The organism is Microbulbifer maximicatervae (SeqCode), assembly GCF_052466985.1.
Window position 1 is genome coordinate 4,052,501 of sequence record NZ_CP174298.1, and the last position, 461,373, is coordinate 4,513,873.

Annotated in this window: 390 protein-coding genes, 2 rRNA genes, 1 other RNA gene and 2 pseudogenes (2 of these 395 only partly in view); 179 read left to right on the forward strand and 216 right to left on the reverse strand. The window is 48.5% G+C overall.

Going from position 1 to position 461,373, the window contains the following annotated elements:
• From ACJJI3_RS17945 to ACJJI3_RS17955, 3 genes are all read left to right on the forward strand, one after another.
• Positions 1–2,703, forward strand: a 23S ribosomal RNA gene (locus ACJJI3_RS17945); it begins 179 nt to the left of the window's first position.
• Positions 2,704–2,906: 203 nt separating this feature from the next.
• Positions 2,907–3,022: ribosomal RNA gene (rrf, locus tag ACJJI3_RS17950) — 5S ribosomal RNA — on the forward strand.
• Positions 3,023–3,826: 804 nt separating this feature from the next.
• Positions 3,827–4,819, forward strand: coding sequence for a YncE family protein (locus tag ACJJI3_RS17955; protein ID WP_444940460.1), 993 nt, complete (start codon positions 3,827–3,829; stop codon positions 4,817–4,819).
• A 32-nt stretch (positions 4,820–4,851) separates the two neighbouring features.
• Here the strand turns inward: ACJJI3_RS17955 and ACJJI3_RS17960 are convergent, their stop codons facing one another.
• Together ACJJI3_RS17960 and dtd are read right to left on the reverse strand one after the other, a co-directional pair.
• Positions 4,852–5,421, reverse strand: a complete 570-nt coding sequence (locus tag ACJJI3_RS17960; RefSeq protein ID WP_444940461.1) for a GNAT family N-acetyltransferase — start codon at positions 5,419–5,421, stop codon at positions 4,852–4,854.
• A gap of 69 nt (positions 5,422–5,490) precedes the next feature.
• Positions 5,491–5,928, reverse strand: coding sequence for a D-aminoacyl-tRNA deacylase (dtd, locus tag ACJJI3_RS17965; RefSeq protein ID WP_413663730.1), 438 nt, complete (start codon positions 5,926–5,928; stop codon positions 5,491–5,493).
• A gap of 87 nt (positions 5,929–6,015) precedes the next feature.
• Here dtd and ACJJI3_RS17970 point away from each other — a divergent pair, with 87 nt between their 5' ends.
• The 9 genes from ACJJI3_RS17970 (at position 6,016) to ACJJI3_RS18010 (ending at position 15,769) form a co-directional block, all read left to right on the forward strand.
• The gene (locus ACJJI3_RS17970; protein WP_444940462.1) at positions 6,016–8,124 is read left to right on the forward strand and encodes a prolyl oligopeptidase family serine peptidase; all 2,109 of its coding nucleotides are present in this window, start codon (positions 6,016–6,018) and stop codon (positions 8,122–8,124) included.
• A 229-nt stretch (positions 8,125–8,353) separates the two neighbouring features.
• Positions 8,354–9,343 (forward strand): SDR family oxidoreductase, encoded by a 990-nt coding sequence (locus ACJJI3_RS17975; protein ID WP_444918531.1) that lies wholly within the window; start codon positions 8,354–8,356, stop codon positions 9,341–9,343.
• A 105-nt stretch (positions 9,344–9,448) separates the two neighbouring features.
• Positions 9,449–10,042, forward strand: coding sequence for a DNA-3-methyladenine glycosylase I (locus tag ACJJI3_RS17980; protein ID WP_444940463.1), 594 nt, complete (start codon positions 9,449–9,451; stop codon positions 10,040–10,042).
• A 31-nt stretch (positions 10,043–10,073) separates the two neighbouring features.
• Positions 10,074–10,895: a mechanosensitive ion channel family protein gene (locus ACJJI3_RS17985; protein WP_444940464.1), complete on the forward strand. Its 822-nt coding sequence runs from the start codon at positions 10,074–10,076 to the stop codon at positions 10,893–10,895.
• 188 nt (positions 10,896–11,083) lie between these two features.
• Positions 11,084–12,976 (forward strand): DUF885 domain-containing protein, encoded by a 1,893-nt coding sequence (locus ACJJI3_RS17990; protein ID WP_444940465.1) that lies wholly within the window; start codon positions 11,084–11,086, stop codon positions 12,974–12,976.
• A gap of 130 nt (positions 12,977–13,106) precedes the next feature.
• Positions 13,107–13,688: a hypothetical protein gene (locus tag ACJJI3_RS17995; RefSeq protein WP_444918527.1), complete on the forward strand. Its 582-nt coding sequence runs from the start codon at positions 13,107–13,109 to the stop codon at positions 13,686–13,688.
• 13 nt (positions 13,689–13,701) lie between these two features.
• A complete protein-coding gene (locus ACJJI3_RS18000; RefSeq protein WP_444940466.1) occupies positions 13,702–14,469 on the forward strand; it encodes a hypothetical protein in 768 nt (255 codons plus the stop codon).
• Positions 14,470–14,504: 35 nt separating this feature from the next.
• Positions 14,505–14,987: a GNAT family N-acetyltransferase gene (locus ACJJI3_RS18005; protein WP_444940467.1), complete on the forward strand. Its 483-nt coding sequence runs from the start codon at positions 14,505–14,507 to the stop codon at positions 14,985–14,987.
• 11 nt (positions 14,988–14,998) lie between these two features.
• Positions 14,999–15,769 carry a VIT1/CCC1 transporter family protein gene (locus ACJJI3_RS18010; protein WP_444895762.1) on the forward strand — a complete coding sequence of 257 codons (771 nt, stop codon included), beginning with the start codon at positions 14,999–15,001 and terminating at the stop codon, positions 15,767–15,769.
• 3 nt (positions 15,770–15,772) lie between these two features.
• On the opposite strand, the gene ACJJI3_RS18015 is transcribed toward ACJJI3_RS18010, so the two are convergent.
• Positions 15,773–16,855 (reverse strand): GGDEF domain-containing protein, encoded by a 1,083-nt coding sequence (locus ACJJI3_RS18015; protein WP_444895763.1) that lies wholly within the window; start codon positions 16,853–16,855, stop codon positions 15,773–15,775.
• Positions 16,856–17,033: 178 nt separating this feature from the next.
• Between ACJJI3_RS18015 and ACJJI3_RS18020 the strand changes: the two genes are divergently transcribed.
• Positions 17,034–17,555, forward strand: a complete 522-nt coding sequence (locus ACJJI3_RS18020; RefSeq protein ID WP_444895764.1) for a macro domain-containing protein — start codon at positions 17,034–17,036, stop codon at positions 17,553–17,555.
• A 1,391-nt stretch (positions 17,556–18,946) separates the two neighbouring features.
• On the opposite strand, the gene ACJJI3_RS18025 is transcribed toward ACJJI3_RS18020, so the two are convergent.
• The 3 genes from ACJJI3_RS18025 to thiI form a co-directional block, all read right to left on the reverse strand.
• Positions 18,947–21,043, reverse strand: a complete 2,097-nt coding sequence (locus tag ACJJI3_RS18025) for a glycosyl hydrolase family 18 protein (RefSeq protein ID WP_444940468.1) — start codon at positions 21,041–21,043, stop codon at positions 18,947–18,949.
• Between the two features lie 533 nt (positions 21,044–21,576).
• Entirely contained in the window at positions 21,577–23,385 is a 1,809-nt protein-coding gene (gene typA, locus ACJJI3_RS18030; RefSeq protein ID WP_282930811.1) for a translational GTPase TypA, read from the reverse strand.
• Positions 23,386–23,585: 200 nt separating this feature from the next.
• The gene (gene thiI / locus ACJJI3_RS18035) at positions 23,586–25,067 is read right to left on the reverse strand and encodes a tRNA uracil 4-sulfurtransferase ThiI (protein WP_413663717.1); all 1,482 of its coding nucleotides are present in this window, start codon (positions 25,065–25,067) and stop codon (positions 23,586–23,588) included.
• 325 nt (positions 25,068–25,392) lie between these two features.
• On the opposite strand from thiI, the gene glnA reads away from it, so the two are divergent.
• The 4 genes from glnA to ntrC all read left to right on the forward strand — a co-directional run bounded on the left by glnA (position 25,393) and on the right by ntrC (position 30,351).
• Positions 25,393–26,799 carry a glutamate--ammonia ligase gene (glnA, locus tag ACJJI3_RS18040; RefSeq protein WP_108734896.1) on the forward strand — a complete coding sequence of 469 codons (1,407 nt, stop codon included), beginning with the start codon at positions 25,393–25,395 and terminating at the stop codon, positions 26,797–26,799.
• A 188-nt stretch (positions 26,800–26,987) separates the two neighbouring features.
• Positions 26,988–27,542, forward strand: coding sequence for a DUF4124 domain-containing protein (locus ACJJI3_RS18045; protein WP_444895769.1), 555 nt, complete (start codon positions 26,988–26,990; stop codon positions 27,540–27,542).
• Positions 27,543–27,858: 316 nt separating this feature from the next.
• On the forward strand, positions 27,859–28,941 hold the full coding sequence (glnL, locus tag ACJJI3_RS18050; RefSeq protein WP_444918519.1) for a nitrogen regulation protein NR(II): 1,083 nt from the start codon (positions 27,859–27,861) through the stop codon (positions 28,939–28,941).
• A gap of 3 nt (positions 28,942–28,944) precedes the next feature.
• A complete protein-coding gene (gene ntrC, locus ACJJI3_RS18055) occupies positions 28,945–30,351 on the forward strand; it encodes a nitrogen regulation protein NR(I) (RefSeq protein ID WP_444926203.1) in 1,407 nt (468 codons plus the stop codon).
• A gap of 69 nt (positions 30,352–30,420) precedes the next feature.
• Here ntrC and ACJJI3_RS18060 read toward each other — a convergent pair whose 3' ends face one another.
• Positions 30,421–32,319: a hypothetical protein gene (locus ACJJI3_RS18060; protein ID WP_444940469.1), complete on the reverse strand. Its 1,899-nt coding sequence runs from the start codon at positions 32,317–32,319 to the stop codon at positions 30,421–30,423.
• Positions 32,320–32,519: 200 nt separating this feature from the next.
• Between ACJJI3_RS18060 and ACJJI3_RS18065 the strand changes: the two genes are divergently transcribed.
• Entirely contained in the window at positions 32,520–32,855 is a 336-nt protein-coding gene (locus tag ACJJI3_RS18065) for a PAS domain-containing protein (RefSeq protein ID WP_444906941.1), read from the forward strand.
• 67 nt (positions 32,856–32,922) lie between these two features.
• Here the strand turns inward: ACJJI3_RS18065 and ACJJI3_RS18070 are convergent, their stop codons facing one another.
• Positions 32,923–33,444: a peroxiredoxin family protein gene (locus ACJJI3_RS18070; RefSeq protein ID WP_444940470.1), complete on the reverse strand. Its 522-nt coding sequence runs from the start codon at positions 33,442–33,444 to the stop codon at positions 32,923–32,925.
• Between the two features lie 158 nt (positions 33,445–33,602).
• Here ACJJI3_RS18070 and ACJJI3_RS18075 point away from each other — a divergent pair, with 158 nt between their 5' ends.
• A complete protein-coding gene (locus ACJJI3_RS18075; RefSeq protein ID WP_444940471.1) occupies positions 33,603–34,400 on the forward strand; it encodes a bestrophin-like domain in 798 nt (265 codons plus the stop codon).
• Between the two features lie 73 nt (positions 34,401–34,473).
• On the opposite strand, the gene ACJJI3_RS18080 is transcribed toward ACJJI3_RS18075, so the two are convergent.
• The 10 genes from ACJJI3_RS18080 to ACJJI3_RS18125 all read right to left on the reverse strand — a co-directional run bounded on the left by ACJJI3_RS18080 (position 34,474) and on the right by ACJJI3_RS18125 (position 43,985).
• Positions 34,474–35,553, reverse strand: a complete 1,080-nt coding sequence (locus tag ACJJI3_RS18080; RefSeq protein ID WP_413663709.1) for an AI-2E family transporter — start codon at positions 35,551–35,553, stop codon at positions 34,474–34,476.
• A gap of 82 nt (positions 35,554–35,635) precedes the next feature.
• Entirely contained in the window at positions 35,636–36,346 is a 711-nt protein-coding gene (locus tag ACJJI3_RS18085; protein ID WP_444940472.1) for a D-Ala-D-Ala carboxypeptidase family metallohydrolase, read from the reverse strand.
• A gap of 16 nt (positions 36,347–36,362) precedes the next feature.
• Positions 36,363–37,043, reverse strand: a complete 681-nt coding sequence (locus ACJJI3_RS18090; RefSeq protein ID WP_444940473.1) for a hypothetical protein — start codon at positions 37,041–37,043, stop codon at positions 36,363–36,365.
• A gap of 186 nt (positions 37,044–37,229) precedes the next feature.
• Positions 37,230–38,777 carry a phosphoenolpyruvate carboxykinase gene (locus ACJJI3_RS18095; protein WP_282930824.1) on the reverse strand — a complete coding sequence of 516 codons (1,548 nt, stop codon included), beginning with the start codon at positions 38,775–38,777 and terminating at the stop codon, positions 37,230–37,232.
• Positions 38,778–39,068: 291 nt separating this feature from the next.
• Positions 39,069–39,947 carry an Hsp33 family molecular chaperone HslO gene (gene hslO, locus ACJJI3_RS18100; protein WP_444940474.1) on the reverse strand — a complete coding sequence of 293 codons (879 nt, stop codon included), beginning with the start codon at positions 39,945–39,947 and terminating at the stop codon, positions 39,069–39,071.
• 151 nt (positions 39,948–40,098) lie between these two features.
• Positions 40,099–40,560, reverse strand: coding sequence for a DUF4124 domain-containing protein (locus ACJJI3_RS18105; protein ID WP_444915244.1), 462 nt, complete (start codon positions 40,558–40,560; stop codon positions 40,099–40,101).
• Between the two features lie 25 nt (positions 40,561–40,585).
• On the reverse strand, positions 40,586–42,079 hold the full coding sequence (locus ACJJI3_RS18110) for a S1C family serine protease (RefSeq protein ID WP_444940475.1): 1,494 nt from the start codon (positions 42,077–42,079) through the stop codon (positions 40,586–40,588).
• Between the two features lie 85 nt (positions 42,080–42,164).
• Positions 42,165–42,542 (reverse strand): Hsp15 family ribosome-associated heat shock protein, encoded by a 378-nt coding sequence (locus ACJJI3_RS18115; protein ID WP_444940476.1) that lies wholly within the window; start codon positions 42,540–42,542, stop codon positions 42,165–42,167.
• A gap of 15 nt (positions 42,543–42,557) precedes the next feature.
• Complete coding sequence (gene yrfG / locus ACJJI3_RS18120) at positions 42,558–43,241, reverse strand: GMP/IMP nucleotidase (protein ID WP_444915247.1); 684 nt, start codon at positions 43,239–43,241, stop codon at positions 42,558–42,560.
• A 78-nt stretch (positions 43,242–43,319) separates the two neighbouring features.
• On the reverse strand, positions 43,320–43,985 hold the full coding sequence (locus ACJJI3_RS18125) for a lysoplasmalogenase (RefSeq protein ID WP_444940477.1): 666 nt from the start codon (positions 43,983–43,985) through the stop codon (positions 43,320–43,322).
• Positions 43,986–44,187: 202 nt separating this feature from the next.
• Between ACJJI3_RS18125 and cysK the strand changes: the two genes are divergently transcribed.
• The 5 genes from cysK (at position 44,188) to ACJJI3_RS18150 (ending at position 47,422) form a co-directional block, all read left to right on the forward strand.
• Entirely contained in the window at positions 44,188–45,105 is a 918-nt protein-coding gene (gene cysK / locus ACJJI3_RS18130) for a cysteine synthase A (protein ID WP_282930832.1), read from the forward strand.
• 38 nt (positions 45,106–45,143) lie between these two features.
• Entirely contained in the window at positions 45,144–45,980 is an 837-nt protein-coding gene (gene cysQ / locus ACJJI3_RS18135; protein ID WP_444940478.1) for a 3'(2'),5'-bisphosphate nucleotidase CysQ, read from the forward strand.
• 104 nt (positions 45,981–46,084) lie between these two features.
• The gene (locus ACJJI3_RS18140) at positions 46,085–46,288 is read left to right on the forward strand and encodes a hypothetical protein (RefSeq protein ID WP_108734878.1); all 204 of its coding nucleotides are present in this window, start codon (positions 46,085–46,087) and stop codon (positions 46,286–46,288) included.
• Positions 46,289–46,507: 219 nt separating this feature from the next.
• Complete coding sequence (locus ACJJI3_RS18145; protein ID WP_108734877.1) at positions 46,508–46,765, forward strand: type II toxin-antitoxin system HicB family antitoxin; 258 nt, start codon at positions 46,508–46,510, stop codon at positions 46,763–46,765.
• A 51-nt stretch (positions 46,766–46,816) separates the two neighbouring features.
• A complete protein-coding gene (locus tag ACJJI3_RS18150) occupies positions 46,817–47,422 on the forward strand; it encodes an outer membrane beta-barrel protein (RefSeq protein WP_238152084.1) in 606 nt (201 codons plus the stop codon).
• Between the two features lie 112 nt (positions 47,423–47,534).
• On the opposite strand, the gene ACJJI3_RS18155 is transcribed toward ACJJI3_RS18150, so the two are convergent.
• From ACJJI3_RS18155 to ACJJI3_RS18195, 9 genes are all read right to left on the reverse strand, one after another.
• On the reverse strand, positions 47,535–49,769 hold the full coding sequence (locus ACJJI3_RS18155; protein WP_444940479.1) for a TonB-dependent copper receptor: 2,235 nt from the start codon (positions 49,767–49,769) through the stop codon (positions 47,535–47,537).
• Between the two features lie 122 nt (positions 49,770–49,891).
• Positions 49,892–50,359 (reverse strand): hypothetical protein, encoded by a 468-nt coding sequence (locus ACJJI3_RS18160; protein WP_444940480.1) that lies wholly within the window; start codon positions 50,357–50,359, stop codon positions 49,892–49,894.
• A gap of 328 nt (positions 50,360–50,687) precedes the next feature.
• Positions 50,688–52,085, reverse strand: a complete 1,398-nt coding sequence (locus tag ACJJI3_RS18165) for a DUF58 domain-containing protein (protein ID WP_444895786.1) — start codon at positions 52,083–52,085, stop codon at positions 50,688–50,690.
• Positions 52,082–53,086, reverse strand: a complete 1,005-nt coding sequence (locus ACJJI3_RS18170; RefSeq protein WP_444940481.1) for an AAA family ATPase — start codon at positions 53,084–53,086, stop codon at positions 52,082–52,084. Before ACJJI3_RS18170 ends, ACJJI3_RS18165 begins: the two co-directional genes overlap by 4 nt.
• Positions 53,083–54,393, reverse strand: coding sequence for a DUF4350 domain-containing protein (locus tag ACJJI3_RS18175; protein ID WP_444940482.1), 1,311 nt, complete (start codon positions 54,391–54,393; stop codon positions 53,083–53,085). The genes ACJJI3_RS18170 and ACJJI3_RS18175 overlap by 4 nt, the downstream gene beginning before the upstream one ends.
• The gene (locus ACJJI3_RS18180) at positions 54,383–55,969 is read right to left on the reverse strand and encodes a DUF4129 domain-containing protein (protein WP_444940483.1); all 1,587 of its coding nucleotides are present in this window, start codon (positions 55,967–55,969) and stop codon (positions 54,383–54,385) included. Before ACJJI3_RS18180 ends, ACJJI3_RS18175 begins: the two co-directional genes overlap by 11 nt.
• The gene (locus tag ACJJI3_RS18185) at positions 55,959–56,933 is read right to left on the reverse strand and encodes a stage II sporulation protein M (RefSeq protein WP_444940484.1); all 975 of its coding nucleotides are present in this window, start codon (positions 56,931–56,933) and stop codon (positions 55,959–55,961) included. Before ACJJI3_RS18185 ends, ACJJI3_RS18180 begins: the two co-directional genes overlap by 11 nt.
• 12 nt (positions 56,934–56,945) lie before the next feature.
• Positions 56,946–57,629, reverse strand: coding sequence for an RDD family protein (locus ACJJI3_RS18190; protein WP_444918504.1), 684 nt, complete (start codon positions 57,627–57,629; stop codon positions 56,946–56,948).
• 27 nt (positions 57,630–57,656) lie between these two features.
• Positions 57,657–58,400: a DUF2189 domain-containing protein gene (locus tag ACJJI3_RS18195; RefSeq protein WP_444918503.1), complete on the reverse strand. Its 744-nt coding sequence runs from the start codon at positions 58,398–58,400 to the stop codon at positions 57,657–57,659.
• A 171-nt stretch (positions 58,401–58,571) separates the two neighbouring features.
• Between ACJJI3_RS18195 and ACJJI3_RS18200 the strand changes: the two genes are divergently transcribed.
• Together ACJJI3_RS18200 and ACJJI3_RS18205 are read left to right on the forward strand one after the other, a co-directional pair.
• A complete protein-coding gene (locus ACJJI3_RS18200; RefSeq protein WP_444918502.1) occupies positions 58,572–59,195 on the forward strand; it encodes a DUF2939 domain-containing protein in 624 nt (207 codons plus the stop codon).
• The gene (locus tag ACJJI3_RS18205; protein WP_413663688.1) at positions 59,186–59,563 is read left to right on the forward strand and encodes a DUF2237 family protein; all 378 of its coding nucleotides are present in this window, start codon (positions 59,186–59,188) and stop codon (positions 59,561–59,563) included. Before ACJJI3_RS18200 ends, ACJJI3_RS18205 begins: the two co-directional genes overlap by 10 nt.
• 99 nt (positions 59,564–59,662) lie before the next feature.
• Here the strand turns inward: ACJJI3_RS18205 and ACJJI3_RS18210 are convergent, their stop codons facing one another.
• The 13 genes from ACJJI3_RS18210 to ACJJI3_RS18270 form a co-directional block, all read right to left on the reverse strand.
• Positions 59,663–60,655: an AgmX/PglI C-terminal domain-containing protein gene (locus tag ACJJI3_RS18210; RefSeq protein WP_444940485.1), complete on the reverse strand. Its 993-nt coding sequence runs from the start codon at positions 60,653–60,655 to the stop codon at positions 59,663–59,665.
• A 1-nt stretch (position 60,656) separates the two neighbouring features.
• Positions 60,657–61,178 carry an ExbD/TolR family protein gene (locus ACJJI3_RS18215; protein WP_444918500.1) on the reverse strand — a complete coding sequence of 174 codons (522 nt, stop codon included), beginning with the start codon at positions 61,176–61,178 and terminating at the stop codon, positions 60,657–60,659.
• A 12-nt stretch (positions 61,179–61,190) separates the two neighbouring features.
• The gene (locus ACJJI3_RS18220) at positions 61,191–61,703 is read right to left on the reverse strand and encodes a biopolymer transporter ExbD (protein ID WP_444918499.1); all 513 of its coding nucleotides are present in this window, start codon (positions 61,701–61,703) and stop codon (positions 61,191–61,193) included.
• Positions 61,704–61,714: 11 nt separating this feature from the next.
• Positions 61,715–62,380, reverse strand: coding sequence for a MotA/TolQ/ExbB proton channel family protein (locus ACJJI3_RS18225; RefSeq protein WP_444918498.1), 666 nt, complete (start codon positions 62,378–62,380; stop codon positions 61,715–61,717).
• 192 nt (positions 62,381–62,572) lie between these two features.
• Positions 62,573–62,842 carry a hypothetical protein gene (locus ACJJI3_RS18230; RefSeq protein ID WP_413663684.1) on the reverse strand — a complete coding sequence of 90 codons (270 nt, stop codon included), beginning with the start codon at positions 62,840–62,842 and terminating at the stop codon, positions 62,573–62,575.
• Positions 62,843–62,844: 2 nt separating this feature from the next.
• Entirely contained in the window at positions 62,845–63,492 is a 648-nt protein-coding gene (locus ACJJI3_RS18235) for a tetratricopeptide repeat protein (protein ID WP_444918497.1), read from the reverse strand.
• A complete protein-coding gene (locus ACJJI3_RS18240) occupies positions 63,479–66,343 on the reverse strand; it encodes a tetratricopeptide repeat protein (RefSeq protein ID WP_444940486.1) in 2,865 nt (954 codons plus the stop codon). The genes ACJJI3_RS18235 and ACJJI3_RS18240 overlap by 14 nt, the downstream gene beginning before the upstream one ends.
• The gene (locus tag ACJJI3_RS18245) at positions 66,336–68,306 is read right to left on the reverse strand and encodes a hypothetical protein (protein ID WP_444940487.1); all 1,971 of its coding nucleotides are present in this window, start codon (positions 68,304–68,306) and stop codon (positions 66,336–66,338) included. The genes ACJJI3_RS18240 and ACJJI3_RS18245 overlap by 8 nt, the downstream gene beginning before the upstream one ends.
• Before the next feature lie 6 nt (positions 68,307–68,312).
• On the reverse strand, positions 68,313–68,837 hold the full coding sequence (locus tag ACJJI3_RS18250) for an AraC family transcriptional regulator (RefSeq protein WP_413663680.1): 525 nt from the start codon (positions 68,835–68,837) through the stop codon (positions 68,313–68,315).
• 116 nt (positions 68,838–68,953) lie between these two features.
• Complete coding sequence (locus ACJJI3_RS18255; protein ID WP_444940488.1) at positions 68,954–69,952, reverse strand: FAD:protein FMN transferase; 999 nt, start codon at positions 69,950–69,952, stop codon at positions 68,954–68,956.
• Positions 69,953–69,964: 12 nt separating this feature from the next.
• On the reverse strand, positions 69,965–71,536 hold the full coding sequence (locus ACJJI3_RS18260; RefSeq protein ID WP_413663678.1) for a hypothetical protein: 1,572 nt from the start codon (positions 71,534–71,536) through the stop codon (positions 69,965–69,967).
• A 100-nt stretch (positions 71,537–71,636) separates the two neighbouring features.
• Positions 71,637–74,156, reverse strand: coding sequence for a LamG domain-containing protein (locus ACJJI3_RS18265; protein WP_444940489.1), 2,520 nt, complete (start codon positions 74,154–74,156; stop codon positions 71,637–71,639).
• A 3-nt stretch (positions 74,157–74,159) separates the two neighbouring features.
• Complete coding sequence (locus ACJJI3_RS18270) at positions 74,160–75,386, reverse strand: hypothetical protein (protein ID WP_413663676.1); 1,227 nt, start codon at positions 75,384–75,386, stop codon at positions 74,160–74,162.
• A gap of 225 nt (positions 75,387–75,611) precedes the next feature.
• Between ACJJI3_RS18270 and ACJJI3_RS18275 the strand changes: the two genes are divergently transcribed.
• Genes ACJJI3_RS18275 through ACJJI3_RS18300 form a run of 6 tightly spaced genes read left to right on the forward strand, consistent with a single transcriptional unit; the run spans position 75,612 to position 81,598 of the window.
• Entirely contained in the window at positions 75,612–78,227 is a 2,616-nt protein-coding gene (locus ACJJI3_RS18275; protein WP_444940490.1) for an HzsA-related protein, read from the forward strand.
• Positions 78,228–78,230: 3 nt separating this feature from the next.
• Entirely contained in the window at positions 78,231–79,100 is an 870-nt protein-coding gene (locus ACJJI3_RS18280; RefSeq protein WP_444940491.1) for an outer membrane beta-barrel protein, read from the forward strand.
• On the forward strand, positions 79,070–79,723 hold the full coding sequence (locus tag ACJJI3_RS18285; RefSeq protein WP_444940492.1) for an outer membrane beta-barrel domain-containing protein: 654 nt from the start codon (positions 79,070–79,072) through the stop codon (positions 79,721–79,723). Before ACJJI3_RS18280 ends, ACJJI3_RS18285 begins: the two co-directional genes overlap by 31 nt.
• 31 nt (positions 79,724–79,754) lie before the next feature.
• Positions 79,755–80,231, forward strand: coding sequence for a TlpA disulfide reductase family protein (locus tag ACJJI3_RS18290; protein WP_413663672.1), 477 nt, complete (start codon positions 79,755–79,757; stop codon positions 80,229–80,231).
• A 4-nt stretch (positions 80,232–80,235) separates the two neighbouring features.
• Complete coding sequence (locus ACJJI3_RS18295; RefSeq protein ID WP_413663671.1) at positions 80,236–80,451, forward strand: DUF4266 domain-containing protein; 216 nt, start codon at positions 80,236–80,238, stop codon at positions 80,449–80,451.
• Positions 80,387–81,598: a DUF3570 domain-containing protein gene (locus ACJJI3_RS18300; protein WP_444940493.1), complete on the forward strand. Its 1,212-nt coding sequence runs from the start codon at positions 80,387–80,389 to the stop codon at positions 81,596–81,598. Before ACJJI3_RS18295 ends, ACJJI3_RS18300 begins: the two co-directional genes overlap by 65 nt.
• Positions 81,599–81,681: 83 nt before the next feature.
• On the opposite strand, the gene ACJJI3_RS18305 is transcribed toward ACJJI3_RS18300, so the two are convergent.
• Together ACJJI3_RS18305 and ACJJI3_RS18310 are read right to left on the reverse strand one after the other, a co-directional pair.
• A complete protein-coding gene (locus ACJJI3_RS18305) occupies positions 81,682–81,984 on the reverse strand; it encodes an antibiotic biosynthesis monooxygenase family protein (RefSeq protein ID WP_444911726.1) in 303 nt (100 codons plus the stop codon).
• Positions 81,984–82,322: an NIPSNAP family protein gene (locus ACJJI3_RS18310; protein WP_444895805.1), complete on the reverse strand. Its 339-nt coding sequence runs from the start codon at positions 82,320–82,322 to the stop codon at positions 81,984–81,986. Before ACJJI3_RS18310 ends, ACJJI3_RS18305 begins: the two co-directional genes overlap by 1 nt.
• Positions 82,323–82,411: 89 nt before the next feature.
• On the opposite strand from ACJJI3_RS18310, the gene ACJJI3_RS18315 reads away from it, so the two are divergent.
• Complete coding sequence (locus tag ACJJI3_RS18315; RefSeq protein WP_444911725.1) at positions 82,412–83,104, forward strand: ArsR/SmtB family transcription factor; 693 nt, start codon at positions 82,412–82,414, stop codon at positions 83,102–83,104.
• An 8-nt stretch (positions 83,105–83,112) separates the two neighbouring features.
• On the opposite strand, the gene ACJJI3_RS18320 is transcribed toward ACJJI3_RS18315, so the two are convergent.
• On the reverse strand, positions 83,113–83,703 hold the full coding sequence (locus ACJJI3_RS18320; protein ID WP_444926171.1) for a DUF998 domain-containing protein: 591 nt from the start codon (positions 83,701–83,703) through the stop codon (positions 83,113–83,115).
• Positions 83,704–83,961: 258 nt separating this feature from the next.
• On the opposite strand from ACJJI3_RS18320, the gene ACJJI3_RS18325 reads away from it, so the two are divergent.
• Together ACJJI3_RS18325 and ACJJI3_RS18330 are read left to right on the forward strand one after the other, a co-directional pair.
• Entirely contained in the window at positions 83,962–85,350 is a 1,389-nt protein-coding gene (locus ACJJI3_RS18325; protein ID WP_444940494.1) for a pyridoxal phosphate-dependent decarboxylase family protein, read from the forward strand.
• Positions 85,351–85,665: 315 nt separating this feature from the next.
• Entirely contained in the window at positions 85,666–86,553 is an 888-nt protein-coding gene (locus tag ACJJI3_RS18330; RefSeq protein WP_444940495.1) for an alpha/beta fold hydrolase, read from the forward strand.
• A 70-nt stretch (positions 86,554–86,623) separates the two neighbouring features.
• Here ACJJI3_RS18330 and ACJJI3_RS18335 read toward each other — a convergent pair whose 3' ends face one another.
• A complete protein-coding gene (locus ACJJI3_RS18335) occupies positions 86,624–87,409 on the reverse strand; it encodes a DUF2884 family protein (protein ID WP_444918481.1) in 786 nt (261 codons plus the stop codon).
• Positions 87,410–87,593: 184 nt separating this feature from the next.
• On the opposite strand from ACJJI3_RS18335, the gene ACJJI3_RS18340 reads away from it, so the two are divergent.
• A complete protein-coding gene (locus tag ACJJI3_RS18340; protein ID WP_444940496.1) occupies positions 87,594–89,987 on the forward strand; it encodes a zinc-dependent metalloprotease in 2,394 nt (797 codons plus the stop codon).
• A gap of 51 nt (positions 89,988–90,038) precedes the next feature.
• Here the strand turns inward: ACJJI3_RS18340 and ACJJI3_RS18345 are convergent, their stop codons facing one another.
• The 3 genes from ACJJI3_RS18345 to ACJJI3_RS18355 form a co-directional block, all read right to left on the reverse strand.
• The gene (locus ACJJI3_RS18345; protein WP_282930871.1) at positions 90,039–90,875 is read right to left on the reverse strand and encodes a transglutaminase domain-containing protein; all 837 of its coding nucleotides are present in this window, start codon (positions 90,873–90,875) and stop codon (positions 90,039–90,041) included.
• A 4-nt stretch (positions 90,876–90,879) separates the two neighbouring features.
• Positions 90,880–91,110: a DUF350 domain-containing protein gene (locus ACJJI3_RS18350; protein WP_108734840.1), complete on the reverse strand. Its 231-nt coding sequence runs from the start codon at positions 91,108–91,110 to the stop codon at positions 90,880–90,882.
• A gap of 315 nt (positions 91,111–91,425) precedes the next feature.
• The gene (locus ACJJI3_RS18355; RefSeq protein ID WP_444940497.1) at positions 91,426–91,719 is read right to left on the reverse strand and encodes a putative quinol monooxygenase; all 294 of its coding nucleotides are present in this window, start codon (positions 91,717–91,719) and stop codon (positions 91,426–91,428) included.
• 201 nt (positions 91,720–91,920) lie between these two features.
• On the opposite strand from ACJJI3_RS18355, the gene ACJJI3_RS18360 reads away from it, so the two are divergent.
• Complete coding sequence (locus tag ACJJI3_RS18360) at positions 91,921–92,874, forward strand: LysR family transcriptional regulator (protein ID WP_444915272.1); 954 nt, start codon at positions 91,921–91,923, stop codon at positions 92,872–92,874.
• A gap of 127 nt (positions 92,875–93,001) precedes the next feature.
• Here the strand turns inward: ACJJI3_RS18360 and ACJJI3_RS18365 are convergent, their stop codons facing one another.
• From ACJJI3_RS18365 to ACJJI3_RS18375, 3 genes are all read right to left on the reverse strand, one after another.
• A complete protein-coding gene (locus ACJJI3_RS18365; RefSeq protein WP_444915273.1) occupies positions 93,002–94,504 on the reverse strand; it encodes a S8 family serine peptidase in 1,503 nt (500 codons plus the stop codon).
• A gap of 511 nt (positions 94,505–95,015) precedes the next feature.
• Positions 95,016–97,844: a M16 family metallopeptidase gene (locus ACJJI3_RS18370; protein WP_444940498.1), complete on the reverse strand. Its 2,829-nt coding sequence runs from the start codon at positions 97,842–97,844 to the stop codon at positions 95,016–95,018.
• Positions 97,845–98,088: 244 nt separating this feature from the next.
• Entirely contained in the window at positions 98,089–98,487 is a 399-nt protein-coding gene (locus ACJJI3_RS18375) for a globin (RefSeq protein ID WP_413663658.1), read from the reverse strand.
• Between the two features lie 581 nt (positions 98,488–99,068).
• On the opposite strand from ACJJI3_RS18375, the gene ACJJI3_RS18380 reads away from it, so the two are divergent.
• The 3 genes from ACJJI3_RS18380 to ACJJI3_RS18390 all read left to right on the forward strand — a co-directional run bounded on the left by ACJJI3_RS18380 (position 99,069) and on the right by ACJJI3_RS18390 (position 102,485).
• A complete protein-coding gene (locus ACJJI3_RS18380) occupies positions 99,069–100,232 on the forward strand; it encodes a phosphoglycerate kinase (RefSeq protein ID WP_444940499.1) in 1,164 nt (387 codons plus the stop codon).
• Between the two features lie 89 nt (positions 100,233–100,321).
• Positions 100,322–101,386, forward strand: a complete 1,065-nt coding sequence (fba, locus tag ACJJI3_RS18385) for a class II fructose-bisphosphate aldolase (RefSeq protein WP_444940500.1) — start codon at positions 100,322–100,324, stop codon at positions 101,384–101,386.
• A gap of 115 nt (positions 101,387–101,501) precedes the next feature.
• Complete coding sequence (locus ACJJI3_RS18390; protein WP_444940501.1) at positions 101,502–102,485, forward strand: alpha/beta hydrolase; 984 nt, start codon at positions 101,502–101,504, stop codon at positions 102,483–102,485.
• A gap of 202 nt (positions 102,486–102,687) precedes the next feature.
• Here the strand turns inward: ACJJI3_RS18390 and ACJJI3_RS18395 are convergent, their stop codons facing one another.
• The 8 genes from ACJJI3_RS18395 to serA all read right to left on the reverse strand — a co-directional run bounded on the left by ACJJI3_RS18395 (position 102,688) and on the right by serA (position 110,468).
• The gene (locus tag ACJJI3_RS18395) at positions 102,688–103,128 is read right to left on the reverse strand and encodes a DUF6326 family protein (RefSeq protein ID WP_444940502.1); all 441 of its coding nucleotides are present in this window, start codon (positions 103,126–103,128) and stop codon (positions 102,688–102,690) included.
• Positions 103,125–103,856, reverse strand: a complete 732-nt coding sequence (locus ACJJI3_RS18400; protein ID WP_444940503.1) for a DUF4386 domain-containing protein — start codon at positions 103,854–103,856, stop codon at positions 103,125–103,127. Before ACJJI3_RS18400 ends, ACJJI3_RS18395 begins: the two co-directional genes overlap by 4 nt.
• A 440-nt stretch (positions 103,857–104,296) precedes the next feature.
• A complete protein-coding gene (locus tag ACJJI3_RS18405) occupies positions 104,297–105,469 on the reverse strand; it encodes an MBL fold metallo-hydrolase (RefSeq protein WP_444940504.1) in 1,173 nt (390 codons plus the stop codon).
• Positions 105,470–105,616: 147 nt separating this feature from the next.
• A complete protein-coding gene (locus tag ACJJI3_RS18410) occupies positions 105,617–106,066 on the reverse strand; it encodes a cupin domain-containing protein (protein ID WP_444940505.1) in 450 nt (149 codons plus the stop codon).
• Between the two features lie 138 nt (positions 106,067–106,204).
• Positions 106,205–106,987 (reverse strand): LytR/AlgR family response regulator transcription factor, encoded by a 783-nt coding sequence (locus tag ACJJI3_RS18415; protein WP_444940506.1) that lies wholly within the window; start codon positions 106,985–106,987, stop codon positions 106,205–106,207.
• Positions 106,984–108,060 carry a sensor histidine kinase gene (locus ACJJI3_RS18420; RefSeq protein ID WP_444940507.1) on the reverse strand — a complete coding sequence of 359 codons (1,077 nt, stop codon included), beginning with the start codon at positions 108,058–108,060 and terminating at the stop codon, positions 106,984–106,986. The genes ACJJI3_RS18415 and ACJJI3_RS18420 overlap by 4 nt, the downstream gene beginning before the upstream one ends.
• Positions 108,061–108,111: 51 nt before the next feature.
• Positions 108,112–109,020 carry an EamA family transporter RarD gene (gene rarD / locus ACJJI3_RS18425; protein ID WP_444940508.1) on the reverse strand — a complete coding sequence of 303 codons (909 nt, stop codon included), beginning with the start codon at positions 109,018–109,020 and terminating at the stop codon, positions 108,112–108,114.
• Between the two features lie 200 nt (positions 109,021–109,220).
• Positions 109,221–110,468: a phosphoglycerate dehydrogenase gene (gene serA, locus ACJJI3_RS18430; RefSeq protein WP_444940509.1), complete on the reverse strand. Its 1,248-nt coding sequence runs from the start codon at positions 110,466–110,468 to the stop codon at positions 109,221–109,223.
• Positions 110,469–110,618: 150 nt separating this feature from the next.
• Between serA and ACJJI3_RS18435 the strand changes: the two genes are divergently transcribed.
• The 5 genes from ACJJI3_RS18435 (at position 110,619) to ACJJI3_RS18455 (ending at position 116,094) form a co-directional block, all read left to right on the forward strand.
• Entirely contained in the window at positions 110,619–111,281 is a 663-nt protein-coding gene (locus ACJJI3_RS18435; RefSeq protein ID WP_444918466.1) for a fumarylacetoacetate hydrolase family protein, read from the forward strand.
• Positions 111,282–111,365: 84 nt separating this feature from the next.
• Complete coding sequence (locus tag ACJJI3_RS18440) at positions 111,366–112,874, forward strand: aldehyde dehydrogenase (protein ID WP_444940510.1); 1,509 nt, start codon at positions 111,366–111,368, stop codon at positions 112,872–112,874.
• A 217-nt stretch (positions 112,875–113,091) separates the two neighbouring features.
• Positions 113,092–113,577, forward strand: a complete 486-nt coding sequence (locus tag ACJJI3_RS18445; RefSeq protein ID WP_444940511.1) for a hypothetical protein — start codon at positions 113,092–113,094, stop codon at positions 113,575–113,577.
• Positions 113,578–114,186: 609 nt separating this feature from the next.
• Positions 114,187–114,804 carry a hypothetical protein gene (locus tag ACJJI3_RS18450; RefSeq protein WP_444940512.1) on the forward strand — a complete coding sequence of 206 codons (618 nt, stop codon included), beginning with the start codon at positions 114,187–114,189 and terminating at the stop codon, positions 114,802–114,804.
• A 657-nt stretch (positions 114,805–115,461) separates the two neighbouring features.
• Positions 115,462–116,094, forward strand: coding sequence for a hypothetical protein (locus tag ACJJI3_RS18455; protein WP_444940513.1), 633 nt, complete (start codon positions 115,462–115,464; stop codon positions 116,092–116,094).
• 172 nt (positions 116,095–116,266) lie between these two features.
• Here ACJJI3_RS18455 and ACJJI3_RS18460 read toward each other — a convergent pair.
• Both ACJJI3_RS18460 and ACJJI3_RS18465 read right to left on the reverse strand, forming a co-directional pair.
• A pseudogene (locus ACJJI3_RS18460) lies at positions 116,267–116,686 on the reverse strand (transposase); the annotation flags it as partial.
• Positions 116,687–116,745: 59 nt separating this feature from the next.
• A complete protein-coding gene (locus ACJJI3_RS18465; RefSeq protein ID WP_444940514.1) occupies positions 116,746–117,126 on the reverse strand; it encodes an IS1/IS1595 family N-terminal zinc-binding domain-containing protein in 381 nt (126 codons plus the stop codon).
• A 240-nt stretch (positions 117,127–117,366) separates the two neighbouring features.
• Between ACJJI3_RS18465 and ACJJI3_RS18470 the strand changes: the two genes are divergently transcribed.
• The 6 genes from ACJJI3_RS18470 (at position 117,367) to ACJJI3_RS18495 (ending at position 120,863) form a co-directional block, all read left to right on the forward strand.
• Positions 117,367–117,903: a hypothetical protein gene (locus ACJJI3_RS18470; protein ID WP_444940515.1), complete on the forward strand. Its 537-nt coding sequence runs from the start codon at positions 117,367–117,369 to the stop codon at positions 117,901–117,903.
• A gap of 344 nt (positions 117,904–118,247) precedes the next feature.
• On the forward strand, positions 118,248–118,646 hold the full coding sequence (locus tag ACJJI3_RS18475; RefSeq protein ID WP_444940516.1) for a hypothetical protein: 399 nt from the start codon (positions 118,248–118,250) through the stop codon (positions 118,644–118,646).
• A gap of 96 nt (positions 118,647–118,742) precedes the next feature.
• Positions 118,743–119,054 (forward strand): putative signal transducing protein, encoded by a 312-nt coding sequence (locus ACJJI3_RS18480; protein ID WP_444895823.1) that lies wholly within the window; start codon positions 118,743–118,745, stop codon positions 119,052–119,054.
• Complete coding sequence (locus ACJJI3_RS18485) at positions 118,996–119,487, forward strand: VOC family protein (RefSeq protein WP_444940517.1); 492 nt, start codon at positions 118,996–118,998, stop codon at positions 119,485–119,487. Before ACJJI3_RS18480 ends, ACJJI3_RS18485 begins: the two co-directional genes overlap by 59 nt.
• 141 nt (positions 119,488–119,628) lie before the next feature.
• Positions 119,629–120,015, forward strand: a complete 387-nt coding sequence (locus tag ACJJI3_RS18490; RefSeq protein ID WP_444940518.1) for a SpoIIAA family protein — start codon at positions 119,629–119,631, stop codon at positions 120,013–120,015.
• A gap of 89 nt (positions 120,016–120,104) precedes the next feature.
• On the forward strand, positions 120,105–120,863 hold the full coding sequence (locus ACJJI3_RS18495) for a TerC family protein (protein WP_444892256.1): 759 nt from the start codon (positions 120,105–120,107) through the stop codon (positions 120,861–120,863).
• Between the two features lie 62 nt (positions 120,864–120,925).
• Here the strand turns inward: ACJJI3_RS18495 and ACJJI3_RS18500 are convergent, their stop codons facing one another.
• From ACJJI3_RS18500 to ACJJI3_RS18540, 9 genes are all read right to left on the reverse strand, one after another.
• Complete coding sequence (locus tag ACJJI3_RS18500; RefSeq protein WP_282930894.1) at positions 120,926–121,378, reverse strand: phosphate-starvation-inducible PsiE family protein; 453 nt, start codon at positions 121,376–121,378, stop codon at positions 120,926–120,928.
• A gap of 55 nt (positions 121,379–121,433) precedes the next feature.
• Positions 121,434–122,030: a lipase family alpha/beta hydrolase gene (locus tag ACJJI3_RS18505; protein ID WP_444911710.1), complete on the reverse strand. Its 597-nt coding sequence runs from the start codon at positions 122,028–122,030 to the stop codon at positions 121,434–121,436.
• A 213-nt stretch (positions 122,031–122,243) separates the two neighbouring features.
• Entirely contained in the window at positions 122,244–123,173 is a 930-nt protein-coding gene (locus ACJJI3_RS18510) for an alpha/beta hydrolase (protein WP_444940519.1), read from the reverse strand.
• A 100-nt stretch (positions 123,174–123,273) separates the two neighbouring features.
• Positions 123,274–124,101: a DUF5694 domain-containing protein gene (locus ACJJI3_RS18515; protein WP_444940520.1), complete on the reverse strand. Its 828-nt coding sequence runs from the start codon at positions 124,099–124,101 to the stop codon at positions 123,274–123,276.
• 260 nt (positions 124,102–124,361) lie between these two features.
• Positions 124,362–124,823 (reverse strand): YccF domain-containing protein, encoded by a 462-nt coding sequence (locus ACJJI3_RS18520; protein ID WP_444911708.1) that lies wholly within the window; start codon positions 124,821–124,823, stop codon positions 124,362–124,364.
• A gap of 214 nt (positions 124,824–125,037) precedes the next feature.
• On the reverse strand, positions 125,038–125,562 hold the full coding sequence (locus ACJJI3_RS18525; protein ID WP_444940521.1) for a nuclear transport factor 2 family protein: 525 nt from the start codon (positions 125,560–125,562) through the stop codon (positions 125,038–125,040).
• Between the two features lie 292 nt (positions 125,563–125,854).
• Positions 125,855–126,085: a hexameric tyrosine-coordinated heme protein gene (locus ACJJI3_RS18530; protein WP_108734816.1), complete on the reverse strand. Its 231-nt coding sequence runs from the start codon at positions 126,083–126,085 to the stop codon at positions 125,855–125,857.
• Between the two features lie 88 nt (positions 126,086–126,173).
• A complete protein-coding gene (locus ACJJI3_RS18535) occupies positions 126,174–126,551 on the reverse strand; it encodes a PH domain-containing protein (RefSeq protein WP_282930901.1) in 378 nt (125 codons plus the stop codon).
• Between the two features lie 231 nt (positions 126,552–126,782).
• Positions 126,783–127,709, reverse strand: coding sequence for a LysR family transcriptional regulator (locus ACJJI3_RS18540; protein WP_282930902.1), 927 nt, complete (start codon positions 127,707–127,709; stop codon positions 126,783–126,785).
• Positions 127,710–127,869: 160 nt separating this feature from the next.
• Between ACJJI3_RS18540 and ACJJI3_RS18545 the strand changes: the two genes are divergently transcribed.
• The 3 genes from ACJJI3_RS18545 to ACJJI3_RS18555 all read left to right on the forward strand — a co-directional run bounded on the left by ACJJI3_RS18545 (position 127,870) and on the right by ACJJI3_RS18555 (position 131,735).
• The gene (locus ACJJI3_RS18545) at positions 127,870–129,315 is read left to right on the forward strand and encodes an NAD-dependent succinate-semialdehyde dehydrogenase (protein ID WP_444940522.1); all 1,446 of its coding nucleotides are present in this window, start codon (positions 127,870–127,872) and stop codon (positions 129,313–129,315) included.
• 126 nt (positions 129,316–129,441) lie between these two features.
• Complete coding sequence (gene aptA, locus ACJJI3_RS18550) at positions 129,442–130,755, forward strand: omega-aminotransferase AptA (protein WP_444940523.1); 1,314 nt, start codon at positions 129,442–129,444, stop codon at positions 130,753–130,755.
• 395 nt (positions 130,756–131,150) lie between these two features.
• A complete protein-coding gene (locus tag ACJJI3_RS18555; RefSeq protein WP_444940524.1) occupies positions 131,151–131,735 on the forward strand; it encodes an HdeD family acid-resistance protein in 585 nt (194 codons plus the stop codon).
• Positions 131,736–131,832: 97 nt separating this feature from the next.
• Here ACJJI3_RS18555 and ACJJI3_RS18560 read toward each other — a convergent pair whose 3' ends face one another.
• Together ACJJI3_RS18560 and ACJJI3_RS18565 are read right to left on the reverse strand one after the other, a co-directional pair.
• The gene (locus tag ACJJI3_RS18560) at positions 131,833–134,571 is read right to left on the reverse strand and encodes a M1 family metallopeptidase (protein WP_444940525.1); all 2,739 of its coding nucleotides are present in this window, start codon (positions 134,569–134,571) and stop codon (positions 131,833–131,835) included.
• 129 nt (positions 134,572–134,700) lie between these two features.
• Positions 134,701–136,251, reverse strand: a complete 1,551-nt coding sequence (locus ACJJI3_RS18565) for a CocE/NonD family hydrolase (protein ID WP_444940526.1) — start codon at positions 136,249–136,251, stop codon at positions 134,701–134,703.
• Between the two features lie 326 nt (positions 136,252–136,577).
• On the opposite strand from ACJJI3_RS18565, the gene ACJJI3_RS18570 reads away from it, so the two are divergent.
• On the forward strand, positions 136,578–138,080 hold the full coding sequence (locus ACJJI3_RS18570; RefSeq protein WP_444940527.1) for a hypothetical protein: 1,503 nt from the start codon (positions 136,578–136,580) through the stop codon (positions 138,078–138,080).
• Positions 138,081–138,307: 227 nt separating this feature from the next.
• Positions 138,308–140,488, forward strand: a complete 2,181-nt coding sequence (locus ACJJI3_RS18575; RefSeq protein ID WP_444940528.1) for an MltF family protein — start codon at positions 138,308–138,310, stop codon at positions 140,486–140,488.
• A gap of 81 nt (positions 140,489–140,569) precedes the next feature.
• Here ACJJI3_RS18575 and ACJJI3_RS18580 read toward each other — a convergent pair whose 3' ends face one another.
• The 9 genes from ACJJI3_RS18580 to ACJJI3_RS18620 all read right to left on the reverse strand — a co-directional run bounded on the left by ACJJI3_RS18580 (position 140,570) and on the right by ACJJI3_RS18620 (position 152,546).
• Positions 140,570–141,121, reverse strand: a complete 552-nt coding sequence (locus ACJJI3_RS18580) for a hypothetical protein (protein ID WP_413663628.1) — start codon at positions 141,119–141,121, stop codon at positions 140,570–140,572.
• A 109-nt stretch (positions 141,122–141,230) separates the two neighbouring features.
• Positions 141,231–142,277 (reverse strand): Kelch repeat-containing protein, encoded by a 1,047-nt coding sequence (locus ACJJI3_RS18585; RefSeq protein ID WP_444940529.1) that lies wholly within the window; start codon positions 142,275–142,277, stop codon positions 141,231–141,233.
• 44 nt (positions 142,278–142,321) lie between these two features.
• Positions 142,322–142,783: a GNAT family N-acetyltransferase gene (locus ACJJI3_RS18590; protein ID WP_444940530.1), complete on the reverse strand. Its 462-nt coding sequence runs from the start codon at positions 142,781–142,783 to the stop codon at positions 142,322–142,324.
• 275 nt (positions 142,784–143,058) lie between these two features.
• Positions 143,059–145,752, reverse strand: coding sequence for an aminopeptidase N (gene pepN, locus ACJJI3_RS18595; RefSeq protein ID WP_444940531.1), 2,694 nt, complete (start codon positions 145,750–145,752; stop codon positions 143,059–143,061).
• Positions 145,753–145,891: 139 nt separating this feature from the next.
• A complete protein-coding gene (gene aptA, locus ACJJI3_RS18600) occupies positions 145,892–147,232 on the reverse strand; it encodes an omega-aminotransferase AptA (protein ID WP_444940532.1) in 1,341 nt (446 codons plus the stop codon).
• 234 nt (positions 147,233–147,466) lie between these two features.
• The gene (locus ACJJI3_RS18605; protein ID WP_413663623.1) at positions 147,467–148,030 is read right to left on the reverse strand and encodes a phosphoribosyltransferase; all 564 of its coding nucleotides are present in this window, start codon (positions 148,028–148,030) and stop codon (positions 147,467–147,469) included.
• Positions 148,031–148,041: 11 nt separating this feature from the next.
• Positions 148,042–149,403 carry an NCS2 family permease gene (locus ACJJI3_RS18610; RefSeq protein ID WP_444895840.1) on the reverse strand — a complete coding sequence of 454 codons (1,362 nt, stop codon included), beginning with the start codon at positions 149,401–149,403 and terminating at the stop codon, positions 148,042–148,044.
• Between the two features lies 1 nt (position 149,404).
• On the reverse strand, positions 149,405–150,190 hold the full coding sequence (locus ACJJI3_RS18615; protein WP_444934390.1) for an outer membrane protein OmpK: 786 nt from the start codon (positions 150,188–150,190) through the stop codon (positions 149,405–149,407).
• A 748-nt stretch (positions 150,191–150,938) separates the two neighbouring features.
• Positions 150,939–152,546 (reverse strand): ABC-F family ATPase, encoded by a 1,608-nt coding sequence (locus ACJJI3_RS18620; protein ID WP_444940533.1) that lies wholly within the window; start codon positions 152,544–152,546, stop codon positions 150,939–150,941.
• Between the two features lie 504 nt (positions 152,547–153,050).
• Here ACJJI3_RS18620 and ACJJI3_RS18625 point away from each other — a divergent pair.
• Positions 153,051–153,467: a VOC family protein gene (locus ACJJI3_RS18625; protein WP_444940534.1), complete on the forward strand. Its 417-nt coding sequence runs from the start codon at positions 153,051–153,053 to the stop codon at positions 153,465–153,467.
• A gap of 75 nt (positions 153,468–153,542) precedes the next feature.
• On the opposite strand, the gene ACJJI3_RS18630 is transcribed toward ACJJI3_RS18625, so the two are convergent.
• The 4 genes from ACJJI3_RS18630 to ACJJI3_RS18645 all read right to left on the reverse strand — a co-directional run bounded on the left by ACJJI3_RS18630 (position 153,543) and on the right by ACJJI3_RS18645 (position 158,256).
• Positions 153,543–154,463 carry a DMT family transporter gene (locus ACJJI3_RS18630; protein ID WP_444940535.1) on the reverse strand — a complete coding sequence of 307 codons (921 nt, stop codon included), beginning with the start codon at positions 154,461–154,463 and terminating at the stop codon, positions 153,543–153,545.
• A complete protein-coding gene (locus ACJJI3_RS18635; protein WP_444940536.1) occupies positions 154,460–155,050 on the reverse strand; it encodes a cysteine hydrolase family protein in 591 nt (196 codons plus the stop codon). The genes ACJJI3_RS18630 and ACJJI3_RS18635 overlap by 4 nt, the downstream gene beginning before the upstream one ends.
• 87 nt (positions 155,051–155,137) lie before the next feature.
• Complete coding sequence (locus ACJJI3_RS18640) at positions 155,138–156,664, reverse strand: cryptochrome/photolyase family protein (RefSeq protein WP_444940537.1); 1,527 nt, start codon at positions 156,662–156,664, stop codon at positions 155,138–155,140.
• A gap of 32 nt (positions 156,665–156,696) precedes the next feature.
• A complete protein-coding gene (locus ACJJI3_RS18645) occupies positions 156,697–158,256 on the reverse strand; it encodes an ABC-F family ATP-binding cassette domain-containing protein (protein WP_444940538.1) in 1,560 nt (519 codons plus the stop codon).
• 349 nt (positions 158,257–158,605) lie between these two features.
• On the opposite strand from ACJJI3_RS18645, the gene ACJJI3_RS18650 reads away from it, so the two are divergent.
• Positions 158,606–159,289: a glycine-rich domain-containing protein gene (locus ACJJI3_RS18650; RefSeq protein WP_444940539.1), complete on the forward strand. Its 684-nt coding sequence runs from the start codon at positions 158,606–158,608 to the stop codon at positions 159,287–159,289.
• Positions 159,290–159,328: 39 nt separating this feature from the next.
• On the opposite strand, the gene ACJJI3_RS18655 is transcribed toward ACJJI3_RS18650, so the two are convergent.
• The 4 genes from ACJJI3_RS18655 to ACJJI3_RS18670 all read right to left on the reverse strand — a co-directional run bounded on the left by ACJJI3_RS18655 (position 159,329) and on the right by ACJJI3_RS18670 (position 165,208).
• Complete coding sequence (locus ACJJI3_RS18655; protein WP_444940540.1) at positions 159,329–160,525, reverse strand: CaiB/BaiF CoA transferase family protein; 1,197 nt, start codon at positions 160,523–160,525, stop codon at positions 159,329–159,331.
• A 53-nt stretch (positions 160,526–160,578) separates the two neighbouring features.
• Complete coding sequence (locus ACJJI3_RS18660) at positions 160,579–161,727, reverse strand: acyl-CoA dehydrogenase family protein (protein WP_413663612.1); 1,149 nt, start codon at positions 161,725–161,727, stop codon at positions 160,579–160,581.
• 105 nt (positions 161,728–161,832) lie between these two features.
• Complete coding sequence (locus tag ACJJI3_RS18665; RefSeq protein ID WP_444940541.1) at positions 161,833–163,989, reverse strand: 3-hydroxyacyl-CoA dehydrogenase NAD-binding domain-containing protein; 2,157 nt, start codon at positions 163,987–163,989, stop codon at positions 161,833–161,835.
• Between the two features lie 10 nt (positions 163,990–163,999).
• The gene (locus tag ACJJI3_RS18670) at positions 164,000–165,208 is read right to left on the reverse strand and encodes an acetyl-CoA C-acetyltransferase (protein WP_413663610.1); all 1,209 of its coding nucleotides are present in this window, start codon (positions 165,206–165,208) and stop codon (positions 164,000–164,002) included.
• Between the two features lie 385 nt (positions 165,209–165,593).
• Between ACJJI3_RS18670 and ACJJI3_RS18675 the strand changes: the two genes are divergently transcribed.
• A complete protein-coding gene (locus ACJJI3_RS18675; protein ID WP_444892235.1) occupies positions 165,594–166,838 on the forward strand; it encodes an OmpA family protein in 1,245 nt (414 codons plus the stop codon).
• A 93-nt stretch (positions 166,839–166,931) separates the two neighbouring features.
• Here the strand turns inward: ACJJI3_RS18675 and ACJJI3_RS18680 are convergent, their stop codons facing one another.
• Entirely contained in the window at positions 166,932–167,966 is a 1,035-nt protein-coding gene (locus ACJJI3_RS18680; RefSeq protein WP_282930930.1) for an AraC family transcriptional regulator, read from the reverse strand.
• Positions 167,967–168,330: 364 nt separating this feature from the next.
• On the opposite strand from ACJJI3_RS18680, the gene ACJJI3_RS18685 reads away from it, so the two are divergent.
• Entirely contained in the window at positions 168,331–168,663 is a 333-nt protein-coding gene (locus ACJJI3_RS18685) for a helix-turn-helix domain-containing protein (protein ID WP_413663608.1), read from the forward strand.
• A gap of 25 nt (positions 168,664–168,688) precedes the next feature.
• Here ACJJI3_RS18685 and ACJJI3_RS18690 read toward each other — a convergent pair whose 3' ends face one another.
• From ACJJI3_RS18690 to rpiA, 3 genes are all read right to left on the reverse strand, one after another.
• Positions 168,689–169,066 carry a DUF4168 domain-containing protein gene (locus tag ACJJI3_RS18690; protein ID WP_282930932.1) on the reverse strand — a complete coding sequence of 126 codons (378 nt, stop codon included), beginning with the start codon at positions 169,064–169,066 and terminating at the stop codon, positions 168,689–168,691.
• A gap of 313 nt (positions 169,067–169,379) precedes the next feature.
• On the reverse strand, positions 169,380–170,006 hold the full coding sequence (locus ACJJI3_RS18695; protein ID WP_444937067.1) for a transglycosylase SLT domain-containing protein: 627 nt from the start codon (positions 170,004–170,006) through the stop codon (positions 169,380–169,382).
• 17 nt (positions 170,007–170,023) lie between these two features.
• Entirely contained in the window at positions 170,024–170,695 is a 672-nt protein-coding gene (gene rpiA, locus ACJJI3_RS18700; RefSeq protein ID WP_444940542.1) for a ribose-5-phosphate isomerase RpiA, read from the reverse strand.
• A 207-nt stretch (positions 170,696–170,902) separates the two neighbouring features.
• On the opposite strand from rpiA, the pseudogene ilvA reads away from it, so the two are divergent.
• Positions 170,903–172,420, forward strand: a pseudogene (gene ilvA, locus ACJJI3_RS18705) (threonine ammonia-lyase, biosynthetic); the annotation flags it as partial.
• 244 nt (positions 172,421–172,664) lie between these two features.
• Positions 172,665–172,802, forward strand: a complete 138-nt coding sequence (locus ACJJI3_RS18710) for a hypothetical protein (protein WP_192879435.1) — start codon at positions 172,665–172,667, stop codon at positions 172,800–172,802.
• A gap of 93 nt (positions 172,803–172,895) precedes the next feature.
• Here the strand turns inward: ACJJI3_RS18710 and ACJJI3_RS18715 are convergent, their stop codons facing one another.
• The 4 genes from ACJJI3_RS18715 to ACJJI3_RS18730 form a co-directional block, all read right to left on the reverse strand.
• Entirely contained in the window at positions 172,896–173,474 is a 579-nt protein-coding gene (locus ACJJI3_RS18715) for a 5-formyltetrahydrofolate cyclo-ligase (protein WP_444915310.1), read from the reverse strand.
• 28 nt (positions 173,475–173,502) lie between these two features.
• A non-coding RNA gene (gene ssrS, locus ACJJI3_RS18720) (6S RNA) lies at positions 173,503–173,683 on the reverse strand.
• A gap of 85 nt (positions 173,684–173,768) precedes the next feature.
• On the reverse strand, positions 173,769–174,098 hold the full coding sequence (locus ACJJI3_RS18725) for a cell division protein ZapA (protein ID WP_413663605.1): 330 nt from the start codon (positions 174,096–174,098) through the stop codon (positions 173,769–173,771).
• The gene (locus ACJJI3_RS18730) at positions 174,098–174,301 is read right to left on the reverse strand and encodes a TIGR02449 family protein (protein WP_108734784.1); all 204 of its coding nucleotides are present in this window, start codon (positions 174,299–174,301) and stop codon (positions 174,098–174,100) included. Before ACJJI3_RS18730 ends, ACJJI3_RS18725 begins: the two co-directional genes overlap by 1 nt.
• 208 nt (positions 174,302–174,509) lie before the next feature.
• On the opposite strand from ACJJI3_RS18730, the gene ACJJI3_RS18735 reads away from it, so the two are divergent.
• The 8 genes from ACJJI3_RS18735 to gcvH all read left to right on the forward strand — a co-directional run bounded on the left by ACJJI3_RS18735 (position 174,510) and on the right by gcvH (position 183,030).
• Entirely contained in the window at positions 174,510–175,064 is a 555-nt protein-coding gene (locus ACJJI3_RS18735) for a UPF0149 family protein (RefSeq protein WP_444940543.1), read from the forward strand.
• Positions 175,064–176,416 carry an aminopeptidase P N-terminal domain-containing protein gene (locus ACJJI3_RS18740; RefSeq protein ID WP_444940544.1) on the forward strand — a complete coding sequence of 451 codons (1,353 nt, stop codon included), beginning with the start codon at positions 175,064–175,066 and terminating at the stop codon, positions 176,414–176,416. Before ACJJI3_RS18735 ends, ACJJI3_RS18740 begins: the two co-directional genes overlap by 1 nt.
• 64 nt (positions 176,417–176,480) lie before the next feature.
• Complete coding sequence (locus ACJJI3_RS18745; protein WP_444940545.1) at positions 176,481–177,719, forward strand: FAD-dependent monooxygenase; 1,239 nt, start codon at positions 176,481–176,483, stop codon at positions 177,717–177,719.
• A 50-nt stretch (positions 177,720–177,769) separates the two neighbouring features.
• Complete coding sequence (locus ACJJI3_RS18750) at positions 177,770–179,008, forward strand: UbiH/UbiF/VisC/COQ6 family ubiquinone biosynthesis hydroxylase (protein ID WP_444940546.1); 1,239 nt, start codon at positions 177,770–177,772, stop codon at positions 179,006–179,008.
• A gap of 149 nt (positions 179,009–179,157) precedes the next feature.
• Entirely contained in the window at positions 179,158–180,099 is a 942-nt protein-coding gene (locus ACJJI3_RS18755) for a rhomboid family intramembrane serine protease (RefSeq protein WP_444940547.1), read from the forward strand.
• A 5-nt stretch (positions 180,100–180,104) separates the two neighbouring features.
• Positions 180,105–181,220 carry a CNNM domain-containing protein gene (locus ACJJI3_RS18760; protein ID WP_444940548.1) on the forward strand — a complete coding sequence of 372 codons (1,116 nt, stop codon included), beginning with the start codon at positions 180,105–180,107 and terminating at the stop codon, positions 181,218–181,220.
• A gap of 268 nt (positions 181,221–181,488) precedes the next feature.
• The gene (gene gcvT / locus ACJJI3_RS18765; protein WP_444940549.1) at positions 181,489–182,577 is read left to right on the forward strand and encodes a glycine cleavage system aminomethyltransferase GcvT; all 1,089 of its coding nucleotides are present in this window, start codon (positions 181,489–181,491) and stop codon (positions 182,575–182,577) included.
• A 66-nt stretch (positions 182,578–182,643) separates the two neighbouring features.
• Positions 182,644–183,030, forward strand: a complete 387-nt coding sequence (gene gcvH / locus ACJJI3_RS18770; RefSeq protein WP_444895858.1) for a glycine cleavage system protein GcvH — start codon at positions 182,644–182,646, stop codon at positions 183,028–183,030.
• A gap of 155 nt (positions 183,031–183,185) precedes the next feature.
• On the opposite strand, the gene ACJJI3_RS18775 is transcribed toward gcvH, so the two are convergent.
• From ACJJI3_RS18775 to ACJJI3_RS18795, 5 genes are all read right to left on the reverse strand, one after another.
• On the reverse strand, positions 183,186–183,374 hold the full coding sequence (locus tag ACJJI3_RS18775) for a hypothetical protein (RefSeq protein WP_444940550.1): 189 nt from the start codon (positions 183,372–183,374) through the stop codon (positions 183,186–183,188).
• An 88-nt stretch (positions 183,375–183,462) separates the two neighbouring features.
• Complete coding sequence (locus ACJJI3_RS18780) at positions 183,463–183,669, reverse strand: hypothetical protein (protein WP_444940551.1); 207 nt, start codon at positions 183,667–183,669, stop codon at positions 183,463–183,465.
• A gap of 234 nt (positions 183,670–183,903) precedes the next feature.
• Positions 183,904–184,641 (reverse strand): DUF1963 domain-containing protein, encoded by a 738-nt coding sequence (locus tag ACJJI3_RS18785; RefSeq protein ID WP_444940552.1) that lies wholly within the window; start codon positions 184,639–184,641, stop codon positions 183,904–183,906.
• A 60-nt stretch (positions 184,642–184,701) separates the two neighbouring features.
• On the reverse strand, positions 184,702–185,664 hold the full coding sequence (locus ACJJI3_RS18790; protein WP_444940553.1) for an alpha/beta hydrolase: 963 nt from the start codon (positions 185,662–185,664) through the stop codon (positions 184,702–184,704).
• 230 nt (positions 185,665–185,894) lie between these two features.
• Positions 185,895–186,167, reverse strand: coding sequence for a hypothetical protein (locus ACJJI3_RS18795; protein WP_444918422.1), 273 nt, complete (start codon positions 186,165–186,167; stop codon positions 185,895–185,897).
• Positions 186,168–187,714: 1,547 nt separating this feature from the next.
• Here ACJJI3_RS18795 and csrA point away from each other — a divergent pair.
• Positions 187,715–187,903 carry a carbon storage regulator CsrA gene (gene csrA, locus ACJJI3_RS18800; protein ID WP_444940554.1) on the forward strand — a complete coding sequence of 63 codons (189 nt, stop codon included), beginning with the start codon at positions 187,715–187,717 and terminating at the stop codon, positions 187,901–187,903.
• A 93-nt stretch (positions 187,904–187,996) separates the two neighbouring features.
• Here the strand turns inward: csrA and ACJJI3_RS18805 are convergent, their stop codons facing one another.
• The 12 genes from ACJJI3_RS18805 to ACJJI3_RS18860 form a co-directional block, all read right to left on the reverse strand.
• Positions 187,997–188,362, reverse strand: a complete 366-nt coding sequence (locus tag ACJJI3_RS18805) for a hypothetical protein (protein WP_444940555.1) — start codon at positions 188,360–188,362, stop codon at positions 187,997–187,999.
• A gap of 93 nt (positions 188,363–188,455) precedes the next feature.
• Entirely contained in the window at positions 188,456–189,181 is a 726-nt protein-coding gene (locus ACJJI3_RS18810) for an MBL fold metallo-hydrolase (protein WP_444940556.1), read from the reverse strand.
• A 331-nt stretch (positions 189,182–189,512) separates the two neighbouring features.
• Positions 189,513–189,956 carry a hypothetical protein gene (locus ACJJI3_RS18815; protein WP_444940557.1) on the reverse strand — a complete coding sequence of 148 codons (444 nt, stop codon included), beginning with the start codon at positions 189,954–189,956 and terminating at the stop codon, positions 189,513–189,515.
• A 503-nt stretch (positions 189,957–190,459) separates the two neighbouring features.
• Positions 190,460–190,849 carry a hypothetical protein gene (locus ACJJI3_RS18820; protein ID WP_444940558.1) on the reverse strand — a complete coding sequence of 130 codons (390 nt, stop codon included), beginning with the start codon at positions 190,847–190,849 and terminating at the stop codon, positions 190,460–190,462.
• Between the two features lie 434 nt (positions 190,850–191,283).
• Positions 191,284–191,697, reverse strand: a complete 414-nt coding sequence (locus tag ACJJI3_RS18825) for a hypothetical protein (RefSeq protein ID WP_444940559.1) — start codon at positions 191,695–191,697, stop codon at positions 191,284–191,286.
• Between the two features lie 114 nt (positions 191,698–191,811).
• Positions 191,812–192,186 carry a DUF6896 domain-containing protein gene (locus ACJJI3_RS18830; RefSeq protein WP_444940560.1) on the reverse strand — a complete coding sequence of 125 codons (375 nt, stop codon included), beginning with the start codon at positions 192,184–192,186 and terminating at the stop codon, positions 191,812–191,814.
• A gap of 78 nt (positions 192,187–192,264) precedes the next feature.
• Positions 192,265–192,579 carry a hypothetical protein gene (locus tag ACJJI3_RS18835; RefSeq protein WP_444940561.1) on the reverse strand — a complete coding sequence of 105 codons (315 nt, stop codon included), beginning with the start codon at positions 192,577–192,579 and terminating at the stop codon, positions 192,265–192,267.
• Between the two features lie 98 nt (positions 192,580–192,677).
• Complete coding sequence (locus ACJJI3_RS18840; protein ID WP_444940562.1) at positions 192,678–193,319, reverse strand: hypothetical protein; 642 nt, start codon at positions 193,317–193,319, stop codon at positions 192,678–192,680.
• Between the two features lie 40 nt (positions 193,320–193,359).
• Entirely contained in the window at positions 193,360–194,724 is a 1,365-nt protein-coding gene (locus ACJJI3_RS18845) for an IS4 family transposase (protein ID WP_507021865.1), read from the reverse strand.
• Between the two features lie 181 nt (positions 194,725–194,905).
• The gene (locus tag ACJJI3_RS18850; protein WP_444940564.1) at positions 194,906–195,124 is read right to left on the reverse strand and encodes an Imm32 family immunity protein; all 219 of its coding nucleotides are present in this window, start codon (positions 195,122–195,124) and stop codon (positions 194,906–194,908) included.
• Positions 195,125–196,175: 1,051 nt separating this feature from the next.
• Positions 196,176–198,428, reverse strand: a complete 2,253-nt coding sequence (gene ptsP, locus ACJJI3_RS18855; RefSeq protein ID WP_444940565.1) for a phosphoenolpyruvate--protein phosphotransferase — start codon at positions 198,426–198,428, stop codon at positions 196,176–196,178.
• Between the two features lie 108 nt (positions 198,429–198,536).
• Positions 198,537–199,043 carry an RNA pyrophosphohydrolase gene (locus tag ACJJI3_RS18860; RefSeq protein ID WP_282934628.1) on the reverse strand — a complete coding sequence of 169 codons (507 nt, stop codon included), beginning with the start codon at positions 199,041–199,043 and terminating at the stop codon, positions 198,537–198,539.
• A 338-nt stretch (positions 199,044–199,381) separates the two neighbouring features.
• Between ACJJI3_RS18860 and ACJJI3_RS18865 the strand changes: the two genes are divergently transcribed.
• Together ACJJI3_RS18865 and ACJJI3_RS18870 are read left to right on the forward strand one after the other, a co-directional pair.
• Complete coding sequence (locus tag ACJJI3_RS18865; RefSeq protein ID WP_413665895.1) at positions 199,382–200,050, forward strand: histidinol-phosphatase; 669 nt, start codon at positions 199,382–199,384, stop codon at positions 200,048–200,050.
• 42 nt (positions 200,051–200,092) lie between these two features.
• Positions 200,093–201,277, forward strand: coding sequence for an imelysin family protein (locus ACJJI3_RS18870; protein ID WP_413663580.1), 1,185 nt, complete (start codon positions 200,093–200,095; stop codon positions 201,275–201,277).
• Between the two features lie 68 nt (positions 201,278–201,345).
• On the opposite strand, the gene mepK is transcribed toward ACJJI3_RS18870, so the two are convergent.
• From mepK to ACJJI3_RS18895, 5 genes are all read right to left on the reverse strand, one after another.
• Positions 201,346–201,879: a peptidoglycan L,D-endopeptidase MepK gene (gene mepK, locus ACJJI3_RS18875; RefSeq protein WP_282930973.1), complete on the reverse strand. Its 534-nt coding sequence runs from the start codon at positions 201,877–201,879 to the stop codon at positions 201,346–201,348.
• An 861-nt stretch (positions 201,880–202,740) separates the two neighbouring features.
• Complete coding sequence (locus ACJJI3_RS18880; protein ID WP_444940566.1) at positions 202,741–203,919, reverse strand: L,D-transpeptidase family protein; 1,179 nt, start codon at positions 203,917–203,919, stop codon at positions 202,741–202,743.
• Between the two features lie 56 nt (positions 203,920–203,975).
• A complete protein-coding gene (locus ACJJI3_RS18885; protein WP_444940567.1) occupies positions 203,976–205,199 on the reverse strand; it encodes a L,D-transpeptidase family protein in 1,224 nt (407 codons plus the stop codon).
• A 187-nt stretch (positions 205,200–205,386) separates the two neighbouring features.
• Positions 205,387–207,339, reverse strand: coding sequence for a L,D-transpeptidase family protein (locus ACJJI3_RS18890; RefSeq protein ID WP_444892208.1), 1,953 nt, complete (start codon positions 207,337–207,339; stop codon positions 205,387–205,389).
• Between the two features lie 414 nt (positions 207,340–207,753).
• Positions 207,754–208,575 (reverse strand): NRDE family protein, encoded by an 822-nt coding sequence (locus ACJJI3_RS18895; protein WP_444940568.1) that lies wholly within the window; start codon positions 208,573–208,575, stop codon positions 207,754–207,756.
• An 88-nt stretch (positions 208,576–208,663) separates the two neighbouring features.
• Here ACJJI3_RS18895 and lgt point away from each other — a divergent pair, with 88 nt between their 5' ends.
• The 10 genes from lgt to ACJJI3_RS18945 all read left to right on the forward strand — a co-directional run bounded on the left by lgt (position 208,664) and on the right by ACJJI3_RS18945 (position 217,228).
• On the forward strand, positions 208,664–209,515 hold the full coding sequence (lgt, locus tag ACJJI3_RS18900; RefSeq protein ID WP_444908395.1) for a prolipoprotein diacylglyceryl transferase: 852 nt from the start codon (positions 208,664–208,666) through the stop codon (positions 209,513–209,515).
• Between the two features lie 6 nt (positions 209,516–209,521).
• Positions 209,522–210,355 (forward strand): thymidylate synthase, encoded by an 834-nt coding sequence (locus ACJJI3_RS18905; RefSeq protein WP_444915340.1) that lies wholly within the window; start codon positions 209,522–209,524, stop codon positions 210,353–210,355.
• A gap of 9 nt (positions 210,356–210,364) precedes the next feature.
• Positions 210,365–210,874: a dihydrofolate reductase gene (locus ACJJI3_RS18910; protein WP_444940569.1), complete on the forward strand. Its 510-nt coding sequence runs from the start codon at positions 210,365–210,367 to the stop codon at positions 210,872–210,874.
• A gap of 287 nt (positions 210,875–211,161) precedes the next feature.
• Positions 211,162–211,944: a DUF3450 domain-containing protein gene (locus ACJJI3_RS18915; RefSeq protein ID WP_413663573.1), complete on the forward strand. Its 783-nt coding sequence runs from the start codon at positions 211,162–211,164 to the stop codon at positions 211,942–211,944.
• Entirely contained in the window at positions 211,941–213,311 is a 1,371-nt protein-coding gene (locus tag ACJJI3_RS18920; RefSeq protein WP_444934361.1) for a MotA/TolQ/ExbB proton channel family protein, read from the forward strand. The genes ACJJI3_RS18915 and ACJJI3_RS18920 overlap by 4 nt, the downstream gene beginning before the upstream one ends.
• A gap of 14 nt (positions 213,312–213,325) precedes the next feature.
• Positions 213,326–213,853, forward strand: a complete 528-nt coding sequence (locus tag ACJJI3_RS18925; protein WP_282930984.1) for a MotA/TolQ/ExbB proton channel family protein — start codon at positions 213,326–213,328, stop codon at positions 213,851–213,853.
• 112 nt (positions 213,854–213,965) lie between these two features.
• Positions 213,966–214,367 carry an ExbD/TolR family protein gene (locus ACJJI3_RS18930; protein ID WP_444934360.1) on the forward strand — a complete coding sequence of 134 codons (402 nt, stop codon included), beginning with the start codon at positions 213,966–213,968 and terminating at the stop codon, positions 214,365–214,367.
• 5 nt (positions 214,368–214,372) lie between these two features.
• Positions 214,373–214,990, forward strand: coding sequence for an energy transducer TonB (locus ACJJI3_RS18935; RefSeq protein ID WP_444940570.1), 618 nt, complete (start codon positions 214,373–214,375; stop codon positions 214,988–214,990).
• A 14-nt stretch (positions 214,991–215,004) separates the two neighbouring features.
• Entirely contained in the window at positions 215,005–216,357 is a 1,353-nt protein-coding gene (locus tag ACJJI3_RS18940) for a tetratricopeptide repeat protein (protein WP_444940571.1), read from the forward strand.
• Between the two features lie 226 nt (positions 216,358–216,583).
• Entirely contained in the window at positions 216,584–217,228 is a 645-nt protein-coding gene (locus tag ACJJI3_RS18945) for an energy transducer TonB (RefSeq protein WP_444940572.1), read from the forward strand.
• Between the two features lie 41 nt (positions 217,229–217,269).
• On the opposite strand, the gene ilvD is transcribed toward ACJJI3_RS18945, so the two are convergent.
• The 6 genes from ilvD to ACJJI3_RS18975 all read right to left on the reverse strand — a co-directional run bounded on the left by ilvD (position 217,270) and on the right by ACJJI3_RS18975 (position 224,777).
• Positions 217,270–219,102 carry a dihydroxy-acid dehydratase gene (ilvD, locus tag ACJJI3_RS18950; RefSeq protein ID WP_444940573.1) on the reverse strand — a complete coding sequence of 611 codons (1,833 nt, stop codon included), beginning with the start codon at positions 219,100–219,102 and terminating at the stop codon, positions 217,270–217,272.
• Between the two features lie 127 nt (positions 219,103–219,229).
• Positions 219,230–220,552 carry an amino-acid N-acetyltransferase gene (argA, locus tag ACJJI3_RS18955; protein ID WP_444940574.1) on the reverse strand — a complete coding sequence of 441 codons (1,323 nt, stop codon included), beginning with the start codon at positions 220,550–220,552 and terminating at the stop codon, positions 219,230–219,232.
• A 59-nt stretch (positions 220,553–220,611) separates the two neighbouring features.
• Positions 220,612–221,775, reverse strand: coding sequence for an acetylornithine deacetylase (gene argE, locus ACJJI3_RS18960; RefSeq protein ID WP_444940575.1), 1,164 nt, complete (start codon positions 221,773–221,775; stop codon positions 220,612–220,614).
• The gene (locus ACJJI3_RS18965; protein ID WP_444940576.1) at positions 221,753–222,631 is read right to left on the reverse strand and encodes a carboxylate/amino acid/amine transporter; all 879 of its coding nucleotides are present in this window, start codon (positions 222,629–222,631) and stop codon (positions 221,753–221,755) included. Before ACJJI3_RS18965 ends, argE begins: the two co-directional genes overlap by 23 nt.
• 183 nt (positions 222,632–222,814) lie before the next feature.
• Positions 222,815–224,089: an inorganic phosphate transporter gene (locus ACJJI3_RS18970; protein ID WP_282930993.1), complete on the reverse strand. Its 1,275-nt coding sequence runs from the start codon at positions 224,087–224,089 to the stop codon at positions 222,815–222,817.
• 10 nt (positions 224,090–224,099) lie between these two features.
• Positions 224,100–224,777: a TIGR00153 family protein gene (locus ACJJI3_RS18975; protein WP_413663563.1), complete on the reverse strand. Its 678-nt coding sequence runs from the start codon at positions 224,775–224,777 to the stop codon at positions 224,100–224,102.
• Between the two features lie 146 nt (positions 224,778–224,923).
• On the opposite strand from ACJJI3_RS18975, the gene tfpB reads away from it, so the two are divergent.
• From tfpB to ACJJI3_RS18990, 3 genes are all read left to right on the forward strand, one after another.
• Entirely contained in the window at positions 224,924–226,699 is a 1,776-nt protein-coding gene (gene tfpB, locus ACJJI3_RS18980; protein WP_444940577.1) for a type IV pilus assembly ATPase TfpB, read from the forward strand.
• Positions 226,700–226,868: 169 nt separating this feature from the next.
• Complete coding sequence (gene glnE / locus ACJJI3_RS18985; RefSeq protein ID WP_444940578.1) at positions 226,869–229,712, forward strand: bifunctional [glutamate--ammonia ligase]-adenylyl-L-tyrosine phosphorylase/[glutamate--ammonia-ligase] adenylyltransferase; 2,844 nt, start codon at positions 226,869–226,871, stop codon at positions 229,710–229,712.
• Between the two features lie 59 nt (positions 229,713–229,771).
• A complete protein-coding gene (locus tag ACJJI3_RS18990; RefSeq protein ID WP_444895899.1) occupies positions 229,772–230,725 on the forward strand; it encodes a branched-chain amino acid transaminase in 954 nt (317 codons plus the stop codon).
• A gap of 52 nt (positions 230,726–230,777) precedes the next feature.
• On the opposite strand, the gene ACJJI3_RS18995 is transcribed toward ACJJI3_RS18990, so the two are convergent.
• Together ACJJI3_RS18995 and ACJJI3_RS19000 are read right to left on the reverse strand one after the other, a co-directional pair.
• On the reverse strand, positions 230,778–232,121 hold the full coding sequence (locus ACJJI3_RS18995) for a UDP-glucose dehydrogenase family protein (protein ID WP_444940579.1): 1,344 nt from the start codon (positions 232,119–232,121) through the stop codon (positions 230,778–230,780).
• A gap of 24 nt (positions 232,122–232,145) precedes the next feature.
• The gene (locus ACJJI3_RS19000; protein ID WP_444940580.1) at positions 232,146–233,423 is read right to left on the reverse strand and encodes an O-antigen ligase family protein; all 1,278 of its coding nucleotides are present in this window, start codon (positions 233,421–233,423) and stop codon (positions 232,146–232,148) included.
• Positions 233,424–233,776: 353 nt separating this feature from the next.
• Here ACJJI3_RS19000 and ACJJI3_RS19005 point away from each other — a divergent pair, with 353 nt between their 5' ends.
• On the forward strand, positions 233,777–234,664 hold the full coding sequence (locus tag ACJJI3_RS19005; protein ID WP_444940581.1) for an ELM1/GtrOC1 family putative glycosyltransferase: 888 nt from the start codon (positions 233,777–233,779) through the stop codon (positions 234,662–234,664).
• On the opposite strand, the gene ACJJI3_RS19010 is transcribed toward ACJJI3_RS19005, so the two are convergent.
• On the reverse strand, positions 234,661–235,326 hold the full coding sequence (locus ACJJI3_RS19010; protein WP_444940582.1) for a YrbL family protein: 666 nt from the start codon (positions 235,324–235,326) through the stop codon (positions 234,661–234,663). The two genes, ACJJI3_RS19005 and ACJJI3_RS19010, sit on opposite strands and share 4 nt — an antisense overlap.
• A complete protein-coding gene (locus tag ACJJI3_RS19015; RefSeq protein WP_444940583.1) occupies positions 235,319–236,449 on the reverse strand; it encodes a glycosyltransferase family 4 protein in 1,131 nt (376 codons plus the stop codon). Before ACJJI3_RS19015 ends, ACJJI3_RS19010 begins: the two co-directional genes overlap by 8 nt.
• A gap of 238 nt (positions 236,450–236,687) precedes the next feature.
• Between ACJJI3_RS19015 and ACJJI3_RS19020 the strand changes: the two genes are divergently transcribed.
• Both ACJJI3_RS19020 and waaA read left to right on the forward strand, forming a co-directional pair.
• Complete coding sequence (locus ACJJI3_RS19020) at positions 236,688–237,608, forward strand: glycosyltransferase family 2 protein (RefSeq protein WP_444940584.1); 921 nt, start codon at positions 236,688–236,690, stop codon at positions 237,606–237,608.
• A gap of 103 nt (positions 237,609–237,711) precedes the next feature.
• Positions 237,712–239,037 (forward strand): lipid IV(A) 3-deoxy-D-manno-octulosonic acid transferase, encoded by a 1,326-nt coding sequence (waaA, locus tag ACJJI3_RS19025; RefSeq protein WP_444940585.1) that lies wholly within the window; start codon positions 237,712–237,714, stop codon positions 239,035–239,037.
• Between the two features lie 14 nt (positions 239,038–239,051).
• Here the strand turns inward: waaA and ACJJI3_RS19030 are convergent, their stop codons facing one another.
• Positions 239,052–240,575 (reverse strand): TolC family outer membrane protein, encoded by a 1,524-nt coding sequence (locus tag ACJJI3_RS19030; protein WP_444940586.1) that lies wholly within the window; start codon positions 240,573–240,575, stop codon positions 239,052–239,054.
• A gap of 350 nt (positions 240,576–240,925) precedes the next feature.
• Here ACJJI3_RS19030 and ACJJI3_RS19035 point away from each other — a divergent pair, with 350 nt between their 5' ends.
• The 4 genes from ACJJI3_RS19035 to ACJJI3_RS19050 all read left to right on the forward strand — a co-directional run bounded on the left by ACJJI3_RS19035 (position 240,926) and on the right by ACJJI3_RS19050 (position 245,203).
• Complete coding sequence (locus tag ACJJI3_RS19035; protein ID WP_444918389.1) at positions 240,926–241,579, forward strand: paraquat-inducible protein A; 654 nt, start codon at positions 240,926–240,928, stop codon at positions 241,577–241,579.
• A gap of 136 nt (positions 241,580–241,715) precedes the next feature.
• Positions 241,716–242,252 (forward strand): paraquat-inducible protein A, encoded by a 537-nt coding sequence (locus tag ACJJI3_RS19040; RefSeq protein WP_444940587.1) that lies wholly within the window; start codon positions 241,716–241,718, stop codon positions 242,250–242,252.
• Positions 242,245–244,629 carry a PqiB family protein gene (locus ACJJI3_RS19045; protein WP_444940588.1) on the forward strand — a complete coding sequence of 795 codons (2,385 nt, stop codon included), beginning with the start codon at positions 242,245–242,247 and terminating at the stop codon, positions 244,627–244,629. The genes ACJJI3_RS19040 and ACJJI3_RS19045 overlap by 8 nt, the downstream gene beginning before the upstream one ends.
• A 22-nt stretch (positions 244,630–244,651) precedes the next feature.
• Complete coding sequence (locus tag ACJJI3_RS19050) at positions 244,652–245,203, forward strand: DUF4136 domain-containing protein (protein WP_444918387.1); 552 nt, start codon at positions 244,652–244,654, stop codon at positions 245,201–245,203.
• Between the two features lie 69 nt (positions 245,204–245,272).
• On the opposite strand, the gene ACJJI3_RS19055 is transcribed toward ACJJI3_RS19050, so the two are convergent.
• Together ACJJI3_RS19055 and ACJJI3_RS19060 are read right to left on the reverse strand one after the other, a co-directional pair.
• Positions 245,273–246,325, reverse strand: coding sequence for a glycosyltransferase (locus tag ACJJI3_RS19055; RefSeq protein WP_444940589.1), 1,053 nt, complete (start codon positions 246,323–246,325; stop codon positions 245,273–245,275).
• A 37-nt stretch (positions 246,326–246,362) separates the two neighbouring features.
• Complete coding sequence (locus tag ACJJI3_RS19060; RefSeq protein WP_444940590.1) at positions 246,363–247,403, reverse strand: glycosyltransferase family protein; 1,041 nt, start codon at positions 247,401–247,403, stop codon at positions 246,363–246,365.
• A gap of 145 nt (positions 247,404–247,548) precedes the next feature.
• Between ACJJI3_RS19060 and ACJJI3_RS19065 the strand changes: the two genes are divergently transcribed.
• From ACJJI3_RS19065 to asnB, 9 genes are all read left to right on the forward strand, one after another.
• The gene (locus ACJJI3_RS19065; protein ID WP_444940591.1) at positions 247,549–248,211 is read left to right on the forward strand and encodes an NUDIX domain-containing protein; all 663 of its coding nucleotides are present in this window, start codon (positions 247,549–247,551) and stop codon (positions 248,209–248,211) included.
• An 87-nt stretch (positions 248,212–248,298) separates the two neighbouring features.
• Positions 248,299–248,820, forward strand: a complete 522-nt coding sequence (locus tag ACJJI3_RS19070) for a DUF1249 domain-containing protein (protein ID WP_413663544.1) — start codon at positions 248,299–248,301, stop codon at positions 248,818–248,820.
• A gap of 41 nt (positions 248,821–248,861) precedes the next feature.
• Positions 248,862–249,686 carry a 3',5'-cyclic-AMP phosphodiesterase gene (gene cpdA, locus ACJJI3_RS19075; protein ID WP_444940592.1) on the forward strand — a complete coding sequence of 275 codons (825 nt, stop codon included), beginning with the start codon at positions 248,862–248,864 and terminating at the stop codon, positions 249,684–249,686.
• 344 nt (positions 249,687–250,030) lie between these two features.
• Positions 250,031–250,705 (forward strand): hypothetical protein, encoded by a 675-nt coding sequence (locus tag ACJJI3_RS19080; protein WP_444940593.1) that lies wholly within the window; start codon positions 250,031–250,033, stop codon positions 250,703–250,705.
• Positions 250,706–250,807: 102 nt separating this feature from the next.
• A complete protein-coding gene (locus tag ACJJI3_RS19085; RefSeq protein ID WP_444940594.1) occupies positions 250,808–251,401 on the forward strand; it encodes a YqiA/YcfP family alpha/beta fold hydrolase in 594 nt (197 codons plus the stop codon).
• Positions 251,402–251,413: 12 nt separating this feature from the next.
• Positions 251,414–253,300, forward strand: a complete 1,887-nt coding sequence (gene parE, locus ACJJI3_RS19090; protein ID WP_444940595.1) for a DNA topoisomerase IV subunit B — start codon at positions 251,414–251,416, stop codon at positions 253,298–253,300.
• Between the two features lie 480 nt (positions 253,301–253,780).
• Positions 253,781–254,290 carry a hypothetical protein gene (locus ACJJI3_RS19095; RefSeq protein ID WP_444918379.1) on the forward strand — a complete coding sequence of 170 codons (510 nt, stop codon included), beginning with the start codon at positions 253,781–253,783 and terminating at the stop codon, positions 254,288–254,290.
• A gap of 1,368 nt (positions 254,291–255,658) precedes the next feature.
• Positions 255,659–257,314 (forward strand): histidine kinase, encoded by a 1,656-nt coding sequence (locus tag ACJJI3_RS19100; RefSeq protein WP_413663538.1) that lies wholly within the window; start codon positions 255,659–255,661, stop codon positions 257,312–257,314.
• Positions 257,315–258,183: 869 nt separating this feature from the next.
• A complete protein-coding gene (gene asnB, locus ACJJI3_RS19105; protein ID WP_444940596.1) occupies positions 258,184–260,118 on the forward strand; it encodes an asparagine synthase (glutamine-hydrolyzing) in 1,935 nt (644 codons plus the stop codon).
• Between the two features lie 138 nt (positions 260,119–260,256).
• On the opposite strand, the gene ACJJI3_RS19110 is transcribed toward asnB, so the two are convergent.
• Positions 260,257–261,048 (reverse strand): SDR family NAD(P)-dependent oxidoreductase, encoded by a 792-nt coding sequence (locus ACJJI3_RS19110; RefSeq protein WP_444940597.1) that lies wholly within the window; start codon positions 261,046–261,048, stop codon positions 260,257–260,259.
• Between the two features lie 111 nt (positions 261,049–261,159).
• Between ACJJI3_RS19110 and ACJJI3_RS19115 the strand changes: the two genes are divergently transcribed.
• Complete coding sequence (locus ACJJI3_RS19115; protein WP_444907094.1) at positions 261,160–261,516, forward strand: winged helix-turn-helix transcriptional regulator; 357 nt, start codon at positions 261,160–261,162, stop codon at positions 261,514–261,516.
• Between the two features lie 60 nt (positions 261,517–261,576).
• Positions 261,577–262,290 (forward strand): NUDIX hydrolase, encoded by a 714-nt coding sequence (locus ACJJI3_RS19120; RefSeq protein ID WP_444940598.1) that lies wholly within the window; start codon positions 261,577–261,579, stop codon positions 262,288–262,290.
• Between the two features lie 20 nt (positions 262,291–262,310).
• On the opposite strand, the gene ACJJI3_RS19125 is transcribed toward ACJJI3_RS19120, so the two are convergent.
• The 3 genes from ACJJI3_RS19125 to ACJJI3_RS19135 form a co-directional block, all read right to left on the reverse strand.
• Positions 262,311–263,150 (reverse strand): ADP-ribosylglycohydrolase family protein, encoded by an 840-nt coding sequence (locus ACJJI3_RS19125; RefSeq protein ID WP_444940599.1) that lies wholly within the window; start codon positions 263,148–263,150, stop codon positions 262,311–262,313.
• A gap of 34 nt (positions 263,151–263,184) precedes the next feature.
• Positions 263,185–264,600: a nicotinate phosphoribosyltransferase gene (locus ACJJI3_RS19130; protein ID WP_444940600.1), complete on the reverse strand. Its 1,416-nt coding sequence runs from the start codon at positions 264,598–264,600 to the stop codon at positions 263,185–263,187.
• A gap of 204 nt (positions 264,601–264,804) precedes the next feature.
• Entirely contained in the window at positions 264,805–265,929 is a 1,125-nt protein-coding gene (locus tag ACJJI3_RS19135) for a bifunctional nicotinamide-nucleotide adenylyltransferase/Nudix hydroxylase (RefSeq protein WP_444942575.1), read from the reverse strand.
• 127 nt (positions 265,930–266,056) lie between these two features.
• On the opposite strand from ACJJI3_RS19135, the gene ACJJI3_RS19140 reads away from it, so the two are divergent.
• Positions 266,057–266,452: an FAD-binding oxidoreductase gene (locus ACJJI3_RS19140; RefSeq protein WP_444940601.1), complete on the forward strand. Its 396-nt coding sequence runs from the start codon at positions 266,057–266,059 to the stop codon at positions 266,450–266,452.
• A 57-nt stretch (positions 266,453–266,509) separates the two neighbouring features.
• Here ACJJI3_RS19140 and ACJJI3_RS19145 read toward each other — a convergent pair whose 3' ends face one another.
• Positions 266,510–267,424 (reverse strand): LysR family transcriptional regulator, encoded by a 915-nt coding sequence (locus ACJJI3_RS19145; protein WP_444940602.1) that lies wholly within the window; start codon positions 267,422–267,424, stop codon positions 266,510–266,512.
• Positions 267,425–267,541: 117 nt separating this feature from the next.
• Here ACJJI3_RS19145 and ACJJI3_RS19150 point away from each other — a divergent pair, with 117 nt between their 5' ends.
• Positions 267,542–268,264, forward strand: a complete 723-nt coding sequence (locus tag ACJJI3_RS19150) for an SDR family oxidoreductase (protein ID WP_444907099.1) — start codon at positions 267,542–267,544, stop codon at positions 268,262–268,264.
• A 130-nt stretch (positions 268,265–268,394) separates the two neighbouring features.
• Complete coding sequence (locus ACJJI3_RS19155; protein WP_444940603.1) at positions 268,395–268,925, forward strand: hypothetical protein; 531 nt, start codon at positions 268,395–268,397, stop codon at positions 268,923–268,925.
• A gap of 67 nt (positions 268,926–268,992) precedes the next feature.
• On the opposite strand, the gene mmsB is transcribed toward ACJJI3_RS19155, so the two are convergent.
• Entirely contained in the window at positions 268,993–269,886 is an 894-nt protein-coding gene (gene mmsB / locus ACJJI3_RS19160; protein ID WP_444895924.1) for a 3-hydroxyisobutyrate dehydrogenase, read from the reverse strand.
• A gap of 18 nt (positions 269,887–269,904) precedes the next feature.
• Positions 269,905–271,416: a CoA-acylating methylmalonate-semialdehyde dehydrogenase gene (locus tag ACJJI3_RS19165; RefSeq protein ID WP_444940604.1), complete on the reverse strand. Its 1,512-nt coding sequence runs from the start codon at positions 271,414–271,416 to the stop codon at positions 269,905–269,907.
• Between the two features lie 326 nt (positions 271,417–271,742).
• Between ACJJI3_RS19165 and ACJJI3_RS19170 the strand changes: the two genes are divergently transcribed.
• Positions 271,743–272,786, forward strand: coding sequence for a hypothetical protein (locus ACJJI3_RS19170; RefSeq protein WP_444940605.1), 1,044 nt, complete (start codon positions 271,743–271,745; stop codon positions 272,784–272,786).
• Between the two features lie 174 nt (positions 272,787–272,960).
• The gene (locus tag ACJJI3_RS19175; protein ID WP_444937115.1) at positions 272,961–273,185 is read left to right on the forward strand and encodes a DUF7661 family protein; all 225 of its coding nucleotides are present in this window, start codon (positions 272,961–272,963) and stop codon (positions 273,183–273,185) included.
• 211 nt (positions 273,186–273,396) lie between these two features.
• On the opposite strand, the gene ACJJI3_RS19180 is transcribed toward ACJJI3_RS19175, so the two are convergent.
• Positions 273,397–273,999, reverse strand: coding sequence for a GNAT family N-acetyltransferase (locus ACJJI3_RS19180; RefSeq protein WP_282931039.1), 603 nt, complete (start codon positions 273,997–273,999; stop codon positions 273,397–273,399).
• Positions 274,000–274,460: 461 nt separating this feature from the next.
• Here ACJJI3_RS19180 and ACJJI3_RS19185 point away from each other — a divergent pair, with 461 nt between their 5' ends.
• The 3 genes from ACJJI3_RS19185 (at position 274,461) to ACJJI3_RS19195 (ending at position 281,763) form a co-directional block, all read left to right on the forward strand.
• Positions 274,461–275,933, forward strand: a complete 1,473-nt coding sequence (locus ACJJI3_RS19185) for a DEAD/DEAH box helicase (protein WP_444937356.1) — start codon at positions 274,461–274,463, stop codon at positions 275,931–275,933.
• A 277-nt stretch (positions 275,934–276,210) separates the two neighbouring features.
• On the forward strand, positions 276,211–278,556 hold the full coding sequence (locus tag ACJJI3_RS19190) for an FG-GAP repeat domain-containing protein (protein WP_444937116.1): 2,346 nt from the start codon (positions 276,211–276,213) through the stop codon (positions 278,554–278,556).
• Between the two features lie 234 nt (positions 278,557–278,790).
• The gene (locus ACJJI3_RS19195) at positions 278,791–281,763 is read left to right on the forward strand and encodes an FG-GAP repeat domain-containing protein (RefSeq protein WP_444940606.1); all 2,973 of its coding nucleotides are present in this window, start codon (positions 278,791–278,793) and stop codon (positions 281,761–281,763) included.
• Positions 281,764–281,803: 40 nt separating this feature from the next.
• Here the strand turns inward: ACJJI3_RS19195 and ACJJI3_RS19200 are convergent, their stop codons facing one another.
• Positions 281,804–283,105, reverse strand: coding sequence for a M20 family metallopeptidase (locus tag ACJJI3_RS19200; protein WP_413663523.1), 1,302 nt, complete (start codon positions 283,103–283,105; stop codon positions 281,804–281,806).
• An 896-nt stretch (positions 283,106–284,001) separates the two neighbouring features.
• Here ACJJI3_RS19200 and ACJJI3_RS19205 point away from each other — a divergent pair.
• Genes ACJJI3_RS19205 through ACJJI3_RS19215 form a run of 3 tightly spaced genes read left to right on the forward strand, consistent with a single transcriptional unit; the run spans position 284,002 to position 288,351 of the window.
• On the forward strand, positions 284,002–286,359 hold the full coding sequence (locus tag ACJJI3_RS19205; RefSeq protein ID WP_444940607.1) for an efflux RND transporter permease subunit: 2,358 nt from the start codon (positions 284,002–284,004) through the stop codon (positions 286,357–286,359).
• Positions 286,340–287,155, forward strand: a complete 816-nt coding sequence (locus tag ACJJI3_RS19210; RefSeq protein ID WP_413663521.1) for an outer membrane lipoprotein-sorting protein — start codon at positions 286,340–286,342, stop codon at positions 287,153–287,155. Before ACJJI3_RS19205 ends, ACJJI3_RS19210 begins: the two co-directional genes overlap by 20 nt.
• Before the next feature lie 11 nt (positions 287,156–287,166).
• Positions 287,167–288,351, forward strand: coding sequence for a hypothetical protein (locus tag ACJJI3_RS19215; RefSeq protein WP_444937119.1), 1,185 nt, complete (start codon positions 287,167–287,169; stop codon positions 288,349–288,351).
• Positions 288,352–288,419: 68 nt separating this feature from the next.
• Here ACJJI3_RS19215 and ACJJI3_RS19220 read toward each other — a convergent pair whose 3' ends face one another.
• Positions 288,420–289,013: a TetR/AcrR family transcriptional regulator gene (locus tag ACJJI3_RS19220; RefSeq protein WP_444937120.1), complete on the reverse strand. Its 594-nt coding sequence runs from the start codon at positions 289,011–289,013 to the stop codon at positions 288,420–288,422.
• Between the two features lie 353 nt (positions 289,014–289,366).
• Here ACJJI3_RS19220 and ACJJI3_RS19225 point away from each other — a divergent pair, with 353 nt between their 5' ends.
• From ACJJI3_RS19225 to ACJJI3_RS19250, 6 genes are all read left to right on the forward strand, one after another.
• Complete coding sequence (locus ACJJI3_RS19225; protein WP_444937121.1) at positions 289,367–289,663, forward strand: hypothetical protein; 297 nt, start codon at positions 289,367–289,369, stop codon at positions 289,661–289,663.
• A gap of 60 nt (positions 289,664–289,723) precedes the next feature.
• On the forward strand, positions 289,724–290,035 hold the full coding sequence (locus ACJJI3_RS19230) for a cupin domain-containing protein (RefSeq protein WP_444911629.1): 312 nt from the start codon (positions 289,724–289,726) through the stop codon (positions 290,033–290,035).
• A gap of 329 nt (positions 290,036–290,364) precedes the next feature.
• Positions 290,365–290,673: a DUF1272 domain-containing protein gene (locus ACJJI3_RS19235; protein WP_282931050.1), complete on the forward strand. Its 309-nt coding sequence runs from the start codon at positions 290,365–290,367 to the stop codon at positions 290,671–290,673.
• A 191-nt stretch (positions 290,674–290,864) separates the two neighbouring features.
• A complete protein-coding gene (glk, locus tag ACJJI3_RS19240) occupies positions 290,865–291,827 on the forward strand; it encodes a glucokinase (RefSeq protein WP_282931051.1) in 963 nt (320 codons plus the stop codon).
• Between the two features lie 170 nt (positions 291,828–291,997).
• On the forward strand, positions 291,998–294,862 hold the full coding sequence (locus ACJJI3_RS19245) for a TonB-dependent receptor (protein ID WP_444940608.1): 2,865 nt from the start codon (positions 291,998–292,000) through the stop codon (positions 294,860–294,862).
• A gap of 136 nt (positions 294,863–294,998) precedes the next feature.
• Positions 294,999–296,510 (forward strand): tryptophan halogenase family protein, encoded by a 1,512-nt coding sequence (locus ACJJI3_RS19250; protein WP_444940609.1) that lies wholly within the window; start codon positions 294,999–295,001, stop codon positions 296,508–296,510.
• Between the two features lie 90 nt (positions 296,511–296,600).
• Here the strand turns inward: ACJJI3_RS19250 and ACJJI3_RS19255 are convergent, their stop codons facing one another.
• The 5 genes from ACJJI3_RS19255 to ACJJI3_RS19275 form a co-directional block, all read right to left on the reverse strand.
• Positions 296,601–296,900 (reverse strand): hypothetical protein, encoded by a 300-nt coding sequence (locus ACJJI3_RS19255; RefSeq protein ID WP_444940610.1) that lies wholly within the window; start codon positions 296,898–296,900, stop codon positions 296,601–296,603.
• 31 nt (positions 296,901–296,931) lie between these two features.
• Positions 296,932–298,851: a VCBS domain-containing protein gene (locus ACJJI3_RS19260; RefSeq protein WP_444940611.1), complete on the reverse strand. Its 1,920-nt coding sequence runs from the start codon at positions 298,849–298,851 to the stop codon at positions 296,932–296,934.
• 287 nt (positions 298,852–299,138) lie between these two features.
• Complete coding sequence (locus ACJJI3_RS19265) at positions 299,139–301,310, reverse strand: tetratricopeptide repeat protein (protein ID WP_444940612.1); 2,172 nt, start codon at positions 301,308–301,310, stop codon at positions 299,139–299,141.
• Between the two features lie 3 nt (positions 301,311–301,313).
• Complete coding sequence (locus ACJJI3_RS19270) at positions 301,314–303,311, reverse strand: DUF3857 domain-containing transglutaminase family protein (protein WP_444940613.1); 1,998 nt, start codon at positions 303,309–303,311, stop codon at positions 301,314–301,316.
• A 397-nt stretch (positions 303,312–303,708) separates the two neighbouring features.
• The gene (locus ACJJI3_RS19275) at positions 303,709–304,557 is read right to left on the reverse strand and encodes a DUF3014 domain-containing protein (protein ID WP_413663508.1); all 849 of its coding nucleotides are present in this window, start codon (positions 304,555–304,557) and stop codon (positions 303,709–303,711) included.
• A gap of 270 nt (positions 304,558–304,827) precedes the next feature.
• On the opposite strand from ACJJI3_RS19275, the gene ACJJI3_RS19280 reads away from it, so the two are divergent.
• Complete coding sequence (locus tag ACJJI3_RS19280) at positions 304,828–306,474, forward strand: alpha-amylase family glycosyl hydrolase (RefSeq protein ID WP_444940614.1); 1,647 nt, start codon at positions 304,828–304,830, stop codon at positions 306,472–306,474.
• Positions 306,475–306,541: 67 nt separating this feature from the next.
• Here ACJJI3_RS19280 and ACJJI3_RS19285 read toward each other — a convergent pair whose 3' ends face one another.
• From ACJJI3_RS19285 to ACJJI3_RS19295, 3 genes are all read right to left on the reverse strand, one after another.
• Entirely contained in the window at positions 306,542–307,393 is an 852-nt protein-coding gene (locus ACJJI3_RS19285) for a universal stress protein (RefSeq protein ID WP_413663505.1), read from the reverse strand.
• 471 nt (positions 307,394–307,864) lie between these two features.
• On the reverse strand, positions 307,865–308,404 hold the full coding sequence (locus tag ACJJI3_RS19290; RefSeq protein ID WP_282931061.1) for a hypothetical protein: 540 nt from the start codon (positions 308,402–308,404) through the stop codon (positions 307,865–307,867).
• 761 nt (positions 308,405–309,165) lie between these two features.
• Positions 309,166–309,495 carry a hypothetical protein gene (locus ACJJI3_RS19295; protein ID WP_444911623.1) on the reverse strand — a complete coding sequence of 110 codons (330 nt, stop codon included), beginning with the start codon at positions 309,493–309,495 and terminating at the stop codon, positions 309,166–309,168.
• Between the two features lie 249 nt (positions 309,496–309,744).
• Here ACJJI3_RS19295 and ACJJI3_RS19300 point away from each other — a divergent pair, with 249 nt between their 5' ends.
• Positions 309,745–309,903: an ADP-ribosylglycohydrolase family protein gene (locus tag ACJJI3_RS19300; protein WP_444907129.1), complete on the forward strand. Its 159-nt coding sequence runs from the start codon at positions 309,745–309,747 to the stop codon at positions 309,901–309,903.
• Positions 309,904–310,801: 898 nt separating this feature from the next.
• Positions 310,802–313,354 (forward strand): alpha amylase C-terminal domain-containing protein, encoded by a 2,553-nt coding sequence (locus ACJJI3_RS19305; RefSeq protein WP_444940615.1) that lies wholly within the window; start codon positions 310,802–310,804, stop codon positions 313,352–313,354.
• Between the two features lie 47 nt (positions 313,355–313,401).
• On the opposite strand, the gene ACJJI3_RS19310 is transcribed toward ACJJI3_RS19305, so the two are convergent.
• The 3 genes from ACJJI3_RS19310 to ACJJI3_RS19320 all read right to left on the reverse strand — a co-directional run bounded on the left by ACJJI3_RS19310 (position 313,402) and on the right by ACJJI3_RS19320 (position 318,662).
• Positions 313,402–313,857 carry a hypothetical protein gene (locus ACJJI3_RS19310; RefSeq protein WP_444940616.1) on the reverse strand — a complete coding sequence of 152 codons (456 nt, stop codon included), beginning with the start codon at positions 313,855–313,857 and terminating at the stop codon, positions 313,402–313,404.
• Between the two features lie 398 nt (positions 313,858–314,255).
• Positions 314,256–316,169, reverse strand: a complete 1,914-nt coding sequence (locus tag ACJJI3_RS19315) for an alpha-amylase family glycosyl hydrolase (protein ID WP_444940617.1) — start codon at positions 316,167–316,169, stop codon at positions 314,256–314,258.
• Positions 316,170–316,220: 51 nt separating this feature from the next.
• Positions 316,221–318,662, reverse strand: coding sequence for a glycoside hydrolase family 31 protein (locus ACJJI3_RS19320; protein WP_444940618.1), 2,442 nt, complete (start codon positions 318,660–318,662; stop codon positions 316,221–316,223).
• A 186-nt stretch (positions 318,663–318,848) separates the two neighbouring features.
• On the opposite strand from ACJJI3_RS19320, the gene ACJJI3_RS19325 reads away from it, so the two are divergent.
• A complete protein-coding gene (locus ACJJI3_RS19325) occupies positions 318,849–320,366 on the forward strand; it encodes an MFS transporter (protein WP_444940619.1) in 1,518 nt (505 codons plus the stop codon).
• A gap of 177 nt (positions 320,367–320,543) precedes the next feature.
• Positions 320,544–321,947 carry an alanine/glycine:cation symporter family protein gene (locus ACJJI3_RS19330; protein WP_444940620.1) on the forward strand — a complete coding sequence of 468 codons (1,404 nt, stop codon included), beginning with the start codon at positions 320,544–320,546 and terminating at the stop codon, positions 321,945–321,947.
• 67 nt (positions 321,948–322,014) lie between these two features.
• On the opposite strand, the gene ACJJI3_RS19335 is transcribed toward ACJJI3_RS19330, so the two are convergent.
• From ACJJI3_RS19335 to ACJJI3_RS19345, 3 genes are all read right to left on the reverse strand, one after another.
• Positions 322,015–322,461 carry a L,D-transpeptidase family protein gene (locus tag ACJJI3_RS19335; protein ID WP_238152069.1) on the reverse strand — a complete coding sequence of 149 codons (447 nt, stop codon included), beginning with the start codon at positions 322,459–322,461 and terminating at the stop codon, positions 322,015–322,017.
• Positions 322,419–322,691, reverse strand: coding sequence for a hypothetical protein (locus ACJJI3_RS19340; protein WP_444940621.1), 273 nt, complete (start codon positions 322,689–322,691; stop codon positions 322,419–322,421). Before ACJJI3_RS19340 ends, ACJJI3_RS19335 begins: the two co-directional genes overlap by 43 nt.
• A gap of 636 nt (positions 322,692–323,327) precedes the next feature.
• The gene (locus tag ACJJI3_RS19345; RefSeq protein WP_444940622.1) at positions 323,328–323,579 is read right to left on the reverse strand and encodes a hypothetical protein; all 252 of its coding nucleotides are present in this window, start codon (positions 323,577–323,579) and stop codon (positions 323,328–323,330) included.
• 22 nt (positions 323,580–323,601) lie between these two features.
• On the opposite strand from ACJJI3_RS19345, the gene ACJJI3_RS19350 reads away from it, so the two are divergent.
• Positions 323,602–325,023 carry an aryl-sulfate sulfotransferase gene (locus tag ACJJI3_RS19350; RefSeq protein WP_444940623.1) on the forward strand — a complete coding sequence of 474 codons (1,422 nt, stop codon included), beginning with the start codon at positions 323,602–323,604 and terminating at the stop codon, positions 325,021–325,023.
• A gap of 80 nt (positions 325,024–325,103) precedes the next feature.
• Here ACJJI3_RS19350 and ACJJI3_RS19355 read toward each other — a convergent pair whose 3' ends face one another.
• Positions 325,104–326,162 (reverse strand): hypothetical protein, encoded by a 1,059-nt coding sequence (locus ACJJI3_RS19355; protein ID WP_444940624.1) that lies wholly within the window; start codon positions 326,160–326,162, stop codon positions 325,104–325,106.
• Positions 326,163–326,467: 305 nt separating this feature from the next.
• On the opposite strand from ACJJI3_RS19355, the gene ACJJI3_RS19360 reads away from it, so the two are divergent.
• Positions 326,468–326,782 carry a cupin domain-containing protein gene (locus ACJJI3_RS19360; RefSeq protein WP_444940625.1) on the forward strand — a complete coding sequence of 105 codons (315 nt, stop codon included), beginning with the start codon at positions 326,468–326,470 and terminating at the stop codon, positions 326,780–326,782.
• An 806-nt stretch (positions 326,783–327,588) separates the two neighbouring features.
• Here ACJJI3_RS19360 and ACJJI3_RS19365 read toward each other — a convergent pair.
• The 3 genes from ACJJI3_RS19365 to ACJJI3_RS19375 all read right to left on the reverse strand — a co-directional run bounded on the left by ACJJI3_RS19365 (position 327,589) and on the right by ACJJI3_RS19375 (position 332,956).
• Positions 327,589–328,419 (reverse strand): polyphosphate kinase 2 family protein, encoded by an 831-nt coding sequence (locus ACJJI3_RS19365; protein WP_444911616.1) that lies wholly within the window; start codon positions 328,417–328,419, stop codon positions 327,589–327,591.
• Positions 328,420–328,458: 39 nt separating this feature from the next.
• Positions 328,459–330,984, reverse strand: a complete 2,526-nt coding sequence (locus tag ACJJI3_RS19370; protein WP_444940626.1) for a plasma-membrane proton-efflux P-type ATPase — start codon at positions 330,982–330,984, stop codon at positions 328,459–328,461.
• A 1,324-nt stretch (positions 330,985–332,308) separates the two neighbouring features.
• Complete coding sequence (locus ACJJI3_RS19375; protein WP_444911614.1) at positions 332,309–332,956, reverse strand: outer membrane beta-barrel protein; 648 nt, start codon at positions 332,954–332,956, stop codon at positions 332,309–332,311.
• A gap of 266 nt (positions 332,957–333,222) precedes the next feature.
• On the opposite strand from ACJJI3_RS19375, the gene ACJJI3_RS19380 reads away from it, so the two are divergent.
• Positions 333,223–333,345: a hypothetical protein gene (locus ACJJI3_RS19380; RefSeq protein ID WP_444940627.1), complete on the forward strand. Its 123-nt coding sequence runs from the start codon at positions 333,223–333,225 to the stop codon at positions 333,343–333,345.
• A 251-nt stretch (positions 333,346–333,596) separates the two neighbouring features.
• Here the strand turns inward: ACJJI3_RS19380 and ACJJI3_RS19385 are convergent, their stop codons facing one another.
• The 22 genes from ACJJI3_RS19385 to malT all read right to left on the reverse strand — a co-directional run bounded on the left by ACJJI3_RS19385 (position 333,597) and on the right by malT (position 349,309).
• Positions 333,597–334,073: a hypothetical protein gene (locus ACJJI3_RS19385; protein WP_444940628.1), complete on the reverse strand. Its 477-nt coding sequence runs from the start codon at positions 334,071–334,073 to the stop codon at positions 333,597–333,599.
• A gap of 125 nt (positions 334,074–334,198) precedes the next feature.
• Positions 334,199–334,417, reverse strand: coding sequence for a hypothetical protein (locus ACJJI3_RS19390; RefSeq protein ID WP_444940629.1), 219 nt, complete (start codon positions 334,415–334,417; stop codon positions 334,199–334,201).
• An 81-nt stretch (positions 334,418–334,498) separates the two neighbouring features.
• Complete coding sequence (locus ACJJI3_RS19395) at positions 334,499–334,783, reverse strand: hypothetical protein (RefSeq protein WP_444940630.1); 285 nt, start codon at positions 334,781–334,783, stop codon at positions 334,499–334,501.
• Positions 334,784–334,858: 75 nt separating this feature from the next.
• A complete protein-coding gene (locus ACJJI3_RS19400; protein ID WP_444940631.1) occupies positions 334,859–335,359 on the reverse strand; it encodes a hypothetical protein in 501 nt (166 codons plus the stop codon).
• A gap of 545 nt (positions 335,360–335,904) precedes the next feature.
• Complete coding sequence (locus ACJJI3_RS19405; RefSeq protein WP_444940632.1) at positions 335,905–336,306, reverse strand: hypothetical protein; 402 nt, start codon at positions 336,304–336,306, stop codon at positions 335,905–335,907.
• 90 nt (positions 336,307–336,396) lie between these two features.
• Positions 336,397–336,756: a hypothetical protein gene (locus ACJJI3_RS19410; RefSeq protein WP_444940633.1), complete on the reverse strand. Its 360-nt coding sequence runs from the start codon at positions 336,754–336,756 to the stop codon at positions 336,397–336,399.
• Positions 336,757–336,835: 79 nt separating this feature from the next.
• The gene (locus tag ACJJI3_RS19415) at positions 336,836–337,315 is read right to left on the reverse strand and encodes a hypothetical protein (RefSeq protein ID WP_444940634.1); all 480 of its coding nucleotides are present in this window, start codon (positions 337,313–337,315) and stop codon (positions 336,836–336,838) included.
• Positions 337,316–337,375: 60 nt separating this feature from the next.
• The gene (locus tag ACJJI3_RS19420; protein WP_444940635.1) at positions 337,376–337,660 is read right to left on the reverse strand and encodes a hypothetical protein; all 285 of its coding nucleotides are present in this window, start codon (positions 337,658–337,660) and stop codon (positions 337,376–337,378) included.
• Between the two features lie 97 nt (positions 337,661–337,757).
• On the reverse strand, positions 337,758–338,081 hold the full coding sequence (locus ACJJI3_RS19425; protein WP_444940636.1) for a hypothetical protein: 324 nt from the start codon (positions 338,079–338,081) through the stop codon (positions 337,758–337,760).
• Positions 338,082–338,184: 103 nt separating this feature from the next.
• The gene (locus ACJJI3_RS19430) at positions 338,185–338,514 is read right to left on the reverse strand and encodes a hypothetical protein (RefSeq protein ID WP_444940637.1); all 330 of its coding nucleotides are present in this window, start codon (positions 338,512–338,514) and stop codon (positions 338,185–338,187) included.
• Positions 338,515–338,601: 87 nt separating this feature from the next.
• Complete coding sequence (locus ACJJI3_RS19435; RefSeq protein WP_444940638.1) at positions 338,602–338,964, reverse strand: hypothetical protein; 363 nt, start codon at positions 338,962–338,964, stop codon at positions 338,602–338,604.
• Positions 338,965–339,033: 69 nt separating this feature from the next.
• A complete protein-coding gene (locus tag ACJJI3_RS19440) occupies positions 339,034–339,339 on the reverse strand; it encodes a hypothetical protein (RefSeq protein WP_444940639.1) in 306 nt (101 codons plus the stop codon).
• A gap of 29 nt (positions 339,340–339,368) precedes the next feature.
• A complete protein-coding gene (locus ACJJI3_RS19445; protein ID WP_444940640.1) occupies positions 339,369–339,755 on the reverse strand; it encodes a hypothetical protein in 387 nt (128 codons plus the stop codon).
• Between the two features lie 74 nt (positions 339,756–339,829).
• On the reverse strand, positions 339,830–340,297 hold the full coding sequence (locus ACJJI3_RS19450; protein WP_444940641.1) for a hypothetical protein: 468 nt from the start codon (positions 340,295–340,297) through the stop codon (positions 339,830–339,832).
• Positions 340,298–340,801: 504 nt separating this feature from the next.
• Positions 340,802–341,272 carry a hypothetical protein gene (locus ACJJI3_RS19455; protein ID WP_444933903.1) on the reverse strand — a complete coding sequence of 157 codons (471 nt, stop codon included), beginning with the start codon at positions 341,270–341,272 and terminating at the stop codon, positions 340,802–340,804.
• A gap of 105 nt (positions 341,273–341,377) precedes the next feature.
• Positions 341,378–341,776 (reverse strand): hypothetical protein, encoded by a 399-nt coding sequence (locus ACJJI3_RS19460; protein ID WP_444940642.1) that lies wholly within the window; start codon positions 341,774–341,776, stop codon positions 341,378–341,380.
• A gap of 95 nt (positions 341,777–341,871) precedes the next feature.
• Positions 341,872–342,159, reverse strand: a complete 288-nt coding sequence (locus tag ACJJI3_RS19465; RefSeq protein WP_444940643.1) for a hypothetical protein — start codon at positions 342,157–342,159, stop codon at positions 341,872–341,874.
• 89 nt (positions 342,160–342,248) lie between these two features.
• A complete protein-coding gene (locus tag ACJJI3_RS19470) occupies positions 342,249–342,695 on the reverse strand; it encodes a hypothetical protein (RefSeq protein WP_444940644.1) in 447 nt (148 codons plus the stop codon).
• Between the two features lie 130 nt (positions 342,696–342,825).
• Positions 342,826–343,152: a TonB family protein gene (locus ACJJI3_RS19475; protein WP_444940645.1), complete on the reverse strand. Its 327-nt coding sequence runs from the start codon at positions 343,150–343,152 to the stop codon at positions 342,826–342,828.
• 145 nt (positions 343,153–343,297) lie between these two features.
• Positions 343,298–343,681 (reverse strand): hypothetical protein, encoded by a 384-nt coding sequence (locus ACJJI3_RS19480; RefSeq protein WP_444940646.1) that lies wholly within the window; start codon positions 343,679–343,681, stop codon positions 343,298–343,300.
• 1,059 nt (positions 343,682–344,740) lie between these two features.
• Positions 344,741–346,384 (reverse strand): alpha-glucosidase, encoded by a 1,644-nt coding sequence (locus tag ACJJI3_RS19485; RefSeq protein ID WP_444940647.1) that lies wholly within the window; start codon positions 346,382–346,384, stop codon positions 344,741–344,743.
• 210 nt (positions 346,385–346,594) lie between these two features.
• The gene (gene malT / locus ACJJI3_RS19490; RefSeq protein WP_444940648.1) at positions 346,595–349,309 is read right to left on the reverse strand and encodes an HTH-type transcriptional regulator MalT; all 2,715 of its coding nucleotides are present in this window, start codon (positions 349,307–349,309) and stop codon (positions 346,595–346,597) included.
• A gap of 433 nt (positions 349,310–349,742) precedes the next feature.
• On the opposite strand from malT, the gene ACJJI3_RS19495 reads away from it, so the two are divergent.
• From ACJJI3_RS19495 to ACJJI3_RS19535, 9 genes are all read left to right on the forward strand, one after another.
• Positions 349,743–350,636 (forward strand): hypothetical protein, encoded by an 894-nt coding sequence (locus tag ACJJI3_RS19495; RefSeq protein ID WP_444940649.1) that lies wholly within the window; start codon positions 349,743–349,745, stop codon positions 350,634–350,636.
• 50 nt (positions 350,637–350,686) lie between these two features.
• On the forward strand, positions 350,687–351,337 hold the full coding sequence (locus ACJJI3_RS19500) for an MBL fold metallo-hydrolase (protein ID WP_444940650.1): 651 nt from the start codon (positions 350,687–350,689) through the stop codon (positions 351,335–351,337).
• 55 nt (positions 351,338–351,392) lie between these two features.
• Positions 351,393–352,007: a DUF2799 domain-containing protein gene (locus tag ACJJI3_RS19505; protein WP_444895986.1), complete on the forward strand. Its 615-nt coding sequence runs from the start codon at positions 351,393–351,395 to the stop codon at positions 352,005–352,007.
• Between the two features lie 82 nt (positions 352,008–352,089).
• A complete protein-coding gene (locus tag ACJJI3_RS19510) occupies positions 352,090–352,518 on the forward strand; it encodes a hotdog fold thioesterase (RefSeq protein ID WP_444892114.1) in 429 nt (142 codons plus the stop codon).
• 33 nt (positions 352,519–352,551) lie between these two features.
• A complete protein-coding gene (locus ACJJI3_RS19515; protein ID WP_444915426.1) occupies positions 352,552–353,259 on the forward strand; it encodes a M48 family metallopeptidase in 708 nt (235 codons plus the stop codon).
• A gap of 43 nt (positions 353,260–353,302) precedes the next feature.
• On the forward strand, positions 353,303–354,664 hold the full coding sequence (gene rlmD / locus ACJJI3_RS19520) for a 23S rRNA (uracil(1939)-C(5))-methyltransferase RlmD (RefSeq protein WP_444915427.1): 1,362 nt from the start codon (positions 353,303–353,305) through the stop codon (positions 354,662–354,664).
• A gap of 61 nt (positions 354,665–354,725) precedes the next feature.
• The gene (locus tag ACJJI3_RS19525; RefSeq protein WP_444895989.1) at positions 354,726–355,094 is read left to right on the forward strand and encodes a DUF2750 domain-containing protein; all 369 of its coding nucleotides are present in this window, start codon (positions 354,726–354,728) and stop codon (positions 355,092–355,094) included.
• Between the two features lie 55 nt (positions 355,095–355,149).
• Entirely contained in the window at positions 355,150–355,524 is a 375-nt protein-coding gene (locus ACJJI3_RS19530) for a VOC family protein (RefSeq protein WP_444940651.1), read from the forward strand.
• Positions 355,525–355,547: 23 nt separating this feature from the next.
• On the forward strand, positions 355,548–356,477 hold the full coding sequence (locus ACJJI3_RS19535) for an SDR family oxidoreductase (RefSeq protein ID WP_413663457.1): 930 nt from the start codon (positions 355,548–355,550) through the stop codon (positions 356,475–356,477).
• A gap of 6 nt (positions 356,478–356,483) precedes the next feature.
• On the opposite strand, the gene mnmH is transcribed toward ACJJI3_RS19535, so the two are convergent.
• Positions 356,484–357,587: a tRNA 2-selenouridine(34) synthase MnmH gene (mnmH, locus tag ACJJI3_RS19540; RefSeq protein ID WP_444940652.1), complete on the reverse strand. Its 1,104-nt coding sequence runs from the start codon at positions 357,585–357,587 to the stop codon at positions 356,484–356,486.
• Positions 357,588–357,938: 351 nt separating this feature from the next.
• On the opposite strand from mnmH, the gene ACJJI3_RS19545 reads away from it, so the two are divergent.
• The gene (locus ACJJI3_RS19545; protein WP_413663455.1) at positions 357,939–358,529 is read left to right on the forward strand and encodes a hypothetical protein; all 591 of its coding nucleotides are present in this window, start codon (positions 357,939–357,941) and stop codon (positions 358,527–358,529) included.
• Between the two features lie 128 nt (positions 358,530–358,657).
• The gene (locus ACJJI3_RS19550) at positions 358,658–360,499 is read left to right on the forward strand and encodes an SLC13 family permease (protein WP_413663454.1); all 1,842 of its coding nucleotides are present in this window, start codon (positions 358,658–358,660) and stop codon (positions 360,497–360,499) included.
• Positions 360,500–360,510: 11 nt separating this feature from the next.
• Here ACJJI3_RS19550 and ACJJI3_RS19555 read toward each other — a convergent pair whose 3' ends face one another.
• Positions 360,511–360,957 carry a CBS domain-containing protein gene (locus ACJJI3_RS19555; RefSeq protein ID WP_413663453.1) on the reverse strand — a complete coding sequence of 149 codons (447 nt, stop codon included), beginning with the start codon at positions 360,955–360,957 and terminating at the stop codon, positions 360,511–360,513.
• A gap of 550 nt (positions 360,958–361,507) precedes the next feature.
• On the opposite strand from ACJJI3_RS19555, the gene ACJJI3_RS19560 reads away from it, so the two are divergent.
• The gene (locus ACJJI3_RS19560) at positions 361,508–361,984 is read left to right on the forward strand and encodes a DNA binding protein (protein ID WP_282931121.1); all 477 of its coding nucleotides are present in this window, start codon (positions 361,508–361,510) and stop codon (positions 361,982–361,984) included.
• A gap of 169 nt (positions 361,985–362,153) precedes the next feature.
• Positions 362,154–362,717, forward strand: a complete 564-nt coding sequence (locus tag ACJJI3_RS19565; protein ID WP_444940653.1) for a SixA phosphatase family protein — start codon at positions 362,154–362,156, stop codon at positions 362,715–362,717.
• On the opposite strand, the gene cobB is transcribed toward ACJJI3_RS19565, so the two are convergent.
• The 3 genes from cobB to ACJJI3_RS19580 all read right to left on the reverse strand — a co-directional run bounded on the left by cobB (position 362,714) and on the right by ACJJI3_RS19580 (position 367,417).
• Positions 362,714–363,424: a Sir2 family NAD+-dependent deacetylase gene (gene cobB / locus ACJJI3_RS19570; RefSeq protein ID WP_444937148.1), complete on the reverse strand. Its 711-nt coding sequence runs from the start codon at positions 363,422–363,424 to the stop codon at positions 362,714–362,716. The two genes, ACJJI3_RS19565 and cobB, sit on opposite strands and share 4 nt — an antisense overlap.
• 195 nt (positions 363,425–363,619) lie before the next feature.
• Positions 363,620–364,927 carry an NAD(P)/FAD-dependent oxidoreductase gene (locus ACJJI3_RS19575; RefSeq protein WP_444892108.1) on the reverse strand — a complete coding sequence of 436 codons (1,308 nt, stop codon included), beginning with the start codon at positions 364,925–364,927 and terminating at the stop codon, positions 363,620–363,622.
• 207 nt (positions 364,928–365,134) lie between these two features.
• Positions 365,135–367,417 (reverse strand): slr1591 family oxidoreductase, encoded by a 2,283-nt coding sequence (locus ACJJI3_RS19580; protein ID WP_444940654.1) that lies wholly within the window; start codon positions 367,415–367,417, stop codon positions 365,135–365,137.
• Between the two features lie 258 nt (positions 367,418–367,675).
• On the opposite strand from ACJJI3_RS19580, the gene ACJJI3_RS19585 reads away from it, so the two are divergent.
• From ACJJI3_RS19585 to ACJJI3_RS19600, 4 genes are all read left to right on the forward strand, one after another.
• Positions 367,676–372,874, forward strand: coding sequence for a DUF748 domain-containing protein (locus tag ACJJI3_RS19585; protein WP_444940655.1), 5,199 nt, complete (start codon positions 367,676–367,678; stop codon positions 372,872–372,874).
• A gap of 478 nt (positions 372,875–373,352) precedes the next feature.
• Positions 373,353–373,724, forward strand: coding sequence for a hypothetical protein (locus ACJJI3_RS19590; RefSeq protein ID WP_444940656.1), 372 nt, complete (start codon positions 373,353–373,355; stop codon positions 373,722–373,724).
• A gap of 92 nt (positions 373,725–373,816) precedes the next feature.
• The gene (locus tag ACJJI3_RS19595; RefSeq protein ID WP_413663447.1) at positions 373,817–374,224 is read left to right on the forward strand and encodes a GFA family protein; all 408 of its coding nucleotides are present in this window, start codon (positions 373,817–373,819) and stop codon (positions 374,222–374,224) included.
• Positions 374,225–374,516: 292 nt separating this feature from the next.
• Positions 374,517–374,822 carry a hypothetical protein gene (locus ACJJI3_RS19600; RefSeq protein ID WP_282931129.1) on the forward strand — a complete coding sequence of 102 codons (306 nt, stop codon included), beginning with the start codon at positions 374,517–374,519 and terminating at the stop codon, positions 374,820–374,822.
• 72 nt (positions 374,823–374,894) lie between these two features.
• Here ACJJI3_RS19600 and ACJJI3_RS19605 read toward each other — a convergent pair whose 3' ends face one another.
• Together ACJJI3_RS19605 and ACJJI3_RS19610 are read right to left on the reverse strand one after the other, a co-directional pair.
• Complete coding sequence (locus ACJJI3_RS19605; protein WP_444911598.1) at positions 374,895–375,695, reverse strand: ABC transporter permease; 801 nt, start codon at positions 375,693–375,695, stop codon at positions 374,895–374,897.
• On the reverse strand, positions 375,692–376,297 hold the full coding sequence (locus ACJJI3_RS19610; protein WP_444940657.1) for an ABC transporter ATP-binding protein: 606 nt from the start codon (positions 376,295–376,297) through the stop codon (positions 375,692–375,694). The genes ACJJI3_RS19605 and ACJJI3_RS19610 overlap by 4 nt, the downstream gene beginning before the upstream one ends.
• Before the next feature lie 1,075 nt (positions 376,298–377,372).
• On the opposite strand from ACJJI3_RS19610, the gene ACJJI3_RS19615 reads away from it, so the two are divergent.
• From ACJJI3_RS19615 to ACJJI3_RS19685, 15 genes are all read left to right on the forward strand, one after another.
• A complete protein-coding gene (locus ACJJI3_RS19615) occupies positions 377,373–377,756 on the forward strand; it encodes a hypothetical protein (RefSeq protein WP_444940658.1) in 384 nt (127 codons plus the stop codon).
• A gap of 46 nt (positions 377,757–377,802) precedes the next feature.
• Positions 377,803–387,369: a BamB-related PQQ repeat family beta-propellar protein gene (locus ACJJI3_RS19620; RefSeq protein WP_444940659.1), complete on the forward strand. Its 9,567-nt coding sequence runs from the start codon at positions 377,803–377,805 to the stop codon at positions 387,367–387,369.
• Positions 387,370–387,395: 26 nt separating this feature from the next.
• Entirely contained in the window at positions 387,396–388,499 is a 1,104-nt protein-coding gene (locus ACJJI3_RS19625; protein ID WP_444940660.1) for a hypothetical protein, read from the forward strand.
• A complete protein-coding gene (locus tag ACJJI3_RS19630) occupies positions 388,496–389,476 on the forward strand; it encodes a dockerin type I repeat-containing protein (RefSeq protein ID WP_444940661.1) in 981 nt (326 codons plus the stop codon). The genes ACJJI3_RS19625 and ACJJI3_RS19630 overlap by 4 nt, the downstream gene beginning before the upstream one ends.
• 16 nt (positions 389,477–389,492) lie before the next feature.
• Positions 389,493–390,389, forward strand: a complete 897-nt coding sequence (locus ACJJI3_RS19635) for a hypothetical protein (protein WP_444940662.1) — start codon at positions 389,493–389,495, stop codon at positions 390,387–390,389.
• A 26-nt stretch (positions 390,390–390,415) separates the two neighbouring features.
• A complete protein-coding gene (locus tag ACJJI3_RS19640) occupies positions 390,416–391,300 on the forward strand; it encodes an RHS repeat-associated core domain-containing protein (protein ID WP_444940663.1) in 885 nt (294 codons plus the stop codon).
• Between the two features lie 16 nt (positions 391,301–391,316).
• Positions 391,317–391,784, forward strand: a complete 468-nt coding sequence (locus ACJJI3_RS19645) for a DUF2947 family protein (protein ID WP_444940664.1) — start codon at positions 391,317–391,319, stop codon at positions 391,782–391,784.
• Positions 391,785–392,116: 332 nt separating this feature from the next.
• Positions 392,117–392,338 carry a hypothetical protein gene (locus ACJJI3_RS19650; protein ID WP_444940665.1) on the forward strand — a complete coding sequence of 74 codons (222 nt, stop codon included), beginning with the start codon at positions 392,117–392,119 and terminating at the stop codon, positions 392,336–392,338.
• Positions 392,313–392,837 carry a hypothetical protein gene (locus tag ACJJI3_RS19655; RefSeq protein ID WP_444940666.1) on the forward strand — a complete coding sequence of 175 codons (525 nt, stop codon included), beginning with the start codon at positions 392,313–392,315 and terminating at the stop codon, positions 392,835–392,837. The genes ACJJI3_RS19650 and ACJJI3_RS19655 overlap by 26 nt, the downstream gene beginning before the upstream one ends.
• Before the next feature lie 199 nt (positions 392,838–393,036).
• Positions 393,037–393,642, forward strand: coding sequence for a DUF416 family protein (locus tag ACJJI3_RS19660; protein WP_444940667.1), 606 nt, complete (start codon positions 393,037–393,039; stop codon positions 393,640–393,642).
• Positions 393,643–393,876: 234 nt separating this feature from the next.
• The gene (locus ACJJI3_RS19665; protein WP_444940668.1) at positions 393,877–394,584 is read left to right on the forward strand and encodes an RHS repeat domain-containing protein; all 708 of its coding nucleotides are present in this window, start codon (positions 393,877–393,879) and stop codon (positions 394,582–394,584) included.
• A 410-nt stretch (positions 394,585–394,994) separates the two neighbouring features.
• Complete coding sequence (locus tag ACJJI3_RS19670; RefSeq protein ID WP_444940669.1) at positions 394,995–395,531, forward strand: hypothetical protein; 537 nt, start codon at positions 394,995–394,997, stop codon at positions 395,529–395,531.
• Between the two features lie 375 nt (positions 395,532–395,906).
• Complete coding sequence (parC, locus tag ACJJI3_RS19675; protein ID WP_282931134.1) at positions 395,907–398,156, forward strand: DNA topoisomerase IV subunit A; 2,250 nt, start codon at positions 395,907–395,909, stop codon at positions 398,154–398,156.
• Positions 398,157–398,293: 137 nt separating this feature from the next.
• The gene (locus ACJJI3_RS19680; protein WP_413663442.1) at positions 398,294–398,743 is read left to right on the forward strand and encodes a MarR family winged helix-turn-helix transcriptional regulator; all 450 of its coding nucleotides are present in this window, start codon (positions 398,294–398,296) and stop codon (positions 398,741–398,743) included.
• Positions 398,736–399,815: an HlyD family secretion protein gene (locus ACJJI3_RS19685; RefSeq protein WP_444940670.1), complete on the forward strand. Its 1,080-nt coding sequence runs from the start codon at positions 398,736–398,738 to the stop codon at positions 399,813–399,815. Before ACJJI3_RS19680 ends, ACJJI3_RS19685 begins: the two co-directional genes overlap by 8 nt.
• Before the next feature lie 64 nt (positions 399,816–399,879).
• Here the strand turns inward: ACJJI3_RS19685 and ACJJI3_RS19690 are convergent, their stop codons facing one another.
• From ACJJI3_RS19690 to ACJJI3_RS19700, 3 genes are all read right to left on the reverse strand, one after another.
• A complete protein-coding gene (locus ACJJI3_RS19690) occupies positions 399,880–400,299 on the reverse strand; it encodes a DUF2147 domain-containing protein (protein ID WP_108734638.1) in 420 nt (139 codons plus the stop codon).
• A 183-nt stretch (positions 400,300–400,482) separates the two neighbouring features.
• A complete protein-coding gene (locus ACJJI3_RS19695) occupies positions 400,483–402,006 on the reverse strand; it encodes a protein adenylyltransferase SelO (protein ID WP_444940671.1) in 1,524 nt (507 codons plus the stop codon).
• A gap of 15 nt (positions 402,007–402,021) precedes the next feature.
• The gene (locus ACJJI3_RS19700) at positions 402,022–403,494 is read right to left on the reverse strand and encodes a Ppx/GppA phosphatase family protein (RefSeq protein ID WP_444934265.1); all 1,473 of its coding nucleotides are present in this window, start codon (positions 403,492–403,494) and stop codon (positions 402,022–402,024) included.
• A gap of 385 nt (positions 403,495–403,879) precedes the next feature.
• On the opposite strand from ACJJI3_RS19700, the gene ppk1 (ACJJI3_RS19705) reads away from it, so the two are divergent.
• Together ppk1 (ACJJI3_RS19705) and ppk1 (ACJJI3_RS19710) are read left to right on the forward strand one after the other, a co-directional pair.
• Positions 403,880–405,928 (forward strand): polyphosphate kinase 1, encoded by a 2,049-nt coding sequence (ppk1, locus tag ACJJI3_RS19705; RefSeq protein WP_444940672.1) that lies wholly within the window; start codon positions 403,880–403,882, stop codon positions 405,926–405,928.
• Positions 405,929–406,287: 359 nt separating this feature from the next.
• Entirely contained in the window at positions 406,288–408,339 is a 2,052-nt protein-coding gene (gene ppk1 / locus ACJJI3_RS19710; RefSeq protein ID WP_444940673.1) for a polyphosphate kinase 1, read from the forward strand.
• A gap of 100 nt (positions 408,340–408,439) precedes the next feature.
• Here the strand turns inward: ppk1 (ACJJI3_RS19710) and ACJJI3_RS19715 are convergent, their stop codons facing one another.
• Both ACJJI3_RS19715 and aceK read right to left on the reverse strand, forming a co-directional pair.
• A complete protein-coding gene (locus tag ACJJI3_RS19715; protein WP_444940674.1) occupies positions 408,440–408,949 on the reverse strand; it encodes a hypothetical protein in 510 nt (169 codons plus the stop codon).
• A 56-nt stretch (positions 408,950–409,005) separates the two neighbouring features.
• Positions 409,006–410,760 (reverse strand): bifunctional isocitrate dehydrogenase kinase/phosphatase, encoded by a 1,755-nt coding sequence (aceK, locus tag ACJJI3_RS19720; protein WP_282931143.1) that lies wholly within the window; start codon positions 410,758–410,760, stop codon positions 409,006–409,008.
• Positions 410,761–410,916: 156 nt separating this feature from the next.
• Here aceK and ACJJI3_RS19725 point away from each other — a divergent pair, with 156 nt between their 5' ends.
• Complete coding sequence (locus ACJJI3_RS19725) at positions 410,917–411,525, forward strand: MarC family protein (RefSeq protein ID WP_413663436.1); 609 nt, start codon at positions 410,917–410,919, stop codon at positions 411,523–411,525.
• A gap of 149 nt (positions 411,526–411,674) precedes the next feature.
• Entirely contained in the window at positions 411,675–412,409 is a 735-nt protein-coding gene (locus ACJJI3_RS19730; protein WP_444940675.1) for a sulfite exporter TauE/SafE family protein, read from the forward strand.
• Positions 412,410–412,715: 306 nt separating this feature from the next.
• Here the strand turns inward: ACJJI3_RS19730 and ACJJI3_RS19735 are convergent, their stop codons facing one another.
• A complete protein-coding gene (locus ACJJI3_RS19735) occupies positions 412,716–413,075 on the reverse strand; it encodes a putative quinol monooxygenase (protein ID WP_444940676.1) in 360 nt (119 codons plus the stop codon).
• 928 nt (positions 413,076–414,003) lie between these two features.
• On the opposite strand from ACJJI3_RS19735, the gene ACJJI3_RS19740 reads away from it, so the two are divergent.
• Complete coding sequence (locus tag ACJJI3_RS19740) at positions 414,004–415,866, forward strand: sensor domain-containing diguanylate cyclase (RefSeq protein ID WP_444940677.1); 1,863 nt, start codon at positions 414,004–414,006, stop codon at positions 415,864–415,866.
• Between the two features lies 1 nt (position 415,867).
• Here the strand turns inward: ACJJI3_RS19740 and pstS are convergent, their stop codons facing one another.
• Both pstS and ACJJI3_RS19750 read right to left on the reverse strand, forming a co-directional pair.
• Entirely contained in the window at positions 415,868–416,950 is a 1,083-nt protein-coding gene (pstS, locus tag ACJJI3_RS19745) for a phosphate ABC transporter substrate-binding protein PstS (RefSeq protein WP_282931148.1), read from the reverse strand.
• Positions 416,951–417,061: 111 nt separating this feature from the next.
• The gene (locus ACJJI3_RS19750; RefSeq protein ID WP_444940678.1) at positions 417,062–418,984 is read right to left on the reverse strand and encodes a PhoX family protein; all 1,923 of its coding nucleotides are present in this window, start codon (positions 418,982–418,984) and stop codon (positions 417,062–417,064) included.
• A 229-nt stretch (positions 418,985–419,213) separates the two neighbouring features.
• Between ACJJI3_RS19750 and ACJJI3_RS19755 the strand changes: the two genes are divergently transcribed.
• A complete protein-coding gene (locus ACJJI3_RS19755) occupies positions 419,214–421,817 on the forward strand; it encodes a TonB-dependent receptor (RefSeq protein ID WP_444940679.1) in 2,604 nt (867 codons plus the stop codon).
• A 131-nt stretch (positions 421,818–421,948) separates the two neighbouring features.
• Entirely contained in the window at positions 421,949–423,829 is a 1,881-nt protein-coding gene (locus ACJJI3_RS19760; protein WP_444940680.1) for a phytase, read from the forward strand.
• Here the strand turns inward: ACJJI3_RS19760 and ACJJI3_RS19765 are convergent.
• The 6 genes from ACJJI3_RS19765 to ACJJI3_RS19790 all read right to left on the reverse strand — a co-directional run bounded on the left by ACJJI3_RS19765 (position 423,807) and on the right by ACJJI3_RS19790 (position 428,502).
• A complete protein-coding gene (locus ACJJI3_RS19765; RefSeq protein WP_444896014.1) occupies positions 423,807–424,244 on the reverse strand; it encodes a VanZ family protein in 438 nt (145 codons plus the stop codon). The genes ACJJI3_RS19760 and ACJJI3_RS19765 overlap by 23 nt on opposite strands.
• 100 nt (positions 424,245–424,344) lie before the next feature.
• On the reverse strand, positions 424,345–424,764 hold the full coding sequence (locus ACJJI3_RS19770) for a hypothetical protein (protein ID WP_444940681.1): 420 nt from the start codon (positions 424,762–424,764) through the stop codon (positions 424,345–424,347).
• A 73-nt stretch (positions 424,765–424,837) separates the two neighbouring features.
• Positions 424,838–425,548, reverse strand: a complete 711-nt coding sequence (locus ACJJI3_RS19775) for an outer membrane beta-barrel protein (protein WP_444940682.1) — start codon at positions 425,546–425,548, stop codon at positions 424,838–424,840.
• Between the two features lie 382 nt (positions 425,549–425,930).
• Positions 425,931–426,428, reverse strand: coding sequence for a hypothetical protein (locus ACJJI3_RS19780; protein WP_444942576.1), 498 nt, complete (start codon positions 426,426–426,428; stop codon positions 425,931–425,933).
• A gap of 189 nt (positions 426,429–426,617) precedes the next feature.
• Positions 426,618–427,283, reverse strand: coding sequence for a replication protein P (locus ACJJI3_RS19785; protein ID WP_444940683.1), 666 nt, complete (start codon positions 427,281–427,283; stop codon positions 426,618–426,620).
• Positions 427,195–428,502 carry a DnaT-like ssDNA-binding domain-containing protein gene (locus ACJJI3_RS19790; protein WP_444940684.1) on the reverse strand — a complete coding sequence of 436 codons (1,308 nt, stop codon included), beginning with the start codon at positions 428,500–428,502 and terminating at the stop codon, positions 427,195–427,197. The genes ACJJI3_RS19785 and ACJJI3_RS19790 overlap by 89 nt, the downstream gene beginning before the upstream one ends.
• 200 nt (positions 428,503–428,702) lie before the next feature.
• Between ACJJI3_RS19790 and ACJJI3_RS19795 the strand changes: the two genes are divergently transcribed.
• The 4 genes from ACJJI3_RS19795 (at position 428,703) to gbpA (ending at position 434,756) form a co-directional block, all read left to right on the forward strand.
• Positions 428,703–430,946: a heavy metal translocating P-type ATPase gene (locus ACJJI3_RS19795; RefSeq protein WP_444940685.1), complete on the forward strand. Its 2,244-nt coding sequence runs from the start codon at positions 428,703–428,705 to the stop codon at positions 430,944–430,946.
• On the forward strand, positions 430,947–431,315 hold the full coding sequence (locus ACJJI3_RS19800) for a cupredoxin domain-containing protein (protein WP_282931156.1): 369 nt from the start codon (positions 430,947–430,949) through the stop codon (positions 431,313–431,315). It begins immediately after the preceding gene.
• Between the two features lie 155 nt (positions 431,316–431,470).
• On the forward strand, positions 431,471–432,298 hold the full coding sequence (locus ACJJI3_RS19805; protein WP_444940686.1) for a DUF417 family protein: 828 nt from the start codon (positions 431,471–431,473) through the stop codon (positions 432,296–432,298).
• A 784-nt stretch (positions 432,299–433,082) separates the two neighbouring features.
• The gene (gene gbpA, locus ACJJI3_RS19810; RefSeq protein ID WP_444940687.1) at positions 433,083–434,756 is read left to right on the forward strand and encodes an N-acetylglucosamine-binding protein GbpA; all 1,674 of its coding nucleotides are present in this window, start codon (positions 433,083–433,085) and stop codon (positions 434,754–434,756) included.
• Between the two features lie 89 nt (positions 434,757–434,845).
• Here the strand turns inward: gbpA and ACJJI3_RS19815 are convergent, their stop codons facing one another.
• Positions 434,846–435,457 (reverse strand): TetR/AcrR family transcriptional regulator, encoded by a 612-nt coding sequence (locus ACJJI3_RS19815; protein WP_444940688.1) that lies wholly within the window; start codon positions 435,455–435,457, stop codon positions 434,846–434,848.
• A gap of 134 nt (positions 435,458–435,591) precedes the next feature.
• Between ACJJI3_RS19815 and ACJJI3_RS19820 the strand changes: the two genes are divergently transcribed.
• Both ACJJI3_RS19820 and ACJJI3_RS19825 read left to right on the forward strand, forming a co-directional pair.
• Positions 435,592–436,650 carry an MBL fold metallo-hydrolase gene (locus ACJJI3_RS19820; RefSeq protein WP_444940689.1) on the forward strand — a complete coding sequence of 353 codons (1,059 nt, stop codon included), beginning with the start codon at positions 435,592–435,594 and terminating at the stop codon, positions 436,648–436,650.
• Complete coding sequence (locus ACJJI3_RS19825) at positions 436,634–437,557, forward strand: SDR family NAD(P)-dependent oxidoreductase (RefSeq protein WP_444940690.1); 924 nt, start codon at positions 436,634–436,636, stop codon at positions 437,555–437,557. Before ACJJI3_RS19820 ends, ACJJI3_RS19825 begins: the two co-directional genes overlap by 17 nt.
• Positions 437,558–438,217: 660 nt before the next feature.
• Here ACJJI3_RS19825 and ACJJI3_RS19830 read toward each other — a convergent pair.
• The 8 genes from ACJJI3_RS19830 to ACJJI3_RS19865 all read right to left on the reverse strand — a co-directional run bounded on the left by ACJJI3_RS19830 (position 438,218) and on the right by ACJJI3_RS19865 (position 444,923).
• Positions 438,218–438,583, reverse strand: coding sequence for a hypothetical protein (locus ACJJI3_RS19830; protein ID WP_444940691.1), 366 nt, complete (start codon positions 438,581–438,583; stop codon positions 438,218–438,220).
• Between the two features lie 100 nt (positions 438,584–438,683).
• Positions 438,684–439,955 (reverse strand): alpha/beta hydrolase, encoded by a 1,272-nt coding sequence (locus ACJJI3_RS19835; protein ID WP_444940692.1) that lies wholly within the window; start codon positions 439,953–439,955, stop codon positions 438,684–438,686.
• 145 nt (positions 439,956–440,100) lie between these two features.
• The gene (locus tag ACJJI3_RS19840) at positions 440,101–440,847 is read right to left on the reverse strand and encodes a copper resistance protein B (protein ID WP_444940693.1); all 747 of its coding nucleotides are present in this window, start codon (positions 440,845–440,847) and stop codon (positions 440,101–440,103) included.
• Positions 440,840–442,630 (reverse strand): copper resistance system multicopper oxidase, encoded by a 1,791-nt coding sequence (locus tag ACJJI3_RS19845; RefSeq protein WP_444940694.1) that lies wholly within the window; start codon positions 442,628–442,630, stop codon positions 440,840–440,842. Before ACJJI3_RS19845 ends, ACJJI3_RS19840 begins: the two co-directional genes overlap by 8 nt.
• A gap of 11 nt (positions 442,631–442,641) precedes the next feature.
• Positions 442,642–443,130: a DUF411 domain-containing protein gene (locus ACJJI3_RS19850; RefSeq protein ID WP_444896027.1), complete on the reverse strand. Its 489-nt coding sequence runs from the start codon at positions 443,128–443,130 to the stop codon at positions 442,642–442,644.
• Between the two features lie 108 nt (positions 443,131–443,238).
• Positions 443,239–443,586, reverse strand: coding sequence for a hypothetical protein (locus ACJJI3_RS19855; protein ID WP_444896028.1), 348 nt, complete (start codon positions 443,584–443,586; stop codon positions 443,239–443,241).
• Positions 443,587–443,668: 82 nt separating this feature from the next.
• Positions 443,669–444,466 (reverse strand): oxygen-binding di-iron domain-containing protein, encoded by a 798-nt coding sequence (locus ACJJI3_RS19860; RefSeq protein ID WP_444940695.1) that lies wholly within the window; start codon positions 444,464–444,466, stop codon positions 443,669–443,671.
• Positions 444,467–444,479: 13 nt separating this feature from the next.
• Entirely contained in the window at positions 444,480–444,923 is a 444-nt protein-coding gene (locus ACJJI3_RS19865) for a pseudoazurin (RefSeq protein WP_413663411.1), read from the reverse strand.
• 261 nt (positions 444,924–445,184) lie between these two features.
• Here ACJJI3_RS19865 and radA point away from each other — a divergent pair, with 261 nt between their 5' ends.
• A complete protein-coding gene (radA, locus tag ACJJI3_RS19870; RefSeq protein ID WP_444896030.1) occupies positions 445,185–446,579 on the forward strand; it encodes a DNA repair protein RadA in 1,395 nt (464 codons plus the stop codon).
• 83 nt (positions 446,580–446,662) lie between these two features.
• On the opposite strand, the gene ACJJI3_RS19875 is transcribed toward radA, so the two are convergent.
• From ACJJI3_RS19875 to ACJJI3_RS19890, 4 genes are all read right to left on the reverse strand, one after another.
• Positions 446,663–447,769: a YHYH protein gene (locus tag ACJJI3_RS19875; RefSeq protein WP_444940696.1), complete on the reverse strand. Its 1,107-nt coding sequence runs from the start codon at positions 447,767–447,769 to the stop codon at positions 446,663–446,665.
• A 52-nt stretch (positions 447,770–447,821) separates the two neighbouring features.
• Positions 447,822–448,076 (reverse strand): hypothetical protein, encoded by a 255-nt coding sequence (locus tag ACJJI3_RS19880; RefSeq protein ID WP_413663408.1) that lies wholly within the window; start codon positions 448,074–448,076, stop codon positions 447,822–447,824.
• A gap of 396 nt (positions 448,077–448,472) precedes the next feature.
• A complete protein-coding gene (locus ACJJI3_RS19885; RefSeq protein WP_413663407.1) occupies positions 448,473–449,531 on the reverse strand; it encodes an AraC family transcriptional regulator in 1,059 nt (352 codons plus the stop codon).
• A 736-nt stretch (positions 449,532–450,267) separates the two neighbouring features.
• Positions 450,268–451,869, reverse strand: coding sequence for an AbgT family transporter (locus ACJJI3_RS19890; RefSeq protein WP_444896033.1), 1,602 nt, complete (start codon positions 451,867–451,869; stop codon positions 450,268–450,270).
• Between the two features lie 315 nt (positions 451,870–452,184).
• Between ACJJI3_RS19890 and ACJJI3_RS19895 the strand changes: the two genes are divergently transcribed.
• The gene (locus tag ACJJI3_RS19895) at positions 452,185–452,886 is read left to right on the forward strand and encodes a glutamine amidotransferase-related protein (RefSeq protein WP_444911570.1); all 702 of its coding nucleotides are present in this window, start codon (positions 452,185–452,187) and stop codon (positions 452,884–452,886) included.
• 573 nt (positions 452,887–453,459) lie between these two features.
• The gene (locus ACJJI3_RS19900; RefSeq protein ID WP_444940697.1) at positions 453,460–456,447 is read left to right on the forward strand and encodes a TonB-dependent receptor; all 2,988 of its coding nucleotides are present in this window, start codon (positions 453,460–453,462) and stop codon (positions 456,445–456,447) included.
• 95 nt (positions 456,448–456,542) lie between these two features.
• Here the strand turns inward: ACJJI3_RS19900 and ACJJI3_RS19905 are convergent, their stop codons facing one another.
• Positions 456,543–456,860, reverse strand: coding sequence for a hypothetical protein (locus tag ACJJI3_RS19905; protein WP_444940698.1), 318 nt, complete (start codon positions 456,858–456,860; stop codon positions 456,543–456,545).
• Between the two features lie 1,495 nt (positions 456,861–458,355).
• Here ACJJI3_RS19905 and ACJJI3_RS19910 point away from each other — a divergent pair.
• Both ACJJI3_RS19910 and ACJJI3_RS19915 read left to right on the forward strand, forming a co-directional pair.
• Positions 458,356–459,540, forward strand: coding sequence for an HlyD family secretion protein (locus ACJJI3_RS19910; protein WP_444940699.1), 1,185 nt, complete (start codon positions 458,356–458,358; stop codon positions 459,538–459,540).
• 2 nt (positions 459,541–459,542) lie between these two features.
• Positions 459,543–461,373, forward strand: the 5' portion of a protein-coding gene (locus tag ACJJI3_RS19915; RefSeq protein ID WP_444940700.1) for an ATP-binding cassette domain-containing protein. Its footprint extends 902 nt past the window's final position; only the first 1,831 of its 2,733 coding nucleotides appear in the window; the start codon lies at positions 459,543–459,545; its stop codon lies off the right edge, out of view.

The following is a 461,373-nucleotide window of genomic DNA, read 5'->3' on the forward strand; positions in this document are numbered from 1 at the left end:
CCCGGGGAACTGAAACATCTAAGTACCCGGAGGAAAAGAAATCAATAGAGATTCCCTTAGTAGCGGCGAGCGAACGGGGATTAGCCCTTAAGCTCTTTATGTTTTAGTGGAAGGTTCTGGAAAGTACCGCGATACAGGGTGATAGCCCCGTACACGAAAAGGCATTTAGAGTGAAATCGAGTAGGTCGGGACACGTGTTATCTTGACTGAATATGGGGGGACCATCCTCCAAGGCTAAATACTCCCAGCTGACCGATAGTGAACCAGTACCGTGAGGGAAAGGCGAAAAGAACCCCGGAGAGGGGAGTGAAATAGAACCTGAAACCGTATACGTACAAGCAGTAGGAGCCCTTCGGGGTGACTGCGTACCTTTTGTATAATGGGTCAGCGACTTATTGTCTGTAGCAAGGTTAACCGCTTAGGGGAGCCGTAGAGAAATCGAGTCTTAATAGGGCGTTTAGTTGCAGGCAATAGACCCGAAACCCGGCGATCTATCCATGGGCAGGTTGAAGGTTGAGTAACATCAACTGGAGGACCGAACCCACTAATGTTGAAAAATTAGGGGATGACCTGTGGATCGGAGTGAAAGGCTAATCAAGCCGGGAGATAGCTGGTTCTCCTCGAAAGCTATTTAGGTAGCGCCTCGCGTCTCACCCTCGGGGGTAGAGCACTGTTTGGGCTAGGGGGTCATCCCGACTTACCAACCCCATGCAAACTCCGAATACCGAGGAGTGCAATCGCGGGAGACACACGGCGGGTGCTAACGTCCGTCGTGGAAAGGGAAACAACCCAGACCGCCAGCTAAGGTCCCAAATATCAGTTAAGTGGGAAACGATGTGGGAAGGCCCAGACAGCTAGGAGGTTGGCTTAGAAGCAGCCATCCTTTAAAGAAAGCGTAATAGCTCACTAGTCGAGTCGGCCTGCGCGGAAGATATACCGGGGCTCAAACTGATAACCGAAGCTGCGGATGCTCTTAGGAGCATGGTAGAGGAGCGTTGTGTAAGCCGTTGAAGGTGGATCGGGAGGTCTGCTGGAGGTATCACAAGTGCGAATGCTGACATGAGTAACGATAAGGGAGGTGAAAAACCTCCCCGCCGGAAGACCAAGGGTTCCTGTCCAACGCTAATCGGGACAGGGTTAGTCGACCCCTAAGGCGAGGGCGAAAGCCGTAGTCGATGGGAAACAGGTTAATATTCCTGTACTCGCTATTACTGCGACGGAGTGACGGAGAAGGCTAGGCCGGCATGGCGATTGGTTGTCCATGTTTAAGGTTGTAGGCTGGGGACTTAGGCAAATCCGGGTCCCTAAGGCTGAGAACTGATGACGAAGCCCACTTAGTGGGTGAAGTGGTTGATGCCCTGCTTCCAGGAAAAACTTCTAAGCTTCAGGTAATAGTGAATCGTACTCTAAACCGACACAGGTGGTCAGGTAGAGAATACCAAGGCGCTTGAGAGAACTCTGGTGAAGGAACTAGGCAAAATGGTACCGTAACTTCGGGAGAAGGTACGCCGGTTTTGGTGATGGGACTTGCTCCCTAAGCTGAGGCCGGTCGAAGTGACCAGGTGGCTGCGACTGTTTATTAAAAACATAGCACTCTGCAAACTCGTAAGAGGACGTATAGGGTGTGACGCCTGCCCGGTGCCGGAAGGTTAATTGATGGGGTTAGCTTCGGCGAAGCTCTTGATCGAAGCCCCGGTAAACGGCGGCCGTAACTATAACGGTCCTAAGGTAGCGAAATTCCTTGTCGGGTAAGTTCCGACCTGCACGAATGGCGTAACGATGGCCACGCTGTCTCCACCAGAGACTCAGTGAAATTGAAATCGCTGTTAAGATGCAGTGTACCCGCGGCTAGACGGAAAGACCCCGTGAACCTTTACTACAGCTTTGCACTGAACTTTGAGCCTATTTGTGTAGGATAGGTGGGAGGCTTTGAAGCAGCGACGCTAGTTGTTGTGGAGCCGCCCTTGAAATACCACCCTGGTATGTTTGAGGTTCTAACTCTGGTCCGTTATCCGGATCGAGGACAGTGTATGGTGGGTAGTTTGACTGGGGCGGTCTCCTCCCAAAGAGTAACGGAGGAGTACGAAGGTGCACTCAGCATGGTCGGAAATCATGCAATGAGCATAATGGTATAAGTGCGCTTGACTGCGAGACAGACATGTCGAGCAGGTACGAAAGTAGGTCATAGTGATCCGGTGGTTCTGTATGGAAGGGCCATCGCTCAACGGATAAAAGGTACTCCGGGGATAACAGGCTGATACCGCCCAAGAGTTCACATCGACGGCGGTGTTTGGCACCTCGATGTCGGCTCATCACATCCTGGGGCTGAAGCCGGTCCCAAGGGTATGGCTGTTCGCCATTTAAAGTGGTACGCGAGCTGGGTTTAGAACGTCGTGAGACAGTTCGGTCCCTATCTGCCGTGGGCGTTGGAGATTTGAGAAGAGTTGCTCCTAGTACGAGAGGACCGGAGTGAACGAACCTCTGGTGTTCCGGTTGTCACGCCAGTGGCATTGCCGGGTAGCTATGTTCGGACGGGATAACCGCTGAAAGCATCTAAGCGGGAAGCCTCCTTCAAGATAAGATCTCCCTGAGGCCTTGAGCCTCCTGAAGGGCCGTGGAAGACTACCACGTTGATAGGCTGGGTGTGGAAGCGTTGTGAGGCGTTGAGCTAACCAGTACTAATTGCCCGTGCGGCTTGACCATACAACAGAGATGGTTACTAACGACTAGCTAAGCTAGCGGATTGTGAGTTAGAGACATACGATCGCTTGCGGTGTATTACTACAGATTGTTTTACCGACTTATTTGGGGTTATCGCCGGTCAACAACATGACCGAGGCAAACAGCGATAACACGGCAGGCCAAGCACATTGCTTATAAGACCAACGCCAACCCAAGCCAGTTTGCCTGACGACAATAGAGTTGTGGAACCACCTGATCCCTTGCCGAACTCAGAAGTGAAACGCAACATCGCCGATGGTAGTGTGGGGTTTCCCCATGTGAGAGTAGGTCATCGTCAGGCTTCTAATCCGAAAGGGCCACCCAATAGGGTGGCCCTTTTTTTATGGCTGAAAAATATTATAAAAAACAAAAACAAAAACAAAAAAGCTAAGAAAGGGAAGGCTGAAATTACTCAGTAGAAATTAAATAGAAAAAATAAAAATAGCTCTGAAAAATTTTAATGCTCAACTTTCTATTTAAAAAGTCAGTCAGTAATTAAAAAACGAAAAGTCTAAAATTAGCAAAGCCCTTTAAGTCGCCCTTCGCCTAAAAAGCCTATAAAAATAGGTCTTTACCGATCTTCTCTCCAAACGCCTTTACACTCACTCAAAAAATAATCCAACAAAAATAACCCTCGTAAAAACCAGAAAAGTACCCATACCACTCCCGCCAAAAATTAAAATTAGCCCATAAAAATATCGGTGATTTTTTAGTCTCTGCAGTAATCCCCTGTAACCACGGGGCCTGTAGCCCGTTTATTAAAGTTATGCACAACTCTATCCAGACTTTCTGTTAGTAACGTTCTGGTCTTACTTTTAGTGGATAACCTGACACTTTTTTCGTTGGTTTTTTAATCGAATTATTTCATTGCACGAAATTAAAGGCTTCCAGACCTCTATCCAAAAGTTATGCACAGTACTATCCAAGAATTCTGTTAGTAACATCCCTGTAATGAAGAAAACATCTAAAGAATTCTATTTTTACGATCTACTATCCAGTGTTTCAGTGGATAACCAGGGCTGACTTTTCAGTTCTAAAAGGCTCGCTGGGGTGTGCTGTTAAGGAAGCATTCTATTAGCGACAAATTCCTCCGAGAGGCTTGCTAATGAGAGTTCTACTTTTAATTTCCATGTCATTGGTACTTTTAGCTACTGGATCGCTAAGGGCACAGACGTTGGTTGTAGGAAATAAATATGAAGGCACGGTGAGTTTTATTGACCTGGCTTCCGGCCAAGAGGTTAAGAAGCCCGAAACTGGAGGTTCGCCCCATGAATTAATAGTGTCGCCGGATAAATCTAAAGTGGTGGTAGTTTCTTACCTTGAGGATGGCTACGTGGGAGAAGAGCTGAATGTATTCGATATCGCGAGCGGTAAGCGCCTGAAAAGAATTGATATCAGTCCACACAAAGGCCCTCACGGTATCGCTTGGCTGGGCGATAGTAATAATGTGATTGTTACGACAGAAGAAACCAGCGACGTGATAAAGGTGGATGTGGCTGAAGGAAAAGTATTGGGAGTTGCCCGTACTGATCAGGTAGGTAGCCATATGCTTGCACTATCACCTGATCTGAAGACCGCCTACGTTACTAGCCGGGGGTCGGATACGTTCAGTGTAATTGATACAGAGACTATGGAGTTGAAATCTACAATACCGGCAGGGGATGGGCCGGAGGCGGTGTGGGTAAGCCCCGATAATAGCGAGCTATGGATAGGAAATAATCAGTCAGAAAATATCTTTATTTTCGATACTGAAACGTTAAAGCAAAAAGAAACGATAGATGTTGGTTTTCTGCCTATCCGAATCAGATTTCACCCTGATGGCGAAGTGGTAGCTGTAGCAGACTTAAATGGTAATCGTATACTCGTGTATGACGCCAAAACCCGTAAACAGTTACATGAGATTGATGTCGGCAGCGCAGGGGCCAGACAGCCAGCATCGCTATTTTTCTCTCCGGACGGAAAGTTTTTGTTTGCCGGTTCTCAGAGAGACGGAAAAGTTGTTGAAATAGATACCGCAACTTGGAAAGTTAAGCGTATATTTAATGCGGGACAAGGGTCAGATGGTATTGAGTGGAGTCCAGTAAATATTCAGCAATAAATATTTCTGCACTCCACTGTTAAAATAATGAATCAGGTAGGAACTGTGTAGATTTTCAAGTCCTGGAATATTCCATCAATCGAATAATAATTTGGAATAGTTTCACTATGCACTCCACCTACGCGTTCTGCTACGGCTATGCTGGCACTGTTTTCAGATAAGCAGTGAATTTTCAACGCTTGAATATCGTGCAGATCTTTCAAGTAGCTAGATATTTTATTGATGATTCGAGTTACGATTCCATTGCCATGGCAGCTTTTACATAACCAATACCCTATTTCTGCATTTTGTTTTTTAAGGTCAATTTCCTTGATACCAAAGATCCCGACTACCTTGTCTGAATAGTGGATCTTGTACCAGGATGCTCCGAAACTATTGCTGAATACTCTGTCGGCAATATATTTTTCTGTGGTTGGGAGGTCGACAACAAGCTTTGCCCAATAGAGATATTTCTCTAGCAGTGGTCTGTTATTTTCAATTAAGGCAAAGATGATTTCTGTGTCACTATCCAAAAGTGGATCGAGTTTGATATCACTGTTTACTACTATAGGCTTTTTAGTCATCCTTTTGCCTCTCCATTTTTTAGCGATATTTTTAGTCATTAGCAACCTAACCAACTGGTAGAGTTTTCCTGATTAGGTGAAACAACAGAAAGAGCCTGTGGAAGGTCTCTAGGTTTCCAGCATAAAAGTTACCGGGCCGTCATTGACTAGTGAAACCTGCATATCCGCTGCAAATATTCCAGTGGCGACTGGCGTAAATTGGGCTTTGGAACTTTTAACGAAATAGTTGTAGAGCTCCTCCGCGTATTCTGGTGATGCGCCGCGACTAAAGCTCGGGCGTAAACCTCTATCAGTTTCGGCAACTAGTGTGAACTGACTGACAATCAGGAGTCCACCTCCCGCCTTTTGGAGGTTGAGATTCATACGCCCTTTATCATCGGGAAAAATACGGTAATTCAGGACTTTGTGCAGCAGCTTATCTGCACTATCAGTAGTGTCCTGGGCTTCGATACCTAGCAGCAGGAGGATACCTTTATCTATGGCCCCAACGGCCTCTCCCGCTACATTAACCTGGGCATGGCTTACCCTTTGGATCAATCCTTTCATCTCACTTCTCTCTGCTGCTCTGGAACCGATCGTCTAAATCGCCTAGATTAGCGGACTGTTCCCAGTAGAGAAACCGAGAATAACGGTATGAAGAGACAGCTAGTGGCACTGGTTGCCGGTGCACTTGCTGCGGTGAGTGTTCACGCAGCTGATAGCTATCCGGATAGTAAGCCGGGTGCTCAAATTGATGAATATTTTGGTCAAAAGGTGGCTGACCCCTATCGCTGGATGGAAAAAATGTCCAGTGATGAGGTAAAGAGTTGGGTGGCCAAACAGAATGACCATTCATTACCGCGTTTGAAGGAGCTGCCCGGGTGGCAGAAAATCAATGACCGGCTTGCAGAACTATGGCGCTACGAGCGCTACGGTGTTCCGTACAAGAAGGGCGATAGCTATTACTACAGCTACAACACCGGTGATTGGGATCAGAATGTTTTCTATAAGGCCTCTAGCCTGTCTGCTGAGGGCGATACGGTTTTAGATCCACGCACCCTAAGTGAAGATGGCACTATTGCTGCCAAGCGCCTCAAAGTCAGTCCAAAGGGCCGCTATCTGGCTTACGGTATCTCGGATGGTGGCACTGACTGGACCGACTATCGTATTCGCGACCTAAAGACAGGCAAGGATCTGAAGGAACAACTGACCGGTATCAAGTTTAGTGATGCCAGTTGGGCGCCGGATGAGTCCGGTTTTTACTATAGCCGGTACCCGTTTAACAGAGATGGCACGGCGGATGATAGCAAACAGGTAGCCGTATATTTTCACCGACTGGGAGATGCCCAGGAGAGTGATCAACTGGTCTATGAAATTACCGATCATCCCACCCGGAACCCGGGCGCGACGGTGAGTGACGATGGCAACTATCTCCTGTTTGGCATCTTCGACGGCTATGACTCGAACGGCTTTTACTATCGCGATTTACGCGATGAAAGCGGCAAGGTAGTTAAGCTTCTGGATGACTGGGATGGCCTATACCAGTATCTCGGAAATAAAGGGAGCACCTTTTACTTTGAGACCAGTGCGGGGGCGCCGCTGGGCCGTGTAATCGCTATTGATCTGAATAAGCCGCAACGCAAACACTGGCGCGATCTGGTGCCGGAGACGACTAGTGCCCTGCAGAGTGCCAGTTATATCCGTGATCGCTTTGTGCTTCACTACCTGGAGGATGCAAAATCGCGAGTGCTGGTGACCGATACTAACGGTAAGAAACAGTACGAGCTGAAGCTGCCAGGGGTGGGCTCAGTGAAGGGGTTTTATGGTGAGCCGAATGAAGTTGAGACCTTCTACGCTTTCTCTAATTTTATTACCCCGCCGAGTATCTACCACCTGAATGTACAGACTGGTGAAACCAAACTGTTCAAGCAGCCAAAATATGCAGCAGACTTTTCCGATCTGACTGTGAGTCAGCATTTCTATAAGAGTAAGGACGGTACCCGGGTGCCTCTATTCCTCGTGCATAAGAAGGGAATGAAGCGAGATGGCTCCAACCCGACGCTGCTTTATGGATATGGTGGTTTTAACTCCGCTCAGTTACCGCGCTTCTACAACCGCTTTGTCGGTTGGTTGGATATGGGCGGCACCCTGGCACTGGCCAACTTGCGCGGTGGTAGCGAGTACGGCAATGCTTGGCACCAGGCGGGTACCAAGACGCAAAAGCAAAATGTCTTCGATGATTTTATCGCTGCAGCTGAGTGGCTGATCGAGGAGAAAGTCACTTCTCCTGAAAAGCTTGCTATTAGTGGTCGCTCCAATGGTGGACTATTGGCGGGGGCAACGCTGGTACAACGACCGGATTTGTTTGCTGCGGCATTACCGGTAGTCGGTGTCCTGGATATGCTGCGATATCATACCGCTTCCGCTAATGCCCGGCAGTGGTCGAGCGATTATGGGCTTAGTGAAAATCGCGATGAGTTCAAAGCGCTGCATGCCTATTCTCCGGTCCACAACACCCGTGAGGGCACCTGCTATCCGGCCACGCTAATCACCACTGCCGATCGCGATGATCGAGTGGTTCCCTGGCACAGCTACAAATTTGCGGCAGCCCTACAAAAAGATCAGGGCTGTGACAAACCAGTCTGGCTTGCCGTAGAGACTCGGGCTGGGCACGGTGCAGGCAAGCCGGTATGGATGCAGGTGGAAGACTTCGCCAATCAGTGGAGCTTCCTTGCCTACCAGCTGGGCATGAAAATCGATTAGTCTTTCCAACTAACCCAACAAAAGTAATAGCGAGATTAATTAATAAAACTCCCGGTAGGACGATTGCAAAGGGGTTTAGTTTTGTGGCGGTGTCACTAGTGAAGTTAGTGTGCCGCCCACTCTGTCGGAGTGGTGGTATCACCAACCGGTCTGCCCTTCCGGAAGGAGGTGGCTTCGATAGAGCTAATCACTGGGTATGAATAACGATAACAACTCATCCGGTGGATTTATGAAACACGCATTTGTAACCGGGGGAACCGGTTTTCTCGGCGCTAATTTGGTAGAGCAATTGGTTGGTGATGGATGGAAAGTTACCGCCATGCATCGGCGCACCTCCAATACCGATATGTTGCGCTCTCTGGGCGTTAATCTGGTTGAGGCCTCTCTGAATGACCCTCAGTCCCTTCAAGCTGCAATCCCAAATAATGTCGATGCACTTTTCCATATGGCGGCTAATACCAGTATGTGGCGCGGCGGTAATGCCCAGCAGTGGAAAGATAATGTTGAGGGGGCGGCGAATATTGCCAAAGTTGCCAGGGAGAAAAATGTAGGGCGCATGGTGGTGACCAGCTCAATTTCTGCTTATGGCTACCATAAGGAAAGAATTACTGAAGAAAGTGATAAGCTGGCAGATGACCCTCATCATCACTATCTGTACACGAAAAAAAGAGAGGAAATTGCCGTTCGCAAGGAAATTGAGCAGGGCCTGGATGCGGTATTTCTAAACCCTTGTGCAATTGTTGGTAAATACGATACCACCAGCTGGGCGCAGACCTTTTTTCTGATTGATAAAAATCAATTACCAGGTGTTCCACCGGGCTGGGGTTCTTTTTGCCATGCCGGTGCAGTAGCGCGAGCCCATATCGATGCGGTTGAAAAGGGGCGGTGTGGCGAAAATTATATCCTGGCCGGAACGGATGCCAGTTTTTTAGAGTTCTTTGGAAAGATCGCTGAGCTATTGCATAAACCTGTACCAAAACGCACCACACCGGCATTTCTAATTCAATCTATCGCCTGGTTTTCTGACCTCTGGTCTCGGGTGAGTGGGCAAGAGCCGGTTATTACCCCTGAAAAAGCCACGTTGGTAACGCGGAGAGTCGTTGCTAGTAGCGCTAAAGCTGAATGTGAACTCGGTTATCAATCGGGGGTGGCTTTGGATACTATGTTATGCGAATGTCGCGATTGGTTAGTGCAGAACAATTTGTTGGAGTCGAAGTGAATCGTAATAATATTATTTTTGGGTTAGTTGCCTTGCTTTTGGTTTTACAGCTTATTCAGTATTACTTTTTCTCTGGCGCAAGCTAGTTATAAAAAGGAAGTAATGATGGTGGAAAAGCGCTGTGACTGGTGCCTGTCTACACCACTTTATCAAAGTTACCACGATGAGGAGTGGGGTAGGCCGGTTACCGATGATCAAACCCTGTTTGAGTTTTTGTTGCTGGAGGGGGCCCAGGCGGGCTTATCCTGGATTACAGTGCTCAATAAGCGGGAGAATTACCGTAAACTGTTTAATAATTTCGATGCTGAAAAAATTGCTCGGTACACCCCTAAAAAGGTAGAGAAATTACTTCTCAACCCGGGAATTATTCGCAACCGGCTCAAGGTTGAATCGGCCATCAAGAATGCACGGGCAACCCTCGAGTTGCGCGATCGCGGTATATCCTTAAAGGATTTTCTCTGGCAGTTCACCGGTGGAAGAGTGATTGTTAATCGCCCCCGCTCCATGAAGCAGGTGCCGGCCACAACAGCAGAATCTGATGCGATGAGTAAGGCGTTAAAGAAAGCGGGTTTTAGTTTTGTGGGATCAACCATTATGTATGCGCATATGCAGGCAACTGGAATGGTCAATGATCACTTGGAAACGTGTCCGGCTCATCAGCGTTGTGTCGATGAGGCACAGAATTTAGGTTTGGCTTGAATTTAAAATAGGGATTTATTTTCGAGGGTCGATGAATATTAATAGCTTGCTCAACGAGTACTGGCCCCAAGTAACAGCATTATCCCTAAAGCTGGCGGCCGCACTACTGGTAGTTTTGGTGACGCTGTTTGTGGCCCATCTTGCTCGCAGAGCGGTTGATCGTCTGCCGGACCGGTTTGATATTACCTTGCGCCCAGTACTGCGCAGTATTTCGAGCTGGGCGGTTTATATTGTTGGCGCACTGCTGGTATTGGATGTCTTTGGTATTAACACTACCAGCTTAATTGCTCTACTCGGCGCTACTGGTGTGGCAGTAGCCTTAGCGTTGAAAGATACCCTGCAAAATATTGCTTCGGGGTTCCTATTGCTGGGATTGCGGCCGTTTCGCGTTGGGGATGTGATTCAGTTCGGTGCCATATTGGGCACTGTTCGCGAGGTAGGGCTGTTTACTACGGAGCTGGATACCATGGATGGGCTGCGTATTACCGCACCCAACAGTGCTATCTGGGGGCAAGTGCTCACCAATTTCAGTCGCAATAAGACTCGCCGTATCGAGATTGTGGCGAGTATCGCCTATGGCGATGACATTGATCGCGGCCTAACAGTATTACGTCGCCTAGTAGAACAGGAACCCGGTATTCTCGCTGAGCCAGAGCCAAGTTTCGCTGTTAAGGCGCTTGCTGACAGCGCGGTCAATTTACAGTTGCGGGCCTGGGCTGCCAATGATCAGTACTGGGATGTTTATTGGTCCCTGATGCAAAAGCTTAAGCCTGCACTGGAGGCAGAAGGCTTGACGGTACCCTTTCCCCAGCGAGAGCTACATATCGTGGACCGGGTCACAAGCCGGCGTTAGTCCATTACCGCAGGGTCACTTGTGGCAATATCCTGCTCCAGGTATTAGGTCCACCTAGTCCAAAATCTCCGATTTGCCTCAACTCAACGCAAACATATGGCGTTCTGGGGGGCATGAATCGACACCTCACCGAATTCGTGTCAAAGTTAGCGGCGTTTTTTTGTACAACTTTTGATCGAGATAGGAAGATGCCGATAAAGCTGAACAACCCACTGATCCCCAGCCTGCTGGCTGTCGCTATCCTTGCGGGCTGTCAGGGTGACAAGAGTACCCAGACTGTAGCTAACGCAGATAAGCCCCAAAATGCGGTTGCCGAGGCCTCAGTAACTGTAGATGCGGTTGCCGAAACCAAGCGCCTGACTGAGTGGCTGGATGAGCGTTATGAGGAACAGCTGCAGTTCAGTCCGATTCAGCTGTCCTACCTGGGCCGCAAAGACCACTACGACCAAATCGACGATATGAGTGAAGCCGCAGAGGCTCGCCGCTTGGTTTGGCAAGAGAAAAGTGTTGAAGAGCTCAAGAAGAATTTCGACTACAGCAAGCTGACCCAGGAAGGGAAAACTTCCTACGATATCTGGATTTATCAGTTTGAACAGGCCAAGGCCGCTGCGCCGTTTATCCGTCACGGCTACATCTTTGAGCAGATGGGAGGTGCACAATCGCAGTTGCCCAACTTCCTGCTGAACTTCCACAAGGTCGACAACGTTGAAGATATGCAGGCGTATATCACCCGTATCGGTGGTATCTCCCGCGCGATCAACCAGTTGCTTGACCGCGCCAAGCTGTCGTCCAAAGAAGGTATCCGCCCCCCGCGCTTTGCCTATGAGGGTGCGATTGACCAGTCCAGTAAATTGATTGAAGGCGCGCCGTTTACCGATGGTGAAGACGCACCTCTGTGGGCCGGTGCCAAAGGGAAAATCGCTGAGCTGCTCGAAGCCGGTACTATTGATCAGAAGCAGGCAGACAAGCTGACTGCGGAAGCGCGCAAGGCATTAGAGACTGAGTTCTTCCCCGCATATCAAGGGCTGGTTACCTGGCTCAAAGCGGATATACAGAAGGCCTCAGCAGAGCCTCAAGGTGCTAGTAGCTTGCCCAATGGTATGGCCTACTACAATCAGCGCCTGGCCAACACCACAACTACGGACCTGACTGCCGACCAGATCCACAATATTGGCCTGGAAGAAGTGGCGCGTATCCGTGGTGAGATGGAAACTATCAAGAAGCAGGTTGGTTTCGAAGGTAGCCTGCAGGACTTCTTCAAGTTTATTCGCGAAGATGGTCAATTCTACTACCCGAATACCGATGAAGGTCGCCAGGGCTACCTGGATGATTCAACCGCGTTCCTGGACAACATTACCAAGAAATTGCCGGAATACTTTGGCCTTCTGCCGAAAGCTGAGTTGGTCGTAAAGCGGGTTGAGTCCTTCCGTGAGCAGGATGGCGGTGCCCAGCATTACTACCCCGGCACACCCGACGGTTCCCGCCCGGGTATTTACTATGCGCACCTGTCCGATATGAGTGCCTATTCCACGACTGATATGGAAACTGTGGCCTACCACGAAGGTAACCCCGGTCACCATATGCAGATCTCAATTGCTCAGGAATTGGAAGGTATCCCGCAGTTCCGCACTCAAGCTCACTTTACTGTCTATGTAGAGGGCTGGGCGCTGTACTCTGAGAAGCTTGCTAAAGAAATGGGGGCCTTCGAAGATCCCTATAACCTGTTTGGCCACCTGACCGCTGAAATGTGGCGAGCCATTCGCCTCGTTGTTGATACCGGCCTGCACGCCAAAGGCTGGAGTGAAGAGCAAGCGGTGGAGTACTTCCTGCAAAACTCCGCAATCCCCGAGACTGCAGTTCGTTCCGAAGTACGTCGTTACCTGGCGTGGCCGGGCCAGGCGACCGCTTACAAGATCGGTATGCTGAAGATTCAGGAGCTGCGCAAGCAGGCTGAAGATCAGTTGGGTGATAAATTCGATATTCGCGGATTCCACGATACCGTGCTGGGTGGCGGTGCTTTGCCAGTGCCCGTATTGGAGAGCCGCGTAGCCTCTTGGGTGGAATCAGTGAAGCAATCATAAGCTTCTTAGCTGACCCTTTTAAAAAGCCGGGCATAGCCCGGCTTTTTTATTGGGCTTATTTCTGTGAATATCGTCTGTGTATAGAGGAAAGCTGGTTTTCCCTAAAATAATTGTTTATGGAAAAGTCCCAATGGATTCAAATATTTACTCTGCCCCAGAGGCTGAATTAGATACTGTTTCAGAAGATGAAGCGCAGTTTTATATAGTTTCACCAACCAAATTCTGGGTAATGAGCCTAGGTACAGTGGGTATCTATTCAGTTTATTGGTTTTACCGCCATTGGGCAGAATATCAGCGTGCTAGTGGAGAGAATATGTGGCCGGTTATGCGGGCGATATTCTCTATCTTTTTTACTCATTCCCTTTTTTCCAGGATTCAAAGCCGTATCGAGATTGATAAGGTGGATTACCGCTGGGTGCCGGCACTTTGGGCTACGTTATATGTAGTTTTTGCGATTGCCGGGGCTATTGTCGACAGGATTTCCTATTACTCCGATGTAATTTCATTGATCGATATAGTAAGCATACTTCTCTTACCCTTTACATTGTGGCCACTTTATGAGGGACAGAAAGCTGCCAATATGGTTAATGGAGATATTTCAGGACAGGCTAACTCGAGATTTACTCCCTGGAATTTTGTTTGGTTGGCTGTAGGGGCTGTGTTTTGGGGAGTGGGTATTTTTGGGGCTTATTATCTGCTGGGCAATGTATAAGAGAGGAGTATCTATGAGACGTTCAGGATTTATTATCGTCGCTCTGCTATTACAACTGTTTCCTTCCGCTTTATGGGCGGAGCCAACACCCACTGAAATTACCGTGCGCGCCAAGGCCATGGATGCCAAGTTTATTGGCTCCTCCATCGGTGGTGCCATGGTTATTATTCGCGATGCAGATTCTGGGGAAATTCTTGCCAAGGGGCTTACCCAAGGGAGCACCGGTGACACCACCAGAATTATGAAAACGCCCCGAGAGCGGTTCCAATCTATCGCCGATGGCGCCGCACATTTTACCGCTACACTGAATATCAGTGAGCCGGTATTTCTGACGGTGGAAGTTCTTGCGCCGTATATCAAAAAGCAGGCCCGAGTGGTGGCGCAGACACAGACTTGGCTGGTTCCGGGAAAGCCTATTTCTGGTAATGGGCTGATTGTGGAAATTCCGGGAATGTTGGTAGATTTACTCAGCCCACAGACCCATCTCTATACAGGTTTGGACCAGAGTCCCTTTGAGATTCGCGCTAATGTGGTAATGATGTGCGGATGTTCACTTACCGATGGTGGGCTTTGGGACGGCAGTAAGATAGAAGTTGTGGCATTGGTTAAAAGAGATGGCAAATCATTTGCTCGAGTGCCGCTAGAGATACAGGAGACAATGAATATCTTTAGTGCGCCCTTTGCGACGGATTTGCCAGGTGTTTATGAAATTGTGCTATATGCCTATGATCCCAAGACTGGAAATACCGGTGTGGATCGGGGGAGCTTCATTGTGCGCTAGGCAAGTGCGGCAAGCTGTCTGAGATATGGATTTCTATGGATATTCGGCAGGCTATAGAGAGTGATCTCGAAGGCATGTGGAGCCTCTTTAGTGTTGTGCGAAACAGAGGGGATCTGCCGTTCTCGCATAAGATCAGTCGAGAAGTGTTTTCTGCTCAATGGCTTAATGATGACTTACAGACTTATGTTGCCGAAGAGTTACCTCACTTGCTGGGGGTGTATAAATTAGGGGTTAATTTCCCTGGTATTCATAGCCATGTCGCGACAGCCAACTTTCTCGTGCACACGGATGTGCGCGATCGCGGTGTAGATCGTGCACTGGTCCAGCATGCAATCGCCAGGGCCCAGGACGCCGGCTATTTGGAAATGCAGTTCAACTACGTTCCCAGCGACAGTGAGCCCGCAATAACCCTTTATACCGAGCTGGGCTTCACTATTATCAAAACGCTAGATAGAGCATTTACCGATCCTTTGGGAAGGTTGCAAGATGCTTATGTTATGCAGCGGTTTTTACAGTAGTTCGCCTGGTTATGGACCGGCAAAACCCAAAACACCAACAGGAAAGCCGGGAAGCGCTAATTGAGGAGCATCGACCGGAGCGTATTGAGGCGCGCTTGCGAAGTCGTCCACAGTCACAGTGGCTCTCTGATTTTGTTTTGGGAGCGATAGATGGCTGCGTAACTACCTTTGCCATTGTTGCAGGCGCTTTTGGTGCAGGCTTCTCCGAAGCGGTTGTGCTTGTGATGGGCTTTGCCAATCTTATCGCTGATGGTTTCAGCATGGCGGTAAGCAATTATGAAGCTGCCAGTGTGGAGCGTGAGCAACGAGCCGCGGCTATGCGTACAGAGCGTCAGCATATTGCTTTAATTCCCGAGGGAGAGCGGGAAGAGATCAGGCAAATTTTCTATCGAAAGGGATTTCGAGGTGAAGTTCTCGACAATATTGTTGCCACTATCACCGCGAATCAAAAGCTGTGGATAGAGACAATGCTGGCGGAAGAGTACGGTATAAGCCGCTTAGAGCATAAGCCTCTGGGGGCGGCACTGATAACCTTCGCCGCTTTTTTGTGTGTAGGTGCTATTCCCCTGCTGCCCTACCTTTTCCACAGCCTTAATCCCGCCGAACAATTTTATGCGAGCGCCGTTCTGTCGGTCTGCGCTTTTTTTGCTATTGGCTTGTGCAAAGGACTGGTGTTTTCCCACCACCTGCTGGTGGCGGGCTTAAAAACTCTGTTTTTTGGCAGTAGCGCAGCGGCCCTGGCACTCGTCGTTGGCTATCTACTGCGCCACTTGGTGACTTAATATTTATGCGGCTACCACTTTGTTGCGCCCGCCATTCTTGGCTCGATACATACGTTTATCTGCTTCGGCCAATAGCTGATTGAGTGGCTTGCCATTGGTGCTGCCTTCGACGACTCCGAGACTGATTGAGATTTTTACCGGGCGTGTATAGCGGCGACTGAGGGTGGATACTCTGCGACGAAGTTTTTCTGCAAGGACACTGCCGCCTTTCAAGTCAGTATTCGGCAATAGCAATAAAAATTCTTCGCCGCCCCAGCGCGCCACAATATCCTCAGACCGGGTGTTACTTTTCAGTATCTTGGCAACATCTTGTAATACGCGGTCGCCAAAGGAGTGCCCGTAGGTATCGTTGATCGTCTTGAAGTTATCTAAGTCTCCGATAAGGATGACATATTGATCTTTCAGCTCATCATTCCGGCGTTCTAATTCATGAATGGCGCGAAATGCTTCTCTGCGATTCGCTAATCCGGTCAATGTGTCCGTGGCAGCATAGGTCTCCAATTCACCTGTTAATCGCTGGAGGAGCTGTTGAGTTTGGTGACGGCTACTGTCAAGTAATGCAGTTAGAGCCGTGAGTGCACCAAATACTGCAATAAAACGCGCACGATAGGCCGTATCATATTTGGCCGTGAGCCCTGGGAAATCCGGATAAAACAGGATTGCTGCCGTAGCGAGACCTATGCCGAGCAGTGCAGTGGTGCCGGTTTTATAGCCGTAAAGGTTGATAAATCCGGGGACCAGCATAACTGCCCACATCAATCCGGTATTGTTTACACCACCAGTCATTAGTAAGTAGAAATACAGCGCCAATAAAAGAATTCCCACCAATAATGGCGTTTTCTCGGTAGGACCGATAATGTTGACAGTGATATATGCAAATAAAATAACCACCGCGACGATAAAAAGCGTCGATGCCTGCAGGATATTAGTTGCAGTAAGGGCGATGATCGCCATGGCTCCGGTGATAGCCATAGCGAATATCAGCATATAAGAGGAGGCCAATATCCGTCTGCGCAGATCTATGCGCTGCACTTCATCAATAGAGGTGGATATCGCGGGGTTTTGATTGTTATACCCTGAGCTCATAGTCATTCCCGTTGCTATACCGACTGCAACCTTCCGCTTGCTCGGGACCGTCCTGCATCATACAACTATGCTGGTAGCCACTGCCGGAGTGAAGCAATGGTGAGTATAGGGGGAATCTGTCACCGACCAAAGTAGCAAGCTACAGTATCAGTAACTCAAACTTTAGAACTGAGAAATCGTGACACAAATTCAACTGACTTCTGGCGATATCTTGACGATGCGTGGAGATGCTCTGGTGTGTCCGGCACACAAGCATCTTATTCGGGGGCGGGGGCTTTCAGCGCAGATTTATGCCCAGTGCGGGACTCGGTTAACCCCCCAATGTGCCAATCAAAGAGCATGCCCAGTTGGTGAAGCTCGCGTGACTCGAGCCTATGATTTACCGGTCGATTACTTATTGCATACTGTTACGCCCCAGTGGAGCAGTGGCGATCAATGGGGGAGCCAGGCCATAGTTCTGTTGAGGCACTGCTATGAAAGTGTTTTAGAGTTGGCGATAGAGCGCGGCTGCAAAACGATACTGTTTCCGGCATTGGGAGCTGGCACTAACCGCTTCCCTCACGAGATTGCAGCACATCAGGGGTTGGCCGTTTTACGCGCTTATGCCTCAAGGTTCGAGAGACTCACAGTTTGTTTGCACTCACAAACTGCATTGGCGCAGTGGCAGAAAGTTGAGCAGCGCTTTTATGGCCATAATTGATGTGTCACGGGTAATTGAATGGGATACAGCCTATTGTGTTAATTATTTAGTTAAGCACTATTGATTCCATGCAGTTAATGGTTCCTTCAATAACCTAATGTGGCGTATATACAGTAGTTCTGCGGTGCAGGCAGATCGAACCACGGCATGCCAGTCTAACAAGCAATAACTTACCAAGTCGTCTTCTGATCTCATGAATTGAGAGTTATTCAGGTGCTATACAGTCTTTTCTAACTCTTCCGTTGATTATTAAGTGCTATGGCTCCATCTAACTATTTAGTTCTAACGTGCTAAATATTGAAATCGTTAGTTGTAATGAGTCATCTATTCGCTAAAGATAGTTGTCAATAATTTAATAAATATGCATTATTTTTATATGTATTTTTTAAGCCTAAAAATTTTAGTAACTATGGACCACTGCAAAGTCTGCATACAAGAACAAAATATCTATGAAGGCATAGGGCATAGATGTGCTTTGTGTCGGGGGTGAGTGCCCCCTAAAATGAAAAGAAATCCTCTTTTTTTACAGTTTCCCATGCCGCCTATGAATAGCCAGCGCGTTATTATTCACTGTAAGTAGGACTGGATTGTCATTCTGCTTACCACTTTCATTAGTGGCTCTTATAGTTACTTCTTATTTTAAATTTTTAGTATCTCAGCGAGAACAGTCTTTATCTGAGAACGCTATCTTGGCAGGCCTTACTACTGAGGGATATATTTTATCAATGCGGTCAGTAATGTTTGTTTCTATAATATTGTTTGCGACCTTCTTTAAGCTGCTTACACACTTAATCCCTAAGCCAAAATAGAACTTGATAAAGAGTTAAGTCTAAGATATTGGGGACTATAGGTTGAGGCAATCAATTCGTAAAAATTTTAGAATCCTATCGTTTTTTTATCTTTGATAGTCTTGGGGATAAATAGTTATTTTGTTGCCAGCTCCAATGGAGTGAAATTTAACTCATTATTTTCCCTTTTTCCTAAAGAGTATAATTGGAGTCAAATTCAGGCGGTTGAAACAGCTACTGGCACTGGTCCGGCACCTAGCCGCTGGGTTCCAAAATACATTTTAAGAATGGATGATAAAAAATTAGTTTAATTGATTACAAGCTGCAGAGATTTATTGCCTCTTACACCAGGCTCAGAATTTATCTTCGAGATCAAAATCAAATTAAGTATGAGCAAAATCTGACAAATGATGGAATTCGTTGGTTGAGAAATAATTTGCCAAAGGATGGCTTTGGTGAAGTGATGCATATCTTACAAGGTGCGCCGTAATAATTATTTTAAGCGCGGACTAAATAATAAATAGAAAGGGCCCGATAAGGGCCCTTCTATTAGAACAAACATTGAGCCACCTTCCCTGAGAAGGCGGCCAAAGTGTATCCAGGTTACTGGCAGGAACTCGCCTCCCAGTACTGGGGAGCGTTAGCCGGGGACCACCAGTTGGGTCCAAAGGTAGACACGTAAACCTGGCCTTCGAAGGTTACTAGGTCGCCAACTTGATAGCCTTCGTCACCAGCATATGGCTGCTGGAATTCGGGGCAGGAAGCGGTCTCACCTGAACCTTGATCGCTGTCGGTGTTGTCATCGGAACCGTTATCGGCGTTGTCGTCAGAACCGCTATCGGAGCCATTGTCGTTGCTATCGCCAGAGCCGCTGTCGGAACCATTGTCGTTGCTATCGCCAGAGCCGCTGTCGGAACCATTGTCGGAGCCTTCGCCCTCAGTTTGACAGGTGGTTTCGGTCCACAGCGATGGCGCGGAACCTGGAGACCACCAGTTTGGCTCGTGGGTGGACTCGTAGGCGACTCCTTCAAAGACAACAACGTCACCGACTGAATAACCTGGGTCGCCGGCATAGGGCTGCTCAAACGCGACGCAGGCGCTGCTTCCGCCATTATTATTGCCACCGCCACTTCCGGTGTCGCCAGTATCTCCGGTGTCTCCAGTGTCTCCGGTATCTCCAGTGTCTCCGGTATCTCCGGTATCTCCAGTGTCTCCGGTATCTCCGGTGTCTCCGGTGTCTCCGGTGTCTCCGGTGTCTCCGGTGTCTCCGGTGTCTCCGGTGTCTCCGGTGTCTCCGGTATCGCCAGTGTCTCCGGTATCGCTATCACTGGAGCCACCCTGTCCGAAAACTTCGAGTGCGGCATCAAGTAGTGGATACTGGTATTCATTGTTCTCCAATAACATTCCGCCGCGTAGCTGCCAGATCATCACGCCACCAAGGCCCTGGTCGAGCACATATTGGGCGCGTGCGGCGATAGAAGTCGTATCTTCGAAAGAGATAAAACCGCCATCCTCAAACCAACCATAGTGGGTGACGGCCTCGGGATCGTAAGCGGTCTGGAATGAAGAGTCGCTCTGCATTTTCTCAACGATCTGGTAGTAGCGCGTCTCGGTGTCAGAGCCCCAGTGAGCGACGTCTTGTCCGGAGGCGGCTTCACCGATTGCGGTGGCGCCAGCCACGCTGCGGCCGTAGTGGGACATACCCAGGGTGATCTTCTCAGCGGGAATATTGCCCTCAGTCATCCACATATTGCGGCAGCTGTCTGCGTCGAAGCCTTCGTTGACCTGGCCTTCATAGGGGTAAAGCGGCGAGGTATGCTGGGCTACGGTATCCCAGTCGCCACCAAAGTCATAAGTCATCAGGTTGACATAGTCGAGGACTTCGCCCACAGCAGCAAAATCATAACCCTCTTCTGCAATCGAGGGGCCACAGGCCACGGCAGCGGTCAGTTCCAGATTTTTGCCGGTCTCCGCTTCAACCTCATCGAAGCGCGCGCGCAGCTCTTGCAGCAGGGTGGTGAAGTTTTCTTTGTCGATCGAGCGTCCGCCGTTCGGTGCATAGCCGGGGTATTCGAAATCGAGATCGAGACCATCGAAATCCCAGTCAGTAAGCAGTGTCACTGCATTTTCGATAAAGGCTGCACGTGCGGTGTCGCTCTCCATCATCTCAGAGACTTTGTGGGAGAGGGTCCAGCCGCCCATAGACAGGATCGCCTTGGCACCGTCGTCATGTACCGATTTTACAAAACCTGATTCGTGGTCATTCCAGCCCTGGCAGACCGCGGGCTGAATACTGGAATCGTATTGGCTGTAGGGGTGCCAGAATTGCGGCGAGCATTTTACGGGACCATCACCGGCGCCGCCGGAAAATGATTGGGCGCCCAGGCCGTAGAAAACGTAGGGGTCTGTAAAGTAGATGTTGCCGTCTTCGTCATTCCAGGCAAAGGCGTACTGAACGTGAGTGAGCTTGGAGAAATCCACGTTGTCATGGGTGAAGGATGAGTCGGCCCAGTATTCCCAATCGGCCCAATAGGCAGATACACGTTTAGAGGTTTCTTGTGCGCTGACGTTTCCGCTGATGGCGATTGCTGCTGCGAGTGCCGCCGCAGCTTTTAATTTAAACCCAAATTTAGATCCGCGTTCACTGCGGCTGCCCACCAACATCCTTGTTCGATCCTGAGATTGCAGGAAAGAAAACATTAGATTGACCTCCCATAGGTCTTAATTATGTATAAAGAAATTTGTCGTTATATGTGGAAAAATTTGAATAAATGGAGAGGTAAAAGTTCCGCGAGGAAATGTGGAATAAATGTGCAAGCCACGGAGGGTAGTGGCTGAGTGGTTATATTTATTTCCGCTGTAATTTTATGATGGGGACAATAAAAAGTGCGGGCATAAATTTAATTGCACCTTCCAGGAATAAATATTTGAGCAGATCAACGATAAAAATGGTCGATTATTTAATATCAAAAGAAGATAAATTTTCTTTTTGGGGTAAGAGATCGGAAAAAAATACCGGATTCTGGCGAGCGATATTTACGGCCTCTTGCAGGCAGCCTCCCTGCAGTTTAGTGCAGCACGGCTTCTGTCGAGTTAATCAATCACCTCTTTACTATGAAATGTTGCTACGGAGAAGTTTTTGATTGTCCCTCTTCAGGGATTGAAGATGTCATGATATGGCAAAAACAAAAAAGGGCCCAGAGGGCCCTTTTTAAAGTTGAAGAAAATACTAATTATTTCTTCGCGCGCTTGCGCATATTTTCCTGCAAAATTTTCTTGCGCAGGCGGATAAAGTTAGGAGTCACTTCTACCAATTCATCGTCTTCGATAAATTCCAGAGCCTGCTCAAGGGTGTGACGAATGGGTGGTGATAGAGTGAGTGCATCGTCGGTACCTGACGCGCGCACATTAGTGAGCTGTTTGGCCTTGGTGGGGTTTACCACCAGGTCGTTGCCACGGGAGTGAATACCGACGATTTGGCCTTCGTAGACCTCTTCGCCGTGGCCCAGGAACAGGCGACCACGATCTTGTAGTGCGAACAGACCATAGGCGAGGGTTTTGCCCTTGACCATGGAAACCAGTACACCGTTGATGCGCTTGGCCACCTCACCCTGCTTCACCGGACCGTAGTGGTCGAAGATACTGGTCATAATGCCAGAACCACTGGTGATGGTAAGGAATTGGGAGCGGAAGCCGATCATGCCGCGCGAGGGCACGATAAAGGTTAGGCGCACGCGACCTTTGCCATCGGGCTCCATATTGGTGAGATCGGCCTTGCGCAGGCCCAGCTCTTCCATAATGGGCCCCTGATGAGGTTCCTCAACATCGATAACCACTTCTTCATAAGGCTCGTGGATCTCTCCGTCGACCTCTCTCTGCACCACTTCGGGGCGGGAAACGCCCAGCTCGAAACCTTCTCGGCGCATGGATTCGATGAGGACAGACAAGTGCAATTCGCCTCGGCCGGAAACCTTGAACTTATCAGGAGAGTCGCCTTGCTCTACACGCAGGGCCACGTTGTGAATCAGCTCCTGGTCAAGACGCTCTTTGATGTTGCGCGAGGTAACGAACTTGCCGTCCTGGCCAGCAAAGGGGGAGTCGTTGACCTGGAAGGTCATGCTTACGGTGGGCTCGTCCACGCTCAGGGCGGGCAGGGCTTCTGGAGTATCCAGATCGCACAGGGTATCGGAGATATTTAGCTCACCCACACCGGTGATACACACGATATCGCCAGCACTGGCTTGCTCCACTTCTACACGCTCCAGGCCGAGGTAACCCATAACCTGCAGGACCTTGGCTTTGCGCGAGTTGCCCTCGCGATCGAGAACTACCACTTGCTGGTTCGGCTTCAGGGTACCGCGAGTGATACGGCCAACGCCGATTACGCCTACGTAGCTGGAGTAGTCCAGAGCGGAAACCTGCATCTGGAAGGCGCCGGTGGGGTCAACCTTCGGGGGCTCAACCTTGTCCACAATCATCTGGAACAGCGGCGTCATATCGTCGGCCAGGTCGGTGTCGTCGAGACCGGCGATGCCGTTCAGGGCGGAGGCGTAGACAACCGGGAAGTCCAACTGCTCGTCGGTGGCGCCGAGGCTGTCGAACAGGTCGAATACCTGGTCCATCACCCAGTCGGGGCGAGCGCCGGGGCGGTCGATCTTGTTAATCACCACGATCGGGTTGAGGCCCTGCTCAAACGCCTTCTGGGTTACGAAGCGAGTCTGCGGCATGGGGCCATCTACTGCGTCTACGAGCAGCAGAACTGAATCCACCATGGACAGTACGCGCTCTACCTCGCCGCCGAAGTCGGCGTGCCCTGGGGTGTCGACAATATTGATGCGGTAGTCATTCCAGCGGATAGCGGTGTTTTTCGCCAGGATGGTGATGCCACGCTCACGCTCTTGATCGTTGGAGTCCATGACGCGCTCGGCGCCTTCGTCGCGGCGGTCGAGAGTGCCGGACTGGGACAACAGCTTGTCCACAAGGGTGGTTTTGCCATGGTCTACGTGGGCGATAATCGCAATATTGCGCAGATTCTCTATCACTGGGGGCCTCTGGGCGTTAAATCTTGGTAAGTCGGGGCGGGGGCCTGCGGGGTTTCTACAGCAGCATTCCGGCCAAAGGCGGCGATTATAGGGGGGCCGCATGACAATTGGGAGTGATTTTGAGTAAAAAATCACCGCCCCGGGGCGCTGATCGCTTTAAAACCCGCGCGGGCGGTAATTGCCCGCGCCTTGAGCAGAAGTTACTTCTTAATGGTTTCCGGTCTGTGGGGAATCAGCGGGCGCAGCACGCCCACATTGCGAAAACCTTCGTCCAACAGGTGTGAGGCGTGCAGGCGGCTCATAACGCCTTTGGAGCAATACAGGAGGTACTCACGCTCTTGGTCCAGGTGGGCAAAGCTGTTGTTGAGACGGTAGAAAGGAATAGTCTGCACCTCACAGCCAAGCTCCAGTGGATCCAGCTCCTCCTCATCCGGGTGGCGGATATCGATAACCACAGCGCTGCCCGGCTCTTCGCGGATCTCCACATCCGGTGCTTCGCCATCGACTTCTTCGATCACCTGATCAATATTTTGCATCACCCGATTGCTGATAGCGCGATCGAGGACGGTGAAATCGAAGCGGTTTTCCTCGGACTCCACTTTTTCAATCTTGGCGCGGGTGGTGGGTTTTACCGAGATAACGCCGCAGTATTCCGGCATATTGGCGGCGAACTCTTCAGTGCCGATGGCCCGGGAGGTGCGGATAATATCGGTCTTGTCGGTGGTGATCAGTGGGCGCAATACCAGGGTATTGGTAACACTGTCGATCACCGACAGATTTTTCAGGGTCTGGCTGGAAACCTGGGCGATGGCTTCACCGGTGACTACGGCGTCCACCTCCAGTTCCTTGGCGATCACATCGGCGGCGCGCAGCATCATGCGCTTCAAAATGACGCCCATATGGGAGTCGTCGACCCGCTCGAGAATCTCTGCCACGACTTCGTCAAACGGCACAGTGATAAAGCGCACCCGATGGGAAGCACCGTATTTGTTCCACAGGTAGTAGGCGACTTCTTTCACGCCCAACTCGTGCTGGCGTCCGCCCAGGTTGAAGAACAGGAAGTGGGTGCGGATACCGCGCTTCATGGTCATGTAACTGGCCACGGTAGAATCGAAGCCACCGGATACCAGCGACAAAACCGGGTCTTGCGTGCCCAGGGGGAAGCCGCCCAGGCCGGGATGCTGCTCTTCGATCACGTTGAGCTTATCGTGGCGGATCTCCAGCTTAACGGTGATGTCGGGGTTTTTCAGTTTGACTCCGGATGCCTCGGTGTTCTTGTTGAGGCCGCCGCCCACGTACTGCTCCACATCCAGGGATTGGAAGTCGTGTTTGCCGGTGCGCTTAACCCTGACGCAGAAAGTCTTGTCCTTCAGGGCGTCTCCCCATACCGACAGGGTTTTCTCGTACATGTCATGCAGGTCGCCCAGGGGGAACTGGCGCACGCGGGAGAAGTTGGCGATGCCGGGGGTGTGAGAGAGCACCTCTTCGATACGTCCACCCAGGTGGGACACAGCATCGGGCGCGATCACATCGATCTTTTCCCAATCCTTTCGCACCTGGATACGGTCGTCCAGCTGGCGCAGCAGGCGCTGCAGGTTGTCCTTGAGCTGGCGCGACATGCGCTTGCGCACAGGGTTGCTCTTGATGGTGATCTCTGGAAAAAACTTGACGACAAAGTGCATGGGAATCCGTGGGGTACCGCATGTTGATAGAAGGTGCGGCATTATAAACTAGCCGGAGCCAAGTTGGTTGTGCACTGTTTGCGGGCGAAGCGAGAGCAAGTATGTTCTATTTTGGTGCGTATTTATGTGGCTGCTCGGCCACAATACATCTATCCTGGCTGCGTCAGCACTTTGCTGGGGCTCGCACCGGCGCCAACCGGGACTATGAGGCGATTGCCCTAATTTGGCACACTCCTTGCTTTATTTCACGCCAGGTAGAGAGTGAATGCCGGCAGCGACAGCAAGGCATAGCGACCAATTACTTTTCAAGACCTGGAGGACTGCAATGTCAGCGAAAACGCTCGGTTTGATTAATGAAAGTGAAGCGAAATGGATAGACCTGCGCTTTACCGATACCAAGGGTAAAGAACAACACGTTTCCATCCCTGCGTCGGAAGTTGACGGTGAGTTCTTTGAAGAAGGCAAAATGTTCGATGGTTCTTCCATCGCCGGTTGGAAGGGCATCAACGAATCCGACATGATCCTGATGCCGGACGACGAGACCGCTTTCCTCGACCCCTTCACCGATGAGAGCACCGTTATCATTCGCTGTAACATCGTCGACCCAATTACTGGTCAGGGTTACGAGCGCGATCCTCGCTCCATCGCATTGCGCGCTGAGGAATACCTGAAGTCCACTGGCCTGGGTGACACCGCTCTGTTCGGTCCCGAGCCCGAGTTCTTCGTATTCGACGACATCACCTGGGGTGCCGAAATGGGCGGCGCCTTCTACAAGATCAACTCCGAAGAAGCAGCCTGGTCCTCAGGTCACAACTTTGCAGAAGGCAATATTGGTCACCGTCCCGGCGTTAAAGGCGGTTACTTCCCGGTTCCTCCGGTGGATTCCCTGCACGACGTTCGCGCCGCAATGTGTTCTGCGATGGAACAGATGGGCCTGCGCGTAGAAGTGCATCACCACGAAGTGGGTACTGCTGGCCAGTGTGAGATCGGCGTTGCCGCCAACACCCTGACTAAGAAAGCGGACGAAGTACAGATCCTCAAGTACGCTGTACACAACGTTGCCCACGCCTACGGCAAGACCGCGACCTTTATGCCCAAGCCGCTGGTTGGCGATAACGGTTCCGGTATGCACGTTCACCAGTCCTTTAGCAAGGATGGCGTAAACCAGTTTGCCGGTGACGCCTACGCTGGTCTGTCCGAAGCTGCTCTGTACTACATCGGCGGTATCGTTAAGCATGCTCGCGCCCTGAACGCGCTGTGCAACGCTTCCACCAACTCTTACAAGCGTCTGGTACCTGGCTTCGAAGCGCCGGTAATCCTGGCTTACTCTGCGCGCAACCGCTCTGCGTCTATCCGTATTCCTTTCGTGCCCTCCCCGAAAGGCAAGCGCATCGAGACTCGCTTCCCGGACCCGACCGCCAACCCATACCTGTCTTTCGCCGCACTGCTGATGGCGGGTCTCGACGGTATCAAGAACAAGATCCACCCTGGCGATGCTGCGGACAAGGACCTGTACGATCTGCCGCCGGAAGAGTTGGCTGAGTACCCGACTGTCGCTTCCAGCCTGGAAGGCGCCCTGGATGCTCTGGATCAGGATCGCGAGTTCCTGACAGCCGGTGGTGTATTCACTAACGATGCTATCGATGCCTACATCGAGCTGAAGCGTGAAGAAGTAGAGCGCCTGAACATGACCACTCACCCGGTTGAGTTCGATATGTACTACTCCGTGTAATGGCGACCGGCATCACGATGATGCCGTCGAGCTGTTCTCGAAAAGCCCGCGCCACCCTGGTGCGGGCTTTTTTATTGCGAGTACACTGTCAGTGGAAGTGAATTGAGTGCCGCTATGCGGAGGCTCAGGAATATCCCATTGGCCCGATCTGGGAAGAAAGGAGCGTCCGCCCTGCGGTCGAAAACACTATGGCAAGGTTTTGGCAATTAAAGGCCCTGTTACTCGCAATGCCTCTGGTGGCAGTTGCGGCTTCTCAAGAGAATGAAGAGGCTGGCGCGATCTACAAAGTGGTTGGGCCCGATGGCCAGGTCAGTTTTAGCGATACACCACCGGCAAATGGCAACTCAGAGAAAGTGGATTTAGCCCCAATCAATATTCAGCCAATTGCGCTGCCCCGCCAGCTGCCCACAAGAAAGCTGTCGCCCAAAAGTGATGATGGAGAGTTGGGGCCGGTATCGATTCGAATTGTGAGTCCAATTAATGAGGCGACTATTCCGCCAGGGCAGACACTGATAGCGCTTCAGGTGGATGTGGCCCCCAATTATCCAGAGGGCGCTAGCTTTTATGCGGTTATTGATGGGCAGCGCTGGCAGGGAAGTTCGGCTGGTAACTCCCTGGATATCTCCGCCCTGGTCCGCGGTACCCATACGCTCAAGGCGGTTCTGCTAGGGCCCAAAGGGCAAGTATTGGCCCAGTCGCAAACGATCACAATTCATGTCAAGCGCCCGATAGCTCGGGGGTGAATGTTTGAGGGAGTGCAAAGCTCCCGCTACCCCTTACTTCGCTCTAAAGTCCGCCTGCCTGTTTTTTGACCTATGCACCTTAATGGTGCATTCTCTCTGTGGTCGGCGGCATCCTATTTCTGAGACTGAATACTCGCAATGCCGTTGTTGCTAATCGCGCACTGATTGTGTCCGGTTGAAGCTGCTTCCGCCTACAAATGCCAGCTTATGCGCCATTTTGGTTTGCTTTTTGCACTGACTAGATACAGCGCTAGTTTGCTGGGGGTGACCAAAGGGAGTTTGGTCAGAGCCTCGGAATGAATCGGAAATTTTGTGAATGCTGAATGATCGCCAGTTGCGCCAATTACTCGATAGCCTGACTTCCGCAGTGTTGGTGCTGGATGAAAACTTATCGCTTTGCTATTTGAACAATGCTGCTGAGGACTTGTTTGCCGCCTCCAGTACCCGGGTTAAAGGCTCGAAGTTGGAGGAGGTGGTGCGAGAATCTCCCACTGCCTATGAGGCTATGCGGGAAGCATTGCGCAAAAATGAGAAGTATACAGTGCGCCGGGCCAGTTGGAGGTTGAACAATCTTGAAACCCGGACCGTGGATTACTCAGTCAGCCCGGTCCCCGAGTTTTCTGTGCTACTTGTGGAAGTGCAGCCGATGGATCGCCTGTTGCGAATTGCCAGGGAAGATGCGCTGCTCAGTGCCCAGGAAACGACACGAAACCTGGTTCGCGGTATGGCCCATGAGGTCAAGAACCCCCTCGGTGGTATCCGCGGGGCGGCACAACTATTGCAGCGCGAGTTGCCGGACCGGGAGTTAGACGAATATACACAGATTATCATCGAGGAAGTGGATCGCCTGCGCAATCTGGTTGACCGTTTATTGGGACCACGCCAGCCGGTAGTACTGCAACCGGTTAATGTGCACGAGGTTCTGGAGCGGGTTGCCCAGTTGCTGGATGCAGAGTGTATCGGTGAGCTTCAAATTCGCAGGGATTACGATCCGTCTATTCCCGATGTCCCCGCAGATAGCGAACAATTGATTCAGGCGCTGCTTAATATTGCCCGCAACGCCATGCAAGCTATCGATGAAAGTATTGGTCTCAGTAGCGGGGAGATGGTACTGCGCACGCGTATCCAGCGCCAATTCACCATTGGCCGCCGAAATTGCCCATTGGTCTGCCGTATAGAAATTGAAGATAACGGCCCGGGCATACCGGAGGAAATTCGCGAGCGGATATTCTTCCCGATGATCTCCGGCCGCGCCGAGGGTTCAGGTCTTGGACTTTCGATTTCCCAGAACATTATCAATCAGCACAAGGGGTTGATTAAGTGTGACAGCCAACCCGGCCGTAGCATTTTCCAAATTTATCTGCCCCTGACTACCGAATTAGCAAATACAGGAACCTAGAGAATGAGTAATCGCGTTTGGATTATTGACGACGACAGATCAATCCGCTGGGTGCTGGAAAGAGCGCTATCGCGTGAGGGGATTGATACCCAGTGCTACGAGAGTGGCGACCGCGCCCTGGATGATTTCTATAGCGATTCACCGGATGTGGTAATCAGTGATATCCGCATGCCGGGTTCCGATGGTTTTAAATTGTTACAGCGCTTCCAGGCTGAACGACCGAGCTTGCCGATAATTATTATGACTGCGCACTCGGACCTGGATAGCGCGGTAGCCGCTTATCAAGGGGGCGCCTTTGAATACCTGCCCAAGCCATTTGATATTGATGAGGCCGTAGCGGTAACCCGACGGGCCTTGATGCACGCTAGTGAGCAACGTGCTGAAGAGCAGGTTGAGCCAGAGAATGGCCAGGGTAATAAAGAAATTATTGGTGAAGCGCCGGCGATGCAGGAGGTGTTTCGCGCGATTGGTCGCCTGTCGCACTCCAATATCACCGTCTTAATCAATGGTGAATCCGGCACCGGAAAGGAGCTGGTGGCACAGGCACTGCACAATCACAGCCCGCGCAGGGATAAACCATTTATTGCATTGAATATGGCGGCTATACCCAAGGACCTGATGGAGTCCGAATTATTCGGCCATGAAAAGGGGGCCTTTACCGGTGCCAGCTCCCAGCGTGCCGGACGTTTTGAACAGGCCAATGGTGGCACCCTGTTTCTAGATGAAATTGGTGATATGCCCGCAGATACGCAAACCCGGTTATTGCGCGTGTTGGCTGATGGTGAATTTTACCGTGTCGGTGGCCACACCCCGGTGAAAGTGGATGTGCGTATTATTGCGGCGACTCACCAGGATCTGGAAGAGTTGGTATGTCAGCATAAATTTCGCGAGGACCTGTTTCACCGCCTGAATGTTATTCGCATCCATATTCCAAGACTCGCGGATCGCCGTGAGGATATTCCGCGATTGGTGAGGCACTTCTTTAATGCTGCGGCAAAAGATCTGGGGGTGGAATCAAAGATCCTAACCAAGGAAACTGAGGAGTACCTCTCTGGGCTGGATTGGCCTGGTAATGTACGACAACTGGAAAATACCTGCCGCTGGATTACCGTGATGGCCTCTGGGCGCGAGGTGCATATTGAAGATTTGCCACAGGAGTTGCATCAGCAGGGCGCGACGACAGAAACACCGGCAGACTGGCAAAAAGCACTGCGCTTGTGGGCTGACCAGGCCCTATCCTCTGGGCAGCGCGAAATTTTAAATGAGGCTGTTCCCGCATTTGAAAAAGCGTTAATAGAAATTGCGCTTAAGCATACTGCTGGGCGTAAACGCGATGCAGCTGATCTATTGGGATGGGGTAGAAATACCTTGACACGGAAGCTAAAAGAATTGGAGATCGGTGGGGAATAAAGAGAGTTTGTGCTTGGGGAAAATTTTTCTCCAAGCACATTTTTCAATTAAAATAGATTGCAGCTGGTTTTAGATATCTACTTTTTTAAAGCGGCCAATGAAGCCGTTTTTATAATCTGTCTGGGCTTCTTCTAGTCTTGAAGAGAAGATTTCAAGGTAAGATTCAAGATAGTAGATATCCTCATCGGTATTGATAAGTCGTAATCGCCTTTTTTTCCATAGTATGCAGTCTTCAGATTGTCCCTCGCAGGATGGCAGGTAAGCAGCAGTGGAATTCTCCTCCGTTTCCAGATTTGGATCATAGTAGTGGTTCGAAACTATTGAGCCGTCTGCTGCTATCTCCCACGAGCCTTTGCGTTCATCCGTCATCCAGTCATAGTCAGAAAATGGATTGAATGGATCGAGAGGGTAGGTAAATTCTTGTTGAATAGTTCCATTATCGGAATAAACGACTGCCCAAATATTGGGAGTTGGAAATGAAGTGTGAGTCTCCACTCTTAATGGAGGAGCCTCAAGTAGTGTGTCATCTTCTTCAACCAAAAAACTAGAAAATATATCTGTTGTGCCATCGCTACCTGTGCTAACGGCAATGACCCTGGTCGCATTTCCGAATGTACTCATGGGAATGTAACGTGTTTGTTGGCCACTTTCGTAGTTTATGACTAATTCATTAGTTAGAACTGCTGAAAATGTTTCTTCTTCTTTTAGGTCCGGCCCAAATTTCTCTTTACCAGTATTCTCAGAGTCCATGCTGAACTTTCCAGAGAAGTATTTGCAGTTGCAGTTTTGGTGGAAATTTGGATGGTAAGTTTTAGTTGAAAAGTGACTGGGAATTGATTCCCAGGAGGCGGAATAACTTGTATTTATGGTGTTTAAGTATCTTTTTTCGCTGTATTCATATTGCTCCCCGCTCTGGCTTGTACAAGTGCTATTGAGGTTGATCTCCAGTACCTGGCTATATGGCGTCGAATAAATATGCCTTGTATTAAAGTTGCTGTTTCGAATATCTATACAGTTATGAAGGCTGAACCTGCCCCAGCTTACTCCGTCAGCTATTTGTCCATTAATGTCACCGTCCTCATCCAGTGACAGAGTGAACTCTCCAATTCCAATAAAATTAGCTGTGCCGGAATTTTGTAATTCTTCCTTGAGTTGTATGACCCCGGGTATTAAATTGTCGCTGCCTGAGCTTCCAGTCAAAAAGATTGTTTCTAAGGATTCATTCAGCCTGTAATTCTGTTGGTGAGAGTAATTATTGTCTAGGATTTTCAGTAGAAGCTCATCTGCATACTCTTGATTTGATTGAATTATGTCTTCTATATAGGCTTTTGAGAATGAATAATCTCTGATGAAGTCTGTCGTATTTGAATATCTATCTTCGAGAAAGAAAAAGTTCGTGTTGTCTGAGAACTCTTCATTAATTGCACCTTTTAGGAATATAGCTAAATTAATAGCATCCTCCATAGGCACTTCGAAAATATGTTTTTTTAGGCCTTCAGTGGTTGTGATTTCACTGTTGTTGTTTGATATCTCTGCAAGGTTGGAGATCGACGCTGATAAGCTGTTTAACACTAAACCCGGGTTATTGTTGAGGTAGCTTACTTCATTATTTATTGCTTGGCTCGAGAGTTCACTAAATGACCCAGCATAGGATTTAAAACTGTAACTCCAGTCATCTGAGACCGCACCCTGCGCAATTATGGTTACTAGCTCGTCGCTATGGTCGCCTTCTATTTCAACCGTGAATTCATTGTTGTTTGTTTGCTCGGCAGTATAATGGCTTTCGCCAATGCTGACTGTTATTTCTGGAAACTCAGAGAAGCTTTCGTCAAAGACTCCATGCAGGGTAATTGATGACTCTTCTGGTGCCGGCTCTGGGCTAGATGAATTGCTTCCTCCTCCGCTACATGCACTAACAAGAATCGATGATGCTGCTAGTATTGTTAGGTGTCTGGTCAGTTCCTTCATAACCTCTCTCTATATTCAATATTAATTATTGGCCGTATAATACCTTTGTGAAGTTAAATTGCACGGCATAATAGTGGTACGCATGCATTAGGTTGCAAAGCTAAGTTTTCCTTTTATTTTTTTATGAACTTATAGGGTCGATTAACTCAGCTATTATTATTTTTATTAAATGCTTAATGTGAGTAATCCACAGGTGTTATATGACTCGAGATGAATTGAAAGTCGTTGATGACGTTCCATTCTTGTTTTGGGTAAAAGATAAAAGTGAGAAATATATTTGGGGTAATCAAAGGATATGCGAATTGGCCGGAGAGGATGTGGTTGGTAAAACTGATGTCCAATTGGCCTGGGCAGAGAATGCCAAAGCGTTACGTGAAGCTGACCAGCGTGTATTTTCCTCAGGGGAACCCGATTACCTTCTCGAGCATGTCGTTCAATCTAGCCTGGGTGAAGTTAATCTAAGTGTGTGTAAGTGGCTGGCGGATTTTGAAGGAGAGCAATGTTGTTTTGGAATTTCTTTTTCTATTAAGAAGTGATTTTGCAATACAAATAGCCCAAAATTTGAGCTATTTGATATTTATAGTAATTGATCTGGATTACCCTTCAGGTTGAAACTTTTTTAATTCCCAATTCACCAAGCGTTCGCGCTATATCCTCTGCGCTGGTTGCCGGTTTAATATCCTTGTCAATTTTTTTAATTCGGCCATCTTTACCGATATAAATGGTAACGCGACGGGCGATATTCATTACGGGAATAAGTACATCGTACGCTTTAGCCGTTTCACCGGTGGGGTCACTGAGTAACGGGAAGTCCGCTTCGCTCTCTTCAGCAAATCGGGTGTTATCGTCAAGATCATCTGTACTGGCCATAAAATAGGTGACTTCATAATCTTTGATCAAGTGACCGTTTTGGGCGAGCGATTTACACTCTATGGTGCAGCCACGGGTGAATGCCTTGGGAAACCAAGCGATCACAACAGCGCTTTTTCCCTGGAGGTCCGCCAATGTGTGGGTTTGGCCATCAGACCCCTGTAGAGTGAAATTTGGCGCCATTTCACCAACTTCCAGAGCGAGGCTGGGAAGGCTGATAAACGCCGTAATTAAGAGGGTCAGCAGATATTTCACGAATATTTTTTCCTTGTAGTTTACCGATACGCCTATGCTACTGCCCTAAGGCCTAACTGGCCAATAGCTCTGCTATAACTGCTATGCTTTATGCGCCAAAGTAAGAATATTGGTGCGTCAATGCACCGTTATGGACTTGCCGTTTTGCAGGGGCTTAAATGCGCTTTGACAGCCTTTTCTATACTCTGCCACTTCCACTGATCTATACCATTTCAGTTGCCGTAGTGCTTTGCGCTTTAGCTGTGGGGATTTATCTGGGGCAGCGGCGGGTAGTGAATGCCAGTATCAAGGAGGATTCTTCCCTGGGCAGTGCGGTAGCTGCCACTTTGGGCCTGGTCGCATTCGTTTTGGCATTTACCTTTAATATGACAGCCGACCGATTTAATGAACGCAAGGCATTGCTGTTGCAGGAGGTCAATACCATCCAGGCCGCATATTTAAATGCGAGCTTTCTGCAATTGGATAAGCAGGATAAGGCGCGAGACCTAATAGCTGAATATGCAAATCTTAGGGATATTGACCCATCAATCGCCGTCACTCCGGAAGATGTAGCTCGCAGTGAGGAAATTCACCAGGCTCTTTGGCGTATGATCGAGGCGCACATCGCACAGGATTACAACGCCGATTATTTACGCCAGTTTGCCGAGCAGGTTAACGGGATGGTAGATCTGCACCGCGCCAGGGTTGTGGTTGGGCTGCAATACCGTATACCGGGTCCACTCTGGCTCTCCCTGTACTTTATGACCATTTTGGCGATGCTGGCAATTGGATACCAGTTGGGTATAAGTCGCGGGGGATCTGCTCAAGTAGTTATAGCTTTGGCCCTGACTTTCTCAACAGTGATTTTACTGGTGGCGGATTTGGATCGGGCAAATGAGGGAGCACTGTTGGTTGATCAGTCGCCGATGAGCGATCTCAATTTGCAGCTGAAAGAGCTACAGGAGGCTGCCCCCTGAGCTGTTGTGCGAGTTGACTTTGCATATTAATAGGATGGGGCGGAATTAAGGATTTTCCGCCCCGGGGAACAGGTTAAAGATCTTCAGGTTTTTGTGGCATTAAGACATCTTCGGGATGCACAAACTCACGCATAAAAATCTCCCAGAAGGCGAGAAATAGTGCGGCGAGTAAGGGCCCTATCGCAAAGCCACTGATTCCAAACATAAACAGACCGCCGACAGTGGAGAATAGTACTAAATAGTCGGGGAGTTTTGTGTCTCGACCCACCAATATTGGGCGCAACAGGTTATCTACCAGGCTAATCACGGTGAAACCATAGGCGAGTAAAATCGTTGCCTTCATGGGTTCGCCAATAGCATAGAGGTAAATAGAAGCGGGGAACCAGATCAATGCGGCACCGACGGCGGGCAGCAATGACAACAGGGTCATTAAAACACCCCAAAGGACCGGTGCCGGTAGGCCCAGCACCCAGAAAATAATTCCGCCCAAGCCGCCCTGGGTAATAGCGACTACCAGATTTCCTTTGATGGTTGCGCGAGTGACTTCAGCGAACTTTGCCAACAAAAGGTGCTCGCGCTCATCACCCAGTGGCAGGGCGTGGATAATCAGGTTTACCAGTCTTTCACCATCGCGAATCAGAAAGAAGGTGAGGTAGAGCATTAAGCCCAACATAACGAAAAAGTTAACAGTATTCTGTCCGACCTCAATCGCATTTTTTGCGACGAAGCTACCGGCATTCATCACTCCACCCATCAGGCGCTGCTTGGCCTCCTCGACATCCACGCCAATACTCTCGAGCGTGCTGTTAACCCTGGGGAAAGCACTGCGAATCTGCTCAAAGGATTTAGAAACATCAATTTGTCCTTCCTGGATCCGGTGATACAGAGTTACCGCTTCATTAATAAAAGAGGTGGCCACTACCAATACGGGTATCACCAATAGAACGATACACATAAACAGGGTTAGCAGAGCCATTAAATTAGGCGAATTGGGAAAGCGCTGCATCAGCAGACGGTACACGGGGTAGAAAATCAGTGCGGTGGCACAAGCCCAAAAAATAGGGGTAAAGAAGGGTTTTATTAGGAGTAAAAAAGCTACGCTGACCAATAATAAGGTCAATATAAATGAGCGCCTTTCCAGTTTTTCTTGCACTGCGACTTCCTCTGCTTCTCTTTCGGCAGCCCAGTGGTAGGGCGCCTAATTTTTGCTCTATCTAAGCAGATGCAGTGGGGTTTTACCAGCGCCTATATCCGCACGTATCCACGTGAAATCGAATGCCCCGATAGATTCCGAGGCCCATTTGCCACTCGCGGCCGTTGCGCTTGTGGATATCCCTCAGTACGGGCACCAATTGCTCTCGGGAGAACTTCTTTTTCGGAACTATATCCAGCCCGCAGAAATGCAGATGTTTACTTCCCTTGGAACCCCCGGCCTTACGGTTGTAATCCACTGTGCGCCACCCGGAGACCACTGTTACTGGGCCGACGCGGGGCACTATTTCCCGCTCGATTACCCGCAGAGTATTTACGATGCCCCACCAGAGCTCCTTGGGAGGGATGGCGAATGCGGGTTCGTCCAAATCCTGCCAGTCACTGCCCTGACGCAATAGCTCATAGGGTTGTACAACCTGTTCAACCCGGTTGGAGCGCAGGAATTTTTTGAGTTGAGTAAAGCGTGCATGGTTATTGCCTTTGCTCAGGAAGCGGCTGAATGCCCTCTCGGAAGCTGCCGGATAGCCCTGGATATCGTAAACCTCCGGGATCATTAGCAGCGGTAGGATATCGATAGGGGATTTCATCCGGTCATCAGCCTCGCGCGCTCGTTCGTAAGTAAAAACAAATAGACCGGTGAGAATCGCCAGTGCGATTGCCCCAATGATGATGATCCGCCGGCGCAGTTGACGCTGGCCGATTTCTACGCACTCTTTGTTACTTTGCATAACCATCGGGCAGCTCCCTCAATTACCAGGTGCGATAGCCACAGGTATCGACATGAAACAGGACATCGTCAATCAGGCCCATCCCGACATTGCTGTCGGGACCGAGGCGTGCGTGCAGTGTGCTTAGCTCTTCAGCGAGTTCGTTTTTACCGATATTGGAATTCGGAATTAAGTCCAGCCCGCAAAAGTCACGGTGGCGGGGCTGGTCTTCGGTCACAAGTTTTCGGTTGTAGGCATCAGTGCGGTAAGCGGAAACTACGGTGACAGGGCCAATTAGCGGTATTACCTGATCTCGCACCAGGGTGAGGGTTTTCACAATATTGGACCACTGGTCCCTGGGTGGTATGGCGAATGGGGGTTCCCCCAGTTCCAGCCAGTCCCCCCCCTGTCGCAGAAGATCACGAATAGGAAAAACCTCGGCGACACCCCGGTCCCGAAGCAATTGATTGAGTGCTTGTACGCTGGAGCGGTTACTGCCCTCTCGCAGGAATTTGTTAAAGGTCTCCTCGTTGGCGAGGCGATAGCCACGCTGCTCGACATAGGACTTCTCTTGCGAGGAGAGGAATAGATAGAGCCAGAGGGTAAACAGGATGGCACTGAGTATTAAAGTGAGGGCACTGACGACCACCCGATTGACTCTTTGCCCGGGCGGCTTGTGTGGGAACAGAGTTTCGAAGCGAGTAAACGAGTTACCTGCGGACATAGTGCTCGCGATTGCTGCTGAGAGAGTTTTTCCTCCGACGCTAAAATCGTCGGCGCCTGTTTACTCACTATAGCCGCAAAAATCGACGGGCTGCGGGCTTGGGATCAGCCACAAAAAAAGCCGCCGCTCCTGGGGGAGCAGCGGCTTTTGGGTCACGGACAGCGCACTGTGCCCGACAACCTCTACTTAGGCTTTAGGGCCTGCATTTTTAACGTCTTCGCTGACATTGAACTTCTCAATGTTCTCGGCGAACAGCTTGGCCAGCTTGCCTGCCTGATCGTCGTAAGCAGCTTTGTCAGCCCAGGCTTCACGAGGGTTCAGGTAAGACTTGTCCACGCCGGGCACTTCCATCGGGATATCCAGGTTCAGGGCATCCAGGTGCTCAGTGGCAACGCCTTCCAGGGCGCCGCTCTGGATAGCGGCAACGACAGCGCGGGTTACCGGAATCGGGAAGCGCTTGCCGTTGTCGCCGGAGCCGCCGGTCCAACCGGTGTTTACCAGGTAGACCTTGGAGCCGAACTCTTCGATGCGCTTCATCAGCAGGTCTGCGTATTCGCGCGGTGCACGGGGCATAAACGGCGCGCCAAAGCAGGTGGAGAAAGTCGGGTGGATACCGGCCTCTGCGCCCAGTTCGGTGGAGCCTACGCGGGCGGTGTAGCCAGACAGGAAGTGGTAAGCCGCAGCCTCTTTGGAGAGGATGGATACCGGTGGCAGTACACCGGATACATCGCAAGTCAGGAAGATAACGTTCTTCGGCTCGCCAGCGCGGTTTTCCAGCTGACGCATTTCGACGTGCTCCAGCGGGTAGGAGCAGCGACCGTTTTCAGTCAGGCTGGTGTCGCAGTAGTCAGCAGTGCCGTGATCGTTGGTTACCACGTTTTCAACGATGGCACCGAAACGGATGGCATCCCAGATTACCGGCTCATTTTTCTGGCTCAGGTCGATGGTTTTCGCGTAGCAGCCACCTTCCATATTGAAGACGGCACCCTTGGTCCAGCCGTGCTCATCGTCACCGATCAGGTAGCGCTCGGGATCTGCGGACAGGGTGGTCTTGCCGGTACCGGACAGGCCGAAGAACAGGCAGGTATCGCCATCTTCGCCGACGTTAGCCGCGCAGTGCATGGGCATCACGTCTTTTTCCGGCAGTAGGAAGTTCTGTACGGAGAACATGGCCTTCTTCATTTCGCCGGCGTAGCGCATACCGGCCAGCAGTACTTTGCGCTGACCGAAGTTGATAATTACGCAGCCTTCGGAGTTGGTGCCATCGCGCTCGGGCTCACAGACAAAGTGAGGAGCGTGCAGGATTTGCCACTCTTCCTTGGACTTGGGGTTGTACTTTTCGGCGCGGATAAACATGTTGCGGCCGAATAGGTTGTGCCATGCAGTTTGGGTGGTCACTACCACTGGCAAGTAGTGGTCTTCATCCTGGCCCACATGCAGGTGCTGAACAAAAGTATCGTGACCGGCAACAAAAGCCTCTACACGATCCCACAGGGCGTCAAACTTATCCTGCGGGAAAGGACGGTTGACGTTGCCCCAGGCGATGCTGTCGGCAGTGGAGGGCTCTTCTACAACAAAGCGGTCAGCCGGGGAGCGACCGGTGCGTGCGCCGGTTTCAGTCACCAGAGCGCCTGTATCTGACAGCTTGCCCTCGCCGCGCGTCAGAGCCTGCTCTACCAATTGTGCCGGTGATAGGTTCTTGAAGACCATCGCGGAGTCGTCGATCTGTGCCATTCGTGGAATACCCGTGAAAGTTGGACAGTAAATAAAATGGGGCTGCCCAAGGTTTAGACAGCCGTAGAAAATTTTGGGGGCGCATTATTGCAAAATTCAAAATATGCGGATACCAACTATGGCTATTTTGTAGTCAATGACAGCGCTGTCATGGAAAATAATGTCGACCTAAATTCACACCATTTATGGCTACAATCTTAATTATTCTTTTTTTGAATTTAGTGGGGGAATTAGGGGTGTCAGGTGGTAGGGCTGCGCTGAGGATTCGGCGGTTGCGCAGCCCTGCGCGGATTAGTGAAGGGTGTGGGGGGGAGCGTTGAGGAGCGACTCAATTTGATCCCGGTCAAAGCGGTACTGGGTGTTACAGAATTGGCAGTCCGCGATAATCTCACCCTGCTGTTCTTCCAGCAGGCGGTAGACATCCTCTGCACCCAGGGAAACCAGCGCGCGGGCGCTGCGCTCTCTCGAGCAGCTGCACTTGAAACGAATAGTATCGGTACCCAAGGTTGCCGGCTCCAATTGGTGGAATAGGCGGTGAATCAGCTCTGGGTGGGGAACGGTAAATAACTCCTCGTCAGTTACGGTCTCCGCCAAGTGAATCGCTGTTTCCCAGGCGTCCTGATTTTCTTCTTCCGTGGCGGCATTATTGCCCGGCAGAATCTGCAACATAAGACCGGCGACGGTATTGTCACTGCTTCTCAGCCATACGCGGGTAGCCAGCTGCTCCGATTGCTTAAAGTAGTCTTCCAGGCAGCCGGCCAGGTTGTCCTGCTCCATGGGAACCACACCTTGATAGCGCTCACCGCGCTTTGGCTCAAGGGTAATGGCCAGGGCTCCACGGGGGCCGATCATATCGCGCAGGGTGGCGTTTTCGTCGATTTGTGCACCCTCAGCAACTCGGGCGATGCCGCGCAGGTCGCTGTGGTGAGTGCACTCCGCCATAATCATCGGCACATCGCCTTCGCCACGGGCCTGGAGGCTCAGGACACCTTCGAATTTCAGTGTGGTTGAAAGCAGGCTGGCTGCGGTGAGGAATTCCCCCAGCAGGCGGGCCACTGGCGTAGGCAGCGGGTTGTGTTCCAGTACATCGCGGTAGGAATCAGTAAGTGTCACCACCTGTCCGCGAATATCGTGTTTGGAGAAAATAAAGCGTTCCAGCTGATCGGACATAGGTCGGGGGCTCTCGGTATTAAAACCGCAGGATTTTAGAGGTGGATATGCCTAAATGGTAGCTGTCGCTGATCATTGCTGGTGCAGTAGAGGAAGAATGTAGAGCGCTACCCCTTTATCACAATGGGTCAGCGCTCAAGTAGGAAAGTAACTAGCCGCAATAGTATTTAATTTCCCGCTGGAGCTTTTCAGCTATTTGCTGTCTCTCCCGCTCGGTGCGACGCACTTCTTTGCCGTTATTGTCGAGAAACACAACCCGCCCTTGAATGGCCTCAAGGTCACTGCGGGCCTTGTCGCAGGCTTTCTTCATCTTTTGCTGCTTTTCCTGTTTCTCGCGCAATTGGCGCTCGCGGTATTCATCATCAACCTTTTGAGAAACTCTCGATCTCGTTGCGGTTGTTAAAATAGGCCGCCGACTGCCATTGGAGCCAATAGAATTGATCGGGGCCAGATCCCCCGAAACATCCTCGGCTTTGGCGTCAGTCGGGGGGCGATCGCCAAAGTGTACCCGGCCATTTTCATCGACCCAGCGGTACATCTCTGCGCTGCTTGCGGTTGCACTAGCGGCCAGTATAAGGCCGCCTATTACGGAACGTAGACACAGTAATTTCACGGCTACTCCATGCCTTTCTATATTTCTATTCTTCTTTATTGGCCAGCTGGCTGAATAACCCCTGCGAATGACGCTGGGGGATGTGGTAGGTCTGCAGTATCAGAGGCTGCTGTTCCTGGGCCTCTGCCGAATCCAAGACCATCCGGTATCCAGAGCGGTCGCGCAAATCTACAAAGTCCTGCTTGTTGCCTTCCATCAATTGAGCGAACTCGTCGAAGTCCTTGATGCTGTGGCCATTTACTGAGTCGATGATCCAGTTCTTCCAGTCGTGGTAACCGAGGTTCACATTGGCAGGCAGTACTTTCAGGGCGACGACCAGCTCGCGGCGTTCCTCGTCACTCCATTGATTGCGGGCATAGAGGTAGTCAATAGGCGCCTTGGAGTGCCAGTTTTTGCCCCAGCGTTTGATCAGGTTCATATTCAGGGGCACAAAGACAACACCGCCGTAGATATAGTAGCGGGGCTGGCGGTCAAATTGCTCTCCCAGCACCATAGCGCGTGAGGGAGGTGTTGCGGCCAGCGTGACCTCAGCGGTCTGCTCTTTACCATCGCGGGAGAAGCGCACCGGTAAACGTTCACCGACATGGTGGCGGTCCACGGCGTAGTGGTAGTTGGTGCGCTGGTTTTCCCTCCACTCCACAGTCCGGTCCGCCGCTACTTTAAAGCCATCGACTTCGAGCAGGACATCGCCGGGTTTGAACACTTCGGCTGCGGGGGAGTTGTCGAATACTTTAACGACCATGGCACCATCCTGGTCTTCCTCGAGACCGGCGGCCTTTTTCATCGATGGGCTTTCCAGGCTCTGGGTTACCAGTCCCAGTTCGGGGAACCCTTGGTGCACATTGTCCTTGGCATCTTCCAAGACATGAGCGATCACGCTGGGGGGGACAAAGTAACCCAGGTTTTCAGCGCTCTGGTTGGTTTGCATGGCCACGCCGACGATGCGGCCATTGGAGATAACCGGACCGCCGCTGTTGCCCGGGTTGATTGCCGCATCTATCTGGCCCGCCATCAGGTAACTTTCCGCATGGGCATAATATTGGTGCTCCACGCGGGAGAGTACTCCGCGGGTAATCGAAAGGGATTTGCCGCCAATTGGATAGCCGTAGACGGTGACCTCTTCCTGCAGATCGGGCAATTTGCCCAGGGTCAGGGGGCGGGTATCGTTGAAAAAGCTTTCGTCATCGACGGTCAGCAGGGCGAGGTCGGCATCGTGGGAGACAAATTTCACTCGGGCGCGGAATTTCTTTGCATCGCCGTGGCGCTGGACCTGGATGAAGCTGCCGTTGGCCACCACGTGTGCGTTGGTCAGGATTTGCTGGTTGCGGATAACGGCACCGGAGCCGGACAGCTGCTTGGGGTTGAGCAGGGCCCAGGGGTTGAAATAATCCGGGGCGGCGGCGGTGGTGTAAATCTTGATGATTGAGCGCTTGAGCTGCTCGTGTTCTCGGCTGTCTGCTAGGGCGGTTTGGGTACCGAGCAAAATCAGCAGGGAAATGGCGATCAGTCGTTTCATCATGGCTGTTTTCTATCCGGTTGAGTGGGGGCAGTTTAGCAGCTAAAGTGGGAAATGGCGGAAATTTCACCACTTTTGTCTGCCGAGTCTACTCTTGTTCCCGCAGGAAGCGGTGTATCTGGCGGCGTTGCTTTTTATTGGGTCGCTCCTGTTGTATCCCGGCATTGGCTGCCTGTCGCTCGGTTTTCTCTTTTTCCCGGCGGGCGATACTGTCTTTGGTCTCGCGGTATAAGGTGCGTGCAATATCGGCGCCGCGCCGCTGATCTGATAGAGCGGTTACTTCAACTTCCAGCAGATCCCAGCCCTGGCGGATGCTCAATTTGACACCGGTAGTGACTTCCTTGCTGGCTTTGACCCGCTGGCCATCGGCGTGGACTTTTCCACCTTCGATCGCCTGCTTGGCAATGCTGCGAGTCTTAAAGAAGCGCGCGGCCCAGAGCCACTTATCGATACGTACTTTTTCCATGGTTTCCTTGTGAAATCAGGCGGACCCGGTGTCCAGTCTGCTGCGGTTAAAAGCCATGATCTCATCAAAATGATGGATCGCCGGGAAGTTGGTGATTTCCCGTTTGGGCCCGCGGCTATCCGGTTGGCGAATACACAATAGGTGGGCGATACCGTAGTCCTGGGCCGCGCTCAGAACAGATTGGTTATCGTCGACAAACAGGGTGTTCTCCGGGTCAAATTCCAGGTTATCTCGCAGAGAGTCCCAGAAATTGGCACTCTCCTTGGCATGTCCATAATCATGGGAGGAGATGATGCCGTCAAACCAGCGGTCAATACCGGTGATCTCCAGCTTGTGATCCAGCCCGTGACGGTGCGCATTGGTCACGAGGTAGGTGGGCTTTTGCAGTTGTTGCAGGCCGCTCAGAAACGCCTCAGTGTGAGGGCGCAGGGCGATGCGGGTCTCAATCTCGCGCAATATGCTGAGGATATCCAGCTCCAGTTTTTCCGCCCAGAAGTCCAGGCAGTACCACTCCAACGTACCGCGGCGAGCATTGATCTCAGCCTCGAGCTTTTGCTGGGCTTCCTGTGGGTCAAAGCCGTGGACTTCAGCGTAGCGCTTGGGCAGGTGCGTGAGCCAAAAATGATTGTCGTAATGCAAATCCAGCAGGGTGCCGTCCATGTCCAGCAATACGGTATCGATACTTCGCCAATCGAGCATGGGAGCTATGTACCTCTTTGAAATGGGGCGGGAAGACAAGTTTAGTTGGCTTGCCACTGCCTTCCCGGATCGTTTGCATTATGCCTGGGCGCGGCGGATTCCGTACAGGATACATAGTTGCGCACTGTAGTAGGTGAGCATAATGGCGGCATCGGCTAGCGGTAGAGGGGTGATGAACTTGTTAATAGCAATCAATGTATCTGAAGCCATAAAGATGACCGCCCCGGCAAATAGCAGGGTGGCGTCACCCTTGTGCATTGCGGCGGCGACTGCCATGGCGAGGATAGCCAGCAGATACGCTAATACCGCCGGGGCTAAATCCCCAGCAGCAGGGAGGATAATTTGCGCCAAAAGCAGTGCGGCAATCACTACAGGCAGTGTCCGAATAAGGTTGCGCCGATTGGGGGGCTCCGCAAAACGCAGGAAGCCCAGCGCGTAGATTAGCTGGGCAATAAGAAAAGCACCCAGTCCAAACACAAAGTGTTGGGGGAATTGCATTTCGAGGAGTACATCCCCGATGGCGGAGGAACTGAGGGCTAGAAAAGTGAAAAGCAGGGTTTTGCCCCGCAGCTCCAGTCTGGCAATCATCATTAGGCACAGTATCGGCAGCGCTTTTAGCGCGGGCATCCACAAGTTATCCAGCTTCCAGGTATCCAGAAAGATGAATAAAGTGGCACTTGCCAGGAACATCGGTACCAGGTAAATGCGAAAGTTGTGCTGGGGTGCGGAATTTTCTACGGACATAGGTACTTACCTTATTTTTATTTTGTATACCTCCCCATCAATTTAACGGTTTTCCTCCGCATCATCGATAGCTTGTACTCTCTAATTCCAATTGAGTTTTCTCCAGTGCCGGCCGCGGGACATTTCTGGGGTAATATGGGGCATCGAAAATACATGCCCGGCAGTTGTTTGCCTTGAGCACTAGTCATGGAGAGCCTCACTGATGAAAGCGGCCAATATTCTGGAAACAATCGGCAATACCCCTCACGTAAGAATCAATCACCTCTTCCGCCCCGATATAGAAGTTTGGATGAAGGTAGAGCGTTTTAATCCGGGTAGCAGTATTAAGGACCGAATTGCCTTGGCGATGATTGAGGATGCGGAGCGTCGTGGAGCCCTGCAGCCCGGTGGAGTAATAATCGAACCGACCTCTGGTAATACGGGAATTGGACTGGCGATGGTTGCTGCCGTGAAGGGTTATCGCCTGATCCTGACCATGCCGGAGTCTATGTCGGTAGAGCGTCGCCAGGTCATGAAAGCAATGGGCGCAGAATTGGTCCTTACACCTAAAGAGCGCGGTATGGGCGGCGCTATTGCTAAGGCGGAGGAGTTATTGGCCTCACATGCGAATAGCTGGATGCCCCAACAGTTTAATAACCGCGCCAATGCCCAGGTGCACCGGGACATTACCTCCAAGGAAATTTTGGCAGACTTTCCTGAAGGGCTGGATTATATGATTACCGGTGTGGGCACTGGCGGGCATATCACAGGTTGTGGCGAAGTCTTAAAAGAACACTTTCCCAAATTGCAGGTCTATGCGGTAGAGCCGGAGAAATCACCGGTGATTAGCGGTGGAGAAAAAGGCCTGCATCGATTGCAGGGTATTGGTGCTGGCTTCGTGCCCCAGGTGCTAAATACGGAAGTCCTCGATGGCACTGTTTTGGTCAGTGAGGAAGATAGTTTCGAGATGGCGCGTCGCTGCGCCTTGAAAGAGGGTATTTTTGTGGGTATTTCTTCCGGCGCCAGCCTTGCGGCACTGAAGAAGCGTGAGGGAGAAATGGATGCGGGCAGCCGGGTACTGGTGTTTAGCTATGACACTGGTGAGCGCTACCTGTCCGTTCAGGATCTTTTCTCCGCTTAAGACCTTATAATGGCGAGTTCACAGAGTATGGAGTTGTAATGGATAAAGCACTTTTAGAGCAGGTGATAGATATCTGCAAACGCGCGGGAGAGGCGATTCTCGAGGTATATCACAACAGCGCTGAGCTGGAAGTCGAGACAAAGAAAGATGATTCTCCGGTAACTGCTGCAGATCTGGCTGCCCACAAAGTATTGGCACCGGCGTTAGCACAGCTTATCGAGGGAGTACCGGTTTTATCAGAAGAGCAGGAAATGCCCTCGTTCGAAGAGCGCAGTCAGTGGCAGCGTTACTGGATTGTCGATCCGCTCGATGGCACCAAAGAATTTATCCGACGAAACGGTGAATTTACCGTAAATGTCGCGTTAATCGAAAATGGCGAGCCCGTTTTGGGGGTGGTTTACGTACCGGTACTGAATATCACTTATGCCGGCTGCAAGGGCGAAGGAGCCTTTAAGCGGGATGCCAATGGCGAAACTGAAATTCGGGTGCGTCCACTGAAGCCGCGCCTGGATAATAGTGAAGTTGTTGAGCTTGTGGCCAGCCGCAGCCATGGAACTGGCACCGTCGACCAGTTGGTACAACGTATCGAGTCTGAATTGGGTGCTGTCGAGTGCAAAAATATGGGCTCCTCGCTGAAATTATGTCTGGTTGCTGAGGGTGCAGCAGATTTGTATCCGCGTCTCGCTCCTACTTGCGAGTGGGATACTGCGGCAGCTCAGGCTGTAGTTGAAGCAGCAGGTGGTATTGTTGTGGACGAAGAGTTTAATTTGTTGCGCTACAACACCAAAGACTCTCTGCTAAATCCCTTTTTCTATGTAATTGGCGATTCTTCTTTTGATTGGCAATCCCTACTGCTGGATAAGTCCGCTGCTTAGGGTGTGATGCCAGTAAACATATAGAGAGTATTTTTGTGCCTCCACCACCGCTGGTGGAGGCCTTAAAGGGGATCTGGATATTTCCAAATTCAGGAGGCTCACTGATGTCTGGACCCGATCTGCGCTTTAACCAGGATAAAGGTGAAATTCGCTGTTTGCGTCGGGAACTGGAGGAGGAAATAAACTGGTTGCAGCGGCATTTTGAAGCCCTCTCCAATGCAGTCGATGCAAATGATATTGCGCTGCGGCGCACCTATAACAGCATGCTTTTTTCCCGCCGGGCCCTATTAGGTAGAATGCCCCGTTAACTAAATTCCAAATATTTTCTTGTGTGAAAAACTGTAGTGCTGCAGGTTTTAATTTGAATACGGCAGTTCTTCCTACTCAATGCTGTCACTTATAGTGTTGAATCTGTGCCAGCGCGAAATATTATTTCCCGGCTAATTAGCTAATTTCCTTGCCAAATTCCCCCGTAAAATGTAAAGCAGTCTACGCTTTGGAAAGCTAATACATAAGAGTATTTTTCAATGCGCTACCCGGTTGTGGTGCACAATATTGAATATGCCGGATTTGGTGCCATTGCACCGGATCTGCCGCATTGCCACTGCTATGCCGATACCCTTGAGGGAACCCTGCAAAAAATGGCTGAAACGATTTTTCAGCGGTTGGAAGAGCTCCGTCAGGCTGGACAGCCAATGCCGCAAGCAGGTGATGTAGACAACCTGAAGAAAAACCCGGCTTTTGTAGGAGGCGTCTGGGCCATTATTGATGTAGAAACAACTTGAAATAATTCACTGAGCTTGAACTTGATGACTGGCTTTTTGATGTGAGTGGCGATGATAAAGCTATCTGTCTACCTGCTTTCCTTTTTTATAGCTGCGTCCAGTTATGGATTCGAGGCGAATAATCCTTTTGATGGTGTCGCCACGGGAGAGTACCGGATTATCGGTACCGTTGGTTTTGGGAGTGGCGAGCAGCAGTTAAATAAGCAGCGGGATTCTTTTGGCTATGTCAGCCTTGGAATTACGCCAGCGGTAGGAGTCTGGCAAGTTGAGCTGCGGGCGTCACATTTTGATGATAATCATGTCACAGTAGATCAGGTAGGTTTAAATTTTAAAATTGATTTTACCCTGAATTGTCACGTGCAATGTCTCTATTGGATGGTGGGATATAATTATGCCGATGTGGATTTGAACAATGTTATAAGAAGAGGCTATTGGTATCGAGAATACCCACCATTTTATCCGGATGATCGATATATCTATATTATTGATGCCAGTGGCAGTGATACCTTTTGGAATGCCGGAGTGGGTTACCGAATTATGTGGACTCAGGATTTCGATACTTCATTAGAGTATAACTACAATAATATTGGCAAAATAGAACGTGTTAACCTCGGGCATCTGCGTACCCTGAGTTTGAATTTTTCCTACCGCTTTTAGTATGCCCTCCGCCTTTTAACCTATTTTTCTCAATAATTTATTCGTAGAAATTTCTTAATTAAATACTGATTTTTTAGAGAATGGAAAAGGGGCCCTGGGGCCCCAATAGCTTTTAAATTCGATAAATGGCTTTCAGCCAGAAGGTGCGTCCCGGTTCGTTAACCCGGGTCAACTGATCGAAACCAATAATATTGGCTCCAGAGCGACTGATATGTTCAGCGTAAGTCTCATCGAATAGGTTATCGATACCGGTAGTTACCAGTACACTTTTACTGGGTTTCCAGCCGGCATTGATGGAAACGACGTTGGCAGAGTCGGTTGCACCAATATCCTGACCAACAATATTGCCTTTGCCGATATCCACTCGGTCCTGGCTTGCGATAGCGCGCCATAAAACACCTGCTGACCACTGGGCCTGTTCATAGTAGAGTCCCAGGCGGCCCTCCAGAGGCGGCAGTTGTGCCAAGGTAGTGCCATCGGTTTCGTTGGCACCGCGAACAGATGTTACGGTGAATTCAGTGCGCCACTGCTCATTGAGCTGATATGAGGAGTCAAACTCCAAACCCCAGGAGCGTGCCTGGATGTTTCTGACAATGGAGGTAGTGCGAGTATCGGAGGAGTCCATACCATCCATATTCATACTACCCATAGAGTCCATGCTACTCATTACTGCCGCTTTTTCGTAATCCTTCTCAATCATCAGGTAGTCATCAATCTGATTGACGAATCCGGAGACACTGGCAGAGAGTTTTTTACCGCGATAGATATAGCCGATATCCAGCTGGGTGGTCTTTTCTGATTCGATATCCAGTGCGCTGTAGGAGTCTGCTGTCTCGTAGGAGAAAATTTCCCAATAATCGGGGAAGCGCTCAGTGTAGCCGAGCCCGGCAAAGAGTGTGGCAGAACTATTGGGGCCGCTTTCGAGACCATATTCATAGCGCAGGAAGCCGCTGCTCAATAGCTCTGAGCGAGTTTCTCCCGCAGTGGGGTTATCCACTGAGGACATCATGGATAGAGCAACTTCATCGCGAAGGTCTTTTACTTCCCAATCATCCACTCGTGCACCGGCGATCCAGCGTTGATTGGCTGCGACTTGCCAGCTGACCTCAGAAAATAACCCCAGCTGGCTAAATTCGGCATCGGCCTCTCGCTTCATATCCCGGTAGTCCATGGTGGACTGGTTCATGGTCGAGCGGCCGGTGTGGCGATTTTCCCGGGCATCAATTCCACTGGTCAATTCCACATCGTCCATAGGCGTAAACACCAGAGCCATCTTGAAACCTGTGGTCTCACTATCGAGATTCATGACCATGGGTGTAGCGGTGCTGGATAACTCGCGCAGGCTGTAGTTATCCATGATGTGGTCGATATAGTTGTAGTAGGCCTGGAGCTCAATTGAGTCGAGCCAGCTACTGATATTGCTGCGGACATATTTCGCTTTGTGGCTCTCACGGGCAAACTTGGAACCGTCGACTCCCCGATCTGCATAGGCAGCTTCACCATCGCTAAATGCAGTATCAAACTCGACCCGTGTATCGTCGCTGGGTGTCCAGGCCAAATTGACCTGGCTGCTCCAGCGCTCATAACTGGAATTTACCTCATTGCCATCCCCGTCTTCGTAGTCGTCCGCAGATGCCGAGGTCGAGGAGCTGCGGATAGAAAACTGCGGCGAACTATAGGAGATATCGAATAGACCATCGCGACGCTCGGCACTGGCGCCGAGCAGGCTCGCATGCATATTCCAGTCGCTTTCAGTGGGGCGCTCCTGCTGCTGATTAAATACAACTACGCCGGCGGAATTTCCCGGGCCATAGAGGACGCTCTGTGGCCCTTTAATAACTTCAATTTCATCCATTGCCTCGGGAAAAATATAGGCTGTAGGTGGGTCCATTCGGCTGGGACAACCACCCGCCATTGTTTCTCCATCCACTACCATTCCCAGGCGCGAGCCCCCCATTCCGCGAAGCATCGGATCGCCACTGGTACCGCCTTTACGCACTACGGAAAATCCCGGAATTGTTTTCAGGTAGTCGGCGCCGTCATTGGCAGGTAATGGCTGACGGGGTTTTTTCGGGTCGGTTACCAGGTTGAGGGGGAGTTCAGTCTTTACCCCAGTAACCACCATTTGTTCCATTTCACTATCTTTTAATGGTTCTGACTCTTCGGATTCTTCCGCTGCGAGATGTGCTGAAAAGGTACAGCAGGCAGCAAGTGCCAGGCTGAGAGGTTTTTTCAGAAAAATTTTTGCGTTGATGCTCTGATGCATGGTTTTCAATCCTTTTCGCTGGCGTTTCGAACACGCAGCAGTGAGCGCGCAGGCCTGAGTAATATTTGGTGCACGCGACATATCCCCACCTGAAAAAGTGGTCGTATTTTGGCAAGGCTCAAAGCGCTGAAAATGTTAAGACAGCAATGAGACTTGCGGTCCACAGCGAACTGCGGAGTGATGATGTTGGAATAAAAAAGGAATTAAACCGGGGGGGCGCGAATTAGTGGGCGGCTGTAAGCGTTAGAGATAACGCGGAAAAAAGCCGGATAAGAGGGCGGTTGAGTAAAACCGGGTAGGACTATTTCCAGTTCTGTAGTTGGTGCGCTGGCAATACTGGCAGCGGCGGAAAAATTACAATGGTTATCGGCAAATGAGTGAGCGGTAAGCGTATCGTGGTTGTGGCTTGAAGAGTGGTCGCCGTGATGATCGCTGTGAGAGCTCGCTTTGAGGGTATTGAGCAATAAAGCGCTGCGGCTATCGCCATGGCAGAGCCCATAGGGCGTTCCCGCTGCAAAATCTGCCGGCATAAAACCTGCAGGAACCAGGCCTCGCGCGCTGAGAAATACCAGCAATAGCAATAGCGCCTGCCACTGGGACAGACGGGAACAGTATTGGGTGGTGCGCTTACCGCTCATAAATAAGAAGGTCTGTACTTTGCCCGGGCCCATTTTAAATACCCGGAGATGAGTAACAAGAGGTTAACGGGTGATACAGCAAAGTGCCACTGCCCCAAGTTAACTTTTGCGAACTAATACGAGGTAAATTGAGCTTTATCAGGTTTTGTTGGAATTTAATTTCTTTTCTTCCGCGCATTCTAAAAATAAATCTAACTTTGCTGGAAGCTAAAGGTTCCAGGAGGTAGCGCGCTCAATAAGAGATTCCCGGGATTGGGGAGAGTTCCCGGACAGCCCTGGATTATTGCGGGTAGTGGGAAGGTTATAGAGAAGGTTTAAATAGTGGGGGCTCGGAGAGTCCCCACTCGGTGAATTTGACGATTCAGATTCTGCCGCTGCGCTTTAGGCGCCAATAGGCCTCTACCAGAGACTGGTGCAAAAGCTCCGGCCTCGAGTCAACCACTATGACATTGTGTGCCTGCAAATGCTGAAGTAATTGCTCCCTGCGGCGCAGGAAGTCCCTCGCTGCTGCGCTGTTTACTGCACTGTCAAAGTTCTGAATCGGCTGTTGCAGCAATTTGTCCACAGAAGTCTCCCGCAGACTGGCAATCATCACCAGGTGATTGCGCGACAGCAATTTGACTGCTGCTAGGAGTTCGTCACTATCTTCATCGCGCAAGTTGGTAATCAGGATTACCAGGGCACGTCGCTTGTGGTGGGCCATCAACTGTTGTGCGGCGCTAGTGTAATCTGCGCTACTGGTGCCAGAGTGGAGGTCGTAGACATTATTCAGCAGTAGGTTGATTGCACTTTCGCCTTTTACTGGAGGCAGCTGTCCACCACTGCTCTCCTGTGCCGCAGCAAATGCCTGCAAGCCGACCGCGTCCCCCTGTTTGATGGCGACATAAGCTGAAAGTAGCAAGCCATTGAGTGCGTGGTCAAAGTGGCTCAACTCGCCGTCTTTGGCACGCATCCTGCGGCCGCAATCCAGCATGTAAATAATTTCCTGGTCGCGCTCGTCCTGGTATTCACGGCTGATCAGTTTGCGCAGCCGTGAGCTCGCGCGCCAGTCCACCTGTCGCTGGCTGTCTCCCTGGCGGTATTCCCGCAGTTGGCGGAAGTCCATGCCCTCACCGCGACGCTGCTGCTGGTGCAACCCCATCAGGCGCAGGCTCTGTTCGGTGGAAAGAGATTGCAGTGAGGAGATACCGAGAAAATTGGGGTAGACCTTGACGGTCTGCTCCTGTCCCAACCATACCCTTGTCTGCCAGAGTCCCCAGGGAGAGTTGGCCAGTACCTCGATTCGTCCGAAAGAGGCGCTGCCTCGGCGACGGGGTACCAGGTCGTACTCGATGGTGATTTCCTGGTCGGGGTTAAGTTGTGCGGAGCGCGGCAGCCCTGTCGATCCCAGTTGCTGTGGGATTGAGTCGGAAACCTGGAGTAATAGTGGGCGTGGGCCGGTATTGTGAAGTTTTAGCCGCGCAGTATTGCGTACGCCCAGGGCCAGGTTGCCTGGCAATCGCCGCAGCCCCTGCAGACCGGTTACACGGTAACCGGTGAGATAGTCCAGCAGGGTGGCGCTGATTAACAGCGCACTCGCTCCCCACCAAAGGTTGCCGATAAATGAGCTGGCTTGCGGAAACCAAATTCGCGCTGCTGTAATTGCCAGAGCTGCCAGGCACCAGTAGCCGAGCAGTTTGACCAGGCGCGGACTCGGGCCGGTGCGACCGCTTTGTGCTGGTGCTGCCTGTTGCTCTGTTGCAGCTACAGTCTGTGTCACAGTCGCGGCGCCTCAACACTGTCGATAATCATTGCCAGCGCCGTATCAGCAGTTTCACCGTCAATTTCCATATCTGGAGATAGGCCGATGCGGTGGCGCATTACCGGGATGGCCATGGCCTTGATATCATCCGGCAGTACAAATTCCCGTCCCTGTAACAGCGCATTGGCGCGAGCTGCCTGCAGCAGGCCGATACTGGCGCGCGGGCCGGCGGGGCTGCGCAGCTGGGGGGATTGACGGGTGGCACGTACCAGGCGCACAGCGTAATTCAATACCTGCTCGTCCAAGCCCACCTGAGGTACCAGGGCCTGAAGTTGCTGCAATCCCTCGACAGTAATTTCCCCGGCCAGCTTTTCCTGCAGGCTGCGCTCAATTCGGCCACTGCTGGCGGCGGCGGCCAATTTCAGTTCCGCTTCGAGGCTGGGGTAATCGATGAGGACTTTCAGCAGGAATCGGTCCAGTTCCGCCTCTGGCAGCGGGTAGGTACCTTCCTGCTCGATGGGGTTTTGAGTGGCGAGTACCATAAATGGACTGGGTACTTTCAGTGCCTGGCCGTCGATAGTGACCTGCTTCTCTTGCATCACTTCCAGCAGGGCGGCCTGGGTCTTGGCGGGGGCGCGGTTGATTTCATCCGCCAGCAGCAGGTTGGTAAATATCGGCCCGCGACGCACCTCAAAGCGGCTCTCTCCCATGTTGTACATGGCGTGGCCGGTAACGTCGGCGGGCATCAAATCCGGGGTAAACTGGATGCGGCGGAAATTGCCGCCAAAGCAGTTGGCCAGGGTGCGCACCAGAAGGGTTTTGCCGAGTCCGGGTACACCTTCGAGTAGTACGTGGCCAGAAGCCAGCAGAGCTACGAGTACCTGGTCAACCACCTGCTCCTGGCCAATCAGCAACCGGTTGATATTGTTGCGCAGTATCTGAAGTTTGGCGGACGCAGCCTGCCAGTCAGGTGACGGGCCCGTGGTTTGTTGTTCTGGTTGAAGGGTGGTCTCGTTCATAGGACTGCCTCAATTCGCTGCAGATTACGCATGTGTTCAGTAAATGTTTCTTCGGTTGTAGGGGGCTTGCCCCACAAGGTTTCAACTATTAGCCGTTCATCCATACCGGTGGAGGCACAGAGCTTGTCGCACAGTTTGCGTTTTTTAGTGGCGTTGATATGGGTGGCGCCAAGGCGACGTAGAAGCTCTTCCCGATGGCCGCGCAGCAGGGTTTCCCCCTGGTCGTCCTGCCAGTAGTAATGGCCGCAGGCGGATATATGTTCTAGCAGAGAACGGCGGGACACTTCTGGCTCCGGCTGCAAGGGGCCGAAGCGGCGCCCGTGTAGTAATAGCCAAGCGAGTAAGGCCAGTGCGCCGGCGAGAAAAAATTCTGCAGCGTATTGACGAGCAACCTTGGAAAGGGTTTCAAAGCGGGGGCGGGTGAGAAAGACAAACTCTCCTTCGCCGGCCAGCAATTGTAAGAAATAGGCGTGATCGAAGTGGCCAATACGCTGGGACTGCCACAGGGTACTGTCAGTCATCAAGGTAATTACACCGTTGCCGCGCTCGAACTGCATAAACGGTACGCCGACATCGCCGCGTCGTACCTTAGCCCAGAAAACAGGCCCACCGTCGATAGTCTCGTCATTAAACGAAGGGTGGTAGAGCAGGTGGCTGGCATCGAGGTATAGCTGTATATCGCTGCCGCCCTCAACAGGCAGGGTTACCAGATCCTCCTCTGAGACATCGGGGTTGCGAGACTCCTCTTGTTCCTCTGGCTCATCTTCTGTTTCGCCTTCGTCCAGTTTGCGATTGTGCTCCCGCATGGCATCAGCGGGGCTCTGCTCAGGCTCGAGTACGGCATCCTCCCCGAGCAGTTGCTCCAGGGTTTCTTGCAGTTCGAACTTGTTGTGCCCCTCTTCGATAGAGACGTCCATGGACTCAAGTAGCCAATCGCGGTTTTCACTGCGCCCGGAGTCGCTGTCGAAGTTGCCGGTATAGGCTACAACGATGGCGTGGCCACCGCGTTCGACCCACTCGAGAAGCTCTTGGGCCTTGCTGGGGTTATAGACCTGGCTGGAGCTGCTGATAAACAGGGTGGCATCGGAGGAGAGGCCTTGGAGTACAGATATATTATCTGCCTGACGCGGCGCCAGTTGGATATCGGTGAGGTATCTTTCTGCTGCCAGGTAGGGATTTCGTCTGGCTTCCATGCTCCAGCCGCTGTCGATCTCCTTGGAGTAGCGCTCGTAGAAAGTGAGGAATAGCCATACAAGTGCAACGCCACTTATGACCAAAGCTGCCAACAGAATTCTCTTAGCGGTCATTGCCAAATTCCTCCTGCCATTGGCTACAAAGTGAGCTTACCTGAGCCTCTTTTGGCGGCCGGTGGGCATAGGCAAGCTGCTGCCAGTTTGCAGTAAGCTCTTGTACAAATTGACTCAGGGCGGGACTTACTGGGCGCTGTACTTCATTCGGCTCCTGTTGCCTTACTTGTACCAGCTGTGCGCATTCACTTTCGGTAAGGTGATCGCCAAAATAAAACTCGAAGTCTTCAATCAGGTGAGAGAGGGTGGCGCGGTACAATAGTCCCAAACTGGCTCGCTTGTCTCCCTCTGTCCACAGGCGCATGACCTCAGCGCAAACGTCATCGGGCAGACTCGATTGGCGTACATCCAGGCCGAATAGGGTTTCGGGGACGGGCTGCTTTTTCTTTGGCTTAGGCTGCCATTTCAAGCTCTGAAGAATTTTATCGTGATGTCTCCAAAGCAGATAGCCCAGGCCGAATACCAAGCCAACCCAAAGCAGTAGCTCCAGGATTTTCGCAATTGTTGGGCCCCATTTAACTTCATCGTCAACTTCAGGCGTATCTTTAGAGTTCTCAAAAAGCCATTCGATAAAGTTAATTAACCAATCGGGGAACTTCTCTTTGACGGCTTCTGTTTCAGATTTGTCTTTTTTGCGCCAACCACTGATCTCTTTCATTTGATGAAAGTCATCGCCGGCGAGAATTTCGTCAATATGCTCTTGGGCCTGCTGCGGGGTTTCCAAAGATGCGGCACTGGCGGGGGGCGCTGGAACTAATGAGCCAAAGGTGAGCCCGCAGATCAGGATTAGGGCAGCAGTGCTTGGTTTTCTTCTGCGGTGAGACTCCTGTTCACGCTGCTGGCGTTCCAGCAGGTCCCGAAACTGGATTTCTATATCCCAGCCTTCCAATTCAATACGACGGCCAATATAAAGGCAAAATCCGCTAACGATATAGAAGGGGGCTACTGCTGCCATAACAAACAGGTAGAGTCCGTTATATATCCATTCCAGCCATTGAGTATCCCCTTGGAGCAGAGGGATCCAATCGATCCCATCGGAATACTGTTCAGGGATAAACAGAAATGCCATCACACTTAATGCGGCAAGTAGAAATATCTCAATATGGTAAAGCGTTAGTGTTAGCCAGGTGGCGGCCCCAGAGTGTTTGCGGTGCAGTACCCCAAGGCGCGAGGTACGGGCCTTGCCCGTGGATTGCTCCAGCACGGTAACTGGCATATCGAAAGAGCGTGTGGGGCTCAGCCGACGGAGGGTAAGCCACATAAACCAGTCGCGACGATTCTGGCTAAAGAAATGCTTCAATGCCTCACCAATGGATACCGGTGAGCCAAATAATACGCGGCTGATCATAAACAGGGGCAGCCGATCAAATACGGGTTTCAGCCACCAAATAAATAAGATGGAGAGCGTTGGTGACTCTGGAAACAGCCAATAACACAAAGCAAATAGCGGTGCTGCAGGCAACAGGTAGACTATAAAAAGTTGCCACCAGTATTTTCGTGCCAGGGCGATACCGAGATCGACAGACTCCCAGGGAGAGCGCAAGCGGGCTCGCACAGCCAGATTCTTAATTTGCATGAGTTGCGCCCTCCCTGCGTCCCGCCAGGGTGAAGTACGCAAAGACCAGTACCCAAAACAGGGCACCTACCCCGAGCTTGATCGCAATCGGTGTGCTGGCACTGGAGGACCAGAAGGCTTCAAGGAAAGCGGCAATCACCAGCATCAGGAAAGTGCCGTACATAATCTTCATTGCTTCGACAGCGGCCAAGCGCAGTGCGACCGTGCGCCTGTGCTGGCCCGGATCCACTAGAGAGCGTCCCAATATCAGGCCCGCTGCTCCCGCCAGTACTATGGCGGTCAACTCAAAGGCGCCGTGGCCAATCACAAATGGGTAGAAGGTGGAGACAAAGCCCACCCGGGTGATATGCCCAAACGCTGCGCCAATATAGATGCCGTTAAACACCAGGAAGAAAATTGAGCCGAGGCCAAACAGTACACCGCCGGCAAAGGTGCGAAAGGCGATGCCAATATTGTTTTTGATATAAAAACCGAACATGAACAGGTCGGTATCAGAGCCGCGCTCGCGGCCCAGTACCCGGTTGCCCGGATCATACATGGATTCAAAACCCATAACCTGTTCCGGTGACATTACTGCGTACACCAGGGCATCGTTGTTGTAAGTGCCGACTCCCAGGATCAGGCCAGGTATTAAAAACAAAGCGGATGCCAGCAGTACTGCGCGGCTATTAGCGCGCACGGCTTGGGGAAAACCCGCCAACAAATAGTGCAACCATCCCTTGCGGCGCAAGGTTTCCTGGCGGTAGACACGGTGATGTGCCGCCATAACCAGCTGGTTGAGGTGGTCTATCAGGCGGTTGGTATATTGCCGCTCCTTTGCCATTGCCAGCTGCTGGCAAAGGTTGCGATAGGCGACGGGTAGGTCCAGGGCCGCAACTTCGGACTTGTTCCGATCCGCTTTCAGCCAGGTTTCTAATTGCTCCCAGCTGTCGCGGTAGCGATTCTCAAAGTCTCTCTGCTTCATAGGTACCTCTGCCTATCCCCTGCCACCGAGTAGCCAACTGCCCACGGAGCGCAGGTAGCTCAAGGCATCGCTGTCCCTTTTCCGAGTAATCGGTTCGAGCAGATTGGCGAGCTCTTGCTGACGCGCTTCGCTTAAATCCTGGTGGCGCTCCAAAAGGCTGACTAGTGCCTGCTGGTCTTGCTGGCGAAGGTTCTGCGGTGGTGGGAGCGGGGTGGTATCCGGCAGGGCAACTGGTGCCTTTTCTTCTTCGCGATAGACCACCAGGGTGGCTGCTGCCAGGTCGCCAAGGCGCTGGAAGTGACGTCCCAGTGTCATGCTTATTACGCCAGTGGCGTAGGCAAATGGCATAAAATCCGCGAAGCGTAACAGGTTGCGAACGATGGATGCTCCCCAGGATACCGGCGTAAGGTTGTCGTTGACCACCATTAGACCAAAGGCCTTTTTGCCCGGTGTCTGGCCGCTCCGCAAAACTTCAAAAAACACCGGGTAAAACCACTCGAGAAGAAAGGCGCAGACGAGCCAGATACCCGCACCGGCAAAGCCGGCAAATAGCAACGCAAAGCCGATCGCAGCCAATATCAATGATCGATAAAACACATCCACTGCATACGCAAGGATACGTGGCACGGGCCCAGCGGCCCGCGCGCGCAAATCAATCCCCTCGGGTGTTTCGACGTTATAGGTGGTATCCAGCAAGCCACCGCTCCTGTCTGGTAGAGAAATTTAATTGTGATTGGGAACGCCGAAAACTTTTCGGTAGGCGACACCAAAAGCAATACTAATCAGCGGTATCGCCCAGATTAGGCCTATAAGTAGGGGGAGGCTGCCAACTAAAAAGATCAGCAAAATGACAATTGCGAAACCAAGGAAGGCAAACCAACTCTTAGTGATGGCTTTACGGGAGGTTTCCAGAGCTTGCCATGGGCTCAGATTGCGATCGGCAATCAGGGGCATTGCCAACATATAAGCAATCATCAGGTAAATGCCCGGAATCACCAGCAATATCAGACCGACCCCAATTAGTAGATAGATCAAGATGGTTGCAAGGCCGAGCGGGACTATCTTGTCGAAGTGTGCAAACACCTCGGTACCGGAAGTCTGCTCGTCGCGGGCGATCTTGATACCAATCATTGTCATACCCACCGCCAAGGGTGCGCTGGCAAAGGTCACGATCAGCTGAGAGAGAATCTCGGCAAATGGCCCTGGGTTGCTGTCGGGGCTGAATGCTGCTGTGCCGCCAGTAATTAAGGTGGCGACGATAGTAATTGCAATAATGGCAACGAAATAGAGCAGCGCTCCCACCCAAACAGTGCCTTTGTTGCCGCTAGTGCGCTGCCAGGCTTCGCTGAGAGTTTCCCCAATAGAAAACGAATAATCCCCGGCAATACCCTTTTCAATAGAGCCTGAGTCGCCATTCTCTGGGCTATTGGCCAAATTTGCTTCAGGGGCCTTATAGATGTCACTCATCCTGTTAGCTGTCCTTATTGAGATTTAGATTATTTATGGGGTGCAGAGTCTTGGGAGGGGAATATCTCATAGGCGGGAGTGGCGAACAATGCCACGCCAATACATCGGCAAATTAGGTGATACATCTTTCTCAGCATAAAATCCCCGGGGAGTGACCAAGGAATAGAATTGATGAAAAAAATACTGTGGATGAGCGGTCTGGTTTTGGTGTTGATTACCGCTGGATATGTCGCCTTGCCGTTTTATTCCATCGAGCAATTGCAGCGTGCGGCGAAAATGGCTAAATCCGATCAACCGCAGGTTAGAACTGAGAGTATCGACACGTTAGAGCGCTATGTCGATTTTCCTGTTTTACGTGACAATTTAAAGATCCGCTTACAGCAGCAACTTAGGAACTCCCTAAGTAATTCTATTCCTCAGGAGTTTGATGAATTACTCAGTGCTGGTGCAAATTTCTTTATGGATCCACTTTTACAACAGTTTATTACTCCTGAGGGCATAGCCGACCTTCTTCGTGGGGGAGAGGATCTGGAGGCATTTCAGCGGGAAATTTATCGACAGGGTAGTGAAACACCGAATATTTCCGCGAATGAGACGTCTGCAGCGGAAGAGAAAGAAGATTCCTGGCAGCGCATGGGGTGGCATTTTACCGACCTCAATCATCTGAGTGTTGAATATGGTGAGCATGGCCGGCCTGAATTGCGCCTGTTGATGCAACGCAATGGTCTGCGCTGGCAGCTGGTGGATATCCAGCTAATTGGTGATAAAAGTGGAGAGAGTCAGGAATGGAGATAGAAAATTCAGTCAACGTCTTTGGCGATCCACTGGTGCCTTGTAGCCTGGACCCGAAGACAGGCTTCTTTCGCGATGGCTGCTGTAACACCTGTAAAGAGGATCTCGGTTCTCATACCGTCTGCGTTGCCGTGACTGATAAGTTCCTGGAATTTTCCCGCAGTCGTGGCAATGACTTGAGTACACCGGTAGAGGAGTTTAATTTTCCCGGTTTAAAGGAAGGGGATCGTTGGTGTCTCTGTGCCGCGCGCTGGCTCGAAGCGGAGAAATTGGATATGGCTCCCCGGGTATTTTTACAGAGTACACATGTGAAGGCGCTGGAAATTATTCCTATGCAAACATTGCGTCGCTATGCGCTGGATTTACTTTAGTTAATTGGGTGGATCAGCTTCTTGTCCACCTATTAACTCCCTTCAAATGGCGGCACGTCCCTGTGTCGCCACGCTACAGACAAGATAGCTACTCGGAACTTAAGAGGGCAGGAAGTCGATTGAGTAGTTTTTGGTAGTACTCTCAACGTTGGCAGAACCAAAATTGATCATGCGGATTCTCGCCAGCAACTTGCGTTCAAGTGCCGGGTTATTGAGCTCGCTCTCTACCAATTTGATCGACGCGATAGCACCATTCGGTGCGATCACCAACTGTACGGTGAGCCTTCCCTGTAGAGTTGGGTCCCTGCGCAGCGCGCGATTATAGATTCCAATAATGGCCTCTTTATTGGCTTCCATAACACTGCGAATGGAATCGTCGGTACGTATGGATTTTTGCCCTCTGGCCTTGGCCACCGCTTCTTTGGCTGAACCCGTTGCCTGGGTACTTTGTACTCGGGTGTTCTCACGACCGGCCAGTGAGACACCACCGGTATCGCGACTCACTCTACCGGCGGCAACGCCGCCACTGGAGGATTTTGACTTATCCGCGATCATACCGCGTTCTATTTTAGAGGCAGTAGCATTCCCCGAGCTGAGCTGGCCCCGGCTAATATCAGAGGTATTAAAACTCTCGCGCATATCCAACAGATCATCGGCGAGTGCATTCAGGCCGCTATTGGCCGCTTTCTCCCGGGCCTGCTGTACTTTGGCAACCGGGGGATTTTCAACCTTGCGCGGCTTCTCCACAGGCTTGGGCTTGTCGGGTGTTTCCGCTTTCTTTTTGGGTTTCTCTTCGGGCTTTTTCTTTTCCTCGGGCTTCTTTTGCTCTTTGGGTTTCGGCTTTGGCTTGGGTTTTGGCAATTCCTTTTTTTCCAGAATCACTTTGGCCAGCTGTGGTGGCACCCTTTCGGCCTGTTCCCGGGTGAGTTCGGGTACTGGCGCCAGTGCAACGGCAATGCCACTGATGGCCAGGGCTATCAGGCCACCGCGCAGCAATTTGATAAAGCGCTGATCCTCCTCTCTTGAGGCGGACCAAGGTAGCACTGTTTCCTGTAGTTGCCAGGGGGCGTAACTAATGGTTGCTGTACTCATATCAGGATTCCACCCCCGAGGGATCTTCCGGCGCTGTTTGTTCTACGGCGAAAGACATATCGCGGAAGTCTGCGGCTGCGCAGGTGTGCATGATCTGCTTCAGCAACTCATAGGGAACTTGTTCATCACCTAAAATAGTCACTGCTCGGCCCAGAGTTTTCTGGGCTTCGCTCAGCTCTCCCGCTCGTTCAGCACGGTATTTAAGCTCTGTTACCAGGGCCTCAATATTCTCTGCGCTGGGATCGATGTCATCGATGTTGGCGATAAATCGGTCCCCGACAAACAGCTGTTTATTGTTGACCCGCACTACAGTAGTCACCTCGGGTTTCTGTTGTGAGGTGGACTTGGGCAGTTTTATGGTTTTATCAGTCTGCAGAACCTGAACATCACTGGTTGAGTTCACCAGAAGGAAAAACACCAGGATGGTGAAGATATCCATCAGTGATACCAGGTTCAGTTTTGACTGCTGCTTTTTTTGCCTTTGCCTGCGCTCTTGCAGTTTTGCGGCTGCATTTATCTTCATAGTTTGGCCCCGCTATTTTGTCTGCTCCGGTGCATCGCCGAGAGATATCTGGGGGAACAGTTCTGCATCAACAACAGATGCGGCCACTACAGCCCGGTAGCTACGTGCAGTATCCATGGCGGCGACCAGAGTTTTGTAAGGCGTTCCCTTTTCTGACAGGATCACCAGATCATCTTTGTCGATAGATTTTTCTCGCAACTGCCGTTTTATCTGCTGTAAAACGATAGATATCGTGGAGAAATCCGGTGAGTTTTCTTCGTGTGGGATGCGTTTAACCCGCTGCCCAGCGGGATAATTGATATCAACATACTGCGTACGCAAAACCAGTTCGAGCTGGCGATTTTCCTCCATACTGCTGGAACTTCCATCGCTGATACCCGGCAGATTCAGCTTGAGCACGGAGATATGGGAAAACACCATATTTAGCAGTAGCACAGGAACCAAAATGGTCATCAAACTCATAAACGAGGTGATATCGAGTTCCGCTTCCTCATATCCACGCCGGCGAATATTTATGTTCAGCATGGCGGTATCCCTTAGCTGTTAGCGGTGCGTTGTTCCGCTTTCTGTGGGCGTCCCATGGTCAGCAGATTAAGGAATTTAACCCCGGCCATTTGCAAACTATCGACAATCTCATTGGTTTTATTTTGTAGCATTGAGTTAAACAACAGCAGGGGAATGGCAGAAATCAAACCGAATGCTGTAGTGTTCATCGCTACGGAAATACTGGTGGAGAGCATGGTCGCTTTTTCAGATGGGTCGGCACTGGCTACTGCAGTAAATGCAGCAATCAGACCCATAATAGTGCCGAGTAGGCCCAGCAGAGTGGCAATATTAGCGAGAGTGGCCAAGTAACTGGTGCGTTTTTCCAGACGGGGAACAGCTTCGAGAATCCCTTCCTCAATAGCCAGGGCAATATTTTCCTCGCGCTTCGCAAATTGCAAAGTGTTGATGCCCGCTGCGGCGATACGGCCCATTGCTGCATCGTTGTCTCGGGCCAGCTGCAAGACACTTTGATAGCTGCGTTTTTGCAACATGGGCAATACTTGTTGATACGCCTTTTTATTGGCATTCCGCGCGCGTGATAAAAATATCCAGCGCTCTACTACCATTGCCAGTCCGATAACCAGGACCACTGCAATTGGGTACATGAAGGGTCCGCCATTTTGGAAAAAACGCAGCATCTCTTGAGTGAATTCCATGATTTAATTCTCCACAGATAAAGTTATAAATTTGTAGTGCAAAGGGAGAGCGATTGAGTTCCCACCCTTGGTGTATAAAGAGGGCCGCGGGACGTTGAAGCCTGCTGCGGCGGTTCCATGTCTTCGCTGTATAAATTCAGCAGCGCCGCTTCCATACGCCGCAAAAATTATTTTTTATTTTGATGGGTCGGCCTAATCGGTTTTTTCCTGTTCAGCTTGTAACAGCTTTATTTCCCGCCGAAATTCCGAATATTCCTGATGTTCAAATACAGAGGAGAAAGTTTGCGGCAGAACGCTGTCGAGCCTTTGTAAACTGTCGGCTTGCTTCCAGGGAATGATATATAAAACCTTAGGTTGTTCCTGACTGCCAATTACAGTGGACTCCAGCGTTGTTATTTCCTCTGCTGTTGCGCCATATGCAAAGATAGACAGGCTCAGTATGAGGCTAGAAAATAATTTCATTGTTAAAGTCTCCGCTCCAGCTCGAGTATCCATGCACTGAGCAATTTATCCTGTTCAGTACCGGAATCTTGCGCTGCCATATAGTGCTGAAGGGCGCGCTCGGGTTGTTGCAGGTAAAGGTCGTAGAGGATTCCCAGGTTGCGGTGTGCATCGGCATAGTGTGGCCAACGCTCTATGGCGGCGTTGTAGTATTGCTCTGCATCTTCGAACCGCCCCCGGTCACGCATCAGCGCAGCGAGACGATTCCAGGCAAATACATTGTTATCGTTTACCGCAATAGCCTGGCGAAAGCTGCGCTCGGATTCCTCGTATTTCTCGCCGGACTGTTGCACGATTGCCAGATTAAGCCAGGCTCCAGAGAGTTCCGGCCACTTTTCAGTAATTTGGAGCAGTTGCGATTCAGACGCAGGTAAATCATTTGCCTGAAAATTCTGGCGAGCCAGTTCCATCGCCGTACGGGCCTGTTGCGGTACTCTTTTACCATCCCGCAAGTAGGGATTCTCTGTAAGTTGTTGCGCGGCGTCACTATCTGCGGGCGATGTCGTCTTTTGCAGGCCGCTACATGCAGAGAGTAGAAAAACCAATAGCGCAGTAGTGAATAACCGTGCGATTGAAGATAATTTCTGGGCGCTAAATTCAGTGCAGTGCATCACTCCACTCCAGGGTTTTTTCTTCTTTTTTGTAGCGTGCGGGTAACAGCTCTCCCAGTGAATGGAAGCTGCATTTAACCCAGTCGTCGTAAATACCCACAACCGTGCGCTGGATATTGGCCTCGTGAAGTTCTATGGACTTCTCCTCGAAGGGATAGGCCTGTTCCTCCAGTAGAATTTCGTATTGTTCCAATTCCAGCTCGTTCAGGTTTTTAGGGCGCTGTGAGTCCATCAGGTCACGGCTGAGCTGTCGGTACACTTCCGCGAGGCGATAGTTTGCTTGAGGGGTGAATTCTGCGATGCCAAACTCCAGGACTTTGCGGTAATCTGCCACGGTGGTTTGCATGGCCCGCTTTTTATTAGCGAGACTGGTCTTTAACGGCAAGCGAAGTGCCAGTTCAGCAAATTTCGCATAACTTTGTTCCGCCAGTTCACTTTGAGAATAAGCGGCCAGGTAACGCCCGCGGGGTGACTGCAGCGAGTTCTGTGAAAGTTGTTGTAGCCAGTAATTCCGCTTAGTGGGCTTTTTGGTCTGAGCGTAGATTTCGACCAGCTGAAATTGCGCTTCCAGACGTTGCTCAGCGGGCTCTGGCCACAATTTGCTGTAGTTGCGATAGCTTTCAATAGCCCTGTTGTACTCACCGGCTTTTTGCAGGTTTTCTGCTGCCATAAACAGGGATTGACGGCGAACTTCCCGATCCGGATCTGTAGCGGCTAATTGCAGTAATTCTGAGGCGGCAGCCGCCGGCATTTCCAGAGCTTCAAAGATAACGATGGCTTTGGCAGCCAGTGTCGGCGTCAAGGTGTGCGCGGGATAAAACTGGCGGAAATCAGCGAGTTCTGTGCTGGCGCGCTGCCACAGCCCTAATTGAATAAGAAAATTAATCGCATCATATTGGGCGGTGGCCGCAACCTCTGTGCGCCCGCTATCGCGGATACGCAGCAGGTGATTGAGGGCTTCCTCACTGGGAGCGGCATCCTCACTCTCGCGCTGGGCCAAAATGATTTCTGCCTGGCGATAGATGGATAACTGCAATTGGCGCAATGCGTCTTTGCGCAGCTTATCGTCTGGCTGGTAGCCGAGCGCGCGGGTATAGGCAGCCTCTGCCTGGGGATATTGCTTCAGGGAAAAATGGCTGTGGGCCAGTATTATTGCAATACTTATTTGCTGTTGCCTATTGGCTGGCGGTTGCCATTGATCGGCGTGCTCGGCAGCGGCGATGGCTTCGGTAAAGCGCGATTGTTGTAACAACTTATCGGCAGCGGCCAGCTGTACTGGCAGAGCTCTCGGGTCTTGGGGCCAGCTCTGTGCAAATTTCAGGCTCGCTTCGATATTGCGATCGAGCCACAGGATTTTCTGTTCCGACTCTTGATCCGGAGTTTGTTCATGCACTCTGGCTGCACTGAGGATGGCTCCGTAGCCGGCTTCGGCAGCATACTTGGGATCTTGGTATTCCCAGGCGACCTGGCTGTAAGCGCGCCAGGCGGCGGGGTGATCTGCAGCCTGCTCAAGACACTCCGCCATCAGGAAAACCATGGATGGCGTGCGTGGATCTTGTGGAAAAGTCTGCGCGTATTCCTGATATAACGCGGCGGCGCTGCGATAGGCACCCAGTGATTGTGCGCTGACAAGGCGACGTTCTTTCACCTTATTCGCGGGTAGTTTTGTGACCTGCTGAGCCAATTCCTGAGCGCGGGCGTGGTCAAACTGGGCCAATTCATACAGCCATGGTTGCAGGGTTTTGGCCAACTCCTGTTGTTGAGTTTCACCTGCTGCTTGCCAGTAATCACTGTTCACACCATAGCGACGCACAAAGTCCCGCTTCGTGGGCAGAACTTCCTTATGTAGTCTCCCCGCTTGCAAGGTTTCAACGGCGAGAAGATGAAGCTGTGGGGCTTGCTGGGTTTGTGGGTAGTGATTGACGAATTGTAAAAAGGTATCGGCACTATTGCGGAACAACTCTTTTTCCCGATACCAGGTACCGAGTGCACTGTATAGCTGGTGCTGATAGGGACGTGGCTCTCCATTGAGGTTAAAAGACTCAATGGCTTCAGCACCTCCCAGGTAGCTGAAGTTTAATGCGAGCCCACGCAGGCTGTCTTCACGCAGGCGCTGCCGCCCAACAGGGAGTTCCTCCCCCTGTTCCTCACTGTGCAAAATATCCAGCGACTGGAGAAAAATTTCTGTGGATGCGCGGTAATTGCTCGATTTAAATTCTGACCAAGCCAACATATAGCGAGCATTATCTGTAAATGGACTCGGCCCCTGCTTGAGCAATGCACGGAAATCTCGGGCGGCACTTGGGTAGTCTTTGCGATTGAATGCCGCCTCGCCACGGCGGAATAAGACTTCGCCGATAAACGGTGAGTCCGGTGCGCTACCGGCTATCTTTTCCAATGCCTGTAAGGCTGCAGGCATTTCCCCATCCAGTGCCCGGGCGCGGGCTAAGCGATAGAGAATGTAATCATCTTTTGGGCGCTGGGCAGAGAGACTTTGGTAATAATCTACCGCGCTGGAGTAGTCGACAATGGTATCCGGATTGTCGGACTGTTTTTGCTCCAGTCGTTCCATTTCCAAGTCAGCAAGGCGCAGATGGATTTGTTGCCGAACCTTGGGATCGGCGTGGCTGTCCAGTGCTGTGCGGTAACTTTGCACCAGGTTTTCCAACGCGATAGCGGTTTGCACGGGCGGGCTTTGTGGTGCCTCTTCCTGGGAGCTGGGCGGGTTGGCACGGGGCAGGTCAGCCAGGGTTTGTACCGGTTGATTGCCACAAGCTGTCAGGGCACAGCAAATACCAATAGCCAGGGAGCGCAGGGTAAACACAGCTGCCGGATGCGGGGCGTTATTCATTGTCTGAGGCCCCGGTATTATCCGTGTCACTGTCAGCCTGAGAGGTTGCGGGGATCGCCTGCATTTCAGCGTCTTGCAGACGTGCGATAGCCAGGCGTGTGTGGGCCATATAATTGTGAATTTGCTGCTGCTCCCTACCCAGCTGGGCGATAACCTCTCGGCGTAGGTCGGCTTCAATCAATTCGCTGGCTCGACCAATCGCCGCTTGCTGAGCTGGAATTTCGTCATCGGCGGTGACCACCCGATAGGCTAGTTGGCGCAGTTGTGGCCCCCGCTGTGCTTCGGTATCTGTTTTCTTGCGTTGTTCCCGCCCCCTGCGTAACTGCTCTTCGAGCAGCTGTAGGGATTTTCGCTGCTGCCACAACTTCTCGTGATACTGTTCGTTGGCTTGCCAAAGCAAAATCCCCCGGGCTTTCGCCAGGGTTTCCGCTTGTTGTTGGCTGGCTTTGCCGCTGTCCTGGATTTTTTTAAGACGTTCTTGAGCGCCGGTGAGAATTTCCAGTAATTCGAGGGTTTCACTTTGTTCATTTGGAGTGGCGGTGGTCGCCAATAAAGTGAGTGCGTCGCGCTCCTGTTCAATATGCTCGAGAGCTGCCCTCAAATGATCGTATTGCTGGGTTGCCATCTGCAACTGCTGGTCAAACTGGGCGCTATTGTAGTTATCAATAATCGTTGTACGGCGCAGGTGACGCTCTTCGATAACGTCGGCAAATTGGGGTAGTTTATCTTGCCAGGTCTGTAGTACCTGGGTGAGCTGCTGCAGATCGCGCAGCTCGGTGAGCCGCAATTGGAAGCGGTCACTTTGCAGGATTGGCCGCAGAAAGTGCTGGTTATCGCGCAATAGGGGAGAGGCCTGGGCCAGTTGTAACCAGCCATAGCGCCATGCCTCGCGCTGAACAGGATCATAGGCCAGTGGTTCCGTCGCCAGGTCTTGTTGTAACTGGTGTAACTCAGTAAGTGTTTCCAGGTAATAAGCTTCAGCGCTTTGATATGCTCTGAGGGCTACAGAGCGATTTTCCAGTTTTTCGTAACCATAAGGCAGGGCTACCATCGCTTCCCGTGCGGCGGGACTGTAGCGGTGCTTATCCAGTAAAAACTGCAGTGCGTCTATGCCCGCTTGGTAGTCTTCACCATTGATAGAGGACCAAGCCATCCCTAGGAGTGCGCGAGTTGCCCAGGGCGTGTTGAGGCGAACCCTGGAAAAGGCTTCTTTAGCTGCGCTGTGTTGCTCTGCAAGAGCCAGGGCGTACCCCATACCAATATGGGCTTTATCAATGAGTATGGGAATTTCAGACGAAGGAATATCAATTGTTTCTGCAAAATCAACAGCGACTTGATATTCGTGAATTGCTGCAGGCAATTGGCCGGACCTGGCAAAGGCTGCGCCTAAGTTGATATGTCCCAATAACTTTTCCGCAGGGTATAAATCGCTGGTTTCCAGTAATTTTTGAGCCGTGGTGAGGTCTTTATTGCGCAGCGCTAAGTTGAGAGGTAGTGAGGACTCCTCGGCAACCCCTGACTTTTCCAAGTGTGCTGCAGCGCTGACAAAATCACCGTTCAGGTAATTTAATTCGGCCAGCTTTAACCAGGCAGTGCGGCGATATTTTGGTGCAGCCGCGACATTACTCTGCTGCTCAAAAAGTTCAGCTGCTCGTCTATGTAAACCAAACCCGAGGCTGATCCCGCCCTCTATCAATGCGGCGTTATCCCGGTGAATTTGAATTGAATCCCGCTGCTGAGCAACCAGCAGTGTGCTAAGGGCATCAAAGTAATTCCCTTGAAAATACTCGTAAAGCGTAGCGCCATAAGCGAGGTCTTGAGCCCTTTGGTATTTTTGTGGGGCTCGCTGCTCATTGCTGGGACCGTTTGTTTCGGCCACAGTATCAGCTTCCTGAGCGCAAAGGTTACTTGCGGCAAGGGTGAGCGCCAGGGATAGGATGCGGGTAAAAGATGGGTAGTACATGGCTAATCAGGGCGTTGGCCACTGCACCAACTCAAACTCCGGCTGTTGTTTTCCGGAGTTGTCTGAGATAACCAGTTCAATAACGGCGGGCTCATCACTTTTATTCAATTCCAACTTGGCTGCCCGCTTGTATTCGCGCCCTTCGGGCCCAAGGCCAGTTATAAAAGCAGAAATAGTGTAATCACCGGATTTTAGGTTGCCTTTGTAAAGCGGTTGAATACCACCGCGAATCAACGCTTCCCGCTGATGTTCCGTATACAGATGACTTGCACTTAACTTGTTATCGATGTGTAGCTTTACTGCATCCAAAGTAAAATAGTGGCCTACATCCATAGACACATAAAAGGCGATTTGGCTCTGTGCGGGATAGAGCAAATCTTCTTCAAGAATCAATAAATCCCTGTTTAATTTAAGTACATCGCGCTTTAATTCTTCCAATTTCTCCGCAGAGAAATCGCTTTCCTGAGCCTGCACAAACGCAGAGCCTAAAAGGCCGATAAATAAAATAAAGCACTGAAAGGGGCGTCTCATGGCAGACCTTTTGATAGGAATTGGCATTATTCTTTGGTCGGCGCAAATTATGTCAGGGGATCAACGATCTGATGTGATCTTGTTGGCAAATTTTCTATGAAGATAAAACGGATTACTCAAAGATTCTCCAAACCGCGACTGAAAAACAACTTCCGGTTACTATCGATAACTACTGCTTCAAATTGGGGCAATCGATTAATAAGTGCCAAGCCTTTCTCTTTTCCCAGAACAAACACACTGGTAGAAAGGGGGTCGGTATCAAAGCCGCGGGGGCCAATAATGCTGACACTAATCAACTTATCAGTGTCTTTTGCAGAAGTTTCCGAGGGTTTTCCTGTGGATGGATTAAAAATATGGTGCACTCTATCCTGCTGCTCATCAATAAAATAACGCTCGTAATCACCTGAGGTAGAGATAGCAATATCACGCAGGGGGATAACCGCAGCATTTTTACTTTTTTCACGGGGGTGGCGAATACCCACTAACCAGGGTTGCCCCTGTTTATCTCCCAGCATGCGTGCATCGCCACCGGCACTGACACTGGCGCAGCAAATGTCTGCCTGCTTGAGGATCTCAATTGCCTGATCAACCGCATAGCCTTTGGCAATGCCCCCTAAATCTATTTTTGTGTTTTCGTGGCCAAAACGGAGTGTATTGGCCTTTTTATTCAGTTTTAAGTGGCGGTAATTCAACGCTTCTAACAACGAGTCCGTCAGCTGGGCGTCTGCCTGTTTCTGCTGGCGAAAATCATAGTGCTTGCCCAGGGTGGCGTAGCTGATATCGAATGCACCATCGGTGAGCTGACTAAACCAAAGGGATTTATCAATCAGGTTGGTGAGCTCTTTGGAAATATTGACGTTTCCCCGGCCAGCTGTGCGGTTAACGAGTGATAGTTCACTGTTTTCCTTATAGGGCGAGAGCTGATCGTCAAGTCGATGAAACTCTGTCATGACCTCCTCAATAAGGTGCTCGGCTTCAATGCCGTCCTCGTGCCAAAGTTGCAGGCGAACCTGGGTTCCCATAATTGCACGTTCAGCGTAGTGCCATTCGGCCACCGAAGGAATTGCGCAAAGTGTGGCACTACACAGTAATAGCAATTTAAAAAAGCGGAACATCACTTATCCAAGTTAAATAATGGGGGCGAAGGCAGTCATACTGTCTTGTAAGTTACTATCGCCGAGACCGTGATTCGGAAATAAGGTTGAGAAATTACCTTGCTCCCCGTGCAGGGCCATATAGTTGAGTACTACAGTTTCCACCAATAAATTGACGTTGTTAGCGGCGGGGGTGGATGTTGTTTCTACATCACCGGAGCTGCGCATATAGCCGAGTTGCTGGTGGATCGCCTGTTCGTCCGCCGTGCCACCGAGTAATTGTGGTCGGCCCGCCGGGTTGTATACCAGGAAAAATGAGGCGGCTGTCTGTTGATCATCGCCAGTCCAGACGCCTTTGCCACGGCCTTCTACCGAGTCGTCCAGCATTCCGTTGGAGAAAACGGAACCATCACTAAAAACGTAAATCATCAGGGGCTGGTTGCGGCGGGCGGCATACTCCAGGCAAGCGCCAATACAGCGCCCAGCGCGCAAATCGCGAATCTCTCCTGTGGCGCGGTCGCCGGTATGGTAGTCATAGCCACCCATGGTAATAGTGCCTGCACCGGCATATCCATTGACGACCAGCTTCATCACTGAGGCGGTCTTTTGGAACTCTCTGTCTCCACTCAATTCTGAACTGGTAAAAACACCGGATGGCCCGACGATATCAGGATCGGATTCGGGATTTAAATCGGCAGGGTTGCCAAAGCGATCAGCCAGGTCAGCACTTTTCATATAGCCGCAACGCACCAGGTCTTTAATGACTGCATCGGTGCTGACTTTAGTATTTACGTTGCTGAGTTTCGCTTCGGAGATACGGTACATGGACTCCATCACTGCGACAGTGTCCTCCTGACTGAGCAGCCCCACCAAGTCTCCTACATCTACAAGGCCGGTAACGTCGGAAGAGCGATCCACTTTGGTGGGGCGAACTTCGGGGTTGATCATGGCGGAAGGAGCCATGGAGTTACCACCGGAATCACTGGAGCTGGAGCCGATCAGGGCCAGCAGGGAACCGTTTGCTCCCGCCTGGTTAATACCGTACATGGGATTGTGTGGGTTGTTGCCGGTATCATTTTCCGAGCGAGCGGGAATAACTGCACCGTTGGTCGCCGATGCTGTGCCAGCAGCGATTTTTTCCAGGATGCCTCGCAACATGCCGCTGTCACTATGGAAGGCGAGACCCAGGTCAGTATTGATAAATTCATCACCGAGGGAGGGAACCATATCCCCGGGGAGGCCTTGCTTGTTGTAGCCGGCTGTGCCGAGAAAATCCATTTGTCCGCCCTCTTTGCCTACCAGCACATTGGAGCCTGCAATATTGGCGCCGCCGGCGAGATCGAAACAAATAAAAGGAATTTTACCGGCACCGAATGCACTGACATCGCAGGGACCGCCATTGGTTTTTCGTAGCGCTTCCAGGTCCGAGGAAAGGGCTGCATGGGCGCTACGGGGATTGGCAAACAAGCTGAAAACAGAGCCGCCCAGTACTGTTCCCATACCTGCTCGGAAGCCTTGAGCGAGAAAGTCGCGGCGTGTTACCGGGCGGTGGTGGTCCGGGTGCCGTAGGGGCTGGTCCAGATCAAAGTGTTTTTTCTTGCTCATAATATTCCCGGATATAGTTTTCAGTGTGCCGGCTTTTTATTGAGGAGGGGCTTTATCGGTGAAAGTTTTGCCGACAAAGCCGCTAGTCTTTTTTATGCGATCAGTGAATCAGGATCATGGCGCTGCCCATGGTGGCAGCACATACGGCTTTCACCGTAGTTTCTGTGCGGCCTGAATCGCAGCTGCTACCACAGGCGGTCATGGTGTCGATAAGCGTGTCCAGTTCTGTCTCTACAGAGGCCAGGTCCGGGGCGCTGGCAAGCTGCGAGACGCTGCCGTCGTGCCAGTTCATCTCGTGGCCAAGCAAACCTTCCATGAGCGGATCGATAATCTGCGCGCGCTTGCTGGCGCTGTCGAAGGCGGTGTCTGCGGAAGCGCTGAAGTCAAACCCACTGAAGTAGCTGCTGCGCTCACTGGAGTCCACCAGGGTGCTGCAATACTTCACTGCCAGCTGGGTAATACCCATTTGCTGTGCAGCGAGGAATCCTTCGATGTCACTTTCAACTGGAAGCTGGCGTTTCACAGTTTCCCAGGTTTCATAAATATCCGGGTGGGACATGGAGACTCCGGTCGCCTGGGACAGGCTTGCATGGATTTGTTCAAATCGGCGCAGACCTATGCGCGATTGCGCTTCCAGATCAGCGGCATCCGCAGGTTCAGCTGGAGTAGCCTCAACCCGGTTATAGGTTTCGCTGCCGATTTTTTCGAAGGTCAGGAAAAATTCATCATCGAGGGGGCCCTTATCCAGAGTGATAATGGTCCCGAGCCTGGAAAGCTGCTGGCCTTCACCTGCTAGGTAGCTATTGTCGACTGCAGTGGATAACTTGGACCAGGCCTGGCCCACCTCCGCTTCGCGGCCATTAATACCGATACGCATTCCCTCAATGGCGATTCCAGATGGATCGACACTGTCATCGAGGCTGATAAAGGTGGGTTCACTGAACAGGTAGGCATAATTATCAAATTGCTGCACGGTAAACATGACATAGCTTTCGGCAATGCCTGTGTGCTCTTCAACTTTGAATAACAGCAGGTATTTTTCCCCGACACCGACTTCGTAGTTGGTAGCGATATCCTCTTCCGATAGGGCGCGGGAGTGAATCGCCAATAGGCGAATGGAGCCTTCCCAACTATTGCCGTTACTGACTTCGCTTCCTACTGCGAGGGCAAAGGTATCGTCCCAGGTAGAGAGCAAACCGGATTCACTTGGGTCAGGCTCCCCGGTATTTGCACCATTAACGTAAAGCTTGCGTCCGTTAATTGGATCGTAAGTGGCCACCACATGCTGGAGACTGGCTTGTACAACCTGGTCGGCATCATCGGTTGCCAGGGCAGGCATACCGTCCGCATCGGTGTTGTCATTGCGGTTTTGCACGGTGTAACTGTATTGATCTTGGCCGAGAGTGAAGTTGCGAATATCATCGCCACCGGAATAGGTGACGATACGCGCGGGCCCATCCTGTGAGACGTTGGCGGGTGCCGCCCAGATTTCAATTGAGTATTCACCGGTGGCTGTGAGTGTATCGTAAAGTTTGCTGCTGGTTGCAGTAGCCCCCTGTGCTTTACCCCCCTTCAATTGCAGTCCCCAGGAGTCGATCCACTCCACATCGCCAGATAGGGCGAGATCAATTGCGGGGTTAACTCCGGAGGTATCGTAGGCAGTGGTGCCGCTGCCGGTTTTAAATTCATAGAGAGCAATTGCATTGCTCTCTATACGGCCGCCACTACTCGCAACAATACCGTCTGTGAGGCGCAGAGCCTTACTGATAACCCAGTCGGGGTCTACCTCGGTGACACTGATAGTGTCGGCGAAGGCTTGGATCGCATCGGTCATTTCCGCTTCGTTATCTGAGCAGTCACCCCAGCAGTTGTGAAATTCACTGCCCAGGCGCACAGAGAAACGGGAGTCGGCCGGAGAATCCAGGTTAATTTTGCTGACCGCAGATGCGTAGGCGAGATCGACATCAGAGCTGGCAAAGTAGGGGGTTTGTGCCGTTGTTGCATCTTCACTGTGACAGTTGGCACAGTAGCTGCGCAACAGAGGGTAAACTGTAGTGCTAAAGCTGCCGCTGGATTCGGGGAAACTTTTACTGGCACCCACTTCACGCTCGACAGGTGCGACAAGGGTGATTGTATTGCTAAGGCCGCCGCTAGCCCGAGCCCATTCCTCGATGTAGTTGGTAATAATTTCCGCACAGGCATCATCGCTGGAAAGCCAACAATTGTGCCCACCACCAACCTTGGTTACCAAACGGGATTCATCGGGAACTGATAAGTTAATTAACTCACGCCCGGCATCGTAGGCAGCATTGATATCATCGCCGCGGACAAAATGTGGGCTCTGGTTATTTTCAATATGACAGCTGCCACATCGATTTGTCGCCGCCAGGTTATCCCAGATGTACTGTTTATATTGATTGACATCATCGGTTTCAGGATCCGGTCCGGAATAAGCAGCGGTGCCATCGTTGTCACTGGTATCCGGTTGACTTTCGGTGCCCTCTCCACTGCCACCACTACAGGCACTGATTGCCAGGGCAGCACAAAACAGTGAAGCGATACGAAGCGTGCGAGCTGTCAGTGTATTTTCTATCACTGGGAGACTTTTATAGGTTTTCATTTTTTAATCTCCCGCGCAGTAAACCGCAGTATCTGCGTATACCTGCTTAAGTTTGTAGCCGGTATTGCTGAAGTCATCGGTAATAGTTTCGATACGGTTGCGGTCGGTAGAATCTTCCGGCTCGCGCAGACAAACTTGGCGAAACACCTTAGTTACTTGGCATTTGGCAAAAGCTCGGCTGTTAGACAACTCCTCTCCCAGGGATTTGATACCGTTGCCGTTGCCGGACAAGGTGTCGCTCCAGCCCAGATGCATATTTATGCCCTCGCGCCAGTAGTTAACCCAGCTGTCGTCGGGAATAATAAAACCGTGGGGGAAATTGCCGCTGTTGATCAGGTTTTTGGCCTTAACACGGCTGCCGGTTTCTGGATCTATATCACCGGCTGCGTTGTAATCCAGGGCTCCCTCTTCACCATCGGGATCATTGTCTGCATCGTATACATAGTCGTAGTAAGCGAATGCCTGTGCCATGGGGTCCATGCCGCTGTGGCAACCGATACAGTTATTTTGGAATACCCGACTGTCGCCCCCAGGGCTGCGGCTTACATCCTGGCGAATACGATCCGGTGAGCGGGAAGTATCCTGCACCTGCTCCATGTCGTTACACAGGTGATTGAGCATGGTAAAGCGAAACATGGCGCGATTGGTTCCCGCACTAAAAAAAGCCTTGGCGGCGGCGCGGCTGGTAAGAACGCCGGCGGTGGCATCTGCGGGGAGACCATTGAGAGAGGATTGAGCTTCCTGCACCAGATTGTCCTGCAGGGAATAACCCCCGGCTTCCAGTGTCTCGTAGTGGTCATTATTTCCCGTGTTGTAGGAGGGCAGGCCAGAAATATCACCGGTGTAGAGAATATTTGCCGAGAGCAGTTGGCGGAAGTCCATATCGTCCCGAACCATGCCGATTACCGTCGCAGTGTAATCATTTAATGGTTCAAATACGTCCTGCTCCTCATTAGTCCAGGGAGTGGCCAGATTTTTTAGAGTGACATTATAGAAGGCGTCATTCTCCATTGCCGTATACGCCGCAGCGGTGGGATCACCGTTTTCTATATCCTCTGCCATATCCAGCAATACACTCTCGCTAGGAATGGTTCCGGTGATGCGGCTGTGAATTTGGAGAGCCTGGTCCTGCGATGCTGATAGGGCAGAATTACTCCACAAACCTACTCCGAGCAGTGCGGTTACCGTGGTGAGCCGGAGTACACGCGCTCGAGACGAATTATTTTTCATTGGACTATTTTTGTCGGTGAGATCACTGGGATGTGGCAAAGCAGTCTAAAAGCAGATTTCAACAATGTCAGAATGACTTTCAATATTTGCGTCCCAGTTGGCAAACTTTTTGTGCGCAACTTGCGAGAATTAGCCTCAGCGGTCAAAGCCGTATAAAAAAGTTCTTAGGCTAAGAGCACAAAAAAGGCGTGTGCTGCTCGTGCCAAACCCGGGTGGATAACAAAAATGAAATGTTTGCGTGCGCTACCGCTTTTGCTATTGGTGACGGCCTGTAGTGGCGGTGGCAGTTCCAGTGGTGGTGAAGACCAAGCCGAAGATCCCGTGGTGGAGGACTATCCTGTTGCTTTTGTACTTCGTCAATTAAGTAGTGACGATGATGGCAGCCTCCTTCAGGATAATATTTATGAGCCCGGGGAATTTTTTGCCGGAGCTCAACTGATTTTAAAAGACCGTGCAACCGCCAGTGCTGCAGAAACTGTCATTACTGCAAATATATTTGACGGTGATTACGATGTAAAAGATCTGAATACTTCAGCAGATGGCAGCCAGCTTATATTTGCTATGCGGGCACCGGAAATAGAAGACGCTGATGACGATGAGCAGCCTACCTGGAATATTTGGGTATACAACACCGAAACAGAAGAACTCAGTCGGGTAATTGAGTCAGATTTAACTGCTGAAGAAGGCCAGGATATCGCTCCCGCTTTTTTACCCGATGGACGCATTATTTTTTCTTCTACCCGCCAGCGGCGCTCCAGAGCTCTTTTACTGGATGACGGTAAACCGCAATTCTCGGCCCTGACTGAAAATCGAGAGGAGCCGGCATTTGTACTCCATGTAATGGAAGCGGACGGAACCGATATCACTCAAATATCGTTTAATCAGAGCCATGATTTAAATCCAGTTGTATTGAGCGATGGACGGGTCCTGTTTAACCGCTGGGACAATGCGGCAGGTATCGATAAATTAAGCTTATATACAGTAAATCCAGATGGTTCTGACCTGGCGGTTTATTACGGTTATCACAGTCAAAATACGGGTACAGAAGAGACTGAGGCCGCCTTCAATCGACCGCACGAAATGCCGGATGGCCGCCTTTTGGTAACGTTGCGCGCTCCCTCTGGGCTCACTTATGGTGGCGATCTCGTGACTATCGATGGAATTGTTTATAGCGAAGCCTACAGTGAGCCGGAGCAAAGTGGTGAAATGGTCGGGCAGGCTTCTATCACTGTTGGAGAAGTCACTACCGACGATACTATTTCTCCCCATGGTACTTTTGCTTCCGCATGGCCATTCTACGATGGGACAAGTCGTTTGTTGGTAACCTGGAGTGAATGCCGGGTTATCAATGAAAAAACCGAGCTGCTGGAGACCTGCCCGGATACTCTTACCGAAGACGAAGAAGTTCAATTGGCAGACCCACTCTACGGCCTGTGGATTTACGATTATATCGCCGGTACCCAGCTTCCTATTGTGGTTGTGGAAGAGGGAGAAATGATATCCGAAGGGGTTACTCTGGAGCCTCGCACTGAACCCACCTATATTCCAGATCCCGTCCCGGGAGTCGATATCGATGCGGATCTGGTGGAGGAATCTGTCGGAATCCTGGATATTCGCAGTGTTTATGATTTTGATGGTGAAGATATTGCCGGAATCGAAACCTTGGCGGATCCCGCCCAAACCACAGCAGATTTGCGGCCTGCACGATTCCTGAAAATTTCCAAGGCCGTGGGCATTCCCGATGATGATGTTCTGGACTTTGATGGAGCGGCATTTGGCCGCAATGGTAATCAGGGCATGCGTGAAATATTGGGTTATACCCCAATCCAGCCCGATGGCTCCGTAAGGGTAAAAGTTCCAGCAGATATGCCCCTGGCAATTTCCGTTGTCGATGCGGATGGAAAACGCATTTTCGATAGTCATAACAACTGGTTACAGCTACAAGCGGGTGAAGTGCGCAGTTGTAACGGTTGTCATACTAGCGATAGCGAAGCTCCTCATGGCCGCACGGATATGCAGCTGGAATCAGCTTGGGTTGGAGCGCCGACCTCGGCAGCACCATTTGCCAATACTGAGCCCGCGCTACTAGCGGAAATGGGCGAGACTATGGCTCAATTATTGGCCCGGTATATTGGTGAGGCTGAACTTGAAGGAGATCTGCACTTTACCGATTTATGGACTGATCCTGCGGTACGGACTAAGGATGATGAGTTATTGCTTTCATACGGTGATTTGAGTACGGATGCACCGGTGGAATCCACCTGTTTAACAGAGTGGGAAAGTAACTGTCGAATCGTCATTCACTATGAACAACATATTCAGCCGCTCTGGGATTTCCCCCGTGAAGTATTGGATAGTACAGGAGCAGTAATAGCTGATTATACCTGTACAGGCTGTCACTCTCCTGTTGATGCTGCTGGGGCAACCCAAATACCCGATGGGCAATTAGATCTTACAACCTCGGCTTCCTCTGTTAATGATGCTTGGTTTGTTTCCTATTCCGAGCTGGTGGCCGATCGCGCTGAATTGGAGTTATCCAGTGGGGTGCTAACACCGCGGCTTGTACAGGAATTTGATGATGATGGAAATCCTGTTTACGAGGTTGATGAGGATGGTGAATTAGTTCTCGACAGTAACGGTGATCCGATTCCGGTAATGGTCACCGTCAATATTTCCTCTCCCTTGACGAGCTCTGCTCTTGAGAGCTCGTTTTTTTCCATCTTTGAAAATGGTGGCGCACACCAAGGGTACTTAGAAGATGCCGAGTTGCGCTTGATTGCTGAGTGGTTTGATATTGGCGCTCAATACTATAACGATCCTTTTGCAGCGCCGGCAGATTAAACCATGTTGAAGTTACACCAAAATTCTATTGGCAGTTTCGCGGTATTTGTATTGCTGCTACTTTTTTCTGGGCAGGCTTCTTCTGAACAAACTTTGATGGAATCTGATTCTTCAGATGATACCCCACAAGAAGAATTGGTTGAGACTGAGACTGAGACTGAGACTGAGACTGAGACTGAGAAAAAATATAAAGGCCTTGAGGATGCAGAGCCGGTTACAGTCGGTAATGCATTTATTAATATTTACCGAGGCCCGGGGCGCGGTTACCCGATATTCTATGTCGCTGAGTATGGTGAACAAATTTGGCTGCTTAAACGCCGCACCGACTGGGTAAAAGTGCTTACTTCACGCAATAAAAGTGGCTGGGTAAAAGTTGACGACTTACGTGAAATCTACGGAGAAAATAGAGAAATTGTTCGAGTTCCTCTGCCGGATTTTTCCGATGTTGACGACGGTTACTTTTACCTAGGTTTGAATTACGGTGATTTTGCTGGAGCGAACTCCCTGGGAGTTAGCCTGGGCTACCAATTTACTGCCAATCTAGCTACTGAAATACGTGCAACCCAGGCGGTAGGTTCCTATTCAGATAGCCAAGTCTATCAGGTGGCAATGGTCCACCAGCCATTTCCACGTTGGAAAATATCCCCTTATTTTGTTTTGGGAGCCGGGATAAATATTACCTCTCCAAACGCAACTATCGTTGCCACCGAAGATCGGCAAGATACAACGATGTTGGCGGGCGTAGGGTTGCGTACTTACTTATCGCGCCGTTTTGCCATCAGGGCTGAATACACAAATCACTACTTGCTTACTACGCAGGAAAATAATCAGGAGATAGTCGAGTGGAAACTTGGTTTCGACGTATATCTGTAGGCTCTGCGGCGCTTTCCGCACTGGTGGGGACCCAGGTATGCAGTGCTCAGCAGGATGATGAAGTACTTACGGATATTGTCGCACCTGAACTGGAGCGGCGAGAGATACGTGACGCCCTGATAGATAGTGAAAATATAGAAATTGGTCTGTTTGCTGGTGTTATCAATGTCGAGGATTTTGGCTCAAACTCCCTGTACGGTACTTCGGCGGCCTACCATATCAGCGAAGATTTCTTTATTGAGGCCACCTATGCCCAGACTGAGTTGGGAGAATCCAGCTTTGAAAGGCTGAGCGGTGCCGCACCACTGCTGACTGATGAGCAGCGTGAACTCAGTTATTACAATACCTCTGTGGGCTGGAATATTTTCCAGGGTGAGTACTTTGTATTTGATGATTGGGCTTTTAATGCCAATTTTTATGTTGCGGGAGGTGTGGGAAATACCTCGTTTGCTGACGAGGAGCACTTCACTTACAACTTTGGTGCAGGAGTGAGAATGCTTGCCAACGATTGGCTCGCAGTGCGCCTGGATGTTCGCGACCATGTTTTTGAGCATGAATTATTTGGCGAGGCCCAAGTCACCAATAATCTGTCTGCCCAATTGGGACTTACCATCTTTTTTTAATTGATCATCAAAAAATAACAAGGACTCTTCCATGAAATACCTGGCTGCTTTCCTGACGCTGCTTTTATCGATGTCACAGGCTTCCGCCGCAGAGCCCTCTAAGGATTTTACCTTGAGTTCCAACCAGGGCGGAAATTTGAGGCTTGCAGAGCAGCGCGGCGATGTCATTATGCTGAATTTCTGGGCTTCCTGGTGTGGCCCTTGTCGTCAGGAAATGCCGCTGTTGGATCAGCTACATGCTCGCTATGAAGCTGCTGGCTTCCAGGTTTGGGGAGTCAATGTGGATGCACAGCGTAAGGATGCGGACTCGCTATTAGCGAAAATTCCAGTGGATTTTCCGATTCTTTTTGATAGCAAAGGGGAAGTGAGCAAAATGTATGGTGTTGCCGCTATGCCCAGCACCGTATTTATTGATCGTGATGGCAACGTTCGCTATATCCATAAAGGTTATCGTGATGGGGATGAAGCTGCCTATAAAAAAATGATTAAGGAATTGATTCGGGAGTAGTGTCATGCGTGCACTATTGCTAGTTTGCACTTTCTTGATGAGTACAGGTTGCACTGTTAACCCGTGGATTGCACCCTACGAACGACAATTTCTTGCGGATCCTATTATGGGGTTTGAGCAGGATCCAGTAGCTGCTCGCTATATGAATCACGTGTATGAAGCTCGCGAAGCTGCGCGTGGAGCTGAAGGAGGCAGTGGAGGTGGATGTGGTTGTAACTAAGCTTCTATCTCGCTGGGGCGGGTTGGCATTTTTGGCACCGCTCGCTGCCGTGGCCGCAGTGCTTCCCGAAGAGCGGGCAGATAATATGTATCACGCCTATAGCGGTGGTGGAGTGACCATTGATGGGCCTTCAGTATTGATTCGCCAGAATGTTGGCAACAATGTTTCCCTGTCTGCCAATTACTATGTGGACATGATTTCCGGGGCCTCTATTGATGTGGAGGCCACGGCCAGTGAGTATTCGGAGCAGCGGGATGAGTACTCCTTGGGTGCTGACTACCTGGTGGATAAAACTACTATCAGCGTGGGGTACACCAACAGTTCTGAGAATGACTACGAGGCACAAACCGTTGCTTTCGGCATCAGTCAGGGTTTCTTTGGCGACCTAAGTACTATCGACCTGCGGGTTAGTTACGGAAGTGATGATGTGTTCCGCAATGGCGACGATAATTTTGCCGAGGAAGCGCAACACCGTCGCTACGCATTTAGTTGGAATCAGATTCTCACGCAAAAGCTGATTGCAGAGGTGAGTGTCGAAACTGTGTCGGATGAAGGGTATCTCAACAACCCTTATCGCAGTGTTAGGTATCTCGATCAAGCATCTGGAACAGGATTTAGCTATCAGGCCGAGGTTTACCCCAGAACTCGTAACAGTGATGCGGTTGCCCTAAGGGCCAAATATAGATTGCCCTATCGCGCAGCGATTAAAGGGGAGTATCGACACTATGCGGATAGTTGGGGAATCGTTGCAGACAATGTAGAGTTTCGCTATACCCATCCTTGGAAAGAACAAGACGAGTGGGTTTTTGAAGGAAAGATCCGTTACTATCAGCAGAGTAGTGCAGATTTTTACAGCGACCTTTTTCCCTATCTCAACGCTACCAACTTTCGTGCTCGTGATAAGGAGTTGAGCAATTTCACAACCTTGGCCCTTGGCCTGGGAGTGTCCTATGAGTTGCCACGGCGCTGGTCTCTATTAAATCGCAGGAATACAATTAATCTTTACTGGGATCATATTCTATTTGACTACGATGACTTTCTCGATGTCACAGTACACGGTTCAGCTACATCTATCAGTCCCGGTGACGAACCCGCTTATAGTTTCTCTGCCAATGTAATTCGATTATTTTGGTCGGTCCGTTTTTAGGAATGGGGGCCTCTGCGTTCTGTTTTTCAGTAAAAGAACAAGATGCAGAGGCTTTATAGTTTGAGTCAAATTTGACTGTTGATTTATTGCATAGAGTAATCCCGAAGAATTTTTCCAATCCTTATACGATAGTTGTCAAATAGTTGTTTTTTGCCTAGGTGTTGTGCATCACAATGAGCCTTGTGATTTTTCCAACTCACTACAGATTCTTCATCCCGCCAAATAGAGAGTGACAAAATTTTTTCTGGCTGATTGAGGCTTTGAAATCTCTCGACTGAGATAAATCCATCGAAGCTGATTAGGTGTTCTTTTAGATCCGCTGCAACGGCCAGATATTTGTCTTTTCCTGAAGATTTTGGTGTAACTTCAAATATGACGGCGATCATCAGTGACTTTCCTGTGGGAATTTCAGGTAGGTTTCTGGCACAGCATTTAAAAAGCTTCGCTTCTCTTCAAGAATAAACTTCTCTCTCGTCGCAAACTGAAAATTTTCACTGCCCTGAGGAGACTGCTTAAGCAGTTTTCGATATTGTTCATAATGAGCCAAGCTATCGAAATTAATAATACCAAAGGCCTGAAAGTTGGTGCCCTCAGAAGGTAGAAAATATCCTAATAGTCGTCCGCCACAATTGGGAATGATCTTGCCCCAGTTCTCAGCATACTGCCGGAAAGCATCAAGCTTAAACGGATCGATCTTGTATTCAATAAAACAGGTTACAGTCATCTAAGTTGCCTCTATTCATAATTTGCTGGCATTCTAGATGGTTTAATTTTCTATACTTCGGTGGTCAACGAACTGTTGCGAGGATAACCATGGAACCTGACATTTCGGTAATATCCAGTTTGATTGGGGATCGGGCGCGCTCAAAAATATTGATGGCGCTTATGAGTGGAAAAGCACTGACAGCAACAGAGTTAGCCTGTGAGGCTGATGTGACTGCACAGACTGCAAGTAACCATCTTTTCAAGCTGGTAGATAGCAAGCTGCTGATAGTTCGCAAGCAGGGTAGGCACAAGTACTTTCAGCTGGCGAGTCATCAAGTTGCCGAAGCGCTAGAGGCACTGCTCAATCTGAGTAGCACCCTGGTACCTCAAAAAGTTACCACTGGGCCCGCAGATCCAGATTTAAGGAAGTCCCGCATCTGCTATGACCATTTAGCAGGAATGGCTGGTGTACTATTGTACGAGGCCCTATTGGCTAGTGAGTTGCTCTCTGAGCAATCACAGCAAGTTTCCTTGACCAAAGAGGGTGAAATATTTTTTCAGGAACGAGGAGTAGCCGTAGCTAGTTTTAAGCAGCGTAAGCGCCCTGTTTGCAAGTCATGCCTAGACTGGAGCGAGCGAAAAAGCCACCTTGCAGGAAGCTTGGGCCAATGGATACTCGAAGATGCCTTGGCAAAGCAGTGGGCGGTTAGAAGAGCGGACTCCAGGGCGATTACTTTCTCCCAGAAGGGGCTTTTACTGTTCTCGAAGCGTTATCAGATTGATCACTCCAAGTTGCTATAAATTATTTGTCAGCTCGTTATCAGATTAAAGGAAAGCCCCGTTAACCATATCAACTGTGCTCCATAGCTGAGACGTTGGTGCAGACCGGGGTTGGTTTTTTCTTCGTAGGCTTTTTTTAAGGTAACAGTAAAATAGATAGAAGCGAGCAAGCAGGCTGTACTAAATAGCCTGAATTCTATTGAGAAGTAACTACTGAAAGTACTTAGCAATGGCGCAATGAGTAAAGACAACAACATAAGCATCCCCGCCCAGGAGTGTATCTGGCATTCAAGACTAGGGGTTTTTGTATAGGGATCTGCATCCATAGGAAAATAACCCGCAACCCAGGTTCCAATACCGTGGATGATAATTAAAACTCCAATGATGGTAAGTACAACTGGGGCCTGTTCAATTTGAATTATATGCAGGCCAAATAAGAAGAATAATATGCCAAGTGGGTAGTTGTTAATGAGGGGGGAGAGCTTCTGGGTTGGGCTTCCAACGGCTCCTAGTTCGCTACAGAATTGTCTTGAGTGGCTATAGCCAGAGTATTTTGCTCCTGCCAATGTAACACCTACAACCATCCATACCAGCGAGATAAACCCCAAGTAAGCAAACACTGTATGAGCCCCGACTGGTTATGTTGGGGCAGAAGATAGCACCAGATAAAAAGTCCTTTCAAGTTAATCCTTGTCTTCAAACGTGCCAGGTTTATTGCTATTTCAACTTTATCTAAAAGCGATTCTTGCCATAAAGATAGGTGTTTTTGTCCTTATTGTTCGTATCGTTTTAATTATTTTTTTATTAGTTTAAGTTTAATAGAGTAATTAATTTTTTATACTAGATCAGGTACTGGAAAAGGAGTTGAGGGGTCGAAAATGGATAATAATGACAGCAAAAATTTTTCTAATGCCATAGAAGTACTATCCTTGGCAGCGCGGTACGCTGAGGAATATGTTGCTGATATTCGCGATCGTCGCGTAAGTCCGTCCGCTTTTGATATTGATCAAATGCAATTTTTTAACAGCGACTTGGCCCGGGCTGGGGAACCGGCAGAGGCCGTTGTCGAGAGTCTGCACCGTTATGGTTCTCCGGCAACAGTTGCCAGTACCGGTGGGCGATTTTTCGGATTGGTGGTAGGTGGGGCTACGCCAGCTTCTATGGGCGCGGCGGTAATGAACGCCGTTTGGGACCAAGTGGCGGTTCTGGAGGCGTCGGCGCCTTCTGCAATTTATCTGGAGCGTATTGCGGCAAACTGGATATTGGAATTGTTAACCTTGCCGATGGAAAGTAGTGTGGGTTTCACCACAGGGTCATCTATGGCCAATATGGTGTGCTTGGCTGCTGCGCGAAATACACTTTATCAAAAATTAAATATCGACCTGGCAAAAAGCGGGCTAGCCGGTGCGCCGCCACTGCGTATTGTTGTTTCTGAACAGTCCCATGTCACAGTTCACAAGGCACTCTCTATTCTTGGATTTGGTATGGATCAGGTGATTAAAGCGCCCTGTGATGAACAGGGGAGGGTGCGAGCAGATACTTTTCCCGAGGTTGATGAAACCACCATTATTTGCCTGCAGGCGGGCAACGTAAACTCCGGCAGTTTTGATCCGTTTGCAGACATAATTCCCGAAGCTAAATCCAGAGGTGCCTGGGTACATGTCGACGGTGCCTTTGGTTTGTGGGCAGCGGCATCTCCAGCGAAATCAGTGTTGACTACTGGAGTAGAACAAGCAGATTCCTGGGCAGTAGATGCCCATAAATGGCTAAATACGCCTTATGACTGCGGTTTGGCAATTTGTCGAAAGCCGGGGGCTGTACACAATGTGATGACAACCCAGGCGCCATACTTGCAAGTGGGATCGCTGGTGCCCCCCAAGGATATGGTGCCAGAATTCTCACGTCGGGCCAGAGGGGTGGAAGTGTGGGCGGCGATTCAGGAGATGGGCCCGAAGGGAGTAGCGGCGATGATTGATCGCTGCTGTATCCATGCCCAGCATCTGTGCGAAGGCTTAGCAGAAATGGGCTATGAGATCCTTAACGATGTAGTGTTAAACCAGGTGGTGGCAACTATTGGCACTGCGGAAGACATTCAAGAGATAGTCAGGACCATACAGGAGGAGGGCGTTTGCTGGTTTGGAACGACTACCTGGAGAGGAAAAACGGCCCTGCGTATTAGCATCTCTTCCTGGGCGACTACCGATAATGATATTGCCCTCACCCTGGATGCTATTTGCCGGGCGACGGAGGCTCAGATGTCCAGATAACCCTTTGTGTGACTTGAAGTACTAGGGGGCCTTCTAAAGTAAATAGCACCTAATATCTGCATCTTTTAGGTTAGGCAGGGATATTGGTGAATTACTAAGAGGTTCTCTTTTTTCTACCTTTGGCCCTAGCAGCCAGTTTCCGTGGCGAGCGCCGTCTATCCTTGTTGAATGGGCGCGGATCTGGGCCATTTTGCGGTATTACTATTTCCGCCAACTCAGCCACTTTTTCAGCGCATAAAGGTGAGGGAGTCGGGTAGAACGATGACTTTTTGGCTGGTTTTAATTCTTTTTCTAATTCTATTCTGGCTTCTGTGGATGGCGTTTTGTAGTCCCAGTTTAAGTCGCAATGAGCTACTGAAATTCTCTTTTAATCAACTTACGCTGGCTGGTGGTTTATCCGTTAATTATCGCGAGATGGGGCCTGTTGATGGCGTTAATATACTTTGTCTTCACGGTGGTGGTGATTCACTGAGCGCCTGGAATGCCTGGGCGACAAAATTGGCAGAAAAATATCATGTTATTTTGGTGGACTTACCTGGGCATGGATTGACCGACCCGTTACCAGGAGGCACTTATACACCTAAGCATTTTGCCGATTTTATTGCAGAATTTGTCGCAACCCTGAAACTTAGGGACTATGTGATCGCTGGCCATTCATTTGGTGGAAATGGGGTTTTACGTTATTTAACAGGACATCCGAATATACCCAAGGTCGCCATTCTTATCTCTCCCGGTGGTTATAAATGTGGCAAGGGACTGGAAATGCCTGCTGGTATTGCTCGATTTGCCACCAGCCATTGGGGGCGAAAAATGGTTGCGCACATTGGTAGTCGTGGATTATTGAGAAAAATGCTGGCTTCCAAATTTTTCTACAATCCGCAGGCTCTGTCGGGGGAAATGTTGGAACGAATCTATTTGCTTTCCCGCTATGAGAAGAATCGCGGTACAGCGATCAATTTGGTTGCTAATGCCACAATCAATTTCCAGTCGTTGCCGGACTTGGAGACTATTAAAATTCCAGTTTTATTTATCTGGGGGGCAGAAGATCAAATTATTCCCTTGTCCGTAGGAAAGTATTTCTCTGACAAGTTGCCTAATGGAGAGTTAATCGTATATCAGAAGATGGGGCATATGTCCCATGTCGAAAATGCTGAACAAAGTGTCACCGACGCAATGGAGTTTTTGCAGCGTCAGGGGCTGTGACAATACAGTGGAAAATTTAAAAAAGAGGCCGCAGTGCGGCCGAGTTTGGGGGGATGAAAATCAAGAGCGCCTAATTGATGACAACCAGGCCGGCTTTCACTATGTCGTAGTGACTGAGTTCTGGTACCTGCTGATGTAGGTCGGTTTCCAGTCGATCGATGGATTCCAGTTGTGTACACAAGCGGTTTGCAGACTGCTCAATACTTTTACCGCGCTGTTCCAGTAAGCGCTCCGCCTCTTCAGTGGCCTGTTCTTCAATGCTTTCCCCGCCGGTAAAGGCAGCTTTGAAGGCATGCCAGGCAATAGTTCCCGCGGATTCCATAGCGAGGCGTTCGATACGGGGTTCAAACTCTTCAGAGATGGTTTTCTCTATATAGTTACCCATTTCCTCGTTTCCCAGCTGGTAGATCTCGCCCTCTCGATTGAGGCGGTCCTCAGTGCGCTGGATCAGGTCGGCGGAAAACTGTTGGAGTTCGAGGATATCCGGGTGGTCCGGCCCGGCGAGGGTGCTGATGGCAATGGATAGGCCATCCATTGCGATATCGACCGCCTCAAGGGTGAGTACCAGTGTGTCACGACCGGCGATGTGAAGCTGTTGACGGTACTCCTGAAGCAGTTGCTCCTGCTGAGAATTGAGGGGCAGCAACTCACCATCCACTGATAGCTGGTTGGGCAGCTGAAATGTCACCAGTTTTCCGTCTTCCCCATCGACGGTGAAAAAGTCCGGGCCTACTTCAATGGCGTAATCTGTGGACACGTTGCAGTCGTTGGTATCGACATGAAAAGAATCGTGGGCCATTGCCTGGGTACTGATACCGAGGCCTATCAGGGTTGAAAGTGCGATTGGCTTCCACATATGCCGGTTTCCTATTGTGTGTCTTTTCAATGTGACGCGCCTGAGTCGCCGAACAGATGCAGGCAGCTTGAAATATTTTTCATTTTTTCCTGACGCAGGCCCAGGGAGTGATGGCCAAGCGTGGATGTTCCAGCGGGTATTCTGTATTTTTAGCCCATAACACTTAATAAATTGAGGGTATTCAATGTCCATAAGCAGGCACATTGCCGCACTGTGCTTCTTGATAGTCAGCACAATGGCACAGGCCGGGAGCATCGCGGAGTACACCGCAGGCATGCATAGGCACAGCGGCTTCCACGACTTTTACTGGGACGAGGCTAACGGCCGGGTGTTGCTGGAGATCGATGAGTTTGAGCGCGAGTTACTCTTGCTCACCGGGCTGGCCCAGGGACTGGGTTCAAACCCGGTGGGCCTGGATCGGAACCAAGTGGGTGAGAGCCGCTTGGTGAAGTTCCAGCATTCGGGTAATAAGGTATTACTGCATCAGGTGAATCTGAAATACCGTGCCCAATCAGCAAATGCGGCTGAGCGCCGCGCGGTTGAGGAAGCTTTCGCTTCGTCCGTACTCTGGGGCTTCAAGGTGCTTGCTCAGAGCGATAAGGCAATACTGGTGGACTTTACGCCTTTCCTGCTGAGCGATCAGCACGGCATTGCTACACGTCTCAAGGGCGCAGAGCAGGGCAGTTACAGTGTGGATAAGAGCAAGTCAGCAGTTTATCTGCCCCGCACAAAAAACTTTCCCAAGAACAGTGAGTTTGAGGCCCAGTTAACTTTTGCTGGATCAGCTCCGGGAAACTATCTGCGCGAAGTGGTTCCGACCCCTACATTGGTGTCCCTGCGCCAGCATATCTCCCTGATTGAATTGCCAGATAACGACTATGAGCCCCGCCGTTTTCACAGCCGCAGCGGCTACTTCCCGTTCGCTTATCGAGATTACGCTACAGCGATTGAAGAGCCTCTGGACCAGCGTTATATCTACCGTCATCGACTGGAGAAGAAGGCGGGTAGCGATGAGGTTGTGGAGCCGATTGTTTACTACGTAGATTCTGGAGTGCCTGAGCCGGTGCGCAGCGCCCTGATCGAAGGGGCGAGCTGGTGGGACCAGGCATTCGCTGCAGCAGGATTTAAAAATGCGTTTCGCGTAGAGATTCTGCCGGAGGGCGTCGATCCTTTGGATGTTCGCTATAACGTGATTAATTGGGTACACCGCTCCACTCGCGGTTGGTCCTACGGTTATTCGGTTTACGATCCCCGCACCGGCGAAATTCTAAAAGGCAATGTTACCTTGGGGTCCCTGCGTGTTCGCCAGGACTTTCTGATTGCTCAAGGGCTTGTACAGCCCTACCGCGGCGACACCGTCAGTACTGAGCAGCTAAAGAATATGGCCCTGGCCCGTATCCGTCAGCTATCCGCTCACGAAGTAGGCCACACCCTGGGGCTGGCGCATAACTTTGCTGCCAGTAGCGAAGAGCGCGCTTCAGTAATGGATTACCCGGCTCCGCTGGTCTCTCTGCTGGGAGGTAAGTTGGACCTGACAGATGCCTACGCCACTGGCATCGGCAGTTGGGATAAGTTGGCGGTTCGCTACGGCTATGGCGAGAGCGATGATGAAAAAAGTTATCTCGACAGTGTTATCGCTGAGGCCAGGGAACAAGAGCTGCGCTTTATTTCAGACCCGGACTCCCGCACCATCAATAATGCTCACGCAGTCTCACATCTTTGGGACAACGGCACCGACCCATTGATGGAATTCCAGCGGATGGTCGACTTGAGGCGTCATGCCCTGGATAACTTCTCTGCGGCGGCAGCGCCGTTATCCGCGCCCCGCTCTGACCTGGAAGAGACCCTGGTGCCTGTGTACTACGGTCATCGCTACCAGGCGGAGGCTGTGGGCAAATTGATTGGTGGCTTGGACTATGACTATGTCTACAACGGTACCGATCAAAATAGCTATACCCTGGTGCCCGCAGAGCGACAACAGCGGGCAATTGATGCACTGCTGGATACACTTTCGCCGCAGTTTCTCACCTTGCCGGAGCAGGTCTTGCAGCTGATTCCGCCCAAGTCCTATGGCTACGAACGTACTATCGAGAGCTTCCCCTCATATACGGGAGTAGCTTTTGATGGGGTGGCTCTGGCGGAAGCGGCTGCTGGGCATACGCTATCAATCCTGATGGACCCGCAGCGCGCGGCGCGAATGAATCAACAGAGTGCCCGCAGCAGTGAGGTACCGGGGTTTGCTAGCCTATTGCAGCGCTTGAGCGCACTGGCTCTGCAGGGTGAGGGTTATACCGGTCTGCAGGCGAGTGTGCACCAGCGGGTTAATCATGCCTATATCGAGCAGTTGATGTTACTGGCCAGTAATGCAAAGGCAGACGAATCAGTGCGGGCCAAAGCGCATTTGGAGCTGGCAAAACTTCTTCAGGAAATTGGTTCTATGCGGCTGTTTGGCGATGATCCTGAGGGCTATAGTGCGCACTATTACTATGAGGCACAGCGCATCGATGCCTTTAAGCAGGGCAAGCTGGAAGTAAAACCTGGTGCGGTTAAAGCGTTGCCGCCAGGATCTCCGATCTGATCTGAAACGGATAAAAGGGGGTGGGCTGTAAACGCTCACCCCCTTTGGGCATTAACCGCGAATAAACTGGGACTTCTTTACCCAGTGATTTCCTCGGTACTGTCGAGTGGGGGTTGGGTTTTTCTTCGCCCAGAAAAAGTGGCGGTTAAACTGAAATTCCGCATCGTAACCCTCCGCCAGCGCTGCCAGGGGCATGGCTTGCCAGCTGGTCTGGCGGCGTTTGCTGGTTGCCTCCAGCAGGTACTCTTGATCGTTCAAGATGGCCACTACCCAGGCGTGACCCTGACCTTTATGGGTTCCGAGTGCCACCCGCGCATCAACTCCCAATTCGATCAGCCAATCTGCCAGTAAAATAGCGTGGTCTTCACAGTCACCCCGCTTTTGGTAATAGGCCTGCCGGGATGTTTGCCAAATGTCTGACAAACCGGCGTATTGCAGGTGATCGTATTGGTACTCTTTATTCATAGCCAGTGTATAAAGAGGCACCCAAAGCTGTTGAGTCTTAAAGGGCTTGAACCCCACCAGGTAGCTGTTGGCAAAGTGGTGTTGCTGGTCCAGTCCCCGGGCGGACGCTGTCGCCGCCTCAATTCCCTGCCAGTTCCACACTGAGACATGAGCGCTCTCTTCCAGTGAGCGTTTGTCGACTACTTTCTGGATGGTTTTTTCTTCCAGAGGATAGCGGGTACCCACCACTCGCACTACTCCTTGTTGTGAGTCCACAATACTGGCTAACTGACTGCCGCTGCTACCAAAGCTCCGTAAATTATCGGAAAGGGGGATTTCCGGTGTGCTTTTAGTTGGCGGCTCCTGTGTATTAGCTCGCCGTACAAGTTCAGGAGTGATCAGTGCGAGGGAAAGTATCAGTGTGATAGCCAGCCACTTGCGCATAGTGCTATCCCTTGAGGCCAAAGGAAATAATGATGGCAACAAATATCAATATGGTTGATGCAAATATAGATACGGCGATATTGCCATTTTTTAGCTCGCCTTCGATATCTACAGAGCGAAGCAGTTTCTTATCAATGGTAATCAGTGCGGTGATACCAATAAATAACGCTAGCAGCGTATAAATCAGGTTAATTCCCAGGTTAAACAGGGTTGCCGTTAAAAATTCCAGTTCCATAAATCCTTCAGGCTAATTATGTTTATTAGTGACTGTTAATGGAATAATTTAAGCATAGGGCCTGATTGAGTGCAAAGGATGACCGACCCAGATAAACCGACAGCTTAATTTACAGGTGATTATCAACCTTAATTGGCAATCCGGACTTGTTGATTAGTATTTTATTTGGCTGGGTTGCTATTGGGGAATAGCTCTAGACGAAGAGTTGCTCCGTCGAAGGGCTTTTACGCTTAATTTACCGGGAAAGCCTTTTGAAGAAGTGTATTTATTAGCTCGGTGTTATCCAGGCGGGAACCTGGATAACACTGAGTTTGATTAGTTATCAATCTCGGTCATTTCATTCAATACAAACTCTTCAACGGCGCCCTCGGTTGCCTTCATATAGTCTTCCAGGTGCTTATTGTTCATGTGGGTTTGCCACAGATCGCGAGTTTCCCAATTTTCATAAAACAGGAAGTGTGCAGGATTGTCATTGTCCTGATGAAGGTTGTAATTAATGCAACCAGCTTCTGCTCGTGTTGTATTAATGAGTTTTAACAATTCAGATTTCACCAGGTCAATTTTTTCGGCCTTGGCTTTAATGTTGGCAACGATAGTGAGCCTGCTCATGTGAACACCTCTTTGTTTCAATATGTGTTGGATTAAGGTTTGTACTCTTTTCCTTGATCCTTTCAGAGGAGACCTAGTGAACAGCTTAGCTGTCTCCTGGGTAAGGACTGGGGTGTCGAGCTGATGAAGTCATTCTAGATCTAGATTGCATCGCTAGAAACACTATAATCTTTGAATCTTTATCAAAAATATATTGAAAATATGCAGCTTGAAGACTTGAGGGTCATTATTAAAGTGGCCGAGTTTCGCAGTATCACTGCAGCCGCCGCCAGTCTCGACTTACGCACTGCAACTGCCAGCGCAGCGATCAAGCGTGTGGAGAGCGCGCTGGGAGCGGACTTGTTTATTCGCACTACGCGGCAATTGCGGCTATCCAGTGCTGGGGAAAGGTTTATTCCCAAATGTGAGGAGGCCCTCCTGACTTTGGACCTCGCCCGGCAAAATCTCAAGGAAGACAGCGGTCAGATAGATGGCGAGCTTCGCATAGGTGCATCCTCGGACCTGGGAAGGAACCTCGTAACTCCTTGGTTAGATCAATTGTTGCAGGAGCACCCGGGGCTGAGTCTAAGAGTGAATATCAGTGATAGCCAAGTAGACTTTTACCGGGATCCTGTGGATATCGCGTTGCGCTACGGCCCCCCAGCGGATGCCAACCTGTATGGTTTTAAGATTTGTGACGTGCCCCGTTTATTGTGTGCAACCCCGGCCTACTTACAGGAAAAGGGTTCCCCGAAAACACCGGAGGATCTCTCCGCACATAATGGCCTTTTTTATCAGCTTCACGAGATTGTGCACAATAATTGGGAATTTTTTCGGGGCGAAGAGATATACAAGATACGTATGTCTGGGAACAGGTCGTCAAATGACGGTGACCTGGTGCGACGTTGGTGTACCTCTGGCTATGGACTTGCCATTAAGTCATGTCTGGATATGTCTGCGGATTTACTTTCCGGTCAGGTAGTGGCCACCATGCGAGACTATAAACCCAAGGCGACGGAGCTATGGTTGGTATCTCCGGGGAGGCAGTCAATAACACCGACGGTACGATTAGTGCGCGACACTTTGAGAGAACGGTGTTCGGGGGTTTTAAAGCAGCTGCTCGCTGAGGGATTACTCTCTGAGAGCGATTTCAGTACGGGGGTGGATATATCTTGAGTCCCAAATAGTTTCTTAACCCTGTGGCTATCTATAAAAACTCTCAACAGGTTTTTCTCGGTTCTGGCAAAGGAAAGGGGAGCTTTGCTCCCCTTTCTTATTTAAGCCCTAGTTAATCCGAATGGGATCAGGAGCCGGAGCAGCCGTAGGTATCCAGGTAGTCATAGGCTGCTTTTGCCTGGACGAGGCCGTAGCCGTAAGCATTATCTCTTCCCGCATCACCGAGATCTTCCGCTGTGGCTGTAAGGGCGTTGCGGATCTCCGTATTGCTACAGTTGGGGAAGTGGCTCCATACCAATGCGGCAACACCGGCAACGTGTGGGGTAGCCATGGAAGTGCCATTGAAATATTCGTAGCTTGTAGCCTCATTTTCCAAATCTACGCTGGCACTCAGCTGCGTGAGTAGAGTTGCACCATCAGTGTCAGAAATACCAACCGAGGGAATAGTGGTTACAGTATCGCTCAGGGTTGCGCTGGAGAGTAATCCCTCTTCATTGTTGTAAATAATCGCTCCGATACCACCACCGGACTCACAATTTAAAACTTTCTCCGCAAAGCTGATATTGCCTCGCGCAATCAGGCAAATCTTACCTGCCGCACTGGTGCAAGCGGATTCAGCCGTACCACAGTCTTCCATTGAACCGGTGATTGCACCAGCTGGGGTGCCTGATATTGGGGCTGATTCGATGTCAACACTGCCGACGGTTAAGCTAGAGATTCTGCCAGTGTCGGTGGGAACAGAAGATAGAACCTGTACTCCGGGGGCGGAAAGTTCTACCTGGTCAGTCTGCTGAGAGGAGGACCAGATAGCTTTATCGCTATCGATAGCACCGACGGATACAACAGAGGAGTATGAGGCTGGGTAGGAGTGCGCAGTGTTACCGTCGTTTCCGGCTGCCGCGATGGACAGGATTCCCTGGCGATTTAGATTGTTAAAGGTTCGTCTTTCGAGGAAGTTGGCACTTTCACCGCCCAGACTCATATTGATGATGTTGGCACCATTGTCGGCACAAACCTCTGCGGCTGCCATTAGGGAGGAGGAGTAGGCCCAGCCGTCGCCATCAAACACTTTTACAATATGCAGGTTAATATTACTGCTGGGCATCACGCCAACGACACCGGTACCATTATTCATCGCAGCGATAGTGCCGGCTACATGGGTGCCGTGACCGCTTTGATCTTCATACCAGTTACCTGCGCCGCTTGGGTCACTGGTACCAGTGACGGCGTTTCCGGACAAATCTTCGTGAACCAGATCGTAGCCGGAATCAATAATACAGACTGTGCGGTTGCCGGCCTGAGTATCACCTAGTTGATCTGCCTGCACCATGGTGATCCCGTAGGGGGTTTCCTGGGACATCGGATACCGCTTAACGTCTTCTTCAATAAAAGCAACATCCGGGTTCGAGCGCATTTCTTTTAGGGTTGTTGCAGACATATGTGCTGCCATCGCATTCTGGCGGCGTATTTCAATAGCCTGTCTTCCGCCTCTCTTCTTCATAAAAGACTTAACGGATTCGCCTTTTCCCTGCTTGAAAGTCACGATATAACGCTTGTCCTCAGCAGTGGCGTTGCCGGTCACGGCGAGCGCTAAAATGCTGGCTGCAAATACAGACAAGGATTTATTCATTGGATGCTCCTGAAGATTTCTATGTTTATTGTTGCTTTTGTCGACGTTCTAATTTCAAGTTTTTTGGTTGTTGATATTTACTTGAGCGTCGAAGAGGGGAATTTATCAGGCTTTTCTTGTCGTATGAATAATTATTTTTTAACTGCTGTTGTTTTTGTTTTCTTATTGAGTTTATATTTTGTTTTATTTATATCTTTTTAAGGATGTTTTTAATTTTTTTATATGTGGTCGCAGCTTTTATTTTTTGTTTGCTAGGTTTTTAGGTTGTTTCTATTTCTGGGGGAACTATTAGGGTTTTAACGTTGAAACTCTGAGTATCATCTTGATACCTAATGATGGAAATTGTGAGTTGGAGCAAAGAATTCTAGTTTGAATGCAGCATGTCAATTATTATTGACTAGGTGGGTAGCATTAAGGTGTGTTTCTATTTTTCATTGGTATCCATCCGTTTGGAACGATAGAAGGCGGCCAGTCATGCATGAGAGTACAGGCTGGCCGCTATCGCTAGCTTTTATCCCTCTTCGGTCGAAGTTTCGCCAGGTAAATCCTTATCTACTTTGAGCTCGGTAACTGATCCTATACCAAGTTTACCAATTTTATCTTTTATCTTGGTTTTGTCTCCAACGATAATCCAGGTAAATTGATCAACCTTTAAAGTATCTCGAGCAAGTGAATGGATCGAAGGTAGATCGACATTGCGAACTTCATTTGCATAACCTTCCATATAATTCAAAGGTCGATCGTAGGTAACCATTCCAGAAATAGCTCCTGATACAGCTCGAACTGTTTCAAAACGGCCGGGCAACTCATTGATTCGCTTGTCTTTAATTTTCTGCAGCTCGTCTTCTTTTGCTGGAGAATCGCCGACATAGGCTTGGAGTTCTTTATAAAGCTCTTTTAAAGATTCACTGGTCTTGTCCGTTTGAACTGGTGCATAGACTAAGAGCGGTTGCTGTCCTTTGGCCCCAGTCATAAATGAATAGGCTCCATAAGCCCAGTGCTTATCCTCCCGCAAATTCATATTAATTCGTGCGGTAAAAGTGCCTCCAAATATATCATTCATCATATGTAAGGCTTCTCGCTGTGGCACCGTTTCCGACGGAGCCAGGAGACCGCCAATAATTATGCTCTGTTCAGCCCCCGGTTTATCAATTAGATAAATTCTGGTTTTTTCTGGGTGCGCAACCTGTTGTAGATTCTTTGTAGGTAACGGCTCTTCGGGTGCTTTCCAATCCGCAAAGTGCTGCTCTAATTTTTTTGTCAGATCACCCATGCTGATATCTCCGACTGCAACCAGAGTGGCATTATCGGGGCGCATCCAGGTTTTGTGGTAATTTACCAGATCTTCACGGTTCAGGGAGCTGATAGAGCTTTCTGTTCCCGAACCGGTGAGAGGAACTGCATAAGCATGTCCTTCACCATATAAAAGAGGTGGCAGATTCCGCAAAGCCATGTTTACCGGCTGGGTTTTTTCCTGCTGGATTCCTGCTATCCACCGAGCACGTTTCCGCTCAATCTCTTCATCGGAATAGGCTGGATGCATTACGATATCGGCAAACAAGGATATGGAGCTATCGAGATTGTTTTTTAATGCGTTGAGCCGTACAGAAGAAGTATCAATGTTCGAACCAGCCGAGATTCTGGCCCCTAACATTTCTGCTTTGGCATCAATCTCTAAGGCGCTTAATTTTGTAGTCCCTTCCTTTAGCATGGACATGGCATAGCTAGAGGTTCCCAATTTAGCACCCTGGTCTGCAGCGTAACCGGCATCAAACATAAGGCGAATATCGACTACTGGCGCAGAGTCGCGTTGGGCAAGTATCACTTTTAGACCGTTAGAGAGTTTCGTGGTCTGTAATTCTGGAAATGGGATGCTGGGGAATTCACCGGTATCGGGTAATTTAGACCTATCTGCACCAGTCTCGGAAGTAGTGTATTTGGGGAAAGGGTGTACTTCCAGATTATAATCACCACTGGAAAGCCATTTTACTGCGGCTTCTTTTACCTTTTGAGGGCTGGTGTTTTGCATTTTGGTTAACGCTTCCAGGTAAGCGTTGGGATTGTCGAGGTAGAGTTCACCCCGAGCCAAAATTACGCCCTTACCGCCCCAGCCACCTACCTGCTCGAGGTTGCGTGCTTGGGATGCATAGTGACTCATATTAACCCTTGCAAGTTCCTCTTTGCTTGGCCCTTCCTTGAGAAAACGTTGTAGTTCTTCCTCAATGGCGGCCTCTACTGTTGCGAGTTCAACCCCGGGCTTTACATCGGCAACAATAGGGAAGATGGAAGACAATTCAAATTCATGCAGCCCAATATTAACTTTGGTAGCGATTTGATCTTCGTATACGAGGCGCTGGTAGAGCCGGGAGTTTTTTCCATCCCCCAAAACTGCTGCTGCCAAAGCAATAGCTCCAGCATCGTCGTGAGCTAGATTAGGGGTATTCCAGACTTTATAAAGACGCGATTGAGCAACTTGATCAAACATCTGCTCACGGCTGGACTGATCTCGCTTGGCAATCCACGCTTTTTTCTTGATAAGAGGAGGGCCGGAGGGAATGTCGCCAAAAAAATGGGCTGCTTTTTCTTTTGCTGTTTCTACATCAATATCACCGGCAAGTACTAGTACGGTATTAGCTGCGCCGTAATACTGTTTAAACCACTCGTGAACATCTTCAAGAGAAGCTGCATTCAGGTCTTCCATTGAGCCGATGGTGGTCCAGGAGTAGGGATGCCCAGCTGGATAAATTGCTTTCTGCATCCGCTCCCATACTTTCCCATAGGGCTGGTTCTGGCCCTGGCGCTTCTCATTCTGCACAACGCCACGTTGCTCATCGAGTTTTTCCTGAGTAATTGCGCCCAATAGATGACCCATTCGGTCAGACTCCATCCATAGAGCCATGTCTAAGGCGTTGGTGGGTACTGTTTCGAAGTAATTTGTACGATCCAGCCAGGTGGTACCATTCATACCAGTTGCACCAGCTAGTTCAAACGGTTTAAAAAACTCGTCATTATAGTTTTCTGAACCATTGAACATCAGGTGCTCAAACAAATGCGCAAACCCTGTTCTTCCAGGCTTTTCATCTTTTGAGCCAACGTGGTACCAAACGCCCACGGAAACAATAGGAGCCTTGCGATCCTCATGGACGATTACACGCAGGCCATTGGGCAGAGTAAATTTCTCATAACCTATTTTTAGGGACTCAAACTTATTTTCTAAATTCTCGGAGGCAAACAGATCTTTCTTGGCCTCGGGGTTTTTATTATTTTGGGGAGCGTCACTGCAAGCTGAGAGCGCTATAGCGAGCGCTAATGGAATGCTGTACTTCCGTACTGTTTTCATAATGGTTTCCTTGTCCCTTTTTCCTTCAGGAGAGAATTATCGTTCCATGGCTTTAATTTTTTATAGTTCTAAACTGGCATCAGGTGATTTTCTTTGCACTCTCTTTAAGTTAGATTGGGAGCGCCAAACCAGCATTAGTAAACCCTGCATTGATATAAGCAGAGAAAAACTGCCAGAAAGTCTGATAATAAATGGCTGGCTTGGGGCTTAGCAAATTTAAGTTGTACTTTTTTGGGCGTACGACTCAGTAAGCTTGGCGTATGATTTCAATACCCGGAAGGATTGCTCGATTCCAGGCAGCGTCAACTTCTGGCGAATATTCCTCGTCGTGCTGCCTAATGGTGGCGAGTAGGGCGTCGAGCCAGAGGCGATACCATTCTGGGCGGATATTATAGCCGTTGCGATCGTGACTTTTACCCAAAGCGCGCAGCTTGGTGTCTGGCATGCCGCGTGAATAAAGCACCAGCTGCATAATGCCGTTACGCAAAAGATGGCGCTGGGCTTTCATATCTGTATTGGCAAAGAGCTGACGGATGTCTGTAGAACTTCCCATAAAACGATCATAAAAATCCACAAAAAACTGTTCTTTATTGCAACAGCGTCCATAGCTTTGAAAAACGATATCACTATCCGTTGGTTGCATCGTTTTGGTTACCTCTTATGTTGGCCACCCTCAGTTTTACTTTTAAGTGGCCTCTGTGACTAATATGCATTTGGAAGGGGGGCGGCGATTCTAGCGATCGAATTTAGAAGCGGGAAGTACAATTTGGCTGTGCCTGCTTGTTATCTGGCGTAATTAATTAGTAACTCTCTGTGTGTGAATGGCTGATTCACGGCTGATACTCTGAGTTCTACAGGGCTTTATTTACATTGTCTGGTGTCGATTGCTACTTGAATCGCAATTACATGGCCTTTTATTTATTTAACTGGCTTAGGTAGTCCTTTGGAGGTTGGAGGATTGATCCTGAAAGCATTGTCATTAGTTGGCGTTAGGTGTCAATTCTACTTGAAGTGACTACTCGCTAACTTCCTGGGCGAACAGCTATCAACTAAGGTCGCTTTTGGCTTGATGACCCCTAAGACAGTATCAGGTGCGCTAATCATGCGTAGATTGGCTGATATAACAACGTATTCCCCTGTTTTTAATATCGGCATCAATAGGCTCCAGTTGATATAATCGCCGCCCACATTTTTCAGTTAATCGAAGTAGAAGAGGATTGGCTAATGGCGGTCAAACTGATGGCAGATCTCGATCTCGCTGGTAAGCGCTTACTTATCCGTGAGGACCTGAATGTACCGGTTAAGGACGGTCGTGTAACTTCCGATGCACGTATTCGCGCGGCACTACCGACGATAAAAGCCGCCATCGAAGCCGGGGCTAAAGTGCTGTTGATGTCCCATCTGGGGCGCCCTACAGAGGGGGAGTACGCGGAAGAATTCTCCCTGGCCCCGGTCGCCGCACACCTGGGTGAGCTGTTGGGCCGTGATGTGGCGCTGGTCAAAGAGTGGCGCGATGGCGTTGAGCTGGCCGATGGGGAAGTTGCCCTGCTGGAAAATGTACGTTTCAACAGTGGTGAAAAGAAGGACGATGAGTCTCTAGCAAAGGCCTATGCCCAGTTGTGCGATATCTTCGTGATGGATGCCTTTGGTACTGCCCACCGGGCCCAGGCTTCCACCCATGGTGTGGCTAAATTTGCACCGGTTGCTTGCGCCGGCCCTCTGTTGGCTGCTGAGCTGGACGCATTGGAGAAAGCCCTGGCTGAACCGGCGCGCCCGCTGGTTGCTATTGTTGGTGGTTCCAAAGTTTCTACAAAATTGACGGTACTCGAAAGCCTGGCTGACAAAGTCGATCAGCTGATTGTTGGTGGTGGTATTGCCAATACCTTCCTGGCAGCCAGCGGCAAGCCAGTGGGCAAGTCCCTTTGCGAGCACGATCTGGTAGATACCGCCAAGGCCCTGATGCAGAAGTGTGATATCCCTGTGCCAACTGATGTAGTCACAGGTAAAGAATTCAGTGAATCCGCTGCAGCAGAAACCAAAAGTGCCGATGCTGTGGTTGAAGACGATATGATTTTTGATATCGGTCCGAAATCCTCCGAGCAACTGGAAGAAATTCTCAGCAGTGCGAAAACCATTATCTGGAATGGTCCTGTAGGTGTGTTTGAATTTGACCAGTTTGGTGGCGGTACCGAGCACCTCTCTAAAGCCATTGCCGAGAGCGCAGCGTTTTCTATAGCTGGTGGCGGCGACACCCTGGCAGCTGTGGATAAGTATGGCATTGCCGACATGGTTTCCTATATCTCCACGGGTGGCGGTGCCTTCCTTGAATATGTTGAAGGTAAGAAGCTTCCAGCGGTCGCTATACTGGAAAGCCGCGCACAAGACTAAATAACGAAAAATAAGGCCTGTCGCAATTTGCAGGCAGGTCATAAAAGCAAAAATACAAATACTACGAGTAGACGAGAAAGGAATTAATTATGGCTCTTATCAGCCTGCGCCAAATGTTGGACCATGCCGCAGAGCATGGCTACGGTGTACCTGCATTTAATGTAAACAATCTAGAGCAGATGCGTGCGATTATGGAAGCGGCCAAAGAGACCGATTCTCCAGTAATCGTTCAAGCCTCTGCGGGCGCCCGCAAGTACGCCGGCGCTCCCTTCCTGCGCCACCTTATTCTTGCCGCTATTGAGGAGTTCCCTGAGATCCCGGTAGTTATGCACCAGGATCACGGCACCAGCCCCGCCGTTTGCCAGCGCTCTATCCAACTGGGCTTTAGCTCAGTGATGATGGATGGTTCCCTTGAGGAAGACGGCAAGACCCCGGCTTCTTACGAGTACAACGTAGATGTCACTAAGCGCGCGGTAGATATGGCCCACGCCTGTGGTGTTTCTGTTGAAGGTGAGCTGGGCTGCCTGGGTTCCCTGGAAACCGGTATGGCGGGAGAGGAAGATGGTGTTGGCGCTGAGGGCAAGTTGTCCCACGATCAGCTGCTGACCGATCCGGAAGAGGCCGCTGACTTCGTACAGAAAACCAAGGTGGATGCCCTGGCAATTGCCTGTGGTACCAGCCACGGTGCTTACAAGTTTACTCGTCCGCCCACAGGGGATATCCTGGCCATCGACCGTATCAAAGAGATTCACGCTCGTATTCCAGGCACCCACCTGGTAATGCACGGTTCCTCTTCTGTACCCCAGGAGTGGCTGGCTGTAATCAATGAGTTTGGTGGTGAGATCCCGGAAACCTACGGCGTTCCTGTTGAGCAGATCTGTGAAGGTATCAAGTACGGTGTACGCAAGGTCAATATCGATACCGACCTGCGTTTGGCCTCGACTGGTGCCACACGTCGCTTCCTGGCTCAGAACTCATCTGAGTTTGACCCGCGTAAGTTCTACAAAGCCGCTATGCAAGCGATGAAGGAAATCTGTATCGCTCGTTATGAGGCGTTTGGCACAGCTGGTAATGCCAGCAAGATTCGTCCTGTTAGCCTCGATGTTATGAGCGAACGCTACGCTGCTGGTGAGCTGGAGCCGCAAATCAAGTAACGGTCATCCACTGTTGCGAAGAGGTGGGCTCTATGCCCACCTTTTTTCTTTTCAGGTTGTCTTTCCCGCTACGATATCACTACCCCTACCGCCAAAATGCAGTACCATTGCACTAATGGATACTTTGCAAGACCTCAGCACCTACGATAGTAGCCCGGTAATAAAGCGACCGGACTACTCTGCATTGCGTCAGAAGTTGCCTGAACTGGATTTTGGCGCTGACGAAACCCCTCTGTGCAAAGAGCTGCGGGATTATCGTAATTTTTACGATTTGCATTTTCCCCGAGCCTATAAGACCGGAGTCGGCACTTTTAAAGTTGCCGGATTTGAACTGGTTTCACAGTATTGGATGGTCGAGAATCCCAAGGGCACCTTGTTTATTTGCCATGGCTATTTTGATCATACGGGTATTTATGGTCCGGCAATCCGCTTTGGCCTGGAGCGGGACCTCAATGTAGTGATTTTTGATTTCCCCGGACATGGTTTATCCAGTGGTGAGCGTGTAGCTATCCATACTTTCCTGCAATACCGCCAGGCGTTTGATGGACTGTTGGAAGTTGCGCGAAATAAGTTGCCCGGGCCTTGGCATGCAATGGGCCAGAGCACCGGTGGCGCTGCACTACTGGCCCATCTGCAATACAGCCGCTGGCAGCCACTGGATAAGGTCTTTTTGTTGGCTCCCTTGGTAAGGCCGTCAAACTGGGCTTGGCTAAATCGCTGGAAATATTATGTGGGCCGTCTGTTTATCCGCGAACCCGGCCGGGCCTTTACGATTAATACCCACGATGTGGAGTTTTCTCGACGTCAGGCACTCAGGGACCCCCTTCAATCTCAATCAATCTCTATGAGCTGGCTCAGGGCGATGGTGGATTGGTTGCAGACATTTCCCCGCACGGCACGCAACCCACGCCCGATCCTTTTGGTTCAGGGAACGGATGATAAAACCGTTGATTGGCGTTATGGTCTTCATGCTGTTCGGAATCGTTTTCCCAATTGCCACCGGGTATTGATACGCGGCGCTCGGCACCAGATGATTAACGAAACCCAACCTTATCGCCATCAAATATTAGCGGCGATGGATGAGTGGTTAACCAAATAGGCTGTGAGCGATAACTTGTATCGCTCAACTCGCAGAGTTTTAACTTGCACTTTTCACTCGGAAAGCCTTAGCGAATCTACTTAGTTAGAAGAAATGAACACTCTGTAAATTTCCACTATAAGGTCGAAGGCGTCATCCATGCCTTATACGGCGGTGCCCAAGTACAATATGTTCTTTCCTTCTCCTTTGGTCAGAAACTCTATTAATGCTCTTCATGTGGCCAGTGCCAAGCCAGCCAAATAATAGCTAATTTGAGAATAATCTCGATAAATCCCAGATAGAAGTAGAAATACCAGGTGGACATTAAAAATGTTACAAATAAGAAAATAATGAAAACTGAGGATATAACTATATTTATCCAGCGAGAGACAGATGGATTAAGTAATAAAGTAAGGGCAACCATAATGCAGGGGAGTGACACGATGATTGATACAGCAAGTAGTGACTCTTGTGTGACCGCTCCAAATGGCCCGAACCCCTCAATTATTCTATCTATTTTTCCTGTCTTAAATAGCCCAAAGAAATCCCCATAGATGTAAAGTAGTACTACTGAAGCCCATAGCCCGGCTATTTTAATCTTAACATCTATATGATTGTCAGTGAGCTTGGTCGATGTGCTCTTTAAGTTGTCTTTATCGTTCATGACATTTTCTCGATCTTACTGGTAGATAACTTTTGATTTGATTCGGTAATAGTTGGTGGGGTTCTAACGCCCATAATTAGTAACCATAGACAGGTTCCGATCTCCCCTAGAGAGGCGGGTACTCTAATAAAAGCGGGGATTTGATATTCAGGGAAAAGTATATTTGCGCAGAATCTTACTAAATAGCTAAGGCATCCTACCATTAATAGTATGCCCAGTATTTTTGGTAGTAAGTTTGATTTGTAGACCAGGTATCCGAAAGGAAGTAACCATAATCCCCAGAGTACCTGGATGATTTGGATTCCGTTACTATACGATTTTAATAACAATAATACCTGAGTATAAATTTGTTCTTTTTCAAAAGTTAGGAGATATTCTGCTCCGCTAATAAGTGTGAGAGCATCAACTTTGTTAACTATATTGAGTAGAGTAAATGGAATGCTGATGAGGACAAAAATAACCATTAACAACGCACATTCTCTATTTACAGATTCAAATGTGCGATATAAAGCTAGTGGTAGTATTGAAAACAGTATGTAGAGAAGTATCCCGCCTAAAATTCCTATTCTATATAGAAATTCATATTCCAGGAAATTTTGCGCTGTTAAAGATGCATTTTCCCACGCTGTGGGAATTTGAGAAGGCACGTATACTAAAGAAAATATTCCCAGCAATATAACAAGTAAATAAATAAGCCCAGAAAGTCTGGCATATTCTTTTTGAGTCATTTTATATCCTTGTAAAATCAAATTGACAGATAGAGAGCCAAAAGTTGGTTGGGTCCTAGTCGCTGTAGCTATATAAAGGGTGCTACGGTGAACTTCCAACCACGGTAATCAGCTAGAATTTCATAAGAAGAATATGGTCAGCAAAGACGTGCTTATGGTGTTGTTCTGTTGTGAATAGAGGTAAAGCTTCTGTATCTCTAGCGGTACTACGATTATTGGGTGTGGGGTACTAGCTATTGACGCCATGGTGGTCTCTTTAGAGTCACTGTATGCAAAGAAACCTATTGGAATATTGAGTTGTGCGCTACCCAGCTAGGCATAGGCTGCGGAAAGCGTGGTTTGAAGTGCGGAATAGTGAGATAAGTGATTTGGGATGGTATGGCCATCCAGAAGATTTTTGAGCCGCCAACTGTATGCGGCTCACACTGTTTAGCCTGCTGTTAATCGGGTTGTTGACTGGCTTTCTTGGATTCGGAGGGACTCGGTGTGGAGGCTGGCTTCTTGCGGGGTTTATCACTTTTCTCCGAAGTCTGTTTTGCACTTGTGGGAACTCTGTTAGTAGGGTATTCAACCTTACAGGTACCCTGTCCATTGTCCGATAGCACAATTTCATCCAGGTCATCCATTACCCGAATTGGGCCCGAATAGAATTTACGCATTCCCTTAATAAAGCCGATCTTGTCAGCTTCAGTAACGGGGGGTGGTATTAGGTGTGTTAAGGCAATCGATTTTACTCCCGCTTTGGTTGCCATCTTGGCAATGTCCAGAGTATTGGAATGGTAGTGGATAATTTGATTTGCCTTCTCATATCGCAAACGAGCGCGACGGTTATCCCCGGTTTGCTTCAGCTTGCTGATGTATTGGGCATAGCTGAGAGCCTCAGAAATCAGTAGATCGGCATCCCGTTCAATTGGCTCTAGCGCATCGAAAACATGGGTATCACCAGTAATGATGACTTTACAGGGGCCAAAACGTATCTCGTAACCAAATGCGGGAAAAACCGGTTCGTGATGTACGGCAAACACAGAGACATAAGTATCCCTGTGGTGCCACACATCTTGTACGACCTCGCTTTGATCCCCGGCAATATTCACTAGGTGGGGAGTGGCGACCGCTAGGACTGGATCGAGAATTCCCTGCCTATTTGCCGATCGAAAAAGGATGTCCGGCCCAAAACTCTTGTTAATTCCATCCAAAATGCGATGGATGCCGTAGGGTCCGTAGACATTAATAGGCGAGTCGGCACCAACAAACCAGGACTCGTTGATCACCATGGCCAAACCACCAAAGTGATCCGAGTGCCAGTGGGTAATAAAAATGGGGTCCAGCTGGGCGAGATTAAGGCCGAGCTGGCCAATTCTTGCTGTAGCTCCTTCGCCGGCATCGACGAGGAATAGTTTCCCACTGCTGCGAATAGCAACACAGGCGGGATGGCGCAAGTATTGATAGGCCGGATCTGGCGTGCCAGTTCCACAAAAGTAGATGTGCATTTTGCCATCATTTTCCACATAAGGTGGGTAACGCTTCAGAGATTCAGGCTGCTCGGCCAGGCTTGAAATCGCGAAAAACACCCCGAGGGCAAGAGTGGCAAATATATCAACGATCAGTCGCATGGTTTTATAGATTCCAGTCAGTACGGAAAATATATACCAAGGATATGCAGACATTTTTAAACGTACAAAAAGATGATTAAAAATTTTGGTCAAGTCTGTAGATGACGTGGACTCAGGCCTTGTAAAGGATCAGGATTTAGGCTGCTATTAACTTAGTTTGTCATCAGGATTTTTATAGACGGTGGTTGGCTGTCCTTCCAGGCCCGAGTAAAAGAGAATAATAGTTACCGGAGTATCACCATCATTGCGCCCATAATGCCATTTATCGGTAACTTCGATAAATGCCTTACCCGCCCCCAGAGTAAGCGTTTCCTTCTGTCCTGGAAGTACAATGGTTAAAGTGCCCTCTGCTACATAGACACCATTTAGCACTGGATGCTTGTGTACGGGCATCTGTTCGCCCACCGGAATAGTAACGCTAACAATCGTTAATTCCGGTTGCCCCGGTTTCATTTTTGGTAGGGAATGTCCTTCCCAGTCCTTTGTAGAGGAAACTAGTGTTTCAAACTTTACGTCGTTGGTTTTGTCCTGGCCAAATATATTTTCCGAGATAAATGCAAGTGTCAGAATGGCAAGGAAAAGGAGGTGGCGGCTCATTGAACTTTCCGGCAATCTTATGGAGATTTATGTAATTCTCGTTCAAGAATTAATGCTGTCCAATAAATTCGCGAAAATCTCTACGGACCAACATCGGAGAAAAAATTGGCTTTCAAATGCCCCCTACTAACAAACTGATTACATTTGGCGGAATAGATGCAGGTAACGCCGGCTTACGGGGAGTGTTTCCTCCCTATTTAGCAGGGTAATTTGAGCGGTATCTCCGTCCCTTATTACGTGGCGGATGGCCTTTAAATTGACGACAACAGAGCGATGAACCTGGGCAAAGAGTTCGGGATCAAGTTGGTGGGTTAGTTCCTTTAATGGTGTGCGAATACAGGCCTCCAGATTGTTGTTGCCGGATTCGCTCCAGGCTACCAGGGTATACTTCTCATCTGAACGCAAATAGTGCACATTTTCTACCGGTATCATCCGCAATTGCTGGCCTATGGAAGCGCGAATCCAGCGGAGGTATGGTTTGTCTCCCTTGGATTGAAGCTGTCTCGCTAATTGCTCGAGTAACTCCTGTTGATGATTGACGGGTTTGCAACTGCTGAGTCTTTCCCTAAGCCGCTCGGCGGTATCGGCGAGCCGCTCAATCTCTACCGGTTTTACCAGGTAGTCCAGTGCACCCTGGCTAAAAGCTTCCACGGCGTAGTTGTCGTATGCGGTAACGAAAACTAAATGGGCCCGACGCCCGATACTCTGGGCTGCCTCAATACCGGACTTACCCGGCATATGGATATCCAGAAAACAGATATCGGGCTGCTTTTCTTCAAATAGTTCTACGGCTTCACGACCATTGCGGGCCTCCGCAACAACCTTCATCTCCGGCCAAACACTTTTGAGTTTGCGGACCAAAGACTGGCGCAGCAGTGGTTCGTCGTCAGCTACTAGGGCGGTGGTGGGCGTGGCACTCATATTTGCTCCTCGGCGGGGAATAGCAATTCGGCACAAAGACCTGTGGGCTGTTGGTCGATCAAACGCAAGCCTGCACTATCGCCATAGGTCAGTTGTAGCCGCTCTCTCAAAGTTGCCAACCCTGTCCCGAGACTGTTGGAATTGTCCTGGATGCCGATACCGCTATCGGTGACGGTGGCAATACAGAGGCCCTGTTCCAGCTTTATTTCAATATCAATACGTCCCCCTTCCTCACTGGGGTCTATGCCATGGCGGACGGCATTTTCAACCAGTGACATCAGGGACATGGGCAGGCAAGACTGACTTCGCACCTCGTCACCAGCGTTGATAGAAAATTCCAGGCGATCCGGCATACGCATTTGCATCAGGCCCAGGTAAGCCTGCACCAGAGTTAGCTCTTGCTCGACGGTACTTTGCTCCGACTCAAGTTTCGGTACTGCGGCGCGCAGGTAGGCAATCAGGTTGTTCAGTAGTGCGGGTGCCTGAGGGGATGAAGATTCTACCAGCTCTTGTACATTGGCGAGTGTATTAAATAAGAAGTGTGGGGCCGCCTGGGATTGCAATAAACGCAGCCGCGCATTGAGCGCCTGGTGCTCCAGGGCGCCCCGCTGCCGTTCAAAAAGTTGCGCCTGCTCTCGCACAGTAATATCCCGCTGGCGCAACAGCGCAGACATAGCGAGCCAGGGCCCGAATAACATGCCGGTCACCGCTATCAGGAGAAAACTCCAGTGTCGGCTGTGGTCCTGCCAAAGTGGAAGTGCCCCCGGTTCTGTCAAGGCAGGAGACAGGATTAGCAGCGATAGTGGAATAGAGATTGCCACACCCACCACCTGTATTACCCAGCGAGGTAATCGTTGAGGCAAGTTGCGCGGCCATTGCTCGAACAGGCAAAAAGTAACCAGTGCTGATATGGCAGCTGTGCTGGTTTGCAGTAGGAGCTCTGTATAAGTACCTTTCCAGCCGAAGCTGAGTAGCAGGGTCCAAAGCAGAGTAGCGAGCAAAACAGTCAGCGACCGCTGCCTGCTGGGTAGCAGTCTCACTTGAGGTGGGTTGGCTGTCGGCGAGTAATTCATGATGGCCGCCTTCGGTTAATTTAGGCGGCCATTTTTACACAGGTTTTACCGTTAAAGCGCAGCTTTACCTTGTAGATGCAGCTTTCTCCGCTGTGCCAATGCATCGATAGAGTAGAGCGCTAGCCCCAGCCAAACAAACATAAAGGTGGTGAGCTTTTCTTCGCTGAAAGATTCGCCCAATACCTGGGTGGCGACCACCAGCATCAGTGTGGGACCGATGTATTGCAGGAAGCCCAGTGTGGATAAGTTGAGCCTGCGCGCGGCGATCGTAAACAGCAGCAGGGGAACCAGGGTAATGGGGCCGGCAAAGAGCAGCAGGCTGTTTAACTCCAGGCTGTTGTTCAGCAAATTGCTGGTGGGGCTGTCGCTCCAAAACAGGTAGATCAAGGCCACTGGCAATATAAAGAGAGTTTCCACCGCGAGGCCGGTAAGGCTTTCCACTGGGGCTTTCTTGCGGGCCAAACCGTATAGGGCAAAGGAGAAGGCCAGGCACAGGGCTATAATCGGTACGTGACCAAACTGCCAAAGCTCATAGGCAATGCCGGTAGCGGCCAGCGCTACAGCGATCCATTGCAGTCGCCGCAGTTTTTCACCCAGGAACAGGACCCCCAGCAAAATATTGATCAGTGGGTTGATGTAGTAACCCAGGCTGCCATTGATCAAAAGGCCGTTATTGATCGCCCAGATAAACACCAGCCAGTTACTGCCGATCAATACCGTGGTCAGGGCCAGCATCCGCATCTTCTTGCCATCGCGCAGGGTTGCCAGAAAATCCGGCATTTTGCGTACAACCAGCAGAATACCAATAGCGAGCACCAGCGACCAGATACTGCGGTGGGCAAGGATTTCCGCAGCGGGGATATCCCGTAATTTATTGAAGTACAGTGGCGCCAGCCCCCAAATGAGGAAGGCGGAAATCCCGGCGAGAAGGCCGGTTGAGGCGGAATCATTACTACGCAAGGAAGCACCTGCTGTGGATAACTCTGGTTTTGATTCAGGGGTGGCACGTGGATGTGGTCACCTGGGCCTGAAGCAAAAGAATAGGTTTGGCCATTGTAGAAGCGGTGGCCAGGGGGGATCAATCTTTTTTACCGCGAGGAAGGCTCCGATTGGCGTGTCGTTGGCGGGTATTTGTGGGTACCCGCCAACGACCGAAAGGCTTAGAAAAGCACGCGGCAGCGCAGGGTGCCGGGGATACTCTTCAATTTTTCCAGTGCCAGATCAGAATACTCAGCGTCCACATCGATCACTACATAGCCCACTGTCTCATTGGTTTGCAGGAACTGTGCGGAGATATTGATGGCATTTTCTGAGAACACCTGGTTGATAGCGCTCAGTACACCGGGCACATTCTTGTGAATATGCAGCAGGCGGTGGGTATCCAGGTGACCGGGCAGTGCTACTTCCGGGAAGTTCACAGAGCTGGTGGTGGTGCCGTTATCGGAGTAGTGAGCAAGTTTCTCCGATACTTCTGTACCGATATTCTCCTGGGCCTCCACAGTGGAGCCACCTACGTGAGGGGTCAGCAGCGCCTTATCGATTCCGCGTAGGGGAGAGACGAATTCGTCGCTGTTGCCACGGGGCTCAACCGGGAAGACATCGATTGCCGCACCGGCCAGGTGATTGCTCTTTAGTGCTTCTGCCAGGGCATCAATATCTACCACAGTGCCGCGAGAGGCGTTGAGGAGAATACTGCCGGGCTTCATCTGCGCGATTTGCTCGGCGCCCATCATCATTTTGGTGGAAGGCAACTCTGGAACATGCAGGGAGACCACATCGGATTCCGCCAACAATTCCGGTAGTGAGTTTACTTGGGTGGCATTGCCCAGCGGCAACTTGGTAATCACATCGTAGAACCTGACTCGCATCCCGATAGCTTCGGCCATAACAGAAACCTGGGAGCCGATAGCGCCGTAGCCGATAATGCCCAGGGTTTTGCCACGGGCCTCATATGAGCCCACCGCTGACTTCTGCCAACCGCCGCGATGACACACTGCGTTTTTCTCTGGAATACCGCGCAGCATAAAAATAGTTTCTGCAATAATCAGCTCGGCAACGCTGCGAGTGTTGGAGTAGGGTGCATTAAATACCGCGATACCCAGTTCCGTCGCCGCCTGTAAATCCACCTGATTGGTGCCGATGCAAAAACAGCCTACGGCTATCAGTTTGGACGCATGTTCCAACACTTTGCGGGTTAACTGGGTACGCGAGCGAATACCGATAAAGTGCGCATCGGCAATTTTCTCGATCAATTGATCTTCAGGCAGGGAGGTCTTGAGGTACTCCACATTGGTGTAGCCTCGGGAGCTGAGTAAGTCGACGGCGGACTGGTGTACGCCCTCCAGCAACAGGATGCGGATTTTATCTTTTTGCAGGGACTTCTTTTGATCGGAACTGTGCGGAGCCATAAACTATCTCTTCACTGAGTGCGAATAACAGGTGCAAAGTGCTTAGATCACTTCTTCGGGGGTGCCGCAATTTTGGCGAAGGCGCGATCATAGCACATGCAGCCTCCAAGGCTTTATTCGAAATTTCTATCCTAACTATCTTGTTTATCTATGTACCAACATCAATTTACCTGTGGCAGTGAAGTACCGTTTGGTTTGGGGAAGGTTGTCTGTGTGGGGCGCAATTACGCAGACCACGCGGCGGAGTTAAATAATCCGGTGCCAGAAGAACCCCTGCTATTTATTAAGCCGGCAACAGCCGCGGTACCTATGGTAGAAACCATCCATTTACCAGCGGGGCGCGGCAGTTGCCACTTTGAAGGGGAGCTTGCCCTGTTGATTGGTAAGCGCTTGAGTAATGCCAACGTGGCAGAAGTCCCTGGGGCCATTGCTGGCTTGGGCCTCTCCCTGGATTTAACTTTGCGCGACCTCCAAGCGAAGCTGAAAAAAGCGGGACATCCTTGGGAAAAGGCCAAGGGGTTCGATAAGTCATGCCCTCTTTCTCCCTTTGTGAAACTCGATTGGTTGCCGGACTGGGACAAGCTCAGCTATTCCCTATGGCTGAACGGTGAACTGCGCCAGCAGGGTAAAACCGAAAATATGCTGACACCAATTCTCGATCTGGTGGCCTATGTCAGCAGTTACTTTACGCTCGAACCCGGTGATGTGGTTTTGACGGGCACACCGGCGGGAGTGGGCGAATTACACCACGGCGATAATCTGGCGATGCAGTTGGAAGATGATTGGCTGCGTGTGGAAACGCAGGTGGCTTAGTTTAGAATGACTTCAGCCCTTTGATTTGTGATCACATTTTCGATATAACCGGGAAAACTATCTCCAAATTAAATGAGGTGTGTCATGTCAGCGAAAAATAATGTCCCCCAAAACCTGCAGGAATGGCAGGCTCTGGCGGCCTCACTGAAAATCGAGGGCCGTGCCTTTATCAATGGCAGCTATGTCGATGCCCTCTCCGGTGAAACTCGCGCCACTTTTAATCCCGCAAATGGTGAAGAGCTGGCGCAAATTGCCAGTTGTGGTCCAAATGACGCGGACTTGGTGGTAAAGGTGGCTCGGGAAACCTTCGAGTCTGGCGTTTGGTCGAAAATGCCGCCAATGCAGCGCAAAAAAATTATGGTGCGCTTTGCAGAGCTGATTGAAGAGAATCTGGTGGAAATTGCCCTGCTCGAGAGCCTCGATGCGGGTAAGCCGATTGGCGATACCATGGCCGTGGATGTCCCTGGAGCGGCCACTACGATTCGCTGGAGCGGTGAAGCAATCGACAAGATTTACGATGAAGTGGCCCCGACCGGCCCCGGCGAGCTGGGCTTGGTTACCCGTATGCCCCTGGGGGTGGTGGCCGCCATTGTGCCCTGGAACTTCCCTTTATCCACCACCGCCTGGAAACTGGGGCCGGCCCTGGCCACCGGCAACAGCGTTATTCTGAAGCCCGCGTCTAACACACCGCTGACAGCGATTAAGCTGGCGGGCCTGGCTAAGGAAGCGGGCCTGCCGGATGGCGTGTTAAATGTGCTACCGGGACCGGGAAGTAGCTTGGGTAAAGCCTTGGGCCTGCATATGGATATCGATTGCCTGACCTTTACAGGTTCTACCGAAGTAGGCAAAACCCTGACCGAGTACTCAGGTCAGTCCAACCTCAAGCGTACTTTCCTTGAGCTCGGCGGTAAAAGCCCGAATATTGTATTTGCCGATGCAGATCTGGATAAGGCGGCAGAAGCAGCGGCCCTGGCCATTTTCTACAACCAGGGGGAGACCTGCACCGCCGGATCGCGTCTGCTGGTTGAAAAATCTATTGCCGATGAATTTATTCAAAAGGTGGCTAAAGCGGCAGAGTGCTTTAAGCCCGGGCATCCGCAAAACCCAAATACCCGTATGGGTGCCCTGATCGACCGCAGCCAATTTGATACGGTTGAATTTTACGTGGCCAAGGGCCTGGAGCAGGGTGCCCAATTGGTTTGCGGCGGCAAACCGGTAGATGAAGTAGCAGGCGGTTACTACTATGAGCCAACGGTATTTCGCGGTGTCACCGGCGATATGACGATCGCCCGTGAAGAAATCTTTGGCCCGGTGCTGTCTGTTATCGAGTTCGAGACAGAGGAAGAAGCACTCGCCATAGCCAATGACTCAATCTACGGCCTGGCGGCGGGTATCTGGACCAATAACCTGGGTCGTGCCCACCGTATGGCCCGGGATATATACGCCGGCTCTGTTTGGGTCAATAACTATTTTGGCGGTGATATCACCGTACCATTTGGTGGTTTTAAGCAGTCTGGAAACGGCCGCGATAAGTCGCTACACGCGCTGGATAAGTACTGTGAACTTAAATCCACCTGGATTGATTTGAGTTAGTTCTTTAGCGGCGTATTGGTACTCTGCAATTAGGCCCAAAAAATAAAAAAAAGAAATAAAAATTGAAAGACAGGCCTATTGAATAAGGTTAGGCTGTGAGTAAATAAACATAGCCTATTGAACCTGTTCAATAGGCTGTAAAGAATATCTGTACAACACCATAAAATATCTCTGGGCCATCAAGGCACATCTACTGGTAAATCATAGGAAGATAAGAATGAGTGGTGGCTTAAATGTTGGCAGTTCCAGCACTGTTATTCAGCAACAGCGAATCGGTCGGGTTGCAAATCAACGAGATGGAGCCAATACCCAATTCGGAAGAATAGGATCGATGCGCTCTAGTGAGAAACAGACATTTGCAAATAGGCTGGGCTTTACCCCTCGGAGAGATGAGCCTCCTGCACCTACAAATATACAGCCACCTAATGTACATCCCCCTGCCCTTAATAATATCCCCCTGGTGCAGGCTGTTTTAATTCTGCCAGCTGCTCCGCAGGGTGCGATTCCAGTGGCAGTACCTGCACCTGCACCTGCACCTGCACCTGCACCTGCACCTGCACCTGCACCTGCACCTGTGGCTATACCTGTGGCTATACCTGTGGCGGCACCTGCGGTTAACATTGATGAGGTTCCTGTTTTGGAGCCTGTTCCTGAGAATCCTCCAGTAAATACTACACAAGCAGGGACTATTAATAATCAATAATTCCTTCAAGGTGCCGGCGAAGAGAAATATGGGATTTAAGAATGAGTGATAACCAATTTTTTGTTTGAGGCTTCAATAACACTCCAGTCAGTTTTAGAAAATTGGAATTCCAAGCTATAAGGCTACAGCCACAGCGAGGCCCGTTTTATTGCAAGTCTGGCGTACTTTAAATTATCGATAAATGGTCAATAGGGCCCTAAGCTCCAGGATTACCCGGTTAAACAGTTTGAAGTATTGCTCTGAAAGAAAGCGGCGTATCTGGTTAATATATAAATACCAAATAATCAGGGCCATGGCCGGGGTATGGTCCGTGATATATGTCGCCTTTGTTTGGACATGGATTGCCAGTATAAGTTACTTGGGTCTACCTGGACCGATTTGAGTGCATTCTTTAGCGGTGAATTGACGATCTATGATTAAGCCTCAAAATGAAAAAGCCAAACTTGAAAGACTGGATAGTTAAATTAGATTAGGCTGCGGCTGAGTAGATCTTTTAATTAAATTTTTTAATAGGTACTAGGCAGTGCCTGGACAGCTCTGACATATTTCTCTGGGGGCTGCGGAGCCAGTCCTTTAGTACACCTATAAGTTGATCATAGGAGGATAAAAATGAGCGATGGCGTAAAGCTTAATGGCTCTAGCGCGGCTATTCGGCAAGAGCGAGCTGGAGGGGTTGAAAATCAACGGGATAGAGGCAAGGCCCGGCTCGGAAGAATAGGAGCGATGCTCGCGAAGGGAAGGCAGGTACTTGCCAAGAAGTTGGGCTTTACTCAGCAGAGGGGGGAAACGCCCACACCTGCACGTATAGTGCCCGGCTTTGCGCCGCGAACGCCTGGCTCCCACCCCTTGGTTGAGCAACCTGGCGACGCTGGCAATCCTGCGGATGTATCTGATGATATCCCTGAGGCAGAGTTTACAAGTGCGGATGACGCTGGTTCTTCAGTTGCAAAACTTGTAACTGAAGAAGCTTCCGGAACTAATATCCCGAAAGCTGAGACTGTCGATTCTAGTGAGGCTGGAGCAAAAGGTTCACTTGTGGCTAAGGTAGTTGGTGAGCGCCCCAAGAATTACTACACCCAACCGAAGGAGATGACGACAAAATTTAAAGTGAAGCGCGGTGAGGCTGGAGCAGAAGGTGCACGTGAGGCTAACGTAGTTGGTGAGGGCCCCCAGAAATACTTTGACCTGCCGCCAGGGCTCAAGAAAGGATTTAAAGAGAAGCACTAATAACCCATTTTTTTATGTGCAGCTCTAACAACACTCCGGCCAGTTTTAGAACGCTGGAATCTTGAGCTTGTAGGAATAGAATCACAGCGAAACCTAATTTATCACCAGCCTGGAGCTGCGCCAGACTGGTGATAAGTAACGAGTGGGGATGTAAGTTCCAAAGTCACCCGGCTAAAACTGCGGGAAGTATTGTTTCAAGAGAAAGCGGCATACCTGGTTAATATGGGAATGCCAAATAAGCAGGGGCGCGCCCACTCTATGTCCAGCGATATATGCCGGCTCTGTTGGGGGAAATAACTATTTTGGCGATGATACCGTCATACCATTGGTAATTTTATGCAGCGCTGGTAGCGGCGGTAAGTAAGTCACTTTATGTGCCGGATACATACTGTAAATCTAAACCAGCCTGGATCGGAATGAGTTAACAAAGGTGGACTGGAGCACACCATTAATGTTGAAAAATAAAAAAGCCAAAATGAATTGCTGCCAGCCTGAAAGGCTCCACCACAGTAGCAACTAAGCCTAATAGGACAGGCCTGGAGAATTGCAGAGTTGTTCAGAGATTCCTTAAGAGAAGAGAAATTCAGGCACTAAACCCTTTCTATAAGTCTCAGTGCCAACACACCAGCTAACCTAAGCAATCTTGGAGTATAAAGAATGCCCCCTAAACTTCCATCGTCATCGTCATCGTCATCGTCACGTCCTGATAGCGCATCACATCATCAGGCTGAAAATTCACACAATAGAAATGCCAAAGGCTCACAACGTTTGCGGAAAAATTTTAATGCTCTCAAGGGCCGTTTTGCAAATAAGCTAGGTCTGGAGCGCTCAAAAGAAACATCCCCAAGCCCCAGCAAAATCTCTGCTATTGGCAGGCCATCACAGCCAAATATTGGGCGCGACGCTAATATCAGGAGGGATTCAACCCCGGAAACTTCCAGCACTATCCCTCTTGCAGAGGCCATTAATACCGGTGATTTATCGACAGAAAATCGAAAAAATATACCTTTGGCGGAAGTTGCCGGCGAGGGGGGGGCAAAGGATAGATTAGACAATAGAAAGAGGAACCTATCGGTTTCTACACTAGGGCATCATGAGGAATCAGGTACAGAGTTGAGCCGGGATATAAATAATTTACTTAGCATCCAAGACTCAAGAAAAATTAGTGAAGAGCTAGAGGAGTTCCTCAAGGATGGAGCCCCAAGCCAACTTACCGATGAGCTAAAGAAAATTTTATATCGCGAAAAAACCGACAAGCCTATCAACAATCCAAATAGAGGCCTCCAGTGAACTTTCTGAGAAAGTAATGAATATTCTCTACCAGAAAAAGCAGTGAAACTACTGGCAAATTAAACAGGCTCCTCGCCAGACTGCCGAACCCCAAGAAACAAGCTAGGAACGACAGGTTCTTTTTAATAAAAGGACCTGCGTAAAAAATGGGCTCTTTATGGATTCTGGGGAGCTACCCCAACAACAAAATAAATAGTCCAGGAATGGCCAGCTTCCCCCAGCGTCTTAGATTGTGCAGGCACTCAAAGAAGCTAAGATATAACGGAAGTTTCTCTTGCGATAGACCCCGGAGAGGGCGCGGGCATAGCCAGGATCGTAACAATGACCAGAAACCCTCCAAGGTATTAACATGAACTTCATGAAAGCCGTCACTATTCTCGTCCCAGGCATACTCGCCCGCACTATAGCAAACAGATTTGTGGACATCACCCCACTCCTCTAAATGGTCATAAATATTATATTCATCCGTGTAGACCAAAGTACCTGAAGCGATAGTGTTTTCAATGAGTGGTTGAATCGTTGCTTGCTCTACATTTTCAAGCATACGTATTGCAACCTGCCCACCTCTCTGGACCATGCCAAAAATGGGGGCGCTTTTCCTTTTCCAGAGTACCTCACCCTCAAGCGTCTCCCAGTCGGTTCCGTTGCCTTCTACGGCCTTTTTTTAACTGCTTCAGGCCGCCTTTTATGGCCCGCAACAATATAGACCTCGTTACACTCTACCTCCCCCTCAAGGGAGATATCGGGAGCTTTGTTACAAACGGCTTTCCTGAGCTGCAGTGTCATTTTCTGAACATCATCTTTGTTCAGATCGAACTCTTTACTAACCTGTAACTTGGATAAATTCAATAACATGAGGTATAGGCAATGTACCCAGGCCTTTAAAGGCTGGTGGCACCCTGAAAAGACTGATAACGTCAGGTCATCAAAACGCCGCTGACAACCTTTACAGCGATATCGGTGCTTCTCAGGTTGTGTATCATCCTTTCCTTGTCGGATAACATCCTGGCTCAAACAATGAGGGCAACACACCCCGTCGGACCAGCGATACTATCGTCTCTGTTCGTAGCATTTTGCATTCTCAAGGCGATTGTGAAATTTAATCATGAGTCTGTTTTTACAGACATTCGGCTACTAATTCTATTGATGATGTCTCAAATATTGAACTCCCCGGAATCCATAAAAAGCCAAAATTGAAAGACTTGATAGATAAATAAAACTAGGATGTGACTGGGTGGACATTTATACTGAGTTAACCGCAGGAAGATAAGAATGAGCAATGGCATAAATGTTAATGGTGCTAGCACTACTAATCGACAAGAGCTAACCGGTCGGGTTGAAAATCAACGGGATAGAGGCAATACCCGACCCAGAAAAATAGGACCGCTGCTCGATAAAGGAAAACAGTTGCTTGCGAAAAAGCTGGGTTTGACCCCGCAGAAGAAGGAAGTTCCTATACCTGAAGCTATTTTGGTAAAGGAGGGTGATATACCTAAAGCCATTGCGGTAGATATACCTGAGGGGGTTACTCCCCCAGTCGCAACAGTGGTTGATAAAGCTCCAGCAGGTAGGTCTGAAGCTCCAGCAGGTAGGTCTGAAGCTCCAGCAGGTAGGCCTGAAGCTCCAGCAGGTAGGCCTGAAGCTCCAGCAGGTAGGTCTGAAGCTCCAGCAGGTAGGTCTGAAGCTCCAGCAGATAGCACTGCAGAACCAGAAACTGTAACAGTGGAGTTGATACCCGATAAGACAGGGAAGATGATAGATCGTTTCGAGCTTACGAAGAAATATCAAGAGCAGGGATTCAAGTTCTAAAAATAATTCACAAGCAGAGTGTTTAGCTCTTTTGCACCATAGCAACTCGCCTAAGTGAGTGGATAAGTAGGGTTGATATACCGCTTGTCCACTAATTCGTAAACTAAACACAAATAGGCCGATAAATTGGGCAGACTGCAAGATTTGCCGCCTCCGCCTCCGCCTCCGCCTCCGCCTCCGCCTCCGCCTCCGCCTTAGCTGACTGATAGGTGCTTCGAGAATTATCTGGCGTGAATTATCTAGTCAGCTATACCTAACTTATTGCCCTGAGAAAAGCTTGGGGCGACATTTTCAGGATATGAGTATTCCAGTTCACGAGTTTTATAGCGTGTAGGGGTGCTGATTTGAACAAAACTACCGTTCTATTTGTGGCTTTAAGTGCCATTGGTGCGACCTATGCCCATGCTGAAAAAGTGCCAATTTTTGGCGAAATAGCAGGGCTTGTTAGCGCAGAAAAAATTTATACGAGTATGTCTCACAATAACAATCTCAAGCAGAGGCAAAGAGAGTGGATCAGGCTATTTGTCAATCGTGGTGATCAAGTCAGAAAAGGGCAGAAAATTGCTGAGCATCGTAATAGAAAAGGAAAAGTTGTCCTTGAATATATTGCCAATCGCTCAGGCAGAATTCTATTGAACAGCCGTTCAGCAGTTGACTCCGTAGAGTCTATTCTGGAGATCATTACGGTTGGAGAAGAGAAATACTGTGAATATGAAAATTGTGGTTTGATCGGTGTGCGCTGAGAATTTTCAGGGATTGCCGGCTTGGCAGAAACCGGGTTTGTTTGCAGATTAATAGCTGTGTAATCTGGGGATTCCTGATATTTGTGCGGCCCAATTATGAAACTTATTTATACCCATGAAAACCGCTTGTTGGTTGAGTTGGCAAAGAGTCGACTTGAAGTTGCGGGAATAAAAACACGATTAAAAAATGAATATGCCCAGGGGGCTACTGGTGAATTAGCCCCCAACCAGGTTTGGCCAGAATTATGGTTAGAGCGTGACCGCGATTTGGAGCGAGCCCGACAGGTCCTGGCTGAGGCTGAGGTGGATTCGAATAGCTGGTTCTGCCAGGCATGTGGGGAAGATAACGGTGCAGCTTTTGATTACTGCTGGCAATGTGGAGAACCCAAGCCAGCAGGAGCTGACTAAAGCGGAGTTTTGTGGGTCGCATATCACAATGCAAGTACTTCTCAACATTGATGTCGATGACTTAAACCGGGCGATCAATTTTTATCGAGATGCATTTGGCCTCTACGAAGGTCGCCGCCTGGGAACGGATATGATTGAGATGCTCGGTGGCACTGTGCCTATATTTCTACAGCAAAGGGATTCGGGGATCTGGCCGATAAACAGTAAAAAAAATATAGGTAGCTATGATCGGCACTGGACGCCGGTAAATATGGATATTGTTGTAGAGGATTTGCTTCTGGCAATAGAGCAGGTGGTCGATGCTGGTGGACAGATACAGGGTGAAATCCAGCAAAAAAAATGGGGAGTTAAGTCTTCATTAACTGACCCCTTTGGAAATGAGTTCTGTCTGGTACAGTTTAATGGCAGTGGTTCTGATACTATCAGCTTGTAAGAGAGTAGCTATTCAAATACTTAAATCTATCACCTTTCAATTAATATGATCTTTTTATCTTAACTCATGAATTCATGGCTTTTTCGATGACTAAAGTATGGATTATGTAGTGATAATTCGTAAAAGATTTACAGGTGTCTTATGGCTGTTACGTCCCATGGTGTGTCTATCGGTTTGGAACAGAAATCCGATTATATTTTCCTTACTGTGAAGGCCCGTGGTAAGTTGACCCATGATGATTACGAAACAATGGTACCAATGTTAACCGCAGCAATAGAAAAAGTTGAGCACCCAAAAATAAATGTATTTATGGATGCTCGAGAATTGGAGGGGTGGGAGCCTCGGGCGGCTTGGGATGATTTTAAGTTGGGTATTGAATACGGCCGGGAGTTTAACCGGGTTGCCGTACTTTCAGATAAACGCTGGCTAAAAGTCGCCGGAAAAGTAGGTAGCTGGTTTATTGGTGGTGAATATCGAACATTTGAATCAGAAACTGAGGCGAAAACTTGGCTGGAGGAAGATACCTAGATTTTGAAGTGATAAAGCCAGAATAGAAAAATAAAGTATTTGTCCATTAAAGGCTTATTAAATAATAAATTATATAAGGATTAGACCGTATGTTTGAGTGGATAGCCAGCCCTGAGGCCTGGATAGCATTGGCCACGTTGGCGGCGCTGGAGATAGTGCTGGGCATCGATAATATTATCTTTATCTCCATTTTGGTTGGACGGTTGCCTCCAAAACAGAGAGAGCCCGCGCGCTTTATTGGTCTTACCCTGGCAATGGTGACCCGGTTGGCTCTGCTTTTCTCTATTGTATGGATTATGGGCTTGGTCGAGCCACTATTTAGCATCTATGGCATGGAAATTTCAGGTCGCGATATTATTTTGGTTGGCGGAGGGCTGTTCCTAATCGCTAAAGCTACCCATGAAATTCACAATAGTCTCGAGGGCGAGGAGGAGAGTGCATCCTCTCTCGGTAGTGCGGGATTTTGGATGGTGCTACTACAAATTGCACTATTGGATATTGTCTTTTCCTTGGATTCTGTAATTACCGCTGTCGGATTGGTCGACGAGATCTCAATCATGGCAATAGCGATTATTCTGGCGGTAATCGTTATGTTGGTAGCGGCTAAACCAATCGGGGATTTTGTTGATCGTCATCCTACTGTGAAAATGCTGGCACTATCCTTCTTAATTATGGTGGGCTTAACTCTGGTGGTTGAAGGGTTTGATGTCCATGTACCTAAGGGATATATCTACTTTGCCATGGCGTTTTCAATGGCTGTGGAGTTCCTCAATTTGCGTATGCGCAGCAAGAAAGTCCGTAAGACCCCACCGGTAAGGTTACATCACGCTCTACGTGAAGATAGTTAATATAGTGAGAGGGTGGAGGTGTTCCTCCACCCCGGATTACTGTCTGGTTTGCAATAGTACCCTTAGTTACTATTTTTAAGCTTCAATATTAAGTAAGTAAGGCCCAGCGCGAGAGTGGCAGTAGATAATCCCAAAAGTTCGCCAGCATTGACCTTATCCAGATCTAAAATAATAAATTTTCTGGATAAAGCCAAAATAGCAATAAGTACGACAACTTTGGTTTGAATAATACTCTGTTGACGTGTAACTACATATTGAAGTGTATGGCTAAATTCCAGTGCAATCAGTAAAGTAATAATCTCGCCAAATATTGTTTGAAATACTTTGTGGTCCAGAGGGTCCTGCATGCCCACCAGTAACATATTGTATACAGAATATCCCAATCGACTGATCGCGACTATTACGATTACAACAATAATAAAAGTCAAAATTAAGGCAATCAGGCTTTCAAATTTTCGATAGTAGTTGTGAATTGCCTTATCTGTAATCGAAGTTTTTTCTTCTGGGCTGTCCATGCCTTACTTCTCGTTAAACTCATAAAATTAAAGCTAGTTTCTGTCAGTGAGCTTCTTAATCCAATCCTGATTTAATTTCCTGTTTTAGTAATGAAATTACCTTGCTACTTAGCGGCATCATTCGATGTAGTATCACTGGAACTTCGTAGGATGTTCCCAAGCCCAGGATAGCACTACTATGGGGCATAATGGTTATGTCATAGGGTGTCCAGATTGAAGCCGGCTCGGTAACCTCCAATTTTTGAATGCCCAAGTTCAACGCGCGTAAAAAATCACTGCCGATCCGCAATTGTTTCCCACCTTTGTAAGGAAGAAAGTTTGCCCAGTAACTACCATGGTGGGGAGAGGAAATTGATATAAATTTATGCACCCGCTCCAAACCATTAAGGGCTTGTAAATAATACCGAGCGATTATCCCTCCCATGCTGAATCCCACCAGGGTACAGGTAGTTTCTTTATCTACGATGTGCTCCAATTTTGCGAGAAGCTGGGACGAAAGGTGTTCCATACCATGCCAGCCGGAGTTATAGCGTAGGTGGATATAGTGTACGTCATAATTTTCGGCAGCTAATTCGTGCTGCATTCTAAGTAAGGAGGTTCCTCGATCAAAAATTCCAGGTATTAAAAGAACAGTTCGGCTTTTACGTTTCATTCTTGTCGCAGGAGATGTGATGCGTTAGGAAAAGCTTCAATCGCAATAGTTATTTGTCTGCCAAAAACTATTGGGAGATTGATAGAGAAGTGTAGTTGCAGAACTATTGTTGGATGCCACATAGTAGCAAAGTAGTCTTAAGGGATAAGTTGGAATGCCGGCAACTATGTCTTTTATTTATATAGACGCCGGCATCTGAAATAGAAAAGTAATTCAAGCGTCTGTTTGAGGGTTTCCAAATAGAAATATTAATATTTCATCGAGTCTAGAATTCCATGATTTCTCATCATGGGCATGACCCTCAAATACTTGGGTTTGCCAATTTGAAGAGGAATACCCTTTCTGGCGCATGATTTTATCCACAGTCCGTTGCAGAGGTGGGTAATAAGCATCCAGGGTTTCTGTACCATGGTCAAAATAAAATCGGTGACTTCCAGGCTTAGGTAAATTTGCCTCTAGATAGTCGCGAATAGCCTCAGCTATCGGTAGTTTGTCGTCGGGGTTAATCCCTGGCCAATGGGTGGATATAGCTGCAGCCGTAGAGAACACTTCGGGGTACTCTGTGACCGCATAGAGTGATATCAATCCCCCCATACTCGCGCCGGCAATAAAGGTGTCGCTGGGATCACCACTCACAGCGTAATGACTATCAATATAGGGTTTCACCTTGGTCACCAAAAATTGTAAGTAAAGATCTCCACGCAATTCGGCTTGGTTAAATGGATGTTGGACCTGTGAAGCCTCTTTAGGTAAAAAACTCCGAGCTTTCTGGGGGAAGTAGTCACCGTGGCGAAGTGTCTCAATGTTATCGATAGCGACAACTATGAAGGGACGTACCTTCTTTTCTGCTATTAACCGAGAGGCGACTTCATCCATGCCCCACTCCTGACCATTCCAGGTGGTTTTACTGTCGAACAGCATCTGTCCATCGTGCATATAAAGGACGGCATAGGGTTTCTGTGTAGGATATTGATCAGGCAGCCATACATGAATTGGGCGCTCAGCAAGTCCTTCCAGTGTCAGGGAGGGCAGTGTTTCAAGCTTTCCTGCCGATACTTGTACTTCTTTAGGGGGTTCTTCAGCTGTACACGGTGGTATTAGACTGAAAAGAATACCGAATAATAAGGTCTTATAGATATCCATAGCGCCCTGCCTTTGGGGTGTAGATAAAGTTCTACTCTATCTATAAAACCAGTGGCAGGGCTCCTCCCCCTAAGGGGCTGACTTTGGTGTTGAGCCTTCTTTAGAAATAACTGCGGACATCCCAGGTTTCACGTTTATCATCCAATTCGAGCATCGGTCTCATTATAGAGCTATGCCCCTGTCCACCTAGAACGAAAACTTTGGTACCCGGTTGGGCGACGGCTTGGATATTGGCATACATACGGAAGTTTCTGGACCACCATTTGGAGGATAGATCGGCCCCTATAAAGTTATCACCTTGACCAACGTCATTGAGCATTATATAGGAACCCACGTTCATTTTATCCTCAGCGGGGTCATTGTGCTTGTCCAGAATTTCCTCCAATGACAGTGAGGCATGCATCTCATTAAATCGAATGCCCCAAGCCTTCAAAAATTCATCAGTTATTTTTTTTCGCTCGGGCGAATTACTTTCTAGATAGGATAAAAGTTCGCCATAGGGGAGATCTTGGCTAGCATCATAGCAGATGACTTTAGGCAGGCCGGCCTTCTTGGCTACTCTGAATCCCAGCTGTTCGCTTTCTCCTCTATTTAGCTTGTGCTCACCCTTGACATATTTGGCAAAGCGCTGATTCATTTTACTTTCGTCATTGGTGTGGCATTCCAGAAGAACATGTGTTGGCGAGTCGGCGGCAATCCGTGAGGATAGGTCCTCCAAATACCTTTGACTTTCTTCGGTATAAATATCAATAACTTGTGTTTTCACCACATCTTTACTGGGTTTGCTGAAGTGGCTAAAGTGAAAGCTACCAAAAAGCATAACTTGTGCGGGTTCTGTACTTTCTACTGGCTCTGCATAGGCACTTAGACCAACAAGTCCCAAATAAAGCATAATTGAGCCAGTGATTTGTCTTGTTAGGTTTTTCATTTAATATCCTTATTTTATTATTTAGCTTCTATAGTTTGGCTAAGTACTACACGAAATGAATAAGTTTGAATTTGACAGCGATAAAACAGCTTAAAATTGAATGCTTTAAATTGGTAATGCCTGCTTATAACAAGATAAATAAAGTGATTTTTCTGATCTGAAAAATTTTTTATTAATTTATTGCGCTGGGACTTGAGAACTCAGGGCTATTTTAGTAATAGCCCCAAGTTGGTACGGTATCATTGTTAATGTATGTTTACTTAAGTACCACTTCTTAATCTGGTCACTTCAACATCTGCATTACGCATTTTAGCTGAATGGGCTACTTCCTTGCTGACAATAGTCTTTCCTATCGGAGAGAGTGAAATTGCCGCAAGCTTAAGGTGCTGCAAACCAAAAGGTATACCAATAATGGTAATAAAACAGGCAATAGCATGCAGAAGGTGGCCAATAGCAAGCCAGATACCAGCCAATAGGAACCAGATAATATTTCCGACTAAACCAAAGCCGCTTGTCCCAATATCACCGCGCAGGGTGAGTTCTTCTCGGGAAATTGCCTCCTTGCCGAAAGGGAAAAAGGAAAATTTGCCGATTACAAAGCAGGCTCTTCCCCAGGGAATACCAATAATACTGATAAAGGCAATCAGCGAGCAAAACCACCAGCAGAGTCCCATAAAGACACCGCCAAGGATAAACCAGAGGAAATTTCCAAGTGTTCGCATAACTACCCCTACCAATTCGGTAAAATTTATTAGTGAAAACGGTAATCTACTGATGTTACCGCAAATCCTAATCGCTATATCATTTATTTAAATTACAGTAGTTAGACGCAAGTCCTCACGTTTTAGATTCAGTTATGGATACTTTCCTCGGTCTATACATGACCAGCTGGTCAGCCTGGGCGTTGGCTTGGATTTTACCCATTGGGTATAAAATTTACGGTATCAGCTCATTTGCCGGAGCATTACTATTCAGCAAGCGATGACATTGACTACTTCCTGTTACTGGTTGACCTGACTGCAATATACCCAATTGATCCAAGACAGTCGCTTGGTCCCAGTAAATATGCTCAGAGCTGATTTTTCTATTGGAGAAGCTAATAATTCCCACATGGGGGACTGATAGCTTCTTCCCTGTTGCTTCGATACCAGGTGCGAACCAATCCATACGAATAGAATGGGTAAAGTGAAGGATAAACTCATCCACTAAGCTGTCTTTGCCCACGGTGCGGGAAAGAAGCTGTAAATTTATATCCGCTGGCATTTGAGGAATAAATATATCCCTATAAAATTTTCGTAAGGGTTCTTTTCCCGTTGCGCCGGTATTAACCGGTACATGAATTAATACGGGATTTTCTGTCATGGTAGCAATTGCGGCGTCGGCATCTTTTAGATCGAATTCGGCCTCGGTATGGGTTTCCCAAAGTTGAATTAAGTACTTTTCATCGTCATTGTATTCCATCTCATTCACCTTCCCATTTGAGGCTCAATATTACTAATCGTTGAGTTAATCTATCTTGTGCCAAAGGCAGTATCGCAATGTTTATAAATATCAATAAGGTCGAGAGCGTCAACAGTGAATATGACGATCTTGCAGCTACCTATAGTGATGGCTAATTTTTAGTACAGAATCAGAGAGTTTGTAGTACTAAAAGACCATAAATTATTGAGGAGGAGATGAAGGGAAGTTGTTTGAATGTTTGCAGATCTAGAATGCGTTACCCGTTCTACAATGATAACGCATTCTTAATCCTTTAGCCGCGCCAGTAATTATTGGCTGCTGCAACGGTTTGGAAGTTAATGGCAACAACCTGAGAGGAGGCGATCAGGCTATCTGCATTTTCCTCATAGGCGGACCTCAGCTTACCCCGTACTTCATCTGAAGGCTGGGTATATTTTACTCCCATCCTGGATAGTTTCATTGCAAGTTCAAAGCCTTGTTGTGCATTTTCAGTAATTAGGCTTTCTAACCAGATTTGCGACATGGACATCCCTCTCTACTATCGGGTTGATTGATAAAGTTGTGGGAGCTGCTGAGCCCCAGTTATTTTGTGTATTTACTAAGGGTTGAATTCAGTCCAATATGTATTGGCTGATATATTTGTTGAACTGAATAAGATCGAAAGAACCTCTTATTTCGAACCTTACCTTACCGATCTCGCTTAAATAAACTTCTATTTCACAGTCCAGATCAAAAGTGCCAGCGGTCTCAACAGAGAATGCCTGGATCTTGCTGAAAGGCAAAGAGGTGTAGTCTACTTTTGAGCCCGTGATACCCTGAACATTGGCGGCAATAATGCGTTTGTTGGTGAAAACTACCTGATCGCGAATAGTTTTAAAACCTGCAAAAATAAACTCCCCCTCGATCAGGAACTTATTAAAGTCATCTCTGGATTCAGAGATATCTATAGGCTTGAGTTTAAATACTGGTGAGTTTTTAAAATCTATCACGGGTTATCCCTGTAATTCTATTGGAGGAGGAGATTACCACTGTGGCGTATTAAGTTACAGATGATTTACTTTTTGGTTGTATTTTTATGTTTAAATTTATTTAATTATTATGACAACTTCCACAATAGAGGATCGATCATAAGTAATTGGTAATTTTTGAAATGCTTATCTCTCTATTCACTGGATTCTTGACTCGATTATTTCAGTATCACTAGGGATAAACAGCAGTGGCTATATCTGTCTATTGATTTGCAAGGCTTCCAAAAAAAGCTGCACAGCGGGATGAGTTGTTGCACTTTTTTTGAAGGTGACAGCATTTTGTATTTGGTAGTGAAACTTCTCCGGTAGCAGGGGGAGCAGGGTTCCTTCCCCGACATATCTGCGGGCCAGGTATTCCGGTAGGAAACCCACAAAGCACCCAGAAAGTATCATCGCCAACCTGGCCGCCATATGGTTGGCTGTGGATCGCTTGGGAAACAATCGATACAGGTGCGCCGCACCAGAGAGAACAGTATGACTGGGCGCAGCTAACTCCTGCTGGGTGAGTAGCTCCTCATCAATAGCTGACACCTGGGCACAGGGGTGGCTGTTACTGCAATAGAGAATCGATTGGTGATAAAACAGGGGTTGGTACTCCAGCCCCGGTCGGCGTGAGTGCAGGGGGTTGATACCGATATCGGCGCGGCCTGCGAGGATTTCCAACTCGAGCTCCTGAGGGGCGGCCAGTTGTACTTCCAGGTGGAGTTGCGGGGCCTTCTCACGCAGTTGGGTGATAGTTCCGGGCAAGTTCAGTTGCGGTATTTCCAATACATCGTCGGGCATTACCAGGCGCAGGGTACCGGTGAGTTGGGATTGGATTGCATTGACCTGGCTTTTGAAGGTATCCAGGTGCCCATCGAGTTCCAAAATAGCCCGATACAAGGCCTCCCCCTCCGGGGTCAGTTTGAAGTCGGCCCTGCCTCGAGAGCGCAAGCACAACTGCATACCCAGCCGTGTCTCCAGGTCGGAGATATGCACACTGATCGTGGAGCGGCTGATATTCAGGGTGACTTCGGCAGGGGTGATGCCTCCGGCGTGCACAACCTCGCGGAAGACGCGCAGCAGGCGCAAATCCATATCGCTGAGGCGGCCTCCCAGGGCGTTTTTGGTTTTGCTCATGGCTGCACTTCCAGGTTGTTTTCGGCGCTGCGGGCTGCGGATTCGATTAAAGTTTGATAAATATAAACTTTAGTTGGAAAAATACTACTATTCTCCTCAGTCAGCTGCGGCCAGAATCGCCGCATACTACTAATAACATCTATTTACTAGGAATTTTCCTGTGAAACTTGCAAATTCGGACCTGTTGAAATTTCAGAACTATATAGCGGGCGAATGGCGTGACGCTGCCGCTACTGTAGATGTATGTGACCCGGCAAATGGTGAGTTGCTGGGCCGTGTGGCCGACGGTACCGCAGAGGATGCCGAGGCGGCGGTGGCGGCGGCCAGTGAAGCCTTCCCCGCTTGGAGCCGCCGTACAGCCGGTGAGAGAGCTGCGGTTCTCAAGCGCTGGTACCAGCTGATCGTGGATAACAGCGATGACCTGGCAATGATCCTTAGCCTGGAGCAGGGCAAGCCGGTAGCGGAAGCGAAAGGTGAGATTATCTACGGGGCTTCCTTTATTGAGTGGTTCGCGGAAGAGTGTCGCCGGGCCTATGGCCAGACGATCCCGACTCACAATCCGGCCATGCGCCTGAATACCATCCGCCAGCCGGTGGGTGTGGTGTCCTGTATTACCCCCTGGAACTTCCCCAATGCCATGATCACCCGCAAGGCGGGTCCGGCACTGGCGGCGGGCTGTACTGTGGTGATCAAACCGGCCCTGGAGACGCCACTATCTGCGCTGGCACTGTGCCAGTTAGCGGAAGAAGCGGGCCTGCCCAAGGGGACTATCAATGTAGTTACCGGCAGTGATGCTCCGGGAATTGGCAAGGTTCTGACCCAAGATCCCCGTGTGGCCAAATTCACCTTCACCGGCTCCACTGCTGTGGGCAAGCTGTTGATGTCCCAGTGCGCCAGCACCGTGAAAAAAATGTCCATGGAGCTCGGCGGCAACGCGCCGTTTATCGTATTTGACGATGCGGATATGGATACCGCAGTCAGCGCCTGTATGGCGACCAAATTCCGCAATGCGGGCCAGGTGTGCGTGGCCACCAACCGTATTTACGTGCACGAATCCGTGCACGATGAGTTTGTGGAAAAACTGCGCGAGCAGGTTGCCGCCCTGAAGATCGGTCACGCTACCGAGGAAGGGGTCAATATGGGCCCGATGATCTTCCGCAGGGCTGTGGACCGGGTTCAGGGGCTGGTACAGGACGCGGTTGAGGCCGGCGCAAAAATTGAAATTGGCGGTGAGCAGCTGGCCAATGGCGATAACTTTTTTGCGCCAACCATCCTCACTGGAGTTACCGATACCATGCGTATCGCTCAGGAGGAAATTTTTGGCCCTCTGGCGGCGGTACAGAAGTTTTCCGATGAGGAAGATGTGGTTCGCCGTGCCAATGAAACGCCTTACGGCTTGGCGGCGTACGTGATGAGTGAAAACATTCGCCGTGCCAATCGTGTGGTAGAGGCGCTCGACTACGGCATGATTGCCTGTAACACCGGAGTGTTCTCCACCACTGTGGCACCTTTCGGTGGTGTTAAAGAGTCCGGCATTGGCCGCGAGGGCGGCGTCGAGGGTATGGCCGAATTTTACGAGACCAAATATTGCTGTTTCGGGGCCTGAGCCCCGGTCTGAACACAACTGGCCTGCGCTTGTCCTAGGTGACAAGCGCCCGAACAGATTTTCGGGAGCCTGTGGCTCCCCTACTTAAGAGTTTGAAACTTCAGGGAACTTGCGGAGATTAATACTATGTCTGAGATGCAAACCGATGCTTTCTGGATGCCGTTTACCCCCAACCGCACCTTTAAGTCTGCACCGAGAATTGTAGAGCACGCCGAGGGGATTTATCTCACGGAGAAAGGCGGTCGCCAGGTTATTGATGCGACTGCGGGTTTGTGGTGCAGCAATGCGGGTCACTGCCGTTCTGAAATTGCAGAGGCAATTTACCAGCAGGCAAAAACACTCGACTACAGCTCTATTTTTAATTTTGGTCACGAGTTGGGTTTTGAGTATTCCGAGCGTCTGGTAAAGCACACTCCCGATGGCCTGGACCATGTGTTCTTCGGTAATTCCGGTTCCGAGGCAGTTGAGAGCGCCCTGAAAATTGCCCTGCAATACCAGCGTGTACGCGGCAAGGGCTCTCGCACTATGTTTATCGGCCGTGAGAAGGGTTATCACGGAGTAAACTTCGGCGGTATTTCTGTGGGCGGTATACCTCCCAACTACCAGGGTTTTGGCCAGCCGGTGAAAGCCAACCATATGCGTCACACCCTGGACATTGAGCGCAATGCATTCAGTCGTGGCCTGCCGGAACACGGTATTGAGTTGGCTGAAGACCTGGAGAGACTGGTAGCTTTCCATGGTGCCGACCAGATTGCCGCTGTGATTGTTGAGCCGTTTGCCGGTGCCGGCGGTGTGGTACTGCCTCCCAAAGGCTACCTGCAACGCCTGCGGGAAATTTGTGATAAGCACGACCTACTGCTGATTTTTGATGAGGTCATCTCTGGCTGGGGCCGTACCGGTTCTGCATTTGCCTCCACCGAGTTCGGCGTAACCCCGGATATGATCACCTCTGCGAAGGGGATTACCAATGCCACAGTGCCCCTGAGTGCGGTATTTGTCAGCGACGAAATTTATAAAACCGTGATGAATGCGGCTCCCGATGGTGCGGTGGAATTCTTCCACGGTTATACCTACTCAGCACATCCGGTTGCCTGTGCTGCGGGTATGGCGACTCTGGATATTTACGAGCGCGAAGGCCTGTTGACCCGCGCTGCCGGTGAAATTGGCCAGCACTGGGAAAATGCCTTACACAGCCTGGCTGACCTCGACAATGTTATCGATGTGCGCAATTACGGTTTAGTGGGCGCTATTGAGTTGCGTGCGCCGCAGGACCTGAAAGGGAAATACGGAGCCAAAGTCTCTGGTATGGCCTGGGAAGCTGGAGTGATGGCTCGTGGTATTGGCGATGCCCTGTGTATGTCCCCACCGCTGATTATCGAGAAGCATGAGATCGATGCCGTTGTGGATAAACTGCGTGGTGTGATCGGCGCTCTGGCCTGATTATGCTACTGCGGCAGCCCGTTCGGGCTGCCGTTCTCTCCAAATTACTCTTGTGTCAGAAGGAAAGAATACACTTCTCTCGAGACGCTCCGTGTATACATCCCTGTAAACTCATAATCGGCATCCATGCCTCATACGGTCCCGAGTGCAGTCTTGCCTTATTAGTTTTCTCCCTTCCTCTCCTTTCATGACCCGCAGGGCAGTTTGCGTAACTTCCCTATTGTCGTTTAGAGCTACACTGAAAATAGTGGTCTGCGGCGCGGTCACAGTCTTTGCAGAGTCGACTGCCTGGCCGCGCTCGTAGGCTGCCTTTAAAAACCGCCGGGGAAAAATTCAATTCCCTGATGGTAAGGGATTCTTCAATATGGAAAGTTACTCAACCTGGGGACTTTTCTATGTCCGCTGACACTCCTCCCCTGGCGACCGGACCTATTTTGCAGGTGTTGTCTGCAAACTGGTGGCTACTCCTGCTGCGCGGTATTGTCGCGGTGATTTTTGGCGTGCTGACTTTTGTCTGGCCGGGATTGTCCCTGTTGACCCTGGTGTTGCTTTTTGGGGTTTACGCTTTCCTGGATGGTATTTTTTCCCTGGTTGCGGCGGTGATGGGGCGGCATAAGTCTACTCCACTGTGGTGGTTGATTGTTTCGGGGCTGATCAGTTTGGCTGCGGGAATTGTGACTTTTATTTTCCCGCAGGTTACCGCTTTAGTGTTGGTCGTTTTTATCGGTGCCTGGGCCCTGGTACGGGGTATCTTTGAAATTGTCGGTGCTATTCGCCTGCGCAAGGAAATTGATAACGAGTGGCTGCTGATCGCTATTGGTGTTCTCTCGGTGATTTTCGGAGTTGCGATTTTAGTCAGCCCCGGGGCTGGTGCTCTGGCGTTGCTCTGGGTAATCGGTGCCTATGCGATTATTTTGGGACTGCCATTGATCTGGTTATCTTTCCGACTGCGCAAGCATAATAAATCCGCTTCTTCATAACCGTTTAACTCAAATACGCTCAGTAATAAAAAGGCCGGTATTACCAAGTAATACCGGCCTTTTTGAACCGCTATTTAAATAACAGCTTTTATTTTATTTATTGTTTAGCGGCGAGATTGACTGCCTTCGGCAATGCCCCCATTAACGCTTTGCCTTTTTTCTCCAGTGCCATACACAGCTGGATTCGCTCCTCGGCTTGGGCGAGGCTGCGCTGGTATCCGGGGGCTAAATCACCTTGCTGGGCAAAGAGTTGTTGCAGTTCGCCCAGGTGCTGTTTATCGCAGAAGGCAGCGGCAAGTGATGGGGTGCGGCGGCGGATCTGGGCCGGAATCTTATCTACTACCTTGTCAAAGTTCTGTTGCAGCCACTCCCAGTGCTGTTCCTGAACCCTGGGCTGGGCCAGGGCGTAATGGATCAGGCCAAATGATTCTCTCGGCCCCATTTCATCGCTGAGCGCTAATGCTTGAATGGTTTCCACTTGCTTGGGATTGTTGCTGGTACCGATGGCATTGGCACTGGCATTTTCAAAGCGGGGATCATCCAGCTCGGCGCGGACTTTGATCAGGTGTGCGAGGAAATCCTCCCCCGCATCCTGTACTGCCACACTCAGGGCTGCCTGGTATAGGTCAGAGCTTAACGCCTTCGCATCCCGTTCCTGTTTAAAGCCGGTAAAGGCGGTTGCCATTTCCTGTAACTGCTTGCGTGAGTCAGGATCTTCTGCAACTTGCGCCATAAAGGTTAGCAGGTCGCTGTGCAGCATCTGCTGGTCGCTATCACTGCTATTGGCGCTGCGATTTAGTATCGGCAGATACAAGTTCTGGGCAAAGTTCAGGAATGCAGAGCGCTGGGATTCACCCAGGTAGTTATCCCGGTACTTCTGCAGGTAGCGCAGTGGCATGGTGATCACCTGGCGCTTGTCCGCCACTGCGGATTTGCGCACTACTTCGAGGAGTGGTACTGCGGTGAGATTGCCGGCCTCGAAAGCTGAGAAGGCGCTGTCAATAATGGACAGCTGCTCAGTGGCAGAGAACTGGGCAAATTGTTTAATCAGTGCCTGCCACTGCGCCTTGGGAAGATTCCAGCGGTAGTAGCCGCTGCCCTGGGCATTGGGCATTACCCAATTTGGGCAGGCACCGCCGGTAATCTCCAGGGTCTCCCTTGGCTCGGTCAGGATCTGGCACTGCTGCACGCCGCTATCGGTGCTGAAGCAGAAGGGGATGCTCCATTTATCGCTGGCGTCGGCGATAGGGGAGCCGAGTGGCTTGTAACGGCTCTGCTGAACCACTAGCGAGGCCTTGCCGTCGCTATTGCAGTCCATGGAGATATCCAGTTGTGGAACCCCTTTTTGCTCGACAAAACTGCGGAAAGTCTCGGTCAGCTCCGGGGTGTTGGTTTCCTGGCCGATCACTTTGTAGAAGGGTGGTGAGTCGGCCACGCTGTCGGAGAAGGTTTCCAGGTAGCGCCCCAGTGCCGGGCGGAAGTTTTCCGCTCCGAAATAGGTGTCCACCATGTGGATAACGCCCAGGCTCTTCGAGTAAGTGATCGAATCGTAGGCGTTGCGAATATTGTTGTTGTCCGCGATGGGCTCACGAATGGCGCGGGTGCTGGCCAGAGAGTCCAGCTGCATGGCGCCGATCGCATAAGTCGCTGCGTTGAGGTCGTGCCCCTCTTCAGGTTCCATAATGGTGAGGGCCAGCGCCTCCCCCCAGGTAGCGAAACCTTCTTTCAGCCATAGGTCGTCCCACCAGGGAGGGGTGACCTGATTGCCAAACCACATATGGGCAATTTCGTGCGCATGAACTTCTACGAGAGCCAGGCGGGTGCCGGGAGCGGGGTTGTCGCCCACCAGAATACGCTGTTCGCGATAAGTAATTGCCGCAGACAACTCAGTAGCGCCACTGGGCCACTGGGGGGCGGCAATAATGTCCAGCTTCTTGAATGGGTAGGGGCGTTGCAGCTGGGTCTCGAAGGTCTCCACCATTTTGGGGGTGATATCGAGGATGTAGTTCATATCCTCACCGCGACCTTTACGGGCGAAGCCGCGCAGGGGTATGGGGTCTTTGCGGTACTTGCTCGGCGGTATGGCTGGGCGCTCAACTTGGTCAAAGGGGCCCACTGACAGGGACAGCAAATAGGTTGACATCGGTGGTGTGGTGGCGAAAGTGACTTTCTCCATGCCGTCACCTGCCGCTTCGCGCTTCAGCTCGGGCCCATTGCTAATCGCTGCGTAGCCTTCGGGTATTGTCAGGCTGACGGTAAAGGGCGCTTTCAGGCCTGGCTCGTCGAAACCGGGTAAATATTTGCGGGCCTGGATCGATTCGGATTTTGCCAGGGCATAGGCATCGCCCTGTTCCTCGACCTTAAAAAGCCCGGCCAGGTTGCGATCAAATGCAGCACTGTAGTCGATATGCAGTTTGAAAGTGCCCGCATCGATCTTCTCCGCAAACTCTACTGCGGCAACACCACTGTCCAGTACTTCCCGGTATTCGGCCGGAATCTGGCGGCCGTCATCGAGCTGTGCATAGACTTCGCGCACATCCAGGTTTTTGCCATGCAGCCAAATATGTCGGGCACCTTCCGCCAGCTGGATATCGATATCCACCTTGCCGGTGAAGGAGTCTTTGCGCGGGTCCAGCACCAGTTCCAGCTGGTAATCCAAGGGGGTAGTGCCCTCGGGCAGGCGCCCTTCGGGAGCCTTATCAAAATCGAGGCCTTTAGCCTCGACTTCCTGGGCAGTATTGGTTTTTGCTGGTTCCGATGCTTTTTCTGCGGGGTTACAACCTGCTACTGAGAGCAGGGCCGCAGTTAGCAGGGCGAGCGGGATGTTCTTTTTCATGGTAGGGGGAGCACTCAGCCAAAAGGCTGATTGTACCGCTTTGGAGAAAAATTACGCGATGTAAATAGTTGGGCTGAGGGGAAGGTGGGAGGAAACCCGGCAGTGGATGCCGGGTTTCTGTGGGGAGACCTACAGGTGCGGTACGGTCAGGCTAGAGACCTTGCTGCTGCTGTAGGGCACTGTGATGGTGTAATTGGTATTTTCCGGCTTCTGGTAGATATAACCCTGAGTATCGATGGCTAATACTACACGGTGGCCAACCGGGACATCGTAGCTGGTGGTGAAAAAGTCCACTTCGAACTTTTGTTTTTGCCCAGATTTGTCTGAATGCAGGGTAATGGGGGCGTGAGTTATCAGGCGCCCTAATCCCAGCGGACCCACATCGTAGAGGTGCACGTTGAGTTGCACTTCTTTTTTGCTGGGTTCCACCCACATTTCGAGTTTGGGTTCGCCGCGAATCTTCAGGGTTTCCCACTGAATCGGTGATTTGTACTCGATGGCGTAGTAGCCATTGATAGCGATCATGGGCGCGTAAACGGGGATACCGAAGCCTTCCAGTGCATCGGAAACCAGCGGGATACCGGTGCCTGCAAAGGTATCTGAGCCGCCGTGGAATTCGTTACTCCAGCTCCAACCGTCGTACTTGTCGCTCTCCATTTTTGCATTGTTAAACATGGTAAAGCGTGGCTGCAGGTACCAGGTGGTGCTTTCGTCCGTTACCGGGTAGTCCTCGAATTGCTCCAGCTCATTGCTGATGCGCACAGTCATATCCACCTTGGGTTCGGTGTCGATCCCGTTGTCTTCGCCCTTTAGGTAGTGGTCGAACCAGCGGAAACTGGTGGACCAGATATGGCCGTTGTTACCGGTAAGAGTTTCGGTAATCGCGTGGGTGCCGGGGTTTAGCATGAGTTTCTTGGGCCCTTCGAGCAGGGAATAGAAATCGGTCATGCTATTCGGCTTAAACAGGTAGTCGGCGAAATTGTTTGAGAGCAATACCGCTGTGCCGTTTTGATTGATTTCGTCCACGTAACTCATTGCGGAGCGCTCAGCACCGAAATTAATTACCTGTTCCATATTTTCGCCGTCGCGCAGGTTGCTCCATACCTGCTCGAGTTCGGCCTCTTTCTGGAAGGCCGTAGTAACAAGCAGCGTGCCCCATACCAGGTTGACGGTTTCATTGGGGTACAAAGCTTCTACTACATCTGCCCAACCGGATAGCGCAGCTACTGCATCGACGCGAGGGTGCTTGGCAGCACTCAATAGTGAAATTCCACCGCCGTAGGAAATTCCGGCCATACCCAGCTTGCCCACCGGGTAATTGGTTTCCAGCCAGTCGATCAGGACTCCCACATCGTTAAGGCTGTTATCCCCTGCGACGTCAACAAGTCCTCCTGAGTGCCCAAATCCCCGGGTGGAGTAGCTGAGCACCAGGTAGCCGTTTTCTGCCAGCTCTTTGGCCTGGAAGTGGTACTGGTGCTTCTCCAGCCCCCAGCTGTTGGTAAAAATAACGGTGGGGTAACCGTCTGCTGGAGCAGGCGTCTCCGGGATAAATAAGTTCGCATCCAGGACCGTACCGTCAAAAGAAGTAATATCCACGTCGGCGATATATTCCGGTGCCGACCAGGCATGAGCAGACATTAGGGCGCCGCCAAGCAGCGCCAGTAGTGGCTTGGTATTCATTAGTTTTCTCTCATCTGATGAAATCATTATTATTTTTTTGACCAGGATTCCCTCCTTGGTCGACCCCGTACTATAGGAGTTCATCCTAGTTTTGTACGTAAACAGGGCTAAATTTGAGACGTTTGTCTCGCTTCATGTCGCAATCTGCTGCAGAAAACTGTTTGTGAACAGCTATCTATTTTGTGTCTTCCCGGTCACACAAAAACAGGCGAAAAGCCGTTTTGTGATCAAATTGATCTTTTTTTGATCAGTGAAAACCGGTACTGTGTCGTCTTCGCTAATCAGCTAGGGAGGGCTTCAGCAACAATGACTCGGTGGCCCGAACTATGGTTTCTCGTTCAGTTGTTCTATTAGTACTTTGTTTCGGATTTATCGCTTCAGCCTACGCCGCGCCGCGTGGTTTGGGGGAGGTGACCTGGTATGAAGTCGACAGTGATAATTTTCGCGTGATTACCGATGGTGATCCCAACGCAGTCAAAAGTCTGGTAGCAGACCTGGAGCGCTATCGCGCAGTGGCCCTGGAGCTACTCGATGCAGATCCAAAAAGTGAACGATTAACTATTTATGCGGCCGCAGACCGGGACACCTATGCAAACCTGGTGGGTGTTGAGCTGGCGGATATGACCAACGGTTTGTTCGATACCTCTGCGGAGGGTAACTATGCCCTGGTAAACCTGGATGGTCGCAGCGTTGAGAGGCAGCTCAAAGCGCGCGAATTCCTGTTCCACGAATACACCCATTTTCTGAGCTATAACGGCAACACTACCCACTACCCCTATTGGTATAGCGAAGGGTTTGCTGAATTTATGGCAACCATGTCATTCCCTGAAAAAGGCACCTACGAAATTGGCTCCATTCCCAGCGAACGGGCCATGACCCTGATGTATACCGGGCTTATGCCGTTGGAAGACCTGTTGCGCGCGACGGTGTACAACACCGATGCGGACGAAAAGGCAGATGTCTATGCCGGAGGTTGGATTCTGTCTCACTGGTTGATGATGAAAAGCGGCAAGCAGGATAATTTCGATAATTTCGTCAAAGCCTATAACGATGGTGCCGACCCAGTACTTGCCCTGGAAGAAGCGCTTGGGATGTCGGTGAAAGAAATCGAAAAGGCCTATGTAGCCACTTATAAGGCGGATAGCTTTGAACATTTTAGTGGCGCTATCCCCGCGGACTTTAAAGAGGCCAGCCCTACGATTAAACGCCTCAGTAAAAGAGAGTCGGTGAGTATCCTGGCTGGATTTATCGCCCAGTCCGGTTACAACCTGCTGGCCTTGGATGAGTTGATTGAGTATGCCTACAGCACGGGTATTTACAGTACTGAGCTGGCTGCGATTAAAGCGAGTGCCGATCTGCGATTGGGTAATTTCCCCCAGGCTAGCCACCTTTTGGCCAGTGTCCCCACTAAGGATCGAGGCCAGCTCTGGTACTTGAGTGCCCATGCCTGGTTAACGGTTAATCAGCAGGCGGTGGCGCCCGGTAGTAAGCGGGACCTTCGCAGCCTGAAAATGGCGCGGGAAGAGTTCGACTTTCTGGTGAAGGAAGAACCGAAAAATGCATCTCACTGGTTTGGCCTGGCGATGGCTATGGAGATGCTGGATTACCCCCGAGAGGAATATCTGGAAAAGCTGGAGCAGGCTTACAAGCGTGCCCCCCGTGAGCTGCATATTGCCCAGTGGCTGGCAGAAGAGCTCTACCAAAAGAAAGATGCGGAGTATTTTGCCCGAGTGGCGAAGCCGCTGATGTTCGAGCTCCCAGACGAGGAGCAGAACAAAGAAATAAAAATGAGGTTGGCAGAGCTGAAGGGCAAACCCAAGTCATCATAGCAACCATAAGAGCGCTCACTGAATAAAAAAGGCTTGTCACTCTGTGTAAGAGACATCCGACATTCGCCAACGTATATTTGCCCGGCAATTGACTTTGCCGGGCTTTTTTTTAGGGGATAATTTCCCAGCAAACTGGTACGATTTCTGTAACAGCGGCAATTCCATATTGTGAAGCATAGCGTGCGCGTTAAGGGTAATGCTTCTCATAGAATAAGAAAGGGTGCACTGTGAGCAGAAAATGGTTTTTCGTTATATTTCCGCTATTTGTCTTAATATTGCTGCTTGCCGCATGCGAGAGTAATAGAGATCCTGTTGTAGAAAACTCAAAGGTTTTAACGGGATCTCCCCAACAACCGATACCAACGCCGCAGAATAAACAGCCCGCAAAGCCGCAGTTTGAAAATTATGTAGAGCAGGGAGATTTGCCAGCCCTGTTAGAGCGAGGTGTATTGCGCCTGTTGGCTCCAAGGGGCCCCCAGGAGAGCGCCTTACCACGAGAAGGACTACCTGCAATAGAGTGGCGAAAACTTGCGGAAAATTTTGCTCGTAGCCGGGGATTAAAGCCTCAGTGGGTTTACGTAGATAACTTTTCCGATTTAATTCCGGCGGTTATTGATGGACGTGGGGATCTAATCGCCACCAATTTTTCCCGCACCGAAGAACGCAAATTATCACTGGGTTTTACCCGCCCATTACAATATGTTGATGAGTTGCTAATTACTCATAAAGAGTTCGAGGTGGAAGAGGCTGTGCCCTTGCAAGTCGTGCTGCGGCGGGGCAGTGCATTTGCTGAAACCCTGGAGCAGCAAGTCGATAGGGAAAATTACAGGATCACTTACCTCGATAAGCCGGTTGCAACCAGCGAGCTTATCGCGGCTGTAGCAGCGGGTGAATACCCCGCAACAATTATTGATAGTAATTTGGCCGATGTACTTCTAACTGATTACCCTCAACTCACAGCCACCACAGAACTCGATTCCCGCAGGCCTATAGCCTGGGCTGTACGCAAAGGTGCTATCGCTTTGAGACGTGAGTTGAATGAGTTCTTAACCGCAGAATTGGTATTGGCCAGTCAGAACCGAGAGCAGCCACTGAGAGATTGGCAGGCAATAAAGGAGAGCGGAACTTTAAGGGTGCTTACTCGCAATCACCCCGCTTCCTACTTTATCTGGCGCGGTGAGTTGATGGGGTTTGATTACGATCTGCTAAGGAAGTTTGCCCGTGACCATAAATTACGCCTGAGCATGGTTGTGCCCGATAAAGATCAGGATTTGGTCGAGGCATTGAATGATGGAATGGGGGACGTGATTGCTGCATCCCTTACTGTTACCGAGGCCCGCCGCCAGCAGGGATTGGCATTTTCCAAGCCTTATATGACAGTTACGGAACAGGTAGTGGCCGCAAAATCAAAGGTGCCTGATAAAGAGCTACCCCTTCCCGAGAACCTGCTTTCTGGGCAAACAGTAGTGGTTAATCCCACCACGAGCTATCACGAGAGTCTGGTCAAAATAATGGAAAAGCAGCACGGGCAAGATATGGTGCCGCTACAGATCCATCGTCTAAAAAGTGCTACCAGTGAGTTTCTTATTGATGCAGTAGCCAGGGGTATTTTTCCCTATACCGTAGTTGACTCACACTTGGCCGCCATTGAGAGCACTTACCGGGATGACTTTACTGTAGTGGGGGAGTTGCCAGGGGAGCGAGATATCGCCTGGGCCGTTCGAACTGGCCAGCCGGTATTATTGGAACAACTGAATAATTTTCTGAACAAGCACAATCGGGACCTGTTCTTTAACGTTACTTACAATAAATATTTCAAGGAGCAAAAGCGTATCCTCCGACATCAAGGGCAGCGCCTGCGCAGCACTGATGAGCTATCGCCCTTTGATCCCATAGTAAAGAAATATACTGAGGCTACCGATCGGGATTGGCGTATGGTGGTTGCGCAGATGTACCAGGAGAGTCAATTTAACCCCCAAGCGCGCTCCTTTGCAGGTGCTCAGGGCTTGATGCAGGTATTACCTCGGACTGCACGACAGATGGGAGTTAAAAATTTGTATGATCCTGAAAACGGGATCCGCGCAGGTGTATCTTATCTGGGGTGGTTGGATAAACGTTTTCCTGAAAATATACCCCTAGAGCAGAAGATCTATTTTACCCTGGCTGCATATAATGCGGGTCACGGCCATGTCAGGGACGCCAGGACGTTAGCCCGACGACTGAAGTGGGACCCTAACCAGTGGTTTGGCCATGTTGAAGAGGCCATGTTGCTGTTGTCCCAGCCTGAATACTATCGCGATAGCCGTTTTGGTTATGTGCGCGGCAGGGAGCCAGTTAATTATGTGCGTGAGATACGGGATAGATATATTGGATACTTATCTACTCGGCAGAGTGGTAGTGGCATTTGATTATTGATGTGGACTATAAAGAACGAAGAAAGCAGGCAAATACTATGCCGTGTTTGCCTGCCGATCTTAGAGGGATTAATACTAATTATTATTCATTAAAGAGGAAAATTCTGGGTGTGTAACGATTTTGTTTATAAGGTCAGATACTGCGGGCTGGAAGGCTTGTGCTACTTGTTGACAAGCTTTATCTGCAACCCAGTTTGTTGAAAAAGGATATATCGACTCTACCTGATATCCATTATGAGACGAAGAGGAAATAGTAGCTGAAAGCTTCCATTTTCCAGCACCTATGTTGGAGTTAAAATCCAATTCAGAGATTTCACCTCGAATAGAAACTTCCGAGCTTTCATCATAAGCCTCAGCCATCTTTAGCTCATTGATAAATGCATTATGGATATAAGACTCGAATGTTTGGTCATTTTGATTTTTAATGGGTCCTGCAGCTCGGCAGCCAATAGAAGAGCGCTCTTTGCCTGAAACAGATGAAAATTTATCAACAGAAACTCTGTTCTCACCAGCTGCCTTGATAGCATTTACATTTTCTGGAGTGGCTCCATAGTTGGTAGTTACATAGCCACAGCCGATCATATAAAGGGTTGAGAAAACTACAGAGAATAGCTTAATTAGCTTCATTGAAACCTCTTCTTTTGTATGTTTTTTAATCGTGTGCGATATTGTTCGTCGAATATTTTACTATATTTTTATAATTAATAGAGAATTTTGTTGTGTATGGGTCTACTCTTCAGTCTTTCAATCTTACTTGTACTAAAGAAGCGAGAGTTTCTTGCGGCCCCACTTTTTTTGCTCCACCTAATATGTAAAGGGTATTACCGATAACTACTGCTCCGTGACCGTGTCGTGCCTGGGGCAAATGACCCTGATTGTTCCAATCATCTGTGACTGGATCGTAAATCCAAATATTGTTAAATGCAGTACCGGTCTTCCAGTTGCCATTGGGGCCAAATGCCTCACCGCCGGCAACTATTAATTTATTATTTAATGGGGTTGCTGTGAGCCCGGCAGCAGCCTGGGGTAGGGGGCGGATCTTTTCCCATTTATCCAGGCTGGGGTCATAAACTTCGGCATAAGTTAGATTCCTGGCCTTGCTACTATTGTCGCTAACCTGGCGGCCACCAACAACATATATTCTGTTATTTAAGTTTGCCCCACCTGCGGAGGTTCGCTTGATACTGGCTGGCGCTGCTTGCTCCCAATGATCCCCTCTTGTAAGCACATAATGAGAATTGGTATCTCTATTTTTAGACTGTTCGTCGGGGGCCCTACCGCCAATGACATGGATGTTCTCCCCAATGTTGGTGTAAATAGATTCAGCCAAGGGCCGGGGGAGAGGGCTGGTTTCTATCCAATGCTTATATTCGCTGGAAAGTTTATAAACGGTATTTCGGGCTTGCCAAGCGCTATCAGAATCGCCAAAAAATCCACCTATGCCATATAGGCTGTTGGAATTGCTGGCCATGCCAAGGTGATGTCTTGACTCAGGTAAATTGGGCCCTGGCCTCCAGTTTTGTTCCCGCGGAGAAAAGATATGTGTTTGTTTAGTTGGAGAGAGACCGAAGAAAACTGCAGTATCCGATGGGATAAATCCCCCTGCTACATAGATCTCGCCAGAAAAGACTGCGGGGTAAATCTCCTGTAAAGGCATTTCCAGGCTGGGAAGACTTGATATAGATAGACTGGAAATAGCCTCTTTAGCGGTTAGATTGACTCCACCAAAAGTAAGGGAAGCTAAGCTGGAATATTTAATAAAGGATCTTCTGGATAGCGTCATAGTAACAAACACTCTCACACTGACTGATAAAGAATACCTATTAATTATAATTTTTTACCTAAAAATAGGCTAAAAGGGTCATTTTTATAGTGACTGAAAGGGTCGCAATCGTCAAATCCATAACGGCGATAGAGAGCGATTGCGGGAGCAAAAGCTTCAGCGCGGCCTGTCTCCAGCTTTATCTCTTTATATTTACGCTGCTTTGCCTCCTCCAATATTCTTTCTATCAAGGCGCGGGCAACGCCTTTGCGCAGGAACAGAGGATGAGTTTTCATGGATTTTATTTCACCCAAATTAGGGTCGATCTCTTTTAGTGCACCACATCCGGCCAAAACTCCATCAATTCTTGCCCCCCAAAAGGTAATCATGGCGTCATTTAACTCATCAGGATTTAGTGCGTGAACGCTCCCAGGTGGGGAATGTCGGTACATTTCCCGTAGATGAGCTTCAAGAAGATTGTTAATGGAACCGTCGGACAGGTCGTCTAATTGTACTGATATATACATCTTTATTTGATTGTCTTTCTTTTTAAAACAATGGTTTAAATAGGAACGCCCGTTAAACTTTTAGGCTTTGAAATGTCACTGTAGCAAGATTTTTAGAGAAGGATAAGTATAATTTGGCTGGTGCAATAGATATGCTTTATTAGGGGGCATAGAGATAAAATATATATTTTTTGCACCGTTTTATTACGCGTAATACCCAGCCAAAAGCCTGGTAAGGGAAACTAAGGGCTGGATATTGCCCTTAGTTCAACATTAATAGCTAGTTTAAAGAAGATTTAGAGTAATCGCTTCCCGATATTGATACAGCGTTCACCGGAGTAGCGATTATTTTTTAGTGCTTTTACCAATATGGGCTTAAGTTGTGGTTTTTCTTTTAGTGACTTAGTAATCTCATTTACATTTTCTCTAGAGCACATTAGCGGTAAGGCGTAAGCATAAGCAGTAAGCAATTCCTGAGATTCATCTTCATTGACCTGAGCCAGTGAATCAAAAATCGGTTGACCGTGGATGTTAAATAGCTCTATTTGCTCTGGTGCAAAAAGGGACTCTGTAATTTTTCGAATTTCGCTTAACTTGAATTTGTCTCGATTAGATATAAGGTTAGCTACCCACTTTGATTTGTTTTCGGGTTGGGGGCGAATAACTTCAGCAGATAGTGCGTTGAGTTTAGATCTGTCGGAGTTATCTTTTTCCAATTCTCTTGTGATTGCCTGCTCATAATCTGAGAACAGATAACGATTCTGCAACTTGATAAGTTTCCAGCGCATATCAGGATCGAGTTCCAGTCCTTTAATGGCAAACTCTCCCATTAATAGGTCTCTAGCATGACTTAATGCTGGAGTGGAGTGGGCGATATTGGTAAAAACACCAAACCAGACTTTTTGTTGATCACTACCTTCAGCCGCCTCTAGTAGTTGACCCCAGACAAAGCTCTCAACGGTCTGAGTAAGTTCGTTACGGCGCTTTGTGCTTAGGGGGATTTGAGTCAGAAAATCGTAAGTGAATTCAATATATCTGGCATTCAAACGAATAATATTGATGTCCTTTTCGTCGGCGCCATTATTCACTATAAAACTAATATACTCATCCAGAGGGAGCTTTGCGTCATAGGTGCTATCAAATAGACTTTGCCAGAACATTAGTCGTGCAAACGGTTCTTCAATATCATTGATATGCTGAGCCATATTCTTGATGGTAACTTCATCCAGATTTACCTTCACATAGGCCCAATCTTCTTCATTGGGGTATAGCCCCTCTGGGCAGGGTAGCCCCACGGCTTCTTTTACTTCGGTTCTGGCACCACTATAAAGCACTGGAAGGGTTGCAACCCGTTTCATACTTCCAGCTTTCATTTGGTAAAACCCCAGCTGTGTGCGCTGTTCCCTTAATATCGGATATTCCTCTGGTGTTGTTTGCTGAATTACCAGATGATTGATTTGGTCATCATCGCACTGGAAGCTGGCTTCAATTGTGTTGAGGCCGGCCTGGTAAAGCCACTGTTGCTGCCAGGAATTAAGATCTTTATCCGCAGCTTTGCCCAGGTGGTTGATAAAGTCATTGAGGGTTGAATTGTCATAAGACAAAGCCTTTAAGTAATTACTGACGCCTTTGCGAAATTCTTCTTTGCCCAAATAGTAGGGCAATTGCTTGAGTATTGAGCCGCCTTTGCCATAAGTAATTCCATCAAAATTGGCAAAGGCTTCGTCAGTATTGTTGACTGGTAGTTGAATAGCGTGGGTAGTGGGGCGTTGATCAGTGTGGTAAGCCCATTGCTTGGCGCCTAAATAATAGTTCTCCCAAGCGGTAGTGAATTCGCTATTTTCGGCTAGAGCCAGATTGGCCATGTAAGTGGCAAAACTCTCATTGAGCCAAAGGTCATCCCACCAATTCATGGTGACCAAATTACCAAACCATTGATGGGCCAGCTCATGGGCAATAACATTGGCGAGGCGCATCCGCTGGGCTTGGGTCTTTTTTCCTCGGGATATGTAAGAATCGTTAAATGTTACAGCCCCAACATTTTCCATAGCGCCCGCGTTAAAATCAGGTACTAGTATTTGATCATATTTTTTAAATGGATAATCAATTTCAAAGTAGGGCTGAAAGAACTCAAAGGATTGTTTGGTGAAGGTAAACCAGTCTTCTGTTTTTACGTAATTTGCCAGGCTCTGTCTTGCCATTAAGCGAAGGGGGATATCTCCTACCTTGTCTTCCCAGATGTGGTAAGGACCTGCATGTAAAGAAAATATGTAAGATGAAAATTTCTTGGTTTGTGGAAAAAACCAGTGGTTTGACTTTCTTTTCTCTTCTACTCTCTCCTCTCTTTCCGCGCTAACTACTACCCAGTCTTTTGGAGCTTTTACATCCAGGGTGTAACGTGCTTTCAAATTGGGTTGGTCAAAATGTGGGAATAGGCGATTGGCATCATAAGGTTCAAAGTCCGTATATAAATAGACCTTTTCGTCTTTGGGGTCTTTAAAGCGATGTAATCCTGAGCCATTGTTAGAGTACGGGTGTTGATAATTCACCGTAATCGTGTGGGATTTTTCTGGTAGATTTTGATAATCAATAGAAATAAAGTAGTTGTTGTACTCAAATGGAACAGATCTTCCATCGACCTGGATTGAATCAACCGCACCACCGGAAAAATCGATAGTGAGCGGCTGTTCAAGTATTTTTCTAAAATTGATATCTGCGTGCACAATTCCGGAGAAGTTCTTAGCTTGACTATCCAGATTGATGCTCAGCCGATAGTCCACTTCAGCAATTTGCTGACGACGAATGTCAGCATAAGATTCTGAAAGTCCTGGGGCTGTGGTTCTAATAGGAGATGAAATTTTCTTTGCTGGTGAGCTTATTTCTTGCTTAGTAGTTCTTTGCTCACAGGAACTTAATAAAATACCACATAGAATCGCTATAACCACTTTGTACTTTAGTAATACATTTGTAAGGCGAATATATTTGTTCATGGCGCTATTTTTAATATAGAGTTATTGAATTACTATTTGCGATTTACTTTGTATCATTAAAGATAGCTAGGCGGCGATATAAATTTTCCGTATCAGTAGGGGGAATCTTTTATACAGAGTGAGAAGGAATAGGTTCTGGCTACTGGCCGTTTGCGATCTCAGTAATTGATTCCGCTAATGCGTTGATAACTCCGTCAATCTCCTCTGCCTGTGCTATAAATGGTACGCCGATTTGCAATGTGTCGCCGCCGTAGCGAATATAAAAGCCTTTTTCCCACATCTTCATAGCAATTAAGTAAGGCCTGAGTAATGGCTCATCCGGAGCTGGTTCGATTGTTAGGCCTGCGGCAAGTCCACAATTACGAATATCTTCTATTAACGGTAATCCATTGAGTTGATGGATATGGTCTTCCAGGATATGGGCAAGCTCCGCAGATCGCTCAAATAAATTTTCTTTCTTTAAAATATCCAGTGTCGCCAATGCCGCTGCGCAGGCTAGTGGGTGCCCAGAGTAGGTATAGCCGTGGGGAAGCTCCAGTTGGTATTGAGGTCCTCCATTTTCCATGAATATCTCGTAGATATCTTGACGCACAGCCACAGCGCCCATGGGAACAGCGCCATTTGTAAGCTGTTTGGCTGTATTGAGCATATCCGGGGTCACTCCAAAAAACTCTGCTCCGGTGGCTTTCCCCATGCGTCCGAAAGCGGTAATGACTTCATCAAATATCAACAATATGTCGTATTGAGTACATATTTCCCTAAGGCGATGGAGATAGCCTTTTGGTGGGGGCAATACTCCCGCAGACCCCGCTACGGGCTCGACAATAACAGCGGCAATGTTTTCAGAACCGTGCAGTTTGATAAGTTCCAGCAACTCGTCTGCCAGGAAACTTCCCTGTTCAGGCTGTCCTTTAGCAAAGCGGTTGTGGGGTAAAAGGGTGTGGCGAAGGTGGTCAGAATCTAAAGATGAGCCAAAGATTGCTCGATTAGCACTAATACCGCCCACACTAAGACCGCCAAAATTAACTCCGTGATAGCCTTTCACGCGTCCGATGAATTTTGTTTTCCCTGGAGCACCCATCTTCTGCCAGTAGGCTCTAGCTATTTTTAGAGAGGTTTCTGCGGATTCAGAGCCGGAGTTTGTAAAGAAAATACGATTGAGCCCCATGGGCATCATCTGGCTGACACGCTCCGCTAGTTGGAAGGCTCCCGGGTGGCCATATTGGAAAGCGGGGGCGTAATCCAGAAGGGCTGCTTGCCGGGTAATGGAGTCAATAATCTCCGGACGGTTGTGTCCGGCACCACAGGTCCACAAGCCAGAGAGACCATCGAAAATGGGGCGGCCATCAGCACTACGGTAATAGCAGCCGCTGGCTGAGGTAATAATACGGGGATCTCTTTTGAATTGGCGATTCCCGGTAAAAGGCATCCAGTAAGCATCGAGCTGCGATTTACTAAGTCCCGCTGATTTGTCGTTCATTTTTATTTTCCGACATTTGGCCTTATCGCATTAATTTTGGACCAACTTTTCTACTTTATAAATTGATTCTCACTAACTTTAGTTTCATAAGTGGGATTTATTAATAGAGTATTGAAGTATTGCCTATGGCAGGGGTTGAGTGCCGGGGGAGGGTTTGCCGGAATGGCCTAAAGGAGAGAGGGAGATGAGAGGAGAAAGAGAACCGGGGGCATTAGCCCCCGGTAATATTGCTGATTAAACAGCAGTGGCGATTCTGTCCACATAGGGGGCGAGCTCTGGTTTGTTCTCCAGAATCTCCTGCCGGGACAGACCGTCGATCTCGTGGGGGAATACCAACCACTCTTCGGTCTTGTGGATAAAGTAATCCGGCTCGCGCTTGGCCTTGTTGTTCTTCGGCTTGTAGTAAGGGGTCGCGATACGAATCTCCGGCGTGTTCTTCTTACAGGCAGCGCGCAGGTCTTCGATAGTTTGCTCAATACTCAGGCCAGAGTCGTGCACATCGTCCACGATCAACAGGGAGTCGTGGGACTCCAGGCGCTTGATCAGGTAGTTCAGGCCATGCACGCGCACTTTCTTATCGCGCTCACCGATACCGAGATAGGAGGAAGTGCGGATAGCGATATGGTCTGCATCCACTCCCATCACGTGCAGCAGCTCTTGTACAGCGATGCCCACAGGAGCGCCACCGCGCCAAACACCGACAATATAGTTTGGGCGAAAGCCGTCCTTATAGATTTGCTCGGCGAGAGCATAAGAGTCTATCAGGAGCTGCTGTGCGCTAATAAAGTGCTTTTTCATCAATGTACCCCTCAGAAAAAGGCAAACTTGGCAACAAAGAGTGCCGCTAACACGTAGACACTGATGCTGACGTCTTTGCTACGTCCGCTCAGCGTTTTAATAACTGCGTAGGAAATAAAGCCCAGGGCGATTCCGTGCGCGATCGAGAACGATAAAGGCATCATCACTGCGGCGATTACTGCCGGTGCGGCCTCGGTAATGTCATCCCAATCAATAGATGACATACCGGAAGTCATCAGGACGCCAACATACAGCAGAGCACCTGCGGTTGCATAGGCCGGAATCATACCGATTAGGGGCGAGAAGAAGGTCGCCAACAGGAATAGCCCGGCGCAAACCACAGCGGTCAGGCCTGTGCGACCACCGGCGGTAATTCCCGCGGTACTCTCTACATAACAGGTAGTAGTGGAGGAGCCCAACACAGAACCAACGACAGATGCGGAGCTGTCGGCCATCAGGGCCTTGCCCATTCCAGGCAACTTGCCATCTTTATCCAGCAGTTTGGCGCGATCAGAAACGCTTAACAGGGTGCCTGCGGTGTCGAACAGGTCGACAAACAGGAAGGCAAAGATCACGCTGATCATGCCTACTTCGAAGGCGCCAGCGATATCCAGCTCCAGGTAAGTCGGTGCCAGGCTGGGAGGCGCGGATATCAGACCGGTGAACTCTACCTTACCAATTGCCAGGGCGATGACGGTTACCGCAAGGATACCGATCATCACTGAGCCCAGCATACGGCGATAGGACAGGGCCACAATAATAAAGAAGCCCAGTGCTGCCAGGATCGCCTCAATTGACTTGAGGTCGCCCAGGGTTACCAGCGTTGCGGGGCTGGCCACAACGATACCGGCACTCTTCAGGGCAATGATCGCCAGGAACAGGCCAATACCCGCTGCTAGGGATTGTCGCAAGGAGAGAGGAATACTATCGATAATCCACTCTCGCAGCTTGAAGATACTGAGCAGCAGGAAGATTACCCCTGATATAAACACCGCCCCCAGGGCTACTTGCCAGCTGTAGCCCATTTCACCGACGACAACGTAGGCGAAGAAGGCATTGAGGCCCATACCTGGCGCCAATGCGATGGGGTAGTTGGCGTAGAGCCCCATAATCAGGCAGCCAATAGCGGCTGCAAGGCAGGTCGCCATAAACACAGCGCCCTTATCCATACCCGCTGCAGCCAGGATATTGGGGTTCACAAAGATGATGTAGGCCATCGTCAGGAATGTGGTAACGCCGGCAATCACTTCCCGGCGAACATTCGTCTGGCGCTCTGAGAGCTTGAACAACTTCTCCAGGAATGAGGCATTGCCTCCCACCTGCGGGATGTCGGACCCTGGGGTCGCCGATGTTTGGATATCAGTGGGTTTCATATCAGAAGTGGTACTTTACTAGCAGGTTAACGTTGCGCTCGTTGGAATCGACACCATAAGTGCCATCTTTGATTCCGAACTTGTCGTTCCAGTGTACGTACTCAATACCCGCGTACAGGGTCTTGGGTTCACCCCAGGTGGCGCCGGCATCCCATTTCAGCTGGGAGGTAAAGTTAGTGCTCGGATGTGAATCTTCAGAAGCACTGGTCCAATCGATAAATCCGTCGTAGACAAAGCTGGCATCACCCAGGGTAAAAGGCATGGCCCAAACCAGGGTCAGCTGCTCGTTGCTGGCCTTGTCATCGTTATCGCGGTGGTAAACATTCGCCTGTACAAAGGAGAAACCGGGAACCGCGAGATCAAAGCCCACACCTGTCAGGTAATTGGTGAAGTGGGGGCCTGTGGCCGTCAGGTGATCCGGGTCATCCATATTGCCTATCTCCACAGTTGTGGCGACAAGCACATCGGTAACCGGTCCGAAAGCCAGCTCACTGCCGCTGAGCTTGCCTAAGCTCAGGCGGGGAGAGATCTCACTATACAGCTCATTGGAGCCATCTTCCGAGTCCAGGTAGTCGGCAAAAATAAAGAGGTCACCCCAGCTGTGGCCACTGGCGTGCTCGAAAGTTACTACGGATCTTTCAGAGTCATCCGTGTTGAGGCTGTAGTTAACCTCGTAATCGCGGCCGTAAAGGAGGCTCAGGCTGTTGTCACTCCAGGTCATCTCAGCTTGGGCAGCTACGGACAACAGGCTAGAGGCCAGCAGTAGCAGGGGCTTGGTTGGTTTCATTCTATTACCTCTGTTACAGCGACAGGCGAATTTCGCACTGGCGGCCGATGAGAAAATCGGCAGTTGGTTAAAAAATAGTCGCGGAATGTACCAGAACTTAACCCCTGTTTTCCAGTGTTTTTTCTCGGGATTTACGCTTTTTTCCGAGCTTTTTAAGTAACTCTGCACCAAAAAAACACGCTTGGGGAAAACGAGATACTCATTTGTTGGTTAGCGATGGGTTGGTGTAGCAAAAAAGTATTGCTTGATTGGTTTGATAGTAGGGAATCGCTATATTGCAGGGGCAAATTAGGTAAATAGTCCAGAAAGTCGGCATCTGCTCCCCAGTGGTGCTTGCACAGGCAACATGAATACTTTTGGTGCTTTTAGGGGGCGCGATAGATGTTGTTTAACTGAAGTCATCCGCTTGGTAGCAGAACAAGGATGGTTGAAATGTATCTTCTGAGCGCCTTCCTTATATAGGCAGGCATCGGCCTCAGGTCGATGGTTATAGTTGGGAAAAGTAAATCGACTTTTAACCTGTATAAAAATTATTTGGCTGTTTGGTTTTTTTTGCTAGTTCGTAGGAAATTGGCCCAGAAAGGAATCTGGATGGATTGCAGTAGCGGGGGGCGACTTTAGGGGGGCGCAGGTAATGCCTACCGAGCCCCGTATTATCTGGTGGTGATTGGTTACACTTTGCAGCTTTTGAGACCTGGGGCGAGTATTGTTATCGCCCCAATATGCCTTTTCCGATTCGAGTTTGGAGTCAGGCTACCTGCTGTTCTGTACCTGACTGGTGCGCCAGGTATTCCTCGTAAGTGCCTTGAAAATCGATCAGTGCTTGGTCTTTGATTTCAATAACTCGGGTTGCCAGGGATGAGACAAACTGACGATCGTGACTCACAAAAATAAGTGTGCCCTCATATTTCTCCAGTGCCTTGTTTAGGGCTTCGATGGCTTCCATGTCCAAGTGGTTGGTTGGCTCATCCATGATGAGCACATTGGTGTCCATCATCATTAGCTTGCCAAACAGCAGGCGATTTTTCTCGCCGCCAGAGCAGACCTTTGCCTTTTTATTGGCATCATCTGCGGTAAATAATAGTCGGCCCAGAATACCTCGCACGGCCAGGTCATCGTGCTTGGGGGTGCGCCACTGGGACATCCACTCAAATATTGTCAAGTCACCATCAAAATCTGTACTGCTGTCTTGCGGGCAGTAGCCGATAGCGGCATTTTCTGACCACTTGACGACTCCGCTGTTTGCTTGGATCTCATTGACAAGACAGCGCAGGAAGGTTGTTTTACCAACGCCGTTCTCACCGATAATTGCCAGGCGCGCACCGGCTTCCAGCAGCATTTCGCCACCTTGAAATAGCGTTTCACTGTCAAAACCATGGGTAAGCCCCTCAAGAGTCAGCGCCTGGCGGTGCAATTTTTTACACTGGTTAAACGTAATATAAGGGCTGATCCGACTGGAGGGTTTGATTTCGTCCAGCTTGATTTTTTCCATCTTCTTCGCGCGGGAGCTGGCTTGCTTGGCTTTGGATGCATTGGCAGAAAAGCGGTTCACAAAGCTCTGTAGCTCGTCCAGTTCGGCACTTTTCTTGGCATTCTCTGCGTGAAGTTGTTCTTGTATTAGCGTGGAGGCCGCAACAAAGTCCTCATAATTGCCGGGGAAAACCCGCAATTCACCATAATCTATGTCGGCCATATGGGTGCAGACAGAGTTCAGGAAGTGGCGATCGTGGGAAATGATGACCATGGTGCTTTTGCGTTGATTCAGTACATCTGCCAACCACTTGATGGTGTGGATGTCCAGGTTATTGGTCGGCTCATCCAACAATAAAATATCCGGGTCGGCAAATAGCGCTTGGGCGAGTAATACACGCAATTTCCAGCCGGGAGCTACCTGTTTCATCAGGCCAAAATGCAGGGATTCGTCGATGCCAGCTTCAAGCAGGATTTCTCCCGCACGGCTCTCTGCACTATAGCCATCCAGCTCAGCAAATTGGACTTCAAGCTCGGCTACGCGCATGCCGTCTTCTTCGCTCATTTCCGGTAGCGAGTATATACGGTCACGTTCCTGTTTAATTTCCCACAGGCGGACATCTCCCATGATGACCGCATCGACGACGGTGTACTCTTCAAATGCAAACTGGTCTTGGCTCAAAGTACCCAAGGTGCATCCAGGCTCAATGGATACGTTGCCGGCCGAGGGCGCCAAGGCACCACTCAAGATCTTCATAAAGGTTGACTTTCCACATCCATTGGCCCCGATAAGGCCATATCGGTTGCCATTGCCGAACTTTACAGAAATGTTTTCAAACAGTGGTTGGGCACCAAACTGCATGGTGATATTCGCGGTGGAGATCAAGAGCGTATTCCTGAGGATTACAAATGGGCTCTGGTAAGCCAGTTTCGCCAAAATAGGAGGCGTGATGTGGGGGCCGCACTATAAGGATTTGGCGCTGAAGTGTCGAGGAGTACGTTCAATAACTAAGCAGTTTCTCCACGGGTTCGATATTAGAGATTGAAATATATATGTTAAAGTATACTCCTAGGCTAGGAGGATATTCCATTTCGGGGTGGGGTGCGATGATATGCATCTGTATACTCCCTGAGTTCGGGCTCTTTAGCTAAAGCTATGGGCCCTAATATTAGGAATATTCCCGGTATAAGTTGCCAGCGCGTAAAGCGGCCACTTTTATTTAAATAATTAACGGGATCACTTGATCTTATTTGTATCCTTTGGGTGGCTCCGACGGCAAAGTAAATGTTAAGGCTGTCAGGGGGGGGAGGGTTGAAGGGCTAATGACTAGCAGATGTCAGTCAATCAATTTTTGATCTCTATGAGGAGCTAGCAAAGGATGGAGGCTATATGAAATCGAATTGTTTGCACCTTGCGATTCCGGCAGGGGACCTGGAAACCGCCAAGAAATTCTATTGCGATGTCTTAGGCTGCAAGACCGGCAACAGTGAAGAAGGTCGCTGGGTAGATATCGACTTTTGGGGTAACGAACTCACCCTGCACCAGAGTGATGAGAAGCTCCCCAATGTTCGCCACAAGGTGGATATGGGAGAAGTGGCTGTTCCTCATTTTGGCATTCACCTGCCGGAAGATGAGTTTCAGGCACTAAAAGGCCGTATCGAAGCTGCCGGGCTGGAATACCTGGACAAGCCTTACCGTCGCTTTGTCGGCAATGAATATGAACAGGAAACCTTTTTTATCGAAGATCCAAATGGCAACGTTCTGGAAATGAAAACGATGGTTAATCCTGAACTGATGTTCAAGTAATCGTCTGGGCCCTGCAGATAGTTGAATCTGCAGGGCTGGGTTTCTCCGGCTATTCCTAGCCCTCCCTTATCCTTGCTAAGAATGCGATGCCTTAATCTGGGGTTGAGTTCTGATTGCCTGAATAATACCTCCGATAACTATCAGTAAGCTGCCGGCATAAGTATTCCAGGTTGGGAGTGTGTTATAGACCAACCAATCCAATATGCCGGAGAAAATCAGGCTTGTATATAAATAGGGAGATAAGCTGGCAGGTCTGTTTACCCGACGATAGGCTTTAGTGCGTAAGGATTGATTGCTGATTGTCGACAGGCTAAAAGCAATAATCACAATCACAAAACTTACCGAGTCCGATAGAGATACCGCGACTTTTGTAAGCTCCCCAAGATTTCCTTCAATCAATAAAATAGCAAGCATATAGAGGCTGGATAGGCCGAACATCTTGGTGGTTGAAGATGTCGTATTTTGCTTCTTTGAAGAGTGGTGCATTACAAACTGTGAACAAGCTCCAAAGAAGCCCGATAGCAGGCCCACTATCATATAGCTATCAAAGCCAGCAGTTGGCTTCAATATAAAAGCAACGCCGATAAAGCTGATTATACAGGCTGCTAATGTCTTCTTTTTTATCGGATCCTTTTTGGCAAACCGGGTAATAAAAGGGAGAAATAAACCTGACGTTGAAAATAGAAGGGCGGCGACAAGTAGAGAGCCTTTGGACAAATAATAAAACAGGCAATACTGAGCGAGACAAGTGAATAACGCCCTTGCACCATCAATCATGTCTATTCGATGAGTTACAGGGTTTTCATCGAAAACAACGAGGCAAATCCAGGTTAGGAGTAAAAATGGGGCAAAGAAACGAATAAAGACCACCAGGGATAAGGAGCTAAAAGTAGTTAGTTCTTTACCAAATAGCCCGGTTAGCGACATACAGCTGGCCGCCAGAATTGCGGTAATGACACTTAGGGCAAATTCTCTATTGGAAATGCGGGTATTCATGATTTACTAGCACCTTCACTAGCAATAATCTCATCGACAGTTTTTACACTGCCTATCTTTGCGAGGAAGTTCAGGCTATTCTGTTTATTGTTTTCCGTGTCAGATTCACAGGCATTTGAGGCAATGAATACTGAAAAGTCTCTATCGTGAGCTTCCCTGGCCGTCAGTTCGACTGTATTTTGTGTTGATACCCCACAGAGAATAATCCTTTCTATATTGTGGCTAGTAATAAGTACTGGGAGTTCGGTCCCATAGAAGCCACTGACACGCCTCTTATAAATAGATATATCGCTATCAGTAATATTGAGTTCATCAACAAAAGCAGTGCCCCAGCTTTTCTGACGGAGGGCGCCTATATCTTTGATATAGCTGAAGAGAGGAGAGTTAGAGGAAGCTTCCCTGTAGTCGGTGGAAAAAGCGACCCTGATATGGCAAATAAGATGACGTCGTGCTCTTCCCCACGTAAGGAGTTTATTGGTGTTCTCAATAACTCTATTCTTATAGACTCTTGGGGCCGCTGCTGATATTTTTCCCATTGGATGACAAATATCGTTGATAAAATCGAGGGTAATGATTGCAGTCTTCATGACCAGAGTCTATTGAGGCGAGTATTGGCTTAGTTTAGTAATGATTAAGGAAGCCTTCGATAAAGGATTTTATGATCTATATAGAGATTACGATTTCTTTGTCATAAATTGCTTTGCCCTTTTTTTTATTGCTGTCACTTCACTCTTCTCAAGCTTATCCAAAAGGCTGAACATCATTGTCATTCTATGATTGCCCTCTAGCATTTTTCTTTTTTCAATTAAGAAATTCCAGTAGAGGCTGTTAAATGGGCAGGCCTTCTCTCCAGTTCGTTGTTTGACGTCATAAATACAGTCGCTGCAATAGTTGCTCATTTTGTTGATATAGGAGCCACTACTAATATAGGGCTTTGTTGCAACCAATCCACCATCGGCGAACTGGCTCATTCCCCGGGTGTTAGGCATTTCAACCCACTGAATAGCATCTATGTAAATACCGAGATACCAACTTTCCACCTGGCCAGGGTCAGTTTGTGTTAATAGCGCAAAATTACCGGTAATCATAAGCCTTTGGATATGGTGAGCATAGGCATTTTCCAAACTATTCCTGATGGTGTTGTGAAGGCAGTTCATGGACGTTTTGGCATCCCAGAAAAAATCTGGCAAATTATTTTTATTCTTCAACTTATTCTGATGCTCATAACTGGGCATAGACATCCAGTAGACACCGCGCATATATTCTCGCCAGCCCAATATTTGGCGTACAAAACCTTCAATCTGGTTAAGTCCTATTGAAATTTTTCCATCTTCCCAAGATTTTATCGCTGTATCGATAACCTCTTTTGGAGATATGAGTTTACTATTTAGGGAGAAGCTAATTCGGCTGTGATAAAGAAAGGCTTCATCTGGATCCATTGCGTCCTGAAAATCGCCAAAATGAGCAAGTAGATTTTTACAAAAATGACGAAGTAGTTTTATAGAATCCTCCCTGCTGGTTGGCCATATAAAATTCTCTGGATCAATCTCTCCAATACTCTTAACTCCAGACTTTTTTATACGGGATAAAGTTGAAGTGACATTACTTGTTATTTTTCCCTGCTTGGGTTTGCCCAGCTTTCCATTCCATTTATTTCTATTGCTTTGGTCGAAATTCCACTTTCCTCCTTCAGGTTTTCCATTGTTCATCAGAATGTCATGCTTCTTCCGCATATAGTGGTAGAAGCTTTCCATAAGTAGTGATTTTTTCCCCTGGAAGAAGTCTGCCAGCTCTTTTCGGGTGGTCAAAAAGTGCTCAGTGTCGTAGGCTTGAAACTCTATTGATAGTCTCTTCTCTAGTTGTAATAGTTGCTGATCTAGTCGGTACTCATCGGGAAGTTGGTACTCAAATTTTTCAATTTTGTGTTTTCTAATAATATCTTCGATATTTTTTGTAAGGTTTTGTTTGTTGTTTTTATCGTCTATTCGATAGTAGATGACATTGCAGCCCCTATTTTTAAGCCACTCTGAGAAAATCTGCATAGCTTCAAAAAAGGCAACGATTTTTTGGATGTGGTGAACAACGTAATCGGTCTCTTGGCGCATTTCAGCCATAAAGTAAATCTTATCCTCCTGGTTACCTCTAAACCAGGAGTGTTTTTGGTTCAATTGATCTCCTAATAGCAAGCGCAGCGTTTTCACATCTCACTTCCTTTATTTAGGTCTTAATATGCCTATAGATAGACCCTTCTATTCACTCCCACATTTTCTACAAAAGTAGAGTCATGGGAGATCAATAAAAATGTTCCAGGGTATTCTACCAGCGCAGTTTCCAGCGCTATACGCGACTCCAGATCCAAGTGATTGTCCGGTTCGTCCAGTAGTAGCAGGTCTGGTGCCTCAGTGCCACGAGTAGCGGCAAGTAAAGCAACCTTTAGTCGCTCCCCTCCACTTAAAGTATTGGTAGAGCGAAGTGCAGAATCACCTCGAATATTCATTGTGGCTAGGGCTGTGCGCCAGAAGTTGGTATCTTTATCAGGGTGCAGGCGGGATAAAGTTTCCAAGGCAGATAGATTCCCATTTAGTTGACTTAGGTTCTGATCCAGATAAAAACAGCTGCCAAAAGTTTTACACAAACCGCTGCGAGGTTTAACTCGACCAGCAATGATCTTTAGTAGCGTTGTCTTTCCGCTACCATTGGCGCCAAAAATATGCCAGCGATCGCCACTGTGCATGGTAAGTGATATGGGATCACTCTGAATACCGTAGGGCAGTTTGAGATCCTCAACATGCAGACGAATACCACCCGTTAGCCCTGTTTTGCTAAGTTGCATATTTGGGAGCTTATGACTCATATAGTCCTTTTGGCAACTTTCTAAATCTAGCTTTAACTTATGGTGCTGACGATCCAGGTTTCTAGTCAGCTTGCCTAAACTTTGCCCTGCACGATCTTTTTTCGCATCTAGTAGCGATTTACATTGGGAACCTTTTAATTTCTTACCCTGGTTTTTTCTGGTTGTAGTTTTTTCAGCAGAACTTTGCTTAAGTTTGTTTAGGCTTTTTATATTCTTTTTGGTATTTTCAATTTTCTTTTCTACAGACTGTCTCTGTATCTCTTTTTCTTTCTTGTAGTGTGAGTAGTTACCACCATATGTGCGTAGTTTTCCTGAAACTAGTTCCACTATCGTGTCAGCTTGTTGGAGTAAGCTTCGATCATGAGTGACCATTAGAATTCCGGCAGAATGGTTTCTAATTTTCTGCTGTAACCATTTTCTACCGTCTGAATCTAGGTGATTACTAGGCTCATCCAGTAGCAGGTAGTGTTTTTTATGAGAGAAGGCATTGGTTAAAGCCAGTCGGACTCTTTCACCACCGCTAAGATTGCCGATAGGAGTGTCTAACGTGAGGTTTATTCCGGCGCTGTATAAATGCTGTTGCCAAATTATAGGTAGCTCCCATGAATCTGAGACACGTATCAGATCTTCCTCACTCTGATTGCCAGATTCAATACGTGAAAAACAGTCATAGAGGCCTGTAGGGTCGAATATATCTACAATTCGCTTGTTGGAATTGCTGCTCACTTGATCCACTTTAAGGTAGTCCGTATACCAAGTTATACTTCCCTGTTCAGGCTTTAGTTTCCCAATCAAAGCCTCTAAAAAAGTCGATTTCCCACTGCCATTATTTCCCACTAAGCCAGTAAATCCCGGAGGGAAGTCAAGATGGATCTCTTTAAATAGAGATTTCTCAGGGATGTTTAAGTAAAGATTTTTTATAGAACAAATGCTCTGCATGTCACCCTCCGGTAGTCGGAATGGGTGGCGCAATACCATGATCTTGAGAGAAAGTTGTAGAGAATGGAGTACGCCACTTGCACGGGAATTGATGGCCTCTTAAGAAACCGGTTTATCTCCAGTGTGTGCAAGGCTTAATTCATTGGCGTAGATAGCTCCAAAAAGAAAAGTTGTTAAGTGTTAGCTTAATAAAGATTCAAAAATACTTCAAGCCCCAACCTAAAAGCGCTCACTTGGTACTCTCAACTCTTAAAATAGAGTGGTATAAGAGTATTATTGATATTACATTGAGATGATGCATTTTTACGACTTGATTTAGAGCAATAAGTGTTTAAAAGCGGGGGTTACTATGGTATCTGAAGGTTTTATAGCAATTTGTCTATTGATCGTAAGTACTATACTTTTTTTCTTTTACCGAAAATCACATCGGGAACGATTTTTAAGAGGCTATCAATTCCATCCGTCTCTCAAACAAAGAGTGAAGAACAAATACCCTCATCTCAGCAACAAGCAGCTCGGTATGGTACTTGATGGGTTAAGGGAATATTTTATTATCTGCCAAACGGCTGGTAGACAAATGGTCGCTATGCCATCTCAAGTGATTGATGTCGCTTGGCATGAATTTATATTAAGCACACAGATGTATCGAAATTTTTGTAATAAAGCTTTTGGACACTTTCTGCACCACACACCCAATGAAGTTATGCCAGATAAGGATACAGCTAGTGAGGGGATTAAGAGAGTGTGGCGAATTGCTTGTGTTCGTAGTGGTATAAGTCCTTCCAAGCCAAAATCGTTACCTCTGATTTTCTCAATTGATAAAAAGTTGGGGATTAAAGATGGATTTCATTATTTGCTAAACTGTCGATCGAGAAATAGTCCCGCTGCGGATCACTGTGCCAGTCATATTGGTTGTGCCGCGAGCTGTCAAGGCGGAACTTCCGGCAGTGCCTTCTCTGGAATTTGGGGTGGCGGCTCCTCTTCAGATTCTGGAAGCAGTTGTGGTGGGGGCTGTGGCGGGGGTGGCAGCTAGAGGCAGCTATCACCGCTCTAGCAACCTTGTTCAACGTGATTAATGAGTGACACCCTGAACTTCGCAAAGCGCTTCAATTTCTTCAGCGCTAAAGCCGAGCTCACCCAGCACATTGTGATTGTGCTCTCCCAGAGCTGCCCCTCGGTTAAATAAGTGGGGCTTTTGGCCGTTAAATCTAAAGGGTGTGTTGATCTGTTTAATGTCTCCATTCACAGAACAGATCATCTCTCTGGATTGGATAAGATCGCTATCAGCAGCTTCTGTAAAATTAAGTACGGGTTCAATACACGCATCAATATCCTGAAATATATCAATCCATTCTTTCTGGGTTTTTGTGGCAATAATTTCTGCAATATCTTTCTTAAGTGTTTCTTGTTGCCCGTCTTGGACAATGCGAGTCAGCCACTCCTTTCGACCTATTTTTGTTAAAAATTGCTCAGCAAATTGTGGCTCTAAACTTCCCACAGAAAGATAGCGGTTATCTGCCGTGCGATAGTAATCATAATAACTTCCACCGTTTAGCAGCTCGGATTCCAGCTTGGGATCGGTATTTAAAGCCAGTGCATTGGCCCCACTAATTGCGTTTAACGCGAAACTACAGTCCGTCATACTGATATCGATATAACTGCCTTCCCCGGTTCTCTGGCGATGATATACAGCAGCCAGTATCGACATAACCGCATGGTGTGAACCGCCGGCGATGTCTGCTATCTGTGTGCCGCTCAGGCAGGGGCCATGGTCACGGTTGCCGGAATAGCTGGCCAGGCCAGATAGTGCGAGATAATTGATATCGTGCCCAGCACGTTGCTTTAATGGTCCAGTCTGGCCATATCCGGTAATCGAACAGTAAATAATGTCTGCGCGCTGTTGGCTTAAGCTTTGGTGGCCAAGGCCCAGCCTATCCATCACTCCGGGGCGGAATTGCTCAATCACAATATCGTATTGCTGAAGCAATCGGTGAATCACCACTTGCGCCTTTGGATTTTTTAGATCGATCGCCAGGGAGCGTTTGTTGCGGTTAATGGTTGCGTGGGCGGCGGATAGGGAGGCAATGTCATCGACTAAAGGCGGAAAGCCCCGTAGTAAATCTGGCCGTGTGGGAGACTCGATTCTTAGTACTTCGGCGCCTAAGTCCGCCAATAGCAAAGTGGCATAGGGACCGGGAAGTAGGGTAGAAAAGTCGAGTACTTTTAGCCCCTCAAGAGGGGCGCAATGATTCTTCGTTTGCTGTTTCACTTTTTATTTCATTATTTTAATTGAGAACAGAAATTTCAATCTAGCACTTTAATTTAGTCATCGCGCAGGAGGTCTCGGGAAATAATTAATTTCATAATTTCATTGGTTCCGGCATAAATACGTGCTACACGAGCATCGGCCCAAGACCGGGCGATGGGGTATTCCCACATATAGCCATAGCCGCCATGTAACTGAACACATTCATCCAAAAGTTTGCATTGGAAATCTGTACTCAATAACTTGGCTTTCGCTGCAGTTGCAACGTCGAGCTCCTTTTTATAGTGAAGCTCCAAGCAGCGATCGATAAATACCCGAAGAGCGGTTAACTCACTATCCAGCTCAGCCAGCTTGAATTGTGTATTTTGGAAGGCAGAGATGGGTTTGCCGAAAGCCTTGCGATCCCGTACGTAATCAATCGTCCATTGCAATGCTGCTTCTGCATTAGCTATTGCATAAATTGCCACACTTAAACGCTCTTGAGGCAATTCCTGCATTAAATAAATAAATCCCTGTCCCTCTCCACCGAGAAGGTTTTCCGCAGGGACTTTGACATCATCAAAGAACAGCTCTGAAGTATCCTGGGCCTTCATGCCTATTTTTTCTAGGTTACTGCCTCTCTTGAATCCAGGGCTATCTGCTTCCACAAGCAGCAAACTGACTCCAGAGGCCCCCTCGTGAGGGTCGGTTTTGGCCACGACAATAACCAGGTCTGCCTGCTGTCCATTGGTAATAAAAATCTTGGAACCATTGAGCAGATAGTGATCCCCTTTGCGCACAGCTGTGGTTCTCACGCCTTGGAGATCCGATCCTGCACCAGGTTCGGACATGGCGATAGCGGTGATCATCTCACCACTAATGCATTTGGGTAGGTACTTTTTCTTCTGTTCTTCCGTGCCGTAATTAATAATGTAGGGCACTGCAATATTAGAGTGCAGGCCCCAGCCAATACCGGAAAGTCCCGCTCGGGCTACCTCCTCATCAATAATGGAGTTGTAGCCATAGTCCAGCCCCAAGCCACCATACTTTTCATCAACTTGCGGACACAGAAAGCCCATTTCTCCAGCTTTATTCCACAGTTTACGATCTACCTGACCATCTTTTTCCCACTGATGGTGGTAGGGTACAGCTTCATTTTCTAAAAATTTACGTAAAGTTTCTCGAAACTGTTCGTGATCTTCGTTGTAAACAGTTCTTGGTACCATCCTTACACCACCGCATTTTATTACTGAAAAATTGAACCAGTGTTTTGATTGGCGATGTAAACAGCGAGATTTTAAAAGCCTGTTTACATCGCTCAAACCCCTGGGTTAAGGGTTGTCCGCCAGAGCTTTTCCTGACTCTGCCAGATCCAGCAAAATTGCTGGCGGGGCAAATCGATCCCCATAGGCATCAGCCAGTTGCTGGGCGCGTTGGGTAAACGCTTTCAGGCCAAACTGGCTGATGTATTGCAATGCACCACCGGTCCAGGGTGGGAAGCCGATACCGAAGATAGAGCCAATATTGGCATCTCGTACGCTGCGTAGCACATCCTCTTGATAACAGCGAAGTGTCTCCAGAGCCATAATAAACAGCAGCCGTTCCTTCACATCTTCTATCGGCAGTGCCTCTTTGGCGGGAAACTCCTTCTCAAGGCCACTCCATAAGTGCTTTTTCCCGCCCTCAGGGTAAGTATAGAAGCCGCCACCTGCAGCCTTACCAGCGCGACCCACTTCAAGCATTCGGTCGATCACTCCGTCGGCGGGATGCGTGGGGGCGGGTTTACCCTCTTTTTGCAGGTCGTTGATGGTCTGCTGGCGTATCCGGCTCATCAGCGTTAGCGAGACCTCGTCACTAACAGCTAGAGGGCCGACTGGGAAGCCAGCTAGGGCTGCGGCATTTTCAATGGTGGCGGGATTAACCCCTTCGCTAAGCATGCCGATACCTTCATTGGTAAAGCAGCCGAATACCCTTGAGGTGAAGAAGCCACGGCTGTCGTTAACAACGATAGGAGTCTTGCCAATCTGCAATACAAAGGCGAAGGCTTGGGCGAGAGTCTCATCACTGGTTTGCTCCCCACAGATAATTTCCACCAGTGGCATCTTGTCGGCAGGGGAGAAGAAATGTAGACCGATAAATTGCTGGGGACGGTCGGAAGCTTGAGCGAGCCCAGTGATCGGCAGTGTCGAAGTGTTGGAGGCAAATACTGCATTTTTCGGCAGCTGTGCTTCGGCTTCCTGGGTAACTTTACGCTTGAGTTCCCGGTCTTCGAAAACTGCTTCTATCACCAACTCACAATCAGCCAGGTCGGTATTGCTGTCTGTGGGCGTGATACGGGAGAGGATCTGATTGACCTTGTCCTCGGTAATGCGACCCCGCTGTAAGCGTTTTTGCAGGGATTTCTCTGCATATTGTTTGCCGGCTAAGGCACCTTCCATGGATACATCTTTTAATACGACATCAACACCTTTACTGGCACAGGCATAGGCAATGGCTGAGCCCATCATGCCGGCGCCGAGTATGCCAATTTTTTGCATGGGTGACGTTTTATGATCGCGGGCGGCGGCGGGCAGCGATGCTCCGGCTTTGACTTCGTTGAGTGCAAACCAGAAAGTACCGATCATGTTTTTGGCAACCTGCCCGCAAGCGAGGCCTACAAAATGTCGGGATTCAATTCGCGTAGCAGTTTCGAAGTCGACCCGGGACCCTTCGACGACGGTTGCCATTATCGACTCTGGCGCCGGCAGACATCCCTTGGTTTTTTTCTCCAGCATTGCTGGGGCGATCATCAGTAACTGCGCATTTTTAGGGTTCTTTGCGTCCCCTCCCGGCATCCGGTAATCCGGTTGATCCCAAGGCTGAGCAACAGGTTGCTCACTATTCTCTCGAATATAAGAGACAGCCTTCTCTAGTAATTCACTTTCACTGGTAACGAGCTGATGTACCAGACCGGCTTTGAGAGCCTGTTGCGGCCTCACCTGTTTTCCTTCCAGTAAGTAGGGTAGAGACTCCTGGATGCCTAAAAGGCGGGGCATACGTACACAGCCGCCACCACCAGGTAGTAAGCCTAATGTTACTTCAGGCAATCCCAGTTTTATTGCGGTGCTATCGATAACAATGCGCTGATGGCAGCTGAGGGCGATTTCCCAGCCACCGCCCAAAGCTGTGCCATTAATCGCAGCAACGACGGGTTTACCCTGGGTTTCCAGCCAGCGCAGGTTGGCTTTCATTGATTCGCAGGATTCGAAGAAAGGCTTAGCTTCTTCAATTTTTGCCGCAAATAAAGATTTGAGGTCACCGCCGGCAAAAAAGGTATTTTTTGTGGAGCGAACAATAATTCCAGAAAATTCTTGCTGCTTGAGTTGTTCAACCGCTGCGCTCAGCGATTCGGTAAAATCCCGATCCATCACATTGGCTGAGGCATTGGGGTTGTCCATGATCAGGTGGACAATATTGTGATCGTCTTTTTCCAGGCGAATGGATTTCATAGTCTGCCCCCTAAACTCTTTCGATAATGGTTGCTACACCCATACCGCCGCCCACACATAGTGTGACCAGGCCGTAGCGAAGTTGCCGTTGTTCCAGCTCATCCAATACTGTGCCGATCAGCATTGCACCGGTCGCGCCGAGGGGGTGGCCCATAGCGATTGAGCCGCCGTTAACGTTGAGTTTTTGTGGGTCCACGTCCAACTCGTGTTGGAAACGCATCACCACTGCCGCGAAGGCTTCATTCACCTCAAAGAGGTCAATATCCTGCACCGTCAGGCCTGCGGCCTTCAGGGCTTTGCGAGTGGCGGGCGCGGGGCCTGTGAGCATGATAGTAGGCTCAGTGCCCACTACCGCAGCGGAGACAATACGGGCGCGGGGGCTGAGCCCCAGATCTCGCCCGGCCTGTTCACTGCCGATCAGTAGGGCGGCTGCGCCATCGACGATTCCTGAGGAATTTCCCGCAGTGTGAACATGGTTGATTGATTCGACCTGTGGGTAACGGGATATGGCAATGCTGTCGAAGCACAGGTCACCCATCCCGGCAAAGGATGGCTTGAGTTGTGCCAGAGCCTCTATGGACGCATCTGGGCGCACCAGCTGGTCGTGATCGAGAATGGTCAGGCCATTTTGGTCACGTACGGGAATCACAGATTTTTCGAAAGCACCGCGTTTCCAGGCGGCTGCCGCTTTGTGCTGAGAGTCCAGCGCAAAGTTATCCACATCCTCGCGGGAAAATCCTCCGAGTGTAGCGATCAAGTCCGCGCCAATGCCCTGGGGTGCAAATCCAGTATCTATTGCTGTGCGTGGGTCCATCGCCCAGGCGCCGCCGTCGCTGCCCATGGGCACCCGCGACATGGACTCTACGCCTCCGGCCACTACCAGATGCTCCCACCCGGAGCGAACTTTGGTAGCGGCGAGATTGACCGCTTCGGCACCGGAGGCACAGAAGCGATTCAGAGTTACGCCACCGATATCCCAGTCCCAATTGGCAGCTAAAGCTGCAACTTTTGCGATATCGGCACCCTGATCTCCGATCGGTGTAACACAGCCCATAACGATGTCGTCCACTTTGGCAGTGTCGAATCTATTGCGGGTCTGTAATTCTTTCAGGAGATCTGACAGCAGGGTGATAGGTTTGACTTCGTGAAGGGCACCGCTGGATTTGCCTCTGCCCCGCGGGGTGCGGATAGCATCGTAGATGTAGGCTTCGGTTGGCACGGTTTTAGCCTCTTTTTATTTTATGGTTTCGCTTATTACCATAGTGCGGTGCAGCTTGGGTTCAATGATAAAAATTGCCACGGAAGATGACTCAGCTTCCAGGTACTACCGAAAAATTCCTAGTCAAATATCTTTTTATTTATTCCAAATTAACCTAACCATGTGGAGGTACTGCCGTACACTCAAGTAAGGCGCCTAAATCTATTGAAATTTTGGCACGGTAAATTGGCACTTAAATTATCTTTGCGGCTGGAGGAATTCCATGTCAGGCAGGGTAAAGGGTGATTCAGGGCATCTGAGAAAAATTTGAATGGGTAACACACGGGTGACCCCGGACAAATAAATGTACTTTGACGGTCCCTGAGGTGGTGAGCGAGGTTTGGCTATGGCGGATAATGTTTTGGATATGGCTACCGGCCAATTGGGCTCCGGGGGTATTGATGCGCTGACAAAGGCTTTGAATTTGCCGGCAGGGCAAGGTGAAGCTGCACTCTGCTCAGGCGTTGCTTACATACTGGCTGGTATGTTGAACAGGGCCAGTAGTAAAACAGGAATGGGTTATTTATTTAATTTAATTTCTGAAAGTGAAGCGCTGGATTTGTCTAAATTCGCCACCGCTATTTCCTCACCAGAAAAGTTGAAGTCAATTACAGACATCGGTGAGAAAATGCTGGAAAAAATTTTCAGCAGTCGTAAAAAAGAGGTCCTGGAAGTTGCAGCGAATAATTTGGGGAAAGAGGGCGGAGATCTATTGAGTGTATCCGCGCCGATAGTTACTTCGTTGATGCAAAGCCAGGCCAAAGCTCAAAAAATGGATGTTTCCGACTTGGCTTCATTCCTGATTGGGCAGCGGGAGCATTTACAGGGGTATATACCGGATAACCTTCTTCAAGCAATTGACGTTCCAGATTTTGGGAAGTTGGGAGACGCTCTGGTTACCCATGGCCACGCCAAACCCCAGGAACCTCGGGCCACAGCAATTCAGGGGCCTGAAGAGAAACGTAAACCGGTGAGTTTCAGTAGCTGGTTTTTTCCTTTGCTGTTGGTACTTGTGGTTCTCTACGCATTGAATATGTGCATGTTGAAAGGGAAAAAGGAAAATTCAGAAAGTAATCCTTCCATGACCTCCCAGGAAGCGAGCTTTATGGAGTCCGCTTCACAGCCGGTAGGGGATTCCCCCCTTGAGAAAGCGGAAGAGGAAGCGCAACTGGGCCCCGATAACTTTTCCAGTAATTTGCGTGATTATCTCAAGAGCTTTTCAGACAATCCCGACCGGGAATTCCCCATGCGGGTGAACTTTGAAAAGGGAACCGCAAAAATCACCAACCCTGCAGCTGAGGATATCGATGCTCTGGCAAAAATCATGCAGGACAACCCCAACTTAACCATTGCTATTGAAGGGCATGTAAAAGGTGAGGGTAATGAAATTGCAGAGCAGGAAATTTCCCAAGAACGTGCGGATGTTGTGAAAGAACTTCTACTGAAGAAGGGGATAGCGGCAAATCGTATCACCGCAACAGGAATGGGCTCGGCTAAGCCTGTTGCGGAAGATATGTCAGAGAAGAGGGACCAAAAAGCCCTCAATGTTGAGCGAGTTAGTATCCGGGTAGTGACAAACTCTCAGGAGTAGCCGGGATACGGGAATCCCTTTAAAGGATATTTTCCAAGGTGGATTTCATTTATAAAAAATCCCGGTCTTTTGACCGGGATTTTTAGTGCCGCCTTAACTACGGAATTTATCCCTGTAAGCTCCGGGAGCTAGCCCTGTCCACTTTTTAAATGCGCGATTAAAAGCGCTGGGCTCGGAAAAGCCCAGGCGCTCGGCAATTTCAGCTACAGCAGTTTCCTGCTGCTTCAACTGGTAAACCGCCATATCCCGCCGAACAGAGTCTTTAATATCCTGCCAGCTGTTGCCCTCCTCTTTGAGGCGGCGGCGCAGCGTCTGTGGAGATGTGTATAAACGTGCGGCGACATCATCCAGTGACAGATTTTCGATACTGTTTTGCTGTTGCAGCATACGGCGAATACGACCGGTGAAACTGTGGTCGGATTTGTATTGGGTCAACAGGCACTCGGGGGCGCGGGACAGGAAGTCTGCCAGCTGTTGCTCATCGCGTACCAGGGGCATTTGCAAATAGCGAGTGTTAAATACCAGGCAGGTTTCACCTTGGTTAAAGTAGTGCCTGCAAGGGAACATATCGCTGTAGTCTTCGTTGTAGTCGGGCGGGGGAAACGCCAGAAGAACGCGCTCTAATAAAATGGTACGGTCGATCAGCCAGCTAAAAAAGCGCAACCAGATTACCGCGATAGATTCGACGAAAATTTGGTTGGGCAATTTTTTTTCATTGGTGTGGTGAATGATCAGTCGAGCTTCTTCACCATCCTCGACCAGCTTGATGTGCAAGTCGTCACTCACCATGCTGATAAAGCGGCTGGAGCGAAGCAGGGCTCGGCGCAGGTTGGGACAGGTGATACAAGCGTGCCCCATCATGGCAAAAGTGCCCGGCAGCCAAGGGCGCGCCAGGAATCCTCCTGACTCATCGTTCAGAAAATCCCACTCAAGGCGTAACAAGTTGGCCATCTGCTCCCGGCCAACGCGGCTATCGGGATCATCTAGCTGGGCGGGGGCGATTCCGCTATCGATGAGTAGTTGTTGGCAATCCAGTCCGGTCGCTTGTGCACCAACCAGATGGGCCTTTACCGCAGCGGCGGGAATACCTAGCCCCGCTTCGCGGAGTTTGGGGTTTTCATTGTCCACTCTTTCAGCCTCACAATTATTTTCTGTCTGCTGCTGTATTACGGTATGGATTATGCGCAAACGGAGAGAGAAAGTCAGGCTTCTGCTTAATTTATATGCAACTGTCTGTGCTTTTATTAGTGGTGACAGTTTCGAACTTGATGGGCTTATGGAATAAAAGTTGTCTATTTCTGTCTTTTAATGTGTATTTTTTGCGTTAACGACTGAAAATCCCAGTTTTGCTCTCAACAATTTTCTATGCTTGATCCTCTGTGGACTGACAGTTCTTTTAAAGTTTGATAGCGATAGTGAATCACTATTTCCTCGACCTGTAAGTCATATTCGTCAACAATAGGAAAAATTCCGTTAGTGAAGGACTGGTCAAATGTCACCGACGTCTGTTGCAAGTCTGTTAAACCCGACCATCTGCCGGCGAATGTTGATTGCTTACCTGATCGAGCATATTCCGCGTCCCAATAATCCTACTTTGGAGGAGGCAACTGGATGGCCTCGCCGTACGGTGCAGGACATTATTGCGAAAGGATTGCCGGGGCATGGCACAGTTGTAGAGTTCATTCAGGAAGGCGTGCGCCATAATGACGGCTACTACCTGCTGCGTGATTGGGGGTCTTTTGACAAGAATTGGGTGAAAACCAATTTGCCGATTATTTGCCAGGTGTTAGATGTAAAGCTGGATTTGAGTGACGCAATGAGCTGATCAGAGCGCCACTCACAAAATTGGATTACTGCTGTGGCGCGTGGCTTTGCTGAAGAATTTTGTTCACTTTCTCCAGTAGGGCGGGATTCGATTTAATGCTGTTGGCAATTTCCTGGTATTTGGTTTTGGAAAGGCCGGCTTTTTCAATTGCGGCGATCATTTTTCCCTGTGCTTCTTTGTTGATCGCTTCCGCTTCCTTGATATCGGCAGCCGCTTTCAGTTTGGGAGCGTATTCTCGACTCAGCATCACGATAGAGCGATAGGCGTTGGCAAATTGCTTGAGCTGCGGTTCGCTAAACGAAGCTTTGGGGGCGGTTGTTTGGCTGGTAGCAGGTTGTGCGAAGGTCATCGGCACGCTGAGTGATATTGCCAATACAGCCAGGTATTTCAAAAAGAGCTTCATCGGGCACTCCAAAAAGTATAAGGACGCTTTTGCTTCTCAGAGGGAGCACCCAGCGTCACGTTGGGGCTGTAAATTTATGCTTGTGGCGGAGCTTTAGTGACCTGTACCAAGTCTAAAGCGGGTAGCTATTAGTCTTCAGCGTAGTCAGTTTCTGGCGCCTTGTAGCGCCTTTTTCCGCCAGCAAGGAGAATTTTTCCTGGAGTGGTTGTGAGGTCATAAAATTTAGCGAGCGGCTGCCGCCGCTCATAATGCAGGAAAACTGCACCGGATTTAAACCGAGGTGGGCCTTGCGACTAACGGTCGCTGTGATCAGCTAGAAAATCCAGAGAAATTTCTTGCGCTTTTTCAGCGACTGTTCGCAGCTATTGAGTTGTTGCTGATATTTTTGCGCCCTGGCAGATACCTTGTGGGATACATTCTTTAGCCAGGCTTTATTGTGGAAAGTGCGCCGATTAAAACCACCGTGCCCCTCGTGGTAGGCGAGGTAAAGGCTGTAGGTGTCATTGGCGCGTATCTGGCACTGGCGTGCACTGGTGTTGTTATACCAGCCGATAAAATCGATGGCGTCGCCAAAATCATCCCGATCGGCACCGTAGTTAAAGGAAGACCTTTGGTAGTGGCGCCAAGTGGTCCCCAGAGCCTGGGGATAACCGTAGGCATCGGACGGCCTCGGGCCGGGGATAAAGCCCAGGATCTTGGTGCGCGGGGGCTTGGCATCATGCACAAAACGGGATTCCTGGTGCATGATTGCCATCATCACTGCAATTGGAGAGCCCCATTTTTCCTCCGCGTCTTTTGCCTCGCCGTACCACTTCTTTTTTTCCTGGAAAATAGAGCAGACGTTGTCGAGATTACTTGGAGGCGCGGTTGCACAGCCGCTGCTCAGTGCAACAGCACTGAGCAAAACCAGCAGTCCGCATTTTTTATTTTTTTTGTGCATAACTATTTACGACATGTTTAAACGGTAATGGTCTTCACTCCGGCACTGGTGCCAAGCAGTAAAATACCGGCGGAGCGCTTGGCAAAGATACCGTTGGTCACCACACCGGTAATGTTATTGATGGTTTCTTCAAGGACAGTGGGGTGTTCGATACGCAGATTGTATACATCGAGAATGGCATTGCCATTATCTGTGATCACACCTTGACGATAAACCGGATCACCGCCCAGTTTAACCAGCTCCCGGGCAACCAGCGAGCGTGCCATGGGGATAACTTCAACCGGTAGGGGAAACTCTCCCAGGACTTTTACCCACTTGCTCTCATCGGCAATGCAGATAAATTCTTCAGAGCAGGCCGCCACGATTTTTTCTCTAGTCAATGCAGCACCACCACCTTTGATCATTTCAAGGGCCGGGTTCACTTCATCGGCACCATCCACATAGAACTGGATGCCGTCGACGGCATTAAGTTCATAAACGGGAATGCCGTGGGATTTGAGTCGCTGTGCGGAGGCTTCAGAACTGGCCACAGTACCGTCAAAGGTACCTTTGATCTCCGCCAGGTAATCGATAAAGAAGTTAGCGGTGGAACCGGTACCTACGCCGACAATGGAGTTGTCCTCCAGGCGCGGGGCGATATAGTCGATAGCGGCGCGAGCTGTCGCCTGTTTCAATTCATCCTGGGTCATACTCTGGATAGTTTCCTTTGCAATTATTTCGCCTTAATTTGTATCTGGCGATAAAAAAAAGCGCGTCTGGTTGTTTTTTGTGGCAAATATGCTTCTCAAGGCTTAGACTGTCATGCCGGTGCTGCGCTTCACACAGGGCCTTTGTAACCCTGCTATTAGTCTACGCTGAGTCGCGCACAGTAATTAACCGCTACGGCCGTCAAACACGTCATGCCCAAGTCCTATATCAAGCGCATTTTAGACGCACGTATTTACGATGTCGCTACCGAGACGCCATTGGAGCAAATGCGCCAACTCTCCCATCGCTTTAACAACCGGATTCTGTTGAAGCGCGAAGATCTGCAGCCGGTGTTTTCCTTCAAGATTCGAGGGGCATACAACAAGCTCCTGCAGTTGCCCGCCGAGGAGCGGGCCCGGGGAGTGATTGCTGCATCGGCGGGTAACCATGCCCAGGGGCTTGCCCTGAGCGCTGCCCAAATGGGAGTGCGCGCCACTATAGTGATGCCCAAAACCACCCCGCAAATTAAGGTGAGTGCTGTGCGCATGCGCGGTGCCGAAGTCGTGCTACATGGAGATACTTTTGATGAAGCGGCGGCGAGGGCTCGCGAGCTGGTTGAAGAGCGGGGGTTGGTATTTATCCACCCCTACGATGACCCCGATGTAATCGCCGGCCAGGGCACCGTGGCTATGGAGATGCTGCGACAGCACTCGGGTAACCTGGACGCGGTGTTTATTCCGGTCGGAGGGGGTGGTTTAGCTGCGGGTATGGCCGCCTATATCAAATATGTACGTCCGGAAACCAAAGTGTACGGTGTAGAGCCGCAGGATGCTGCCTGTCTGGAGGCCGCGCTGAAAGCCGGCGAGCGCGCTCGGCTAGCGGAGGTGGGCTTGTTTGCCGATGGTGTTGCCGTTGCACAAATCGGTGAGGAGACCTTCCGGGTTCTGCGCGAAACCGTGGATGGGGTTATCATTGTTAGTACCGATGAAATCTGTGCGGCCATTAAGGATATATTCGAGGATACACGCTCTATCGCTGAGCCGGCCGGGGCCGTCGGTTTGGCGGGGCTGAAGAAATATCTGGAGCAAAACGACAATCGCAATGGCACCTTCGCCACAGTGTGCAGTGGAGCCAATATTAATTTTGATCGCCTGCGCTACATTAGCGAGCGCACTGAGATCGGTGAAAAGCGCGAGGCGGTCCTCGCAGTAAAAATTGCCGAGCAACCGGGAAGTTACCTGCAGTTCTGCCGGGATTTAGGGGACCGCTCAATCACTGAGTTTAACTATCGTTTTGCCAGTGATAACGAAGCGCATATCTTTGTGGGTCTGCAGGTGGTATCTGAGGAAGACCGCAGCCAATTGGTCAGTCAGCTTGAGTCCAAAGATTATCAGGTTACCGATCTTACCGATAACGAAATGGCGAAACTACATATTCGCCATTTAGTGGGAGGTAGAGTGCCGGGCTTGCCCGACGAAGTCATTTACCGCTTTGAATTTCCCGAGCGCCCGGGTGCCTTGCGCAAGTTCCTCGAGCATCTCGCCGGGCGTTGGAATATAACGCTGTTTCACTATCGCAATCACGGGGCTGCTTATGGGCGTGTTCTTGTGGGATTGCAGGTGGAGCCGGCAGCGAGGGACGAACTACAGACACTATTACACCAGCTTCAATTTCGTTTTTGGGATGAAACGCAGAATCCGGCTTATCGGTTATTTTTGGGCGCTTAAACCATCGCTGCCCGATACCTGAGAAAGACGTCTCATTTATCGAAACGTGTATAGACTGCAAATCCTGTTTTGTCGAACTTGCTTGTCTAATTTTGAGACAAAAAACTCATAAAATATCCAATAAACGGTTACTATTACGCCGCTTCTTGAGTATTGTCTATTCGCGTGGAACTTTTGCTGTGGCTCTGGTCATAAGCGGGGCGAAACGCATATAAAAACAAAATTATCGTACAGGATGGTCCCAATGAAAGCCGATGCGCTGACAATCGCTGTGGTTGTCTTTGTCGCGGGCGTTCTGTTGAGTACTAGTGGTTTATCTGAGGTATTTTCTTCCGAAGCTGAACCGCCGGCTGCTCTGCAACAGGGAGTGGTTACCCGTTAGGCTGATGCCGGGGGGGCGCTCTGCCCACGAGCAAACACAAAAAAAGCCGGACATTTAGGTGTCCGGCTTTTTTTGTGCTCCACTATCCACTTTTTAGCGGCAGCGGTAAATCCTTTGCTCTGTAACCACCATATCCAGTGGAATATCCCAATTGTCTGTGGGCAGGTTATCCACACATTGTAGATGGTGCGCCGCGCCGATAAGTTGTGGTCCAGTGCCTGGTAATAACTGTTTGCGCTCAAAAGTCCGATCGTAGAAACCGGCCCCCATACCCAAGCGCGCTCCGCTGGGGTCGAAGGCGACCAGAGGAACCAAAACAAGATCCAGGAGCTTGGGAGCGCGGTAAGTTGTGCGCACAGGCTCCGGAATGCGATAGCGATTGCGAAAAGCCAAGGGTTCGCCTTGCCAACGCCTGAACCGGAGGTGGGGGTGTGGTTCTGCCGGCAGCTGTGGCAAATAAAAATGTTTTTGTGGAAAACGTTGCAGCAGATAGCGGACATCCAGCTCGCCATCAGTCGGCCAATAGATACCGACATGCACTGCTCGATTCATTTGTGGGATACGGCTCAGGAGAGTGATGGCTGCACGGCCATGCAAACGCTGTTGATAGGCGCTGAGTTCCCGTCGCCCCGCGCGCATACGGCGGCGCAGTTGCGTTTTGGTTTCAGTCATTGTGGGAAGAGAAGAGCATGAAGAAATAGGGTACCCCGAGTGTGCGGCTGTAGACGGAGCCTTGAACCGTAAGGTTCAAGGTGGTGGGATCCGGAGTACATAAGGCTTTCCGCTACAAGGCGGACTTGCTCACCAGCACCCGCTGGAAACCACCGGGGTAAGATTATCGGCTCAAGGACATAGTCTGCTGGCCAACACCCCAGGGTATGAATCAATTATAACTTGTAGAGCGGGGGGCTGTTAACCAGAAATTTAAATGAAGTGACCGGTAGCAGAAAGTGGCTTCTTGTCACCTTACTCCTGAAGTTTTTCTTCCGAGTCTATTTCGCCCAGTGCACTTTGCACCTTATCAGTAAGCCGCTCCAACATTTCCTCTTGCAGGGGAATGGAGCTGAGCTCAGCTTTCGCCTGGATAAGCTCGTGGGCAATATTAAGCGCTGCCATTACGGCGATACGCTCTAAGCCGATGACAGTACCTGTTGCGCGGATGCGGGACATGCGTTCGTGTAGCAGGTGTGCCGAAGCCTGTAGTCCGGCACGCTCGCTTTCCGCGCAGGCGACACGGTACTCTTTATCGAGAATAGAAACAGTTACAGTTTCGGAGGGTGATGCGGTTTCAGACATCAGGTATCTTGCGTTAGCCCCTTAAGACGGTTAATCATAGCTTCTACCCGCGAGCGGGCGGCCTCGTTATTTTTTATCAGGCGCTGGCGTTCACGCAGCCAGTCGGCTTCCTGCCGGCGTAATTCACGATTGTCATCCGCCAATTGTTGACAGCGGGCAATGAGTGAATCCACGGTGCTTTCTAGCGCTTGCAGCTTATCCATATTTCCTGCATTTGAGGTCGACGTCTGAGTTCGCAACACGACAGACTGCGAGGGATTCCGCTACTATATTGCCGGCGTATTGGTGGGTCAATCGCTGCACCTGCGCGGACAATCACAAAATTGTCTCTTAATGCCTCAAATTCCCGGTTTGGCACCAGTGTGACGGCCGGATTGAAAAGCCTAATTTACAAAAAGCTGTACGGTAACCATGACTTCTGAAGCTAGCCGATTTGAACTCCTCGCCAACGCCATTCTCTCAGCTGGGGGGCAGGCTGACCCCAGTGAATTGCACGGTTTTATCTGTGGCATTTTGGCGGCGGGCGAGCGACCGGACAAACAGCGTTGGCAGAATGAGCTGGCCGGATTGCTCGATGTGGAGGCTGTGCCGGCAGATCTCAATCGGGATTTTTTCCAGCTGACTGAGGAAAGCCACAAGCAGCTCGACGGCTCTAACTTCGATTTTCAGTTGGTGTTGTGCGATGACGAAGATGTTGTCTCCCGCGCTCTGGCGCTGGGTCATTGGTGCGATGGGTTCCTGCACGGCTTTGGTGTCGGCGGGGCCCGGGAAAAATTGATGCCCACCAGTGACGAAGCTTTAAAAGATATTAGTGCCATCGCCCAATTGGATGCCGAACATGTTGAAGAAGGTGAGGAGACTGAGCTGCAACTGGTGGAACTTCAGGAATACGTACGCGTAGCCGTACTCAATATATTTACTGAGGTAAAGGGTAAGGACTCCAATACCGAGCCCACCATTCACTGATGTCTAAGACCCCGAAAACCACAGCGGGAATCAGTCGATCTGAGTACGCCCGCCGACGCAACCGCCTGATGGCAGAATTGCCCGCAGGTAGTTTGGCAATCGTGTCATCTGCTGGGGAGCAACTGCGTTCCCGGGATACTTTTTTTCCGTTTCGCCAGGACAGTGATTTTTTGTATCTCACTGGGTTTGATGAACCGGAAGCGCTGCTGGTTTTGGTGCCGGGACGAACACAGGGAGAAACCCTGCTGTTCTGTCGCGAGCGCGATACGGAAAAAGAAAAGTGGGATGGCCCGCGCCTGGGGCCGGAGCGCGCGATGCAGCAGTGCGGCTTGAACGATGCATTTCCCATCGGTGATCTCGATGATATTTTGCCGGGGCTGCTAGAAGGGCGCGAGCTGCTCTATTTCCCCATGGGCCGCTACGCCCATTTGGATAAGCGAATCCGCAATTACCTTGAGCGTATTACCGCAGCGCCGAATACCGGGGGTGCACCGGAAATGGTCGACCTCGATTACCAGTTGCGGGAAATGCGGCTGATTAAGTCGGCCCAGGAAATTCGCTTAATGGAGCAGGCGGCGAAAATTAGTGCCGAGGCACACAGCCGGGCTATGACCCGATGCCAGCCGGGCCTTTACGAATACCAGCTGGAGGCTGCCCTCCTGCATACCTTTGTCGACTCCGGAGCCCGGGAAACAGCCTACCCCACTATCGTTGGGGGTGGCAGCAATGCGTTGGTGATGCACTATTGCAGTAACAATGCCCAGTTGCGCGACGGGGACTTGGTGCTGGTGGATGCGGGGTGTGAGTACCGTGGTTATGTGGCCGATATTACTCGCACCTATCCGGTTAATGGCTCATTTAGCGGACCGCAGTGCGCACTTTATGAGATCGTTTTGGCGGCACAGCAAGCGGCGATTGAACAGGTTTCAGTGGGCAATCACTGGGACCATCCCCACGCTGCCAGTGTTGAGATAATCACTCAGGGGTTGGTTGATTTAGGACTGTTGCGAGGCGACACCCAGGGGTTGATAGAGTCTGGCGCTTATCGGCAGTTTTATATGCACCGGGTTGGCCATTGGCTGGGCATGGATGTGCACGATGTGGGTGATTATCGCATTCATGGAGCCTGGCGCCAGCTGGAAGCCGGAATGGTAATGACGGTCGAACCCGGAATTTATGTCCCGGAGGACGATGAGAGTATTCCCGCAGAATTTCGCGGGATCGGGATTCGAATTGAAGATGATGTCGCACTTACCAATAGAGGGCCTCAGATCCTCTCAGCAGCGGCTCCAAAAGCGATTGAAGATATTGAATACACCATGCTTCACGGGCGGGACTTACTAACCCGTTAGAAGTGATTGTTGGATTGTTCGGCCAATAATATTTCAATGCCGAATAATCAAAGGGGGAATTGGGATGGGTGAGTCGGCGCGTAAAGTAGATGTGGCCATTGTCGGTGGCGGTATGGCGGGAGCCAGCCTGGCATTGATGTTGTCACATTTTTGTCCTCAACTCAGTGTGGCGCTCCTGGAGCAGAGAGCACTGCCGGATGCCGCTGCCAGTATTCAGTTGCCGAGTTTCGACACGCGAGCCACGGCCATTGCCGCAGGCAGCTTGCAGTTGTTTGCGGAGCTTGGACTCTGGCCTGCTCTTCAAGCCTACAGCGCTCCGATTGATCGTATTCATGTGAGTGACCGGGGGCATGCATTTGGCGCCTCCCTCTCGACCCGTGAGGGACAGGGAGTCAACTTTGAGGGCATTCTGGGCACAGTGATAGAAAATGCAGCGCTGGGCCCGATTCTCCACAGTGCCCTGACTAGCACTTCCACCCAATTATTAGCGCCGGCGCAGGTTACTGACATTACCATGACCTCTGCGGGCGCAAACCTGTTGTGGCGATCCGAGGATAATTCCCCCGATCAGGCACTGCCCTGCGGATTGGTGGTCGTTGCCGATGGGGTGAACTCTCCCCTTTGCCGCCAGCTGGGAATAGAAATCAGCTCGGTTAAGTACCCTCAGAGAGCGCTGGTCGCTACGGTCGCTCTGCAACAGCCTCACCAAGGTGTGGCTTACGAGCGCTTCACCCGAATGGGCCCCATGGCACTTTTGCCGCTGCCAGATAGAGAAGGGCAGCACCGAGCGGCACTAGTGTGGGCTTGCGAGGAAGCAGAAGCTGAGCGTGTCGGTGTAATGCCTGAGGCTGAACGCCTGAAAAAACTGCAGCAGGTATTTGGCTGGCGTGCCGGACGTTTTATTAAGGTTGGAGCCGTTCAGGGGTATCCACTGAGTTTATCGATCGCCCAGGAACAGTGGCGCCGGAATGTGGTGTTGATGGGCAATTGCGCCCACTTTCTGCACCCAGTAGCAGGGCAGGGTTTTAACCTGACTCTGCGGGACTGTTATGGATTGGCACAAGCGCTGTCGACAGTGACGTCGGATACATTGCCAGGGCGGCTCGATTTCCTGCAGAAATACGGAGAAATGCGCCAGATGGACCAGCAATTGACGATTGGATTCAGTGACCGTATTCCCACACTGTTTTCCTCTTCCGGTTGGCTGCAACAGGGAATTCGTCAGTTGGGAATGCTCGGCCTTACAATGGTCCCGCCGCTGCGCCGGGAATTTGTCAGTCAAGCGGCGGGATTTGGGCTTTAAAAGGTGCAGGGTCGGGGACGGCTGCTGCCACTTCAGCGGAATTGGCTTTTATGAACAGACATCGTTTGGATTTTGCCATTGTGGGTGCGGGCATGGTGGGCATGGCCCAGGCAGCGCTGCTGGCAGTTCGGCACCCGGGCATGCGTCTGGCCTTGCTGGAGGCGTCCCCGGAAACAACGCCGCAATTGTCACCGCAGTATGAACCTCGCGTGGTGGCCCTGACACAGGCCTCCCGCGAGCTGCTCGAAGAGGTGGGAGCCTGGGATGATATTGCCAGCCGCCGCGCCTGCCCCTATGTGGAAATGCGGGTTTGGGATGCAGATGGAACCGGCTCAGTAAGCTTTAACAGCCGCGATGTGCAGCTGCCGAATCTCGGTCACATCGTCGAGAATAATGTCATTGTCGCCGCGTTAAGAGCACGGCTGATAACCCTGCCCAACGTGGAATTGGTCAATGGTTTTCGCCTGGAGAGCTGGTGGCGCGACTGCGGACTCTGGCATTTACAGCCTCGCGGTGAAGATCGCTTAAATGAAGAGGATGGTCTGCGCGAGCAACCTGAGATAGTGCGCACCCGCCTGTTAATCGGTGCCGATGGCGCCCGCTCTAAAGTGCGGGACTTACTGCATATCCGCTCCCAGGATACCGATTACCATCAAACTGCGTTGGTGTGTGTCGCGCGCAGTGAGAAATCTCACCGTCACACCGCTTGGCAGCGTTTTTTACAAACGGGTCCACTGGCATTTTTACCTCTCTCGGGGTTGGGGGATGACAATCACTGCGCCGTGGTTTGGTCTGCGGATGAAGAGCTGGCGCAAGAGCTATTGATGCTGGATGACCAGGCCTTTGCCCTGAACCTGGAAAAAGCCTTTGAGAGCCGCTTGGGCAAAGTGGAATCCGTCAGCGAGCGCTTTTCCTTCCCCTTGCGCGCGCGCCATGCGGAACGTTATCGCGGCCCTGGTGCTGTATTGGTGGGAGACGCCGCCCACAGTATCCACCCCCTCGCGGGCCAGGGTGTAAATCTTGGGCTGCAGGATGTACGGGTGCTGGCAGATGAAATTGACCGCGCTATGGCACGCGGCCTGGAGCCCTCTCACTCTTCAGTGTTGGCCCGCTACGAACGCCGCCGTCGCGGCGACAACGCCGCCACTATGAAAGCGATGAGCGCCTTTAAGTCTTTGTTCGGTGCTGGCGATGTGCACTGGCGCTGGCTGCGTAACACTGGGTTGAGCATGGTAGATGCCAGCCCCATGTTGAAGAAGCGGATTATTATGCGGGCTATGGCGGTTTAAATTTGCTATCCCCGTAAAAATGGATCGGGAGAAAGTGCTCAGTGGGGGTGTCAGAGAAGTTGCTGGTGTTTACCTATCTACTAAGTGGCTTTTCCCTGAGGCAGAGGGGAATTAAAAGCCTTGCCGTCGGTAAAAAAGGTTAATTTCAATTGAGTCACTGGATTACTGTTTACTCATTTCCTATATCAAAGGATCTCAGCGCGCTTTTTCGCTTAATACAGCGTTACCAATTGCCATTGAGAATTGCTGAGGAAAAAAATCAGCAGGCGTTGTTGACGACAGATTCAGGTATAGCTGAATTGCTGAAGCCGCTTTTGCAAGATTGGGAGCGGGGATTAGTTGATCTGGACAGAGTTCAGCTAACAAAGGCAGAACCAGAGGCCGGCGAACATTTACCGGGTGAAGAGGGACAAGCATCAAAGGAGAAAGCACCTGTAAGCCCCTCATTTTTACCGACTTTCCCAATGGATAAAACACCGATTAGTTTACTGTTAATCGGCCTGTGTTTTTTTGGTTGGTTTTTACATTCCAATAATCTGTCTGCCCCGCTTTTAATATATCCAGATACCAGTGGTGGCCCACTTTTCTCACAGTCGTCTTTAATGTGGCACTTGGAGAGAGGGGAGTTTTGGCGATTGTGGACTCCTGCAATCATCAACTTGTCTTTTCAGCATGCCCTGTTCAATGCTCTGGCTATCTGGATACTTGGGCGTCCATTGGAAGCACGCGGAGGGCCATTTATTTATAGCCTTCTGGTGTTGCTCGGCGGGATTGCAGCTAATTTATCCCAATATGCCTGGAAGCCCGAGGTGATATTCGCTGGAATGTCGGGTGTTGTATACACGCTGGTCGGATTTGCTGTGGTAATGCAGCGTTGGCAACCGGCATGGAGAGATATACCCCCGGGTATTATTACCCTGGCGATTGTGTGGATGATATTGTGTGTTCTTGGAGTGATTACCTATTTTACTGGGATCGGCATCGCCAATGCTGCGCATTTAGGAGGCTTTTTTGCTGGTTTTTTGATTGCGCTGGTTTACTGCGTTGCTGGTGGTGCGCGAAAATTTAACTCTTATCCCGCTTCAACCTGAATTTTATGATTTTACTGATAACCTACGTTTTTATTGCCCTTGGCTTTTCTTTTCTGTGCTCGATAGCAGAGTCAGTTATTCTCAGCGTAACAACGCCATACGTACGCTTGATGGAGCGGGAGGGGCATAAAGCGGGGTCTTTGCTGCGCAAATTAAAATCCGATATTAATGCCCCCCTGGCCGCAATCCTCACTCTGAATACCGTCGCGCACACAGCGGGTGCTGCAGGTGCTGGTGCCCAGGCAGCAGCGGTTTTTGGCAATGAGTACCTGGGTATCGCTTCAGCGATCCTGACCCTGCTGATCCTGGTTTTTTCTGAAATTATCCCCAAAACCCTGGGAGCCGTGTACTGGCGCCAATTGGCCCCAAGCACCGCTTATGTATTGCGCGGCCTGGTTTGGTTACTCCACCCGTTTGTAAAAATGTCCGAGTGGTTGACCAAAGGACTGTCCCACGGCCCAACCCTGACGGGCTTCAGCCGCGATGAGTTCGCCATTATGGCGGAAATTGGCGAGGCCGAAGGGCAGTTGGAGCAGCGGGAGTCCAGCATTCTGCGCAACCTGTTCTTCACCCTGCGGGACCACTCCGTGCGCGAGGTGATGACTCCCCGTACGGTAGTCTTCTCCCTGCCGCAGGACATTACTGTGGAAGAGGCCTACGAGGATGCAGAGAAAGGGCGTTTCTCCCGTATCCCTGTCTATGAAAATCGCGACCCGGATTGTGTGGTGGGTTTTGTATTGCGACAGGAGCTATTGCTGGCCTACGCCAAAGGTGAGCACCAGAAAACTCTGGCGGATTATCGCCGTGAAATGTTGATCCTGCCGGAAACAGCCACTATCTACCAAGCGTTCCAGAAAATGCTGTCCCGCCGCGTGCAGATTAGTGCGGTTATGGATGAATATGGCAGTCTCGAGGGCTTGGTGACCCTGGAGGATCTGCTGGAGACCCTGCTCGGGGAAGAAATTGTCGACGAGGCAGATAAAACACCCGACCGTCAGGAGTTGGCTAAGCGTTTGTGGCGCTGGAGGTCGAAGAAGTACGGCCTTAAAGTCGACGAATCTGCAAACGCGGAAGAGAACGCGGAAGAGGCTGGTCAAGGGCGCGACCGGGGCAGCGACTGATAAGAACTTCATTGGTTGAAAAATGATCATTTCTGCGCTAGCCCAACACAGTGGGTATTGGGTATTGCCCGATTCCATAACGTGAGCGAAAGCAGGATAGAGCGCCAGCGGAATCTTTGACGGCCTCTGTGAACCTGGACAGGTTTTACTACCAATGCCTGCTAGGCTTGCAGAGCATATATATTGCCGCGCCTGCCCCGCTGGCAAGGCCGGTACCCAAGCCGCTAGAATACGCCGCTTCGGAACCTGACGGACTGAGATTTTAAAAATGGGAAATAGAACTCCTCTGTATGACACGCATGTCGCTATGGGCGGCAAAATGGTGGATTTCGGTGGATGGGACATGCCGCTGCACTACGGTTCGCAGCTGGATGAGCACAACAAGGTGCGCACCGATGCGGGGATGTTCGATGTCTCCCATATGACCGTGGTCGACGTAGATGGCGCCCAGGCCCGCGACTACCTGCGCTACCTGCTGGCCAATGATGTGGCCAAGCTGGATGGCAACCCGGGTAAGGCCCTTTACACCGGCATGCTCAATGACAAAGGCGGTGTGATTGACGACCTGATCGTCTACCTGCGCGATCCCGGCTACCGAGTGGTTGTTAACTGTGCAACTCGCGAGAAAGATCTGGCGTGGATGCGCAAGCAGGCAGAGTCCTTCGATGTGACCCTGACAGAGTGCCCGGATGTAGCGATGGTCGCTATCCAGGGCCCCAATGCCATCGAGAAAACCAAAGAGGTTTTGGGCATTGATTGGACTTCCGCGATTGATGCACTAAAAGTTTTCCAAAGCGTTGCCCGGGGTGGCTGGTTCGTAGCGCGCACCGGTTACACCGGTGAAGATGGCCTGGAAATTATGTTACCGGGCGAAGACGCCAGTGGTTTCTGGCGCGCCCTGACCGAAGCGGGCGTTTCCCCTTGTGGACTGGGTGCACGCGACACCCTGCGCCTGGAAGCGGGTATGAATCTGTACGGGCATGAGATGGACGATGAGACCTCTCCGCTGGTTGCCAACATGGCCTGGACGGTTGCCTGGGCGCCGGAGAGCCGCAACTTTATCGGCCGTGGTGTTCTGGAGCAGGAAAAAGCCGATGGCGTTAAGCACAAGCTTGTAGGCCTGGTGCTGGAAGAGCGCGGTGTATTGCGCGCTGGTCAACCAGTAGTGGTAGACGATAGTGATGACCGGGGTATCATTACCAGCGGCACTTTCTCCCCCACACTGGGTTACTCTATCGCCTTGGCGCGAGTTCCGGTGAGTGTTGGTGATACCGCACAGGTGGAAATCCGTAAGAAACTGCAGCCAGTCAAGGTGGTTAAGCCCTGCTTCGTACGCAACGGCAAGTCAGTTATTTAAGCGTCGCCCAGAGGTGTACGCGTCACTAAGACAATAAACTTAGATGCTTAATCAAGGGATAACAGCATGAGCGAAATCCGCAATGAATTGAAATACCTCTCCAGCCACGAGTGGGCACGCCTGGAAGAGGACGGCACCGTAACCATCGGCATCAGCGATCACGCTCAAGATGCCCTGGGTGACGTGGTTTACGTTGAGACTCCAGAAGTGGGCACCAACCTGGCTGCTGGTGACGAGGCAGGTGTAGTTGAATCCGTTAAAGCTGCCAGCGATATCTACTCCCCGGTTTCCGGTGAAGTCGTTGCTGTCAATGAAGCTCTGGAAGACGCTCCGGAAACTGTAAACTCCTCTCCTTACGACGATGGCTGGTTCTTCCGCATCAAGCCCTCCGACGTGAGTGAGCTGGACAATATGCTGGATGCAGACACATATCGCTCAGAGTCCGAAGACTAATAGAACGAATGTGCTGAAAAGCATATTAAAAAAAGGCTGTGGGTAATCCCCACAGCCTTTTTTGTTTTATAAGCGTCTAAATCAATTTCTACTTATTGATCAAACGATACTGCGTTGCGAACTTCCTCATCATTCACAATCTGATCTAGCTGGGCTTAATAGGCTCGCAAGATATTGTTTTGTGGAGATTCATTAGCCTGCTCATCAACGACATCCCTTTCAGCAATATTCTTGGCAAGTAACCTCCCTTCTTCCAGGCTGTATACGAGGATGTCGGTATTTGTGTCGAAGTTGAATGCTGAAACCCAGTTCAAGTTAACGCTGAAATACCACTCATTAAGCACAAGACTAATTATTTCTCATTACTTACCTCAATTTTTATTGAATTGAGACAAACTTGCTATATGTGCTATTCACCCGTAGAGAGGAAGCTTAGTTACGTAGCCTTATAAAAAAAGAAGCGCCCAACCAAAGAGTAGCACCTACCACAAATCCCCCCGTAGTAACTACTAAAGAATAAATCAGGCTCCATAGATCCATACCGAAAAATGGAACAGTCAAAATATATAGAAGCAATCCAGCAATGCCACCAGAGATAGCAGCGTTGATTAAAGGGGCCTGAGCATCACGTTTTACCACCACTATGCCTGAGAGAATAGACGATAAAACTAGGAGTACCCCTGTAGCGCTAAGTGGAACGGCTAGAAAATTTATCATCAGAGTCAGCATGACCCAAAGAATACTGAAACTAATCAGACCCCAGGATATAGCCTTCTTGTTCAATTTTGTATAAAGCACTCTGGTCTTTCCAGCAAGGTTATAATATTTTTTTGTAAACAGCGTTGTATAAGCTGCATTGTATTAATTCTATTATTAACAGCAAGCCCATGCCATTGCTAATTGTTCCTTATGTTCTGTGCACTGTGAAATATGTGCGCATCCAGAATCTCCAAACATATAAGGAATATTTCCTGAGGAGTCTATTTGAAAGATAAACTGCATTTGTTTATTACATATCTTGCAGGATTGATATTCAATTCCCTGGACCCAATGCGGCCACCCCAGTAACTTTTCACCAGAGAATGGAACTTCGTCTTCGCATAGAAAATCTTCTTCGTCTTCTGAGAGCTCTACACCTAACTCCTCGAGCTCAAATGTATCTGGGTAGTCTTCTAACTCTTCCCAACCAGTTATTTTTAATTCTGGATAATCTGAAGAAGGGGTTAATGTAACTTCTGTTTGAGCCGGAATATTTAGTGGCAATATCCTTAATAGTGTAGCTTTTGAATTTGCAGCCCACGTATCACAGTCAGCCTCGCAGCTTGAATTTTCGTTAACACAATAGAAAACTTGTAATATTCCATCTCCAAAAGGGGTATTTGAAGCCTTTGGGAGATCTTTAGAGTTCAATTGTACAAAGAGCTGCATAGGTTCATTGCAATTTCCACACTCAGGCCAGCCTTCTGCTGTAAGTAGTGGCATTCCACAAAATTTAGAATCTGATATTTCAGTCACTTGCTCTTGTGTTTGAGGTTCCCACGCGATTTTTCTATAGGGGCTGAGTTTGCTTTTTAACTCTTCCCAATATTTCTCCCAATCAATTTCAGACAAAATTTAATACCTCATGCAAGTTATAAGAATCTTATTAATAAGTCAGTCAGATTATAAGCATCACTTGGATTTGTGTGTTAGCTTACCAGACCAGTGAACCAACTCCCGACTTTCATTGTCACCAATTATTGACATACTTGGGTGGTTTCGTTCGTCAACTTTTACAATTGAAACACCATTCGATGCTAGATCGCTATAGATGTTGTGTGGAGCAATAGGATCTGAAGATGATGAAAAAATAATTATAGGTACATTAGAAGATCCAATAATTGGCTTAATGTCCGTCTGTTCAAGGGTGATATCGGATCTAACTAAACTATCTAACGCTCCTTGCTTGATGCTTTCCTCTGAGAAAAGCATTATCATACTCGGAAAGTTAGCTTTAGTATAATTTAAAACTGCCTTATCAAATCGAAGCATTGGAGCTTGTAGTATTATTCCATCAATGTCATTTCTTAAAGTAGAAATGTGCATTGTAGTTGTGCCACCCATAGAGTTACCAACAATATACAGGGTTTTATTTTCATATTTATTGATAATTTCGTTAACTAATTTACTATCACCAACACCGTATTCTTTATCCTCATCAGACTCACCATGCCCTAATAAGTCAGGGACTATAACTCTAAAGCCTAACATTCTGAAGTACAGAGCCGAATTCAGCATAAACTCTTTAGATGCCCTAAAACCATGTATAAGAACAACTGTTCCTGAATGTAAATCAGGTAGTGAGCTTTTTAAAATGTCTAAACTAACAGTGCTTTCCGCACCGCTAAATGATTCTAGGGAAACCGTATAGTGAAGTTTCTTGTTTTCAAGTGGCTCGCCTAGAAGGTAGTTTGTGCATACTTTATGCTCTGTAGAGCAATACCTGTTGTTTTTAAAGCCATAATTTTCAATAGTATCGAAAGAAACAATCTCTTTAAAATCAAAGCTATTAGATCGCTCAATATATTCTGTAACTACTGTGGAGCAGCCAATAGCTATGTTGCTCACAAATACTAATACCAATTTCTTAATCATAATCTCTAATGGTATAGGGAAAGATAATGCTTTTACCTTTTACACTTGATGCCAAAGCTCAATAGATTGTGTGGTTGGGCCGTCTCCCCACCTTATTGTGATATTACCCCTACCGAGAACAGATGGAGTATTAATAAAGATAACCACTTTATCAGATTGTGCTGTGCACGCGCTTTCACCACAACTTATAATTAAAGCGGTACATGCTATAAGAACTAGAAATTTAAGTTTTACAAATTTACGTAACAATTAAGTTTGGACCCTATTGCTAATAAAAATACATCTATTGACAAATTCTCAGTGCCGGTTGAACTAGTATCTAAGACACTATTTACACTTACTTCTGATTTTTCAAAATTAAATACAAGGTCATAAACATTTCCATTAAACTCTCTAAAAGCTATCGATGGGTTAAGCTTGGCTTCTTCAACAGTCGCTTCAATACGCCCAATCAAGCGCTCGGAGAGTTCTTCACGAATAAAGTTTTCTAGTAATACACCCATTGTTAGGCCTTTCCGCTAATTAGGTTCCACCTCTGTATTAAACCAAGCGAATAGGTTAAGCCGAGAATTAAACATATGCCTGAGCTGGTTAGCCAGAAAGTTAGCGAATTATCTGGGAAGGCTGGCATTATGAAATAAAAACCCAGCGCACGAGCCAAAAATATCGTTGAGATTAGTATCAGGCCAAGCCGAATCAGCGGTAACCTAACAATTAAACCCGCCCCAGAAAAAGCGTAGCTAGCCCAAAGCAGTAGAACGGCTGAAATTACGCTAGTTACAATAGTTGGGTAAGGGTGGCCACTTTCTGCTAGTTGAGCCATATGCTCACCGGCACCAAGAAACCGATACCAATCACCGCCAAATACTATACACCCGATATGAACTAAAGCAGCGAACACTGTGAGTATCCCTGCTACCTGCAAATAGTTAATTCTCTGACTGACCATTTACTCTCCTTGGCTGGTCTATTCGTATATTCGAAAGTGGACGAAATCATATCATTTATCAGCATGCCCAGAGAATGGAAAATGACTCAAATCAGGGAAAGATACCCACTAATAAACTAACCAGTATCGATTGAATAAAATTCCAGTGGCCATATCACGCGTACAGTATATTCGCTTTGAGTCCTCTTTTAGAAAATACAAAAACCGTTATAAATCAGTGGTTTAGGATGGTTGGTGCAGTATTTTTAATATCAGAATGTATGATAAGTAGCACCCAGCCAAAACAGACGGCTTAAGAAGAGTAATTAATGAGTTTTCAGGGGCATTGAACTTGTAAATAGGTACGATCATGCAGGATACCCCCCCTAAATTCCTGGCGGAATATCAGAGTGCCAATACCAATGGGTAAGCACATAAAATCCACGGCAATATATCCAATACTTAGAAGATACTTAGCCTTTCTCTTTTGAAATGAGGAGTACGTTTACGTATTTATTTTTGGTTGTCTTGTGCCTTGAGGTTCTAACGTAAAGGCCATTAAAGATTGCCAATACGATTGGCCATTTTCTACATAAGCCGATATTTTCCAAGGCGGTAACTTACAAAAAATAGGCACAAAAATGATCTTATTGAAATTTATTAAGTTTGTTTCAGTGTCAAATCTGCGTAAAATCGATGGACATTTATTGGTATTTTGGTCGTAAATAGGACGCTTTTTGAAGGCCTATAACCAAAGAAACTCAATAGAATAAGATTTTTATAAAAGATCCACCCTCTCAAAGGAGAACGGTAGCGTGACGTAAGAGTAAGTAAAAGGCGCTGACCCAAGGTGCGGGAACACCTGGGGCCAGCTAACCAAATTGATACAGAGACTATCAAGATGGCTATATGGATCATACGCTAGAAACCCGCTCGTCTTCAATAAAGTGGAGTACATCCAGCGGCTTGGAGAGACTCCCCAAGCTCTGGCAGCGCTGCGTCCGCCTTTTCTTCTTCTATGCCTATCGTTCTCGCGCTCCCCCTGCATTCTTCAACAGATTAGTTTCTCAGCCGTCCACCAATAAAAGTCTACCCATGGCTTGAATATCAGAGAATAGAATTATGTTTATCTTAAAGCGCAGAACTGGTGAAAACCTAAGGATCGGAGCCAATGTCTCAATCACAGTATTGGAAGTTAAGGGAAATCAGGTAAAGATAGGAATACAAGCTCCCAGATCACTTCCTGTTCACCGTGAAGAAATTTACATGCAAGTCCAGAAGGGAAGGGGGCAGGGGAATAGAAACTGTTGAGAATTTGGCCCTAATTGTGGAACATCCAAAGCATCGGCATCAAAACCTTAGCAGAGCTGCGGTCTTGGTGGCAGGTGCCGTTGCTAGCTACGTCTATTCACCTGATGGTACAACTTGATAAATACCAGCCCCATCTAGTAAAACGCCATTGGACATCATATAAGAAAAAATTAACACAGATAAGATAACTACAGCTAAATGAACCTTTATTGCTGAAATAGCGTACTTAGAAAAATAACCCAGGCCATTATTTTGGCCTGAGGTGGCTGCAATGGCGAATGGTAAAAACACAACTATTGCTAGTCCAGCCAAGAAGAAGTACGAAAGATATTCCTCATAATAATAAGGGAACCATGACTCATAGAAAGCTGTAAAAGTAAGGTAATATGCAGCAAGTGCAAGTAGGAGTGTAATGGTAAAAATCAATAGTTTCTTCAAATCAAATACCAAGACTTTCAATAGAGCGTAGGCTCCTGTAGTTAACAAGTTTTACAGTGAAGGGTTCTTCCTCAGAAGAATAATAACAAAAGATGGGCGCTAAAGCTCACCCTATCAATGAGCTTGTTGCAAACTCTCTTCATTATCTATCACGGAGATTGTTCTCTCTATGAATCTTTTGTAAGCCTTTTCAGGTATAAATGTGGCTTTATCGCTCGCGTTGAATTTCAGCAAAATACTCTTTAATTGTGTATCCGCCATTATTTTCTCTAGATCTGATTCCTTATGATAAAGTTCTCGAACTCTATTTATCCATGCAAAAGTATTTTCTCTAAATTCAATTAGAGATAATTTATTGGCAGTAACACCATGCCCGGGTATGATTAAGCTTTGATCATCACCCATATTTAAAATAGTATCAACTGCGCTGCTGAAGCCTTTAATTCCACCAGCATAAAATGTGGGGTGCCAGCTAGCATCGAAAATATCACCAACAAATATTGAGTTACTCTCCTTATGATAAAATATATTGTCAATTGATGAATGAGATTTAACTCTTATGTGAGTAAACCCTTCTAGGGGAAGGTCACCTGCTAGAAGCTTTCCACCTTTATTCTCAAAATACTTATTGCCTCCAGTGTGATCAGAGTGTGCATGTGTATTTAAGATAAAAATAACAGGCTTATCGTAGATCGACTGAATTACTTGGTCTAATTCACTCAGGTGATTATCTCCCGGCATAGGGTCAATTAATATCAAGCCATTTTCTACAGCTATTAAACCAATATTAGTACCATATTCCTTTCCACTTAAGATATATAGTTGTTCAGATATTTTCATCTTAATTATGCTTGATGAAGCAGTGGAGCTGATGAGTATGAATATTATTGAAAGCAGAATTTTGAAAATATTCAAAGAAAATCCTTTTGCATTTTAGTTAAATTTCATCGATATGTTAAACACCGTAAGACGTGACAATCAACATATCGTGAGCTTTGGTTTCAAAATTTTCCTTACCTTACGTAATTTAGATGCACCTCTGTGTTAGGGCTAAATCTAACTATATAGGGTGTCTACTAAATGTGGGTAAGTCTTGGATATAACGCCTTTAGTCGCAGACAGAAAATTCGTTAGTCTTTTTTTGTGATCTTTCCCTGATAAAATGGATACACTACTGAAATACCGCGTTAAATTTCTCTTTATCAAGGTGTTTCTCAAATGCTCCTAGCGACTGACCAACCGAGGGCTCAGCCATTAGTTCTTGCATTGCTACTTCTCCAACAACCTTAAATGCTTGATCAAAGGCAGTTGAACCCAGTACTTTTGAAGCCGCCTTAGCTTGACTGGGGCAATCTTCAGTTATAAGCCGGGTAATTAATGCCCCAACATACTTACTTGAATCTCCAATATCTGACTCGGTAACCTTTGAAAAAGGTTTGATCGAGCTATGCGAGGACATGCCAAAAAAAATCCATTTGGCCAAATTTTTCCTTTCTTTACCATTCATCGAGTCTGTGAGGCATATACTAAGCTGCTGCGCCTCTTGGCTGGCATATGCCGCACCAGTAGCGATGAGGGATGAGGACAATACTATTGCTTTAATAATTTTATTCACTATTAACTTCTCCACTTGAATTCTACGACCTAACGTTTTTATTTCCGAAACAGCGTCAGTTGGTTCTGCAACCTAAACTTAGTACGCACAACATGGGTGCGGACTAATGGGGTGAAAGTCCCTTGTAGGAAGATCACGATTTAATAGGCTCCATTAAATGCTAACTACTAGCGAATGGCAACTGCAACACCGCGAGGTCTTGTGGGGAGGAAGTCGCTGGCAAAGCTATGTGCTGACGAACAAAAATATAATATAAGGCTTAGCCTGGAGGCGAGGTAGCGAAGGATACCGAAGCCAAGTGACCTAATGGGTAGAGTAAATGATGCAGTGTGCTGTGAAAGTTTACGTTCATATCTGGGGAGATCTGTGACACTCAACTCAGATGAAGATCTGCTTGATACTATCATTGGGAAGAGATTCATCACGGATAGGGAACCGCTCATTGCGGACCCGCACGGTGGGTGGTGTGGGGGCTGGTAGCTAGAAACTACCGGCTACCCGATTTAGGTGCCACCACCTTCAACATATATGACTTTAGTGTTGCAGCCTTTAATATTTGAATCTTTAACGTATGTGGTTGTTTCAACGAGTTTAGACGCTGATCGATAGAACAGTGCACAGCGGTCAGTGGCTGTACTTGTGTCAATATTTACAGGCTTTGAGTTTTCAAGGTCAAAAGAGACATAAACTTCACAGGGGCCAAATGAGAGTATGTCTACACCTGCAGCAGTCTTGCTAGGGTAGATCTGTTTTCCTGGGATTAGTATTGCGTTGTCGCAAGGAGTATTAGCCATTAACGGCGTGCATAAGACTAGAAGAGTTATAGTGAGAAATCTCATGGCAAGAAGCGCCTGGGGTGCGTAGCAGCCGTACTGCCTAAACTGGTTATGCATTTTTTGCCTTTATATGTGACAAGCCGAACAAAAGGCCAATAATCAAAAATATCAGATGCATGTTCCAGGGCCAGACAAAGTAATTATATAAGCTTGGCGGCCGATGGCTGAATACAAGCATATAGAGAATTACAGCCAAAGGCCCAGATAGGGTACAAAAAAGTACCGCCCATCCCTTTAGATTGAATTTACTTGAAATCCAAATAATTGGAGAGCCAACTAGCAATAGATATATCGCTACGATAGCCAAGGAGAGCAGCCAAGCCTCTATGCTGTCAGAAGCCCAAAACCACCCCAGCTGTAGCCAAGCAATGCACTGAAACATTACAAAGCCAACTGTTCCCAATAGCAGAACGTGCTTAATGTAGTAGATGATAAGTGCCTTCATGTTCTTATACATAACGTCCCAGCCAGCTGGCGTCTTGAATGGCTTGTTATAAGTTTTTATCTCTTAGCTGTTTTAATATATCTCGGCGATAGTGTTCCGCGTGATCTACTGTATAAGAGCAATGGCTATAGCTGGTATATTTTTTTTCATTTTTCCCACAAACTAAGTATTTACTACCTATCGTTGGATATTGGTCACAAGACGAACCAATCATATGCTCAATCTTAAGCCCTTTTACTTTACTAGGATCACCTTGAAATACTTCAATCGGGGCACCAAATTTTCCCTTTATTTCGCCTCCTGACTCATCAGATTCTTTATATTCTGCTTTTACTAACCGAGCGATAAACAAAGAATCACACGAAGACAAATAATCCTCGACTTCAATATTTGAACAAGAGCATGCCATACCCATTTTGGGAAGTATTAATACCAATAGAAATATCAGGACATTCTTCATTTTACACTTTCTCATAACGCTAAGCTAAACGGCAGGCGAAGTAACGCGTAGCCTGTCCGGTGGAGGCCGCGCTTTTTGCGGCCGGAACGTATTTGAGCGCATTGTTATAGCCCACTACTTTAGTGCCTCGGCGACAAAACACTTTAATAGACCTTCGTCTTCATAGAGTTCTCGGTACTCTGCTAGAGGAAGGTTGCCCTCGTTATATTGTTTTTCAAAAAATAACCGCAACCGCCACTCGTCTGGGTCTGGCTTATCAAAATCGAAGTCGATACCTCCAACATCAGCGGTGCGGTACACGTCAACACCGATGCCATGGGTCACGTACATCCAGTTTGTGCCTGGGATAGATTTTCTCCCTCGGTGTTCGCTTTTGAGGATATCTTCTGCCTTTTCCAGATCAAATGCACGAATCAAAAGCTCCTCTGCCCACGCCTTTTGAGCGTACCAAAGGGGAATTATTTTTTTAATTTTCTCGAGGTTATCCATTATTTTCTTGCGCTATAACGCCCGCGGAGGTCCGAAGGGCTGTAGCATACTGCCTGAGATTGTTAGAAATACTTGGCACTATCTCTTTTTTCCTAAACTTGGCAGCCCACCAGAAAGCGGCCAGGCACCTTGCCTACGATGCCCGAAGCCTGGATTAGATTTACCCTTTGTTTCAGGTGCAAACGGGATAGAACTTAATTCCTGCTGATTAAATACCTCACCAGGATGATTCAAGCCATAGTGGCTTTCTATACTAATAAGCGGTACACGGAGGTTACAAGCTGGACATGAAACTGTGGAATTTTTTAGCTTGAACAATGCTCTCTGATTTCTTATCCGGATTTTAGCCTTAGCTTCACTTTTTCCATTCTTTTTCTTCTTTTTCCTAGCCATGGATCACCAGATGATTTCTAACGCCGCCAACACAGGCCGAGCGCAGCGAGGTCCAGCCCAATGCGTTTTTTTGCATTGGGCAATTGTGCTTGGCTTTGTTAGGCATTTTGTAGTTCGGTTAATAATTGGGAAGCTGATATTACATTTGGTTTATAAACTAGACTTTTAGCCTGATTTATAGACCTTTCTAATTTGGCATCCAAGGTTAAAAAGTAATCTGCCTCATTTATCTCTGCACACCACAAGAAATACGCATCTGCAAGCTGATTGTAATTGGCATCCTTTCCTTGTAATGCACCAGAGAATTTCGCTAACTCTAAGAATCTTGGGTGTTTCAGATTATGAAGGAAATTGTGAAATTGCTTGTCGGTAGGCCCTGAATTTAACCAGCTAGGACCCCCTAGAACCGTATTAAATTCAGGCGGCCGCTCCGCGTATTTGATGTCGCTACCATAAAAGAATTCTTTCCTAAATCTTCCCGCCCTACGCACCTCTGAATAGATATTATCAAAATCCATGATCAGAGTGGCACGGAGAGCTTTCAATTTAGATGCCAGCTCTTCCAAACAATCAATTTCCGCCCTCAGTTTTTGGTTTTTTGCTGGTTTCTTGTTAATTGCTTGAATTGGTCCTTTTCTTACCAATGGCTCACCTGGCTTAGCTCCACCAAAATATATATCCATAGTGCGATATGTTGTCGCTGAGTGCTGAATAATATTGCTATCTAGGAATACCTTCATATCTCGACATGCCTAACGCTCTAACTGTGTTTTATACACATTATTTAAGTCCATTTAGAGCTTCTGCTGCCTCTATATAATGAAGTAGCTTGGTGTATCCCTGCCAAACGGTTTTAACCCCTGGCTCGCCATCCCCTTTACGCCCCAAAAAACCTCCTAAACCTGCCAACATACGGGTTATCTCCCTCATGCTTGGGGGTTCATTTGGTGGAGTAGTTTTATCTCGCATCATCCATATCATACGCCATTCTTTTTCAGAGTAGGCACTTGTACACGGTGCGTCAGGAACTCTTCGTGCATGCGTAGTTATCGAATGTAGCCGCCATCCAATAATCATATAGATCGCAATGCAGTTCAACATTCGCTGCTCTGTTCTAAAACGATTACTTTCTATCTGGCATCCGCCTTTCACCACCCGAAAATAGGTTTCAATTTCCCACCGGCTTAGATACCATTCAATGATGACCCTTGCCTGCTTAAAGTCTTCAACTGGAAGATCCGTCAACAACATCCACTCAATGCCTTTCTCACCCTCTGGTGGGGTTAATTCTTTAGCCAATACAGCATAGAGAGAAAGTGGTCGTTTAGATTTTCCTTTTCCTAGCAACCGTATCTCAGTAGTGGATACGTTGACCTTGGCTTTTCTTCCAGGCTCTCCATTCCGTTTGGGAATATCTACCGTGTATAGACCGACAGATTTCTGCTCATTCATATGATCCCAAAGCAAAACCGTTTCTTCTCCATCGAGCTCTAAAGTGCGATTGGCCTTAGCTCGAACGATATAGCTCGCCCGCCGCTGTTCACTTTGTTCTTCAGCCTGCTGAAACCACTCATGAATATCACCCTCTCTATCAGCAATACTCACAATTGTGCTTTCAGGGCACCGCTCTTGTATCTGACAAGCCGTTTCGTAATGGTCTAGCCAGCGTCGACTCTCCTTATCCTTTATCGACTTTGTGTAGCGGGAATTAGAACTTGATTCCTTATCTCTCTGCCACATACTACCTTCAACAACACCCAAATTAATTCTGGATGGTGTTATCGCGATGGAGGTGTGCAAGAGTTGTTGGTTGGTCTCTTTACGCCTAAGTGTTCCCATCTCTTTACTTTCTAGGTCAGTGGCAAAATTTAGAAAGGTAGTATCTTGTGGGATAAGAACAACAGGCTGCGCCTTGATTCTCTCAAGAGTTGCCGATTTATGGCCGCTCATAATAGAGTCAAAATTGACTTTATCATTTTCGATAAAGCGATAAGCTGCAAACGTTTCTGCCCAAGTTTTGTTTGCACAGGGAATACTATTCTTTGGATCGGAACTTAAACTACTAAGAATGTTGGACAGGCGCTTATTCAAGCGTGTATCACCCATAACCTGACTTTTTACTTCGTCCATGACCCAGTCCTGCATAATAATCCAATCAAATCTATAATTCTTACTAGGCCAAACTGTAACTTATTGATTTACATAATAAAACCGGAAAAACTTGTGTATAAAACTTAGCGCTCTAATAACCGGCAGCCGAAGCGTAGCGTAGACTGTCCGGCGCGCGCCCTTCGCGCGCGAAGTTCATTAGCTTTTTAAGCATAAATTACTCCGAATCTGGATTGTGAACTACTAATACAGGAGGAGATTCGCCCTCTTCGAAATGCTCATGCTCCCAGGAGCAGCCTTTTTTAATGATGCTTTCTGCACAATGCACCAAAAAAGTAGCCAAAGATCTTAGACACTCTGGATTTGCCGAAATTGTTACCTCAGCCAATTCCAGTAGTTCATCACCTGAGGACTTAGAATATCCGTATATTTTCATTTTTGATGCTTAGCGCTGAGTGAATGGGCCGTGTTGCTGCGAAGCAGCGCTTTTAGCAGTCCAGCCCGAAGGGCGATCATAGCACGCTTTAATAAGCATTTATTACACCGTAACCGAGAATATTGCAACATACACTAGAAGTAACTGCCCTAGCCATGCAGGCCATTTTGAAAAGTGAAGAAGCATGATACCAGCGGCTGTTAATGACGACCCGAAGACAATGCCATATAAAGCGTACAGTCCCTCGGCTATCCCGCATCCTTCTGTAAATAAAAAGCAAGTATAACTATGGATATGCGCCAACACAGATACAAGAATTAGAGTGCATCCTGCCACAATTTCAAATTTGGAAATAATTAATTTTATATTTGCCATAGCTTTATTGCTTAACATTTATATAGTAATCATTCTGACCACTTTTATCATGATTACTATTTCGAAATCAATTTTCCCGATATAACGGAAATTTTAAATAAAAATCATAGGGTTAGATGTATTTGGTGCTAAAGTGCAAACTACAAAATGATCACTTTGACTACTATCCCGGTTTTTAACTCAACTTATAACTGACTGATTTGTAAAGTATTTTTACACATTCTATGTGAAGCTCAAAAATAACGGTCAAAATGATCATAATTACCTGAGCTGGCATTCACTAACTTGTCAGAATCATCGGGAATTTAGAAGTGTGATGAGGCCAAGGCTTCAGGATTGAGTGTTGTGAAGGATTAGATATTTTTTTAGTTTTAGTGTACTAATTGAGTATCACGCGTATTTAGTAGTTATTTGTTTTTTCTTTGGGTGGGGGATATTCTGCTATGCCATTGACACGCTTAAAAATAAAGTGAGCTTGCCATTTCTGAAAAGTAGCTTAAGGATTAGGAAACATTGAGAAGTTATTTAGAGGGTCAGAATAATGTAGAGCGATATAGCTCTTCATTAGCCGCTTCGGCAGATATCTTGCTGTTGCGAGGGACTAACGGTTTGGTCGTTAGATGTTAAATTCAGGATTTATAAAATCGGGTAAATTTAGATTTAAATACCACATCATTTATGGCTGCAAAGAGACCTTCAATCCTGCCTCATTAAGAAACCCTTTCACGGTACTTTCAATTTGTTCAGGGCTATTCATTTGCAAAACCTGTTGCAGGAGCTGCTCAATATCAGCTCGGCTAACGGCGCGCAGCGTAGCTTTTATTCGCGGTAAGTTAGTGGCGTTCATCGATAGCATATCGTAGCCCATGGCTACTAATAACAATGCACCGCTAGGTTCTCCTGCTAGTTCTCCACAGATCCCCACCTTGGTTCCAACGGCATGGGCTGCCGTTACGATTTCCTGCAAAGCGCGCAGTACCGCTGGGTGCAGGGCGTGGTAAATATTGGCTACGCGGCTGTTATTACGATCCACCGCCAGGAGATATTGGGTGAGGTCATTACTGCCCACCGATATAAAGTCTGCATGCACGGCGAGTTCCCGTACTTGGTAGACGGCGGAGGGTACTTCTACCATTACCCCGAGTGGGGGCATAACAATTTCGTAACCTTCTTCAAGCAACTCCCGGTAGGCTCTTTCCACCAGTTTGCGCGCGGCTTCGAGCTCGTTCAGGCCGCTGATCATGGGGAGCATAATGCGTAGGTTATTTAACCCCAGGCTGGCTTTCATCATGGCGCGTACTTGCGCCAGGAATATTTCCGGGTGGTCGAGAGTTACGCGAATGCCGCGCCACCCCAGAAATGGATTGGTTTCCTCGATAGGGAAATAGGCCAGTGCTTTATCGCCGCCGATATCCAAGGTGCGCATGGTGACGGGTAAAGGGGCAAAGGCTTCCAGTTGCTCCCGGTAAATTTCCCGCTGTTCTTCCTCGGAGGGAAAACGGTCTCGCAGTAGGAAGGGAACCTCCGTGCGGAAAAGTCCTACCCCCTCAGCGCCGCGTTCCAGGGAGCGAACGACATCGGCCATCAGTCCGGTATTTACCATCAGGCGAATGCGATGGCCGTCGGAGGTGATTGCCGGGAGTTGAGCCAGGTGGTCCAGGTTGCGGGCCAGTTGCTCCTCTTCTTTGACAATATCGTCGTAGCGGCGTTTGAGTTCTGCACCGGGGTGGATATGCAAATCGCCCCGGTAGCCATCCACCACCATATCGACACCATCGATGGTTTCGTAGGGTAGGTCCTGGACTCCCATGACAGCGGGCAGGCCCATGGCTCGGGCAATAATAGCTACATGGCTGTTGGAGGAGCCTTTAACAGATACGGCTCCGATCAGCTTTTCCCTGGGCACTTCTGCCAGTACTGCTGCGGTTAGCTCTTCGCCGATCAGGATGGTGTTATCGGGGAAGTCTCGGTCGCTCTGTTGCTGTTGTCGCAGGTGCATCAGCACTCGAGCGCCTAGGTCGCGAACATCGGCGGCCCTATCGCGAAAGTAGGAGTCGGACATGGCTTCAAAGCGCCGCACATGTTCCAACATAACTTCAGCCCAGGCCCGCTGGGCACTGAGCTGCTGTTGGATGCGATCGCACACCTCGACGGCGAGGGAGCTGTCATCCAACATGCTGATATAGGCATCGAATAGCGCCCGTTCCTCGGGGCTGAGGTCGCTCTTCAGGCGCTCACCGACTTCGCGAATTTCTTCTTGGGCGGCTGTCAGGGCCTGTTGAAACAGGGCCAGTTCAGTGTCCACATCCTCGCATTCGGAGTAGGGCACTGTGCCGAGATTCGCATGCGGGGTGACAATATGTACCCGCCCGATAGCCACACCGGGGGACGCGGCGATGCCGGAAAAGTGAGTTTCCCGCTGTTGCTTGCCAATACAGGCCAGAAGACCGGTGGCCTCGGCGTGGGCTATAACGCCGGCGAGCTGCGCCGAGAGTGTGACCAGGAAAGCTTCCTCCCACTCGTCGAATCGGCGCTTCTCCTCTTGCTGCACAACCAGGACACCCAGTACGACGCGGTGGTGAATAATCGGTGTGCCGAGAAAGGCGCTGAAGCGCTCTTCTCCTGTAGAGGGGAAATATTGGAAGGCGGGGTGGGCTTCGGCCCTTTCCAGATTAATCGGCTCTTCGCGGGTAACTACATTGCCCACCAGTCCCTCGCCGGGGGCCAGGTGGACCTGGCCTACCGCTTTGGGGTTGAGGCCATCGGTGGCCATCAGGACATAGTTACCGTGTTGCTTGTCGCGCAGGTATACGGAGCAGACGCGGGTGTGCATGATTTCCCGCACGCGATGCACAATGATTTCCAGCACCGCGGTGAGGTTCCGGGCGGCATTTACTTCCTGAACGATACTGCGCAGAGATCCGAGCAATGGCCTGTCCTCGCCAATCAACGGAGAAATTCGATGGCCCCGGAAAGTAGAATTTCGATGCTGATCGGGGCCATTTTGTGAAGATACGCTGCTAACTACCCTGTGCGGTCAGCTGTCCTGTCCGCGCAGCCAGCGTCTCTCCAGCTGTATTTGTTGTGGGGCCAGCTCGGTTAGTGCGCGCCGGTATACTTCACGCTTAAAGGTCACCACCTTACTCAGTGGATGCCAGTAGCTTACCCAGCGCCAGTGGTCGAATTCGGGTTTGTAACCATTGTCGAAGCTGATAGAGGCCTCTTCTGCCTCGAGCCTCAGCAGGTACCACTTTTGCTTTTGCCCGATGCACAGTGGTTCGGAGCGACGTCGAATCAGCCTTTGAGGCAGGCGATAGCGCAGCCAGCCTCGGGTACAGGCAATCATACTGACTTGATCGCGAGTAAGGCCTACTTCCTCGTACAGTTCCCTATATAGCGCCTGTTCAGGGGTTTCGCCCGGATTAATACCACCCTGGGGAAATTGCCAGGCGTCCTTGCCACCTACCCGCCGCGCCCACAGTGCCTGACCGCGGGCGTTGAGCACGATAATACCGACATTGGGGCGGAACCCCTCGGCATCGATATTGCTGCTGCTCTCGCCACTCGTGCCCCGGTTCTTGTTACCGGCCGGGGCTTTATCATTGCGATTCGAATGCTTGGCGGGCTTACGGCGGTTCTTTCGTCCGGCCTGTGCCGGCTTGCCGTCGCCCAAAATACCATCCTCAATACTGTTGTGTGCGGCCGTGCGCTGCACTTACTTGTTCTGCATTGTTCCACAGCGGGGGGTTTACAGCAATTCAGTGACGCAGTCCGTGTGCTGTCGTGCGGCGCAAGGTAAAATTAGCGGCCGCGCAGGGGACGTTTCCGGCTTCCTGGCGGTCAAATGCTTATGGGGAACCTATAGTTATGGGAGAGTCGACGGTGCACTTGGCAATCTTTGATCTGGATAACACGCTGATAGGTGGTGATAGCGATCATGCCTGGGGCGAATTTCTGGTGGAGCGTGAACATGTCGACGGGACCCGTTACCGCTCGGCTAACGATCGCTTTTATCAAGATTACCAGCGCGGTGAATTGGATATTTTTGCCTACCTGGAATTTGCCTTGGAGCCCCTGGCTCAGCTTTCCCGTGGTCAATTGGATAACTTGCAAAGCGAGTTTATGCAGGAAGTTATCAGTGAATTGTGGCTGCCTCGGGCCCAGGAGCTGATCGGCGAGCACCGCCGCAAAGGCCACCACATCATGATTATCACTGCGACCAATCGCTTTGTGGTTGAGCCTATTGCCTCGCGCCTCGGTGTCGATACCCTGCTGGCCACTGAGCCAGAGGAGGATGAGGGGCGGTTCACCGGAAAGGTCGTTGGTGAACCCTGTTACCAGGGGGGAAAAGTTGTCCGGTTGCGCCAATGGCTGGCCCACAACCCGGAATACGCCAACAGTGAAAAGTGGTTCTACAGCGACTCCATCAATGATCTGCCCTTACTGGGCGAAGTTGAGCACCCAATTGCGGTGGACCCGGATGATCGCCTGCGCGCAGAAGCTGAGGCTCGCGGCTGGCCGGTGATCAGTTTGCGGGAAGAGAGTGAGTAGGTGCTTGCCAGTATTTGTGAAATGCACAAGATGGGGAATTGAGTGAACGGATCTATTATCCAGTACCGGGCCCTGGCTGTTTTAATCGGGGCCCTGGCCGGACTTTCTGCCTGTGAACAAAAAGCGGTAGAAAAACCGCAGCAGGTATCGCAACAAAGTATTGCGCCGCAACCTGTGAATGAAAAGGCTGCGACCGAATTATCCCTTGCAATTTGGCAGGCGGGTGAGGCCCAGGTTATCCACGCCCATGCCGCTGTTGAAACGTTGCAGCGTGAAGTGGATGGTCTCCTGGCTCAGCCGAATGAAAATAAGCTGGAAAATGCCAGGCTTGCCTGGCTGGATGCCCACAGGGAATTTGCTGCTGCACTGCCTTATATCCAGTTGGCTTTTTCTTCGGGAGAGTTGCGCAGCCAGGGTAGAAAATTACTGTTATCAGTAGATAGTTGGCCGGCCCAGGCGGGCTACCTGGATACAGTGCCGGGTTATTCTGAGAGCGGTATCGTTAACGATACGGCCATTGATCTGACCTTAACGAACCTGCGCAAGCAGCACCGCCTGACGGCACATGAAGAGGCCAGCACCGGTTTTCACGCCCTGGAAATTATGCTCTGGGGGCCCACCAGCGAGCGGGTTGCGGAGCAGTTTTTGGCTAAGTCCGATGGGGAAAAACCCGAGGCCCTGGCCGTCAATCGGCGCCGTGAACTAACCCGCTTGATCGTTAAAGGTGTGGAAGAGGATATGGCAGGCTTGGCCCGCCGTTGGCCGACGGCAGCCAACAGCCTGTCGCGGCCCTATCTATCCCTTGGACCGGTTGCCCGATTGCAGCAAATCCGTGCATCGCACACCCGGGTGATTGATGAGCAGCTGTTGCGCAGGTTGCCGGAGAGTTCCGAGAGCGATGTGGAAAGTAGCCGTGCTGCCGATTCAAAGCAGGCGATATTGGCAATTATGGCAACTCTCCAGTCAAACTGGATTCCCACTGGTGGGGGCGGCTTGGCAGAGCTGTTGCTGGATCGACATCAGGTGACGGCTTTAGAGCAAGCTTTTGTGGATTTCGAGAGCTTGTTGTTGCAAATGGAAGACCCGATTGAACTGGCGGAGCTGACCCAATTGGCGCAGGCACGCAAACTTCTCGAGCGTATCGCCGGGTTGATGGCAGGTACTACCCAAGTGCCAGTATCCGATCAGGATGTGATGCCGGTTAGCTTACCGGTTGATGGCGAATAAATCTTGCTCTCACAGGCATAACAAAAAACCCGGCGACTGCCGGGTTTTTTGTATCTGTTGGGTGGGGATTACCAGCGACGTACAGGGCCAGTATCCACGTGTACGAAGTTACTTTTCGGGTAGTATCCGACACCGCCCGCTTTCAGGTTGAGTGCTGCCTGGCGCAACTTTGACAGGGACACTCCCGGCATACGGATATCCAAGGCCATACCACGTGTGTGGTAACTGCGTTTCGCTACGCCTCGGCCAGCTGCACGAAGCTTGGCATTGGTTTTAGGTGAACGGTATCCAGAGATAATCTCAATGGTGCCGTTGTAATTGAACTTCTCCTTCAGCTTGTAGACGATATCTAGAAGCTTGGGGTCCATTCGGGTCACTTCGTTGGCGCGGTGGTCACGAAGCAATTTGTTGAACTGCTTCAGGCCTCCGCTGCTGTAATCTCCGTTGGTCCAGTAGGCGGCCTCCAGCTTCTCCCCAGTGTGCAGGTTGCGCATTTTCAGGGTGCGGGAGCTACCTACTTTTGCGAAAGTCGGTCCGGCGCTGACGGCCGCCGCAGTTGCGCAGGTCACTGCCAGGAATCGACGTCTGGATGGATTCTTCATAATTCCGCCTCGTCGTTAAATCTCTCGTCGGTTTGCCTTAGTTGGCGCAACCGGGTACGGCGGAAAATGTACAAAAAATAACCAGTTGTTACAAACCTGAAGCTGCTAATTCAGAAATAATTAGATAGCCTGGGTGGTATATTTTTTCTTTTCTGCTACTTGAAGCCGGAATTTTTATTGCTGATTAGTCGATAGTGCTGAATAGGGTGGAGACAGCGTTGTCATTGCACGCTAATCGCTAAAAAATTATTTTTCTGCGACTTATAAGTTTTATCGGGCGGTTTCGTCAGTGTACTTGGGAGCTATCCGATCACCTCTTCGGTCATGAGCTCGATAGCCTTCTTTATTAGTGGCTGGTTTACCCATTTATATACAGAGGACAACCTAGATATATAGAAGATAAGAATTTGTATGTACATGTATATACATGCAGATTGGGCTCTGCCAGCGTAGTATTTCTCCGGACATACAGCTGTTTAGGTTATCCGGCATCCAGGACCGCCCTATATATGGGGGGCGTATTGATCTCAACTTCCTGGAGTCTGCCATTAGCAGCGGACGATAAAAAGAAACCTGGAAAAATAAGATCCGGCCAGTATTGCTACCACAGTTGTGAATATGGCAAAGCTCTAATTTTGTGATGACAAGGATGTAGTCTCCAAACCAAAGCCTGGGTTTAAAGAGGAATGTGAGTAGTGCTTTGAAAAATTAAATAAAACTTGCTTAGGAGGTTATTTTGACCGGTGTCTTTCAAGTTCTATTTCCTGGGGAGCTTTAGCGTTACAGTCCGATTTCAGCGAAAATGAGAGCAGACAAAATCATTTAGCGATACTTAATATTTTTTACTTGCCGATAAGCTCCCTAATTTGGATAAGGCAGCTCTTTGTCACGATGATAAATATCAGGGCGGAATTGGGGGCGCCCATCCCTATCTATCCAGGCGGTCATATAAACGATGTAAATACGGGGTGATCCCTTAACCTTTACATTCAGAGCATCGTGCCCATTGGCTGCCTGCGCTACCCGGGTTCTGTCCCACCCCTGGTCACGGAGAAGAAAATAAGCTAATTCTTCTGGTGCTTGTAGCCTTACGCATCCGTGACTTAATGCTCGCTGGCGAAGTTTAAACAGGCTTTGAGCCTGGGTGTCATGGAGAAAAATAGCCTGCTTATTGGGGATAACAAATTTCACTTTTCCCAGAGTATTCTCAGGGCCACTCAATTGCCTCAAAGTAGCGTGCCCACCGGCTGCCTTGGCAATAGTCTCTTCTGTAATAGGGGACGATTTACCGCTGCGATATTGCACTACTCGATAACCCCGCTTGTGCATGGCTGTTGGGTTGTGTCGTGCCTTGGGCAAAAGCTCGGTGACAAGAATACTTCGGGGGACAGTCCAGGTTGGGCTGAAAACAATATTGGTTATTCGCGTGCGCATATCCGGTGTGCGCGTGCTGCTTTTTCCTACGACGGTTTTCATATCGAGAGCAACTGAACCATCTTCGATAAGCTGTAAGCGATAGTCGGGCACGTTGACAATTACATAGCGGTCATCCTCAGGGAGTTTTAGCTGCTCCCATCGGGATGCATTCAATTCCATTTGCTGAGCGCGCTCCATTGGCGATACAGCTAAGGCTGCAAGTGTGTCTTCATCGGCGATGCCGGTAACGTTCAATCCGTGACGTTCCTGAAAGCGCTCCACTGCTGCTTGGAGCGCACTGTCAAATCTTCGGGGGTCTTTTTGTGGGGCGGAAAGCGGCCCGGGTTGACCGTGATAATCCTTATACATTGCCAACAAGTTACGTAGTTGCAGGACACGAGGGCCTTTGTCTCCGGGCTGTAAAGTTTTTCCCTGGGCAATAGGTCGCCAGTTCTTCGCTAACACTCGGTAGGCCTGAGCGGTATCGCGCAATTGCTGGGTCGAACTGATTGGCTCAATAATGACATCGGTCTGCCCAGTAAATGAAGCATTCAAAGGGCTGGCCGAGGCAATTACGAGGCTTATCAGTGCGGCGATGCCGAGCTGGAATGGGCCATTTGCCATACTGATAACTCAGTAGTCCCTATAGCTCTTAATCCGCTTCACTCCGTCACCTCCTATTACTGATCCCGGTTATAGATATCCGGCCGAAACTGAAGCTGCCCATTTTCATCGATCCAGGCAGTCCAGTAAGCGATATAAACCGGTAGGGGATTTTTAAGGGCAACACCATGGGTGCGACCACTTCCCAGCGCGCGATTGATACGGGCATCACTCCACTTGTTTTGCTGAGCTAACATCATGCGAGCAAACTGCAATGGCTTTTCCAGACGAATACAACCGTGGCTAAAGGCCCTTTGTGATTTTTTAAATAAATGCTTGCTATTTGTGTCGTGGAGAAAAATGGCCTGCCGATTGGGGATAACAAATTTCACTCTTCCCAAAGCATTTCCCGGCCCGCCTTTTTGTTGCAGTGAAACTTGTCCTCGACGCACTGCAGCTACATTTCCACGAGTAAATGGTACCGATCTACCCCGATGATTCATCAGGCGATAACCTTTTGCCCTGAGGGCGGAACTGCCCTTAGGTAAAAGTTCCCGCAGCGCAATACTGGGCGGGACACGCCATACGGGATTAAATTCCAGTCGCGTCATACGAGTAGCGATTTGCGGTGTTTTGTGTTTTGGTTTTCCCACAACCACACGCATACGGAACTGCTCTTTATCGCCTTCAATTAGGCGCAAATTAAATTCCGGGACATTCACGATGATATAGCGAGGCCCTAAATCCTTGGGGAGTTGTTTCCAGCGTTCAATATTCGCTGCCAGAATTTTGGCAACTTTATCTGGCGGGGTATTGAGTCGACTCCGGGTTCCCTCATCAACCAGTGCCGTTTGCTTTAATCCGTGACGTTTCTGAAACCGTTTAACGGCCTGCTGCAGTTTTTTGTCGTAGACATCTGCTTTAGAAGTATCTGCTCCGTATTCCTCGGGATGGTGATCACCATAGAGCATTAACAGGCTTCTCAATTGCGCAACCCGGGGACTGCGACTGCCCGGTGCGATAGGTTGTCCAGCACTGAGTGGTTTCCAGTAATTACCTTGTGCCAGGGTTTGATAGCGTGCTAACGCTTCGCTGAGTAGGGAAAATTGCCTGCCCTGAGGTAAAAAAGGATCGCGACTGCCGATCAGGTCAGGTTCGGCGGTATCTTTAGCTTCGGCGAGTATTTGTGGTGAGTGAATGCCCAGCGATATTGCTATGGCAATCGCAGCGGCACTCGCCCTGAGGGAGGTTAGTTGGTTCCGTGGCAAAAAAGCGCAAAGTGAATTGTTGGCAGCACCCATAAGTCACCCCTGCAAGCACTGAGAAATCAGTGAGATTTATCACTGTGCTCACATTGATAACTTGTGACTGATAGTCTTTAAATAATTTTCAGGAATGGCGCTGCTTGAGAAAGGCTAATTAATGGAATAACACGCTCAATAATTCCCTGATTATAACCGGGGCGACGTATAGCCGCCCCGGTTTCTTTTAAAATTGATTATCGGTCAGTCCATCTTTGCCATAAATATCCGGGCGGAAGTTCAGGTTGCCCTGACCATCAACCCAGGCAGTCCAGTAGGTGATATAAACCTTCACCAGTTGGGACATATCCACTTCAGTGGTTTCCTCTCCTGTGGTCAATTGATCGATACGCCACTGATCCCAATCCCCTTGGGGGCGAAGCAGCGCTTCGGCCAAGTGGCGGGGTTTTTCCAAGCGGATACAGCCATGGCTATAGCCTCGTGTGGTCAGGGAAAAAAGTTTGCGCGCGCGCGTATCGTGCAGGTACACGTCGTGAATATTGGGGATTTCAAATTTGACACGTCCCAATATGTTTTCCTCACCGCCCATTTGGCGCATTAGGTAGGAACCCGCACCTGCAGCAGATAGGTTTTGCGGAGTCAGAGGCAGTTTTTCACCCCTACCGCTAATCACCCGGTATCCCATTTTTTCCATACCCGCAGGGTTTTTACGAGCTTTGGGGAGGATCTCATTCACCAGGATACTGCGCGGTACTGTCCAAGTGGGGTTAAAGACTACCTTGCTGACACGGGTGGTTATTTCAGGCGTTGCGTGTTTTTTCTTACCGACGACGACATTCATCGCCAGTTTGACCTGGTCGTTTTCCACGTATTTGAGACGATACGCGGGAATATTGACCTGGATAAAACGGCTGCCCAATTGTTCCGGCAATTCTTCGCGGCGCTTGATATTCATTTCCACAATGCGGGCGCGTGCAGCTGGGGATAAATTCAGGCGCTTGCGAGTTGAGCGACCGACAATACCATCTGCCCTCAGGCCGTGACGTTTTTGGAAGCGCACCACCGCTTGATGAAGGCCCCGATCGAAGCGATTGCGATCAGTGCCGCCGTAGCTGTAGTAAGACTGGTAATCACCGTATAGGGAGAGCAGGTTACGCAGGAGGCCCACATGTGGGTGGCGTGCACCCATGGTCATGGCAGGGCCCGCCGGGATCGGACGCCAGCGACCGCTGGAGGAAATCTTGCGCAGCCGTTGCAGCTCACCGCGCAGCGCTCTTACATCGTTGCCATAGGGCCGGTTTTCCTCGTAGTAAGGCCCCTCACTGTTTTCAGATCTCACCGGTGGGGCGGCAGTATTTGACCGCCCCTGGTTGTAATAAACGCGACTGCCGGAACCTGAGCCACTATTGTTGTCCCGGTAGGAACGGTATCGACTGCGCTCATAGGTGCGAGTGCTACCGGAATAATTGCGTCCTGAGTAATTGCCGGAAGTATCCGCATTGTATTCCCGCGAGTAATAGCGGCTGCGTACATTGCTGCCGAGATTGGCTGCGCGATCATATCCGCGGAAGTACTTGCGCCCGCTGGGTTCACTGGAAGCCTGCTGTTGAGCTGTGCTGGTCGCAACCAAGCGGAAACCTTCACTATCCCGCAGAACCGGTGTGACACCCCGGCGCGGGCGGGTTTTGGGCTTTAGCCTGTCCAGCTGGGTATCTTGCGCGTAGGAGACAAAGGCATCGGTCAGTAAGATATCCAATACTGCAGCCATCTGAAGCCGTTGTGGAGTATCGCGGAGGGTGCGATCGAAGTATCCCAGGTGGTAGCGGTAGTCGACCATGCTGCTCGGATTGCCGGAGCTGGCAGCTGTGAGTTGTTTCAGCAGGTCATTGGCACTATCACTTAGGCTGTAGTTATCGAACCAAAGCAAGCGGTAATCCGTGCGCTGGTAGATCTTGCGCACAGCGGCGGGGTTAAAAATGGGGTCCTGGGCTGGCCAGGCATCAGGGTTTTCCTCTAGCCAGTGCACTAAATGAGGGCGAACAGCATTCTCCGGTAAAACGGGTACGGTCTTCTGGTTTGCTGCGAAAGCATAATAAAGAATGAAGACACAGAGGCTACCCAGTGTCAGCAGTGGAAGTACAGATTTGCGTCTACGATGCTCGGGGTTGAAATACGACATGGTACCTCAGCGATTCTGCGGGGGCCCGGTGCGATATTTTGGAAAATGCCGGGCGCCAGATCGTTCATACCTTCCCAACCTGTGGCGAGCCCATCCAGATACTCAGGGATATTATCGGTGACTCGCACGTGTCATGCGTCCCGCGCGACTTCCTTTTATTAAGACTGATGTCGGTGTCCTGCTTGCGCGAAACTCAACCAACTTCAGTCTGTGAAAGTAAGTATGGCAATAAATGCAAAATTTGCTTGGCGCTTCATTCTTTTTAGAGTAAGGATTTGCGAATGATGAGTTTTGCGTCAAATATTTCGCTCGTGGGTGAAAAAGGGGCGTGTTTACTGGGGCTTATTTGAATATGGTGCAGAGGCTTGCACAAAAAGTTATGCACAATTTCTCTGCCATTAGCATTGAGCCTGCTTAATTGGGCGACTGGGTAGTGAGGTAGCGCAGGGGTCCATTTTCATTGCCCTGTATAAAAGTCTGCTCCCAAAGTTGGCCACACCCCCTCTGGTCGATGGTGATCACGGTACTCGCGCGGGTACCGTAGCCTCCATTGCGAAGCATTGGTTCTGTCGCCGAGCTATCGGCATCCATTTGAATGAATATCGGAGAGAGTACCCGCTCAATCTCCAGTGGTAGCCCGGTATGAGGGAGTTGTTGGTCCGGCGCGGGGGTGCGATCTTTGAGTAGTGCCAGGGCTGGTTCCACAAAGCTCTCGATTGTTACCAGTTGGTCGGCCGCAGGTATTATTTCTGCCAGCCCCGCTTTGCCCCTTTCCACCTTTGGCCAGGGCTCGTCCGGCGCTCCGTTGGAGATACCGTGAATGCCCGGTCCAAAAGTAAATGGCTTGTGCCGGTTCCCGGCACAGAAGAGAGTGTTTTGATTCTGAATATCAAACAGCAGGGCGTTAAAGCCTCGATATTGCTGGGATTCCAGGTAGTGGATGAAATGCACAGGGCTAATTTGTTGGCTGAGGAATTTCTGCGGTATTTCTCCGCGGGAAAGCGCTCCTACAGGTTCCGGTGTTCCAGGCTCCCGGATATTGGTTACAGCCGCGACCCGGCCGGGGGATACGCCGGCCCAGGTTCCCTGAGCTTCAAGGTCTCTACCCGCAATTAGCCCGGTCCCGGGCCAGTGCTCCGCTGCTGCGGTTGGCCTTTGATAGAACTCATCCCGATTGGCGATCAACAGCAGCGGGTATTTCGGGTGGCATTGATAGGCGAATAGCAGTAGACACATGGGGATCTTCCCTAGGGGCAAGCTGCCCTTCCACAGCGGGGGGCTTTACGACCATAATACGCCCTTTATTAGCAATCGCGATTCCCCCATGCTGACCTATCCCGAAATTGACCCGGTAGCCTTTGCAATAGGCCCCTTAAAAGTGCACTGGTATGGGCTGATGTACTTGGCTGGCTTTGTCGCGGCCTGGTGGTTGGCATTGCGCCGAAGTGCCAAACCCTGGTCACCGGTTATTAAATCCGAAGTTGAGGACTTGATTCTCTACTGTGCCATTGGTGTCGTTATCGGTGGCCGCTTGGGGTACATGTTCTTTTATAACTTTCCCCAGTTGCTCGAAGACCCGATATCACTGATCCGGTTGTGGGAAGGAGGGATGAGCTTCCACGGCGGGCTGATAGGGGTAATGTTGGCCACGGCACTCTACGCACGCAAAATTGGTACAACCTTCCCGGCTCTAATTGATTTCGTTGCTCCTCTGGTGCCCATAGGTCTTGGGCTTGGGCGGATCGGTAATTTTATTGGCCAGGAGCTTTGGGGACGTGAAACTGAAGGCCCTTGGGGCATGGTCTTTCCAAAGGACCCGGACCTTCTGGTCCGGCACCCATCCCAGCTGTATCAAGCCTTCCTTGAGGGGCTGGTTCTCTTTGCGCTGCTCTGGTGGTTCTCCAGTAAGCCGCGCCCTCGACTCGCGGTGGGTGGTATGTTCGTGATGCTCTACGGTGTATTCCGCTTCCTGGTGGAGTTTGTCAGGGAGCCCGATGGGCATATTGGTTTTGATTTATTTGGATGGATGACTCGTGGGCAGCTTTTGAGCCTGCCGATGATTATTGCCGGCATCGCATTGCTGGTATGGAGTTATAAAACTCAGCCGCTTCCCGAGGGGAGAACTGAGCAGAAAGGTAAGAAAGCAGGGTCTTCCCGAGTTAAAGGTGGAGCATAGCAGTAGATGAAGCAGTATCTCGATCTAATGCGCCATGTGCGCGATAACGGCACCGTTAAAGGTGACCGCACCGGCACTGGTACTCTCAGTGTGTTTGGCTATCAAATGCGCTTTAATTTGGCGGAGGGTTTTCCGCTGATCACCACTAAAAAGTGCCATTTACGCTCGATTATTCACGAACTTCTGTGGTTTTTGCAGGGGGATACCAATATCCGCTATCTGCAGGACAATAAGGTGCGGATTTGGGATGAGTGGGCGACAGAGGACGGTGATCTGGGTCCTGTATATGGCCATCAATGGCGCTCCTGGCCCACTTCTGATGGTCGCCAGATCGACCAGATTGAGCAGTTGGTCCACCAGTTGAAAACCCGCCCGGACTCCCGGCGCCTGATGGTTAGTGCCTGGAACCCTGCGGATCTGCCAGATGAAGGTGTTTCACCAGCTGATAATGCTCGTGAAGGGCGCATGGCCCTGGCTCCCTGCCATGCCCTGTTCCAGTTCTATGTCGCTGATGGCAAGTTGTCCTGCCAGCTGTACCAGCGAAGCGCAGACATTTTCCTCGGGGTGCCTTTCAATATCGCCTCATACAGCCTGCTGACCCTGATGCTGGCACAGGTATGCGGTTTGAAGCCCGGCGATTTTATCCACACCTTTGGTGATGCTCACCTCTACTCCAACCATATGGAGCAGGTCGAACTGCAATTGCAGCGCGACCCTCTGCCTCTGCCACAAATGCACTTGAATCCAGATGTGAAAGATCTGTTTTCTTTCCGCTTCGAGGACTTTGAACTCAAAGGTTACGAAGCCTATCCACATATTCCGGCACCTGTAGCGGTTTAAGGGGCAGTAATGACGGTTTCTATTGCTTTGATTGCGGCAGTTGCCCGCAATGGTGCTATCGGCAAGGATAATGAACTCCCCTGGCGCATCTCTGGCGATCTGCAGTTTTTTAAGCGGACCACTATGGGAAAGCCAGTAGTAATGGGACGAAAGACCTTTGAGTCTATTGGTCGCCCACTTCCGGGGCGTGTCAACATTGTCATTACGCGTAATGCTGACTGGGTTGCGGATGGCGTTGAGGTGGTCCAGTCTCTGGATAAAGCCCTGAGTCTGGCCCAAAGCTGCGCTAAGGACAGCGGTGCCAATGAAGTGATGGTTATTGGGGGAGCACAAATTTATCGCCAGGCACTGCCTCTGGCTGCCCGCTTATATGTCACCGAAGTTGACGCAAATATCGACGGGGATGCATACTTTCCCGACATGGATGACTCGTGGGTCGAGTCGGCACGAGAGTGTTACCCGGCCTCGGACAGGAATGAGTACAACTACTCATTAGTCCAATATGACAGATTTAAATAAAAACAATTTGATCAAAAGTTGATCGATCTGTTAAATTCTCCAACAGCTTACACAAGGAACGTCGCCGCTAATGTGTGCAAGTAACCCGGGGATGTTACCCGAGTGTTACCTTGCTACCCAAGCGGGCCGATGCTGGCAATCGGCATTTGAATAATCAAATCGGCTGTTTACAATGTGCGGCTCTTAGCTGTCTTCTAACCAATGTTTTTAAAACAAAAGGACACCGCGTTGTGGCAGCTAACTCATCGCGACCATGTTGTGAAATATTGAACCCACTGGGGGGTCTAATGAAAACCAAGCGATTCATGGCTGTGGCGCTGACCACTGCGCTGTCTGCCGGCGCGCTCTACGGCAGCGTAGCCACTGCGGATACTCTCGATAACGTACTCGCCGTCGGCCAGCAGAAAACCACTGCGGCCCAGGCATCGCAAAAACGCATCGACAAGATTGCCGACGAAACCAGCAGCCTGCTGCAGGACTTCAAGGTGGTTAATAAAGAAATCGATGGTCTGCGCGTATACAACCGTCAGCTGGAAAAGCAGCTGGCCAATCAGCTCGAAGTTATCAATGAGCTGGATGAGTCTATTGCCAACGTTACTGTCATTGAACGTCAGATTCAGCCGCTGATCCTGCGTATGCTGGAAGGTCTGGAGCAGTTCATTGAGCTGGACGCACCGTTCAAGCTCGAAGAGCGTATGGCGAACCTCAACGGTGTTAAGAGCACCATGGACCGTTCCGATGTAAGTGTTGCGGAGAAGTTCCGCCAGGTACTGGAACTGTACAACTTCGAAGCGGAATACGCCCGTAAGATCGACTCTTACCGCGATACTCTGACCGTTGCTGGTCAAGAGCGCGAGGTGAGCGTTCTGCAAATCGGCCGTATCGCCCTGCTGGCTCAGACTACTGATGCAGAAATTGCCCTCGCTTATGACAAAGCGCAAAAAGCGTGGGTTGAGATCGACGCAGGTGAATACCGCCGCGCTCTCATGAACGGTCTGAAAATTGCCAAGAAGCAGGCCACTATCGACATCATGACCATGCCGATCCCGGCTCCGGAGGCAGCGCAATGAAAACCTCTTTCGCCAAACGCGTTTTAGTAGCGGCAGCAGCTGGTCTGATCAGCTTCTCCGCAGTTGCTCAAGAGAAGGCTGCTTCCCTGGACGATCTGTTGAAAATGGTTCAGCAGTCCAAAGTTGCCGAGTCCAAAGAACACAAGCAGCGTGAAGCTGAGTTCCGCCGTCAGAAGGCGAACCAGAATGCTCTGCTAAACCAAGCCAAAAATACTCGCACCGCTGAAGAAAAGCGCTCTTCTGACCTGGAAAAGAAATACCAGGAGCAGGAAGTTGCTGTTGATCAGAAGCGTCAGCAACTGGATCAGCGTCTGGGTTCCTTGAAGGAACTGTTCGGCCATATGTCCTCTACTGCTGCTGACCTGCGTGCCAATATCGGTTCCTCTCTGGTTTCCGCTCAATATCCTAACCGTACTGAATTCATCGATGGTCTTCTGGCTAAGATGAACAGTGCTACCCAGCTGCCGACTATCGAAGAAATCGAGCGTCTGTGGTTTGAAATTCAGCGCGAAACTGTTGAGTCTGGCAAGATCGTTAAGTTTAACGCAACCGTGATCAAGCCCAATGGTGAGCAGGCTGATCAGGAAGTGGTTCGCGTAGGTAACTTCAACCTGGTTTCCAATGGTAAATACCTGGAAATGAACAATGCCTACAAAATGGCTGAGCTGATCCGTCAGCCTGACGCCAAGTTCCAAGGCATGGCTGAAACTCTACAGGCTTCTACCAGTGGCTTCAGTGCCTTCGGTGTAGACCCGACTGGTCCTACCGGCGGCTCCTACCTGAAAGCCATGATTAATAGCCCGGATATCGTAGAGCGCTGGCACCAGGGTGGCATCGTGGGTTACATCATCTCCGCTGTTGGTGCCTTCGCGATGCTGCTGGCTATCTTCCGCCTGATCGTTCTGACTGGCGTTGGCGCCAAAGTGAATGCACAGCTGCGCTCCTCTACTCCGAACACCAATAACCCGCTGGGCCGTGTACTGGCTGTTGCGGAAGAGAATAAAGGTGTAGACGGTGAAACTCTCGAACTGAAGATGGAAGAAGCGGTACTGAAAGAGCGTCCGGCGATTGAATCTGGCCTCAACCTGCTGAAGATCATCGCGATGGTTGCTCCGCTGCTGGGTCTGTTGGGTACCGTAACCGGTATGATCATCACCTTCCAGGCGATCACTATCTTTGGTGCGGGCGATCCTAAGGCAATGGCCGGCGGTATTTCCTCAGCCCTGATTACCACTGTTCTCGGTCTGGTTGTGGCTATCCCAACCGTTCTGATGCACACCGTAGTTAATGGTCGTGCCAAGCGTGTCCTGCACATTCTGGAAGAGCAGAGTGCTGGTATCGTGGCAGAAAACGCTGAGCGCAAATAAGAGGAGGCGGCAACATGCACGCATTAAATGACGCATGGGCCGCCGTCAACGCCTTTATGGCGTCGGGCGGGCCAGTACTGTTCCTGATCGCCGGCCTGACCTTCTTTATGTGGACGCTGATTTTTGAACGTGTTTTCTACTTTAACAAAGGGTTGAAAAGTGACGTTCAAGGTGCGGTAGACCAATGGGAGGGGCGCGGCGAGCGCAAATCCTGGGCTTCGCACCAGATCCGTTATGCAATGATTTCCCGGGTATCCGAGAAAATTCAGGACAATATGGACATGATCCAAGCCTGTGTCGCCCTGGCCCCTCTGTTTGGGCTGTTGGGTACGGTTTGGGGCATGATCAACGTGTTCGATGTTCTCGCGATTACAGGTGGTGGTGACGCCAAGCAGATGGCCAGTGGTGTATCCATGGCAACTATCCCGACAATGGCGGGTATGGTTGCGGCACTGTCAGGCGTATTTGCCAACACTTACCTTGCCCGTAAAGCTGAGCGTGAAACCCAGCTGCTGGAAGATCATCTGACGATGGATCACTAAGCATACACCAGTTAATAAGCTTGCTTATTTACTGTGAAGGTTTAGCCAAGCCAGATACTTTCGCCGGGGGCTCCCTGAGCCCCCGCTGGAAAAGTTCGCTAAGAGAGTTGCTATGAGCAAAAGACAAAATACGGCAGAAGAGGAAGCCGGCGCAATTGACCTCACGCCTATGCTGGACGTGGTGTTTATCATGCTGATCTTCTTTATCGTCACCGCGACCTTTATCAAGGAGCCGGGTGCTGATATTGAGAAGCCGGAATCGACGACCGCTGAACTCAAGGCCGCCTCTATCCTGGTAGCGATCAACGACAGTGACGAGGTTTGGATTGCTAAAGAGAAGGTTGATGAGCGCCAGGTACGAATTGTCCTGGAGCGTCTCTACTCGGAAAACCCGAAAGGGTGGTTGGTAATTCAGCCCGATAAGGGAGCAAGCATTGAGAAGATTGCCCTGATTGCAGAAGCAGCCAGGAAGATTGGTATCAAGAAAGTTTCCGTCGCTACAGAGAAGAGTTAACAGCTATGAATCCGGTAAGACTTCTTGGGGCAGGTACGTTGGCGGTAGCCACGACCTTTGGCCTCATCTTCACCATGCATCAGCTGATCGCGGCAAACATGAAAGCTCCTGAGGATACGGAAACTTTCAAAGTTGCCGATGTGGTGATGCCTGATACGAAGATTGAAACACAGTACGACACCGCAAAGCCGGTAAAACCTGATGAGCCGGAAACTCCGCCACCGGAGATGCCTGAGCCCGAGTTTGAAGAGCCGAATATTGATGGCAACATCAACATTTCCGCTCCGAAGGCCGGAGGCGGCGTTAAGCTGTCAGGTTTCAGCTTTGGTGAAGGTGATTACCTACCAATCGTAAAAGTACAGCCACAATATCCCCGTCGCGCTCTGCAGCGCGGTATGGAAGGCTACGTAATCGTTGAGTACACCGTAACGACTAACGGCTCTGTACGCGACCCGATTGTAATTGAGGCTTTTACGCTACAAGGTAAACCGACCACGGTTTTCAATCGGGCTGCCCTAAAGTCCGCGCTGAAGTACAAGTACAAGCCGCGGGTAGTCGATGGCAAGCCGACTGAAGTTCCTAATGTTAGGACTAAGATCAGCTTTAACATGGCTAAGGACTAAAAAGGGGAAGCACTATGAAGTTGACGACCATCACTAAAGGTTTGTCCAAGTTCGCTCTGCGCACGTCAGTAGCGCTACCCTTGGTTCTGGCACCGACGGTCAGCGTTACCGTGTTGGATGCGGTGGGTGTATCAGCACCTTTCGCCTCTGCGCAGGCGCAGGAACAAAAGAAGCCGAGCAAAGAAAAAACCCGTAAAGTTCCGGCGATGCGTGAAGCTGCGTATAAGAAGCTGGAGAAAGCCCAGGAAGCTGCGGATGCAGAGGATTGGGCGGCCGCACTAGTTGCACTGCAGGAAATGGATGCGGCTAAGAAGCGCTTCAACGGCTATGAAATTGCCCAGATGTATAACTTCTTCGGTGTTGTTTACTACAGCACTGAGCGTTACAAAGAGGCGATTCCCTACTTTAAAAAGGTGTTGGATCAGGGTGAAAAAAACCTGCCGGTAGCTTTAGAAGTGGGCACCCTGTTTACACTGGCTCAGCTCTATTTTGTCACAGAGGATTACAAGCAGGCGATTAACTATCTGAACCAGTGGTTTAAGGTTTCCGATCGCATCACTGCCGACTCCTACGCCCTTCTCGCCCAGGCTTACAATCAGACTGGTGAACAGAACAAGGCTCTCGCGAATATTAATATCGCGGTGTCCATGTACGAGAAAGAGGGTAAAACCCCCAAGGAAAGCTGGTACGGATTGCAGCAGTACGTTTATTTCGAGCGCAACGACTACAAGAGCGTAGCCGCTGTTCTGGAAAAACTGGTGCAGTACTATCCAAAGCCGGTGTACTACAAAACGCTGGCAGCCATGTACGGTGAGCTCAAGCGTGAGAAGGACCAGTTGCATATGATGGAAGCAGCTTACCTTGCCGGTGCCCTGGAGAAAGATAGAGATCTGCTGAATATGGGGTATCTCTTTATGGGGCATGAAATGCCTTATAAAGGAGCCAAGGTGATTGCCAAGGGTATTCAAGACAAGAAGATCCCACGCACGGCTAAAAACCTGGAAACCCTGGCCCAGGCATACCAGATGGCACAGGAGCTGCAAAAGGCGATTCCACAGCTGGAAGCGGCTGCACAGCTTTCCGATAAAGGTGAGATCTATTCACGCCTGGCCGGTATTTACCTGGATTTGGATCAGAACGAAAAAGCCATCGCTATGGGTAAAAAAGCCCTGGCAAAAGGCGGTATCAAGCGGGTTGACCAGCTGCATATCGTAATGGGTATGGCAAATGCCAACCTGAAGCGTTATGACTCATCGTTAAAGAGCCTCAAGCTTGCACTGAAAGATGAACGTTCTGAGAAGTTCGCCAAACAGTGGATTACCTTTGTTGAGGGCGAAAAGAAGCGTGAAGAGCAGTTAGCCATCTAAAGCTGACCCGCTTTCCAGGTTTCTTAAAAGGCCGCACAGAAATGTGCGGCTTTTTTTATGCTTGCCTTCTGTCGTATGCCGATACAAAATTTTGATACAACCTGTATTAACAGACTATTTGCATTTTTTTGTAAATTGGCTAATGATTAATGGTAGCTGATCAGCTTTTCCATTTTCGGCATATGAATGCCGCTTATCGCACCCTAACAATAATAGGAGAGGTGTTATGGACAGAGCTTGCCAGTCGATTTCCAACCCCTTATTTTTCCCCCCACATTTACTCGCGGGTTACACAAAGAGTCTGGGTTTTGCCGCTGCAATCACAGTTGGATTGATCTTTTTGATGAGTCAACTAGTAGCTACTGATATCGAGGAGCCCAAAGTTAGCTTGTTGCCTGCGATAAAACCGGTACATATGCCAAAAAAAGAGATTGTTACCCAAACTTATGAGGAGCCTACACCGCCGCAAGCTGTGCTGGAGCAGCCAACGATGCGGGTTGAGGAAACTGAGGTAACACCGGTTACGATGAATGTAGTGATTGGTACGCCCACTCCTGTTACTTCTACCGGGGTGCAAATAACGCGCAACCCTTTACCAGTTTATAAAGCTAAACCGCGATACCCCAATTTGGCACTGCGCAGGGGGATAGAGGGGTATGCCGTTGTAGAATTCACGGTAACCAAAACTGGGGCGGTACGTGATGCTCGTGTGGTTGGGGGCTATGATTCTAATGGTAATCCCACGAGCGTATTTGATCGCTCCGCTGTAGCCGCGGCAGAGCGGTTTAAGTATCGCCCCCAAATGGAGAATGGCCAGCCAGTGGAGCGCTACGGGGTACGCAATCGAATCAGTTACAAAATAGCGGAATAAAAAACGGCCCTTAGGGGCCGTTCTTTTTAGAGCAGTTTTAATCAGTCAATTTCCCTTACCGCCCCGCGGTCTGCACTGGTGGCAAGCATGGCATAGGCTTTCAGTGCCTTGCTGACTTTACGAGGGCGCTTTTCGATTGGCTTCCAGCCATTGGGATTTTTTTCCATTTCCCTGCGTCGCTTATCGAGTTCACTTTCCTCAATAGCGATTTCAATTTTCCTCCCTGGAATGTCAATACGTATAAGGTCTCCATTGCGAACCAGAGCGATGTTACCTCCAGAAGCTGCCTCAGGTGAAACATGTCCGATAGAGAGGCCCGAAGTACCGCCTGAGAAGCGGCCATCGGTAATCAATGCGCAGTGCTCACCGAGTCCTTTGGATTTTAAATAACTGGTGGGGTAAAGCATCTCTTGCATACCAGGTCCACCTTTAGGACCCTCATAGCGGACGATAACAGCCTCACCTTTACTGACCTTCCCTTCGAGGATATTGGAAACCGCCTCTTCCTGGCTTTCTACTACGTGGGCGGGGCCTTCGAATTTCCACAGCGACTCATCGACGCCGGAAGTCTTCACTACACAGCCATTGGGGGCCAGGTTACCAAAGAGAACGGCGAGCCCTCCCTCAGAGGAGTAGGCGTGCTCAGCAGAACGGATACAGCCACGCTGGCGGTCTGCATCTAAAGTGGACCAGCGGCATTCCTGGCTGAAAGCTGTTTGGGTTGGAATGCCTGCGGGGCCCGCGCGATAGAATTCCAGTACAGATTGGTCGTCCGTGCGGCAAATATCCCAGCGTGCCAGGGCATCGGCGAGCGAACCACCGTAGGCGGTCGGTAGTGAAGAGTCGATAAGACCTGCGGCCTCCAACTCCCCGAGGATAGCCATTACACCGCCAGCGCGGTGTACATCTTCTATATGGTATTTCTCGGTATTGGGGGCAACTTTGCACAGCTGTGGAACCTCACGGGAGAGGCTGTCGATATCTTCCAGGGTGAAGTCAATCTCACCTTCCTGAGCGGTTGCCAGCAGGTGCAGGATGGTATTAGTGGAGCCTCCCATGGCGATATCGAGTGCCATGGCATTGCGGAAGGCTGTACGGTTGGCAATGTTGCGCGGCAGGGCAGTTTCGTCATCCTGCTCATAGTAGCGTTTGGTCAGGGTTACGATCTCGCGGCCAGCGCGGAGGAATAGCTCCTTGCGGTCGGCGTGAGTCGCTAGCATGGTGCCGTTACCAGGGAGTGAAAGCCCCAGGGCCTCGGTCAGGCAGTTCATGGAGTTCGCTGTAAACATACCTGAGCAGGAGCCACAGGTCGGGCAGGCAGAGCGCTCATACTCAGCAACTTCCTCGTCGGAGGCCGTATCTGTAGCGGCGATCACCATAGCATCTACTAAGTCGAGCTTGTGGTCAGCCAGTTTGGTTTTGCCGGCCTCCATCGGGCCACCGGAGACAAAGATAACTGGAATGTTCAGGCGCATGGCTGCCATCATCATTCCCGGTGTGATCTTGTCACAATTGGAGATACAAACGAGGGCGTCGGCACAGTGGGCATTGACCATGTACTCCACTGAGTCAGCGATAATTTCGCGGCTGGGCAGGCTATAGAGCATGCCGTCGTGACCCATTGCGATACCGTCATCCACAGCGATCGTATTGAACTCCTTGGCCACGCCGCCGGCGCGTTCAATCTCCCTTGCGACAAGCTGACCCATATCCTTTAGGTGTACGTGTCCGGGGACAAACTGGGTAAAGGAGTTTGCGATGGCAATGATTGGCTTATGGAAGTCCTCGTCCGTCATACCGGTGGCACGCCACAAGGCGCGGGCTCCGGCCATATTGCGACCGGCGGTAGAGGTGCGGGAGCGGTATTGGGGCATAGTCACAGATTCCAGCTGGCAACAATGAATGCGCCAGCTTAGCAAAAAACGGACTTTCCTGGGATGTCTTTGCGCCCAAACTACCCATAAAAGGAGTAATAAGGATAGATATTTCAAATTTCTATGACTAAGTGGAGTGACTTTTCCCCAGGCGTTTACGCAGGATTCTCGAATTGCGCTGAATGTTGTACAGGGGCTTTCGCGCGGTAGGCAGCTCACTGATACCGACTTGCTCAAAACCCTGCTCGATAAACCAGTGCTCTGTCTGGGTGGTGAGGACGTAGAGCTCATCAACCTGGACTGTTTGCGCCTGTCTCTCAAGGTGGCGCATCAGCTTGGCTCCACGCCCGCCACCGCGAAATTCCGGGTGGCTGGCAAGGCAGGCAACTTCGGCTGCTGTGGTAGTGCCCTTATCATCCTTAATGGGATACAGAGCTGCACAGGCAACTGGAGTGCCATCCACTTCCACAAGCGTGAAGTGTTCAATTTCCGCCTCGAGCTTCTCGCGGGAGCGCCGTACCAAAACGCCATCTTTCTCTAACGGGCGGATCAGTCCAAGAATGCCGCCCACATCGGTAATTCGCGCTCTGCGCACAACTTCGTAGCTGTCCCGGTAAATCATGGTACCGGCGCCTTCACGGCGGAATAGCTCCTGAATTAAGGCGCCGTTTTTACAAAAGCTAAGTAGGTGTGTACGGGCGATCCCTGCATTACAGGCTCGAATGGCGCAGCGCAGAGTTGCGCTTTGCACCTTGGGTGAAACCTGCTCTGCCTGCAAAATACTTAACTCGTGTACCGGATTTCCGTCCACTTGAAGTTGCTCAGGTTCGCGGAATAGCACTAGTTTCTCGGCGCGCAAAACTCTGGAAGCCTCAGCGGCCAGATCCAGGTAATTGATATTGAAAAGCTCCCCGGTCAGGGATGTGCCCAGGGGAGAAAGGAGCACCAGGGAACCCTGATCCAGGTTTTGCTCCAGAGTGCTGGTGTCCATGCGCCGTACGGTGCCGGTCCAGCCCAGGTCCACGCCATCGAGCACGCCACTGGGGCGGGCGGTAACAAAATTGCCTGAGACCACCTTGAGGGCCGAACGCGCCATCGGTGAGTCTGGCAGTCCCTGGGAAAAAGCAGCTTCAATATCGAAGCGCAGTTTGCCCACGACGGACTTAACAATCTCCAATGTCTCTCGATTGGTAATACGCTGGTTCTCGTGAAACCGATTTTCTATGCCGCGCTCATCCAGGGCTCGATTAATTTGTTCCCGCGCGCCGTGCACAACAACCAAGCGAACCCCAAGGCTGGCGAGCAGCGCCATATCGTGTACTAGATTGCGGAAATTGGCGTGCTCTAAAGCGTCGCCGGGGATACCAATTACTAAAGTGCGACCGCGGAGGTCGTTGATGTAAGGTGCCGCGTGGCGAAACCAGTTCAGGGAGGCGTTATCGTCGCTCACTAATTCTTACCGTGTGCAAGTCTTGTGGTGTTAAAGCCCCGGAGGCTGTCGCAGGCAGATTAAAGGCAAAAGCGGCCAATCAAGTCGCGCAGAATGTTGACCATAGGGTTGATACGATCCAGGGCGAGAAATTCATCCGGCTGATGAGCTTGGTCAATATCGCCGGGGCCGAGCACGATAGTGTCAATATTCAAACTCTTCAAGTAGGGCGCTTCAGTACCAAAGGCAACACTTTCAGCGGGATGGCCACAAAGTTGTTCTGCAACTTTTACTAACTCTGAATGGGCATCCTGTTCAAAGGGCGCAGTGCCAGGGAATAAAGAGGCCACTTCCACCTGAATTTTATTGTCTTGTGGAATGGTAAGGATACGTTTGTTTAGTTCTTCCCGCAGGTCCGTAAGCTGCATTCCTGGCAACGGGCGAATATCAAACTGGAGTTCTGTGTGGCCGCAGATCCGATTGGGATTGTCACCCCCATGGATACAGCCTAAGTTCATCGTGGGTACTGGAACGGCGAATCCGGGGTTGTTGTATTTTTGCTGCCACTCTTTTCGCAGTGTTAATAGCTCACCGATAACTTTATGCATGGCCTCGAGCGCGTTGGCCCCCAAACTGGGATCTGATGAGTGGCCGGATTGCCCGGTAATACGCACAGCTTCCATCATAACGCCTTTGTGCATACGTATCGGGCGAAGCCCGGTGGGCTCACCAATTACCGCGTAGCGCGCCTGGGGTTTGCCAGCCTGCACCAGGGCGCGGGCACCACTCATACTTGTTTCTTCATCGGCTGTTGCCAAAACAATCAATGGTTTTTGTAGAGGCTTGTCGAGAAAAGTCTGCACAGCCTCAATAACCAGAGGGAAAAAACCCTTCATATCACTGGTGCCGAGACCGTATAAGCGGTTGTCGCGCTCTAAAACCTTAAAGGGGTCCGATTGCCAGCGCCCCGCATCAAAGGGGACTGTATCAGTATGTCCGGATAGAACGAGCCCGCCTTTATCACCACTTTTACCGCCGAGAGTAGCAATCATATTGGCTTTGTTGGGAGAGCCCTTTAAAGGCATTATCTCTACATTGAAACCAAGTCCTTCAAACCATTCACCCAGTAGCTCAACCACCGGGCGGTTACCCATATCCAGGGAAGGATCGGTTGCACTGACACTGGGGCAGGCAATCAGTTGATGTAATTGGGTCTTCAGGTCAGGTACTGCGATACTCGCCATGGTGACTTTCCCTACTCTTGTTGCGCCATTCATTCAAGATAACAGCGGCTCCGATCAGCCCTCCCCCAAGGGCGAGACGGGTTAGATCGGCATCCCGATTCCAGATTAACAGATTTACCAATAAGCCAACGGGAATCAGTGCATTATTCATTGCGGCCAGGGTACCAGTAGAGACTTGCGTAGCACCCTTGTTCCACAAAAAGTATCCCAGACCTGATGCCACCAATCCCAACCAGAGTAGAACACTCCACTGCTGTGAGCCCTGTGGGTACTGCGGTTTCCCAAGCAGGAGCCAGGCAATAACAGTGATCAAGCTGGCGCCTACAAAAAACCAAGCGAAGGTTTGTCTTGGGAGGGGGCCTTGCTCTCTGGATATCAGGCGCTTGTATGCCACCTGCCCCACGGCAAAACATAGGTTGGCACCCTGGACGACTACAAACCCAACCCAAAAGTCGTTACTGGGAGAGCCCCAGCGAATAGTGGCTGCTCCTAATACGGCTACGGCTGCGATAGTGAGGTTCCAGACAGAAAAGTGCCTGTTAAGGAAGTCCTCAAGGGCGGTGATATACAGGGGAGTGAAAATAGTAAATAGAAGTACTTCGGGGACACTGAGCAGTAAGAATGACTGGTAGTAAAACAAGTACATCAGCCCCAGTTGTACAGCACCGATCACAATTAAACGTATCGCGGTACGGGGAGGGCAACCCTTCCATTTCAGCATGGGTATAAATACCGCTGTGGCAAGGAGCACCCGTGTCATTGCGGAAAAATAGCTATCCACCTGTCCGGCCAGGTAGGCGCCTATCAAACTGAAGGAAAAGGCCCACAGAAGAGTGACAAACAACAGTAATGGCATCAGGGTGAATTCGCAGGCATAGATTGGTCGGCGGGCTGGGCCCAGTTTATTTCCCTAAATATTAATGCCAGAGGAGCGAAATAGATATCGACAGGAAGCCTTACTAAAGTGGTGGATATGAGAGGCATAAAAAAAGGGGGCTTTAACCCCCTTTGCTGATCTGCTTTGTGTGCTGCTTCGGTTTTAGCCGAACAAGCCTTTGAAGAAGTAGAAGAACAGGATCGCAATACCTGCACCCGCTGGGAGGGTGACTACCCAGGATGCGGCGATAGTGGTGATCATACGCAGGTTCAGGGCGCCAATACCCCGCGCCAGGCCAACACCCAATACCGCGCCCACCAAAGTGTGAGTTGTGGAGATTGGCAGGCCTGTACCAGAAGCCAGTACGACGGTGGAGGCCGCACCCAGCTCGGCAGCGAAGCCACGGCTCGGTGTCAGCTCGGTGATTTTCTTACCGATCGTGGCCATTACCTTAAAGCCGTATGTCGCCAGGCCCACCACGATACCGATACCGCCGAGCAGCAATATCCAGGAAGGCATAGTGGATTTAACGGTGATAGCGCCGCTCTGAATGGTGTTAACTACGGCAGCCAGAGGACCAACGGCGTTGGCGACATCGTTGGAGCCGTGAGCGAAGGCCATGGCACAGGCGGTGAAGACCATCAGGATCGCAAATACGCGCTCGACGTTGGCGAAACGATTTTCAGCTTCAGCTGCCGGGTCCCGCTGGACGCGCTTGAGCATGGTGACCCCGATACCGGCGACAGCAAGGCCCACCAGGGCGGCAATACCGGCATCCTGGATAAAGCTGAGCTGGATATTGGCATCTTTAAGAACGTGCTTGAGGCCCTTGGTAAGGGTCACCATGGCAATCATCCAGCCCACTGCAAACATGTAGAAGGGGATGTAGCGCTTGGCATTGTTGAAGGGGTCTTCCGTGTCTAGGATCAGGCGCTGGACACTGCGGAACAACAGGAAAGACAGGGTGCCCGCGAGAACTGGGGAGACCACCCAGCTAGCCACGATGCTGCCCACTTTCCCCCAGGCCACTGCATCTGGGGATATACCTACCGCAGAGAAGCCGACAATTGCGCCGACAATAGAATGGGTGGTGGATACCGGCCAGCCGAGAATACTGGCTACCAGCAGCCAGGTGCCCGCCGCCAGCAGTGCCGAAAGCATACCGTATACCAACAGCTGCGGTTGGGCGGCGAAGACTTCAGAATCGATAATGCCTTTGCGGATGGTTGCGGTAACCTCTCCGCCTGCCAAATAGGCGCCGGCAAACTCAAAGATCATGGCGATAACAATCGCCTGCTTGATAGTCAGTGCACGGGAACCTACGGAGGTACCCATGGCGTTGGCTACGTCGTTGGCACCGACGCCCCAGGCCATAAAGAAGCCTGCTACACAGGCCAAAATCAATAATATATGGCCGTATTGACTAATAATTTCCACGCCAAACCCCCTAACGTGCTAACAACAACTGCAATCGGTTGCCCACGCTGTGGGCGCGATCGGCGAGTTCACCGATCCATTCAATAACCCGGTAGAGGAACATAACGTCCACCGGAGGTAAGTCTTTCTCAATAGCAAACAACGACGCGCGAATTTCGACTTCAAGCTTGTCTGACTTGCGCTCCAGTTCATCCAGCTCTTCGGTCATGCGTTTGGCGATATCCACCTCGCGCCCGGCAAAGCCGCTTTCCAGCAACTCGTCCAGTTCGTTGATCGCGCGCAGTGCCTGTGCAGAGGTGGCGACAGCGCTCTCCACAAAGGTGGTCATCAAGGATTGGAGAGGTGCGGGAATCTGCATCTTCCTGCCTACAGCCAGACCAGCGATATCCTGGGCAGTGTTGGCTACCTCATCCTGGGCATGCAGCAATTCCAGCAAGTCGGTCCTGGACACTGGCATAAACAGGCTGTCCGGCAGATGCAGGCGCAGGTCTCTCTTGATATCGTCAGCGCGGTTCTCCGAGGCGGAGATGCGCAGTTGGATCTGTTCTGCCTCTTTGAGGTCACCTTTGATCAGTGCTTCAAAGAAGGGGATCAGGTCAGCCGATGCCTCGTGGGCCGTAGCCATATGCTTCTCGATTGGCTTAATCGGAGAGCGGCCAAATAAGTTGGCAATATTCGACAGGGCCATGGTTAGCTCCATTGCTCAGAATGCGAAAACGGCGGCATGGTACCCCAATCGGGGCAACTTCGTAACAGTGCGTTAACAGCGCACTTTCACAGCTTGATGATAGGGCTACAATGCAACGTCGCCATATGAGAATAAAGGGGTTACCAATGGCAGAGAGCAGAGTTGCAGACCGCATACTGGAACTGCGCGGATTACTGGAAGATTTGGTGGGGCAGGGCTTTGTTAGCCGAGAGGATGCCAACCGTATTGTTGGGACCCCGCGGACAGCAGAGCAGGCCCAGATGCACCCGCTCAGCTATATCGCCAGTTGTGACCTGGCCAACCGCAAGCAACCGGGTAGTCTGCTCAATAGTGAAATCCTTAGCGCCTGGTTAGCGGAGAGTTCCTCCCACCCCTTGTATCATATTGATCCTCTGAAGGTTAATGTGAGCGCTGTCACCGAGGTGATGAGCTTCCAATTTGCCAAGCGACACCAAATTCTCTGTGTTGAGGCGAGTACCGAAGAACTTCTGGTGGCGACAGCTCAACCGTTTAACCATGGTTGGGAGGAGCAGCTGGAACATACCACTGGCCGCAGAGTACGCCGTGTGGTGGCTGATCCGGCCGATATCAAACGACACTGCGTCGAGTTTTACTCCCTTTCCAATTCAATCTCTGGTGCAAGCGGCCTTCAGGGAACCTCAGCGGCAAATAATTTTGAACAGTTGCTGGAGTTGGGCGCCTTAAAGGACCCTGAAGCTAACGATCAACACATCGTCAATATCGTCGATTGGTTGTTGCAGCACGCCTTTGATCAGCGTGCCAGTGATATCCATATTGAACCGCGCCGGGAAGTGGGACGTATTCGCTTTCGTATCGATGGCGTATTGCACCCGATTCACGAGCTTCCAGACCAGGTAAATGCTGCGGTTACCAGCCGCCTGAAAATCCTCGGACGCATGAATGTGGCGGAGAAACGCAAGCCTCAGGATGGCCGTATCAAGACAAAAAGGCCAGATGGCAGCGAAGTGGAGTTGCGCCTCTCCACACTTCCCACAGCCTTTGGCGAGAAGTTGGTAATGCGGATCTTCGATCCAGAGGTTCTCGCGCGATCTTATTCCGACCTGGGACTGGGTGGTGATGACTTGGCTCGTTGGCAGGCGATGCTGTCACGGCCCAATGGTATCGTACTGGTCACCGGTCCTACCGGTTCGGGAAAAACCACCACTTTGTATACAGGCCTCAAGCAGCTGGCGACTAGTGCGGTGAATGTCTCTACCGTTGAAGACCCTATCGAAATGGTGGAAGAGAGCTTTAACCAAACCCAGGTTCACCATGCTATTGGCTTTGATTTTGCTGCAGGTATCAGAACCCTGATGCGCCAGGATCCAGACATTATTATGGTGGGCGAGATTCGCGACTTGGAAACTGCTCAGATGGCGGTACAAGCGGCACTGACAGGCCACCTGGTTATCTCAACCCTGCATACCAATGACGCTCCAACAGCGGTTACCCGCTTATTGGACCTGGGCTTGCCGCATTATTTATTGAAGTCCACCATTCTCGGGGTGATGGCCCAGCGCTTGGTACGGACACTATGTCCCAGTTGCAAGCAGGAAGACAAAATTGAAGAGGCCGATTGGCAGTCTCTGGTGAAACCCTGGAGGGCGCCGTTGCCGGACAAAGTCTACCGGCCGGGAGGTTGCCTGGAGTGTCGTAATACGGGCTATCGTGGGCGTCAGGGAATTTATGAAATCCTGCCATTTAGCGAGCCGGTACAAGCTATTGTCACCTCCGATTGTGATCTACAGCAACTGCGGCGCCAGGCGATGCGCGAAGGTATGAATAGCCTGAGGCTTTCCGGCGCGAAAAAAGTAGCGGCGGGTTTGACCACTGTGGCAGAGGTATTGAGGGTGGCCCCACCGCCGGATATCGCTTTTTAGCTTGGGTGGCCTCTCTGAGATAACTGTTTGAAGATGTAGGGGCCAGTGAAGTGACGCGAGGGGCGGGCTTGCTCGGCCACTCATCATTATCCGATACCACCGCTAGCTATCGGAATGCCGATAGCTAGGCAGAATTGCCCGCTGATATTCGCACCAAGGATCGACCCTCATGTTTGACAACATTCAGTGCCCAAAACCCATCCGCGCTCAACTTCAGTCACTTTGGCATGACTGGTGTGAGCTGGCGGAGGCTGCGCTTGTTGTTGAGGTGGAGAGCTTGCTGGCAGAGCCATTGCTTGCGCAAGGAGTGGCTCGGAGCTTAATTGGTTCAGAATTTTTTTATCAACAGTGCTGTCGCCGCCCAGAGCTTTTACGGGATTTGTTGCTTAAACAAGATCTTGGACTCTCCCTGCCGACCATAGAAAGTGATGAGGAGTTAGACCTTCAATTGCGCTTATTGCGAAACCGGGTAACAACTGAGGTCATATTTCGCGATTTTGCCGGACAGTGGGATATTCCCCAGGCATGTCTGCGCCTTAGTGAATTGGCAGAGCTATCCATTCGCACGGCGATGCAATGGCACCATGAAAAGTTAGTGGATCGCTATGGGGAGCCTCGTAGTAGAGCTGGCGATAGTCAGTCGATGGTGGTGTTGGGGATGGGCAAATTGGGAGCCCGGGAACTCAATCTCTCATCGGATATTGACCTGATTTTTGCCTACCCTGAGCCCGGTTATACCGATGGCGAAAAGAGTATAGAAAATCAGCAGTTTTTCCAAAAACTCGGCCAGCGCTTGATTAAATCGTTGGATGGAATCAATGCGGATGGTTTTGTTTTTCGTGTAGATATGCGTTTGCGTCCCTACGGTGACAGTGGTCCCCTGGTAAGCCATTTCGCTGCTCTGGAGGACTATTACCAAACTCAAGGGCGTGAGTGGGAGCGCTACGCCATGGTCAAAGCTCGCCCTGTTGCTGGCAGGGAGGCGTTTGCTGAAGAGCTGATGGAGTTGCTGCGTCCATTTACTTATCGCCGCTATATCGATTTCAGTGCTATTGATGCTTTGCGTGAAATGAAAGCCCTGATACAGCGGCAAGTGCGCGCTCGTGGTTTAACGGACAATATCAAACTTGGACGGGGCGGCATACGCGAGTTGGAATTTATTGCCCAGGCATTCCAGTTAATTCGCGGAGGGCGCGAACCCGCGCTGCGCGAGCGCAGCTTGCTCAAGCTACTGCCCCTTTTGGAAAGTGATGGCCATGTTGAACCAGGAGTGGCCAGTGAACTGACCAGTTGTTATTTGCTGCTGCGGAGAGTCGAACACGCACTGCAAGCTTACCGGGATCAGCAGACACAGGCGCTCCCAGCTGAGGAGGAAGAAAGGGAAAAATTGGCATTTGCCCTGGGCCGCGATAATTGGGAGCAATTGGAGAGTGAGCTGGTCGATGTTCGTTCCTTAGTTGAGCGGGAGTTCGATACTGTAATCGCTCCACCAGAGGAAATGGCTGCCCCCAGTGTGGCTGAGGAGTGGCAGGGACTCTGGGCAAGTTGCGCCGATGAAACTGCGAATGAAGAGAATTTGCAGATTTTGGAAAGTGCAGGGTTTCTTCCTCCACCGCAGGCACTCGAGCACTTAACGGGGCTGTGCCAGTCAACAATGGTTGCGGCACTACCTGCTTCTTCCCGTGCGCGCCTGGATCAATTTATGCCTACGCTACTGGCCGCAGCAGGGTTACAGGCTGATCCCTTGTTAGTGCTAACCCGTGTTTTACCTTTAGTGCGCTCAGTACTGCGTCGCAGTGCCTATCTCGTCCTGATTAATGAAAATCCCCCCGTGCTCAATCAGCTGGTGCGTCTTTGTAGTGCCAGTCCATGGATTGCTGAGCAACTTGCGCGCCATCCAATTCTGCTGGATGAATTACTGGATTCCCGCAGGTTACTGGCACCCTCTACGGCGGCAGATATTGCCAATGAGCTGCGTCTCGAATTGTTGCGGATTGATCCTGAAGATCTGGAATTGCAAATGGAGGCGCTGCGATATTTTAAGCAGAGTCAAAGCCTGCGCATTGCGGCACAAGAGGTGAATGGTGCCCTGCCTTTGATGAAAGTCAGTGATTCCCTTACCTGGTTGGCAGAGGCGATATTGCAGCAGTCATTGCAACTCGCCTGGACACAGATGGTGGATAAATACGGCATGCCTGCGGGGGCCTCGGCAGAGGATATGCACTTTGCCATTATCGCCTATGGAAAGCTGGGGGGATTGGAGCTTGGCCACGGTTCTGACCTGGATATTGTTTTTGTGCACGATGCAGATGCGATGCAGGTTACCGACGGTAAAACCAGTATTGATAACCTGAGCTTTTTTACCCGGCTAGCACAGCGACTCATCCACATATTGCAAACCCGTACACTCAGCGGGCCTCTTTATGAGGTAGACACAAGACTGCGCCCTTCGGGTAATTCAGGACTCTTGGTGACTTCATTGGCTGCCTTTGAAAAATACCAGAGGGAGAGTGCCTGGACCTGGGAGCATCAGGCGCTGGTGAGAGCTCGATCTGTCGCCGGTAGCCTCCGCCTGAGTGAGTCGTTTCAACAGTTGCGTACGAAATTGCTTTGCCAGTCGCGAAAGAGCGATAAATTGCGTGATGAGGTGGTGGAAATGCGCAATAAAATGCGTGCGCACCTCGATAAGAGCAACGATAAAAAGTTTGATCTAAAGCACGGTGAGGGCGGTATTGTCGATATTGAATTTATGGTTCAATATGCTGCTCTGGCCTGGGCAAAAACTTCGCCCTCGATCGTGCGGTATACCGATAATATTCGCATTCTCGAAAGTCTAATTGACGCAGGCCTGATGCCGGCCCAACAAGCCGGACATCTGATCGACGCCTACAAAGCCTACCGATCTGAAGGTCATCGCCTGGCACTACAACAACTGCCAGGGATTGTGAGCGATGACCAATTCATAGCGGAAAGAAAGACCGTTCAAACAAACTGGCAGCAATTACTCGGTTAACACCGGGTTTCTACCTGCTGCCCGATTAAACTGTTTTTCAGGATTTGTAGGAGTTACCCATGTCTTTTGCCGACCGCGACGGCGTTATCTGGTTTGATGGTGAATTGGTTCCCTGGCGCGATGCCCGGGTGCATGTCCTCACTCATACCCTGCACTATGGAATGGGGGTGTTTGAAGGCGTACGGGCTTATGAAACCGGTAACGGCACCAGTATCTTTCGTTTGCAAGAGCACACCCGTCGGTTGTTTCGCTCTGCAAAAATAATGAATATCCCAATGCCCTATAGCACTGATGAGCTGAATGAAGCTCAGCGGCTTGTGGTGCGCGAAAATAACCTGCGCCAAGCGTATCTAAGGCCAATGGTATTTTACGGGTCAGAGGGAATGGGGTTGCGCGCGGAAAATCTTTCAACCCATGTGATTGTCGCTTCCTGGGAGTGGCCCAGCTATATGAGTCCCGAGGCGCTGGAGCAGGGGATTAAGGTGAATACCTCCTCATACACCCGACACCATGTGAATATCAGCATGTGTAAGGCGAAAGCCAATGGTAACTATATAAACTCGATGTTGGCGTTACAGGAGGCGGTGCGCAATGGGTGCGAGGAGGCGTTATTACTGGACCCCGAGGGTTATGTTGCTGAGGGTAGTGGAGAAAATGTCTTCATTGTTCGCGATGGGACTATATATACCCCGGAGCTGACTTCATGCCTGGATGGAATTACCCGCGATACAGTTATTGAGCTGGCACGGGAGTGCGGCTATAGGGTGCTAGAGAAGCGTATCACTCGGGATGAAGTCTATATCGCTGACGAAGCGTTTTTTACTGGCACAGCGGCGGAAGTATTGCCCATTAGTGAATTGGATGGGCGTTCTATCGGCAGTGGTCGTCGCGGCCCTATCACAGGGCGTTTGCAAAACCTTTATTTTGATGTGGTACATGGGCGTAGTGCCGCGCATCGGGGCTGGCTCAGTGATGTGGCGGGCCAGGCGGAAGTAAAAATGCGAATAGCATGACGGAAAATAAAAACCCGGCAGATGCCGGGTTTTTATTTTAAGTAAGGTTTACTTAGTAAGAGCTGGTGGTGTCCGGGCGCCCTACGCAGTAATAATCAAAGCCTGCCTCGCGCATTTCCTCTGGTTCATACTGGTTGCGTCCGTCAAACACAACCGGGGCACTGAGAGCGCTGCTTACTTCATCGATATCAAGAGATTTGAACTGTTGCCATTCGGTCGCGACAATCAGGGCGTCGGCACCCTGTAAAGCCTCTGTCTTGGAGTCGCAAAGGGTCAGGTCTTCGCGATCGCCAAAAATTCGCTGACACTCCTCCATGGCCTCAGGGTCAAATGCCCGCACCTTCGCACCCTGCTCCCACAATCGAGCTAACAGCACACGGCTTGGGGCTTCGCGCATATCATCTGTATTGGGTTTGAATGACAGGCCCCAGAGCGCAAAAGTTTTGCCCTGAATATCTCCGTTAAAATGACGTTGTATTTTTTCGGCGAGATAGTGTTTCTGGCGCTCGTTGCGGGATTCCACGGCGGCGAGAATATCTGCAGCAATGCCCAGCTGTTGAGCCGAGGAAATCAGGGCTTTCACATCTTTCGGGAAACAGGAGCCACCGTAGCCGATACCTGCGTAGATAAACTGGTAGCCAACTCGTGGGTCTGAGCCGATTCCGGCCCGAACTGCTTCAATATCAGCGCCCACTTTATCGGCAATATTTGCCATTTCATTCATAAAGCTGATCTTGGTTGCCAGCATGCAGTTGGCGGCATACTTGGTCAGCTCCGCACTTTTTACGTCCATCACCAGGATTTTTTCGTGATTTCGGTTGAATGGTGCGTACAGGTGGCGAAGCTTCTGCTCTGATTCCTCTTCGGAGGTGCCGATAATAATTCGATCCGGGCGCATACAGTCATTGAGCGCCGACCCCTCCTTGAGGAATTCAGGGTTGGAAATAATATCGAATGGCAGATCAGACCGGTCCCGCTTGGTGAGTTCTTCCTCAACGGCAGCCCGCACCTTATCGGCAGTCCCCACAGGTACTGTGGACTTATTGATAATATATTTCTTGCACTCCATGTATTTGGCGATGGTTCTTGCAACAGTTAACACATGGCGAAGATCTGCTGAGCCGTCCTCATCTGGAGGAGTGCCCACAGCGATAAAAATTAGCTCACCGTGTTCTACACCAAAGGCGGCATCGGTTGAAAAAGATAGATTGCCTGTGGTGATACTGTTTTTCACCATAGGCTCCAGGCCGGGCTCATAAATAGGGATAATTCCCTGCTTGAGGCGGTTGATCTTGTCCGCGTCTATATCGATACAAACTACTTTATTCCCAGCTTCAGCTAAGACTGCTGCTTGCACCAGGCCCACATAGCCGGTGCCAAATACGGTTACATTCATCAGTGTGACTCTATCTCTCAGCGGTTACTGTTTTTGAGGGTTACTTTCTTGGATAGTTTTACATTGGCTCAAACCCCGGTCTTCAATGCTGCTTCGCGCCAGCAGGATAGCCAGGGGGATCCAGTAAAAGAACCAAATATAATTGGGCTTAGCCAAAGGTTGCTGGGCGTATGTCAGCATTGCCAGTACACCGAACAGGAACCAAGTGAAATACAAACCAGGAATCCAACTCAAAAGTCTTTCTTTGGATCTCACGGTCCACAGAGTTGCAAGCCCCTGCCAGATACAGGCTGCCAGCCCTAATAGCCCGCTAAAACGCGCGATATCCAGAAGAAAATTGTGTGGATGGGGCACCATCCTGTTTAGTGCAATAAATTTCTTATGCACTAATCCCTGGCCAAATAGTGGGGCTTGCAGGAACTCCTCAAAGGCTTTTTGCCAGAGTGTCAGACGTATAGAGTAAGCGCTACCCCGGTGTAGGAGGGGCAAGTCACCATACAAGGCAAAATAGGTCAATGGCAAAACACAGACGATAGCTACAACAACCAAAATTTTCAGCAGGCGCGAAAGGTTGCCGAATACAACCAAGAAAATTGAAAAGCCCGCCATAACAATTGGCACTTTGGTTTGTGACAAAACTATGTAGATACAGGAAGTGAGTAGGCCCGCTCCTGATAGCCAGCGCCAAATACGGGGTTTTTGGTAGAGGCCGTAGCAGCAAAAAAGAGCGTGGAAGCCGAACAGCATTCCTGTTTTATCAATATTGCCCTCTAGAGATATACCGCCAATCCGGCGGAGATCCTGTAGCCCGCCATCAAGGGAATAAGCAATTAGCGAGGCAATACCGGATAGCAGTCCAATCACAATAAGCGAGAGTAATAGCTTATGGAGGATGTTGTCGCCGTATTGCTCCAATAGGAAGAAAACAGCGCAGTAAAATAGAGCTAGGTATAATACCAATTTCCAGTAGTAATCAGATTGCCTATAAACATCTGCGGCATCCGGAGAGGCCCACAGTGTTGAAAGCGCTAGAATGATAGGCAGGCTGCAAAAGGTTAGGAACTGCCAGGAAATCAGGAAGTGATAGCTCTTTCGCCACGCCAGCAGTAGAAGGGCTGTGGGCACTAAAGTTAGATAGAAGCTGGTTTGTACTCCCGATACCTTGGGGGAAACATAGTAGCCACATACCAGTATAAATAACCCTAGAAAGGCCCACTTAAGCAGGCCTGAAATCCACAACGAGCTTTGCTGGCGATAAATGGGCTGGGAAAGATTGTTTAGAGTACTTCCAAGTTCAGGCATAGGTGCAACTGTCGGCCGTTCAGAAAAGATTGTATTTAGGTGTGCGGAATCAGGCTGTTTGAGTGGGTACTATATAAAAGTCTGTTGTCCATGAGCGCTCAAATTTTGCTTTTTGGTGATAATTGTGGGGCTTTACACAAACTAATAGCGGATGTCTATTTGGCTGAGCGCTTTAAGGGGGTCTCCTGAGGTATAGATTTACCAGGGACACCCGTTGGTGCTCCCTGGGGGGGTATGGTTGGCAGTATACTGGATGTTTTGGGGCTCCCATAGCCTTGTTACTGTAGCCCCACTGGCATGCGCTAGGTACACTGCGCGATATCCTCGGTGTTTTAGTAGTTTAGGGTTCAATATTGCAACTTACTGTTTGGCGTTTTCTGGATGGCAACCGGGCTCATGAAAAGCAGAGCGCTGCTCTGATTGAGGGGTTGCGCAGGAGTTTTGTCGGGGAGGTACAGGCTTTTGACATACCGCCAGAGTACAGCGCCAGTCGAATTGCCCTTAAGCCAGGCGAGTGGCTGGAAAGCCTCCCTACCCCTGATTTTCTGATTGGCACAGGCCGCCGCAGTCGCCTTCCCATGTTGTCCGCCCGTCATAGGTTTGGTGGTCGCGCAGTGGCAATCAATCGCCCCTTATGGCCGTATCGCTGGTTTGACTTCGCCATCGTTCCGGAACACGACCGTCCCCCGCCCCTACCCAATGTCATCGTAAGCCAGGGCGCCTTGACCGAACCACTCCAAGAAAGTGTGCCGCAATCTGGAAAGGGGCTTATTTTATTGGGTGGACCCAGCAAGCATTACAGTTGGAACTCAGCTTCAATCAGGGAGCAGGTTGAGAAGTTATTGGTACAACCCTTGGACTGGTGTATTTCGGATAGTCGGAGAACTCCGAAAGGCACAATGGAGGGGCTGGGGAAAGGGGGCGCAGAGTTGGTTGATTGGCTCTCGTGTCCGCCGGGTTGGCTTCAGGAGCAACTGTCCCAAGCAGAGAGAATTTGGGTAACAGAGGATAGTATCTCTATGTTGTTCGAATCGCTGCAAAGTCAGGCCCAGGTCGGTGTGATTCGGGTTCCGAGTCGCAGTAAGTCAAACAAGGTGCGTTCAGCAGTTTTGAGGCTTTTGGATCAGGGTTTGGTCAGCGAGCAGTTTGAAGTGAAAGGAGGGGGCAGGCGTGACCCCCTTAACCAGTTTCTGTTGTGTGCCCGAGCATTATTACGCCGATCTGGGTTGCCAAGTCGTTAGCGTTTGAGCCCTTCGGCTTCAAACTTTCGCCAGGGGGTTTCTTTATTGGAAATCTCCCACTCGACTCTCAGCCACATACGCTCGATACGACGGTGGATATAGCGTTTCGCGAAGTAGCTGGAAACTTTAGGCAAGGGTAGAAAAGAGGCGCAGCCCAACCCATCAATTAGATAGGTCTGCAGTTCACCATTTTCCTTTCGCAAGACCAGATTGTGGGCGATCAGGTTTTTGGTGAGTACTTCATATTCAAGCAGCCACTCGGAAAAACGCTGCAAAGATGCGCGCACCTCGGCATTAAGGCCATATTTATTCAGGTATTGGCGCAGAGTGGATGCTGGGTTGCCATCTCGATCAAGAATCATGTCGGTAACTGCTGCGGGCCCCAGGTTGGTCTCCTGTATCCCATACCACCTTGGTAAATGCTGCCAAAGCTCATCTCGATTATCGGCAAGCGCCCGTTGGCTGTAGCCTTCCAGCTCGCGAAGATTGTCGTCGAAATATGACTCTCCACGCCAAGTTTTATACCAGGGCGCCCGCCCTAACAGTTCCGCTGTTCGACCGGGACGCATCACCTTGACACAGATTTCAGGCCGCTCCGGGTGTCGGTAGCAAAAGCGATTGCCTCCACTGGCAAACGGCTCGCTTTGGCTCAAATTAATCACTCGGGTTCGCTCCGGTACGCTCTGTGAGTAGGCTTTTGTAGATTTCAATGGTGTGTTCGGCTTGTCTTCCCAAAGTGAAATCGGTAGATAGGTGAGGCTTCTGTTCAGGGCTGTCGAGCAGCTCTTGAGTACGCACGAATAAAGCTTTTGAATCATTGATATCAACTAGCCCTTGAGGGAAACAGGCATTTAGTGACTCTGCCGGACCCCCAATGTTATAACCGATAATAGGTGTGCCAATCGCAGCGGATTCTATAACGGTCCTGCCAAATGGCTCGGGTCGACGTGATAGGTTATACACCAAACTGGACGCACTATACCAGTGGCGTATATCACTACGATGACCAACCAGGGTAAGGTGGTTCTCAAGCTTCATTGAGCGAATTTTTTGCTCCAATTCATCGGCGTAGTGCTGCTTATTCTTCTCCGCTCCGCCGAGAATGATGCCGTGGACATCAGAACGGTTTTGGACTAGCTGATGAATTAGATCGATAAAGTCTTCTTGTCCCTTCCAGCGGGTCAGTCTGCCGGGTAAGAGGAGCCAGCGCTTGCCGGCAAGCTGGGGGAAATCCTGGTGTACTTTTTGGTACCAGGACTCAGATGGCTGGACATCGGGATTGAACTCATCTGTATCTACACCCCGGTATACGATCTGTGGGGGGCGCTTAAGATCGTTTGCATAGTTCTCCAGTAAGTACCTATTCACACACTCTGATATTGCGATTACCTGTTCGGTTTTCGCCATAATCGCACTATATCGATTTATCGAGTAAAGGCCATGAGCCGTACTGACGAGACGAGGGCGTTCAGCGGGGTCAAGGTTTCGCCAGGCAAGATAGGCTAGCCAAGCCGGAACCCTGGAACGCACATGGATGATGTCGGGCTTCTCACGAGAAATAACTTCTCGAAGTGGCCTGACCTGTAACAAGCTAAAGAGAGACTTTTTGTGGATTGGAAGTTCAATATGGGCTGAGCCTTCAGTTTTCAGTTGCTCGACCATGCTCCCCCCACTGGAAACGACAATTGACTGATGACCGTCTGCTACTAGGTAGCGGGCAAGATCAACGGTCCCCCTCTCAACCCCCCCAGAGTTCAGGGCGGGTAAAAGCTGCATAATTTTCATGGGGAGATATACCAGGACTTATGAAATTTGTTTTTTGAATTAATTTGACTAATGGGTTGTGTTTCAGCAGGGAAGGTCAGGCACAAGTACATGATACAGAGCATAGATGCCCTGATAAAGCGTTTGGCAAAAGTGGTATTATAGACAGGTCATTCTTAAGGGTATAGGCTGATTCTTTTTTAACCCAGCTCACAAAGCTTTTATCCGATTTGTCCTTGGTCGTAATCTGGAGTTTACATTGCACCCTTTGTTAGTGATCTGTATTTGTACTTATCAGCGACCAGAGCGGCTTCGCAGTTCTCTGCAAAGCCTGGCCAAGCTACAGCTACCCACGGGCTTAAATGTGGCTGCACTGGTTGTCGATAACGATTCGGATACTCAGGCTGGTAGGGAAGTTGTGGGGGAGTTGTGGGGGAGTTTCCCCTTTCCTCTCAACTGTGCTGTTGAAGAGCGGCGGGGAATCCCTTGTGCACGTAATCGCTGTATCGATGAACTGGATAATATGGGAGCTGACTACCTAGTTTTCATTGATGATGATGAGTGGGTAGAGCCCGATTGGTTGATCCAGCTATATGATTACTCACAAAAGCTGGGGGGCAGTAGCGTGGTTTGTGGCAGTGTTGTTCGGCGTTGGCCGGATTCTGTGCCTGCCTATTACTCACGTATTTTTTATCGGCAGAAACGAAAGACTGGGGAACAGCTCAACTACTGTGCGACCAGCAATGTATTAATACCGATGAGCAGTATCCGCTCGCTAGGCCTGAGGTTTAATGAGCAGGACCCTCTAGGTGCCGGTACAGATGTGATTTTTTTCACAGAGTATAAGGCCAAGGGCGGAAAGATTGTTTACTGCCTGGAGGCAAGGGTTTACGAGGCCGTACCGGAGAGTCGCGCCAATATGCGTTGGTTGTCGCGTAGAAAATTCTCCGCTGGTATTACTCTGGCAAAGCATAAGCTTGCCAAAGGTCGCGGTCATACCAGTATCTTTGTATCGGCTCTGGGGCAACTTTTGATCTCCAGCATAGGCTGTATTTTAGGATTGATTTTCGGTGGTAAGCGCTTGGGTTCTGGGCCTTGGCTCCGCGCCTGTCGTTCAGCCGGCATGGCTTGTGGTGTTTTTGGGGTGCGCTCTGACTTTTACCGGGTGATCGATCACTAATAGCCTGAGGCCTTCCGTGCGGAGGTGTTTTACCTGGGAGAGATAACCGTCATCATAACGTTTTCTCTGGTGGCAATATTGATCTTTAGGTGACCCCTGCTTCATGCAAATATTTTATTCCTGGCTCTTCCGCCTGTTTTTACCTGTTGTCCTTCTACGTCTCTGGTGGAGGGGGCGTAGCCAGCCGGCCTATCGGTTGCGTTTAAGAGAGCGTCTGGGTCAGGTTCCAAAAAGGCATAGCCGGGCACCGTTAATCTGGGTCCATTCTGTATCTGTAGGAGAGACCCTAGCCGCCGTACCAGTGATCTCTAAATTGGCTGCGCGACATACAGACTGGCAGTGGTTGGTAACGACTACAACTCCAACCGGATCCGAGCGCGTACAAGAAGCCTTGCAGCCAATTCTTGGTGGCCGTTTACTTCACTACTACCTTCCCTATGACCTCCCTGAATGCCTGGTGCCATTTCTCAATGCGCTTAGCCCGAGTGCATTGGTGATTATAGAGACTGAGCTTTGGCCCAACCTACTCAAGCTCTGCTCGAGCAGGAAGATTCCAATTTTATTGGCCAATGCACGGCTCAGTGAAAAATCTGCACGAGGTTACGGGCGTTTTCCCTCTTTGAGTCGGACAATGTTGAGCAACCTGGATCGTGTTGTTGCGCAATACCCAGCGGATATGCAGCGGTTTATCGATCTGGGATTACCATCGGAGAGAGCAGTAGCCAACGGTAACATCAAGTTTGACCTCAGTATTGATATGGGATTGGCCAGTGAAGCCCAGGCACTGGCGCACCAGTGGCGGGGGGGGTCTTCCAGGCCTATATGGCTGGCGGCTAGTACCCATGTGGGTGAAGATGAGGTGGTTCTGGAAGCTTTCTCTATTTTAAAGAAAAAATATAGAGATCTATTGCTCGTTCTGGTGCCCAGGCATCCACAGCGCTTTGATAGTGTTGCTCGCTTGTGTCGGGAGCGAGGCTTTGCCTTGGCTCGAAGGAGTGAAGGCGCAGCCGTTAAAGCTAGTGATGAGGTTATTCTGGGAGACACCATGGGGGAGTTACTGCGTTTCTATGGAGCCAGTGATATTGCTTTTGTGGGAGGTAGCCTGGTTTCTGTTGGTGGCCACAACATGATTGAACCCGCTGCCTGGGGTGTGCCAGTTATTTCCGGTCCCCACCTGCATAACTTCGCCACTGTATCCAGCTTGTTGAAGGAGGCTGGAGCCATGGTTGTAGTCGAAGACAGTGAATCGATGGCTTCACAAGTTCAGGCTTGGCTGGAAGATGTGGGGCAAAGAAAAGCCGCCGGTCAGAGAGGGAAAAAAGTAGCTTCAGAAAATAGTGGTGCTTTGCAGCGCTTACTGGGCGAGGTGGAGCGGCTGGCTACACAGAATGAAGACCAGAGAGAGAATAAAAATCCTGCTCTCTGGTAGATGCGTATACGCAGTTACTTCGAAGGTGCTGGAAGGCTGGTACCGCCAGTTTCCTCTACACGAGAGACATTACTTGCAGGATTCAGCATCATATCCAGATCCTGAAGGTCTTTAGGGGATAAGAGTCCTGCAGCTTGCTTTAAGCTCAGTGAATTTAGAATGTAGTCGTACAGCGAGTTGGCGTAGTCAGTTTGTGAATCGAACAGGGTCCGCTGAGCCAGGAGCACATCTACAATATTTCGGGTGCCTACTTCGTATCCTGCCTGAGTGGCATCCAATGCACTCTTGGCAGAAACGACGGCTTGCTCTCGGGCCGCTACTCTCGATACATCGGTGACAACAGCGCGGTGCAGGGTGCGCGTGGTTTGTATGGTATCTCTCTCTGCAAGAACACTGAGGTCCTGGGCCTGGAAGGCTTGGTTTCTAGCCTGGCGACGGTTGGCACTGAGGAGGCCACCAGTAAAGATGGGTACGTTTACAGTCACCCCTGCACTTGTTCCCCATTGGTCAATATCTTGGGGGTAACGCAAAAATTGGCTGCCCGTTATGTCGCTGAATCGATTTTTCTCGTTACCATCTTGAGTGAGTTTATTATATGAAAGCGAGCCAGTGACAGTGGGTAGGTGTTCACTGGCTTCTGCCCGAGCGTTATAGCGGGCGGCATCGGCGCCAAGTCGTGCAGCTTTAAGGACAAAGTTGTTGACGAGGGCAAACTCAACCCAATCGGCGCGATCTGAAGGCACCGGCGGAGCTACCTGGAAGTCATCTACCAGAGGAGCTACTTGATCATGGTAGCCTCCCGTCAATACTGATAGAGCATCAAAGTTACTGAGGAGGTTGTCTTGAGCTGTTAAACGCCGGGCAACGGAACTGTCATAGGCAGCCTGGGAGTCGTAGACATCAGTAATTGCTGTTAGGCCGACTTCGAAGCGCTGTTGCGTCTGTTCCAGCTGTTTAGCCAGGGCTTGTTCTTCGGCAGCAGCTGCCTCGAGGACGTCATAAGCACGTAATACGTCAAAGTAGGCTGTGGCGACACGAATCATCATTTCTTGCTGGTTAGCACTGAATTCTGCTGTCGCCTGCTCTGTTAATCTCTTGCCCTGTTGATAATCGAACCAGGCAGGGGCATCAAAAATGGCCTGGGTCAGGCTGGCACTATAGGTTCTTTCTTGTAAGGAATTGCTAGTTTGGCTCCTAAAGTCCACAAGTTGGACATCACTGTCGTCGCCATTTTCACTCAAATCCAGTAACTGAGCAGAATTTCGGCTCCTATCAGAGTGAGTTCTAGCAGCTTCGAAAGTAGCATTCACCTGAGGAAGTAATAGTGCCCGGGCCTGGTATTTAGTTTCGATACCCGCATGGTAAGCGGCGCGATCAGCTGCTAATTGAGGATCATTCTCCAGGGCCTGTGTATAGATATCCCACAGGGTGTCGGCTTGCGCCTGCATGGCGCCCAGGCCCAGCAGCGTAGTGGCGATTAGTTTTTTCAGCGGACGCAACTTGCGGCCTTGCGGCTCTGTGCGGTTACTTCTTTTCATCTGTTTCGACTTCCTGTGGAGGGTACGGTCTTCAAGCTTTTGCAAGTTATTTGGAGCTGGTGTCATGTAGTGGGGATATAGAGGGCTCCAGCTTGCGGTTATTACTAATATTGCCAGTCTCCCCAATAGCAGTCGCGAGAGTTTACCCGGGGTCAAACCGACCGTCGAGACGGCAATCGGCTTTTTGCTATATCTTCGTTAAACCGACACCTATGTGCGTTTATCGGTAATTTCTTGGCAATAACTAGGGCCCATTGAATAAGGTTGAGGGCCTATATTTCAATAGACGCGCCTCATAAGCATTTGGATGCGGCAAAAATTGTGCAGAATAAGGCAAGGACTGACTGTCCATGAATGAGGAGCGCAACGCAGTGCTGACCGATTGGCAGAGGGTCTGTCACGAATGCGATCTACTTTTAACCGGCGGCTTGGCGCCCCCGGGACAAAAGCTAATTTGCCCACGATGTCGCTGTACTTTGCATCGCAATGGCAATCATAGTATTTACTACACTCTGGCTCTCAGTCTAACCGGCCTATTACTGTTTATTCCCTCTGTTAGCTTGCCATTGCTCGATTTTTCCCTGTTCTCATTTGGTGCAGAAAGTACCTTGCTTAATGGCGTTTACTCTCTTTTCAAGGCGGGGTTTATTTGGCTCTCGGCGCTGGTGCTTTTCTGTAGCGTTCTGGCTCCGGTAGGTAAATTTGCCCTGTTGTTATTTATTTGTTGGGGCAGTGCTTGGGCCTGGCTTGACCGGCCGGTATCCAATGCTGTTCGTTTTTACCAGCACTTAAAAGAGTGGGGCATGCTCGATGTCTATATGCTCGGAATTTTGGTAGCCCTGATTAAATTACGGGACTTGGGCAAGATGGAGGTAGAACCTGGTCTGTACTGTTTTGGTGCCATGATGCTACTGGCAAATCTCTCTTCCCTGAGTTTTGACCAAACAGCAATTTGGCACCGCTTAGCACAGCGTCGTGCGCTTAAGGGACAAGCTTGTGAATAGCGTACCAAATAAAGGTTTAAAAAAAGGCTTAACCAGCTGCCTGTGCTGTCATCAATTAATTATTCTTCCCCAAAATGGTCGTTGCCGATGTCCGCGCTGTGGAGCGAGAGTACACAGCAGAATCGAAGGAAGCTTAATGTTAACTTGGGCTCTGACGATTACTGGCACTTTATTGCTTTTACCAGCCAATGTGTTACCGATAATGACGGTAGTTTATTTAGGTGCCGGTGATCCCAGCACTATCATTAGCGGGGTCATGCAACTCTATAACTCGGGAATGTGGGGAATAGCTTTAATTGTCTTTGTTGCCAGTATTGCAGTTCCTGTGATGAAGCTACTGGGATTGGGATTGCTCCTGATCCAAATTCAGTTGCGCCTGTCCTTCGACCCCATTCAGTCCATGAAAATATATCGAGTAGTTTCCGGCATCGGGCGCTGGTCACTCTTAGACTTATTTATGATTTCAATTTTGGTGTCGCTAGTGGATATGGGATTTATTTCCCAGGTAACTGCTGGAGCTGGTGCTACGGCTTTTGCCTCTGTGGTAGTGGTGACCATGTTGGCGGCACGAACTTTCGATTCCCGTTTAATTTGGGATGCCTATGACGGAGATTTATATGAGTCTGCAGTAGAGCCAGAAACGGCTCATAGGAGCGTCGCAGAAAATGGCTGATGAGCTGCCCCCGCAGGATACGAGTGATGCGTCTCGCTTGGATGGAGGTGCTCAGCGGGGAGTAGTGCGCGCAAGCAGGGGATTACCCCTAGTGTGGATTTTACCTTTGATCGCGGGGCTGATTGCTCTCTGGTTGCTATATCAGGATTTGTCAGAGGGAGACGTTAAAGCCACTATTTTATTTCATTCTGGCGACGGCCTGGTAAAAGGAAAAACGGTGGTCAAATATTCCGGGGTCGATATTGGTATGGTCCAGGATGTGCGCCTTGTACCTAATGCGAAAGAGCTGAATGGAGCCGATGGCGTTCTGGCCGAAGTTAATTTAAATCGCAGTGCAGAATATTTATTGGTAGAGGGCACTGAGTTTTGGGTAGTAAAACCCGAGTTATCTATTACCGGTATTAGCGGTTTGGAAACTCTACTTTCAGGCAATTACATTGCCGTTGAATCAGGTAGTGGAAAGCGCAAGCGCAACTTTGTTGCCCTGGATCAGCCTCCTGCATTTATCCGTGGGGATGGTTTGCGTGTTGTTTTGCAGTCCCGTCGTTTGGGCTCTTTAAGTCGAGGATCGCCAGTATATTATCGTCAGTTGCGAGTCGGTCAGGTAGCGGATTACCGTTTGGATCGAAACGGAACTGAAGTCAGTATCGAATTATTTATTCGTCGTGAATATGCCTATCTGGTTCATCGGGGCAGCCGCTTTTGGAATAGTTCAGGGATCTCTATTGAAGGCGGTATTAGCGGTATCAGTGTCAATTTAGAATCCCTGGCAGCACTTTTTGCCGGAGGCGTAAGTTTTTATACCCCGGAAAATCAACGTCAGTCTCCACTTGCTGTAAATGGTAGTGAGTTTGAGTTATATAAAAATTTTGCCGCAGCAGATGCGGGAATTCCAGTGACATTAAATTTCGATCAGGGGGTGAATGTTACTCCGGATTCTACGAAGGTTTACTACCAGGGCATCCAGGTAGGAGAAGTCAGTGGGACCAAGGCAAACCGCCGTTTGAATGGTATGGAAGTCAAAGTTCTGATGGATCCGACAACGGATGAATTGCTCACCGAAAATACCCGTTTTTGGTTAGCCCCCTCGAGCTTCGATTTTACTGGCGGACTAAACGATTTAATCCAAGGTAATCGCATAGAAGTAGATTTGCGCAAAGGACAGCGCTCCCAGCGCAATTTCACTGCGCGAACCTCTGCGCCACCGATGGATCCCCGTGTGCCGGGGCTGCATTTACGCCTCACTTCACGCAATCCCGGGTCTTTGCAGCGGGGCGCGCCGGTTTATTTTCGCCGTATAGAGGTAGGAAAAGTGCAGGGAATGGAATTGCGTAGGGATGGCGAGGGGGTAGAAGTTTATGTGGTGATAGAGCCCCGCTATGCCCACTTTGTGCAGGAAGGCGTTCGGTTCTGGAATGTGAGCGGATTGCGGGCTACAGCAAGCTTGACCGAGGGGGTGGAAGTGGAGGCAGATTCACTGATGTCACTTCTGCGTGGCGGTATCGCCTTTGGTATTCGCCGGGAAGACCTTGGAAAAGGCGGGCAGGCAAAAAATGGAGACCAGTTCCCTCTTTTCAGCAGTCGGGAAGCGGCTATGGAGGGAGGGATACAAATTCAAGTCAGCCTTGTTAGTGCCGAGGGGCTGAGAGTTGGAGCACCGTTGCGCTACCGCGGGGTACAAGTTGGAGAGATTACTCGCCTGAGACTCGATCGCTCTTTGGGCGAGGTGTGGGCCAGGGCTAAGCTTTATCACCGCGGAGAGCAGTTTGCTCGGGAGGGTACACGTATATGGGTGGTTTCCCCGCAAATTAGCATCGATAAGATTGCTCATTTGGATACCCTGATTACAGGGCGCTACCTGGCGCTCGAGCCTGGCTTAGGAGATCCACAGACAAAGTTTTACGCTTTGGAACAGGCACCGGAAGAGGATCTTGCAGAAACTTTTACTCGCCCTGGACTGGGAATTATTCTGGATGCTGCGAGGCGAGGATCTCTGGTGGCAGGGAGTCCGGTTTATTACCGCCAGGTAAAAGTGGGAGAGGTTACAGGTTTTTCCTTGGGGGAGTATGCTGATCGAGTGTATATCTATGTTCATATCGAACCCCAATACCAGCCCTTGGTGCGAGAGCACACGGTGTTTTGGAATGCCAGTGGCGTCGATGTGAATTTCGGTCTGAAAAGTGGGCTTAATATCAACACAGAATCGGCTCAGGCCCTGTTGCAGGGGGGGATCGCATTTGCCACGCCAGAAGCCCCTTTTATGGGATTTGAAGTGGAGTCGGGCAGCCATTTCCCTCTCTACCCGAAAGCTGAACCCAAGTGGTATACCTGGAGTCCTAAGATAGAACTTTACGGCACGGTCGAACCAGTAAAATAAGTACGGGAATGTAGGAGTTTTTATGCGCTATTTATTAACAGGCTTGCTGAGTATCTTGGTATTGGCGAGTTGCCAGGAGATACAGGTTGAAAAAGCCGCTACCGGGGAGCCACCGGTTGCCTTTGCCACGTATAAATGGGGGGTAGCGCCGTTGAGTGGCTCAGAAGATGCCTCTGCCCAGCTGGTGGAGTTGGATGAAGAAATGCGGGATACCGTTGCCGCAGAGTTACAGCAACGAGGATATCGCCAAGTCTCCCAGGACCAGGATGCGGATATGGTGGTGGATTACCAGGTTGCGGTAGTCGATGAGTTTTTCTCCGGTGATACCCGGGATCCCAGCTGGGACAAACAGTTTGATAGCAATGCGCCACAGGATGTGGTGGAACTACCGCCCCTGACAGATGCCCCCTTGGTGATTATGAGTGTGGGTATTGGGCGCCCGGGCGGGGCTGTGATTTGGGGGGGGAGAGCCAGCGAATTGTTAACACGCCCCGATAGTATTGAGCAGCGTCAACGACTGATCGCCAATGGGGTTAGCGCTCTTTTGCGGGATTTGCCCCCGGCCTATCAATAAGTACGATTTGGCACGAAACGAAAAATACGATTTAGCAGCCCCCGGGTATTCGGTGGCTGCCATTCACCGCTAGCGCCCTTTCTTCATCAGGTTTTCGTATAGATCGATATAGGAGTCGACGATAACCTGTTTCGCATAAGTCGTTGCGTACTCCTCGGCCGCATTTTCGATCAGGCTTTGGCGCAATTCCGGCGACTCGATAACGGACTTCATGGCTTTGGCCAGTTCATCGGCATTATCGATAGGGGTAATCAGACCGGTTTTGCCATTGGTAATCACTTCTCCAGGGCCCTGAGAGTCTGTCGCTACTATAGGGCAGCGATGGGCCCAGGACTCCATCACAATAGAGCCCAGGCCCTCATGTCGAGAAGGGCACACGAACATATCCGCAGTGCGCATCAGGGTGGTGACATCATTGCGCCAACCGAGGAAGCGAACCCGCTCTTCCAGGCCGAGTTGGTGGCATAGGGATTTCAACTTGCTCTCCTCAGGGCCACTACCAGCGAGCCACAAAGTGGCATTGGGAACCTGGGTGAGTGAATGCAGGAGGGTGTCGAACCCTTTATTGATATGCAGGCGGCCTGCAGCCAGGATCAGGGGCCGGTCTTCCGGAGTATTGAAGCTGTTTCTAGGCAGCGGATTAACTGGTGTCTCATCGGCAAAATTGGGGATATGGAAAATTTTATCCTTGGGGATGCCTCCGCCCCTTAAATGCTGGCAGATACCTTTGCTGATGCCGATCCAATAATCTGCGTGACGGTAATACTTCAGGTTGTAATAGTGCCCTAGGCGGCTTACCAACCGGTATTTTTTAGAGTTGGGGGTGATTGAAGTGGCACGTCCCATCCAAGTCATCACGATATCCGGTTGCCATTGGTTCAGGGCATCGCGGTATTTTTTTCGGCCGAGAAAATCCAGCTTGCCACCAAATTTAAAACCTTCGGTTTCAACATTGTTGCTACGCAGTGCCTGTACCCGGTGATCGTGGTTTCGAATAAACGCTTTTTCTGTAATTTCGCTGCGGGGATTTAATCCACTGACGAGACGCACAAAGAAATTCTCAGCACCACCGTGCTCAGCACCGGCGAGTATTTGTGCGACTCGAATTGGGTTATTACTCATAATCTATTGCATCTGATCGAATAGGGTGGGTGCAACACTACCTGAGTGTGCCATCCAGATTGATATCTTGAGCCCAAGCATAGTCGTGGCTAAAAGGCTGTAAGCTTGTGGCTTCGATAATGTACTGAGCGTAGAGCTTCGAGTTCATTTCATTGTGGAAAAACTCCCTGGCCCGTGCAGCCCAGGCGCGTCGCTTGGCATCGTCACCGTTAAATTCGCGGATTTTTTCTAATAGGTCCTGCTCATCGGAGAAATAAACGACGCTCTCAGCAGGCAACAAGTCGTCAAAATGTAATTTATCACTGGTGAACTGCAAAATACCGTTGCCCGCCAACTGCGCCATACGTGCTGAGGAATACCAGTAATGGGTATCCTGGCGATTGAAATTCAATCCCATTTTGGTTTGAAATAGAGCGTGGTCGTAGTCGCGACCCCAAACGGGTGCCTCGCCGAAGCTGCCATAGGTTTTAAAGTTCAGCGAATCCCCCAAGGCATCTTTCAGGTTTTTAACCATTTGCAGACGCTTGGTGAAATTATTGCTGTTACTGCAGAAAAGCAGGTCGATGGCTAAATCTGTGCGTTCAGCGTTATTGAGGTTTTCAATCGAGGGTTCAACCGGGTTCGGCATGTGATAAACACGAGCACCAAAACCCTCAAAAATTTTCAGTTCTCTTCGCCCGGTGGATACAAAAACTGCATCGGCGACTTCCGCGCGGTATTTGATTCGCTCGACATTGCTGGGAACAAAGAGGGGATCATTATTGCAGTGAGCGATAAAGCAATTGGGCAGGCGTTGCTTAATGGCCTTCAGGGTGTCGTTAGTAATCATATCGCAGTGGCCTGCGATGATCAGGTCTGGCTCAAAGGCCTCGACAGTTTCCATCAAGCGTCGGTTCGCCTTTTTTACACCCAGGTCGCGAATACCAAAGGGAGCCTCAAACGCGGCGATATCGCGGTCGCTGAACACTTGGGTGTAGTGGTCATTTTTAATCAGGCCGAAGGTGAGCTTTTGTGCCCAGCTAACCCTTGTCTTGCCATAGCGCCGTAGCTGCTGATAGGCGATATTCAGCACTCTCATGTTGTGTACTCTCGAAATTCAACACGGAAACCCGGATAGCCTCTGCAGTCAGCGGCTGGTACGGTGGGCGCAGAGTATAACAGCTGGTACCCCGGTCTTGTCGCGGAGCAGCGCAGCAAAACCGAAACCTAGGGAAAGACGAACCATGCCACAAGATAACAGTCGAACTGATTTAAACCCGGAGTTTACCGCTGATGCGGTAGACATAATTTCCAGGGAAACCGTGTTTAAAGGATTTTTCACTATGGTGCGCCTGCGACTGCGCCACCGCTTGTTTCGCGGAGGTTGGAGCAATGAAATAGAGCGGGAACTGTTTCAGCGCGGAGAGGCCGTTGGAGTTCTACTTTACGATCCTGTCAGGGACCTGTTGGCGCTTACCGAGCAATTCCGCACCGGTGCCCTGGGACGCCCAGCAGGGCCTTGGTGTCTTGAAGTGGTAGCCGGTATGGTGGAGAAAGGGGAGAGTCTGGAGGATGTAGCGCGCAGAGAGGTGCTGGAAGAGTCTGGATACACTGTGGGCGACCTGCATTTTATCCACAGTTATATCCCCAGCCCAGGGGGCAGCTCGGAGCGGATACATCTGTATTGTGCCCTGGTAGATTTGGAGCAGGCCGAGGGCGTATTCGGCTTGGCTGAGGAAAATGAGGATATCTGTTTGCGGGTATTCCCGAGGCAGAACGTCGTAGATGCGATGCGGGGGAATTACGGCCCGGGAGAAAACCCGATAGACAATGCCACCACACTGATTTCGGTGCAGTGGCTAGAGTTAAATCGGAAGCAGTTTACTCATATGACGCCACCCGCCTGAGCGGTCACAGCTCTTTGCGCTACTTTACCCGCACAAAAGGTAAACTGAGATGTAAGTCACGGCGGCAAATGAATTGGAGTGTTGATAATGGCTCTAGTACGTGAGGTAGGTGCGCGCCAGCGCAGGCAGATGAAAATGTCGCCAAATGGCAACGGTAAAGCAGTATATCGCGTCGATTTACCGTCTTATCATGCCGACTGCGACGCTAACTACCTACGTCTACTGAGGCTGCTGCCTGAGCTTTCAGAGAGAGAGCAATGGTGCTATCAAATCCCTGGTGGCAGCTTAAAGCTGAGAGTGGTAGCGAGATCCAGGTACACCACAGAAGTGTCACTGGACGCAGAGGTAAATCTCAGTGAAAGCCACTGGCTGGCATCTCCCAACCTGACCGCTCGTCTCTATCACGATGCGCGGATGGCAGAGGTGATAGCAGTTAATGGCTGTGGACCGGTAGGTGGTAAAGGAGTGGATATCGCTTACCCAAATTCCCGTATGCAGCGCGCAGATGAGAGGCCTCAGGCCAACCGTTTTCTCGGTGAGTGGCTTGAGTACTGTCTTGCAAATGGTCGCGCAGAATTTCAATTAGTGCTGGATGGCCGAAAAATTTAATTCTGCGGTAGAACACATGGATGTGATTACAAGGTGAGCAAGTGATTCGCGAGCACAATGAGCCTAGCAGGTCCGATAAGACCAATTCATATCGTCTGATCCAAATAACAGACCCACACATCGGCAGCCGGCCGGATTATCAATTACTGGGTTTGGATACCGGTCATACTTTGGATGAGGTACTGTCCGCAATCGTTTCCAGGCAGCAGGCAGCGCAACTGCTGGTGGCGACAGGAGATATTAGCGCGAATGGGGCCGAGGCCTCTTACCGCCGGTTTCTTCAGAAAATGCGCAGGGTGCAGAAACCTTGGTATTGGCTACCGGGGAATCACGACTTAAGCTCTCGTATGAAACAGCTGGCCCCACAACGCTGTACAGAAGTGGTTGCCTTAGGAAATTGGCGCCTCTTGCTTCTCGATACCAGTGTTGAAAACCAGATATGTGGCGGTCTCAGCGAAGCTCAGCTTGAGCGTTTGCAGCTGCTGCTTTGGGAAACCCGGGAACACCCGGTAATGATCATGATGCATCACCAGCCGGTGCAGGTGGGTAGTAAGTGGATTGATGGCCATATGCTGCGCGATGGACGCGAGCAACTCTTGCAAATGGTATCCAAAGCGCCCCAAGTCAAAGCGCTCGTGTGGGGCCATGTACATCAGCAGTTTGATAACCATGAGGGCCGGGTCGGCTTACATGCGACACCCTCCACTTCTGTACAATTTACTCCGGGTAGTGGGCCTTTTGCTGTAGACGACGAGATGCCGGGATATCGTTGGTTCGATTTATATGATAACGGTAGCTATAAAACCGGAGTCGAACGGGTTGAGGTTTCAAAATATTCTGTCGATTTTGCATCTTCCGGCTACTGAGTCACTTCTCCTTGAGATGTGCCTGCTTTTTTGAAGTCCCACTTTGTGGGATTTCTATCGTGTTATTTAAGAGTTTCTAGCTCGCCTTTATTTGTAAAGCCTCCCTTTACGAACTTACCATTATCTTTTTTGTCTTCTGACCGTACAATGAAATTTCCCCAGACTTATGATCATTGATGATATTTGTTTAATGGGGCATACCAGAATCAATAGTAGTATTTGACAGTTGATAAAATACGCTAATAGGTACTGGGGTTTTATTTGCGCTACTGCCCCTCATTTCATGCGTATTTTGCAGCTACTCCGTCCGCTAAGTGGATAACATCGGGAAGTGAGGAATAATAATGAACAGAATATTTGTTTTACCGCTCATTGGCTTGGCGTTATTAGTCGGTGCCTGTGCTCATGATCCCAGTAAGGTGGGGGACTTAAAGTTGGCTGAACAGGAAGATAGCCAAGGTTTGGTTCCCAGATCCAGCTCGCTGGATGAAGTTGCCGCGGCCTTTGCTTTTGATATGAGCGGCTCCAAAGTGTTTATTGCCCCTGTGCAAATTGACTACACCAAGCGTTTTTCTTCGCTGCCGCGCACCCGCTACAGAGAGAAAGATTACGAGCTGGATGATAGGGACCTACAGCAGATGAATGCACTGTTGGTCAAAACGTTTGCCGAGAAGTTTCTCGAACCGCGTAACAGCGTGGTTGCGGAGGAGCAGGAAGAGGCAGATTACACATTGTCCTTATCCTTGGAGAAATTTTCGGTAGCTGCGCCACTGGACCCCTCTCCCTGGACCTGGCGCGTCTACACCGAGCAGAGTGCCTATGGGGTACTGGTTGGAACTCTTTATGATCGAGAGGGCAATGCAGTGATGCGCTTCCGGGATCGCCGCGATATCGGTGAGAACTTTGGTGCCTATGGCCCGGGTGGGCGCATGGAGCGTTTTACCAGTGTTACTTTCTGGTCTGATATGCGTGTAGATATGAGGCGGGCCTTTGCCAGTTTGAATCGCACATTGCTGTGATTCCCACACGGTTTGAGGCTTCTGGTTACATAGCGCCCCCGATTGGCGATATGGGCGCTATAATCACCGCCTATGCAAACTAATGATCTTCAGGGAAGGCCGGTGCTGATATATCTGCATGGCTTCCTTTCATCACCACAGTCCTTCAAATGCCAGTTGATGCGGGAATGGCTCCAGGCCCAATGCCCGCATGTTACCTTCTGTGCACCGCAGATTCCTCCCTATACAGAGGAGGCGCAGAAATCGTTGGTGGCTCTTGTGGAGGATCTCCTTCGGCAGCCCGATCAGGGACCCATTGGACTGGTGGGGAGTTCTATGGGGGGCTTTTGGTGCACTTACCTTGGTGAGCGCTTCCGATTGCCCGCTGTACTGATAAATCCCGCAGTGCGCCCCGCGCGCTTTATTCCAGCCTATGTGGGGAAAGTTTTAAAACCCTATAGCGGTGAAGAAGAGGAATTCCGTCTTACCCAGGTTGATGTAGATGCCATGCAGCGGGTACAGGCTGAATTGGAGAAGCCGTTGCAGAGTTGCTACTGGTTACTCGCCCAGCGCGGGGATGAAGTTCTGGATTATCGCGATGCGCAGGATTTCTACCAAGGACAACGCCAGACCATTGAAGACGGTGGCGATCATAGTTTTCAGGAGTTCGCACGCTACTGCGACCCTATCACCGAATTTCTATTTAACGAGCAGTAATCAATAAGAATTATGGCTAATTATTCCGCCGAAGATATTGAGGTACTCACGGGACTAGATCCGGTGCGTAAGCGCCCCGGGATGTATACCGATACCGCACGCCCAAATCACCTGGCTCAGGAGGTAATCGACAACAGTGTCGACGAAGCCCTGGCCGGACATGCCAAGAAAATTGAAGTGGTGTTACACAAGGACCACTCGCTTTCTGTCAGCGACAACGGCCGCGGTATGCCTGTCGATATCCACCCCGAGCAGGGACGGCCTGGTGTAGAGGTTATCCTCTCCACTCTGCACGCCGGCGGTAAGTTTTCCAATGATAACTACCAGTTTTCCGGCGGCCTGCACGGCGTCGGTGTTTCGGTGGTTAACGCCCTCTCTAAAGTGCTGGAGGTTACTATCCAGCGAGATGGCAAGGTTCATCGCATTGGCTTTAAGGATGGAGAAAAGGCCTCCGACCTGGAAGTAGTAGGTGAGTGCGGCAAGCGCACAACAGGCACCAGTGTTCGCTTCTTACCTGACCCTAAGTATTTTGATTCCGCCAAATTTTCAGTGGTGCGCCTGCGACATCTTCTGCGTGCCAAGGCCGTGCTCTGCCCGGGCCTCACGGTTACGTTTATCAATGAGCAGGATGGCGAGTCTGATGAGTGGTATTACGAAGATGGCCTCAAGGACTATTTGGCCGCTGCAAACCAGGGTTGGGAAGTACTGCCAGCTGAGCCGTTTGTAGGCAGTTTTGCAGCTACTACTGAGGCGGCAGACTGGGCCGTTCAATGGTTGCCAGAGGGTGGAGAGGTCACCGCTGAATCCTACGTAAACCTGATTCCCACCGCCCAGGGCGGTACCCATGTCAATGGTTTGCGGGCCGGCCTGCTGGAAGCAATGCGCGAATACTGTGAAATCCGCAATCTGCTACCGCGCGGAATTAAACTGGGACCGGAAGATATTTGGAGCCAGTGTTCTTACGTTCTCTCTGCCAAACTGGCTGACCCTCAATTCTCTGGCCAGACAAAAGAAAGACTTTCCTCTCGTGAAGCGACCGCATTTATTTCCGGTGTCGCCAAAGATGCCTTCAGCTTGTGGCTGAACCAGCATACGGAAGAGGGCGATAAACTGGCGGAACTGTGTATTGGCAATGCACAGAAGCGTATGCGCTCCGCGAAAAAAGTTGCACGTAAAAAAGTTACTCAGGGACCGGCCTTGCCTGGCAAACTGGCAGACTGCTCCAGTGGAGACACCACGCGATCTGAACTCTTCCTGGTGGAGGGAGATTCAGCCGGTGGCTCCGCCAAGCAGGCGCGAGACCGTGAATTCCAGGCTATCATGCCGCTGCGCGGTAAAATCCTGAATACCTGGGAGGTTGACTCAGGGGAAATTCTTGCTAGCCAGGAGGTACATGATATTGCTGTAGCCCTCGGTGTGGACCCGGGTAGCGACAACCTGGAAGGCTTGCGTTACAACAAGATCTGTATCCTCGCCGATGCCGACTCAGACGGGCTGCATATTGCTACGCTGTTATGCGCGCTTTTCTTACGTCATTTCCGTCCGTTGGTTACTAACGGTCATGTCTATGTGGCCATGCCCCCACTGTTCCGAATTGATATCGGTAAAGACGTTTATTATGCGTTGGATGAATCTGAGAAACAGGGCATCCTCGATCGTATCAGTGCAGAAAAGAAAAAGGGCAAGATTCAGGTAACCCGATTTAAGGGATTGGGAGAAATGAATCCTATGCAATTGCGTGAGACTACGATGGATCCCAATACCCGACGTCTCGTACAGCTTTACATAGATTCAGGAGATGACAGTAATCAACTACTAGATATGCTCCTGGCTAAAAAGCGTGCTGGAGACCGCAAGCAATGGCTGGAAAGTAAAGGGAATCTGGCTGAAGTGGGTTAAGCTTTCTAACATAGGTATTGGTGTTGCCTTAGTGTACTAAGGCAACAGATCAATGCATATGATTAATATGGAGCGCTCTTCCTTTTGAGGGGCTCTATCTCTCTTTCAGAAGTTGTATCAGTTATTCAACTTAATGGATGTTAATTCAGCTGCATATTATTTAATTCCTTCAGTTTAAATTTCTTGTTTTAGCATTATACTTATTTAAAAAAGATAACTTCATTGATACGAAAATATATAGCCTTAGCATCTATGTGATATTTTCGTTAAAAAAGAAGTGCACAAATCCATTCTATTGGTTTTACTATTTTGTCATTTCTAATTACCTATAGTCTAAATTTTAAAAGATGAAATAAGCGCCATGTGACAAGTGCCTATATAATGTCTCAATAGTAAGGCTAGCAGTGTTGGGTATTTTGAAAGTCTAAAGCGACAGCATCAAAAGTTATATAATTAATGCCTGCTTGACGAGATTAAATTTTGAGTATGCTGTGGGATACATTAAGTGCCGTTGGTGAGCTTGTTGGTGCCTTTGCGGTTGTCGCATCTTTAGTCTATCTTGCCGCTTTAATAAGAGTTCAGAATAAAGAATCGAAGATCGCTTCTATGCATGAGATATCCATTGCTCATCGAGAAGCTGTGGCAGCAATTTGTGATGGACCAATGGCAGACATCTTTGCGAAGGCGATGAAGGATTTTGATTCTTTGTCGAGTGCCGATACTTTAAGGATCATTGGTTTTGTATATCGTTTTTTTAAGATCTGGGAAGAAGCTTATTTCCAATACAAGGCAAACAGGCTCGATTTTACTATTTGGGACTCAATGACTCGTCAATATACAGCATACTTATCAATGGAACCTTTTAAAAGGATATGGGAGTTGCGCTCTGAATATGTAGCTCCCGAATTCCGTGATTATGTCAATTCAAGAAAACCAGTGGATTTGGTTTTACCAAATTCAATTAGTAATAGGGGTGACTCCAAAGGTTAATCTTAAATCATGCCTTAATAGGGCTGTGATTTATCTAGATGTTGTAAAAGGAATCGTCATATTAAATTTGGCTACTGGTAGCATCACTCTCAACAAGATCAATAATAATCTAATTGTGAAAGAGGTATTTTCTCTTTCTGAGTACCAATAGAAGGTTGTGTAACCGATAGTCAACCAAAATATATAATGAATGAATATTGTGAGGTCATGGGCGTTAGTAAATCCAAGGTGAAGCCGTGGATTCGAAAATTACATGCAGGCCGAGCTGGAAGAGTTGTTGAGTATCTAATATCTTGAGCTCCAAATAAATATTGGAATACTTGCAAATTTTTGTTGCAAGAAATTATCACTACATCTTTTTAAACTGTTTTCATGCATAAAAGGTATGAGATACGATAAAATAAAACTTTATTATCTGAATGACTAGAAGCCCACATTTCTTATTTTTGACGCACGAAAATTTTTAAGCTGCCATCTCTTCATCGATTTATTTCGTGTAAATATGTGGGATATCTGGCTTCAAGCTGCTAAAAAATTATCCGTATTTTTGTTGGCTAAGAAATTTTGAATCACATTTCTTTATAAGAACGTACCCTCAAGTTCGGACAGATGTCTAGCCATTAAAGACTTTTAGTTGGACCTATTGTTCTAATTCGGAGGGTAAAAATATATTTATTAAAAAAAGTTCACTCTGTCAGTTGAATCTTGTAGGCTGCTTAAAAGTATCAGTGTGTTTAGATGGCTGTTTCATTATGAGTGCCTTATAAAGTCTCGGTTGTAATGTGAAGAGTGATTGTTTATAGATTAAATTAACAAATTATATTTATAGACATTACTATTGGTTTCGTATTGGTCGGTTGCTCCATTTGGTGTGCAGGATGATTGGCGCAAACCCAATAATAAAAGGTAAATAGTATAGACATTGATAAGTGTTTTACACTTTGTTTAGTAGTTATTGCTGCCGGCTGCTGAATAAATAAAACATACATAATAATGTCTGCTTGTCTGAGTGTTTGCCTTATATGTTTTTATGTTTTTTCATGCTGGTTAATTAGCTATTGTGAATTCAAGAATGAATTTCTAAGTCTTAATTGGCAAATTAATAAAGCAGTCTGAGCCCTTAATCCTGTCAAGGCTCTAAAAGAGAATCAAACCTAAATCTACAAAAGGGGATGTTTATTTACGAATATATTCGAAGTTCATTCTAATTTTACTTCTTGCAGTGGTTCTTGTTGGAAATATTTTAGTGCTAAGGCGATGCGAGAATATTCTGTATTTTTGTGTTGACAATAAAAATCATATCTAATTAAGGGATAAGGATAAGATAGTTTTGAAAAATGATACGATGACCTATAAGGAAAGCATATAGTGAAATTTAATATTAACCTAGTAATCTTGATGTTCAGTGTATATCTTTCAGGTTGTAATGGATCTTCGAGCGGGGGAGATGATCCAGACACAGGTGGCGAGCTTACAGCTGCTACGATGGCGGTCCATTATGAGAAACCTAAAACGCTAACCTTTCGCTGGAACGATGTTTCTGGGGCAACTTATTATCAGTTATTTGAAAATATTGATGGGCACTCTGGGTTTGAACCTATTGGAAATCCCATTGCGCCAAAAGAAGAGCGCATTGAATTAGTGGTGCCTTTATTCAAAAAGCTTAATGCCCAATACTTATTGCAAACCTGCGATGATCAGAGATGTATCGATTCTGATGCAGTAGCAATTGATCAGGATGTGATAGGCAGTATCGGTTATTTTAAATCCAGTAATACGGATGCTGACGATCAGTTTGGTTGGGATCTAGCAATTAGCGATGATGGCAACCTGCTTGCAGTAGGTGCTCCTCGCGAAGATAGCGGTGGTGACCAAGAGGATGACCTGACACCTGATTCAGGTGCAGTTTATATTTTTAGTCAGGAAGATGGCGAATGGACACAGCAAGCCTATCTTAAGTCTCCAGATCCTCAAGAAGCTGCAGAGTTTGGAACTGCATTGAGTCTTAGCGATGATGGTTATACGCTTGCAGTAGGGGCATTCAAGGAGAACGGGGAAAATGATAATTTTTCTGCGGGCGCTGTTCATATTTTTTCCCGAAGTAATGAAGGTTGGGTCCATAGCGCCCGACTTCAAGCAGACAATCAAGGAAATAATGACCTATTTGGCTATGCCCTTAGCCTTAGTGGAAATGGTTCTACTTTAGCAGTAACCGCACCCAGTGAAGATGGTGGTCTTGATGGCGATTCTATTGAAGATTCTGGAGCGGTATATGTGTTCCGTAATGAGGAGGGAAGTTGGTCACAGTATGCCTACATTAAGGCTGCTGATAGTTCTGAGGGGTTAGGTTTTGGTTCTTCGATAAGCCTTGATGATGCCGGGGCTTCATTCGCCGTTGGGGCTTATGCTGACAATGCAGGGGCGGGTTCCGTTTATCTATACCAGTTGGATGGTGAATCCTGGGTGGAAGATAGCAAGATATCGGCTAGTAATCCTGTCGCTGATGATTGGTTTGGACTTGCGCTCAATTTAAGTGGTAATGGGCAAACTCTAGCAGTTGGCGCCCCATTACAAAGTGAATCTAACAGTGGCGCTGTATACATTTTTTCTCGAAAAGAAAACGCTTGGGAGCAAACTGCCAATTTGAAAGCTTTCAATCCTCATGAATCGGCTTATTTTGGAGAGGCGGTAAACCTGAGTGATGATGGCAGTTCTATCGCCGTGGGAGCATGGGGAGAGAAAAGCTATAGCCAAGGATTGTTCGGAGATAGTACAGACGAATCTTCAACTAGAGCAGGAGCAGTTTATACCTATATATTTAATGGCGTAGACTGGTCTAGTGAAGCTTATATTAAGGCGAGCAACACAGACTCGAGAGACCATTTTGGTGGCTCTGTTGCGTTAAGTGGAGATGGAGCTAGTTTAGCAGTAGGGGCGAACACTGAAGATGGAGCGGATAGCGGTTTGTTCGCAAACCCTGAGAGCAATGAAGCTGAAAATGCAGGAGCGGTCTATATTTATTAATTGGGCTGTATAATTTATATTTACGTATAAAGTTAGTTGTTTGAGTTTAAATGGTATTGTTATCATTAATCTAGATCGAACGGAATACGCACAATGTAAGTTTTAGAGATCTTTATTCTAAGTATAGATTTTAGGCTGCTCAGGTAAATCAAAAGATTTTCCTAGAGCAGCAATATATCTAGAGTTTTAGCTAAAGCTTAGCTGGATAGTGAAAGAAAATACTATCTTTAAAATTTATAGCTCTCTTGAAGTCTGAGCTTGTAACCAAGTTCTGGTAGTAGGGTATCTACAAGAGAGCCACTCTGCTCAATAGTTTTGCGAGCTTTTAAAAGTTTCCATGGAAGCTTATTTTTGGTTTGATGTCAGATAAACCGAAAAGCAAGGAAAGTAAAAATGCACTTGTTCGCTGTAATATATATGCCATAAGTTTGATGGGGTACTTTAAGTTAAATGTTGGAATTCGGATGTGAGGAATATTCTATGAATACTCCCGCGAAAATGTTTAATATTTTTCTGGAGTGTTTAAAGGTCCGATTTCTATGTAAAGTGAAAATTCTGAATTTAACAATCTGGAACTCAAGAATGCACTGTATATTTATCGGCGGCCCATTTTGAAAGGGTATGGGAGCTTCGATCTGAATATATGGCTCCAGTGTTTTATGGTTATGTAAATCCAAATAAACTTGTTGGCTTAGCTGGTCAAGCTCGTCTAGTGAAGTGTAAGTTCGGCCCTGAATATCAACCCCATATCTTTATTTAATTCAATTTGTTAATGCAGAGTCATTTGTCCTCTTTTTCGTGAGAATGGCGCGAAGCTCCTTTTTGCTAACCTGAGACAATCCTTTTATCGATACTGGGGAGGCAGTCAAATGTGTGGGCTGCTAGGGGTATTCTCTATTGTTGCTACGTATAGCCGGGAACAGATCTCTCGTGCACTACAGACCCTTTCTCATCGAGGACCAGACGGTGAGGGATTCTGGTCATCAGGAGATGGCCGAGCCTGGCTGGCGCATAAAAGGCTCAGTATTATTGACTTAGAGGGTGGTCAGCAGCCTCTGTTGAGCAGTGACGGGGAAATAATTTGTATTGTTAATGGTGAGTTTTATGATTATGTGAAAATAAAAAATGATCTTATTCGACGAGGATATAGTTTTCTCACGCAGTCGGATAGTGAAATTCTGATTGCTCTTTATCAAGAGTATGGTGTTTATTGCCTGGACTATCTTCGAGGAGAATTTTCTTTCGTACTTTACGATAGAGGGAAGAAACTAATATTCTCTGCTCGAGACAGGTTTGGAATAAAGCCTCTTTTTTATTACTGGGCAGATGGATGTTTGAGTTTTTCATCAGAGGTTAAGGCCTTAAAAGCCCTTGGCTTGCCGGTAGAGTGGAACCCGCATACTTACTGGCAAGAAATTAGTTTCTTGCATGCTCCTGCTTCTAGCTCATTTAGTAATATTTTTGAATTACCTCCTGGTCATTACGGTATTGCCTATTTGGATGACCTGCAATTTTCGACCCATCTTTATTGGGACCTCTATTTCCCTACTATTGTTGAGCAAAGAAAGACTCAGTTTAGAGAAGAAGAAGTTATAAGCGAAGTGCGCAAAAGATTTACTGAGGCGATCAAGTTAAGACTCAAAGCTGATGTGCCAGTTGCTTGCTACCTGAGTGGAGGATTAGATGCATCCTCTGTTTTAGGAATTGCTCAGAGCATGCTTGACAAGCCGATAGATGCATTCACCTTGTCTTTTGACCACCCGACTTATGATGAATCATCCGATGCCAGGTCCATGACCGAATATGCGGGGAGTAATTATCATCCAGTTGAAATTAATGGCGATATATTGGTTTCCTGTTTTGAAGAAACGGCCTACATCGGTGAAAAAATGTTCTTCAATGGGAACGCTATTACTAAATATGTGCTTAGTCGGGCTGTCCGAGATCGAGGGTATAAAGTCGTAATAACTGGGGATGGGGCTGATGAGGTTTTTGCTGGTTACGGTTGGTTTAGGCAAGACTTTATCGAGAATTACTTAGAAGATCTTCCCCAGGAAGAAAAAGAATTGATTCTAAAAGATTTGGAGAGTGGCGACCCTGTTTCTGATGGAGTTTTTATGTCCTCTGCGAGACTGCATCAGTCAAGGGTAGTGAAGTCTGCCCTTGGTTTCTTTCCAAATTGGATGCAGAGTTTTATGGATATGGGTATAAAAATATTTCCATTATTTTGTAAAGATTATGCTGATTATATAAAGAACAATCAGATTGCAGATACTCTCATGGAAAATTTAGGTGGCATGTCTGTATTAAAAAATAGACCTGTTTTATCTAAAAGCTTGTATACCTTTACCAAGTCTATGTTTCCTCATTTTGTCTTAACAATGATGGGTGATAGAACAGAAATGGCTCACTCGATTGAAGGTCGCCAACCATTTCTTGACCACCACTTAGTAGACTATCTATCAGTATTGCCAGAAAAATATAAAATTCGAGGATTAACTGAGAAATATGTATTGCGAGAGGCTATGAAGTCGGTGTTAACAGACAGGGCCTACAAGAAGCAAAAACAACCGCTATGGACTCCGCCTCTTACAGATAAGAAAAACAAGAAACTTCATGAGTATATGAAGGATATTATCCATAGCCGTGAGACTCTAGATATGCCATTTCTAGATCAAAAAAAGCTCATTAGATTTTTTGAAAAAGATGAGGGGCACTCGCAGGCAGACCAGAATGTCGTTGATGCTATTAAATTTCTTACCGTTAGTAGTATATTAATACATAAACGATTGGTGATGTGCTAGAAGTTAATTCTCTACTCTAGGCGGTTTTGATGGTTTACTCTGGATATTAAAATAAAATTTCTTTAGCAGGATTTGCAGTGCAGGAATTTCTCTAAATTGAGCCCGAATAAAATACTTCTATCCGGGCGTTTTGGTATTCTAGTTTCTACCAGCAATTACCCCGCCATCAATGTCCCAAATGGCTCCTGTTACCCAACTTGCTTTGTCGCTTAAAAGAAAATCTACGACACTAGCGATGTCCTGGGGGGTACCAATTCTGCCAATAGGGTGAAAGCTATCGAAGGAAGCAAGTGCTTGGTCTATTTCTCCCGAATCGATAAAGGATTCATAAATAGGCGTCTTAACCACCGCAGGGGATACTGCATTAACCCGAATATTGTGATCGGCCAGCTCCATCGCCATATGTTGGGTGAGCGAATGTAAACCGGCTTTGGCCATTGAATAGGCAGAGGAGGGTGTCGCCTTTACCGATTGCTTGGCCCACATGGAGCCAATATTCACTACACTCCCTCCGCCGTTGTCTACCATGTTTCTTGTTACGGCCTGGCTAATAAAGAAGGTGGCACGGTTGAGGTCGAGATAAGTATCGTAGTCTTCCCGGGTATGTTCAAGAAATGCAGTAGGATTAAAATATCCAGCGGCGTTTACCAGGTATTTAAAATGATGATTGCTGGATTTTATATATTCGATAATATTGCTGATATCAGCCTGTTGATAGAGGTCTGCCTGAAGTGCTTCTGCAGAGCCCATCTGAGTTAATTCGTTGTGGGCTCTTTCAAGTTTGTTGAGATTATTGCCAATAATAACTGTGTGAATTCCCTGTTTCACTAGCAGGTTTGCAATGGCGAGTCCCATACCACTGGAACCACCAACGATTAAGGCAACTTCTTTTTGTTCAGTAGAATCTGGTCTTTTAGTGGAGTCACTCATATTATTTCCTCACTGAGATATGCTCATTACGTGAGTGGAGTTTAGAAAAGAACCGGATAGGTTGAAAAGTAAGCACAAAATGGTGCACTAGTTACTTTTTGGTAAGTATTGATGAAATCAGAGAAAAATATGCTCACGCGAAAGCGCCCGCCCAAGAGAAGTGCCAGAATGGTTGAGACTATCTATGGCTGTAAATGGTCCCTTACTGTCTATCAGCTTCTGGCTAGAGGGGTAAATCGACCGGGGGAAATGGTTCGCAGCGTTGAGGGTTTGACTACCAAAGTCCTGAATGAATGTTTACGTAGAAATATGGAGTTCGGGATACTGGAGCGGATCAGCTATGCAGAGATTCCTCCCCGTGTGGAATATAACGTTACAGAATTTGGACAGAAATTCCTGAGAATACTGGACGACTTGGAAAAGCTACAAGAAGAAATTGACGGCTCAGATTTATCTGAAAGTAAATAACTTTATCCCACCAATACCTTCGAGTTACACTAAGTGTCTAAATGATACTTGTCTCTCCCTATGAATGAAAAAGACTATATAGCTCGTTATGAGAAGCGTAACTTTGACGCTCCTTTAGTTACTGTGGATGCAGTTCTATTTACCTATCACGAAGGCTTTCTCAAGGTGTTATTGGTTAAGCGCTCTGCTCACCCAGAGAAAGGGAAGTGGGCTTTGCCTGGAGGATTTGTCTCTGAAACCGAAGATAATAGTCTGGAGGCGACAGCTAACCGAAAGCTAAAAGAAAAGACATCAGTTATACCGCCCTATTTAGAGCAGCTTTATACTTTTGGAGGGCCCAGCAGGGATAAACGGGGGTGGTCGGTAACGGTTGCCTATACTGCCTTGATTGCCCACCAATGCTGTGCGAGTGCAATCAATACTGTGTCGAGTGTGGACTGGTTGCCTTACTCTCAGATATCTCAATTATCTCTGGCTTTTGATCATCAGGAAATTATTAGTCGTGCCCATGAGCGTTTGGTTCAAAAAGCGCTCTATACTATTGTGCCTGCATTTGCATTACCGGAAACTTTTACCTTGCCAGAGTTGCAGCAAGTACATGAGGCAATAATTGGGAAACCAATACAGAAAAAATCATTTCGCAGGCGAATTGAGCAGGCAAATCTGTTAGTAGATACTGGTGAAAAACGTTCTGAAAAAGGCCGGCCTGCAGCGCTCTATCGTTTGAGTGAAAGCTCCGCTGATCATAAATTTATAAGAAATTTAGAGCTTTAACTGAAAAATAGTTTAGATTCTTAAGATAAAAAATTATTAACTAATTTTTTATCTAGCTCAATCAAGTATTGGTATCCATAAGTACTATTTTCCAGGCCAGAGAGTAAACTGAAAGGAAGTTCCGAATCGTACTCTCTGGTAAGTGCTGCAAGCCCGCAGGCAATTGCGGCGACACTATCAGTATCACCACCAAAATCTATACAGGTCTTCAATAGTCCAAGGAAGTCTCGATTACTTTGTAGTGCTGTATTTACCGCAGCCAAGGTTTCTAAGGCATCACAGTTGACCTTGCCAGACCAGCTTCCTATTAATTTTAGGTTGAGCTTTTTCTCAATAAGCTTGGGCAACTCAATTAGAGCTGATTTTTGGTAGATTAATAGATGTGCCATTAGGGCAACTGCTTGAGCAGATAAGATCCCCTCTTCGGTATTGTGCGTAACGCTAGCTTGGCATTTAGCCACTGTTAGTAGTTGATCAATATCGGGAATGAGCCCAAGGGGTACTGAGCGCATTGCAGCTCCGTTACGTTTGCTGTGAGGCCTTATCTTGCGAGTTAAATCCTTTCCAGTTTCACAGCTATCGAGAAGGCCTTGAAAGCCTGATGCATATCCAAGGCGAGGATCACGCTTATAAGTGTGGATAAAAGCTTGTGCAAAGTCCGACTCTTGGGGATTCGAATTCTCAAGAAGGAGCTCAGCAATAGCCAAGCTCATCTGAGTATCGTCGGTATAATAACCGGGTTTGATGCCAAGGGGATGAGAGATATACCCGTTAGCATGATTGTTATTGTTAATAATCTCACGGCTACAAAACTCAAATCCGGCTCCGTAGGCATCTCCAACTGCAATTTCCAATAACATCAAAGCCCCCTAAAAGATTACCGATTAGTTAATATTAACTGGCAACAGCCAATATATCTCTACCCTCAACAATAACTGCCCGTTCCCGAATAGTTTCCAGATCTTGTTCTATAAGTAATTTCCCATTGCGGTAGACAGTTTCCAGCAGATTATTACGGCCGCCAATATCTTGCTCACGAATAGTGTAGGGCGTTCCGTCGGTACGATTTATTAATGCCAAGCGCCCTCTCTTGGAGCGCTTACCGCTATCGGTGGCGGGGTCTTTGTAAACATCCCGCCATAGGCCATCGACTCGAACCGCACTGGCTTTCATGGCGAACCTCATGGTATCTCGGTTAACTTTTTGTAAAAGCTCACCTCCCATACCGAAGCTAATATTTTCAGCGCTCTGTTTTCTGGCCTTCATTGCGCTGAGGATGCCCTCAATGGTGTGTAGAGAAATCCCGTCACCCTGGATCACCCGAATAAAGTCAGGAAGTACTCGGAAACCTTTACTATTAATGGTTGCTCCGAATATTCTCATCAAGCGCTCAATAGTCTGAGTAACTATATCAACGGCATCGCCGCTATCCGGGCGAATTACCAGGGTGCCGCCATTATTTTCTACCCTCTCTTTTAATTCACCGCCCCAGATATTCTCGATTGCACTCCAAAGATCGTAGCTGTCACTCACTACGGCGACCAGACGGTTGTCACCGCTGAATTGCGTCAGCATATTTTCATAGGCTTTGGCTTCCTGCTCGCGTCCCCAACTGGTCATGGTGCTGTGCTCTGCAGCGGGTATTGAAAATCCGGCCATTGGAGCTGCGTAGTAGCGGCGGCCGGCGAGTACGGCGGCAATGGTGTCTGTGCCTTGGAAATTTACCAGGTGGGCCAAGCCCCCAATCGCAGCTGTCTCTTCGCTGCTAGCACCGCGTGCGCCAAAGTCATGTAGCTTAAAGGGCAGTGAGTCGAGACCCTCAGCAGTTTCCAGTAAATATCGTTGAATGACCTTTTTGGCTTCCCGGCTTTGGGTGGCAACTGTGGTGGGGTACCAAATTGCGCGCAGCAGGGCGGTTTCGATATAGCTGGTTAGCCAGAAGCACTGAGGGTCTGTATTGACTACTTGGGCTAAGACATTCCTAGTCGGGATAACGCTGCCCTCGGGAACTGCTTGAATCTCAATGGGCAGGTAACCCTGATGCTCCTGGAGAATGTATTCCCATCCCTCGCGATTAAATGGCAGGCCATGGGCCAGACAGAGCTCCTCAGCCTCTTCGATGTGCTCTGCGTTGATCGGCGTAGTCAGGTACTGCTTGATAAATGCCTGTAGGCCAAAGAAAACAGCCTCTTTGAACTGGCCACCCCGGCTCTCGATATAGCTGCTGACATACTGGGTTCCCTCTGGGTACTGAAGGTAGTGGCTGGTTTTATAGCTGTCGACATTCAGGATTGGGTTGTACTGGTTCATCGCGGAAATCCTCCGTGAGTAGTTGTTAGCACCGGTCTCTCCAGTGCGGGCCTTGTCAATTATTGTCTAAAGGACACTAATAGAGCTAATAGTGTCTTTTAGATACTAAGTTGTCAAGTGTCGGCGTGTTTTTTTTGGGTATTGGTGGGGTAATGCGAGTTGTTGAATGTGCAAGAGGTGGCAATTGGCCACCTCCTACCTGCTTTAGGCGCCGCCAATCAGGGATTGAATGATGTAATAGTGGTCTTCAAATAGCTGCTGAGGGTCCAGATCAGCGAGGGGAACCCAGCGGGCATAGCGAGCGTCGTCACCGCCCTTTACCTTGGGTAGCTGTTGGCTGGGAGCCAGTTCTATGTAATAGGCGTGTGTGATAGTCCTTCCACGGGCCGAGCGATAGGGTTCATCGAATACATCCTGCCGGCGTATAGATCCTTTCAACACTGGTGTCGGGACTTTAAGGCGTGTTTCCTCTCGCAATTCTCGCAGGCAAGCATCGATCAGTCGCTCACCGGGGTCGACAAAACCACCGGGCAGCGCCCATAAACCCCGCCCGGGAAAAGCTCGTCGCTCTATCAGCAGGATATGGCCAGATTGGACCACTACAGCATCGACAGTAACGTGAGTTGGTGGATAGGGAGCGGTGGTCCAGGAGGATCTGTAGCGCTGGATAAATGCCATTTCTTCGCGCATTTCGCCGTAGGCTGGATTGGTCTCCACAAACTCTCTTAAAGCGCCAATAGTGCCCTCTGGCAATTGCTTTTCTTGGTTGAGTGAATTCAACAAGCTATCGGCGCTGTCGGTAAATAGTGCCTCCCTAAAGGGGGTTGCACTGATTTCGTTGTGATTCTCCACCCCAAGGGATTCCCACTGGGGGAAGAGGTTGAGGTAAAAACCGCTCTGGTCTTTCTGGTGCCCGATTAATGCAATTTGGGGTGGCTTGTGGGGAATGCTGTGATGAGCAGTCACTATGCCGTTAACGGAGTTTTGTACATTGCGTACCCACAGTTCATCATTGTAAGGCACATCCATTAAAGGTAGGCAGGTCAGGCGCTTGTTGTCACTCTCGCTTAAGCTTTTCCTGATAAATTGTTCCCGCTCGCGATGAGTCCAGGGGTTGCGAGGATTGCGGGGCTGGTTGGCGGAGCCAATCAGGATAATCAGGTGCTGGGCCTGAGCTAATCCGCACTGGACTACTTTTAGATGTCCGGAATGGAATGGCTGGAATCGACCGATAAAAACGGCAAAATCGTAGTGCTGGGCCATAGCAGCAAGCTCCTTGCTGTGAATAAACCCCGGTCTCTCCAGGGCTTGAATAATGGGTCTTGAAATATTATGTGTCTAATAGACACTAATGGCAAGTGGGCTTAAATTCAATTTTTAGTGGTTTATCGAAGAGGTGGGGTTATATTTCAGTGTCCGAGCCGATTTACTTTTTTTTAGTGTATGAGTAGAACTGATGTGCCGCTGGTTGTTGTTCATTTCCTTATTGAGTTTGGAAGCCTTTGCGCAGGAAATAGAGCCATTTACTACTGATGGTTGTAGCGCATTTCCCGATGGAACTTTTGATCAACAGGAGTTGTGGCTCGACTGCTGTATTGCCCATGATTATGCCTACTGGAAAGGGGGCACATACGAAGAACGCGAGCAGGCGGATAAAGATCTGGAGGGCTGTGTAGCTGGAACCGGAGAAGAAGAAGTTGCACTAATGATGTTACTGGGAGTTCGGGTTGGCGGTACGCCTTTTTTACCCACCCCATTTCGCTGGGGGTATGGCTGGCCCTATTTGCGTGGCTACAAGGCTTTGTCACCGGTGGAATTACAGGCAATAAAACAATCAGAGGGTGAACTTTGACGGTAATCAGGAAAAGATAGTCACAGAGACAAATTGTTCGCGTTTATTTGAGGTACTTTATTCAATGGGACTAACAGCTAAAGCCTGTAAATAAATATCTGCAAAACCCTCCTTGAGCCACTGCATCAAATTGCGCACCCGTAATAATTGGTGGCGTAGGGGCGGGCATACCATCGAGAGCTCGGTAGACTCAGACCAGCCGGGCAGAATTTCAACCAGGCGTCCACTGGCAATATCTGCCTGGACATAGATATCTGCTAGCCGGGTAATTCCAAGTCCCTCAATTGCAGCGCGATGCATTACCCTTCCGCTAATCAATTTAGTGCTGCTTTCAACTTGCACAACCTGTTGATTCTTACCTCGTGTTAGCAGCCATTGATCCACACTGCCGGAAATTAGCGGTACAGATGCTAAGTCAGCAGGTTTTTCTATAGGTCCATATTCTTGAAGGAACTTTGGGCTGGCTACGTATCGGGTTTTGATAGTGTGAAGTTTACGCACGATTAGAGAGGAGTCCGGCAAACTGCCCATACGAATAACCAAATCGTACTGGTCTTGAATCAAATCTACTCGGGTGCTGGAAAAGTCCAGATGAACTCTAACTCCTGGATTGGCCTGCTGAAACTTGATCACCAGCGGAGCAATTAAGCTCTCTCCGATAACGCCACCAACAGCGTTGATGCGGATGTTTCCCTCCAGTCCTCCCTTTGATTCACTGGCCCACTCGGCGGCTGAATCCAACTGCTGCATCGCTTGTTTGCAACGCAAATAGTAACCCTCACCAATCTCGGTAAGACGCAGTTGTCTTGTCGTGCGGTAGAGAAGCTGTATATCCAGGGTTGTTTCCAGCTCTGTGACCAGTTGGCTCAAATTGGCCTTGGAAAAGCCGCTGTCCCGCGCTGCAGCGGTGAAGCTTCCGGCATCGGCCACCTGAATAAATGCACGAATAGCGCGCCATGAGATATTGTTCATAAAAACCAAACAATGTTTTCCGATTGGTTGGGCTAATCATATTAGTCGGAATTCCTATACTGGGTCTACTTAAACAAAACTATCCGTCGGGATAACTCATTGAAGGAGAGAGAGCCCATGTCCAAACCACTCGTTGTTATTACTGGAGCCAGTTCAGGTATTGGTGCTGCCATTGCCCAACATATGTCTGCTGCCGGGCACCCTCTATTATTGTTGGCAAGACGTGTGGACAAACTGGAAGCTTTAAATCTGCCAAATACTCTTTGCAGGAAAGTGGATGTGACTGATATGGCAGCCTTGCGCGAGGCAATTCGTGAGGCTGAGACTCAGTTTGGTCCGGTTGATTGCCTGATTAACAATGCCGGCAAAATGTTATTGGGCAATATTGAAACCCAGAACCCCGATGAGTGGCGGCAAATGTTTGATGTGAATGTATTGGCCTTACTTAACGGTATGCAGGCGGTTTTGGAAGATATGAAAGCTCGCCACTCTGGGACTATTATCAATATCAGTTCTATTGCCGGTGTAAAAACATTTATCAATCATGCCGCGTACTGCGGTACCAAATATGCTGTCTCTGCTATTGGTGAAACCGTGCGTGAGGAAGTGGCGCCTAGCGGAGTACGTGTAATGACTATATGCCCCGGCGCGGTGGAAACAGAGCTGCTAAGCCACACTACCTCAGCAGAAATTATTGAGGCCTATCAACAATGGAAAGAATCCATTGGTGGCGCAATTAATGCAGAGGATATTGCTCGCACAGCACTGTTCATGTACTCCCAGCCCCAGCATGTGAATATTCGAGAGGTTCAAATTGCAGCAACAGGGCAGGGACAGTAATTCTGATTTTGTACCGCCCAAGCACTAATCGTTTTTCCAAGTAATATTTCTTTTGTTAACATCGCCAGCTTAAGCCAGCTAATCGGAGTGGCTTAGGCTGGAAGGGATAGTAAAAGACATGGAGATACCAGTGCGAAGAACGATTTTAATTGCCGGCCTGATTTTATGTTCCTCTGCGTTTGCACAGCAAAATACAGATGAGCAAGAGAGTGGCGTTGCGGAAGCGGCAAAATCAGTAATGTCTAACATCGTCAGTTTTGGCAAAAACCTGATGGATGGCGCCAGTGAAGGTGTGGTTGATGGGCGTAAATCAGGGCAGAGTACTGATGGTTCTGTTCTTATCAATACCCTGGAAGACCTCAATAAGTATCTGGAAACCGATGTTATCGCAGTGACGGCCCATGCAGAGAGTGGTTGCTATGTTGAAGTTGGTTTTAAAAATCAAAATGACTTCCCCGTGAGGTTAATCGACCTGGATAACTCCGAGGCAGTGATCCTTATTGACCAGGATGGCTACGCAACCAACTTGTTTAGGGGCAAAGGAAACCCTGAAGAACTCACGATTCCCAGTAATGCTGGACGCAAACAAAAGTTCTACTTTGCTATAGAGTGGGATCAAGTGCGTGAAATCCGAATTCTCGGTAAAGTCATGCAACCATAGCCAGTAACTGGCGCTGAAGAGAAGTGGAGCTGTGGCTGGGGTTGTGGATACCCAGCCTGCTACGCGGCTAATCCACTTCTTGAAATAGCTTTTGAATAGATGAGAAGTCCAAATCACTACCTCCGCGCAAATTGAGAATTCCATAGAGATTGCGCGCCATTGAGCCGAGAGGCGTATAGCTTTTACTTTGAGTGGCGGCTTCCTGGGCCAACCCCAGGTCCTTACACATAAGTCTTACCATAAACCCACCGCTATAGTTTTTACTCGCTGGAACTTCGGGCATTACTCCGGGATAGGGATTGTAATTTTGTAGGGACCAATTGGCTCCTGAACTCTTTAACATAATGTCGGAGAGCACATTGGGGTCGAGTCCATTATCTACCCCCATTTGTAGGGCTTCAGCGGTACCGATCATATGAATAGCCAGCAGCATATTGTTACAAATCTTTGCTGTTTGGCCAGATCCCGCTGCTCCGGCATAGAAAATATTGCTACCCATTGGCTCTAGAACTTCCCGGGCCCTGTCGACATCACCGGCCTCTCCCCCACACATAAAGCTCAGAGTTCCTTTGCTAGCACCCGCAACCCCCCCGGAAACCGGGGCTTCAATGGCTTGCAGGCCTTTGATTCTGGCTTCACGAATAAGGCGCTTAGAACTGTTGGAAGAAATAGTGGAGCAGTCGATAATCAAACAGTCGCGAGAAATGCTGTCGAGCAGTTTGTCGGTATCAATATACAGGCACTCAACCGCCGCGCTATTAGGCAGCATGCTTACCACAAAATCCGCTTCCTCAACGGACTCTTGGGGAGAGGAACACTTTTTGATGCCGCTTTCTACAGCGGTATCCAGTATTTCAGTGACCGGGTCAAACCCTTTAACTTCAAAGCCCGCCTTGACCAGGTTGGTGGCCATAGGCAGTCCCATATGGCCTAACCCTAAAAATGCGACTGTTTTAGTCATGCTGCTCTCCGGGTAACATTATTTGAGCTGTATGGTTAAGTTGGTATGCTCTGCATGCTCTATATCACTGTCAAACCAGCGTGCCGTAACAGTTTTGGTTTCGGTATAAAACCGTACAGCTTGTTTTCCATAAGCGTGTTGATCACCATAAAAAGACGCTCGCCAGCCGGTAAAGCTAAAGAAAGGTAATGGAACTGGAATAGGTACGTTAATACCGACTTGGCCCACTAATATTTCGTGCTGAAACTTACGTGCGGCAGCGCCACTAGCCGTAAATATTGAGGTGCCATTGCCGTAGGGGCAGTTATTGATTAATTGGATTGCTTCTTCCAGGGAGTCGGCATTTACCAGGCAAAGTACGGGACCAAAAATCTCGTCGGTATAGATCGACATGTCCGAGGTAACATCGGAAAATAGGGTGGGACCAACCCAGTTCCCATTGGGAAACCCTTCGACAGTAATTTCAGAGCCATCTAACACACAGCGGGCGCCTTCCTTTTTGCCCTGGGCGATATACCCAAGCACCCTCTCACGAGCAGCGGGTGATATTAGTGGGCCGAAGCCCGCTTGCGTATCCTTCCAATGACCGGGCTTGATAGCTGACATAGCGTCTTTAATGTCGTCTACCCATTGTTGTGTCTCCCCAACAAGTACAGCGACGGAAATCGCCATGCAGCGTTGCCCGGCAGCTCCGATGGATGATCCAACAATATTATTAATAGCCGCAGCCTTATTGGCATCGGGCATCACGACCATATGGTTTTTGGCACCGGCAAAAGCTTGAACTCGTTTTAGGTGCTGGGTACCTGTCTGGTAAATATGCCGCCCCACGGGGACTGAACCAACGAATGAAATGGCCTGAATACCGGGATGTGTTAGAAGAAAATCTACCTGTTCCCTGCCGCCATGTACTACCTGTAAAACACCTGCTGGAGCCCCCGCTTCAGCAAATAATTCGGCCAGTTTGCAAGGCGTGACAGGGTCCTGTTCAGAAGGTTTCAGAATAAAAGTATTCCCACAGGCAATCGCCATTGGAAACATCCACAGTGGAATCATTGCGGGGAAATTAAATGGTGTGATCCCTGCACAAACTCCAATAGGTTGTAGATAGGAGTAACAATCGATGGTGTTGGCAACATTCTCTACGGTTTCACCCATCATTAGTGAAGCGATATTGGCTGCATGCTCAACAACCTCAATACCGCGCCAGACGTCCCCTTTGGCATCCTCAAAAGTTTTACCTGTTTCCTCGCTGAGGATTTCAGCCAGCAGCTCCTGATTTTCTTTCAGAAGCGCCTGATACCTCAACATAATCCGCGCTCTTGCGGTAACCGGCGTATTTCGCCATTGGTCAAATGCTTCTTTGGCGGAAATTACTGCATTCTCCAGTTCAGTCTGGGTAGACAATGGCACCTGTGTAAGAACATTGCCGGTAGCGGGGTTGGTTACATCCAGCCACTCAGTACTATTGGACTGAATCCACTCACCACCAATCATTATTGGTAACTTGGAAGGAATATTCTTATTCATGTTAATTAAAGCGCCGAGAGGAGGGGATTTTATCCAACAGTTTAGGTGTTTTTTCGCGATTAAAGAGGAATATCACGCTGCTTTTATGATTATCCACTTTTACTGAGCAGAAGGTTGATGGACCAAAAAATTAAAATAAATGTATTTGATTATCTTTGTAGAATAGATCGCAAATAATTAACACCCATAAGAAATGAAAAAATAATCTTGCACTGTACGGCTAGTATCTTGTGGCTGGCAATTCGGCTTTGGATTAATGCCTAGCTTAAATGTTGTTGTCGTAATGTAACTAGTGAAGAGTAAAAGAGGATTATTCAATGTGTTTTATGATAAAAAGAATACTGATTGCAATCGGATTAATGATATCTCCCATGTTTGTTGGTGCTACCACTCTAAGTGACTTAAGTGCACATGAGCCTAGCTCTGACGAAACCTGGGCCGAGCAATGGTTCTATAACATTGCAATTCCCGATGTGGGATATTTCAAAGTTAGTTTACAAACCTATATTGCACCTGACTTTGCAGTTGCCAAGCCTAAAGCCTATATCCATTTAGCTTTTTCTTCAGAGACCGGAGCTACCACGAAGTATGATCTCTTTTTTGATGAAGTGATCTTGAAGCACCCCGAAGGTATTGATAAGTTCTACTATGAAGTACCGGGAGTAGTTGTGGCCGATGAGCAGGGTGTACAGGTCTTACACCCAGATTTCCTGTTTAATATGGAGTGGGCTGGTGAACACCACCATTACTGGCATGGGTTAAACCCCGGTCAAACCCCTTTTGGGTTTATTCCTGAGATACCTGGGGTAGGAGGAAAGTGGTTCCTATATACGGTCGGTACCCCAGTCAATTACAGTTATTTTGATGGTTCTATGTCTCTAGCCGGTGCTGGCTATGCGCAATTGGATAAGGGCTGGTATGACAAAGAATCCAGTGCCGGTATGATCTATTCAATGGGGCTAACAGATGACCTCTACTATATGATTACCGGAGCTAAACTGGGTGACTCAGAGATTGAAATGTGGGCGGGGCGATATGTTTCTAAAGAGTATGACCTGATTTTTTTACCGGCTTTTAATGGTTTCTCTGTTAAGCGGGAAACAGATGCTTGTTCAGGTTATCTAGAAGTTGAACTTAACAAAATTTCATACAAGTTAGTTGTCGAAGCAAAAGCAGACATTGCCAGCTTTTATCCGCTGGAGTTTCCCTCTGTAATTATTTTTGGTGGTGAGCAGAGTTATATGAAATCCATGCAGGCAGATGTCAACTTCTATCTGTATCAATTTGGACAGCTGAAGGAGCAAATTCAAATGCCTCAGGCCTTACTAGAATTTAGTGGGCCATTGGCGTGTGATGATTTTTTTGATTAAGAAGAGTGGTATAAAAGAAGAAATTATTGGGTTTGCAGGAGTTAAATTAACTCCTGCAAATACTTTATTGTATCTGATGGAGAGCGTATTGTATCCATGCAAAGAAAATAGGTTTTCGAAATTTGTGTGAGCAATTGCAAAGCTTTGAGGCATTTTAGTTGTACATAGTTCTTTATGAAAAAGCTTAAATTCAATGTTTTTGGTAGAGAAGTCTTGATCGAAAGGCAGTCGAATAGCTGGGCCACATTCTATCAGGGCAATGAAGGTAAGCGTCGCAGTGCCGGGATATCAATACCTTCAGAAATTAGTGAGAAAGATTTAGCCCAATACTTGGCAGATATCTGCCATGAATGGGCAAGTGAGCGGTACCCTGCTGTGGAGCGTATAAATACAAAATAAGTATATAGAAATTTGGCGGACGGTGGTGATCCAACTTTTCTTGAGGTCGTATTATAAAAGACCAATAACTGTAAGAAATCTGAGGTCGCCAAGGCTGTATTAGGAAAACGATGTAAAGTTAAGTAGAAAATAGGTGAAGCAAGTACCAAGGGCACCTGCTTCATATAGATAAATAAATATAAATATGGACTTAAATTCTTAAATTGCTCACTTACTCCAAATTTATTCGGGAAACTTCCTCTTTGTGACTAAAGCCATTAGTCTCAAGATTGGTTTTCAACTCTAGTGTATAGGTGAGCAGGGTATAGTCTTTGGCATCGGCTTTACAGGTAAAGCCCATGGATTTTGCGAAACTGTCCACTCGTCTATTTTGTGCTGACTCAATCGAATAGATTCGTTCAAGCCCCTGATCCTGAGCGCAGTTGATGAGTCGCTTTAACATTAAGCGTCCCAAACCTAACCCCTGCCAGTCATCGCTCACCACAACGGCACACTCACAAGCGCGTCCGTCAACGTCAAGTGCGTAGTGTGCTATAGCAACGGCTCTCTGTGCTCTGTCACTACTGCAGAGTGCAATAAAAGCTTCATGTACATGGTGGTCGTTATCTGTGAGTAACTCCAATAGCTTTTGGCTGGCTTTACAGCTTCCGCCAATAAAGCGATCGCGGCGAGTTTCTGGAGACAACTGTTCAATTAGTTCTTTCTCAAGCTGGCCATCACTGCGACAGATGGGGCGTATTGAGACTTTGCGTCCATTGCCGAGGGTGATCAGCTCAACTTGGTGTTCAGTATTCACACTGTTGTTGGGTGACATAACGGTTCCTATCCTGGCTGCTTTGAGCAGCTTTGTTTTACAAGTTCGCAACGGGATGGGGTACCTCAAAGATAGACGCTCGCGCTGCGAACGTGAAACTATGTTACGGTCCTGAAGACGACCTCCCCAACAACTGCTCTGTATAAACCTATAAAGGAAAGGAGTTTGGCTGGGTGAAACTATACAGTCAGCCTTTGTGTGGTATAGTACCGCCGCTGATTTTTCTCAGCTGCGTCATTTGTAGGCCGGTGATCCGCCGGTAGCCCCTCCGGAACTTTTCAAAAATTCTTCCAGGAAATTTCTACTGAATGCCGCGCGCCGGTTACGAGGACTGGCGATTAGACGGCTGTACACGCTGGGAGCAATACAGGCTCCCGATGTCGACTCCGATTTCTCTCTTCATTCCCTCAGGGGGAGTGAGTGTGTTTGATTGCGCCTGCGGCGCAGTTCGAGGTTTATTTATGTTGTTTGAAGATCTGGGCCTTGCCCAGGAGATTGCCCGTGCCGTTGCAGAGCAGGGATACACTGCGCCTACGCCAATCCAGGCACAAGCTATTCCAGCGGTAATGAAGGGCAGCGATATTATGGCCGCAGCCCAAACTGGTACCGGTAAGACGGCTGGCTTCACTTTGCCGCTGTTGCATCGTCTTAGCCAGGGTGAGCGCGCTAGAAAAGGGCAAGTACGCGCACTGGTGCTCACTCCAACCCGTGAATTGGCGGCTCAGGTTTTCGATAATGTGCAGGGGTACAGCCAGTACCTGCCTATGCGCCATGCGGTGGTGTTTGGTGGTGTGAAGATCAACCCCCAGATTTCTCGTCTGCGAGGCGGAGCGGATATTTTGGTAGCTACCCCTGGGCGCTTGCTGGATCTGCACAATCAAGGTGCAATTCGCTTCGATCGCTTAGAAGCTCTAGTACTTGATGAAGCAGACCGCATGCTGGATATGGGCTTCATCCACGATATCAAACGAGTATTGAGGATTTTACCGGCTAAGCGTCAGAACCTTCTATTCTCCGCAACTTTTTCACCAGATATTCGTCAGCTGGCGAAAGGCTTGGTAAAAGATCCGCTGGAAATTGATGTCAGTCCACGCAACTCCACTACTAAAACGGTGCGACAGAAGCTCCATCCTGTGGATAAGGCTCGAAAAACGAAACTGCTTAGTCATTTGATTAGGGATAATAACTGGCACCAAGCTTTGGTCTTTAGTCGAACTAAACATGGTGCCAACAGGCTGGTAAAACAGCTCGAAGGTGACGGCATCCTGGCAGCAGCCATTCATGGTAATAAAAGTCAAAATGCACGAACTCGTGCCCTGGCGGACTTTAAAGCCGGCAAAGTACAGATTCTTGTGGCGACTGATATCGCAGCCCGAGGCATCGACATTGACCAGCTGCCCCAGGTAGTAAATTTTGATTTGCCCAATGTGCCTGAGGACTATGTCCACCGTATTGGCCGCACAGGGCGTGCGGGCGCTCAGGGGCAAGCGGTATCCCTTGTTAGCGCTGATGAGATTAAGCAGCTTCGCGATATTGAGCGCTTGATCGGCAAGCCAATTCCGCGCGAGGAAATCGAAGAGTTTGAGCCGGACCACCAGGTGCCCGCATCCGGTAATCCAAAGCGGGGTGGGTTGCAAAAGCCAGGCTCCAGCAAGCGCCCAGCGGGTAACTCTCAGAAGAGTGATGGGCGGCGTGAAGTGCGCGGCAATAGCGAGGAGCGTCGGGGCAACCGCGGTAATGGACGCGGTAAGCCTGAGGGGCGTGGAAATTCTAGCAGCCGCAGTGGTAACGCCTCTGCGGGTAAAGGGGCCCCAGCTAAGCGCACGGGCGGTAACGGTAAAGGGCGCGGTGCTGAGGCTGGTCGCAGTGATGGACAGAAGCCACAACGAGCTCCGAGACGGCGTCCTAGTAGAGGACGTTCGGAAAGCGCTTAGCGTGTTTAATTAAAAGAAATAAAAAAGCGGCTTAGGCCGCTTTTTTATTTCTTAGAAAAAACCTAGGAGGTCCCTTTTAACTTTATCTATTTACCTGCCTAATTTACTTAAAGAAATACATTTTTTGAAAGTTAATTTTTAAATTTATTTTTTCGGTACTAGTGTCTGCTTTTGTGTCTTTTTCTTGATATTTTATTTCATAATTGATCACACTTCATTTTCACATTTTGTGCTAATTTGCTTCCGCTTTTGAAGCGATTTTACACAAGGAGATGTTGTGAAGCTTAAGTTACTCTCGAAATTCTTTGTTCTTCCCTCTATTACCTTTCTATGTGCAAGTGCTGTGAGCGAGGAAGTTCAATTTCAGCCAGCAGAGATTTATTCGACAGGGTCAAGAGCGGAGGCTGTCGCCGTTGCGGACATGAATAATGATGGTCGTGATGATGTGGTAGTGAGTACCTCCAGTAATTTTGATCCTGAGAATGATTTTAAGCTAAAGATATTTTTACAAGATGAGTATGGACAGTTACAGGAGCCCGTAGATTATTTACTGGATGGAGATGGCACAATTCTACCAAAATCCATTGATGTTGGGGATTTAAATGGTGATGGACTTCTGGATATTGCAGTTGCATTTGGCGGTGAGCGAATAGATATTTTCTCGCAGCTTCATGATGGGACACTAGTGTTAAGTGAATCTATCAGTTCATCTCGATCTAGCAAAATAGCTGTTGCAGATGTTACGGGGGATGGAATTGATGATATTGTTGGAATAGGTTCTGAGGAAGTTGGACTTGCCATTTATGCTATGAAGGATGATCCGATAAATAATCGTTTGTCCTATATATATCTTATGGAGCCTGATGATTCAATCAGCTTGGCTCTCAAAGATATGAACAGAGATGGTGTTGAGGATGTTATTACAGTTGTCAAGCAGTCAGAGCGTAGTGCTTTGGCTGTAATGCTTTCCGAGTCAAATGGAAGTTTTGCTCCAATACAATATTATGAAATTGATGAGGCATTTTCAGTAAATAACATTTCAGTTGATGATTTGAATAGTGATGGTCGTGCTGATATATGGCTTTCTGTCGATGGAGATGATTCTGATACTACTGAAATGGTTTTTTATCAAAAAGATAATGGGATATTAGAAAATACTATCTTTGCTCCAGTTGAGAATGCATATGGAATATTGCTGGCCTATGACTTAAATAATGATTTAAGTAGCGAATTTATAGCAGTTCCTTTGCAGGGTAATACGATATCTATTCATAGAAAATTAAGTAGTGATAGGATGTTGGAGCATTTTTCATATGATATACCAGAAGATTCTTATAATAATTTTCAGGGGATAGATGTAGGGGATATTAATAGCGATGGAATTCCCGATGTTGTTATTGCAAGCCCCTCTACCGGTTTGGTCTTGTTGAAGGGAAATACCCAGGGTACTAACTTGGCACCTTTAGCTGATGCAGGAGATGATCAAGAAACCAGAAAAGACCAAATAATATTGTTAGATGGCACTCACTCATCTGATAGAGATGGAAGCATTATAGATTATCGCTGGAGACAGCTGTCAGGTTCCCCTGTAACATTAAATGACACGAGTAATGGGTTTGCTACTTTTCTCGCACCTTTATCTAAATACTCGTATTTGGGTATGGATGAATCTTTGGTTTTCGAATTAGAAATTGAAGATAATGAAAATATAGTTTCTGTTGATAAAGCAATCATTACTTTGGATGGAAATATTCCTCCTACAGCAATTACAAATACCTTTCAGGTAGTAGGTGCGGATGAGGTTGTAACCCTAAATGGTAGTTCCTCAAGAGATTTATTCGGAGAGATTATTAGCTATGAGTGGAAACAAGTAGCGGGTGAGCCTGTAGAGTTGGAGCAAGAGTCAGAAACTACTGTCAGTTTTTCTAGTCCAGTATTAATATCTAGCTATCCGTTTATATCTTTTGAGATATTGGAGTTTGAGTTAGTAGTCACTGATAACGAAGGTCTGGAAAGCAGTGTTATTGCTCAAGTTAATGTACAGAAGCTTGCTCCGCCAATGGCAATTCCCGTCGCTGCCCAAACAGTTTATTCTGGGGAAGAGGTTCTTCTGGATGGTAGAATGTCCAGTGATGCTGACGGTGAAATCATTAGTTATAACTGGCGTTCGCTTTCCGATATTGACGTAGTTAATTATCCTAATGGTACAGCTAGCTTTATCGCACCTATTATTTCTGCTGAATCGAGAGCCCTCCTTACTTTTGAGCTGGAGGTTGAAGATAATGATGGTCTTAAGTCGACTAGTATGATTAACGTGACTGTGGAGCGGAATATGCCTCCAATAGTACCTTCTGATTTAATGAAAATCGTTCAGCCGAACTTTCCCGTTACCCTTGATGCTTCAGGTGCCTTTGATAGGGATGGAGAAATAGTAAGTTATCAATGGCAGCAAGTATCTGGTCCTTCAGTTGCTATAGCTAATTCAAATAGTATTTCCGCTAATTTTACTGCCCCTTCGGAGCAGGCCACGTTAGTTTTTGCTGTAACAGTGATCGATGATGATGGAGAAAGTAGCACTTTTGACACATCAGTTAGAGTTTATGAGTTGATCCCTTCAAATTAATAGATGGAGCCCCAACGGGGCTCTTTTTTACTTTTATTCTGCCTATCTCTATATGCTTATTTGATCTAAGTTTTTTAATAATATTAAAAAATGGTTTTCCTCCAAGCAGTGTGATGGTTGCTTGAGGTTTCTATAAAATATATTTCCTCTAACTCATTGTGTGCGTTCATATTTTAGGTCTTGGTAATTATGATTTGAGACTAGTGTCTGCTTTGCCATTTAATTCTTTGGGTTTTGCTTTTATTTCCATATTTTGTGCTAAATTGCGCCCGCTTTTTAAAGCAAATTACACAAGGAGATGTTGTGAAACTTAAATTACTTGCAAAATATTTTGCTCTTTCCTCAGCTGCTTTTCTGCTTGCAAGCACTGCAATTGGAGAGGTTCAGTTTCAGCCGGTAGAGATTTATTCCACAGGATCAAAAACAGAGGCCATCGCTATTGCTGATTTAAATAATGATGGACTTGATGATGTTGTACTAACTACATCGAGCAATTTTGATCCAGAAAATGACTTTAAGCTAAAAGTATTTCTACAGGACGAATTTGGTGGCCTGACTGAATCTATTGATTACCCCCTTGCAGGTGGAGAGGCAAGTCTGCCTCAGTCTATTACCGTAGGTGATCTTGATAGCGATGGTTTGAAAGATGTTATTGTCGGAGTTGGTGGCGGCGTAACTGAGCTATACCTGCAAGATCCTGCGAACGGTTTAGTATATGCGGAATCCTTGGATAACTCCTATTCTGAGCGAGTCGCAATTGCCGACCTTGGCAATAATAATAAAGGAATCCTTGGAGTTAGTTGGGAAGAGAATGGTGCTGTAATAACCCATAAAGTAGGGGAGCCACCTACCTTTGTGAGTACCGCTAGCGATCTAGCTATTGAAAGTCCAGGGCAGGTGGCACTGGGTGACGTGGATGGAGATGGTATAACAGATATTTCTCTAATTGCTAACGGTTCCCCCCAAAGTAGGTTGGTTGTTCTAGCGCCGGATGATTCTTTGAGGTTGAATGAAATTATCAGTATTGAATTAGATGGAAATGCTGATGTCAATGAAGATATTAAAATAAAAGGAATCGCAATTGGTGACCTTAATAATGATGGCCGCAATGATATTTCGTTATCAATAGTGGGTGGAGGGCAGGATAATTTAAGAATCGCTGTATATTACCAGGGAGAAGATAGCTTATTACAGCAACCTGAAATTCACAGCTTTGGAAGTCCTCCTGGAGAGCTTTTAATAAAAGATATTGATAATGATGGCCTTGCTGATTTAGTTGTCTTGCCGGACAGTGGAGAGTTCTTAAGAATTTATCAACAGCAAGATGATGGTACCTTGGCTTTGAGTGAACAAATTGCCATTCCTGGTGCAACTTATACTAGCCCCCAGAGTATGGCTAGTGGAGATATCAACGGGGATGGTATTGCGGATATCGTTGTCGCAAATCCGTTACAGGGATTGGTTATATTAAAAGGTGGTGCTGGGTATATCAACCAGCCACCCACGGCTATCGCCGGTGAAAATCAAACTGCTGAAGGTAATTCGGCGGTACTGCTCAATGGTACTCTGTCTTCAGATTCCGACGGCAGTATTGTGGCTTACCGCTGGACACAGATTTCCGGTACTCCTGTTATCTTAGATGACTCTGGTAATGGTTTCGCTAGCTTTACCGCGCCCTCCGAAATTACTGGAGTTGTACAGGAGTTAATTTTCGAGCTGGAAGTTGAGGATGATAAGGGTCTAAAGAATACTAGCATAGTGGCGGTTAGTGTTGGAGTTAATTTAGCTCCTGTTTTGATAGTCGACCAGCCAATGTCAGCATTTACTGCCGGCCAAGAGGTTACATTATCCGCAGGCCAGTCTTATGATCCCGATGGAACCATCGTTAGCTATCATTGGCAGCAGGTTTCTAGTGGCCCGCGTATTGAGCTGAAAGAGCTTGATGATGGTTCCGTAACCTTTACTGTTCCAAGGATAGTTGCAGAGCCAGGAGTGTCTTTCTCAGCATTAGTATTTACGATTGAGATTGAAGATAACGGTGGTGCAAAAACTGAACAGAAAAGGTTTTTTTTTGTTAAGGTGTTAACACCTCCTGTGGTCAGGAATGCTTTTCTAACGGTAGAGCCAGGCAAAGAAGTTTTATTTTTTATATCGGCTTCGGATAGTGATGGTCATATTGTAGATTATCGTTGGCGTTCGCTCTCCAATACGGATATTGAATTGGCAGTCAACGCCGATGGAATTCCGAGCTTTACAGCACCTCAAATTCCCTGGGGTACAGAATTAGCACTGGAGTTTGAGCTTGAGGTTGAAGATAACGATGGTCTGACTGCAACGGGTATATACAATGTACTTGTAAAATGGAATGTGCCCCCAAATATGGGTGTTGGAACTATGAGAGTGGTTCAACCGAATACAAATGTGACTTTAGATGGTTCCTATTCAAATGATCCAGATGGATATATTGTGAGCCAACAATGGGAGCAAGTATCGGGTCCACCCGTTGAATTAGTAAATGCTAATAATTTAATTGCCAATTTTAAAGCTCCAGCAGAGCCAGCTGTATTGTCATTTAAATTGAGTGTCACTGATGACAGAGGGGCGACAAGCCAAATGACCGTCAGCGTAGATGTTGAGTTAGTTCCCCCGAAAGTAATAAGCACTACTCAAGAAGTTGAGCCCGGTGAAAATGTCTTACTGGTTCCTGGCATTTCTTGGGATGTCCCTGGTGCGCATATTGTCGACTATCGCTGGAGTTCCCTCTCCGATAGGGGGATTGAATTGATAACTCACACTGATGGTAGTGCGAGTTTTATAGCACCGCAAAACCCGGGAAGTGAGTTTACTCTGGAGTTTGAGCTGGAGGTTGAAGACAACAATGGCCAAATAGTAACGAGTATATTTACGGTAATCGTAGAAGGGAACATTCCACCGTTTATGGTTATTGCATATGGGGCTGTTGGCGGTGTTAAGATTAATACAATTTCGACCTTGAGCGGTGGGGCTTCAAGAGATCAGGATGGAACTATTGTGAGCCAGAAATGGGAGCAGGTATCTGGCCCTGCAGTTGAATTGATTGATGCGGACAAGCTGACTGCTTATTTTATGACACCAGCAGAGCCCGCCACTTTGTCTTTCAAATTCAGCATTACGGATGATGATGGAGCAACAACTGAAAAAACTATAACCTTAGATGTTGAGGAATAGATAATTGTGAAAGAGAGCCCCAAGAGGGGCTCCTTTACAATTACTGTTTTTTATAGTTCGCCATATAATCCAAAGTTAACAGGGTCAGCGCTTCAGTACCCTTACGCAAAGCGTCCTCATCCACATAGAAAAGCGGTGAGTGATTGCTTGGAGCTTGGCTAGCATCCTGATCCCTAGGAGTTACTCCCAGGAAGTAGAAAAAGCCAGGGACCTCATTGGCGTAGTAGGAGAAATCTTCTGCCCCCGTGATTTTGGGTACTTCTACAACATTCTTGTCGCCGACAGCAGATCTCAGAATAGGCAGGGCCATTTCTGTCAGCTCCGCATTATTTATCGTTACCGGATAGCCCTCCAGAATCTCCACATCTGCGCTTGCACCGGAGCTTTCAGCAATTAACTCCGCAGTGGTTTTTAAGCGTTTGAAAATTTCTGCACGGTTATCCATATCAAAATTACGGATGGTGCCATTCAGATAGACACTATCGGGAATGATATTGTTACGGACACCACCGTCAATACGTCCGAAGGAAACGACTGCGGGCTCTTTGGTGATGTCGATCTGGCGGCTGACAATGGCTTGGGTGCCCATTACGACTTGTGCGGCGGCGACAATAGGGTCCACTCCACCCCAGGGGCGTGAGCCATGGGTTTGGCGGCCATTGATGGTAATACGGAATTCATCGGCAGCGGCCATAAGCGGGCCCGAGCGATAGCCGATGACGCCGGTGGGTAGTGATGAAGTGACATGCTGGCCAAAGGCCACGTCCGGCTTGTACTTCTTGAAGATCCCTTCTTTGAGCATCAACTCCGCGCCACCTTCTTCATTGTCCGGTGCGCCTTCTTCTGCGGGCTGGAATATAAACAAGACGTTTCCAGCCAGCTCATCGCGAAGGCCTGCCAGGACCTCGGCAGTGCCCATCAGCATGGCCACATGGGTATCGTGGCCACAGGCATGCATAACGCCAACATCTTTACCTTGGTAAGTGGTTCTCGCTTTGGAAGCGAAGGGCACATCGGTTCTCTCGGTGACTGGCAGAGCGTCCATGTCCGCGCGCAAGGCAACAGTTGGTCCCGGTTTGCCGCCTCTCAAAAAGCCCACAAGGCCGGTATGGGCGATACCTGTTTCAACTTCAAGGCCCAGTGCACGTAAGTGTTTTTCAATATATTTGGCTGTTTCAAATTCGCGATTGCCCAGTTCTGGGTTCTGGTGCAGGTGGCGACGCCACTCGATCACTTTGGATTCAGTATTTTCCAGCAATTGCTGAGGCTTAGGATCGCTTGCAAAGGCATGAGTAGCCAGCAGCGATGCACCGATTGCGATGGGCAGGAGTAGTTTTTTCACAGCACAATTCCTTCATTCTCATTATCGTCGCCCGATTTTAACTCAGATCTTGCGCAGCCGACTCCCTCAAGCTGTCTTGCCTTTATATATTTTGAATTTCCGCTGTTGACATGATGAACCGAACGGTTCAAGATGTTCTGTATAGATTGTGGAAAGAGCTATAACCACAGAACAATGAGGGCTGCAGGAGGTTCTCAAGGTTTTCACGAGACTGGGTGATACAGAAATTGATACTGGTTGGTCATAGGTTGGTCATAGGTTGGTCATAGGTTGGTCATAGGTTGGTCATAGGTTGGGCAGGCTGTTGTACTGCTGTTTTAGTGGGCGCAATGGAATGCCCAGAAGTAGCTACGGTGTCCAAGGCTATTGGTATTGCTGACCAATCACTTTGGGCCTAAATACGTGATTAAAGTAATGGTTGGAAACAATTAGAGATGTTTAACTTGTCGAGCCCCTAATTATTTCTTAGAGGATAATTAACGAGTTAATTTATAGTGATAATAATTGGCAGGTTACTAATATATCTGCCTGTCTTAGGCATATATTAATAATTATTATATTTATTGTTAGATTTACGATATTTTAAATTAGGTATTCTCTTAACTCTACGGCTCTCTGGTGGTCGCCCCTGTGTTGGGGAAAGATAAGCTTTGCCTGATAGTTGGCTACCATTAATTACAAAGAAGTGGTTCTTATAGCGCCAAAAGCGATAATTTTTTATTGATGTCTCGGCAATATATACGGTTTGGCTGATGGCATTAGTGTGCCTTTTTATCAAATTTTGTAGCTGATCTTATATTGGCTATTACGGGATTCTGTGGCCGTAAGTAAATACCCATTTGCTTAGGTTGTTGATTAATTATTTTTCTATCAAGTTGTTTGAAGGAGCTGATTTCATGTCATCCCCCCAATTACCTTCGAATTGGGTCAGCCGTTATGCGGATTGGCTTATTCGATATCGATGGCTGGTAGCCATTGGCGCACTACTGTTAGCCTTCTTTGCGGTAAGCGGAGCAAGATTCCTGGGTTTCAACAATGATTACCGGGCATTCTTTAGTGAAGCTAATCCTCAACTACAAGCTTATGAGCAAATCCAGCGCACTTACACTAAGAATGACAATATTCTGTTTGCGGTAGTGCCAAAATATGGCAATGCCTTTTCCAATGATGCCCTGGCAGCCGTAGAGGAGATGACCGAGAAATCCTGGTTGTTACCCTATGCGCTGCGGGTGGATTCAATCACTAACTTCCAGCACACCATTGCTGAAGAAGATGACCTTCTGGTACAGGACTTGGTGGAAAATGCCAGCAGTTTAGATGCAGAAACCCTGGCTTCTATCAAGGCTGTAGCGCTGGCAGATCCCACTTTGAAGGAGCGCCTGGTAAATAGTGATGGCTCCGTTACAGGGATAAATATCACCTTCCAGCTTCCACAAAAATCCATGCATGAAACCCCTGAAGCGGCTGAAGCTGCACAGGCATTGATGGAAGAGATTGAGGCAAAATACGATGTAGAGGTCTATGCGACCGGTATTATTTTACTGAGTAATGCATTTTTTGAAGCCTCTCAGTCAGATATGAGCACCTTAGTTCCGCTCATGTACCTTGTGATTATTGCAGTTGTATTTTTATTGGTGCGGAGCTTCAGTGCGACTTTTGCAGCGCTGTTGGTTATCGTCTTCTCCATGGCCGCAGGCATGGGTTTGGCCGGTTTTATAGGTGTTAAATTGACACCGCCCTCCGCTTCTGCGCCCACCATTATTATGACTCTCGCAGTGGCGGACTCGATACATATATTGGTGAGTCTATTTGCTGCAATGCGCCGTGGACTCAGCAAGCACGATGCAATTAAAGAGAGCTTGCAGCTCAACATGGGGCCCGTGTTCTTAACTTCGATCACTACCGCCATTGGCTTTTTGTCGATGAACTTTTCCGATGCGCCTCCCTTCCACGATCTGGGTAATATTACCGCGATGGGTGTGATGGTGGCTTTCTTCTTATCGGTTACCTTACTGCCTGCATTGATGGCGATACTGCCAGCCAAGAGTCGCGCCAGTGAATCCAAAATTGGACGCTCCATGGATACTCTGGGAGATTTTGTGATTCGCCGTCAGCGCCCGATGCTACTGGCGGGAGTCATTGTCTCGTTGGGATTACTGGCAATGATTCCAAACAATGAGATTAATGATGACTTTGTTGGTTACTTTGATGAATCTGTGGAGTTCCGAACCGATTCAGATTATATCAATGACAACCTCTCCGGTATTTACCAGCTGATTTACTCGATCGAATCCGGTGACAACAATGGTGTTAGCAATCCGGAGTTTCTTGCCAATCTGGAGCGTTTCACTGAGTGGATGCAGGCCCAGCCCGGGGTGCGCCATGTCAATACCATTGGCGATACTTTCAAGCGCTTGAACAAAAATCTGCATGCTGACGATCCGGCCTACTACAGGTTGCCTGAAGAGCAGGAATTGGCAGCCCAGTATTTATTACTGTACGAGCTGTCTCTTCCCTACGGCTTGGATTTAAATAATCAGCTGAATGTGGCTAAGTCGTCGACGCAGATTATTGTGACTCTCGATAACCTCAAGTCGAAAGAACTCAAATCGGTAGCGGATGCCGGCAGTAATTGGCTGGAGAAAAACATTGGTGTAACTGCCTATGGTGTAGGTCCGGCGATCATGTTTGCCAATATTGCCGAGCGCAATATGGAGGGCATGTTGGTGGGCACTCTGGTTGCGCTGGTGTTAATTTCTGCACTGATTGGTATTGCCCTGCGCAGTGTCAAACTCGGTTTCTTAAGCTTAATTCCCAACTTGTTGCCGGCCGGCCTGGCATTTGGCCTCTGGGGTGCACTGGTAGCTGAAGTCAATGTGGCTGTCACTATGGTGACCGGTATGGCACTGGGTATTGTGGTAGATGACACAGTGCACTTCCTCAGTAAATACCTGCGCCAGCGCCGTGCAGGCTATAACGTGGAGGACGGACTGCGTTACGCCTTCTCTTCAGTGGGTGTAGCGATAGTTGTGACCTCAGTCATTCTGATTGCCGGATTTATGGTGTTGGCCCAGTCCTCCTTCGGTATGAATTCTTCCATGGCACTTCTGACCGCAATTTGCATTTTGATGGCCTTGCTGGCGGATTTCCTGCTTCTTCCGATTCTCTTGATGAAGCTCGATGCCAAGGCGTACGACCCCGCTATCACCCCTATTGAAAATAAGGAGCAAAACTATGCAACCCAGCCGCTCTAATAAACCGTTTTTGACACGGGCCCTAGCAGGTGCCCTGGCTCTGGCAGCTTTATCTGTTTCTGCCAGTGAACTGGATCTGGCCGCAGAAAAAGGTCTGGAAATTGCCAAGGAGGCGGACCGCCGCGACTTGGGATTCGGCGATCTCAGCAACAGCCTAACAATGACCCTGCGCAATAAATATGGTGAGGAGAGTGTGCGGGCTATGCGCACCAAAACTCTGGAGCAGGAAAATGACGGAGATAAATCCCTGGTGATTTTTGACAACCCTCGGGATGTAAAGGGCACAGCATTTTTGTCCTTTACTCATAAAGTGGGCTCCGATGACCAGTGGCTCTATTTGCCTGCTTTAAAGCGAGTAAAGCGTATTTCCTCCAGTAACAAGTCTGGACCATTTATGGGTAGTGAATTCTCCTATGAAGATATCGCCTCACAGGAGGTGGAGAAATACACCTATAAATATTTGCGCAACGAGTCTTTCGATGGCCGCGATCACTTTGTTCTGGAGTTGGACCCGGTTGATCCTAAATCCGGTTATTCCATTCAACACCTTTGGGTTGATACAGAGGAGTACCGCGCATGGAGAACCGACTATTATGACCGAAAAGGGGACCTGATGAAGACCCTCACGATTTCCGACTACAACCAGTACGGCGATCAATACTGGCGAGCCAATAAAATGGAAATGGTTAATCACCAGACTGGTAAATCCACAGAGTTGTTGTACGGCGACTGGGTATTTGGCAATGGTTTTACCGATCGCGACTTCACCAAAAATAGTCTCTCCAGGGCGAAATAGGGATTGCGCCCATGGTTAACCGAAAAATACTCACTTTGTTGCCACTATTGGCGGCGTTGAGTCATATGGCTGGAGCAAATGAGTTGAGCGGTTATGCGGGCCTGGAGGCCCGCGCATTCACCGCAGACCCTTTGGATTCAGCACAAAGTGATGCCGGTCTTTCTGCGTCTTTAAATCTCGAGTACTACCGAGATTTTGACGATGGAAACCAGCGTGTTGTGGCCAGTGTCTTTGGGCGCTGGGACAGTGAGGATAGCGATCGCAATCACGCGGATCTCGGCGAGCTTTACTGGTGGAAAGCTTACGATAGTTTCGAGCTTTATGCCGGGGTGCGCAAAGTATTTTGGGGAGTTACTGAAACCGTGCACTTGGTGGATGTGATTAACCAGGATGATGCGTTGGAAAATATCGATGGTGAAGACAAGCTTGGCCAACCCATGATTAACCTCCTGATGGAGCGTGATTGGGGAACACTGGAGGTGTACGGTTTACTGGGTTTTCGTGAGCGTCAGTTTGCTGGCCGGGAAGGGCGATTACGTGCTCCGCTGCCGGTGGATGAGGATGCTGCGGTCTATCAATCTGACCGGGAGGAAAAGCACATAGATTGGGCCTTGCGTTACAGCCATGTACTTGGAGATTGGGACCTGGGCCTCAGCCATTTTTCCGGCACTAATCGGGATCCATTATTATTGCTTACGGAAGATGGCTTGCTTGCGCCTTACTATGCACAGATCGATCAGACGGGTGTGGACATCCAAACTACCCGTGGAGATTGGTTGTGGAAGTTTGAAGCTATTTCATTTAAACCTCGCGGTGAAGGTCGCCAGACAGCGGCTGTCGGCGGTTTCGAATATACATTTTATGGTATTGGCGAAACGGTCTCAGATCTTGGGGTATTAATGGAGTATCAATTTGATGATCGTACCGGACCTTGGTCTACGACCAGTCAAAATGACATTGCGATAGGTGCGCGATACGCTCTAAATAATACGCAGGATACGGAGCTTTTATTTGCCGTAAGTACCGATTTGGATAACGGTAGTCGTTTTTCCAATCTGGAACTGACCCACCGACTAAATGACCGCTGGTTAATGGAAGCGGAAGCGCGTTTTTTCGGTAATGCCGATGAAGAAGACCCTACCTACAATTTGCGCAACGACGACTATTTTCAGTTGGAATTACGTCGCTATTTCTAAAAGTTAATTCTCACAGGAATACCCCCATTCCCACCCCAAAGAGGCAAGAAGTTTTGGGGTGGGCTTTTTTAGGGAAGTGTATACTGGTCCAGAATTGTGGATAGCTGTTGGTAACTGTTTTTGCCTGCTGTGGTACTGCCCGTGCCTTTATTCAGGGCCACTACGCCTCGGCTTACCGCCATAACCATCGCGGCGAGGGCGGCACAATCGACACCGGCTTGCAATTGGCCATCGTTAATAGCCTTCTGCATACGGGTTTCGATCCGGTTCAGCATATCATTGGTACCCTTGGCTACCAGGTCAGCGAGAAATCCTTCACTGGCACCCACCTCCATAGCTGCCATAGTAGCGATACAGCCTTCTGGAGTTTCAGAGCTCTCCATACCTGACTGAAGCATTTCCAGGAAGCCGCCCATGGCTGTGCGGAAGTCCGGGTGATTCAAGGTATCCATAGCATCGCAGGCGTATTGGGTGTGGAAATGTTCCAGACAGCGGCCATACAACCCTTCCTTGCTTTGGAAGGTGTTGTAGATACTGGATTTATTCAGTCCCATGGCCGATTCAAGATCCGACAAGGAAGTTGCTTTGTAGCCTTTTTCCCAGAAAACGCGCATGGCCTTGTCTAGTACTTGTGACTCATCGAACTGCTTGCGCCCACTCATTTATCGTTACCAAACCTCAAAAAAATGATAGTGACACATCAATCTGGGGTGGGCAAGACGAGAGCGGGAGAGTCTCGAAATTATAGGGGGAAAATAGGTTTTGGCATGAATAATCCAGCGGATTTGCCGGTTCATGAATAGGTGGTCAGATTATTTTGTACAAAGGCCTGGTGCTGACTAATGAGCCCCTTTTAAGTGGTTGCTCAAAGTCTCTGCTTCAAGTGACCAGCTCGTCTTAACCTTTGCTTGCTGTGACCCCGAGGTGGAGTCAGGGCTACCTGCTTGCGGTTCCTAAAAATAGATATTTAACCTATGATTTCGGCCGCGAATGAATAGAGATGGAATAGTAAATTATGGGTATTTTTGATAAAGCCAAGGAACTCGGTGAAAGGGTCAATGAGTCCGTAACCGCTTTTAGCAGTGATGAAGTAATAGCCAATACCGTTATCAAAGCGGTTGAGAAGCAGGAGAAGGTGAATGCCATTCTTAAAGCCAGGGGATGCAATTATCGTGTTGCGGACATCGATCTGGGGATGGGGATTCCACCAACGGTGACTTTTGGGGTGAGGCGAGTTGATGAGCTGGCAGAAAAAAAGGCTGATGAAAATGGTGTTATGACTACACCTGCGCCTGAAGAACCCGCCTTATAGTTACCGACTCTCTAAATGGTGGTTCCGGAAATTTTATAAAGCGATATTGGAATAAACATTATGAAAATAGTGCGTAGCAGAGATTTTACCGGTAGTAAGCCCTGGGAATCGCAACTTATCGCAAATATGAACGGGATTACCACTAAACTGCATTGGACTAATAAACCTTATATTTGGCATATCAATGATGGCCAGGAAGTCTTCGCTGTTCTCGATGGTCATGTAGAAATGTTTTACAAAGTGGCAGGTAGAACCGAATCGGAACTTCTTGGACCTGGTGATATATTCCACGCTTCTGAGGGCACGGAACATGTAGCTCATCCTGTTGGTGAGGCTCGCATTCTGGTTGTGGAATCTGAGGGAAGTGTCTAAGTTGGTTTTCCTTTCTTAGAAATTAATTAATGTGGTTATCTTATCGAGAGATAGTCATCAATTTGATGGTTTGGATAAGCATTTTGCAATGTTGATTTTGTAACAGTGGATCATGTCGGAATTTGTCGATTTACTGTCATTTTAATACCACTATTGGAGAGAGTAAGTCGTTAATATAAAAAGCTATTTAATCTTCCATATATAAAGCTTATACAGATTTTATGTAGTTATTTTCTGTTGGGATAACTTCCTTTGTGTAGGGAGGTTGAGCGAGAAATTAAGACTAATAAACTTCAAAAAATTATTTAGCGAACAAGGAGGGAACTGGGATGCTGGAGTTAAGGCCGAACTGTGAGAATTGCGATAAAGATCTACCGCCAAACTCGGAAGAGGCGATGATATGTACTTACGAATGTACTTTCTGCCAGCCCTGCGTCGAGACATTACTCAGTAACGTCTGCCCTAACTGTGGCGGTAATTTTTGCCCCCGCCCTATTCGACCCCAGGTTGCGCGGCGTAGCGGTGTGGGTATTAGCTATCAACCGGCCTCACAGAAGCGAGTCAATACTCGATTTAGTAAAGATGAAATCTGCTCGTTTACCGATAGCGTGAAAAATATCCCCCCCGCTGATCGCTAAAATAAAGTGACTGAAAGTTGCAGTTTGGTTTTCTGTTGCGAGGTTTATCGAGCTTATCTGGGTTATGTATGGGGTTATGCGGTTTCTTTATAGGGTGAGTTGTCCTCTGTAGTAAGCTTTGGGGCTGGCAATATTTTGTCTGACGCCTTAAGTTATATCGCCTTTTTTAGGGGGAAGTTAGAAGGATAACTATGACGAGTATCGTAGCGGATATCGGTGGGACCAACGCCCGATTTGCCATCGCCAAGCCTGTAGCAGAGGGTTATCAGCTGGAAGAACTCAAAGTCGTTGATTGCCAACGCTTCGAGGGATTTGATGCAGCATTACAGCACTGGCTCGATGGGTTAAACCAGCCGCGCCCGGAAAAGGCGTGTATTGCAGCAGCCGGTCCGCTGGAGATGACCCCAACTGGTGGAAAGGTTTATATGACTAATCTGGGCTGGACTATTGACGCCGGGGAGCTGGCACAAGAGTTTAGCTTTCCCCACCTAGAGCTGATTAATGATTTTGCCGCCTTGGCTCAGTCTTTGCCCCGTCTGGCCGAATCAGATTACCAGGTACTGCGTGATACTCCCCGGCAGGCAGGTGCCCCTATGGCGGTGCTAGGTCCCGGAACCGGCCTCGGTGTTGCCGGACTGGCTGAAGCCGATGGCCGATACCATGTGCTGGCGGGAGAGGGTGGGCATGCCAACCTGACAGTCTCCACTGAGCGTGAATTGCAGTTGCTGCAAATTCTGATGAAAACCCAGCTACCCGTTTTCAACGAATGGGTTTTGTCGGGCAATGGGCTGGTTAATCTCTATCGCGCAGTTTGCGAGCTGAACGGAGAGATTGCTGAGGACCTGACGCCCCCCGATATCAGCGCCCGTGGCCTTGAAGGTTCAGATCCGCTGTGCCGTGAAGCTCTGATAGATTTCCTCAATTTTCTCGGCAGTGCGGCCGGGGATGCGGCTTTGTATATGGGCGCGCGTGGCGGGGTATTTTTGGGTGGTGGTATACTGCCCAGGATCGCTGAATTGCTACCTGAGAGCGAGTTTGAGCAGCGTTTCCTGACGAAAGGGCGTGTCGCTCAATGGATGGAGGCCGTTCCGGTATACGCGTTGAATGCGGGTTATCAGGCCTTGATTGGCGCTGCAGTACAGCTTGAGGGGTAATTGCCCGGTACTTTTGTTGGGTTACGGCCTGACAAACGTGTATTAAATTACACCTGTGATTGATCTCACACTTTTTCCCGTCTCCTCCCCCCTCGGGGGAGGATGTTATGGATTAGGGGCCGCCCTAGGATGCAGGGTCTCAACATAACGATAAGTCCAGGGAGAAGATGATGAGTCTATCCAATAAAGGTAAAGGGGCGCTCAGACCCACTTTGCTATCTGCTGCCATCGCGGCCTCCGTGTCCACCTCGGTTGGGGCCTATGCGCAGGAGCAGGAAACACTGGAAGAAGTAACAGTTACCGGTATTCGCACCAGCGTTTTGGACTCCGTTGAAGCCAAGCGCGCCGCCGATGTTGTGGCCGATGTGGTAGATGCGGGCGCTCTGTCATCTCTTCCCGACCAATCAATCGCTGATGCCCTGGGCCGTCTGCCCGGCGTAACCACCGTGCGATCCAACGGTCAGTCCTCACAGCTAAATATCCGCGGTATGAACGGCGACTTCCTGCAGACCACCCTGAATGGTCGTGAGCAGGCCTCTACCAGTGGTTATACCGAAAGTACTCGCTGGATATCTTTTGACCAGTACCCAGCTGAGCTGATTAATCAGGCCGCGGTCTACAAGACTCCGAAAGCCTCTCATATCGAAGGTGGTGTAGCGGGCTCTGTAGAGCTGAAAACAGCCAATCCTCTCGACGCCGAGAAAGAACACAACTTTAATGCCAATGTGCGTATGTCGTTTAACGATGCAGCAGACGACGTCGGTGCCGACGAGTTCGGTGAGCGTGTCACGCTGTCGTACATGGGTAAATTTATGGATGACAAGGTGGGCGTCGCCCTGGGTTATTCCCACCTTGAGCAGCCGAATAGCTTTGTAAAGTCCCGCACGGGTGCAGACGCCCAGATCGGTTATGAACCGCCGGCAAGCGATTACGATGGTGACGGCAGCGCAGATGCTTTGCCGCGCGCATTCCAATGGCAGTCAGGTGATGGTACCGATACCCGCAATGGTTACCTGGCTAGCGTCGTTTTTGAGCCTACCGATGGTTTCAAGGCCCAGTTGGATTACTTCAAATCTGACTTTGAGCGTGTGGATACTCGCCACGGTATTACGGTTGGTGGGCTGGCCAATACAGACATGTATACCCTTTCCGATACGGAAGTAAACGGTGGAGTGGTTACCGATGGAACGGTAATTATTACCGATCCAAAAACTGTTTACGATTCCAGCCCCTGGTTTGAATCCCGCTCTGAGGATCAATCCACTCAGGCGGACAGCGATAGTATTGGCCTGAACCTGGAGTGGAATTTTGGTGACCGCCATACCCTGGCCGTTGACTACTCCTATAGTAAGGGCACCAAGACGCGCAAGGATCAGATTGTATCCATGCACGCTTACGACCTGACCTACGATGACAATGGGAACTTAGAGACCTGGGAAGAAGCTGCTGGGCAGAGCTTTGCCTATTCCCTTAATGGTGATGGTATTCCCTCAGGCGTTTTCTCCGGTGTAGATTTCACCGATCTGGATACCATGCGTTTGTCGCGCTACGAAGAGTACCCCCACGAGTACACCGATAAGGTTGAAGCCTTCAAGTTCGATTACAAGTTTGACTTGGAGTGGCGAGCCATTGCCTCTATAGAGACTGGATTCCGTGTCTCTGAGCGTACTTTCGATTCTGAGCGTGGTGCTTTCCTGTACGGTAGCCGCGATGGTCAATTCAATGACTACTGCGCGGATAACCTGTCCGACATCGATTGTGAGCCGCAACTACTGGACGGCTATGTCAGCATTGAATCTACCAATGGGATACCACAATTCGTAGTCAACGATATGGATGCCCTGGCTTCCAGTATTTTTGGTGCCGGTAATTACGAAGGTAAAAAGGTATTTAGCCAGGACTGGACTTTCGTTGAGTCCGGTGCTGTGAAAGAGGAAGTTTTTGCCTACTACCTGATGGCCAATATCGAAACCCAGTTGGGTAGTATTCCAGTAACTGGTAATTTCGGTGTGCGGGTTGTTGAAACCGATGTGAAGTCCAGCGGTATCCAAAATGTGGGTGCTGGCAATGGTATCGAAATTACTGATGACGTGGGTGTAACTTCAGATAGCTACGACTATGTTGAGTACGGCCCCGAATACACAGATACCCTGCCTTCCCTTAACTTGAACTTTGAGCTGACCGAGCAGGACTACATTCGCTTTGCTGCAGCTAAAGTGATGGGCCGTCCGCCAGTTGGGCAGCTGAAGGGCGGCGCTGGCTCCTGGAACAGTGTTAACAACGATGGCGCTACGGAGTACAACGTTTGGACCAAGGGGTCTCCCTACCTCGATCCTTTCCGTGCAAACCAGTTTGACCTGGCTTATGAGCACTATTTCGAAGATGGCGGCGCGGTAACTGCAGCCATTTTCTGGAAAGATATCGAAAGCCTGGTAGAAAAGCAGTATATCTACCTGGACAGCCAGGCAGATCGGACGGCGCTGTTTGATTCCCTGGGTATTGAAATTCCCGTTGGTCTGGAAGCCGGCGCTTTTGAGACTTACGTGAACAACGACAAGGGTGGTTATATTCGAGGCATCGAGCTTGCGGGTACCAAAACCTTTGATCAGCTGCCAGGTATTTGGGCTGGCTTGGGTATGACCGCCAGCTATTCATATACTGAGAGTGAAACCGAAGTGAGTGGCGGTAACCTCTATGGTGAAAACCTGCCGTTGCCGGGCCTCTCTGAAAATGTCTGGAGCACTACAGTATTCTGGGATATTGGTAATTTCAGCTCCCACGTCAATGTTCGCTATCGGGATGAATTTATCCTGAATATGCCGGTACCAGGTAGCTCCACACCAGTGGAAGCGCAAGCCTATACCACTGTCGATGCACAGATATCCTACGCATTTGATAATGGTATCGATGTGATTTTCTCAGCGAACAATCTTACGGATGAGGCTGATGTGAAATCATACGGAGTAGATGGCGTCCTCGGTGAATACACTGAGTTTGGACGTCAGTTCTACCTCGGCTTGAACTATAGCTACTAAGTATCGCTGATTCTTTCGGTGTAAACGGAAGATGTGATAAGAGACCGCCCGCTGAGCTACGCTTGCCGGGCGGTTTTTTTTTTGAAATGTCAAATGGCCCGAAAATAAGTGCGGTGCCGAATTTTTGAGAGTCGCCATGAGCAATCAATGTAAAAAAATAATTATTCTTGGCGGGGGTACCGCTGGCTGGATAACCGCCAATCTGATGGCGACCCATTGGCAGAATAAAGGGTTTGAAATCACCCTGGTGGAATCTCCGGATATTGGAATTATCGGTGTGGGGGAGGGATCAACTCCGCCATTGAAAGGTTTTATGGAGGCTATAGGGGTTAGCGAATCAGAGTGGATGCCTGATTGTAACGCTACTTACAAAGTGGGAATTACCTTTAGGGATTGGTCCGTCAAACCGGGCTTTACCGAGTATGTTCACCCCTTTGTCGGCCAGCCTGACCAATTTACTATCCCGGCATTTTTTCATAATAGTTATCTGCGCAGGAAAGGCGTTGACCTGGAGGGGCACCCGAACCACTTCTTTCTGGCCACAGAGATGATCCGACAAAAATTATCCCCGGTCGCGCCGGAAAACTTCCCTTTTGAAATTGCCTATGGCTACCATTTTGATTCTGGTTTATTGGGCCAGTTCCTGCGTCGTGTTGCCGAAAAAAAAGGCGTTCGATATAAGGTGGCGACAGTGGCTGGCGCCATGCTCGATGCACAGGGGAATATAGATCACCTGAAAACCACTGACGGTGAGGTGCTCAAAGCGGATCTGTATGTGGACAGTTCCGGCTTCCGTGGAAGTCTTATACAACAATCCCTGAAGGTTCCTTTCATTAGTAGCGCTGAGAGTCTGTTTAACGATTCTGCGGTTGTATTTGCTACAGACCAGGAAAGGGAGTATGCACCGCACACTATTTCTACTGCGATGAAATATGGCTGGGCCTGGAAAATCCCCCTGACTAATCGCAATGGCAACGGATATGTTTACAGCTCTCGCTTTGTTGACGATGACAAGGCAGAAACGGAATTTCGCGCTCACTTGGGGTTGTTGGACAGTGATGTCGAGGCGCGTAGATTAAAATTCAAGGTGGGACGGGTCGCCCAACACTGGGCCAAGAATTGCCTGGCGGTGGGGCTCTCGCAAGGCTTTATTGAGCCTTTGGAGGCAACGGCGCTTGATATGGTTCAGGAAACCGTGGTGCGCTTTATAGAGGCCTATAACAATGGTGATCATACTGATACATATAGGGATGACTTTAATAATCGTATCAGCGCTCGTTTTGATGCGGTTCGGGACTATATCGTCTGTCACTACCGTATTAGTTCGAGAACAGATACGGACTATTGGATTGCCAATGGCACTAATGAAAAGATATCTCCCTCCCTGCGTTCAATCTTGATGTCCTGGATGGCAGGCAAGAATATTACTGATGAACTACTGGATCAAAAGCTGGATGTCTATTTCCCGAATGTATCCTGGAATTGCCTGTTGACTGGCAAGGGGATTTACCCGGGACAAGAACAGTTGCGTCCAGGTAATGAGTTTGCACACAAATATAAACTGGAAGATATCAAGGATTTTAACCGCCGCTGTGCTCTGAACTTTATGCCGCACATGGATCAGTTAAATCAATTAAGGGTGAGGTAGAAGAAAGTGTGGAATAGTGCTCGGGTTATCTCTGAGCACTATTCCATTTTAATCAGATAGGGCGGTAAATCGTTTTTAATTAATAAATGACTACTCGCTATCCTTTACTTCTATTTTCTCTGATTCTTTTATGCGTAGTGTGTGCTTTTCTCCACGCTCACCACGAATTTTAACCCGATCTCCAGATTTCATACCTTTGAGCTTGGCCTCATCGGCATCCAGGAAAAAGTAGTGGCCAGTCTGCTCATCTTTCAGGGAAAACTTACGCTCGGATTTTCCCGTTTCAAAATCTTCAGAGATAATTTCTTCCAAGGTGCCGGTTACAATCTCCTCTGCTTGCACAAACAGGGAGAAGCTCAATGCAAACGCTATTAGAATGAACTTTTTCATAGTATTTATCCTGCGGTAACGGATTTATAGCCTAATCACTGTAACTGACTAAGATAGTGGCCGACTGTTTGTCTGAGGCCATAGATTGAAACTCAATGGTTAAGCCAATATTTGAGTCGGTAAAACTATCTCCTGGTTCCTTGAGTTCTGCTACATGGTTAAAGAGTCTATTATCGAGATAATGAACGGATACTGAATTTTCCATATGAGACGATGGGTTCAGTATGTCATGGCCTACATGGTAGTTCACGTAGTAATAGTCTTCTCCATTCTGACTACCGGAACTCTCAACTTTCAGCTGTTGGGGCAGATTTCCTGAGAGCTCTCCCGCGGTCAGCTCAATAGCCTCAATCTCCACCTCTTCTGTGCTGCCGGCGGCCTGTGTTACCGTTTGGGTATACTCGGGGAATAAATCATACCAGCCCATGTACTCTCGGTGACCACTGCCAAACAAGCGCGAAGTCCAGGCATTCCCCATAAAGCTCCCATCTGTTCCATACTCGCTTTCGCCACTATCGAAGGTATCGCCATCATTGTTGTCGTCATTGCCGGCATGGCTGAGTCCAATATTGTGGCCAAGTTCATGGCCCATTATTATCTGGTCTGTATAAGCGGTAACGATGCTCCACTTACCACCAACAGAGGCGACACCGGCCCCAACCAGCCCAGCACTTTTGGCCTCAGGAGGATAGATGTAAACGCGGTGGCGCCAGTCGCTTAGGTTGATAGGGTTGTTATTTTCGTCAACTAAATTAGCTTCCGCCCATTCTGTTGCATTGTCACGCCAAGTGTATCCTCCATCTGTATATTCTCCTCCCTGGCTGGAACGGGCTGCCGCATCTTCAACACTTAAAGTGCCACCATCCTGGTTATCTGGAATGTTGTAACTGATACAGTCAATGGAGCTATCTTCATTGCTACCTTCTCCATAGCAGTAATGCTCCAGGGAGTTGTCGCTGATGCGATGGCGCAGGAATTTTAGTTGTCCCAATGAATTCTTTAGGTAGGTATTATCGAGAGAGTCCTCATCGTTAAAGACCATATCTGCAATATCAGAGATATCAGTGGTATCTGTAGGTTCAGCATCAGAGAAGTTCATGAAAATGAATACGATACTGCTTTCATCAGGCTCTAAAGTGACGACAGAGAAGGCAATCGATTGAGTAGTGCCATCGCTAAGTTGAAATGAAATGGTATCCTCTGTGGTCTCGCCATTTTTTAAACTGTCTGCAGAATCATTCAGGCTGTATTCCCAATCCCCGTTGCTGTATAACTTGAAATCGCCGAAGGATCCATTAAGAGTTTCCTCGACAAACTCCGGAGTATTGCCATCGACATCCTCCAAAAGGAATGTTCCTGAAGAAAATTCCTTACCCTCAACAATCAAAGTGGCCAGTGGGCTGGCGGGATTGAACGTGTAGGCATCGTCGTAACCGGTTATGGAAATGGATATAGTGGCTTCTGAATCACTGGAGCCGATACCAATGTTAAATGCGTCGGTCACTAATTCTGAGCCCGCAATTGGATCGGATAGTTCACTGTCCAAGGTATAGGTCCAGCTGCCATCGCTGGATATTTCAAGCTCTCCGTAAGTCCCTTGAAAGTTTCCGGATTCAAAGGTTTGATTGCTGTTTGAGTTATCGACCAGTTGCCCTGAAACCGTTGTCTCGACATCTTCACTGACGCTGCCGCTGTCACCGCTTATGCTAGGGGAGTCATCGCCGTCGTCGTCATCCGAATCTGAACTGTCATCATCATCAGAGCTGGAGCTGTCATCATCAGAGCCAGTATTGCCATCGTCATCATCGCCGTCAGAGTTTGCCCCTGAATCGCTATCGCTGCTTACTGGAGTGCCGTCAGGTTCGTTGTCATCGGAGCTTCCGCCCCCACCGCAAGCAGTAAGAAATACAGATAAACTGATAGCCGTGAGTAACTTCAGTGAATAGGTCATATCGCCTCGATAGATCCGTTAAACCAAATGTAATTGGCGCGGAGTATAAAGAGCTGTCAGTCATATTCTGTGATGGCTGGCTTGCTTTTGAGGCTGATCTTTTGCTTGAGCAAAAAATGGTGCTATCGGTCGCACCTAGAAATTTTTGTCAATAAAAATAAAGAAAATAGGTCGGAAAATAGTTGAGGATTTTAAGGTAGGAAAAAGAGTGGTTTGGGAGTCTGTTGGCAAAATAAAGTTGAACGCGGTCAACTATTCGCTGTGAATAGTCGACCGCAAAAATAATCTTATTCTGCAGGGAGTCCACTCAGAAACTGTTTTAAGTGTGAGACATTGCACTCTTCGGTGTCAGCGCAGTTTTCCAAGATTTTTTTCAATTGTTGGTCGTCACTCTGTTCAGTAGCTAATTTCAAATAGTAACGTACCTGATCAAGGTTTTTGCCTGGATTATCGTCTTGACTATAGGCCTCAGCAATTTTCAGTGAAGCTATGCCGTGCCCTCTCTTTGAGGCTTCCTCGTAGAGTGACATTGCTCGATCTAGATCAACTTCTACACCAAGCCCCTGTTCATACATACGGGCTTGGTTAAAGTATCCATACTTTGAATTTTGATTCGCTGCCTGCTCGAACCAATGAAGAGCCTCGGGATAGTTGTTGAAAGAATCACTACCGGAGTCCAAATATATGAGCCCCAGCTTATTCATAGCGCTTGCTAGTCCCCTCTCTGCTGCTTGAGTGTAATAATAGATTGCCTGTTCCAGGTCCCTTTCTACTCCGTTACCGGCCTCGTAAAGTCCGGCCAACCTGGCACTGGAGTTGGCTGAGCCTTCTGCAGCTGCGAGCCTATAAAGTTGTGCTGCATGGGTCGGATTTTGTTCCACTCCATAACCATTTTCGGCGGAGTAACCCATATTGGTAATACACTCCAGGTGGCCGGCCCGTCCACACAATAAATACCAGGCATAGGCAATATCGGCGTTGGCGTCTGCAATAATATTCTTGGAGTGCAGTATCCCCATTTTTAATTGTGCGGGAAGATGATTGCGATATGCCGCAGCTTGATAGTCCCTGATAGATTGATTGATATTAGCCGGTTGGCCATGGGCGCCTAGTTGTGTGATACGCCCTCTCTCAAAGAGTGCAGCGGGGTTGCCTGCAATTGCAGCCTCATTGAGAAGTGCCATGCCCTCACTGGCTTCTTTTTTCTCCTCCAGCAGGTAGCTGGCATAAAAAAACTGGGCTGGTGAAAATCCGTTATCGGAAGCTTTTTGAATAAGCTGTTCAAATTGATAGTAATTATTCTGCTCAAGGTAACCAATAGCCTGGGTAAAGTGGGCTACGGGGTAACCTCTATTAGCGCTGGCTTGCAAGAATTGTGCAGCACCGGATTCGTTCGCTGAGTTAAATTCCTCTGACGCTAAAAGGGAGTAGAGTTCATACTCCGCCTGGCCCTTTTTCAGGTGTTGTTCGGCACTGGAGAGTAGTGAAGTTGCTAATTCTTCGTCCGGATCAATTCCCAGGCCCATAAAGGCTATATAGGCTAGGTAAACCTTCGCCTCTTCGAGCCCCAGATCCGCAGCAGCAACAAATAATTGTGCGCACTCGTTAACTGCAAATTTTTCAGTTTTGCCACTCAGACACAGCCGCCCTAAACTGATATTGGCGGAAATGGATCCCATAACAATAGCGTCCAGATAAGCCTGTTCAGCCTGTGGATACTGCCCCTCCGCATGAAACACAATGCCTTCGGCGTGTCGAGCGGCATAATCTGTAGAGGCTAGTACCTGGATCACATCTGTATAGAGCTGATCTGATGTGCCGGCAAATGGATACCGGATCGCGAGCAGTCGGTGTAGAAAGCGGGCATTATCGAAGTAGATTTTCGATACCTGATAGCCGCCTACTTCCTTTACGTTATAAACGCGGTATATAGCATTGCGACTATTTGCAAATTCAAAATAGCTATCAATAATTTCATAGCCGGATATGGTGAGCAGGTCTTCTGCATCTGCCCAGCTCCCGACCTCAAAGGCACTGTAGCTATACTCACCACTGCGTCCGGAGAGGATACCAGTAGCAATAAATTCAAACAGGTTTTTATGGTAGTTGGCTGCTTCTAACTGTCCCACAGACTCATAGCATTCTGCAGCGCTGAGATGGGGCGTTAGTGACAGGATGTTGTTGTTTGTTACGGCCTTCCAGTCCACGGCTTCACAAGACTTATCCCCAGATTCAATCGCGGATAGCTCCGCCTGGTAGCGCTCTCTGGCCGCGATATTATTCAGGGGTTGCTGAGACTCAAGATAGGCAACCCAGAAATCCTCATAAGCAACTGTATCTGGAGCGCTAGCAATTTGTTCGGTTAGCAGCCTTATTTCACTATCGCCGGGTTCGATGGAAGTGTGGGCCGCACAAGAGGCCAGTAAGTAAATAACGGGGGCAAAAAGGAATTTTTTCATTATTTACTTCCTGATCAGTGACTTAACCAGGTTTTTCATTGCCTTGCTGGTTTCCTGAGTATTCGAATTATCGCCCTTGGCCCAGAACTGATATTGAAGTGCTTCATCCAGTTTATCGAGTTGCTCCATATACTCGGCAATATCCGTATTGCGGACATGGTCCGCTTTGGATTTAAAGGCGTAGTTCACCGAGATGTTATTGCCAATATGATCGGAGGTTCTGGAGAAGGTGAACCAGGGATTGTCTATCTGTAGATCCTGGGATTCTTCTCTCCACAAAACCTCTCCAGTAATTTTGGCTACTGCTTTGTGGTTGATATCCACAGGATGTGCCAGTGCTAATGGGCTATGGCGAATACGCTTCTGGGGGCTGGTGATGTAAGAGGCGATACTGGAGCCATACAGTGAGAAAATCTTCCGGGCAGAGTTCAACTCGGCAAAATCACTGATCTCATATAGCTCCGATACCTGAAGTACATTTTCACCCCGATTGTCCTGGTGCTTGATATTGGAAGTGATTTCAATACCGGGGTAGTAAGTTGCCATAAAGTTTGCGTAATTACTCTTTATGTATTCAGAGTCCGCTGACTGGAAAAATTGACGCATTTGCTCCGCTTTGAGAGCGCTGTAGGTGGACTCAACAGTTAGCCCTGCGGTATTGGCTCCGGCATTGATTTCAAAATTTTCGGTGACATCCAGTTGCAGAGTGCCATTGGCGGGATAAGTCGTGGTTACTTGTTTTAATGCTCGGGTTCCCTTTCGAATGGGGAGTGCCAATTCATAATCAAAGAAGCCTTTGCTTTTGATATTGGAGCCCTGTCCGGAAGCGGTGCCGTCAACCCAATAATCTTGTCCATTGAGCTCAATGACGCTGATTACATGATCAAATGAACTGGGAGAGGGGATATCATTGGCAAGGTCACGCCCGCGTCCTGAAGACACCAAGGCGGGGTAGGAGTTAACCCCCAGGTGAGACAGCATGGCGGTTATTAATATGGCCTTGTCTTTACAGTCGCCATAGCGCTTATCCAAAGTCTCTCTCGGCGTTCGCGGTTGGTGTGAGTTGATTCCAAACTCGATCCCAAAGTAGCGAATATCCTCCTGAACGTAGGCAATAGCCTTGCTGACAGCTCCCTCAAGGCCTTCCTCTGCGCGCCATTGATCCAATTGCCGGGTGAGTTCCTGTGGCAGGGAGAGGTCAATATCGTAGAGTGTCATTGCCCAGTCGTTTACTTCAGCCCAGCTGTTATAGCCTGAATATTGGATGTAGTTGAATGGGTCATGCCAGTGAGGGTATTCCCCCTCCTGAAGTATCGGAGACACCTGCTTCAGGTCCAGTGTGTACTGGTAAGTGCCATTATTGCGGGTAACGTTCACCGGTACTTTTTCATTGTTAAAACGGTAATTGAGCTTGTTGTCACTGGTAATTTTTACATAGCGCCTGTCGATGGCATCCGGCCATGACAAGTAGAAAGTACCAAAATCCCCGCGTTCAAAAATAGGATTGCTTCCCTCGAGTGTATAAGCGTAGGAGATTTTGTCACCGGGTCGGATATCCTCAAGAATGTAAAGCGCATTCCACATTTCAGAGTAGAGTTTGCTGGACAGCTCCTGCTCAGACTGGAATAACTTGAAGTCCTGTTTGTCCAGGCGATCAATCACTTGATCATTGCGGGTGACGGTAATTTCGTGAACGACCAGCTGCTGGAACGCGGGGTAAAAACTAATGTTCAGTTCCGATACCTGTTTAACCCCCTGTTGATTGAGGGGCTCCATCACCAACTGAAAATAGTATTGGTGTTGTTCGTTCGTATGGGATATCTGGGAGTTGCTCAGGTGATACCTAACACTGCCTTCGGGTGTGGCAACACTACTCGAGAGGTCGACGGCATCCACCCAAGTGGGTGTTGGGGCTATGTTAATTTCAGGGGTAGCCTGGGCCAGCGACACAGCAAATAAGAGAGTCACAGCCAGAATTTGGCCGAAGGAACGATATTTCAAAATGAGCCTCGATTGTTATCTACAGCCTATACCGGCGGAGACAGAATAGATCTTGGGTGGGGAGTAAGCAGAAGGGGCACGCAGGGCACCCTACGATTGATTCGCTCCTGTTGAACCCTGGATCTTCCCTATAGGGCAGTGCCTGTTGCCGTTTGGCAGCGGCGCTCCGTTACCGCTTGGTGTTGGGATCGTTTAGTGAACAGCCGGTAATATACCCCAATGGCTATGGGCTGAGTATCGGATGGGTATGACCGCTGGCGTTTTGAATAAGTTTTTCGGAGGTTCAAATTGATGAAGGCAGGGTTTGTTGTGTCCAGGCGATAAAGTGGTTAAAAAACAACCGAATCTTGAAGGTGGGAGGCCACCCAGCTTGTAAGCTGAGTGACCTGAGATCTGCTTATTGGGTTTGCTCCTGAACGGGCATTTCTTCGAGCTTAGCCTTTATCTCTTTCAGCTTTTCCTTAACTCGGGCTGCATTGTCGGGGCCCATGCGGATCATCAGCTTTTGTATTCCAGGGAGTTTTTCCAGTTTTGGATCGGCAAATTTGTAATACACCGACGGGCGTATCAATTGAATAGGGCCTTCAACATCTGGCGCTGCCAGTACATTGTCGATTGCTCCAATCACCACCTGGTGGAATGACTTGTTGCGAATCCCCAGCTCGCCGTAGGCCTGGGCTAAACGGGGGTACCAGTATTGATACAAGGTGATGATTGCATCAGTGTTAGCCAGTGCGAACAATCGTACTGGTTGGTCGTAACGGCGATAGTTCTCCGGGGAAAGCTGGTAGCCTTCAGCGGATGACCCGGTAACGGTGATGGGGCCGCGAATGGTTTTCAGCGGGCGATGCTTGTGAATCAACTCACCACGGGATGCTGCGTTGGCAGCGGCTACCCATTTACGTATTACTTCATCAGGTACCAGCCAGCGGGACAAGGCGCCGTCGGGTGCCAAGGACATTAATTCGTCATATGCGGCCTTATCGCTCTCGTTCAGGGGGGGAGGTGGCTCTCTGCCGGGCTCCTCTTCGATGACCGGCTCCTCGGGCGGTTGGGCTGGTTCCTGGCTCTCAGGTTGTGCCAGGGCTTCTGGCTCGGGAGCAGTTTGGGGTTCTTCGACAACACCGATGGTGGGAATTTCTTTTTTCTTTTCCTCGCCGGTCCAGAGCCAATAGGCTGCTGCAGCGACAACGACCACCACAATAATGCCGATGATCCACCCTTGCCTAGATTGTTGTTCCGACATTCCCTGCCTCCTTTGACTGCTAACAGAATGTGACGCTTGGACCACGACAAAGCGCTGCGGTTTCTCGCGATCTGCTGGTTTTACATTACTCTGCAAAAGCGCCGCTCGCAAAATAGTTTTACTATGGGGTAATTGCACAACCTTATCGCCGGTCTTGAACCCTGCGCAGTGCCTACGCCCCCGCGCGGGAGGATGTTTGATTTACTGGGCCTATTAGAGTGGTCTGGGGAGCTTCTGAATAATTCTGAGCGGCGAATAAAAGAGAGAACAATGGGAAAATTCACCAGCTTATTGATTGGCCTGATGCTGGGTGGTGTACAAGCTGCCGTGGCTGCAGAGCCGGTAGACCCTTTTTGGCGCAATGCGACAGTCTATTTTATGTTGCCGGACCGTTTTAATAACGGCGATAGCAGCAATGATTTCCCCTACGGCCGGAAAGACGATGCAGCATACCTGCGCGGTTTTGAGGGAGGGGATCTGCGCGGTGTTATCGAGAAAATTGAAGCCGGGTATTTTAATGATCTCGGGGTCGATGCTATCTGGATGGCCCCGGTGATTGAGAACATCCATGGCTACAATGAGTCCGATAAACGCACCTACGCTTTCCATGGCTACTGGCCTAAGGACTGGACTGCCGTAGATGCCAACTTTGGCACTGAAGCAGACCTGGCGGAATTGATTGAGGTAGCTCACAGCCAGGGGATTCGCGTATTGCTGGATGTAATTCTCAATCACACCGGGCCAGTCACTGAACAGGATTCCAGGTGGCCCTCGAGTTGGCTGCGCAATAGTCAGCAATGCGATTGGTCTGACTATGCCGGCAATGTTGAGTGTGCAATTCACGCGAACCTGACGGATATCCTCACGGAGAGCGAGAAAGATGTCGAGTTGCCGCCGCAACTGGTGGCAAAGTGGAAAAAAGAAGGCCGCCTGCAGCAAGAGCAGCGCGAGCTGGATGCCTTTTTCGAGCGCACTGGCTATCCCCGTGCCCCCAAATATTACCTGATCAAGTGGTTAACCGACTGGGTGCGTGAATACGGTGTCGATGGTTTTCGTGTGGACACCGTCAAACACGTAGAGCCACAGGCCTGGGCAATACTGAAAAACGAAGCGGATATAGCCCTGGCTGAGTGGAAGGCTGAGAACCCGAAGAAGAAATTGGATGATCGCAATTTCTTTATGGTGGGTGAGGTTTACCATTTCGGCGTTAACAACTTTGGTCCCAGTGTTGGTCGTTCCTACGATTATAGCGACCGGAAAGTGGACTTTTATCAGTACGGTTTTGACAGTCTGATTAACTTCGATTTTGCCCAGGTTGCGGGCAAGCCAGCGGAGGATATTTTCTCCAGTTATTCTTCCGCCTTGAACAGTGGCGAACTAAAAGGGTTCGGTGTCCTAAATTATCTAGGCTCCCACGATGACCATCACTCATTTGACCGCGAGCGCCAGCACACACTGAGTGCCGCAAGTAAACTGATGTTAGCGCCCGGTGCTGTGCAGATATATTACGGTGATGAACTGGCGCGCCCCATGATTGATGATCGGGCATTCGGCGACGCCTCTATGCGCACAAATATGAACTGGGATGACTTGGAAAAGCCGGAAACCCGTGCATTGCTGGCTCATTGGCAGAAGCTTGGGCAGTTTCGTCGATCGCACCCGGCAGTTGGAGCTGGTGTACACCAGAAGCTGGAGGATAAGCCTTATACATTCTCCCGCACCTTATCTGGTGAGCAGCCGGTAGTTGTGGCGATGGAACTGTCCGCAGGAGAGAAGAGCGTATCAGTTAAAGGTGTGTTTGCCGATGGTATCGAACTGACCGATTACTACTCGGGCAAGCGAGCCAAAGTTGAGGATGGCCGGGTGACTTTTGATACCGAGGGAACTTTGCTACTGCTATCTGCTAAATTGCAGTAAATCCAAAAAAGAAAGCCCCGGCAGGTAGCACTGCTGGGGCTGTCAGCATCCTTGAAAATGGGATGACTTAATCGTTGTTCATTGTTGTTGTGGTGAACTGGTTACATACCATCACATCAACATCTAACTGGCCAATTACACGCTCGGCAGTATTGCCACGCAGGAATGAACCGGTCTCGCCGTACTGATTCATAGTTCCCATTACGACCAGATCTGCATCGATCTCACGGGCCACCTCCTCAACAACATCACTGGTATAGCCGCGCTTTACGTGAATGCGATGGGTGGGGACACCGGTTTTATCGGCAAGCTTGGCCAAAGCACCGCGATCTGGATAGAGCATGGAATCCAGGAAAGCATTTACGAGGTGTAGCTCTGCTCCGTAATGACCTGCGATATAGGTCGCGCGTTCGCTGATCTGGCGATTGAGCTCGCGCTGTTCGAGGGTTTTTGCCTGGTAGTTAACGGTGGCCAATACAACTTTGCGCTCGTCCTTGGCGCCGGGGCGAATCAATACCACTGGGCAGCGCGCTGTTTTCAGGACTCGCCATTTGGATTCGGCGAAGGTAAAGCGACGGCTGCTCTTCGCGTGTACTGGTAGGTAGATCATTTCTGCGTTGCAACGCTTTGATTCCTGCACGATGGCCGCCTGCCAATCACTGGACCAGCAAACAGTGATCTCACAGGAAAGACCAGCTTCTGAGATGGGTTCACGAATTTGTTCACGGAACCACGACTCATCGCGAAATAGGTGGTCGTTAACTGCACGGGTATCCACCGCTTCACCATCAACTGCGACGAATACAGCCAGTCGCGGCTGAGGATTGCGTCCACGTGAAGTGATCAGGGCTCGCTCCAGAGCTACATGCTTCTCATCGTTAGGGTCCACTACAACGAATACGGTGCTTTGCTGCTCCATTTTTTCTCCTCAACTAAGCGTGTTACTGGCCAGTGCGACCTGCAGTTGACCAAGAGGTCTAATCTATCATGATGGGGTGGTCAGCCCGAGTACCTGACTGTCCCATTTGTCGAATTTGGCGCCTATCTCATCGAATAATTTTGTTGCGCATAATGGCGAAGTTGGGGGTGGGGGTATTGAGGTAGATCAAGTTTATAGGTAGCGCGTGCAAGCCCTACTACAACCAAAATGCGGGTGACCAGAATTCAAAATGTATTCTTGCCTGGTAGCGTTATTGAGAGCTGGTTGGAGTATGTTGGGATTGGAATTACTTAGAGAGTGGGGGGCTAACTACAACACCATAAGTAACTATCGGCTACAGGCTCTTTGAGTTAAGCCGTGATCGGTTCTTTTAGTCTTTCCCAAAGAAACTTACTCGGTGAAGAGGGAGCGCGCACTATACGCGCGTCCCTAGTGCTCAATTCGTAAGGTTTAGACTTCCCGATACTGGTCAATGAGCGCTTTGATATTTTTCTTAAGTACAGCGCCAATATCTCCACCTGCACCGCCCACGGACAGATCACTATCGGCGTGAGCCTTGTATTTAACATCACCGGTTTCGGAGTCCTTAACAGTCAGGACAGAGTCAACGCCTCCCTTTCCTGCGCCAAAGCCAACAGCCCAGCGCAATGCGCGATTTCCGTATTGAACCTTCACATCAAGATCAACGAGCAAAGTCTTGCCTTCAGCTTCATCTAAGGAATTGACGAGTTGATAATCGCTCTCTCTGGCAAATTCCTCGAGTTCACTGCGGGTATGGAGCTCCCAACTTTTCATTTTTTCCTGTAGGGCACTATTGTTTTTGGCTGCACTTTCATTTGAGTACACCCTTACGTCTTGTATTAATATATTTTTATAGTCTTCAAAACTTTGCGCTTGAACGTCTGTTTTTACGTGTGCGACACCACATCCGTATAAAGCTGAAAGTGTCACTGCAAGGCAAAATACCTTTATCCCTTTGAAAAATTTCATCCTTTTCCCCTTAATTTGAATATAAAAGCTGAAGCTTCACAGTAGGGATCGAGCCCTAGCTGTCTATTTCAGTTACCGGCTGAGCGGTTTTATAGTTAGTGCAGATGGAATGAACTACATGTTCACTGCCCGGTAAGTTTACAAGGAAAATACATTACTTTCTCTACTGATAAGGTGAGATCACACTTGAATGAAGCTATGGTGCCAAGTTGTAAGGTAATTTCCTTCAGATACACTATGCCAAAACTTGAGCCTGCAGTCTGAGGAACTAATCAAAATTATCTACCGCAATAGCTTAGATGCATAGCAGGTTTTGTATGGCAGATTGCCACATCTGCTGTAGGAGGTAGGTAGATAAACTAAGTGATTTGGGTGTTTAAGTGACAAATTGAAGTGTTTTTAGAAAGTTTCTATGTTTAACGCCCGCTCCTTTTGCTAGCGACTTGTAGAGAGTCCAAAACGCAAAACGTGTATTTGTACCGTCGCTTGTTATACGTATTTTTAGCTACTGACTAAACTGACACAAATCTAGTCTCTGAGTATTGAGGTAACCACATTGTGTACCTAAAACGTAGTTAGACGAAATGTAAGTCCTGAAATGTCGAAGAGGAGTAGTTCATTGACTAGTTATATGCTATTTATCAATTAGCAATTTCTTTATTCATTCTACTTGGCTCATAACGCGCTATAAAAGGTTTAAGCGTTACAGAGAAACTGCGAAGTGAAGCTCCAGCCCTGTCGGAGTGACTTTCATTAATTTATTATGAATTTTCGATATTCCAGTTGTCTACGACATTTGAGTAGATTAATTCTCTAATGCTAATTATTAACGTCGATATACCCAGGGCTAGCGCACCTATACCCAGTTTGAAAGTGTAGTCGCATAGCGAACTAGATAACTCGGCTAGCCGGAAGCAGTTTAACTTTTCGCTTAGCACCATTTCATCTTGTGCAACAGTAAATACGCCTTTGCAAAAATCTTTAATATCAAAATGAGCACAAGAAGATGCAGCACCGAGAGCGTACCATGCAACAAATCCAGATAATAAGGCAAGTGAAAGAAAAGTTACTTGCCGCTTGCTAAATTTCAATTACTGCCTCCATTTACACTTGTCGAACAGTCGAGTAATTTCTTGTAAGCCCAGCGCACATAATGCAGGATTATGTCGATTTTCTCGATATCCTGGATGCAATATTACTCTAGACTACGGTAAACAAGGCATTACTACAGCTATAACGGAGCTGTGTAAACATCCAAATCATATGGAGACGCTATAGCTATAGAGTTGGCTGAAGAGCTTGCTCGTGGAGATAGACCTTGAGGTCGGGCGATTGAACAGGTGGGGGAAGGTTGGGTGGCTGAAGAGGCTCTTGTTATTTCAGTTTACTGTGCCCTTAAAGCTCCAAGCTTCAAAGAAGCGTTGCTGATGGCTGTTAATCACGATGGCGATTTAGATTCTACAGGTTCTATTAGCGGAATCCTGATTGGTGCCAATTAGGGTGTGGGTGCAATTCTTGCAAACTGGTTGGCTCAACTTGAGCTATCTGATGAGATATCAGAAATAGGTCAGGATCTACTGGAGTTTCGAGATTGGCCTGTAAGTGAGTTTGATGAACACTGCGATTATGCTCATGGAATAACTAAGAAATATCTGGGGTATTAATTTCTATCTATCTAGAGTCATCGCTAAGAAGTGCTCACATACCGTCATTACTTCAAGCATTTAAAGCTAGAGTTGTGAGTGATTCTGTTTTCCCGTCTGTTTAAATTTTGGTCTTAAAAGCCAAATTATCTTCGCTATTTAGACCTGTAGCACAAATATCTACTACGCCCCCTATAGGGAGGATGTGCTCTCAAGCACTGATTATTAGCCTTCCAAATGCCCGAATAGTTGTAATTTCGGGTTTGCAGTAGCACAGGAGGTGCATATTACCGCTGCTGTTCGGTATCTATTCACACACTACCGGCTTATTGATGCCTTTGGTGGTCTGTGGATATCTCAGGATGAGTGATCAATTGGCCGGGTATTGAAATCCAGCAGTTTAGATACTGCATAGTTGGGGTTTCCAAATATCTGGCTTGAATTGCAAAAAATAATAAATGGTCACCTGTGATGATAAGCCTGAACTTTTCTTCGCCGCTTTCGGTGCTTCCCACAAATTCTTTTCTTGAGCGAATGCCTATTGGTTGTGTCGCCTGAGGAGAATATTTCTAGCTCCTACTGTGGGGCGAATGCAATCCAAGTATTTGCAAGTGCCTGGGAAAAGGCGTGCTTATAAGTTGACCCTACTTATGTAGAAATGAAGAACCATTAATCATTGGTAGGCAACTGCCTCCGGGGTTCTCCTTATACAAAAAAGATAACGACTAAAGATGAGAGAAAAAGGAAAGCTAAAATGAAAAAACAATTTCCGTTAAAAGGGCTTCTGGGAGGCGCGAGTATCGTACTCGGAGCCATGTCCAGTACCCATGCCAGCGCAGGCACGGCCTTTGTACACCTGTTCGAATGGAGCTGGAATGATATCGCCAGTGAATGTGAGGAGTTCCTGGGGCCGAAAGGTTTTGACGCGGTGCAGATCTCCCCGCCCCATGAACATATCAGCCACTCCACCTGGTGGGCGCGCTACCAGCCGGTTTCCTACACTAACCTGACCAGCCGCAGCGGTACCGAGGCTGAGTTACAGAGCATGATCAGCCGCTGTAATGCGGCAGGTGTAAAAGTCTACGCAGATGTAGTCATCAACCATACGGCGGCCTGGAATGGTGGAGGCACGGGTTGGGGCGGTACCGAGTGGACATTGTTGAATCATCCAGGTGAGTTTTCCTCTTGGGATTATCACTCCGATTGCACTATTGATAACTATAGCGATGCGAATAATGTCTGGAATTGCCGCTTGAGTGGACTTCCAGATTTGGATACTGGTTCCAGTTATGTTCAGCAGACCCTGGCCGATTACCTAAATAAATTGCAGGGTATGGGCGTTGATGGTTTCCGCGTAGATGCGGTTAAGCACATGTCTCCCAGCGATATGTACAGCATCATGAGTAAAGCTGGTAATCCCTGGATCTTTTCTGAAGTTATCGGTGCAGCTGGCGAAGCTTCTGAAATCCAGCCATCAAATTATACATTCCTGGGCCGTGTGACTGAATTTAAGTACGGCACTGATGTAGCGAGTAATTTTAACGGACAAATTAAAAACCTCGCCAGTATTGGCGAGAGTTGGGGACTTTTATCTTCCAGCGATGCAGTTCACTTTATTGACAACCACGATCGTGAACGTGGCCACGGTGGTGGCGGTAACCTGACCTATCACGATGGCTACAAGTACAACCTGGCCAACGTTTTTATGTTGGCACACCCCTATGGCTATCCGAAGGTAATGTCAGGTTATGACTTTACCGATACGGATATTGGTCCCCCCAATACTGGTCCGGAGAGTTGTGAAAACAACGAATGGGTATGTCAGCACCGATGGGGCAATATTGCCAATATGGTGGGTTTCCGTAACTATACCGATGGCACCAGTATGGAAAATTGGTGGGATAACGGAGATAACCAGATTGCCTTTGGACGCGGTGATAAAGGCTATGTCGTTATCAACAACGAGGGTAATTCTTTCAGCCAGACACTGTATACAGGCCTTCCTGCAGGGGACTACTGCAATGTCCTGGCGGGAGATGATGAGTGCAGTGGCGATGTTATTTCCGTAGGCAGCAATGGTTATGCCACCTTCAATGTCGCAGCTTATTCCGCTGCTGCCATTCACGGTGGGCAGCTATCTGGTCCCTGTGGTGAAGAATGTTCTGGGACGGGTTTCCCCAGCCTTTATTTCCGTGGCACAGCTAATAATTGGGAAGCAACAGCTTTTGAATTGGTAGCAGATAATACCTGGCAATTGGTGGTTAATTTTGATGGCCAGGCAGACCAACGCTTTAAGTTGGATATCTATGGTAACTGGGCCGAAAATTACGGTGACGATGGTGCTGATGGCACGCTGGATCAAACCGGAGCAGACATTTATACCTCAGTAACCGGTAGCTACCTTATTGAAGTAAATGATGAGACCCTGGCCTATTCGATCACCGAGCTCTCTTCCCAGCAGGCACCCACTGCAACTGTGACCCCAGTATCCAGCACAGTAGAGGTCAATCAGAGTGTCACCCTGGATGCCAGCAGCTCTACTGATAGCGACGGTAGTGTGATTTCCTATAGCTGGAGCAGTGGTGGTAGTTCTTCCTCGAAAACTTTGAGCTTCGCCAGTGCGGGCACTTATACCGAGACAGTCACTGTTACTGACAACGATGGCCTGACCGATAGTGCTACGGCAACCATTACCGTGACTGATCCCAATGCTGGTTATGCTCAAAACTTTACGGCATTAAATTTCCGCGGTACGCCCAATAGCTGGGGCACTCAGGCGATGACCCTGGTTGCAGATAATACCTGGCGTGCCACTGTGGTGTTTGATGGCAGCAGTAACCAGCGCTTTAAGTTTGATGTTAGCAGTGACTGGGTTGAAAACTATGGGGATAACAATGCGGATGGCTCTCTGGAGCAGGGTGGGGATGATATCTACACCGATGTATCAGGGACTTATATTGTTGAGGTTAATGATGAAACTTTGAGCTACAGCCTGACCTGTGCAGACTGTGGTAGTTACACATCTAACTTTTCCTCACTTTATTTCCGTGGCACACCAAATAGTTGGGATGCTGACGCTATGGAATTAGTTGCCGACAATACCTGGGAAATCCAGGTAAATTTTGATGGTCAATCCCAGCAGCGTTTCAAGTTCGATGTTAATGCTGACTGGAGTGAAAACTACGGCGATAGCGACTCCGATGGTGACTTGGAGCAGGGTGGGTCTGATATCTACACTTCTGTAAGCGGAAGCTACAAGGTGCAGGTGAATGATCAAACCATGATTTATAGTGTGGTTGCACTGTAATTGATAAGAGCCTGCAGGCCAGGAAGTTGGTCTGCAGGCTTCTTTAGTTATTTATTTTCTTTTTCTTTAGCCAGCAGAGCTTGTTGTAGCGCCTGCAATTTTGCAATCTCTTCTTGATTTAACTTTGGGTTCGATTCACAACGAGGATCGGTTTTTTGCAGCAAGGCCAGTATTTCTTTTGTTAATGGTATGGGTTCACAGCCGTGTCCGGTCTCGCAAATTAAATCCCACTGCGGTTTGGCCTGGACATGACAGGCAAAGCAGTTACCTCCAAAACGGTTAACTACATCAACAAAACCTCGGTTACGGATTTTGCTGCCTTCCTCAGAAACATCCAGTTCAAAAAACTCCCAATCTTTAGTGGCGGGGTTAAAGCCCTTTTGGTGTTTGACCATCACTTCCCCGGGGACTAACTGGACCACTGATCCAGGAGGATAAACACCTCCAGTGCTGGAGTTTGCGACCTCTAGAGTCCCATCCAGATCTCCCAGTAAATTATCCACATAAAACCCCCGCACCTTGGTCATATCTCGGATGCAGTTAAAAGTCTCGTCTGTTACCTGGATAGGTGCTTCGCCCTGTTCAGCCTTGTTAGTTTCAGCCATTGTAGGAAGTGCTACTGATGCTAAAAGTGCAGCCAAAATTAGGTTTAGTGGTGAAAAATAGCGGCTATGTTGTCGGTTCATAATGTCCCCTTGCATATCAATTTCGGCTTTTATTTAAATTGTGCACAATATAATTGTGAGCAATATACGTGGAGTAGTGTTTATGTCAAGCGAATTACCTGATGAGTATGGTTAGGGATTGTCGGGATTATGTTGTGAGAAAGGGGGTAGGGTGGGTATAAATTGCTGTGCTTAAGCGTTCTTGGAGGGGATTAGTCCCCTCCGGGGCTGAGTGGCTATTTCTGGGGAGCAGTGGATATTGCAAAGATATGGCTTTCGTAGGGTGCCAACAGGATCTTTGTGGAGGCTTGGTCTTTTTCCAAGATAAGGTTTGCCACCTTATTGGATATCTGGCTTTCAGCCAGGTAGCTGCCCGGTTGTAGTTTCCAGGCCTCTAGAAGTGCTGTAGGCAACTGAAAATCAAACTCCACTGCCCTGTTATCGAAGTTGGCGATTACCAACAATTTTTCATGTTCACTCCAGCGGGCAAAGGAGAATTGTTTTTCCCCATAGCCTGAGTTTTGCTTGCGGTTGTAGCTGTGCAAGTCCAGGTAATCGCCAAGTAAGGCCGGGCTCTGTTTGGAGAAATGAAGCAGGCGCTGGTAGAAGATGCGCAGCTCTTTTTCTTCTTTTGTCAGCAGTGCAGTGTTAAAAGTGCCCTCATTGTTCCAGCGGCGCACACTGGGTACTGACCAGTAGTCGAAAATGGTGGTGCGGCTGGCTTTGCCGAACCCAGCATCTTTGTTGGCGGGCTCTCCTAACTCCTGGCCAAAGTAAACTAAGGTAGGGGCTGGAGAGAGCGCGGCAGACACCAGCATTGCAGGTTTGCCTGCCTCTGGGTTGCCAGAAAATTGTGGGCTGGCAATACGCTGCTCGTCGTGGTTCTCCATAAAGCGCAACATATGAGAGGAGATATCTACCAGGCTTGCCTGCACCTCTGCGATTTTATCTGCACTGCCCTTGTTCTCCATGACCGCACGAATAGCGTCGTAAGTGCCGACTTTATCGTAGAGATAATCCATTTTGCCCAGATGCAGATAATCCCGATAGCGCTCCGGAGTATAGATTTCGGCAAGTAACAGTGTGTTGGGGTTGCGCATTTTGATGGAGGAATTCAGGTAGCTCCAGAATTCTACCGGCACCATACCGGCCATATCATAGCGGAATCCATCCACGCCAAAGTCCAGCCAGTAGTGGGCGATATCGCGGAATTTTTCCCAGGTGTCCGGGACTTTCTTGTCTGCCCAAAACTGGGCGTGGGCCCGGTAGTCACGCTGGGCATATTCCTGGGGTAGCTCAGAAAAATTCTTGCTGTCATCGGGGCGAACGCCAAAATTAATTTTAACGGTTTCATACCAGTCGTGCATGGCAGGTTGTGCACTGCGCGCGCCATTACCGGTCCATTTGGCTGGACTCTCTATAAACTGCCCATCGACAAGATCATTGGCCTCGCCATTGAGAGGCTGATAACTGTCTTCTGCAACGGGCACGCGGAAATCTTCTCCTACCACATAGTAGAAATTGTTGTTGCGGGCATAGGTGACCTGGGTGTTGTCGCCAGCTCCAAAATCCTGCACGCCTTGGGGTTTATCGAGAGAATGATAGGCGCGGGCTACATGGTTAGGCACTATATCGATAATTACTTTCAGGCCGGCCGCGTGGCTGCGTTCCACCAGTGCGCGGAATTCCTGTAATCGCTCTGCTGGGTTATTGGCCAGGTCTGGGTTTACGCTGTAGTAATCCTTGATGGCATAGGGAGAGCCGGCGCGGCCTTTGACCACATCTGGATCATCGTTACTGATACCGTATTCCGTATAGTCGCCAACGAGCGCGTGGTGCAGGGCGCCGGTGTACCAGATATGGGTGGCGCCCAGCGCGTGGATTTCATTCAGTGCTTTTGGGGTAAAGTCGGAGAACTTGCCCACACCATTCTCTTCGAGTGTGCCCCAGGGTTTGTTGGTACTGTTAGTGTTGCCAAATAAGCGCGGTAGCACTTGGTAGATAACGGCTTTTTTCTCCGCAACTTTTTCAGCGGGCTGTATTTCTTCCGGGCTGCTCTCCTGGCTGCAGCCGGCAGTGCCGAATAGAGCAGCGCCCAATAGGGAAGCCGAAAGGAGTTTGGCAATAAACAGGGAATTTAACTTCTTCATTGTTTCCTGATGACTTTAAATTTATTTGTCAGTGAACAGCGGTTTGCTGAATTATTGATTTTTGAGCACTAAATCCAGCGGTTCTTTGTGCCAGTCAAATTTAACCAGCAGTTGCTGCTTGCGCCTGTTGTACCAGGCCCCACGAGGTGCCTGAGCAAAGACTTTTTCACTGTCGAAAATAGGCAGGGATTCGCCGGTAATATCGAGCTGCGCAGGCACTTGTTGCCAGTTGTGGATCTTTAAATTGACCTTGCGGGATTCCGGCATACCGGTATAACCGTCTCCTTCTCGATTAAAGGCGAAGGTTAAATCCTGCTGTTTGTTTTCAGCTGAGAAATGTAGCTTCTCGTATTTGCCTTTTTCAAAAGCCTGCGCGGTAGCGCCATCATCTTCATAAACATAGCGCTCGGACTTTGCTGCTGATGGGTGCGCGTAGTAGTCCAGGGCCAGGTTTTTACTGGAGTAATCACGACTGCTGTGGACATCGTCAATGGTGGGAATAATGGCGCCGGCCCGCACCAGTATAGGAATCGTTTTCAGGTTCACTTCTACCAGGGCCTGATCGCCAGAATATTGTTCATCAGTCCAGTAATCGAACCAGGTGCCGCCGGGCAGCTTTACCGCGACCTCATCCACATCCTCCTCCACGACTGGGGCAACGAGGAAATCCTGACCCCATAGGTAGGCATCCTTGTAGTCCAGTAGAGACAGATCACTTTCGTTTTCGAAAAACAGCGGACGCATCAGTGGCATGCCGGTCTGGCTGTTTTCGAAGGCGAGGGTGTAGTTGTAGGGCAGCAGTCGATAGCGTAGTTTTACATACTCGCGCAGGATATCGCGGGTGCGGCGATCGTGGAAAACCGGTTCGGAAGCAATATGCTCCTGGGCGTGCGGGCGGTAAACCGGTTGGAATACGCCGTACTGTAACCAGCGGATGTAGAGTTCGCGGTCAAATTTCTCACCGCCCGCAAAGCCACCCAGGTCTGAATGGGTGTAGCCAAAGCCCAGCAAGCCCATACTCAGAGCCAATTCCACCTGGGGCTGTAAGCCACCCCATTCCCGAGCGACGTCGCCGGTCCAGGGAATCATGCCGTAGCGCTGGGAGCCGGCAAAACCGGAGCGCATCATAATAAAGGGGCGGCGCTCAGGGTGTTTTGCCGTTTGGCGTTCGTGCAGTAATTGCGCCCAGGTGTGGCCGAAGGCGTTGTGGATTTCATCGGCCATACCGATTGCGTGAACGGTATCGGAGGGGTGAACTTCCGGTTCACCCAGGTCGCCCCACCAGCCGGCTACGCCCTGTTCCAATAACCCGTCGTAAATATTCCAGAACCAGTCGCGGCCATCTTCGGAGAAGACATCGATCAGGCCGGTATTGCCGAAATAGAAATCAAAACGCTTGGGTTCTCCGGCCAGGTTTTTGGCCAGGGCATTATTCGCCACGGCTTCCTGCCAGCGCTCGGAGGTGGAGAGGACAAAAGGTTCGGTCACCAGGATGGTATTGATCCCGCGCTTTTTAAGGTCGGTCATCATCTTTTCTGGTTCGGGAAAGGCTTCCTTGTCCCAGGCAAGATTGCCCATATGACCTTTTATATCTGGGCCAAACCAGTAGAGGTCCAACACCAGGGCGTCCAGGGGGAAATCTTCTTCGGCAAATTTATCCACGGTTGCGCGGACTTCAGCTTCGCTGTGATAGCCAAAGCGCGAGGCAAAGTTACCCAGGGCCCAACGGGGTGGCAGGGGCTGTTTGCCAGTTGTGGATACATAATTTTCCAGCAACTGTGGATAAGTATCACCGGCTACCACGATGTAAGCGGTGCGCCCGGCTACAGCTTCAAATTGCAGGATACCTTCTTCGTTTGCGCCCAGATCCAGGGTGCCGGTGGCAGAGTTGTCGAACAGCAGAATGTATTTGTTGCTGGACAGTACTGCTGGCAGGGAAAAATACATCTGGTTGGATTCGGTGGTGTATCCGTAATGGGCACGGTTATACAGGGGCAGGCGTTGACCGCGGCGGTCCATCCCCATAACCCGCTCTCCGCCACCCAGCAGTTTTTCCTCTGGCGACAGTGCGAAACGGAATCCGCGCATCGTCTCGGTGGCAAAGAAACCACTCTCTTCATTCAGGATTTGTTCGCTACCGCGCAAGTACTCGATTCGGAAGGGAGACTTGTGGATGACTGCAGTAAGCGAGCCAGTGCGGTAAACGAGCTTGTCCCCTTTTTGCTTCAGCGTAGCCTCGGGTCGGCCGGCAGAATCGCTGGCCAACGCAAATGAGGGCAACTGCTTCAGGCCTTCGCGGCGATAGTGCACCGATAGCGCTGACGGACCAACCGGGGTGAGGGTGACCTCGCCCTCACTCGTCTGTACAGTTAGTGAGTCTTCGCTCATGGTGTGATCGCGGTAGTTGCGCTGTTCAGCGGCCAGGGATTGAGCGCTCAGGCAGAGTGTAGCTGCGAGACACACCAGGCGCAGGAGTGGGAGTTTTAGGATCATCGCGCGGGACTTCAGTTGCTTGATTAGGATTCACAGTTTCGTGTTGGCCCGGCGTATACGCATGGGCCTGAGTTTATCCTAAAGCGAAGGATCTGGCCCGCATCCTCCCCTATGGGGGAGGATGGATGCTCCGGGAGTGCGTGTGAGAATGGCAGAATAAGCATAACTAGTGATGCGGTGACCTCTATGACCCAATCAGCAAGCAGCGCCGTTGCGCCGCAAGCCCAGCAACCGCGCTTGCCCTTTTGGCAGGTGTGGAATGTCAGTCTCGGTTTTCTCGGGGTGCAATTTGGCTTTTCCCTGCAAAATGCCAATGCCAGTAGAATCTTGTCTGATCTGGGGGCGGACCTTCACTCCCTGTCTCTATTCTGGATAGTGGCGCCGCTAATGGGACTGATCGTACAGCCGATCGTGGGTTCAGCTTCGGACCGGACCTGGAGTCGCTTCGGTCGCCGCAACCCCTTTATCCTTTTTGGTGCTATCGCCGCAGCCCTGGGGATGGCGTTTATGCCCAATGCCGGGATTGTGGTGGCGATAGTGGCCCCCATTATCTTTGGCGGCGTTATGTTGGCCCTGATGGACGCGGCCTTTAACGTGACCATGCAGCCTTTCCGCGCCCTGGTATCCGACATGGTGCCATCAGAGCAGCGCACCCTGGGTTACTCGATACAGTCTTTGCTGATTAACATTGGCGCCATCTTCGGCTCCATGTTGCCATTCATCCTGACTAATGTGATTGGTCTGGAAAATACTGCCCGTGCGGGAGAGGTGGCGCCCTCCGTTATATGGGCTTTCTATATCGGCGCCACAGTGCTGCTGGGTAGTGTGTTGTGGACTGTGCTGCGCACCAAGGAGTATCCGCCGGAGCAGTACAACGCCTATAAAGGTCTCGACTCCGCGCAACTTGAGCGGGAGAGACAGCAAAAAGCCCCACTGGCAAAGCGCTTGATCGGTTTTTTCCAGCTGCTAATTAAAATGCCGCGCACTATGCGCCAGCTGGCCCTGGTGCAATTCTTCTCTTGGTTTGCCCTGTTTATTATGTGGGTTTACACCACGCCTGCAATCACTCAACACGTTTGGGGAGTGGAAGCCAAGTGGTTTGATCCCGCCTATCTGGAAAGTGTCAAAGAAATTCCCGCACATATCGCTGCCGCCAAGGGTGCTGCCGGTGACTGGGTAGGAATTATTTTTGCTGCTTACTCCCTGTTCGCAGCGATCTTCTCTATTGTCCTGGCCCGTTTGTCTCAGGTACTGGGGCGTAAGCTCACTTATTCCCTATCGCTGGCACTGGGCGGTTTGGGGTACATCAGCTTCCTGTTCTTCCAGGGGGGCGAGCCTACACAGGTGAATCTGCTGATCACAGAAGTTTCCGTACCCAGTGGCGCCCTGGGATTATTGTTACCGATGGTGGGTGTGGGCATTGCCTGGGCCGCTATTCTGGCGATGCCCTATGCGATCCTCTCTGACTCGCTGCCAGCGGATAAGACCGGTGTTTATATGGGGATTTTTAATTTCACTATCGCCGCACCACAGATTGTTTCTGCCCTGGTAGCTGGCTTGATATTGAAAACAGTTTTCGAAAACCAGGCAATTTACATCGTTGTTTTGGCGGGGGTGTGTATGTTGCTTGGAGCTATATCGGTAGCACTTGTGAGGGAGAGTTCAGAGCCCGAGCCCGCATTAAAGGCAACTACTATAGCTTGATAAAAAGTTGTAAAAGATCGTTAGAAAAGCCCCTATTTGGGGCTTTTTTATTGCCGGGAATCCAGGTTTTCCCAAATTTTTCGCATTTATGGGGCTGCAGAGTTTTATGGCGGCATTTTGACAGCCTGGTGTGAGCGTACCTAGACTGGGCGGATCTCACCGGAAATGAATTAAATTATGTCGATATTCCCTGCAATTGATCAGGCATTACAGGCTTTTGCCAGCTTTGTCTGGGGTCCCCCCTTATTAGTGCTACTCGTTGGTGGAGGCCTCGCGCTATTAATCTATTCTCGTGGCCGTCCCTACCGCCATCTTGGGCACAGTATTGGGCTTTTAAGTGGCCGATACGATGACCCCAATGACCCTGGACAAGTGAATCACAGCCAAGCGCTATCCACAGCGCTTTCGGGAACCCTGGGACTTGGCAATATTTCCGGGGTTGCCATCGCAATTACGATTGGTGGGCCTGGGGCGATTTTCTGGATGTGGGTAACCGCCCTGGTGGGGGTGGCTACCAAGTTCTATACAGCGACGCTGGCGGTGATGTTTCGCGGTCGCGATGCCTCCGGGGAACTGCAAGGTGGCCCCATGTATGTTATTCGCGAGGGGTTGGGCCGACGCTGGATGCCGCTCGCAGTACTGTTTGCCGTGGCGGGACTCTGCGGTATGTTGCCGGTGTTTCAGTCCAATCAAACCACGCAGCTACTGCGGGAGTCTTTTGCTGAGCCCTTGGGTTGGGTAGCGCCCGGAGGTTCACTCACTTTTGATTTTGTTATTGGCTTATTAATTGCTGTTGCTTCGGCCTACGTTATTGCCGGTCGTATCCAGCGTATTGGTAAGTTCTCCGCAAGAGTAGTGCCGGGTATGGTGCTGTTTTATTTGGGCATGACCCTTGTGGTAATTGCCAGCTTCTGGGAGCAGGTACCGGCAGCATTTGCGCTAATTTTCTCGGATGCTTTCAGCGGTCAAGCTATTGCTGGGGGTACTCTGGGTTCGGTAATCACAGTAGGGGTGAGCAGGGGTGCATTTTCCAATGAGGCGGGTATAGGCACGGAGTCTTTGGCCCATGGAGCAGCGAAAACCCGTGAGCCAGTTCGAGAAGGCGTGGTTGCAATGCTGGGCCCGATTGTAGACACATTGGTTATCTGCACTTGCACTGCCCTGGTGATACTACTGACTGGCGCTTGGCAACAGGAAGGAGATATTGCCGGCGTTACCCTGACTGCTCAGGCATTTTCTCAGGTGTTTGGGCAGTTCGGCCCAATTTTGCTACTGCTAATGGTCCTTCCACTGGCTTTCAGCACTATTGTTACCTGTTGGTATTACGGCATGAAGTGCTATGTTTTTCTTTTCGGTGGCCGCTGGCAGGGTCTTTATACCGGACTCTACATGGTGCTGATTATATTGGGTGCGGTGGCTTCTTTAAGTGCGGTAAACAGCATCATCATCGGGATGTATGCGGTAATGGCGATTCCAACAATGGTGTCTACTTTATTGCTGGCAAGGCATGTTAATCGAGCGGCTCACGATTATTTTACCCGTATGGATTTAACAAAGAGAAAGGAGGCCGAGGCTTCCTAATTAAAAAAGGCGGACTTAATAGTCCGCCTTTTTTATGCTTGGTAAAAATTTACTTGTTACTTCCAACTCAAGGCACCACAGACACCTTGGTACCAACCTTGGCGTGGGCATAAAAAATCTTAGCCATATGCCAGGGGATACGAATACAGCCATGAGAGGCGGGGTATCCCGGGACGTGGCCGGCATGCATGGTAACGGGGCCATTGATACGCATCATGTAATCCATAGATGCCCCGCGGAATCGAGAACCCGCAGGTTTGCGGTGGCGGCGCACATCCACATTGCTGCGCATTACATAGCCCCGTGGGCTGATGTAGTGACCGTACAGATTTGATCGATGGCTGTATTTCTTCTGTGAAATACGGAAGTTACCGGTCGGTGTGCGGTGTCCGGGTTTGCCGGTAGATACCGGGGACATACCGGCCAGGCGCCCGCCCTTATAGAAGTATGCCATTTGATCACTGAGGTCGATCACAATACGCGGTGTTCCCTGAATATTGGATTTAAACCACATATGGCGGCTATGCCGTGGATTCGCCGCGTATCTGGAATGTGTTCCGTATCTGGAGTGAGCCCGATAATTCCTGTTGTATCGGGAATGCGCCCTGTAATTTCTGTTGTATCGGGGGTGTGCTCTGTAGTCCCGGTTGTGCCTTGAGTGCGATCTGTAATTCCTGCTATGCCGTGAATTTGCTCGGTAGTCCCTGCTATACCTGGAGTGTGCTCCGTAGTTTCCATGTCCATGTTGAGCGCTGTATCTCGAGTTATAGCGGGAATTGGAATAATCCACGGCATAGGTCAGTGGGGCAAGAATTGCAGATCCCACAATCACTACGGCAGCGGCGAATGATGATTTTTTGCGTAGAGATCCCTTCTGTTTCGTGGAAATGGATTGATGATTTTGCAGCGAAGATCGGCTATGCATTACACACCTCTCTACTACCAGTGGGCCGTGTAAACAACCGTGGATTTTGAATCCAGCTACAGTTTGTCTAAGGGCAAGTATTTCTGCCCTTCTACAGGGACAAGTCCATAGCTGGTGATTTCCCCAAAGCAGATAACCGTATACTCGGCCTCGGCTGCGGGTTGGTACTGCGGCGGTATGAACCACTACAAGTCCAAGGGATGGTAAGGTGGGTCTTAAGGGCTGGTGACAACAAAAAGGAATATACTGAGGTTCTCTTAGAGGATGCTCTTCTATTTGTTGGTTATTTTTAGGAATTTTGTCTTAGTTGCTAAGGTTTTATGAGTTATCTACCGTAACTTGCGAGTCAATTTCCAGCGTTCTTGAACCACACCAGAATAATAGAAATAGCGTTCAAAAAGTTTTTATTATTTATTTCATCTTAGTAAGTGTCGCGACTATATCGTTATCCAAAATTATCCCCATTTCTCATTCTTGTTGTGCTGGCCATTGCGCATTAGAAAATTGAATGAAGAAATTTCCTTTTCGGGATCGCTAAAATATTTCTTTCTGGTTTGAAAACCAAGTAAACGAATCCACCCTTTTTGCGTTATGTGATAGCTGATTATTGGAAGCTCCCCTGAAAATGAAATACCAGGGTAGGGATGATTACTTTTAATATTTATTAAATAGGATTTGGCTATGACTGGAAGATCGACGTTATCCATATTTTTTCTAGTATTTATTGTAATGCTTTACAGCAATCCGGGCGTGAGTGTTGAGGTAGAGCAAGCGAATGAAGCTCTGCTTGCTTTGGATGACGAAGTAGAATTAACCCTTTCGATGCATCCACTAAATAGTTTAATGGTTAATGCGCAAGTATCGACTAGCAGTGAGTCGCGAGTGGCGATCAGAATCAATTCGGCGGTAACCGACCGTCGGCGAACAAATTATACCGACTGGGGCACAGAGCATGATATGACCCTAGTAGGTTTAAGGGCCGATACCACTTACCGTTTTACTGCACTGGCAATGCTGGAAAGTGGAGACGTTGTGCAGAGCTCGACTATTTCTTTCAAGACTGGTTCGTTACCTGAAGGCGCTCCCCCAGTTGAGGTAACTACATTTACAGAGCAAAGCGAAGGAGGTGTAACTATTTTTGCACCTTCAGGTGACAGGGATAATACCTTTTGGGGATTCGATGAAGAGGGTGAGGTTGTTTGGTACCTCCACGGAGACATTCCTCTCACCGGAGCTCCGGTAGTGCGAAATTTACAGGATGGCAATTTAATGTTGCTGTTGGATCAGGAAGCAAGGATTATCTCCTTTGCTGGTGAAATGCTGCAATCATTTGAGCTGCCAGCCTATCACCACGATGCAATTCTTCTTGAAAATGGAAATCTACTGGTATTAACAAACGCCTATGAAACAATTGATGGTCAATTGATAAAAGGAGATGCGATTCTTGAAGTGGATGGGCAGGGCAATACTGTATGGGAATGGTCTGCATTCGATCATCTCGATACTCAGCGTTTCCCCGGTGAGTTAGCCAGTCGAGAAGCGAGCAATGGTGCGCTGGATTGGACTCACTCTAACTCGTTACACTATATTTCTGCCGATAATTCGATTTTACTGTCAAGTCGCTCTCAAAGCTGGGTGGTCAATATTGATCATGATAGTGGCGAAGTAAACTGGATTATGGGTAGGGATTTGGATGCTTCCGAGGGATTTCTTGAGAAATTATTTTCATTGCAAGATGGCACCTGGATGGCTTCTCAGCATGCAGCTATGCTTGCGTCAGGCGGAGACATTCTGATTTACGATAATAGGAATGAGTCCGAATACAGTGGTGAGGTCTATAATAGCCGCGCAGTGAAATTCTCTTTAAACACAGAGGAAATGGTGGCAGTGCAAACTTGGGAGTACGTTGCACCAAAGTACACCAATTCTTTAGGGGATGTAGATGAACTTCCCGCTGGGAATATTCTACTTTGCGCGGGCGGCCCATCCATTGCTAGTACCGGCAACAATAGAGATGCATATATTGTTGAAGTCGCCGGCGATCAGACTGCAGAGACGGTTTGGGAGATGATAGTCAATGATACGAGTGTATATCGTGCTGAGCGTTTTACTTGGAATGATATATCAGTGGTAAGTGATTTATCACTTTAGATCCTCTAAATAGTTAGGCGCCAGTAACATACTTTGTTGCTGGCGATTCTTATTAAAGGACTTCTAACCAGATTTGGCAATCAGTGCTCTATAGCATTGATTATGTTTCTAAAGCGGTATTCCCCCAGTAACTGTTTAATATCACTAGATAGGGCTTGAAGTGTTTTAATTAAATATGGCTGTAGTGTGATAATGTTAGCCTTTTTTTGGGGAGGTGTATGGTTTGACGGAAAAAGCTCTTTACCTCCACTGAGGAATTCATCGTTTATTTTTTTGTTTTCCTGTGAATATCGATCTAAAAAATTAGCTCTATCTTCATCAGAGTTCCATAGGTGTGATGACCTTGGTAGTGTTCGCTTGATTATGTTTTGCGTACTGCCAGATTTTATCCATTTTAATAGTTTTATATTTTCAGCTTTTGAGTGTATTTGCTGGTTCAATGTTTGCTTTAAAACGGCCTCTTCATTGGAGAGACTCTCCCTTATGATCTTGTTAGAGTTTGGTAAGCCGGAAACCCCTAGCGAGCGGAAAAAATTAACTGGTAGGTCGCCATTACATAGCTGCTCGTAAATGAGTATTTGTATATTGGGGAAGAATTTTTTGAATGCTGCTATATTTTTATAAAAGTTCAGGTTTCTCCCTTCTATCTTTGATAGGAACTCCTTAAATGACAGTTTCGCTAGTGGAGATACTCCTTTCATAATATGTTCTTTGTAGAGAGACTGGGCAAAATTATCTTGTCTGCGCAAAGTTAAGATGATTTTGGTTTGCTCTGGGGGTATTGTATTGGAGAGTTGTTCTAAATAATGGTGCCGAGCCTCAATCCAGGAGCAATCTTTTGTTTTGTAAGTATGTCGACAAATAGGCTCTGCACTAATTAATAGATCAAGGTTATTTTTCTGCGATTTTGACTTCCAATCATATGCTAGCAACTTTCCTTTGGATATAGGCGGGCTCTCAGGGTGATCGGAAAATGAGTGTGCAAAAAGATGGTGACCCTTATCTATGCTAATTAAATTTCGATAAATAATGGGATATAAAATACCTTTACTTCTTAATAGCTTTCTATATTTATAGGCGTAGCATTGTATTGCTGTGGTGCCTGTTTTATGTAGCCCTGAATGTAAATATATAGTCATTATGTGTTCTTTGTGTTTTATAGATCGTGATCTGGTATCTGCTGCTTTTTAATAGGTGCTCATATCTATTTTGAATGATCTATTTTATATCTTATATTTTATGTGAGTGTTGTGTTTTTGGGGGCGTCAACGAGCCAATATTGAAGGTTTAGTAAAAGATATTCTATTTTCTGGTCTCGGGCTCATTTTGATTTCGGTTGGCGTATGTTTTTCTATATTAATCCCATTTGTAGAGTCTATTGATTTTAGTATAGTTGTATTTTTGTAAATTGTTTTTTCATGCCGATTTAATGTTAGGGGAGACTATGGGTAATTTTTTCACTCAACTACCAGGTGATCACTCTAAGGAGCATTTTGAGAATTTACTAGAGGGGAAAAGCTGCAGGATTGAGCGGGTTATATCTTACGGGCAGTCCTCGCCGGAAACAGGGTGGTATGATCAAGATGAGCATGAGTGGGTGTTAGTACTTTCCGGTTATGGTGTTATAGAAATGGAAAATGGTGAGAGGCACCACCTGGGGAAGGGGGATAACTTGTTGATTAGGGCAAATCAAAGGCACCGGGTGGTGGAGACAGCTGCAGATGAGGCCACTATATGGTTAGCAGTTTTCTTTCAGTGAAGCAGTTATCTTTTAAGATATAAATCTTATGAGCTCTTATCGAGAGTTCTTTATCTATTAATGTAAATCGGATCTAAAGTCCACTGACGAGTTAATATCGTTATTATTAAAAGTAGAGAGACCGCTGACTAGCAGGTCAGCCTGTGCATATCTCCATATACCGTAGAGGTCTGTTAAAATTTTCGGCGCTTTGGTTAAATTGAACGGCTTTAATTTGGTCTGATCGTTTGATACCAAGTCAAATCCTTCTCTGCCAGGTAGTGTATGCTACCTGGTTTTTTATTTTAGCCTTACGTCAAGCAGTGATATCTGCATAGATTTTATAAAATTTTTATTTTTGGTTATCTATAATCAGACCAACGGCTGGATTATCTAGCGGTTATACCCTATGTATGTCTATTCGAGAGGTCTTTTTTATGGGCTAGGCCTTGGGGTGAATTTTTTATAGAAAACTATGTTGCAGTATATTTAGTACTAGGACGAAAAGCTTCAATAGTTATGGGTGGATAGATTCTGCGATAGAAGATAATTTCATTATCCCTGATTATGAATTTGGGTGAACGATATGCAGTTATTTGCTACTGATAACAATTGAATGCTTATTTGGGATCAGTGGCCAGAGGAAAATGATACTGCAGCTGATTTCGTATTGAGGCAGAGTGACTTTGTATAATTTATTGAGAATGACGGCGAGCTGCCCAGCGCATTCACTTTAATTCTTCTGATAGAAATCTATGATTAAAAGATAACTTATTTATTAAATGTTTAAGGAATAATAGAACCCTAATTTTTTAGCTTTTAATTTGTTAAGAATTCTTAAGTTGATGATATTTGGTTTTTATCTCTTCCAGGTTGACAGTGGGGGCAGGGAACTGGGGATTTAATTTTTTTAATGCTTCAGAAATAATCGAGGCTACGGCCAAGTCCCGGAACCATTTGTGGTTTGAGGGGATAACAAACCAGGGCGCGTATTCGGTGCTGCATTGATTTAGCATATCTTCAAAAGCACATATATACTCATCCCAATATTTTGCCTCAGTATAATCACTTTCGCTGATTTTCCACTGTTTGGCGGGATCATCAATACGTTGCTTGAATCTCTCCAACTGCTCATCCTGACTGATATATAGGAAAAATTTCAGTATTATTGTGTTACTTTCAGAGAGTAATTTCTCAAAGTTATTAATTTGATCATAGCGTTCACTCCAAATGTCCATTGGGACCAGGCTATGCACTCGTTCAATCAGTACGCCCTCATACTGAGAGCGGTTGAAGATTGATATATGCCCTCGGGCAGGGGTTACTTTGTGATATCGCCATAAGAAATCATGCTCGCTCTCTTCTTTTGAAGGTTCCTTAAAGGAAATCGCTCTACACATTTGTGGATTTGTTGCGCCTAATACGTGCTTGATGGTGCCATCTTTCCCCGAGGCATCTATTCCCTGCAAGCAGATAAGTAGAGATGTTTTACGCTCAGCGTAAAGCTTGTAAGTGAATGAACGTATCTGCTCATCTATACGCTGGGTATCTGGGAGTGCCTCTTCACGACTTTCGTAACAATGTTTGAAACCCGGATCTATATCGGAGAGCTTTATCTTGCTGTCAGGCTTTACCCTGAAATCTTCGAAACAATTCATAGTTCGACTGCCTACCTTTTTTAGGCTTTTGTAGATGACTCAGATATCACTTAATCTTCGATAAAGAAGTTTCTTGACCAAGTCTAGGAAAAACATCCAGATAATCATGTATAGCCATACCAGACCGATTATAGTCCAGGGTATTGCCGGCACCAGCCAGCCGAATCCACACATCAGTACGGTAAATGCTTGGGTGCCAACAATTGCGATAAACAGAGGGAAAGCGGGTAGTGGTTTGGAAAAGAAAGCTGTACGAGAGCGCACAACGAATAACAGTAGATGTCCACCCGCTACGATCTGTAAAAATACGATAGTTTGAATTTGCTCTCTATTTAATGCGATCCAGGATTGCCAGTTGGTGTTATTGAGCCATTCCATTCCAATAAAGAGAATACCCATTGTTTGAGCAATAGAAAAAAGGCCGATAATGCTGGAGCCCAGTAATAGGTCTCGCATTTGCCAATGCACAGGTTCCTTGGGAAGCAGAGTATTATCGTAGGCAATGGTCATAATGGGGATGTCATCAAGAAGAGCCACTAGTACGATCATAACCGGGGTTAGGGGCGAGAAGCCGAACATTATGGTAGCAAAGACAACCACCACCATAATATCCAGGGTCATGGATACCCGGAAAAGTACGTAGTTAATAATGCGTTCAAATATTTTTCGGGCTTCATCGATGGCATCGACGATGGTAGATAGTCCGGGAGAGGTCAGGATAATGGCTGCAGCCGCGCGTGCGGCGTCGGTTGCTCCGCTAACGGCGATACCGCAGTCAGCTTGCTTAAGGGCCGGCGCATCGTTCACACCATCGCCAGTCATGGCAACTTGGTGACCTCTGCCTTGCAATGCTTTCACAATGGCATATTTATGTTCGGGAAAAACCCGCCCAAACCCATCTGCACGTTCAACGGTGTCGACGATAGTAGATGGCAGGTGGTCCATATCCTGGGACTTTTTAAACACACTACTGGCAGCGAAAATATTTGTTCCAATACCGACTTGGGTGGCGATTTCCTTGCCGATAGCCACATCGTCGCCCGTAATCATTTTTACTTGAAGCCCGTGTTCCCGTGCGCGCTGAATAGTGTCTTTGGAGTCATCCCGAGGTGGGTCTTCAAGAGACAGAATACCCAGGAATTGCCACGGTGAGCCGCTTGCCTTCTGCGCAACGCCCAGGGAGCGTAGCCCCCTGGAGGCCTGTTGTTGCACACAAGCAGTGGCTTTGTCGGCCTTCGCACCACTCAAGTTACATAAGTCGACAATAGCCTGGGGGGCCCCTTTGCTGAAATATAGGCTTTGCCCATCCTGATTCTGTACCTTGACTTCAGTGCGTTTGCTCACCGGATCAAAGGGAGTGAATTCCTCAACCTTATATTTCTTCAGTTCTTCCTTATTTCTCAGGCCGGCAAAAATTGCTTGATCAATTGGATCACTGGCGCCTGCTTCAGATGCGATAGCGGCGGCAAGAATTAACTGGTCGTTGTTTTCCGCGCTGAATAAGGTAGGTTCTTCGAGGCACAATTGGTTCTTAGTGAGGGTGCCAGTTTTATCTGAGCAGAGGATATCAACACCAGCCAACTCTTCGATGGACTCCAGCCGCGAGACGATCGCTTTTTTACGGGATAGCGCCAGGGCACCGAGAGCATTGGTCACAGTGATGACCGAAGGCATGGCAACGGGAATCGATGCGATCAGCAACACCAGTACAGTGCGAAGAATATTGATGATATCTGACCAGTGCCATGTTTCGGCGACCACGATATCGCGGTATAACTCTGTGCCCACCAGAATAACGGCCAGCACCAAACACAGCACGATGAGGAAGTCACCGATATGGGTGACGGCTTTCTGCGAATGTGAGGCACTTTGCCCTGCGCCGGCAACAAGTTGGGCGGTGCGCCCAAAGAATGTATTGTGCCCGGTACCAATGACCACAGCGGTCATCTCCCCGCGTTTGGCGATACTGCTGGAATAGCCAATATCACCGATGCTCTTACTGACGGGTAGAGATTCCCCGGTAAGGGCAGCCTGATCAATACTGATGGATTTCCCTTCGGTAAAGCGCACATCAGCAGGCACGACTTGCCCTAGCTTGATTCGCACTATATCGCCTGGGACCACCATCGCCGCATCGATAGATTGATACTCCCCATCTCTTAATACATTGGCTTTGGGGGCCATGCTGGCCTTCAGTGCTGCCAGCGCATTGGCAGCTTTGTGTTCCTGCCAAAACCCGGCAATCGCGTTGTACAACAGCAGGGCCATAATGATGGCGAAATCGGGCCAGTGGCCAATTAATGCAGAGAGCAATGCGGCCGCTTCAATCATCCAGGGAATGGGGCCCCAGAAAAATCGCAAAAACTTAGCGAGTGCGCTTTGCTCCTTCTCCTGAATGGCATTGGGACCATATTTTTGCAGGCGGGTGCTGGCTTCATTTTTGGTGAGGCCGGCGGGTGATGTGTTTAGTTCAGTGTAAACTGCATCAATATCAGCGTTCTGCAAATCCAGCGATTGCTGATCGCTGTTGTTTTGATTATTTGGCGATGATTCTTGACCTTGCACTTTGGGTTTCCCAATGACAAAGGTTTACCTGTGGAGTCTGTTCCAGCACTAGATAACTCAATCTAGCAGTTTGCGCCATTCGCTATGTGGACATTGGTGACGGTGGTAAGAGAAATTTGAAGGTGTAGAGTTAAAGATAAAATAGCCGGCATTAAGCTGGCGTGAAAAACCATTATTCCTGCGGGCTATTGAAAGGGATATATCCGTGACAACTGATTAAGCCGCAGGGGCAGCCTATCTTGATAACGTCGCGGTTTTTCTACGGGGTTTCGAATAGCAATCCGTACTGTAGCCCTTGGCCAACTGGCCTAAGGTATAGACTACATGAGGGTGCTTTCCGGATATTCCTTAGTTCTCGTTAGCTTATAGTGGATTTTATAACTATATAGGGTACCTACTAAACGTGGATAGGTCTTGGGTATAACGCCCGCGGTATGGACTAAATTGAAGCGCAACGGAAATTTAGTCCTGCGTACCTGCGTTTGTTAAAAAGATCCATCGAGATATGACTGAAACCAGAAATGGGACAACAAGTATAGCTATCATGGTAGATATTTGATTTAGCGCAAGAATCCAAACCGTCACGATAGGTAGATAATAAAAAGTTACTACGAAGACAATAGCGAGCGAATAAATAAGAGATAGACACCAGTTCCTCATATTCATTTTGCAGTTAAGTGTATATGTCAACAATGAAGCAATTAAAACGCAACTTAAAAAGGTAGTTAAGTCAAGAATCTTGCTCCATTCTGAGAAATTTAAACCCATAGGGAATTGATGATTCATTAAGATCTCTAGGTGCCTGGGAACACGTGGATCATACAACTTTCCATCGATTATTAACGAATTAAATAAGTCGATGTAGGAAGAGAGTCCAAGAAGTAATGAAAGAATCGCTGGGTAAATAAATCCGACCCCTATAGAGAATATAAGTTGGGAATGAAAGTCTTTGAATTTACCGATTTTCATGATTAATAATATTTTTTATGACCTGATCTGCGAAGTAGTGACGGCCCGATGAAACCCTAGTGCTGAGATGAATAGCATTAATTTGCTAAATACCTACCTCTTAAGAGAAACATTAAACCAATGATACCACGCACCAATCTCTGCTGCTTGAGCCATTGCTGTTAAGTGAGGACTCATAGCGATGGCGGTGAACACTTAGATTGTCATGTAGCGCCTAATTTTTCTAGAGTTGTTATCATACCACTTGGTCTATCCGTGAGAATTGATCTAGATAGAGATGTATCAAGGGTCTGATACTATTTTAATAACAGCGCGGCCCTCCATGAGGCCGCTTTTGAATCTGCAAACCGATGATTCAGAAATTATAGCTAAGGGCTAATGCAGCGAAAGAAGGGGTTTCGTTATCCATCTTATAGATTGTGTGTTCCAGGCTTATTGCCCAATTCTGATAATTCCAACCTGCTGATATCCCATAGTACCAATCGTAACCATCGTTACGCCATTTGCTTGATTCTGAGTACTCAACAGGTCCCCCAGTACCTGGAGCACCAATAACAGTTGGGGCCGCAAGGTACTCCAAATACTCCCCTTTGAATTTATATTTAACATCCCAGCGCTGATATCCAAATCGAAGCCCTGTATATAATGCTTTTTTCGTATCAGTAGAAATAGATAAGCCTAGTGTCTTTAACTTAATCTCTGAGCTGAGGTTTTCTGTAATGCTAAAGTTAGTATCTGTACTTGAGTAGTGGTACATTCCACTAGATTTTCCTAAATCGCTAAATCCACCTTCTAAAGCGAGAAACCTATTGATCCGGTAACCGGCTGAAAAGCTCCAGCCTTCTGAATCTGACAGTGAATAATCATAACTATCTATAACTTCTTGGGCTTCAATATCTGTGTCAACGCTGCCATAAGATATTCTTAAGTAGTAATTGTCTTCCTGAGCGATGGTATTACTTGTGGCAAATAGAGCGAATAAAAAAAAGGTTGTTTTTTTCAAGAGTTTCTCCGTAAGTAACGCTTCGCACAAAGACAGTCAAATAGCGTAGCGTTTTGACTGTCTTTGAGATCAAAGAGAGCGATTGCTGCGACTTGTATGGTTGTTCTTAATCGATTCTGATGTTGAAAATCCTTTTCGCTAACGGGTAAATTGAGATCCACCTTCTGCGGCCACCGAAGGCCTTGTTTGTCACAGTTCGTTGCTGCGCCGGTTTATAAAACGAGTAGGAACGTGACAGACACTCACTAGGCATAACTTGAATAGTCATGTGGGCCTCTAGCCCGGATAGCAAGGCGGAGATAGCTTATCTTATGGAACCTCAAGAGATCAATGTCAGTATCGATACCGGTAGCAAACAACTGGATATTTATGTGAGACCTACTGATTAATTCTTTAGTTTTACCAGTGATAAAAATGGTATTAAGGATACCATTAAACAACTACAAACTCTTCGCCATACAATATGACCCCATACTAAAGCCGATGTATAAGCGATTAGTCGACTCTGGCAAACCTAAAAAGGTGGCTCTGATTTTCTGCATGAGAAAGCAGATTACGACCCTGAATATGATGGTAAAAAACAACACCTATTGGAATGAAAGTATGGCTTAAAAGCTTGATGAGCGACCATAGTCACTTATTATGAGCTTCTGTACTCTCGGCTAAAATCTATACCTCCGCGTAATTTGTAATTCAAAGCTTTCCTACTCTGTAAAATTGGTGCTGTACGAACGTACATTTTGAAACCAGTGGCGCTTATTTTAAATTTCCCTTCCTGGTAGTCAAAACGAAAATCATGCTCATCGAAGCGACCATTCTTTGTTTTTCTCTCATTCACCATATGCAGATCGGCGACTTCTAGCTCACCTTGCCTGGATTCAATGTCAAGTAAAATATCGTAAGCATTTTCAAATACCATCGTAACGGGAGCAACCCAGAACTTAAAATACGTTTCCCCTTCCCTTGGATGAATCCATTGAAAAATGTAATCGAGATCTATCATGAACTCGAAATTCTCCGTATCAGCCAGGAAACCCCATATTTTGGAATCGTGCCATCCCATTATGGAGAAGTCTTTCTCAGACCAAATGTTCTTTTCAAGTTCGTAGGTATGCACTCTTATGCCTCATAACGCCCGCAGTATGCGAGGCTTTAAAATCAAGGCGAGGCCGAAATGGAAAAGCCGTCGATGTGCCTATCTCTCTCAGCTTATAACCTTGGTAAGATTTCGAGTTGTCATCACTAACTATTGTCTAAAGTTCTCGATTTACCATAAACCATCCCCAAGTAAGCTACCGGCCAAACGAGGGGGCCAACAATGTATCCCTTCAAAATGAGCGAGTAGTTGGTTTTTTCCCTTATCCAATCACCAAATAGGGCAAAGAACATCGCAATCGCCATAACACTTAAAAAATACATCAGGAAAGCTTTTACTACTGGATGTACTGATTTAATCTGCATCGAAAGACCCTAGACACATAACATTCCCAAAATGGCGGAGGTCCAGCAAATATGTAGTATTTGCGATCATGCCTGCGCTTGTCATACTTGATTACGATTAGCTTTAACTTCATTCATGACAACATGAATAAAGCCTCGTGCGAATACTACGATAGCAAAGACCAAAATTGAAATAGCTAAAGCAGCACTATCGCCAACTATACCTACATCATAAATTGGGTTACTTTCACGCTCAGTTTGCAAGAAAAAGATAAGCCACAACAAAAACCATACGGCAGTACAATAAATCAGTAGTTTTTCACCCCAAGGTAATACTAATGGGAAAAATACTGTCACCGAAAGAATGCTCAATATGAAAAGTGCCATAAAGTCTCTTTACACATAACGCTAAGTGAAGGAGGGAGAGCGTAGCTCTGTGTCCCGCTTGCATGGATTGTTAGCTCATTCGCAAGCATCGGCTATATCTCCAATTTTTAGTGCCGCGTTAATCCAAGGGGTGACGTAACTGTTATTTGCTCCACCCTCAAGGATGATTGAACCACCTATGCTATCGGAGTGATACTCCAATCGGTAGCTAGGGCCATCCATTATAGTGATCTCTGACTCAGCCGTCTTTTTAATGCCAACAAATATCTCTGTTGTTTCAAATATGGCACGTTTAATTTCTTTGATGCCAATTTCTATTTGAGGGCAGTCTGAAACTTTGATAATGCGCTTGTCGAGACCAACTTCCGGAGTATAAGCAATATAGAGCACACCATCATTTATGTGGTAACCGTACTCAGATCCAGGTGCATACCAAGGCCCTGTTAGGAAGGTGATGCCGCCAAAGTAATCAAGGTCATCCCCGTATGCGGACTGCAATACATCTTCTTTATTCTCTTGTGACGTACAAGAAGACAAGATCACCGGTATCAGAAATGTAAATACTCGAATCTTCATAGAGAGCTAACGTTACCAGCTGGGGCCAAAAAACCAGAGCGAAGCGGCGGTTTTTTGGCCGCCTCTGGCGGGCTTAGTTATGTTTGTACTTGTTTATATGCATAATACTTGAACAGTATTGCTTGAATTAACGCAAAAGAACCATAAATTATTGCCGTCTCTGCTACACCTGAAAAAATATATATAAAGACAGTAAAAACCACTGCCGCGCCGAAATATAGAAAATAACTTCCATTGCTGTACCTGCAAATTAACCAATGAACAGGAAAGCCAAACAATAGCCAGCCAACGATTGAGAATAGTAAGTAAACCCCCAGAAAAATTAATGAGAACAACCCAAAGCCCGCCCAACTATATAGATCTTGAGGAAGTCCAATTTCATACAATGTATAGATGAGAACAAGGAGCGCGGGTAAAAATACGCTCTTTAAAATTGCTGAATCCCACCTTCCTAAGTTCATCGGATGCACTCAAAAATAAAACGTCTTGCCTACAGGCTGACCATTAGGGCGGTCCAGCCCGGAGGGCGACTGTGCGGCAACTGGTTATATATTGATTGTAGTATAGTCATCTATGCTTTGGACTTTAAAAACTTTGTTATTTGAGAACTTAAACTCTATTTGCGCACCACCAGTTATGCGGTTTGCTGAAACTGATTTTATAACTGTACCTTCAATACCTAACTTTTTGCCCCAATCTATTAACGGGTAGCCAAAATCTGTTTCTCTACTGGCTTTAGGGTCTTCTAGGCCATTGTTGCCTGAGCGCCAAAATAAAATTTCATAATCGAAATAAACTCTGAACCAATCACCTGAAACTTTTATATAAAGGATGTTGGCTTGATCTTCTCTTTTATTCTCACACCAAAATTCTTGAGCGATCAGCTTCTCAAGTTCTTTGTTTTCTATTTCTGGCCAATCGCCATTAATTGAAATTTTATCCATCACTTATAGAGCATAAGCCGTGCTAAACGGCGCGCACCTTTCGCGCGTCCAGTGGAGGTCGTTTTTCGGTCTGAACGGTGTTTGAGTACCTTGTTATGGGCTGCATATATCAATACCCTTTTTCCTAAGATAGGTGATGAGATGATAGTTATATGTTTCCGCATATACTGGCGCAATTACTTGGTACTTCCTTTCTGCGAAGCTATCTATTACGTCGTCAATCTTTAAATACTTGACATTGCTGCCATATTCGCAATTCTTATCAATGAGAGGAACTTCGTTAAGAAGCATGCCTGTAAGGCCAATCAGCCGTAAATCACCATTATCAGCCGCAGAGATAGCCTCGCTCTCTGGATTTGCGTGTAAAATCCAGTCAAAACCCTCTTGGTAATTCTCGGGACTTGAACAAGACGCCACTAATAAAGCTATAAAAATTACTCTAAAAATATTCATACTTTGAGAGACTCATAAGGCTTACAGCACATGCCGTTTTTTTAGGAACAGCAAAAAAACGGTCATGTGCCTGTGATTGTTATATTTGTAGTAGAACATCGAATGAAATCTCACAAAGAGGCCCCATAGATACCCTATGGCCATTTCCGTCTTTATTTCTTTCAACGCGAATATGCGGCTCATAAAACACTACAAACTTTGATTTCTCTAAAAAATCTTTTGACCCACTCAGCTTGTATGAGCGAAAGCCAGTATCTTCCCCTGCATTCTTGAGCGCGATTTTCGCGCTCGGGCTTACAAATGTCGCCCCAGCAAGGTTCATATGCTTCCAAACTAAAGGCACTGACAGCTTAACATGAAGCAGACTCTCCTCACCGGAGAGTTTCGAAGGCTCGAACTCCAAGTAGGACAATAAGTCATCATCCCCACATGATAGAGCAAGCGATGAGTAAAGTAAGAAGCTGAATAGTAACGGTATTCTCATCATAAAATATAACGCCTCAATAATGGGCCGGAACGCAGCAACCTGCTTGTACTCGTTAGGTTTTGGATTAATCAAGTGGATTATCCTCTAGATATGCGTATAGCTCTTGTTGTATGAGACGAAGACATCCCATTTCTAGCCATTTTTCAAATGCTTCTGGTTTAGCGTGTAAACCATATTTCCATCTAGTACTTGAGATTTTTCGTGGCCATAGTTAACAACACAGCGAATATGATCAACGGCAAGCCCAGTCGTATAAAGCTCATCCATGTCTCTTTCTCGATCACCGTTCTTACCGGGAAGATTTTCAAGCAAATCCTCCCGGTTGTAGACCAAATCCCACTCCATAAAATCGAGAAGATCTTGCTCTCTGCCTTCATTCAGTAATCTTCGGATTATGTTCGTATCTGGTTTTGGCATCTCAAGGAAACCTAACGCCCTGCTAAACGGCGAGCGATAGCGAGGCCAGTGGAGACCGTTTTTTGGCCGGAACGATGTTTGAGCAGTTGGTTATATTTTATCTTACCCATAAATTGTGTTTATTTCTAAGTCTATTTGCTATTACAAGCTCAAATGGCTGCCATACTAAAATTGCCAATAGAATATAGATTGCTAAATGAGTATTTTCGTTGAATGAAAAGTAATGGCTGTAAACAGCAATTGTAATAATCAAGAGCGCCAAATACAGCACCAAGGACAAAACCGATAACACCCAAGGAAATGGTTTATACACAGCTCGGGTTTTACAGTGGGGGCACTTTATACGGCTTGGAAGTGCGGCTTTCACTATTGCCAGAACACCAATATCTTTGTCGCACACAGGGCAGTTTTTTCTTTTCAATTATGTATTCCCTTAAAAAATATAACGTTGCCAACAGCGGCGGCCGAAGCAGCGCGTAGGCCTTCCAACTCAGCTATCAGCTGGGTGAGCCTGCTTGGCCTCGTTATGTGTTTTCAATACCTGCCCATGACTGGGCGTGTACTAACTTGACCTCTACACTAATATCTTCAAATTCTGGAGAATAATCTTCAATATGAATAAAGTCAGTAGAAATTTTATTACCTAACTCATCTTGAAGCATCAACTCCAGATCATCTCTCTTTTGATAATACTCATCATATTGCTCGCTGGCGAATAGCTTAAAAACACTTTTCACTTTTTGATAGCCAGGACATTGTATAAAACGTCCTTGAACCATGCCCACACCTAAATCAGCATGCTCCAGTCTCGATTGACCTATGTAAAAATCTTTTGAGAGTATGTAGTAATTCATGTGGTCACATAACGCTGCAATAAAGGGCGAGCGAAGCGAGTCCAGCCCACGGCTTTTTGTGGGCGACCTTTGATTGCCTTGTTATGCTTAAACATTGGATGTAAACCTAACAAATAAAGCGTAAACGATTGCAAGTGAAGCAATAATAGAAATATATGGCAAAGTACCCAAACTATAAAAATAAAGCGTTATTACTAACGAAGCCAAACCACCGACTAAATAGCCCCAAAAATGCGCTTTAAATTCGTTTACCCCAGACAAACCTCGTAATATCAAACACTGAACTGCGTTCCCTAAGCCAACACCTGAAACAGCGACGAGTATCATTGGAATAGCTTGTTCTCGGATTATATAAAGAATAAAGAGCACTAAACCAAGCATTGGTCCAAAAGTCAGGAATTGAACCAAATAGAATATCCACGTTTTCTTTCTTGGTATTTGCTCATTCATATGCATAGCGTTGGGCGTCCCGCGGAGGCCCGAAGGGCCGTAGCTTTACTGCTTGCGCTTGTTAAATGTCTAAACGTTGATGGTGCCATTGGACCATCCATCTACTAGCTGGCTGATATTGGCTGCTACTTTTTGAAATCTACCCTCAGCCGGATAGAAAGCCCAAATCCCAACTTCATAAATGCGGAAACAAAACTCAATACCATCACCGCCAGCATGGCCGATAACTAAGTGCTGATATTCAATGTTTATAGTTATATCAGATATCGGAAGTACCAACTGCAAGAAAGACTCATCATGATAATAGCCACCTTCGTACTTTGATAAGTACTCAGCACAATCATAGTTCTCAGCTAGGAATTTCTTGGTAAACACCCTTATTCCTTATGGCATTTAACGCCAAGCTAAGCGGCGCCGGTTACGGCGTCCTTGCTTGAGCGCCTTGTTAAGTGCGTTTTGATTGCTAAAACCAACCAAATGATAAGTAAAATAGGCCATCCCAAAAACACAACTATTAAAGCTCCATTTCTTAGATATTCCCAAACCTTTGTATCATCTTCCCAACCACCCCACGTAAGATTGATGTATTGCTCATTAACAAGCCAATCCGGGAATTCTCCGCTTGTAAGCCTGCGTGCATAGTGGCCATCTTTTACGCCCCCCAAGAATAAATTTAATGTAGGGTAAGGTTTTAACAGTAAATAATATTCTAAGCTTCCACCTGGTTTATGCTCTACAGTCCAGAACAATAAGAGAGTTATTACTGTTAGTATGATGGTACTTTTTTTCATACACGCACTTAACGCCTCAATAACCGGCGCAGTTTACTGCGTCTGGCGCCGAAGGCGCGAAGTTGATTGACTTGTTAGAAGCCTTCATGCTCGGGCTGTAATTTGAAAACATTCCAACGGCCTTCGGCTTCTTTGCCTTCCTCTTTATGAGTGTGAGGTAGCCGATAACCTTTTCCTAAGGCCGAAAACACACCAATCTCCACCACTTCTGTAGAGTTACTTTCCACCTCAGAGCTGTTATATAAAATATCGAACAATGCAATTTCTCCAGGTTTCAAGACAACAGGAAGTCCAACCACTTCAGCATTTACAACACTTCCATTAGTTGAGAACTCTGCTTCTTTTACTACGATCTGCACATCTCCTACATTACTAACGGAGTACTCCATTTTTCTATCCCTTTCTCCATCATTAATTCCTATAGAAATCATGGAACCAATTAAACGCTCTTTCCTTCTGAGTTGCTGTACATAAAAATTGTATAAAGATACAGCCAAGGCAATAAGGGATATTGTGAGTGTGATGTAATCCTTGAGCTGCAACTGATTCCTCCTAGGCTTCTAACGCCTGGGTATGCGGCGGACCGCGCAAAGCGCGGGCCGCCCGGTGGAAGCCACGCAGTGGCTGGAACGAACATCACCCACTTGTTATACTGTATATCGCTAATTTATTTTTGATCAACCCATACAATAATCTTTTTCCATTCATCCCTTTTAACTAGGCTTTTACAGTCGAATTCCGTTAACCCGCCTCTAGGCCACAACCCAGCGAAACAAAGTTCCGCTTTTGTATCAACTAAGTAAATAAAGTCTTGATGTATCTGTTGAGTGTACATCCCATTAGACCTTTCTTTAATCTTGGGCGGTTTGTCAGCGAAAACACACTGACTAAATAGAACTGAAGCTACAACAAGTATAATTCTTTTCTTCACTTGATAAATCTCATCTTTCTGAACCGAGGTATAACGACTACAACAGGGGCGGCCGGAGCGTAGCGTAGGTTGTCCCGCGAAGGGCTAAAGGCCCGCAGCAACCTGCTTGTACTTGTTAAATGCTGCTTGCACTTACTTGCCTTATAATTTTTTGAATAAAACTACGGCCTTGTGACAAAGGCTTGTTAGTAAAATAAGTTATGACATATACCTTATTATTTATATGAAACACATTATGGTAATAATTTAACCTACTTTCACCCGATTCTCGAGCAGCCTCAGCAACTAGAAGAGTACACTTATTATCACACTTTGCCTCACCTAAGCTTTCACCGTACTCTGATAATATTTCATTACTTTCTTGGATTACTGCCTCAAGATTATCAGTGCTAGCCATGTGAATAACGATCATCTCATACGGATGGCCAGTTTTTTTATTAGGGACAAAGGCTGCGAAATCTATTGAAGAGCCTGTTTCTTCAATGTGATAGTTTGAAGGCAAAGAAATCTCAAAGAACTCACTCTTCCAAGAAGCAGAGAACGCTGTTTGTGCGAGAAACAATATTAAAAGTGGTATCAGACGCATAACGTTTTCTCTAAAGACATTTAACGACTACAACAGGGGCGGCTGGAGCGTAGCGTAAGCCGTCCCGCGAAGGGCCGACGGCCCGTAGCAACCTGCTTGTACTTGTTAGCTTGGCTCCCACTCGGTCCGTATTTTTATAAAGGTATTTATGGTACAAACGACCTGATCCGAGTACAAGCTACCATTACAAGTAATATTTTTAGTCTTGTTATCCGATGCTTCGGCTGAACTCCCACAGTACAGCATTATTTTATGCTCAATTGGCTCAAACATAACAAAGTCATGCTGAAGATTTTCCGGAAAAGGCTCTAGGTATGCCTCTAAATTATATTGAGAATCCGGAAAATTTCCCGTGCTCTTAAAATATTTTTTTGTTGCCTCAATAATTTTTATCATTGTCATTTTCTGGAATTGAACATCGCCTTCACAAGGCGAATCTTCCCAACCAAAGGCAGAAATAGGCAACAAAAGTAAGACTGTAATTATTCCGTAGCTTGTCTTCATGGTTCCTTCACAGCTAACGCCTTGCCCACAGGCCGACCGAAAGGGAGGTCCAGCCCGAAGGGCGATTGTGCGGCAACTTGTTAGGCATTTTTTGCCTAGCCTGCCGCAAACATTGTTACACTGGGATATTCGCCGTTATTCCAATGCTTTCTTATTTTTGCCCTAGCCCTAAAGAAAACCATATTTTCATCATCTCCTGGCATTTTATCAATTAGCTCAACTTCTCCTGAAGATTTATCTATTGATAGCATTCCTTTTACTTTTTTAATAGTTCCGTCGCTGACTTTAGCGTTTGAGCAAAAGCTATACTTGCACATGATCTCATCTTCCAATTCTTTATTGAGATCAATACACATGAAATCTAAATATTCTATGTCTTTCATTTGTGGGTAACTCGGCCGCCTAATGCCGCCAGCAGCGGCCGAGTGAAATGAGGTCCAGCGACCGCAGGGAGCGATGCTGGCTGGCCTGGTTATATTTCATTTGTTTTTGCCCCATATGCTGCCAATACAAAACCAGCTGACATTGACGCAACATAAAACAACGCCGCGATAATACCAACCATGCTAGCGAAGTAAGCCGCTATAAATGGAACAGAATATACACCAACAGCTAGCAACGTAGCTGAAGTTAACGATACAACTTTAGCGCGGCCTAGGATTTTGAAAGAAAGAAAAGAGCTGAAGGTGTAGGCAATGACAATAAACGAATAATAACCAATTGAATGAGCTGTTTCGTACTTTTGCAACGCCACCAAGCAACCTGTGCCTTCAGTTGCTTTGCAAGACTCAAGCGATACGAACATAGACATTACTGCATCTATGATTTGCTTACCGAACTCAGAAAACAACACTTGCGCTAGCAACGCCAAGATAAATGTTGAAATGCAGATTAAAACTATCCTTGTTTGAGAAAGCACGTATTACCCTTTAGAAATATAACGCCCAGCGCAGGCGCAGCCAGCGCGGAGCGCATTTTGTGTTAATGTTTGAGCGCCAGCGAGTAACACAAAAGGTGTGTAGCGTTGGCTGTCGCTCTGCCGCTGCTTGTTATGCATTGCGCTGGCACTTATGTTTGGGCTTAAAATCTAGGACTTTGTTGTACGTGTCACCTACAACGTAGGTCCCTTTTTTGAACCGGTACTTACTTAGCGTCTTGATGGCGGCTCTATTGAATATTTCCGTTTCTGCCTTGACGACCTTTATGTTTTTAGCTTCTCCAGCTTCATCAATTTGGAAAGCTAGCTTTACTGATCCTGATAGCTCTCTACAAACTGGAGGCATTGGGTAGATTGGCTCTATCTCCTCAACTGCCTCTTGGGCAACTGAGATCGCTGAAGAAAAGACCAAACTAAGTGTAAGTACGAATTTTTTCATTACTGATGCATAACGCCGCCGGCAGGGGCAGCTTACCTTGTGCGCGTTTTGCGCGAAAATGGGAGCGTAGCGACCTGCGCAAAAGGTGCACAAGGTAAGCTGTCCCGCGGAGGGCCCCAGGCCCGGAGCAAATTGCCCGGCCTTGTTAACTGAGGTCCTCGTATTGCGCTATGTGCCCCGCTCCGAACTCCCTCAAATTGGCCAAGTTAACATCTAAAGACGAGCAAATTTTCGAGAGACGACCAAAGGGATAGCGTTGATCTGACCATATACTTCCAGCTTCAGGCCCGCTAAATACGTAAATATGATACCCCTCGCAGCCTGTATTACAGATGCGAATAGCGCCGCTCAAGATTCCTTCACTTGTAGTAGAGCGCCCATCGAATGCGCCGAAGACTTCAGCTATATCAACCTCTTCAATCTCATAAGGCTGAAACCACTCTTCTTGTGGTGAGAGCTTGTAATCTCCAACCATTCTTGGATCATTGAGCGCTTGAAACAGGCTTTTAGGAATACTGTCTTTCCACATATTCAGTTAACAGTTAATTCAAAAGAAGCGTCTTTATATCACCCTTCTATATATTTCTGCTGCAGTCATCCAAGATTAACAAAAAAATATAATAATATCAGTAGGTTAGAGGCTTTGGCGCAATCCTCACCAGGTAGATATGTAACAGCGGCTATATATCTACCTGCTTTTCTTGCTCGTGACAATAGTGTCATCCCCTTTAAAGTCAATGACTTAGCTCGCTCTCTCCAGAAATAGGAGAAGCTTCTCTTGAATTCTGATATTGAAAGTAGAACAAGATATGAAATGCTGTATATAAGACTGTTCGAAGAGCAATGTTATGGAAGATATTCACGGTTGAGTACCAAGTAAGACTGAATGCTTCACAGGAGTCTCCCGGTAACATATTTGAAATTAAGTACGGTTGTTTTAGGAAGGGGGGAGAAACTTATACTCACTGGGCTAAACACTTCATGTGCGTTGTTAAGGACAGGAGCCAGACTGATAGTTGGTTTTGAGATTGCGGGGGGAGATCTCACTACGTACTTCAAGGTGGGGTTAAACTAGTTAGTCGATGCTCTCTACTGTTGAGTATCTTGATAGGTTTTTAAGAGCATATTTTTAACATCTAGATGAGCCTGGGACTAGCAGAACGCCGGCCTTGATCTCAGAGATTCTAAATAATTATAGATACAAAATTATTTTATAGCTTTTTTCAATTTTTTGATTGAAGAATCGTATGACATGACTCTCCAATGGCTGTGCTTTAAATTGATATTGAAGGATTCTTAACTCGATGGGTTGGTATTTTTCATTAGTTGATGATTTTTGCCTTGCATTTGGTTATTTCCAATAGCGAAGACTTACCTTGAGAGGGGAGCCACACCGGATATCTTTATCTGGTTTTTTTATATTGCAGGCAATAGATGATGAAGTGCTGGAGTTAAACAGAAAAAAGCCGGCATTGTGCCGGCGGGAAAGCAGACGTCGAAAGGAAGAGACGTTGCAGAGAGACTGTAATTCTTACTCGATGCCCAGGTTCGAACATGAGCTGGGCATCTTTTAAATCTTGCTAATCAATCAGGCTTTTTTACGCAGTAGCACACAGGCATCTGCGGCAGCTAGCTCTAAGCTATTGCCTTCCGCATTGCCAGCAAACAGTGCAGGGGTAATATTGTGTGCACCGGAGAATGCTGCAGGTAATTCCAGGGTGCCACTGTTTTGCCCCAGGTTGAGAACAACCAGCATTTCTTCGCTGTCGCTGCGCCTTACAAAAGCAAACAAATCATTGCCGGTGTCGATCACTTCCTGCTCTGCTGTAGCCAACGATTGGGGTAGCTCCCGGTGCCATTCGATCAGTGCGCGGAAGCGGTTGAGCATGGAGCGTTGGGCGTCCTGCTGAACCTCTACCGCCCGTTGCTGGTGTTCCCCAGAGACGGGTAGCCAAGGTTTTGCTGTGGAAAAGCCCGCGTTGTCGTCGCTGGTATTGGTCCAGGGCATCGGTGTGCGGCAGCCATCGCGGCCTTTGAATTCCGGCCACAGATTAATGCCGTAGGGGTCTACCAGATCTTCATAGGCAATTTCCGCTTCCGGCAGGCCCAGTTCTTCCCCTTGGTAGAGGCAGACACTGCCGCGTAGTGCCAATTGCATCAACAGGAATAATGGGGCCCTGGCATCGGCTTGGTCATCGCTAAAGCCTTTGTTCCAGCGGGTTATTGAGCGGGGTACATCGTGATTGCTGATCGACCAGCAGGGCCAGCCCTTGTCGATTACGTCGCGGTTTTTTTCCAGGGTTTCGCGCAGGAAGCCCGCACTGCAATCCTCGGTCAATAGATCGAAGGAATAGGCCATGTGCAGGCGTTTTTCCGTGGTGTACTCAGCCATGATCTTGTGGGTATTGTCGTCGCCCACTTCACCCACGGTCACAGTGCCGGGATATTGATCCATTAACTGTCGTACCCGCTGGAGAAACACTAGGTTTTCTGGCTGGGATTTATCATTCTGGTGCCACTGGTAATCGTAGTGATTGACTGGTGGCAGGCCTTTCTCATCGAGCTTGAGCGGGCGCGCCGGGTTATTGCCCAGGGCCTGCTGATGGAAAATAAAGTTGACCGCATCCAGTCGGAAACCATCTACACCCCGATCGAGCCAGAACTTCATATCGGCGAGCAGCTGCTCCTGGACTTCCGGGTTGTGCACATTCAGGTCCGGCTGTTCTTTGAGGAAGTTGGCCAAATAGTACTGGCGGCGGCGGGTACACCAGCGCCAGGAGCCTCCTCCGAATACGGAGACCCAATTGTTGGGAGGGGTGCCATCTTCTTGGGGGTCAACCCAGACATACCAGTCCGCTTTGGGGTTGTCGCGGTTGGCGCGGCTCTCCTGGAACCAGGGGTGCTGGTCTGAGGTGTGGCTGAGGATTTGGTCGATAATCACTTTCAGGCCGCGCTCGTGGGCCGCTTCGATCATCCGGTCGAAATCTTCCAGGTTGCCAAAAATAGGGTCTACATCGCGGTAGTCGGCAACGTCATAGCCAAAATCCACCATCGGCGATTTAAAAAAGGGTGAGATCCAGATGGCGTCTACGCCGAGGGATTTTACATAATCCAGTTTTTGCGTAATTCCGGGAATATCACCGATGCCATCTCCGTTGGCGTCGCAGAAGCTGCGTGGGTAAATCTGATAAATAACGCTATTGCGCCACCACTCATAGCTGTAGCCGCTCATGGATTACTGCCTTGTTTCATTATTTGAAAGGGGGAGATAGTCCACCTTTAAAGGATAGGGTGAGTATGGAGCAGTCATTGGCGGGCTTCCTCCTCCCCGGCGAGGGGGGAGAGGGGGGTAAAGGGTGACCGGCCTGGGGTGGTTTGGTATTGGCGGGCGGGGGATGAGGAGCATAGTGGGCACGTCCCTGTGCCGCTGGAGCAGGACTGTTTAGGGCTTGTCCTGGACCGAGCGAAGCATTTGCTCGGCCAGGGCGATGGCCTCCTGGCGATCCTTGACGTCCAGCTTTTGGTAGAGGCTGCGAATATGGGTCTTGATGGTGCTCGGTGCCACCTTAAAGTGACGGGCGATTTTCTCATTCGACAGCCCCGAGTGAATCGCATTCAGTACCTGCCATTCCCTTGGGGTGAGTGGGGAGTGGCGCAGGAAGTCTGGCACGGCATCGCTGGCCAGTATCTCGCGGATAATGGTGTCATCCAGCTCGATGCGAATACCACCGTCCAGCTCTGGCTGCTGTTGTGCCGCTTTGATCAGTTGTTGGGCTTTGCTGGACTCCGCCTCTCCCAGGCTATTTTCCAGGGCGGCTTTCAGGATAACGATTAAAGGTTTGCCGATCTGCAGGAAGCTGGCGCGAAAATCCCGTTCGTGGGAGAGAAGCAGGGCTTCACTAATAGCCTCCACAGATTGGGGGTATTGCTCGCGCAGCCACAACAGGTGAGATTCCAGCACCCGGTTACGCAGGCGATCTGTTTCCAGGCCGCACTCGTTGGCGACTTGTTTTAGGCGGCTCAATAGGCGGTTGGCATCGGACCAGTGGTGCAGCTCAATCATCGCGCGCACATGGTTGCGTCCGTGGCACTGCTCAAAGTGATTGCTGGGCCTGTCGGCGACGGGAGTAGCCTGTTCCAACCAGCTTGCGATGGCCTGCTGATTGCCCAGGGCGCGCCAGGTGCGGATGCGGGTGGCATCGGCGTTGGCGATCCAGTCCCGGTGGTAGCGCCCGTCTGTGAGCAGCCGCTCGATACGCTCTAGCCACTCCAGGGACTCCTCTTTCTCCCCCCGAGCCTGGGCGATTTTTAACAGTAGGGTGTACTCCGGCAGCAGCCAGTGCTCGCCGACCCGGCGGTTGATTTGCATACCTCGGCGAGCGGATTGCTCGGCACCTTCCAGATCGCCGGACTCCCATTGCAGCTGGCCGCGCAGCCGGCACACAAATTCCGAGATGGGCAGTGTGGACAGGTGATTTTTCTGCACCAGGGTCTGCACCTTCTCCTGCAGCGTGGACGCTTTCTTCAGCAGGCCCTGGGCAAAGGCGATTTCTGTCTGTTGGCAGATGGCCCAGGCGGCGCTGGGGATATCCCGTTCGGCGATCGCCAGGGCTTCAACTTCCTGCATATAGCGGTTGGCCTCTTGCAAGGCACCCAGGCAGAAGCTGGTCTCACCGGTGACCAGCAGAGCGGAGATTCTCTCGCCCAGCTGGTCTGCGCGCAGTAGGGCCAGGGCTTCTTCGGCATACTCCTTGGCTTGCAGAGTCTGCCCACGGGCAATGGCCACCTGGGCGCGCATGGTGGCAAAGGCGCCCTCAAAGTCGCGCCACTGTGCGGGGTCCTCCCGCTGCAGCCAGCTCTCGGAGGCCGCCAGGTTTTTCTCGCACAGGTCGTATTCAAAATTCTCCCGTGCCATTTTGGCGGACAGGAGAGTAAAGCGGGCGCTGTGTTGCAGGGCTTCGTCACCGAGCCAGTCGAGGCAGTCCCGCAGCAGGCGCGACTGCCCCGCGCGCAGAAGCTGTTCCCCCCGATCGTTGAGCAGCTGCTTTAACCGCTCGCGGTCGCCGCCGGCCAGAGCGTGGCGCAGGGCCTCCACTGGCTGGTCTAATTCTTGCCAGGTATCACAGGCAGTGCTGTGCAGTTGCAGCAAGTGTTCGCGGTCATTGATTTGCCGTTGCAGGAAGCGGGCGAAGACCGGGTGGAAGCGGAACCACTGGCGACTTGAATCCTGCGCCTGCAGGAATAACCCGCGGCGCGCGGCTTCTTCCAGCAACTGCTGCCCGTCCTGCCGACCGGTAAGGCGCTCCGCCAGTTGGGCGTTCACCCGGGTGAGGATCGATGTGCAGGAGAGGAGCTGGCGCAGTTGGGGTTCCAGCCGTTCCAGCACTTCCTCAGCCAGGTAATCGAGAATATGACTGTGGCCCTGCTCCAGCTCTGCCAGATAGCGATCCACTTCGTTGCTGTCGCGCACTGATAAAGTGAATAGCTGTACAGCGGGAGGCCAGCCCTCACTGAGGTGATGCAGTTGGGCTGCGCGGTCGCCGTCGAGATTAAACGGCAGGCGCTGCTTGAGTAGGGTGGCGATTTCTTCAATGTTGAGGGCCAGCTCATTACTGCCCAATTCCAGTAATCGCCCTTGAACTCGCAGGGTGGCCAGGCCCAAAGGCGGTTGGCTGCGACTGGTGAGAACAATACCGACACCGGCTGGGGCGTGGCGCAACAAAAAGCGGGTAGTGTCGTGCACCTGCTGGTTGTCGATCTGGTGGTAGTCATCCAGCACGATGCGCAGTTCGTTGGGCAGGCCCCGCAGTTCCGACAGCAGGTGGCTCACCAGGGTTGAGGGGTCCGGGCGCTGGGGCGCGGACAATAACTGGTGAGTCTGGGGGACACCATTGCCGGTCGCCCTGTGCACGCTTTCCACCAGGTAGCGGCAGAATTGGCTCGGTTCATTATCACTGGCATCCAGCGTATACCAGGCGACCGGGTTGTCCTGCTGTGAGGCCCAGGAGGTAACCAGCGTGGTCTTGCCGTATCCCGCAGGAGCCGTCACCAACAGCAGTTGATCGCTGTGGCATTGGTTCAAAACCGACAGCAGGCGCGGGCGCGATAGGGCGTGCTCGGGGCAATCCGGCAGGCTGTATTTGGAAGTTAAAAGCATCGCTGCGGGAGGGACTGTTATAAATGTTTGATTTTTGTACAGCCACTATTATGCACCAGGACCCGGGTATTGTTACAGCACTGTAATAGGCCAGCTTTCTGGTGATTCCGCCTCTTGGGTGGCAAATTGGAGTGGCGCCGGTTTAGCTTTGGGCAGTATATTACTATTCGGGTTAAATCGGTCATCTCAACCCGTCGCAATGCAGTTTCTGCGGCTCATTAGTGGGTACGTTAGTTCATATTTACTGTGATGTATCCACACCGGCTCGTAAAGGGATGCATTATTGTGCAGCTTCCCCTCGCGCCACTTTCAGTATTTTTCGATTTTTATTTGGCAGTGAGAATGCCCGTCGTGCGGGTTTTCATCAATGTTCATTCATTTAAAAAAGCCGAGCGCTGCGAAGGCGCCGATAGAATAATAAGAAGAGGAAGCCATGGCGGATATCGTAATCCTTGCTGCTGCGGGTATGGGGGCTGTGGATAACACGTTTGCAAAGCCACTGTTTGCGGCATTGGAAGCCGAATTTGGGGAGGAGTGGTCGCGTCTCTACTGCGCTGAATTACCCGGCCTGGAGCACTTCCAGAGCAACATCGAACGCACCTTTGAGAGTATGCAGAAACGCGAACTGGACTTCCTGCGTGCACGAAAATATTTACTCCTGGGGATGTCGCAGACAGCGGCACAGTCTGGCAATGTGGATCGCCGGGATAGCAACTACGAAAAGACCCAGCGCGAGATCTATGCGGCGCTGGCCAAGGCCGCTGATCAGGTTGATGAGCGGGCTCCGGTGATATTGATCAGCCATTCGGTGGGTTGTATCAACCTATCTAATTACCTCTGGGATGCCCAGCGCCCCAATGTCAGTTGCGGTGTTTGGCGTGATGGTGGTCCCGCAGGCGTTCACAAAGGGTCTGCACGTGAGAGGTTTTTGCGCCTCAAGACCTTGAGCCATTGGTACACCCTGGGGCCGACAATGCCCCTGTGGTGCGCCGATCGACCCCGGGAGCAAATTCATGCGGTCACCTCCAATACCCGGGGATACAATTTTCGCTGGAAGAATTTTTATCACCCCAATGACCTGTTTGGCTGGCCCCTTAAACCCCTGAGCCCCTCCTATAACCAGGCGGTGTGCCGAGACTATGAGACTTGTTCGCTGAGCGATCACGGCGCTTTGAGTTCAGTGGCTTTTCCCTCGCCCCCTGAGGATTACTGGCGGAACCCGAAAGTTGTTGAGCAGCTGATAGAGGATGTGCGCTCCCTGCTCAAGACGGTGAATAAGCCCGCTCATCGGCATCCACAACCCTCTCAGCAGGCTCTCGCGGTATAATCCCCAATTACCTCAACAGTCTCCTGTAAAAGATGAAGGGCCGCTTTCTTATGTCGCTGCAATATCACCTGGTTCCGGTTACTCCTTTCCAGCAAAACTGCTCGTTGCTGTGGTGTGAAGACAGTAAGCGCGCGGCTGTTGTCGACCCCGGTGGCGATCTCGATAAGATTCTGGCGGCGGTGGAGGAGCGCGGTCTCAAGCTGGAGAAAATCCTGCTGACCCACGGCCACCTGGACCATGTAGGCGGCACTGCGGCGTTGTCCAACCAGCTCCAGCTGCCGATAGAGGGGCCGCATAAAGGCGATGATTTCTGGATTCAGCAGTTGCCCATGCAGGCGCAGATGTTTGGTTTCCCCGCTGTCGAAGTATTTACTCCAGACCGCTGGTTGGAACAGGGAGATACGGTTACTGTAGGGGATCAGGAACTGGAGGTGCACCACTGCCCGGGCCATACCCCTGGCCATGTGATTTTCTTCCACCGCCCCAGCCAGTTGGCTCTGGTGGGAGATGTTTTGTTTGCCGGTTCGATCGGGCGCACAGATTTCCCCCAGGGAGATCACGATACCCTGATTCGCTCTATCAAAGAGCGTCTATGGCCGCTGGGTGATGAGGTTCAATTTGTACCGGGGCATGGCCCCATGTCCACTTTTGGCCAGGAGCGCCAAACCAATCCTTTTGTCGCCGACAAGCGCTTTGGTTAAGTGATACCTGGATTCCAATAACAGGCGGGAAGTACAGCGCCGGGAGTCCCATTTTATGTTTGCAGGAAAAATACGTCTTTTTCTCGCCTTGCTGGTGCTGGGGTTAAGCGGCTGCGCAGTGATTTCCGAAGAGGAGTGCCGCGCGGGGCTCTGGTATGAGCGGGGCCTGCAAGACGGCGCTCGCGGTCGCTCACAGTCGCTGGTGTACGATATTGCCCAAGAGTGTGACAGCTACGATATGCATGTGGATAGCGATGCATGGCTGCAGGGCCATGAAGAGGGTGTAGAGACTTACTGCACTGCAGAAAATGGCTATCACCAGGGGCGTAGGGGACGGAATTACCAAGGGGTTTGCACTGGCCCTACTGCTGATTTGTTTTTACAGAATTACGAGCGCGGTCTCGCCGAATACCGTATAGAGCAGCATTACCAGCGCCTTTTGTGGCGTCGGGATAATTTAGAGCGCGAGTTGCTCTCCCTGCATTACGCCTATCGGAACACCGATAGTGAAGCCCAGGCCCAGGCATTGTACTTGCAGCGCAGCCGCCTTCGCTGGGAGCTGCGGATGTTGGATATGGAGTTGTTTCGTTATGGCTTGTTTGGCCCCACTCATTTAACGCCCGGCTATTATCCCCCTGGATTTTTTTCTGCCAGATTATTTTATTGGTAAGTAAAAAATTTATTGGTCCTAAATTGAAGTAAAGAAGTCCGGGTTAATGCCCCGGTATCACACGCACAAGAGATTTATTGTAATGGCAATTTGGCATTTAGATCCTTCACTGGAAGAACTGAACCAGGGAATATCCCAATGCATGCCCGGCTACCTGGGAATGGAAATTACGGAAATTGGCGATGATTACCTGGAAGGGACCTTGCCCGTAGACCATCGCACTCGCCAGCCCTTCGGTATTTTGCATGGTGGTGCCAATGTCGTATTGTCGGAGACACTGGGTTCCATAGGTGCCAACTTATTAGTGGATACCGATAAATTTTATTGTGTCGGTCAGGAAGTTAACGCCAATCATCTGCGCCCTGTCCCCGAGGGAGAGGTTCGAGGTCGTGCAAAACCCGTGCATATTGGGCGCAGCAGCCAGGTGTGGGAAATTCTGATCTATGCGCCCAATGGTAAACTCAGTTGTATTTCTCGCATTACCATGGCTGTTGTAGCTCATGGTGCCTAGTATTAGCTCCTGGGTTGCGAGTGGAGATCCCGCTTGAAACAGGCCCAGGATTTTATTTTTGAAGATATTCCCTATCGCTTGGTGCGCTCGAGCCGGCGCAAGCGACTGGGACTGGTACTGTCTTCCGGTGGTGTGGAAGTGCGAATTCCACAGCGTTGTGCAGCCCGTTATGGGCATGAATTCCTGCAGGAAAATATCCAGTGGGTGAGAGCGCAGTTACTCGCAGCCGACCGGCGCGCCGCGCAGGTGCCGCAATATCAGTACGCTTTTGGTGAGAGTTTTCCCTGGCTGGGACAGCAGCTTCCCTTAGAGCGTGCAATGAGCAGTAAAAGTGCCGGTATTGGCGATGGTGCTATCAGGCTTTATACCCGCTATCGCCAGCCCGATAACACACAGCTGCAAACCGCTTTACAACGCCTTTACCAGCGGGAAGCATTGGCATTGTTAACGCAAAAATCCCATGTGTTGGCCGAGCAGCTGGGGTTAAGTATTTCATCAGTAAAAGTCCGTCGCACCAAAAGCAAATGGGGTCACTGCAGTATCCGCGGTGAGCTGCAGTTTAACTGGCTTGTTTGTCTCGCTCCTGAGCCGGTGGTTGATTACCTGGTGGCTCACGAGGTCTGCCATTTGCAACATCATAACCACAGCCGCGCTTTCTGGGATTTAGTCCAAAGTGTGTGCCCCAGATTTAAAGAGTTGCGCCGCTGGTTGCGCGATAACGGTCACCGCCTGACCCTGTAACTTTTTTCTATTCTTTAGTTGTACTGAATTCTCCCAATTAATTATGAGTAAGAAGCCCCGTTTTATTACTGGCCGCAAGCCGGTTAAAAAAAACTTGCCGAGCCGCGCTGAAGCGACAATAGAAAAATTTAGTCACGATATGCGCGGTATTGCCCGGGTAGGTGGCAAAACGGTGTTTATTGATAGTGCCTTACCGGGAGAGCAGGTTAAATTTCGCTATACCGCACGGCGCGGCCGTTTTGATGAGGGAATTGTTGAGGACGTCATATCGGCTTCAGCGGGTCGGTGCGCGCCGCAGTGCGCCTATGTAGATTCATGTGGAGGCTGTTCGGTTCAGCACCTGCAGCCATCGGCACAAATTATTGAAAAGCAAAAAATTCTTTTGGATCAGTTGTTGCGTTTTGGCGGTATTGAACCTGAAGAAGTACTGCCTCCGTTAACTGCTGATCCCTATGGCTATCGACGCAAGGCCCGTATCGGCATTCGCAAATTGAAAAAGTCCCAGGGTGGCGAGCTGCTTTTTGGCTTTCGAAAAAAGCACAGCAATGATTTGGTAGATATTGATGAGTGCCCGGTACTACATACAAAAATTGCCGAGCATTTAGCGCCGCTAAAAAAACTCGTGGCTGAAAGTGACGGGCGCGCGAACTTTTCTCACCTGGAAGTGGCGGTTGGAGATGATGTGACAGCTCTGGTGCTCCGCCATTTAAAGCCTCTATCAGATAAGGATTTGGCGCTCTGGTTAACATTTGCTAAAAGTACTGGTATACACCTGTATATACAAGGTGGAGGTGATGTCTCACAGGAGAGAATCTGGCCGACAGAGGGAGCTGCTGATCTAAGTTATCAGTTGCCGGAATTTGACCTGACGTTGAGATTTAAACCGCAGGATTTTGTGCAGGTTAATTTTGCGATAAATCGGCAGATGGTGAGTCGAGCCGTTGAGTTACTCGATCCGCAACCCTCCGAGCGTGTATTGGATTTATTTTGTGGATTGGGGAATTTTACCCTGCCATTGGCGCGTCGTGCAGCGGAAGTGATCGGGGTCGAAGGTGTCGGTGCTTTAACTCAACGGGGTGTGGACAATGCCGCTTTGAACCAATTACAAAATGTGCACTTCTATTCTGCCGACCTGAACGAAAAAATGGCAGGTGCGCCTTGGGCAGAAGCAGGTTTCGATAAAATCCTGTTGGACCCACCGAGGGATGGCGCTTTGGAGGCTGTGCGCGGATTGGCGCGATTTTCTGCCAGTAGGATCGTCTACGTCTCCTGTAACCCGGCCACCCTGGCCCGGGATGCCGGTGAATTGGTGAAGTTGGGGTACCGGTTGAGTAAGACGGGTGTCATGGATATGTTTCCCCATACCGATCATGTTGAGTCGATGGCAGTATTCGACAGAATTTAGGGCCTATTGAGGCCGGGAAAACTAACGTAAACTGCGGTAAAACCGTTTAAGCGAAGTTGTTATGCAAAGCGAAACCCTAACCGATAATTTTGAAGATAATTGCGCGCGCTTTTTGCCTGAAGCTGTAGGCCAGGGCTGCGTCTGGGCCCTGCAGGGTGAGGAGGGCTTTGCACTTTGTGAGTCTGAAAAGCGGGCCGATACCGAGGTTATGCCCTTTTGGTCGCAAAGAGAATTTGCACAAGACCACTGCGAAGGAGACTGGGCTGACTATGAGGCAGTGGCAATTGACCTGGAAGAATTTATGGATGACTGGCTTACCGGCATGCATGAAGATGTCTTATTGGTGGGGATAAACTGGAACGCCGAACTGGAAGGGGTTGAGATGGAACCCCTGGACCTACTGGAGCAGTTGGAGCAAGAGCTGCAATAAACTGCGCCATAGTGCCCCACCCAGTGGATAAAAATTACTCAACGGGATGTCTCAAATGGGGCAGATTCTTGGCTTGCGCAAAACAGTCTACGGAGTTGCCAACATTACCGAGGCTGTGGCCTGGTATACGCAGGTACTCGAACAGAAACCCAGCCATGAAAGCGATAGCTATGCGGCGTTTAGTATTGGTGATTGCGAGCTCGGATTAAATGCCGATGCGCGCAGTGCGATCAGCCGGGCCGATGGTGTAGTTGCTTACTGGCAGGTTTTGGATTTGGCCGCGCAGATTGAGCGACTCGGCACTATGGGGGTGCGGCAGCACACGGATATAGAGGAAGTCTCTGGACGTGTGCTGATGGCGAGCTTTCTCGACCCCTATGGCAATGTTTTCGGATTGATTGAGTACCTGCAAACGCCCATTGAGAGATAGGACCATTAAACGGAGCAGTTCCTGTGGATAAGCCGCCCATTTCCAGATTTCGTTCCCCCAATCGAAGTTTTGCTGCTGAAAGCCTTGCGCAAATTGGGCGGGGTTATGTGGTTCCGGATCGAGTGGCTTTAATTACCGGCTGCTCAAGCGGTATTGGGCGGGAGCTGGCTTTGGCGCTACATCGCCGGGGAACCATAGTGATTGCCACGGCGCGCCGCCCGGAAAGTTTACAAGAGCTGGCGGACCTGGGAATTGCCACTGAGGCCTTGGATGTGAATTCCCAGGCGGATATCAATCGAGTGGTTCACGCAGTAAAAGCGGCATACGGGCGGCTCGATATTTTGGTCAATAATGCCGGTTACGGTCAGATGGGGCCATTGCTGGAACTGGACACGCGAGCACTGGAAAAGCAGTTCCGAACCAATGTATTTGCCCCTCTCGCTTTGATTAGGGCCTGTGTACCTTTAATGCGTTCGGAGCAGGGCGGAATTGTGTGTAATATCGGTTCGGTTTCCGGTGTAATGCCTACACCTTTCTCCGGTGCCTATTGTGCTTCTAAAGCGGCCCTACACTCCATTTCTGATGTTTTGCGACTCGAACTAAAACCCTTTGGCATTCGGGTAATGACGGTGCAACCCGGTGCGATCGCATCGGAATTTGGTCGCCACGCTGAGACATCCCTGCGCGGTCTTTTGCCGCCGGACTCCCTGTATAAACGGCAGGAAGAGGCGGTTAGGGCCCGAGCCCAGGAGTCCCAACAGAATGCTACATTGGCAAGCACACTGGCCAAAAAGCTGGTGCGTGAGCTGCTGCGAAAACGCGCTCGTCCTTTGGTGCGTATTGGCAACCGCAGCAGCCTGTTGCCCTGGATGGCACGCTGGCTGCCGCGCAGTTTTAGGGACTGGTTTTTAATGCGGAGATTTAAATTAAATCGCCTCGCTCACAAAAGCTGAGGATTGTTATTCTGGTTTTTGCAGTGAGTGGTTGGACTCCTTCAACCACTGTTGTACTTCGTTGTAGTTGCCTCGATACAGAATTTTCTGTTCCGATTTCTTCATAAGATGGTCGTAGCTGCCGTCATAGTATTCCCGCAACAGTGACACCACGATAGGGATGTACACATCACTATTATTCGTTCTCAGTAATTCTTGGTTAGCTGAAGCTAAGGCTTCGTTGAGCTGCTTGTAGCGCAGCCCTCCCAGGCGTTTACTGATTTTATTGAGATTGAGATGTAATTCTTCCCCCAAAGATTCAGCTGCTGATTTTTCACTGCTTTTAAAGCGCTCTAAGCCCTCGTGAACATAATTTTGCACAATGCGCTGTGCCCGTGTTTCCAATGGCTCCTCGACAAGAACCCGGGGAGCGGCCTTCATAGCGGTTTGCAATACTGGAGGAAGTGCGCAGCGTCCAATTAGACGGCTTTCATCTTCAATCGCAATAGCACCTGTCTGTTGGGAAAGCTTCAGCAGGTCGATACTGATCTGATTTTCAAAATCGATTTGTGAAGGTTGGCTACTACTGGTACGGCCAAAGCTAGAACCTCGATGTTTTGCGATCCCCTCAAGGTCGATATACCGCCGCGCAGCCTGGATTAATTCCGTTTTGCCACTGCCGGTGTGACCAGCAACAACGATAAAGGGCAGTTGGGTACAATACTTTTCCAGCTCGTTTAACAGGAACTGCCGCATGGCTTTATAGCCACCCTCTACTATCGGGTATTCAATATTATTCGAGCGCAGCAGTTTTTGTGTCATTCGGGAGCGCAAACCGCCTCGGAAACAGTAGAGGTAACCTTGGGGGTGTTTACGTACAAATGCGCTCCATTGTGAAAGACATAAGCTTCGCACTTCATCTGTTGCTAAACGCCAGCCAAGGTCAATTGCTGCTTGCTGGCCTTTGTTCTTGTACTCAGTCCCGATCAGTTCACGTTGGTGATTGTCAAGCAGGGGGTGGTTTCTTGCGGAAGGGAAAGCGCCGCGAACAAACTCAACTGGGGCGCGTACGTCCATCAGCGGAATATCATTCAGGAAGATGTCCGTGTAATTCGCAGTATCGGTCCGCAAGGTAGCACTCCTGCTTATTTAGAAAATAGGTGGTATTTGATTGTATCTCCATTTTCTTTTCAGGCCTATGGCAACTGAAGAAGCTACTTGTATATGCAATATATGATGTGCTTAGCGTTAGATGACAGTTTGATATTTACACCGGAAATTAATGCTCAGTATGAGAGAATACTTTTTTAATTTATTGCTCGATAGCTCAGTGTTTACATTTACTTTTTGAACCTAATGCGATTCCAGGTCACAGAAGGTAAATCTTAGCTTACCTGAATTATTGCAGCTGATTTAAAAATCCTGGAAGCATTTGGATTACATAAGGGACGGGTTGCTCCTGCATGTATAGAGGATAAAAACGTGGCTAAAAAATATATCTATATCCCGATAAATAGTGATGAAATGCAGGAATATGCGGAGGGATTGGCGAAAGCCTGGGGCATACCGGTGAATCAAATCCTGGCCAATAAAGTAACCTCCGGTTTTGGAAAAGCCATGTATCGGTGGGTGAACCAGTGTTTGAGTAAGCTGAACCCTGCCGATACCCTTTACATCGTAACCCATGGCACGGGTGCCGGGGATGGACAATTCATTGGTGCTGAGCGCTCCACGAGTAACAACAAGCAGAAAAAAGTATATGTAAACGGCATGCCTAACTGGCAGGGAGGAGAGTGGAAAACCTACACGCCTCGACAGCTAGCAGATACCTTGGTTAAAGAGGGGCTTCCTGCTAATTTCGTTAATTTACATGTTTGTGCCTGTGGTTCCGGCTACGATGGAGAAAAGTTAAGACCTTGGGCTCAACGCTTGCGCCAGGCGATGGTTGGCACCTATAGAAATATTCAGGTCACTGGATATAGAGGTTGGTTCTCCTGCAGTACTGCCAGGGTTTGTATTAAAGTAGGTACTCAGTTTTATCCATTGGAAGAGCGGGCAGTTACTTTCTCCTGAATTTTGTACCCCTAATGTAGCTGGGGTTATGGCGTAGAAGTGCGCTCCATGTAATTTCCTGGGTATACCCTGAATAGATAGCTGAACAGAAATCTGAGCAGCTTTTATATTCAGGGATATCTTTCTCCATGACTGTTGACCAGTTACTAATCCTGATTATTTTAAGTGTCACTATTACCCTGTTTATATGGGGGCGGTGGCGCCACGATATGGTTGCTATAGCAGCCTTATTGACTTGTGTCTTTACCGGTCTGATTCCCCCGGAAAATGCTTTTATTGGTTTTGGCCATCCAGCGGTCGTGACTGTAGCTTGTGTGTTAATCCTGAGTCGTGGCTTACAAAATACCGGCGCAATGGATGCACTTGCACAACGAGTTGTCCGCAAAAGCGGGAGTATCTCAGTATCCATATTGTTACTCATTGGGCTCGGCGCATTTTTATCTAGCTTTATGAATAATGTCGGCGCGTTGGCTTTATTAATGCCCGTGGCTGTGGATATGGCCGAGAAACAGAAAGTGGCACTGGGGAGGGTTTTAATGCCCCTGTCTTTTGCAACGATTCTGGGGGGAATGACCACACTGATAGGTACACCGCCAAACTTGGTCGTTTCCGGTTTTCGGGCGGATTCTGGCGCCGGTAGCTACGGTATGTTTGATTTCACCCCGGTGGGTCTGGCAGTTGCGATAGCCGGAGTTTTGTTTATTGCATTTGTTGGGTGGCGCTTGGTGCCTGCACGCAACCGAACGGGGGCCTCCTCCTTTGAAACTGGCACATATTTAACAGAAGCACTTGTTGAGGAAAAAAGTGTTGCTGCCGGTAAGAATCTACGTGAAATTTCCAAAATGCTGGGAACAGAAGATGCCCAAGTTGTGGGTGTCGTACACAATGATGCCAGGGTCTCTCCCGCGACTCCCTGGCATAAAGTAAATAGCGGTGACATTTTGGTCATTGAGGCGGAGCCGGAGAGTCTTGCTACCTGCTTGTCCAATCTCAGTTTGAAAACAGTGGGAGCCCTTGGGGCAGATTCATCGGGTAAGGCTCGACAATCGGGTAGCAATAACACCGAGAGTGATTCTCAGAATAAGACCCCAATAAAAGCACTGGCGGATCGTACCGAAATGCAGCTGCGGGAGTTGGTTGTCATGCCAGATTCCCCTTTAGTGGGACGCCCTATGAGGTTTTCACGCCTCGCAGCGAGATACCAGATTCACTTGCTAGCACTCTCGCGCCAGGGGCGCCGCTCGGTGCGCCGGTTGCGTTCGACACCATTACTGGCCGGTGATGCTCTGTTAATGATGGGGGCCGATGAAAATCTAAACAGCTTTGCTAGGGAAAAGGGCTGTGTGCCTTTGGCCTCAAGGGATATTAGCATCCCTAACAAGGAGAAGGCGGCCATTGCCCTATTGGCTATGGTGCTTGGTGTCGCTGGTGCAGCGTTCGGCTTATTGCCGGCAGCAATCTCGTTCGCCACTTGTGTATTGGCTTTTATGGCGTTGAAGATAGTGCCGTTGCGAAATGTTTATGACTCTATCGACGGATCCGTCGTCGTGCTATTGGGGACTTTGATTGCTGTTGCTGATGTGATGGAGTCAACGGGAGCTGCAGACTTGGTCGCTCAGGTTTTGTTGGATGTTCTGGCTCAGGGCAGTGCTGTTTTGGCCCTGGGGCTGATCCTGGTGGTTACTATGACCTTGTCTGATTTTATGAATAATGTCGCCACTGCGGCAGTGATGTGTTCAATTGCCATGAGCACCGCAGAACAACTGGCGGTGAATCCAGATAGCTTCCTGATGGCTGTCGCAATTGGAGCCTCTTGCGCATTTCTAACACCGGTTGGGCACCAAAATAACACCTTAATTTTGGGGCCGGGAGGGTTTGAATTTGGTGATTACTGGAAAATGGGGCTGCCACTAGAATTGTTGGTACTGGTTGTGAGTATCCCCATGTTGCTTTGGGTTTGGCCCCTGTAATCGCAGTGAGCTCAAGCAATAGAATCGTCTACCGGCTGGGCCAACTCCGCCATAAACCTGCTACAAAAGCGCAAAATATCAGTCACAGTTACAATTCCAACCAGCTCGCCTTCCCGCATAACCAGTACCGAGCCAATGCCTGTATCCGCCATAGCTAAGAGAATTTTATCTAACGGGTCGTGGATATCTGCAATAAAGGGACGTCTGGCACATAGGTCATGTACATAAAGTTGCTGCTCTTCTAAACGGTGTCCCGGTGCATTGGCTCTTTCGATATCCCCTCGGGAAATGACCGTCTCCAAGTCGCCTGCACGAGTTACCGGCAGGTGGCGTACTTTGTGCTCCTCCATCATTGCCAGAGCATCCTCTACCGTGGCATTGATATCGATATGGTAGGGAAATGGCGTCATCAGAGCGGCCAAAGTCGGTATATGGTGGATATTATTGTGAGTGGACATAGTATGATCTGGGTATCCAATTGTATTTGGCAATATGCTCGATTACCGTTACACAGCGACTAATTTGCAATTGACGACTGCAGCTACAATATAGCTAATTGCGCTCCCTAGGGATATCCTTTTAAGATTGCAGATATGGCCGCCTTTGTTACACTTTTTAGCCCTTATTTTGAATTATTCCTATTATATTCAAAGGTAGGGACACAAATGGTTGATATTTGCCGGTGAAAGATTATTATTCGCGACCTCAGTCGAAAAATATAATCAGTGATTCGGAGTGTTTGCCGAACCGAGCTGAAATCGGCTAGTTTTTAATAATGTATTTGCCGAATATACCTAACACCAGAACTACACGATGTGTAGTGGTATCTACTCATGTATATCGGGCAATTCATAATATGCCGGACTAAACATCACTAAATTGCTTGCCATTGGCCAGCCATGATGTTTGTTGATTTTTTACACGGTATATCCGAAATAACAATCTGTGTCGCCCAGCGCCACAGATATATCTCTGTGTTTTTTAATAACCGTCGTTGAGGTTTATTGAATGTTTCAGGAATACGAACAACTTGAACAACAAATCGCCGAACATCAGGCAAGAATCGAAGAGTTACAAGAGCAAATGGCTCAGGCTGAACGCAAGAAAGATGGCGTAATTGCCTATGATAAAGCACTGGTAAACCTTGCTGCTGAATACCACATGGATGAAGAGGAATTCTTCGTTGCCCGTGGCCAGCAAATCGTTGAGTGGTTGGTAGCACAGCTGGGTGATGAAGATCCTGCAGACTATGTACAAACCCTGAAGGCTCGCGTTGCCCGTCACCTCAAGAAGGAAGGTGACAGCCCCCGTCGCGGTCGTCGTGCAGCACCGGCAGCAAAGGCAGCAGAGCCCAAGCTGGAAACTGGTCACTATCGCAACCCGTATACCGGCGCTACTGTTGAAAAGAAAAAGCGTAATCCTAAGGCCCTGAGCCAGTGGATTGATGAGTACGGTCTGGACACCGTAAAAGAGTGGAAAATCTAATTCTGGATGACCACTCATTTGATGCCGGATATCCGGCATCAAATATTTTTTCAAAAATCGTTCGATTTTAATTCATCGCATTGTTTGGCATTTTCGCCGCATCCTCTCTTTACTTACCTTATTATATTCAGCATATGTCTGCCCCGTTATTTACCTGGGAGTTTATACTGTGCTTTCAAGACTTAAGTCGTTTATTTTCTGTACACTTTTTGTTCTGGTTGGGGCTTCAAATTGGGTTTTAGCCGACTCTTCTGAGTCTCAGGTTATTTACTTAATACGCCATGCAGAAAAAGAGAAAGGGCCCGGGGTGGGTCGCGACCCTCATTTGACTGAGGCGGGCCAGCAGCGTGCTCGGCAACTCGCCTATATTCTTGGGGGAGTGGGTATAGATGCTATCTATAGCACTGACTACAACCGCACCCGGGAAACGGTTGAGCCTCTGTCAAAAGAGCTGGGGCTTGAAGTGGAAATTTACAACCCCAGAGATTTAAAAGAATTTGCTAACTCTTTGCAGCAGGCGGGAAATCGGATTTTAGTGGTTGGGCACAGCAATACCACTCCAAAACTGGCGGAATTGCTTGGCGGTGAAAAAGGGCGACCCATTCGAGAGGCCAGTGAGTTTGACCGACTCTATATCCTTGTGCGTGATAATGAGGGAGTAACCACTTTGATACAGCGCTATGGCCCGATGAAATCCTCGCAGGCAGAAAATGCAGTTTCAGAGTCATCTTAATTAATAATTTCTTTTATAAAAGTATCGACTACCTGTGACGCCAGTCCGTGGCGGTGTTCCTTGAAGGCATCGCCGACACTACTGCGCTCCAGGTTCAACTCTATGGTGTGAGCTCCAGCCTGATTGGCACATTCAACAAATCCCGCTGCTGGATAGACGTTTCCAGATGTGCCAATGCTGATAAATAGGTCGCAATCGGACAACGCCTGATAGATAGTTTCCATTTCCAGAGGCATTTCTCCAAACCAGACCACATGGGGGCGAAGGTTTCCCGCCTGCTGACAGCAACTACAGGTATCAGCTATCGAAAGATCCGAATTGAGGGGATATAGTTTTCCGCTCCTACGGCATCGCGCTTTTAGTAGCTCTCCGTGCATATGAATTAGCTGCTCACTGCCCGCGCGCTCATGCAGGTTGTCAATATTTTGAGAAACCAGTAAGTAATCCCCTTGGAATTTCTGTTCCAGTTCGGCCAAGGCGAGATGGGCGGGGTTGGGATGGATATCTGCAGATAGCAGCTGCTGGCGGCGTTCATTGTAAAATCTATGTACCAGTGCCGGATTGCGATCAAATGCCTCTGGCGTTGCGACATCTTCCAGGCGATGGTTTTCCCACAGGCCATCGGCACCGCGAAAAGTACCTATGCCAGATTCAGCTGAAATTCCTGCGCCGGTAAGTACAACGATTTTTTGATACTGTTTTTTCATTTTATATTTTCACGCTAGGGCTTTGCCTGGATCTACAGAGGAGCTCGCATCCAGCTCAGAGGTCTTAATTGATGGGCTGGTGTGACTCATAATGTTACCGCCCTGGCACTTCCATGTGCAGGGTTTATTGGTAGCACTATTAGTTAATTTTGCACTAACTTTCTAATTTTCCCTTAGCTCCATGGAATTGATCCTTTAGTGCATCTTGAGCTTCGGCTTCACAAACCGGTTCGCCTGTCCGATTAGGTAGAGCAGCATAGCTCTCGGCCAGCCGTGAATTGCCGCCAAGTGCATACGGTAGAGCGAGCGATAGGCAAGGCCAGCAAGGCGCCCTTCTACGGTAAGACTGCCTTTAACCAGCGCCCCCATCAGGTTGCCAACGGCAGTGTACTGACTGAGGGATACCAGAGAACCTCGATCGCGATAATAAAAATGATGCAAAGGTCTATCTTCAAATAGGGCAATAATATTGTCGCCAACCAGGGTAGCCATTTGCTGTGCTGCCTGGGCGCGCGGAGGCACTCGCTGGTGATTGCCATCGATGCAACTGGCGCAGTCCCCCATGGCAAATATCTTTGCGTCAGTTTGGGTCTGCAAAGTAGTTTCCACTTCGATTTGATTGAGTCGGTTGGTACTGAGGCCATCCAGCTGGGTGAGGAATCCCGGAGCTTTGACGCCGGCAGCCCACACTCGGATTGCGGCTGGGAGTTCCCTGCCACAGGAGGTGGTAAGTCCACGTTCGTTTGCTGAAGCAATATGGTGGCCGGTAAGGATATTAACCCCCATCTTGGCCAGTTCGCGTTCAGCATTATTTCCAATTCGTTTTGGTAGTGCTGGGAGTAGGTGCTCACCCCCTTCTATCAAGGTGATTTCCATCGCATTGGGACGAATGCGTCCATAGTTGCCGACTTGTTTTACGGCATCCACCAATTCAGCAGAGAGTTCTACACCGGTTGCACCGCCGCCAACGATTGCCACTTTTAACTTATCATCAACATGTGTCTCCAGCCGCAGGAAACGATTGAGAAGGTTTTGGTGAAATTTTTGTGCTTCGTTGCTGCTATCCAGGAAAAAGCAGTTTTCTCTGACGCCGGGGATATGAAAGTCGTTACTGTGCCCGCCGATACACAGCACTAAATAATCGTATTCCAATTCCCGTGCGGGTACTAACTCGCTACCGTCCTCATCATTAACAGGTCCGAGCCCGACTACCTGTCGTTCACGATCCAGGGATTGCAGGCTACCTAACTGAAATTCATAGCCGTGAATGCGGGCATGCACCTGATAATTCAGTGCATCCATATTGGCATCCAATGCGCCGGAGGCAACCTGGTGTAGCAGTGGTTTCCACAGGTGGGTGCGATTTCGATCAACCAGAGTAACTTGTGCAGCGGGGGACTTGCGGCGGCGCTTAAAGAAAGGGGTAAAAGAAAAATATTGACCGAGCCGTGTAGCCAAATGCAGGCCGCTGGCACCGCCGCCAATAATGACGATCTTTTTCATAGGGGTCTTCCTGTCGATTGCTAAAAGCCGACTCCCCAATCTGTGAAGACCTTTTTTGGTATCGGGAAATATGTCACCGATGTTTTTTCTAACGCCAGTATGTCGCGCTGAAAGACAGATGACAAGTTAGCAGAGTCGGTGAAGGCCTCTCTCAATAGAAATCATACAAAGCTCATAACCGGTTGTTGTTCCGGTTTCGCAAAACCCTTAAACCTGGCCTGGTACCGTCTCGTTGTCCTGTGAAATTAGCGCTCGCCAGTCTGCTGACTTGCGCAAGTGTACGCTCACTTCTGGATTCTGTGAGTCCGTCACTACACCGATAATTGACGCCTGGGTGTAACCGCGCTCTAGCAGTGCGCCCACGCAGGCTTCGGCTTGCTCAATAGGAACAGCAGCGAGGAGTCCCCCGCAAGTCTGTGGATCGGTAATCAGCGACCACTGGGGTAACCGCTGCCACTCCTGGGGGTTTTCCACAAAGGCGTAGGCATTGGCATTTTGCGGTTGCAGGCTGGACAGCCATCCGCGCTCGATACAAGTGGCGGCGCCGGAGATTAGCGGTAGATTCTCAGCGATCAGTGTCGCGCTTAACCCTTCAGGGCCGAGCATTTCCAATAGGTGGCCCAGCAGGCCAAAGCCCGTGACATCCGTCAGCGCATTGGTGTTATGGCGGGCAAATATCTCTGCGGCGTCGGCATTGCTATGCAACATGGTTTCCAGCGCCTGCTGCAACCATAGGCCTTTAGCCTCTCCCGCGCCCTCTGCTGCCAGGATAGTGCCTACGCCCAATGGCTTGCTCAGGATCAAGCAGTCTCCCCCGCGGGCACCCGTTTTTTCCAGGAGTTGCTCCCGCTCGGAAAATCCATTGACGGTTAGGCCCATTAGCATTTCAGAACCTTCGGCGGTATGCCCGCCAGATAGGACACAGTGGTGCCGGTTCAGCTCGTGGATGGCGCCTGCGAGCAACTGCTGTAGGTCTCGCCGGGTAATTTCCTCTGCAGCCGTAGGCAGGGTTGCAAGGATTTGTGCGGTGGCGGGTCGAGCATTCATAGCAAATAGGTCGGATAGGGCGTGCAGAGCCGCCAGGCGACCAAATATCCACGGATCATCTACAGGTGCACGCAATTGGTCGGAGCTCTGCACTAATAAATGATTAGCCGGTAGGTCCACAACTGCGGCATCATCACCGACGCCCTTTAACAGGTATTCCGAATGCTGATCCGGGAGGGTCGCCAGCGTGCGGCGCAGGATGTCGGCTCCAACTTTTGCGCCACAGCCATTACAGCGCATAGGAGATAGAGAAGAGCCTGAGCGCTGGTCGACGATGTCTTTGGTTTTGGCAGTGTGATCAGCCATGTCCATTGGCAGCTCACTGAAGCGTCGCATAAATGTGCGGTCGATAGAGTCTTTCCATCGCCACATCAGACCGCTTGCAGCGGCGAAGCCATTTCTTACTGCCACAGCCCGCTTGCCACCACAGGAGAGCAAGCTGAGAAAATCTTTTTGTGGCCGGTATTGTTTTAAGCGGCGTCCGGTCAGGGAGGCGCGCAGATTGTGAAATAGAACTGGCCCCTGGCGAACGGCGTAAACTCCGGCCTTGGGTAGAGGCTCTGGGGCGAAACTGGCCACATCACCAGCTGCAAAAATGTCTTCCCACCCCTGGGCGCGAAGTGTTTGATCTACCACCACAAAGCCTTTGTCATCGAGGGACAGGCCCGAGTTGGCCAGCCAAGGGGGGGCACAGGCATTGGTGGTGAGTATTACCTGATCGAGGGGCAGGCAGTCACCGCTCCCATTAACGACACCCTGTTCGGTAATTTCATTAACGGTCCAGTTATGGTGTAACTGAACCCCTAGCTCTTGCATCTCCTTTGAGACTAATTTGCGTGCTCTGACTGGATAGCCCTGGGGAATTGCGGCGGCACCATGAATCAGGTGAACCTCTACCTGCTTTTTCTTAACGGCACCTTGTAAAGCGTGCGCCATTGCCATCGACAGCTCGCAGCCTCCGGCACCGCCGCCGACAACTCCCAAGCGGAAGGGCGAGGTGTTTTCACCAACCTGTTTTTGCAGTTTTTGCCAGAAACGGTAGAAATGCCCGATAGGTTTTACCGGGATTGCCAATTCGGAGCCCGGTAACTCGCGGGCGGGAGTCGCGCCGACATCCAAAGAGAGCAGGTCGTACTCTATGGGAGGTCTACCCAATAGGGATACGGTGCGATTATCGATGTCAATTTCGTGTGCACAGGCCTGTATAAAGCGGGCACCAGCGGCCCGGCAGAGCCTGGCAAGATCTATATGAGTGTCTTCCAGGGAGTAATGGCCTGCAACCATTCCGGGCAACATACCGGAGTAGGCGGTTTGCACCTGGGGAGAGACCAGGGTCAGACGCGCGCCTGGCAGAGGGTTCATGGCCCACATTTGCAGCACAATAGCATGGCTATGGCCGCCGCCGACCAAAAGGATGTCCTGGTAGTTTGGATGCTCCTGCATGTCTACTCACTGGCTGGGTAACAGAAAAAATGAGAGGCGGTAAGGATACTGGCTTCCCAAACTTCCGCGCCGCGCAAATACACCCCTGGATAAATAGTAGACAGTTCGCATTTGACTGCGAGCGAATGGACGACGCAGCTGCTTATTATCGCGAATAGCAGCGCCAAGGCAAAAAAATCCCCAGGTGCTGGTCTTTACTGTATGGGCCTAATTGCAGTTGTAATCTGCATAAAATTCATTTTCTGGCGCTTAATTCTAATGCCCCCAGAGCCCGCTTCTCAGAGTGCCTTTTTCCGTCGCTTAATCTGGTGGCTGCTAGCTGGGCTATTGCTGGTGGAAGTTCTTCACTGGTGGGCAGCAAACTGGGTACGGGTAAAAGCTGGCGACTGGATGGAGGAGCGAGGCCTCGAATTCCATGTGGATCACTTGCGCGTATCGCTTCTGGATCTAAGTGTTATAGCGATTGATGTAAAAGCTGAGAATCGCGAAGGGCGGGGATTCTCCGCTCATGAGGTAATGCTCGATTACAGCTGGTGGCAATTGTTATGGGGGCGAGCTCATTTACCCAAGGCATCGGTGAGCGGTGCCTATATGGACCTGCAATCTTACCCGGGTGAACTGTACCGGGAGTGGGAGGTGGGTGGTTGGAATCTTGGAGGTGGAGCGCGGCAGGATCGTGATTTCAGGCTGCTTATCGGTCGCGCCCAGATACGGGATAGTGAACTTTGCTACCTGCACAAGCCTATTTGGAACCAAGCTACTTGCGCAGCCATCGGCAAACTCCAAACCGATAAATTTACGCTGGCATTATGGCGCAAAGGTGATGTTCCCCTGAATGTAGATATTGCTATTGGGGATGTACAGGTCAGTGATTTATTGGCCTGGGAGGGAGGTAAATCACGATACAACACGGTGATAGGCAGTTTGGAAGGAACTCAGGTCAATTTTTCCTGGCCGAGCCTCAATACAGATCTTAACAAGTTTACTGCGGAATACTTTATAGGATGCCCGCCACAGCGTTGGGCCGATGCAATAGCAGGGCTGCAAAGCCTGATTGGACATTGCGCCTCCGCCCGCCGGCTTGCCGCAGAAGGTGATATGAAATTCGGGTTTGGCCGCAAAGCTCGTGCCCAGTGGCGGCAGCTCAATGGTGAGAGTGTTGTACTGAGGCACAGTGATCGCCTTTGGCAGGATTGGCGGGCCGGGGTTATTAGCATCAGTGAGTTTAATTTTGAGCGCCCGAAAAAGCGCTTGGGATGGAGGAGAGGCTTTGCCCAGGCATTTGATTGGTGTCCACGACATTTGCGTAACGCCAATTCCCACCTGTGTCTGCGAGCGGCTAATTTAGACCTGCCGGAAAAAACGGTTTTCGACTGGAACGATCGCTTAAAAATAAATACAGGGGCCAGTTCAATTAATCGGGGCTACCTCTTGGATATGGCTCGATCTACCAGCCATCCCATCAGGGCTAATAATGGTGTATTTGGTCCTCTTCAGTTTTATGCCAAAACGCGAATATTATCTTTTGCCCACCTTGCGATTGAAACAGCCAATGGGTGTGTACCGGGCGGTCTGTGGCAGAAGCCCGATCACTGTGTCTCTATGGTTGGTCTCAAAAGTACAGAGGAGTTTGCCTTTCAGTTCGGCTCTGCTGAACACAATATTGATTGGGGGCTTTCCAGCGGTCCTCTGCAATTGGCTCAATTTTCAATAGGTGCCAGAGGCCGTCCCAGAGCTAAGCTACAGGACCTACGCTGGCAGGCCATTGATACAATAGGTCGTAACGGCCCGCTATCTGCTCAGGACTTTTTTATCCAGTCACTATCAGGGTGTTTGCCGCAGGACTTTCTCCCCTCGGATTGGCAGCCTTTGTGCGCACGTTTAAACAGCTTTTCAGGGCGGGGACATTTTGCTTGGCAGAGAGGTGAAGATGGCTATGCCATTTTGGGAAAACTGCGCCTTCACCGATTACTTCTAAATGATTCCGCGGGTGCAGGAAATGGCTTACAGATACAGCAGTTTGAAAGTGGCGATAGCTTATTTAAAAGAAAGGTTACAAATAATCCTTGGATGGCGACCAGTCAGTTACCGGGTATTCCTCAAGGAGTTGGTGATGATAATTACGGCACCGAAAAAGGAAGACTGGATCAACAAAATATTGATGCGGATAAAAATCCTGACGACTTAGGGCTGGCCAGCATAGAAAACCCAAACCTGGAGCTAAAAAAACTTGTTTTGAAGAAACTGGCTGGCTGTCTCACTGAAGGTTGGAAAAGGTTATTTTATCGCGCCAACAAAAGCCACGAATATCTGCCAGTTTGCTTTGATATCCGCTCATTAGAGCAAAAGGAGCCACTCTTTATATCTTGGCAGCAGGGGATAGATCTCTCTGTAAAAAAAATCTCCGTGATTAGTGCTGAAGCAAAGACAAAGGGGGGCAGGAAATTATTTGACTTAAAAAAGATAGAACTACCCCTTGCCAGGATAAGACATAGACGTACATCAGACTCTGAATCTTATGTCGCTTTGCCCGGTGCAAATGCTGAGCAGTTGAGTGGCTGCTTTCCCGGCGGTAGGCAAGTGAGTTCACTAAATATTCACTGTGTAGATGTTGAGCGCCTTTCACTGGGAGATTACTCCTTCGTTTATTTTAGCCAACGCAATCTAATTGCCAATATGGATGACTCAGCAATTCAATCCGTGCAGCTGAAAAACCTGTCTGGCGCGAATGTTTTTGGCATTGGAGGTGTACTTATACCAAAGCTAGAGTTGCTATGGTCCCGGGAAAAACCTACCCAGTCGAAAATTGCATTGCAGGATGTTGCTGCTGACAGAGTAACCTTGTGTCTTCCCTGGCTAGCGGAGAAGTATAAATCGATACCGACCTGTGTATTTGGGCAAGACATCCATTCGCTAGGGCAAAGCGGTTGGTCGATCGAAGAAGTGGAATTTAAGGAGGACTTCGAAACTGTACCCATGTTGCAACTGGGGCGAGTATTCACGAAAAGAACGTCTTTTTCCTCCAATACACTCGATTTTTATGGGCTGAATGTCGATGATGTTCTGCTTTGTGGGTTGAGGTCTTATTCTTCTGAAAATAATGAAGATATGGGGCTTGCCGATTGCATTGAGACCCCACAAATAAGCTTTGGTGATTCTTGGGTAAAATTGGGTATAGATTCCGGCGCCCCCCGCTTGGATTTAGGACCATTAAAGAGTAAGCCTATCGCGTTTTGGCAAAAGGGTAGCGGCTATTTAGAAGCCGGTGTGCAGAGCTTGGGTTGGAGTCGATTTATCTGGGATAGCGGTGCAGAGTTCTCGGTGTCGAATCTAAGCTTACAGAATATCCGGGTGTGTACGCGGGATTCGGGGCTTGCAGTAACTGTCGATAAGCTGAGTCGGGCCAGGGCAGGTGACTCCCACCATTGTTTTGGGGTTGACAAATTATCAATGCCGGGATTACAGAAAATCAAATTGTCAGACCCCTGGTCAGTTCAAGGTTCTGTAGAATTGGTTGGGCTATCAATACCCAGGAAAAATTTGGGGCCACTGAAAATACCAAAATTTGAAATTGATAATATCTCCTTGCAAGGGGAATCTTTGGCGAAAGCCTCTGGTGCGAGGGGATGTATGCCAGGGGGACTATTAAAAGACGAAAAGATAGCGCCCTGTTATGAATTTGGGGCCTTTAGTATTGGCAAGGCAGAAGGTATTAATGGCACTGGCGGAAGGCAGCTTATACTTTCTGGGATAAAAATAAGTAATGTACAGTTGCATGAGCAAAATTTTCCACAGGAATTGCCACTTAAACTTTTATCTGTATCCGGTATGGGGGCCGGGCACTTAAATATCAGTCGGCAGGGAGTTGATTTCAAGGATTTACAGTTTAAGGAAATTGGAGGATGTTTTCCCAGTGGTTATCTGGATCAGGGAGATCATTGCTTCAGCTTCTCGAGTTTAATGCTGGAGGGAAACTACCGCCGTGGTCAGGGGGCAGAACTTGCTGTTGTGAGGGTCAATGGCATCACTTTACTTTCACCTTCTGGGGAAGAGTTAGTGCACGGTGAGAGCATAACCTTGTCGCATTTGCTCTTTACCGATACCGAATGGCGCTTTGCCAGTGGTGAAGCAATTCACTTTCATTTTTTTGAGAGAAACCCGGATAGTTTGGATTTTGATCGCCATAGATGGATAGCTGATTTTAAGTCCCTGTGGGTTGAAGGTTTGAGCTATTACCGCCCTGAGAAAACACTCACTATAGGTTTTATCGACTTTCTGCGCCCTCGGTTTATTCTCTTGAGGGATTTATCGGGGAAGTTTCCGGTGGCCCGAAAAATTAATGAGCTGCGAGGCTTTGGTGGCATTGACACGTTTGCTTTCAGGGAGAAGGACAGCCCACCGCTACTTTATCATCTTGGTGACCTCTACCTAAAACACGGCACTTTTAGTTGGGTTGACTATCAAGATGAATTCAGGGCCCGCTTACCGGTCCGGGATATCAACTTTAATCTCAGTGATTTAAGTAATTTGGCCGAACACCCCCCTGCGGTGATTGTTGTTAATGGAAGGCCTGGCGGATTTGGTGAGATTCAGATAGGGGGAACTGTAGATTACTTGGGAGATAAAAAGTGGAATGCTGATCTTACTGGCTATCTCACCAGCGTAAATTTAATACCTGCTACGCCTTATATGGCCAAGTTGTTGGGTTACAAAATTCTTCAGGGGCAGGGAGATGCGGTAGTTAATATTCGGGTATTTGAAAATGAACTCGATGGCTTTGCGGATATACGACTGGAAAAACTAAAAGTTCGCCGGGTGCGGAAAGATGATCAGCTACCGGTGAAGTCCACGCTGATTCCCTTGAATATTGCTCTATGGTTGCTAAAAGACGGGCGGGGGGGTATCAAGTTTGGCATGCCTGTTAGCGGCAATATTCGCGATCCCAAGTTCTCCTTTAGTTTTGTATTTAGTGAGTTGCTACAAAAGGCAATTATAGATGCCTTGATAAGCTATTTGACTCCCTATGGCGTTTATTTGTTAGCACGTTATGCCTGGGGGCGTTTCAGGACGAAATCATTTGCGTCTATTGACTTTGAACCTGGCAGTGCAAAATTAACTAATTTAGCACTGACACAACTACAGCGTATGGTCTTTGTTTTACTTAAGAACCCTGACGCACGACCAGGAGTATGCGGCATCTCTAATGCCCGGGACTGGCAAGCCCTGTACCCCTATTCCATGGCAGGTATGAGCAGAAGCGGAAGAGCCCAGGTTGCTTTTTACCAAAACCCATCTCTGGAACTTCGTGAGGAACTTGAAAATTTGGCAATGGAGCGAAGCCGAAATGTCGAAAAGTATTTGATTGATGCGGGAATAGAGGCTTCAGAATTAATCCCTTGCGCGCCTGACTATATTGGTAAGGATTTTGGTGATCCAAGGGTGGAATTTTCGAATTAAGTAAGCATGTAACATTAATATCTATATAAATAATGGTACAAATTTCCGTCGTCCCTTCCTGCCTTACAGCTTGTGGTAGCTTCGTATCGCTATAGGTTTGTTAGGGTGTCAAGGCCGTTATTGAGGGCAGCGTTAATTATTTATTTTGCTGTAATTAGTACGTATAAGATTGTTTGCCTTCTTTTTGTGAAACGATTCACTGTGTTTAAATATACCTCAGTTTTTCGACTTTTTTAAGGTTTGTTATTTGTAGGGTGAGAGTTGGGACCTTTTTACAGGTTGTTGTGGGGTTAAGAAGTTTCCAGGTCTGCCTTTAGATTAACGTAATTTTCAAATTAATTTGAATTATGGCTTGCAAGTTGCTTCCTTGATGCGGTCGTAGAATTCCGGCATAGTGAGTCTGACATTCAATATATCAAAAATTTTTCTCCTAATATTGTGTGTGTTTTTAAGTTCTGAATACTCATTAGGGCTGCATATGAAAAAAATACTAATTATGCTTGTTTTTTTATTCGCCCCTCTTCTTTCCGCAGAGCAGGCGAAGGTAGAGCGGCAACCCCTAAAAACCATGTCCACTTGTTTGATTGTGAATGGTTGGAATGCTTGGGGTATATGGCAGTATGATGTTTATGCGCTTGCCCGAGATAAGGTGCTTATTGGGAGTAAAGATAATCACTTTCTAATTTCTTCTGTGGATACTGGGTATTCTCATGTAATTAACGGGAAAACTGTGGCTTATTATTCCGAGGCTAAATCTTTAAATGAGCTAGGTGAAGCTTGCCAGGAAAATTGCCCGGTTAATTATGAGAAGCGGGTCAGCTGGTTTCAGCGACGCTGCAAGGAATATTGATAAAAGTTAGTTTGTAGTTTTATTTGTGAAAGGTTTCACAAATATTTGATTCTATTCGTTTCCTGATATAAGTAATAGCAAGGTAAAACAATATGACTCAAGTGCACGGAAGTTGCCTCTGTGGTTCAGTGACAATTAGCGCATCTTTGCCCTCTTCAAATCTGGGGGTTTGCCACTGCGGTATGTGCAAAAAATGGGGCGGTGGTCCTCTGTTGGCAGTGGATTGTCAAACCAGTGTTGAGATTACCGGTGAGGAACATGTCAGTGTATTTGATTCATCAATTTGGGCTGAACGGGGTTTTTGTTCAAAGTGCGGTTCGCACCTCTTTTATCGCTTAAAGGAAACTTCCCAGTACTCAGTACCTGCGGGGATCTTTGATCTTCCGGCCGAGACAACAATGACCCATCAAATCTTTATCGATGAAAAGCCGGATTACTACGAATTTGCCAACGATACCCAGAAGATCACGGGGCTGGAGATAGTTACTGAGTACTCATGATAGTGAGTGCTCGCTATCTCTATGGGTATCTTTTAGTCAAGACGGAATATGCGCCCGGGATTCACTTTAAGGTTACTATAGCGTCCTAGGGCTGTATCGCCGCTTCCCTCAATGGTGATTTCAGCTTAGATGGGTACCAAAAGGGTCATCTGCATGGGTTTCGCTCACTGCGGCGGCTCTTTTAGCATCTTTGCGTTGGTATCCGGATGTCTCGTTCTGGAAGCACCTAATCTTTTAAGGTGCCGAGAGCATTAAGATGTAATCGGAAGGTAATACGGACTGGCTAAATTCCATGACTGAAACCCAAATTGTAGAAATTTTCCTGGCCAACCAATGGTGGTCCATCCTGGCGTTGGTGGTAATTGTAATTGGCGTAACTTTATGCTGGTTTGGTGGCCTGATGGCTGCGTTGACGGCCTTGGGTAACAAGCGCTGGGTTTGGGGGATTGTAACGATCGTCCTCGGGCCGATTACCGGCATTCCCTATGCATTGCGTTACAAAGAGGCGGAATATGCCCGATCGCTGATGCTGCGGGGTGTATGGGCCTTGCTGGTAGGTCTGATTATCGCCGGGGCTATCTTATTCTTTGGCCGTTAAAGGTTAATAGAGCGCTGGTTCTCAGGTGTCCGGCGCTCTCCTTCCTTCGATCGAATCATCTCTCCACAGACTTTAGGCATTTTTAATCAGGCGATCAGTGCGCAGGCGCTCCCGCTTATCAAAGAGCTGTCTTGAGGCCAGGGCAACGGCGAGAAAAGTGCCGAAACCGGTGCCTGATGCAATCGCAAAAAGAATCAGGATTTGATATTTGACGGCAATTGTAGGGGAGGTGCCTGAGAGAATCTGCCCTGTCATCATTCCCGGTAAAAATACTATCCCAGCGGCAGCCATGGAATTAATTGTCGGCATCAATCCTGCACGCATCGCATCCCGCCGAAACTCCAAGCTGGCTTGTTGCCAGGTATGCCCCAGCATCAAGCGATTCTCAATAATATCCCTGGAGCGGTGCATACTTTCTGTTAGACGGTCCAGGCTTAGGGCAACACCAGTCATTGTATTACCCAGCAACATACCTAAAAGTGGAATGGAATACTGTGGTTGGTACCAGGGAGTAGGGCCAATCAGTACGGCCAAACTCAATATGGTGATACTGAAAGCGGACACCAGCATTGATAAGGTGCCTACGGCAAAGCTCCAGCCACCGAGCAGGCGATACTTTTGTCGGGCTGCCACTTGCTGCCCGGCAAATAGCAGCATTGCCAAAGCCAGAAGTCCCACCCAAAGTAGGGTGCCAACTGCAAAAAGGGTTTCCAGCACCAGTCCTACCAGGGTGAGCTGGATAGCCGTGCGCAGAGCGGCAACAATTAACGACCTACTTAGTTGCAGCCGCGCTACATGAGTGCATACTGCTAGAGCCAATACCAACCCCGCTGCCAAAGACAGCTGCCACCAGGATAGGTCGATTACACTCATCGACGGATCTCCTGTTCTTCCAGTTGATTATCAACAATGGCCAAGTGGCGGTGAGCTACCCTTCGAATCTGCTCCTGGCTATGAGCTACCCAAATCGTAGGTAGCTTGTGCTCCTCAATGAGCCCTGTCAGCCATTGCTCTACCTCATGCGCAGATTTGGCGTCTAGGTTGGCCGTAGGCTCATCTAGAAGAAGCGCTTGAGGTTTATAGGATATTGCGCGAATAAGAGCCAGGCGCTGCTTTTCTCCCGAAGACAGTCGATTTACTTGCCACTTTACCGCGTCCTCAGGAAAGCCGAGAAGTTTAAGTGCATCATTCATGGGGGTTGCGAAGTGATCGCCGACAGTTTCTTCCCACCAGGCAGTCTGTGCAGGAACCAACATCACATGGCTTCTCCACTGGTGTGCCGGGTAAGCACTTTGAGATTTTCCACCCAGGAATATATCACCTGCGTGAGATTCTAGATCCGCTATGGCTCTAAGTAATCGGCTTTTACCTGAACCAGATGGTCCAGATATGCAAGTAATAAGGCCGGGCTTCATGGCAAAGCTAATTTTCCTCAAGGTACCTATGGAAAGATCTTTGACTTTGAGGTCTGGCATAAATAATCCTAAATATATTAAGCATCGGTAATTATGCTGACGATAATTGGCTATTTTTAATAGTGTAATTCCGACAAAACAAATTGTTAGGATGCAAAAATATAGATTATATAATGTAATTTTCTATTTCATTAATGAAATGTCAGCTTTACACGATTCTCATCCACATTGTCGATAGCTATATAATCCATCGTATCATTACCCTTGAGACTAGCATTAGCTTTTGTCTGTAGTGTGATTCAAGTAATGTTGCTAATAGCTAAATGCTTGGTTGGATTCCCACCAATTATATTTTGAGCACTTAAACGCCCGATGGTTATATTACAAAGGTATGGAGATTGAAAATAGAGTAAGTTGAAATTGGGATCTCTGGGTACACTAAAGGATAACCCTTTGTAGAAGGAAATAGTTTGTATCAATACGATTTCCTGTTTGCAATTTTGAGGGGCTGTATCATTTATATAGATAATCATGTTGTTAGTGATTATTTAATAGTTTTAATGTTGTGAGTCGTTTGGCTGCGTAAGCCAGTAATTTAACCATTTTTACAGAGAAAAGTGGATTCGTATGCAAGGGAGAAATACTGCTTGAAGGTATAGTTGTACAGTTTTTAGCGGAGGCTATAAATTCACCCTTCTTCGATAAATGATGCTTTGTGTTTCGAGGCTATTTACATTTTTTTGTAGCGACACATTTTGGTCAATCTTGTCGCCGAAAGATAAAATGTGTCGTGCACTTTATATTGTTCCCTGCTTTTTTTGGGTTTATGTCACTGGCTGAAGTGTTCATTTTTAATTGCTTAAATGCCCGCAAATGCTAGGGTGAAAAATTAATGTTTTGTTCAAATCGTGCCCACTTTTAGGTTTATAAGTTAATAATTTGTACCAACTGAGCGCTTAATCAAATAAATTTTCCTGACCTCCAAAAAAAAATAGCAGTTCTATTTTTTTTGGAGGTTGTGTCACACTGCGATCGTTGAATTGTGTGTCTACAAGCATCGATAATAAAAATTAAATCCCTGTATTTTTAACGCCGGGTAAAAATATTTCACTTTTGTTTTCTTGGGTGGGGCTGTATGGGAAGGAAGTATTTTGTGCTACTCCTAATTATATTAATGGGAGGGGTTATCTCTTGGGGCTTTATGTATGAGACTAAGGTCAGGCAAAAGGCAGCACCCGAAAATCAGGAGGCTGTACATCTTGAGCCTAGTACTGGTAGTCATCCTGAAGAGCCAAGTTTTATTAAAAATAAAGAACCTTTTTTAGATGCAAAACGTCACAAAGAGACTTTGTCGGAAAAGGATAAGGGGCTAGGTGTGGCTGACACTCCAGCAAATCTCGGTTCAAATCCTGAGAAAGATGTTACCTCCATCACTCGAATGAAAGAAGTAAAGCCTGATAACAGCTTTATTGGTCGTTACAAGCTAACACAGGCATCTGAAGATAATGATCAGTCTTAGTAGGGAAGCTTACCTAATCAATGTACTTAGGTTTAAAGGGTTGTTTATGAGTAGTATTTTTAGAGTCTTGCTGGTATTTACCGCTTTTGTATCTGCTAGTGCAAATTCTGCAGAAATTCGGGACTACTATGAAGAGCCTGGATTAAATCCATTTAAGACTGAGGTGAATGAAAATTTTAATGAATACATAGACCCTTTCTCTGGTCGACTGCAGCTTAAATATACCGATATCCATGTTCCAGGTAATGGTGGTATGGATATCAATATAAATCGCGTATACACAAGCCCTGGGAACTTCGAAACACCAAATCGCACGTCGTATGGTCACGGTTGGACCATGCATTTTGGCAGAATCGTAGCCTCTGCAAGCGATGCTGATAAAATCTGTGCTCAGGGCATTTTTTCTGTCAGTACTAAAGATAATCCGTCATTGGAACATCCTGATGGTGGAAGGGAGCTTCTGGTTCTAAATTCTATAGAGGGTGATGGCACCTTAATTACCAGGAGTAATTGGCGAGCGGAATGTGTTTCTGGGATAACCGGAATGATCGTAACAGCGCCAGATGGTACTAAGTACACCATGGACCATTATGATGCACTCCTGGATGGACCAAGTTGGTATACGACACGGATAGAAGATGTATATGGGAATTGGATAAGTATTAAATATGAAGATACTGATCAAGGCCACAGTTACATCAAAGAGATTTATAGAAGTGAAGAGGGAGAAAATTATCCTGTAGTAACTTACGAATACGATACTACAACAGATGAAGCTGGAATGTGGCTGCTTGAGTCTATTAAGGCGAAAGGTGCAACATGGCATTATAAGTTAGAAGAAGTCCCTGGCGACTTTATGCTTCCTGCGTTTCATTTGGTTGAAGTCGAAAACCCTGAGAATAAAAAGTGGAAATATTCGTATCTGGGAGTGCCTGAAGATCCTAATCCAGACGATGATGTGAATGAGCACGGTATTGGTAGTTATGGATTGGAATCGATGGAGTATCCTGATGGGGCAAAAATCGAATATACTTATCAAAGGGTTTATATTGATAAGGGTGATTCATTATTTTTTACCGCAATAGAAACTAAAGATGTTCAGGGGGTTGCAAAAACCTTTTCAGAGCAGGATGGCCCCATATTTACGATGGGATCAATCGATTGGACATTTAAATTTGAGACTCGCAGTAGCCCTGGAAAAGATACCAGGCTTAAGTTCGATAAAACCACTGTAACAGGACCGTATGGTTCTACTGAATATTACTATGCCGGAAAAGACTCATATAAAACATCTGAAAGTTCATATGAGTTTTTTAGACCTTCTTCTGTAGGTCTGCTTTTTGTTGAGAAGAAGTTGGATAAATCAGGAAAGGTACTCTCACATAAGCAGAATGTTTGGGGGTATAGGAAGATTTCTAATGAAAATATGTGGCATGGGCCAGGTGGTACCTACTGGTTAGAGACAGAAACGTATGCCCCAATGTTGATTGGAGAGTTTGTTGCATACGATGAAGAAACATATAAGGCAGATATTAATCTTTACTCAAGATCTGTAGAGTATTCTGATCATGATGAGTATGGAAATCCTCGTACAATTAAAGAATTTAGTAACATCCAAAACGAGGAAGATGAGAGAACTACAGAAATTGAGTATCTGAATGACCCGGATTTATGGGTGTTGGGTAACGTAGTTAAAGAAGAGGTGCAGAAAGATGATCGTGTATCAATAACTACTAAAAAATACAATAGTAAAGGGCGGCTTAAGGAGGAAGTGGTTAATGGGGTAGCCACTCTCTATGAATACAATTCTGATGGTGACTTGTATAGCGTTGAAGACGCTAATGGGCATCTTACGTTATATACTGATTACAAAAAGGGAATACCACAAAGTGAAGAGTATCCAGAGGGTATAACGAAATCCAGAGTCGTAGGCTATTATGGTAATATTGAATCATCCACTGATGCTGAAGGTAGGGTTACTAGTTACTCTTACGATACTGCAAATCGATTGACTGGAATCGATTTCCCAATTAATGCAGACGTGACTATTAGTTATTCTTATGATTCTCGAACTTTGGAGAGAGGTAATTTCAAGCAAATAGATTACTTTGATGAGTTGGGGAGACTAAGGAAAACTGAACATATAGATGTTTCTACAAATAAAACAATAACAACAGTTACTGATCTTGATAAATTAGGTAGAAAGATATATCAGTCCTATCCGTTCGTTGGTGATGAAGAGGGTGGAATTACTTTTGAGTATGATGTTCTTGATCGAATCATAAAAGAAACAAATTCGGATGGAACATTCAAAGAGTACTCTTATAATGATGAGACTATAGTTTCTACTGATGAAAGAGGAAAGTCTACTACTCACATTTATCGAAATATAGGGTTGGAAGATTCTTCGATTTACTATATTCGTCAGCCAGAAAATATTAATACAACCTTCAAAAGAAATTTATTTAATCAGCCAACGGTTGTTACGCAGCAGCAATATAATTTCATCGGACAGTCTAGAGAGTATTCTTATAATAATAAATTTCTACTTGAAAGTAAGTTTGATCCGGAAATAGGTGTTACTCAATATACTTATGATGCTGTGGGCAACCTGGAGTCATCCAAGATTTCTGAGGAAGTTGCAACCTATTTTCATTATGATGGGTTAAATCGACTGCTTCATATTGATTACCCGGAAAATACAGATGATACACATTTTGTTTATTATAATGATGGTAATCTTAAGAAGTTGATAAATGGTCTCTCCACGTGGGAGTATATGTATGATGAAAATGGCAATCTAAAAGAAGAAAATTTAACTATTGCTTACGGTTTATTGCAGAACTACGTATTTAACTATGAATATGATGAGCTGGATAATTTAAATAAGATTATTTATCCAAACCAGCTTTCTGTAGATTACTCCCCCAATTCCTTTGGTTGGCCAACAAAGGCAGGAAGCTATGCGAGTAATGTTGAATATTTTCCTACGGGTCAATTTAAGTCTATTACCTATGGTAATGGCAAAGTCGTTAATTTTTCGCTGAATGATCGCCTGCTCCTTGAGTCAATTTCCTCCAGTGGGTTGATGGACTTGACTTATAGTTATGACGGTGTTGGAAATGTTTCATCTATCATCGATGGCCTAGATAGTTCGCGTACAGTTAGTGCGAGCTATGATGATCTTAATAGGCTGACTTCTGCTTCAGGTGCGTGGGGAACTACAACATATTCTTATACGTATAATGGGGATATCGATAGAAAAACGAGTGCTAATTCTGATGTGGAGCATTTTTATGCCTCGGGGTTACTAACGAAAACGGAAGATAAAACCTCTATAAATCTATTTGATTATGATTCTCGTGGAAATATTGTAAGAAAGACGAAGTACGGGCTTTATGGGAGTGGGTATGTAAATACTTACTTTAGTAAAGATTATAAATATGACCACGCTTCCAAGTTAAGACAGAGTGTTGCCGGTGGAGTTACAAAGAATTATTTTTATGATGGTAATGGGCAGCGTTATCAAGAGCGTGGTAACAAAGTTTATGACAGTAAATTTAGTGTTTATGTAAACTCTGGAGCACTTCTTTATGAGGAGGATTATTCAGGTTGTTCAACTACTAGTTATATCCAGCTGGGTGGGCAGCTTATAGCTCAATCTGTAGATCAATCTATTCCCTCAGGTTTAGATTCAGACTCAGATAATATTTCAGATTGCCTGGAGACACAGCTTGGACTAAATCCGAATGACTCCTCTGATGCAAGTCTTGATAGTGATTCAGATGGTCTAAGTAATATTGATGAGATTAATAACGGTGTTTTTGTTTCAATAGCTGATACTGATGGTGATGGCATTAGTGATGGTGATGAAGTTAATGTCCACGGTGTTAATCCGCTTTCATCTGATAGTGATGAAGATGGTATTGATGATAAGGATGAAATAGATTCTGGGCTTAATCCACAACTGTCCGATACCGACAGAGATGGAGTTACTGATGGAGATGAGAGGGAATATAGTTTAAATGCCCTCGATCCCAGTGATGGAATTCTCGATCTGGATTCAGATGGGTATAGTAATAGGCAAGAAAGCGCGGTTAATCATAATTTGGCGATTAATTCTGATAAGCCGGATGGAGGCGAACTCGCTTGGTATGCCGATACCTCTGGCACTATCGACAGAGCAGTAAGTGTTGATCTCGAAGGGAATTTGTATGTAGGAACTCGTGAAGGCGTTGTTTACTCAATTTATCCAAATGGCGATATTCGCTGGAAGTTTGAGATCGAGGAATCTGTACTTTCCACGCCTTCGGTTGCTATCGATGGAACCGTTTATGTTGGTGCCAACGACGGTAGAATATATGCAGTTAATCCTGATGGTACAGAGAAGTGGAACTATAGGACTTACGGTGACATTCAAACCTCTCCAAGTGTTGCATCGGATGGGACTGTCTATGTTGCTTCATATGATAGAAGGTTGTACGCACTAAATAACGATGGCTCTCTTAAGTGGATGTATGAAACTCCTGGAAATACAGGATTTTTATCTTCTCCCGCTATTTCTGCAGAAGGCACTATTTACATAGGTGCAATGGACTCTGGTAAGCCATACTTAATTGCGGTGACGGCAGAAGGAGAGCTGGAATGGCGTTATGAAACTGCAGGAACTGTTAAATCCTCACCTGCGATTGGGCGCAATGGTGATGTCTATTTTTATGCGAATGATGGAGTAATATACTCTTTAACGAAAAATGGTTCCTTAAGATGGAAGTATGATTCCGGTGTACAAACCAGCTACTCCCAATATTGGTCAGTGGTACTCGGAAAAGATGATGTTGTTTATACAGGTACTGAAAAAGGTGAAATTTTAGCTCTAGATCGTGCAGGGCAAGTATTGTGGGTGTTTGACCCAATGGGTACTCCCTACACTCCTGTAGTTGGGGAGAACGGGTCTGTTTATTTCGGTACGGCTAATGGCTATTTGTATGCACTAAATCAAAATGGCACCGAAAAATGGAAGTACACACTCGGCCATTGGTATGTTGCACCTCCAATGATCGATATAGATGGCACTATCTATATTGGTGATCGAAGTAGTCGATTGCAGGCTTTTGTTGATAATAATGAAGGCTTATTAAGTTCATCCTGGTCGGCTTTTGGTAAGGATAGATTTAGTTCTGGTAACCAATGTCGCTATGAAACAAAGGTCTATGAACCAGCCTTGGATTCGGATTCTGATCAGATTCCCGATTGTGTTGAATTTGTCTTTGGTTTGGATCATCAAAATGGCGCCGATGCATTATTGGATAGTGATGCTGACACCATCACAAACCTTGATGAATTTTTAGCAGGAACCTCTCCTATACTTGCTGATACCGATGGCGATGGTCTTAATGATAATCATGAGACCTTATTTGGCACTTCAGTTTTGATTCCTGACTCGGATGGCGACGGAATTCTCGATGGAAATGAAGACTATGATTTTGATGGCAGAAGTAATTCAACTGAAGTTGCTACAGGTTCCAACGCTTATTTAAGTGAATCTATTCTTGCAAAAGGGGTTAACTTCATTCACTACCCCTATATAGATAGCAGTGATTTCTCTGCATTTGACCTGCTCGAAATGGTTGGAGGAAGTGACTTTGCTGAAAAAATTGAGAGATATTCAGCCGATGGTAGTCAGACCATTAGTGCGGAGTACGTATCTGGCCAGTTACAAGGAGAAGACTTCGCGATAGAGCCTGGGCAAGGTTATGTTATCCACATGCTACAAGAGGTACAGCTCTCTTTTGATAGTGATGTTGTATGCTCAAAAACACAGCTCTCTGCAGGATTAAACTTAGTTGGTTTTTCCTGTATTTCTGGTGACTTTAGTGCTTACGAGCTACTTGAGCATCTAGGCGGTGAGAGCGTAGTAAATAGCGTTCAACGATTCAATAAGTCAACCGGGAAATATGAGTCTGCGAGCTGGAGAAATAGCTTGCCATCCGGTGTAGACTTTAAATTAAACAATACAGAGGCTTATATTGTTTATGCTGCTCAAGCAGTTGACACTATTAACTCCCCTACCGACTACACAGGTCACTTGGTGACATCGCATAGTAATGGTCAGCAGACAACCGGAAGTCCTGTAAAAGTTAATGGGGAGCTGAGAGCACTTATCACAGTTACGGGTTCTGTTACGGATAATAATGCTACAGTGTGGGTCAATGGTGTTAGAGCATCTATTGCAAACGGTATTTTTTCCGCACAAGTTGTTTTATCTGCAGGTATGCAAAATGTTGAAGTAATCGTTATTAATAGCGATAACCTTCAGACTCGATCAGTAATAGCTTTAGATGTTCAACAGCCCTATGCTTTTAAAGTGATGTCGCATCAGGATGGGCAAAATACGAGTCAGAGTAATCCCATAATCTTTGGTGAAGTGGATCCCATCATTGATCAAGTACTAGTGAATGGAAAAGAGTCTGTAATAGATGGCAATAATTTTAGATTTGGTTTCTATTGTGATTCAGATAGGCATGAACCAAGTGAGTATTGTGACGCTGGGGAATATAGCGAAAGGTTGCAGCTTGAAGCAGGAAATCATGAATTAATTATTGAGGCCTTTACTCAAGGAGAGCTTATTGCTTCAGAAGCCTTAAACCTTAATGTTCAGCGGTTGAATGTATCGACATTAAACCCCGGTGTAACCAGTAAAAGCTTAGAGGCTATCTTAGTTCCTGATGTGATTGCACCATTGGTTGATTCCTATCATGTAGTATTTGAGTCAACAGTTTCCAATGGTGTTGAAAGTAATATTACTGCGGCAAATACCCAGCCCATAATAGTCGATAATACTATCGGGACTTCGATAAATGTTGATGTACTACATGCATTATCGGGGGAGTATGATAAGACGGCTACAATAGTCCTTACTGATGTTAGTGATAACACTTTATATTCAGTAGATTTTCTGCTGGCCTATGAAGTGCCGGTATCAACTGTTGCTCCCGAGTTTGAGATTGATTCACCTCAAGCTGGTGAAGATATTTATTACACGCAAGGTCTTGTATCGGGTCGATATGCTCAATCTGTAAAAGAAATTCGAGTCAATGATGAGGTGGCGCACTATTTTGAGAATGGTGAGTTTTCCCATAGTACTGATTTGTCGTCGGGAACGGTTACTGTAACTGCTGTCGGTGAAACACCTGACCTAACAACTTCCAAGGTTGTTAGTTTTAACCCTGAAGTTTTTGAAGTGACACTGGCGCCAGGTGAAAGCTGGGTCTCACAAACGCTGACAACAACCAATTTCCCTGCGAGTTTGCCTAAAGGAAATATCAGCTATGGCTCCTATGTGATTAAAGGGAGTTACCCTCTTTTTATTAAGAAACATACAGACAGCTTTGGGTATCGCGTCACTGGCATTGAGGGCCCCTATGAAACAATTGATCACAATTTTGGCTTGACGTACTCCGATAGTCTAAGTAGTGAATCAGGAGTCTATAACTTCTATATTGATTGGGTATCATACGGTGCTATGGGCGGTTTTGAGCCGTATATGCATATTCCAATTAAACTGACAGCCTATGAAAGTCGTGAAGCGCCTGAAGTTGAGCTGCATTCCCACTCTGATGGAGAAGTTATTCCAAGTACCCGTACAGCTATTACTGTACTCGTTAGTAATGACACGGCGGCTACGGTAAAAATTAATGGAATTTTAGCTACAAAGGATAGTATCCGTAACGTGCCTTCTGGTGGTAAGCGTATTTATGGGGTGGTCACCGATTTAATTGAAGGTGCCAACACCATCAATGTTGAGGTGCAAGGATTTAACGGGCTTTCAACCAACAAGACATATACCTTAAATGTTGACTCGCAAGATCCTCCAGCTGTTGAGATAACCTCTCATTCGGAAGGTGAAGTTGTTAGTAATGACCCTGTCAGTATTACGATGGAGGCTTCATCTCAGTTGGATGGGCTTGTAATGTACAAGGATTACCTGGCTTATTACCCAACCGTAAATGGCACCACTTATACGTGGGATAACCAGCTGCTGGAGGAGGGAGGTAATTCCATGGAATTTTATATGTCTGGATACCTGGATCCGATTGCAACGCGTACGATATACCTAACACCACCAGCGCCACCGGTAATTACTGTCACCTCTCATTCTGAAGGGCAGTCAGTTAGCCAGTTACCTATGACTCTCAGCGGAAAAGTTGAGAACCCTGTAGAGAGTTTGAGAATTAACGGTATAGAGGTGGCGATGGATGGTGAAAACTTTACCGTACCTCAGTGGGATCTGGCTCCGGGTAATAATGAAATAAGAATTGTTGCCGAGGGTCCAGGTAATCATGGTAAGACCACGGTCCATACCCTGAACCTGTACAGTCAGGTAAGTGAGGTCGCTCAAGAAGTGATTATCGGTGTTGACGGTGAGTCAAAACTTATTCATGAGTTTGCGGTGCCGATTGATTTACTGGGAGATACTGAACTAGATCTATATTTTGGTGGTGGGGCGCCACAGAGCTTATTTGCACCCACATCTAGTTTTAGAACGCTATCCAGTGAAAAGGCTTTAGTCACAGTCGACATTGAAATTTCTGACTATGATGCCCCTGGGCTTTACTCATTCCCGGTAGAGTTTTACATCCTGAATCAGGACTTTGAGGTACAGGTTCTTGAAGTTTTCATGGTGGATTTAACAATTACAGAGGATAGTCGTGTTATTACTGGAACCTCTATTCTTGGGAAGGAGCGAGTTGATCTTGATCCAGCAATTCTTGCCTCTGTGGCGAGTGCACAAATGACACCAGGAACTTTGCCGAGTGGAATATCTCTCAGCTATAACCATAAGGAACTGGATACTAATAATTCCCAGGCATTGATCTACTATGATTTGTCTGCGGATGAGGATGCTGCCTACGGTACTTACTCCGTGCCAGTAGAGATCAAATTCTTTGATGGAAGCTTTACAGAGCTGCTGAGTATTACCAGGGATATAGAAATTGAGGTTGCTCTTCCTCCTGCGGGACCTCCAATTGTGGCCATTGATTCCCATACGTCTGGTGAAACTGTCACAACCTCCCTGGTAACCATCACAGGTTCTATTGCAGACTTTAATGCAACGGTATTGGTCAATGGTCAGTATGCAGTTGTCACACAGACTAATGGCAATGAGGGTGTTTTCTCTGCTGATATAACCCTTGGAGAGGGGGGGAACAGGATCACTGTTGAGGCAACAGGCGAGAGTGGTCTCAAGTCCAGTGATGAAATTATATTGAATCTTAGTACGACGCCGTCTGGCGGTGGTCTGGTAATTGCTCCGGGTGATACAGGTATCTCTTCAGAACCGTTCCAATTTGATTCAAATAGTTTTTATGAGGTTGGCAGCCTTAATCGCAGTATGTCTGGTACTAATGATGCGTTTGCTGCCATTTCTTTAAGTAACCTTTCAATGACACCTATCCAAGGGGAGCTGACCTGGGCAGTTGGTTTTGATGTGTATATCACACCATCGACCAGCCCTGGAGATTATGAGTTATCAATCACCTACACCTTCCAAGATGTAAATGGCCAGGTGTTACTAGAGGAAACCCGAGTTCTCAGTGTTGAGGTAACGGAATAATGAAAAGGAATAGTTCGAGATCTTCCTTGAAGATTTTACAGGGCCTGCTGGCGACTTGGCTGTTATCTCCGATGACTGGAAATACGGCAACTACAGAAATATCTGACTTGGTAATCGCAGATGTAACAGACAGATCCCTTTCTGTGATATTTACTTTGTCTGAGTCGGCACAGCCTGGGTTAGTGATTTATACGGATCAAGGTGCGACTGTTCCAGCGATGGATATAGAAATAGTCGAGTATCCGGTGCATACCGGAGACCCGGAAATTAGTGGGCAATTCCGCTCACATTCCATCGCCAGCGTTGTGAGTGAAGCTAAAAGCCGCCTGATTGTTAAGCTGGATGCGCGCGGTCTTGAACCGGATACAACCTATTACTTGAGACCGAGTGCGGTTTCTGAAAGCTCCGCAGAGGAAACTATTTGTCCAGATGCCGGTATCGATTTTTGCGGTGATATGGATTCGTTCCAGCTCACCGTGGGCACCGGTGTCAGTGGACTTCACACTGAATTAGATAGCGAAAGCGGAATTTCACAGCCCTATTTAAATGATCAGGTAATTGTGAATACCAGCTCTGGTAATAAAGGTGATCTGGCAATCATCTCTGTTGAAGGCTCACGCTACCCATTGAGTGCTTTTGTTGGGGATGGAGTACAAGCACCTTTGGCAGTGATAGATCTCAATAATCTGTTTTCCGAATCAGAAAACAAATTGCTGCGGGTAACTGGCTCTATGCCAGATCCCCAGCGGGGAGATTTTGGTGAAGCAGTAATATTGCGTTTGTATCAGGGGACTGATGGCAAGAGTACTTTATACCGTGGTATCGGCCCTGGTAGTGGTAAGGGAGAGCTGGTTTATCTCAATAACTCGGCACTGGGCGATTGTGATTTGAGTGGCAGTGTTAATAGTTATGACCAGTTACTACTGGACTGGGTTGTTGAGAATAATCCTCTGGCTGAGCTACAGAAAAAGATCGCCTTTCACCCTGCCTTATGTGATTTATATAAAGAGGGAGGAATTGATAACCTCTCAATGTCACCTGAAATTAACGAAGAGGACCTGGCTCGTCTAAAGGAGCTCCTCGTGGGTATCAAGGTTGAGGATGAGTTGCCAGAGGAGCCCACTCCATGAGTAATTTTTGTAAGAAGAAATTGCTGGGGGCCTGTTTAAGCCTTTCGCTCAGCGCCGCTGCTATAGCCCAACAATCTCCCTTTACTGGACGGGCTTCGGTGAATTTGGGCAGTGACCAAACGGCTATTCCCTTATCGACAGTGACAATACCGGTACAGGTGGATTTAAGTGGCGTTACTGCCATGGATATAGACAACCTTGCAGTAAATGCCGCTCTCGGCGCAATTCGTGTACAGATTGCATATAACTCCACACAAATAACCCCTATCGTCGACACGTTTACTGTTCCCGGGGGCGACAATTCTGAATTTGCTGAAGTGCACTCGGCCTATGTGGATGGCCTGGAAGAAATTAAGACCTTGACGATTACAGCCTCTCAAACAGCGGGAGTATCGCCTACAGGCTTGGTCAGCGTTGCCAATATACCGTTTGTTCTGCTGGCTGACTCTGGTGATATCGAGCTGGAGGTGACGGCACTGGATGTTATTAGTGCCATTAATAGTACAGAGGACGGAATTATCGGGGGAGAGCCCATTCCCTACCTAGTTTCAAACGGTCTGATTACCGTTACCGATGCGATTGAGGCGTTGTCAGAAACTGCTCTAGCTCTCCTGGCCACCTCAGATGATAGTGACAACGACGGCATGCCAGATACCTTTGAGCGAACTTATAACCTGGACCCCAACAGTGCTGCCGATGCAGACCTGGATAGCGACGGTGACGGTATGAGCAACCTGGAAGAATTTGCCAGGGGTACAGATCCCAACTATCTGCACGGCGATCTTAATAACGATGGGGCAGTAGACCTGGTAGATGTTATCGCAGTTAAGCGTATTGCCATGGGGCTGGAGCAGGCTAGTGAAGATCAATTGAAACCCGGACACGGTGATGTGAACACCAACGGTGTAATCGACCTCGGCGATGTCATTGTTATTGAGCGCCTGGCTATGGGCGCGCAGGAAACGAATAAGCAGTAGGGAAAGGGAAACATAAATGAAAACTTTAATTGCAAAACTATTTGTCGTATCGGCCTTATTCACCCTGCTAGCTGGATGTAAGGAAGAGGCTCTTACATCCACAGTGCGAACGGGAGATACCGTAATTATCTCCCTGTCTGCCGATGATCTCTCAGAGAGTGGGGATACCAGCGGCAGCGCTATCCTGCGTGTTGAACAACTGAGTGCTTCCCTAGTAGATGCAGCGGATACAGAGCACACTGTGCAGGTGCGCCAGGTCTTCAGGGTTTATGCCGACCCCACCAGCGAAGTGCAGCAAATGGAGAATACCGGCCTCTGGCTAGCGGCCATCGACTTGGTGGACCCACTTTCATCCAGTGCGCCCACACTGGCTAGTGGCACTGCTGAACTGATCTTATCCGCTCCAGGTTACTTTGATGGGGATAAGGTGGTGACTGTTGAAGTGGTGGCCGGCCTGGGTACTCCAAAGACTTTCAGTGACTTGAGCCTCAGTGCCGAAGCTATCGAACCCGCTCCCCAGGCACTGGCTTTTGTAAGTGGCAGCCTCGAAGGCCACCTGCTCGCCGCAGTGCAACACCAGTTCACTATTCCCCATAGCGATACGCTGGATACTGATAGCGGTGCTGTGCTCAAAGCCGCCCTGGTAAAAAAACTACCGGGGCAGGAAGCGGTTAACCTCAATGTCACTGCCACCGCTAGCGAGTCCGGTACTACTGAGGTTCAGGTTTACCTGACTGCAGTAGAGGGCCTGAGTGAATCCCAGATGTCTGAATTTAATATCGCCCTGATCTCCCAGATCGATGCCGCCAACGCCCAGTCCGACTACTGGAGCCAGCACTACAGTGGCAGCCAATATTTTGATACCGAAGGCAATAGGCTCTCACTGAGCACCCAGGTATCTGCAATCCGCTAGTAGGGAACACAGGCGAGAAAAGAATCATGCAACATCTAATAAAAACCCTGTTGGCCGCAGTTGTTTTATTGGCCCTTTCGGTCACCTCGCAGGCAGAGGTGACCGTCACCTACTTGCATACGAATGGTCTAGGTTCAGTAGTTGCCGCTTCCGATGAGGGCGGCGATCTGTTATGGCGCAAAGTCTATATGCCCTACGGCACCATTCATGAGAATGGGCAGGCCAAGAATCCGGCTGTGGGCTATACCGGCCATGTCCAGGATGACGATACCGGCCTCACCTACATGGGTGCTCGTTATTATGACCCAGAGCTTGGACGCTTCCTGCAGATGGACCCGGCTAGTGTCCTGGATAATGTAGAAAGCAATCCGATGATGTTTAATCGGTATACTTATGCTAATGGGAATCCTTACAGGTTTATTGATCCAGATGGGAGGTCGCCAAAAAATAGGGATGGAGGCCATGCTGCGAACCTTGGAGGCGCAATTTTAGTTGGATTGGGCTTTAGGACATCAGAAAATGAGCTTTTAGCACAGGGTATTATCCTCCCGGATGCAAAAGGCACCTCTAAGGCAAAGAGAAACCCTAAAAAGCCAGTCCGAGCTAGTGACTTAGATAAAGTTAAGCCTGACACTAAGGACTGGAATAGTGCGGTTGCAGATTTAAAAGAGTTAGGTAAAGAGAAGCGTAATTATCGTACTGAAACAGCGGGAGATGCTAAGCGATTGCTTCAGGAATCTCGTGGAAATATGGATAGGCAGAAGCAATATACTGATAATAACTATAGAAAAGGTTATGAAACACATAATGATCAAAATGATAGAGAAAGAGGAGCGGGAAATGATTTACAGCATATAAAATGGAAAGATGGAAAATCTGGTGGTCATATTTATTATGATAAGCCAAATTAGAAATGCCGAGAAGGATATGGATGCTAAATTAATTCCTGTAGAAATTTCAGATTTTAGAGAGTATTTTGAGGGTTCAGGTCAAGAGATATATTTGTTGGCTGAAGATAGCGCCGCCGATGTGTGGGAAAAAAATATTGATCCTAAAGCTAGTTCTTACTTTAGTCTTCCTGATCATAGCTGGATTGTAGATGGAAAATTAACGTTGCTTGGAAACTGGCTTGAACCCTTCAATGCTGGAGAGAAAAAAGATATTTCATCTCTAATGAAAGATAACTTCCAGTGGTCAGACGAATGCACTGTGGGTTATTTTATTAAGAAAAAACTTGTTTTTCAGACAACGTGGTTAAAGTTTAGAGAAAACTGGGATGATTTCTTATCCATTGAAGATGATTGTTGTTTGTTGTGTCCTATTGATGAGGATTTTGAAGAGGCTATTTTATTCAGGGCTATTGGAGACTTTTTAAAGATTGATAAATTTATCTAAGTTTTATAAGTTGTGGTCAAATTTTAAATCTAAATCTCCGCTCCTTGTATATAGTTTTATATTCGAGAGTTGGGATGTTAGCTTAAATTTATATAATGAAGGTTTCTATTGATCTTGATTCGGTGGTTGAGTTCATCAAACCCTCCCTTTTACTCTAGTTTCAGCTACCAATAGGTTAGAAGGAGGGTGTTCAAAACTCCGTGTTAGACAAGTGGCCTCATAGGCTGATGTATTTATCCAGGCGATCAGAGAAGTGTACCGCCAATAATGCTCAAAGAAAAGCTGGAATACCCACATCTAGGTCAGGACAAAATTCACAAAGCAGGAGTGGTGTGGATCAACCACGACACCAAATTAAGGAAGGGGCTGATGGAAAGCCTGCGGGAGTTATGGATGGTCGGGCAGATACGAACAACTCTTCAGATCATACTCCGTATCATGTAGAAGCAGGAAAAATAAAGGAGCATGGCCCACTTGTAAATAAAGAGGGTGCACCACGATTAAAGAAGGGTAAGAGTAAGGTGGTTTATGAAAGCGACATTAAAAAAGAGTAGGTTGAAAAGGCACGTACTTGAATTAAAGCTAGTGAGAGAGAGAAATAGAGATCAATACTCTTTAGCACTTACTGGCATCCTGGGTGAAAATTCTTTTGACTTTATTGATGTAGAGATGTTGGAGGCAGGTTGGATATTCCTGTCAACTATTGGGATTGAATCTAAAGCAAAAGCAATGGCTGAAGGGGGGGCATACTTTGATGTGAAAGATAATATTGTTCTGTTTATGGATAAAATATCTAGGGCTTTCCTAAACTTTTCTTCGGAAAGAGTTCTCATTTACCCATTGGAATGGCGATCTATTGGTGGGTTTTATATAGAAACCCATGATTTTTTCAGACATTTGGAAGAGATAATGTATATATTTGATGATGATTTAAAAGTTTTCTCTGAAGATCTTGATAATGCTTTATATTTATCAGGTGATCGGATAAATAAGGATCTATACCTTTTAGAGTTAGTGAGCTTTGGGAAAAAGTGGGATAACTTACTTGGTTAGCAGTTACCTATTTCAGAAAAGACGTCCTTATTAATATCCTATAGCAACCAAAATGCTGCTACACAGTCGATAGTATCGATACAGTTATAGGTTGGCCTCCGTAATGTAATGACAAAGGTGGTGGCTGACCTGGGTGCTCGCTACTATGATCCGGAACTGGGCCGCTTCCTGAAGCAAGTTAAAAAATTAGGAGCTGGATATGGAAAAGGCATTTGATGAAACTACTTTGCGTAGAGAGTTTTCCAAAATGGAGTTTTGGAAACAGCTTGTTTTTCTATTTGCAATTTCGCAGAGATTGCTACCAAGTTTTGTCTTTTTTGCTCGTGAATCAAAACTCTCTGGAGTGGAGCTTTTAGAGTCAGCCATGCATAAGGCATATGAACTTCTAAATGCTGGAGTATCAAATGCCGATCTAACTGAATATGCTTCACGTTGTGAAGCGATAGCGCCTGATACGGAAGATTATGATTCAATTTTTGTTTCTTCAGCTTTAGATGCCGCTGTAGCAGTAAGCTTGCTTATGAAGGCTTTCACTAATAACAAGACAAGCTTCGTGATAGAGGGGGCCTCTTTAGCTATAGACTCTGTAGATATGTATGTTCAAGAATTGGATGATATGGACCCAAATTGCCCTGATATTGAGCAAATGATTCTAAATCATAGACTTATGCAGCTAGAGTTAAAACGACAAAGGTTGGATCTGGAGCTGCTCGCTAATTTAAGCGATGATCAATTTATTTCCATGAAGGTAATTGCAGATAAATTAATAAACCAGGGAGAAAGTTGCTTAGACTTACAAACTTAAATAGTTAAATTGAATCCCAGATGTCTGAATTTAATGTCGCCTTGATTTCCCAAATCGGTGCCGCCAACGTCCAGTCCGACTACTGGAGCCAGCATTACAGTGGTAGCCAATATTTGATACCGAAGGCAATAGGTCCTCAATGAGCGCCCAGGTATCTGCAATCCGCTAGTTGGGAACACAGGCGAGTAAAGAGTTATGTAATATCTAATAAACCTGCTGGCGGCAGTTGTTTTATTGGCCCTTTCGGTCACCTCGAAGGCAGAGGTGACCGTCACCTACCTGCACACTGATGGCTTAGGTTCAGTGGTTGCCGCTTCCGATGAGGGTGGTGATCTGTTGTGGCGCAAAGCCTATATGCCCTACGGCGCCATTCATGAGAATGGGCAGGCCAAGAACCCGGCTGTGGGCTATACCGGCTATGTCCAGGATGAAGATACGGGCCTCACCTACATGGGTGCCCGCTACTATGACCCAGAGCTTGGACGCTTCCTGCAGATGGACCCGGAGGGGGTACTCGGTAATGTAGAAAGCAACCCGATGATGTTTAATCGATATGCTTATGCCAATGGGAATCCTTATAGATTTATTGACCCTACAGGTACAATCCCTGAGAGTAGTAGAGCCATGCAGAGAAAATCTGAAGCCCGGTTTGATCAGGAGCATAAAGGTACTAAACAAGAAGTTTGGATTCAATTTAAAGGAGTAGGTTTTAGAAGGGCTGACAGAGCAAAATATGATAAAAAAACTAATACGTTAACCTTATATGAAATTAAAGCGGTGAAGATTGCGTCTACAAAAAATAAAATTAAACGTAGGACGAAAAGAGCTATAAAGAAGAGGTTTTATTCTAATAGTAATTTTGGAAAAATTAAAAGTGATACACAGCAAATGAGAGATCTCTGGATCAGTAATTCTGTCTCGGAAGATATAAGGAGCCTCTGAATAACTCCGTGACACCCCTGGCATGCAGAGCGGTTCACAATCAAGGCGCGGCTTCGCAGGAATGTCTAGACCTTTCAAGAAGTCGCAACGCGGAGTGTGAATCGCTCCGCAAGCCCCGAAGGGCGGGCCTTGAAGGCCACAGCTGCTGCGTTGTAGCTCTTGCAAAGGACTAGCGGCGAGCTGCGCCTAACATCTGCAGCCTTCAAGACCCGCAGAGGCATTACGGAGTTATTCAGAGGCTCCATAAGTATTTCACGTTTCTCTGATTTAGATTTGTCAAAGATAAACGTTCAAGTTATTTGGACTATCTATGAATTTGACAAGTCAGGTTCTAAGATAATAGGTAAATAAAGTTATAATTTTGATTCCGGCTCTGACTATTGGAGTATTTGGAGTAGAGAAAATCAGTAATGAAAAGCTTTAAATATAAAGAGATGCCCATAGGTTCCATCGGCCCGTTAAGAAAATACTTAAGAATTATTCGTAATAGTAGGACTTGGAACTGGGGTTATTATGCCTGTATAGATCATGAGACAATTTCCCCAATATATAATAAGTGGCTTTGCTTTCCCCGAGGTCGGTATAACCCGGATTATCCAAGGTTAATTGAAGTCATTTTGGACGCGGATGAACTTATAGATGCAAAGTACCGCATTGGATGCTCATTTGATGGTGAAGTAGCACAATTGGCTTATATACTGGCTGAATATTTACTTTCTAAAATTGAATCTTACTCAGATTTTCAAAAAATAGTAAATGATAGAGATGAAGATATCTTTTTTAGAAGTATTGATACACAGATTTTTTTGAGGAGTTTCCTGATGCATGTAGAAAATGGAATGCCTATGGATGGAGCCTTGGCTGAGTCAGAAAAATATTTTGGCAAAGAGGTTATGAAAAGAGATTTCTTCAGGACATATTTTGAACAGAATGTAAATGATTATTAAAGGTAATAGCTAATATAAATTGAGACACTTAAGCTGTTGGGTCAACTAATTCTTACTGTAATCAAGTGGTTTACAGCAGGGCTTCGCTGGAGGTAATCCGTTATTTAAAGCTTCTTCTTGAGTAAATCATCGTGGTTTTGTGTTATCGGCTGATGTTAATGTTCTGCAAAATGGCCCCTGGTGATAAAGAGACCCATTGAGCTGCATGGCAGCCTTTGCTCTATATGATGCTTTCCAATCTGCTCATATGGGCCAAACACAGGTGACAAATTTCGAATTGAGCCAATGATATAGCCCTTTACCACCAGCTCCCTTTGAACCTCCCGCCCCAGTCCGCCATAATCCGCCCCTTCCGAACAAAATAACGAGTGCTGTATGACCGACACCTCTGTTTATGAGGCCACAGAGCGCCTGCCGTTAAAGGAGTACACCGAAAAGGCGTACCTGGATTACTCCATGTATGTGATCCTGGACCGCGCCCTGCCGAATATCGGTGACGGCCTTAAGCCTGTACAGCGGCGTATCGTGTACGCCATGAGTGAGCTGGGCCTGAAGAATACTGCCAAGTATAAGAAGTCCGCGCGCACCGTTGGTGATGTGATCGGTAAGTACCACCCCCACGGCGATAGTGCCGTGTACGAGGCGATGGTACTGATGGCACAGCCGTTTAGTTATCGCTACCCCCTGATTGATGGCCAGGGCAACTGGGGCTCGCCGGATGATCCCAAGTCCTTTGCCGCGATGCGTTACACCGAGTCGCGCATGGGTAAATATTCGGAAGTGCTGCTGTCGGAGCTGGGTCAGGGCACTGTGGACTGGCAGCCCAACTTTGACGGCACCATGGATGAGCCCTGCGTACTGCCTGCGCGGGTGCCCAATATTCTATTGAACGGTACCACCGGTATTGCCGTGGGTATGGCTACGGATATTCCCCCGCATAACTTGCGCGAAGTGGTCAACGCGACTGTAGAGCTGCTGGAAAATCCCAAGGCCACAGTAGAAGAGCTGTGTGAGCATATTCTCGGCCCGGATATGCCCACTGAGGCAGAGATTATTACGCCGCGGGATGATATCCGTAAGATTTACACCTCCGGTCGCGGCTCTATCAAAATGCGTGCCCTGTGGAGTAAGGAAGACGGCGATATTGTCATTACTGCGCTGCCCCATCAGGTGAGCGGTGCCAAGGTGTTGGAGCAGATTGCCCAGCAGATGCAGGCGAAGAAGCTGCCCATGGTGAGCGACCTGCGCGATGAGTCGGATCACGAAAACCCGACGCGCCTGGTAATTGTGCCGAAATCCAATCGGGTGGATATGGAATCGGTGATGAATCACCTGTTTGCCACTACCGATCTTGAGCGCAACTACCGCGTCAATATGAATATGATCGGTATCGACGGGCGCCCGCAGGTGAAGTCCCTCGATAAAATCCTGCGGGAGTGGCTGACTTTCCGCGCCACTACCACCCGCCGTCGTCTCCAGTTCCGTCTGGATAAAGTTGAGAAGCGCCTGCACCTGTTGGCAGGTTTACTGGTTGCCTTCCTCAATATTGATGAAGTGATCGAAATTATCCGTACCTGTGACGAGCCCAAGCAGGAGCTGATGGATCGCTTTGAGCTCACGGATATCCAAGCGGACTACATTCTCGATACCAAGCTGCGCCAGTTGGCGCGCCTCGAAGAGATGAAGATTCGCGGCGAGCAGGCGGAGCTGGAAAAAGAGCGAGATACCCTCACCAAGACCCTGAATAGCGAGCGTCGCCTCAAGACCTTGATCAAGAAAGAGCTTCTGGCCGCAGCCAAAGAGTTTGGCGACGATCGCCGTTCCCCAATTGTGGCTCGTGAAGAGGCCAAGGCGTTTAGTGAATCTGAGCTGCTGTCTTCAGATCCCATCACCGTAATCGTTTCTGAAAAAGGTTGGATTCGCGCGGCCAAGGGCCATGAAATTGATGCGGCAGCGCTCAGTTATAAGGCGGGGGACAGTCTCGGTTTTGCCGCGCGGGGCAAGAGTAACCAGCCCGCGCTATTACTCGATAGCACCGGTCGCAGTTACTCCATTGCCTCCCATACTTTGCCTTCGGCACGAGGGCAGGGCGAACCCCTCAGCGGGCGTATCAATCCCCCCTCCGGTGCCACCTTCGAGGGCTTGTTGATGGGCCCTGATGAGCAGCGAGTGCTACTGGCTTCCGATGCGGGCTATGGCTTTATCGCCAAGCTCTCCGATTTGCAGTCGCGCAACAAGGCGGGTAAAGCCATGCTGACCCTGCCCAAGGGGGCCCAGGTGCTTTCCCCTCAATTGCTGGAGAGTCTCGATGATGTTCTGTTGGCAGCGGTGACCACGGAAGGGCGCATGTTGGTATTCCCTGTGACTGAGTTGCCGGAATTGTCCAAAGGCAAGGGCAACAAGATTATCAATATCACTTCGGCCCGAGCTGCGGCCCGCGAAGAGGTGGTCATCGGTGTTGCTGTATTGAAGGGCAGGGACCAACTGGTCGTTCACGCCGGTAAGCGCCATACCAAGATCAAGATCTCGGAGATGGATCACTATCGCGGCGAGCGTGGCCGGCGCGGCAACAAGCTGCCCCGGGGCTTCCAGAAGGTCGATAAGATCGAGGTTCTGGAGAAATAGACCCATCCCGGATGCAGGTCGAAAGGGCGGTCCTAGTGACCGCCTTTTTTAATGGGGTTTTGGGATATTGATAACTCACACATTGATGAAATAATAAGCAGGCTTATAATGAGCGGCCTTAGACAGGGAGAGCAGATATGTCCAGGGAAGATGCCGTTACTGAAATGAGTTTTGAACTACACAGTGCAGCACGGCTGCTGCGGCGAAACTTCGACCGTAGAGCCAAGGACCACGGGCTGAGTGGATCCCGCTGGCAGGTGCTTTGGCATCTATTGCGCGAGGAGGGCCTCAAGCAGGCAGAGTTGGCCGAGCGCCTGGACCTAGCGCCGATCAGTCTGGCGCGCCAGCTGGATAACCTCCAGCAGGAGGGACTGGTGGAGCGGAGGCCCGATCCCGAGGACCGGCGCTGTTTCCGTATTTATCTGACGGGGCAGGCAATGCCGGCCCTCGAGTTGCTGGGCGGCGTAGCCCAGCAGACCCGCAGTGAGGCACTTGCGGGCTTTTCTGCCGCAGAGGTGGATCAATTGCAGTCGCTGCTATTGCGGTTGCGCAAGAATTTGACACGTGAAGAGATTGAATGTGACTGAAAAGCTGTCCATTAAGCTAGACCGCGCCGGACAACGAGAGTTCGCACTCTCCTTTTTCCTGGTACTGGCCGCCCTGATAGGGGGATGGAACCTGTTGCGCGGTAGCGATATTGTCGAGACAGAGAACGCTTACGTGAAAGCGGACAAGATTTCCCTCGCGCCCGAGGTTAGTGGTGTTGTCACTCAGGTGCTGGTGAGTGCCAACCAGGTCGTGGAGAAAGGGCAATTATTGATTCAGATCGACCGCACGGCCTTCGAACTGGCGGTGACTGAGGCGGAGGCGCGCCTGGCCCAGGTGCGCAACGAATTGCTCGCTCGCCGTTCGGAATATGCTGAAGCAGATGCAGCGCTGCAGCAGGCTCGCAAAGATGCGGACTTTTATCGCCGCCAGTTGGAGCGCAATGAAAAACTGAGCAAGGTGGCGTTTTCCGAGGCGGAGCTGGACAGCGCCCGCCAGCAGCTGGAGCGGGCCCGTGCACAGATCACCATTAATGCTGAGAAGCTCTCCAGCTTGCGCGCTGAACTGGGAGGTGATCCCAGTATTGCCCTGGAAGAGCAGGCAGATTTAAAAGTGGCTCAAGCGCAACTGGATACCGCCCGCTACCAGTTATCGCGCACGCGCATTATTGCTCCTGTGGATGGCACTATTGCCAATACCGTACCCAAGGTGGGGGAGATGGCCACTCTGGGCATTAACCTGCTGCAAATGATTGGCTCCACTGGCCTTTGGGTGGAGGCCAACCTGAAAGAGACTGAGCTGGGTCGCGTGCGCACGGGTCAGCAAGCGGAAGTGACCCTGGATGCCTACCCGGATTTTGAGTGGCAGGCTCAGGTGGACAGTATGAGCCCCGCCAGTGGCAGTGAGTTTGCTTCCACACCGCCGCAGAATGCCAGTGGCAAGTGGGAGAAAGTCGTGCAGCGGGTGCCTGTGCGATTGCGTCTATACCCCCTCAAGGATTCTCCGCCTCTGCGCGCAGGTATGAGCGCCAAGGTACGAATTGATACCAGTGAAGACGATAAAGTGGTGTCGGCCCGTGCAACGAGCGGTGAAAGCGGCAGGGTGGTGCTTTAACTGGGCTTGCGAGAGAGGTTTCTGGGCCCGATAGAACTCGGGCCCGAGAGCTGCACCTAGTTGCTTATTGAACTCGGTGCCAAGTTTGGGTGCGGTAGAGGAAGCCCAGGTAGCCGCGCAGCTTAAGGGTGTTGTCATCCTCCAGCCAGACTTTCAGGTCGTAAACCTTGCCTTTAACCGGGTCGAGAATTTCCCCGTCCTCGTATTTTTTCCCTTTCTTTTCCAGCCCGCTGATGACATCCATGCCGACAATGGGCTTACCTTTCAGGTCGCCTGGGCACTTGTCGCAAACGGTGTCGTTAGGCTTCATCAGAAGATCCACTACCTTGCCGTAATACTTCCCATCCTTTTCATAGATGTTGACGATGGACTTTGTCTCTCCGGTCTCGTCATCGATAGTGCGCCAGTTGCCCAGGATATCTGCAGCACTGGCCTGCAGGGCGAACAGCAGGCCAAAGGTGGCCAGAAGCAGGTTTCTAATCATCACTTATTTTCCTATGTAAAGTAGGGTGACCCAGATATTACATCAAGTCACCTACGAGGGCAGTGGGCTAGTCGTCATCAGGTAAAATCTAACAGTCAAAAAGTAGCATTTGGCCACATATCCCTGCCTTTTCTCTCTATTTGTCCCAATTTCGGGACCTTTGTGAGTTATCCAAAGGCACCTTCAAGAGGAACAGCTCAAGGGGATACGCTTGCCGGATTCTGGCGGTGCACTGGCCCAGACTTCTCGCTCCGGGTGCTCGGCGAAAGGGGATTGCAGTAACTGGCGCAGAGTCCGCAAAGGATGATAGTCGCCATCTTCAGCAGCCTCGATGACCTTCTGTGCCAAATAATTGCGCAGAATGTATTTCGGGTTGACTGACAGCATGGCTAGATTGCGCTCCCGGGAGTTATTTGTCTCCCGGGTGAGGCGGCGATCATAGTGCTCCAGCCACTGATCCAGGGCGCTGTGGTGAGAGGGTTTGAGTAACTCGTGTAAAGCGCTGGCCGGACGCTCCCCCCGGTAGTGGGCCAGGGCGCGGAAAAACAGGCTGTAGTCAGCCTCGCCGTGTTGAAGCAACTTCAGCAGTTCCGAGCAGAGGGCCTGGTCGCCATCCTCTTCTTTTTCCAGGCCCAGTTTGGCCCGCATACGTTGCGCATAGGCCTCGCTTACCACCGGCTGGAATTGCTCCAGGCATTCGCGCAGAGCGTCTACACCGACAAAGGCCGACAGTGAATGGGCTAGAGCATTCAGGTTCCACAGTACGACACCAGGCTGTTGCTCAAAGGCGTAGCGGCCGGTGTGGTCGGAGTGGTTGCAGATAAAAGTGGGGTTGTAGTCGTCCAGGAAGGCGTAGGGCCCGTAGTCAAAGGTGTCGCCAATAATCGACATGTTATCGGTGTTGAGCACGCCGTGGGCAAAGCCTTCGGACTGCCAGGCTGCCACTAGCTCTGCACTGCGGCGGGTGGTAAAGCGCAGCAGTGCTTCAGCTTGGTCGCCCACTGCTATACCCTCTGTACCCGGTATAAAGCGCCGGCAAATAACCCCGATCAACTCCTGTAGGGCCTCCAGTTGCTTGGTGTAAAACAGGTATTCAAAGTGACCGAAACGCACATGGCTTTCCGCCACTCGGATCAGCATGGCCCCGGTTTCGATTTTCTCTCGGGTGACTGGTTCGTCGCTTCCGACAATGCACAGTGCCCGGGTGCTGGGAATACCGAGGCCGTAGAGTGCCTCACTGGCGAGGTACTCCCGTATGGTGGAGCGCAATACTGCGCGGCCATCGCCAAAGCGGGAGTAGGGCGTTTTTCCTGCACCCTTTAAATGCAGTTCCCAGCGCCGGCCTTCACTCTCGATTTCACCCAACAGCAGTGCTCGCCCATCCCCCAGGTCCGGGTTGTAGACCCCGAACTGGTGACCGGTGTATTTCATCGCAAATGGGCGGCTTCCCTTAAACAGGCGGGCGCCGCAGCCCAGCTCGGCCCAGGCGGGGGCAGATTTCTCGTTGGGATCTATTCCCAATAGTTGCAGCACTGAAGGGTTGGTATCGATTACCTTGGGGTGGCGGAAAGGAGTGGGTGCTATGGGGGTGCCAAAGGCTTCCCCCATATCCGCATAGTGGTGTTCGAGAGTGACTTCGCTCAGTTTCATAGCTTTTGATTGTAGGGTGAATATTTGCGTAAAACGCCAGTGTTCAGAGTGGCTCACAAGGGCCCCTGGCTCTTATACCGCCGTTATCTGTAGGGGCCGATTCTGTGAGCGCCAGTGTTGCTCTTCCTGCTCCAACAATTCTGCAATTGCCGGGCTATCCTCCAGCCACTGTTGATCGGCTTCCAGGTGATAGGCGTCTCCCTGGTCATATAGCTTTAAGCCGTCCAGGCTGCGTTCGGTGCGGTCCCGGTGAATAATACATCCGAGGCGCAGGCATAACAGAAGGTCTGGGCTGGGGTGGAAGCCATAGTGCTCCCGTGGCGGTTTGATTCTTCCCCGTTGGTTGTGCACCAGATAGGCCAGGTGCTCCTGTTCACTTTTGGCAAATCCGGCCATATCGGCGTGTTTAACCATATAGGCCCCCAGCTTGCGGAAGCTGCTGTGAGTTAGGGCCAGGCCGGTTTCGTGCAACTGGATAGCCCAGTGCAGTCGCACCTTGCCTTCTGGTGGGTACTGGGGGCGCAACTGCTGCAGGAGCTTGAGTGAGGTGGAACTGACACGTTTAGCCTGGTTGGTATCTACCTGCCAGCGCTCTACCATGGCGGCAATCGTATCTGCACGTCGATCCCCGCCGTGCAAGCGCCCGGCCAAGTCGTGCACTATGCCCTCGCGGATTGCATAGGGGGAGACTTCCATACGCATAATGTCGAGTTCGCAGAATATTGCATGCAGTATCGCTAAGCCGGCAGCGAATACCGGGCGACGCTCTTCATCCAGGTAGGGCAAATCCAGGTCCGCGATATGTTTGGCGGAGGAAACCCGGTGCGCAAGCTGATCGATATCCCCGCGCTTGATCGCCTTTACTTCACCATCATTGCAAATCCTGGCAACCGCTTTGATAGTCCCGGAGCAACCGGTAACTTCCGCGCCTTCGGCAATATGCTGTAGCTCCTGCAATTCGGCCCGCGCCGCTCGCCGCGCGCGCTGGAAGTGGTTTACAGTGTTGCGGCTGATCAGGCCATCGGCGAAGAAACGTTTACTGTAGGAAACACAGCCTATATCCAGGCTTTCCAGTTGCTGTGGAGTATCACCACCGCGAACCAGCTCCGTAGAGCCACCGCCAATATCAATAATGCAGCGCAAGCGAGGGGGGCCATTGGCGGCGGCGAGAACCCCGGTGAAGATCAGGCGGGCCTCCTCGATACCGCTGATAATTTCCACCGGCACACCGAGTATTGATTCCACTTCTTCCAAAAAGCCATCGGCATTGGCCGCAGCCATACGCAGTGTATTTGTACCCACAACACGCACATGATCGAGGGGCAGTTTATCCATCACTGGTTGAAAGCGCTGCAGAGCGGCCAGGGCCCGTTCGGTTACCGCCGGGTCCAAGTGGTGGTTAATATCCAGCCCCTCGGCCAGGCGCACCATGGCTCTGTCTGTGTGCAGGCGTACCATGCGCTGATCGCGAAATTCCGCCAGGAGCAGATGGAAACTGTTTGAGCCCAAATCTAGGGCGGCATAGCGTTCGTTTGGAGCTTGCATCAATATCCCGTTGAAAGCGCTAATGTATGGAGTCGGACGCTCTATTATTCATTTTTCCACTTTTCGGTCCAATAGTGGGTGCAGTCAATATACAGCGCACCAAAAAGGCGCCACCTATAAAAATGTTACAAAATTATTAAATATCTTTTATAAATAAAAGATATTTTTTATTTATTTGTGCCAATTTATGGACTGAAACAGTGTGGCAGAAAACTGTGAAGCCATACTAGATCGTTATATTGCTATAGGCGCTTGCTCACAGCCACATTTCAGTGGCATATTTCTTTACTTAATCTTGACCCTCAGCCCCGTGTTAAGGCTGCTTCCAGAATAATCTGGATTATTAAACTGCCGTCAGATACTGGGTGCGTTTTATGGTTTTGCAATGTCTAACGATGTGCCTCTATTTCCCAAAGAGTTGAGCTGGCTTTCATTTAATGAGCGTGTTTTACAGGAGGTGGAAGATGAAAGTGTACCTGTTATTGAGCGCGTACATTTTTTGGGAATCTTCTCTAATAACCTGGATGAGTTTTTCCGTGTGCATGTTGCAGCGGTACGTCGTTTAGCAGCCTTTTCCGTTGGCGGAGAAAAGAAGGAATATTACAGTAATCTATTGCAATCGATTAATAATCGAGTGTTGAGGTTACAGTTGCGCTATGCGAAGGCCTATAACAAAGCTTTAAAGGATCTGGCAAAGCATGATATCCATGTAGTTAGGGAGACTTCGCTTAGCGATAACCAGCGCCAGTTTGTAGAAAGTTACTTTCACCGGGAAGTGCTGCCGGAGTTGGAGCCATTCTTTATCGATGGGCGCAAGCCCATGCCATTAATTAATGAAACCAGTATCTATTTTGCGATAGCACTTGAGTTGGATGATGGTACCGAGCGCTATGTGGCAATGGAGATTCCTACGGATACACTTCCCCGCTTTGTGGAGATTCCTCCACGGGAGGGGAAGCGGGAGAAAGTCTACATCGTTCTCGATAATATTATCCGGGGATGCCTTAAAGAAATATTTCGCCATGTGGTGCCTATCGCTAAAGCCAGCGCCTATACCTTTAAGATCAGTCGCGATGCTGAGTTGGAGTTAAGTGAAGAGGTAACCCAGAATATTCTCGACCGAATGGAGCGCTCACTAAAAAAGAGAAAGCGTGCAGATCCGGTGCGTATGGCATACGATGGTGATATGCCTGAGGCTTTACTGGAGTTGGTAAAGAAGAAACTGAAAATGGGGCGTTATGATACCTATACCCCCGGTGGGCGTTATCACAATTCTAAAGATCTGATGAAATTTCCGGGAGAATCCGCCCGACTTCGCTATAAGCGCCTCACACCACTGCCAGCCTTACCGAAAAATGAAAGTGTATTTTCACAGCTATGCGCAGGGGATCGGCTTTATTATTATCCCTATTATGACTTCCATGCGATTGTCAATTTCCTGGCATCTGCCGCACTAGACCCTCAAGTTAAAGAAATTCGGATTAATCTCTACCGAGTAGCAAAGAACTCCCGTGTAGTTGCGGCTCTGGTTAATGCGGTTCGCAATAACAAAAAAGTGACTGCGGTGGTGGAGTTGCGGGCGCGCTTTGATGAAAAGGCCAATATCCATTGGTCCCATGAGTTGAGCGATGCCGGGGTGAATGTGGTGTATGGCATGTCCAACCTCAAAGTACATTGCAAGTTAATTTCTGTGCTTCGCCGCGAGGATGGCAAAGACCGTTTCTACAGCCATCTTGGCACCGGTAACTTTAATGAGAATACAGCGAAGGTCTATTGCGATTTTAGCTTATTGACCAATAACCAGGAGCTGGGTCGGGACGTTTACAATGTATTTGAGTTTATGCAGGCACCGCGTAAGCGCCCTTCTTTTAAACGTATTATCACTTCACCATTTTTCTATCGGGATGCGATTACTGCGGCGATAGATCGTGAAATTGATGCCGCCCAGGCAGGGAAGGAAGCGGCGCTATTTTTTAAGTGTAATAACCTTGTGGATAGTCAGATTATTGAGCAGCTGTATCGTGCCAGTGCCGCAGGTGTAAAAATTCGTGTTATCGTTCGTGGGATGTGTGCATTGGTTTGTGAAACTCCGGGCGTATCAGACAATATTCGTATTATCAGCTTGGTAGATAAGTACCTGGAGCATGCCCGGGTCTATATTTTTCACAATGGTGGTGATGAGCTGATGTGGTTGTCTTCGGCAGACCTGATGAAACGAAACCTGGATCAGCGAGTTGAAGTCACTTTCCCGCTTATGAATCCGGAGCACCAGGCTACAGTTCGCAAAATTATGGAATTGCAGTGGAGTGATAATCAAAAGGCGCGGCTGATTGATGCCAAGCAAACAAATTCCAAGTTGGCTAATGAGGGACGAAAAGGTTGTCGATCCCAGGATGCCATCTATCGCTTTTTAAAGCAGCGCGAGGCGGAGTAGTATAGATCGCCAATAATGGGCTGCAGACCTTCCTTAGATTAAATGGTGACCCTTCAGTTTGTCTGTGGGGTCACAAATACCATTTGCACTGCTAACATCATTATTCTACCCAGTTTAGGCTTCACTCTTGATAGAGTGCATCTTTTCTCTATTTATTGATCCCGCTACCAAGCTAGAAACTCTACTGTTGGTTTTATAGCCGATATCACAAGGAGTTAATCCAAAAATACGCTGTCACCTTGTTCTATTATTTTATAGTTAGCCAGATTTTAAGCTCTGTACCAGTAGGGCGGATTTGGGGAGGCTGGTATCTGTATTTTGGTGACCAATAGTAGAAGCGTTGGTGAAGTGCTCTATCTATGCTGAATGATATTCCTCTATTTCCCAGCGAATTAAGCTGGCTATCTTTTAATGAGCGAGTACTACAGGAAGCCGAGGATGAAACAGTCCCGGCTATCGAACGGGTACACTTTCTCGGAATTTTCTCCCAGAATATGGATGAGTTTTTCCGCATTAAGGTGGCTGGTGTACGGAGGTTGGCGAGTATTGATTCTGGTGTGGGGCAGAGGGAGCACTTTTCCCAGCTATTGAAAACTATTAACGATCGTATTTTGACACTTGAAAAGCGCTATGCCGAAGCTTATGTCAAAGTGTTATCGGGATTGAAAAAACATAGTATTTATCTTGTTCGAGAAGATAGCTTAAATAGCCATCAGTTGGGATTTGTAAAAAATTATTTCCATAGCCTGGTTTTACCGGAGTTAGAGCCTTTTTTTATCGATGGCAGGTCAGCAATGCCATTGCTGAGTGACAACAATATCTATTTCGCTATCACTTTGAATTTAAAAGGGGAGCCAAGCAGATATGCAGTTATGGAAATCCCCACTGCTATTCTTCCCCGCTTCCTGGAAATTCCATCGCGCCAAGGCAGGAAAGAGAAAGTTTACATCGTTCTGGATAATATTATTCGAGTGTGCCTGGAAGAAGTCTTCCGTAATGTCCTGCCTATTCTTTCTGCCAAGGCATATATGTTCAAGATAAGTCGGGATGCAGATATTGATCTGGGGGAGTACGTCAACCGGGATATTCTCGAACGTGTTGAACGGTCGCTCAAGCAGCGTAAGCGTGCAGAGCCGGTACGTCTTGCTTACGACATGGAAATGCCTAATACACTGTTGGAGCTGATTAAGAAAAAGCTGAAGATGGGGTCCAGGGATAGTTATACCCCTGGTGGGCGTTATCACAACTCCAAAGATCTTATGGGCTTTGCCCCGGACTCCAAAAGTTGTCGGTATAGAAGGCCGGCACCGCTCTTGGCTTTATCCACCAGTAAAAATATTTTTGACCAATTGCAAGACGATGATGGATTGTTCTGTTATCCGTACCATGATTTTTGGGCAATAACAAATTTCCTTGCTTCGGCCTCTATTGACCCGCAGGTAAAAGAGATACGTATTACCTTGTATCGAATGGCGAAAAACTCAAGGGTAATCGCGGCGTTAATTAATGCGGCAAGAAATAATAAAAAAGTAATTGCGGTTGTTGAATTGCGGGCGAGTTTTGATGAAAAAGCCAATATTTATTGGTCCCGTAAATTAATAGAAGCGGGAGTGTTGGTTGTTTACGGCGTTCCTGAAATGGAGGTTCATGCGAAGTTAATTTCTGTAGTCCGCCGTGAGCAGGGAAAGAATCGTTTTTATACCCAGTTGGGAACAGGAAATTTTAACGAGAGTACTGCTCGTGTCTACTGTGATTTCAGTGTGTTGACTAATGATCAGGGAGTGGGTCGCGACATCTATAACTTGTTTGAATTTATGCGATTCCCCAATACAAAACAGGTTTTCAAGCATATTATTGTCTCTCCTTTCTCATTGAGAAGTTCCTTTGAGCAGGCCATAGACCGGGAAATAGAGGCGGCCCTCGCTGGGCGTAAGGCTGGCATATTCTTTAAGTGCAACAGCCTGATAGACAGCAAACTGATTGCCCATCTTTATCGGGCGAGCGCTGCGGGAGTAGAGATTCGATTACTCGTTCGCGGTGAGTGCTCTTTGCTATGCGACACCCCTGGATTATCCGACAATATTAAGGTGATTAGTTTGGTGGATAAGTTTCTGGAGCACGCAAGGATTTATGTGTTTCATAATGGTGGCGATGAACTGATGTGGATGTCCTCTGCAAACCTGAAAAACCGCTGTCTGGATCAACGGATCGAAGTTACTTATCCGGTAACCAATTCTCGACACCTCCGAACCATTAAGAAGATCATGGAATTACAGTGGCATGATAATCAGAAAGCCCGCTTAATTGATGCCGGTCAAACCAATACCAGATTGGCTAATGAAGGGAGTAGGGGCTGTCGGGCCCAGGACGCTATTTACCGCTACTTGAAGAAGCATTCCCAGAGGTACTAAAAAAGGCAGAAGGGAAATTGTACGGTGCCCAAGAGGCCTAACCGGGTGTCTTTACCGCATGTCTCAAATACGGTCTATCACGCTAGTGGCAACTCTTTTTTCAGTTGGGGCTAAATCCCACCAGTTGTCCATCACTAAATGAAAAACGATAGCCCTGGCCCACCTTCAGTCGCTGGCCGCAGGGGGATTGAATCGTAATACGGGGATATTGTGGTGTTGAGATCCAGGTCGCAAAGTCGCCTCTGGGCCCACGTCCCAGCAGCTGGTAATAATCTCCGTAGTTACAGAAGGCTGCTGGCGTACACCTTTCCGCGCCCCAGACATAGGCAATCACGTCGAATTGTTGGGGGAGGCCGTTTGACTCTACGAACGGTTGTCGCGGATTTTCGGTAAAAGTAAACACTTCATCAAAGGACAGGGTTGGAAACCCCCGGGCGGGGGTTGCGCAGCTAACCACATGGGGTTTTCCTGTGATTCGTGCGTAAGGTGGGGGGCGCTTTGCCGGCGGAAGCTTACCGGGGATGGACATCTCGCTGGGGAAATAGCCGCAACCGCTGGTCGTCAGCAGGGAAACAGTTGCGGCAACTAGAGTCCAGCGAAAAATATGCACGGATTATCCGCTCCCTTGGAAAAGTCCTCCTACCAATATAGTCATAGATTGGTCGTCTACTTTTGTTGTGCACGGTTATGGGAGCGGCGGGGGAAACGCCACTTGCGTCGATAGGGGAAAGCACTCTCCACATGTCCGGCGCGAATACGATCTTGTAAGAGTTTCCAGAAGCGATAGTTGTATAAATCGCCGTGCAGCTTTTCGAATGCCGCGCGCGCGGTGGGATTTCCAGAGAAGAATAAGCGGAATTCTTCCGGGAAGACGTCGGCTTCTGCGACGGTATACCAGGGCTTGTCGGCCAGCTCCTGCTCAGAGGTATGAGCTTCGGGAATCTTGCGGAAGTTACATTCCGTCAATGGGCAGAGTTCATCGTAATCGTAGAAGACTACCCGCCCGTGACGGGTAACCCCAAAGTTTTTCAGCAACATGTCGCCGGGGAAGATATTTGCGGCTGCCAGCTGTTTGATCGCATTGCCATACTCTTCCATGGCCTCCTTGGTTTGCTCTTCATTGGCGTGTTGCAGGTAGAGGTTAAGCGGTTCCATGCGCCGCTCTACATACAGGTGTTTGATGATGACCCGCTTCTCATCAATGATCAGTTTTGATGGTGCCACTTCCTGCAGTTCTTTGATCAGCTCTTCACTGAAGCGATTGCGGTAGAAAATAAAGTAAGAGTACTCCTGGGTGTCAGCCATACGGCCGACCCGGTCAGAGCGGGATACGAACTTGTACTTTTCCTTTACGATCTTCTCGGTGACAGTTTTCGGCTGGTCGAACTCATCTTTAATGACTTTAAATACCACCGGGTAGGAGGGCAATGTGAATACACTCATCACCATCCCTTTAATGCCCGGTGCAATAACAAACTTGTCGTTACTGACCTTCATATGGGCGAGGATATGGCGGTAGAACTCGGTCTTACCGTGTTTGTGGAAGCCGATAGAGTTGTAAAGCTCAGACTTCTCCTTGAGCGGCATAATGGTGGATAGGAAGCGCACAAAGCGGGAGGGGATTGGCGCATCCACCATAAAGTAGGAACGGGTAAAGCTGAAAATGATACTGGCGGAGTCGTTATTGTAGATAAGGGTGTCCACAAAAATACCGCCGCGCCCGTTGTTTAGGCAGGGCAGGATCATGGGGATAACTTCGCCGTTCAGGATAATGCGCCCCACCAGATAGGCCGCTTTGTTACGGTAGAAAACCGACTCCAGCATATCCACCCGCAAGTGTTTCTCGTTGTCCACATTGGCCAGGGGGGCGCTGCGCAGGGATTCGCAGATATGGGCAATGTCGCGCTCCATATTCTCCCAGGGCGTGGAGAAGCTGAAATCCTTGAGAATATCTTCGACCATACACTCGAGGCCGTGGCGGCCGCTGTAACTGATATAGATGCTGTAATCCCGTAGCGGTTTGTCTTCCGGTGCTCGGGACGGCTTGACGAAGATATTGCTGTCGTGAATGTTGGTGTGGTGAAACTGGCTGCAAAACACCGAGTTAAAAAAGGTCTCGGCGATCTCATAATTGCTGTGATTGGCAATCAGCTGTGCATAAGTGGCGCGGGCATCACGCCACAGCTCCAGCTGGCTGGTGTCCTTGCTGGTTACCGAATGGACCAGGTCCACCACTTGGGTGACCTTGGTTTTGTAAAGATCGATCCGGGCTTTATTGGCCTCATGTGCCGCTTGCCAGGAGGCGGTTTCAAAACGGGCCTTGGCGCCCAAAGTGATGTTCTGATAGTCTGCGAAATAGGCGTCAAAACCATTGAGGATGGTTTTAGCGATGCGTCGGGCGGTCGGTGAGTGATTCGTCATGCACTAGACTTTTTTTCTAAGTTACAAGTTACGCTTGCGCCAGCAGTTACCGTAGATAACGGCGTTGGACCCCCTAAGCACACCTCGCTCCGGTCCTGCCCATACTGCCTGGGGCTCTAATTAAGCGGATAGTAGCACGGCACGTCGGAGTCCCAATTGAACGATTGGATCAGTAGCTTTGTCTTTTTCTTTGCTGTGATTGACCCGGTGGGTACTCTGCCAGTGTTTATCGCAGTCACTTCACGACATGCAGAGTGGCAAAAGCGCAGGATAGCCTGGCTGGCAGTACTCGTCGCAACCGGGATCTTGTTGTTCTTTTTGGTCGCAGGGCAATTCTTCCTCGAGGCGATTGGCGTGCCCCTTTCTGCATTTCAGGTAGCTGGAGGCGTCGTCCTGTTTCTGTTTGCCTTAACCATGATATTTGGTGAGAGCAAGCCAGAGCAGGAGATAGAAATCATCCGTGAGGGGCATGAGACAGCGATTTTCCCTCTTGCGGTGCCCTCCATTGCCTCACCCGGAGCCATGCTCGCGGCTGTGGTACTCACAGATAACCATCGATTTGATGTGGTTCATCAGCTGAGTACAGCATCTGCCATGGTAGCGGTGTTGGCGATAGTGATATTGCTGCTGCTAACTGCCAACTGGATATATCGATTTATAGGTGATGCCGGGGCCAGTATCGTAAGTCGAGTTATGGGGCTGATCCTGGCCTCAGTAGCAACAACGAATGTACTTGTCGGGATTCAGCAGTTCTTTTCAATTTAGCTACTGGCATTTGGTTTTGTACTGGTTGAGCTAAGGCTACGTATCTTCTAGTGAAGAGAGTATTGGATTGCCGGTTAGTGTTGGAATTGCGCCCAAGCCTGAATTTCTACTTTATTCATTGTGATTTTGGTGACTTCTGAAGCGGTAAAATGATAGAGCTATTGCTGCTGATTTTTGGCGTCTTGATTTGGTATATCAGCACGCTTGCGGCCGGGGGCGGGGCACTGCTCCTTGTTCCAGTGATTAGCTTTATCGTTGGCCCACACCTGGTTGCACCAACGGTAACCATTGCTAAGTGCCTGGCTTCACCCTACCGGGCCCTGATTTTTTGGTCCTATATTGATTGGCGGGTAGTACGCTGGCTTACCCCGGGAAGCTTAGTCGGGGCATTGCTAGGTGCATATTCCTATACACAGATGTCCCCAGAGTGGATACAAATAGTGGTTGGGCTTTTTTTAATGTCCACGATACTTCAGTATCGCTTTGGCCATAGGGAAAGATCTTTTCCCATGTCACTTCCCTATTTTTTACCTTTGGGATTGGTGTCCGCTTTTGCTTCCGGTCTTATTGGGGCAATGGGTCCGCTTAAGAACCCTTTCTTGCTGAATTATGGCCTCGAGAAAGAATCCCTGATAGCCACTAAGGCCTTTAATGGGCTGTTAATGCAGCTTGTAAAGCTGGGAACTTATATTACATTCTCGGCGGTATCCCTAGAGTTGGCATTCTATGGTGTGGCGGCTGGGCTTGGGGGGATTATTGGTGTAACCCTCGCGAAAAGGAGATTGAATCAGGTCAGCTTTAAAAAGTTTAGGAAATACACTCTATTGGTAATGTTCTTGTGTGGCTTGGTACTAGTGATAAAAGCGCTTTATGACATGGCTTAGATTTATAGGGATAGTATTTATAATTTATTGCTAAAACTAACCGTTTGGAAAGCAAAGAATTAAAATTCGGTCCCCTAATTACAATACTATCATCATAAGAATTAGGGAGTCTCTGAATAACTCCGTGATACCTCTGCAAGCCCCGAAGGGCGGGCCTTGAAGGCCACAGCTGCTGCGTTGCCGCTCTTGCAAAGGGCTTACGGCCATTCACGGCGAGTTGCGCCTAACACCTGCAGCCTTCAAGACCCGCAGAGGCATTACGGAGTTATTCAGAGGCTCCTTAGTACAATTTTTATATTCAGTTTATTAATGGCTGCGCTCGAATCCTGCATAGGTGTGATACTGCTGGGGGGTTAGGCCTGCATGGCGTGCCTGAAGATCTTTGGGAAGATCGCCTAAATAGATGACGCGAGTGGGTTCTGCCGTCTTGAGCCAGCGCTCTGAATAATTCTCCCAGGTATCCACATGTTTATGCGCGGCACTTACATCTTTGAAATGCTCGTATACAATAATTTCTCCACTATCAGAAATATAGTACTGATAATTCAGTGTCCCCGTTTCTTGCTGCGAGATTATCTCTACCATTTCATCAACAATTGACTTAAAGGCCTGTTCCTGTCCGTTCTTTATTTTCGCCTCCACAATCCAGCCAACATTATTAAACATAAGTATCTCCAATACGGTTTAATAGGCTTTGACATAAGTAGTAGAGCAACAACTTTTAGACCCTGGGAGCATGCTGACTGATAAGCAACCCGCCGCTAAATACCAGAGGGGGAGTAACTGCTCTACTCAGGAAGAAGATCAAGCGATGGTCCTAGATATTGTAGACGACATCGTGGCGTCTAGTTTGGTAAAGCTAGCTATTTGATAGCTCTCCAGTTGCACTGAAATTCACCGGGTTCCTTATATCAGAAACCTGCTTGAGGAATGACTGGCGGTTCATTGTTTGGTCTAAGGGAGGGTTCAATACTTGTGTTGTGAGATAAGCCCAATTGTATTCAGCTGTTCTTTAGAGGCTCCTTAATATTTAAGAGTGGCATATTTTCTATATGTACTGATTGGTAAACAACGATGAGATCCCCGGATCAGCAACAATTTCTAAATTTAGCGTTCTAGAGACAATATTTAAATTTGATGTGGGTAGTCAAATGTAATCGTTAACAGGAATTTTCTCTTTGGCGCATTTAAGATTTTGTATTCTTTGTCTCTCCTAATTAATACTTGATTTTAAGGATTAGTCCCAAGGTGTAAGACGGCGTAACAGCCTGTGTACCCTTATTTCAAGCTAAAAGGCATAAAACACATTACTTAAGCGCTTGATAAATGAAGAGTGAAACTGCCAAATAGGGGGAGTAGAAAAAAGTTGTACCTGATAATTTAAAGTCCTTGCTAGTGTGTTTTTTGTACAGGTGCGGACTTGTAGAATTCATACATAGCTATTTTATTTAAGTATGAATTGATGACTTTCTTGTATGGAAGCTATTTCTCTGAAATACAACAAGCATTATCAATTCACTTTGGAAGTCAGTATCCATTATGACTGATTTGGTCTTTATGAAGACGGAAATTGTTGCGTATCTACATAGTAAGAATGAAAAAAACAATTGGTGAATTTGAACTGTGGACTCAAAAGGGTGGTCCTAAATGGCACTACCGTTTGGTTTGCTGTGCAGTGCTGATGTTTGCCATACTTCTTTCTATGCCCAGCTACCCCCATACGGTTGTGGATGTCACCTCGTTGGAGGGAGGAAGTAAACCGAGTGGCTTAAATGCAATTTGGCATGATCCATCGGGGTTTGGAAACATTGTTGAAGCTGAAAAATCTTACAAAAATAAACTTTTTCTTCCCCTGGGAACTGCTGGATCTACCGGACTTAAATCTGGAGCCTTCTGGTCTCACTTCATATTAAAAAACTCCAGTAGTGAAACAGTTTATGTCTCAATTGAATATGTGGATAACCAGCTCGATGGGCTGACGGCCTTTTCTAGGATTCAGGGCGGCAGTCAACCTTATACGGAGCTGGCAAGTCTGTCTGCGAATCAGCCTTTTTCCAGTCGAAAAATCAGGCATCATCGCTTTGCTTTTCCATTGGAAATCCCCCCCTTCGCATCAAAGGAAATGATGGTTAAATTTGATGTTGGAGTTTTAGGTGTTGCCTTTCCCAGTATGCGTATTTGGCGACCTGAACAACTTGAAGAGAGGAGTAAGGCTGAGGCCATTTTAACGTCATTTCTTTTTGGTGGTTATTTTTTGATGGCCATTCTTGCGCTGATTGGTGCTATTAGTGCGCGTAAGAATATCCTGTATTTATACTCGTTATATTCCGTAACGAAAATTTGGGTGTGGGGATCTTTACTGGGATATACCCACCAATATTTGCTTCAAGAGCAATTTGATTGGCGCTATCAATCGATTAGTAGTGCTGTGGCGATCCTAACCGGAATTCTTTTTGCCCGATACTTTCTTGAAACGGCAAAGTACACCCCAAGACTGGATTACTTTTTAAAATTAATTCTACTCAACGGTTTATTCCTGGTTATTTGCGTTGTACTGCAGTGGGAGGCTCTGGGGCACATTTCCATGATGCTCGCTCTGTTTTTCTATCCTGGCGTTGTTGTTGTCGCATTGGTACGTTGGCGACAGGGGGATACTTCTGCGGCCGTTTTTGCTTTAGCCTGGGGCGTTTTGGTGTTGGGGCTTTTGGTACAGGCGATGAGGGATCTCGGTTATGTGGTGCACAATCCAATTAATTATTATTGGCCCCCGGTTGCCTCTTTTGTTGAGATGTTGGCAATAATGATAGCTATTGGATTACTGGTAAAACGTTTACGGCAACAAAAAGAGACTGCAGAAAAGAAGTATCTACTACACCTGGAAGCCTCGAGAACCGAGCTGGAGCAACAGGTAAAACTTCGCACACAGGAATTGGAGTACGCTAAAGCCAAGGCTGAAGAGGAGGCGCGCACAGACCCGCTAACAGGTATTTTTAATCGCCGCTGCTTTTTTGAAGAGGCCAGTAATCTAGTGGTTGTGGCAATTAATAACCAAATGCCATTGTGTGTATTAATGCTGGATATCGACAATTTTAAATCTGTTAATGATATTCATGGCCACTTAATCGGCGATCAGGCACTCTGTGCGACTGCCCGAGTAATTTCCCAGCACGTACGGGATGTGGATATCTTCGGGCGTATTGGTGGGGAGGAATTCGCGCTAGTACTCAGCTCCAATGTCGAAGGAGCTATGAAGGTTGCCAATCGTATACACCGGGATATTGCTAAAATCGTGATTAAAAGTGCCGTTGGGCAAGCTCAGTTTACCGCAAGTATTGGCATCGCCCGTCTGCAGGGGCGAGAAGATATCCTGGAGCTAATGCGACGAGCAGACTCTGCGTTGTATCAGGCCAAACGCGCTGGACGTAATCGTATTGTGGAGTGCGCTGAAGCTACGTAAATTAACGTACGTAGGTAACTGCATTGAGTACTTTTTGACGTATATTCTCCGGAAGGGGCACCAGGCCCAAGCTTCCGGCCTGGCTTTGGGATGCGTTGCTCAACATAAAGACGAGCATTTGCCGCAGTGCTTGTGCTTTTTGATCATCCTGGTCTGCGTAGAGTAACAGCCAGGAAAAGCTGGTAATGGGATAGGCGGTTTCTCCTTTGGGGTCCCAGATCCAGGCGATTAGGTTGGGAGCTCCACTAATTGGTAATGATGCTTTTGGAAATTCAATCTCTGAAAGAGCCTCTGCTCCGCTCTTGGGGCCTGCGGCAATATAATTTCCCGCGTGGTTTTCCAGTAAAGCCACAGGCAGGTTTACCAGTTGGGCAAACCCGTGTTCGACATAGCCAATGGCCCCGACTTTCTTGCGAACCTTAGCGGCTACGCCTTGATTGCCCGGTGCTCTTTTAAATCTGGGCAACTTTGGCCAACTGGGTGTTCTGTCTAAACCAATTTTTTCGCGGAAATCCTGGCTCACGCTACTCATATGTCCAGAAAAGATATACGAGGTCCCCGAACTTTCAGAGCGGGTGACAACGGTAATCTCATCTCTGGGCAACTTGATATCGGGGTTTGCGGCTGCGATCTTGGGGTCATCCCAGTGGGTTATTTCTCCCAGGAAAATCCCCACATAAGCTTCCCTGGACAGTTTTAGCTTGTCGATCCCGGGAAGGTTAAATACCAGTACCACTTCCCCAGCAGTAACCGGCAGTACCACGCCACCACCTTTTAGGTTGCGTAACTCATCGATCTCAATAGCAGCATCTGAGGCGGCAAAATCGACTGTGTGACCGAGAAAGTCTCTGATGCCATCACCGCTACTGCTCATCTCGTAGAAAATAAATATGTTGTTTTCCCGATGGGTGAACTGCCGAAACCACTCTACATAGATTGGGTAGGGGAAACTGGCGCCACTGCCTCGGAGATTTACAGGATTTTCTGGTACCTGGGCAGTTCCCGGTGTGGCGGCAAGGATAAAACTGGCGGTTGCCAGCACAGCGGTAAGGCGGCGTAAAAGGGTTGCACACCTCGATATCATAGGGACCTCGGCTTATAGGCCTCTGGCAACCTGCCTATAGGCGGGATGAGAGGCCGAAAACTGCTTTAGATTAAAATTTTAGCAGGGTCCCTGGTTCGTCATATCAATTGCCTAGCTACCGACTATTTGGTCGTCCTCGCGGTAGATGGCCAGTACCGACGGCCGAGGTGGTAACTGGGGATTATTATCTGGCCACCGGTGCAGGGGATTGTCATAAGTTGAGTTGCGTGAATCGGCGGGGTGCTGCACAGCAATAAATAGTGTTTTTCCGTCGGGGGTAAATTCCGGCCCGCATACCTCAGCCCCTTGCGGGCAACCAAAGAAGTGCTTGGGTGCCGCTCGCAGGGGCCCCTCGGTAGCCATGGCCCAAAGACCATCGTGGAAACCAAAACTCTCACAGCCATCGGTAGCAATCCACATGTTACCTCTGGGGTCGAAAGCAACGTTGTCAGGATTGGCGAACCAGCCGTGCGCAGAAATATCATAGGGAGACTGCTGTCCGTAGGCGCCTCGCTCAGCGGGGTTCTCAGCGTTGGGGTTCCCGCCAAGTAGAAATTGCTGCCATTGAAATTGGGAGCTGGTGTGGTCGCGATTTCCCTTTTCCCCGGGGGGCACTATTTCCAATACATGCCCGGCAGTATTGCGGGCGCGAGGGTTGGCGGTATCGGTATCACTGCGCTTCTTGTTTTTGGTCAGCATTACATAGGTGCAGTCATTGTAGGGATTCGTTTCTACATCTTCTGGCCGATCCATTGGTGTGGCCCCGAGTAGTGCGGCCGCGCGGCGCGCATCAATCATGACGTCCGCCTGGTTGCGAAAACCGTTCTCCGCGGTCAGTGGGCCCTGGCCATGCACCAGCGGTAACCATTTGCCGCTGCCGTCGTCTGCAAAGTGAGCAGCGTAGAGAGTACCATTTACGAGTAATTGCCGGTTTGCGCTGGGATCTTCGGGCTGATAATTACCCTCCGAGACATACCGATAGACAAATTGATGTTCATCATCATCACCGCCGTAAGCAACGATCGGTTGTCCCGGTTTACAGACCAGGGTAAAGCCTTCGTGCTCAAAGCGCCCCAAACTGGTCAGCTTGCGCGGTTTTGATTGGGGGTTATAGGGATCAAACTCCACCATCCAACCGAATCGATTGGGCTCATGGGGTTCTACCTGAATATCAAATCGGCGGTCGTGGTCACCCCAGTTGCGATTTTCCGGTTTTATACCAAAAAGTTGATGGTTTTCGATCTCCCGGGAATCTTCGAGCTTTTTTGGGGCTCCCTGAAAAGCGCCGCCAAACCCCTCTTCGGCAATTAATACGGTTCCCCATGGGGTTTTCCCTCCTGCACAGTTACCTATGGTGCCGAGGACCTGGGTTCCGCTGGGATCTTGGTGGGTCTTCAAACGTTCGTCGCCTGCGGCCGGGCCAGTGATTTCCATTGGCGTCGTAGAAGTTATCCGCCGGTTATAGGGACTGTCAGCCACTACTTTCCAGCCCCGTTTAGTTCTTTGAATTTCCACGATGGAGTGTCCGCAGGCAGCCTGTTCAATGGCCACATGCTCGGCACTCACTCCCCGGGTGGCACTGTATTCGTCGTTATAACCGGGGAACATTAGATGGGGCTGGGTGTATTCGTGATTGACACATAAAAGCCCGCGATCACTATTTTTACTTTGTATATGCAGGTACCCCTGGGTGGAACTCGCCCCCTTTGCCAAGGGCATAAAAGCAATAAAATCGTTGTTGTAACCGAAGCGTTGTTCCTGGCCACTGGCGCTAAGTTCTTCAGGCTGAAAAGATGTTTCCTCTTTATGTAGAGGGTCTCCCCACCTTAGCAGAACCGTGGATTTATAACCCTCTGGTAGATGGTGTTGGTAATCCAGGCCATGGGGAATTTCTTTAAAGGTGAGGGAGTTGTGTGTGGGCTTTTCACTCCCACTACAGCCGGGTAGTAAGCTGCTTACAGCACCGGTGGCGGTTACACCACCCAGGACTTTAAATAGAGATCTGCGTGCTGGGTTTGTGGGGCTTTCGTTCATGACTGCTCCATATTTGGCTTCAGTATATGACGCTTTTTACTGTTAATTGCCTTGATGGTTCTGTTTAAGGCGATTGATATCTGTGTAAATAGCAGGGCTTACATCTATCGTCGCAGTACTAATTGACTATGTGATGACAAGCTTAAAAAAAATGTCACGTAAAGTTCATAGCGGCCTTCTAGTCTGCGTCCAATTCAATAAGCCACCGGCAAAGTGGGAGTGGGACGCAATGAAATACAGAACTTCAGGCTTGCGGTTACTGGGAATGCCATTGGCGGCTCTGGCGACTGCCATCATTAGCGCGAATACTGTCGCAGAGAATGACCAGGCTATGGAAACTGTGACAGTTACTGCTCAGGCGAGTAATGCGCGCAGCGATTTGGATCGGCAGCGCGATGCCAATAAAGTCGTAGCGGTGCAAACATCTGATGCGATCGGTGAACTCCCCGATGCCAATGTCACGGAAGCGTTACAGAGGATGCCGGGGGTATTTATTGCAAGGGATCAGGGCGAAGGTCGTTTTGTCGGGGTTCGGGGTATAGACCCAAATTTGAATGCGGCGACAATTAACGGAGTGAGCCTGCCGGCACCGGAAACAAACACTCGGGCGGTAGCCCTGGACGTTATTCCATCGGACTTATTGGCGAGTTTGGAGGTGTTTAAAACGCTTACGCCAGATATGAGCGCAGACTCTATTGGCGGTGCCATAGAGATCAAAAGCCTGAATGCCCTGGATTATGACAGCAATCGCTACAAGTTCAGCGTAGAGAATAGTTACAGTGAGCTGCAGGAAGAGTACAGCCCCAAAGTGGCTGCGACAATGACAAATATTTTTGAACTTGCTGGCGAGCGCCGTCTTGGGGTGGCCCTGGCATTAAGTCATCAGGAGCGGGATTTTGGCTCAGATAATATTGAAACTGACGGTAGCTGGGAAGAGCTGACGGCTGAAGATGGCTCTGTCGCTAAGGGCGCGACCGAAATAGAACATCGAGATTACAGCATTACCAGGGAGCGCACAGGCGTTGCTGCCAACTTCGACCTGGACCTGGGCAGTGACTCCAGTATCTATCTCCACAGCTTGTACTCCGATTTTTCTGATCAGGAAATTCGCCAGCGCAATTCCTGGAAACTCGATGATGAGCGCGATGAGCCGGAGACTATTTCAGCCAACTCGGCAGAATGGGAAGAGGCCGCGTTGGAGAAGTCCCTGAAGGACCGCCTGGAAGAGCAGGAAATTATTTCTGCGGTATTTGGTGGCGAGCATGATTTTGAGCAATGGGGATTGTCCTATGCCTTGGGATATTCCCATGCAGAGGAATCTGAACCCAATCGACGCGATACCGATTTTGTCTTGGACTCCTTGCGTTTGGGGTATGTTGAAGCTGGTGATACTCCCCGTATGGCGGTGGGAAGTGAGGATGTTGAAGCAGTATTGGACCCGGCCAGTTATCAACTCGATGAGTTGGTCATTGAAGATAACTTTACTGAAGATGAAGAAATCAGCTTCCGTATTGATCTCAGTAGAGAAATGGATTGGGCTGGCAATCCTTCAGTAGTTAAATTCGGATTTCATGAGCGTCAGCGAGAAAAGGCTGGTGACTTAAATGCGACTGTGTATGAAGGGTTTGGTGGGGATTACACTCTGGCGGACTTTTCTCGAAATAGTATCGATTATGGTTTGGATGCATTTGGACCTGGCGTCAATGTTGGAAGCCTGAATAGTTTTATCAATGCTAACCTCAGTGATTTTGATATAGATGAGACGGAGACCGCTTTGGCATCCGCCCGTGACTACGCAATGAATGAAGACATCACGGCCTTGTATGTGATGAATTCTATTGAGTTGGATCGCTCCCAGCTGGTTTTTGGGGTTCGCTATGAGCGCACCGAATTTACTGCTGAAGGAGTGAATGTGGCAGAGTCGGAAGAGCCCCTGCCGGGTGCCGATTTAATTTCAGAAGGGGTTTATGCCACTGAGGTTAACTACGAGCGGGACTACGACAATTTCTTCCCCAGTATTAATTACAAGTTTGATTACAACGATAATGTTGTTCTCCGTGCAGCTTATTCGGAGTCCTTATCGCGTCCATCATTTGGCTATTTGAACCCCTCTCCGGCCAAAATTGAATACGATGATGGGGAACTGGAGGTTGAAGCTGGAAATCCAGAATTAGACCCCTATGAATCCCGCAATATCGACCTATCTGCCGAATACTATGCGGACGACCTGGGTATGTTCTCTGTGGGACTTTTCCATAAGAGTATCGATAACTTTATTGTTATGTCTGAGGTTTCCAATAATACCGATTTTACCCGTTTTGTAGGGAATTTAGCGGTTGATGATGCTGAAGTATGGCAACCGATTAACGGAGACAACGCCCGTATCAGCGGTGCCGAACTGGCCTGGACCCAAGGTTTTGAAAATGGGTTCTTACTCAGGGCTAATGCAACATTAACCGATTCAGAAGCTGATCTGGGTCTCAATAGCAGTGATCGCAGTGACAAAATCTCTATGCCTTCCCAGGCGGATTTTGTCGGCAACTTTATTGTAGGCTATGAACGCGATGCCTTTAGTATACGCCTGTCAGCAGCTTTCCGCAGTGAACGCCTGCTGGAAGTAGACCTTGTAAATGAGGCTAATGATCGCTACGAAGAAGACCATTTGCAATTGGATTTGTCGGCCCGCTACCGCTTTGATAATGGCCTTCAACTTACTTTTACTGGGGTTAACCTCACGGATGAACCTTACTATGTTCACACGTCTGGGTTTAATGGTCAGTACGAAGAATACGGTCCGACTTATGCGATTGGGCTGAGCTATAGCACTTTCTAGAATTTACACTGGAATTTTTGGATTAGTGCAATTTTTTACCCTGATAAAGCCCCTGCAATATTGTGGGGGCTTTGTTTTTGTAAAAATAATATTTTCTGTCAGTTACCGGTAAATCCTAAGCAGGTTTTATTATGCGTTTTTCAATAGTGGGTGTTTTGTCCTGCCTTATATTACTCGGATGTGATCTTGAAAAGGATAGTCAAAGCTTATCTTCACAAAAGATCATCTCTTTAAAGGGGGTGATAGCTGAACAGATTCAGCTGGTCAGTTTCCCTGAGCAGCAATACTTGTTGCTATCCAGTAAAGATAAGGGGCTAGTGCTTGTAGATGAGTCCGCAGAAATACAAGTTCAAAAGGATGGCAGAGTAGAGGCACTTGCCATTCAGCCAAGGGAAGATGGTAGCTACCTGGTGGCGGCTTACGAAGAGCAGGAAGCGCAATTACAGCTATATCAATTATTTACTGATCTAAATGATGATTTGCAGCTTCAACTTTTAGGTAAGTTTGAGAGTGCCAAGCCTATGAGCGCACTCTGTTTTTCACTACAAGCAGGAAGAGATCACCTGTTTGCCATTGGAGAGGACGGACTGGGGTTTGAGTACTTACTTTCTCCCAGTGATGAGCACTGGGACTTTACCGAGATCCGCCCAATATATTTGGGGGAGGAGGTTAATAGTTGTAGCGTGGATAACCGTCGGGGGCGATTACTGGTATCACAGCCGCCTATAGGGATATTGGCATTGAATGCCGATGCAGAGCGAGATGAGGAGCGTGAGCTTTTAATCTCGGCGAAACAGCTCGGTGATGATTTCGGCAGCTTGCAACTGGATTATCAGCAGGACCAAATCTGGATTGCTGTGGAACAGGGAGTACAGGTTTTCGACTTGTCAGGAAGTGGTAGGCCCGACCAGTCTTGGACATTGCCTGCAGAAAGTCCTGCCTCTATAGCAGTTTTTGGTGATAGGTTGGCCGTGTTAAATGATAAGCAGAGTGAAGTAACCTATTTCCCGATAAATACCAAACTGACCAGAGTTACAGATAATCCGCTTGAGATTATTCCCACTATTGCCGCCAGGGGACAAACTGACCCCGTTCACTCTTATGGGGATGCTGCCGATGATCCCGCCATTTGGGTGAACCCTCATTCGCCGGCAAACAGCCTGATTTTTGCTACAGATAAAAAAAAGGGGCTCAATATCTATCATCTATCAGGCGGCTTAAAACAGCACTTTCCGGTAGGCAGGGTTAATAATGTTGATATCCGTAAAATTTCCCACCCCGATATCGATGCGATTGCCGTTGCCTCTAATCGTACTAATCCCGGTTTGGATCTATTTTCTATCAGTATAACGGGCGAGGTGGGGTATCTTGGATACCGGGGTATAGGGCTTCATGATCCCTATGGCTTGTGCCTGCAACAGGACGATAGTGGGCTTTATGCCTGGGTTTCTGACAAGGAGGCCAGCTTGCATCAGCTCAAAATCAATGTCTCTGAGTCCTCCAATGAGTTTGAGATTGAGCAGGGTATCCAGTTTGATGACTATGGACAGGTTGAAGGCTGTGTTGTGGATGACCAGTTCGGAACCCTGTTTTTTGCTGAGGAGGACCGGGGGATTTGGCGGCTGGACCTAAAGTCCTTATCAGAGGCCTCTCCAGAGTTGGTGGCAGAAGTGGATGGTGAAAAGCTGGTGGCAGATATAGAGGGATTGGCACTTTATCAGGATGGCGACAAGGGCTATCTAGTGATATCCAGTCAAGGTAATGATAGCTATGCACTATTCAGCCGTAGTGGGAATGAATTTATTACCCATTTTCGGGTTGGTATGAATCCCCAACTAGGTGTGGATGGCAGTTCGGAGACCGATGGTTTGGCCGTTACCAGTTCAGCTTTGGGTGCGGAATATCCTCAAGGTTTGTTAGTTGTTCAGGATGGGCGCAACCGAATGCCCAGCGCAGCCCAGAATTTTAAATTGGTTGATTGGAGGGATATCAATCGTCTGTTGTCTCACTAGCGGTATCGGGGTTTTCCGGCTGGCTTAAATTGTTAATATTGCGGGCTCTCTGAACCAGGTAAACCAGAGAGCTTGCAAGTATCACTCCAACGATATCGGCGGCCAGATCAAGTAAGTCAAAAGTCCTTGAGCGAACAAATGCCTGGCTTATCTCTTCAATCAGGGCAAAGCCAAGCACTGCGATAGCACCATAGTAAATTCTAATAAAGCCGAGCTTAAAATAAGTGGCGCGGGTGGCAGGTATCAGGATAAGGCCAAAAGTACCAAACAAGGCGATATGGCCTAGTTTATCGCCATAGGGCATAGCACGGACAAGGTCAAAAAATATACTATTCGATCCGGTATTGGCTAGATAGATAATCCAAAGAATAAAGAGAAAAAATAGTAAGGCTGAAGCCTTGAGAAATCTTGACATAATACTTATTGATACAGTTTTGTCTAATCTTGTGAAGCTTGGCTATTGATTTTATAGATATCTGATTGGATCGGAAAGATAGGCCGTTTGGCTATGTGAATTATCCAGAATGTGATGGCTCAGTATCAATTATTTTCGACTTACAGTCTTCACATAGATAGACGATTCCCCTCAGATCTTGCCACCTGCATCCGCTGGTATATTCACAGCGCCGCATCTTGTTATTGCAATTACTGCAGATAGGGGGGTTGTTAATTTTCTTCTGTTCCAGTTGCCAGTTAAGACCGTATAAAGTAAGTATAACCCCAAAGGTAATGGCCATTAAAAGTTCGTCATATCGTTGAGCGTAACCCGAAAGAAAAACTGAAATAATAAGTATTATAGTGAAAAACAATAGTGAAAATGTTTTAATTAATTTATATTCATCTTTTAATCGATTTTCAAATTCTATTTTTGCCCTATAGTCTTCACTGTATTCTTTTATATCTTTTGCTTGTAGATTTTTTTTCTTATTTTTCATTTTTTATTGTTTGAATCGGTGAGCTGATAGCTGTTTTTCTAGGGATAATTAATGTTGAACCTTCCTTACTTTATCAAAAGTTAATACTCCACCCCATAGTGATAGCTTCACTATCTATTTCATCCAGAAACGTATCGCCCCCAATTTTTGAAAACTGTTCCCACTCTATCCGTAGGCTCCACTTACCCCTATAGCTATAGTTAATACCAGCACCATAAGCCCAGTGGAATCCATTGCTGCTATCGGTTAATTCACCTCTGACTGGAGTTAATTGTTCTATTAAACTTCCATCTTCAAGCTGGTATAGGATAAAAACTTCACCCTTCTGAATCTCATTGGTTTCCGCGTACCAGATGCCGGTGCCAAGTTTCCCAAATAAGCTAAATGACTCTCCCAGGGGAAGATACGCCAGGGAAAATATATTGAAAAGCTGGCTATCAAAATCAGAGAAATAGTTTAAATATTCACCATCCCCATATGAGATATGGGTATTCAGCTGGTACTTATTGAAATTTTGATAGCTGGCTTCAATTGCCAGGTAAGGTGTCCATCGAATTCCTGCAAATAGTTTCCAGGCGTTATTTTTATCATCACACCGACTGAGATCCACTTGATCTAAGCTGGCGCTAATTTGTTGAACTCGCTTTTCTGCTTCGCTACACAAGTTATTGGCATGCTGGTTACCGAAAGAAATACCAGCATATTTGTGTGAGTAGAAATCGGCGCAAGCAAGGGCTGGTAAGGAAAGTAGAAAAATAATGAATAGGGGGCTAAAGCGGTTCATGGCTTGGCCTTGTTTAGCTTATATGGGGGACCGCTGAAGCTGATTTTAGAGTGAAATTTTATTAAGGCAACCACCAAAATAATAACGTCTTTTAGATTGGTCGAAGGTAGGACCTACTCTATTAACTGGATTTGTCGCCTAAAGGTAGAGTTCCCAGTAATAGTTTGCGGGAACTCTATCTAATTAGTATAAAGTTATAGGTGTCAATTAACAAAATTCAAAAAAGCCGCCCTAAACCCAGTGATAGTGTTTCTGCATTGAAGTCTACTCCAGTGGGCTCCAGTTTCTCCCACTCCAGTCTCCAAATCCAGTGATTCCTATAGACATAATTCATACCGACCCCAACTCCCCAGTGAGGGCCTTTGTGGTTTTGGGACTTGTCTTAATCGAACGTCTGAAGTTGTGCCGTGAATTGTCCATTGGATAATTGCTGGGGGAGATAAAATTGAGCGGATTGTTGCTCTGATAATTTCCCTCTCCAAGCTCCAGCCCCGACTCTGGCAAACATATTTATATTGGAGTTAACAGGATAAAAACCCAATAAAAAGGCGGTCAATAAATGTGTTTCAACCTGGTATGCAGCCTTTGCATACTCTCCATTTTCATTATTGGTATAAAAGCTGCTTTGCGCAGCTGAAGGTTTTAGATAGCTGATTTCAAGGGCGAGGTATCTGTTCCAGCGCAAGCCGCCATAAAACTTAATCGTACTGCCGCTACTATTGCAATGAAAGCGTCCGTCTGTGGATCCTTGAGGAATCTGTGATTTTATCCGGGGGTTTGCAGATGAGCAAAATTGAGGATAAGAGGTTTCACCGAGGGTAGCCCCAATATATTTCCTGTTGGCAAAGTCAGCGCTGGTATTTGTAGCGAAAGTGAATATAAGGCTGGAAAAAAGCTTATTTTTAAGGTGGTCTTAAAATTATTCATGATCTGTCCTGTGCTTTGTTTATTTTTATTTAAAGCACAGTAAAGCTAGATCAGGGCTTTTACTTAACAAGTCATTGGCGTGAGGGCCTTTAGGTATCAGGCCCTGTATTCAAAGTCAGAGTAAGCAGTTGGCTGTTAATTTCTAAATGCCAAGCTTTGCCCGCATCTCCGAGAGTCTTTTCGAATTTTCTTCCTTGGAAAGTGGTGAGCCGGGGTTTTCCTCCAGCTTTAATTGCTCTGGAGCGGTTAGCTTTTCTCCCCCCAGGACTCGTTCACATATTTTTCGATAGTGCTCGGCAAAGACCGGGTAGGCGATAGACTCGGGGTTATTGGCAAGAAAAAACCAGTTGGATTCCCGCCCCGCGTGGTAGATCGCTAAGTGGCTCCAGTTGTAATTGGTTTTGGGGCTGGGGGCATTGCAGGCCTCGCGATAGGCGGCGCGAGCTTCCGGTAAACCATTCTCCCCAGCGGCGCACAGCTGCAGCATTTTATGTACGGTGGGCAGGTACTCGCTTTGCAGGATCGCTCGCTTGGCACCCTGCATAATATCCTGGGGAGCGAAAGCAAGCAGGGCCTCCAGCCAGAGGCGCTTAGCGTGGTGAAGGGTTTCAGTGTCTGGAAACGCTGCGCTGAACTGGTTGTGATAATTCAGTTTAAACAGCGCAAATACTTCATTGATTGCGCGCTTCTTTTCGTTCAGCAGTTCCTGGCCCTGTTCACTACCAGTTTGTGTCTGTGAGTATGTCGCCGATTGACCGGTCTCGGGTGCGCTGGTTGGTGTTGTTGTGGGAGTCTTGTGGATTGCCATAAGAGTTTCCTATTGCCAGTTTGTTGCGCTCCGCCCACTGGTGGCGCGCGTGACGCACAAATACGGCGTCCCAGCTTTTACGTGCGGCATTTTGACCGCGCCAGTAAATAATAAATTCCGGAACCAGGGATAGAGCAAAGTCGCGATCTATCTCGCATTGGTTCATCAAATGACTCAGGCAGTCACCACTGGGCTGCCAGTTGCGGGAGATAGGTTTGGCCACCGGGTTTTTCTCAATACCCTGGCAGTAATAGGCCCACTCTTCCCGCGCATACTCGATAAACAGTTCACCCCAGCGGGCACTGTGGCCACTGCGCTCGGTCCATTTATAAATAAATTCCGGTAGCAATTCGGCGGCAAAGCGCGGATTGATGGCCAGGCGCTGCAACTGCTCCCAGGTGTGCTCGCTGGGCTGCCAGTCGCGGGACATAGCAGTGGGCTTGCGTTTTTCGATAAATGGCGTGTCCTGCTTCTCCCAGTCTTCCATGATCCAGTCATTGAATTCCAAATCCCAGGAAATGGACTGCTTGCCACTGGAGCGGTGGTAATCGAGAAAGCGCTGTAGGCCGCGGCCGACAAAAGTGCTGGGGACTCCCTCGTCCGCCAGCTTGCGCAGGGTCTCATCGCTGGGTTGCCAGCCGTTGGGCAGTGGCTGCTTGCGCTGAGCCGTTGCGCGAAAAGCCTCCCACTTGCTTTTAACCTGGCGCAGGAACAGGGAGCCAAAGGAGTGGCGGGGCTCGGCGCGCTCGCGCCAGTAAGTGACAAACTCCGGCAGTTGCTCCCTTACAAAGTGCTCGGGAATACCCAGCTGGGCGATACGCGCCATGGTTTCACTATCCGGCTGCCAACTGGGGGCAATGGTGTTGGCATTGCGGTTGGATGGGGTAGGGGGTGTTGCCATCGGGCGCTTGTATTCACCGGGCAGGGCGAACTTCAGAATCTCGCTACTGCCGAATGGTGCCGCCCCCAGCAGAAGGGCACCCTGGTTGCGCAAGCTGGTGGCTACCCGTTGGATATCCGCTGCCTGCCAGAAGGGCAGCAGCAGATATAGCTGCTCCCCCTCGGCGGTATACCAATCCCGGCCTCCGTAGGGCTCCAGGGGAAGGAATGGAGCCAGGTCGCCAAGTGCAGTGAGCAGCACAGCTTCCTCCAGGCCGACAGTGGCAGCTAGAGAAGGAGAGATACTCAGGGGTCTTTCGGGGAGCAGGGGATGTGTCATGGCGCGATAATAACATTCCGTCGCATCGCATGCGCGATCATTGGCGAATCCTCAGCCTTTTCCTGCCCCTGGTGCCAACCACTAAGCTGAAGGATGAATTGACTGCGAAATTTCGGCAGACGGTGCGCTGCCAACTGTTGCCTTCCCCTAGCGGTAAGGTTGTAACTTTGTCGCTGTAATTGGTGTTGCGGGAGAGCAAGATGACGAAGGAGCAACAATCTGCGCCAACGGTGTTCCGTTTGAGTGGAGTCAATTGTGCCGGTTGTATCAACAAAATTGAGACTGCGGTTAAGGCCGTAGCCGGGGTGACTGATGCCCGGGTAAACCTGTCCGATAAAATCCTGTCGGTATACGGCCCGGCGGAGGCTGAATCCTGTATCGAAGCCGTCCGAGGCGCGGGCTACGGCGCTGAACTCCTGCGAAGTAGTGAACGAGAGCAGCGCGCGGAACAGCGGGAGCAGACACAGCGGCACTACCGCCAGCAGTTGTGGCGCTCGGCATTTGCTCTGGGCGTGGGCGTGCCAATGATGGCTTGGGGGCTGATCACTGACAAGGTATCGGTGAATACCCCTGCGGAGCAGCTGGCCTGGGGTGCTATGGGGCTGATTACCCTGGCAGTGCTGGTCTTCTGTGGCGGTAACTTCTTCAGCGGTGCCTGGAAGGCACTGCGCCACCACAATGCCACTATGGATACGCTGGTGGCCCTGGGCACGGGAACGGCCTGGCTCTTTTCCATGATCGTGGTATTGGTTCCCCATCTCTTACCGGAAGCGGCACGACATGTGTACTTCGAGGCCAGTGCCATGATTATTGGCCTGATCAGCCTTGGCCAGGCACTGGAGATTCGGGCTCGCGGGCGCACCAGTGCCGCAGTGGAGAAGCTGTTGGAGCTCCAGGATACATCCGCGCGGGTATTGAGAGACGGCCGAGAGGTGGATCTCCCTATCGAGCAGGTGCAGCAGGGAGACCAGCTGCGCGTCCGCCCCGGCGAGAAAATCCCGGTGGATGGTACTGTGCTTGAAGGGCGCAGCCTGGTAGATGAATCCATGCTCACCGGGGAACCAGTGCCGGTGAAAAAGGCGGAGGGTGACAGCCTCGCCGCCGGCACCCTGAATAAAAATGGCAGCCTGTTGTTTCGCGCAGATAAAGTGGGTTCCGACACCCGCCTCGCGCAGATTATCGAGATGGTAAAGAATGCCCAGAGCTCCCGGGTACCTATCGCGCGCTTGGCGGACAAGATTTCCGGCATCTTTGTGCCAGTGGTGATGATTATTGCCCTGGTGGCCGCACTGGTTTGGTTCAACTTGGGCCCCGATCCTCGGGTTGCCCATATGTTAGTAGTACTGACTTCGGTGTTGATTATCGCCTGCCCCTGTGCCTTGGGTTTGGCTACTCCCATGTCGGTTATGGTGGGGGTCGGCAAAGGTGCCGAGTACGGTGTATTGGTGCGCAACGGCAAGGCCCTGCAACAATCCTGCACCCTGGATGTCCTGGTTGTGGATAAAACCGGGACTCTCACCGAGGGTTCTCCGCGTCTGACAGATATCGATAGTGATGGCGACAGCGATGAACTGCTGCGTTTAGTGGCGAGCCTGGAGCAGGGCTCAGAGCACCCCTTGGCCGAAGCCATAGTGACGGCCGCTCACGATAAAAACCTTGAATTGCAGTCTCCAGCCAACTTTGAAGCAATCACGGCTCACGGTGTGAGTGGTGATATCGGTGGCAGTCGCATGCTGTTGGGGAATACCAAGTTAATGCAAAAGGAGGCCATTTCTCTGGATGCCTGGAGTGAGCGGGCAGCCAAATTGGCCGAGGCGGGACGCACGGTGATGTACGCCGCCGTGGACGGCAAGTTGCGGGGGATTATTGCCGTAGCCGATCCGATTCGCGCTGATGCGCAAGCTGCAATCGAGCGACTGAGCAAACTGGGTTTACGCATTGAAATGCTTACCGGGGACAATCACGGCAGTGCCGAAGCGGTTGCCCGGCAACTGGGCATCGATCGGGTTCACGCAGAGCTATTGCCGGAAGATAAAGAGGGGATCGTCGCCGAGTTGCAAAAAAAAGGCGAGCGAGTGGGTATGGTGGGTGACGGGATTAACGATGCCCCGGCCCTAGCGCGGGCCGATGTGGGTTTTGCAATAGGTGCCGGAACCGATGTCGCTATTGAGAGTGCCGATGTCACCCTGATGCGCTCCTCTCTGCATGGAGTGGCCAATGCCGTGGAGCTGTCCCGGGCCACTTTGCACAACATCAAGCAAAACCTGTTTGGAGCTTTTATTTATAACACTCTGGGTATTCCCATCGCCGCCGGTGTCCTCTACCCGATTACGGGTATGTTACTGAGCCCCATTGTTGCCGGTGGTGCTATGGCGCTTTCCTCCCTGACGGTGGTCAGTAATGCCAACCGCCTGCGCTTCTTTAAACCATCGGAGGCTCGCTAAATGGCTGAAGTTCTCGTAAATATTGTCGGTGTGCTGATGATTCTGGCTGTTATCTGGTGGTTTTGGTTGGGGCCAAAACGAAGTGCCAGTAAGGCGACGCCGAGCACGGATAATTTACAGATTCTGGTTAAGGACGGTGTTTACGAACCGGATCTTATCCGCCTGCCCGCCGGTCGCACAGCGACTTTGCATTTTCACCGGGAGGACCCCAGTCCCTGCTCCGAGTGGGTATTGTTTCCAGACTTGGAAGTCAGCGCTCAGCTTGCCCTGAACCAGGATACCTTGGTGGAAATACCAAAAGCCGAGCCGGGTGAATACCCGTTCAACTGCCAGATGCAAATGTATCGGGGCACATTGATACTGGAGTAACAGTAAATGTGATTTTCTATGGGGGTGTAATAATTCTCCGGGCCAAGACGACATAGATTTAACCAATACCTCAGAGCCGCCTTTCACCTGTATGGAGAGAGGGGCTCTGGTCAGGCTGGTGACTAAGCTCTAATTTGTTAAGAGGTCGTCAACAAATGTCATTTCTTCTTCGAAAACTTCCCTTCGCCCTGGTGGCCATCGCCTTTGCGCTTATTGCGGTGGCGCTTTTTTCCGGCCAATGGGGTGGTATCAAGCGCGTATTTGAATTCTACGGTATCACTAATGAGGAAGTGCTTTCCTCTATACGTTTACTGACCGCCATTATTTTTTCAGTCGCCGCTATTTTGGGGGCGCTCGTCCTTCGCTTTGAGCGGGTAGTTAAGCCCCTGGCAATCCTTCTGATTTTAATATCGCTAGTGCCCCTACTGAGTCTTCTTGGCAGCGGCCATTGGATTGACTCCCTGGGCGGCTTTCCGGCAATTGGCTCAGGACAGGGGATAATTAAGTACTTTGCCCTGTTAACCTTGGGTATTACCTGGTTGTATCGGGATTCGTTGAGTCCACTAAAGTTGATATGGCTCAATTATTTTCCTGTCGGCTTGGTATTACTCTGGATTGGTGGGATGAAATTCACAGCGCTTGAGGCTGAGGGGATTGAAGGCCTGGTAAGCACTTCGCCACTGATGTCGTGGTTATACAGTGTATTTAGCGTGCAGGTGGCCTCAAATCTTATCGGTATATATGACTTGATTGCGCTGGCTATCCTCGCCTTGGGTATTTATATCCGGCAGCTGTTTTGGCCGGGACTATTGCTTTGTGCCGCAGTATTTATAACAACCCAGACCTTCCTCTACTCCTACCCGGGCAGTTGGGTAGCTACCTGGCAACTTAGCTCCAGCGGTATTTTTATTATTAAAGACCTGTGGTTTATCGCAAATCTGATATTAATCTTGGGCTTTAGAAACTCCATGATTAAATCTTAAAGCTGATGGGGTCAAAGAGTTGTTCTGAGGCCCCAAAATATCGGTTTTGATTCATTAGGGATACTATTTGTAAGCTATCGAAAGGTGGCATTTTCTGTGGGCTCAGGGATATCTGGCCGGTATGAATTCAGTGAGGTGAAAGCTTTAAAAAACTAATATTTTTAATTTTCATTGGAAAACCCTCTGCCCGATTAGTTATAGAAGAAGTATTGGCCGTTGTTTTCTAGGTTTTTTCTATTTCAATTTTGTCGTGGGTGCACCGTGTTTTTTTGCCGGTAAGCGATAGGTGGAGTTAGTTAGGGTTTCATATTGATTTCTGGGAGGATTTAAGTGTGAAATTCATAGTTCTTCCATATTTTGTTTTTATATTTTTATAAGCGGTATATTCGGATTTATACCTGACTACTCTTGCTGGAATAAAATACCAATAAATTTCACGCTTATTGATGTTATGTTGTATTAATTCCCCGAAATTGTGGTCTTATTTTTTGTTTTGGTTCGTCATTTGTCTATTTTTCAAGAAATTATTTTGTCATTGTTTGTGTTTTTATTTTTGTGTTTATATGGAACTTTTAATGGGGTGGTATTTATTAAAAACTAGGCTTATCTTTTGGTGACGCGCTAAAAGTTGTTTGCCTAAATTATAAAAACAATAGGAACCGTGCCAATTAGTGGCGGTCCATAACTCTGTCGCTAGCGTTGCAGGATTTACATCCTCTAAAAGTAAAAATTTGTGTTCAGCTGGGGAAGGAAGTTGAGCGCAAAGTAATAAATGGGCAGAGATATGATTCTACGTAAGAAAAAATTAGCATCCGTATTTAAACAACCGATAGTCAATCGCACATTAATGGCAGTGGTATTAGCCGGTGCCAGTTCTAATGCTTTCAGTCATGGTTATGTTGAGGCCGCTGACGGTGGTGTAGCTTCTGCGCGTGGTACCCTGTGTAAATACGCATTAGATACCGGTGAAATGAACTTGAATTGCGGTGCAGTTCAGTGGGAACCACAGAGTATTGAAGGTCCTGAAGGCTTTCCCGATAGCGGCCCTGCCGATGGGCAAATTGCCAGTGGAGGAAGCAGTGCCTGGTCTGAGCTTAATGAACAGACATCTGATCGCTGGGTAAAAAATTATATTAGCTCCGGTTGGCAAACCTTCAAATGGTACTTCACCGCCAACCATGTAACTCGTGATTGGAAATACTATATTACTAAAGAAGATTGGAATCCGAATTCAGTCTTGACTCGCGATCAATTTGATCTCGACCCATTCTGTGAGATAGATGGCAATTATGAACAGCCAGATGTAAATACAACTCATGAGTGTCAGGTGCCGGATCGCGAGGGCTATCATGTAATTCTGGCTGTTTGGGATGTAGGTGATACGGTTAACGCTTTCTACAATGTTATCGATGTAGAGTTCGATGGCGATAATGTCACTAATACCGAGTGGAGCGCTGCGGGTACCATCAATCCGACGCAGGACTTGAACGTTGGCGATAAAGTATATACCCGCGTATTTGATGGCTCAGGTGAAAACTCATCTTACAGCACTGTTTTGGAAATTGCCTCCGAAGAGCAGGGCATCGCTGAAAACTGGTCACACGATTTGGCTGAGTTGATTAATGTAGAGCAGACCGATATCCGCGCCGGTGATTTCGATGGTGATAACAGCTTTGAGCCTCTGTACGGTATCAACCGCATTTATCTAAAAGATGGCAGTGGCCTGGAAAATGTCGAGATCGGTTACGAGTTGAGCGAAGAAGAGCCCAACTATGAAGTAACGGTAAGTGGCCTTGAAAGTGAATACACAATTACAGGCGGTGCTATTTCGCTAGACTTGGCTCTCAGTGCTACGGGAGATGTCAGCGTTGAGGTTACAGTGGTAAATCATGGCGGTGATACTCTAGCAAGCTATAGCAATAACATTGATGATGGTGATACTGCCAGTACTAGCTTGACTCTCTCAGAGACTGTAGCAGGGCACCATATGGTTGTAGTGGTGGTAAAAGACCGCGATGGCAACATGGTTGATCAAAACACTCTGAACTTCTACCTGGTTGAAGACACCTCTGGTGATGATGACTCCTCGAATGGGGATGACGATACTTCCAATGGTGATGATGACTCCTCGAGCGGCGATGATGACGCTTCTAATGGTGACGACGATAGCTCCAACGGCGATGGCGACACCTCTAATGATGACGACGATACTTCAAACGGAGACGATGATAGCTCCAATGACGATGACCAATCCTCAAGTGATCAGGATTATGATTATGTCTTCCCTAGAGGCCATAGAAACTATGCTGCGGGTACTAAAGTCCTGGGCCGTGATGGTAATGTCTACGAGTGTAAGGACTCTGCTTACTCCCACTACTGTAAGGAAGTGAGAAGAGGTGCAAAACAGTTCGAGCCGGGTGTTGGCGGGAACTGGGAGATACTCTGGGAAAGACTGTAATTTGTTCCCGATAAGATAAAAGAGGCCCCTTTTGGGGCCTTTTTTATGAGTAAATTAGTAGGTGAAAAATGGCCTTTAAGGGTAGCGATTCAAGCCTGGTAATAACTTAAAAACATCGCAGCAGTGCGCTCGGCCAGTGCCTCTTGCTCGATGGGGCTCGGTGGACCAGAGAGTTGAAGTAACTGAGGCCAGTAGCAACCGCCCTTAATCAGATTGTGAATCTGCCCACTGGCGACCTCTATGTCGAGAGACTTTAGTCGCCCATCAGCTACGGCAGATTTGATCCAGCGCTGCACCCCGGTTTCATGGGCCTTATATTTTTCCATTTCCTTCTGTAGTGCTTCCGGCTGATGGAAGAAGTAGTCGAAGGCCATGCGGTTAAGCTCAATATACTGCGGGTTGCAGATCGTCTTTATTTCCTGCTCTAACAGTGTACGGAGTTGTGACTGCATATCACTATCCGGGTTGTAGTCACAACCGGAGGGCTGGGTAGCCTGCTGCCAGAGTTCACCGATCAAATGCATCACCAGGGCTTCTTTACTGGAGAAGTGGTTGTACACGGTGCGTTTTGATACCTGTGCTCGGGCTGCCAGCTCGTCCATACTCGTGCCCTGCACTCCCAGCTCCTGAAAAGCCTGCTTGGCGGCATCAATAATAGCTTGGCGTTTCAGCTCACTTCTGGTTGGTTTCTTTTCAGTCATGGGTATCTCTGTGAAATCTGGGCCGGGGGATTCCATTGCCGGCGAGTTACTTCTTACGCAAATTTTACACTATATAGTTTACTTTTATATAGTTAGTTTATACACTGCACTGTATAGTTTACATGGTAAGTGAAATGAAGAAGCGCTGGTGGATTCTGGCAGGAGTGATTGTTATGTCGGTAGGTCTCTTTGGTAGCTGTGCAAATCAACCCGAGAAGTTCCGCAACAGTGATACGGACTACAAAGTCAGTAGTGGCGGTATGATTGAGATGATTGGTGCCTACATCAAGGCAGATCGCGCTGCCCCCGTACCGGTCAATCCCATTCCATTGCGACAGATTCCCGCTGCAGAGCTGGCAGCCCCAGTTGCTGAGAGTGCCGTATATCGTCTTGGGCACTCCACGGTACTGATTCGAATGGATGATCAGTATGTTTTGACAGATCCGGTATTTAGCAAGCGGGCATCCCCGGTTCAGTGGATGGGTCCAAAGCGCTTTCATCCTTTGCCCATAGAGATTCGAGACTTGCCTTCGATTAAAGCGGTCGTTATCAGCCATGACCACTACGATCATTTAGACAAAAATAGTATTCGCGCACTCAAGGATAAAGTAGAGCAATTTATCGTTCCTACCGGGGTGGGAAGTCGTTTGCGTAACTGGGGAATTCCGGCCGAAAAAATTGAGGAGTTGGCCTGGTGGGAATCGTTTGCCCTGGGCAGTTTGCACTTTACCGCGACCCCGGCTCAACATTTTTCCGGGCGTGGACTAACGGATAAAGACTCAACACTGTGGGCCAGCTGGGTAATTGAAGGGCGCGAGGGCCGTATATTCTTTAGCGGTGACAGTGGCTATTTTAGTGGCTTTCGTGAAATTGGTGAGCGATTTGGTCCATTCGACCTGACACTGATGGAAACGGGTGCTTACAACAAGCTTTGGAGTTCGGTTCATATGATGCCTGAAGAGAGTGTACAGGCACATCTCGATCTCGGAGGGCGAGCAATGCTGCCTATCCACAATAGTACTTTTGATCTTGCTCTGCATGACTGGTTTGAACCATTCGAGCGTGTAGAAATTGCTGCGGAAAATCGGGCTGTAAAGCTGTTAATACCGGTGATAGGTGCACCGGTAAAGTTGAGAAATCCATTGCCAACCAAACCCTGGTGGCGGGAACTTTTAGTTGAAAAAACTAAATAAGTTATCGCTTAAGTCGTGGCTAGGTAAATATAAGTTATACATCTTTTGTTCGTTTAAAGTTTTTCCAATATCTAAATATTTAAGTGGCTGTACTATGAAGTCAAAAACTGTATTAATCACAGGTGCCTCTTCAGGGATTGGGGAGGCGTTTGCTTATGAGTGTGCGAATAAGGGAGCTCATTTGGTTCTCGTTGCTAGATCTCAAGCGGGCTTGGCAGAAGTCAGCAAGAAAATTAAAGAGAAATATCAGGTCCAAGTGTCCTTAATTGCTATGGATTTAAGCGTAGAGGGGGCTGCACAGGAATTATTTCAGAAAACGAAAGATAAAGGACTTGATGTAGATATTCTTATTAATAATGCTGGATTTGGGAAGTGGGGCAATTTTGAGGATTTTGACCTTCTAACCTATAAAAGGATGCTGCAACTCAATATTAGTACATTGACAGAGCTTTGTTACCTATACCTTGATGGTATGAAAAGTAAAAGATCTGGAGGAATTATAAATGTCGCCTCAGGTGCAGCCTTAATGCCAGTGCCCTATGCAGGCGTATATTCTGCATCCAAAAGTTATGTCTTGAATTTTTCAGAGGCTTTATATAACGAATTGGAAGGTACAGGTATCACAGTAACTTGTTTATGTCCTAGTGGAACTAAGACGAACTTTGCGGCAGTGGCAAATAATGATGTAAGTGTTGATGAAAAACAGTACGAAACTGCGGAGCATGTAGCCAAAGTAGGGTTACATGGATTTCTTGCCAACAGAAGCTATGTGCTTTCAGGGAAGCAAAAGGTATTACTTAGTATCTTGCCTCGAATCTTAAGTCGCGCTAAGTTATTAAAATTATCTGGGGATGTATTTAAAAAGATAGTGGATAATAAAAAAACAGAGATAGTTAAAGGCCATTAAGTGATTTCCTGGAAGTACTTTGAGGGTAGCCTAGATTGTTTATACCAGGGCTGCCTTTTGAGAGATTTATATTAGAATAGATTTTTATAGGTTTTGGGAGTTATCTTGATTTCCTTATTTTTTTAAAATAAGTAGGCTGCCAACCCCAGTTGTCACACTATTAAACCCAGATTCTCTTTCTTTTAGATCAGTCTTCGTTGGAAGTAGTGGTTGATGTCCATCTCTCAGGCTCAATTATATGCAGAAAACGGGTAAAAGTATCTTTTGGCCTTTTCAGGCCTCTCGAAGAGAGTGTACAGGCGCATCTGGAACTTGGTGGGTGAGCAGTACTGCCTATCCACAACAGTACTTTTGATCTTGCCCTACACGATTGGTATGAACCCCTGGAGCGCGCACAGGCGGCAGCCAAAGACCAGGGTGTTACTCTGGTAACGCCTATCATTGGAGAGGCTGTTCGCCTGCAATCTCCCAAAACAACAAAGGCCTGGTGGAAAGATGAGATGGCTTCGGATTTACGCCTGATGAGTGAGTAGAGAGATTCTGTGAAATTGATATTAGTAGCTGTGTGCCAGATTTAGGTGTTGGTATATTTTCTGTAGGCGAGCTGGAGGTAAATGCCAGCTCGTTTTTTAGTTTTCCACCTTACTAAGTGCCCTTGGCCTAAGGTTCTGAAGAGCAATTATCGTCCTCTGTGATCATATGTAAAAGATAACCTGTACTCCTAACAGATATACGTCCTTCTCTAACGCAGCTTGGAAATCCGTAATTAAAAGCAGCAGTGATTACTGTGTCAGAGGTTCCAGTTGCATCACTATAATAGCTGGTAGATAAAGTGAAGCTTCCGGGATCTATTCCTTTGAAGTTGTCTATAACGTCTTTTGGTATTTCAATTGATGTGTTATTTAGGACAAAAACAAGGTTTTTGACGGTTTTTGTAGTATTCGAAAACTCAGGTTTTAAATATACATCAAGTCTAAGAGTCCCGATTTCTGTCCGGAGAGTTTTGTAATAACTTATCTTGTCCAACTATTTTGGATTTTCCTGTGAGGTGAATGCTAACGGGGAAAAGAAAGTTAGTGTGATAACTATATTTTTCATTTTTAGTGAATAAAAATTTAACTGTATGCTAATTGAGATTGAGTTCAGTTAATTGCCGATTTATCGCCGACGTTTTACTTTTATCCTGGTTGCGAGAAATTTCTAGTGCTTTCTTCAAAACATCAGAAGCCTCTGGGATTTCGTTATTCTGTTGTAACGCCTGGGCCAAACTTTGGTGGGCATCAATAGAATTTGGCCGATATTCTACCCATCGCCTTGCGACATTGATGGCTTCTTGGATGCGACCATCCTTTAGTAACAAATTGGTGATATGGCTTAATTTGTTAACATTTCTCCAACGTGTAGCCCTGGGTAAAATAGGAAAGCCATATTTCTGTGAGAGTGATTGGTAGAAATGATCGATATTTTGTAAGGCGTCACCAGGCTGGGATATCAATTCTCGATAATTTGCGGACCATTCCTCGTGAGGATAATTAAGCTCAATGGCCGATAGCGTAGCTTTTATAAAGGCACCGTAGTGGTTTTCATTGTTAAGAACGTCTATTTTTAGTTTGAGGTTCTCTTTTGCGTAAGGAGAAAGTTTGGTGTTAATTTGACTTAAGATTTTTTCATAGCGCTTATCTTTAAGCATGTCACTGTCGGCCATGGCGAAATAAAAAGCACTGATCTTGTTTGATGAGGTCTGCATACTTGTGGTTATTTCATCAATAAAAGTACCCTCTGAAGTGGGCCCCATACCAAATATGTCAGCTGCAGATAAAAAGAAGTAAGACTGAAATAATCCAGGTTTGTTAGTTAGGGCGTAGAGAGGAAAGATACTGCTAGTTGAAACACCAATAATCATTCGATTGTCGAGTGCGCGGTAATTGCTTTCTAAATATGGGAATAGTTCTTCAGTCAGAAATTTACTATAGGCCTCAGGGTTTCCCAGGGCGCTAAACTTCTCCTCAGCGGTATGTGTCCACATTCCATGTAGGTAGGTTTCCGGTTCATCACCGCCATCATTAAGACTGATTACAATACTTTCCGGCATACGTTCTACGCTACTTAGATGCTTTACTACCCCGGTTAAGGCGTGGAAAAATTCTTTGCCGTGAGTGCCATTAATAAAGATAACCGGGTATCTATGCTGCTTTGATGCTTGATGGAACGTTTGCGGTAAATATATGTTGATTGATATTTCACGACTCAAGATTCTGGATGAGAAAAGAATTTCATTGCCATAACTCAGGTGTTTGGTCGTGCTAACAGAAGAGTGGCTCTGTGGGCTTTCAGGTTCTGCTGATAGTCCCACACACAGTAAAGAAACTGCGATTAACAGTATTCGGGGAAAAATCATATCACCGGCATCCTTGCTGAATTTAAATTTTTTTAAAAAGGCGATTAAGATCTATTAGATGCTATGACAGATTGAGGGGGTGGTAAAGTTGGTTACAGCTGATGCGAAGTGGTACAACTTGTATAGATATAAAAGTTGGATTTTTTCAAAACCAAGCTCTAAACCCCAGTACCCATACGGTTGAGTCCACATCCTCACCTTCTTCACGGGCGAAATCAGCGGCATTGCCCACTTCCCGTTCATAGTGGACGCCAATATAGGGTGAGAATTTCCTGGTGACTTCATACATGAGCCGAAAGCCGACTTCCGCTTCCGATAAGCCGGAACCGCTACCTCGGGCCTCATCGTTCTGCCCAAAAAAGTTCAGCTCGATACGTGGGACCAGATTCCAGTCCTGTGCCAACTTTATTTCATACTCGCCTTCCAGGCGAAATGCAGCACTGCCATGTTCTCCATAGAAAAATACCGCATCCATTTCGAATTTGTAGGGAGACTCTCCAGTAATACCCACAGCAGCCCAATTCCGGCTGGTAGTCTCCAGATTAAAATCGTGGCGAATTCCAATTAGGAAATTCCAGTTTGCTGAAATTGCCCGGCTATAGAGCGCCCAGAGTTCATTTTTTTCAATTTCCCCACTGCTACGCTCATAGTCGACTTCGGCAACAAACTTATTTTGCTCTCCGCCATAACTGAAGTCTCCCTCGATTTCCCCGCCGTTATCACCTCGCAGTTCCACATAGTCGAGGCTGACTTCAGCCATGGGTTCTTCTTCGTTATCCTCGCCAGAGGCCTGGTAGCTGTGGTGCTGATGCTGAGGTTCTGCCTGCCCATAGCTGGCCTGGGCAGCAAGTATCCATAGTGTTGCTGCTATTCCTGCAACATTTTTAAACAATGCGCACCTCCCGATACATACCGGGCCTCTGGTAAAGCATTTGACTGTGTAGAGCCCAGCGGCCATAGGTGTCGGCGCTGATCAAGTAACTGATGCTTGATCCGGGTTGTGCGATCACTGTGTGCTTGCGGGGTAAATACTCTCCGTCGCCGGTTTCCAGCTCACTCCAAAAACCGTGTAAGTGCATGGGTTGGGGAAGCGTAGTGTCATTGACCAGGGTAATGCGCAGGCGCTCCTGGTGCCGAAATAATAATGGGCTGGCATCGCGAAATTTTTCACCATTTATTGACCAGAGATAGCGCTCATAATTGCCGGTCAGGTGTAACTGTAATTCCCGCTGTGGCTCCCGTTCATCCTGGGTGGGTTCACTGCTGCGCAAGTCGCTGTAAGTCAGTACACGGCGGTTATAACGATGTTTATGGTTTCTGAGTCCTATACCGGGGTCGGCGATGCCGTTTGCTGGCGTCAGCGCGCGGTGATCCACCCTGAATCCGGATTCACTTGGCTGGTGAATGATAGGGCTATTACTACCGAGCCCCGCTGCAGCGAGGTTTCCGTAAAACCATCCCCCCTCGGTTGCATCGGGCAAGTCGGAATGGTTTTCGGTGTGAGCAGTCTGGGCTGTTTTAAAGTGTGTGTCTGTCTCTTCGGTTTTTCTCGCCAGTCCCAGATCTTGCAGAGTGAGCACTGGGCGGTGATCCATCGCGGGAATCTCTGCACTCACACGTATATCACTTGTCAGTGTGCCTCGCGCATAGCCACTGCGGTCCATGGACTGCGCAAATATACTGTAGGCCTGTTCACCCTCTGGCTTGATAATTACGTCATAGGTTTCGCCGTTGCCAATACGAATTTCATCGACGCTAACGGGCTCGACATTTTGTCCATCGGCCGCTACCACCTTCATTTTCAGGCCGGGGATACGCAGGTCGAATAAGGTCATCGAAGCTGCGTTAATTAATCGCAGGCGAACCTTCTCACCAGGTTTAAATAATGCAGTCCAATTGGTATTGGGTGTATGCCCGTTAATCAGGTAGGTGTAAGTCTCGCCTGTGACCTGGGAGATATTGCGGTCGGAAAGTTGTTTCCAGTTCCATTGATGCCGGTCCCGCCAGGTTTGTGCGACGCCTTTTGTGCGCACCTCATGCCATAAATCTGTAGCCGTGCGCTGTTGCCGGTTGTAGTAGTCCGGGTCTTTTTTTAGGTGGGTATAAATAGTTTGGGGAGATTCATCGCTCCAATCGGATAGGACAACCACATAATCCCGCTCGTAAGAAAATGGTTCTGGAGATATTGGATCAATGACTATTGCCCCAATTAGCCCCCGTTGTTGTTGAAACCCGGACTGGCTGTGATACCAATAAGTACCACTGTGGCGCACAGGGAATCGGTAGCGAAATGTTTGCCCAGGTTGAATGCCGCTAAAGCTCAACCCCGGTTCGCCGTCCATATCGCTGGGTACCCTAACACCGTGCCAGTGTAGGGAGGATTTGTCGGGTAATTGGTTATGGACATTTAGGGTGACAGTTTCCCCTTCCCGCCAGCGCAAAATGGGGCCCGGTAGACTGCCATTAATGGTCAGGGCTTGTCGTTCGCGCCCGGTAAGATTTACCTGGCGGTACCCGATGGATAAATCAAAGTGGTTACCGCGCAGGGTTGTTGCCGAATCTGTTGGCGAGTTTGGGTGCGAACTGTGGGGTAACCCCAGCAGCAGGGCTCCCGCTCCGAGACCTGTGACGAAAGTACGCCTCGATACGGCGTCGGTGCGGAAGCTCTCTGTCATCGACGTCCCTTTTAAAACTGCTCCTGTGCCGTATTGATTTCGGCGTAAATTTCGCTGCTGCCGTCTTTGTTAAGCAGCATTACCTGATAGGGCGTAAAACGGTCGCCCACTTCCATACCGGGGCTGCCCAGGGGCATACCTGGCACTGCGAGACCAATGGCATTTTGCGGTGGGTTCTGCAAGAAATGCTGTATCAGCTTTGCCGGTACATGCCCTTCAAAAACATAGCCCTGTTCTGACACTGTGGTGTGGCAGGATTGGTAGCGCGGAGAGATATGGTGCTGCTTTTTCACGCCGTTAAGGTCTTCGACATCCTTTGCTACGACGTCAAAGCCACTTTGTTGGGCATGCTCAACCCAAATTTTGCAGCAGCCGCAGGTGGCGGATTTGTAAGTGGTCAGGCTCACAGATTCCTTTTTGGGGTCTGGAGATTCGGCACAGGCACTTAATGCCAGGGTTGTGAGTAGCGCAGCAATAGCGATCAAAATTGAACGGTTCATATGAACTCCGATGATGAGATTTAGGACGCACACAGGCGTGCGAGTATTTATAAAAAATATTTGGAGTAAAACTGGGGAGTGCGCGTATGCCTAGGCATACGGGGCCCGTTAAGTGCGGAATATGGGTGGGCGCAGTGCCATTTCCGGATCTGGAGAGGAATTAAATTCCCGGTAGGCAGTTACAAGTAGATTGCGGTTGTATACAAGGATTTTATATTGAGTGTTTACCGCAGAACTGGTGCCTGGCCCTGCACAGCAGCTGCATTCAGCAGTGCAACTGGAGGGATGGCTGTCGCTGCAGTTCTCAAGGGTTGCCCCGTCGCAGTGGGCTTTTTCTTCTGCAGCGATGGGTGCCGCTGGGGATTCGTGTGTTTCCGCACAGGATGACGCAACTGCTTGGCCGCCGAAGGCCAGTAACAGTGTGAGCAAAAATAGGCGAAAGATCCCGGTGTGCATGGCGGTATTCAGAAAACAAGCCAGCCCGCAGTGTATGGGCTGGCCTCTGCCGGTGCAACTTTCCCGCTTGTGGGATGGTGGGTTAGGAGCGGCTCAAGGGTAGGCGGAAGTCCTGGTGTCGCAACAGGTCCGGCCCACATTCGAGGCGCTCGAGCCAGCCCAGGAAGCGCTCTTTGACACCGCCTGAGGCAAAGTAACCACCGTGCTGGGGCACAATCATTGCGGGGTTGAGTTCCCGAATCATCTTGGCCCAGAGACGACAGGTCCAGTTCCCGCCCATATAGCGGCGGTGGAACCCTTCCATCGACGGCAGATGCTCGTCGAAATCTTTGACTTCGCCCTCCTCACCACCGAGTGAGGCACCGATATCGCCGGAAAATAATATGCGGCTGACCGGATCATAAAAACTGAAGTTGCCACAGGAGTGCATAAAGTGCGCCGGCAGCGCCCAGATCTCACTGTCGCTGAAGGGGATAATTTCTCCCTTATCATCCAGAGGCATGATGCGTTCCTGCCAGCGTTCAGCACCGGCACGCGAGGCGACAAAGCCGGAAACCAGGTGTGGCAAAAACCGCGACCACAGTTTCGACACCGCTACCTTACAGCGCGAATGCAGCATCCAGCGCGGCAGCGAGGCGATAATATCCGGATCCTGGTGCGAGGCCAGGATCAGGTCCAGTTCGCTCAGGTTCAAATGGCGGCTGAGCTCAATGGTGAGGTGTGTGTAGGTCAGATCGCCGCCGGGATCGATAAGCGCCCCTTTGGTGCCGCGGCGAATAACAAATTGATTGGCCTGTACCCCATCGCTGCCATTCTGCTCTTTAACCAAATCGCCGAACCGCGCAACCAGGTGGTGACCTTTTTCAAATAGGATGTCCACGCCGCGACTCCTCTTATTGGACTTGGCCGAGGTATTGAGTGAGCCTCTCCTTATTCATAGCAATACCGGCATTCATGCCTTCGGCATGCTTCTTGGCTTCTTCCAAGTTGGTTGCCTTACCTACCTGAATTACCCCAACCATACCCAGCGGCAGATGTGGGTCGCACTGGTATACGTAGACACCTTCCTGGTTCAAAGTGACAGTCACCTTTTCTCCCATGCTGCCATTCCAGGTAGCGCCCTCGGCAGGGGACAAAACTGAGTGAGTGTTGTGGGCCGCATCAGTGGGCAGGAAGGTGACAGAATCGCCCGGCGCTACCGCGAGAAATGCCGGTTCAAAAGTCATCATGCCGTCCTTGCCCTGGTTCAGCATCTTAACTTCGTGATCCGCAGCCAGGGCGGAGGTCGAGGCCATGGCGAGCGCCAGAATCGCGCCGCGAAGAGTAATAGACGACATACTTACTTCCTGTTCGATGGTTAGTCAGTGTTGTTCAGCGCCTCCCCATTAGTGGGTAGAGGCAGCGGCGGATGTTATCTCGGAGGGGGCTGGGTGAATTGATCTAGATCAATCGCGCAGATAGACCAATTAGAAGGAGAAGATGCCAATAGAAGGGATCCGTGTAGGAGAGTCATTTTTGACCGCTGAGCACCACCCGCCTCGGCCGGATAAGGGGTAAACTGTGCGCCGATCAATTCTGTGACTTTTCGGGAGAGTGCTTTGGCCACAAAACGTAAAACTGCCTACGTGTGTAATGAATGCGGCGCTGACTACACCAAATGGGCAGGGCAGTGTAGTGCTTGTGGCACTTGGAATAGCCTATCGGAAGTACGCCTGGGACCGGATCACAAGGACAGCCGCGCCGCGAATTTTACCGATGCACAAAGTGGCTACGCCGGCTCCGCTGGTGCCGGCAAAGTGCAAAAATTATCGGAAATCGACCTCAGCGAGCTGCCGCGTATTCCCACTACGGCCTCGGAACTGGATCGGGTATTGGGCGGCGGGCTGGTTCCGGGTTCCGTTGTATTGATCGGTGGCCATCCCGGTGCGGGTAAATCCACTGTTTTACTCCAGACCCTGTGCCATCTTGCCACTTCAATGCCGGCGCTTTATATCACCGGCGAGGAATCTCTCCAGCAGGTTGCTATGCGCGCTAAGCGCTTGGGGCTGCCTACGGATTCTCTACAACTGCTCAGTGAAACCGATGTGGAGCGTATTTGCCTGGCAGCCAAGGAAGTGAATCCTCGGGTTATGGTAGTGGACTCGATCCAGGTGATGCACATGAGCGATGTGCAATCGGCCCCCGGCTCTGTGGCACAGGTGCGCGAGAGTGCGGCCTACCTGACCCGCTTTGCCAAGCAGACCGGCACGGCGCTGATTCTGGTGGGGCATGTCACCAAAGATGGCAGTCTCGCGGGCCCCAAGGTGCTGGAACATATTATCGACTGCTCCATTCTCCTCGAAGGCACCCACGACTCCCGCTTCCGCACACTGCGGGCCCATAAAAATCGCTTTGGGGCCGTTAATGAACTCGGCGTGTTTGCCATGACAGAGCAGGGCCTGAAAGAGGTATCCAATCCCTCAGCCATTTTCCTGCAAAGGGCCGAGGAGATCGCAGCCGGTTCTGTGGTGACTTCGGTGTGGGAGGGCACCCGGCCGCTGTTAGTGGAGTTGCAAGCCCTGGTGGACGATAGCAGTCTCGGCAACCCCCGCCGGGTAGCGGTGGGCCTCGACCAGAACCGCTTGAACATGCTGCTCGCTGTGTTGCATCGCCACGGTGGTGTCTTGGTGGGGGACCAGGATGTCTTTATCAATGTGGTCGGCGGGGTAAAGGTGATGGAAACCAGCGCCGACCTGACACTGTTATTGGCGGTAGTCTCCAGTTTCCGCAACCGTGTCCTGCCCCGGGATCTGGTGGTATTCGGGGAAGTTGGGCTGTCAGGCGAGATTCGCCCAGTGCCTTCGGGCCAGGAGCGTTTGCGCGAGGCGGCCAAACACGGTTTCCGCAAAGCCATTGTGCCTGCAGCCAACCGTCTTAAGAACGATATCGAGGGAATGGAAATGCACTCGGTCAAAACCCTGGCAGAAGCGCTGGCGGTAATTGATATGAGCTGACACTCCAGTCGGGGGCGGCTGTTTTGACAGAGGAATACCTTGCGGTATTCCTCTGGGAAAGTGAGTTTTCAGAGCCTCCTGCGCTAGGGGCGCCTAGTAGCTCCCTTGCGCTGGTTGTTACCGGGGCCCCGACGAAAATCCTCTGACGGAGTGCCCTTGTAACAGCGTGGGATAATGGGCCAGTCCTCTGTTAGAAAATAGGCATAGGTGCCCTTGGGGAATTCCGGGGTGCTTACCATTCTGCCGTTGCACTCATCCAATGTGCCGGAGCCAGCCACATAGTGGTAATCATCCACAAAGGTACCATCGTAGTAACCACCGGGTTCTCTACTGCCCTTGGGGCGTTTCCCGGGTTTCACCTGATAGCTTGAAGTCATTGCCGCAATCCCGGATTTCGGTTCCCAACCATCGGCATAGGCGTACAGGGCATAAATGGGGAATCCATCGGCAGCCCAGCCAATCAGCGGCGAATGCCTTTCCTTAGATACCCCCAGGCGCTGTAATAAACCGGTGGGAATTCCGTGATAGTGATAGGCACCATTGGGCTGAACATGGGCGTAGTTATCGTCTACACCCAGCTGAATCGCGCCGGATAGGGCTTCGTAGCGCCAGCGTCCACGATTGCCCAAGTACCATTCCGCAGCACTGGGGTCGAAAGGCACTCCGTTCAGTCCGATACCAAAATTCTGCAACGGAACCGGTGTAGGTTGAGCGGCAATTTGGGGGATAGCCGGAACTCGGAAACGATAGCGCTGCACCTCGATTTCATGGGGATTGCCGCGATTGGGGAAGGTACCAGTCTTGTGCTCGGAAATACCATTGGCCTCAATAACGCGCCAGGGTCCCTGGATACTGATACTCACTTCACTAAAGGTAATCGGCGCTTCGGTAGCGGGAACAGTGTGCTGCAGACCATCGGATTGCACCACTGTGTGTTTGCGAGCGGTGTGGCGTCCACCAGTGGCGCCCCCTCCTGTAGAGCGCGCAGTCGGTTTGCGCTCGGGAACACAAGCTAGGCCATGTGATTGGGGGTGGTTGCGGCAGCGACCACTGACTCGGCCATTGGGCAGTTCCATTGAGCAGCTGGCGCCACTGGACAGGTTTCGACAAGCCTCCAGGGCGCTATCGGGTACGTGAGCCAGCGAGAGAGGCGCAATACTGCAAAGCCCCACAAATAACCACTTCTTCATAATGACATCTCAAGATTTACAGTACCGCTGGCCGGTTGCGATTTATTGGGAGTTACTGTTCTTCATCTTCCATGGGGCGAGGGCCGCCTTTACCCTTGCCGCCGGCAGGTACACAGACCAGCTGCTCAATCTGCGGGGGCATACGGCAGGTGCCCTCCAATGTGCCTCTGGGTGTCTCGACAGTGCAGGCGTCTCCTTCTGCCAAGCTGCTACAGGCATCAATCGCTTCCTGCGGAGGCTGGCGCGGCTGTGCAGATACATTTGTGGCCAGTAAGAGGGCTGCTACTGGGATAAATATTTTTTTCATCGTGTTCTCCTGTCGTAGGCACTTTGAGGGGAGTCCCTAGAGCCTCAACTTTGCTCATTGGGTTTTGACAGAGGTTATTGCTGTCGCCCGAAACTATAGACTCGGGAAATGGCGATTACCGCTCAGCGAAGGGCTGGCTTCTCGAATTGGCCTGGGACTGCCATCGAAAATAGTCGAGGAATGAGTAAGTAATGTGGATCACTTGTAAAGAAGTGTGGGGCTGAAGAGCTCACTTTATGACTAATGATCCAGAGAGCTGACAGGCTCTAATTGATCAGTGGTGGAGGTGGGAATTAGGGGATGAGTAAATAGGAAAGGCTGGGTATTTAATCAGTCGTGACACAAGCTAAAATCTGGCTTGTGTCACGACTGATTCTGTATTTTTCTGAAGGGACTTTAACTTTCAGTTTCCAGTGCAGCTTTCGCCGCAGCTTCACTCAACAACCTGCGGCGAACTTTCATTGGAGTGGTACCAAACCAGCGGTCGCAGGCCCGGTTAAATGAGCTCTGCTCCCGATACCCCAGCATATTGGAAATCTGGGCCATAGGTGGCAACTTTCTACTGAGGTAATGCTCTGCGCGTTCGCGGCGAATACGGTCGAGAATATCCTCAAACACCAATTCCCGATCTCGCAACCTGCGCTGAAGTGTGCGCTTGTGCATGCCCAGCTGATTGGCGACTTCCTGCAGACTGCAGCGCTTTAGCGGCATCAGGCAATAGATCAGCTGTTCTACCTGGTGAATCAGGTTTGATTCACCTTGTTCCAGTACTTTGTCGATATAAGACTTTAATAGAGGTCTTAAAACCGGGTTGCACTTCTCGGTCGGTTGGGCCAACTGGCCGCTACTTAGAATCAAGGTGTCGCTATTTTGTGAAAACTGTACATTTGTACCAAAAAAGTTTTCATATTGGTCGTGGAGCGGCTGTTTGGACTTTAAATGAACCGCCTCCAGATTGAACTTTTCACCACATAATATTTGTAGTGCGACAACAGAAACCCCAAGGAGAAATTCCCGGAATAGCTCGAGAGGCAATGGAGAGTCCGAAGGTATATAACTTTCTAAATCATTTAAACAATGAAAAGTTATAAACGTTTGGAGCCCTTTAACTTCCAATTCAACTCGCAGGTTATAAGGAGGGGCGGCAAATTGCTTTACGGCAGCATTGAGGAATTCCCCGAGGGTCAACGACTGCAATACTGCTGCTCCAAGAGAACTGAGGGCGGCAGCCCCCTGGCTTTTTGCCAGTCTCAGTCCGAAATCCGCGCAATTGAGTTGTCGTGCGGCCTTTTCAACAAGGTCAGTCACTTTACTCAACGGGAGATACCCCTCGAGTTTTTCAACTTGCTCGGGGTTAATACCGGCGCTATTAAGCAGTGTTTCCGGGCAGCCATTTAGCTGGGATACTTGGTCATAAAAGCCGGTTAACAGCTTAGCTCTTATTTGTTGGGTCAATTTCTTCCAAATCCTTCCAAGAACCCAGCCTGATTTAATTATTAGGCGTGCCGGGTCGCAACTTCTATTTGAGCGGAAATATTCAACTGATAGGCGCGCCCGATAATTTTAGGAATCTACAAATAAATGCAAATTCCAGGATTACACATTCCTGGGCATTGTCTGACGGATTTGCAAAACCGTCATATTGGCGAATGCCTGTTTTATTTCGAATTCCTGATATGTATTGTGCGCTATGGATAACTGTTACTGCACTAACTACCACAAAGTGCACACGACTCATCCTGAGAAAATAATATATGAGATTAAAACAAGGCAGCCGAAACTGGCGCGATCCGCCAATCAGTCTCCGCTAAGTATTATTTCAAGGCCTATATTACTTGTTTTTTTTTGTGGATTCGAAGGGCTTTTGGCTTTTGCTCATAATCAAAATGTCACCTAATGAAAAAAAATACCAATTAAAGTTAATACATTGAAACTTTATTCCCTTATGACAGTAAAAAAATTTTTTTGTTTTATGGTGACTCCATATCTGGGAATAATAATTTTTTCTTAATTTATCCACTTTTTTACCCCTGCCTAAAGCTATCTTGAATGACTGGTGATTTCAGGAACGCTTTAACACTTTTTGGGTAGTTACCAGCGGATATAAATGACCAGTTCAAATGTACGGTCATTTTTGGGAGACAAAAAAGCCCGCATAAGCGGGCTCTAGGATTACTGATTAATCAGTGGATTAGCCACCATAGTAAGTAGCTGCACCGGGGCCGACGGGCAGTCCCAGGGCAAAAACCCAGATGAAGAACAGGGCTGTCCATCCAATAAAGAAGAAGATGGAATAGGGAATCATGGTGGCGATCAATGTACCCATGCCCAAGTCTTTCTTATAGCGCGCAGCAAAAGTAATGATCAGGCCAAAGTAACTCATCATCGGCGTGATAACGTTGGTCACAGAGTCACCGATACGGTAGGCCGCCTGGATTACTTCGGGGGCGTAGCCCAGCAGCATCAGCATGGGTACAAAGATGGGAGCTGTCACTGCCCACTGAGCAGAGGCACTGCCCAGCATTAAGTTCACAAAGCCACACATCATGATGAAGAACAGGAACAGTAGTGGCCCAGTGAGGCCGATGCTTTGTAGCGCATCAGCACCTAAAACGGCAAAAATGGTGCCCAGGTTGGTGATCTTAAAGAAGGCGACAAACTGTGCAGCAAAGAACACAAGGACAATGTACATCCCCATACTGTTCATGCTCTTGGCCATGGCATCAATGACATCTCGGTCATTCTTCATGGTGCCGACAACCTTACCGTAAACAAATCCCGGGATAGCGAAGAACACCAGGATCAGTGAGACGATACCTTTAAGGAACGGAGAGCCCGCGACCAAGCCTGTCTCGGGATTACGTAAAACACCCCACTCAGGCACCACCGTCAAAGCGAGTACTGCAGATACGCCCAAAACAGCCAAACCTGCGTACTTAAGGCCGCGCTTCTCGGCGTCGGTCAGGGTGCCAACTTTGTCTTGAGTCAGGTCGACAGATGCTTCACTGGGATCATATTTACCCAGCTTGGGTTCTACGATCTTCATAGTCACCCAGCTACCAACTCCGGTGATCAGGAAGGTACTGACAATCATAAAGAACCAGTTTACTTCCGGGCCCACGGAGTACGTCGGGTCGATCATATGGGCTGCTGATTCTGTGATCCCCGATAGCAGCGGGTCCACCGTTCCCAGCAGCAAGTTAGCACTGTAGCCGCCAGAGACACCGGCAAACGCGGCGGCCAGGCCAGCGATAGGGTGTCGACCGAGAGAGTGGAAAATCATTGCGGCTAATGGGATCAGTACCACGTAGCCCAATTCAGAGGCGGTATTAGAGATGATGCCGGCAAAAACCACTATGACAGTGACTGTGCGTTTGGAGGCCTGGAGTACCAGACCGCGAACAGCGGCACTTAACAGGCCGGAGTGCTCGGCAATCGCAACCCCCAATAGGGCCACCAAAACTGTCCCCAGCGGAGCAAATCCGGTGAAATTCTTAACCAGACTGGTAACGATCATCCTGAGTCCATCGCCACTCATAAGGTTGAAGACCTCAATGACGCCATCTGGCGCTCGGCCAGCAGCGCCAACCGGGCGGGGGTCGGGGACAGACAGGCCAAAGTAAGAAGCGATACCACTAATGACTATCACGCTAACGGCGAATAGTGCGAACAGTGTGATTGGGTGGGGGAGAAGGTTGCCGAGCCATTCCACTGCATCTAAGAAGCGGATAAAGGCTGTCTTGCGCCCTGGGGGACTGTCCTGCCGATCGCTCGGGGAGGTTGTTGTGGTCATTGTTGGTCCTCAGTCGTTACTGCAAGCGACCCTAATTGCCTCTGGGCCGCCTTGTAGCCGAAGGGTTGGCTGAAAAATGTGCTAAAGCCGAGATCATACACAAAACTACTTCAGCTAAGAATGCCCAGAGAGAAATGTTGCTCCTAGGCGGTAGGCCAAAGAGCTATCAGGCGACCCGGATAGGTAAAAGATCTATGATGAAAGATGTGCTGTTATGGCGCTTGTTACAGTGGGGCAAATCTTTCTGATTGCGGTCTCTGATGACTGGATATGCCATAATCCCAATACTATGTAGTCAATTCAGCGGTGAAAATAATGAAGATTGGAATTTTAAAAACCGATGATGTGCGCAAAGAGCTTGTCGGCGAATTTGGGGAGTACCCGGAGATGTTTGCCGACTTGTTGCGCGACCAGGACTCCAATTTGGAGTTTAACACCTACGAAGTCCAGCACGGCCAGTATCCCGACCATATAGATGAAGTAGATGCTTACCTGATTACCGGTAGCAAGACAGGCGTTTATGACGACAAACCCTGGATTGCGCCCTTAATGGATTTTGTACGCAAGTTACATGGTGAGAAAAAGCCGACCATTGGTATTTGCTTTGGTCACCAGTTAATTGCCCAGGCACTGGGAGGCCGGGCTCGTAAGTCAGATAAGGGCTGGGGGCTGGGGGTGCACACCTACGAAATGCAGGAGACGCCTAGCTGGATGTCTGAACCCGCCCCCAACTTTAGTCTCTTAGTAACGCATCAGGATCAGGTGGATCAGCTGCCGCTTGGTGGGCGAGTACTGGCTTCCAGTGAGTTCTGCCCCATGGCAATGGTGCAGGTGGATGATCATATGCTTAGCTTCCAGGCGCATCCGGAATTTACTAAGCCCTACTCGAATAGCTTAATGGAGCTTCGACGGCAGGCTTTTGGTGAAGCTGTGGTTGATAAAGGGCAGGAGTCGCTCAAGAACGATATCCATGAAAATGCAGTTGCCAGATGGATGCTGGAGTTTTTACGGCAGTAAATTTTCCCCATTAAAGAAAAATGAAAACCTCTATATAGCTATTTTCTATTTCTGATTCCAATGGTATCTGACCTTTTGAAACCCCACTTATAAGTGGGGTTTACTCTCATACATGCATTAAACTGCATCGTTATTCACCTTTGTTCTATATGTCTTAAAGGGCATATGAAATTCTTATAGGGTTATATTTTTTAATTTTATTTGAATATAACGATTTAACTGCAAAAATATAATTTTCTCCGGCAACTGGCAGTTATTTTTGCACTCATGTTTATGTTTGTCACTATCTCTAGATTTATATGTTGATAACATGAACCTTTAAGGTTGTTTTAAAAAGTAGTGGGTGTTTAATATGGGGTTCTTCATTTAAAGATTCTTGTTTAGGACGGGTATTCAATTAAATAACATACTTGTGCCAGTTTTATTTTTCTGGGGGCGTGTATGTATTCTAGTTGATTTAAATGGAGGTCTTGGGTGTTCGCAATTAGCTCAGGGAGGATGGATTAATAATTAACACAGCTTTTTAATCTAAAAAAAATCTATAAATATTTCTATAAGCAAAAGGATAGGTTTATGAATTTATTTAAAAGGGCAGTATTGGTCAGTGCCATTGGCTTGTCAGTATCTAGCACTAATGTGCTTGCGGCTGGAAATGTAAACGGGGGAATTGATGGAAGGCTTATTGGAGCAGATGGTAGTGAGATTCCTAACGTAACTATTCTTATTGAAAATGAAGAAAATGGCTTCAAAAGAACTATATCAACTGGTGACGATGGGGATTTCAAGGTCAAGTTACCCAGTGGAGTTTATAAAATAACCGCGCAGAAGTCAGGGTACCAACCGGCAGTAATCGAATCAGTACTAGTGTCTATCGGTAGCACAGGTAAATTAAGTATCCCTTTGAGCCAAGGCGATATGGAAGAGGTTTTGGTTGTAGCTGAGGCCTTACCACAAATACGTACAGGAACAGCTGAATCTGCTCTCAATATCAGTTTAGAGGATATTGAGATGTTGCCTGTAGGAAGAAATATAGAATCTGTTGCCTTGCTTGCTCCGGGAACTGTATTGGGGGATAACACATTCAGAGAGGATAAAGATCTTATATCATTTGGCGGAGCCTCTGTCGGTGAAAATGCTTACTATATTGATGGCTTGAATGTTACCAATTTTCGCAATGGCTTAGGTGGTTCTTCTGTACCCTTTGAGTTTTATGATCAGTTTCAAATCAAAACTGGTGGATATAGTGCAGAGTTTGGGCGGTCTTTAGGTGGCGTTTTAAATGCTGTTACAAAGCGTGGAACCAATGATTTTAAATATGGTGTAGTTACTTACTTTGAGCCCGGATCATTAAGGGAAACAAGCCCGGATACATTATCCACAGATGGAACGCTCTATGATCTCAATTCGGAGAATGAACAGTCTAGATATACTACGGACTACTATATAAGTGGTCCGATTGTGCCGGACAAATTATTTTTCTATGCACTTTATGAACAACAGGAAACTGTTGAAGAGTATAACACTCTCCAGGCCCCAGATACCTTTAATAATAGGGAAGTGGCTGATGACTTTTGGGGAGTTAACTTAACTTGGAATGTGACCGATGATCACATCTTAAGTTATGTTCATTTTTCCGATGAGCGGACTCGAGAAAATAAACAGTCAAACTATGACTACTACAACATGGACAAGCTTGATTATAAAGGCACGATCAGTGATTATCGAGGAGGAGAGAACTGGTTGTTGCGCTACGATGGTCAACTAACTGATAATTTCAGTATGTCTTTGTTATATGGACAAAACGAATATGAGTTAACAACAATTGGAACCACCGATGTTGAATGTCCTTTTATTATTGATGCTAGTGATGGGGCGCTTCCAGGAAATTCGTCTTATTATCCAGGCTGTAATACAAACTCCAGAATTCAAACCGGTGGTGATGAGCGCGAAGCAAGTCGAATAGATTTTGAGTGGGTACTTGGAGATCATACTGTCCGCTTCGGATATGATCGTGAAGATAATTCTTCCTCTTCTGCTGAGACCTATGCGGGCACCGGATTAAGGGATGGAAAAGGGGTCTATTACCGCTATATATCTGCCCTTCCTGACTCCAAGCTTTCTAATGGAGGTATTGTTCCCGATGTGAATGGCAATGGTAGCACGGTTCACTTGGTGCGGTATCGAGTAAGCGATGTTTCAGGATCCTTTAAAGTTGAGTCTGAGGCTTTTTATATCGAGGATACGTGGGATATCACTGATAACTTAACCGTCAGTGCTGGGCTTAGGAGTGAGATTTTCTCCAATTACAATGGTGAGGGTGATGTATTTATAGAAATTGATGATCAATGGGCTCCTCGTCTCAGTTTTTCTTGGGATCCTAGTGGCGATGGAGAGATGCGCGTTTTTGGTAACTGGGGTAGGTACCATATGCCTGTTGCTGCTAATACTAACGTGCGTTTATCTGGAGGAGAATTGGGCTTGGAGCGTTACTTCATTTTTAATGGAAGCTATGATCCAGTAACTTATGTCCCCACAGATATTGATGCAGAAGGGATACCTACAACTGAAGAAATAGGTCCTGTCCAGATTAATTCGAGCGGAGAAGTTCCCGATAGCCGACAATTATCTGATCGGGATTTGGAGGCTATGTATCAGGATGAATATATTCTGGGCTATGAAAAGGTTCTCAATGAAAATTGGAGTGTGGGTGTTAAAGCTACCTATCGTGATCTAAAGTCACATATTGACGATATCAGTATTAACCATGCGGTTGACGCATTAGGCTATGCTCATACTGGGGATGCTCATGGTTATGTTCTCGCTAACCCTGGAAGTGATGTAACAATTCCTTATGATAGGTATGGTACCGGTGAGTTGGAGATGACAACTTTCTCTGCTGAATTGCTCGGGTATCCAGAAGCTAAACGAACCTACAAAGAGCTAGAGTTTTCCGTTGATAAAGCCTTTGACGGCGTTTGGGGTCTAACAGCCAGTTACGTGTGGTCTGAAAGTAAAGGTAATACAGAGGGGTACGTTAAATCTGATAATGGTCAGGATGATGCGGGGATTACTCAAGACTTTGATTTCCCTGAAATTATGGACGGTGCCAATGGCTTTCTCCCTAATGATCGCACCCATAAGTTTAAGATATATGGAAGCTATCAGATAATGGAAAACTTACTATTAGGCGCCAATTTCCTTTTGCAATCAGGAAGACCGATAAACTCCTTTGGCAAAGGGCACCCAGATGGCACTCCCTACTATGGGGATACCTACTATTTGACTGATCCAGATGGTAATTTAGTGCGAACTGAGCGCGGTAGTCGTGGCCGGACGAGCTGGGTGAATCAGATTGACTTATCGTTAATTTATAACACTGAAATTGGTTTGGCTGATGTCGAGTTAAGGGCTGATGTCTTTAATTTATTAAATGCAGACGCTGAAACAGAAGTTGACGAATTTGCAGAGATTAGCCCCGGACTATCTGACCCTGACTGGGGGTTGAACCAATACTACCAAACGCCCAGATATTTTAGGTTAGGCGCCAGCGTACGTTTCTGATTTCAACTTTAATGGGCCGCCAATGTGGCGGCCTTAACTTCAATAGATATAACAATAGAGATAACTTAAGATAACGCTTCCTATTAATTGGATGGCTAATTGACTCCATATACTGAATCTTCCTCGATCTGAATAATTCTTACCCGGATAGGGTCTTCAATCTGAAAATATCGTCTCGCGCTTTCATCAAGTTGAACGGCCAAAGCTTGAAGTTTTTGGTGTGTTCGATCTGGTCTCTTTAAACAGGATACTTCAATATAGCATTCATCGGGTGTAATTTGATGAGTTGTGATAAAAATTATATTTGGGTCTTCTTCAGTTTCAAGTTCTTTGATAATCAATTTTTGAAAAAGCGCAGGGGTTGAGTCTGGGGCTAATTTAAGTGAGTTTAAAAAAATCTTGCAGCTGATCATGTATTGATTCCTGCTTAATACAGATGGAGGTGTTTATTACTATCTGCTTTAGGGGTCGGCGTTATGACCTCCAGGTTTCAATGTATAGTTGCCAATAGTTCCAGCCATTCTCCTGCCTGTTTCTATGCTTGGTATGTAGTAAATTATAGGTCAAAAGTGCGATTCTACTGCGGGAAGTAAAGTCATTATAATATTTATAGTGGCTGCAGCCTTTAATACATTTCTTTAAGTTGTAATTAAATGCATATTTTGCTTTAGCAGCGTGTAGGCTGGTGAGGAGTTGTGTTGTTAAAGTAGCTCAGGTTCCTTTGGGGTTATAGTTTTCTCGTGCATTGGGATAAGGTGCGGTGGTGAGGTGTCTTAAATTTAGTGTCTTAATATATTGACTTTGTACTCTGAGTGAAAATTTTAGATTGCGTAGAATCTCTGTTCCTAGAGTTGATATATTTAATTTCTTAGATTATATGGACTTTAAACATTGATAGATGTTGAGGTAGATGGTTTTTAGGGGAGATATTTGGTATGTCTGACAGCAGGTAAGTGAGCTGTATTAGACTAAATGAAGTAATGCGTAGTTTTAATGAGCTGATAAACAGCTTCTAAGCTATGGTTGTGGGTTGGGTTATCTGAGTTAGTGAGAGTAGATATTTTGATTATCGTCTGTACAGTAATAGTCCAATGGATAAAGAAGGAAAGTAATCATGCATGCTTGAATGCCGTATTTGTGGTCGATAAATGGGAATGCAGTCTACAGTCCAATCAGTCCACTGTGTAAGAGAACTTAGGATTTGTTGAGTTTGTAAGTTATGAATGCGGTTGGGTTTGGTATGAAAGCTCAAAAGGTCCCAATTAAGGGTATTGGTGTTTATGATAAGCAATTTTTGATACGAGCCTCGTAGTTCACCTTCAAAGCCATAATTGAAGGGTTAGGACAAGGTACACTTTAACTTTTAATATCAGCGGCTACTGATGCTGGGTTACTTATTTCAATCTATATTTAGTGGTTAACAACAGTACACGGTAAGTCACCTATTGATTAACCTGTATGATTGGGATGGGGTGCAGGATTGATTGATTTATTTTATTCGGTAAGGGCAGTCATTATGCCAGCGGTGTCTATTGATCCTTTTACACAGGAGGTATAAGGCATAATCAATGGAAATGAATAGGTTGAAGTTATCACTGGTGGAGCTATCAAGAAGGAATAGTTGGTTCTATCCAGCAAGGATGATTACGATGACAAAAATATGGAGTCACTTTACTCACAATAAGTTGCATATAAATACATGCGATAAAAAGCTAATTAAATTCTATCGAGTTTAAGAATTGAACGCTATCAAAGGTACAGGGTGGGCTTGTTCAAAATAAATTGACTCTAGGGTGTGAAAAAATTACCTTTGCTTATCTTGAATCTTTCAAGAAAATTGTAAAAAAATCAGTGGCAAAGTCAAGTTTCGTGGCTATTTTACGCGATAAATGTTAATGGGTTTTTAGTTTGTCAACGCCTTTTTTTCACACTACTCGTTCTATTACATCAGATTCTATCCGTGCCTTGATTGCCGCTACTGCTCTAGGTACCTTACTTCTGGCGGCATGGGCTATATGGTTCTTCACGGTAGAAATTACAACTTATAGCGTAACTGAAGATGCGAGATTAGAGCAGGAACAAAATACTGTTCACGTAAGTACCCAGCGCGTTGGACGTGTTGTTCAAATTGAGGCAGAGCTTGGTGATACTTTAGAGCAGGGCGATGTACTAATTCGTCTTGATACGTCCGTACTTGATTTGAGCCTGCAGGGAGACAGCAAGATATCTGGAAGCTTGCGTGATCAACTTGAATCAGTTCAAAGGGAACGAGAGCTACTGGATAAAAAATTTGGTGAAGATGAGAAGGCTCTCAGTGATCAATTGAAGTTGTTGGAGCAACAGTACCACCTTCAAGTCAGTAATCAGAAAATTCAAGCGGATGTTGCCGATCGATATGAACGGCTGTTACAAAAACAGCAGAGTTCAGAGTTGGATTACCTTGCCGCAAAACGGACGTACCAACAAATGGCGATGGCAACCCTGAAAGTGCAGGCGGATATTCGCGCTTTGGAGGATCGTCGAGCACAGCTAATAAGTGAATATCAACTTGAAGTGAGCGCTTTAAAGCAGCGGCATCAAGATATTGATGGAAAGATTGCGGAAGTTGATACCCGTATTCAGCAAAGCCACCTTGCTGTGAGCGAACAGAACCTGCGTGCCCCAATTACCGGGGTGTTGGCTTCGCTGACAAAAATACGGGAAGGGGAAGTGTTGGTCGGCGGGCAGCAAGTTGCAACGATTCAAGCAGAAGGTGTTATTTCTATACAGGCATTTTTCCCACCCGCATTAGCATTGGGGCATATCCAGCCCGGGCAGAAGGCCCAAGTAAAATTGGATGGATTTTCCTGGGCCCGTTTTGGGCAATTGGAGGCCCGAGTAGAACGGGTCGCTAGTGCCGTCCAGCAAGGCAAAGTTCTTGTACAGCTATCCTTGCAAGGTGAGGCACCGCCCCATCTCCCTTTACTGCATGATTTACCGGCCAGGGTAGAAATTGCCACAGGCAAGAAAACACCATACCAACTGCTTCTACAAAGGACGGGTGAGATACTCTCGGCCAAAGCTCCCGCAGAGACCGTGGAAGAGGGAGCGTAGCAGTGAAAAACAAAAGACGCTGGTTAGTTCCTGAGGTAGTTCAGACCTCTAATATGGACTGTGGTCCGGCTTCCCTGAAGTGCTTGCTCGAAGGTTTTGGTGTAAATACACACTACGGCCATTTGCGCGATGCCTGCCAGACTGATGTAGATGGTACTTCGATAAATACCCTGGAAAAGATTGCGGTAGAGCTTGGGCTTGAAGCTGCCCAGATGGTGGTTCCCGTGGACCATCTCTTATTGAGTTCCACTGGCTACTTGCCAGGATTGGTTGTGGTACGGCTACCAAACGGTAACACTCATTTTGTCGTAGCCTGGAAAAATCATCGCGGTATTGTGCAGGTGATGGATCCCGCCAGTGGTAGGCGCTGGCCCAGCGCACGTCGCTTTTTGGATGAGTTGCATGTTCATACCGCACGGGTGCCCCCTCAGGGCTGGAGAAACTGGGCAGGTGGTGATGATTTTATTGCCCCGCTGAAAAAGCGTATTGCTCAGTTAAAGGTTGGCAATGAAGAGGCCACTGCACTCTGTGAAAAAGCGCTAAAGGATGAGAGTTGGCTCTCGTTGGCATTTCTCGATGCATCAGTTCGAATGCTCACCTCATTGGTTACGTCCGGGGCGATAAAGCGCGGAACTGAGGTCAGTGGTATGTTGCAGCGGCTGTCTGTTGAATTTACTACAGATACCACCCAAGCATTTTCTTTAGTACCAGAGAATTACTGGTGTGCTCGACCGTCCCGTCCCCGTGGAAGTGAGCCTGCAGAGACAATTGAACTTTCGCCGGAGCAGTTGGAGTTTAGTGGCGCGGTCATCGTGAGCGTAAAAGGGGTTCGCGATGTCAGTGAAGTTAAACCGAAATCGGAAGCGCTATCCAGGGCTTTGCGGGAGCCACCGGTTCAACCTCTCAGGCAGCTTTGGGGGGTGATGCGCGAAGATGGATTGATTGCGCCACTCACTATATTTATTGCTCTGCTCGGAGCGGTATTGGGGCTGATGTTCGAAGCCTTGCTTTTCCGTGGCCTGATTGATATCCACAGCGAGTTAGCCACAGAGATACAGCGAGCAGGCACGATTGCATTGCTGTTGGTCTTTATGATCACATTAATGCTATTGCAGTTTCCCGCAGCAAAAGTCCAAATGGTGGTTGGGCGCCGTTTGGAAAATCGTTTCCGCATACGGTTTTTAGCGGCCCTACCCAAAATACCTGATCATTTCTTTCAGAGCCGTCCCACCTCTGATACAGCCGAACGCTCACATCGTATTGCCGCCTTGAGAGATTTGCCTGTTCTCGGGACGAGTCTCATTTTTAAAATTTTCTCCCTATTCGCTACTGCACTCGGAATAATCTGGCTTGCTCCAGCTGCCGCTCCTTTGGTGCTAGTCATGTCGGTATTGCAAGTCGCTGTACCCTTGATGTTCCATCCAGTACTCACTGATTACAGTATGAGAGTACAAACTCATGCGGGAGCCCTGGCTCGCTTCTATATGGATGCGCTGCTGGGAGTTATTCCAATCCGTACGCACGGCGCCGGTGAGTCTGTACGGCGTGAGCATGAAAACCTGCTCACTGAATGGATAAGGGCTGGATACTCATCACTGAGTTTTCAGCTCAACAGCCAGGCGGTACAGCTGTTGATTAATTGTACCCTCAGTAGTGTATTGGTGATTTATTGTGTTAATGCACGAGGGGCAAGTCCCGATCTGCTTTTATTGATTTATTGGGTATTGGCACTGCCGCCGCTGGGTGAAGAAATTGCGGGACTGATGCGAAGTTATCCACGGCAACGGAATTTTTTACTGAGAGCCCTCGAACCGCTGCAAGCAGTCACTGAAA

Bases quoted from the DNA above. Each gene is read 5' to 3' on its own strand.
- ACJJI3_RS18590 (WP_444940530.1), bottom strand. From the start codon at position 142,783: ATGTATATATCAGTACAATTAGACGACCTGTCCGACGGTTCCATTAAC.
- ACJJI3_RS18265 (WP_444940489.1), bottom strand. From the start codon at position 74,156: ATGAAAACCTATAAAAGTCTCCCAGTGATAGAAAATACACTGACAGCT.
- aptA (WP_444940532.1), bottom strand. From the start codon at position 147,232: ATGAACGACAAATCAGCGGGACTTAGTAAATCGCAGCTCGATGCTTAC.
- ACJJI3_RS18850 (WP_444940564.1), bottom strand. From the start codon at position 195,124: ATGAAAATATACGGATATTCTAAGTCCTCAGGTGATGAACTACTGGAA.
- ACJJI3_RS19590 (WP_444940656.1), top strand. From the start codon at position 373,353: ATGAAAAAAATACTAATTATGCTTGTTTTTTTATTCGCCCCTCTTCTT.
- ACJJI3_RS19265 (WP_444940612.1), bottom strand. From the start codon at position 301,310: ATGAAAAAATTCCTTTTTGCCCCCGTTATTTACTTACTGGCCTCTTGT.
- ACJJI3_RS18315 (WP_444911725.1), top strand. From the start codon at position 82,412: ATGGAACCTGACATTTCGGTAATATCCAGTTTGATTGGGGATCGGGCG.
- ACJJI3_RS19765 (WP_444896014.1), bottom strand. From the start codon at position 424,244: ATGTCAAGATTTCTCAAGGCTTCAGCCTTACTATTTTTTCTCTTTATT.
- ACJJI3_RS18220 (WP_444918499.1), bottom strand. From the start codon at position 61,703: ATGCTGAACATAAATATTCGCCGGCGTGGATATGAGGAAGCGGAACTC.
- ACJJI3_RS18710 (WP_192879435.1), top strand. From the start codon at position 172,665: ATGAAAGCCGATGCGCTGACAATCGCTGTGGTTGTCTTTGTCGCGGGC.
- ACJJI3_RS18225 (WP_444918498.1), bottom strand. From the start codon at position 62,380: ATGGAATTCACTCAAGAGATGCTGCGTTTTTTCCAAAATGGCGGACCC.
- glnA (WP_108734896.1), top strand. From the start codon at position 25,393: ATGTCAGCGAAAACGCTCGGTTTGATTAATGAAAGTGAAGCGAAATGG.
- argE (WP_444940575.1), bottom strand. From the start codon at position 221,775: ATGGCGAGTATCGCAGTACCTGACCTGAAGACCCAATTACATCAACTG.
- ACJJI3_RS19250 (WP_444940609.1), top strand. From the start codon at position 294,999: ATGAGCAATCAATGTAAAAAAATAATTATTCTTGGCGGGGGTACCGCT.
- ACJJI3_RS19635 (WP_444940662.1), top strand. From the start codon at position 389,493: ATGAAAACTTTAATTGCAAAACTATTTGTCGTATCGGCCTTATTCACC.
- ACJJI3_RS19890 (WP_444896033.1), bottom strand. From the start codon at position 451,869: ATGACCACAACAACCTCCCCGAGCGATCGGCAGGACAGTCCCCCAGGG.
- ACJJI3_RS19480 (WP_444940646.1), bottom strand. From the start codon at position 343,681: ATGTGGAAAGACAGTATTCCTAAAAGCCTGTTTCAAGCGCTCAATGAT.
- ACJJI3_RS18905 (WP_444915340.1), top strand. From the start codon at position 209,522: ATGAAGCAGTATCTCGATCTAATGCGCCATGTGCGCGATAACGGCACC.
- ACJJI3_RS18005 (WP_444940467.1), top strand. From the start codon at position 14,505: ATGGATATTCGGCAGGCTATAGAGAGTGATCTCGAAGGCATGTGGAGC.
- ACJJI3_RS18505 (WP_444911710.1), bottom strand. From the start codon at position 122,030: ATGAAACGTAAAAGCCGAACTGTTCTTTTAATACCTGGAATTTTTGAT.
- ACJJI3_RS18660 (WP_413663612.1), bottom strand. From the start codon at position 161,727: ATGGTACCAAGAACTGTTTACAACGAAGATCACGAACAGTTTCGAGAA.
- malT (WP_444940648.1), bottom strand. From the start codon at position 349,309: ATGCTTTTAACTTCCAAATACAGCCTGCCGGATTGCCCCGAGCACGCC.
- ACJJI3_RS18155 (WP_444940479.1), bottom strand. From the start codon at position 49,769: ATGTCGCGTGCACCAAATATTACTCAGGCCTGCGCGCTCACTGCTGCG.
- ACJJI3_RS18255 (WP_444940488.1), bottom strand. From the start codon at position 69,952: ATGTTCCGCTTTTTTAAATTGCTATTACTGTGTAGTGCCACACTTTGC.
- ACJJI3_RS18795 (WP_444918422.1), bottom strand. From the start codon at position 186,167: ATGGGTGTATTACTAGAAAACTTTATTCGTGAAGAACTCTCCGAGCGC.
- ACJJI3_RS19585 (WP_444940655.1), top strand. From the start codon at position 367,676: ATGCCCCCAGAGCCCGCTTCTCAGAGTGCCTTTTTCCGTCGCTTAATC.
- ACJJI3_RS19070 (WP_413663544.1), top strand. From the start codon at position 248,299: ATGGCTCTAGTACGTGAGGTAGGTGCGCGCCAGCGCAGGCAGATGAAA.
- pepN (WP_444940531.1), bottom strand. From the start codon at position 145,752: ATGAACAAATATATTCGCCTTACAAATGTATTACTAAAGTACAAAGTG.
- ACJJI3_RS19215 (WP_444937119.1), top strand. From the start codon at position 287,167: ATGGTTAACCGAAAAATACTCACTTTGTTGCCACTATTGGCGGCGTTG.
- ACJJI3_RS18625 (WP_444940534.1), top strand. From the start codon at position 153,051: ATGAAATCGAATTGTTTGCACCTTGCGATTCCGGCAGGGGACCTGGAA.
- gcvH (WP_444895858.1), top strand. From the start codon at position 182,644: ATGAGCGAAATCCGCAATGAATTGAAATACCTCTCCAGCCACGAGTGG.
- ACJJI3_RS19865 (WP_413663411.1), bottom strand. From the start codon at position 444,923: ATGTCGTCTATTACTCTTCGCGGCGCGATTCTGGCGCTCGCCATGGCC.
- ACJJI3_RS19820 (WP_444940689.1), top strand. From the start codon at position 435,592: ATGAAGAAGCGCTGGTGGATTCTGGCAGGAGTGATTGTTATGTCGGTA.
- glnE (WP_444940578.1), top strand. From the start codon at position 226,869: ATGTTTGACAACATTCAGTGCCCAAAACCCATCCGCGCTCAACTTCAG.
- ACJJI3_RS19080 (WP_444940593.1), top strand. From the start codon at position 250,031: ATGAACAGAATATTTGTTTTACCGCTCATTGGCTTGGCGTTATTAGTC.
- ACJJI3_RS19620 (WP_444940659.1), top strand. From the start codon at position 377,803: ATGAGTAGTATTTTTAGAGTCTTGCTGGTATTTACCGCTTTTGTATCT.
- ACJJI3_RS19645 (WP_444940664.1), top strand. From the start codon at position 391,317: ATGGATGCTAAATTAATTCCTGTAGAAATTTCAGATTTTAGAGAGTAT.
- ACJJI3_RS19655 (WP_444940666.1), top strand. From the start codon at position 392,313: ATGAAAGCGACATTAAAAAAGAGTAGGTTGAAAAGGCACGTACTTGAA.
- ACJJI3_RS18990 (WP_444895899.1), top strand. From the start codon at position 229,772: ATGTCTTTTGCCGACCGCGACGGCGTTATCTGGTTTGATGGTGAATTG.
- ppk1 (WP_444940672.1), top strand. From the start codon at position 403,880: ATGTCTAACGATGTGCCTCTATTTCCCAAAGAGTTGAGCTGGCTTTCA.
- ACJJI3_RS19220 (WP_444937120.1), bottom strand. From the start codon at position 289,013: ATGAGTGGGCGCAAGCAGTTCGATGAGTCACAAGTACTAGACAAGGCC.
- ACJJI3_RS18975 (WP_413663563.1), bottom strand. From the start codon at position 224,777: ATGGCCCTGTCGAATATTGCCAACTTATTTGGCCGCTCTCCGATTAAG.
- ACJJI3_RS18230 (WP_413663684.1), bottom strand. From the start codon at position 62,842: ATGAAATTATTTTCTAGCCTCATACTGAGCCTGTCTATCTTTGCATAT.
- ACJJI3_RS19555 (WP_413663453.1), bottom strand. From the start codon at position 360,957: ATGTCCACTCACAATAATATCCACCATATACCGACTTTGGCCGCTCTG.
- ACJJI3_RS19795 (WP_444940685.1), top strand. From the start codon at position 428,703: ATGACGAAGGAGCAACAATCTGCGCCAACGGTGTTCCGTTTGAGTGGA.
- ACJJI3_RS18935 (WP_444940570.1), top strand. From the start codon at position 214,373: ATGAATCCGGTAAGACTTCTTGGGGCAGGTACGTTGGCGGTAGCCACG.
- ACJJI3_RS19495 (WP_444940649.1), top strand. From the start codon at position 349,743: ATGGCGGATATCGTAATCCTTGCTGCTGCGGGTATGGGGGCTGTGGAT.
- ACJJI3_RS18995 (WP_444940579.1), bottom strand. From the start codon at position 232,121: ATGAATGTAACCGTATTTGGCACCGGCTATGTGGGCCTGGTGCAAGCA.
- ACJJI3_RS19900 (WP_444940697.1), top strand. From the start codon at position 453,460: ATGAATTTATTTAAAAGGGCAGTATTGGTCAGTGCCATTGGCTTGTCA.
- ACJJI3_RS18410 (WP_444940505.1), bottom strand. From the start codon at position 106,066: ATGAGCCGCCACCTCCTTTTCCTTGCCATTCTGACACTTGCATTTATC.
- ACJJI3_RS18375 (WP_413663658.1), bottom strand. From the start codon at position 98,487: ATGCAACCAACGGATAGTGATATCGTTTTTCAAAGCTATGGACGCTGT.
- ACJJI3_RS18730 (WP_108734784.1), bottom strand. From the start codon at position 174,301: ATGGATAAGCTGCAAGCGCTAGAAAGCACCGTGGATTCACTCATTGCC.
- serA (WP_444940509.1), bottom strand. From the start codon at position 110,468: ATGGCTCCGCACAGTTCCGATCAAAAGAAGTCCCTGCAAAAAGATAAA.
- dtd (WP_413663730.1), bottom strand. From the start codon at position 5,928: ATGAAAGGATTGATCCAAAGGGTAAGCCATGCCCAGGTTAATGTAGCG.
- ACJJI3_RS18380 (WP_444940499.1), top strand. From the start codon at position 99,069: ATGGCGGTCAAACTGATGGCAGATCTCGATCTCGCTGGTAAGCGCTTA.
- ACJJI3_RS18695 (WP_444937067.1), bottom strand. From the start codon at position 170,006: ATGCACAAAAAAAATAAAAAATGCGGACTGCTGGTTTTGCTCAGTGCT.
- tfpB (WP_444940577.1), top strand. From the start codon at position 224,924: ATGGCAGAGAGCAGAGTTGCAGACCGCATACTGGAACTGCGCGGATTA.
- ACJJI3_RS19350 (WP_444940623.1), top strand. From the start codon at position 323,602: ATGCTTTACAGCAATCCGGGCGTGAGTGTTGAGGTAGAGCAAGCGAAT.
- cysK (WP_282930832.1), top strand. From the start codon at position 44,188: ATGAAAGCGGCCAATATTCTGGAAACAATCGGCAATACCCCTCACGTA.
- ACJJI3_RS18945 (WP_444940572.1), top strand. From the start codon at position 216,584: ATGGACAGAGCTTGCCAGTCGATTTCCAACCCCTTATTTTTCCCCCCA.
- ACJJI3_RS19395 (WP_444940630.1), bottom strand. From the start codon at position 334,783: ATGGCACTTTTCATATTGAGCATTCTTTCGGTGACAGTATTTTTCCCA.
- ACJJI3_RS19380 (WP_444940627.1), top strand. From the start codon at position 333,223: ATGTGGGCCTCTAGCCCGGATAGCAAGGCGGAGATAGCTTATCTTATG.
- ACJJI3_RS18200 (WP_444918502.1), top strand. From the start codon at position 58,572: ATGAAAAAAATACTGTGGATGAGCGGTCTGGTTTTGGTGTTGATTACC.
- ACJJI3_RS19330 (WP_444940620.1), top strand. From the start codon at position 320,544: ATGTCGATATTCCCTGCAATTGATCAGGCATTACAGGCTTTTGCCAGC.
- ACJJI3_RS17985 (WP_444940464.1), top strand. From the start codon at position 10,074: ATGAATATTAATAGCTTGCTCAACGAGTACTGGCCCCAAGTAACAGCA.
- rlmD (WP_444915427.1), top strand. From the start codon at position 353,303: ATGAGTAAGAAGCCCCGTTTTATTACTGGCCGCAAGCCGGTTAAAAAA.
- ACJJI3_RS19430 (WP_444940637.1), bottom strand. From the start codon at position 338,514: ATGAATTACTACATACTCTCAAAAGATTTTTACATAGGTCAATCGAGA.
- ACJJI3_RS19755 (WP_444940679.1), top strand. From the start codon at position 419,214: ATGAAATACAGAACTTCAGGCTTGCGGTTACTGGGAATGCCATTGGCG.
- ACJJI3_RS18740 (WP_444940544.1), top strand. From the start codon at position 175,064: ATGTCTAAGACCCCGAAAACCACAGCGGGAATCAGTCGATCTGAGTAC.
- ACJJI3_RS18010 (WP_444895762.1), top strand. From the start codon at position 14,999: ATGGACCGGCAAAACCCAAAACACCAACAGGAAAGCCGGGAAGCGCTA.
- ACJJI3_RS19550 (WP_413663454.1), top strand. From the start codon at position 358,658: ATGACTGTTGACCAGTTACTAATCCTGATTATTTTAAGTGTCACTATT.
- ACJJI3_RS19575 (WP_444892108.1), bottom strand. From the start codon at position 364,927: ATGAAAAAGATCGTCATTATTGGCGGCGGTGCCAGCGGCCTGCATTTG.
- ACJJI3_RS19145 (WP_444940602.1), bottom strand. From the start codon at position 267,424: ATGAACAATATCTCATGGCGCGCTATTCGTGCATTTATTCAGGTGGCC.
- ACJJI3_RS18530 (WP_108734816.1), bottom strand. From the start codon at position 126,085: ATGTCGCAAATCTGGTTAGAAAGCCTAATTACTGAAAATGCACAACAA.
- ACJJI3_RS18415 (WP_444940506.1), bottom strand. From the start codon at position 106,987: ATGAGTGCCACGCCCACCACCGCCCTAGTAGCTGACGACGAACCACTG.
- ACJJI3_RS19290 (WP_282931061.1), bottom strand. From the start codon at position 308,404: ATGAAATTTTTCAAAGGGATAAAGGTATTTTGCCTTGCAGTGACACTT.
- ACJJI3_RS18210 (WP_444940485.1), bottom strand. From the start codon at position 60,655: ATGAGTACAGCAACCATTAGTTACGCCCCCTGGCAACTACAGGAAACA.
- ACJJI3_RS19905 (WP_444940698.1), bottom strand. From the start codon at position 456,860: ATGATCAGCTGCAAGATTTTTTTAAACTCACTTAAATTAGCCCCAGAC.
- asnB (WP_444940596.1), top strand. From the start codon at position 258,184: ATGTGTGGGCTGCTAGGGGTATTCTCTATTGTTGCTACGTATAGCCGG.
- ACJJI3_RS18930 (WP_444934360.1), top strand. From the start codon at position 213,966: ATGAGCAAAAGACAAAATACGGCAGAAGAGGAAGCCGGCGCAATTGAC.
- ACJJI3_RS19510 (WP_444892114.1), top strand. From the start codon at position 352,090: ATGGCAATTTGGCATTTAGATCCTTCACTGGAAGAACTGAACCAGGGA.
- ACJJI3_RS18570 (WP_444940527.1), top strand. From the start codon at position 136,578: ATGGTTTCTCGTTCAGTTGTTCTATTAGTACTTTGTTTCGGATTTATC.
- lgt (WP_444908395.1), top strand. From the start codon at position 208,664: ATGCTGACCTATCCCGAAATTGACCCGGTAGCCTTTGCAATAGGCCCC.
- ACJJI3_RS19740 (WP_444940677.1), top strand. From the start codon at position 414,004: ATGAAAAAAACAATTGGTGAATTTGAACTGTGGACTCAAAAGGGTGGT.
- ACJJI3_RS19895 (WP_444911570.1), top strand. From the start codon at position 452,185: ATGAAGATTGGAATTTTAAAAACCGATGATGTGCGCAAAGAGCTTGTC.
- ACJJI3_RS19340 (WP_444940621.1), bottom strand. From the start codon at position 322,691: ATGGACATGGAAACTACGGAGCACACTCCAGGTATAGCAGGGACTACC.
- ACJJI3_RS19845 (WP_444940694.1), bottom strand. From the start codon at position 442,630: ATGACAGAGAGCTTCCGCACCGACGCCGTATCGAGGCGTACTTTCGTC.
- ACJJI3_RS19360 (WP_444940625.1), top strand. From the start codon at position 326,468: ATGGGTAATTTTTTCACTCAACTACCAGGTGATCACTCTAAGGAGCAT.
- ACJJI3_RS19150 (WP_444907099.1), top strand. From the start codon at position 267,542: ATGTCCAAACCACTCGTTGTTATTACTGGAGCCAGTTCAGGTATTGGT.
- ACJJI3_RS19230 (WP_444911629.1), top strand. From the start codon at position 289,724: ATGAAAATAGTGCGTAGCAGAGATTTTACCGGTAGTAAGCCCTGGGAA.
- ACJJI3_RS19390 (WP_444940629.1), bottom strand. From the start codon at position 334,417: ATGCAGATTAAATCAGTACATCCAGTAGTAAAAGCTTTCCTGATGTAT.
- ACJJI3_RS19800 (WP_282931156.1), top strand. From the start codon at position 430,947: ATGGCTGAAGTTCTCGTAAATATTGTCGGTGTGCTGATGATTCTGGCT.
- ACJJI3_RS18750 (WP_444940546.1), top strand. From the start codon at position 177,770: ATGAACAGACATCGTTTGGATTTTGCCATTGTGGGTGCGGGCATGGTG.
- ACJJI3_RS18760 (WP_444940548.1), top strand. From the start codon at position 180,105: ATGATTTTACTGATAACCTACGTTTTTATTGCCCTTGGCTTTTCTTTT.
- ACJJI3_RS18480 (WP_444895823.1), top strand. From the start codon at position 118,743: ATGAAACTTATTTATACCCATGAAAACCGCTTGTTGGTTGAGTTGGCA.
- ACJJI3_RS19790 (WP_444940684.1), bottom strand. From the start codon at position 428,502: ATGACACATCCCCTGCTCCCCGAAAGACCCCTGAGTATCTCTCCTTCT.
- gcvT (WP_444940549.1), top strand. From the start codon at position 181,489: ATGGGAAATAGAACTCCTCTGTATGACACGCATGTCGCTATGGGCGGC.
- ACJJI3_RS19615 (WP_444940658.1), top strand. From the start codon at position 377,373: ATGGGAAGGAAGTATTTTGTGCTACTCCTAATTATATTAATGGGAGGG.
- ACJJI3_RS18835 (WP_444940561.1), bottom strand. From the start codon at position 192,579: ATGGCTAGGAAAAAGAAGAAAAAGAATGGAAAAAGTGAAGCTAAGGCT.
- ACJJI3_RS18500 (WP_282930894.1), bottom strand. From the start codon at position 121,378: ATGGACAGCCCAGAAGAAAAAACTTCGATTACAGATAAGGCAATTCAC.
- ACJJI3_RS19275 (WP_413663508.1), bottom strand. From the start codon at position 304,557: ATGTCGGAACAACAATCTAGGCAAGGGTGGATCATCGGCATTATTGTG.
- ACJJI3_RS18880 (WP_444940566.1), bottom strand. From the start codon at position 203,919: ATGGCAAATGGCCCATTCCAGCTCGGCATCGCCGCACTGATAAGCCTC.
- ACJJI3_RS18665 (WP_444940541.1), bottom strand. From the start codon at position 163,989: ATGAAATCCATTCGCCTGGAAAAAGACGATCACAATATTGTCCACCTG.
- ACJJI3_RS19065 (WP_444940591.1), top strand. From the start codon at position 247,549: ATGCCACAAGATAACAGTCGAACTGATTTAAACCCGGAGTTTACCGCT.
- ACJJI3_RS17980 (WP_444940463.1), top strand. From the start codon at position 9,449: ATGGTGGAAAAGCGCTGTGACTGGTGCCTGTCTACACCACTTTATCAA.
- ACJJI3_RS17995 (WP_444918527.1), top strand. From the start codon at position 13,107: ATGGATTCAAATATTTACTCTGCCCCAGAGGCTGAATTAGATACTGTT.
- ACJJI3_RS18910 (WP_444940569.1), top strand. From the start codon at position 210,365: ATGACGGTTTCTATTGCTTTGATTGCGGCAGTTGCCCGCAATGGTGCT.
- ACJJI3_RS18895 (WP_444940568.1), bottom strand. From the start codon at position 208,575: ATGTGTCTACTGCTATTCGCCTATCAATGCCACCCGAAATACCCGCTG.
- ACJJI3_RS18090 (WP_444940473.1), bottom strand. From the start codon at position 37,043: ATGTCCGCAGGTAACTCGTTTACTCGCTTCGAAACTCTGTTCCCACAC.
- ACJJI3_RS18350 (WP_108734840.1), bottom strand. From the start codon at position 91,110: ATGGAACTGGAATTTTTAACGGCAACCCTGTTTAACCTGGGAATTAAC.
- ACJJI3_RS18635 (WP_444940536.1), bottom strand. From the start codon at position 155,050: ATGAAGACTGCAATCATTACCCTCGATTTTATCAACGATATTTGTCAT.
- ACJJI3_RS18890 (WP_444892208.1), bottom strand. From the start codon at position 207,339: ATGTCGTATTTCAACCCCGAGCATCGTAGACGCAAATCTGTACTTCCA.
- ACJJI3_RS18260 (WP_413663678.1), bottom strand. From the start codon at position 71,536: ATGAGCAAGAAAAAACACTTTGATCTGGACCAGCCCCTACGGCACCCG.
- ACJJI3_RS19420 (WP_444940635.1), bottom strand. From the start codon at position 337,660: ATGCCAAAACCAGATACGAACATAATCCGAAGATTACTGAATGAAGGC.
- ACJJI3_RS18790 (WP_444940553.1), bottom strand. From the start codon at position 185,664: ATGATTAAGAAATTGGTATTAGTATTTGTGAGCAACATAGCTATTGGC.
- ACJJI3_RS19320 (WP_444940618.1), bottom strand. From the start codon at position 318,662: ATGATCCTAAAACTCCCACTCCTGCGCCTGGTGTGTCTCGCAGCTACA.
- ACJJI3_RS19750 (WP_444940678.1), bottom strand. From the start codon at position 418,984: ATGAACGAAAGCCCCACAAACCCAGCACGCAGATCTCTATTTAAAGTC.
- ACJJI3_RS18405 (WP_444940504.1), bottom strand. From the start codon at position 105,469: ATGCGACTGATCGTTGATATATTTGCCACTCTTGCCCTCGGGGTGTTT.
- ACJJI3_RS19680 (WP_413663442.1), top strand. From the start codon at position 398,294: ATGTCCAGGGAAGATGCCGTTACTGAAATGAGTTTTGAACTACACAGT.
- mepK (WP_282930973.1), bottom strand. From the start codon at position 201,879: ATGAAGAATCCATCCAGACGTCGATTCCTGGCAGTGACCTGCGCAACT.
- ACJJI3_RS18810 (WP_444940556.1), bottom strand. From the start codon at position 189,181: ATGAAAATATCTGAACAACTATATATCTTAAGTGGAAAGGAATATGGT.
- ACJJI3_RS18685 (WP_413663608.1), top strand. From the start codon at position 168,331: ATGTCACCGACGTCTGTTGCAAGTCTGTTAAACCCGACCATCTGCCGG.
- ACJJI3_RS19605 (WP_444911598.1), bottom strand. From the start codon at position 375,695: ATGAGTGTAATCGACCTATCCTGGTGGCAGCTGTCTTTGGCAGCGGGG.
- ACJJI3_RS19500 (WP_444940650.1), top strand. From the start codon at position 350,687: ATGTCGCTGCAATATCACCTGGTTCCGGTTACTCCTTTCCAGCAAAAC.
- ACJJI3_RS19175 (WP_444937115.1), top strand. From the start codon at position 272,961: ATGAAAAAGCTTAAATTCAATGTTTTTGGTAGAGAAGTCTTGATCGAA.
- ACJJI3_RS18840 (WP_444940562.1), bottom strand. From the start codon at position 193,319: ATGAAGGTATTCCTAGATAGCAATATTATTCAGCACTCAGCGACAACA.
- ACJJI3_RS19015 (WP_444940583.1), bottom strand. From the start codon at position 236,449: ATGAAAATTATGCAGCTTTTACCCGCCCTGAACTCTGGGGGGGTTGAG.
- ACJJI3_RS18490 (WP_444940518.1), top strand. From the start codon at position 119,629: ATGGCTGTTACGTCCCATGGTGTGTCTATCGGTTTGGAACAGAAATCC.
- ACJJI3_RS18335 (WP_444918481.1), bottom strand. From the start codon at position 87,409: ATGTGGAAGCCAATCGCACTTTCAACCCTGATAGGCCTCGGTATCAGT.
- ACJJI3_RS18345 (WP_282930871.1), bottom strand. From the start codon at position 90,875: ATGCGCAAGTGGCTGGCTATCACACTGATACTTTCCCTCGCACTGATC.
- ACJJI3_RS19785 (WP_444940683.1), bottom strand. From the start codon at position 427,283: ATGGCAATCCACAAGACTCCCACAACAACACCAACCAGCGCACCCGAG.
- cysQ (WP_444940478.1), top strand. From the start codon at position 45,144: ATGGATAAAGCACTTTTAGAGCAGGTGATAGATATCTGCAAACGCGCG.
- ACJJI3_RS19465 (WP_444940643.1), bottom strand. From the start codon at position 342,159: ATGAAAGACATAGAATATTTAGATTTCATGTGTATTGATCTCAATAAA.
- ACJJI3_RS18290 (WP_413663672.1), top strand. From the start codon at position 79,755: ATGAAATACCTGGCTGCTTTCCTGACGCTGCTTTTATCGATGTCACAG.
- ACJJI3_RS19525 (WP_444895989.1), top strand. From the start codon at position 354,726: ATGCAAAGCGAAACCCTAACCGATAATTTTGAAGATAATTGCGCGCGC.
- ACJJI3_RS18690 (WP_282930932.1), bottom strand. From the start codon at position 169,066: ATGAAGCTCTTTTTGAAATACCTGGCTGTATTGGCAATATCACTCAGC.
- ACJJI3_RS19670 (WP_444940669.1), top strand. From the start codon at position 394,995: ATGAAAAGCTTTAAATATAAAGAGATGCCCATAGGTTCCATCGGCCCG.
- ACJJI3_RS19875 (WP_444940696.1), bottom strand. From the start codon at position 447,769: ATGAAGAAGTGGTTATTTGTGGGGCTTTGCAGTATTGCGCCTCTCTCG.
- ACJJI3_RS18920 (WP_444934361.1), top strand. From the start codon at position 211,941: ATGAAAACCTCTTTCGCCAAACGCGTTTTAGTAGCGGCAGCAGCTGGT.
- ACJJI3_RS19345 (WP_444940622.1), bottom strand. From the start codon at position 323,579: ATGGATAACGTCGATCTTCCAGTCATAGCCAAATCCTATTTAATAAAT.
- ACJJI3_RS18650 (WP_444940539.1), top strand. From the start codon at position 158,606: ATGGTATCTGAAGGTTTTATAGCAATTTGTCTATTGATCGTAAGTACT.
- ACJJI3_RS19435 (WP_444940638.1), bottom strand. From the start codon at position 338,964: ATGAATGAGCAAATACCAAGAAAGAAAACGTGGATATTCTATTTGGTT.
- waaA (WP_444940585.1), top strand. From the start codon at position 237,712: ATGCAAATATTTTATTCCTGGCTCTTCCGCCTGTTTTTACCTGTTGTC.
- ACJJI3_RS19235 (WP_282931050.1), top strand. From the start codon at position 290,365: ATGCTGGAGTTAAGGCCGAACTGTGAGAATTGCGATAAAGATCTACCG.
- ACJJI3_RS17960 (WP_444940461.1), bottom strand. From the start codon at position 5,421: ATGACTAAAAATATCGCTAAAAAATGGAGAGGCAAAAGGATGACTAAA.
- ACJJI3_RS18180 (WP_444940483.1), bottom strand. From the start codon at position 55,969: ATGCAAATTAAGAATCTGGCTGTGCGAGCCCGCTTGCGCTCTCCCTGG.
- ACJJI3_RS19460 (WP_444940642.1), bottom strand. From the start codon at position 341,776: ATGAAGACAAGCTACGGAATAATTACAGTCTTACTTTTGTTGCCTATT.
- ACJJI3_RS19410 (WP_444940633.1), bottom strand. From the start codon at position 336,756: ATGAATATTTTTAGAGTAATTTTTATAGCTTTATTAGTGGCGTCTTGT.
- yrfG (WP_444915247.1), bottom strand. From the start codon at position 43,241: ATGCTCGATTGGCGAAGTATCGATACCGTATTGCTGGACATGGACGGC.
- ACJJI3_RS18075 (WP_444940471.1), top strand. From the start codon at position 33,603: ATGCGCTTTGACAGCCTTTTCTATACTCTGCCACTTCCACTGATCTAT.
- ACJJI3_RS18360 (WP_444915272.1), top strand. From the start codon at position 91,921: ATGCAGCTTGAAGACTTGAGGGTCATTATTAAAGTGGCCGAGTTTCGC.
- ACJJI3_RS18445 (WP_444940511.1), top strand. From the start codon at position 113,092: ATGAGTGGTGGCTTAAATGTTGGCAGTTCCAGCACTGTTATTCAGCAA.
- ACJJI3_RS18510 (WP_444940519.1), bottom strand. From the start codon at position 123,173: ATGGATATCTATAAGACCTTATTATTCGGTATTCTTTTCAGTCTAATA.
- ACJJI3_RS19055 (WP_444940589.1), bottom strand. From the start codon at position 246,325: ATGAGTAATAACCCAATTCGAGTCGCACAAATACTCGCCGGTGCTGAG.
- ACJJI3_RS19165 (WP_444940604.1), bottom strand. From the start codon at position 271,416: ATGAATAAGAATATTCCTTCCAAGTTACCAATAATGATTGGTGGTGAG.
- ACJJI3_RS19035 (WP_444918389.1), top strand. From the start codon at position 240,926: ATGAATGAGGAGCGCAACGCAGTGCTGACCGATTGGCAGAGGGTCTGT.
- ACJJI3_RS18610 (WP_444895840.1), bottom strand. From the start codon at position 149,403: ATGAAACCCACTGATATCCAAACATCGGCGACCCCAGGGTCCGACATC.
- ACJJI3_RS18000 (WP_444940466.1), top strand. From the start codon at position 13,702: ATGAGACGTTCAGGATTTATTATCGTCGCTCTGCTATTACAACTGTTT.
- ACJJI3_RS19445 (WP_444940640.1), bottom strand. From the start codon at position 339,755: ATGAAAAAAAGTACCATCATACTAACAGTAATAACTCTCTTATTGTTC.
- ACJJI3_RS19815 (WP_444940688.1), bottom strand. From the start codon at position 435,457: ATGACTGAAAAGAAACCAACCAGAAGTGAGCTGAAACGCCAAGCTATT.
- ACJJI3_RS18250 (WP_413663680.1), bottom strand. From the start codon at position 68,837: ATGAGACGCCCCTTTCAGTGCTTTATTTTATTTATCGGCCTTTTAGGC.
- ACJJI3_RS19880 (WP_413663408.1), bottom strand. From the start codon at position 448,076: ATGAAAAAAATATTTATCCCAGTAGCAGCCCTCTTACTGGCCACAAAT.
- ACJJI3_RS18435 (WP_444918466.1), top strand. From the start codon at position 110,619: ATGTACCAACATCAATTTACCTGTGGCAGTGAAGTACCGTTTGGTTTG.
- ACJJI3_RS18830 (WP_444940560.1), bottom strand. From the start codon at position 192,186: ATGGATAACCTCGAGAAAATTAAAAAAATAATTCCCCTTTGGTACGCT.
- ACJJI3_RS19000 (WP_444940580.1), bottom strand. From the start codon at position 233,423: ATGCCTGAACTTGGAAGTACTCTAAACAATCTTTCCCAGCCCATTTAT.
- ACJJI3_RS19040 (WP_444940587.1), top strand. From the start codon at position 241,716: ATGTTAACTTGGGCTCTGACGATTACTGGCACTTTATTGCTTTTACCA.
- ACJJI3_RS18495 (WP_444892256.1), top strand. From the start codon at position 120,105: ATGTTTGAGTGGATAGCCAGCCCTGAGGCCTGGATAGCATTGGCCACG.
- rpiA (WP_444940542.1), bottom strand. From the start codon at position 170,695: ATGACCCAGGATGAATTGAAACAGGCGACAGCTCGCGCCGCTATCGAC.
- ACJJI3_RS19455 (WP_444933903.1), bottom strand. From the start codon at position 341,272: ATGCGTCTGATACCACTTTTAATATTGTTTCTCGCACAAACAGCGTTC.
- ACJJI3_RS18745 (WP_444940545.1), top strand. From the start codon at position 176,481: ATGGGTGAGTCGGCGCGTAAAGTAGATGTGGCCATTGTCGGTGGCGGT.
- ACJJI3_RS18400 (WP_444940503.1), bottom strand. From the start codon at position 103,856: ATGACTCAAAAAGAATATGCCAGACTTTCTGGGCTTATTTATTTACTT.
- aptA (WP_444940523.1), top strand. From the start codon at position 129,442: ATGTCTGAGATGCAAACCGATGCTTTCTGGATGCCGTTTACCCCCAAC.
- ACJJI3_RS19245 (WP_444940608.1), top strand. From the start codon at position 291,998: ATGAGTCTATCCAATAAAGGTAAAGGGGCGCTCAGACCCACTTTGCTA.
- ACJJI3_RS19185 (WP_444937356.1), top strand. From the start codon at position 274,461: ATGTTGTTTGAAGATCTGGGCCTTGCCCAGGAGATTGCCCGTGCCGTT.
- ACJJI3_RS18715 (WP_444915310.1), bottom strand. From the start codon at position 173,474: ATGACTGAAACCAAAACGCAACTGCGCCGCCGTATGCGCGCGGGGCGA.
- ACJJI3_RS18205 (WP_413663688.1), top strand. From the start codon at position 59,186: ATGGAGATAGAAAATTCAGTCAACGTCTTTGGCGATCCACTGGTGCCT.
- ACJJI3_RS18580 (WP_413663628.1), bottom strand. From the start codon at position 141,121: ATGAAGCTAATTAAGCTATTCTCTGTAGTTTTCTCAACCCTTTATATG.
- ntrC (WP_444926203.1), top strand. From the start codon at position 28,945: ATGAGTAATCGCGTTTGGATTATTGACGACGACAGATCAATCCGCTGG.
- ACJJI3_RS19125 (WP_444940599.1), bottom strand. From the start codon at position 263,150: ATGTTATTGGAAATTGCAGTTGGAGATGCCTACGGAGCCGGATTTGAG.
- ACJJI3_RS18085 (WP_444940472.1), bottom strand. From the start codon at position 36,346: ATGGTTATGCAAAGTAACAAAGAGTGCGTAGAAATCGGCCAGCGTCAA.
- ACJJI3_RS18095 (WP_282930824.1), bottom strand. From the start codon at position 38,777: ATGGCACAGATCGACGACTCCGCGATGGTCTTCAAGAACCTATCACCG.
- ACJJI3_RS18585 (WP_444940529.1), bottom strand. From the start codon at position 142,277: ATGACGCTATCCAGAAGATCCTTTATTAAATATTCCAGCTTAGCTTCC.
- ACJJI3_RS18390 (WP_444940501.1), top strand. From the start codon at position 101,502: ATGGATACTTTGCAAGACCTCAGCACCTACGATAGTAGCCCGGTAATA.
- ACJJI3_RS19730 (WP_444940675.1), top strand. From the start codon at position 411,675: ATGATAGAGCTATTGCTGCTGATTTTTGGCGTCTTGATTTGGTATATC.
- ACJJI3_RS18145 (WP_108734877.1), top strand. From the start codon at position 46,508: ATGCGCTACCCGGTTGTGGTGCACAATATTGAATATGCCGGATTTGGT.
- ACJJI3_RS18735 (WP_444940543.1), top strand. From the start codon at position 174,510: ATGACTTCTGAAGCTAGCCGATTTGAACTCCTCGCCAACGCCATTCTC.
- ACJJI3_RS18300 (WP_444940493.1), top strand. From the start codon at position 80,387: ATGAAGCTCGCGAAGCTGCGCGTGGAGCTGAAGGAGGCAGTGGAGGTG.
- ACJJI3_RS18110 (WP_444940475.1), bottom strand. From the start codon at position 42,079: ATGATGAAACGACTGATCGCCATTTCCCTGCTGATTTTGCTCGGTACC.
- ACJJI3_RS19050 (WP_444918387.1), top strand. From the start codon at position 244,652: ATGCGCTATTTATTAACAGGCTTGCTGAGTATCTTGGTATTGGCGAGT.
- ACJJI3_RS19770 (WP_444940681.1), bottom strand. From the start codon at position 424,764: ATGAAAAATAAGAAAAAAAATCTACAAGCAAAAGATATAAAAGAATAC.
- ACJJI3_RS18560 (WP_444940525.1), bottom strand. From the start codon at position 134,571: ATGAAAAAGAACATCCCGCTCGCCCTGCTAACTGCGGCCCTGCTCTCA.
- ACJJI3_RS19700 (WP_444934265.1), bottom strand. From the start codon at position 403,494: ATGCAAGCTCCAAACGAACGCTATGCCGCCCTAGATTTGGGCTCAAAC.
- ACJJI3_RS18605 (WP_413663623.1), bottom strand. From the start codon at position 148,030: ATGAAAAAGCACTTTATTAGCGCACAGCAGCTCCTGATAGACTCTTAT.
- ACJJI3_RS18555 (WP_444940524.1), top strand. From the start codon at position 131,151: ATGTCCGCTGACACTCCTCCCCTGGCGACCGGACCTATTTTGCAGGTG.
- ACJJI3_RS19225 (WP_444937121.1), top strand. From the start codon at position 289,367: ATGGGTATTTTTGATAAAGCCAAGGAACTCGGTGAAAGGGTCAATGAG.
- ACJJI3_RS19630 (WP_444940661.1), top strand. From the start codon at position 388,496: ATGAGTAATTTTTGTAAGAAGAAATTGCTGGGGGCCTGTTTAAGCCTT.
- ACJJI3_RS19485 (WP_444940647.1), bottom strand. From the start codon at position 346,384: ATGAGCGGCTACAGCTATGAGTGGTGGCGCAATAGCGTTATTTATCAG.
- ACJJI3_RS18015 (WP_444895763.1), bottom strand. From the start codon at position 16,855: ATGAGCTCAGGGTATAACAATCAAAACCCCGCGATATCCACCTCTATT.
- thiI (WP_413663717.1), bottom strand. From the start codon at position 25,067: ATGCACTTTGTCGTCAAGTTTTTTCCAGAGATCACCATCAAGAGCAAC.
- glnL (WP_444918519.1), top strand. From the start codon at position 27,859: ATGCTGAATGATCGCCAGTTGCGCCAATTACTCGATAGCCTGACTTCC.
- ACJJI3_RS19475 (WP_444940645.1), bottom strand. From the start codon at position 343,152: ATGAAAAAATTCGTACTTACACTTAGTTTGGTCTTTTCTTCAGCGATC.
- gbpA (WP_444940687.1), top strand. From the start codon at position 433,083: ATGATTCTACGTAAGAAAAAATTAGCATCCGTATTTAAACAACCGATA.
- ACJJI3_RS18455 (WP_444940513.1), top strand. From the start codon at position 115,462: ATGCCCCCTAAACTTCCATCGTCATCGTCATCGTCATCGTCACGTCCT.
- pstS (WP_282931148.1), bottom strand. From the start codon at position 416,950: ATGATATCGAGGTGTGCAACCCTTTTACGCCGCCTTACCGCTGTGCTG.
- ACJJI3_RS18125 (WP_444940477.1), bottom strand. From the start codon at position 43,985: ATGTCCGTAGAAAATTCCGCACCCCAGCACAACTTTCGCATTTACCTG.
- ACJJI3_RS19530 (WP_444940651.1), top strand. From the start codon at position 355,150: ATGGGGCAGATTCTTGGCTTGCGCAAAACAGTCTACGGAGTTGCCAAC.
- ACJJI3_RS19335 (WP_238152069.1), bottom strand. From the start codon at position 322,461: ATGTGGTTTAAATCCAATATTCAGGGAACACCGCGTATTGTGATCGAC.
- ACJJI3_RS19600 (WP_282931129.1), top strand. From the start codon at position 374,517: ATGACTGAAACCCAAATTGTAGAAATTTTCCTGGCCAACCAATGGTGG.
- ACJJI3_RS18355 (WP_444940497.1), bottom strand. From the start codon at position 91,719: ATGAGCAGGCTCACTATCGTTGCCAACATTAAAGCCAAGGCCGAAAAA.
- ACJJI3_RS19120 (WP_444940598.1), top strand. From the start codon at position 261,577: ATGAATGAAAAAGACTATATAGCTCGTTATGAGAAGCGTAACTTTGAC.
- ACJJI3_RS19315 (WP_444940617.1), bottom strand. From the start codon at position 316,169: ATGAAGAAGTTAAATTCCCTGTTTATTGCCAAACTCCTTTCGGCTTCC.
- ACJJI3_RS18915 (WP_413663573.1), top strand. From the start codon at position 211,162: ATGAAAACCAAGCGATTCATGGCTGTGGCGCTGACCACTGCGCTGTCT.
- ACJJI3_RS19560 (WP_282931121.1), top strand. From the start codon at position 361,508: ATGTTTCAGGAATACGAACAACTTGAACAACAAATCGCCGAACATCAG.
- ACJJI3_RS19045 (WP_444940588.1), top strand. From the start codon at position 242,245: ATGGCTGATGAGCTGCCCCCGCAGGATACGAGTGATGCGTCTCGCTTG.
- ppk1 (WP_444940673.1), top strand. From the start codon at position 406,288: ATGCTGAATGATATTCCTCTATTTCCCAGCGAATTAAGCTGGCTATCT.
- ACJJI3_RS18450 (WP_444940512.1), top strand. From the start codon at position 114,187: ATGAGCGATGGCGTAAAGCTTAATGGCTCTAGCGCGGCTATTCGGCAA.
- ACJJI3_RS18340 (WP_444940496.1), top strand. From the start codon at position 87,594: ATGTCCATAAGCAGGCACATTGCCGCACTGTGCTTCTTGATAGTCAGC.
- ACJJI3_RS19255 (WP_444940610.1), bottom strand. From the start codon at position 296,900: ATGAAAAAGTTCATTCTAATAGCGTTTGCATTGAGCTTCTCCCTGTTT.
- ACJJI3_RS19325 (WP_444940619.1), top strand. From the start codon at position 318,849: ATGACCCAATCAGCAAGCAGCGCCGTTGCGCCGCAAGCCCAGCAACCG.
- ACJJI3_RS18940 (WP_444940571.1), top strand. From the start codon at position 215,005: ATGAAGTTGACGACCATCACTAAAGGTTTGTCCAAGTTCGCTCTGCGC.
- ACJJI3_RS19260 (WP_444940611.1), bottom strand. From the start codon at position 298,851: ATGACCTATTCACTGAAGTTACTCACGGCTATCAGTTTATCTGTATTT.
- ACJJI3_RS19855 (WP_444896028.1), bottom strand. From the start codon at position 443,586: ATGCACACCGGGATCTTTCGCCTATTTTTGCTCACACTGTTACTGGCC.
- cobB (WP_444937148.1), bottom strand. From the start codon at position 363,424: ATGAAAAAACAGTATCAAAAAATCGTTGTACTTACCGGCGCAGGAATT.
- mmsB (WP_444895924.1), bottom strand. From the start codon at position 269,886: ATGACTAAAACAGTCGCATTTTTAGGGTTAGGCCATATGGGACTGCCT.
- ACJJI3_RS18045 (WP_444895769.1), top strand. From the start codon at position 26,988: ATGGCAAGGTTTTGGCAATTAAAGGCCCTGTTACTCGCAATGCCTCTG.
- ACJJI3_RS18150 (WP_238152084.1), top strand. From the start codon at position 46,817: ATGATAAAGCTATCTGTCTACCTGCTTTCCTTTTTTATAGCTGCGTCC.
- ACJJI3_RS19140 (WP_444940601.1), top strand. From the start codon at position 266,057: ATGTGCCGCTGGTTGTTGTTCATTTCCTTATTGAGTTTGGAAGCCTTT.
- ACJJI3_RS18310 (WP_444895805.1), bottom strand. From the start codon at position 82,322: ATGACTGTAACCTGTTTTATTGAATACAAGATCGATCCGTTTAAGCTT.
- ACJJI3_RS19030 (WP_444940586.1), bottom strand. From the start codon at position 240,575: ATGAAAAGAAGTAACCGCACAGAGCCGCAAGGCCGCAAGTTGCGTCCG.
- ACJJI3_RS18525 (WP_444940521.1), bottom strand. From the start codon at position 125,562: ATGGAATACAATGACGATGAAAAGTACTTAATTCAACTTTGGGAAACC.
- parC (WP_282931134.1), top strand. From the start codon at position 395,907: ATGACCGACACCTCTGTTTATGAGGCCACAGAGCGCCTGCCGTTAAAG.
- ACJJI3_RS19760 (WP_444940680.1), top strand. From the start codon at position 421,949: ATGCGTTTTTCAATAGTGGGTGTTTTGTCCTGCCTTATATTACTCGGA.
- ACJJI3_RS19690 (WP_108734638.1), bottom strand. From the start codon at position 400,299: ATGATTAGAAACCTGCTTCTGGCCACCTTTGGCCTGCTGTTCGCCCTG.
- ACJJI3_RS18280 (WP_444940491.1), top strand. From the start codon at position 78,231: ATGTTGAAGTTACACCAAAATTCTATTGGCAGTTTCGCGGTATTTGTA.
- ACJJI3_RS18365 (WP_444915273.1), bottom strand. From the start codon at position 94,504: ATGAATAAATCCTTGTCTGTATTTGCAGCCAGCATTTTAGCGCTCGCC.
- ACJJI3_RS18065 (WP_444906941.1), top strand. From the start codon at position 32,520: ATGACTCGAGATGAATTGAAAGTCGTTGATGACGTTCCATTCTTGTTT.
- ACJJI3_RS18615 (WP_444934390.1), bottom strand. From the start codon at position 150,190: ATGAAACCAACCAAGCCCCTGCTACTGCTGGCCTCTAGCCTGTTGTCC.
- ACJJI3_RS19805 (WP_444940686.1), top strand. From the start codon at position 431,471: ATGTCATTTCTTCTTCGAAAACTTCCCTTCGCCCTGGTGGCCATCGCC.
- ACJJI3_RS18675 (WP_444892235.1), top strand. From the start codon at position 165,594: ATGGCGGATAATGTTTTGGATATGGCTACCGGCCAATTGGGCTCCGGG.
- csrA (WP_444940554.1), top strand. From the start codon at position 187,715: ATGTTTATCTTAAAGCGCAGAACTGGTGAAAACCTAAGGATCGGAGCC.
- ACJJI3_RS19735 (WP_444940676.1), bottom strand. From the start codon at position 413,075: ATGTTTAATAATGTTGGCTGGATTGTGGAGGCGAAAATAAAGAACGGA.
- ilvD (WP_444940573.1), bottom strand. From the start codon at position 219,102: ATGCCCCAATACCGCTCCCGCACCTCTACCGCCGGTCGCAATATGGCC.
- ACJJI3_RS18395 (WP_444940502.1), bottom strand. From the start codon at position 103,128: ATGAACGATAAAGACAACTTAAAGAGCACATCGACCAAGCTCACTGAC.
- ACJJI3_RS19400 (WP_444940631.1), bottom strand. From the start codon at position 335,359: ATGAAGATTCGAGTATTTACATTTCTGATACCGGTGATCTTGTCTTCT.
- ACJJI3_RS19835 (WP_444940692.1), bottom strand. From the start codon at position 439,955: ATGATTTTTCCCCGAATACTGTTAATCGCAGTTTCTTTACTGTGTGTG.
- ACJJI3_RS19355 (WP_444940624.1), bottom strand. From the start codon at position 326,162: ATGACTATATATTTACATTCAGGGCTACATAAAACAGGCACCACAGCA.
- ACJJI3_RS18820 (WP_444940558.1), bottom strand. From the start codon at position 190,849: ATGCATAACCAGTTTAGGCAGTACGGCTGCTACGCACCCCAGGCGCTT.
- ACJJI3_RS18275 (WP_444940490.1), top strand. From the start codon at position 75,612: ATGAAATGTTTGCGTGCGCTACCGCTTTTGCTATTGGTGACGGCCTGT.
- ACJJI3_RS18025 (WP_444940468.1), bottom strand. From the start codon at position 21,043: ATGTTTTCTTTCCTGCAATCTCAGGATCGAACAAGGATGTTGGTGGGC.
- ACJJI3_RS18195 (WP_444918503.1), bottom strand. From the start codon at position 58,400: ATGAGTGACATCTATAAGGCCCCTGAAGCAAATTTGGCCAATAGCCCA.
- ACJJI3_RS19660 (WP_444940667.1), top strand. From the start codon at position 393,037: ATGGAAAAGGCATTTGATGAAACTACTTTGCGTAGAGAGTTTTCCAAA.
- ACJJI3_RS19305 (WP_444940615.1), top strand. From the start codon at position 310,802: ATGAAAAAACAATTTCCGTTAAAAGGGCTTCTGGGAGGCGCGAGTATC.
- ACJJI3_RS19205 (WP_444940607.1), top strand. From the start codon at position 284,002: ATGTCATCCCCCCAATTACCTTCGAATTGGGTCAGCCGTTATGCGGAT.
- ACJJI3_RS19580 (WP_444940654.1), bottom strand. From the start codon at position 367,417: ATGCAGGAGCATCCAAACTACCAGGACATCCTTTTGGTCGGCGGCGGC.
- ACJJI3_RS18235 (WP_444918497.1), bottom strand. From the start codon at position 63,492: ATGCACTGCACTGAATTTAGCGCCCAGAAATTATCTTCAATCGCACGG.
- ACJJI3_RS18215 (WP_444918500.1), bottom strand. From the start codon at position 61,178: ATGAAGATAAATGCAGCCGCAAAACTGCAAGAGCGCAGGCAAAGGCAA.
- ACJJI3_RS19060 (WP_444940590.1), bottom strand. From the start codon at position 247,403: ATGAGAGTGCTGAATATCGCCTATCAGCAGCTACGGCGCTATGGCAAG.
- ACJJI3_RS18295 (WP_413663671.1), top strand. From the start codon at position 80,236: ATGCGTGCACTATTGCTAGTTTGCACTTTCTTGATGAGTACAGGTTGC.
- ACJJI3_RS18170 (WP_444940481.1), bottom strand. From the start codon at position 53,086: ATGAACGAGACCACCCTTCAACCAGAACAACAAACCACGGGCCCGTCA.
- ACJJI3_RS18370 (WP_444940498.1), bottom strand. From the start codon at position 97,844: ATGAAAACAGTACGGAAGTACAGCATTCCATTAGCGCTCGCTATAGCG.
- ACJJI3_RS18885 (WP_444940567.1), bottom strand. From the start codon at position 205,199: ATGGGTGCTGCCAACAATTCACTTTGCGCTTTTTTGCCACGGAACCAA.
- ACJJI3_RS19280 (WP_444940614.1), top strand. From the start codon at position 304,828: ATGGGAAAATTCACCAGCTTATTGATTGGCCTGATGCTGGGTGGTGTA.
- ACJJI3_RS17970 (WP_444940462.1), top strand. From the start codon at position 6,016: ATGAAGAGACAGCTAGTGGCACTGGTTGCCGGTGCACTTGCTGCGGTG.
- ACJJI3_RS18060 (WP_444940469.1), bottom strand. From the start codon at position 32,319: ATGAAGGAACTGACCAGACACCTAACAATACTAGCAGCATCATCGATT.
- ACJJI3_RS18825 (WP_444940559.1), bottom strand. From the start codon at position 191,697: ATGAAGAATGTCCTGATATTTCTATTGGTATTAATACTTCCCAAAATG.
- ACJJI3_RS18420 (WP_444940507.1), bottom strand. From the start codon at position 108,060: ATGAATTACTCGCCGACAGCCAACCCACCTCAAGTGAGACTGCTACCC.
- ACJJI3_RS18845 (WP_507021865.1), bottom strand. From the start codon at position 194,724: ATGCAGGACTGGGTCATGGACGAAGTAAAAAGTCAGGTTATGGGTGAT.
- ACJJI3_RS18725 (WP_413663605.1), bottom strand. From the start codon at position 174,098: ATGTCTGAAACCGCATCACCCTCCGAAACTGTAACTGTTTCTATTCTC.
- ACJJI3_RS18470 (WP_444940515.1), top strand. From the start codon at position 117,367: ATGAGCAATGGCATAAATGTTAATGGTGCTAGCACTACTAATCGACAA.
- ACJJI3_RS18175 (WP_444940482.1), bottom strand. From the start codon at position 54,393: ATGACCGCTAAGAGAATTCTGTTGGCAGCTTTGGTCATAAGTGGCGTT.
- ACJJI3_RS18925 (WP_282930984.1), top strand. From the start codon at position 213,326: ATGCACGCATTAAATGACGCATGGGCCGCCGTCAACGCCTTTATGGCG.
- aceK (WP_282931143.1), bottom strand. From the start codon at position 410,760: ATGACGAATCACTCACCGACCGCCCGACGCATCGCTAAAACCATCCTC.
- ACJJI3_RS18565 (WP_444940526.1), bottom strand. From the start codon at position 136,251: ATGAATACCAAGCCACTACTGGCGCTGCTTGGCGGCGCCCTAATGTCT.
- ACJJI3_RS18630 (WP_444940535.1), bottom strand. From the start codon at position 154,463: ATGAATACCCGCATTTCCAATAGAGAATTTGCCCTAAGTGTCATTACC.
- ACJJI3_RS19170 (WP_444940605.1), top strand. From the start codon at position 271,743: ATGATAAAAAGAATACTGATTGCAATCGGATTAATGATATCTCCCATG.
- ACJJI3_RS18330 (WP_444940495.1), top strand. From the start codon at position 85,666: ATGGCGTTTTGTAGTCCCAGTTTAAGTCGCAATGAGCTACTGAAATTC.
- ACJJI3_RS18115 (WP_444940476.1), bottom strand. From the start codon at position 42,542: ATGGAAAAAGTACGTATCGATAAGTGGCTCTGGGCCGCGCGCTTCTTT.
- ACJJI3_RS18245 (WP_444940487.1), bottom strand. From the start codon at position 68,306: ATGTACTACCCATCTTTTACCCGCATCCTATCCCTGGCGCTCACCCTT.
- ACJJI3_RS18160 (WP_444940480.1), bottom strand. From the start codon at position 50,359: ATGGGCCCGGGCAAAGTACAGACCTTCTTATTTATGAGCGGTAAGCGC.
- ACJJI3_RS17955 (WP_444940460.1), top strand. From the start codon at position 3,827: ATGAGAGTTCTACTTTTAATTTCCATGTCATTGGTACTTTTAGCTACT.
- ACJJI3_RS17975 (WP_444918531.1), top strand. From the start codon at position 8,354: ATGAAACACGCATTTGTAACCGGGGGAACCGGTTTTCTCGGCGCTAAT.
- ACJJI3_RS19130 (WP_444940600.1), bottom strand. From the start codon at position 264,600: ATGAACCAGTACAACCCAATCCTGAATGTCGACAGCTATAAAACCAGC.
- ACJJI3_RS18520 (WP_444911708.1), bottom strand. From the start codon at position 124,823: ATGCGAACACTTGGAAATTTCCTCTGGTTTATCCTTGGCGGTGTCTTT.
- ACJJI3_RS19210 (WP_413663521.1), top strand. From the start codon at position 286,340: ATGCAACCCAGCCGCTCTAATAAACCGTTTTTGACACGGGCCCTAGCA.
- hslO (WP_444940474.1), bottom strand. From the start codon at position 39,947: ATGTCCGATCAGCTGGAACGCTTTATTTTCTCCAAACACGATATTCGC.
- ACJJI3_RS18515 (WP_444940520.1), bottom strand. From the start codon at position 124,101: ATGAAAAACCTAACAAGACAAATCACTGGCTCAATTATGCTTTATTTG.
- ACJJI3_RS18185 (WP_444940484.1), bottom strand. From the start codon at position 56,933: ATGAAGCAGAGAGACTTTGAGAATCGCTACCGCGACAGCTGGGAGCAA.
- ACJJI3_RS18325 (WP_444940494.1), top strand. From the start codon at position 83,962: ATGGATAATAATGACAGCAAAAATTTTTCTAATGCCATAGAAGTACTA.
- parE (WP_444940595.1), top strand. From the start codon at position 251,414: ATGGCTAATTATTCCGCCGAAGATATTGAGGTACTCACGGGACTAGAT.
- ACJJI3_RS19640 (WP_444940663.1), top strand. From the start codon at position 390,416: ATGCAACATCTAATAAAAACCCTGTTGGCCGCAGTTGTTTTATTGGCC.
- ACJJI3_RS19595 (WP_413663447.1), top strand. From the start codon at position 373,817: ATGACTCAAGTGCACGGAAGTTGCCTCTGTGGTTCAGTGACAATTAGC.
- ACJJI3_RS18270 (WP_413663676.1), bottom strand. From the start codon at position 75,386: ATGAAAAATAATTCGTCTCGAGCGCGTGTACTCCGGCTCACCACGGTA.
- ACJJI3_RS18440 (WP_444940510.1), top strand. From the start codon at position 111,366: ATGTCAGCGAAAAATAATGTCCCCCAAAACCTGCAGGAATGGCAGGCT.
- ACJJI3_RS19775 (WP_444940682.1), bottom strand. From the start codon at position 425,548: ATGAACCGCTTTAGCCCCCTATTCATTATTTTTCTACTTTCCTTACCA.
- ACJJI3_RS19110 (WP_444940597.1), bottom strand. From the start codon at position 261,048: ATGAGTGACTCCACTAAAAGACCAGATTCTACTGAACAAAAAGAAGTT.
- ACJJI3_RS19285 (WP_413663505.1), bottom strand. From the start codon at position 307,393: ATGGAGCAGCAAAGCACCGTATTCGTTGTAGTGGACCCTAACGATGAG.
- ACJJI3_RS19115 (WP_444907094.1), top strand. From the start codon at position 261,160: ATGAAATCAGAGAAAAATATGCTCACGCGAAAGCGCCCGCCCAAGAGA.
- ACJJI3_RS18140 (WP_108734878.1), top strand. From the start codon at position 46,085: ATGTCTGGACCCGATCTGCGCTTTAACCAGGATAAAGGTGAAATTCGC.
- ACJJI3_RS19850 (WP_444896027.1), bottom strand. From the start codon at position 443,130: ATGAACCGTTCAATTTTGATCGCTATTGCTGCGCTACTCACAACCCTG.
- ACJJI3_RS19505 (WP_444895986.1), top strand. From the start codon at position 351,393: ATGTTTGCAGGAAAAATACGTCTTTTTCTCGCCTTGCTGGTGCTGGGG.
- ACJJI3_RS19365 (WP_444911616.1), bottom strand. From the start codon at position 328,419: ATGAATTGTTTCGAAGATTTCAGGGTAAAGCCTGACAGCAAGATAAAG.
- ACJJI3_RS18240 (WP_444940486.1), bottom strand. From the start codon at position 66,343: ATGAATAACGCCCCGCATCCGGCAGCTGTGTTTACCCTGCGCTCCCTG.
- ACJJI3_RS19180 (WP_282931039.1), bottom strand. From the start codon at position 273,999: ATGTCACCCAACAACAGTGTGAATACTGAACACCAAGTTGAGCTGATC.
- ACJJI3_RS17990 (WP_444940465.1), top strand. From the start codon at position 11,084: ATGCCGATAAAGCTGAACAACCCACTGATCCCCAGCCTGCTGGCTGTC.
- fba (WP_444940500.1), top strand. From the start codon at position 100,322: ATGGCTCTTATCAGCCTGCGCCAAATGTTGGACCATGCCGCAGAGCAT.
- ACJJI3_RS18965 (WP_444940576.1), bottom strand. From the start codon at position 222,631: ATGCCATTACTGTTGTTTGTCACTCTTCTGTGGGCCTTTTCCTTCAGT.
- ACJJI3_RS18540 (WP_282930902.1), bottom strand. From the start codon at position 127,709: ATGAGCAAAACCAAAAACGCCCTGGGAGGCCGCCTCAGCGATATGGAT.
- glk (WP_282931051.1), top strand. From the start codon at position 290,865: ATGACGAGTATCGTAGCGGATATCGGTGGGACCAACGCCCGATTTGCC.
- ACJJI3_RS18645 (WP_444940538.1), bottom strand. From the start codon at position 158,256: ATGCAGAGCATTTGTTCTATAAAAAATCTTTACTTAAACATCCCTGAG.
- ACJJI3_RS19610 (WP_444940657.1), bottom strand. From the start codon at position 376,297: ATGCCAGACCTCAAAGTCAAAGATCTTTCCATAGGTACCTTGAGGAAA.
- ACJJI3_RS18305 (WP_444911726.1), bottom strand. From the start codon at position 81,984: ATGATCGCCGTCATATTTGAAGTTACACCAAAATCTTCAGGAAAAGAC.